The sequence below is a fragment of the Actinoplanes sp. CA-252034 genome, from assembly GCF_050956125.1.
Taxonomy (GTDB): domain Bacteria; phylum Actinomycetota; class Actinomycetes; order Mycobacteriales; family Micromonosporaceae; genus Actinoplanes.
In genome coordinates, this window is the sequence record NZ_CP191846.1 from 1,270,001 (window position 1) to 1,722,805 (window position 452,805).

Consider the following 452,805-nt stretch of genomic DNA (forward strand, 5'->3'; position numbering starts at 1 on the left):
AGCTCTTCGGGGCGAAGCGGAGAACTTAAGCGCCAGTAAACGGCGGTGGTAACTATAACCATCCTAAGGTAGCGAAATTCCTTGTCGGGTAAGTTCCGACCTGCACGAATGGCGTAACGACTTCCCCACTGTCTCAACCACAGGCCCGGCGAAATTGCAGTACGAGTAAAGATGCTCGTTACGCGCGGCAGGACGGAAAGACCCCGGGACCTTTACTATAGCTTGACATTGGTATCCGAATTTAATTGTGTAGGATAGGTGGGAGCCGGTGAAGCTCGGACGCCAGTTCGGGTGGAGGCATTGTTGAAATACCACTCTGTTGGGTTTGGGTATCTAACTTGCGGCCCTGATCGGGTCGAGGGACAGTGTCTGGTGGGTAGTTTAACTGGGGCGGTTGCCTCCTAAAGGGTAACGGAGGCGCCCAAAGGTTCCCTCAGCCTGGTTGGCAATCAGGTGTTGAGTGTAAGTGCACAAGGGAGCTTGACTGTGAGACTGACGGGTCGAGCAGGGACGAAAGTCGGGACTAGTGATCCGGCACTTGCGTGTGGAAGCGGTGTCGCTCAACGGATAAAAGGTACCCCGGGGATAACAGGCTGATCTTCCCCAAGAGTCCATATCGACGGGATGGTTTGGCACCTCGATGTCGGCTCGTCGCATCCTGGGGCTGTAGCAGGTCCCAAGGGTTGGGCTGTTCGCCCATTAAAGCGGTACGCGAGCTGGGTTTAGAACGTCGTGAGACAGTTCGGTCCCTATCCGCCGTGCGCGTTGGATACTTGAGAAGGGCTGTCCCTAGTACGAGAGGACCGGGACGGACGAACCTCTGGTGTGCCAGTTGTTCCGCCAGGAGCATGGCTGGTTGGCTACGTTCGGAAGGGATAACCGCTGAAAGCATCTAAGCGGGAAGCCTGCTTCGAGATGAGGTATCCCACCACCTTGAGTGGGTAAGGCTCCCAGCTAGACTACTGGGTTGATAGGCCGGAGATGTAAGCACGGTAACGTGTTGAGTTGACCGGTACTAATAGGCCGAGGGCTTAACCACCCTATACATTGCGCTTGCGTCCACTGTGTGATTCACAGCAAACGAACAACCACCCTGAGGGAGAGATCCCGACGGTTGCTGGTTGGTTCTGCTGATGGCTGTTTCGGTGGTCATAGCGGAGGGGAAACGCCCGGTTACATTCCGAACCCGGTAGCTAAGCCCTTCAGCGCCGATGGTACTGCACTCGGGAGGGTGTGGGAGAGTAGGACGCCGCCGGACTCAACGTATGGAAAGGCCCACCCGGGTAACGGGTGGGCCTTTCTGCTTTCCCGGGGCATTTCGGTGCCGTGCCAGGCCGAATGCCGGCGGACGGGTTACCGCGCTGGACGCGGAGCGGGCTGGGTGCCGGCGGGCGGGGTTTACTTTGCTGGACGCGGGCCGGGCTGGGTGCCGGCGGTCGCGGCGCAGCCGGAAGCTCGGTGGTGCGGTTGTGGGAGTTGTGGCACGTACCCCGAATCAGCGGGTTTGAATTGCGCTTCTCAATTCGCGCATGAGGGGGCCGCTTCGGATTCGGTTCGGCTGGGGAACAGGGCCAGTGCGATGCTTCCGTGGTCGGCCCAGCCGCAGACCGTCATGTCGCCGTCGGTCGAGCGGGAGACTCCGCATTTCATCACGCCGCCGAAGTCTCCGGCGTCGACCTCGTTCAAGCCGGTCATCGTGCCCTTGTCGTCGGCCACGAGGTCGAAGGACGAATCCAGGTCGCTCTCGGGGGACCACAGCAGGGTGGTGCCGCCGAAGAAGAGGACCGAGCGCTCGTCGCTGCTGTTGTAGACGGCGCCCACCGCCTTGTCCAGGGCGATCTCGGCGGAGAGCGCGGACTGCAGATAGTCCGCGGTGGAGGTGGCCTGCTCGCTGTCGTCCAGCGTCAGGGCGCCGATCGTCGAGGGAGTGGACAGCGTCGTCTTGCGCTGCGTGTTCACCTGCCAGCCGAACCATGCCAGCGTCGACGCTCCGGCCAGGGACACGAGCAGCAGGCTCGCCAGCACGACGGTGCGTGCGGTGCGGGGCCGTGCCGGGGTGTCCTCCTGCTCGTCGGCGCCAGTGAGGCTGAACGCGGCGTCACCGTCGTCGGTGGCACTGAGCTCGAGAGGGACGTCGTCGCTGGAAACGGCGGGTGACGCGGGCGTGGGAGCCGGGTCCTCGGCGTGGTCGGAGACGTCCTCCGCGGAGGCTGCGGAGGGTGATGGGTTCTGGCCGCGGTCCGACATCAGGCGAGCCTATCTCGCCGCCGCGAACCCGACCGGGCGTCCGAACGGCGATTCGCGGGCGCGCCGCGACAGGTGTCGGCCCTCGGAGGAGGTGCGGGTTCGTTGCGGGCGGCGGGGCTCCGTAGACTTGTCGGGTGACCGATGCGACCGAAACCCGTACCCCCGACAGCCGGCCCACCGGTGGACTCTCCGCTCAGTACCAGCCGGGCGAGGTAGAGCAGCGGCGGTACGAGCGTTGGGTATCGGAGGGCTACTTCACCGCGGACCCGAAGAGTGACAAGCCGCCCTTCACCATCGTGATCCCGCCACCGAACGTGACCGGATCGCTGCACGTGGGTCACGCCCTCGACCACACGATCCAGGACACCCTGGTCCGGCTCAAGCGGATGCAGGGCTTCGAGGTGCTGTGGCTGCCCGGCATGGACCACGCAGGCATCGCCACACAGAACGTCGTCGAGCGGCAGCTCGCCGCCCAGCAGCTGTCCCGTCACGACCTGGGCCGTGAGGCGTTCGTGGAGCGGGTCTGGGAGTGGAAGGCCGAGTCCGGTGGCGCGATCCTGGGCCAGATGAAGCGGCTCGGCGACTCCGTCGACTGGTCCCGCGAGCGGTTCACCATGGACGAGGGCCTCTCCCGGGCCGTGCAGACGATCTTCAAGCGGATGTACGACGACGGTCTGATCTACCGGGCCAACCGGATCATCAACTGGTGCCCCCGGTGCCTCACGGCGCTCAGTGACATCGAGGTGGAGCACACCGACGACGAGGGTGAACTCGTCTCGATCCGCTACGGCGAGGGGGCGAACTCGATCGTCGTCGCGACGACGCGGGCCGAGACGATGCTCGGTGACACCGCGGTGGCCGTGCACCCCGACGACGAGCGCTACAAGCACCTGGTCGGCACCGAGGTGGAGCTGCCGCTGACCGGGCGGCGCATCCCGATCGTGGCCGACGAGCACGTCGACCCCTCCTTCGGGACCGGTGCCGTCAAGGTGACGCCGGCCCACGACCCGAACGACTTCGAGATCGGCCAGCGGCACAACCTGCCCAGCCCGGCGATCATGGACGAGCGGGCGATCATCACCGTGCCCGGGCCGTTCGAGGGGCTCGACCGTTACGAGGCCCGCCCGGCCATCGTCGCCGCGCTGCGGGAGCAGGGCCGGATCGTCGCGGAGAAGCGGCCCTACCTGCACTCGGTGGGGCACTGCTCGCGGTGCAAGACGACCGTCGAGCCGCGGCTGTCGCTGCAGTGGTTCGTCAGCACCGGGCCGCTCGCCAAGGCGGCCGGTGACGCGGTGCGCGACGGCCGGGTGAAGATCGAGCCGGCCGAGCTCTCCAAGCGCTACTTCGCCTGGGTCGACAACATGCATGACTGGTGCATCTCGCGTCAGCTGTGGTGGGGCCACCGCATCCCGGTGTGGTATGGACCGGACGGCCAGATCGTCTGCGTCGGACCGGACGAGCAGCCGCCGTCGGGTGACGGCTGGAGCCAGGACGAGGACGTCCTCGACACCTGGTTCTCGTCGGGCCTGTGGCCGTTCTCCACGCTGGGCTGGCCGGAGCAGACCGCCGACCTGGAGAAGTTCTACCCGACCAGTGTGCTGGTCACCGGCTACGACATCCTGTTCTTCTGGGTCGCCCGGATGATGATGTTCGGGCTGTACGCGATGGACGGCAAGCAGCCGTTCGACGTCGTCAACCTGCACGGCATGGTCCGTGACCAGTTCGGCAAGAAGATGTCGAAGTCGTTCGGCAACGTCGTCGACCCCCTCGACTGGATCGAGCGGTACGGCGCCGACGCCACCCGTTTCACGCTGGCCCGCGGCGCCAACCCCGGCTCCGACGTGCCGATCAGCGAGGAGTGGTGCCAGGGCTCCCGCAACTTCTGCAACAAGCTGTGGAACGCGACCCGCTTCGCCCTGATGAACGGCGCGACCGTCGACGGTGATCTGCCGGCGCCGTCGGAGCTGTCGGCCATCGACAAGTGGGTCCTCTCCCGCCTGCAGCACGTGACGGCGGAGGTCGACGGCTACTTCGCCGCCTACGAGTACGCGAAGGTCTGCGACGCCCTCTACCACTTCGCGTGGGACGACGTCTGCGACTGGTACCTGGAGCTGAGCAAGCCGGTGCTGGCATCCGACACGCCGGAGGCGGCGCGCAGCCGGCGGGTCCTCGGGCACGTGCTCGACCAGCTGCTGCGCCTGCTGCACCCGGTCATCCCGTTCGTCACCGAAGAGCTGTGGATCGCGCTCACCGGCGGCGAGACGGTGATGACGGCGGCCTGGCCGGCCGTCGACCGGGCGCTGATCGACGACGCCGCCGAGGAGGAGCTGGCCGCCCTGCAGAAGGTGGTCACCGAGGTTCGGCGGTTCCGCAGCGACCAGGGGCTCAAGCCGAGCCAGCGGGTCACCGCCGCGCTGACCGGCCTGGGCAACGTCGGCATCCACACGCACGAGCCGCTGATCCGCTCGCTGGCCCGACTCGACGCGCCCGGCGCCGATTTCGCGACCACCGCGACCCTCACCGTGACCGGCGGCATCACCGTCGACCTGGACACCCGCGGCGCCATCGATGTGGCCGCCGAGCGGGCCCGCCTGGAGAAGGACCGCGCCGCCGCCGAGAAGGAGGCCACCCAGTGCCGGGCCAAGCTCGGCAACGAGGCGTTCGTCGGGAAGGCACCGGAGCAGGTGGTCGTGAAGATCAAGGACCGGCTGGCCGCCGCCGAAGCGGACCTGGTCCGGATCGCGGCCGCCCTCGAAGCACTGCCGAGCGCATGAGCACCGAATACGAAGAGGTCGAGGCCGCGCTGAACAAGCGCGGCTTCACCCGCATGGTCTTCGACATGCAGAAGATCCGGGACCTGGTGGACGTGCTGGGCACCCCGCAGCGGGCCTACCCGGCCATCCACCTGACCGGCACCAACGGCAAGACCAGCACGGCCCGGATGATCGACGCGCTGCTGCAGGCGCACGGGCTGCACACCGGCCGCTACACCAGCCCGCACCTGGAGACGGTCCGCGAGCGGATCAGCCTGGACGGCGAGCCGGTCTCCGAGGAGCGCTTCGTCGCCACGTACAACGACGTGGCGCCGCTGGCCGAGCTGATCGACGCGCGCAACCCGGAACCGCTGACCTACTTCGACATGACGACCGCCATGGCGTATGCGGCGTTCGCCGACGCGCCGGTCGACATCGCGGTCGTCGAGGTCGGTCTCGGCGGCGAGGAGGACGCCACCAACGTCATCGAGGCCGGTGTGTGCGTGCTCACCCCGATCGGGCTCGACCACACCGAGTGGCTCGGCGACACGATCGAGGACATCGCCTGGCACAAGGTCGGCATCATCCACCAGGGCGCCACCGTGGTCACCGCGCTGCAGACCGAGGAGGCCATGCGGCCCATCCTCGAACGCTGCGCCGACATGGGCGCCACCCTCGCCCGGGAGGGCAGCGAGTTCGGCGTCGTCGAGCGCCACCAGGCGGTCGGCGGGCAGCTGCTCTCGCTCCAGGGGCTCGGCGGCGTCTACCACGAGATCTTCCTGCCGCTCTTCGGCGCCCACCAGGCACAGAACGCCGCGATCGCGCTCGCCGCGGTCGAGGCGTTCCTCGGCGCCGGCCCCGGCAGGCAGCTCGAAGCCGACCTGGTCCGTGAGGGGTTCGCCCGCGTCGACTCACCCGGCCGGCTGGAACGCGTCCGCAGCGCGCCGACCATCCTGCTCGACGGCGCACACAACCCGCACGGCATGGCCGCCACGGTCGCCGCGCTGGAGGAGGAGTTCACCTTTCGGCACCTGGTCGCGGTGCTGTCGGTGCTCGGCGACAAGGACGTGACCGGGCTCCTCGAACTGCTCGAACCGGTCGTCGCGCGGCTCGTGGTCACCCAGAACAGCTCGCCTCGCGCCCTTCCCGCCGTCGAGTTGGGCCGCCTCGCGATCGACGTGTTCGGCGAGGACCGGGTCACCGTCGCCTCGAACATGCCCGACGCCATCGAGGAAGCCGTCGTCCAGGCCGAGGACGACGCGTCCGGCGAGCTCAGCGGCGTCGGCGTGCTGATCACCGGCTCGGTGGTGACCGTCGCCGACGCGCGGAAACTGCTCAAGCGATGACCGCTCCGGAAGACGACGCGACCCCGTCGGAGAGCGGTCCGGCTGCCGCGCCGCGGCGTTCCGGACTCAAGAATCCAGAGGCGGCGGTACGCGGACTCGGCGCCGGAACCTTGGTGCTGGAAGTGGTCGTGCTGCTCCTGACGATCGCACCGCTGGCCGTGATCGCGGGGGATCGTAAGGGCCCGGCGATCACGGCGGCGCTCGTCGCCACGGTGCTCGCGATCGTGCTGGCCGGGATGATGAAACGCAACTGGGCGTGGACGGCGGGGGCCGTTCTCCAGGGGCTGCTGCTGGTCGGAGGCCTGCTGCACTGGACGCTCGCGGCCGTCGGGGTGATCTTCGGGCTCACGTGGGCGTACGCGATGCATGTCCGTCGCAGCATCCTCGGGTGACCACTCCCGCGTGACGTGACAGAAAGGGCGGCCGGTTCTCCGGCCGCCCTTTCTCATCGGGTCGTTCAGCGGATCGCCCGCCATTGGGTTATCGCGATGTTGTGGTTGTCCGGGTCGCGGAACGTGGCCGACCACAGCTCCAGCTTGTCGCCACGGTTCACCGGACGCGGCGAGTGGACGAACTTGACGCCCTTCTCCCGCAGCTCGGCGTGGACCGCTTCGATGTCGCCCACCTCCAGGTTCAGGTAGATCAGACGGCCCGCCTCGGCGGTCAGATTGTGCACGGTCCGCAGCACCAGGCGGGTGTCGCCGGACGCCAGCACCGCGCTGCCGTCACCGTTGTCGATCTCATGGAAGCCGAGGACGTCCCGGTAGAACTCCGTCGACCGCTCCAGATCGGTGACCAGCACCGTGATGCCGACGCCGTGGATCGCACCGGCGCTGGCCGGCCGGGCACTCGGGTAACCGGTGATCACGTCGCCGGCGCGCTCGTCCGGGCGGCCGCTGAAGTCACCCCACGGGCCGGCACGCCGCTGCTCACCGGAATCCTGACCCGGGCCGGGCGGCGGGACGTCGTCGCCCTGGCTCCGGCCGGGCGCTCGGACGTCGTCACCCTGGCTCCGGCCGGGCGCCGGGGCGTCGTCGGGGTGCGGAGCCGGGAAGGCGTCCGGGGAGACCGCGGCCCGGCCCACCGCCACCCCGAGGATGCCGTCACGCAGCGCTGACGGGCGCGGGGTGTCCTCGGCGGGCGGTGCCACGATGCCGTCCGCCCGGGCAGCCGCCGCCTGCGGCTCCTCCTCGGGCGCGGGTTCCGGGTTCGTGTTGATCGGCAGGTTGTGGCCACGCAACGGGAAGTTGTCGAGCGGGATGTCGATCTGGTCGATACCCGGGCGCGGCGCGGTGGTGCGGGCGGTGGCCGGAGGCGGGGCGCTCGGGAACGGGCGATCCGGCTGCGGAGCGGTCGGCGGAGGCGCCACCGGCGACGGGGCGGAGGGAGCCGACGCCGGAATGGGCTCCGGGCGCGGCTGTGCCCCCCTCGGCTGCTGTGCTCGTGTCGGCTGCTGCGTCTCGGTCGGCTGCTGTGCGCCTTCCGTCTCGAACGACTCCGTCTCGTCGCCCGGCTGGGCGAAGAAACGGGTGCGGCTGCCGAGCGGACGCGCCTCGACGTTCGGCGGGATCTTCGCGGCCGCCTCCTGGTCGGACTGGGCCCAGCGCTCCTGGTCCGGCGTGGGGCGGGCGGCGGGCTGAGCCCACGCCGAGTGGGAAGGCGCGGCGCCGGGCCGCTGCGGGGAGGCCTCAGGCGCCTGCTGGGCGATCCCGGACGACTCGGAACGAGTGTCCCGGCGACCCGCCTCCGCGGCTGCCGGGTCCGGGCGGCTCGGGTCGGCGGTTGCCGGGTCCCGGCGACCCGTGTGGGCGGTTGCCGGGTCCGGGCGACCCGTGTCGGCGGTTGCCGGGTCCCGGCGACCCGTGTCGGCGGCTGCCTGGTCCCAGCGGCTCGGGTCGGCGGTTGCCGGGTCCCGGCGACCCGTGTCGGCGGTTGCCGGGTCCGGGCGACTCGGGTCGGCCGCTGCCGGAATCCGGCGGCTCGGATCGGCTGCCGCGGGGTCCCGGCGGTCTGCGTCGGCCGCCGGCGGGTCGGGGCGGAGCGACGGGGCCGGCCTCGGGGCCGGCGAGACCGGGCGTGCCGGGGCTGCCCAGCGGTCGTCGGCGGAGGGCGACCGGGGCGCCGGCGCGGGCTGGGCGGCCGGTGCCGGAGAGGTGGGCTCGGCTGGGCGGGCCCAGGCGTTGGGGTCGCGGGTGGTGTCGCTCGCGCGGGTGGGCCGGGCCGGGGGCGGAGGCGGGGCGGCCGCGTGGCTCGGGCGCGCTACCGGTGGCGGAGGTGGGCTCGGCGCGTCCCGTCGGCGGGCCGTGGGCGGCGGAGGCGGGGTGAGCCCGGAGCTGCGGGCTGCAGCGCCGCGCGACCGGCCCGCCGGAGAGACCGGATCGATCGGATCAGTGCGACGTCCTGCGGGAGAGACCGGCTCAGCAGAGCGGCCCGCGTGGGAGACCTGTTCGGCGGAGCGGCTCGCGTGGGAGCCGGATTCGGTAGTGCGGCCCGCGGAGGAGACCTGTTCGGCGGAGCGGCTCGCGTGGGAGCCGGATTCGGTAGTGCGGCCCGCGGGGGAGACCGGATCGGCGGAGCGGCCTGCCGGCGAGATCGGGTCGACCGGATCCGGCGAGCGATCGGTGGTGGAGCGGCCTACGGGTGTACCGAGGTCGGCCCGGGGCCCAGCGTGGGCATCCGGCCTGGCGCCGGTTTCCGGGTCGGCGGTGGAGGCTGCCCGGGAGGTGGAGACCGGATCCGTGCCGCGAGTACGCCGTGCCTGCTCCGGGTCGGCGGTGGGGGCGCTGGTGGTGGCCTCGGCTCGGTGTGGTGGGTCCGCTGCGGGGGTGCCGCTGACGGGCCCGGTCCGGCCGGTGTGCTCCGGGGTGTCCCGGGTCGGGGAACCGGTACGGCCGTGGGTGCCCTGGCTGGGGATGCCGGTGGTCGGCGCCACCAGGGGGACGGCGGTCACCGGGCTGGTGGGTGGGCCGTCCAGGTCCAGGTCGATGTCGGCGGCCGGGTCGGGGCGTGACTCGGCCGACGTGCGCTGGGCCGGGGGCACCGTGCCGGGCACGTGTGTCGTGGTGGTCGTGGTTGCGGTCGTGGGCGTTTCGGCCGTACCGGATGAGGGGTCTCTCTCGACCGTCGCGGTGGCTGAGGTGGCTCGCGGGCGTGGGCTCGGGCGGGAACCCGCCGGACGGCTGGAGGCCGGGCCGGAAGAAGACGGTGAGGCGGCCGCCGGGCCGGGCGAGGGGTCGGCCCGGGGTGAGGCGACGAAGGCCGACGCCGAGGAGGGCCCGCTGCGGGCCGCGGTGTCCGGCTCAGCACCGCTGGAGGAAGCCGCCTCGAACGATCCCGTCCCGGAGGAAGCCGTCCCGGAGGGATCGGAGGGACCGGAGGGAGCTGCCTCGAATGTCCCCGGGCCCGAGGAAGTCGTCGAAGTCGCGCCGAACGACCCCGGACGGGAGGAATTCGCCTCGAATGCCTCCGGGCCGGAGGAGGACGTCTCGAACGTCGCCGGGCCGGTGGCGGACGCGTGCGCGGGGAGGAAGCCGGGCGGGAGGGAGCGTCGGTGCTGGTCTCGTGCTGAACGGAAGGCGTGGGGGCGGCCCGCCCGGAGGAGACCGGATCCGCGCCGGGAGATCGCCACGGCGGTTCCGGGTCGCCCCAGTCGGGTTCGTCGTCCGGGTCGACCTTCAGGTCGATGTCCGGGTCGGAGGCGGCCGGGGCGGTGCGCGCCGGTGGCTCGTCGGCCGGCTCGGCGACCGTGGCCGCCTCCGGCTGCACCGGACGGGCCCGGCGCGGAAGCGGGGAGGGCTCCTCGTCGCTGTCGACGACGTGCCCCTCGACGATGGTGCCGGCGGCGGTCTCGCGCACCACGACGGGCGCGCCGGTACGGCGGGCGTAGGCGGTCGCGGTGCCGCGTGACCCCGACGACGGCCCGGGACCGTCGGAGTCGACCTCCCAATCGTCCTCACGCCCCTGCCAGGGCTCGTCGACGCTGCCGAACACCTCGTCGTCGAGGTCGTCCGGATCGGTGCGCCCGGCGGGGGCCTGGGGCGGTGGAGGGTCGTCGCCTTCGGGGCGGGCGGGCGCGTCACGCCAGCTGACCCGCACCCGGCGGGTGTCGTCGACGTCGACGGTGATGGGCACGGTCGCGCCGGGCAGCGGCCATTTCTCGACCGGGATCCGCGGCTCGCGGACCGTCGTCTCGAAGGCGCCGAGCCCGGGCGCGACGACGATCAGCTGCATGGTGGCGCGGCCGTAGGCGCCGGCCACCGGTGGCGGTGTGATCGACCGGACCTCGGCGGTGCCGGCCACCGTGGCGCGCCCACCCCGGCGCGGCGCGGGCATGAAGGCCACCGCCACGGCTATGGCCAGGACCGCCACCCCGAAGAACGCGACCGGTGAACTGGACATGCCGAGACCGAGCGCGATCACGAAGACCGCAATCGTGCCGATGATCCAGGCCACCAGCTTGCGCGCCGGGGCGATGGGTCGGCCGGTCTGGTTCGCCACTGTGGACCTCCCGGTAGTTCCCGTCAGGTTATGACCCGGTGGCGCATCCGCGAAAGTGCGGCAGTCCGGACATCGCCGCTCGCCTGGTTCCCGGTACCGATAGGCTGAACCTCCGCGTGTCTGCCCTTGTAACGGAGGAACTGCGTGTCCAGCACCACCGAGCGTTCGCTCGTCCTGATCAAGCCGGACGCGGTGCGCCGCGGCCTGCTCGGCGAGATTCTGTCCCGTTTCGAGCGTAAGGGCCTGGTCGTCGAGGCGCTGGAGTTGCGCACGATGGACGCTTCGCTGGCCGATGCGCACTACGCGGAACACGTGGACAAGGCGTTCTACCCGCCTCTGAAGGACTTCATGACGAGTGGCCCGCTGGCCGCCCTGGTCCTCTCCGGTGACTCGGTGATCGAGGTGGTGCGCGCGATGATCGGCGCGACCGACGGCCGCAAGGCGGCCGCCGGCACGATCCGTGGTGACCTGGCACTCTCCAACCGGGAGAACCTGGTGCACGCCTCCGACTCGCCGGAGAGCGCCGAGCGTGAGCTGGCGCTCTGGTTCCCCAAGATCTAGAGCGTGTCGAGGCTGGCCCGGCGACGGGACTCGGCCTCGAAGAACTTGAGCAGGACCGCGGCCACGACCGCGTAGACCGCTCCCACCAGCAGTTCCCGACCGATCATGGGCGCGGCCGCATCGAGGCCGCGCCCGGCGGCCAGTATTCGGGCCGCCTCCGCGGCATGGGTGATCGGCAGTCCCTGCCCGACGGTCACCATCCACTGCGGCAGGTTGCCGGGCGGCACGTTCACCCCGGTGAGCAGCAGGAGCACGGCCACCGCCACGTTCGAGATCACGAACACGTCGCGGAAGCGCAACCCCAGCGCGCCGAGTGTCAGCCCGAAGAAGCCGCAGGCCAGGGAGCCGGCCGCCATGGCCAGCGCGAGACCGGGCAGCGCGGTGGCCGAGATCCGCAGGCCGAGCATCAGTGACGCCACGGTCAGGGTGAAGACCGAGATCAAGAGCCCGTTTCCGGCGTACGGCAGGACGCGCCCCCAGAAGATCGCGGTGCGGCTGCGCGGTGACAGCAGCACGTGCCCGAGGGTGCCGAAGCGCCGTTCGTTGGCGACCGCCATCGTCCCGCCGAACACGCAGGCCAGCGAGGCGGTCAGCACCGCGTTGCCGACGAGGAAGAACTGGTCGTCGCCGACGCGCAGCTGCCGTCCCAGGTAGGCGAAGAAGAGCAGCTGGAACAGCGGCCCGATGAAGAGGGTGCCGACGAAGAGCGCCGGGCGGGTCCAGTTGAACAGGGCTCGGTAGGCGATCATGCCGCCCACCGTCACCAACCGCAGCCCGCTCATGCCGCCACCTCCGCTTCGCTCCGGCGTCGCCATGAGTGACAAACGTTGCCTGATGATTCGCTCGCCAGCTCGCTCATGCCGCCACCTCCGCTTCGCTCCGGCGTCGCCATGAGTGACAAACGTTGCCTGATGATTCGCTCGCGAGCTCGCTCATGCGAGAGCCAGGGTGGCGGTGACGCGGGCACGCCGCTCGACCACGGTCAGGGCGGCCGCGCCGAGGCCCAGGCAGAGGCCGCTGATCGCCAGGCACATCCCGACGGACGGCCAGACCGGGCCGCCGGTGGTCGCCTCGTGCAGGGCTCGCGCTCCCCAGGTGGTGGGCAGCACCGCGGCGATCGGCCCGGTCCAGACGGGCAGCACGGTCAATGGCACGAGCATGCCGGAGACCAGCCACACCGGGTATTCCAGGACGTTGGCGAGCGCGTTGGCGTTGCGCATCAGCACGAACGTGGACGCCAGCAGCAGCCCGAACATGCCGAGCGCGACGATGCAGACCACCGCGGCGACGCCGAAGGCGTACGGGTGCGCGAAGTCGAGCCGGATGCCGAACAGCAGCCGCCCCCAGATCAGGGTGGCCAGCAGCGAGTAGGTGCCGGTGATCCCGGTGGCGATGGTCAGCGGGAGGATCACCACGACCGGCCGCCGCGGCGCCATCATGATCATTTCCAGGGTGCCCTGCCAGCGCTGGTTCTGGATGGCGCCGCCGGAGCCGAAGAGCACCGACGACCACACGCCCATCAGGCCGGCGCCGACCGCGGCCTGCAGCAGCCGGTCCTGCTCGCCGCCGGAGCGGAACAGGTAGACCGCCAGCACGGCCTGCACCACCGGCACGACCAGCGAGATCGCGATCTCGAACGGGGACCGGCTGAGGTGCTTGGCGTGCATCAGCGTGCCGACCAGGAGCATTCTGATCGTTCTCATGCGGCGCCCACGATCGTCACGTACGCGTCCTCCAGGGTCGGCTCCCGGCTGTCCACCCGGCCCAGCCGGATCCCGGCCAGCTCGCGCAGCACGTCACCCTGCACGTCCACGTGCGCGTCCGACTGCACGGTCAGCACCTGCAGCGAGCCGCGGGTCTCCACCGCCGTCTCGCGTACGCCCGGCAGGTCCCGCAGCGCCGCCAGGGCGGTGTCCGGCACCCCGTACGCCTCCACCTCGACGACCCGGCGCCCGTCCGCCCGGCTGCGCAGCTCGGCCGGAGTGCCCAGGGCCTGGATCCGCCCGTCGGCGATGACCGCGATCCGGTCGCAGAGCTCGTCCGCCTCGGCCATGTAGTGGGTGGTCAGCAGGACCGTGGTGCCGGTGGCGGCCAGGTTCGCCACGGTCTGGCGCAGCTCGCGGGCGGCGACCGGGTCGACCCCGATCGACGGCTCGTCGAGGAACAGCACCTCCGGCGAGTGCAGGAGCCCCCGGGCGATGTGCAGGCGCTGCCGCATGCCCCGCGAGTAGCCCTCGACCCGGTCGTGCTCCCGCCCGGCGAGCCGGACCAGTTCGAGGAGCTCGGCGATGCGCCTCCTCTGGTCGCGGGCGGGCACCCCGTAGAGCTCGGCGAAGTAGCGCAGGTTGTCCAGCGCGGAGAGACGGTCGTAGAGGCCGCGGTCGCCGCCGAACACGTACCCGATCCGCCGTCGTACCTCCCGAGTCTGCTTCTCGACGTCGAAGCCGCAGATCCGGGCAGTTCCGCCGGTCGGGATGAGCAGGGTGTTGAGCATCTTGATGGTGGTGGTCTTGCCGGCGCCGTTCGGCCCGAGCAGGCCGAAGAGCTCACCGCGGCGGACCGTGAAGTCCACGCCGCGGACCGCCTCGACCGTGGTGAGGCGTGGCCGCAGCCAGCCGGTACGGGACCGGTAGGCGCGGCGCAGACCCTCCGCCTCGATGGCGTAGTCGCTTTCCATGCCCCGAAACTAGGGAACGCAGCCGTTCTCAGGAAACGAATTCGGTGCGGGCCGAATCCTCGCCGAGCAGGTTCACCAGAGCCAGACCGGCCGGCTCCAGGCCGTAGAGGACCCGCCGCCCGGCCCGCCGCCGATGCACCACCCCGGCCGCCTGCAGCCCGGCCAGGTGCTCGGAGACGGTGCTCATCGCCAGGCCCAGGGTGGCCGCCAGGCCGGTGGTCGTCGACGGCGTGGTCAGGGCACGCAGCACGGCCGCCCGGCCACGGCCGATGAGCAGGGCCAGCCGGTCGTCAGGCGCCGGGGCCGGGCTGTCGGCCAGCACCACCGAGCCGCGGGCCTGGTAGGTCACCATCTGTGTCTCGCGGTCGTCGGTGGAACAGAGCAGACCGCCGCGAGAGAAGATCAGCGGCACCAGCAGGATTCGGCTGTCGGTCACCGTGAAACCCTGGTCCAGGCGCTTGATCAGGGTGAGGACGGGCCGCTCCCAGATGATCCGCTCGTGCAGGTGGGAGAGCAGCGCGTCCGGGCCGCCGGCGGCGAGCGCCCGGGCCCGGAGCAGCACCTCCTCGTCCAGGGCGGCCCGCATGGCCGGCCAGTGCGGCGCCAACGCGGCGTCCCACCAGGTGGCTAGGCCATCGGCGAGGCGGTCCAGCGCGCTTTCCGGATCGTCCCGGAACGGGCGCAGGGGTGCCGGGAGCGAGCCGTCCGGGTAGTGGATCCCGAGCTGGGTGTCGATCACCTCGGCCGGAGTGCGGCGCAGCAGTTCCACCTGCTCCTCCATCGTCGGCGCCGGGGTGAGCGGCATCGGCGCGAGGAAGTCGGGCATCCGTTTGGGCAGCTGGAGATGGAGCCGGGCCGGCTCGGGAACCGGGATGTCCCGGACCCGCCGGACCCAGTCGGTGAACGGCCACGACAGCCCGGCCGGGGCACGGCCCACCAGCCAGAGGCTGCTCACCGTCTCCAGCAGCGGACTGATCGCGATCCGGGTACGCGACAGTGTCTGCTCGTCGAGCTCGATCCGGATCACACCAGGGAGTTTAGGGAACGGCCACCCGAACGCCACCTTCGATCGATAAGCATCACGGTATGACCTCGATCTCCCGGCGTGATCTGCTGCGGGCCGGCATGGCGGGCGGCGTCGCCGGCCTGACCGTCGGAGCCCCCGCCTTCTCCGCGGGCGGCACCCGCCCGATACTCACCCACGGCGTGCAGAGCGGCGACGCCACCGCGGACTCCGCCGTCGTCTGGAGCCGGGCCGACCGCCCCGGCAGGCTCTGGGTGCAGACCAGCCGTCGGCCCGACTTCCGCGGCTCGCGCGTGCTCCGCGGCCCCGTCGTCACCCCGGCCACCGACTTCGCCGGCAAGGTCCGGCTGCGTGGCCTGCCCGCCGGGGAGCGGATCTTCTACCGGGTCCGGGTGGAGAGCCTGGAACGGCCCGGGTTGTTCGGCGCGCCGGTGAGCGGTGAGCTGACCACCGCGCCGGACCGCCGCCGCGACATCCGGTTCCTGTGGACCGGCGACGTCGCCGGGCAGGGTTGGGGCATCGACCCCGCCTTCGGCGGGATGCGGATCTTCGAGTCGATGCGGCTGCGGCAGCCCGACTTCCTGCTGCACAGCGGGGACACGGTGTACGCCGACGGCCCGCTCACCGAGACCGTGGCCCTCCCGGACGGCCGCGTGTGGCGCAACGTGCTCACCGACGCCAAGCTGAAGGTCGCCGAGACCCTCGACGAGTTCCGCGGGCAGTACGCCTACAACCTGCTGGACGAGCACTACCGCCGGTTCGCCGCCGAGGTGCCGCAGATCAACCAGTGGGACGACCATGAGGTCACCAACAACTGGTATCCCGGGGAGATCCTGGCCGACGCCCGTTACACCGAGAAGCGGGTGGACGTCCTCGCGGCCCGGGCACGGCAGGCCTACCTCGAATGGCTCCCGCTCGGCGACACGGCGGCGCCCATCCACCGGCGGATCCCGTACGGCCCGCTGCTCGACGTCTTCGTACTGGACATGCGAACCCTCAAGGACCCCAACGACGGCAACACGTACGCCGACCCGTCCCGTGGCCTGCTCGGCCGCCGGCAGCGCGAGTGGCTGATCGACGGCCTGCGCCGCAGTCGCGCCACCTGGAAGGTGATCGCCGCCGACCTGCCGCTCGGCCTGGTCGTCCCGGACGGCACGACCGCGCAGGAGGGTGTGGCCCAGGGCGACCCGGGCGCGCCGAAGGGCCGTGAGCTGGAGTTCGCCGAGGTGCTGCGAGCCGCGCACCGGCACCGGGTGAGCAACATCGTCTTCCTCACCGCCGACGTGCACTACACCGCCGCGCACCATTACGACCCGGCGCGGGCGGCCGTGCAGGACTTCACCCCGTTCTGGGAGTTCGTCTCCGGGCCCGCGCACGCCGGCGCTTTCGGGCCGAACGCTCTGGACGGCACGTTCGGGCCCGAGGCCGTCTTCGTCAACGCGCCGCCGGTCGCGAACACGTCACCGGCCCTGGGCTTCCAGCATTTCGGCGAGGTGGAGATCGACGGCGGGTCCGGTGAGCTCACCGTTCACCTGCGCGATCGGGACGGTGTGGCGCTCTGGTCGAGGACACTGCGACCCGAGCGGTAATGCGGATGAGGGAATCCGAGGGTGGCCGGTATCGTTGTCTGCACGCAGGCTTTGAACCGGCCATCACCGGGGAGCCTCCGGAAGAACGGGCGCAAGCCTCAGTAGAACCGGGCGGACACCGGACCGCGCAGGTCATCCGGCGAATGAGCGGGCGGGGTCATCCCGTCAAGCGAGGTGGTACCGCGGGCCCCTGAGAAGGCTCGTCCTCGCAGTCACGTCATGTGAACTGCTTGAGGGGAACACCAGAATGGCCTACCCGAAACACACCGACGCCACCGGCGTTCCGGCGAGCCCGGACCTGCCGGCGGTCGAGCGGGCCGTCCTCGATCACTGGGCGGCCGACAAGACCTTCGAGGCGTCCGTCGAACAGAGGCCGGCCGGCGACAACGGGTCCAACGAGTACGTCTTCTACGACGGCCCGCCGTTCGCCAACGGCCTCCCGCACTACGGGCACCTCTTCACCGGCTATGTGAAGGACCTGGTCCCGCGCTACCAGACGATGCGTGGCAAGCGCGTCGAGCGCCGGTTCGGCTGGGACACCCACGGCCTGCCCGCCGAGGTGGAGGCCGAGAAGCAACTCGGCATCACCTCCAAGGCGCAGATCGTCGACCTGGGCATCGACAAGTTCAACGAGGCCTGCCGCACCTCCGTGCTGGCCTACACCAAGGACTGGGAGCGTTACGTGACGCGCCAGGCCCGGTGGGTGGACTTCCAGGACGACTACAAGACCCTCGACCCGGAGTACATGGAGTCGGTCATGTGGGCGTTCAAGACGCTGCATGACAAGGGCCTCGTGTACGAGGGTTTCCGGGTGCTCGCCTACTGCTTCCGGTGTGAGACGCCGCTGTCCAACACCGAGACCCGGATGGACGACGTCTACCGGGACCGGACCGACCCGGCCCTCACGGTGAAGTTCCGTCTGGAGACGGGCGAGGACATCGCGGTGTGGACGACCACGCCGTGGACGCTGCCGTCGAACCTGGCGCTGGCCGTCGGCCCGGACATCGAGTATGCGGTCCTGGAGAAGGACGGGCAGAAGCTTCTCGTGGGTGCGGGCCGCGTCGGCGCGTACGCCAAGGAGCTGGAAGGGTTCGAGCAGGTCGGCACCGTGCAGGGCCGGGACCTGGTCGGCCGCCGGTACACGCCGCTGTTCGACTTCCTCGTCGAGCCGGGCGGGGAGAACGCCTTCCAGGTGCTCGGCGCCGACTTCGTCACCACCGAGGACGGCACCGGTGTCGTGCACATGGCGCCGGCCTTCGGTGAGGACGACCAGAACGCCTGCAACGCGGCCGGCATCCCGACCGTGGTGACCGTCGACGAGCACACCCGGTTCACCTCGCTGGTCCCGGACTATCAGGGCCTGCAGGTCTTCGACGCCAACAAGCCGGTGATCGCCACGCTGAAGGAGCGGGGCGTGGTGCTGCGCCACGACGGGTACACGCACTCGTACCCGCACTGCTGGCGCTGCGACACGCCGCTCGTCTACAAGGCGGTGTCGTCGTGGTTCGTCGCGGTGTCGACGTTCCGGGACCGGATGGTCGAGCTGAACCAGCAGATCAACTGGACGCCCGCCCACATCAAGGACGGCTCGTTCGGCAAGTGGCTGGCCAACGCCCGCGACTGGTCGATCTCCCGCAACCGGTTCTGGGGCTCGCCGATCCCGGTGTGGAAGTCGGACGACCCGCAGTACCCGCGCGTCGACGTCTACGGCTCGTACGAGGAGCTGGAGCGCGACTTCGGGGTGCGTGTCACGGATCTGCACCGGCCGTACGTGGACGAGCTGACCCGGCCCAACCCGGACGACCCGACCGGGAAGTCGACGATGCGCCGCGTCCCCGAGGTGCTGGACTGCTGGTTCGAGTCCGGGTCGATGCCGTTCGCCCAGGTGCACTACCCGTTCGAGAACGCCGACTGGTTCGAGCAGCACTACCCGGGCGACTTCATCGTCGAGTACATCGGGCAGACCCGCGGCTGGTTCTACACCATGCACGTGCTGGCCACGGCGCTGTTCGACCGGCCCGCGTTCCGTAACTGCCTGAGCCACGGCATCCTGCTGGGCGAGGACGGGCGGAAGATGTCCAAGTCGCTGCGCAACTATCCGGACGTGTACCGGGTGTTCGACACGTACGGCTCGGACGCCATGCGCTGGATGCTCATGTCGTCCCCGGTGCTCCGGGGCGGTGACATGCCGGTCACCGAGCCGGCGATCCGCGACTCGGTGCGCCAGGTGCTGCTGCCGCTCTGGAACGTCTGGTACTTCTTCAGCCTCTATGCGAACGCCTCCGGCTACGAGGCGAAGCTCCGGACGGACTCCACCCACCTGCTCGACCGGTACGTGCTGGCGAAGACGCGGGAGCTGGTGGAGGACGTCCAGAGGCAGATGGACGACTACGACATCTCGGGTGCGGCCGCTTCGACACGGTCCTACCTCGACGCGCTGACCAACTGGTATGTGCGCCGTTCACGGGACCGCTTCTGGGAGGGGGACGAGGACGCCTTCGACACCCTCGCCACCGTGCTGGAGACGGTCACCCGGGTGGTGGCGCCGCTCGCGCCGCTGACCGCCGAGGAGATCTGGCGCGGCCTCACCGGCGGCCGTTCGGTGCACCTGACCGACTGGCCCTCGGCGGACACCTTCCCGGCCGACCACGAGCTGGTCGCGTCGATGGACGCCATCCGGGACGTCGCCTCGGCGGCCCTGTCGCTGCGCAAGGCCAAGGGCCTCCGGGTCCGGCTGCCGCTGGCGTCGGCGACCGTGGCCACGCCGCAGGGCGCCGCCCTCGCCGGGCTCGGTGACCTGCTCAAGGACGAGGTCAACGTCAAGGACGTGGTCTTCACCGACGACGTCGCGGCGTACTGCCAGCAGGTGCTGACCGTCGTCCCGCGGGCGCTCGGCCCCCGGGTCGGCAAGCAGGTCCAGCAGGTGATCAAGGCGGTCAAGGCCGGCGAGTGGCAGCTGGTCGACGGCGCTCCGGTCGCGGCCGGTGTCACCCTGGCCGAGGGGGAGTACGAGCTGAAGCTGGTCGCCGCCGACGTGGAGAACTCCGCGCCGCTGCCGGCCGGTGGCGGTGTCGTGGTCCTCGACACGGTCGTCACCGACGAGCTGGCCACCGAGGGCCTGGCCCGCGACGTGATCCGCGTCGTGCAGCAGGCCCGTCGCGACGCCGACCTGGACGTCAGCGACCGCATCACCCTCGTGCTGTCGGCCTCGCCGGCGGTCCGGGCGGCGGTCGAGACGTTCCGGGACTTCGTCGCCGGTGAGACGCTGGCCACCACGGTCGAGCTCACCGAGCCGGCCGGCGGGGCAGGCGACGGCTCTACCGGCGGGGCCGGTGACGGCTTCACCGGCGAGGTCGGCGACGGCGAGCAGGTGACGGTGACGGTCACCCGCGTGTGATTCAACCGATCGGCCCGGATGTTCGCCTTCACGAGGGCGGGCGTCCGGGCCGGCGCAAGATCACTAGGTACTTCTCGGCCACTGTCAGCTAACCTCACAGCACCACATACCCCCCACGCGTCCCGGAGGACGAGTTGCCCCTGCTCTACTCGATCGCCAAAGCCACGGTGGGCACGGCCCTGAGCCTCGGCTGGCGCCCGCACGTCGAAGGCATCGAGCACATCCCGCACACCGGCGGCGCGATCTTCGCGGGCAACCACCTCTCCGTCGCCGACGAGCTCCTCCTCGGCACCGTGGTCCCTCGTCACCTGGCGTTCTGGGCCAAGTCCGACTACTTCACCGGCACCGGCGTCAAGGGCTTCCTCAACCGCAAGCTGATGGAGGGCCTCGGCGCCATCCGTGTCGAGCGTGCCGGCGGCCGTGCCGCGCTCACCGCCTTCGACGCGGCCATCCCGGCCCTCAAGGGCGGCGACCTGATCGCCGTCTACCCCGAGGGAACGCGCTCTCCCGACGGTCGCCTCTACCGTGGACGCACCGGAGTCGCCCGCCTGGCCGTCGCCGCCGGAGTCCCGATCATCCCGGTCGGGGTCCTCGGCACCGACAAGGTCCAGCCGATCGGTCGCGTGGTGCCGAAGCTCGAGCGCGGTGTGATCTCGGTCAAGTTCGGCAAGCCCATCGAGACGATCGGCCGCTCCGACGACCGCACCGCACTGCGCGAGCTCACCGACTACGTGATGACCGAGATCCAGAAGCTCACCGGCCAGGAGTACATCCCCCGCTACGCCCCCAAGCGCGACGAATCCGAGTGATCCGTCCCGCTGCGGCGGTCCAGGTGATCAATCCCGGTCAAACCCAGGCTCTGGTACGGCTACGCGTCCCGCCTCGTGCTGAGGCGCGAGGCGGGTGCCACGCGCGGCCGCCAAGGCGCCTCACGGGCTGAGCCCCCGGTCACCGCTCCACGCCTCCCGCCGCAGGCGCCACCGCCGTGTGGCCTCCCGCCGCCGTCTCGAGGCCCGGGAGGTCGCATCAGCCCGGCGGTCGCGCTGTCGGCCGGGAGTGGCGCCTGCGTCGCGGATCAGCACGAGGCGGGACGGGTAGCCGTACAGGATGAAGTGAATCGAGCCGGACCGGATCGCGGACGGTGAGGTCAGGCCGGTCTCAGGACCGATTCGCGGAGGCCGGCCACCAGCTTGGCGCTCTCGCTCAGCGAGCGGCGGGTCAGCAGGACCGTGGCCAGGCTGCCGTGATCGGCCCAGGTGCAGGCCACGACCGACGTGTCGTCCAGGCGGCCGGTGCCGCACCGCTGGTAGGCGCCGAACTCGCCCAGGTCGAAGGACTCGATCTTCTTCAGGTCGAGTACGTCGGTCAGGCGGCCGAGCTGGGCTTCCACATCGGTGTCCGGGGTCAGGCGCAGGCCGGTGACGCCGAAGACGGTGACCCGTTTGCCGCGTGGATCGGTGTAGACGCCGGCGAACGTGTCGCCGTCGCCGCCCTGCAACTGGTCGGCGAGGCGCTTCGCGGCCCGGCGGCTCGCCTCGGTGTCGCGCAGACTGAGGTCGGAGAACGAGTCCGGCAGCGCGGCCGTCACCGGATACTGGCGCAGGCCGGGCACATACCAGTAGGCGCCCGCCAGGGCCAGCACCACCACCAGGACCAGGCCCAGCCGACGGAACCGCCGACGACGCCGCGGTCTCGGCGGCGTCCACGGCGCGGCGACCGGCGTGCGCGGCTGGACCGGGATCCGCGGCGGCCCGGACTGCGCGGGACGGCGGCCCAGCAGGCGCAACCGGCCGGGCGCGCCCGCGGCGGCCTGCCGGCCGTCGGCGGCGACCTGCTGGCTCTTGGCCGCGACCTGCTGACTCTTGGCGGCGACCTGCTGGCCCTTCTCCGTGGCCTGCCGGCCGAGCACGCGGAGCCGGTCGGGAGCGTCGGCGGCGACCTGCTGGCCCTTGGCCGTGGCCTGCCGGCCGAGCGATCGCAAGCGGTCGGGGGCGTCGGCCGCGACCCGCCGGCCCCACGCGCGGACCTTCGGCGGGATCAGGGGCGGAAGGCCGGTGCCGCCGGCCGGTGGCGGATAGGTCCCCGGCGCCGGAAAGGGCGATGCCGGTGCGGCCGGCGTCTCCCGCGGCGCCGGATTCTCGATGCGGGTCGGCGGCGCCGGGTTCTCGATGCGGGGTGACGGCGCCGGGTTCACGATGTGGGTCGGCGGTGCCGGAGTCTCGATCCGCGGTGACGGCGCCGGGCTCTCGATGCGCGTCGGGGGCATCGGCGCCGGTGGGGTCGTGTACGCGTCCGGCCAGACCGGAGTGTCCTGATCGGCCCATGGGTCGACGGCCGGGATCGTGGTGCGGTCGTCGTCCGGGTCGGCCGGCTCCACACCGTTGATCCGGTCCACCATGCGGGACCACAGCGACCGGCGCGGCACGGCCTCGGGAACCGGGGCGGCCCCGCTCCACCAGCCGGGCACGTCCGCCGTCGGCGGCTCGCCGGGGCCGGCGAACCGGGTGCGGTCGGGCACTCCGGCGGCCGGGGTGGTGTCACCCGGCTGCTGGTCGGCCATGGATTCGATCTCCTCCCGCGCGCCTGAAGGCAGCACTCCCGTCCCAGGTTAGGTCGGGTGTGCCAGTCGGACGGCAGGTCGGGATCGGGACGCCGGACATGAATGCCGGACAACGAGGGCGATGTGCGAAACGCTCCGGAGTCGTATGGTTACCCGGACTCGGCTTCGTGCCGGCTCATCGGGCCGGAAGGTGCCCTGAGTCACTCGGGCAGGCGACACTCATTCGCTGCGGGAGGGAGGGGCGTGCCGGTCGTCAGCGGCGCGCCGCAATCGCATGGGCACGACGGAGAGAAACGCGGTCACGATCTCGGGCACCGGGTCCGGCCGGTCGATGATGTTCGCTCACGGGTACGGCTGCGACCAGAACATGTGGCGGTTCGTCACCCCGGCGTTCCAGGACACCCATCGGATCGTCCTGTTCGACCACGTCGGCAGCGGACGGTCCGATCTCTCGGCCTACCGAGACGACCGGCACGGCTCCCTGGAGGGGTATGCCGAGGACGTTCTGGAGATTCTCCGCGAGCACGATCTGCGCGAGGTGGTCTTCGTCGGCCATTCGGTCAGCTCGATGATCGGGGTGCTGGCCGCGATCCGGGAGCCGGAGCGGTTCGCCGGGATCGTGATGGTCGGCCCGTCCCCGCGGTATATCGACGACGAGGCGACGGGGTATGTCGGCGGCTTCACCCGGAGCGACATCGACGGCCTGCTGGAGTCGCTGGACAGCAACTACCTGGGCTGGTCCAGCGCGATGGCCCCGGTCATCATGGGCAACCCGGAGCGTCCCGAGCTGGGTGAGGAGCTGACCAACAGCTTCTGCGCCACGGATCCGGAGATCGCGAAGAAGTTCGCGCGGGTCACGTTCCTCTCCGACAACCGCGCCGACCTGCCGAGCCTGCGGGTCCCGTCGCTGATCCTGCAGTGCTCCGACGACGTCATCGCCCCGGCCGTGGTCGGTGAGTACGTCCACAAGAACACCCCGGACAGCACTCTCGTGGCCCTGAACGCGACCGGTCACTGCCCGAACCTGAGCGCGCCGGAGGAAACGGTTGACGCCATCAAGTCCTGGTTGTAAGACAGCGGGCATGATCGGCGGAGCATTGGTGTGAGCGAATCTGGTGGGCCGGACGTGACACAGGAGTTGCGACTGCCCTGGGACGACGATCCCGAGGATCTGTACGAACATGCGCCGTGCGGCTACCTGACGACGCTTCCGGACGGCACCATCGTCCGGGTCAACGAGACGTTCCTGACGTGGACCGGATACACCCGGGCCGACCTGATCGGTCACCGACGGTTCCGTGACCTGCTGACTCCGGGTGACCAGATCTTCCACGAGACCCATTACGCTCCGTTGCTGGCGATGCAGGGCGAGGTGCACGAGATCGCGCTCGAGGTGGTCGGCACGGACGGGCGCCGGCTGCCCACCCTGGTCAACTCGGTGCTGGAGCGCGGCCCGTCCGGTGCGCCCCGGATCATCCGCACGATGGTCTTCAACGCCACCGAGCGGCGCGGCTACGAGCGGGAGCTGCTGGCCGCCCGGCGGGCCGCCGAGTCGTCCGAGCAGCGGGTCCAGGTGCTGCAGCAGATAGTGGCCGACCTGGCGGCGGCCCCTACCGAGGCCGAGGTGGCGGAGGCGGTGGTCCGCGCACCGGAGCCCGCCTTCCAGGCCGCCAGCACCAGCATCTACCTCTTCGACGCCGACGGGGACCAACTCGTGGCGGTGGCCTCCACCGACCCCACCACGGGCAACTGGGACGACATGCCCCGGTCGTCGACCCGGGCGGTGGCCGAGGTCGCCCGGCGCGGCGACCTGCACGTGATCGGCACGGTGGCCGAGGCCGAGGCGCACTTCCCGGACCTGGCCGAGTCGATGCGCCGGTCCCAACGCGGCACCGTGGTCCTGCTGCCGTTGACCACCGGTCCCTCCGACGACCAGCGCGGCCCGGTGGTGCTGGGCGTCCTCGCGTTCAGCTTCCGTGAGGAGCGTGTCCTCACCGGCGGTGAGCTGCGGGTCATCCGGCTGCTCGGGCAGCAGGCCGGGCAGGCCCTGGACCGGGCCCGCCTCTACGACGACGCCCGCCGGCGTGAGGAGCGGTCCACGTTCCTGGCCCGGACCACCCGCGCGCTCGACGAGGAGCACCGGCTGCTCCAACGGGCCCGCCGGCTGGTCGAGCGGATGGTGCCGGAGATCGCCGACTGGGCGCTGGTGCGGCTGCAGGTGGGCCCGGCCGGCCTGGTCGAGCACCACGGCGGCCCGGCGCCGGACCCGGCCCGGATCGAGGCCCGGACCGCCGAGGCGATCGAGTCGGCCGCGCCGGTCTTCGCCGTCGACGGCGACGGGCTGGGCTGTACGGTGCTGCCCCTCATCGTCCGTGGCCGGGTGCTCGGCACCCTCGCCCTGCGGATGGCGCCGGACCGCCGGGGCGCCGAGACGGAGCGGCTGTTCCTGATCGACCTGGCCGACCGGGCGGCCCTGGCCTGCGAGAACGCCCGGCTCTACGAGCAGGAGCGGGCCATCGCCAGGACCCTGCAGCGCAGCCTGCTCGCGGCGGACGTGCCCGGCACCGATCCGCGGTTCGTGGTGGAGACCCACTACCAGGCCGCGTCACAGGACATGGAGGTCGGCGGCGACTGGTACGACGCCTTCCTGATCACCGCGAACAAACTGGCCGTGGTGGTCGGCGACGTGGTGGGGCGGGGCATCGAGGCGGCGACCACGATGGGCCAGCTGCGCAGCGCGATCCGGGCGCTGGCGTCGGCCGAGAACGGGCCGGCCCGGCTGCTGGAGGGCCTGGACCGGTTCTGTGACCGGGTCGACTCGGCCCGGATGGCCACCCTGGTCTACGTCGAGGTCGACCTGCTCAGCAACGAGATGGCGTTCGCCTGCGCCGGTCACCTGCCGCCGCTGCTGCACGAGCCGGCCGGCTCCCCGCAATACCTCATGCAGGGCCGGTCGGCGCCGCTCGGCTCGCGGGCCGGTGACGTCCGCCGGGTCGAGCAGCGGCTGCGCCTGGCCCCCGGCAGCCGCCTGCTGCTCTACACCGACGGCCTGATCGAGCGCCGCGGCCGGGGCATCGACCGTGGCTTCGAGATCCTCGCCCGGGAGTACGCACGCCGGCGCGACGCCCCGCTCAAGGGCCTGGCCGCCGGGCTCGCCGACACCCTGGTCGGCCGGGACCACTCCGACGACGTGTGCCTGCTCTGCCTCACGCTCGGCACCGAGGAGCGGCTGGAGCGCTCGATCGGCGCCGACCCGCTGCAGATAGCGCTGCTCCGCGCCGACATGCGCGGCTGGCTGGCCGGGCACGGCGTCGACCAGGACTGTCTGAACGCGGTGCTGCTGGCCTGCTCCGAGGCGGTGGCCAACTCGATCGAGCACGGCTACCAGGACGACCCGTTCGGTGTGGTCGACGTGGCCGCCACGATCAGCCCGGACACCGTGGAGATCCGGGTCGCCGACCGGGGCCGCTGGCGCGGGCCGGGCAACGACGTGGCCCGGGGCCGCGGACTCCAACTGATCTACGAGTCGATGGACGAGGTGGCCTTCGACCGGGCCGGGGAGGGGACGACTGTGATCATGCGCCGCCATCGGGGCGAGTCATGACCGACCAGTGGGTGAGCTTCTCCCGTCGCGGGTCGGCCGACCTGGTCCATCTGAAGGGTGAGATCGACCTCGCCAACGCCAACGACATCGGCCGGGCCATCGTGGCACGGACCACGTCGGCCAGCGCCGTGCTGATCGACCTGACCGCGGTCTCGTTCCTGGACAGCGCCGGAGTGCGGCTCCTCGACTGCATCGTCGGGGACCTGGACGACCGGGGGAAGCCGATCCGCCTGGTCGTCGGCGAGCGCGGGGCCGCACGGATGACGTTGCAGCTCTGCGCGTTCCGGGCCGACCTGCTCGCCACCGACCTGGACCGGGCCGCGACGGAACTGGGCGGGTAGTCCGCGTACCCTGGACACCCATGAGCGTGAGTTCCGTCTTCCCGCAGCTGGAGCAGCTGCTGCCCCGGGTCAGCAAACCGATCCAGTATGTGGGCGGCGAGCTCGGTGCCGTCGTCAAGGACTGGGACACCACCACCGTCAGGTGGGCTCTGATGTACCCGGACGCCTACGAGGTCGGCCTGCCCAACCAGGGCGTGCAGATCCTCTACGAGGTGCTCAACGAGCAGGAGGACGTGCTCGCCGAGCGCACCTACTCGGTGTGGCCCGACCTCGAGGCGCTCATGAAGGAGAACGGCGTCCCGCAGTTCACCGTCGACGCGCACCGGCCGGTGACGGCGTTCGACGTGTTCGGGATCTCCTTCGCCACCGAGCTGGGTTACACCAACATGCTCAGCGCGCTCGACCTGGCCGGCATCCCGCTGGACAGTGCCGACCGTGACGAGTCCCACCCGATCGTCCTGGCCGGCGGGCACGCCAGCTTCAACCCGGAGCCGATCGCCGACTTCATCGACGCCGCGGTGCTCGGTGACGGCGAGGAGGCGGTCCTGGAGATCACCGGGATCATCCGGGAGTGGAAGGCCGAGGGCCGTCCCGGCGGGCGCGACGAGCTGCTGCTGCGCCTGGCCCGGACCGAGAGCATCTACGTGCCCCGGTTCTACGACGTGGACTACCTGCCCGACGGCCGGATCCAGCGGGTCGTGCCGAACCGGCCGGACGTGCCGTTCCGGGTGTCGAAGCGCACCACGATGGATCTGGACGCCTGGCCGTACCCGAAGAAGCCGCTGGTCCCGCTGGCCGAGACGGTCCACGAGCGCTACGCCGTGGAGATCTTCCGCGGCTGCACCCGTGGCTGCCGGTTCTGCCAGGCCGGCATGATCACCCGCCCGGTGCGGGAGCGGTCGATCACCACGGTCGGCCAGATGGTCAAGGAGGGCCTGGAGTTCTCCGGCTACAGCGAGGTCGGTCTGCTCTCGCTCTCCAGCGCCGACCACTCCGAGATCGGTGACATGTGCTCCGGGCTGGCCGAGCAGTATGCGGACACCAACGTCTCGCTGTCGCTGCCGTCCACCCGGGTCGACGCGTTCAACATCGATCTGGCGCAGGAGTTGTCCCGCAACGGACGGCGCACCGGTCTCACGTTCGCGCCCGAGGGCGGCTCGGAGCGGATCCGCAAGGTCATCAACAAGATGGTGACCAAGGAGGATCTGATCCGGACGGTCGTCACGGCGTATTCCAACGGCTGGCGCCAGGTCAAGCTGTACTTCATGTGCGGCCTGCCCAGTGAGACCGACGAGGACGTCCTGGAGATCGCCGAGATGGCGCACGAGGTGATCCGGGCTGGTCGCGAGGCCGCCGGCACCAAGGACATCCGCTGCACGGTGTCGATCGGCGGGTTCGTTCCGAAGCCGCACACCCCGTTCCAGTGGGCGCCGATGGACACACCGGAGACCATCGACGGCCGGCTCAAGATGCTCAAGAACGCGATCAACAGCGACCGTTCGCTCGGCCGGGCGATCGGTTTCCGCTACCACGACGGCGAGCCCTCACTGATCGAGGGCCTGCTGTCGCGCGGCGACCGCCGGGTCGGCAAGGTCATCCTCCGGGCCTGGGAGAACGGCGGCCGGTTCGACGGCTGGTCCGAGCACTTCTCGTACGCCCGGTGGGTCGCCGCGGCCGCCGAGGTGCTGCCGGAGTTCGGCGTCGACCTGGACTGGTACACCACCCGTGAGCGCGAGGAGCTGGAGGTCCTGCCCTGGGACCACCTGGACTCGGGCCTCGACAAGGACTGGCTCTGGCAGGACTGGCAGGACTCCAAGAGCGAGTATGAGCAGGACGACTGCCGCTGGACCCCGTGCTTCGACTGCGGCGTCTGCCCGTCGATGGACACCGAGATCCAGATCGGCCCGACCGGCAAGAAGCTGCTGCCCCTGACACCTGTAACCCGTTTGACCGCCCCGCCCGCCACCCTGAAGTCGAATGAAAGCCCTTCGCAAAGGGTTCCCGCTTAGGAGATAGACGATTCCTCCGAAGAACCAGCCCGTCGGCGGCCAGGCCCCGGTCGTCCAGCGGATCCGCCTCCGGTATGCGAAGCGCGGCCCGCTGCGCTTCACGTCGCACCGTGACTTCGCCCGCGCGTTCGAGCGGGCGCTGCGACGTGCGAACGCGCCGATCGCCTTCTCGCAGGGCTTCACCCCACACCCCAAGATCTCGTACGCCAGCGCCGCCCCGACCGGGGTCGGCAGTGAGGCGGAGTACCTGGAGATCGGCCTGCAGGCCCCGGTCGACCCGGAGGAGTTGCGTGCCGCGCTGGATGCCGCGCTCTCCCCGGGCCTGGACGTGCTGGAGGCGGTGATCGCCGGTCCGGGCAGCCTCGCTGACCGGATCGACGCCTCTCACTGGCGTCTGGAGCTGCCCGGTGTCGGGCCGGAGGTGGCGGAGAAGGCCGTGGCGGCGTTCCTGGACTCCCCGGAAGTCCTGGTGGAGCGCATGACCAAGCAGGGCCGCCGGAGTTTCGACGCGCGGGCAGCGGTCACCCGGTGTGAGGTGGCCGGTGCGCCGGACCTACCTTCCGAGGCCGTTGCGGTACCGTGTGCGATAATCGACCTTGTCGTACGGCAGGTTACTCCCGCCGTTCGGCCCGATGACGTCCTCTCCGGCCTACGCGTGGTGGCTGGCCTGGAGCCGCCGGTGCCCCCACGGGTGACCCGGCTGGCCCAGGGCACACTCACCGCGCAGGGGGAGATCGCTGATCCGTTGGACACGGATCGCGTGGACGTCGGCATCGGAGAGCGCTAGCCGGGAGGCCGGCCGGCGTTCTTGAGCGTTTTTCAACATGGCGAGGCGGGTAACACCCGGAACCGGACAACGGACCGGTGGTCTTCGGCTGATGCCAGGTTGAGAAAGGTTCACTGGCAGACTTCGGCAAGCCCGACTGTGTAGGCCGGGCCCGAAAAACTTTGCAGCGACCCTGCGTGGCAGCGCTCACCCGCGCCCGGGGTCGCCGAGAAACTGGAGAGCGCCCCATGCTCGATAACGAGCCCCCAGTCAACCTGGGAGATCAGGGCGGTGAGCGGGACGGAGCCACCACTCCTCCCGGCGACACCGCCGCAAGCACCACCCCGGTCCGCCGGACGCGCGCCCCGCGCCGTAAAGCCACCGCTCCGCCCGCGGAGCCGGCCGAGACGTCACAGGCGGCCGGCACCGTGGAACCGGCTGGCGCCGCGGAGTCCAGCGCCGCGGAGTCCAGCGCCGCTGGGCCTGTCGCTGCTGTGCCTGGTACCGCTACGCCCGGCTCCGCTGAGTCCGGTACAGCTGGGCCTGGCACCACTGAGCCCGGTGCCGTCGAGCCCGGCACCGCTGAGCCCGGCGCCGCGATAGAGGTGGCGGCCGCACCGGTGAAGAAGGCCACCCGGGCCCGCCGCAAGAAGGTCGAGCCGGCCGCCGCGAGTGAGGCCCCTGCAACTGAGGTGCCCGTCACTGAGACGTCGGCCACTGAGACGTCGGCCACTGACGCCCAGGGTCCCGCCGCGGAAACCGCCGAGGTCGCGCCCGCGCCGGTGAAGAAGGCCACCCGGGCCCGTCGCAAGAAGGTCGAGCCGGCCGCCGAGCAGCCGACGCTCGTCGAGGTCCCCACCGAGGACCCGACTCCCGCCGACGTCCCGGTCGAGGTGGCGGTCATCCCGCCCGCGCCCGTCGCCGAGGAGGAGCTCTCCGAGGAGGACGAGGCCGCCCTCATCGAGGAGGCCGCCGTGCAGGCCGCCTCCGCGGCCCGTGCCGCCGGTCTCCCGGTGGTCGGCATCCTCCCGCTCGACGACGACTTCGTGGAGGAGCCGGCCGAGCCCACCCGCGGACGCCGTGCCCCCCTGCCTCCCCCCGTGCTGTTCATGCCCCCGGAGGCCACCCAGGCCGAACCGGTCGCGCCGACGACCCGCCGCCGCCGTCCGGCCGCCGTGCCGGTCGCGGTGCCGGAGATCACCGCCGAGCCGGTCACCCCCGAGGTGACGGCCGAGGCCGAGACCGGCGCGGAGGAGCCCGTCGAGGGCGCCCGCCGCAGCCGCCGTCGTCGTCGTGGTGCGGCCGAGGAGCCCGCCGAGGTCGCGGTCACCGAAGTCGAGCCGGCGGTCGACGAGGTCGACGAGAGCGCCGACGACGTCGAGGACGGCGAGGAGGGCGACGACGACGAGGACGGTGCTCTGGGCCGTCGCCGCCGCCGCCGGGGCCGTCGTGGCCGGGGCCGGGGCAAGGGCCCGACCGACGACGCCGAGGACGGCGACGTGGACGCCGAGTCCGACGCGGAGGAGGGCGCCGAGGCGTCCGCCGACGAGGCCGAGGACGAGGAGGAGCCGGAGGACGGCGAGAGCGAGGGCGACGGGGTCACCCGCCGCCGTCGCCGCCGTCGCCGCAAGGGCTCCGGTGACACCGAGACCGGTGGCATCGAGGACGGCGTGCACACCGTCGTCCGGGTTCGCGAGCCCCGCCGTACCTCCGACGAGGTGCAGGGTGTCTCCGGCTCGACCCGGCTCGAGGCCAAGCGCCAGCGCCGCCGGGACGGCCGTGAGCAGCGCCGCACCCGCCCGCCGATCCTGAGCGAGTCGGAGTTCCTGGCCCGTCGTGAGGCGGTCGACCGGGTGATGGTCGTGCGGCAGAAGACCGACCGTCTCCAGATCGCCGTGCTCGAGGACGGTGTCCTGGTCGAGCACTACGTCGCACGGGCCACCTCCGGCACCATGGTCGGCAACGTGTACCTGGGCAAGGTCCAGAACGTGCTGCCGAGCATGGAGGCCGCGTTCGTCGACGTGGGTCGTGGCCGTAACGCCGTGCTCTACGCCGGTGAGGTCAACTGGGACGCCACCGGCCTGGAGGGGCGCGCCCGCTCGATCGAGCAGGCGCTGCGTTCCGGCGACTCGGTGCTGGTGCAGGTCACCAAGGACCCGATCGGTCACAAGGGCGCCCGGCTGACCAGCCACATCGCGCTCTCCGGCCGGCACCTGGTCTATGTGCCGAACGGCAACGCCTCGGGCATCAGCCGCAAGCTGCCGGACAACGAGCGCAAGCGGCTCCGCGACATCCTGAAGAAGATGGTGCCCGACGGCGCCGGCGTGATCGTCCGGACCGCCGCCGAGGGCGCGAGCGAGGACGAGCTGGCCCGCGACGTCAAGCGGCTGCAGGCGCAGTGGGAGGACATCCAGGCCCGGGCCGCCGAGGGCAACGCGCCGCGCGCGCTCTCCGAGGAGCCCGACCTGGTCATCCGGGTGGTCCGGGACCTCTTCAACGAGGACTTCCGCGAGCTGGTGGTCCAGGGCGAGCAGGCGTACGCCGAGGTGGAGAACTACCTCGACTCGGTCTCCCCGGATCTGGTCGAGCGGCTGCGGCGGCACACCGGCGTGGCCGATGTCTTCGCCGAGTGGCGCATCGACGAGCAGATCCTCAAGGGCCTGGACCGCAAGGTGTTCCTGCCGTCCGGTGGTCACCTGGTGATCGACCGGACCGAGGCGATGACCGTCGTCGACGTCAACACCGGTAAGTACACCGGTGCCGGCGGCAACCTGGAGGAGACGGTCACCCGCAACAACCTGGAGGCGGCCGAGGAGATCGTGCGCCAGCTGCGGCTGCGCGACCTCGGTGGCATCGTGGTGATCGACTTCATCGACATGGTGCTGGAGAGCAACCGCGACCTGGTGCTGCGGCGGCTCACCGAGTGCCTGGGCCGCGACCGGACCAAGCACCAGGTCACCGAGATCACCTCGCTCGGTCTGGTGCAGATGACCCGTAAGCGGATCGGCGCGGGCCTGCTGGAGGCGTTCAGCGAGACCTGTGACCACTGCAAGGGCCGGGGCGTGGTGATCCACCCGGAGCCGGTCCCGGAGAAGCGGTCCAACGGCGGCGGTGGTGGCAACAGCGGCGGCGGCAGCGGCGGTGGTGGCAACAGCGGCGGCAGCGGCGGCGCGAGCACCCAGGTGAAGGCGGTGGCAGCGGCGGCGCCGCGCACCGAGGCACCGGTGCAGCAGCAGCCGCCGGCTCGCCAGCGGCGGCGCCGGGGTGGCGACAGCACTCCGGTGGAGCAGCCGGTCGAGACGGTCACCGAATCGGTCGTCGAGTCGGCCCCCGAGCCGATCACCGAGGCGGCGCCCGCGGCCGTGGATCCGGTGGCGGCCGTGGAGCCGGTGCAGCCGGTGGCCGCGCAGCCGGTGGCCGTGCAACCGGCGGTGGAGCCGGGCCCGGCCGCGGAGGTGGCCGAGGTGCCGCCGGCCGCTCCGGTCGCCGGGTCGGGCATCGTCCGGCGGGCGCCGAAGCCTGCGCTGACCACTTCGAGCGATGACGACGAGTACGACATCAGCGGGTACGACCTGTCGCGTTACGAGACGTCGACCGAGGCGAACGGCACGCACGCGACCGACGACGAGCCGCTGAGGCTGGCCGGCGCGGACGACCCGGACGCGGCCGACGACGAGGACGAGGACGAGGACGACGACGTGGTGGGCGCCGGCTCGGGCACCCGCCGGCGCTCTAGGCGCAGTGGCGCGCGGCGGCGTACGCGTCCCTGACCTGTGAGGATCCGGCCCGGTAGTTACTTGTAAAGAAAGTTAACTACCGGGCCGGGTTTTCCGTTACCCTCGGCGGATCGATCCCTGTCCCCCGAGGAGACCGAGTCACATGCGTATCCCTGCCCTCGCCGCGGTGGCGATCTCCGCGGTCCTGTTGACCGGCTGCTCCGGCGGTGACGAGCCGGCGTCTCCGGCCGCCCAGGGGCCCGCCCCGCCGCGGCGGACGGCAGCGCGGCCCCGGCCGAGGCTCAGCAGACCGAGAAGCCGACCGACGCCGCCCTCTCCGCGGACACCGAGGCCATCTGCGCCCAGGCCAGCCGGACCAGCAACGACTTCGGCAAGACGTTCGCCGAGGACTATCAGCTGCTGACCAAGGCGGCGGCGGAGGGCAAGGAGGCGAAGGCCAAGGCGCAGGAGAAGGTCACCCGTGACCTGCAGAGCTTCTCCTTCGCCCTGCTCGACATGTCGAAGCTGGCCGCCGACCCCACGGTCAAGAAGGCGTTGAGCGCGATGGGGGCGCAGGTCACGGCGCTCAAGGGCGACGTCACCAAGCTCAACGAGAAGAAGTTGGCCGACCTGCACGCCGTGCTGGACAAGGCCTGCGGCCGAGGGTGACAGCCCGGTTTGGGCCTCGGCCCCGCGATGAAGTAGTCTTTCCGACGGCGCCTTTTCGGCGCTAGCTCCGTGCGCGCTCCGGTAACACTTGAGCGCCCGCCGGAATCTCAGCACCATCCGCCAGCAGCCATTTGGCTGCGTAAGTCTCAGGGAGTCCGCGTCCCATGTACGCGATCGTCAAGACCGGCGGCAAGCAGTACAAGGTTGCCGAGGGCGACGTGATCGAGGTAGAGAAGCTCGCGGGTCAGCCCGGCGATGCCCTGACCCTCGCCGCGGTCCTCCTCGTCGACGGTGACAACCTGGTGACCGAAGCGGCCAAGCTTGCCAACGTTACGGTGTCCGGCGAGATCGCCGAGCACACCAAGGGTCCGAAGATCCGGATCCACAAGTTCAAGAACAAGACCGGCTACCACAAGCGCCAGGGGCACCGCCAGCCGCTGACCCGCGTCAAGGTGACCGGCATCAAGACCGGGAAGTAGGCGCGCCATGGCTCATAAAAAGGGTGCATCAAGCTCGCGTAACGGCCGTGATTCCGCCGCCCAGCGACTTGGTGTCAAGCGGTTCGGTGGCCAGCTGGTCAACGCCGGCGAGATCCTGATCCGCCAGCGGGGCACGAAGTTCCACCCCGGTGACCTGGTCGGCCGTGGTGGCGACGACACGCTGTTCGCGCTCGCCACCGGCAACGTCCAGTTCGGCACGGCCCGCGGTCGCAAGACCGTCAGCATCGTGCCGGTCGCGGAGTAGTTTTTCTCTACAGCGGGCCGTGGACCCTCGGGTCCGCGGCCCGCTGTTGTTTTCTGCGGCGCTTCCACACGCCGTGCATCGATCTGAAAAACGGAGTCGCAAGTGACCACGTTCGTCGACCGGGTAGTGCTGCACCTGCAGGCGGGTGACGGCGGCCACGGCTGTGCCTCCGTTCACCGGGAGAAGTTCAAGCCGCTCGGCGGGCCGGACGGTGGCAACGGCGGCCACGGCGGCAGCATCACGCTGGTGGTGGACCCGCAGCAGCACACCCTGCTGGACTTCCACTTCCACCCGCACATCAAGGCCAACAACGGCGGTGGTGGCGCCGGATCCAACCGGGACGGCGCGACCGGCCGTGACTTGATCCTCAAGGTGCCGGACGGCACGGTCGTGCAGACCGAGGACGGCGAGGTGCTGGCCGACATGGTCGGGGCCGGCACCGAGTTCACCGTGGCCCGTGGCGGTCGTGGCGGCCGGGGCAACGCGTCGCTGGCCAACGCCCGGCGCAAGGTTCCCGGCTTCGCGGAGCTGGGCGAGCCCGGTGACCGACTGGACGTGGTGCTGGAGCTGAAGAGCGTCGCCGACGTGGGCCTGGTCGGCTTCCCGTCGGCCGGCAAGTCGTCGCTGATCTCGGTGATGTCCGCGGCCAAGCCGAAGATCGCCGACTACCCGTTCACGACCCTCGTGCCGAACCTGGGCGTGGTGCAGGCCGGCGAGCAGACCTACACCATCGCCGACGTGCCCGGCCTGATCCCTGGCGCGGCCACCGGCAAGGGCCTGGGCATGCAGTTCCTGCGGCACATCGAGCGCACCTCGGTGCTGGTGCACGTGCTGGACGCGGCGGCGCCGGAGATCGAGCGTGACCCGCTGGCCGACCTGGACGCGATCGAGGCCGAGCTGGCCGCGTACGGGGGCCTGGAGAACCGTCCCCGCATCGTGGTGCTCAACAAGATCGACATTCCGGACGGGCGCGACCTGGCCGAGATGGTCCGCCCCGATCTGGAGGCTCGCGGCTACCAGGTGTTCGAGGTCAGCGCGATGACCCGGGAGGGCCTGCGTGAGTTCGGGTTCGCCCTGGCCAAGCTGGTCGCCGACTACCGCGCGGCCAAGCCGGTCGAGGAGGCCACCCGGATCGTGATCCGCCCGCGTGCGGTCGACGACAGCGGCTTCACGATCGAGAAGGACGAGGACGGCGTCTTCGTGATCCGCGGCGCCCGGGTGGAGCGCTGGATCAAGCAGACCAACTTCGACAACGACGAGGCCATCGGTTACCTCGGTGACCGGCTGGAGCGGCTCGGTGTCGAGGCTGAGCTCGGCAAGAAGGGTGCCCAGGCCGGCGACGCGGTGCGCATCGGCACACGGGAGTTCGACTGGCACCCCAACGCCGGCGAGTACATTTCCGGCCCCCGTGGCACCGACTCCCGCCTCGAGGAGCTCGACACCCGGCCCTCGGCGGCGCAGCGGCTTGCGGCTCGCAAGGCCCGTCGCGTCCGCAACGAGGACGAGATGGTGCACATGGCCGCCGACGGGACGGTCAGCACGATCTCCAACTCGAAGCTTCCGGTGCTGGTGAGTGACGAGGATGACATCGAGGGCGACACCGACGGATAGGCATCCGGCCAGATCAGCGCAACCCGCCGGAAACGGTCGTCACCTAGAGTCACGCGGGTGCTGATCGAAATCCGCCCCTCCCTGGACCCGGAACTCGCCGCCTTGATCACCGCCCAGCAGCGGGAATCGATCGGCTCCGGCATCCCGGCGGGTGATCGGACGTTCGCGCCGGACGATGACGTCGAGTATCTGCTCGGAGTCGTGAACGGCCGGGCGGTGGCGTGCGGGGCCTGGCAGGCGCTCGGCCCGGACGCGGCCGAGCTGCGGCGGATGTATGTCCGCCCGGCCTTCCGCGGCCGCGGCCTGGCCCGCCAGATGATCGTGGCAATCGAGGAGGAGGCGCTCGCCGCGGGACGGCCCCTGCTCCGGCTGGAGCTCGAGGTGGGGCAGTCCGCGGCGATCGCCCTCTACCAGTCGTCGGGGTACCGGCAGGTCACGCCGATCACGCGGGACCGGGTGCGCTTCGAGAAACGGCTGGCGGCGTTAGTCCAGTAGGCCCAGGGCGGTACGCGTACGGCGTACCGTCTCCGCGGCTCGTGGCCGGACCCGCGCGGCGCCCTCCGCCAAGATCTTCCGGACGTGCGCGGGGTCTTCGGTGAGTTCGGCGTGCCGTGCCCGGATGGGCGCGAGCAGAGCCTCCACCGCGTCGGTGACCTCGCGTTTCAGCGCTCCGTAGGAGTGCCGGTCGGACGGTGGCCGCCCCGAGCAGGCGGCCAGGACGTCGATCAGGTTGGTGACGCCCGGCTGGTTCTCCGGGTCGCGGCGGACCACGCCGATCTCGTCGGTGACCGCCCGCGCGATCGTCCGGCGCACCACGTCCGGAGGGTCGAGAAGCCCGATCCGCCCGGACCCGGTGCTCTTGCCCATCTTGGCGGTCGGGTCGGCGAGATCCATCACCCGGGCCGCGGCCTCCGGGCGCACCCCCTCGGGCACCGTGAACGTCGGCCCGTAGCGGCTGTTGAACCTGGTCGCGAGAGTGCGGGCCAGCTCGAGATGCTGGTTCTGGTCCTCGCCGACCGGCACCTGGAGCGTGTCGTGCAGCAGGATGTCGGCGGCCATCAGCACCGGATAGGTGAGCAGGCTGAGGCGGACGTGACCGCCGCCGGCCGACTTCTCCTTGAACTGGATCATGCGGGCCGCCTCGCCGAACCCGGTCACACACTCCAGCAGGTAGTGCAACTCGGTGTGCTCGGGGACGTGCGACTGCACGACGATCGGGGTGCGCTCCGGGTCCACGCCGGCGGCCAGCATGACCGTCGCCTGTTCGAGCGTGAGGGCGCGTACCCGCTCGGGGTCGTGCTCCATGGTCATCGCATGCAGGTCCGCGATGAGCGCGATGGAATCGGTGTGTCCCTGCACGGCGAGCAGCGGGCGCAGAGCGCCCAGCAGATTGCCGAGATGCAGGTGGCCGGTGGGCTTGAAGCCGGTCAGGCGGCGGGTCGTCGTCATGTCGATCTCCTTGGAGGGGTACGGGTGACCGCCCGCCGGGAGACCAGGATCACGAGAAACGGCCGCCCGGTGAGGGCGGCCGCGGAAGGATGAACGCGCGTGTGTGGGTGTGCCGCCCCGTCAGGGCAGCCACCACTCGCTACGAGAGACGCGCATGATCACCAGGGTAGCCCGCCCGTCGCGCGGGCCGCCTCCCCTACCGGCATGATTGTCGTCATGCCGACCTTGACCCGTGCCGAGGCTGTCGAACGAGCATCACTCGTCGACGTCGAGGAATACCTTGTCGACCTGGACCTGACCGGTGCCGGTGACACCTTCCGGTCCCGTGTGACGGTGCGTTTCCGCGCCCGGGCCGGCGCCGCGACGTTCCTCGAGTTCGAGCCGGCCGAGGTCACCTCGATGACGTTGAACGGCACGCCCGTCGATCCGGCCGCGTCCACCGGCGCCCGGCTCGAGCTGACCGGCCTGGCCGAGGAGAACACGCTGGTCGTCGACGCGCTGATGCGGTATTCGAACGACGGCGAGGGTCTGCACCGCTACACCGACCCCGGTGACGGCAACACCTACCTCTACCAGCACCTGTTCATCAACAACGCCGGGCGGGTGCTGCCCAGCTTCGACCAGCCCGACCTGAAGGCGGTCTTCCGGGTCGCGGTCACCGCGCCGCAGGAGTGGCTGGTCGCCACCAACGGCGAGCTGGTCTCCCGCGACGGCGGCCGGTGGGAGTTCGCGCCCACGAAACGGATCTCCACCTACCTCGCCTCGCTGGTCGCCGGGCCGTACCACGTGGTCACCAGCGAGCACGACGGCATCCCGCTGGCGCTGTACGCCCGGGCCGCCCTCGCCGAGCACCTGGACGCCCAGGCGCCGGAGATCTTCGAGCTGACCCGGCAGTCGCTGGACCGGTTCCACGAGATGTTCCGGATCCGCTATCCGTTCGGGCACTACCAGCAGGCCTTCGCGCCCGAGTTCAACTTCGGCGCCATGGAGTACCCGGGAATCGTCGTCTTCCGTGACGAGATGATCCCGCGCTCGGCGGTCACCGACGCCGACCGGGAACGGCGGGCCAACATCATCGCCCACGAGATGGCACACATGTGGTTCGGCGACCTGGTCACCATGACCTGGTGGGACGACCTGTGGCTGAACGAGTCGTTCGCCGAGTACCTGGGGTCGCGGGTCACCGCCGAGGCCACCCGCTTCACCGACGCGTGGACCACCTTCGCGATGCAGCGCAAGGCATGGGGCCTGCGCGCCGACCAGCGGCCCTCCACCCATCCGGTCGCCCCCTCCGAGGTGAACGACACCGAGCAGGCGCTGCTCAACTTCGACGGCATCTCGTACGCCAAGGGCGCCGCCGTCCTCAAGCAGCTGGTCGCGTGGCTCGGCGACGAGGCCTTCCTGAACGGGCTGAACGCCCACTTCGAGGCCCACGCGTACGGCAACGCCACCCTGGCCGACCTGCTCGGCGCCCTGTCGAAGTCGAGTGGCCGTGACCTGTCCGGCTGGGCCGACGTGTGGCTGCGCCGTGCCCAGGTCAACACGCTGCGCGCCGAGATCACCCGGGACGGGGCTGACTACGCCGAGGTGGCGGTGGTGCAGACCGCTCCGGCCGGATACCCGACCCTGCGGCCGCACCGGATCGGCGTGGGCCTCTACGACCGGGCTGCCGACGGTCGCGTGGTGCTGCGGGAACGCCTCGACGTGGAGGTGGAGGCGTCCGGGCGTACCGTGCTGGCCGCTCTGGCCGGGGTGCCCGCCGCCGACCTCCTGCTGCTCAACGACGGCGATCTGACGTACGCCAAGGTCCGTCTCGACGACGAATCGGCCGCCGCCGCGCCGATGCTGCTGCCCCGCCTCGACGACTCGCTGGCCCGCGCGGTCGTCTGGGCCGCCACGCTGGACGCCGTGGTCGACGGCGAGCGCCCGGTCGGCGAGCTGGTCACCCTGGTCCTGGCCGCGCTCCCGGTGGAGACCGAGGTGGTGGTCGTCGAGGACGTGCTGCGCGCCACCCGCGGACTGGTCGACCGCTACGCCGGCCCGGAAGCCCGCCCGGCCGCCCTGGAGCTGCTCGCCCAGGCCGCCGACCGGCTGCTCGCGGTCACCGGCCCCGGCGACTCCCGGCAGCTCGCCGCCGCCCGCGGCCTGATCGGCGCCACCGTCGACACCGGCCGGCTGCGTGGCTGGCTCGACGGCCGGGACGTCCCCGAAGGCCTGGCCGTCGACGCCGACCTGCGCTGGCTGATCCTCTACCGGTTGTCCGTGCTGGGCGCGGCCGGTGCCGCCGAGATCGACGCCGAGCTGGCGGCCGACCGCAGCGCCTCCGGCGAGCAGTGGGCGGCCGCCTGCCGGGCCGCCCGTCCCGACGCCGAGGCCAAGGAGGCCGCCTGGGCCGCGATCGTCGGCGACGCCGCGCTCTCCAACCGGCTGGCCGAGCGGACGGCGGCCGGCTTCTGGCAGCCCGAGCAGGTGGATCTGCTGGAGCCGTACGTGAAGCGCTACTTCGCCGACATGCCGGAGATGATGCGGATCCGGGGCGGCATGAGCGCCGAGCACATCGCCGCGATGGCATACCCGTCGGTGGCAGTCTCGGAGCGCACCCGCCGGCTCGCGGCGGACCTGCTGGCCGCCCCCGGCCTCAACCAGATCCTGGTCCGCGTGGTCCAGGACGCCGACGACGACATGGGCCGGGCGCTGGCCGCGCGCGGCTGACGCCGATTCGCTCGTCTCCACCCCCGTTCCCACACGCTCCTCGTAGCCTGTGGGCTACGGGGGTGGATGCGTGGAGTGGTCCGAGGAGCTGTCCAGCGGTCTGCTGCAGGCCGCGCCGGACGCGATCCTGGTCCTGGACAGTGGCCGGATCGTGCTGGCCAACGACCGTGCCGGGCAGATGTACGGCTGGCCCACCGCCGAGCTCGTGGGCCAGTCCGTCGACGTGCTGCTCACCGACGACTCCCGTGCCCTCCTCCCGGAACGGCAGCGCCTGATCGCCGAGGCCGAGTCCGGCTCGGTCGGCTGGATCGTCACCACCGCGCGGCGGCGTGACGGCACCGAGTTCCCGTGTGAGTCGTCCACCGCCCTCGTCGACACCGCGAAGGGCCGGGTGGCCGTCGCCGTGGTCCGGGACATCACCGAGCGGGTGCACGCGGAGCGGGAGCAGGAGCGACTGCGCGCGGAGGCGCAGGCGCACCGCAACCAGCGCCTGGAGAGCCTCGGGCAACTGGCCGGCGGCATCGCCCACGACTTCAACAACATGCTCGGTGTGATCCTCAACTACGCGAACTTCGTCATCGAGGAGGCGGAGGCGGACGAGCCGGACATCGCGATGATCGCCTCCGACGCCAAACAGGTGATCCGGGCCGGCAACCGGGGCACCGACCTCACCCACCAACTGCTCGCCTTCGCCCGCCGCGAGGTGGTCCGTCCCCAGCCGGTGGACCTGAACGCGCTGATCGGCCGGTCGCTGGAGCTGCTGCGCCGTACCCTCGGCGAGCACGTCAACCTGATCTTCCAGCCCGGCCCGGACCTGCCGACCGTCACCTGCGATCCCGGCCAGATCGAGCAGATGCTGGTCAACCTGGCACTGAACGCCCATGACGCGATGCCGTCCGGCGGTCAGCTGGTGATCGACACCGGGCTGCTCGACGCCCGGATCCGGCTGCGGGTCTGCGACTCCGGCCGCGGCATGCCCGCCGACGTGGCCGAGCGGGCCTTCGAGCCGTTCTACACCACCAAGGGCAGCGGCGAGGGCACCGGCCTGGGCCTGGCCACCGTCTACGGCATCGTCACCCAGGCGGGCGGCGAGGTCGCCCTGACCAGCGAGGTGGGCCTCGGCACCACGATCACCGTGCTGCTGCCGGCCGGCGGTGCGGCGGCCGAGCCGGACACCGGCGGCGAGCCGGCCGGGACCATCGGCGGCGGCGAGACGCTGCTGGTGGCCGAGGACGAGGACGCGCTGCGTGACGTGGCCGGGCGGATCCTCTCCGGCGCCGGCTACCGGGTGCTGCTGGCCGACGGCGGCGTACAGGCCCTGGAGCTGGCGGCCCGTCACGAGGGCGAGATCGATCTGCTGCTCAGCGACGTGGTGATGCCCGGGATGCTGGGCAAGGAGCTGGCCGAGCGGCTGGTCGTGGCCCGGCCGGGCACCCGTGTCCTCTACATGTCCGGTTACGCCCAGCCGGTCCTCGCCTCGCAGGGCACCCTCGATCCGGGCGTGGCGCTGCTGGAGAAGCCCTTCACCGCGGGCGACCTGCTGATCGCGGTTCGTCGCCGCTTGGACGGTTGATCTCCGCGGCGATTATCCTTCTGCGATGTCCATACGGCGTGTCGGGATCATGGGTGGGACGTTCGACCCCATCCATCACGGTCACCTGGTCGCGGCGAGCGAGGTCCAGGCCCGTTTCGACTTGGACGAGGTGATGTTCGTCCCGACCGGCCAGCCGTACGAGAAGGGCCGCGTCTCACCCGCCGAGGACCGCTACCTGATGACCGTGGTGGCCACCGCCTCGAACCCGAGGTTCCACGTGAGCCGCGCCGACATCGACCGGGACGGCCCCACCTACACCGTCGACACGCTGCGTGACATGCGAGCCGTCTACGGGCAGTCGGCGGAGCTCTACTTCATCACCGGTGCGGACGCGCTGGCCCGGATCATGTCGTGGAAGGACGCCATGACCATGCTCGGGCTGGCCCACTTCATCGGCGTGACCCGGCCGGGCTTCGAGCTCTCCAACGAGCACCTGCCGGCCGACAGCGTGACACTCGTCGAGGTCCCGGCCATGGCCATATCCTCGAGCGACTGCCGAAACCGGGTCGCGGCCGGTCTCCCGGTGTGGTACCTGGTACCCGACGGTGTCGTGCAGTACATCAACAAGCGGGGCCTGTATCGGGACTCGGGTATTGCCGGGCCGGTGTGAGACGCTTGATGTCCTGTAACCCGACCGAGGGGACCCTCTTTTGCCCGTCACCGAACGCGCTCTCGAACTAGCCCTGACGGCCGCGCAGGCCGCCGCGGACAAGAAGGCGCACGACATCTCCGTCATCGACGTCGGCGAGCAGCTCTACATCACCGACGCCTTCGTGATCGCCTCGGCATCCAACGAGCGTCAGGTCATGGCCGTCGTCGACGCCATCGAGGAGGCGCTGCTCAAGCTCCCGGAGAAGGCCAAGCCGGAGCACCGTGAGGGGCACCAGCAGGGCCGCTGGGTGCTCCTCGACTTCGTCGACATCGTGGTCCACGTCCAGCACGACGAGGAGCGCGAGTTCTACGGTCTCGACCGGCTCCTGAAGGACTGCCCGGTCATCCCGTTCGTCGACCGCGACCTGGCCGAAGCCGGCGCCGAGGCCCCGTGACGCGCCTCATCGTCTGGCGGCACGGCAACACCGACTGGAACGCGGGCTCACGCGTGCAGGGACAGACCGACGTGCCACTCAACGACCTCGGCCGCCGGCAGGCCGTCGAGGCCGCGGAGCTGCTCGTCCGTCTCCGCCCGGCCGCGATCGTCGCCAGCGATCTGAGCCGGGCCGCCGACACCGCGGCTGCGCTCGCCACCCTGACCGGCCTCACCGTCAGCACCGACGAGCGCCTCCGCGAGCGGCACTTCGGCGAGTGGCAGGGCCACACCATGGCCGAGGTCGCCGCCGAGCGCCCCGAGGAGCACGCCCGCTGGACCGCCGGGGAGGACGTCATCGGCGGCGGTGTGGAGACCCTGGAGGATCTGGGCAAGCGGGTCTGCGACGCCCTGCAGGACGCGGCCCGCCTGGCCCCGGCCGGTGGCACGGTCGTCGTCGCCACCCACGGCGCCGCGGCCCGCCAGGGTGTCGGCCACCTGCTCGGCTGGCGGCGCGAGCAGCTGCGCACGCTGCGGGCCCTGCAGAACTGTCACTGGGTGGAGCTGACCCACGACGAGTCCCGGGGCTGGCAGATGGGGGCGTACAACGTGGGGGTCCTGGCCGAGCGCCCGGTCCCGCCGCCGGTGTAGGGAACCCGGATATGTCCGGTAACGTCGGAACATCATGCTGATCCGTAGAACCGTCGTCCCCGCCGCGCTGCTACTGGCGCTCTCCGCCGGCTGCGCGAACAACAACACCCCCATCGACGCGGGCGGCGTCCCCGAGCCCGCCCCGGCGTCCTCGGCCCCCGCCGCCGCCCCCTCGACGGCGGCCTCCTCGTCGGCGGCCTCCGCGGCAGCCGGCGAGACCACCCTCACCGGCACCGTGACCGCCGGCGTCGAGCCCAACTGCCTGCTCCTCAAGGACGGCACCGGCGACCATCTGCTGATCACCGAGGACGCGGGACTCAAGTCCGCGCTCCAGCCCGGAGCCGAGGTCACCGTGGTCGGCAAGTCGGAGCCGGAGCTGATGACGACGTGCATGCAGGGCAAACCGTTCGTGGTCTCCTCGGTGGCCGGCGGCTGACGTACATCTGAATCGAGTACCTTGCCTGCATGACCATCGCGGTCGTCACCGACTCCACCGCGTACCTGCCGGCTGAGCTGAACGGCATGTATGAGCTGACCATCGTGCCGCTCACCGTCGTGATCAACGGCTGGGCCGGGCTGGAGGGCCTCGAGGTCGCTCCAGCCGAGGTGGCCCGGGCGCTCACCGCGCGCCGGGCCGCCGTCAGCACCTCCCGGCCGGCGCCCTCCCAGTTCGCCGGGGAGTATCGGCGCCTGCTCGACGCGGGCGCCGACGGTGTCGTCTCGGTGCATCTGTCGGCCAGGCTGTCCGGCACCTACGAGGCCGCCCAGCTCGCCGCGGCCGAGATCGGCCCCCGGGTCCGGGTGGTCGACAGCGGGACCGCCGCGATGGGTCTCGGCTTCCCGGCGCTCGCCGCCGCGGCGGCCGCCCGCCGCGGCCACGACCTGGCGACGGTCGCCGCCACCGCGAGCGACCACGCGGCCCGGGTGACCACCCTCTTCTACGTCGACACGCTCGAGTTCCTGCGACGCGGCGGCCGTATCGGCGCGGCCGAGGCGCTGCTCGGCACGGCCCTGTCGGTCAAGCCGATCCTGCATGTGGAGAACGGCGCGGTCGTCATCCGCGACAAGGTCCGCACGGCGGGGCGGGCCCTCACCCGTCTCGTCGATCTCGCGGTCGAGGCGGCCGGGGACGGCGACGCCGACGTCGCGGTCCATCACCTGGGCACCCCGGAGCGGGCATCGGCGCTGGTCGACGACCTGAGCGCCCGGCTCGGCAACCGCTTGCGCGATTGCTATCTCACCGAGGTGGGCGCGGTGGTCGCGGCACACACCGGTCCGGGTCTGGCGGGGGTCGTCGTCCACAGACGCTGATGGGGTACGCAGTGAGCGCCCGCCGGCAACCGCACGGCCGGCCCGCCCCGAACGCGGGCGGTGTGGCCGTCCCCGGTGTCCCGGAGCGTGTGACACACCGGTGCGCGCACCCGGTGACCGTCGCATATGCCCCGGCGGTCGCGCTGTCGGCCGGGAGCGGGCAGCCCCGTCGCGGTGTAGCCCGGGTTCTGTTCGTGGCTCGTACCACATGAGGGGTCAGCGGAGAGCGGACCGCGGTGGCCGCGGCAGACGCACGGGGTCAGGGCGGCCAGGACCTCGCCAGCCAGCGGGGTGGCGTGTGCGTGGTGGGGGTGAGGTGCGGGGCGAGCTCCGACCAGGGGATCGTGCGGTCGCCGGCCTGGACCTCGTCGGCCTCGGGCAGGAGCGTCGGGGTGTCCTCCGGCCACAGGGCGCGGGTGTGCCAGCCCTCGGACGCGTCGCCCAGCAGGTGGAGCGTGGCGTGCGGGAGGGCCGGGTCCGGGGGCTGCTGATGGTATTCGTGCATGGCCAGCAGGCGCTCGGCCCGGCGGACCGTCTGGTGCAGCGGGTGACCGGGCGGGGCCGTGTAGGGGACCGTGCAGCCGTTGTCGTCGCTGCGGTACGCCATCGGGCTCAGCGGGTGCGGCGAGGTCACGAAGACCGTCTCCGACTCGGCGAACAGCGCCGCCAACAGGGGCTGTCGTCGGCCGTGACCAGGAGGGTCCCGCGTTCCGGGGCGAACGCCACGGGTGTCCCGCCGACCTGGCCGGACAGCCGGGGCAGCCAACCCGGCAACAGCAGATGTGACGTCCAGTACGCGTTGCCGTCGTCGACGAACCGCACCACCACCGGGCCGGAGGCCGTGCCGTGCAGGACGGCCCCGGTCAGGTTGGCACGGGCGGTCGCGAAGATCTCGTCGGCGCTCGTCTTCCAGCCGGTGGTCTGCGCCGCGGTCACGTAGGTCATCGTGTCCGGCTGGTCGACCACCACGAACTCCGACAGGAACGGCAGAACCGGGCGGCGCAACGGCGCTCCCGGCGCCGCCCCGCGGAGCACCGGCCGGAGCCGCGGCGCCGCCTCGGACCACACCGGCGGCACCCGCAACAGGCCGGACACCAGGTCGTTCAGGGCCTTCCGGCGGCCCAGCAGAGGCGTCAGCGGCAGGATGATGGGCTCGTCGTCGCCCGGTGCGGTGAACCTGACCTCGAACGGCCCGGCGTGGTAGCGGGCGTCCCGGACACCGGCGCGGCGAAGACGGCGGAGCACGCGCCCGGCCAGCCGGGCGCGGGCGATCCTGCGCAGCAGGCCCACGGGGTCCTCGGGGATTCTCTTCGGCGTTATCGGGGTCGGCGCGCCAGGATCGCGCGAGCGTCGAGATCATCGTCGGTGGTGACCGTGGCCGTCAATCCGTTCCCATCGGCGATCGTCGACGCGATCCGGGTCTGCGCCTCGGTGATCTCGGAGATCAGCAGACCACCCGGGGCCAGCCAGTCCCGGGCTCCGGCGGCCACGGCGCGGAACACGGCCAGCCCGTCGTCACCGCCGTCCAGCGCGGTGCGGGGCTCGTGGTCACGGGCCTCGGCCGGCAGGAACGGGAGGTGAGCCGTCGCCACGTAGGGGACGTTGGCCAGGAGCAGGTCGATCCGGCCGCGCAGAGCCTCCGGGAGGGCCTGGAAGAGGTCGCCCTGATGGACGTCGCCGCCCAGGTTCTCGGTCGCGCAGGCCACCGCCGTGGGGTCGACGTCGGCAGCGTGCAGGACGATGCCCGCGACCCGGTGCCGGACCGCCAGGCCCAGCGCGCCCGAGCCGCAGCACAGGTCCACCACCACGGCGCCCGGGCCGACCGCGGCGGCGCCCAGACGGACCAGCAGCTCGCTGCGCACTCGCGGGACGAAGACGCCCGGGCGCAGCCTGACCCGGACCCCGGCGAAGTCGGCGTGACCGACGACCTGCTCCAGCGGCTCGCCCGCGACCCGGCGCTCGACCATCCCGGCCAGTGGCGTGCCGGCGGCCGCGGCCTCGATCAGCACGTCCGCCTCGTCCTCGGCGAACACGCAGCCCGCCGCCCGTAACCGGGAAATCGCCTGCTCTCGTGTCACGCGCCGTCCTTCTCCGGTTGTCCACAACGCTGGCTCGTCCACAGGGCCGCGAGCGGGGGAGCGGTGGGGTTCCTACGGTCGGGCCGTGCGAGAGGCGAAGGATAGCGGTGACGTCGTGGGAGCGCGGCTCCGGGCGGTGCTCGACGGCGGGGCGGTCAGCCGTCCGGCGCCTGCGGAGGGGCCGCTGGACTGGGCGGACGTCGTTCCGGCGTGGTCGGTGGAGGAGGACGATGTCTCCCCTTTAGGGGCCGGCTCCGGCTCGGCTCGGCCCGGGGACGGTTCGCGGGAGTCTTCGGCGTATCCCCTGGAGCCGGCGGCCGGGGCGTTCGGGAGTGGGCGCCGCGAGTGGCTGCACGCCTTCGACCCGGGGCGGCCGGGGGTGCGGGCGCTGGCCGCCGTGGCGGTCGTGGTCGTGCTGGTGGCGGGGTTCCTGGCCTGGAGGTCGCGGCCACAGGTCGAGGACGTCGTGGCCCCGGCCGGCCCGGGCTCGCCCTCCGTCGCGGTCCCCGGCCCGGCTCCGGCCTCCGCGGCGGGTGACCTCGTCGTCGCGGTCGGGGGCAGGGTGCGCAAGCCCGGGCTGGTGCGGCTCGCCTCGGGAGCTCGCGTGGCCGATGCGCTGACCGCGGCCGGGGGAGCGGAGCCGGGCGTGGACGTGGCGATGCTCAACCTCGCCCGCAAGGTCGTCGACGGCGAGCTGATCATGGTGGGGGTCACGCCGCCGCCCGGCTCGACCGTGGGCGCCGGCACCCCGGGGGCCGTCTCCGGTGGGCTGATCAACCTCAACACCGCGACTCTCGGGCAGCTGGACACGCTGCCGGGGGTGGGGCCGGTGCTCGCGCAGCGGATCCTCGACGCGCGTGACGCGCAGGGCGGCTTCCGGGCCGTCACCGATCTGCGCAAGGTCGACGGGATCGGGGAGTCCCGGTATGAGCAGCTCAAAGACCTGGTGACGGTCTGATGGCCGGGGTGTCGGCGGACGTGCCGGAGTCGCGGCGGGTCCCCGATCTGCGGTTGGCGGGGTTCACGGTGGGGCTCTGGCTCGCCGCCCTCGCCGCCCTCCACCTGTCGGCGGGCCGGGGCCTGGTGGCCGGTCTCGCCGGGCTGGCGGTCGCCGGTGGACTCGTCGCGGCCGGGCCGGGCGGGCGCCGGACCGGTGCGAGCCGGTCGGATGAACGCCGGCTGGTCGGGCGTCGGCCGGGTGGGCGCCGGCTGGTCGGGCGTCGGCCGGATGAACGCCGGTCGGATGAACGCCGGCTGGCCGGGCGCTGGTGGGGTGGGGCGGCTCGGTGGATCGGGGTGGCGGTGGCGCTCGGTGTCGGGTGCGGGGCCGTCGCCACGGCGGCACGGATCTCCGTGCGGGAGGCCCCGGCGCTGGCCGGGCTGGTCGGGGCGGGCACGACCGTACAGGTGGAGGTGGTGGTCCGGGACGATCCCCGGCCGCTGGCGAAGTCGTCGGGGCCGCCGACGTTCCTGGTCGCGGTCGACCTGGAGTCGGTGACGCCGGAGGACGCCGCTGCGGTGCGGCTGTCGGCCCGGGCCCTGGTGCTCGGGGCCGACCCGGGCTGGCGTGGCCTGCTGCCCGGCCAGCGGGTGGCGACGACCGGGCGACTCCTGCCGCCGCGGCCCGGTGACCTGCGGGCCGCCGTCGTGTCGGCGCGGACGGCGCCCCGGCTGCTCGGGCGGCCGTCCTGGGCACAGCGGGCCGCGGGTGTGCTGCGCGACGGCCTCCAGCGGGCCTGCGAGCCCCTGCCGGACGACTCCGGAGGGCTGCTCCCGGGCCTGGTGGTGGGCGATACGAGCCGCCTGGACCCGGCGCTGGAGGAGGACTTCCGGACCACCGGGCTCACTCACCTGACCGCCGTCTCGGGGACCAATGTCGCGATCGTCCTCGGTGTGGTGCTCTTCGTGGTGCGTCGTGCCCGGGCCGGGCCGGTGCTCTGTGCGGTGCTGTGCGCGATCGCGCTGGCCGGGTTCGTCATCCTGGCCCGGCCGTCGCCGAGCGTGATCCGGGCCGGGGCGATGGGCGCCATCGGGCTGCTCGGGCTGGCCACCGGTCGCAGCCGGGCGGCGGTTCCGGCGCTGGCGGCCGGTGCGGCCGTGCTCCTGATCGCCGATCCGGAGCTCGCCGCCGACGCGGGCTTCGCGCTGTCGGTGATGGCCACGGCCGGGCTGCTGCTGATCGCCCCGGTCTGGCGGGACGGGCTGCGGCGCCGAGGCTGCCCGGCCGGGGTGGCCGAGGCGCTCGCCGTGCCGGCGGCCGCCCAGATCGCCTGCGGGCCGGTGGTCGCGGCCATCTCCGGCACGGTCAGCCTGGTCGCGGTGCCGGCCAACCTGGTCGCGGTCCCGGCGATCGCCCCGGCCACGCTGTGCGGCGTCGCGGCGGCCGTGCTGTCGCCGTTCTGGCCGGCGGGCGCCGAGTTCGTGGCGTGGGCCGGGCACTGGCCCACCGAGTGGCTGGTGCTGGTCGCGCGCACCGGCGCACGGGTGCCGGCCGGAGCGCTGCCCTGGCCGGGCGGCGCCTTCGGCGGGGTGCTGCTCGCAGGGCTGACCGTCGCCTTCCTGGTCGCCGCGCGGAGGGTGGTGGTGCGCCGTCTGGCCACCGTGGTCGCCCTCGGTGCGATCCTCGGCGCCCTGCCGGTGCGGTTGCTGGCCTCCGGTTGGCCGCCGCCGGGCTGGCTCGTGGTGGCGTGTGCTGTCGGCCAGGGCGACGCCGTGGTGCTGGCCACCGGGCCGGGGCGGGCCGTGGTCGTCGACGCCGGGCCCGAGCCGAACGCTGTCGACCGCTGCCTGCGGCGTCTCGGCGTCGAGCAGGTCGCCGTGTTCGTGGTCAGCCACTTCCACGCAGACCACATCGGTGGCGTCGCCGGGGTGTTCCGCGGGCGGGAGGTGGGCGCCGTCATCGGCCCGGAGTGGCCCGAACCGGCCGGCGGACGGGCGGCGGTGGAGGAGGTCGCGGCCGGCGCCGGGCTCGCCGTGCTGCCGGTCGGGCCGGGGTGGTCCCATCCGGTCGGTGGGCTGACCCTCGAAGTGCTCGGCCCGATCACCCCGATGCGCGGCACCAACTCCGATCCCAACAACAACTCGCTGATCCTGCGGGCCGTCGGTGGTGGCCGCTCGGTACTGCTGCTCGGCGATGCGGAGACCGAGGAACAGGAGGATCTGGTGAGCGTGCTCGGGGCCGCGGCGCTGCGGGCGGACGTGCTCAAGGTGGCGCATCACGGGAGTGCTTTGCAGGCCACGTCACTGCTGGACGCGGTGCGGCCCTCGGTGGCAATGGTGTCGGTCGGGCGGGACAACGACTACGGGCACCCGAACGCGATGCTGCTCCGGCGGATCGCTGAGGGTGGGGCGCGGGTGTTGCGGACCGACGACTCGGGAGACGTGGCCGCGGTCGTGGTCGACGGCGGCCTCGCGGTCGCCGCGCGCGGCGCGGACGATGACACACCCGGGTGAGGAGCCGCTGGTCGACGGTGGGTGGCCGGTGCCGATGTTGACACGCCCGGGTGAGGAATGGGGGGCCGGGAATTTTAGGCCTATCACCCTCAATTATTTGCGAAATGCACAAATCGGGCTGGTGGCATGTTCGGCCTGGGTTCAGCGACTGTACGGCGGTCAGGCCATGTCTGGCTGCCGATATGTCTGGTTTCGCGTTCGGTGATCAGCGGCCTGCGCTAACGAGTGAGGCTCGCGGAACTGTCGGTCCCCCGTGCGACGATGTTGCACGTGAATGCCGCGCCACCCCCCTCGTTGCTGCTCGTCCAAGGCGACGAGGAGCTTCTCGCCGCCCGTGCCGTCGCCGAGGCGGTCGAGGCCGCGCGGGCGACCGACCCGGGCGCCGACGTCCGGGAGTATGAGGGCGGCGCGCTCGCCGCCGGTGAGGTCGCCGAGATGCTGAGCCCGTCGCTCTTCGGCGGACGGCGCGTCCTCGTGATCAGAAGCGGTCAGGATGCGCGTAAGGATCTCACCGCCGCGCTCCTGGCCTACGCGAAGAGCCCCGATCCCGAGGTCACACTCATCGTCACTCACGTCGGCGGGGCCAAGGGCAAGGCGTTCGCGGACGGTCTGCGAGCCGCCGGAGCCACCGTCGTCCCGGTGATGAAGCTCAGAAAGGACTCGGAGCGGATCGCGTTCGTGCGCAACGAGTTCCGGCGCCACGGCGCCCGGTGCGACGACTCCGCCGCGGGCGCGCTGCTCCAGGCGGTCGGCACCGACCTGCGCGAGATCGCCGCCGCCTGCTCCCAGTTGCTCGCCGACACCGACGGCAGGATCACCGAAGCGGTGGTCGCGCGGTATTACAAGGGTCGCGCCGAAGTCACCGGCTTCGCGGTCGCCGACGCCGCCATGGTCGGTGACCTGCCCGGCGCACTCGAGGCGCTGCGGTGGGCGCTGCACGTCGGCGTCGACCCGGTGCCGATCGCCGACGCCCTGGCCGACGGGGTGCGGACCGTGGCGCGGGTCGCCTCGGCGGGGCGCGGCAACCCGTACCAACTGGCCGGCAGCCTCGGCATGCCCGCCTGGAAGATCGAGAAGGCCCAGGCCCGCAGCCGGGGCTGGACCCCGGAGGGGCTGGTCGACGCGATGCGCGCGGCCGCCGACTGCAACGCCGCGGTCAAAGGCGGCGCCGAGGACCGTGGCTATGCGCTGGAGCAGACCGTCTTCGCGATCGCGGCCGTCCGTCGGGACGGAGGCGTGCGATGAACCCGTCGGGACGGAGGAGCGCGATGCATCAGACCGTGCGTCCGGGGTACGGAGGCGTGCTATGAGCCAGGACGTGCGTGCGGGGTTCGGAGGCGCGCGATGACCCGCACCATCCGTGGGCGCCGTCCCGAGTCGGCGCACCCACCGCTCTACGCCCGCATGCTGCGGCTGCGCCACCTGGCGCCGAGCGGCCTGCTCTGCTTCGTCTTCCTCGAGGGCGCCGTGGTCCTCGGGATCCTGCTCGCCCTGGCCGAGTTGGTCAGCTGGTGGGGCGTGGTCGTCCTGCCGGTGACCGTTGCGCTGATGGTCAAGTTCAACGACCTGGTCGCCGGCGCCATCACTCCCCGACCGGTCGCCACCGAGACGACACCGGCCCGGACCGCCGTGTTGCGCCCGGCCGCGATGTTCACGGCCGGGGCGGAGGCCGCGGCCGGCGATCAGGTCGGCGCCGTCCGGCCCTCGTCTGCCGAGAGCGAGCGGAGTAGTGCGTTCGGGCCGGTGGGGGCGGCGTTCACCCGTGTGCCCGCTGGGCCGGCGCGGTCCGGCGACTGGTCCGGGGTCTACGGCTCTGCCTCTGCCGACCGGCCCGGTGTCTATGGCTCGGGTCCCACGGAGAGGCCCGGGGTCTACGGTTCGGTGTTCGCTGACCGATCTGTCGGTTATCGTCCGGTCTCCGGGGCGAGGGCGGGTGCCTACGGCTCGTCCGCCGGGGAGCGTGCGGATGCCTACGGCTCGTCTCCCGAGGAGCGGGCGGGCGTCCCTGGTTCTTTCGCTGGGGAGCATGCGGGTGCCCATGGCTCGTCCGCCGGGGTGCGGGCGGGCTCCTATGGCTCGTCCGCCGGGGTGCGGGCGGGCTCCTATGGCTCGTCCGCCGGGGTGCGTGCGGGCGCCTATGGCTCCTTCACCGGGGAGCGTGCGGATGCCTATGGCTCGTCTTCCGAGGAGCGGGCGGGCGTTCCTGGCTCTTTCGCTGGGGAGCGGGCGGATGCCCGTGGCTCTCTTGCCGGGGAGGAGGCGGGGGTCTACGGCTCGTCGCCGGAGGAGCGGTCCGGTGCTCGTGAGCAGGGCGCCGACGAGCGGTTCGGTGCTTTCGGGCCCGACTCGGACGTGCGTTCCGGTGGACGGCCGGGCGGTTATGAGCCGGGTGACGGGGCCGGTGGGTACACACCGAGCGCCGCGCCGCTGACCGGTGGGTTCACGCCTGCCGCCATGCCGCTCGGCAGCGGTTATGCCCCGATCGTCTCGCCGGAGCCGTCCACGCTCGGATACGAGCCGGAGATGTCGGCTGACGGCATGTCGGAGGTCCCGGCTGTCGGGTATCCGGGGTCGTATTCGCGCGGGGTCTCCGGAAGCGGCTCCTCGGCCGGTGCCGCGGGACACGGCGACGAGAGCCAGCGGCGGGTGCGCTCGACCGTGGAGCCGGCGGTGGAGGAGCCCAGGGGCAACCACGCGCCGATCCGGCGAGCGTGGGCCGACGAGCTCGACGTGCGGCAGCAGATGGCTCGCCAGGCGGCATCCCGTCGGTACGAGTGAGCTCAACATCGGCTGAGTTCAACATCGGCTGAGTTCAACATCGGCTGAGTTCAACATCGGCTGAGCTCAACATCGGCTGAGCTCAACACCGGCTGAGCTCAACACCGGCTGAGCTCAACACCGGCTCGGCGGCCGTCCGTCCTCGATGCAGCGCGGTGGCCGCCTCAGTCGCCTGACTGGATTTCCGCGTGCGTGGGGGCGGCAGCCGCGGGGGAGACGTCACTGAGTCGGATCAGGCCGCCCACCTGATGCCTGCCGTTCGGCGGGCCGCTTCGGTGCACGCGTGGCGATCCGCTATCTGATGGGAGACCTTTGACACGTCACTCACGGCTGTCAGCTCGCGAGCGGGACGACGTTGTGCGGCATCTTCGGGGCGCGTAGGGCGTACCAGAGGAGGGTCGGGCTTGAAGGAAAACGAAACCGGGCACCGTCACGAACCGTGAGGTCCGGCGGTGCCCGGGTTTGTCCGAGCCGGCCCGCCTCGAAGGCGGGCGTGGGCCATCAGCCGCGTCCGTGCGGCTGTGACCTGATCCAGAACGAGCGGATCAGGCGGACAGCGCGGCGATCTTCTTGGCGATGGCCGACTTGCGGTTGGCCGCCTGGTTCTTGTGAATGACGCCCTTGCTGACGGCCTTGTCCAGCTTGCGCGAAGCGTCACGCAGCAGCGCGGTGGCCGACTCGACGTTGCCCGAGTCACTCGCCTCGTGCAGCTTGCGGATCACGGTCTTCAGCGAAGACTTGACCGACTTGTTGCGCAGACGGGCCTTCTCGTTCTGCCGGTTGCGCTTGATCTGGGACTTGATGTTCGCCACGCGACAGCCTTGTCCTGACTAGTTCGGAAGAAATGGTCTCAACGAGTGGTCACTGCGCGGCCGTCTCGAAGCCGGCGGCGAGGCCGGTGCGGGAGACAACTGCGTGTCACCACACGCGAGGAACCAGGTTACCAGCATGCCAACGAGCCGCCAAAACGGCTCCGGCTTCAGCGGCGGAACCAGCGTCGCCGGACGGGAGCGCCGTCCCATCCGCGGCGCTCGGCGAGCCAGGCCAGCGCCTGCTCGCCGCTGAACCGCTGATGCTGACGGCTGTGTGGCGACGCGCTGCCCGGGCCGTCCCCGGCACGGGTCAGCCAGTACCCGGCCAGCGCGGCCAGCGCCCCGTCCACCCCCTCGTCAGGGGCGCCCCAAGCACGCAGCACGGCGTCGGTGTCCAGGCCGCTGGCGTACGCGCTGACCAGCAGCGTCACCGTGTCGAACCAGGGTGCGCCGAGACACGGCCACGTCCAGTCGCACAGCCAGGCCCGGCCGTCCCGGTCGACGAGCACGTTGTCGACCCGCAGATCGCCGTGGCACAGGCCCTCCCCGGCGGTCAGCGGAGGCAGCGCGCGTTCGAGTCTCGCCAGGTCGGCGAGCCGGTGCGGGGCGATCGTGGACAGGGCCGGCTCGGGCATCGGCGCACGGCGGGCGGCGATCAGCGACCACCAGGACATCTCGTCGCGCAGGATGTCCGGAAGCGCCGGCACGCCGATCTCGAGCAACGGCGGCGACGGATACGCCAGTGCGGTCGCCGCCGCCGACCAGGTCCGCAGGGTCGCGTCCAGGTCCTCCTGTGACCATGGCAACGCCGGGATCCGCCCGTCGATCGCGGGCAGGCAGAGCACGAACCAATCGGAATCGGTCATGGTCCAGAGGGGGCGGGCGGCGGTCACCTCCGGGGGCAGGGCCGTGGTGAGGGTGGCCTCACGGGCGTACCACTGGGACACCGGGTCGTTCAGCGGCGCCGCCTTCGCGAACACGCTGGTCCCCGCCTCGGTCTCGAGCACGGCGGCGAAGGACCGGGTGAAGCCGCCGCCTGCGCTGCGCGCGGCCGAGACCGGCGATCCGAGACGCAGGCCGATCGCTTTGCGCAGCCCGTCCGGCAGGTCGGACCAATCGGGGCGTACGGCCGTCGCGTCGTACGGAACATCGGGCAGAGTGATCGGCCGCATGACTCCATCCTGCCGCCCGCGAAAACGTCGTACCCCACTGGCAGGATCGCAGCATGCGAACCGACGATTTCTGGGCGGTCATCGACCGCGCGACCGCCGACCGGCCGGCCTCGCCCGCCGAGGTGGCCGAGCGTGCCGTCGCCGATCTGGCCTCGCGCGATCCGGAGGAGATCGTCGCGTGGGGCCGTCACCTCGACAAGGTGATGGTCGCCTCCGGCACGGAGGACCTCTGGGCGGCGGCCTATCTGATCAACAGCGGAGCTGACGAGGCCGGGTTCGACGCCTTCCGCGGCTGGCTCATCGCGCACGGCCGCAAGGCCGTCGCCGCCGCCGTGCAGAAGCCGGACGTGCTGGCCAACGTGGTGGTGATCAAGGAGGCGGCGGACACCGGCGCGGTCTTCGAGGCCGAGGAGGTGCTCGGCATCGCCGCCCGGGCCCATGAGGAGGCGACCGGTCAGCCGCTGCCCGTGGAGGAGCGGCCGTCCCACCGTCCCCTGGTGGCCGATCTGTGGGATTTCGACAACGAGGACGAGATGCGGCGTCGTCTGCCACGCCTGGCCGCCCTGTTCCTGGAGCCACCGGACTGAGCTTCCCGCGTCCCGGCCGGCGTGCCGTCTGCTGGGAAGTGGGTCGAGCCCGCGGTCGCGGAGCGGCGAGACTCGCGGCATGAGTGATGAGTCGGGGACGATCGCCGCGGTCAGCCGAAACGGTGCCTACACCTTCACCAAGCCCAACCGGGACGAGATCGTGCTGGTGGCGGGCCTCGGTGTGGAGGGTGACGTGCACGCGGGGGTGCACGTGCGGCACCGCCATCGGGTGAAGGTGGATCCCACCCAGCCGAACCTCCGGCAGGTGCATCTCATTCAGGCCGAGCTGTTCGACGAGGTCGCGGATAAGGGCTTCGAGGTGCCCGCCGGCGGGCTCGGGGAGAACGTGACGACCCGCGGCCTCGACCTGCTCGGCATGTCGCCGGGCACGATCCTCCGCTTCGGCCCGCCGGGCGGCGTGGGGAACGGCGGGCCCGGTTCGAGCAGCGTCGGGACCGGGGCTGCCGGCTCGAAAGGGGTGGCCGACGGTGCTGCCGGACCGCCTGGGGTCGCCGACGGCGACGCCGGGTCGGGTGGTGGGAGCGACGGGCGGGTGGCCCTGGCCGGAGTGCTCGCGGCCGCGGAGGCGGCCACCCTGGACGAGGCGACGGCGCGGGCCGCGGCGGCCGTGGCGGCGGCGGCCGGGCGTGATGCCGGTGACGATCCGCGCCCGGCGGTCGTGCTGGCCGGGCTGCGGAATCCGTGTGTGCAGATCAACGGGTACCAGACCGGGCTGTTGAAGGAGGTTCTGGCGCAGGACGCCGACGGCAACGTGGTTCGCAAGGCCGGGGTGATGGCCGTCGTGCTGCGGGGTGGGGTGATTCGCCCCGGGGATCCGGTTGTGGTCGAGCCTCCGCCGGGTTCGCCCGTGCCGCTGGAACGGGTGTGATCGGACCTGCCCTTCCGGGCGTGGGACGATAGGGGGCGTCGGCCGTTGAGTCGGCGCCCGCAGCCAAGCCCGAGAAGAACGGAAGACCGTGCCTGGACCGCTCGACCCCGGCGTGAACGTGATCGGATCGACCGATCCCAGCCGCATCCGCAACTTCTGCATCATCGCCCACATCGACCACGGCAAGTCGACGCTGGCCGACCGGATGCTGCAGATCACCGGGGTGGTCGACCCGCGCCAGATGCGCGCGCAGTACCTCGACCGGATGGACATCGAACGCGAGCGCGGCATCACCATCAAGTCGCAGGCCGTGCGCATGCCCTGGACCGTCCGGGAGGGCGACAAGCAGGGCGACACCGCCGTTCTGAACATGATCGACACCCCGGGGCACGTCGACTTCACCTACGAGGTGTCCCGCAGCCTGGCCGCCTGTGAGGGCGCCGTCCTGCTCGTCGACGCCGCGCAGGGGATCGAGGCGCAGACCCTCGCCAACCTGTACCTGGCGATGGAGAACGACCTCCGCGTCATCCCGGTGCTCAACAAGATCGACCTGCCGGCGGCGCAACCCGAGAAGTACGCCGAGGAGCTGGCGAAGCTGATCGGCTGTGAGCCGTCGGACGTGCTCCGGGTGTCCGGTAAGACCGGTGTCGGCGTGGATCACCTGCTGGACGAGATCGTGCGGCAGTTCGTGGCTCCGGTCGGTGACGCGGCGGCTCCGGCCCGCGCGATGATCTTCGACTCGGTGTATGACGTGTATCGCGGCGTCGTCACGTACGTCCGCGTGATCGACGGCCGGATCGAGGCCCGCGACAAGATCAAGATGATGTCGACCGGCGCCGTGCACGAGCTGCTGGAGATCGGTGTCGTCTCGCCCGAGATGGAGAAGGCGACCGCGCTCGGGGTCGGTGAGGTCGGCTATCTGATCACCGGCGTGAAGGACGTGCGCCAGTCGAAGGTCGGCGACACGATCACCGGCAACATCCGGCCTGCGAAGGAAGCGCTCGGCGGCTACAAGGAACCGCAGCCGATGGTCTATTCGGGTCTCTACCCGATCGACGGCTCGGACTATCCGGCGCTCCGTGACGCTCTGGACAAGCTGAAGCTGAACGACGCGGCGCTCACCTACGAGCCGGAGACGTCGGCGGCCCTCGGGTTCGGGTTCCGTGTCGGCTACCTGGGCCTGCTGCACCTGGAGATCATCGGCGAGCGGCTGGAGCGCGAGTTCGGGCTGGACCTGATCTCGACCGCGCCGAACGTGGTCTACCAGGTGTTCACCGAGGACGGGAAGGACTCGATCGTCACCAACCCGAGCGAGTTCCCGACCGGCAAGATCGCCGAGATCCACGAGCCTGTGGTGAGAGCCACAGTTCTGGTGCCGAACGAGTATGTGGGCGCGGTCATGGAGCTGTGTCAGAGCCGCCGAGGCAGCCTGCTCGGCATGGAGTACCTGTCCTCCGAACGGGTGGAACTGCGCTACACACTCCCGCTGGCCGAGATCATCTTCGACTTCTTCGACCAGCTGAAGAGCAAGACCAAGGGGTACGCGTCACTCGACTACGAGCCCTCCGGCGAGCAGGTGGCCGACCTGGTCAAGGTCGACATCCTGCTGCACGGTGAGCCGGTCGACGCCTTCAGTGCGATCGTGCACAAGGACAAGGCGTACACCTATGGCACCACCATCGCCGCCAAGCTGCAGAAACTCATCCCGCGGCAGCAGTTCGAGGTGCCGATCCAGGCGGCCATCGGCAGCCGGGTCATCGCCCGCGAGACGATCCGGGCGATCCGCAAGGACGTGCTCGCGAAGTGCTACGGCGGTGACATCAGCCGGAAGCGCAAGCTGCTGGAGAAGCAGAAGGAAGGCAAGAAGCGGATGAAGATGGTCGGCCGTGTGGAGGTTCCACAGGAGGCCTTCATCGCCGCGCTGTCGACGTCGGACACCGGTGACACCAAGGGGACAACCAAAAAATAGGGCGGTTTGATTTCTCGGGGCGTCGGGAACTCTGGGGCTCGACGGACGCAACCAACAAGCTCCACCCCCGAGGAGGATCCCGATGGAACTCACCCTTACCGGCATCATCGTCGCCCTGATCGTCGGCCTCATCATCGGTGCTCTCGGCCGCCTGGTCGTGCCGGGCAAGCAGAACATCCCGCTGTGGCTGACCCTGGTCGTCGGTGTTGTCGCCGCGCTGCTGGGCACCGTGCTGGCGCGGGCGCTCGGCGTGGCCGACACCAAGGGCTTCGACTGGATCGAGCTCTTCTTCCAGGTCGTCCTGGCCGCGATCGGTGTCGCCCTGGTCGCCGGCACCCGTGGCCGTCGCCACCTGACCCGCTGACGCGCGGTCTGACCAAACGCGAGAAGCCGGCCCCAGCGATGGGGCCGGCTTCTCGCGTTCTTCGTCTTCCGGGTCGCCGATAGAGGACCGGCCGGGGCGAAGGGTGTACGGCCCCAGCGGACGGCCGACCTCACGAAGGGGTACGGGCCGGCAGAACCCGGCCCGGTAGAAACCCGGCCCGGTGAAGAAGTACGGCTTGGCAGGAGAGCCCGCTGGGCGAAAGCGAGCGGCCCGGCAGCGGGGTCGGTCGGGCGGAGCCGGAGGGTGTGGCGGTCGCGGGAATCAGTAGCGGAACTTGTCGCGGGCGCTGCGCCGGTTCACCCAGGCGGGTAGTTCGCCCTGGTGCTCGTGGTGCGGTGCGGGATCGGTCACGGCGCCGCTGTTGCCGACCGGCCTCAGCGTGACGACCAGGCCTTGGACGAGGCGGTCGTGCCGCAGATCCCGGTACGCCATCGCGACGAACACGTGGGTGCCGTCCGGCCGGGACAGGGCGCAGTAGACCGTGCCGTCGCCCTCGGTGCGCAGGGCCCGCCGTACCGCCGCCCGGTCGTCTGAATGAACCAGATCGTCCAGGGCGGTGAGCGGCGGCAGGTCGCCGCCGCCGGTCAGACGTCGCAGGCCCGGGCTGGCATAGCGGATCCGGTGGTCGGAGTCGACGACCGCCATGATCTCCGCGGTGTTGCCGGTGACGGCCCGCAGGTAGAGATCGCTGTCCCGCCGGCCGACCGCCTCGACCAGGGTGATCCGGTCCAGGGCCAGGGCGGTCTCCCCGGCCAGCACCTCGAGCGCGTCGCGGCCGGCCGTCAGGGCCTCCCGCCGCCCGGTGATGACGAGGGCGCCGCCGCTGGGCCGGGCCACCGCGAGCGGTTCCAGCCGGAGCGGGCAGATCAGGGTGCGCTCGTCCGCGGCGGCCGTGCCCGTCCACCAGCTGCGGGTCCCGGCGTCGGCGGGCGCCGCCGGCAGGCCCTCCGAGGACAGCCGCCCGTCGTCGGTGGCGAGGATCACACGGCGGACGCTGCCGGTCGGGAGGAGCCGGCTGACCGCGGCGCGGACCGCTCTCTCGACGGCCGGCGCGTCGGCGGCCGCCACCAGCGCGGTGTTGGCGGCTCGTAGTCCACGTTCCCGGGTGAGGGCCTGACTGTGCTGCTGGACGGCGTCGGCCAGCCGGGTGATGGTGAGCAGCAGGGTGATCGCGCCGGTGACCGCGATCACCACGCCGTTGCGCACCGGCCCGGAGAGGGCCTCGATGATCAGCACGCACGGCGGGGTGGCGGCGGAGAGGGCGAGCAGGATGGTGTCGCGGAACCGCCACGGCGACAGCCGGGCCGGCCGTGGCTCGGTCAGCCCGGTCATCGACGGGTGCAGCGCGGACAGCCCCCACGCGAGGTAGAGCAGCACGTAGGCGGACTCGGCGGCCGGGCTCTCGCCGCTGAGCGGATAGAACACGTCGCCGGCCAGCATGCCGGCCGAGCCGGTGACGAGCAGGATCGCGGCGACGTTGCGGTGGTCGGCGGCCACCAGGCGCACGGCGACGCCGAGCAGGAGCAGATCGCCGATCACATCGGCCGGGGAGACGGTCTGGAAGCGGGTGTCCACGCTGATCACGAAGACCCAGACGACGAGCATGCCCGCGCAGGCGAACGCCACCAGGTCGATCAGGCGGGCCCGGTCGACCAGGAGCGCGCCACCCCGGGTGAACTGCAGCAGGCTCAGCGCGACGAGGGCGAACATCACCAGGTAGGCGGTGTCGGCGAAGGGCATCCGGTCGTACGCGTAGAAGACGTCGCCGATCGCCAGGGTGGCCACCGCGCCGGCCAGGAGCAGCCAGGGCGCACGCCGGGCCGGGCGGTGCCGGTGAACGCCCCACAGGATCGCGCCGGCGCTGCCCGACCCCAGCAGGATCCACTCGATCGCCCTCAGCACGACCTACTTAGTACCAGGGTGGTTGCGCAGTGTCCATGTGGATGTATACGTAGCGCTACCACTCTCGGGCATGCGAGACATTACGGCTAGTCACCGATACTTCCAGAGTTGTCTCAATGGAACACCTCCGCGACGACCTTCGCTGTACCGGCTCCGCTGCCGTCCGTGACCGGCTGCCACTTTCCCTCGGGTGCGTGCCATTCGAGATCACCGAAACGTACCCGTTCGAGACCGGTCGCCGAGGCGTGCGAGACCAGCCAGTGCGCGAACCGCCACCCGACGCTCGCGTCGGCGACCTCGACCGTGAGGCCGGCCGCCTCGGCGCTGCGGGCCTGGCCGGTGAGTTTCTTGCCCCAGTCCAGCTGGAGGCTGCTGAACAGCGCGGCGGCCGCCTCGGCGCCGCGCACCGCCGGAACGTCCGGCACGACGCACTCCACGGCGCCGGTGGCACGGCCGGTCAGCGCGGCGGCCAGCACCTTGGACTCGTCGGCCCACTTCTCGTAGGCCTCCGGGTAGGCGGACCGCTGCACCCGCTGGGCGGCGTCGGTGACGCGCATCTCCTCCCAGCCCTTGACCTTCTTGAGAGCGGCGTAGAACCTGCCGGCCGAATAGCGCGGGTCCTTGATCTGCTCGACAGTGCCCCACCCCTGGCTGGGCCGCTGCTGGAAGAGGCCGACCGAGTCGCGGTCGCCACTGTCCAGATTCTCCAGTTTCGACTCCTGGAAGGCGGTGGCCAGCGCGACGACGATCGCCTGCTCCGGCATGTTGCGCCGGACACCGATCGCGGCGATGGTCGCCGCGTTGGCCATCTGCGCGGTGTCCAGGGTGACCTGACCGTCGGCGCGGACCGTGCACTCGGGACCGAGCACGGGCAGCGTGATCGAGCCGGCCAGATTGTTGATCAGGACGACCACGCCGGCCACCACGGCCACGGACAGCAGGGCGATCAGGCCCACGATCGGCTTCGCGCGCACCCACCCCTCCTCTGCCGCCGGACGCCAAGCCTAGACAACGAGCGCCCGTGGCCCGGCGTCACTGTGGCCGGGGGCACCCGACCGGGGCGGTCAGTGGATCCAGCTCGGATCGCGCTTCTCCCGAGCCGCGGCCACGCCCTCCCGGCCCTCGGCGGACTTGAAGTATCCGGCCGAGCGGTGCGCGAGATCGGCCAGGTCGGCCCGGATCGAGTCGGCCCTCGTACGCCGCAGAAGTTGCTTGGTGCCGGCGAGCGCGAGCGGGCCGCCCCGGACGAGCGAGGCGCAGTAACGCTGCACCGCGCCGTCCAGATCGTCGTCCGCGACGGCCGCGGTGACCAGGCCGATCTCGGCAGCCCGGGCGCCGTCGAAGACGTCACCGGTCAGATAGAGGTCGGCGGCGGCCCGGGGCGACAGCCGCGGCAGCACGGTGGAGCTGATCACCGCGGGGATCACGCCGAGCCGGACCTCGGTGAAGGCGAAGGTGGCCGACCGCACGCAGACCGCGATGTCGGCGGCGCCGATCAGGCCGAGGCCGCCGGCCCGGGCCGGCCCGGCGATCCGGGCGATCACCGGCTTGCCGAACTCCCAGAGCACGGCCAGCACGTCGGCGAGCATCTCGGCGGGCAGCCGGTCACCGGGACCGGCCGCGGCGGTCTCCTTCAGATCGACGCCGGAGGAGAAGACCGGGCCCTCGTGGGTGAGAACCACCACACGGCTCTCCGGGTCGGCGGCCGACGCGGCGAGCGCGTCCAGCAGCTGCCCGAGCAGCGCGGTGGAGAGCGCGTTGCGGTTGGCGGGGTTGTCGATTGTCATCGTGGTCACGCCGGCGGCGGTGACGGTACGGACCAGATCCATGCCGGAACTGTAAGACGTGCACACTTGACGGATGGCCGGCGCACTCCCCGATGGCGAACCCGTACCCACCGACGGGTCCCTCCCCGACGAAGCCACCCGCGAGGTGGGCAAGAACGGGTTCGCCGTCTACGTGCACGTCCCGTTCTGCGCCAGCCGCTGCGGGTACTGCGACTTCAACACCTACACGGCCAGCGAGCTGGGCGGCGGGGCGAGCCGCGACGAGTACGCGGAGACCGTCCTGGCCGAGCTGGCCCTCGCGGCCCGGGTGATCGAGCCCGGCCCGGTCGACACCGTCTTCGTCGGCGGCGGCACACCCACCCTGCTCGACGCCGGTGATCTGGGCCGGATCCTGGAGGGCATCGACCACACCTGGGGGCTCGCCCCGGGCGCCGAGGTGACCACCGAGGCCAACCCGGAGTCGGTCGATCCCGCCTACCTACGGCAGCTGCGGAGCGCCGGGTTCACCCGGATCTCGCTGGGCATGCAGTCGGCGGCCGACAACGTGCTGCGGGTGCTCGATCGCAGGCACACCGCCGGCCGTGCCCCGCAGGCCGCGATCGAGGCGCGGGAGGCCGGCTTCGAGCACGTCAACCTGGATCTGATCTACGGGACGCCGGGGGAGAGCCCGGACGACTTCGCGCGCTCGCTGCGGAGCGTCGTCGACGCCGGCGTGGATCATGTGAGCGCCTACGCCCTGATCGTCGAGGACGGCACGAGGATGGCCGGGCGGATGCGGCGGGGCGAGCTGCCCTACCCGTCCGACGACGTGGCCGCCGACCGTTACCTGGCCGCCGAGGCGGCGCTCAGCGAGGCCGGCTTCGGGTGGTACGAGGTGTCCAACTGGGCGCGGCCGGGCGGGGAGTGCCGGCACAACCTGCTCTACTGGACCGGCGCCGACTGGTGGGGACTCGGGCCGGGCGCGCACAGCCACGTGGGCGGCGTGCGCTGGTGGAACGTCAAACACCCGTCGGCGTACGCGAAACGCCTGGCCGAAGGGATGTCGCCGGGGCAGGCGCGGGAGCTGCTGACCGACGCCGACCGGCACATGGAGGACGTGATGCTCCGGGTGCGGCTGCGGGACGGCATCCCGCTGGACCGGGTCGACGCCACGGGCGCCGCGCAGGCCCTGGCCGACGGGCTGTTGGAGCCGGGGGCGTACGAACAGGGGACGCTCGCACTCACCCTGCGGGGCCGGCTGCTGGCCGACGCGGTCGTCCGCGACGTGCTGTAAAGGCCGGTCTGACCCGTCCGGCCCCGAAATCCGAGGCCGGTACGTACTTTCGATCATCGCGCTGCGACCGCCCGCGACGTAGACTGGCACTCTATTAGCGGGAGTGCCAGCAGGGGGAGGGGTCATATGAGTCTGGATGACCGCAAGCTCGAGGTGCTCCGGGCGATCGTCGAGGACTACGTCGAGACCCAGGAGCCGGTGGGCAGTAAGGCTCTGGTCGACCGGCACAAGCTCGGCGTCTCCCCGGCCACTGTCCGCAACGACATGGCGGTGCTGGAGGAGGAGGGCTACATCCGGCAGCCGCACACCAGCGCCGGCCGGGTGCCCACCGACGCCGGCTACCGGCTCTTCGTCGACCGGCTCACCAAGATCAAGCCGTTGAGCCCGGCCGAGCGCCGTGCCATCGAGCGGTTCATGGTCGGCGCCGTCGACCTCGACGACGTGGTGCACCGCACCGTTCGCCTGCTGGCCCAGCTCACCCGCCAGGTCGCCGTCGTTCAGTACCCGAGTCTGTCCCGCTCCACGGTCCGCCACCTGGAGCTGGTGCCGATCTCCACCACCCGTCTGATGCTCGTGATGATCACCGACACCGGGCGGGTCGAGCAGCGGCTCGTGGAGATGCCCGGCCCGGTCGCCGACGGCGAGGTGTGGGAGCTGCGACTGCGGGTCAACGAGAAACTGGCCGGGCAGCGGCTCGCCGACACCCCCCTCCTCGTGCAGAAACTGGTCGAGGAGTCGGCCCCCGAGCGCCGCGCGTCGATGACCTGCCTGGCGTCGGTTCTGCTGGAGACTCTGGTGGAGCGGAGTGAGGAGCGCCTCGCCCTGGCGGGTACTGCCAACTTGACACGCGGGGGTGTGCTGGACTTCCAGGGCACGCTGCGGCCCGTTCTCGAGGCTCTCGAGGAGGAGGTCATCCTTCTGAAGCTCATCGGCGATCTGGAGCCCCGGACCACCCGGGTCCTGATCGGTGACGAGAACCAGATCGACAACCTGCGGTCGGCGTCCGTGGTGAGCAGCGGTTACGGACCGGGTACCACGATCGTCGGGGGGCTCGGCGTGCTGGGCCCCACCCGGATGGACTACGCCGGCACTATCGCTACCGTTCGTGCAGTGGCACGCTACGTTGGCGACCTGTTGGCACAGAATTGACGGATTCGCGCAGACATTGAGGACTCCAAACCCCGTGGCCAAGGACTATTACGGAATTCTCGGTGTGAGCCGGGAGGCAACCGACGACGAGATCAAGCGCGCCTACCGCAAACTCGCTCGGCAGTACCACCCGGACGTCAACCCGGATCCGGAAGCGCACGAGAAGTTCAAAGAGATCAACGCGGCGTACGAGGTGCTCTCCGACGACCAGAAGCGGCAGATCGTCGACCTCGGCGGCGACCCGCTCGCGCCGGGCGGCGGCATGCCCGGTGGAGCCGGTGGCGCCGGCCCGTTCGTCGGCTTCCAGGACATCATGGACGCGTTCTTCGGCACGGCCGCGGGCGGTGGCTCCCGTGGCCCGCGCCCGCGCACGCGTCCCGGCGCCGACGCGATCCTCCGGCTCGAGCTCGACCTGGTGGAGACCGCCTTCGGGGTGGAGGCGCCGATCACCGTCGACACTGCGGTCCTCTGCACCCAGTGCTCCGGCGCCGGCACCGCGCCCGGCACCCACCTGTCGACCTGTGAGGTCTGCTCCGGCCGCGGTGAGGTCCAGTCGGTGCAGCGCACCTTCCTCGGCCAGGTCGTGTCGTCCCGTCCCTGCCAGAACTGCCAGGGCCACGGCACGGTCATCCCCAGCCCGTGCCCGACCTGCGCCGGTGACGGCCGGATAAGGACACGCCGCTCGCTCACCGTCAAGATCCCGGCGGGCGTCGAGGACGGCATGCGGATCCGCCTGGCCCAGCAGGGCGAGGTCGGCCCCGGCGGGGGTACGGCCGGCGACCTGTATGTGGAGATCCACGAGCGGCCGCACGACGTCTACTCCCGCAAGGGCGACGACCTGCACTGCCGCGTCACCCTGCCGATGACGGCGGCGGCTCTCGGCACCCGGATGACCATCAAGACTCTCGACGGCGAAGAGAACATCGAGGTCAAGCCGGGCACCCAGCCCGCCAGCACGCTGCGCATCCGGGGCAAGGGCGTCCCGCACCTGCGTGGTCAGGGTCGCGGCGAGCTCTTCGTGCACCTCGACGTCAAGACGCCGACCAAGCTCACCGCCGACCAGGAGCGGATGCTCCGTGACTTCGCCAAGACCCGTGGGGAGGACGTCGCCGAGCTGAGCAAGCAGGGCGGGTTCTTCAGCCGCATGCGGGACGCGTTCAACGGTCACTGATCACCTGCGCTGATCACCTGCGCTGATCACCTGCGCTGGTCATCTGGGCGCTGATCAACTGTGCGCTGGACGCCGGGTGTGCCACCTCGCACACCCGGCTTCCTCCTGCTCCGATCATTCCGCGGGGAGAGGTCGGGCGGGAGCCGCCGGCTGGGTTGCGTTCGGTAGCGTTCCGGGAATGTCCGCGCCGCTGTTCCTGGTCGAGAGCCTGCCCACCGGATCGTCGTTCACCCTCGACGGGCCGGAAGGGCATCATGCCGCCACCGTGCAGCGGCTGCGTGCCGGTGAGACGTTGATCCTCGCCGACGGCCGCGGCGGCACCGCGCGGGCCGAGGTGACCACGGTCGGGCGCGGCAGCGTCGACCTGGCGATCCTCAGCGTCGCCGGGGAGCCGCCCGCCGACCCGCGCCTGGTCGTCGTGCAGGGCATCGCCAAGGGCGACCGTGGTGAGCTGGCCGTGCAGGCGATGACCGAGGTCGGCGTGGACGAGATCGTGCCGTGGGCGGCGTCGCGGTCGGTGGCCCAGTGGCGTGGCGACCGGGGAGCCAAGGCCCGCGACAAGTGGGCGGCGACCGCTCGGGAGGCCGCCAAGCAGGCCCGGCGGTCGTGGCTGCCGGTCGTCGGCGGGGACCCGGACTGCTCGACCAGGCAGGTCGCGGCCCGGTTGTCGGCGGCCTCGGGGGCGTTCGTGCTGCACGAGGAGGCCACCGAGCGACTGACCACGGCCGAGCTGCCCGACTCCGGAGACGTCGTGCTGGTCGTCGGCCCGGAGGGCGGTGTCAGCGACGCCGAGCTGGAGGCCTTCCGCGAGGCCGGGGCGATGCCGGTGCGCCTCGGGGCCGAGGTCCTGCGTACCTCGACCGCCGGCGTCGCCGCTCTCGCGGTGCTCGCCACCCGCCTCGGCCGCTGGTGACGGTCGATGGGATCTCCCGGCTGTCCGCTACGGGCGGCGGGCCAGGGCCGCATAGGTGTGGACGGCGAAGTCGATCGTCGGGCCGTGGGCCTCGATGACGGCGATGGTGTCGTCGATCGCGGTGTCGCGCCGGGGCTCGTCGAGCATGCGGTACAGGGAGATCGAGTGCAGGTGGGCGCGGTACTCGGCGAGGGTGTAGGAGCGGGTGGCCCGGTAGCGCAGGGTCCGCAGGTCGGTGAAGAGCTTCTCGATGCCGGCCAGCTCCGGCCACTGCTCGGCGAACGGGCGCGGGGCGTCCGGCACGTCGTCGACGTGCAGTGAGTGGGGGGACTGCCGGCCGGTCAGGCCGTGCCGGGCGTCGACGGCGGCCAGAGCGGTGTAGAGATCGCGGTCGGGCAGGAGGAAGACGTTCCAGAACGGGGCGAGCAGGCCACCCGGGGCGAGCGCGGCGTGGGCCAGCGTGTTGCGGCGGTCCGCGTCGACCCAGTGCCAGGCCTGGGCGCTGATCACCAGGCCGTAGCCGCGGTCGGGGGTCCACGCCTCGAAGGTGGACTCGATCACCGGGACTCCGGGGACGGTACGGCGCAGCACGGCCGCCATCCGGGAGTCCGGCTCCAGGCAGGTCAGGTCGATGTCGCGGGCGGCGAACAGCGCCGTCGCCTTGCCGGTGCCGGCTCCCACCTCCAGGACCGGGCCCGGACCGGCCTGCTCCAGCACGTCGGTCACCAGGTCGGCCGGGTAGCCGGGGCGGATCCGGTCGTACTCCTCGGCCAGCTCGCCGAAGACCTGTCCACGTTCGCGCGTCGTCATGACCGCCAACCTAGCCGGGGCGGGACCGGTCGGCCCCGCCCCGGAAGCACGGTCAGACGGTGATCTCGACGGAGCGGCGCGGGTCGTCGAGGGCGTGGGCGGCGATCACCGTGTAGGCGCCGGGGACCGTCTGCCAGCCGTCGTTCCACACCTGGAAGGCCCGCTCGGGGATCGGGATGGTGACGGTGACGGACTCGCCCGGCTCGGCGTCCACGGTGCCGAAGCCGGCCAGCCAGCGCTCCGGCCGCTCGACCGGCGAGCCGTCCGGCGCCGGGGAGGTGGCCGGGGTGTCGGCGCCGGGCGACAGGTAGACCTGCACGACCTCACGGCCGGTGCGCCAGCCGGTGTTCGTGACGGTCACCCGCACCTCCGACCCCGAGTACGCCAGGTGGTCGTACGACCAATCGGTGTAGCCCTGACCGTGACCGAAGGCGAACAGCGGGTCGGCCGCCTGCCGCAACCATCCCCGGTAGCCGATGAAGATGCCCTCGTCGTAACCGAGCGTGCCGTCCGCAGGCTTGACGTCGAGCACCGGGCAGTCCTTCTCGCTGCGTGGCCAGGTGGTCGGCAGCCGCCCGCCCGGCTCCGCGACCCCGAGCAGCACGTCGGCGAGCGCGGCGCCCGCCTCCTGGCCGGGGAACCAGGTGAGCAGCACCGCCGCCACCTCCTCCGACCACGGCAGCAGCACCGGCGAACCGGCGTTGACCACGACGATCGTCCGCGGGTTGGCGGCCGCCACCCGGGACACCAGCTCGTCCTGACGACCGGGCAGGGCCAGCGACGTACGGTCGAAGCCTTCCGACTCGACCTGCTCGGTGGTGCCGACCACGACCACCGCGACATCCGACCGGGCGGCCAGCTCGACCGCCTCGGTGATCAGCCCCTCCTCGTCGGGACCCGGCGCCCGGTGACCGAGCGTGGTCGAAACCGAGTGGGCCGCGCCCGCCTCGAAGGTCTGCCGCAGCAGCACCGGGACCGGGACCCCGGCCTCCAGCGTGACCGCGAATCGCTGCTCCCGCGGGTGCAGCAGCAGGTCGGCCCGGCCGGTGCCGGGCGGGTGCAGCGAGCCCTCGTAGAGCTTCTCCGCGCCGACGATCAGCTCGAACGCGCCGAACCCGGAGACCGCCAGGAGGTGCTCGCCGGCCACCTCGGGGGTGAGCTCGGTCCGCAACTCGAGGGTGGTGATCCCGGCCACGTCGAGACCGCCGGGCGGGTCGCCGAGCCAGCGGATGGTGGCCGTCTCGACCGGAACGTCGTGATCGTGGATGACGAACCGGAACGGCGCCCAGTCCGGGCCCTGCGCGGCCGGCAGGAACGGCCGCGGGTCGGCGCCGATCGCGTACGCCACGTCGACCCCGGGCAGATCGTGGCGCAGACCGTCGAGCGGTGAGATCACGTGACGGGGCGTGACCTGGGCGCTGCCGCCGCCGAGGACCCGCGCGTCGGTGGCCAGGGCGCCGATCACCGCGACCCGGGTCAGCTCGGCCGGCTCCAGCGGGAGGGCGGAGTCGACGTTGCGGGCCAGCACGAAGGAGCCCACGGCCACGTCGTGCGCCACGTCGTCGCCGTCCTCGTCGAGCGGGAGGTCAGGCGTCTCCGAGCGAACCTCCAAGGCTCCGGTACGCGCGGCGAGGAGCAGCACACGGCGTACCTTGTCGTCGATCACGTCCTCGCCGACGGCGCCCGACCGGACCGCCTCGACCAGCGCCGTGCCCCACGGGTTGTCCATCGCCGGCATGGCGATGTCGAGGCCGCCGAGCGCGGACGCCACCGTGTCACGGGCCGCACGCCAGTCGGAGACGACCACCCCGTCGAAGCCCCACTCGCGTTTGAGGATCTCGTCCTGGATGCGCCCGTTCGTGGCCATCGGCGCCCCGTTGACCCCGTTGTACGCGCTCATCACGCCCCACCCGCCGGCCGCCGCGACCCGCTCGAACGGCGCCAGGTACAGCTCGCGCAGCGCCCGCTCCGGGATCCGCACGTCCACGGTCATCCGGTCGGTCTCGAAGTCGTTGCCGACCAGGTGCTTCACCGTGGTGCCGACGTGGTGCTGCTGGACGCCCTCGACGAAGCCGACGGCGATCTCGCCGGTCAGCAGCGGATCCTCGGAGTAGCACTCGAAGTGCCGGCCGCCGAGCGGGGTGCGGTGCAGGTTGACGGTCGGGCCGAGCAGCAGGTGCACGCCCTTGCGCCGGGACTCCTGGCCGAGCAGCCGGCCGGCCCGGCGGGCCAGCGCCACGTCCCAGGTGGCGGCGAGCGCGGTGGGGCTGGGCAGGGCGACGGACGGGTCGTCGGGGGTGTATCCGGTGCCGCGGACGCCGACCGGGCCGTCCGACATGACCAGCGAGCGCAGCCCGATCCGGGGGATCGCCGGTAGCGACCAGAAGTCCCGGCCGGTCAGCAGCGAGACCTTCTCCTCCAGGCTGAGCTGCTGGAGTAACGGGTCGAGGTCGATCATGAGAGCGCTCCCAGGGGTGTGTCGGAGGGTCCGTCGACCATCTAAGCCCACGTCCGGCCCATAAGATCCATCAGGTGGAAAACTCCTGCCTGTTCTGCCGGATCGTGGCCGGCGAGATCCCCGCGACCATCGTGCACCGCACCGGGACGACGGTGGCCTTCCGGGACATCGACCCCAAGGCGCCCACCCACGTGCTGGTGATCCCGGTCGCCCACCACGCGGACGTGACCGCGCTCGCCGCCGACCCGGCCGCGGCAGCCGACGTGCTGGCCGCCGCCGCGAAGGTCGCCGAGATCGAAGGCCTGGACCAGGGCTTCCGGGTCATCTTCAACACCGACGCGCACGGCGGCCAGGAGGTCTTCCACGTGCACGCGCACGTCGTCGGCGGCGCGCCGCTCGGCCCGATGCTGGCCCGCCCGTGAGCACGCCCGCCCCGCGCTACGAGCGGGCCGCCCGCCGGGCCCAGGCCGACGGCCGGATTCCCGCGCTCTCCGTGGCACTGCACCGTGCCGACCGGGAGCCGTGGGTCTTCACCGTCGGCGACTCCGGCAACCCGGAGCACCCGCTCGGGCCGGACACCCGGTTCCGGATCGGATCGGTCACCAAGACCTTCACCGCGGTCCTGGTCATGCAGGCCCGTGACGATCGTCTGCTCGACCTCGACCAGCCCGTCTCGGCCTACCTCGACGTGCCGGCGCACGGCGACGCCACGATCCGGCGGTTGCTCTCGCACACCGCCGGGTTCCAGCGGGAGCCGTACGGCGACGTCTGGGACAGCCTGCTCGCCCCGGACGCCGGCCGGATGCTCGCCGAACTGGACCGGGCCGAGCGGGTGCTGCCGAACGCCCGGCGCTTCCACTACTCCAACCTGGGCCTCGCCGTCCTCGGCCAGCTCGTCGCCGAGGTGCGCGGCGGCACCTGGGCGGAGATCGTCGAGGAGCGGATCCTCGGGCCGCTCGGGCTGACCGCCACCACGGTCGCCCGGCCATCCCGCGCCGCGACCGGATACCTGGTCGACGCGTACTCCGACGCCGCCCGCCCGGAGCCGCCGGTGGACGTGGCCGGTCTCGCGCCCGCCGCCCAGATCTGGAGCACCGCCGGTGACATGGCGCGGTGGGCGGCCTTCCTGGCGAGCCCGGAGATCGTCGACCCGGACGGCCGGGTGCTCGCCGCCGCCACCGTCGACGAGATGCGCTGGCCGTCGACCACCACCGACGAGAGCCTGTGGGCGCTCGGCTTCGGCCTCGGCCTGATCCTGGTTCCGGAGGGCAAGCGGGTGATGCACGTCGGCCACGACGGGGCGATGCCGGGCTTCCTGGCCGGCGTCTACGGACGGCGCGGCGGCGACGGCAACCCGGGCGCGCTCGGCTGTGCGGTGCTCGGCTCCTCCGGGACCGCCGGGCAGACCAACGAGCTGGTGCACGAGCTACTGCGGATCGCCGTCGACGCGGACCCGGCGGAGATCCGGCCGTGGCGCCCGGCCCCGCCCGCTCCCGCCGCCTACCGTCCGGTGCTGGGCCGCTGGTGGAGCGAGGGGATGGAGTTCGTCTTCGCCTGGCACGACGGTCGGTTGCAGGCACGTGCCGTGGACGCGCCGGCGAGCCGCCCGCCGGCGGTCTTCGAGCCGCTGCCGGACGAGGTCGACGTGCTGCGGACGATCTCCGGGCGCGAAGCCGGCGAGCTGCTCCGGCTGACCCGCGACGACCGTGGCGGGGTGGCGCGGATGCACTGGGCGACCTATCGCTTCACCAGGGCGCAGGAGGGTTTCGACGGAGGACGTGCGTCGGACGGCCCCGAATAGCGGACCGGCGATAATGGCATCGGCGTGCGGGCGGGTGAGCGGATAGGATGGCACGATCCTTGAGCGAGCCGCCCGACCCGGACGGCGATGAAGAAGAGAGCAGGTGGCGGAGGCCCTTCGGGCCACCCTATGACCGGTACGCCGAACGAATCCAGCACTGGCTCGACCAGCCCGGTGCGGGCGCAGACCAAGATCTCGGTGAGTGATCCGAAGATCATGGTGAACCTGCTCGGCGCCAAGGACGAGATCCTCCGGCTCATCGAGCGCACACTCGACAGTGACGTGCACGTGCGTGGCAACGAGATCACCATCACCGGTGACCCGGCTGAGAATGCGACCGCGGAGCGTCTCTTCTCCGAGCTGATCGAGCTGATCGACAAGGGCGAGACGCTCAGCGTCGACGCCGTCCGCCGCACCTTCCGGATGCTCCAGGAGAACACCTCGGAGCGGCCGGCCGAGGTGCTCACCCTCAACATCCTGTCCCGCCGCGGGCGCACCATCCGGCCCAAGACACTGGGGCAGAAACACTACGTCGACGCCATCGACAAGAACACGATCGTCTTCGGCATCGGCCCCGCCGGCACCGGTAAGACGTATCTGGCGATGGCCAAGGCCGTGCAGGCGCTGCAGGCCAAGCAGATCAGCCGGATCATCCTGACCCGGCCGGCCGTCGAGGCGGGGGAGCGGCTCGGCTTCCTGCCGGGCACGCTGACCGAGAAGATCGACCCGTATCTGCGGCCGCTCTACGACGCGCTGCACGACATGCTCGACCCCGAGACCATCCCGCGCCTCATGGCGGCCGGGACGATCGAGGTCGCGCCGCTGGCGTACATGCGTGGCCGTACTCTCAACGACGCCTTCATCATCCTGGACGAGGCACAGAACACCACGCCCGAGCAGATGAAGATGTTCCTGACCCGTCTCGGGTTCGGGGCGAAGATCGTGGTCACCGGCGACGTCACCCAGGTCGACCTGCCCGGCGGCACCAGCAGCGGCCTCAAGGTCGTGCGGGAGATCCTGCGCGACGTCGAGGACGTGCACTTCGCGGAGCTGTCCAGCTCCGACGTGGTGCGGCACCGCCTGGTCGCCGAGATCGTCGACGCCTACGCCCGTTTCGACGAGGCGCAGGAGCAGCAGGCAGCACAATCCGTCCACGCCGTGCCGGGCCGGGCCGCCGGCGGTAGCCGGACCCCGGGCCGCCGGCGCTGATACGCAAGGGGTAATCGCACCACTATGTCCATCGAGATCGCCAACGAGTCGGGAGTCGAGGTCGACACCGACGCGATTCTCGCGGTCGCCCGGCACGCCCTGGACGAGATGGGGGTCAACCCCCTCGCCGAGCTGTCGATACTGCTCGTCGACATCGACTACATGGCCGAGCTCAATCATCGGTGGATGGGCAGCGACGGCCCGACCGACGTGCTCGCCTTCCCGATGGACGAGGGCAGCGTCGACCACGGCCCGGGCGAGTCCGGGGCCGGTGAGCCGGCGCTGCTCGGCGACATCGTGCTCTCCCCGGAGGTGGCCGCCAAGCAGGCGACCGTCGCCGGGCACGCCGCCGCCGACGAGCTGCACCTGCTCACCGTCCACGGCGCGCTGCACCTGCTCGGCTACGACCATGCCGAGCCGGACGAGGAGCGGGAGATGTTCGCCCTGCAGAACAAGCTTCTGCAGAGCTGGCGTGCCGGCCGTAAAGCCGGCTGATCATGGACCCCGCCTCGGCCGGCCTTCCGGATCTGCAGCTGATCACCCTCGCGGTCCTGCTGGTGCTGCTCGCCGGCCTGGCCTCGATGACGGATGCCGCGCTCGCGACCGTCTCCCACGCCCGGGCCACCGAGCTGGCCCGGGAGGGCAAACGGGGCGCCGGCGCCCTGGCCGCGGTCGCCTCCGACGTGGTGCGCTACGTCAACCTGCTGCTCCTGCTGCGACTGCTCTGCGAGCTGAGCGCGACCACGCTGGTGACGCTGGTGGCGGTCGACACGTGGGAGGTCGGCTGGCGGGCCGCGCTGGTGTCGGCGGGCGCGATGACGCTGGTCAGCTTCGTCGTGGTGGGGGTGGCCCCGCGGACCCTGGGGCGCCAGCACGCGTACGCGGTGGGCCGCGCGACCGCCCCGCTGGTGCGCTGGCTGGGCAAGGTCCTCAACCCGCTCGCCAAGCTGCTGATCCTGATCGGTAACGCGGTGACCCCGGGCAAGGGGTTCCCGGAGGGGCCGTTCGGCAGCCAGGTGGAGCTGCGCGAGCTGGTCGACCTGGCCGAGCAGCGCGGCGTGGTCGAGCACGGCGAGCGCGAGATGATCCACTCGGTGTTCACGCTGGGTGACACCATCGCCCGCGAGGTGATGGTCCCGCGCACCGAGATGGTGTGGATCGAGGCGCCGAAGACGCTGCAGCAGGCGCTCTACCTCTTCCTGCGGTCCGGGTTCTCCCGGATCCCGGTGATCGGCGAGAGCGTCGACGACGTGCTGGGCGTGCTCTATCTGAAAGACGTGATCCGGCGCACGCAGAACGGCGATCCGGCGGCCACCTCGCAGGAGGTCGCCGACGCCATGCGCCCGGCGAACTTCGTGCCCGAGTCCAAGCCGGTGGACGACCTGCTCTCCGAGATGCAGGCCGCCCGCAACCACCTGGTCATCGTGGTCGACGAGTACGGCGGCACCGCCGGCCTGGTCACCATCGAGGACATCCTGGAGGAGATCGTCGGCGAGATCACCGACGAGTACGACGTCGAGCGACCACCGATCGAGCACCTCGACGACGGTGCGGTCCGGGTGACCGCGCGCCTGCCGATCGAGGACCTCGGTGACGTCTTCGGCGTCGAGTTGCCCGCCGACGAGGTCGAGACCGTCGGTGGCCTGCTCGCGCAGACACTGGGCCGGGTGCCGATCCCCGGCGCGAAGGCTGAGGTCAGGGGCCTGCACCTGACCGCTGAGGGGACCACCGGCCGGCGGAACCGGATCGATTCGGTGCTGGTGCGCCGGATCCGTCCGGAGCCCGGGGCCGAGCAGACCGATGAGAACGTTGCCGAGAATGAGGAAAGACAACCCGCCGATGCCTGATCAGACCGTTGCCGACAATGTGTTGAGCGCCGAGGACGCCAAGCTGGTGACCCTCGCGCGTCACTCCCGGACCCGGGTGGGTGCGGCCGAGGGCGCGGCGGTCCGCGACCAGGACGGCCGCACCTACGCGGCCGCTTCAGTCGATCTCACCAGCCTGAAACTGACCGCGCTGCAACTCGCCGTGGCGCAGGCCGTGTCCTCCGGGGCCACGAGACTGGAGGCGGCCGCGGTCGTCACCGAGGGCGGCGAGGTGGAGAGCGCGGGCCTTGCGGCGGTGCGTGACCTCGCGGCCGACGCGCCGGTCCACCTGGCGGGCCCGAGCGGTTCGCTGTCCGGCACGGTCCTGTGATGGCCGACGAGAACCAGCAGCGGCGTCCCGTTGCGGGATCGCAGCGTCCCGCGGCCGGTCAGCAGCAGCCCGCGCCGGGCGAGCGGCGTCTCACCGCCGGCGAGCGCAACGAGCAGCGGCGGCAGGAGCGCAGGGCGGCCCGCCGGGCCGAGGAGCAGGGCGGGGAGCAACGAGGGCGCAAACCCGCCGGGCCCGCCGGGGGCGGGGCTTCAAGCGTCCCCGGTACACGTAAGGCCGGCGCTGCCGACGGGCCGGGCGCGAAGTCTTCCCGGGCAGGCGGTGCTCCGGCCGGACAGGGCACGAAGCCGCCCCGTGGAAACGGCACTCCGACCGGGCCTACGGGTAAGGCCGGGGTCACCGGCGACTCCCGGGGACGGGCTGGTGCTCCTGAGGCCGGCGACGTGCGTACCGGAAAAGGGTTTTCGAGGAAGAAGCACCGGCACAAGGCCGCGAGTGCCGTCGTGGCGCAGGACGACGTCTACCGTGCGGGTTTCGCCTGTTTCGTCGGTCGGCCGAACGCCGGTAAGTCGACCCTGACCAACGCCATCGTCGGGCAGAAGATCGCGATCACCTCGAACAAGCCGCAGACCACCCGGCACGTGATCCGCGGGATCCTGCACCGGCCGGACTCGCAGCTCGTGCTCGTCGACACGCCGGGTCTGCACCGACCCCGGACGCTGCTCGGTGAGCGGCTGAACGACCTGGTCCGCGAGGTGTGGAGCGAGGTCGACGTGATCGGGGTGTGCTTCCCGGCGGACGAGCCGATCGGGCGTGGCGACCGGTTCATCTCCTCGGAGATCAGCAAGCTCAAGGCCAAGGTCCTCGCCGTGGTGACCAAGGTGGACCTGGTCGACCCGCAGACCCTGGCGCAGCGGCTGCTCGACGTCGCCGAGCTGTACCAGTTCGCCGACATCGTCCCGGTCAGTGCGGTCTCGGGGCACCAGGTCGAGATCCTGACCGACGTCATGGTCCGGCACATGCCGGAGTCGCCGCAGCTCTACCCGGACGACGTGCTCACCGATGAGCCGGAGCAGGTGCTGATCGGCGAGCTGATCCGGGAGGCGGCGCTGGAGGGCGTCCGTGACGAGCTGCCGCACTCGATCGCCGTGCTCGTCGAGGAGATGCTGGTGGAGGGCAACCTCACGCGGATCTTCGCGGACATCTATGTGGAGCGTGACAGCCAGAAGTCGATCGTGATCGGCACCCGGGGTGCGCGGCTCAAGGAGGTCGGCACGCGGGCCCGCGCGGAGATCGAACAGCTGCTCGGCCGGCGGATCTATCTTGATCTGCACGTTCGGGTGGCCAAGGAATGGCAGCGAGACCCCAAACAGCTGCGTAAGCTCGGTTTTTAATCGAAACTTGGACATTCTCCGACTATGGTGAAGTTCACCATAGTTTGCACAGGTTGACTCGGCGCGGGTAACACCTTGGTCCATGCGTAATCGGTACCTGGACCTGCTGCGTGCCGTGGCGACCGTCCGGGTCGTGATCTACCACATCACGGGGTGGGCCGCGTTCACCGTGGTTCTCCCCGCGATGTCGGTGATGTTCGCATTGGCGGGGTCGCTCATGGCGGCCTCGCTGGACCGGTTCGGGGTGTGGGCGGTCGAGCGGCGGATCCGGCGCCTGCTGCCGTCGCTGTGGGTGCTCGCCGCGCTCGCGGTCGGCGTCATGCTGGCCACCGGCACCTCGACGTGGAGCACGATGCTGCTGCTCTGGGGCTTCCCGATCGACACTCCCGAGGCGACCGGCTGGTGGATCCAGGGCCTCAGCCACACCTGGTATCTGCGCGACTTCCTGTGGATGGTGCTGCTGTCGCCGCTGGTGCTGCCCGTCTATCGCCGGTTTCCGCTGGCCACGATCCTCACGCCGTACGTCGCTCTGATCGTGATCACGCTGGCCGGGCTGGCCGTCCCGCCGGTGGCGCAGGGGCTCGCCCTCTACGGCGGGGCGTGGCTGCTCGGCTTCGCCCACCACGACGGCCACCTGGAACGCCTAGGCCGGCGGAGACTGCTAGTCGTCGCCGCGGCCGTCGCCGTCCCGGCCGTCGCCTGGATCGTCACCCACCCCAGCCCACGTGGCTGGGACCTCAACGACATCCCGCTCGGCAACGCCCTCTGGTCGGCCGCGTTCATCCTGGTCGTGCTCGGCTGCGTGCGCCCGGTCATCCACGGGAACCGGGTCCTGACCGTGCTCAACGCCCGCGCCCTCACGATCTATCTGTGGCACGTGCCGGTGGTCGTGGCGGTCACCCGGCTCGGCGAGCAGCACGGCCTGCCGATCGTCGGCTGGGTCGGCGTCACGTGGCGGCTCGTCGTCGTCACCGCCCTGCTGGCCGCCCTGGTCGCCGCCGTCGGCTGGATCGAGGACGTGGCCGCCGGCCGGCCCCCGGTGCTGCTGCCCGGCCGGCGGATCCCCGTCCCCGTCCCCGTGTCTCCGGCGCCGGCCGTCAGGCGCGAGCCGGAACCCGCCGTCAGCCTCCGTTGACCCGCAGGTCGCCGCTGCCGGTCCGCAACTCCAGAACCTTGTCGGAGGTCGGATCGTCGGTGACCCCGAAGACCTCCCGATCGCCGGAGCCGCTGACGGCGCGCACCCGGTAGTCTCCGGCCGGCACCATCAGGTCGATGTCACCGCTGACCACCGAGGCGGTGACGGACGCCGCCACGGTCAGCTTGAGGTTGATGTTGCCCGAGTTGGCCTTGGCCGTCACCGGGCCGGTCACATCCAGAACGGAGAGATCGCCGGAATGCGACTCGAGACTCACCTCCGAGCCGCCGATCACATTGAGGTCGCCCGAGGTCGCCCGCACCTTCACCGGGCCCGCCCCGTTCTCCACCATCACGTCGCCGGACGTCAGTTTGAGGTCCACCGGGCCCGTCCCGCGTAGCAGCACGTCACCGGAGCGCAACTCGCCCCGCACCGCCGCACCGGGTGGCGCGGTGATCTCGAAGTCGACGTGGCACTCCCGGCCGCAGTCGCCGTCCAGCGTGAGCACCCCACCGGCCAGCTGGTAGGAGCCGCCCGGGGCGGTGCCGCCGTAGATCACCCGCCGGATGCGGGTCTCGGTCGCCGACGCATCGGTGTCCACCGTGACGTTGCTGACACCACCGGTCAGCACGATCTCGGTGACCTTGGTCTTCTCGGTGTCGTCGAACGTCATCCGCGCGCCCACCACACCGTCACAGCCGGCCAGGGCGCCGACCGAGACGGCGGCGAGGATCAGGGCAACTCTGCGGGTCATGCCCTGACGCTATTCGGGCACGGGGGTCCGGTCATCGGGTCCCGTCCCCGAGACGACCCTGAGATCCGGGTCAGGGTCTGTCGTAGGCAGGGGGCAGAATGGCGTGGTGCCCGCCGGATACCGCCGCCAGCTCTACCGCGACGACGCGGTGGTCCTGCGTGTGCAGAAACTCGGTGAGAGCGACCGGATCGTCACCCTGCTGACCCGCCGTCACGGCAGGCTCCGCGCGGTCGCCCGCGGGGTCCGGCGGACCTCGTCGCGCTTCGGCGCCCGGCTCGAGCCGTTCGGCCACATCGATCTGCAGCTCGCCGGCTCTCCCGAGGGCCTGGGCAGCGCGCTGCACTCGGTCAGCCAGGTCGAGGCGGTCACGCTCTACGGCAAGAGCTTCCTCACCGACTATCCGCGGTACACCGCGGCCAGCGCGATCTGCGAGACCGCCGAGCGGCTCACCCCGGTCGAGCGTGAGCCGGCGTTACGCCTGTTCCAGCTCACTCTCGGAGCGTTCCGGGCGCTCTCCGCCGGTGAGCACACGGGCAGTCTGGTGCTCGACGCCTACCTGCTGCGCGCGATGGCCTTCGCCGGCTGGGCCCCGGCGATCACCGAGTGCGCGGTCTGCGGCACCGTCGGGCAGCACGCGGCGTTCTCGGTGCCGGCCGGTGGCGCGGTCTGCCCCGACTGCCGGCCGCCCGGCTCCGCCCACCCCAGCCCCGACACCCTCGGCCTGATGTCCGCCCTCACCTCCGGCGACTGGGCGGTGGCGGACGCGTCCGCGCCGTCGGTGCGCCGCGAGTGCAGCGGGCTCGTCGCCGCCCACCTGCAATGGCACATGGAGCGGGCGCTGCGCTCGCTCCCGCTTGTCGATCGACGGGAGTTGAAACCGTGAGCCCGCGTCCGCCCACCCCGCACATCTCCGGCGCACGGCCGCCCAAGCTGCCCTCGGCGGCGCTGCCCAAACACGTGGCGATCGTCATGGACGGCAACGGCCGCTGGGCCAAGGACCGCGGGCTGTCCCGGACCAAGGGACACGAGCAGGGGGAGCACTCGCTCTTCGACACCATCGAGGGCGCCATCGAGATCGGTATTCCGTACCTGTCGGCGTACGCGTTCTCCACCGAGAACTGGAAGCGCTCGCCCGAGGAGGTGCGCTTCCTCATGGGCTTCAACCGCGACGTCATCCGCCGTCGTCGTGACCAGCTCGTCGACCTCGGTGTGCGGGTCGTCTGGTCCGGGCGGGCCGGCCGGCTGTGGAAGAGCGTCATCTCCGAGCTGCAGACCGCCGAGGAGATGAGCCGGCACAACACGAAGCTGACGCTGCAGTTCTGCGTCAACTACGGCGGCCAGGCCGAGATCGCCGACGCGGCCGCGGCCATCGCCCGGGACGTGGCGGCCGGCAAGCTCAAAGCCGACAAGATCAACGAGAAGACCATCGCGAGATACCTCTACCACCCGGAGATCCCCGAGGTGGACATGTTCCTGCGGCCGTCCGGCGAGCAACGTACGTCGAACTTCCTGCTCTGGCAGTCGGCGTATGCGGAGATGGTCTACCTGGACACTCTCTGGCCCGACTTCGACCGCCGCCACCTGTGGTATGCGTGTGAGCTCTTCGCCCAGAGGGACCGGCGCTTCGGTGGCGCGCTGCCCAACCCGGTCAGCCCCACGTGAGTGGTGTCCGGCATCTCTGGATCGCCCGCCACGCCGAGGCCACCGGCGACGAGACCGGGCTCAGTGCGGCCGGCGAGCAGCAGGCCGCGCTCCTCGGCGAGAGGCTGAGCGGCGTCCCGCTCGCGGCGATCAGCCACAGCCCGCTACCCCGGGCGGTGCGGACCGCCGCGATCGTGTCGGCGCACCTGCCGGGCGTGCCGGTGCGGGTCGCCGACGAGCTGGACGACCGCTTCCCGACCGAGGAGCCGGCCGCATCCGCCGCGATGATCGAGCGGTTCACCGGCCCCTCCGAGGACGAGCGGCACGAGCTGGTGATCACGCACGCCTTTCAGGTGGCGTGGTTCGTCCGGGACGCGCTGGAGACACCGGAGTCACGGTGGCGGGATGTGATTCCGGCCAACACCGGGCTCACCGTGATCCGGTATCTCCCCGGCGGGCGGACCCGGGTGATCGTCTTCAACGACCTCTCGCACCTGCCCGAGCCTCTCCGGTGGACCGGGTCGCCGCCCGAGCTCAGGTTGTGAGGGCTGTGATCGCGGCGTCCAGGTCGCTCAGATCCGGCAGGACGACGTGTGCGCCCGCGGCGGTCAGGTCGGCGGCTGTGGGCGCGCCCGTCGCGACCGCCACCGCCAGCGCGCCGTTGGCCAGCGCCGCCGCCACGTCGTGCTCCGTGTCGCCGATCACCACCGGGGCGAAGTCCTCGCCGTACTTTGCGCGGGCCCGCTCCATGCAGCGGCGCACCAGCGTGGCCCGCACGCTGTCGTCCGTGCCGTAACCGCCGATCTCCGCGTCGAAGGAACCCTCCAGACCGAACGCCGCCACCTTGATCGCGGCCACCTCGGGGTGGTTGCCCGTCACCAGCGTCTGCACCACCCCTGGGTCGGCATCGAGGCGGGCCAGCACCTCCCGGACCCCCGGCATCAGATGGCCGTGCACCGCGAACTCGTGCTTGACCTCGTGGATCGCCTCCACATAGCGGGCGAAGAACCGCTCGTGCGTGCAGTCGGTCACCCCGTGCACGGCGAACACCTCGTTACAGATGTCCGTGTCGGTGCGGCCCCCGAAGCTCGGCGTGTCCCGCCACGCGACGCCGGTGACGTCGGTGAACGCCGCCTTCCAGGCCTTGGTGGTCACGCCGCCGCCGCGCAGCAGCGTGTAGTCGATGTCCCACATCACCAGCCGCCTCACTCGGCCAGCACCCGCTCGATGTGCTCGACCTTGGCGGTCAGCGCGCCGGTGACGCCCGGCCGGACATCCGCCTTGAGCGACAGACTGACCCGCGGCGAGACCCGCGCGACGGCGTCGACGGCCTGCTTGACCACGGCCATCACCTCGTCCCACTCGCCCTCGATCGTGGTGAACATGGCGTCGGTCCGGTTCGGCAGGCCCGAGGCCCGAACCACCCGAACCGCCTCGGCGACGGCGTCCCCCACGGACTCACCCGCACCGATCGGTGTCACGGAAAAGGCAACCAGCATGCCCCCATCCTCCCAGCCCGGCCCACTTGAGTCGATCAATGCAGACGACTAGGGTGGTCGTATACCAAGTTTGTTTGGGACTAGTCCCTTATTCTTTGAGGAGCGTGAGCTTATGGGAGTCATCATGGCTGAAGATTCGATGAGCATTGATGCCCAAGCATTGATGGAGGCTGCCCGGATCTTGGGCACGACGACGGCTGACGACACGGTCAACGCGGCGTTACGCGAGGTCATCGCCGTTCGCCGGAGGTTGGAGGCTCTCGAGGAGCTCGGCAAGATGGGCGCGGCCGGTGATTTCGACGAGTTTCTGGACAAGCGGACGTATCGGCGATGACTGTCGAGTACCTCGTCGATACGAGCGCCTACATGAGGCTCGCTCGAGTCCCCGAGCTCCGTGACGCGTGGCGTCCATGGTTCGCGGCTGGGACCCTCGCGGTGTGCCCGCTCACCGAACTCGAGATCTACTTCACCGCCAAGTCCGTCGAGCACCGGGATCAGCTTCAGGCGGCCATCCGCAAGCGATACAGGTGGGCGCTGATGCCGAATGCGATCGTCGATCGCGCCCGCGAAGTCCAAGAACTTCTAACGGAGCGCGGCGCGCACCGCTCGGCGAGTCCCGTTGATCTGCTGGTGGCGGCCACGGCCGAAGCCAACAGAATGACCGTCCTGCACTACGACCGCGATTTCGTCACCGTTGCCCGGGTGACAGGTCAGCCGGTGCGGTGGATCACGGAGCCGGGGACGATTGACTGACTCTCATCCCCGTGTCTGAAAACTATCAGTGTCCGGCGTTTGTCGGTATCGGGTGTGTGGGCGAGTGCGTTCCGGGAGGTGGCTGCGTAGGTTCGCCGGGTGGCAGTGGAGCGAATCGATGCGTCAGTGGCGGGGCAGTGGCGGCTCGGGGATCGGGTCGTCAATCGGATGGGGTTCGGGTCGATGCGGCTCACCGTTCGCAACGATCGCGAACGTGCCGTTGCGGTGTTGCGGCGGGCCGTTGAGCTTGGGGTCGATCACATCGACACGGCGGCTTTTTACTTCTCGCCGGGCGGAATTCTCGGCGGGGAAGCGGGGGAGGTTCGGTATGCGGCCGAACTGATTCGGGACGGGCTCCGGCCGTACCCGGAAGGGCTTTTCATCGCGACGAAAGTCGGACCGGATCGCCTGCCGAATGGTAGTTGGGGTGAGGCGGTCACTGCGGAGCAGTTGCGCCGTCAAGTGGAGGAGAACCTGCGCCGGCTCGGTGTGGAGGCGCTCGACCTCGTCAATCTGCGGATTGTCAGGCCGGTCGGACCGGATGAGGTCGCCGAGCGATTCGGGGCGCTTGAGGACATGCGGACCGACGGGCTGATTCGCCACCTCGGACTCTCCAATGTGCGGTGGGAGCACGTCGAGGCGGCCCGGCGGGTGGCGCCGGTCGTGTGCGTGCAGAACGCGTTCGCCCCGGACCTTCGGCGCCATTTCGATCTGCTGCGGAAATGCGGTGAGGAGGGGATCGCATTCGTGCCGTTCTTCACCATCGCGGGAGCCACCCGCGAGGACGGGCCGGCACCGAGAGCGGCGCGCGAAGCGCAGACGGCGCGGGACGCCGGGACAGACCGCGAAGCGCAGACGGCGCGGGATGCCGGGACAGACCGCGAGGTGGAGGCCGCCCGGGACGCCGGGAGGGCTCGGGGCATCGAGACGGCGCCGGACGCGGGGACGGTGGGAGCGGAGTGGCGGATCGCTGCATCACACCAGGTCACCGGGCATCAGGTGCGGCTGGCCTGGACGCTGCAACAGGGCGCGCATGTGCTGGCGATTCCGGGGACCGGCGACGTCGCTCACCTGGAGGAGAACATCGCCGCCGGCGCCCTGCGGCTGACCGCTGACGAGTTGGCCGAAATGGATCAGCGGCGGTAGCGAAGCATCCGGGACACCTTGGCGGCGAGGTCGGTGCTGGCCTCGATCTCGGCCTTGCGGATCGACACGCTCTCGACGTTGAAACCGTAGGGCAGGCCCAGGTGCTCGCAGAAGTCGATCAGGTCGCGGGCGATCGCCACGCACTGCCGGTACGACTCGGCCAGCGGGTCGTCCGCGTGCCGGATCGAGTTCTCCAGCCAGCGCGGAACGTCCACACCCAGCCAGCGGACGAACTCCAGCGTCTTGAGCGACCCGCACAACGACAGCGTGAAGATCACGGTCCGGGGGTCGGCGCCGCGGGCCCGGCACTCGTAGAAGTAGTCGCTGAGCAGGTTTTTCGTCTCGTTGACGTGGTAGACGACCTGGCTCACGAAGAACGACGCGCCCCGCTCCTGCTTGGCCAGCATGCGCCGGTGCTCGTCGGGGCGCTCACCGATCACGACGGCGCCGAGAAGCAGGTCCGGTCGCACCTCGGCGCGTAGCTCCTGGGCGCGGCGCAGCCCCGTGCGGACCTCCTTGCCGCCCGACGACGCGCCGACGAAAACGGTCAGAACCCGCGAGTCGGCGCGGGACATCCAGTCGCGGAGCTCATCCTCGGAATACTTACCGACGCACCGGTAGATGATCACCGGCTGCCGCCAGCCGGTCAGGTGATCGGCGTAGTAACGCCCGGGATCCAGCGTCGGCAGATAGGGGAACGGCCGATCGTCCGGATTACGGTCGGATTCGTCGTCGATGTCATACAAGATCAGGCCGTCGAGGTCGAGCGCGGTGAGCCGGTCCAGAGTGACCTCGGCGATCTCCTTGATCCGCTCCTCGGTGGCGCTGCGCCGCGGCGGCGTGATGCTGAACACCAGCACGCCACTGCGCGACTCCGCCAGAAGCTGCGGCAGGGGGTGACGAGACATGCGACAACCCTATGGGCCCGGCGATGCGGCCCGGTCACCGCACACACCCCATCCCGAAGAGCGAGCTTCAGCCGTACGCCCGACGAGCCCCGCCAAGCGCAAGAGGCATCGACCCGGCTCCCAGTGCTGTCGACCAGTCCCCGGTCCGGCAGCCGAAGACGACCGCGCGGGCTCGCCGGCCGGTGGCGGGCCGAAGCCGGCCGGGGGGGCTGGTGTCGGGCCGAAGGGGTGCCGTGTGGGCTCATCGGCCGGTGGCGGGTTGAAGGCGGCCGTGCGGGGTTGTCGGCCGGTGGGCTGAAGGGGGATGCCGTGTGGGTCGCCGGCCGGTGGTGGGCCGTGTGGGCGAGACGAGGCGGGCCGGTAGACGGGTCGTCGCGTGTGGCGGGCGACGAACCCGGCTACCGGGCGGCGCGGGGAGTGCGGGTCAGTGGTCGGCGCAGCAGGGGGTGGGGGTGCGGGTCTCGAAGGGGACCAGCGTTCCGCCCGCGGCAGGGGTCGTGACCAGGATCAGTTCGCCGTCGCGGAACTGGGGGCGGACGAAATCGCCGGTCTCGACGACGGTGTCCGGGGGCGCCTGGCCGCTACCGAGGACCTCGACCCGGGCGATCGAGCTGCGCTGCAGGATCTCGCTGACGGTGAGGGAACCGGTCAGGCGTTCGACGCCGGGGAAGCGGACCGCCCGCCCGGAGCTTCCCGCCTCGGCCAGGGCGGCGGCCACCGCGAGCCCGGGAGCCGTCTCGACGGCCCGTGCGGTGAGCAGACTGATCGCGACGTGCGGAAACGGCTCGCTGACCAGGTGTGTGCAGGCCAGTACGGGCGCCGGCACGAGCGACTGGATCCAGTGGTCGGCCTCGGCGAGCGTGGCGTGCCCCAGGCTGACCCCGACGATCCGCGCGACCCCATCGGGCGAGGACCCGGGCCGGGTGGCGTCGGCGGAGGACGACCCGGGCGCGGCGGTGTCCGGGGAGAGCCGACCGGGCACGTCGGAACCCGCGGTGTCCGGGAAGGACGGACGCGACGGGACGGGCCGGGTGGCGCCGGCCGCGTCAGCGGCCGGCGCTCCGGTTGCCGGGTGTGGCGTCATCGGGGCAGGACCCAGATGGGGTTGGTGTAGAACCACAGGTCGGCCCACGGGTCGGCGGCGCCGATCACGTCGAGCTGCGGGCCGTACGGGTCGACCGGGGCGCCGAGCAGGCCGGGCTGGGTGCGGTTCCCGTCGGTGCCACGGACCCGCAGGTAGAACGGCTTGTCCAGGCGGCCCAGGTCGTAGGTGAACGACACCCGCCCGCTGGTCCGGGACACCTCGAACGACTTGACCACCCGGGTGTTCGGGGTGGTGAACGTGTCCTTGTCGGTGACCGGGCCGGTGACCGTGCCGACGATCACGTCGACGCGCTTGAGGGCCGCCACGAAGCCGGCCCAGTTCGGCAGGTCCTGCAGGTCGATGTCGAGGACCAGCTCGGTACGGGTACCGCGCTTGACCTGGAGGACACCGCCGAGCGGGGTGCCGGTGTGGTCGCGGCGGTCGCCGGTGACGCGGACGCGCGCGTCGAGGTTCTTGATGAGGCGACCGTGGTCGACCCAGACCCGGCCGGCGCGCAGGCCGTCCATGACCGCCTTGTACGAGAACGACGACGCGCCCACGTTGGTCCGGCCGTAGTAGCCGGGCCAGAAGTCGCCGGCCTGCGTGTTGACCGTGCCGGTGTAGACGGGGTCGTTGTACTTGCCGTTGGCGTTGAAGTCGCTGCCCGGGCCCCGGTCGGTCTGGTCCAGGTAGTTGACGTGGCTGTCCGAGTTGACGGTGATCCACCACGCCTTGCCCTCGGCGAGGAGGCTGTCCCAGAGGCCGCCGACGGTGGCGGTCATCCAGTCGAAGCCGCCCCAGGTGCGGTAGGTCTCCAGCGGGTAGCCGGCGAACGACGCGGCCGACGGGTTGTTGTCGTAGTAGCCACGGGCGCCGCCGCGGCCGTTGGGGGCGGGGATGCCGGCGGCCTGGTGGCCGGGCGCGCCCTCGAAACCGACGGCGACGGTGGGGTCGGCGTCGCGCCAGTTGCGGATCTCGTGCGGGGAGTCGATGCCGCGCCGGGCCGGGTGGTTGGCGAAGAACAGCGCGCCGTCGATCTTGCGCTTGCGGACCTGCTCGCCGAGGAACTGGATGCCGGCGACGGCCATGGCCTCGTTCTGGGCGGCGGTGTTGGTCGAGGGCAGGAGCGAGCCGTCGTACGCGTTCTCGAACTGCTTGAGGACCTCGACCTCGTTCCTGCCCGGGTGCACGAACACGGTGGCGTGCTCGGCGGCCGGGATGTTCCACTCCAGACCCTGGAAGGTGAGCAGGCCCTTGAGCGCGGAGCGCGTCTTGACGATGTCCGGATTGACCTTGTCCACACCGATCTTGGCGTGGGTGGCGCTGCCGTGGTCGGTGATGACGAGCCAGTCTAGGCCGTAGGCGTGGCCCTTCTGTGCCTGGTCGAGCACCCGGTACTGGGCGTCCGAGCTGTACTGGGTGTGGATGTGGTGGTCGCCGGCGAGCCAGCGGAAGCCGCCCTTGGCGGTGCCGCCGCCCACCGGGTCGTGCGTGTGCGGGAGTCCGGCGGCCTCGGCTGCGCCCGGCTGGGCGAGCACGGAGGCGGCGGCGCCGGCGCCGAGCAGGCCCGCGCCGAGCAGGAAGCGGCGGCGGGACGCGTCGGACGGGGAGAGCTCCGCGGCGGGAACCGAGAGATCGAGAGCCTCGGGGAGGTCGCCTCCGGCTGCTGCGGAGTGCGAGTGGTCGTGAAGATGATCGTGGCCGTGACCCATGGCGGACACCCTCGTCCGAACAGGACAACACCCGCTGTCAATACAGTTACCTGAAAGCGAAGAGTATTCAGACGACGGGGCGGAAGAAGCCCAGGGCCGCCGACGCGGCGAGGATCAGCAGCGCGACGACGAGCGGCAGGACGAGCAGCGCGGTGTCCGCGGGGGTGAAGTGCTGCCGTCGGGCGTACGTCCGGGGGGTCTCGGCGTCGAAGCCGCGCGCGTCCATCGCCACCGCCAGACGCACCCCGCGCCGTAGTGCCCCGACCAGCAACGCGAACGCCGTCGACGCGAAGAGCCGCAGCTTGGCGACCGGGTTGCGGCCGGCGTCGATCCCGCGGGCGCGGCGGGCCAGGCTGAGTGACCGCCATTCGTCGCCGAGCAGCGGCACCAGCCGGAACGCGGCGAGCGCCCCGATCGCGAACCGGGCCGGCGCCTTCGCGTTCTGCACCAGCGCGTCGGCCAGGTCGGTCGGGTCGGTGGTGGCGAACACCACGATGCCGGGCAGCGCCACCGCGAAGATGCGCAGGATCAGCGCGCCGGCGGTGGACAGCACCCCGGTGGTGACGTCGACCGGCCCGAGCGAGAAGAGCAGCTCCCCGCCACGGTCGGCGGCGAACAGCACCATGGTGATCAGCACGCCGACGGCGGCGAGCAGCAGTGGCGCGGCACGCCGGGCGAGGACACCGAGCCGGACCCCGAAGAACGGCAGCGTCATCAGCTCGACGGCAAGCGCGACGGCCGGGGTGAAGGGGTCGATCGTGGCGATCAACGGCAGGGAGAAGAACAGCGCGGCGCCGACCTTGGCGACCGGGTTGCGGCGGGCGAGTGGCGCCGACGGGTCGGCGACCGGCGCGAACGAGAGGGTCACGGCCGCGACCTCCGCGGCAGCGGGCCCGGTTCCGGCACGCCGAGGGGCACGACCCGGTCCGCGAGGGTACGCACGAACGCGTCGTCATGTGTGACGGCGATGATCCCGTGCCCGTCGTCTCGTAGGCCGGCGAGCAGGTCGACGAGCTCCCGCCAGGTGCGCCGGTCCTGGCCGAAGGTCGGCTCGTCGAGCACGAGCAGCCGCGGCGCGGTCGCCAGCGCCGTGGCCACGCTGAGGCGCCGCGCCTCCCCACCGGAGAGGGTGTACGGGTTGGCGTCGGCGAGACGGTCCAGGCGAAGGCGTTCGAGCAGCTCGGTGACGATCCGGCCGACCTCGGCGGGGGAGCGGCCCAGCCGTCGCGGGCCGAGGGCGAGCTCGTCGGTGACCCGGGACGTGACGAACTGGTGCTCCGGGTTCTGGAAGACCGACCCGATCCGGCCGGCCAGGGTCGCGGCCCGCCAGCGGTGCGGTGGCAGCCTGTCACCGAACGCCTCGACCCGGCCGGCCGTGGGTGCGAGCAGCCCGCCCAGCAGCAGTGCCAGAGTCGACTTGCCGGCGCCGTTCGGCCCGGTCACGGCGAGGACCTCGCCACCGCCGGCTTCGATGGTGACGGGGCCGAGACGTCTGCTCACTTCGGCACGCGTAGCCCGTACCAGCGGAGCGGTCGATGGGGTTGTCGCCTTGAGCGGTGCGGCTTGGAAACCCGGCACCCAGACGCCCTCCGCAGCGAGTCTGTCGCCGTAGGCGGCGAAGATCACGTCGGGCGCGCCGTCGGCGCGGACGCCGCCGCCCGGCTCCAGGACCACCACCCGGTCGACGAGCGGAAGGGCCTCCGCGACCCGGTGCTCCACGATGATCAGCGTGGTCTCCGGGCCGGTGGCACGGGCCACCGCGTCGCGGATGAGAGCGGCGCCCGGCGGGTCCAGGTTGGCGGTCGGCTCGTCGAGCAGCAGTAGTCCGGGCCGCAGGGCGAGGACCCCGGCGAGGGCGAGGCGTTGCGCCTCACCGCCGGAGAGGGCCGAGGTCGGGCGATTGATGGGGTACGGGAAGCCGACGCGATCGAGCACGTCGGACACCCGTGGCCAGATCTCACCGGCCGGCACGCCCCTGTTCTCCGGTCCGAACGCCACGTCGTCGCCGCTGCGGGCCATCACGATCTGGGTCTGCGGGTCCTGGAAGAGGATGCCGACGCGCTCACGGGCCTTGCGCGGGTCGAGCCCGTCGATGCGGATCGTGCCCTCGGAGTCGCCGGAGTCCTCCGGCAGCAGTCCGGCGAGCGCGGCGAGCAGGGTGCTCTTACCGGCCCCCGAGGGACCGAGCAGGAGCACCCGCTCGCCGTGCCGGACCTCCAGATCCAGCCCGCGGACCGCCCAGGCGCGGCGACCGGCGTGCCGCCACCCGAACCCACGGAGCTGAACGTCACTCATGTCGTCAGACGGATGCCCGTTCCCGGCCCGCTGCGAACCGATCCAGCACGCCCGTCGGCGCGAGCGCCCGGACCAGTGCCCACGAGCCGATCCCGGCCACGATCGCGCCGCTGACCACGGTGATCAACGCGTACGGGATGCGGTACGACCAGAGGTCCGTGCCGGCGGTGTACCGGACGAAGTCGTAGATCGCCGCGCCGACGCCGGTCAGGGCGCCGGCCAGGATCGCGACCGGGAGCTTGAAGTTGCGGTAGAGCACCGCCGCGAAGACCAGCTCCGCGCCGAGCCCCTGGATCAGGCCCTGCAGGATGATCGGGGCGCCCCACTGGCTGCCGAGCAGCGCCGACACGGTCGCGGCCACCGCCTCGGTGTAGAGCGCGGCGCCCGGCTTGCGGATGATCAGGCCGCCGAGCACGGCCGGGATCAGCCACACGCCGTAGATCACGGTCTGCGCCGGGGGGAAGAAGGCGAACGCGCCCTCGGTGACCGACCAGACCGTGTTCCAGGCCCAGAAGATCACGCCGAACGCGACGGCGATGACGGAGGCGATGACGATGTCTATCGTCCGCCAGCGGTTGGTGGTGGATTTCATGAACTGCCTCCCAGTGGGTACCGGGAGGAGACGCACGCCGTGTATCCCCGGGCAACGGCGCCCAGGGCACGACGCGGCTGGAGAAGACCGAACTTCCTGCGCTGGCATTACCCAGATCAGGTACGAGGGTCTGCGGTCGCCCGCACTCTCAGCGCTGTGCGCTCCCCTGTCGGATCGAAGCCTGCCCGCTCGCGCGGCCAAGCTTCGGTGGATGTGCTTCGATGACCGTAACACCTGGTAGCGGCGTGGCACAGGGAGGGGAAGACGTGATCGAGGTCAAAGCCCGGGGACTGACGTTCGACGTTCACGAGGGGGGTCCGGAGGACGGGCAACCGGTCCTGCTGTTGCACGGCTTTCCGCAGGACTCCCGGGAGTTCGACCTGGTCCTGCCCCGACTGCACGCGGCCGGACTCCGGACGTACGCGATGGACCAGCGTGGATGCTCGCCGGGCGCCCGGCCGTCGGACGTCGCCGCCTACACCATGGGCTCGGTGACGGCCGACGCGATCGCCGTCCTCGACTCGCTCGGTATCGACAGCGCGCACGTCGTCGGTCACGACTGGGGCGCGCAGGTCGGCTGGCAGCTCGCCGCCCGCCACCCGGACCGGGTGCGGACCCTCACCGCGATCTCCGTGCCCCATCCGCGCGCCCTGATGCTCGCCCTCCGGGTCCGGCCCAGCCAGAAGGCACGGCTCGCCTACTTCGAGGTGTTCCGCCGTCCGTTCGCCGAGAAGCTGCTGCTCGCCCAGCACGCGCTCGCGCTGCGGCTGATGCTGCGGCCGATCGGCATGCGCGCGGAGCAGTACGTGGCGGCGATGCGGGAGCCGGGCCGGCTCACCGGCGGCCTCAACTGGTACCGGGCCTTCGACACCTCACAGGTGGCGGGCCTCGGCCCGATCACGGTGCCGACCACCTACGTGTGGAGCGACCGGGACGGGGTGGTCGGGCTGACCGCGGCGCTGCGCACCCGGGACTGGGTCCGTGCCGACTACCAGCTGGTGGCGATGCGCGGGGTCAGCCATTGGGTCCCGGAACAGGCGCCGCGTGAGCTGGCCGACGCGGTCCTGGCACGGATCGGCGTTTGATCAGGGGGCTCTTCGGGGAATTCGGCCCGGCATGGCGGTCGATACACACTCCCCCGAGAAACTGAGAAGCAGCGATGGGACCGTAACTTCGCGGACCTGCTCCAGGAGCTGCGCGTCGCACAGACCGGCGTGCAGATCCTCTTCGCGTTCCTGCTGACCCTGCCGTTCAGCAGCGGCTTCCCGAACGTCACCGACTTCCAGAAGGACACCTACGTCATCGCGCTGATCAGCGCGGCGTTCGCCACCGCGATGATCATCTCGCCGGTCGCGTTCCACCGGGCGCTGTTCCGGCAGGGCCGCAAACCCGAGCTGGTCCGGTACGCCCACAAGATGGCCACCGGCGGCCTGGCCTTCATGCTGATCGCGATGACGGCGAGCGTCCTGCTGATCACCGACTACCTGCTCGACTGGAAGTGGGCGATCCCGCTGACCATCCTCACCGGTGGCTGGTTCCTCACCTTCTGGGCGGTCCTCCCGTTCGCCCACCGTGAGTGGGGCGAGGACGACGAGGAGTCGGCCGCCGACTGACGTTCGTCGGGTATGCCGCGCACCGCTGTCCCGGCGTTGACGAGCCAGCGGTGCGAGCGCCACAGAGGACTAGCGCCGTTTCAGGCCGAGCCGGCGCAGCTCCAGGCCGGCCAGGGCGGCGACCGCGTCCGAGTCGCCGGCCCGCCAGCTCTGCGCGATGTCCGGACCCAGCTTCGCCAGCTCGGTCAGCGGCTGGGAGGCCAGTGCCCGCAGCGCCAGCAGGTCCTGACCGGCCGGGTCGTCGCGGACGGCCGCGGCGACACCGGCCCGGCGGACCCAGCGCAGCCGCAGCGGCAGCCAGAGGAAGAGCACCAGGGCCAGCGGCGCCGACAGGGCCAGCGCGGGCAGGATGAGCGCCAGTTGCGCCACGAACTCCTGCTGCTGCTGACCGGCCTCGGCGATCGACCGGGCGGCGTCGGCGGCCCCGGTGAACGGCGCGGTGAGCTCGTCGCCCACCAGCGGGACCCGGCCCACCTTGCCGCCCGCGTCAGCCAGGTTGTCGGCGATGCCGCTGCCGGCGCTCTCCAGTTTCCGGCCGGGCACGGCGAGCTTCTCCACCACGTCGTGAATCCACAGGGCGACCCTGATCGACAGGTAGACCCAGATGACGACGAGGATGTCGGTCACGAGTTGGCGAAGGGCGACGGGGACGCGGTCCGCATAGAGCTTCACCCCCGAAGGGTCGCACTCAGCTTTTCGCGGCGCACTCCGGGCAGGTCCCGAAGATCTCCAAGGTGTGCGCGACGTCGACGAAGCCGTGCTCGCCGGCCACCCGGTCGGCCCACGACTCGACGGCCGGGCCGAGCACCTCGACGGTCCGCCCGCACGACCGGCACACCAGATGGTGGTGGTGGCCCTGGCTGCACCGGCGGTAGAGGTGCTCCCCGCCCGGCGGCCGCATGACGTCGATCTCGCCGGCGTCGGCCAGCCCCTGCAGAGTCCGGTAGACGGTGGTCAGCCCGACCCGCTCGCCCCGGTCACGCAGCATCGCATGCAGGTCCTGTGCGCTGTGGAAGCCCTCGGTCTCGGCGAGGACGGCGCTGACCGCGCTGCGCTGCTTGGTGTTGCGGATCGGGCTCTCGGGGTTCACTGTCGGCTCTCCCTGGCGTGGCTCACGGCGTCGGCGACGATGTGGGCGACGTGTTCGTCCACCAGGGAGTATGCGATCTCCCGGCCCCGGCGCACCCCACGGACCACGCCGGCGCCGCGCAGCACGCGCAGGTGCTGCGACACCAGAGGCTGCGGGGCGCCCAGCTTCTCGACGAGATCGTGCACACAGCGCTCGCCCACGCCCAGCTCGACCACGATGGCGACACGGATCGGCGCGGAGAGGGCACGCAGCAGCGCCCCCGCCGACTCGTACGCTTCGTAACCGGTGGTCGTCGTCATCGTCGCGCCAACGGTACAGGCAGGCCGGTGTCAGCCATGCAACACGACATCCGGGGGCTCGGACGCCACCGGATGCGGCGCGGGCCGGCGCAGCCGGTGACGGACCGCCGCGAACACCGCGGTGGCCACGAAGACGGCCAGGGCCAGCAGCACCGTGGTCGCGCCCGGGGCGGTGTCGGCCTCGGCCGAGACGACGACGCCCCCGCCGGCGGCGCCCACGCCGATCACCACGGCCAGCGTCATCGTGGTGACGAAACCGCGGGTCACCTGCTGGGCGGCGGCGACCGGGACGACCATCATCGCGGAGACGAGCAGCAATCCGACGGTACGCATGGCGATCGTCACCGTCACCGCGGTCGTCACCGCGAGCAGGATGTTGAGGGTCCGCACCGGCAGGCCGCTGACCCTCGCATACTCCTCGTCGTTGCAGAGCGCGAACAGGGCCGGGCGGAAGAACAGCATGGCGGTCAGGACTGCCGCGCCCAGCCCGCCGATCACGACCAGGTCGGTCGGCGAGGTGGTCAGCGGGGAGCCGAAAAGGTACTGCATGAGGCTGCTGTTGCCGCTGCCGTCGGAGAGGCCGACCAGCAGCACGCCACCGGCGATCCCGCCGTAGAAGAGCATGGCCAGGGCCAGATCGCCCGAGGTGCGGCCGCGCTCGCGGATCAACTCGACACCGACCGCGCCGAGAGCCGACACGACGACCGCGGTGTAGACCGGGTCGTTGCCGGTGAGCAGGCCCAGCCCGACGCCGGTGAGCGCCACGTGCCCGATCCCGTCGCCGATCAGCGACAGACGGCGCTGCACCAGGTAGATGCCGAGCGCCGGGGCGGCCAGTCCGATGATCATCGCGGCGACCAGGGCCCGCTGCATGAACGGCTGCGTGAGCAGTTCCATCAGTACGCCTTCGTTCCCTCGGTCGGTGCCCACTCGCAGATGCCGGCCCTGACCTCGTCGGCGTGCGGGTGCAGGTGCTCGTGGTCCGGCTCGGCGTGATGCCCGGCCGGCTCGGGGGGTGTCCCCTCGTACGCGATCCGCCCGTCATGCACCACCACGGCCCGCCCGATCAGCGACCGCAGCGGGCCGAGCTCGTGCAGGACCAGCAGGATCGTCCCGCCGTCACCGGCGAACCGGGTCAGCGCCGAGGCGAACGCCTCCTGGCTGGCCGCGTCCACCCCGGCGTTCGGCTCGTCCAGCACCAGCAGGTCCGGTCGCCCGGCCAGCGCGCGGGCGATCAGGGTGCGCTGCTGCTGACCGCCGGAGAGGGTCGCCACCGGGTCACCGATCCGGTCCAGCAGGCCGACGTCGGTCAGCGCGTCCCGTACCGCCGCCTTGTCGGTCCGGCCCGGGAAACGGAAAACGCCGCGCCGGGCCAGCAGCCCGGACGCGACGACCTCGCCGACCGTGGCCGGCACACCGCTGCCGGCGCCCAGCCGCTGCGGCACATACCCGATCCGCTCCCAGTGCCGGAACCGCTGCTGCGGCCTCCCGAACAGCCGGATCTCGCCCCGGCGCGACGGGACCAGCCCGAGGATCGTCCGGATCAGCGTGGACTTGCCCGAGCCGTTGGCACCGAGGATCGCGACGACGTCACCGGCCGGCACGCTCAACGACACGTCCCGAAGGACTTCGCGGCCGTCGTACCCGGCCGCGAGATGGTCGACCTCGACAACGCTCATTGACACTCCAGGCCCAGTTTCAATGCGGTCAGGTTGGCGCGCATCACCGAGAAGTAGTCTGCCGATTCGTCGGTGAGGCCCTCGATCGGGTCCAGGACCGCGGTCTTCGCACCGACCTCCTTGGCGATCGTCTCCGCCACCTTGGGGCTGACCAGCGTCTCGAAGAAGATCGTGGTGGTGCCGTGCTCCTTGGCCTCGGCGGCCACGGCGGCGAGGCGCTGCGGCGACGGCTCGGCCTCCGGGTCGATTCCGGTGATGCCGATCTGGGCCAGGTCGTAGCGGTTCGCCAGGTAGCCGAACGCGGTGTGGCTGGTCACCAGCTCGCGGCGGGCGCAGTTGGCCAGACCGGCCTTGAACTCGCCGTCCAGGGCGGTCAGCTCGGCACGCAGGGTCGCGGCGCGCGCGGTGAAGTCGGCGGCGCGGGCCGGCTCGGCCCGGCCGAGGCGCTCGGCCACCTTGTCGGCGATGGCCGCGAGACGGGTCGGGTCGAGCCAGACGTGCGGGTCGGTGCCGCCGTGCTCCTCCTCGGCGTGCGCGTCGCCCTCCCCGGCGTGGTCGTCCGCCTCCTGCGCGCTGATCGTCTCGACCGCGGTGGTGGCGTCGAACGCGCGGTCGCCGCCGTTCTGCTTGACCGCGTCGTCCACGGCGGGCTGGAAACCGCCCAGGTAGACGATCACCTTGGCGTCGGCGACCTCACCGACCTGGCGGGCGGTCAGCTCGACGTCGTGCGGCTCGGCGCCCGGCTTGGTCAGGGTGGAGACGCTGACCGCCTCCCCGCCGACCCGCTCGCTGACGAACTGCAGGGGATAGAAGGCGGTGACGACGGCGAGCTTGCCGTCGGCGCCGGCGGAGTCCCCTCCGCAGCCGGTGAGGGCGGGCAGCAGGAGCAGAGCGGGGAGCAGGCGGCGCATCATGCCCGCAACTGTCGTCGATAATGACAATGATTGTCAAAGCCGCATGCATTCACAGGATCTTCGACACCGCGGCGACCACGAGGAGAGTGAGCAGCACCACCCGTACCACCCGCGTCACCGGGGACTGCACCGGCCAGGTCGTCGCCGTCAGCGAGGCCAGGCCGGCGGTCAGCAGGCCGAGCAGCAGGGCGCCCACGATGCCTGGCAGGAACAGGCCGGCCAGCAGCAGAGCCAGTGCCCCGGCGAACGCCGCGGTCGGATTCACCCGGGCCAGCCGGTGCAGGATCGTGCGCGTCACCTGTCGCTCCTGTCGCGTGTGCGTACCCTCGTCACATGCTGGTGCTCAACCGCTTCACGGTGCCCACGGAAACGCAGGACGGCTTCCGGGATCAGGCACACGCCGCGCTCGCCGCTCTGGCCCGCACCCCCGGATACCGTTCCGGCCGGCTCACCCGGGCCATCGAGGACCCGACCGGCTGGATCCTGGTCACCGAGTGGGACTCGGTCGGAGCCTACCGGCGCGCGCTCGGCGCCTTCGACGTCAAGGTGCACGCCACCCCGGTGCTCGCGCTCTCCCTCGACGAGCCGTCGGCGTTCGAGACGCTGGCCGCCGCCGAGCCGGGCGCCGACGTGGTGGTGACGGCGAGCGACCGGGCCGCCGATCCCTGGCGTTGAACACTAGGCTGAAAGACATGAGTCTTCCTCCGCCCCCGCCGCCGCCTGGCCCGGGTGTGCACCCGCCGTTCCCGGCTCCCCCGGTAGAGGGACGCGGCAAGCGGATCGGGACGAGCGTGGGCATCGTCGCCGGGATCGTCGCGCTGGTCTGCGGTGTCGGCGCGATCGCCGGCGTGGGGCTGGCCACGTCCGTCACCAGCGCGCTCGACGAGCAGGCCGAGGTGGTGGTGAGCCACTACCTCGACGATCTGCGCGAGCGTGACTTCGACGGCGCCTACGGGCAGCTCTGCCAGCAGGCACAGGACGCCGAGTCGCTCGCCGACTTCACCGCCCGGATGACCGACACGGAGCCGTTCGAGTCGTACCGCGTGGGTGACCTGTCGATGGGGGTGCGGTTGACGGTCCCGGTGGATCTCCTCTATTCCGACGGCGGCACGACGCGGTTGCGGGCCGACCTGGCACAGAACAGGTCGACGGGCAAATTCGAGGTCTGCGACCTCGGGGAGTAACCTCGCTTTTCGTCCTGTAACTCTTGATTTCCCCGCCGACACCCAGCCGGCGTAGGAGGAGACCCGCACATGCCTGCCGACCGTATCGACAGCGTCGTCAGCCTGGCCAAGCGCCGGGGCTTCGTCTTCCCCTCCAGTGAGATCTACGGAGGAACCCGTTCGGCCTGGGACTACGGTCCGCTCGGCGTGGAGCTGAAGGAGAACGTCCGCCGGCAGTGGTGGCGGACCATGGTCCAGCAGCGTGACGACATCGTCGGCCTGGACTCGGCGGTCATCCTGTCCCGTGACGTGTGGGCCGCCTCCGGTCACCTCGACGCGTTCGTCGACCCGCTGACCGAGTGCCAGTCCTGCCACAAGCGCTTCCGGGCCGACCACCTGGAGGAGGCGTTCGAGGCCAGGCACGGCAAGCTGCCGGAGTCGCTGCAGGAGCTGAACTGCCCGAACTGCGGCAACAAGGGCACCTTCACCGAGCCGAAGATGTTCAACGGCCTGATGAAGACCTACCTCGGCCCGACCGAGAGCGCCGACGGCCTGCACTACCTGCGCCCGGAGACCGCCCAGGGCATCTTCGTCAACTACAACAACGTGGCCACGGCGGCCCGTAAGAAGCCGCCGTTCGGCATCGCGCAGGTCGGCAAGAGCTTCCGCAACGAGATCACCCCGGGCAACTTCATCTTCCGTACGCGTGAGTTCGAGCAGATGGAGATGGAGTTCTTCGTCCCGCCGGGCGCCGACGAGGAATGGCACGAGTACTGGCTGCAGGAGCGCTGGAACTGGTACCGCGATCTGGGCCTGTCGGAGAGCAACCTGCGGTTCTACGAGCACCCGCAGGAGAAGCTCTCGCACTACTCGAAGCGGACCGTCGACATCGAGTACCGCTTCCAGTTCGGCGGGACCGAGTTCGCCGAGCTCGAGGGCGTCGCCAACCGCACCGACTTCGACCTGACCACGCACTCGAAGCACTCCGGTGTGGACCTGTCCTTCTTCGACCAGGAGAAGGGCGAGCGCTGGGTGCCCTACGTCATCGAGCCGGCGGCCGGTCTCACCCGCGCGGTGCTGGCGTTCCTGCTCGAGGCGTACGACGAGGACGAGGCCCCCAACACCAAGGGTGGCGTCGACAAGCGCACGGTCATGCGGTTCGACCCCCGCCTCGCGCCGGTCAAGGTCGCCGTCCTGCCGCTCTCGCGCAACCCGGAGCTGTCGCCGAAGGCCAAGGAGCTGTCGGCGAACCTGCGCAAGCGCTGGATCGTCGAGTTCGACGACTCGCAGGCGATCGGTCGCCGTTACCGCCGCCAGGACGAGATCGGCACGCCCTTCTGCGTCACTGTGGACTTCGACACCCTCACCGACAACGCGGTGACCGTCCGCGACCGTGACACCATGAAGCAGGAGCGGGTCTCCCTCGACCAGATCGAGGATTACCTGATCAAGCGGCTGCCCGGCTGCTGACCGACGTGACACGAGCCGCCGGGTGGCCCGCGCGGGCGCCCGGCGGTTTACACGAGGGCCTATGCTCCCCGATCATGGCACGACGGGGAGCTATCGCACTGACGGTGGTGAGCGTGGCAGCCCTCACCGGGGCCTGCGCCGCCGAGGAGAAACCGCGGATTCCGCTGGGTGAGGCCCGGCCCCTGACACCGGTCACGCTGGCCGCGCCGGACCGGTCCGGGCTGCTGCCGCTCTCCTCCTGGCCGGCCGCCTGCGACCTGCTCCCCGAGTCGAGCGTCCGCGAGGTGCTGCCCACCGCCACCACCATGGTGATCGACCGGCTCGCGCCCACCGGCGCCATCGCCGAGAAGGAGCAGGTGCTCCCCGGTGACGCGGAGTGCCAGATCGGCGTCGACTTCGCCGAGGCGAAACCGGTCGGTTCGGGCAGGCTTCCCGGGCGGATCCAGCTCACCGTTTGGGTGGCCGGAACGCCGGAGCTGGCCCGCAAGACCTATGACGAGAACGTCGCCCTGGTCGCCGGCGACAAGCGGACGGCCTGCCCGGCGGAGCTCGTCGCGGCGGCGGGGCTGGACGCCTGCACCGACGAGGGTAACTCGTGGACGTTCCTGAAGAACGGAGTCGCGGGCGAGTTGCGCGGCCGGGCGCCGACACTTCGGGACGGCTTCTACTTCGAGGGCCGCCGCAAGGGCTTCTCCAACGCCAAGGTCTGGCACCTCGTCGTGCGGGAGAGGCTCCTGCAGGCGGTCACCGCCCGGCTGCCCTGACGCCGGGTCAGAACACGAAACCGCCGGGGCGGTGGTTGCGGTCGGCGATGAGCCCGGCCAGCACCGCCACGGCGATCTCCGGTGGGGTACGGCTACCGATGTTCAATCCCACCGGACGACGCACCCGCCCGATCTCGTCCTCCGGAACGCCCAGCTCACGCAGCGCCGCCACGTGCGGCCCCTCGGCGCGCGGGTTGCCGAGGATGCCGATCCATCGTGACCGCCCGCCGAGCGCCTCCTTGAGCAGGGCGCCGATCTCCGGCCGGTGATGGTCGGTCAGCAGGATGTCGGTGTGCTCGTCCGGGGCGGCCGCGATCAGATCGGCCACGAAGGTGTCGCCGCGGGGCCGTGGCGTCCCGGCCAGACGGGTCGGATCGGGCTCGACCAGGGCGGTCCGGAAGCCGAGCTCCACCCCGAACCGGAACAGCATCTCCGACACCGGGGACTCGAAGACGGCGATCAGCCGCCGCGGGCTCTGCTCGTCACTCACCCCACCGACTCTGTCAGAAAACCGTGGGATCTGCACCCGTTCAGGTGTCGCGTCCCTACTAGGTTGAGGACTATAGTTATGGGGCTAGATCAAAGCGCCGCGCCGGTGACCCTGACCGGCTATCCTTCACCCCTGGAGGCCCCTGTTGCCCACCCTGGAAGAGCGTGTCACCCGTTTGGAGGTCCGCATGGAAGAGCAGGAGGGGCTCCGCGCCAGTCAAGACAGCGATCAATCCGACTTCGGCGAAAAGCTCCGTGTCCAACAGGCGCTCATCCAGGCCGTCGCGAAGACGCAGTCCGAGCACACCGCGATCCTCAACACGCACACCGCGATCCTCAACCGGCACACCGCGATGCACAAGGACACTGCGGGAGTCCTCGCGCGGCTCACCCTCGACGTTCATGGCTTGAAGAACGGTATGGAGCAGATCATCGGGATGCTCGACACGTTGATCGAGCAGGACCGCGGGCGGTAGGGAACGGGCGATTCGGGGTCGCCGGGCTGGGCGTGTCACGCTAGTGCGCGTGACTGCACCGCTCATGTTCGGCGACCATGCCGTTAATCCGCCCGTCGTGCTCGCGCCGATGGCCGGGATCACCAATGTGGCGTTCCGGCGGCTCTGCCGGGAGCAGGGCGGCGGCGTCTACGTCTGCGAGATGATCACGACGCGCGCGCTGGTGGAGCGGATCCCCAAGACGCTCAAGATGATCACGTTCGCGGAGGACGAGGGTTTCCGCAGCCTGCAGCTCTATGGGGTGGACCCGGACGTGACGGCCGCCGCGGTGCGGATGATCGGCGAGGACGACCTGGCCGATCACATCGACCTCAACTTCGGCTGCCCGGTCCCCAAGGTGACCCGTCGTGGCGGTGGTTCGGCACTGCCGTGGCGGCGCCGCCTGTTCGGGCGGATCGTGAGCCAGGCGGTGGCGGCGGCGAAGCCCTTCGGCATCCCGTTGACTATCAAGATGCGCAAGGGCATCGACGACGACCATCTGACGTACGTGGAGGCCGGTCTCGCCGCGCAGGAGGCCGGGGTGACCGCGGTCGCCCTGCATGCGCGCACCGCCGAGCAGCGCTACTCGGGGCAGGCCGACTGGGACGCGATCGCCACCCTGAAGCAGGCGCTGGACGTGCCGGTGCTCGGCAACGGCGACATCTGGGAGGGGTCGGACGCGCTGCGCATGGTCGAGCACACCGGCTGCGACGGGGTCGTGGTGGGCCGTGGCTGCCTGGGCCGGCCGTGGCTCTTCGCCGACCTGGAGGCGGCCTTCACGCAGGGCGCCGATTACCGGCCGGTGCTGCCGACCCTGGGCGAGGTTTCCAAGATCATCGCTAGGCATGCGCAGCTGCTGGTCGAGGCTCTGGAGGACGAGCGGCACGGCTGCGCCGACTTCCGCAAGCACGTGGCGTGGTACCTGAAGGGCTTCCCGGTCGGCAGTGAGCTGCGCCGCAGCCTGGCGATGATCTCGTCGCTGGCCGAGCTGGACGACCTGCTCGCCAGGCTCGACCCGGCCCTGCCGTTCCCGGTCGAGGCGCTGGGCCAGCCCCGGGGCCGGGTCAACGCCCCGGGCAAGGTGTCGCTGCCGCACGGCTGGCTCGACAGCCGCGACGACGAGACGGTCCCGGAGGGCGCCGAGACCGACGAGTCCGGCGGCTGACCCCGGCCGCCTCACACGACCGGGGCGGATGCATTCCTCAGTACACCGTCGGCCAGCCGGACGAGCTCCAGCTCAGCAGGTTGATGCCGAGCCGCGCGTCACCGGCGGCCGTGTAGTAGTGGTAGACCAGCACGTCCTGGGTGCCGTCCTGGAAGACGGCCGGGTGCCCCGGGCCGTACACGGTGTCGTGCGAGGCGAGGATCTCGGTGCCGCCGCCCGCGGTCATCAGCGTGCCGGCCCGATCCTTGTACGGCCCGGTGATGCTGGTCGACCGGCCGACCATCGTGCGGTACGTGCTGGACGCGCCCTTGCAGCAGAGGTCGAACGCCACGAACAGGTAGTAGTAGCCGTTGCGGTAGTAGATGTGCGGCGCCTCGACCGACTTGCTGTTCACGAACCGCTCGGCGATGTGGTGGATCGTGCCGTCGGCCCGCTTGCCGGTCGACGGGTTCAGCTTGATCATCTTGATCCCGCTCCAGAACGAGCCGAAGCTGAGCCACCACTCGCCGTTCGGGGTGACCGTCAGGTTCGGGTCGATCGCGTTGAACCCGCTCGTCGTCGTGCTCTCCACGACCTTGCCCTGGTCGGTCCAGGTGCCGGCCGCGCCGGTGGTGCTGGAGGCCAGGAAGATCGCCGACCTGCTGGAGCCGAACGACGAGGCCGAGTAGTACATCAGGTACTTGCCGCCACGGTACGAGATGTCCGGCGCCCACAGGTTGGTGTCGCCGTTGGTGTAGGCGTCGGCCCACGGCGTGCCGTTGGGGAACGCCTTGCCGGCGTCGGTGAACCTCGTCCGGTCGGCCGAGGTCTTGAGCCCGATACCCGGCGCCGTGTAGGCGAGGAGATAGCCGCCGGCCGGCTTCTTCACGATCGTCGGGTCGTGCGCGAACGTGGAGCCGGTGACCACGCCCGGATTCGGGTAGGTCGCGGCGTCGGCCCGCATCAGGCCGTACACGCTGGCCGTGACGGCCAGCAGGCCGGTCACCCCGGCCAGCAGGAGCTTGCGGAGACGGGATCGCATGGGGATGCGCCTTTCGATGGGGGAAACGCAGGTATGTGTCTCCGCGGCCCGGAAAGGTTGCGCGTTTCAGCGCTGCAATGCCCGTCAGCGCAATTCGGCCTCGTCGGCGGCGGCCCGCCCGGACTCCCATCCCTCCAGGCTGTCCACCCGGCTGCCGCGGACCCGGACCGTGCGCGGGAACGCCCGGTCCATCGCCTCGTGCACCTTGACCTCGCGGTTGCGCAGCACCGGCAGCAGGTCGTCGTGGCCGGTCAGCTCCCGCTCGACGGTCTGCCGTATCCGCTCGCCGATCCGCACCCCGTAGGAGACCAGGAACGACCGGCGGAACGCCTTCAACCGGGCCTTCCGGACGTTCTTCTCGTCGCGGACCATCGCCCGGTTCGCCTGCACCAGCAACGAGGTGTAGAGCAGCTCGACCGCGTCGATGTCGCTGTCGAACCCGAAGACCGTGCTGAACCCCAGCTCCTGCGACCAGACCGTCCGGCACGTGTTGGCCCTGGCCACCGCGTCGAGCAGGCCCGCCTTCTCGCTCTCGTAGGGGTGGTCGACGCCGATCCGCCGGGCGAACGGCACCACGTCGACGGCCGCGACGGTGACCTCCTCGATCCGGTACCGGGTGATCAACTCCTGGGCCTTCGCGCTGTAGGTCTCCGCCTCGGCCGGGAACTCGGTCGACTCCGCCTTCGCCAGCAGGGCGCGCACCCGGTCGAGGATCCGCTGGTCACCGTGATGCGGCACGGTGGTGAGCGGAGTGCCCGGCGGCGGGATCAGGATCTCGATGCGCGGCATCCGCCGCAGCTCGGCGAGCAGATCGAGCGAGGCGTCCAGCACGGCGATCCGGTCCGGCTTACGGCTTTCGGGGGTACGCAACGCGTCCGCCTGGTCACGCCAGCGCTCATCGACCGGATCCCGGCCGCGCAGATAGTCACGGGCGGCGTCGGCGACCAGCCGCCCCTGGATCGGATTGCCCCGCCGGGCCACCGCCCGGTGCAACTCGGCCGGCTGCCAGCCGTCGCCGAAGAGCCGCTCGAACTCCCCGCTCAGCGCGGCGCTCAGGGCGGCGTCGGTCTCGGCGGCGGGTGCGCCGGTCAGGGCGTCCAGCGCATCCTCGTAGTTCAGAGCGCCGGAGCGCACCCCGTCAATTATCTCCCGGGCGCTCATGGACTGGAATGGTAGTTGCCGGAGGGCGGGGAGGGCGGTGCGGGCCCTCCCCGCCAGGGGTGGCGGTCACACCTCGCCGGTCAGACGTCGAGGTCGTTCTCGATGCGGCGCAGCTGGTGCCGGGACATCGCGAGGTTCGACCGGTCGCGCCGCAGCGCCACGTAGAGGAACAGGCCCTTCCCGGATCTGCTCGTCAGCGGCCGGATCATGTGGTATTGGGTGTCCAGCGTGATCAGGATGTCCTCGATCTTCTCGGAGAGGTTGAGCATCTCCATCGCCCGCAGCTTGGCCCGGACCACGTCGGTGTTGCCGGCCGCGGCGACCGTCAGATCGAGCTCCTTGCCACCGCCGAGGGTGCCCAGGGCCATGCCACTGGTGTGGTCCACGAGCGCGACGCCGATGCAGCCGTCGATCTCCATGATCTCCTTGAGTGCGGTGTCCATGTCGGGCATGGGAATCATTCCTCCGTTGTGGTGGGTGGTGTCAGCCGGTCGCCTGGCGGCGACGGGCCATGGTGGGCAGGGTTGCCATCGGGGTCCGCCGGGCGAGCGGGGTCGGCGGCCCGGCCTGTGCGGGGATCTCCGGGCGCAGCTGAGGCGCGGACTCCAGCGCGAGGATCCGGATCAGCCGGCGTACGCACCGGCGTGCTTCCAGGTGGACCATGGCGAGGTTCGCGTCACCCGAGGTCACCACGGTGAGCAGGGCGTTCGGCCCCGCGGTGTAGGACGTGATGTAGCCGCCGTCGCACTCCACCACGGACTCCCGCAGGTCGCCGTGGCTGACCGCGTGCGCGAACCGCCGCGCCAGGGCCAGATGGGCCGCGGCCAGCGCGGCCAGGGTGTCCGGCTCGAGACCGTGCGAGTCGTGTGCCACGACCAGCCCGTCGGCGGTGGCGAGGACGCTGCCGGACAGCTCCGGCAACCTGCTGCGCAGGCGCCCGAGTTCCTCGAGAACCGCCGGATCCACCGTCATTCCGTTTCCTCACTCCTTCGGCTGGTCGGGGGTGCGCGCGTCACCGCAGCGCCCTGAGTGCGGTTCGGATGCGCTTGAGCAGGACCTCGTCGGCACCCGGGTGAGCCGGGGGGCTCTCGCCCGCCATCTCCTTGGGCAGCTTCGCCCCGGGTTTTCGGCGGGCCAGCCGCGGTGGCCGGATCGGGGCGACGTTCGTCTCGCCCGCCGCCTTCTGCTCCTCGGACCTCTGCTCCCCGGGCTTCCTGTCCCAGGGCCTCTGGCGCTCGTCGGGCGGCGGGTGCCGTGCCACGGGCTCCGGCCCCGTGATCACCGGTACGGAAGCCGGCGCCCGGGACAGCGGGACCGAAGCCCCGCGCGGCTGGGAGAGCCGGATGAGCTCCCGCGTGTCCGTCGTCCGGACCTCGGGTGGCTCGATCAGTCCCGCGGCGGCCATCCGGCGTAGCTCCTGGATGACCGCGTAGCCCGCCCGCCCGAGTAGCTGTGCCAGGTCGGCGGGGGTGCGCTGACCGTCCGCCTGCACCAGCAGCTCCCACTGCCGCGCGGTGACCGTGACCCGTTCCCGGGGCGGCCGGGCCACCGGGATCACCGGCGCCACGTCGATCAGCGGGTTCGGAAAGATCCCGTCGAGCAGCTGGATGCGGCGGATCACCTCCCGGTCCACCGCGGCCGCGTCGATGTGCACGACCGGGCCCAGCCAGTGCGTGACACCGGGCCGGAACTCGGCCGGCGCCGCCCGGTCGGCGAGCACGAAGTACGCCGCGTCGTAGGTGGCGCCGAGCACGCACAGCTCCAGCTCACCCTGGGTGAGATGGCCCTGCTCGACCAGCAGGCGGCCCACCCGGGCGGCCGGTGCGCCCAGGTCGAACGCGCTCTGCCAGGTCCGGCCGGCCAGCCGCCCGGACGAGGTGAGCAGCTCGCCTACCCCCGGAGCGGACGACGACTCGGCGTAGATCACCCGGCCCTCGAAGACGTAGACCGCACCGCCCGGATGACCGCCGACCGTCAGCGCTCCGGTCTGCCGTGCGCCGGCGACCTGCGTGAGCAGGTCACCGGGCGCTGCGGTCCTGGTGCGGGCCACCGGACGCTCCTTCCAGGTCAGTGTGCTCATCGCCGGGCGACCAGTTCGTCGGCCAGGCGCTGCATCTTGCGGCGGGCCACGGCGAGGTTGCCGCGGACCCGGTCCAGCCACACGTAGAGCACCAGCCGGCTGTCGAACTCGGTATGGACCAGTCGCAGGAGGTGATAGCCCCCGGCGGTGGTGATGATCAGGTCTTCGAGCAGGTCGTGCGGTACGGCCGAGACGAACAGCGAACGGCTGCTCGCGGCCTGGACCACCTCGGCGGTGCCGGCCGCCGCCGCCTCGTGGTCCTCATTGGGCGCTGCACCGGTCGTGGCGACCGGGAAGCCCGTCGTGTAGTCGACGATGCTGGCCCCGACAGCGCCGGGGATCGTCATGGCCTCCTGTAGACAGTGGTCGACGCCGGGCACTTCACTCCTCAGCGCTGCGGTTCCCGGTCGGGCGCCTCCCGCCCGCCACCGTGGGCCATCCTCCGGTGACCCTGCGGCCACAAGTCGCACGTTCTGTGCGTCATCGCGCCGTCACCTCGGGACCGGTGCCGCGTTGCCACGGGCAGCCCTCGTCAGGTCCCGTAACATGATCGTCACATGTCGATCAGGGAGGTTCCGTGCCGAGTCGGTGGGAACAGGTCGTGGTGGATGCCGAGGACCCGGCGCGGCTCGCCCGATGGTGGGCCGAGGCGCTCGGCTACGTGATCGTGAACGAGGCGCCCGACGAGGTGGAGATCCGCCGCACCCCGTCGGAGATGCCGGGCCTGCTGTTCACCCCGGTCGCGGACGCCAAGCAGGTCAAGAACCGGCTGCACATCGACCTGCGGCCGGACGACCAGGAGGCCGAGGTGGAACGGCTGGTCGGGATGGGCGCCCGGTCCGTCGACATCGGCCAGGGCGACGTGCCGTGGGTCGTCCTGGCCGACCCCGAGGGCAACGAGTTCTGCGTGCTGAGCGCCCGCCGCGCTAGTACCTGAACTGGCCGATCAGGCCCCGGATCTCGTCGGCGGCCGTGCTGACCAGGCCGGCCGAGCTCCGGGTGGTGTTGGCGCCCTCCGCGGTGGACGCGCTCGACGACGTGATGTGCGAGACCGTGCCGCTGATGTCCGACGCCGCCGCCTGCACCGCGCCGACGTTGCGGGCCAGCAGGTCGGTGGTGGCTGACTGCTGCTCGACGGCGGCGGCGATCGTGCGCTGCCCGTCGTCGATGCGGCCGATGACCGCGGTGATCGCCTCGATGGCGTTCGCCGTGCTCGTCGTCATCTCCTGGATCGCGCCGATCTTCGCGGTGATCTCGCCGGTCGCCCGTGCGGTCTCCCCGGCCAGGTCCTTGACCTCGGTCGCCACCACCGCGAAACCCTTGCCGGCCTGTCCGGCGCGGGCCGCCTCGATGCTCGCGTTCAGCGCCAGCAGGTTCGTCTGCTCGGCGATGTTCGTGATCATCCGCACGATGTCGCCGACCTCCTGGCTCGCGTCGCTCAGCCGCCCGACCGCCTCGGCCGTCCGCATCGCGCTGGTGGTCGCCTCGTGCGTGGTCGACGCGGCCGTCGCGGTCTGCCGGGCGATCTCCCGGATCGACGCGGACAGCTCGTCGGTGGCCGCCATCATGTCGCCCACCGAACCCGACACGTGCACCGCCGACGTGTCCGCGTTCCGGGCCTCCATCGACGTCCGCTCCGCCGAGCCGTCCAGCTCCCCGGCCAGCTTCTGCAACTCGACGCTGGCCGCGCTCAGGCTGGTCACCCGCTCGGCGGTCGCCGCCACGGTGCCCTGGATCTCCGTCATCGCCTCGTTGAGGGCCTGCGCCATCTCGCCGAGCTCGTCCCGGTTGACGATCGGCGCCCGTACCGTCAGATCCCGCCGCGCCAGCGTCCGCAACGTCTCCAGCATTCCCTGTAACGGCCGCCGCACCGCCCGTACCGTCAGCGCACAGACAGCCAGCGTGAGCAGGATCGCGATGCCCGCCGCCCACTGGATGAACGTGGTGCTGGTCTCCCCGGTCTGCTGCCCGTGCGCGCTCGCGTCGTTGACCGCTTCCAGCACGTCGTCGTCCAGCGCGCCCATGCTCTCCTCCAGAGCCGAGAACTGGGCCAGGAAGTCGGCCAGCGACTGCTGAGCCGCGGCCCGGTCGGTCGCCGCGGTCTCCACCGCCGTCTTCGCCAGGTCGCCGTACTTGATGATCTCCGCGCGGGTCTCCTCGTACTGTGGCCGCAACGACTCCGGAACCAGCTTCGCCGCCTCGTCGAACTTGTCCAGCATCGTCTGCGCGTGCTCGGACACGGCCTCGACCTCGTACTCCTCACGCTGCGCCGGCGTGGTGGCGAACATCGCCGACATCACGTCGGCCCGCAGCGCGTCGTGCATCATGTCCGCGTTCCACTGGCTGCTCATCGCCGAGCTGACCCGGGCGATCTCGTCGTTGGCGGCGCTCTGGTCCTCCGAGTTGTGCACGGCGAACCCGGTCACCAGCGCCACGGCGACGAGACCGGTGGCACCCTGCGCCACGAGGCGGCCGACGATGGAGATCCCCACGGTTGAACCATCGGCAACCTGGACATCCGGCTTAGTCTGGGGATCATGACGGCCGCCGACGCCCAGAGATGGGCAGCCGAGCCCGCCAAGGACAGCGGGTACGGACGCACCCCGTACCAGCGGGACCGGGCCAGGGTGCTGCATTCCGCCGGATTCCGCCGCCTGGCCGCCAAGACCCAGGTGCACACCGCCGGGTCCGACGACTTCCTGCGGACGCGGCTCACCCATTCGCTCGAGGTCGCCCAGATCTCCCGTGAGATGGGCGCGCGCCTCGGCTGCGACCCGGACATCGTCGACGTCGCCGGCCTCGCCCACGACCTCGGCCACCCGCCGTTCGGCCACAACGGCGAGTCGGCCCTCGACGTGGCCGCCCAGCCGTGCGGCGGCTTCGAGGGCAACGCGCAGACCCTGCGGGTGATCACGCGGCTGGAGGCGAAGGTCCCCGGCGCCGGCCTCAACCTGACCCGTGCCACCCTCGACGCCTGCTCCAAGTACCCGTGGTTCCGCAAGCCCGGCTACCGCAAGTTCGGCGTCTACGACGACGACCGGCCGGTCTTCGAGTGGCTCCGCGACGGCCGCGACGACGAACGCCGCTGCCTGGAGGCGCAGGTGATGGACTGGGCCGACGACGTCGCGTACTCGGTGCACGACGTCGAGGACGGGGTGCACGGCGGCTACATCGCGTTGCGGGAGCTGCTCGACGACCCGGCCGAACGGGCCGCCCTCTGCGCCGACGTCGCCGCCACCTACTCCGACGAGAGCCTCGGCGACCTGGGCGCCGCCCTCGACCTGCTGCTGGCCGACCCGGCCGTCACCGGGGTCGCCGGATACGACGGCGGGTACGACTCGCTGATCGCCCTCAAACGCATGACCAGCGTGCTCACCGGCCGATTCGTGGCCTCCGCGGTCGGCGCCACCCAGAGCCGTTTCGGCACCGAGCCGCTGCGCCGCTACGCCGCCGACCTGATCGTCCCGCGTACCGTCCGCAACCAGTGCGCGCTGCTCAAGGGGATGGCGCTGCGCTACGTGATGCGCTCCCGGGCGGCCGAGCAGTGGTATTCCCATCAGCGCACCATCCTGACCGAGCTGGTGGAGGCGCTGTGCCGTGCCCCGGAACGGCTGGATCCGCTCTTCCGGCCCCTGCACGCGGCCGCTCCGGACGACGCGGCCGCGCTGCGGGTGGTGATCGACCAGGTCGCGTCCCTGACCGACCACGCCGCGGTGGCCTGGCATTCGGTGATCCTCGGGACACGGCGGGACCCTGCTGGCGGCTGACCGTTCCGGCGAGGCAGGATGTATGCCGTGGCGGGACGGGTCAAGGACGAGGACATCGCACTGGTCCGCGACCGGACCTCGATCGTCGACGTGATCAGCGAGACGGTGACGCTGCGGTCGGCGGGCGGCGGCAACCTGAAGGGGCTGTGCCCCTTCCATGACGAGAAGACACCGTCGTTCAACGTCTCACCAGCCCGGAACGTGTATTTCTGTCATGGCTGTGGCCAGGGCGGCGACGCGATCAAGTTCCTGATGGACGCGGAGCACCTGTCGTTCATCGAGTCGCTCGAGCGGCTGGCCGGCAAGGCCGGGCTACAGCTGCGCTACGACACCGAGACCGGCGCCGCGCCCGCGCCGCGCCCGCAGACCGGTCAGAGGCAGAGGCTCATCGCGGCGCACGCGGCCGCCGTCGACTTCTACCGTGACCAGCTCAGCTCGCCCGGGGCGCGCAAGGCCCGGGAGTTCCTCGCCGAGCGCGGGTTCGGGCGCGACGCCGCGGAGAAGTACGGGTGCGGCTTCGCCCCCGACAGCTGGGACGCGCTGAGCAAGCACCTGCGGCTCAAGGGGTTCACCGCCGAGGAGCTGACCGCGGCCGGCCTGTCCAAACCGGCCCGCTCGGGGTCGCTGATCGACCGGTTCCGGCGGCGGCTGCTCTGGCCGATCCGGGACCTGAGCGGTGACGCGATCGGGTTCGGCGCGCGCAAGCTGTTCGACGACGACGACGGCCCGAAATACCTGAACACGCCGGAGTCGCCGATCTACAAGAAGTCGCATGTGCTCTACGGCATCGACCACGCGAAACGGGAGATCGCCAAGCGCGGGCGGGCGGTGATCGTCGAGGGCTACACCGACGTGATGGCCTGTCACGAGGCGGGCGAGCCGACCGCGGTGGCGACGTGCGGCACGGCGTTCGGCGTCGACCACATCCAGGTGCTGCGGCGGCTGTTGATGGACAGTGACAGTTTCACCGGCGAGATCATCTACACCTTCGACGGGGACGCGGCCGGGCAGAAGGCGGCGCTGCGGGCCTTCGAGGAGGATCAGCGCTTCGTGGGGCGTACCTTCATCGCCGTCTCGCCGGGCAACATGGATCCCTGTGAGCTGCGGCTGGCCCGCGGTGACCTGGCGGTCCGCGACATGATCGCGGGCCGTGAGCCGCTCGTCGACTTCGCCCTGCGGCAGACCATCGCGCGCTTCGATCTGGACACGGTGGAGGGCCGGGTCGAGGCGATGCGGCGGGCCGCGCCCCTGGTCGCCAAGATCAAGGACAGGGAGAAGCGCCCGGAGTACGCGCGGAAGCTGGCCGGCGACCTCGGCATGGACCTCGACCCCGTGCAGCGGGCGGTGAACAACGCGCTGCGCGGTGAGGCCGCCGAGCAGCAGCGCGCGCCCCGGGCACAGGCCGCCGCCGACTCGCCGCAGCGGCTGGTCGAGCGGGAGGCGCTGAAACTGGCGCTGCAGGAGCCGGTGCTGGCCGGCCCGATGTTCGACGCGGTCGGCCCGGAGAACTACGGCGACCAGGTGCTCCAGTCGGTGCGCGAGGCGGTCGCCCAGGCGGGCGGGGTGTCCTCCGCGACCGGCGGCGTGGTCTGGATCGAGAAGGTCCGTGACGCGTGCGCCGACATGGGCGGCCAGATGCTGGTCGGCGAGCTGTCGGTGGAGCCGCTCTACGTCGACGGGGCGGTCGATCCGCGTTACGTGCAGGTCACCCTGGCCCGGCTGCAGGGCGGCGCGCTGGCCACCCGCATCCGTGACCTGAAATCCAGGGTCCAGCGGCTGAACCCGGTGGCCAACCGCGACCAGTACATGATTCTGGCGGGCGAACTCATCTCACTCGAACAGCAGGCGCGTGCCCTGCGCGAGCAGGCGGCAGGTGAACTGTGAAGCTATTCCGACGGCGCCCCTCACTCCCGAGGGCGTCCCGGCCCCCGCTCGCGGCCGAGGAGCGGGTGGTGGCCTGGTGCCAGGTCGCCGAGTCTCCGGAGGACGTGGTGGTCGCCACCAACCACGGGATCTGGCTGCCGTCGGCCGTCGAGCGGCTGGGCTGGCACGAGATCCACAAGGCTGCCTGGTCCGGGCGCGAGCTGCGGATCACCCCGGCCGAGGTGGCCGTCGAGCGGGACGGGTACGCGGTGCTGGTGGACGGCCCGGCGGCGTCGTTCCTGCTGCTGGAGCCGGGCGAGCTGCCCGACCAGGTGCGGGCGAGGGTGACCCGGTCGGTGGCGTACACGGCGCATCACGCGCTGCCCGAGGGTGCGGTGCGGGTGGTGGGCCGCCGGGTCAGCGGCCGCAACGGGCTGAGCTGGGCGGTCCGCTACGACTCGGGCACGCCGGTGGAGTCCGGCGAGGTGGTCGAGGCGACCGACGAGCTGGTCGGGGCGGCGCGATCGGCGACCGAGACCGTGGACTGAGAGTTGTCGTACCCCTTCCGTAGGGTCGGGGCGTGAACTCCCTCATCCACGCGCGCGGGCTGATCAAGCGGTTCGGTGACTTCACCGCGGTCGACGGCATCGACGTCGATGTGCGGGCCGGGGAGGCGTTCGGCTTCCTCGGGCCCAACGGCGCGGGCAAGAGCTCCACCATGCGCATGATCGGCTGTGTCTCCCCACCGTCCGGCGGCGTGCTGCGCATCCTCGGGATGGACCCGCGGCGTGACGGCCCGGCGATCCGGGCCCGGCTCGGGGTCTGCCCCCAGCTCGACAATCTCGATCCCGAGCTGACCGTCCTGGAGAATCTGGTCACGTACGCCCGGTTCTTCGGCATCCCACGCCGGGTGGCCCGGGCCCGGGCCACCGAGCTGCTGGATTTCGTCCAGCTGGGGGAGCGGGCCGGCAGCCGGGTGGAGCCGCTCTCCGGTGGGATGAAGCGGCGGCTCACCATCGCCCGGGCCATGATCAACGAGCCCGATCTGGTGCTGCTCGACGAGCCGACCACCGGGCTCGACCCGCAGGCCCGCCATCTGGTGTGGGAGCGGTTGTTCCGGCTCAAGCAACAGGGCGTGACGCTGGTGCTGACCACCCACTACATGGATGAGGCGGAGCAGCTCTGCGACCGTCTCGTCGTGATGGACGGCGGCCGCATCGTGGCCGAGGGCTCACCGCGCGAGCTGATCGAGGCGCACTCCACCCGTGAGGTGGTCGAGCTGCGGTTCGCGACCGACGATCAGGGGACCTATGCGGGCAAGCTGGAGGGCGTCGGCGAGCGGGTCGAGGTGCTGCCCGACCGGGTGCTGCTCTACGTGGCCGACGGCGACGGCGCGCTGGCCGAGGTGCACCGGCGGTCGCTGAGCCCGTCCAGCTCCCTGGTGCGCCGCAGCAGCCTGGAGGACGTGTTCCTCCGCCTCACCGGCCGGACCCTGGTGGACTGATGACCCCGTCGGTTTACGTGCTGGAGTACCACCTGGTCAACTACCGGCGGACCTGGCGGGCGAGCGTGTTCTCGTCACTGGTGCTGCCGATGCTCACGATGCTGGGGTTCGGCCTCGGCGTCGGCGGGTTCGTGACCGGCGGCGTCGAGGGCGTCTCCTACCTGGAGTGGATGGTGCCGGGCCTGATCGCCAGCACCGCGGCGCAGGTGGCGGTCGGCGAGGCCACATGGCCGGTGATGAGCTGCTTCACCTGGGTGAAGACGTATTTCGCACAGGCCGCGGCGCCTCTGCGGACCACCGACATCCTCGGCGGCCACGTGGCGTTCATGCTGTTCCGCGTGCTGGTCAGCACGGCTGCCTTCCTGCTGGTGGCGCTCTGTTTCGGTGCGCTGAGGTCCGGCTGGGCGGTGGCGGTGCTGCCGATCTCGCTGCTGCTCGGCGTGGCGCTCGCGCCGCTGGTGGCCGCCTACACGGCGTCGGTGACCAGCGACATGTATCTGGCGGTCCTGTTGCGGTTCGCGGTGCTGCCGATGTCGCTGTTCTCCGGGGTGTTCTTCCCGATCGAGTCGCTGCCCACGGTGCTGCGCTGGGTGGCGTGGGCGCTGCCGCTCTCGCACGGCGTCGACCTGAGCCGTGCTGCCGTCCTGGGGCTGGACCCCGGTTCCGGTGCGGTCTGGCAGGTGCTCTATCTGCTGGCCTGGGGCGTGTGCGGCTGGTTCCTGGCATCCTGGCGCTATCGGCGACGGCTGGTGATCTGACGTGTTGTCTCTGATGCTGCCGCGGCGGCTGACGGCTCTCGACGCGATGGCCCGGCGCTCGGCCGCCGTGGCCGGGCGCAACGTGGCCACGCTCCGGCCCGCGTACTGGTTGGTGATGCTCGGCGGCCTGCTCGAGCCGGTGTTCTACCTCTTCTCGATCGGTGTCGGGGTGGGCGCCCTGGTCGGCGAGATCCCGCTGCCCGGCGGCCGGGTGATCGACTACGCCGAGTTCGTGGCGCCGGCGATGCTCGCGTCGTCGGCGATGAGCGGGGCACTGTCCGAGACGACCTTCAACTTCTTCGGCAAGATGAAATTCATGCGGCTGTACGAGGGGATGCTCGCCACCCCGGTCCGGCCGATCGAGATCGCCCTCGGTGAGCTGTCGTGGGCGATGCTGCGGGGCGGTGTCTACTCGGCGGCGTTCCTGGTCATCATGACCGCGATGGACCTGACGACGCCGTTGCGGGCGCTGGTGGCGCTCCCGGCGAGCGTGCTGATCGGGTTCGCCTTCGGGGCGCTCGGTATGACGATCTCCACTCTGATCCGCGGCTGGCAGGATTTCGACATGATCGGCGCGGGCATGTTCGTGCTGTTCCTGTTCTCCGGCACGTTCATCCCGGCCACCGCCTACCCCGCGGTGCTGCGCTGGATCGTCGAGGTCACCCCGCTGTACCGGTCGGTTCACCTGATCCGCGGCATCAGCCTGGGCGAGACCGGTCTCGTGCAGCTGCTCGACGTCCTCTACCTGCTGGCGATGCTGGTGGTGGGCCTGTTCGTGGCCGGCCGCCGGATGGAGCGGTTGCTGTGCCGGTGAGCGCAGATGACCCGGACGGGTCATCGAGAGCGAAACGGGTTAGAGGAGCCGTTCCGGCGGGCAACAAAACCGCAGGTCGTCAGCGCGCATCACGGCGGCCGGCATGTCCCGGCCACGGGTGGCCGGGGCGCCGGGCCATCGCGGTGTGACGTGGTGGTCGGCCGTCGCGGTTCGCCGGTCCGGCCTGCCGCTGCGGCCGGCCGAAGCGGTTCGCCGCTGCGGCCTGCCGTCGCGGCTCGCTGCTTCGGCCTGTCGCTTCTGCCCGGAGGGAACCCCGCCATGAGACTTGGACACAAGGCTGACGAGCAGCCATCAGGGGCCGTCGGTGACGACCACGCCACCGACGAGGCCCGCCGCAAAGGAGAGTCGGACTACGACGTGGCCGCGGCGGCCACCGCGCGCACCGGTGAGGACCGCGACGTCGACCTCAACGCCCCGAGCCCCGACGCCGGGCCGGACAGCCCCGCCCAGTTGAAGGGCAAGGGCCTGTTCGCCGCCGTCAAGCGCACCTTCAAACAGTTCTCCGAGGACAACATCTCCGACTGGGCGGCGGCGCTCACCTACTACGGCGTGCTGTCGATCTTCCCGGCCGCCGTGGTGCTGGTGTCGCTGCTGGGCCTGCTCGGCAACGACGGGCAGAAGACGGTGGCCGAGGCGGTCAACGACCTCACCCCGAACGCTCAGCTGCGCAGTCTCGTCGACACCGTGCTCACCCAGGTGGGTGACTCCGGGGCGGCCGGGTTCGCCGCGATCATCGGTCTGGTCGTCGCGTTCTGGTCGGCGTCCGGCTACGTGGCCGCGTTCATGCGCGCCTCCAACGCGGTCTACGACGTGCCGGAGGGCCGGCCGATCTGGAAGACCCTGCCGATCCGGGTCGGTGTCACCGCCGTCATCGGCATCATGCTGATCGCGTCGGCCGCCATCGTGATCTTCACCGGCGAGCTGTCCCGCGTCGTCGGGGAGCGGCTGGGCTTCGGCGGCGTCGCCGTCACCACGTGGAACATCGCGAAGTGGCCGGTCCTGGTCGTGCTGGTCAGCCTGATGTTCGCCCTGCTCTACTGGGCGTCGCCGAACGCCAAGACCGGCGGCTTCCGGTGGATCACCCCGGGCGGGATCTTCGCGGTCGTGCTGTGGGTGGCCGCGTCCGGCGCGTTCGCCTTCTACCTGGCCAACTTCGCCAGCTACGACAAGACGTACGGCACGCTGGCCGGTGTCATCGCCTTCCTGGTCTGGCTGTGGATCTCCAACATGGCGATCCTGCTCGGAGCCGAGCTCGACGCCGAGCTCGAGCGGGGCCGGGCCATCGCGGCCGGGCACCCCGCCGATGACGAGCCGTTCCTGGAGCTGCGTGACACCCGCAAGCTCAAGAAGGGCAGCGAGCACGGCCTGAGCCAGAACTGACGGATCCACTTCACGGAGGCCCGGCGAACCGCCGGGCCTCCGTGCTCGTGGTGGCGGGGAGGCCGCCGGGCCTCCGTGCTCCTGGTGGCGGGGGAGCGCGGTAGTGGGGAGGCCGCCGGGCCGGGTGCGAATGCGCGGGGCGTGTTCACGTGCATTCGCACGGTGGGGCGGCGGCACGGGACGAACGCACGCGCAGCCGAACATTGCATGTCCGTTTGTGCTTGATTTGAAAAACCAGACTGTCCGACTATGCCTCTTCGTGACCGTCCGTGGAGGGCTACCCGCTGGTCACCCCCGGCAGGCGCATTGGCGTGCTTCAATAAATGCGGCCGCTTTCGATCATGTTCACGCTGGTTACCGGGTCGCACGGGCGGTGCGCCGGTGATCCGGTATGCGGCTCACGCTCGTACCCGAGGGCAGGCAATCCACGGATGGAGGCGTCGATGACAACCCGGCAGGGCGAGATCGGCCGATCAGGAACGGACTCCGACATGGTCCATACTGGAGCCGTAAGCGCGTGCGAATGCACGTGCACCTGCACGGGTGAACTCGTCCGGGGAGGATTCTGATGCGGCTTCGACATCCCTCCGGCCGGATCGTGCACCTCAGCTGTGGCATCAGCCTAGTCCACGCGGAGGACGTCACCGCCGCGATCGATCGGCTCGACGCCGCCAACGCGGCACTGCGCGGGCACTTCGGCACCGGCGCCCTCACCGTGGCGCTGCGGTTGCCGTTCCGGCTGGCTGCCGCCCTCGCCGACGACGGGCGCGCCCGCACCCGGCTGCGTGCCGAGCTCGACGCCCGCGGGCTCGAGGTCGTCTCGTTGAGCGGGCCGTCCGGTCACGAGGGCGGCGCCGCCGACCCGGCGGACTGGAGCAGTCCCGCCCGCGTCCGGCACACCCTGGAGCTGGCCCGCATCCTCGTCGACCTGCTTCCGTTCGAGGAGGTCCGCGGCGCGATAGCCACCTGCGGGCTGGGGCTCTCCGACGAGTGGGACGACGTGCGCCGTAAAGCCGGCGCCCGGCACCTGTCCCGACTGTCCGGTGGGCTCGCCGACCTCGCCTGGAGGGTCGGCCGTGCGGTCCGCGCCGGCTTCCAGCCCGGCCCCGGCAAGGTCCTCGACAGCCCGGAGCAGACGGTCGCCGCGCTCAGCCGCATCGACAAGGACCGGCTCGGGATATGTCTCGACCTGGCCACCGTGCTCCGCGACTGGCCCGGTCCGGAGGCCGGCATCGACCGGATCACCGACGCCGGCCTCTCCGTCATCACCGCCCGGATCAGTGACCCGGCCACCGCCTGGCAGCCCGTCCTGAGGCACCTGCTCGCGGCCGACACCGCCCGTACCGAGTACGTCGACGTCGACGTCACCGGCACCGACGAGCAGCGGGGCGTCGCTCTCGCGTACGTCCTGGATGAATTGACCACTCTCGGCCTAGTGCCCGAGCAGCAACCCTGCACCGCGCCCTGATCGAGGCGGCGCCCGTCTCCGGAAACACCTCGGCGCCGCTCCCGTCGTCGGGAGCGGCGCCGCGGTGAAACCGGCGTCAGTAGGTGGTGCCGGTGCTGCTGCCCTTCGGGGCGGCGGTGAGGGAGTCACTCGGAGCGAGCAGCTCGTCCGTGGTGTCCGTGCTCCGCCCGGTGGCGCCGGTGGTCCCGGTGGTGTTCAGCTTCTCGCCGAGCTTCGACGACTGCAGCTTGTCCTTGCCCTCGGTGTAGAGCTTGTTGGCCTGCGCCTGGGCGACGCCCGCGGCCTCCTGCACCGTGGGGTGCTCCCAGAGCTTCTGCGCGCTGGACCGGATCTCTTCGTACTTCTCCCGGCCGGCACGGCTTCCCATGACGAAGCCCGCCGCGAGACCGGTGAGGAACATCAGCTTTCCGCGCATGGTGGCGGCTCCTTCCGTAGTTCGACGCGCGTGCGTCTGAGGGGGTGCATACCCATCCTGCCGGGGCGATACTCCCCGCATCCGGGTTTCCACCGGCCTGTCGGCCGGCCGTGCGACCGAGGGGTATCCCGTTCGCGAGGCGCCCGGGTGGTCATGTAGTCTGTTCTCCGTCACCAGGGAAACCGGGTGACAAGCAGTGAACTATCCCCGATAGCTCAATTGGCAGAGCAGCCGGCTGTTAACCGGCAGGTTATAGGTTCGAGTCCTATTCGGGGAGCCATCAACCAGGCCGACGTGGCCTGGTTTTTGTGTTTCCGGGCCGTGCCGATCGCGCGGCCCTTCTTCGTCTCAGCTCACCGCATCGTGGACCGGCCCGCCTCACCCTCCGGGGGTGAGACGGGAGCCGGGACCGGCATTCCGCACCGCCTTCTACAGCCAGCCCCGCTGGGCGGCCTTCAAGCCGGCCTCGAAACGGCTGCGGGCGTCGAGGCGCTCCATCAAGTCGGCCATGATCCGGCGGGCCGTCCGGTGCGAGACGCCGAGCCGGGTGGCGGCGGCCTCGTCGGTGAGGCCCTGGGCCAGCAGCTTCAGCAGCGCGCGCTCCTGCGCGGTGAGACCCTGACGATCCGGATCGGTCGCCGCGCCCAGCGGGGTCGCGATCTCCCAGACCTGCTCGAACAGGGCGATCATCGGCGCGAGGATGGCGGCGCCGGAGACGAGCAGGGCACCGCGGCGGGTATCGCGAGCGTCGATCGGGATCAGCGCGGCCCGGCGGTCGACGACGACCATGCGAGGAGGCAGGATCGCGGAGGTACGGAACTCGGCGCCACTGTCGGTGAGGAAGCGGGCGTGGGTCATCGTGTCCGGCGAATTGCGAATGCTGTCCAGCCCGATGGTCCGCATCCGCACGTTGCGGGCGAGGATGTGCTCGTCGTTGCGGCGGGCGTGCTCCAGAGCCGCGGGGACTGGGCGCCACCGGGCATCAGGGTCATCACCTCGTCACGAGCCTCCTGGGCGAGCAGTTGCAACTGGTCACGGACCGCGTCCATACCGAGCAACTCGCTGGCCACCGGGCCGGACGCCCGTTCGCTCCGGCTCAGATCGTCGACCAGGCGGGCGATCACGGCCTGGCTCTGCGCCACCTCCTGCTGCCGGCGGGCCAGGTCGGCCTGCTGCCGGGCCAGCGCCGATCGCAGGCCGATCTCGGGCGCGACGATGTGGATGCCCTGCGGCGCGTCCGTCGACTCGCGCAGCAGCGCCAGGTCGAAGAGCGCGTCCAGCGCCGCCCTGACCTGCTCCTCGGTGATCCCGAGAAGGCCGGCCATGTCGGCGACTCCCCGCCCGGGTTCGTCCAACAGGGATCGATAGACCGATTCGGTCGTCGTGGGTAAACCCAAGGCAGACAGCACTCTGAACCTGCTCCCCCCGCAGAAAACAGTGATCTTGGACCGCGATGGTTGCACAGGAGGCGACAAGTATCAATGAAATATCGCACCCGGTGTCGCCGGGTCGTCGCGCTCGGTGGCGGTGGCCGCAACGGTCCAGGGCCACTTCCGGCCAGGCTCCATCTCTTCCGTACGTGGTCCGGCATTGGCGAAGATATTTCCAGAACGCAGGCCGCACCCGGGAAACGGCAAGCGATTCGGATCGAGCTTTGAAATCCACTGTTCTTTCGGAAACGGGGTCGTCTCATGTCCGCACGCGTTGCTCACGCCGGTGTCGCTCTTTCTTTTCTCGTCGGTGTCCTGGCGTTCGCCGGGCTGCTCGACGGTAGCGGAGGCGCCGGCGCCCCGGGGGTGGCGGGAACGGCCGCCGTGCAGCTCGCCGACGGCCCGTCCGGAAGCCTGATCTGGGACTGATGTGTGATGCGGCTGGCCATGGTCTCCATCGTTCCCGCCGGTGACCTCGTGCTCCCTGTCAGCGAGGCTGTCGTGCTGGACACGATCTGGGCGGCCGTCCTGCCCGAAGACGGTGTCGAACACCTGTCGGTGCGGGTCCTGCAGTGCGAGATCGTCGTCGGGGTCTTCGCCGTGACGGTCGATGCGGAGCGGCTGCGGACCGTCGCGATCGACCTCGTGAGCCGGGCCGCTGAGATGTCGCCGCTGTTGCGCGGCGGAATAGTCGGCCGGTACCGGGACGTCGCGAACCTCATTCTTTAGCAACACCCTCTTCTTCGACTTCTTTCTGACTTCGACCGCCGGATACGGCTGTCCGAAAAACGGAGCATTCTCATGCGGGCACGATTCTCCTCCAATACATCGAAAACTATCAATAAAAGCAAGGGCGGGGTGCGCCATGGGGGCGGCCGGCTGCTCGCCGGAGCTCTCGGCCTCGTGATGGCCACCGGCCTCGGTGCGGTGGTCGGCGCCACCGCCAGCGCGGTGGCCACACCGATCGCGGCGTCCGCCGACTCCTCGGTGAGCGGCCAGATCAGCCGCCAGGAGGTGATCGACCGTGCGGACTTCTGGGCGGACCTGGGGCAGCCCTACAGCCAGACCACCTGGTCCGACGACCCACAGGGCAGGTCCTATCGCAACGACTGCTCGGGCCTGGTGTCGATGGCCTGGCACGTGGACCACAGCTTCACCACCGCCACCTTCCCGGGCAGTGGCCTGGCCAGCAGGCTCGGCAGCATCCACGACCTGAAGCGCGGCGACGCCATCCACCGGACCGGGCACATGGAGCTCTTCGCGTACTGGAAGAACGAGCGCGACCACACCCAGGGCGCCTACGTGTACTCCTTCAACAAGGAGGGGCAGCCCGTCCGGTCACCGAACGACGAGGGCCGTAAGGGCGAGATCGGCTTCAACAACTGGTCCGACATGCTGACGTACGACGGGTGGCGCTACAAGAACATCGTCGACAACGACCGCCCGTTCGACAGCTTCACCGGCGATGCCACGACTGATCTGGTGATCCACAACGGGACTGACGTCGGCGTACGCAAGGGCACCGGCTCCGGCTTCTCGGACCTGGGTGTGGTGACGTCGGGCTGGGGCCGGTTCCACGGCATGCAGGTGGCCGCCGGCATGGGCCGCCTGTACTACGGCGACTTCAACGGTGACCACTACACCGACATGATCGTGCACTCCGGCACCGACGTCTCGGTCCGGCTGAACACCAAGAAGAACACGTTCGGCAGCGGCACCGTGGTCAGCTCCGGCTGGGGCCGGTTCCACGGTATGGACGTGACCGACGGTCTGGGCCGGCTGTACTTCGCCGACTACAACGCCGACGGTTACACGGACATGATCGTCCACCAGGGCACCGACGTGTCGGTGCGCCTGAACAACCGGGACGGCGCGTTCGGCGGCGGCAAGGTGATCAGTTCCGGCTGGGGCCGCTTCCACGGCATGAACGTCCCGAACGGCATGGGCCGCCTCTACTTCGCCGACTACAACGCCGACGGTTTCGACGACATGATCGTCCACTCTGGCACCGACGTCTCGGTACGGCTCAACAACAACGGCAAGGGCTTCACGCCGGCCGGGACGGTCAGCTCGGGCTGGGGCCGCTTCCACGGTATGGACGTGACCGACGGTCTGGGCCGCCTCTACTTCGCCGACTACGACGGTGACGGCTACGACGACATGGTCGTCCACCAGGGCACCGACGTCTTCGTCCGGCTGAACAACACGGCCGGCGGGTTCGACGGTGGCCGGCTCGTCACCACGGGCTGGGGCCGCTTCCACGGCATGCAGGTGACCAACGGCATGGGTCGCCTCTACTTCGCCTGATCCGCCCGCTCGCCTCTCCCCACCGCAGTCGTCCGGGTCTGCTGGGCCACCCCCTCGCCCAGCAGACCCGGCCACCCCCCTTGGAGACGTCATGACCTTCGGCACCTCGATCAAGCGCGGCATCACCTCGGCCCTGGCCGGCGGGCTTCTGGTGACCGGGATGTCCACGGCGGCACGGGCCGCCGAGGAGCCCGTCCAGCCCGCCGACTACGGAATCCTCGCCATCTCGAACGCCCGCTGCGACGCCGGCGGCGCCACCGGAAACGACGCGAGCCTCGCTGAAGTGCTCAACGGCGTGCTCACCGACAAGCTCGACGGCTACATGAACGCCTACCGGGTGTCCTGCGCACGGGAGATCATCGAAGCGGTACGGGAGCGCGGCCTGGCTCGCCGGGCGGCCGTGATCGCGGTCGACACGTCGATCGTCGAGACCGGACTGCAGAACCACGACGTCGAGGTCGACCACGACAGCCTCGGCCTCTTCCAGCAGCGCGCCTCCTGGGGCAGCGTCGCCAACCGGCTCGACCCGGAGTGGGCGACCAACGCCTTCCTGAGCAAGATGATCGACAAGTTCCCGGGCAACGGGTGGCAGACCGCCCCGATCGGTGAGGTCGCCCAGACCGTCCAGGTGTCCGCCTACCCGGACCGCTATGCCGTCGAGGCCGCCGACGCCGCCCGGATCGTGGACGCGGTCTGGGACCACGCCGTCGACCGCCCGTTCGACAGCTTCACCGGCGACGCCAAGGCCGACATGGTGGTGCACACCGGCACCGACGTCGGCATGCGCAAGGGCACCGGCTCGGGCTTCTCCGACCTGGGCGTGGTGACCTCGGGCTGGGGCCGCTTCCACGGCATGCAGGTGGCCAACGGGATGGGCCGGCTGTTCTACGCCGACTTCGACGGTGACCACCTCACCGACATGATCGTGCAGTCCGGCACCGACGTGTCGGTCCGGCTCAACACCGGCAACGGCGGGTTCGACGGCGGCCGGGTCGTCAGCTCGGGCTGGGGCCGGTTCCACGGTATGGACGTGACCGACGGTCTGGGCCGGCTCTTCTTCGCCGACTTCAACGCCGACGGCTACACCGACATGATCGTGCACCAGGGCAGTGACGTGTCGGTGCGGCTCAACAACCGCAGCGGCGGCTTCGACGGCGGCCGGGTCGTGACCACCGGGTGGGGACGCTTCCACGGGCTGAACGTGACCAACGGGCTCGGCCGGCTGTACTTCGCCGACTACGACGGTGACGGGTTCGACGACATGGTCGTGCACTCCGGCACCGAGGTGTCGGTGCGGCTCAACACCGGCAACGGGTTCGACGGTGGCCGGGTGGTGACCACCGGTTGGGGCCGGTTCCACGGCATGAACGTGACCGACGGGCTCGGCCGGCTGTACTTCGCCGACTACGACGGTGACGGGTTCGACGACATGGTCGTGCACTCCGGCACCGAGGTGTCGGTGCGGCTCAACACCCACAACGGCGGCTTCGACGGCGGGCGGGTCGTGACGACGGGCTGGGGGCGTTACCACGGGCTGAACGTGACGAACGGTCTCGGGCGCCTCTACCTCGCCTGATCCTGCTCCGGGTGCCCCCGCCGGCTGTCGCCGGCGGGGGCTTCGGCATGAGGGTCGCCGAGCGCCGGACGGAGATCCTTCTGGATCGGGTTCGGGTGGGCGTACCTCCGTAGGCCTTTGATCCTCCGGCCTCCGGCCGCCTGTCGCTTTCGCCTCCTGCGCGGCAGTTGCCCGGGTACGCTAAGTATCGCGTTGATTGCAGTCAGTGAGGTGAACATGTCGCAGCCGGTAGAGGTGGACGTCGTCATCATCGGCGGCGGGCTCGCCGGGCTGGCCGCTGCTCGCCGTCTGGATCGTGCCGGCGTCGAATGGCTCCTGGTGGAGGGCTCCGACCGGCTCGGCGGGCGGGTCGCCACCGACGTGATCGACGGCTGGCGGATGGACCGCGGATTCCAGACGCTCAACACCGCCTACCCGCGGCTGCCCGCGCTCGTCGACGTCGACGCGCTCGACATGCGCTACTTCACCTCCGGTGTGCTCGTGCGCCGCGGCGGTGAGCTGCACCGGCTGGAGAACCCGCTGCGTGAGCCGCTGACGACCCCGCAGACCCTGATCTCCGGCATCGGCACCCTCGCCGATCGGCTCAAGTTCGCCGCCCTCGCCACCCGCTGCGCGACCATGCCGGTCAACCGCCTCCTCGACATGCCGGAGACCACCACCCAGGAGATGCTGCGCGCCGCCGGGCTCTCCCACCGGATCATCGAAGAGGCGCTGCGGCCGTTCTTCTCCGGCGTCTTCGCCGAGCGGGCCCTCGACACGTCCAGCCACGTCGCCGCGATGGTTTTGCGCTCGTTCACCCGCGGCCGGATCGGGGTGCCGGCGGCCGGCATGGCCGCGCTGCCCGCCGCGATCGCCGGGCCGCTGCCGTTCCCGCAGCTCCTGATCGGCGCCCGGGCCCTCGCGATCGGGCCCGGCATGGTCGTCACCGAGGGCGGCGAGGTCCACTGCCGGGCTGTGATCGTCGCCACCGACCCGATCAGCGCCGCCGCCCTGCTGCCCGACCGGCTGTCCCGGCCCGACGTGCACAGCCTCACCACGTTCTACTTCGGCGCCGACCACGCCCCCATCGACGAGCCGATCCTGCTCCTCGACGGCGACCGGCGGGAGATCATCGCCAACACTGTGGTGATGAGCAACGCCGCACCCGAATACGCTCCCGGCGGCAAAAGCCTCATCGCGGCGACCGTCGTCGGCATCTCGGCGCCCTCCGGCGCCTCGGAGACCGTCATTCGAGTCGAATTGTCCAGGATGTACGGGGTGCCCGCCGACGATTGGCAACTGCTCAGTGTGGTCACCGTGCCGCAGGCCCTGCCCGCGGCCCACCCGCCCCAGACCCGGCTCCGCAAACCGGTCAACCTGGGCGACGGCCTCTTCGTCGCCGGCGACCACCGCGACAGCCCGTCGATTCAGGGCGCGATGGCCGGCGGCTGGCGTACCGCGGGAGCAGTCCTGGCGTCACTCGGCGCCCGAGTCGGAGTTTAATGCCCGTTTCAGGGGGATTCAATGAGTGACATCAACCCGGAGAACTACGCTGAATTCACCACCCAGGACGGTCCCGAATGTCCCAGTTGCTGTGACGAGGAGACGCCCCGGGTGGAGGATCTCCAGCCACCGGACATGGTCGTAGATCCTCGGCGACAGATCGTTCTCCAGCCGAAATCCCTGGTGCCGTGATAGATCGCTAGGCTCGGGGGCGGGGCACGGGATAGGATCGCCGCCGGTACGGGGCGGTAGCTCAGTGGGTTAGAGCAGTCGACTCATAATCGATCGGTCACGGGTTCGAGTCCCGTCCGCCCCACCACGATCTAGCAGCGACAACGGCGTTCCGGGGCGATCTCGGAGGGCCGTTGCTCTGCGTGTGGGGACAGTTTGGGGACACGGCCCCAAGTTTTGGCCGTCCGGGCCACCTTGATGCAACCGAGTGGACGACCGCTATTCGGCTGCCATGCCACCGCGTCGGACTTCAGCCGCGGCCTCGAGAAGCCGGCGCACGTCTGCCGGATCAGCGTGTCGCTGCTTCCCGCCCGGATTGAGCCTCCAGGCGATCTCGCCGCTCTCAAACAGTCTGTGCACCGTTGTGCGACCGCGGCCCAGCACGACTGCCACCTCGCCAGCGCGTAGCCACTCATCCGCCTGCACGGCAGCAAGTAGCTCATCCCGGCTCCTCGGCATCAGCACTCCTGTCGTAAGTGCCCCGATCGTATCGAGCCGGGAGCGTGGATAGCCCGGGGGCCGACCTGGAGCTCTAAGGCGTTCCAACTGTTCCAATCGTTCCGACTGTGCCATCATGCTGCGCATGACGCTCATCGACCCCGCCGAGCGGCACCCGAGCCACGCCAACGCCGGCGCCTGGGCGGAAATCCGAAACCGCAGCACCGACCTCGCTCACCGCACCGCCCAGCGCGCGCTCGAGCTGGCCGCCGCGCCACCCACGGAGCCGACCGAGGTGTCGCCGATACGTCCGGCCGGTGGCCGGCTCCGCTACGTGCCGCCCGTCGCAGCTCTGGGTGTTGCCGCCGTCCTCCAAGTCGTCGCCATGACCGACCTCGCCGGCGGCCCCGTAGCCAAGGGCCTCGCCAGCAACCCGCAGCTCGCCGAATTCGCCTGGATCGGCTACCTGGCTGGCCTACTCCTCGGCCTCGCCGTCGCGTCATGCGTTGAGGGCGGCGCGGCCTACCTCATGGACCTCTACGACAAGCACCTCATGGCCCGGGACTCCACCTGGCTGCTCCGCATCGGCATGGCCGTCTACGTCGGCGCGTCGGCCGGTCTGCTCCACTGGTACCTGGACTACCGGCACATGCCGACTCTCGTCTCCTGGGTTCTTGCTGGCATGTCCGGCCTCAGCCTGTTCCTGTGGTCGCGCGGCTCCCGCTGGGCCAACCGCACGCAGATGCGTGCCTCTGGCCACCTCGATCCAGCCACGCCCAAACTCCCGGCGGCAGCGAAGATGTGGCACCCGTGGCGCTGGCTGGTGACCCAGTACCTGATCTCCTGGGAGCCGGCTCAGACTCCCGAGGAGGCGCGGCAGCGATACGCGGACTGGCGAACCACCCGGCGCGCCGCTCCCACCCCGGACAACACGACGCAGCCCAACGTCGCCAACCGCGACGGCGACACCGTTAATGCGCCGGACGAGGACGAACAGCAGCCTCCCAATGGCGCGCCCTCGGATGGAGAAACCCCTGCACAGAAGCCGCGCCAAGACATCCGCTCGGCGCAGGACATCGAAACCGTCGTCCGCGCTCTCGCTGCGGCCGACCCGAAGCTGTCCCGACGCCGAATCGCTCGTTTAGCGCACACCTCACCGACGAACGTGCGGCGCATCCTCGGCCCGGACCAGTCGGCTGGGCAGGCGCAGACAGAGGAACTGGAATCCGCACCTCCCACCTCGCCTGCGGAAGTCGCAGCGTGACGACGAGGCCGCCTGGCCCTGTCGGCAGTTGGCTGCCCGCCCGCTGTTGCCGAGGGCAGTCCCGAGCAATATGCGGCATGAGAGTGAAACCCAGCGGGCAGTTACGCCTTTCGTGCTCGTGCGAATCCAGGCAGGTCCGGAAACATCAGTTCAATCGTGTATCCGAGACGGCCGGCAAGGAAGTTACGCAACTCCGATTTCACGGCCGAAGGAATCTTGAATATTATCACTGGACTCTTGGCGTATTTGCCCTTCCCGGGCGTGTCGACGAAAAGGCGGCTGGCTTTGTGTTTAGTAATTTCGAGCGCAAGTGAAGTCTTGGAGCGATCGGCAGCCGAACCAGGACCCGGTACAGCACTGAAAATAAATGAGCCTTGTTGAACACGGATCCTGTCATCGACGGGAGGGGGCCGCCAAAGCCAGATCCAGTCGCCTGCCAGAACTTCGCTGATCGAGAGGTCATGCCGATTATCAGGTAGGACGCTGTCGGTCATATCTATTCCGTACAGCGCACCATCCTCCGCGTCTTGAGTCAGATCCTCCACCGCAAACCATGTCGCGGTTAGAGCGTTTGAAGAGACATCTAGGAGACGCGTGGCTGCGCCATGATGCTGTAACCGGGCAAGTAGCTCCAGGTCGGTGAGCTTTCGACTACCGTCGCCCGAATCCAACCGAAGGCGCCGTGCATCTTGGATCAACTCAGCCTCGGCCGATGCCATCATCGCCTCGGTGAGCTTGCCCCTATCCCCGTCGCACTGAGTCTTAATAAGCTTGCGCGCAAGGCTGCAGTCGATTGGCCAATCAATGTTAGCTACGCCGCGCCATGTCATTGTCGGATACCGGTCAAGTTTTCCCCTGACGAGAAGCGTGACAAGTTCTGCAGCATCGGAAACATTTACAACCGCGCCAGATGGCCAAAGGCTCATCGAGACTCCTAGCGTCATTGACAGTTCGACGGAATGCGCCATGCGGCATGCCTGCACGCTAAGCGTACGTTCGCCAAGTCCATCCCCGAGTCGGATATCAAGAAATGCTTCGGTGGCGTCTAGGTCGTATACGATCCGTCATCGTGCCCATATATTCACGCTGGTCCAGAAGATCGTAGTAAGCATTCGCGCGTGCGCCAAATTCGGCGAAGCCGTCGGTCCTCGGCAGTAAAATCCGTCGCCGCACTGCTGGTGAACGACGACAAGCATTAGCCCCGCGAGCGATGCCATCAGCGCCGCGCCTGCCTCTCGCTACAGGGCGTAATCCGCGAGTGTCGACGGAGCACCCTGGGTGACACTACTGCGAGTTGCCGTAAGCCGGGGCAGGGTATGTCAAGATCCCTTAATGCCACAGCCCTGGATCACCCTAATCGCTGCAGTCGTGAGCGCAGTCATCGCCGGGATTAGCGCTGCGGTCGTCGCCTCGTATCAGGCTCGCATGAGTATTGCGAATGCTGCTCGCCTCGCGATTGAAGCTTTCGATCGAGAGCAGCGCGCCGAGCGTGAAAAATCTAAGGATGAGGCAGTGATGGCTGTGGGCGCATTGGTTCACGATGCCCATGCTCCTCTCAACATAATTGCGTCATTCGTAGATCTCGCAACAGAGGAGGATGTTGATGCCCACGAGAGATCAAGTTTGCTTGACCGCATGGAAGCCGCATCTAACAGGCTCGCAGATCATCTATCGGCATGCCACAGGGTTGTTTGGACGCATCAATACTTCATCGGCCCCCAGGCCAACCAGGCCTTCTATCAAATGCTTAGCTATTACGGGCACCTAAGGGCGGAGCTTCAAATTCTGCGAACGCAGGCTGAGGCCACCCGACAGGGCGACGAACTGGTCAGCACGGCCGCGACAGTTACATCACTAGTAAGTCAAATGCTGGATTGCACGTATCGGATGCTAAATCGCTTCGATAGTGATCCTGTTAATCCCATGACAGGCGACGATCGGGAAGTAAGTAACAATTTCATCCGCATAACCGCTGCCGATCGCAAAGAAGGCTAAGAAGCGATCAGTTGCCACAGAAGCCGCGACCGGCAAGCGCTCATTAGCGACCACAAATCGATAGATAAAGTAGGCGCCAAGGCCTCTCCTTGAGAGGGTGCGCGAGGTAATACTCACGCACACTCTCATCGGCATGAGCGTGCATGGCTCGTCAGTGCAGGCCCAGTTTGGCGATAGTGGACTAGCAGTGAAGCGGCGGTTCCCAAGCTCGGCAGTTAGTTGGCTAGGCGTTCCGAAGCTGTTCGAGTTCATCCAGGATCAAGCTGCGTGCACGAGTTCCGTAGGCGGCTTGTCCGGCGAGGGTGCTGAAGGCGCGTGCGTACAGCGCGATCTCCCGCGGCTGTGTGATCGTGAGTTCCGCTGAGACCGCCTCGACATGCACGAGGCGGTCGTCGAACATGATGAACTGGTTGGACGGCACGACATAGGGTGCTCGGTCCGGAAGAATGCCAAGACGGACACGAGCCATAGACATGATCGACAAAAGTCGGTCTAGTTGGCCGGCCATAACGTCGTGGCTTCCGACCATGGTTCGGAGAGCCTGCTGGGCCATGACGAAGTGGAAGCTGTGACCGCGCTTGTACAGGACCTGCTGTCGCTCCATCCGTGCTGAGACGCCAGCATCGGTGTCATCCGGGATTTCGTAGAAGGCAGCAACGCGCTCGAGCACCGCGGTGGCGTACTCGGCGGTGTGAAGGAGACCCGGTACGAGCACAGGTTCAAACCACCGCATCAGCTGAGTCTCGGCCTCGAGGGTCTGCGACTTCTCTTGGCGAGCCCGGGTTCCTGTGCGCAGCCTCCGGCGCCATTCGACGTACATGGCTTCGATATCGCGTGCCGTGATGACCAGATCGTCAGCCTGATCGGCTGCCCCGCATGCGCGACACCACACGTGGATGTCATCGGCGGATGGCGCCTGCTTGCCGTACTCAATCTTGGAGATCTTCGAGCTGTCCCAACCGGCAAGGGCCGCCAGGCCCTTGCCGGTGAGTCCAGCTTCCTTCCGAAGGTCGCGAAGGCGGGAGCCAAGGGCCTCGCGAGCCTGAAGGGCCGTGCTTGTTGCCAAGGAACACCGCTCAGTGCACGTAGTCAGCGTGTGGGATGGCAAGCTTCCAGAGCTGGTCGCGTACCTGCACGCATCGGTTGACGATTAGAGGATCGGTTGTTTCGGCGCCGCCTGAGAAGGTGCCATCCGGTGTGAAGACGGTGAACACCACCCGTTGGTCGTCGATGAGCCAGAAGTCATCGGTGGTTACATCGGCGTCGTTCAGCAGGTGACGCGGGAGCCAGCGGATGTCCTCACCAGCGGCGATGTTCAGCGGTGCCACGGTTAGCCCCCACCGGGTGTAGTCCACGTGTGGCACCGTCACGATCCGGATGCGCTCGATCCGCCGGCCTGTAGCGGTGTTCTCTTGGACAAGGTCGAGCCATGGCTGATGCCAGTGGAAATCATCCACTTCCCCATCGAGGAACTTCTGGAATGGCTCCGATTCGCTCGGCGTGTGATACGAGTCTTCAACTTCTAGATGGAAGGCTGAATGGCGGTTCGTCCGGAAGATGTCGAAGAATGCGTCCTCTTGGAGCAGTCGCATTCTTAACCTTCCTTTCGCTTTCGGACCTCGATGCAAGCTTCGTGATCCGGCACGGTCAACTGCCCGAGCACACTGTGGTCCAGGCTCGCCCCTGAGATCAGGAACGTGTCGCACTCGCCCGTGTCGCCCCTCCACCGGCGCCCGGTGGCTACGAGGCCGGCATCCAGGGCCGCGTCGGGGCGGATGTGCCGCAGGAGCGACGCGGGGATCTCCACGGTCGTTGACGGCTGCCCCTTCACCTTCCAGCCCTGGACGACGTAAGAGGTGCGGTCGGTCTCGTACAGAGTCGGCGACCCACCGCCCTGTGTCTCCTTGCCTAGGAACGTTAGCTGCATCTCCGAGCCCTCCGATCAGAAGTTGCTTGGTTTTGCTCGACTTCTCGCGATCGTTCGCGGATTGGTGCCCGGCTGTCAAGCCTTAGAGGGACAAGCAAACTTGAGCAAACTCCTTGGAAGCTGGGCCAGCTGTTCATAGCGTCTTGAACGACCACCAGACCGGAAGGACAGCCTGAGCGGCGGGAAGGCGATGATGGGCGCGATCTACACCATCCGGCACTACCCCCTGATTCGCCTGCGGTGGTTCTGGCGAGGTGTCGGCTGCCGCTGCGGCTCGGAGGCTTTCCCGTGCCCTCCGGTCCGACTCCGCGTGGTGGCCGTGCCGTCCGAGCAGCGAACGCGGTGGGCCTGGTGACCGGTGCTGATCACAGTGTGGCTTGGCCGCTTAGGTCATGCCGGACCTGTGCGACGGAATGGCCGTGTCAGGTGGCCGCAGATGCCTTGTTGGCAACGCACGGTGACGGTTTGCCGCTCACAGCTTGGCTCTGGGGCCTCTACGAGAAGGCCGCCGAGACCTGCCCCGGCACGTCACATGCCGATCTGTATGACCGATGTATTCGACGGCCGCTTGCCGCCGTCGACAAGCGACGGCGATCTACGAACCTCGTCCTTCCGGACGCTGTCGCGCCAGACGAGGAACCGACACCGTTGCGGGTCCCGGACGGGGGTTACGCGCCGGGATCATGGGGGCCGCTATGAGTTCGGACGTCGACGTCGTCGGTGACGCAATTCCGGTCCACTCGGCCACGGGCGAAGCGCTCGGCCGGTACGAGCTGGTGGAGCGTAACGGGGAGCTGCGGTACCGGGCATGGAGCCCGAACCGGCCGCGGTTCGGATCTCCCGCCAACGAATACCCCACGTACCACCAGACAGCCGATGACGCCCGCCGGTATCTGGCTGGCGAAAGCCCAACCAGCTAGCCAAGAGGACGACATGGACGAGCGAACCACGGTTTGGGCAGGCCAAACCGTCATCGGCTACGTGGCTCCGCACTACATCGCCGAGCACAACATCACGCGCTGGCTGTCGTGGCGTCCGCAAGATCCTCTCGAACGTGCAATCGGTTCCCACCAGGACCAGGCCCAGGCCGAGGGGTTCCTTGCGCAACTTGCCGGCGTGAAGGTTCCCCAGTGAACGTGTCCGTGATCGACGTGGCTACGGATGCGGATCTGGCTTTGAGCTGTCCGACCTGTGAAGCGCCCGCCGGGATGCGTTGCCTCAACATTTTCAACGGTCGCGCGCTCCGCCCTGGTCGACGGACACACCTAACCCGGCAGATTCTGATCGTCGAGCAGAAGGAGGGACAACGGTGGAGGTGACTCTTGGGGGCGACGAACGGGTTGCGATCGCTGCTTTGCAAAGCCGGTTCGGCGGATGGCGTATCAACCAGCACCTCGACGACCGAGCTACGCGAGACGGGATTCCCATCCCAGCCGGTCACTACGCCGCATCTCACATCGTCTCGGAAGTTCCGTGCGTGGTCGCGGCCACCATCGATGAACTCACCGAGATCCTGACAGAGGCCAACCATGCCCGCTTGCGCGCGGCTGTCGAGGAGGTAAGCGGGCGCTTTCGGGGATGGAAGGTCGGCTACCTAGGTCTCGGCCGACGTCCTCGGACGGTTGTCGGCCAGCGTGGGCAGTTCTACGCACGCCGGGCGCGGTTCCTCCGGACATCAACCTTGGTAGTGGCCTGGACAGCGGACGAGCTTTGCAAGGAGATCGACAGCATCCGCCGTCACGCCGATTGCTAATCCCGATGCCGTCAAGCATCCGCCAGGATGCCGCCCATCGGCCATGGATTCACCGGTAAGCGCGGGCTCAAATCCGCCGACGGCACGCATTCACCCCTCGACAGGAGAATCTTCGTGCCCAGACTGTCCACATTGGATCAGCGAATACCCGGAACTCACCTCCCCGATGACGCCAAGCCTTGCATCGGCAGAGCCAGGGTTCCCGAAAAGGAGGTAGATCTACACGTTCTGGAATTGGTGCTAAAAGGGCTCCGCGCTTCTTTATCTGATGCCGAAGAGAGCCATCACATAATAAGCGACAAAGGGGAGGAAAACCCGTGCTAGCCAACGGTTTCGGCGCATGGCAATTCGATCTCAAGGATGTGTGTGACGAGGTCCGCGTACGCGGATACGTCAACCTTCGCACCGACGCCAGTGATGCGGCTATCGCGGAGCTGGCAACGCTGGTGGGGCACGCGACGGGCGCTCGTTCGTTCGGGATGGTGACGGTCCGGGGCAACGGCGCCGGGTCGTGGCTCCCGATGCACACCGAGAGCATCAGTCTCGGCGAGTCGGACATGAATGAATTGTTCGCGCTCGGATGTCTCGAATCGGCTCCGGTCGGCGGGGCGACCTGTCTCTACGATGGCCGGCGGGCGGCTCACGCCCTAGCGGCCAGCGTTCCGGAGGTGCTGGGGGTTCAGATCCGCTACCGATCTCACGCCTACCCCGGCGAGGAAGCGACCCATCCCCTGATCTGCGACGACCCGGAGTATGGGCTCGTCCTTCGCTACCGCTCCCAGTTGGATACAAACACGGTCGTCAACGTCCCGTCGGCCATGGGCGAGGACGAGCTGTACCGGACCGTGGATGAGGCGGTGAGGAACGCCCTGACGCTGACGCACCGATGGCGGGAGGGAGATTTCCTGCTCGTCAACAACCGAACCATGATCCACGCCAGGGAGCCCTACGATGGTTCGCGGGCTCTGGTGCGTTGCCGATACGATGATCCGCGCCATAGGACAATCGAAATCGGTAGGTAGCCCTTTGAGAGTTCCACGTTTCGCCGTCCGCCTCGTCAGTAAGGCTCTGCAAACTTACTGGCGGATCTTCAAGCCGGAGTCCCACGGGGTCAAGGCGCTGATCTTGCACCCATCCGATCCAACATTATGCTTGATGATCCGGCATTCTTACACCGATCAACAACGCTGGGGGTTACCTGGCGGCGGTTACCGTCCCCGGAGAGAGTCAGCCGAAAAGGCTGTACGACGGGAGTGCATGGAAGAACTGGGCGTCACCTTCGGCCCGGTTGTTGATGTGCTAGATGAGCTGGTGACGGAGCTTGAAGGGAAACGGGACCACCTGATCATTTTCAGGGGAACAGCACTGTCGGCCGATATCCGGCCGAATCGCGAGGTTGCGGAAGCCCGTTGGACGGCATTCGACTATTCCGGACTTCCTGATGGAAGGTTGGTGTCTCGGTGGGCAAATATTGCCATTTCAGCTCACCGAAAAGCCCAGGTTTAACGCCCCGCTACCCAGCTTGGCCGGGGTGAGAGCTCGTGGCTGGCGTTGCCGGCGAAGCCGACTGCGGTACACCGATGAGAAAGCGGAGGCGGTGCCGGTATTGGGGTGGCCGGCCCGCCTCCTTGATCGAAACGGTACACCCCCATACTGCTGATGGGGTACCCCATCAGCAGTACCCCACCCATCTTCCTAGCCTGCCAAGGTGGACCAGGACTCTGAGCAGCGCGCACCCATGGGTGCTTTCGAGGTCCAACAGCGCCTCGGCCTCTCGAAGAAACGCGCCGACATCCTCATGAGCCGGCCGGACTTCCCGACACCCCTCGCAAGTCTCAGCCGCGGCCGAGTGTGGGCGGCTGCCGACATCGAGGAATGGATCCGCGTCCACCGGCCCCACCTCGCCACGGAGGCCGCCATCACTGCCGAACGCAAAGAAGCGCCGCCCCTCGACCACGAGGGTCGAGAGGCGGCGCTTGCTGAAGCAATCCAGGTGCGGCTGGCGCCGGCGATGCAGAACGGAAACCTTACGGTCGAGGAGATCTCCCAGCTTGCCGCCCGCGTTGCAGTCGAGGTGCTCGTCGACGAGGTCTAAGCCTTGTCTAGCGCTAATGGTTGACGCCTGCATATAGTCATGCGCATGGCCATACCAATACGACTCATGGGCGCCCACGAGATCCGCATTCGCCTCGGTGGCGTTAGCCGCCAGCGGTCTTACCAGATCACCAGCCGCGCCGACTTCCCGAAGCCCGTCGCTGACCTGGGGCAGGGCAAAGTGTGGCTGGTCGATGATGTCGAAGCCTGGATGAAGGTTCACCGGCCGCACCAGGTCGACCTGGTCCAGGCCGACGACTAAACCGCTTACCGGTCTCGGCCCAAGCTCACCGCAACGGTACCGAGCGATGTGGTGGAACTGGCCGGCGCGATCCACACCCCGGCGGCGCCCGCCGCGGTGATGAGCATCAGCAGCACTTCGTCAGTGCCGACACCGCCGAGAATGGCGGTGGTGAGGACCTGGAGAACGGCCAGGGCGACCGCAACGCCGGTCTTCACACCCGGACCGTTCGGGATGAGCGGAACCCACCAGACGCCGAAGGCGGTCACCGCGGCGATTGCCACGCTGACCCACTCGGTCGCGTCGATGTGCTGGTCGCCGCCGAGCGCTTGGTAGGCGGCGACGACGCCGGCCACGAAAACCGCCACGATCGCCTTGCCGTATTTCTGCACGTCAAACACTCCTGATGCGTACGTATGTTCGATAATGAGTGTGTGGGAGAACGCGAAGGACACCTGAGGGAAGAAACCCGTCAATGGGTGCAGGACGAGGCGGACCGGTTACACAACGGTGTGTGGGGCGCCGCCGCGGCGGCGATCCTCGAGGCCGCCCATGAGGCAGCCAAGGCCCCGGACGATCCCTGGGCCTATCAGCAGGCGCGGATCATCCGCAGGTCTCCGCGGGGCTAGCCGGCACGGGGTTGCGGCGGCGCTGCTCGTCGGCGACCGCTCGGGCTGTGTTGTAGCGACGCACCTCGCCGAGCGCCGAGTCCGGTTGGTCGGCGACGACCTGCAGCAGCTCGTCGATCGCTCGGCGGTCTGCCTCAGCTGCTTCGGCCCGGGCCCGGGTCGACGCGTTGGACGCCTCGTTGTACCGGGCCTGGCATGCCGTCATGTCGTACTGCTGCACCGCCACGAAGACGGACAGGATCAGAGCCACGCCGGCCATGACCTTGCCGGTGATGTCGGCCTGTGATGACGCCAGCCATCCGGCTACGGCGCGGGCTGCGGTCATCGGTCTTCTCCCTGGCGGTCATGGCGGGTGAGTAGGTAGCGGAAGGCGAGGCCGAGGCCGCCCCAGGTCAATACCGAAAGGGCGGCCTCGAGGCTGTAGAGGGTCACGTCGGCGCCCCATCGCGCGGTTCTGCAGGCGACGTCGTGGGCTGGTTTTGGTCGTTGCCGCGGCCGATGCTTGGCGGGGCCAGGGCCAGGACCAGCCCGGCGGGCACGCCGAGCAGGAGCGCGTCGGGCAGCTGCCCGCGGACGAGGCTGACGATGACGACGGCGAGCCATGCCCCCAGGCCGACCAGCATGACGAGATTCCGGAGCCATGCCGGCATTGCGCGCCCCCGTTGGCCGCAGGTGGATAAATGGGTGGAGCGCTACTTCTTTGCGGTGAGCGCCTTGAGCTCGTCGCGGATGGTGGTAAGAGCGCTGAGAATCTGCCCGAACACGCCGGCCGAGGGGATCGGGTCGCCGCCGCGGGTCTTGCCCTTCATGATCAGCGCCCAGGGGTCACCGACCAGGTCACCGAGGTTGCGCTGGTAGCCGCCCTTGCTGTCCTCCGACCAGGCGAAGCGCCGGCCTTCCAGGACATCGGCAGCGACCTGGTCAACGCGGGCATCGACCAGCTTTGCGATCTCCGCGGAAAGCCATTTCCTGTCGTCTGCGTTCAACTCGTTCTCCTCCATCAGTGCGGCCACGCGGGGCCGCTCCTTGGTCATGTCGACCCCGTACGGATCGGATTTGGTGGAGCCCTCGCCGGGCGGGCGGCCGACGTAGGGCTGGTGTTCGTAATGGGCGGCGAGACGGCGCAGCGGGTCGGCGCCGAGACGACGCATGATCGCCGCGGTGGCGCGGCGTGCGGCATCCAGTTGGGCGGTGGGCCAGGGCTCGCCCTTGTTGTCGTTGGCCATCTCGATGCCGAGGAGCTGGGTGTTGCCGAGACCCTTGTTAGGGCCGGCCCAACCAATCTTGTTGTGGTTACAGCGGCCGGCGGCGCACACGTACACCACGCCGTCGCGGTAGATCATCAGTTGGGCGATCGGTGCCGGGGCGGTGTTCGAGCCGGTGAGGATCACATGGACCTCACCCTGAGCAGTCGACTTTCGGGAACCCGCCGTGGCGTGCCAGGTCATTCCGACCGGCTGGAATTCCGCGTTGCCGCGGGTCTTCCAGCCGTCGACCTCGACTACACGAAGGCCAGCCCGGCGCAGCTCATCAGCGAGCCAGGTCAGTCTGGGCATGGGGAATCCTTCCCTCGGTACTGAATGGTGGTGGGACCTGGGGTGAGAGGTCGGCCGCAGCCTGGCGGCGCGGGTCTATAGGTCGACGCCGGTGTCCGGCACGAGCGGACCGAGGTCCTCGACGATGAGAGCCATGTTGTTCGAGTCCGCCAGGACGCTGCCCGCGCTCGATCCGGCGTACTGCCGGCCGGAGATGAGCACGCTCACGGTCTCGTCCGCTGTGGGCATCCGCACGTGCTCCATCGATCCGGTCTGCTGGTCGCCGGTCTCGCAGTGCGCCACGGAGGCGGACGTGGTTGTCGCTACGCCGCTTGTGGAGACGCGTAGCTGGAATGCTGCCTTGTCGGTGCTGGTGGCGAAGTCGATGCGAATCTGTGGCGCGCGGATCGAGTAGGCGCGGCCGCCCTTGAGTGCGAGTCCGTCGACTCGGAGGATGGGAGTTTCTGCGCTCGTGATCGTTTTGCCGGTACCTCGGTTGCCGTAGACGCGGAGACCGCGCCGGCCTACCTCAGTCTCGAGTGCGGATATCCGCGCGTTGATGGCGGTCACCCGGTCATCGATCGTGGCGACTCTCGCCTCGATCGCCTCGGCGAGGGCCTGACCCAGGTCGGCGCCGTTCGGTGGGTCGGTGGCTTCTTGGAAGGGGAAGCCGTAGCGGGTAGTGGTGTCAGCCATCGGCGGCCTCCTTTAGATGGCCTGAACAGTGATGTTGCGGTTGGAGAAGGTCGCGGACGGAGTGTTGCCGTAGGTCGCGTATTTCGCGGTGAAGGTGGTCAGTCCGGGAGTCAGCCCGGTGAGCAGGACCACGCGGGAAGCGTCCATACGTCCCGCCAGGGCGAAGTCGGATACGTTCGCCACGCTGTATTCGATACGGGAGCGGACGACGCGGGCGACGCTGACGGAAACCGTGTTGGCTCCCGATCCGGCGAAGCCCATCATGGCGCCGGCACTGTTCAGGCCGAAGCCTTCCAGGGCCTGATACTCCATCAGGCAGCTCAGCGTCACGAGCACGCGACCGCTGGGCCCGACGCTCAGCTCGACGGAGGGCCCCATGGTGGGCAGGTCGATGAACGATGACGAACTCGTCGTCTCGGCCGCTGCGACCGTGGCGCTTGCCGTTCGTAGTGCCGACAGCGCGCTCACGGCCTCGGGCGTGCCGGGGATGGTGAACCGGCCGAGGATGCCCCACGTCGCGCCGGCGGTGAGGATGCCGACGACGTCACCGGCCTGCAGAATCGCTGCCTCGGACGTGTTGAGGATCGGTAGGTTGGTCATCAAGGACCGGCCGACCAGCACGGTGTTCGCCGCGGTGGCCTGGTTCCAGGTGACGATCGTGCCCTGCCGGAATCCGGCGCTGGGGCCGCTGTCGGGGGCGGTGAGGAGCGGCACCAGGTCGTCGCTACGCATCGCCTTCTCCGATCATGACGAGCGTCTGCTCCCGGGTCTGTGCGGTCATCGCCACGTCTGCCGACAGAGGCACGGTGAGCCGGTCCAGCACATGTGTCTCCGAGCGGGTGCGGAGTTGGACCGTGACCGGATCCCATGGCTCCAGCGCCGGATTGACGATGGCCTGGAAGTCGACGTTGTACGGCACTCCGAGCGTGGTCCGTAGCAGCGCGTTCGCGGTGATCTGCGCCTGTTCTGCGGTGGTGATGAACGGTGAGGCGTAGAACCGAGGGACCTTCCCGAACGGCCCGTCCCACCAGGTCGGCGAGTCGGGGTTGGCGTCAACGGCGACGGCTGTCGGCGGCGCCGTCGTGTCGACGGCCTCCCCGGACGCGACGACAGCGTTGTAGACGCCCTCATCGGAAATCTCCCGGCCAATCTCGATCAGCACGCCGTTTGCGCCGCTGTCGACGGTCCAGACCGGTGCACTGGAGTCGGGGACGTCCTTGATGACCAGGTGACCACGGTGGTCCCAGAACCAGATCTTGCCGCGGCCGGTCACCAGGTCGGCCAGGAACCGGAACCGGTCCTGCTCGCAGATCAGGGCCCTACCGAGCGGGTCGGTGGCCGTGGTGTCGTCCCACTCGATGATTGCCGTCGGGTACACCTCGCCGACCAGCTGGGCGACGACGGCGCCGTAGGTGTCGGTGGCCGCGTACTGGCGAGGGGCGATCAGACGAGCCTTTACGAGCCCGCCCATCCGATCCTGTCCGGCAATCCGGATCGCGCCGTCCGGTGCTTCGGCCTGCTCCGCCGACCGAATCCGGAAGTAGCCGAGGCTCACCCATTCGGTAGCGCCGCCCTCGAAGGCGATTCCACGGCGGAGGAAGACCTCGTTGCCGTAGGGGGCGAGCAAGTCGCCGGCGGCGGCCGGGAACGGGCCGTCAACAGTCAGGCTCACCGTGGCTCGCACGTCGGCGGCCGCGTCCATCTGGACATCGCCGCTCAGCACGGCGACCTCGGTACCGGCCGGGTTGGTGCCCGACTGGCCCGGGGCGACGACAACGGCCTGGACGACGGCGCGGTGTGAGCCGCGCAGTGCGCTGAGAAAGCGGGCGGACACGGGCCTCACGGCACGATCACCACCTCCGGATCGGAGACGTACTCCAGCACCTCGGCCCATGATCCGAAGGCCGCGCCGATCGCTGCCCAGGAGCCGAAGGACGCGAGCAGGGTTTCCCAGGTGACGGTGGCGCCGACGACGTCCGGGCCGGGTGCCGCAACCGCGGTCATCGGCAGCGTCCACACGTACCGCCGGTCCTGCGGCAACGGCGAGAGGCGGCGCCAGACCACGTCGCCCACGTGCACGTACCCGCCAGGGACGTCGTCGTAGGCGGGCGGTACCTGCAGATACAGCACGTCCCCCGAGGCCAGCAGCAGCTCGACCAGCCGGGACTCCGCTGCCGAGGAGGTTCGGAGCTGCAGCGTCCACTGGCTGGGGCCGCGGAGCTCCGACACGACGATCGGCAGGCTGCGCCCGAGCACGGGGAACACGCCGGCCCGGGACTTGCGGCCGATCTCCGGGCGGTTGACGACCGTCACCGGCCTGTTCAGGAACGGTCGGGTGACGTTCTTGAACCAGACCCGGTCGATCGCCGCGGTGATCGCCGCGGTGTCGGTCGCCAACAGCACTCCGCCGCTGTTGTAGGCGCGTACCCGGTAGGTAGTGGCCTGCCCCGGCGGGAACTCGTAGTCGTCGACGGTCACCGTCGCACCGGCCGGCGTGAGGCGGCCGGCGCCCCGGACAACGGTCCACTGAACGCCGTTGGTGGTCCGGTCCACGGTTGCGTAGGCCGCCGCGGCGGGGACGGGGGCGGAGAGCCGTACCCGGGCCAGGGCGCCGTCGTAGGTGAGGGCGGCGCTCATCGTGCGGCCGCCGTTGCCCAGGCGCCGGCCCGCCGCTTGACCTGCCGGTCGCGGTGCTGGATCCGCACGTCCACGATCTCGGTCAGTTCCCGGTCGCCGACATACACGTGGACCTCCGGAATCGATGACTCGCCGGCGGAGGCCTCGCCGCGGACGGCTTCGCGGATCATGGCGGCGAGCTTGGACAGGGGCGCGACGGCTTCGGCTTCCCCGCCCTCGGCCACGCCGACGAGCCGGCCACCGCGGGTGGCCGGGACGATGCCGCCCTTGGCCAGCATCGGGATCGTGGGCAGCGAGAAGCTGTTGCCGCCGATCCCGGGGACCCATCCGGGGACGCTGAAGTTGATGTTGCCGACGGAGTTGTTCCAGAACGACGCGATGGCGTTGAACGCGCTGCGGAACGGCGCCGAGATGTAGCCGGCAACCTTGCTCAGGGCCGACTTCAGCCGCCCGGGAAGAAGGTTGAACCAGTCGAGCGTCTTGGCGCCGGCCGAGGTGATGCCGGTCCACGCGGGCTGGATCCACTTCGCCCAGAGGATGTCCTTGAACCAGGAGCCCACCGCGCTGGCAGCCGACTTGATGCCTCCCCAGGACGCGTTCCAGATCGTCTGGAAGAACTTCGTCTTGGTGGCGAGGAGGAGGATGCCGGCGACGATCAGCCCGATGCCGATGATCAGCAGTCCGACGGGCGTCATCGTCATGACGACACCGAAGGCGGTGTGCACCGCGGTCCAGATCTTCGTGGCCACCACGACGGTGCCGATGGCGGTGGCGAGGATGCCGAGGCCGATGGCGAGAGGGGTGACCCAGCCGCTGTTGTCCTTGAGCCAGCCGAAGGTGGCCATGATGTGCGGTACGGCCTGGCCGAGCTTCTCGACCAGGGCGCCCTGCACCTGGCGTTTGAGGGCCTCGAGCTTGTGGGAGGCCGACTCTTCGACGGTCTTGCCGAGCTGGTCGGCGGCGCCGGCAACGTCGCCCAGTGCGGCTGTCGCCTTGGACGGGTCGAGGGCGAAGAGGGCCTGGCCCAGGTCTTCGGCCTGGGTGCCGAACAGTGCCACCGCGGCCTGGGACTGCAGGACGGGATCCTTGATGCCGCGGAGGCGATCCAGGACCGTGTCGAGGCCGGCCTTGGCGCTGTCGCCGCCCCTGCCGATCTGCTCGGCCATGGCGCCCGCGTCGAGGCCCAGCATCTTGAAGCCCTCGGAGGTCGTCTTGCTGCCGTCCACCGCCCTGATCGAGAACTCCTTGAACGCGTCGGCCACGATGTCGAGATCGCGGGCGCCGGCCTTGAGCCCTTGGGAGAGCAGGCCGGTTGCGGTGGCGCCGTCGAGGCCGAGCTTGCGGAACTGGGTGCCGTACTCGGAGTAGGTCTCCAGCAGGTCACCGGCCATGTCACCGGTCTGCTGGAAGCCGCGAGTGATGATGTCGAAGGCCTCGGCGGCGTTAGCGGCCAGACCGGTACGGACCAGCTGGCCGGCCGCCCGGATGGTCTGGGTCACGTCCTGACCGAACACGTCGGCGAGGGCCTGCGCTTTGACGGTGATGGCCTCGATGTCCGCGTCGATCGCATCCTCAGCGATCAAGCCGGATCCCAGGACACCACGCAGGGTCTCATTGACCGCCTCCAGGGATTGGCCGAAGCCAGCGCCGTAGACGTTGCCGGCGATTCGTCCCATGTCGGCCGCGTACTGGGCGTCGCCGCCGAGCTGGGCCGCCAGCTTGGTTTTCGCAGCGTCGACGTTGAGCGCCTCCACCAGGCCGGCGCCGATCCCCGCGGCGAGGGCACCGCCCACCATCGGCGCGTACTGGCGGGCCTGTTCGCCGGCCTGGCGCAGCTTCTCGTGGGCGGTCTTGAGCCCTCGGTCGAGGGCGGTGTCGTCTGCCTTGAGGTAGGCGACCAGCTCACCGAGTTTCAGGGCCATGGTCGCCTCCTGCTATTCGGTTGGGTTCAGCGCCCGGACGAGCCGGGTTTTGGCGGTGAGCAGGCCTTCGATGCGGGTCATGAGCCACGGCCAGGACCGGGCCCGCATGAGGGCGCGGTCGTCGACGTCGATGCCGTATTCGGAGTGCAGGTCAGCGGCGATCAGGTCCCAGTGGGCGAGGACCTGCGCCCACGTCCACCCTTCGCCCTGCCGCTCCTGGACGACCTGGTCCGGGATCTCGTACCACTCGTAGAGGCCGGTGTGTTCGTCGCGTTCGCCGCGGCCGTATTCGTCCGCCCAGCTGCCCGACGTTCCGCTCGGTTCGCCGGGCGTGCGGCTTCCCCCGATTGGCCGCCGGAGGTCCAGAACCGCGCGGCGGCCTCTTCGCCGCCGACGATCCACGCGTACGCGGTGTGCCCGCAGTATTGGATGTGGGCGTGGGTGACGCCGTCGGTCATCATCTGGTCGTAGGCGGTGCCGAGGACGCGTTGTGCCAGCGTCTGGTGGCCGTCGAGTTTCGGCAGGTCGTGTTCGATGCGGTCGACGACGTCCTGGATCTCGTGCGGCGTGCTGGCAGCGTGGATGCGGCCGGCTACTTCCGCCAGTTGCTGGCACCAGAGGCCGAGCTCGGCGGAGGCCAGCGGCACCACGTACTCGCGTTCTGCGCCGTCCCGGCCGGGAACACCGCCCAGCTCCAGGCCGGGGTTGAAGTACCGGCTGAGGCCCGAGAGTTTGGCCATGTCAGGACACCACGAAGTCGTTCGGCGTGCCGGTGGTGTCGGAGGTGCCGGCCGGCGTCGTCACGGTCACGTCCTTGGATCCAACGGTGAGCGCCGGCTTCGTGGCGACGATGTGCGCGTCGTTGACGACCGTGAAGTTCGTGGCCGCGGTGCCGCCGAAGCTCACGGCGGTGGCGCCGGTGAAGTGGGTGCCGTAGATCGACACGAGACCACCTGCGACGGTCCCGCTGAGCGCCGGGTTGAGGCCGGTAACCACGGGGGTCATGTCGGCGTTCGGGTTGACGATCGAGGCCAGCTTGCCCTGTCCCTGCAGAGTCAGGGAGACGATGTCCTGTTCGCCGGGGCCGCCGCCGTCCGGGGTGAACTTCACCAGGGCGCGGCCCTCTTTGGAGTTGCCGTCGTCCAGGCCGTCTTTGTCGTACCAGCGGACTCCGCACTCGCCTGCGGCGGTCGAGGTCTTGGCCGCCTCGAACTTCTCGCGCAGGAACCGGTGGACCGGGTCGACGGCGGTTCCGGCAGCGTTCTTCGAGAAGAAGATCTTGATCTCGAGACGCCAGTTGTAGCCGGTCACGTCTTCGCGGGCGGCGCCCTCGTCTTCGTATGTCTCGCCGTCCTCGGTGCGCAGCTCTTCGATGAGCTTGACCTCCTGCTTGCCCATCAGCTGCTGATAGAGGCTCGCGGGGTAGGCGCCGGTGTCGATGTCGATGCGCTCGCGCCGGGCGAGGGCGGTGACGCGGGTGGTGGGGGTGGTGGCCATGCGGCGCTCCTCAGTCCGTGCGATGTGCCGTCGGGCGCATGGCCTCGACGTAGTAGTTGTGCGAGATCTCCCATCGGCCGGCCGTGTCGGTGCCCAGGGAGGCGTATGACTGGCGATAGACCTGCACGACGGCGATGCCGCCCCAGCGCAGGCCTTCAGCGCTGTCGAGCAGGTCGAAGATCGCGTCGCCGATGTCGCTGGCCACTCGTGGATCGGTGGTGCCGCGGATGCGGATCTGCAGACCTTCGGTCACGCCGGCCAGACCCGGGGGAGAGGCCACCGGGTAGGTGGCGAGGGTGATCAACCGGTCCGGGCTGGTCGGGATGCCGCGGACCACGATCGCGGTCTCCGCCGCGGTGTATCCGCCGGAGGTCCGCCAGACACCGATGGCGGCCGCCTGCAGGTGCTCGGCACAGCCGGCCAGCAGCCGCGACGTCCACCCGTCACCGGTGCTCATCCGAGCAGTCCCTGCGACCGGGAAGCGATCAGCCGCAGCATGGTGTCGTGCTCCGAGCTCATCGGCTCTTCCAGGTACTTCGCCTGCTTGCCGTCGTCGTGTCGCAGCGTCAGGTCTTCGTGCTGACGTACCGCGTAGGGCCGGTCGAAGGAGACCGCGAAGGTCTGGCCGTCCGCGTCGCTGCTGACCTCGCCGGAGCGCGCCAGGTCGCCCTCTTCATGCGGGGCGAGCTGGGTAGAGACCTGGAGCAGGTGTTCCGCCGCGAACTCGAGACCGTCGGCGCTGGCGCCGCGCAGTGCCGCCATGACCGCATCTGCGTTCCAGGAAAGTGTGAAGGCGTCATCGGCCACGGGTCACTCCAGAGACAGTTCGACGTGTTCGGGTAGCGGAAGACCGTGAGCGTCGAGGTGAGCGACGGCGAGGACCCGGGTGATGCGGCCGGACGGCAGGGTGACGCGGGAGCCCGCCGGGGCCGTGGTTCCCGGCGGCGCGAAGACCGTGCTCGAAGAGACGTCCTCACGACCGGCCGCGTCTTGGGTTTGCACCGCGATGCGGCGAGTGGATTCGTCGATGACGCATGGGCCAACGGCGGCGGGGGAGGCGTACACGTCGCCGTACGCGCCGGCGCCCTGCCACGCCTCCACGGTGATCGTCCACGGAGCCGGCACGTAGGCGGCGATGAACTCGGCCCAATTCACGGTCACCTCGTCTGCGGCCCGTGGCCGGTCAGCCCAGCCAGTTGCAGGATCGTCCAGGCCTGTTGCCACAACGGGCCGACCCGGGCAGGACGGTCACGGTCGGGGCCCGCCTGGACGCTGATCTTGCCGATGGTGAAACCGCCACGCGATCGGGCGTCCGCCAGCTCGCCAAGGACCTGCGCCACCGTGGCCTGCCGCAACACTTCCAGCGTGTCTGGCGCGGTCGGGTCATAGAACGCGCTCAGCAGGGCAGCATCGACGTCACGAGAGGCCCGGACAAGCCGGTCGACAGCATCGGCCGGCACCGGGGCGGGAAGATCGTCAACCGAGGCATGGGCGCCAGCAGGTTGGGCCGAACGGACCTCTACCGTCTCCGTCGCCACCGCGGGAACGCCGTCGATCAAGGCGGTCCAGGTCGCCAGATAGGTCGCGCCGACCCGGCCCGGTGGGATCCACCGGTAGAAGGTGATCCCCGCGCTGGGCTCCTGCACAATGGTGGGCGGGAGCACCTCGGCGCCGGTGCCGGCACGAGTGATCCGAATCGTGGTGTGGGCCGGGTCAACGGCGGGCCCGCCTGGGTACGCGTACCAGGAGGTGGTCAAGTCGATCGGGCTACCTGCGATGCCGGTCACGGTCATGCTGCTGCTCCGTAGTTCGTCAGCGCCCACCGCAGCGGGTAGAAGACGCCGGCGAAAACTCGCCCGACGCCGTTCGGGTTCTTGACGGCGAAGCCGATCCGGATCCCGCCGTCGTCGAGATCGCCGGCCTGCGCGGTGAAGGTGAAGCCGAGACCAGGCACGGCCCGGAAGCCGCTGTCGGGATACAGGCCGGGGTCGCCTTCCGCGGCCGGCACCGCCTCGCCCGAGGACGCGTACCGAACCGGCAGGCCGTTCACCACGACGGCGACGTCGTAGAACAGGCCGGAGCCGTTCTGCAGAAGGCCCGACCACCGGAACTCGATCTCATCGCCCACGGTGGCCGCGATGGTGAAGGTGGGCCCGCCGACGAGCGGCGCCCATGAGGCGGTCGCCTGCGGGACCACGTCACCGCTGCGGACGTATCCGTGGGCACGAATGAGTGGGTTGCCGCCTCCAGCCGGGGCTTCCTCGAGCGCGGTGAGCCGATCGTCGAGAGCAGCGTCCGACGCCGCCCGGGCGCCAGCCTCGGTCCCGAGGGCCGCAGTGGTCGCGTATTGCGGATGAGGGTCACCGGCGGAGGCGTGCGCGGCCGCCGCGACGGCCGCGGTGCCTGCCGGATCGGCGCCCGCCTGGCCGGGCGTGTGAGTGTGCGGCCCGCCACCACCGCCGGGTGGAATCGGGCTGACGTAGCCGATGGCCACCGTTCCTCCAGCAGTGTTTCGTCTGGGCCGGCCGCCACCGGCCGCGACAGGGCGCTCAGCCGCTGTACTGGTCGCGCAGCTCGTCGCGCTTCATCGCCCGGATCGTGTCCGGGTTCTGGTCCGGGTGGGTGGCAAGCACCCAGTCCGCCCAGGCCTCCTGGGAGGCGTTGCCCGCGGGTTGCTCGGACTGCTCGGTGTCGGCCAGCTGGTCGACGAGCGTGAGCTTGGCGGCGGCGATCTCGCGGTCCTGCTGCGCTGCCGGATCAGCGGGCACGAGGCCGGGCACGAGCGGCGTGGGGCCAGGGCTGGCGTGGATCTCCGGAGACACCACGGTGGGGCCGTGCGGATCCGCCTTACCCGCGCCAATCGGCGGCAGGAAGTCGCCGAGGCGGGGGCTGACCGCGGCATCACGCAGCGGGGTGCCGAGCGGCTGGTGAGTGCGACTGCTGTCGACGTCGATCCGCGGCCGGGCGGCCGGGTTGTCCACCCGGCCGTTGACCTCGTACCCGGCGCCGCGGCAGTACCCAATCACCGCGGTGTTGTCGGTCTCGGCGCGGCCGTTCTTGAAGACGACATCGCCGATCTGGCCGTTGTATTCCCTGTTCGGGGCGACGATGACGGCCATCAGGCGGCGACCTTCAGGTTCCGCATCACGCCGGCGGCCTTGGAACGCTTGAGCACGACCGCGACCGGGCCCATCTCGACCTCACCGGTCTTGACCGCGCCGCTGGTGCTGAAGTCCGGCATCCACTGCTGGACCAGTGGGCGGCCCGCCATGGAGACGCCGTGGAAGCCGTCGAGAGCGAAGCGGGCGGCGTAGATGTCGCTGAGCCCGGCGATGTTGCCGCCGCCACCCGCGCCGTCGGCATCGCGGGTGACGGTGCCGATGACGTCCGTGTTCGAGCCGGCCTTGGTGCCCAGGTCGACGAGCTCGATACCGCGGTACTTCTCGATCGGTCGGCCGAGGGCGTCGGTGCTCTTGTCGATCATGTCGGCCCATGCCGCGACGAACAGGAAATACGCCTTGGTCAGGGAGTTCATGAACAGCGCGTCCGGAGCTCCGTCGAGCTTTCCGAGCCAGGCGTTGACGTGCAGCATGAACTGCAGCGCCTTCTGCTTGCTATCGACGGTGGTGAGGTCGAGGTAGCCGGCGGCAACGCCGTTGGCGAGCGGCAGGTATTCAGTCGTGGTGCCGGTCAGCATCTTGGACAGCCCGTCGAAACCGTTGGCATCGACTGCCGAATCCGCGTTGATGACCTGATCGGCGAAGAAGGCACGGGCGGCCTTGATCTTCTGCGACATCTGCAGCGCCGTCTCGGCGGCCGCGGCGACGCCGTTGAGGACACGGTCGATCTGGAAGCTGCCACCGAGCGGCTTGAGGTCGACGCTCGCGCGGACCTTGGCCACCTCGGAAGGCACGTACTCAGCGTTGATCGCGCGGTACGCGGCGGTCGCCTGGCTGGTGAGCCGGGTGTAGCCGTAGGTCAAGGTAGCGCCGTTGCCGGCCTGGTTGACCACGTCGTCGAAGGTCAGCTTGTCCAGAAGGTAACTGGACTTCTGGAACTCGTCGATGACCTGAACGTCGATGTCGTCGGTGGCGTTGAGCTTGGCCTGAGCCAGGGTCACGGGCATGGGTGCCTACTTCGGGTGTCAGCCGCCGAGTCGGGCGGCTATGGCTTCGGTGAGGTTCTTCGGCTTGCTCTTCTGACCGCCCTGGCCGCTGTGGTCGGCTCCCTGCTTGCCCGCACCCTTGGGCGGAGAGGAGTCGGCTGCCAGCCGCGGGTTGGCCTTGAGCGCCTTCTTCATGGCGGCGACGACCAGGTCGTCGTAGTCGGCCGCGTCCACGTCGAGTTCGGCGACTGCCTGACGGAAGCTGGTCGAGTCGATGACCGCAGCGGGATCGACGCCGGCCTTGTCGGCGTTTTCCCGCACGGATAGACGCAGGCTTTTGTCGCGCAGCTTCTCGGCGGCCTTGTCGCGGTCGGCGGCGGCCGCCTTGAGCTGTTCTGCTGGATCTTCCTTGCCGTCCGGGGTGAGCCCGGCGGCCTGGAGAACCGCGGCGAGCCGGTCGTCGGAGGCCTTCTTCGCGTCCTTGGCCTTGCGCTCGGTTTCGCGTGCGGCGGCTAGGGCCCGCTCGTAGCGTTCCTTGTCGAACTCGCCCTCGATCTTCGGTGTCTTCCCGGTGGAGTCGTTGTCGCCGGCCTTGCCGGTGTCGCCTCCGCCGTTGTCGTGCCCGGGGCCGCGGCCCTCGCCGTTGTCGGTGGGGTCGTCGCGATGCCAGCCGCCACGCGGGACGCGCGGAACGGTGATGCCCGACAGGGCGGTACGGCGCGCGGTGCGGTACATACGTGTTGCTCCTGGATGTCATGCGGCCCTTGGCCGCGGACGGGAAGTCGGTCCCGGCCTTGCCGGGACGCCGTACCGTGCTCGCGGGATCACTCCACAAGGGAGCTAGGGGCAGCGATGCGAGCAGGTCGGGTCTGGGTGGTGGGTGCGGTAGTGGCGATCGGCGCGCTGGCGGGTTGCGCCAACAGCGCGCCGGAGACGCGGGCGACGGCGGCACCGACGCCCGCGGGGGCGAAGGGGTCAGCTTTCCTGGAGCCTGGCCTGCGGTTCCCTGAGGAGGCAGTGAAGGCGTATCGAGGGGCGCTTGCCAAGATCGACGAGAAGATCGCCGCGGATGACGATGCACTCAAATACGGCTGGAACATCTGCCTAGACATCGAGCAAGGTAAGGCGGATGCGCAGGTCGTGAAGAACGCCGCGGCACGCTTCGAGGTCGACGATGCGACTGCGAAGGCGATCGTCAAGGCGACAAAGAACAGTCTCTGCAAGCAGTGACCCGGCCGGCTACTCGCCCATGATCTCGCGGGCGCGGCGGTAGAACTCCTCCTGTGCCTCAGCCGGGGCGTCCAGGTCGACGTGGTGCAGGTTGTAGTCGCTGTCCGGCTTACGCCCCTCGGGACGAAAGCCGGCGCGGTCGGCCCACTTCGCGACCCATTCGTCGTGCCACTGGGCCAACTCCCGCAGCCGGCGCACTCGGTCGGCGGATGGCCGTTTGGGTGGCTGCCGATCCAGATCGGGCTGGTAGAGGTGCCGCTCCGGACCGGTCACAGCCACTTCACCCCATGCCAGTCGCTACCGAGCATCGCGGCCTTGCCGATCCAGGGCCGATCTTTCACTGCGATGTCGTGGGAGCGGCCGCACTGGCTGATCTCCCACGACGTCGGGTAGTCGTCGTCGCCGAACCGGGCCTGGTCGGCACGTTCAAGGATATCTTCGGCCTCGGCCATCTGAGCCTCGAATTTGTTCGCCTGCTCGCGTAGCGTGCGGGCCCGGTCGGCGACTGCGGTTCGGGCCTCGTCCCGCATGGCCTGGACCCGGTCGGTGAACACGCTGATCACGAATCGCAGCCGGTCGAGGATGTCCAGCGCGGAGACCTCGTCCTCGAACTGGAAGCCCTGGGTCGCCCAGGTGTAGCCGCCGACGTCGATGTTGGCGTGGACCTCGATGCGGACGATGCCTTGCTGCCGGTACCACTTCTCGAGGTGGCCGTTGAAGGCGCCGGCGAAGCCCTTGCCTCGGTAGGCATTGTCCAGGTGGAGCAGGGCGTGGATGGCGACCAGGTCACCGTCGCGGTCGCGGTAGAAACCGCGGGCGAAGACGCCGGCCTCCGCCGCGTTCGGATCATCGCTAGCGAAGATTTTGCCGGTGATGTGCAGGCCGCGGCGTGTGATGCCGCCCTGCGTGGAGACGCTCTGGACCTTCACCACCAGGCTGGCGTACTCGCCGCCGATGATGTCGGCGAAGACGTCGCGGGCCATGTCCCGGTTGAGCTGGGCGTCGAGGTCCAGGTTGAGCAAGCCGGGAAGGTCCTCGATCCGATCGGGCGTCTGCCGGACCGGGCGCCGCTGAGGCAGAGCCGGTGGGGCAGGGGCCGGAGCCGGAGGCGGGGGTGGGACGGTCGGCGGGGCAGGCGGCGGTGGGGCCGCGGGCCGAGGCACGCGAGGAAGGCTCCCGGCGCCGATCTGCTCGCGGTACGGCAGGCGTTTGAGCGTCGGATGCGCTGTCAGGTGGGCGCGCATCTGGCCCTGCCACAACGCCACCTTCACGTGTGCCTGCGCAGCATCCTGCGGGGTGAGCGCGGCGAGCTCGCGCTCCTTCCAGCGTCGGATCGCGCGTTCGATCGCGCGCTGCCGCTGCCGGGCCTCGTCGCCAGCCGGGTCGGCGGTGGGCTTCTCCGGCAGCCGGGTCACGCCGGGCAGGTAAGCCCGCACCGAGTGGCGGCAGTTCGGATGCTGGAAGCCGGCGGCCCGGGCCTGCTCGAGGGTGGCCTTCACCTCGATCTGGACCGGCTGGCCGGAGATCTGGTGCGGAACCTCGATCGAGCCGGTCGCTCCAGCATCAACGCGAAGGATCCGGCCCTCATACGGGCGGCACCGTTCGCATTCCTGCGATTCGTTGCTCACCATCACATACGGCAGCCCGAGCCGGGCCTGCCGGTCGGTCTGACCTTGAACGGCGGCCCGCTGGGTGACGGTGCGCAGGGCCATCTCGACGTAGGTCGACATACGCCAGCGGCGGCCGCGGCGATCCGTGAACGACGAGACGCCCTGCTCGACCAGGCGCGCGTAGGCGAGCTGCGCGGCCTGCCGACGGGTCAGGCCGCCGCCCACGCTGCTCGCGGTGGCCGCGGCCACCACCTGCTGGTAGGCATCGACCACGTGCCGCAGCACGTTGGAGTGGCGTGCCCCGATGTCCTGCACGAGCGCCTGGGCGAGGGCTTCCATGGCCGCGGACCGGGGCACCGCGGCAGTGGCGCGGGCGCCGGCCTTGATCGCAACCTCGCGCGGGAGGTCGCCGAGCAAGGAGGTGTCGCCGGCGGCGTAGGCATCGGCGACCGCTTGAAGCACGGTGCCAGCGAGCTCGTCGCTGATCCGGTCGAGGACGGCCTCGGCGGCACTCCGGAGCTGGCGCAGGGCGGCAAGCCGCTCAAGTGCCCATGCCGGGGTGTCGATGCCCTGCGCGAGATAACGGGTGACCAGGCGCAGCAGGCCGTCCTCGCCCTCGCGGTAGAGGTCGACGGTGGCGCGCACGATCTCGGCGAGACGTTCCGGATCGACCGCCACCGGCTACTCCTCTGGCTGCTCCTCGGCCTCCTGATCGATGTCTCCCGGGTCGGCCTGGTTGCCGGGCGGCTGGTTGCCGGCTACCCCGCCGAGCACGACCTCAGGGTCCGTGCCGCCGCCGAGCTCGGCCTTGATCTTTTCGACCTCCACGCGCACCTGGTCGTCGTCCCAATCGGGGTTGACCCTGCGGACTCGGGTGTCGATGGACACGGCCTGAGCGGCGAAGAGCAACTGGGTAGTGCGGGCCAGCGTCTCCGGGGACTCGGAGACGCTATCGCCGAACTCGACGTGCGGGCGCTCCGGGGCCGGACCGCGGAAGTTCACGGCTTCGACTTCGAGCAGCAGCTCGATCGCGTCAGCAACACCGGGCTCCCAGGAGCCGGTGATCCGCGCGCCGCGGGTCGTGAAGCTGAGTCGCTCCCGGGCCTGGGCTTCGGTGGCGGTCATCGCGACGTCGCCGCCTTCCTCGCCCAGGGTCTGCGAGGAGAGTCCCGCGTGGCGCATGGCGACCTGCTGCACGGCCTCGGCGGAGGCTTTGTGCGCTTCCCAGCGGATGTCGAACTGCGACACGGTGATGCTGGTGCCTTGCTGGCCGGGCATCATTTCCAGCTGGGTGAAGACTTCCTGCTCGGCGTCGAAGGTGGCGCCCTTGCCGGGCCCGTTGGACTGGAGCATGTACGCCGGGACGACGATCCGGCCGCGGGCGAGGCGGATATCGCGCAGCCAGCTGGTCCACACGTCGTCGAGGGCGTCGAACCACTGCTCGTTGCCGTCGTAGTCGCTGCGGCCCAGGTACTTGAGGGGGCCGAGGGTGCGCCAGGTGCGCTGTGGGCCGGCGTTCGGGATCCGCACGACGTCGAGACGGGACAGGCCGGTCGGCTGGGCGGATGCCTCGTCGATCAGGTCGGCGAGGTGCGAGGCCGCTGCGTAGTCGGTCAGCGGGACCGGGCGGCCGAGGGTGGTGCTGGTGCCCTCGTACACGGCGTACACGATCCGGCCGGCGCCGCCGATGACCTCATGGTGTTCGAGGAGCCGGACGTGAGTATCGCCGTCAACGAGCAGAGTCGACCAGAACGTCACCTCGACGAGGCGGCCCCAGCGGATCACCGGAAGAGCGCCGTCGGCGTGCACCGCAGCAAGGAACGCGCGTCCAGGCAGGACGTCCTCATCGATGACGGGCCGCAGGTAGATGTCACCGAGCACACTGTTCGCCTCGGCGGCATGCAGGAGCATCGTGTTGAGGCCGTCGTCGACCAGCTCGTCGAGGCGCTGCTGCACCTGAGCGTTGCCGGCGGTCAGCTTCGGCGGTTCGGAGAAGATGAGGTTCGCGGCGGTGGCCGCCAGGTCGGCCGGCAGCGGAACGTGAATACGGCCGTCCCGTGCACTCGCGGGCGGCGGCGCGCCCCATAACCAGCGGGAGACCAGGCCCGTGATGCCTCCGGCATACTGACCAGCCCGAACACGCTGCTGCGGCGACGTGCCTTTGCCGGACGGACCGCGGCCGGAGTAGACGGCACGGAGGCCGTCCGGATCGCCGGTGTACCAGGCGTCCCAGTCTCGGTATGCCGTGTAGGCGGTGGCGAGCTGTGGAGGCGGCCAGGCGCCGCCGGTGGGAATCGGCACAGCACACCTTCCTCAAGGGAACCTACAAGTCTGGGTTGTGAGCCGTCTCTACAGTCAAAGCGTGGTAGCAGTAGAGATCCTTATGGCGGCTGACGGCGCAACAGATGCCGATTGGATTGAGGCCTGGGCGACAGTGGTCGCCGCGCTTGGAACTGTCGGTGCCTTGGTATGGCAGGCTTGGGCGTTATCACGCGAGCGCCGGACCAGGCGTGAAGAAATTGCGCGCCTTGAGGAAGATCGCCGTGAGAGTGAATCGCGTCAGGCTCGAACGATCCTGCTTCACGATGCCAGAGTGGAGAGTCATAACGGGATGGTGAGTGGCTTTAGTGCGATGATCGGCAATTATGGCGACTCGCCTGTGAGTCACGTCTTTGTGAACCTAGAATTCGACGCTTCAGGGAATGAGCCGACGGCTAAGCGCGTCGCGGAAATCGGCACGAAATCTGTTTTCTGCCAGAAGTTCTCCGTGATGCCAAGCGGTTTCGTGGAAAGCATCTTCGTCGACCTCTCACGTCATGAGATCCCATGGCCTACAGAGGAGGGAAACGTTATGGCTGCCCAATCGGTTTTCAAACCCACCATCAGCTTCGTTGACATGAGCGGAGTGCAGTGGAAAATCGAAGACGGCGTCCCTACACGTCATGCTCGCCTTCATAGCGCCCACCTGGGATACCTCATCTTTAGGCAAGAGCTTTAGGCAAGGTGAGTGGAACTACCACCCACAAGCGGTCGCCAGAGCACCTCGGGGGTTTTGATGGCGTACCGGCCAGCGTCCAGGCTGTGGTCGCCAACCTTGACCGGCTTGTCCTCGCCCAGGAGCGCGGCTTTCTCGTCCCAGACGTAGCCGGTGATCTCCTCGATCCACCCGACACAGGACTCGTGCACGAAGAGCAGGCCCTCGGAGAGCAGCGAGGCGATGAGCCGGATGCCATCGAGGACGGCGTTGTCGGCGGGTGCTGGGGTGATGCCGTCGCGGAACAGCTGCGTCGAGAAGCTGGCGGCGGAGGGGTCGACGCAGAACCAGTCGGGGCGTACACCGAGCTGGTCGAGCCAGCCGCGGAGTCGCGAGCTGTACTCGGCGTCGGTGAGGCTGCGCTGCTGCTTCTTCGAGTCCCAGCGCCACTCCCTGGCCAGGTACATCTTCCCGTCGACGCCGATGCCCAGCAGCAGGCCGGCAAACGGGTTGGTGGTGCCGTAGTCCACGCCAAGCGAGATCCACCGGATGATGCCGGGCAGGGTCTTGACCACGTGCCTGGCCGGGTCCCACATGTCGTAGACCGTGCCCTCGGCCACGCACCACTCGCCGAGGATGTTCCGGCGGTAGTAGAGGCCGGTGTACTGGCGCCGGTAGCGCTCCTTCACGCGTTCGGAGAGGCCTGGGTTGTCGTCGAGAACGAACTTCCAGACCTTCCAGTCGCCGGCGAGCCGGCCGCCGGGCTTCGCCTGGTCGATGCCCTCGGTCTTCAGCCAGTGCCGCGGGTTGTCCGGGTTCGTGTTGCCGAAGATCTGCGACCCGTCGACGCTGTGCCGGCCGAGCAGCTGCTCGTGGAAGGTGCGCGGCATGAGAGACCACTCGTCGACGTACGCGCCGCGAGAGGTCATGCCTCGCAGCCGGGCCTCGGAGCGTTCGTCGTTGAACGTGATGACCTCGACCTGTTGGCCGAGGATCATCGCGGTCGGCGCGCCCCGGGTGTACGAGGTGGCCTTGGCCAGCCGCCCGAAGACCGAGGTGTCCTGCAGCGGGTTGAAGATGTTCCGCTTCGCGGTGTCGTAGGTCTTCGCGCAGACCACCAGGTCGCCGGTCTTCGGGGCGTCCTTGGCGATGTACTTGGCCCAGCGAAGCAGGCCGGAGATCGTCTTGCCGGACCGGACGGCGCCCTCGGCGAGGTTCACGAAGGCGTCGGAGTCCAAGACGTAGTCGATCTGCTTCTCGGACATCGCGGTGGGCAGCCGCCTCACCGGTGGTCCTCGCGATCCGCGTCGCGTGCCTGGCGGAGCTGGTCGAACAGGTCACCGAGCATGGACTTCTCGTCTTCGTTGCCGGTGGCCTTGTCGTACTCGGCGAGTTTGAGTGCAGTGTTCGCGAGCGCCTGGATGGCGGAGGCGATGTCGCGTTTGTCGCGGAACGGCGGCTCGTCGTGGGTGACCTCGTTGTAGTCGTTCTCCTTGCCGCCGAAGTTGAAGACCTTCGACGGGGCGAACATCTGGCCCATAAGCCTGCCTGCGGCGTCGAGGGCGTCGAGCTGGAACTGGGCGCGGCGGGCGGCGCCGTCGACCTTCTTCGCCGCAGTGGCGGCCGCCGTCCGGGTGCGCTCGAACGTCAAGGGCGGGTCGTGTTCGGAGCAGATCTTCGAGATCGTGCGTCCGGACCGGCCCAGCTCGGTGGCAATCGCGTTGCGGGACCGGCCTTCGGCGTGGAGCTTGGCGACGCGTTGCCGTTCCTCGGCGGTGATGGGTGGGTGGCCGTGCTGCGTCATGGTCACCTCGCCGGGAGTTTGCACCCTTCGTCCGTCTTGGAGATCGAAAAAGACATAACTGGGTGTTATCCAACTGGACGGACTTCTGGGCAAGGCTGCATCAAGAGCGTCCGTCCGGACACGACATGTTCAGCGCCATACAGGATGCCCGTGCCGCATTGTGACCGATGTCGGAATGCTGAGTGGTGGACGGAAGGCTATGCGGGATGACGACTACGGTTCTCCACACGGTCACCAGGGGCCCCTACGGGAAGGTCCCCTGGTCATTGCCGCGGCCTTCCCACCTTCGTGTGACCCGATGCGTCAGACGTAGTCCTGTTTTGTTCCGAATAGTGAGGAGCGCGTCTTCTGTCCACATCGAATCCATCGGCCTGACGGCCTACTGGCCGATGTACCAGTCAGTCATGCCTCCCGTACCGGCCGGAAAGCAGGAGGCGCAACTGGATTCATGCTGGTTAACGTTCCCTGTCAACACGATTTCGGGGAGGTCGGTATGGCCAGGGTTCGTGGACAGCCCGAGGCACCTAGGCGCCTTAGGGCGCCGATTGCGAAGCAGTCGGTCGTCCCGGGGATCCATCAAGCAGTGACGGCCCGCTGGCAGGCGGGCCGTCGAGCTGCTCACTACCAGAAACAACCATGCGACGGGTTCATCACCAGTAGAGGAGCAATGTGACCACCGTAGCCACTCGTACACGTCAGGGCGAGGAAAATAATGACCACCGGCCGGGCGTGATCAAGACAGCGCTCAAGACAGCCGTGACGTCTGCTGGCGGTATCGCTTCCATCCTCGCGGCCTCAGCGTTCGGTGCCATTCCCACCGCTCTGGCGATCACAGCCGTGGCGGTCTTCGGGCTGATCATGATCGGCGCGCTCACGGTTTGCGCCATCTACGTCGGGCGGCGCTGAGGCGTGGGGCGGGCCGGCTTCCCGGTCGGCCCACCCCAGCCCTCATCACCTCGGATGGACCATGACGCCGTGCAGGCGTTCGCGCGCCACGCTGGCGTAGTGCTCGCTGGCCTCGATGCCGACGAAGCGCCGGCCGGACTGGAGTGCGGCGACGCCGGTGGAGCCCGAGCCGGTGAACGGGTCGAGTACGACCCCGCCGGGCACACACACTCGCTGGAGTTCGGCCAGCAGGTCGACGGGCTTCTGGGTGATGTGCACCCGGGTGTTGCCGCGCGGCTGACTGGCCGAGTAGAGGCCCGGCAGGTACACCGGGTTGCGGGTGGCATCGATCGGGCCCTTGCTGCCCCAGAGCACGTACTCGCACTCAGCCTTGAAACCGCCTATGCGGGGCCGGCTGATCGGCTTGTGCCAGGGAATGATGCCGCGCCAGAGCCATCCGCCGGCCTGCAGGGCGTCGGAGGTGGCCGGCGTCTGGCGCCAGTCGGTGAAGACAAGCAGGCTCGCGCCGGGCTGGGCCGCGGCGAGGCAATGTGCCAGGACCAGCGACAGCCAGGCGGTGTAGGCGCGCTGGTCGCGGTTGTCGCCGACGAAGTTCTGCAGCTGGTGCTGGGCGTCGCCGGAGACGTACTTGCCGCGGGCCGTGTCCTTGGTGCGATCGGACTGGGTGCGACCGCCGGAGTTGTACGGCGGGTCGGTCAGGACCAGGTCGACGGACGCCGGGTCGAGTGTGGGTAGAACGGCGAGCGCGTCGCCATGGTGAATGTGCCAGGTGGTCATGAGCTTGCCTTCGTGGCTCACCTGGGGGTTATGGGCGTGTTGGGGGTGCGTCCGGGCGCCGGCTCCCCCAATACAGCCGACACCCGGGCGGGCCGGCTTGTGCATGCACAACAGCCCGGGACCTGTGGCCTCCGGGCTGTAGGCAGAATCCTGCCGCAGTCAGTGTGAACAATGATCGATCCGGCGTCAAGCGAGGTTGGCAGAGAGTCAGGGCTTCATGCCGGCCGCCATCGGCGCTAGCGTGGGCGTATGGGTGTCCCTGAGTGTGCCGCTTGGGGGTTAATCGGCGGCTTGATTATCGAGATCCTTGATCTTGCCGCTTCGGCTAGGACGCATAAGAAGTTTCCCTGGAACGTGCCCGGCGAGATGCCATTTTGGGTCTATTTCTATTGTGCAATCACTCGCCCTATAGTCGGATCGGTAGTCGCGGTTGCGCTAGGGACGAGTGGTGAAGTATTAGGGCCTTGGGGTTTGCTTATTATCGGCGCGGGTTCGCCAATGATCATCAAAAAGGCGTCTGAACAGGTTGTCGCCCAACCGGGCTCAACCGTTCAAGAGCCCACCTTGGCGGCCGAGGCAACGCCGCCGGTGCTCTCAGAGGCGGCAACGCAAGATGATGAGTCTCGTCAGGCCGCCTCCTCGGGAGACTCGGGCCCTACTGGGCGTCGGGAGGGTCAGCAATCGTGAGCCAGGTTAATCACAGAGGGCCGCAAATTTATTACAGTGGACCGTCGGTGACCGTGACAAATAGCCTATTCCGCGTGTCCGGGCCGCCCCAGCGTACCTACCACCTAGCCGGCCTAAGAGGCGTCCAAATCGGCATGCGATCAGTGCAGGTGCGGTGGCGGGGTGTCGCGGGTTACGGCATTGCGACATTGGTTATTGCCGTAATGATGTGGATTTCGCTGCCAGACCCGGCCCTGTACACACTTGGACTCCTTGTGTTTGCGGGGGGCATGGGCATCACATGGGTAATCCTGCCGGTGGCTACAAAGCCGCGAACGTATGATTTAGTGGCCTACCAGAACGGAAACCGTGTATTGCTGTTTTCCAGCTCGGACCAGAAGGAGTTCCATAGGATTAAACGGGCGCTGATTAGAGCTTTAGAAAATCAGCGAGATTCGAGCGATTCACATCCCACATTCGGTATGGGCTGACTCAGCTTTCTCGTGGGCGGCCTCGCCCACTCGATCGCTTCGCATGATCTATTCGCGCTGCTTCGGTAAGTGGATACCGAACTTGTAGATGTCCGTCCGTATCAATCACGCGAACCGACGTTAGACTCTCTCGCTCTGCCCACCGTCGTACGGCCGCTGCTGTCGTGCCGCAACCGAGTTGCTCGGCAATCTCCCTCGCGGTGCCCCACCACTCGCCAGCCACCTCAATCACGATGGCGCCCCTCGCAACACCGCAGCCCGGGGCCAGGCCATGCCACAAGTCACACACTCCACGATCCGGTCAGCCAGCGGCGGTGCAGTGCGGATCGCCAGCGCGACAACGTCGCAGGCGGGGCAGGGCACGCGGGGAACGAACTGGTGGTCGTGACCAATTTGGAGCTGTCGGCGGATGCGGCCATCAACGCGGTCGGCGAGGAGCCGGGTGGCGTCGGCCATACGGTCGCTCATGTGCGGCACAGCGTTTTGGATCCGGACGAACGGGCTGTCCAGGCCGGGCAGGTACTCGGCGACGTCGCGCAGTTGGCGGTGGACCTCGCGTTCCAGCTTTTCGTACCGGTTAGGTCGGGGGGTGCCGAGGGTGCCAACGGCGTCGCCGGTGGGGTCGCCGTGGCCGCCGAGGGCGTGCCGGCGGCCGAACGTCGGCGACTTGAGCGGCTCGGCGCGGGCGGCCTGTTCGGCGCGGATGGCCCGGTCTTCGTCGACAACACGGTCTGCTAGGGCGTCGAGCGCCGCCTCCAGGGTGTGGAGTGCGGCGCTGGCGCGGAGCTGGGCGGGGCGGCGCAGGTGGGTCACGCTTCCTCCCCAGGCAGGATCGCGAAGGAGCTGCCGTACACGGCGAGGATGCGCAGAAGGATGGGAACCGTGGGGATCTTGCGGCCGAGTTCGTATTGGCCGTACTGGGGTTCTCCCATGTCGGCAGCCGCGGCGACCTGGCGTTTGGTGAGTTTGTGGAGGGTGCGGAGGTCGGTGAGCGCCGGGCCGATGTTTTCGGGGTTGGCGAGGGCCAGCTGGATCATGTGGTTCTCCTGGACGGTGGGGTGATGCGGGAGGGGCCTGGCCGAGCCAACCGGCAACCGGCTCGACCAGGCTCCGAAGTCAGGAAATGGGCTCGCGGGCGAGCTGCTCGATGGTGGCGGCCGCCGCGCCCGCCGCGAACGCGCGCCGGATCATCCCGATCAGGGCTTGCGCCGTGACGGGCTCTCCGCGGGCCAGCCACTCCAGGACCCGGTCGTCGAACGCGCCGCGCCGAATCCGAACGGCCTCGCAGGTGGCGACCAGGTGAGCCAGGACCACGTTGCTGGCAACACCTTCGGGATCACCGGGGCGGACCAGAGCGGCGTCGTAGAGCTCGTACACCGCAACCGGGAGCGGCTCGAGTTGGGCCTCGTCCTCGACTTCGTACGGCCCCCACTGGCCATCGGCCGGAAGTCCCGCGACGTCGTCCGGGGCGACCTGGCGGAGAGGGCCGAGCACGGCGCGGGCGGTACGAGCGTCCGCGATGGTCTGGGGCGCCTCCCCGCGCGCGACGGGAGGAACCGAGGACGCGGCGGCGAAGCGGATTCGGTTGTTGTGGTCCTGTTCGGGGGTGAGGCAGAGGCTGTTGCGGGGGTGTTTGGGGGTGCCGACTCCGAGCCAGGTGCATCGGCAGTGGTCCGGCGTATGCAGGTAGCTGTCGATGTCGCGGGTGAGGGTGTGGCGGACTTCGTCGAGGGCCTGTTCGTGGGCGGCGAGGGTGCCTTTGCCGGTGTACCAGGCGTCGAGGGTGGCGAGGTAGTTGCCGACGACGATGGCGAGGTGGTCGTAGCCGAGGCGGTAGGCGCCTGCGCGGGCTTCGGAGGCTTCGAGGGCGAGGAGGTTGGTGGCGGCGGCGAGGTGTGGGCGGCGGGTGGCTGGGGTGGTGGGCTGAGGGGTCAGCACGTGGTCTCCTCGATGTGCAGGCGGATCTGTCGGGCGCGGGCTGGGGTGACGTACGGGTGGAGCTCGCCGAGGCGGGTGTCTTTGTCGTGTGGTGTGGGTGGCTGGGTGTGGGCCCAGGCGCGGGCGATGGCGGCCTCTGCGGCGGCGTCAGCCCGTTTTTCGGCGGGGGTGCGGTGGCGGATCATGCGGCTTCCCGGCGGGCCCGGGAGCGGGACGCGGCTCGTCGGCGTAGTTCGTGGCGGCGTTGTTCGATTTCCAGCCGGGGTACGGCGTGGGCTGCTGGTGTTGTGGGTGCTGGCGGGGCGAGGCCGAGCATGGCGTTGAGGGTTGCGGAGTGCTGCGGTGCGGGAAGGTCGGGCATCCGGGACTCCTAGGCGGTCCGGCGGGAGTGGGCGCGGGGATGGCAACTCGGGCAGCGGGTGACTTGGCCGGTCGGGAGTTCGATCAGGCGGTTGGGGCCGCAAGCGCCGCACTGGGGTGTCAGGGAGGCCGGCGCCGGGGTGTTGGCGTCGCGGTGTTCGGCAAGGAGTTCGCGGAGGTCGTCGGCGGGGATGCCCCGGACGTAGGCGCCGATGCTGCGCGGACGGTGCCGTTTGGTCAGGGTCTTGATGAGTTGTCGGGCTTCCTCATCAGTCGCTCCGGTGACCCCGGTGATGTAGGTGAGGGTCGGGCGCTGGGGTTGATCGAGGACGGCAACGTCATGGGACGGATAAGGGGGACTCTCGTGTCCGGCAGGGGGACTTGGGCGTCCGGCAGGGGGACGTGCAGGTCCGGCAGGAGGACGTGTGTGTCCTCCTTGCTCCCTAGGGGGACGTGAGGGTCCGCCTTCCTGAGCTGGGGCTTTGCCGGTAGGAGGACGTGAGGGTCCGCCTTGAGCGGCTGGCTCCGTGGGCTTCTGCGAGGGGGCCGTGCACGTCTCGCACCGGCATCCCGGCGGTGCCGGCAGTGCTGGGAGGCACCACCGAGGGACGCGCCCAGGAGTGGCGTACAGCGGCTTCCCCAGCCGATCTGTGCCGATCGGCACCCGCACCGTGATGCCGTTCTTAGCCAGTCGGGTGATCACGTGCCGCAGACCGCGGGCGTCGACCCGGGCACGACGGCAGAGCGTGTCCGTGCTGATCTCCCGCACCTCACCAAGCGCCCGGGTGTTTTCCGCGATGGCCACCAGAACCAGCACCTCGGCCGCAGTGAGGCCGGCCGGTGCGTGGTCCAGGACCCCCGCGACGAGCTGGTACATGCATAACCCCGTGTTCCTGGGTGGTGCTGTCCGGCCCCGGGGAGGAAGGGGCCGGACAGCGGGTCATCAGTCGACTTCGCCGAGGCGGCGCCGCTCTTCGGCCGCCGCGGTGGACAGGGCCTCGTCGGCCTTGGCCACCTCTGCTGGGTTGTGCAGGCGGTGCCCCTTGATCAGGTGGCATCGGGCGCACGTACCGGGCACCGCTGGGTTGGCCGCATAGGCGTGCGCTGTGGCGCTGCGCGTCGACCTCGGGCCGATCTCCACCCGCGGGATACGCGAGGCCGTGGCGGTCACTTCGGCCACCACCGACGTGAGATCACGTCCTGGCGGCGGCCGCGTTCCCACTCCTGCCGGTCCCAGGCACGCTGGTGGCCGGACATGATTGACCGCGGCGACCAGGCCGGCGGCGTGTGACGCGGATTCCAGACGGTCTTGACGGCATAGCGGTGCCAGCGGACTGTTCGGCGGCGGAGCCGGTTCATGCTGCTCATGCGGCCGCTCCGACCAGTAAAGACACCCGAGTGCAGCCGCACACCGAACACTTCGGCGGCCGACCCGATCCACGGTGATGCGCCATGGTCGTGTGCCGACAGTCCGGGCAGGACCGGCGCGGGGCTGGTGGCGGCACTGCGGCTGGTGCCCACGTCGGTGTCACCGCGGCGACGGCGGCGATCCCCTCGGCCGGATCGATCCGGTAGTCGGCGCCGACACCGTCCAGGCCATACGGGTCGGATTGGTCGTCGAGGACCGCCTCGGGGTGCTCGCGTACCGCGGCAGCCAGCCACGAAGACGGCGCCAGCGCCGGCGCGCTGGGCAGCCAGTTGTCCACCCAGGCCAGACCGGACCGATCCAGCACCCGCTGCGCCCGGGTCACCGCGACGTAAGCCAGCATCGCGTCCTCACGCGGCACGACCGGCTGCGGGCTGTCCTCGTTGGGACGTGGCTCCCGGAAGTCATCCGCGATGACCACCGTGCCCCACTCACGGCCCTTGGACTTGTGAGCTGTCGACACCACGACCTCCGCCGACTTCTCGTCGACCAGGCCGCCCAGGATCTCCAGTACGCCCTCGGGACCGTAGCTGTTGATCAGCGACACGGCGACCTTCAGGTCCGACCCGGCGGCGTCCTGAGCGACGTAGCCCTCGACTTCGGCCCAGGACTGGAACGCACACAGCTCCGGGTGTCCGGTGCCCTGCCCGGCCTGGAGGTCGACGGCGGCCTCGGCCAGCGAGCGGATGTCGTCGCCCCCGCCCACGATCGCGGTACGCCGGCCGCCAGCAGCCTCGAATGCCGCCTGGCTGACGGCCTCCGCGTTGCTGCGGCACAGGATGGCGTCGGCCCGGCCCAGGCGCTCGATCCGCGACGGAATGTCGTCGAAGCCACGCAGCCGGAGCTCGGCCCGCAGCACGGCCAGCCACTTGTTGGCCTCGTCCGCGATGGCCGGCCCGAACCGGAACGACTGGCTCAGGTACAGCCGACGGCCGGGAGCGTCCCGCATGGCGTCCACCGCGCCGTTCCACCCGTTGATGGCCTGGCACCGGTCACCGACGTACACCACCTGCATATGGGTCTGCTCGGCCATCAGCGCCACGACACACGGGTTCAGATCCTGAGCCTCGTCGACCAGGACGAAATCACCGCGCAGCCGCGGGTGCCGCAGCTGGTACATCTTCAGGTAGTGGTTGTGAATCAGCCGAAGTCGGCCGCCCGTGGAGCACAGGTCCGCCCACGCCCGCTGAGCGTGCGGCAGGACGGCGCGACGCAGGTCCGCCCGTACCGGCCTGTCCTCCATGCCCGGCTGGGTCGGCACGTGCCACGGTTCCAGCTCCTCGGAACCGCTCATGCAGAACCGGGCGACGGTCTGGATGGCGAGGCGCGCCAGCTGGGCGGGCGCGAGCGGTGCCCGGTCGTCCGTGATGCGGGTGGGCTCGTTGATCCGCAGGATCTCCGCGACCTGGCGGCCGGTCTGCCGCGGTCCGTTGATCGGCCGCCCGGCGCGCTCGAACTGCACGGCCACGGGCAGGTACGCCAGCCCGTGTGTGGTGGACGCGCGGACGGTGGAAGGGAACGAGGCTTTCGCCTCATCCCGCAGCGCCCGGTTGTATGCCACGTAGAGGCCGCGCCGCCGCGGCGTCGCCGCCGCGCACAACTTGAGGGTGGAGGTCTTCCCGGCCCCGGCACCCGCCTCCACCACCAGGGCGTCCCCGGTGGTGAAGGCGGCGACGACGGCGGCCTGCTCGTCGGTGGGCTTTAGGCTCATCGGGCGCCCGCCCCGGCGAGCTCGGCGTCAGCCGGCGGGGTGCTCTGCCGGATCCAGCGTTCCAACCGGCCGATGACTTTCTGAACCTCATCGTCGGTGAGCTGATTCGTTGTTGCAATGTCACGGCCGGTCACGTCAGCCACGAACTGCAACCGGGCGCCCCGGTCCGTCATCTCCTCGACCTGTCCGAAGAGAGCCATCATCCGGCGACGGTGCGCGTCGTTGCCCGGGTTCTTCGGCATGACCTCGCCCTTGCGCCGCTTCCAGGCCTCCTGGAGAGCGTCTCGCTGCTCTACGGTGATCGCCCCGGCATTCATGGCGGCGACAATCGCCTTCCACGCTGCGCCGAGCTGGTCCTTGTCGGTCGCGGCGGCGATCAGCCCGGTCAGCCGATTCTCGGCGGACTCGGCCTCTGGCTCCGGCTCGGCGGAGATGTCGCGCTGCGGTTCGGGCTCACCCTGAACCGGAGCCTCGTCGTGGGGCAGGTCTGCCACGCCAGCGGTGCCTGGCCCGCCGACCAACGTCCGGTTGACGACCGCGTTGGTCTTGCCACCGTTGTAGAGCGACAGACCGAACTGGTCGCCCAGGTTGACTGCGCAGCGCTTGAGCGCCTGAGACAGGGCCGTCTTCATAGCCATGTCATGCGCGTCGCCCAGGCTGGGCTGGTTACTGCTGTCGCCCGTCGCGCCGTCCTCGTACCGGGCGAAAACAGTGCCGTCGGCGGCCTTGATGATCAGGCGTACCTGGGCGCGGTACACGACGGTCCAGCGGGTATCCGCGTTCGGCACGCTGGTCTTGTTGCCGCCGACCCACTTGGTGATCTGGATGGTGCCGGGAGCATGCTCGAGCTGAGCGACCTGCTCGCAGCTGATCGTCTCGACATCGAACCCGCCGAACCCGAAGATCCGGATCAGGGTGCGGCGGACGTCCCAGGCTTCCAGGTGGGACTGGCCGCGGAGGTTCTGGACTCGGAACTGAGGCAGCTGGTCCAGAAGCTTCTCGTACTGCTCGGCGGTCAGCTGTGGCTTCATCGGGGCTGTCCTTTCGAGTCGAATCGGGTTGTGGCTGCGGCGCGCATGGCGGCCAACAGCGGGTGTACGGCGTCGGTCCTGGCCCGCTGGGCATCGGCGGCCGGGCCGGTGCGCATGACAATCACGGGACGCTCACGTAGCAGCGCGGCCATCTCAACGGCGGCCGCTTCAGGGGTCAGGCAATCGCACTGGTCGCTCAGGAGCGCGCCGCGGCAGGACTTGATCGGAATCCGCAGGTCAGTCACGGTCGCCTCCGGCTGCGTGCCGCCCCCGGTAGGGCTTGCTGTCGGGCGTCGGCGTCGGCTTGGTCAGCACCTGGGTGTCGGCGTCGACGGGGCTCTTCGGCTGCGCCGGGCGAGGCAGCGGATCCGCGGACCGTAGCTGCACCACGCCGACGATCCCGCCGACCACGATGACCACCAGAACGGCCACCAGTGCGCTGGCGATGAGGGCCTGAGAAACACTGGTCAGGGTCATCACGCGTCGTCCGTCCGCTGGTGAGCAGGAAGCTCCAACTGCGACTGCAGCGCGGGGACCTCCCAGATACGGGCGGGATCCTTCAGTCGCAGCAGGCTCTCGGTAGCCGTGACCCGCGCGGTGAGGTGGGTGTTGCGAGCCTCAGACCGACGCAGGCGGGTCCGGTAATGGATTGCGAGTGCGCCTGTGATGCCGAGGATGGCGGCGAGCACGAGGTAGGCGATGAGCTGATCGGCCGGTATGGACCGGGTCATGGGATGATTCCTTCCGTCTGGCGGTCCCGCTGTGCGTGGCGTGCGGTCGGGGCCGCTGGGCGTTTACAGAGGTCAGGCAGCCGGTCGGCGAGCTGCGCGAGAGTTCCGGCGCTCACGGCGTTCAGCCATCGCCGCCTTGGCGTCGTCCTCCGCGGTCGACACGGTGCGAGCCGCGAGGAAGGCCTCGAGCTGCGGCGCGGTGAAATAGCGATTCAGGCCGATTCGCACGTGGGCGAACTTCCTGGCACGCGCTCCGTCGCGCAGGCTCCGAAGCGAAAGGTCCCACTGCTCGGCGACCTTCTCGAAGGCGATGAGCTGCGGCAGGGCGGTCAACATCTCTCCGTCCTCCTGTCCAGGGGTGACGACCTGACTGGTCAGCCAGGCCCGGTACGCGAGAGGTGAGATCCGAGAACTGCGGCCGGGCCCCGGGGTGGAGGGGATTTCGCCGGCGCCGACGAGCCGAGAAACCGTCCAACGGGATACGTCCAGGTGAACGGCGATGTCGGTGATCGTCAGGTGGTCGAGGGAAGTCACACGGCACCTCTTGCTGTAGCGATCCGTCGTGATCTGTAGCAAGTCGTACGCTACAACACGCTACAACACGATGCAAGTAAAGCGGTGAGTGTGCCAATGTGCTCGGTCAGTGACGCCGGGAGCTATGGAGTGAAGCGTTTCGCGTGCTACAAACCGCTACATGGGTGATCGACCGCGTGGGGTGGCGTGGGCGTTCTGGCGGCACGTCAAAGACGCGCAGGCAGACGTGCCGCTTACAGATACTGAGCTGCAAAGACTGTCCGGAATCGCACGGACAACCATCGATCGACTTGAGACCGGAAAGCGGCCACCTCAAGCCAGAGTTGTCCATGCGTTAGCTGACGCTCTGCACATAGATCGCGATCAGGCGCTCCGCGAGGCTGGCCTCAAGCCCGGTGCCGACGGCGAGAACGCCGAACCGGCGAGTGATCTGGACAGTATCTACAAACTTGTGGAGAACGAGCCTAGCTATACGGAAGACCAGCGAAACGCGCTCTTGCTTCTAATGCGGACATTTGATGCCGTAAACCGGGGTCACACCGACCAGTAACAGCACGCCTGACCGTTTGGTCCCCGCCGAAAACGCGCCATCCCAATCGAACACGTGTTCGATACGACAGCCTCGGGCATCGAAGTTTCCTTGATTCGGGGAAGACTTGTCCCTACGGTGGGAGACTCCTCGCTCACTGAGGGGACACGATCCTCGGGGGAAGGTCGTTCACCTGTGCCCAAGTCCAAACTCCTGACGATCCTCGCCACTGGCGCCTGGATCGCATCCACCGTCACCTTCGGCCTTCACCTGGCCGGCTCAGTGCCCAGCGCCGTATTCCAGCTCGCGCTTGCCGGCGCTGTCTGCCTCACGATCCTGGCCGGCCTCGAGAGAAACGGCACTGAGCAGGTGAAGACGGCGTTCACGCACGGCATGCGCTACGGGCAGGCCCACGAGCGCAAGGAGTCCCTCGAGCAGACAGCAAGGATCGTGACCGTGCCGCTCCAAGCGAGTGGTCGCGCCAGGGTGCCGGATCGTGACTCTGCCAACGTCACGCTGCGCGGGCAGCGACCCGTCGCGTGAGGGTCGCTGCCCGCTCTCGTCAGGCCGCTTTGTGCTGCTGAGGTGACGGGGTGGCCGCCGCGTCAGGCGTAGAGGACGCCTCGTCGAGGAGCATGACCTTCGCATCAGCGTCCCGCCCGCGAGCGCGTGCTGCAGCATCTGCGAGAGTGGCCTCGCTGCTTGGCATCAAACCGCCGTACACGGTGTCAGTGACCGCCATCGTTGCGTGGCCGACATACCGAGACACCGAGATCACCGAAACGGCAGGGTCGGCGAATAGCCACGCAACGCAGGTGTGGCGAAGATCGTGCGGTGTCGGCTGCACATGCAACACGTCAGCGCACTCACAGTTCGATACTGCGTCGCTTGCTGGACCCGAGTGCCAACTGCATCGGTCGAACCCGGGCCTTACGTCGTTTTGGCAGGGCGCTCCGCCGCGTTTCAGTCTGCCGCCGTACATGCCACAGGATCCTGATGCCTCGCTCAGGGGCCTCTCCTGTGGTTGCGGTGGATGAAGCTGGCATCGTCGGGCCTGTACGACGGCGCGGTTCCAGACGCGGTTGACGAAGTTCGAGTGGTTCAGGCGCCCGCCCCCCTTCGCCGTGAAGATCAGCTGGTCAGGGGCCTTGCCGTCGGCGTTCCGGGCGAGGAGCTCGAAAAGGCTCTCGTCAACGGTGATGAGCCGTTTCTGCCGGCCCTTTGTGGTGCCGATGTACCAGGTGCCCCCTACTCGTTTCCACGCGCGCCTAATCCACAGTCTGGGCCGTGGGTGCCGTTTGCTCGGAGGAACTAGATCGCGGGGTTGTAAGGCGGTTATCTCGCCGAACCGTGCACCGGTTCCAACTTTCGCCTCTAGGAAATCCTGGAATTCCTCGGCGGTGTGGCTATGCAGAAGCCAGAATTCTTCTTTGCTCAGATAGACGTGGTCTTCTGTGCCGTCATCGTCGTCGGCGACCTGATCGCGCTCAAAGTCGGAGTCATCGCATGGATTTGCGTTGATGTGCCCTTGTCGGACGGCTGCGTGGAAAACGGAGTAGACGACCGAGTAGTACCGCGTGACGGTGCCGTTGGTGATGTCACGGGTTTGCTTTAGCACATTCATGATCGCGCCGATGTCGAGACCGGAGAACCGGTCAAGAGTGCGGTCACCGACCGCGCCAGCAGGGGTTTCTGCCAGAAGGCCCTCCACCAGGAGGAGTTGGCGCTCGTACTGGAGGCGCGTTCCCGGACCGATGCGCGTCTTGGTCGGAAGCCATTCTCTCCACCAGTCCGAGAACTTCGGTTTCGCGGGCTGGGCAGCGTCTGGGTCGATGCCAATGACGATGGCTTCAGCCTCGTCTGAGGTGATCCTGCCGCGGCGGGCATCGACAAGCTCCTTAGCTTCCGCCGCGGCTTCGGGAGTGCCGCATTCCAGGTGTTGCTTCTTCTGGTGAAGAGGGTGCCCCGGCCGGTTCAAGCGCCAGACAACGCGTGGTCCACTGGCGCGGGTTTCGATGCTCGCCATGGTTCGGAACTGTAGCCGTCCCCATGGGGACGGCGGGGGCGTAAATCACCGTAAGCTCGCGTCACAGAACGTACGGCTTGCTACATGGGATCAGGGCGAATCGGCATATATGCAGGCCCCAATTGGGGGGATGAGAATTCTCATAATCGATCGGTCACGGGTTCGAGTCCCGTCCGCCCCACTTTGATCTTGCATGCGAACCGCGGCCTGGATGGCGGGCCGCGGTTCCCTACTGCTGGTCGTTGACGACTTGAGCCTGGCGCGACTCCGTGCTGGGCATCGGTCGCAAGCCAAGGCCGTCTCTACGGAAGCGCAGGTGGTGGACTGGGCTCACCGCATCGGGCGCCTCTGATGGCAAGCGTGATCCATCGGAGTACAGTTTTCTGTACGTCCATGGAGGTGGAGATGCGAACGGTGAACTTCACTCAGCTGAGGCAGAATCTTGCCGCTGAGCTCGACAGTGTGGTCGACGATGCCGAGGAGTTGGTAGTGACCCGCTCGGGGCACGAGCCTGTCGTCATCGTGCCGCTGGCTGAGTACGAGTCTATGAAAGAGACCGAGTACCTGCTCCGTAGCCCAAGCAATGCCGAGGCCCTGCGTCGATCGATGGCCGAATTGGATCGAGGCGAGGGGCACGAGCGGGCACCAATCGATCCGGCTGTGGTGCAGGACGTGGCGTGAGGCTGATCTTCTCTACGACGGCTTGGTCGCAGTACCTCAGCCACACGGACCGCAAGTTGATCAAACGAATCAACGACCTGATTGCGGACGTCATGCGTAACGGCTATGAAGGCATCGGTAAACCCGAACCGCTTCGCGGAGAGTTGTCCGGTCTCTGGTCCCGGCGTATCGACCGAGAGCACCGGCTCGTCTACCGGATCAAGGACGGTGACGTCGAGATCGTCGCCTGCAAGTATCACTACGGCAGCAGATGAATTCGGCCAGCGCTCGGGTCCAGGCTGTGTTCGAACCGCTCGCCTGGTCAACACTGTCGTGAAGTGGTCAAACGGCCCGACATCGGGTTCCCGGGGATGGCGGTGGGGTGGTTCGCATGGTGCAACGCCCGCCCCACTTTGATCGTGCATGCGAACCACTGGCCTCTGATGAGGGGCGACGGCTCGCATGCCGTTCACCCTCCTTCGCGGGCGGGGAAGCTTCGCGGGCGGGGGAAGGCTGAACGCCGCGACCGCCGATCCGTGTAGGCGGGATGCGGGGCGAGCCGCTTCTACTTGTCGAGGTAGTGGCCGTGGCAGGCGGCGATTTCCAGGTCGCCGCCACGGATGCGGTAGATGAGCCGGTGTTCGTCGTTGATGCGGCGGGATGACCATCCAGAGAGCGGGCCTTTCAGCAGTTCGGGCTTGCCGAGACCGGTTCCGTGCGGATCCCGTTGAACGTCGAGGATCAGTTTGCTGATGCGGCGGGCAATCTTCACGTCCCGGCGTAACCATCCGTCGTAGTCCTCCCAGGCGTTGGGGGTGAAGACGATGCGCAAGCTCATGCGGCTTCCTTGCCGGGTTTCGGAGAGACGGACTTCGAGTCGAGCGGGTGCTCCTCGAGTAGGCTGGCGTCGGCCTGGGCGATGCTCTCCAGCAGTCGGCGGGCGTTCGAGGCGGAACCGAGAACATGCAGCGTCTCGTTCATGGCGTTCCACTCGTCGAGCGAAACCATGACGACGGCCTTGCCGCCGCCGCGGGGGATGATGCACTCCTCGGCATCATCGATCACCGCATCGACCACGGCGGCGAGGTTCTTGCGAACGTCGCTGATCGTCAGCACCTTCATCGTGACCCCAAGAATGTGGCGTACGTCAGAACGTACAGCGAATGGTACGTCAGGCTGCGGGGTGTTGCCTCTATTTGGGCGGACGTGGGTCAAGGACGGCAACAATCCTGGGGATGCTGATCCAGTAACCGCCGACGTGGCGCCACTCGCGCCAGTGGGAATGTGCATCTATCCGGCCGACTGTTTCCTTGAACCGGTCAATCGTCCGGCGGTGGGCCGGCGGTGACGCTCCGGCGTTGTCGGCGGCTCTCTCAGGCTCCCTGGTGGGGCTCGGGCGGCCCGGTTCGGTGTGCCGACGAGTCAAGCTGGACACGGCCGCCACGCGGTGTGGCTCTCCCGCCGGCCAGGAGAGCCAGCAGCGCCAGGTTGTCGTGCGCGCTGCTGCCCGGGTCGGTGTGGTAGAGGAACAGCACCTGGTCCGCGTCGCCGGGCAGTGGCAGCGCCTCGTACCGCAGCGTCATCGGGCCCACGGCGGGGTGGGCCACCCGTTTGACGCCATGGGTGCGCTCGTGCACCTGGTGACCGTTCCACCACGCGGAGAACTCGGCGCTCTTGATGGTCAGCTCACCGACGAGCTCGTTCAGCCGTACGTCGTCGGGATGGCGCCCGGCGTAGAGGCGCAACGTGCCGACCACCTCGGCCGCCACCGTGCGCCAGTCGAGGAACAGCTCGGCCGCCGCCGGATCCAGGAACATCCACCGCGCGTAGTTGCGTTCCCGCGGCGGCATCCTGGCCCAGTCGGTGAACAGCTCCCGGGCCAGCGTGTTCGCGGCGAGCACGTCGGTGCGCCGGCCGAGGATCAGGGCCGGATGATCGCTCATCGAGGCGATCAGCTGCTGCATGGCCGGTCGCACACGCTGCGCGGGTGGTGGTGCCGTCTTACGGCGGACCGGACGGGCGAGGTCGGACAGGTGTGCGCGGGCCGCCGGTTCGAGCCGGAAGACGCGAGCCAGCGCTTCGAGCACCGCCTCCGACGGGCTCGCGTGCCGGCCCTGTTCCAGCCGGGTGTAGTAGTCGACGCTGACCCCGGCGAGCTGAGCGACCTCCTCGCGCCGCAGTCCGCGCACTCGCCGTTTCACCGGGCCACCGTCGTCGAGCCCCACGGTCTCCGGCGTCAGGCCGGCCCGGCACCTGCGCAGGAAGTCGCCCAGATCCGTACGCGAAGCTGCCATGACCCGATGGTCGCACCATCCCCGCCCGGTTCACACGGTCTGGGTGGGCACGCCGTTCCCAGGTAGCGCTGGGCCTGCTCAGCCGTGTCCGTTCCGGTCCGGGCCGTCGAGCATGGAGTCATGTCCAACACATGGTTCGTCACTGGCACCTCCCGGGGCATCGGCCTCGAGCTCGTCCGGCAGCTGCTGTCGCAGGGGCACGATGTCGCGGCCACGTCCCGCTCCGCCGAACGCCTCATCGCCGCTCTCGACGACGTCGACCGCACGCGGCTGCTGCCGATCGAGCTCGACCTCACCGACGAGGAGGCCGTCACCGCCGCGATCGCCGCGACCGCCGACCGTTTCGGCGGGATCGACGTCGTGGTCAACAACGCCGGCTACGGGTTCCTCGGCGCGGTCGAGGAGACCAGCAGCGCCGAGGTCCAGCGCATGTTCGAGGTGCAGATCTTCGGCGTCTGGAACGTGTTGCGTGCCGTGCTGCCCGGCATGCGGTCCGCCCGGCGCGGACATGTCGTCAACGTGTCGTCGATCCTCGGCCTGACCGCGTTCCCCGGGTGGGGGCTGTACTGCGCCGGCAAGTTCGCCCTGGAGGGGCTCTCCGAGTCGCTCGCGGCCGAGGTCGCCGAGTTCGGCATCAGGGTCTCGCTGGTCGAGCCCGGCTACACGCGGACCGACTTCCTGCGTCCGGTCTCGCTCGGGTTGCCCGCGTCGACCGTGGACGGCTACCGCGCGATCCGGGAGATGACCACGGCACACCTCGCGATGCCGGGCACCCAGCTCGGCGACCCGGCCAAGGTGGCGGCGGCCGTCATCGCGATCGTCTCGACCAGCGCGTCGCCACTGCACCAGGTGCTCGGCTCCGATTCGTACGGGCTGGCGAAGGCTCGTGTGGAGTCGCTGCTCAGCGATGTGGAGGCGGGGCGTGACCTGGCGCTGACGACGGACGTCAGCCTGGGATGAGGCTCGACGACCGGTCACCGGCGGTGCTCGGCAACGGGTTCGCCGAGCCCGCGCTGCTCGGCCGCCGGAGGCCTGTCATCGGTGAGCTGCCGTGCCAGCCGCCCACCTTCGACGTCGACGTCCGGCAGGATCCTGTCGAGCCACCTCGGCAGCCACCATGCTGACCGGCCGAGCAGCGACAGCGCCGCCGGGACGATGGTCATCCGGACCAGGAGGGCGTCGACCGCCACTCCGAACGCGAGGGCGAACCCGAGCGACTTGATGATGATGTCGTCGGCGAGGACGAAGCCGGCGAAGACGCTCGTCATGATCAGCGCCGCGGCGGTGACGACCCGGGCGCCGTGTCTCATGCCGGAGACGATGGCCTCGTTCGCGGTGGCCCCGTGCACGAACTCCTCCCGGGCCCGGATGATCAGGAAGACCTCGTAGTCCATGGCGAGGCCGAACAGGATGCCGATCAGGAAGATCGGGATGAAGCTGACGATCGGGCCGGCCGAGTCGATGCCGACCAGCCCGGTGAGGTGGCCCTGCTGGAAGATGAAGACCAGGGCGCCGAACGAGGCGGCCACCGACAGCAGGAAGCCCAGCGTCGCCTTGATCGGCACCAGGATGCTGCGGAACACCACCAGCAGCAGCAGAAACGCCAGGCTGACCACGACGGCGAGGTACGGCAGCAGCGCGCCGTTGATCTTCTCCGACACGTCGATGTCGACCGCGGTCCGGCCGGTGACGGCCAGGGTCGCGCCGCCGGTGGCCGCGGTGAAGCTCGTCTGCCGGTCGCGGATGTCGTGCACGAGCCTCCTGGTCTCCTCGCTGAGGGGACCGCTCTGCGGAATGACGGTGAGAGTGGCGGTGTCTCCCTCCGGGTTCGGCTTCGCCGCGGTGACGAGCACCACGCCCCCGAGATCGGAGAGGAGCTCGCGCGCCTGTTCGGCCGCGGCCGGCGCCTCACCGGCGGCGGCCGCGACCACGACGAGCAGGGGGCCGTTGATGCCGGCCCCGAAACCTTCGGACAGTTGGTCGTACGCCTTGCGCTGGGTGGACCCGGCCGACGCGGTGCTGTCGTCCGGCAGCGCCAGGTTCAGGTCGAGTCCGGGGATCGCGACGACGCCGGCCGCTACCACCGACAGGATCAGTGCGGGCACACGATGCCTGACCACAGTGCGGGCCCAGCGCTCGCCCGCCGGAGTCCCGGCGGGCCGGCCGGTGCCGCGGCGCTGGGCCCGGGGCAGGACCTTGCGGCCGGCGAAGCCGAGCAGGGCGGGCAGCAGGGACAGGCTGATCACCACAGCCGCCGCGACGGTGCCGGCCGCGGCGACGCCCATGGCGGCCAGGAACGGGATCCCGACCACGGCGAGCGCGGTGAGGGCGATGATGACGGTCAGGCCGGCGAAGACGACGGCGGAACCGGCGGCGCCCACGGCCCGGCCGGCCGCTTCCTCACCACTGTGGCCGATCGTGAGCTCGTGCCGGTAGCGCGACAGGACGAACAGCGCGTAGTCGATGCCGACGGCCAGGCCGAGCATGACGGCCAGGTCGGCGGTGTTCGAGGTCAGATCGAGGAAGCCGGTGGCGATCTGGATGCCGAGCAGGCCGACGGCGACACCGATGAGGGCGGTCAGCACCGGCAGACCCGCGGCGACGAGCGAACCGAAGGTGATCAGCAGGACGACGGCGGCCACAGCGAGGCCGATGGCCTCGGTGGAATCGCCGGCCTCGGCCCGCTCGGTGACCTCCCCGGAGTACTCGACGCCGAGACCGGCCCGTCGTGCGGTGTCACCGGCGGCGAGCAACACCGCACGGGAGTCGGCGCTCACCTCGGTCGCCGTCACCCCATAGGAGACGTCGGCGTAGGCCGTTCTCCCGTCCGGTGCGATCGTCCCGCTCTCGTAGGGGTCGGCGACCGTCGTGACCTGGGGCGCATTGCGGAGGGCGACGATCGTGGCCTGCACGGCGGCCCGCTGGTCCGGGCCGGCCGGCGTGGCGTCGCCGGAGGCGGTGAACACCACCTTCGCCGAGGCGGTGTCCGCGCCCTCGCGGAACTCGTCCGCCACCACCTCCAGCGCCCGCAACGACTCGGTGCCGGGAATGGCCAGCTCGTCACTGGTCGGGCCGGACAGCTGGGCGGCCCCCAGGCCGAGCAGGCCCAGGATCATCACCCACACGACGACCGTCAGCCGCCGCCGTCGGAACGAGAACCGTCCCAGTCGATACAAAAGGGTTGCCACGAAGATCCTCCTCGATCGGGCGGCCCCGGTTCCGGGGCGGTTCCACGATCGCGGTCGGCATCGGGGTGCGTCGTCCTGCCGGCGCGGGCGTCCGGGTACCGCGGACGCGGTACCTTCCCGACGTCGGGTACGGCGGAAGCAGGTCGATGGAAACGGCCTGCCGCACTACCGTCGTGATCATGTTTGCGGCATTCAGCCGGTGGAGGCTCCCGCACCTCGGCCGTCACCGTGACCCACTGGGCGACGTGGTGCTGGCGGCAGCCGGGGCCGCGCTGCTGCTCTACCTGGGCCCGGCGCCGGCGCACGGTGGTACGGCGTCGCTGGCGGTGGCGTGCGCTGTGCTGATCCTGATGCGCCGCCGGTACCCGGTGCCGGTTCTGCTGGCCGGCACCGCCGTCTTCGTGCTCACCACCGTACTGAGCCGGCCCCCGGACGGGATGTTCCTCCTCGCCGGTGTGCTGACCTACTCCGCCGCGCTGTACAGCCCACGTCGCCGGCCCTGGTTCCATGCCATGGTCATGTGGGGTGCACTCATGGTCACCGGCTCGGTGGTGTACGGCATCGACTGGTGGAACACCGACCAGCTCACGACGTTCGCGATCGCCTTCGGAGGCGCCGCGGCGGGCGACTCGGTACGGATGCGGCGGGCGTACATCGCCGAGGTGACCGAACGGGCCAGGCAGGCGGAGTCGAGCCGCGAGGAGGAGGCGGGCCGTCGGGTGATGGACGAGCGGCTGCGCATCGCCCGGGAACTGCACGATGTCGTCGCCCACCACATCACGGTGATCAGCGTGCACGCCGGTGCCGCCGATCATGTGCTGCGCAACGAGCCGGACCGGGTGTGGCCGGTGCTCGGGCACATCCGTACCGCCGCGGACACCGTCCTGGAGGAGATCAAGTCGGTGATCAGTGTGCTGCGCGACCCGGACGAGATTCGCAGCACCGAACCGGCACCCGGCGTGGAACGCCTGCCAGACCTGCTGGCCGGGCTCCGCGCCATGGGCTTCGCCGTACAGCACGGGCAGCACGGCCTGCCCCGGTCACTGCCCGCCGTGGTGAGCCTGGCCGCCTACCGCATCGCGCAGGAAGCGCTGACCAACGCTCACCGCTACGGTGACGGAGAAGCCACCCTCGACCTCGAATACACCGCCGACAGCGTGTGCATCGAGGTCACCAACCGCATCGCCGCGGCCGGCGGCCACCAGCCCGGCTCCGGCTTCGGGCTGCTCGGCATGCGGGAACGAGCCGCGGCCGCCCATGGCACGATCAGGTCCGGTCCGGTCGCCGGCGATGTGTTCCGTGTCCACGCCGAGCTACCCACCGACGAGTCCGCGATCAACCGCCTCAACGCCCCGACCCCGAGGGAAACGTGACGTGAGCATCCGCGTTCTGCTCGCCGACGACCAGGCACTCATCCGCGCGGGGTTCCGAATGATCATCGACGCGGAGCCGGGTCTGGAGGTCGTCGGTGAGGCAGCCGACGGCCGTGAGGCCGTCGACCTGTGCCACAGCGGCCGGGTCGACGTCGTCCTGATGGACATCCGGATGCCACACATGGACGGCATCGAGGCGACCCGGCGCATCGGCGCGGACGAGCGCCTCGCCGGTGTGCGGGTGCTGATCCTCACCACGTTCGACAACGACGACAACTTCATCTACGCCTTGCAGGCCGGAGCGAGCGGCTTCCTGGGCAAGAACGTGGCGCCCGGCGATCTGGTCAACGCCATCCGGGTGGTCGCCGCCGGCGAGGCGCTGCTGTCACCGCGGGCCACCAGCGGTCTGATCAGCCGGCTGATCCACCACGTTCCGACGCCCGCCACGGATGTGCCGGAGTTGGTGCTGGTCACCGCCCGGGAGAAGGAGATCCTGCTGCTGGTGGCACACGGCCTGTCCAACGACGACATCGCCGAGCGGCTCTACCTGTCTCCCTTGACGGTCAAGACCCACATCAACCGTACGATGATCAAGTTGAACGCCCGTGATCGAGCCCAACTGGTGGTCTTCGCCTACCAGCACCGCCTGGTCAGGCCCGGAGACGACCTGCCCGCACTCTGAGGCTTCGTCGCCCTGCGAGGTCGTCCCGGTCTTCCGTGCCCGTCCGCTTCTCACCGGGGTGTGAGGTCGATAGCGTGGGGCGATGCCAGTGAACGATGTCGATGCGGCCGAGAAGTGGCTCGACTCCTGGGTGTCGCAGGTGGACGCCCGGGCACAGCGCACCGTCGAGTTGTCCCGGCGGGTCGCGGCGCTGACCGGGTCGGCGGAAGCACGCGACGGAGCGATCCGGGTGCGGGTCGGCTCGGCCGGGCAGGTGGAGTCGCTCGAACTGGACGACCGCGTGCACGAGATCTCCGGCCCGCAGCTCGCCCGCGAGATCATGGCGGCGATCCGGCGGGCGCAGTCCGCGCTGTCGGCGAAGGTCGCCGATCAGGTGCGGGACACGATCGGTGCGGACAGCGAGGCCGGGCGGGCCGTCATCGACTCGTTCGAGACCAGGTTCCCGGCGCCGGACCGGCGGTGAGTGCCGGCATGCAATTCCCGGCCGAGGCGGTACGGCAGCACGCGACCACCGTCGGCGAGACAGCCGAGCAGGTGGCCCTGGCCAGGTCGGCGGTGCGCGAGGTGAGCATGGACCGGCAGGCGTACGGGGAGATCTGCCAGTTCCTGCCCGGCCTCCTGGATCCGCTGTTCGAGGGCGCCATGGACGTCCTGAGCATGGCGGTCGACGCACTGTCGGAGACCGCCTACGAGTTGCGTGCCACGGCCGAGACGATCGAGGCGACCGACGCCGACAGCGCGGGCCGGATCATCGGGGTCCAGCGGTCATGACCAACCCGCTGGTCGCCCAGGCCGACGGCTCGACCACCTGGTCGACCGGTCTGGGCCTGGTCGAGGACGCCCACCAGATCAGCGACGGGATCCGCAACGGCAGCTGGGTCGACGTCACCCTCGGCGGGGTGACCGGAAGCCTGGACACCCTGGCGGTGGCGGTGGATCCGCTCGGCTCGCTGTTCGCCTGGGGCGTCGGCTGGCTGCTGGAACACGTCCAGCCGCTCAGGGACGCCCTGGACCGCCTGGCCGGCAGCCCGGACGAGATCGCCGCGCACGCGGCCACCTGGCGCAACGTCTCGGCCGCCGCCGCAGAGACCCGTCAGCGGTACGCGGCCGCGGTCGGCACCCAGACCGCCGACTGGCTCGGCGCCTCCGGTGACGCCTATCGCGCCCACGCCGCCCAGCAGCTCGCGGCACTCGACGGGATGGCGGAGGCCACCAGCGCCATCTCGTACGCGGTGGAGGGCGCCGGGCTACTCGTCGGGCTGGTCCGGGAGATCGTCCGCGACCTGATCGCCCAGTTCGTAGCGACGCTGGCCGTGCGTCTGCCGCAGTGGCTGGCCGCCGAGGGGATCACGCTGGGCCTGGCCACGCCGGTGGTCGCCGGTCAGGTCGCCACCCTGGTCTCCCAGTGGGCCGACCGGATCCAGCACTTCATCCGGGCCCTCCTGAACAGTCTCCGAACCTTGACCGGCAGACTGGCCGACCTAACCGGCATCCTGACCCGCCTCAAACAACTCCTCGGACGGCCCGCGGCCCCGGAGTTCTTCAGCAAGAGCCCGGTCCGCACCAACCGGGAAGTTCTCGAGAGCGGCCCGGGAACCCCGATGACGGTCGACAACGTCCACGCCACCGCCGAGCGTGTGGACGTGGATTTGAATGATGTGGACGTCGTCATAGTCGACGATCCGGAGGAGATCCGGTATCTGGATCACATGGAAGCGGGCGCCTGCACGCCGCCGGAGCTCAACGGCAGGCAGATTCGTCTGGGGCCGGCGAGTTTCGCGGACAATGAGACGCTGGCAGCCACCATCGCGCACGAGTACACCCATGTCCGGCAGCAACGCGCGGGCGAGCATTATCACCGGGTGCTTCGTGAGTTGGAGGACGAGGCCTACGACAGTGAGATTCCAGCGATGGAGCGCTACCGGGAGAGTGCGCCGTGACAGTCATGCAATTTCTTGTCACTGAGGTGTTCGACATCGCCGCACGGGGTGGACTCGTCGCGGTCGGGATGGCTCAACCCGGTGATTTCGTCGGCATCCCGCGCTTGTATGACGAAGCGACCGGACACCGGATCCGGGTTCTCGGGGTGGATCATCCGACGCCCCGAACGCGTCGAACCGGTGAGACGATCCTCGTGATCGATCGCGCTGACGCCGACTACGTCGCGGCCGGACGCCGGTGGACCGCGGCCGCTCCGCCAGGCGTCTCTTGACGTCATGCCGGGAAGGTCACCGGTAGGACGTCGGGGCCGTGGGTGCCGAGGGCCGGCCGCCACCGGACCTCGCCGGTGATCGCCGGGGGGCCCAGGCGGTGGGTCAGGATGGGCAGGGCCTCCTCCAACTGGGCGTGGGCCAGCGCCGACCCCAGGCAGTAGTGCGGTCCCGCGCCGAATTGGAGCAGCGGTGCCTCGTGGGCTGCCGTGATGTCGAAGGAACGGCCGCCGGGGTAGGCGCGCGGGTCTCGTTGCGCGGTCTGCACGGCCACCGTCACGAAGGATCCCGTGGTGATCGGCAGGTCCCGGAACGTGAAGTCCTCGACCGCGCGGCGGAACACGCTCGCGGCTGACGGCCGCCAGCGCATCGCCTCGTCGACGGCGCGGCCGGTCAGGTCGGGGCGGTCGCGCAGCAGTGTCCACTGGGCCGGGTGCTCGGCGAACGACACCAGCGTGTTCGCGATCTGGGCGCGGGTGTTGTCGTGCGCGCCGAAGACCAGCGTGACCAGCAGGTTGCGCAGTTCCTCGCGGGTGACCGTCCGATCGTCACGCCAGGCGGCGACCATCCGGGAGACCAGGTCGTCGGCCGGGCGCCGGGCCTTCTCGTCGATGAGCGTGTCGATGTAGCCGTCCAGCCCTTCGACGGCCCGTTCGACGCGTGCGGCCGTGGAGCCGTCGGCGGCCAGGGAGAAGATCAGGCCGATGTCGCTGGACCAGGCGCTGAAGACGTCGTGGTCGGCGGCGGGGAGCCCGAGCAGCTCACTCATCACCGCGAGCGGCAGCCGGTCGGCGAAGGCCGCCACGAACTCGGTCTCGCCGGTGCCGCTGATCCCGTCGGTCAGCGCCTCGGTCGTCGCCCGCATGAACGGGCGTAGCAGGTCGACCGTGCGGGGCGTGAAGGCACGCGCGACCAGGCCACGGAGCCGGCGGTGGTCGGCACCGTCCCGGTTGACGATCATCGGGACCCACCAGTCGTACACCGGGCCCGCGGTGATGCCGTTGCGTTGCAGGTAGCCGTCGCCGCCGTGGTCGAGGCGACGGTCGCGGAGCAGCTCCTGCGCCTCCGCGTGGCGTAGCACGAGCAGACCGACCGGGGTGTCGGCGCACCATCCGGCGTCCTGAGCGGCGAGGACCTCCGGGGCGGTGAAGTCGAAATCGGCTGCGATGACGTCGAGGAACGGCATTCACCGAGTGTGCCGTGCCGGTCGTCAAGAGCGGAATGCCGGAAGAGTCGGTACGTATCGGCGAACGTCGAACGTTCGGAGGAGATCCGCCCCACATCGGGACCGCTAGTGTCTGGCCCGTGACGCGGAACGGGCTGGGGCTGACGACCTATGTAGGGGCCACCGCCGCGGTCGCCACGCTCGGAGCCGTCTGGTGCGTGGCCTTCCTGACCGTCGGTGCGGGTATCGAAGCGGTTGCCTACGTCTTCGTGCCGATAGGCGGCGCGACGGCGGCCGCGGCCGTCCGGCACTGGATGAGGGACACCAGCAATTCCGGAAAGGACACCCGCCGGCCGGTACCGGACACTCGTCCCCAGGCCGAGGGCCATCGCCATCGGGTCGGGGTGACCCGGCACCAGGCCGAGCAGGTCCCGACCCCGGCGACCGGGGTGGACCCGATCGCCCGGCGGTTCTGGCGGTCCGTCCTGGTGGCCGTCGTCCTGATCACCGTCGGTTATGCCTGGCTGGCCGTGGACATGCTCACCCACGCCGACCAGGCCCGGACCCGCAGCATGCCGGCGCCGGCCGCGGCCTGCACGGCCCTCGGGTTCCTGATCGCCTTCGTGGCGCTGGCGCGGGTGCCGGTCGTGGTCTCCGGCGCCGACCGGTGGCGGATCGCCCTGGATCGCACGATCGCCTTCCTCGGCTGCGCGACCGTGCTCTGGTATGCCGGGCTGGCGCCGATGCTGTCCGCCCGTGAGCCGTGGAGCCGGCAGGCGATGCTGCTGGTCGGGCTCGGTCTGCTGGTCGCGGTCGGGGCGGCGACGAAGGTGTCCTACGTCGACGGCGGGCCGGTCGACCGGGTGGCGATGCGGCTGGTCGCGGCCGCCGGTGGCGTTCCGGCGGCACTGGTCTCGGTGCTCGCGGCGCAGTTCGGCTACATCGCGGCCATCCCGGCGCAGGCCGTCGTGATGCCGCTGGCCCCGGTGCTGATCACGCTCGGTGTCGTGGCGCAGAGCCGCGCCGATCGGCGACCGCCCCGGGATCCGGCGCGCCACGGTGCGCTCCTGCCGTACCTCGTCATGATCTTGATTGATGTGCCCTTGGTCGCGGTGGCCTTCGGCGCGCCGCTGCGCTGGCCGATCCGGGTGGTGCTGATCGCCGCGGTCGTGGTGACCGCCCTGGTCATGGTCCGGCAGTATCTCGCCTCCCTGGAGAACGCCCGGCTGCTGCGCAACGCGCGGCTCCAGGAGGAGCGCCTCCAGCACGACGCCGGCCACGACGGCCTGACCGGGCTGGCCAACCGGGCGCTGTTCCGGGAGCGGCTCACCGCCGCGCTCGCCGCGAACGGCCCGACAACGGTCCTGCTGATCGACCTGGATGACTTCAAGACCGTCAACGACCTACTGGGACACGGCGTCGGCGACAGGCTTCTGGTCTCGGTGGCGAGGCTGCTGCGGGCCGAGGCGGGAGACGATCATCTGGTGGTACGGGTGGGAGGCGACGAATTCGCGGTGCTCCTGACCGGGGCGGCCGCCGTACCCGAGGAACTGGCCCGGCGGCTGACGGACGCGTTCGCACAGCCGATCAGCGAGCACCGGCTGCTGGTGCAGGCCAGCATCGGTATCGCCGCCGCCTCGCCCGGCGCCACCGTCGACTCGGTGCTGAGAGACGCCGACGTCGCCGTGTTCATGGCCAAGCAGCGGGGCAAGGCCGGTTTCGTACGCTATGTGGACGGTATGGCGGAGCCCGTCCTGGCGCACATGCAACTCGGCGGCGAGCTGCGGCAGGCCCTGGACAACGACGAGTTCCGGGTGGTCTACCAGCCGATCGTGCGGCTCGACTGCAACCGGGTGATCGGCGTGGAGGCCCTGGTCAGGTGGCATCATCCGACTCGTGGCCTGGTCAGCCCGGCAGATTTCATCCCGGCCGCCGAACGAACCGGCCTGATCGTGCCGCTGGGCCGTTTCGTGTTGCGCGAGACGTGCCGTCAGGCGGTCGCGTGGCTGGCCGAGTTCGGGCCGGACGGGCTGCAGGAGGCCGGGCTCAACGTGTCGGCCCGGCAGCTGCACGACCCCGACTTCGTGTCCGATGTGGCCGCCGCGCTCGCCGACACCGGACTGCCCTGCGAACGGCTGGTCCTCGAGGTCACCGAGTCGGCGGTGCTGCGTGGCCCGCAGGTGTCCCGGGCACTGTACGAGCTCGACCGGATGGGCATCCGCCTCGCCCTCGACGACTTCGGCACCGGTGAGTCGTCGTTGAGCCTGCTGCGTGCCTTCCCCGCGGCGATCCTCAAGCTGGACAAGTCGTTCGTCGACGGCATCGAGATCGACGACGGGCAGCCGGCCGCCGCGGACGCCCGCAAGGCGGTGGCCCGCGCGGTGATCCAGCTCGCGCACGCGCTCGGCCTCGACACGGTGGCCGAGGGCATCGAGAGCTCCGAGCAGGTGGCCGCGCTGCTCGACCTCGGCTACACCGTCGGCCAGGGCTTCCACCTGGGCCAGCCGATGACCGCCGACGGCGTGGCCCGGCTGCTGGCCCTCCAGCGGGGCAGCTCACCGCCGGCCGAGGGCGCCCGTGGGATCAGCCGTGCCCGGGACGCCTCCGCGGGCCGGGCCGGCATCTGACGATCGCCCGGCGCCGAAGACCACCGCACGGCTCGCCGTACGCCTGCGGCCGCAGTCACCGGCCGTCGGGGGGCAGCCGGGGCCGGGCGGCTGAGACGACCGGTCAGGCGGCCCGCCAACGGGTGAGGACGTCGTCGATGCCGGCGCGGATGCGGGCCCGGGCCTCGTCCCGAGGGACACCGGACATCAGCAGGTCGTCGTAGGGGGTGTCCTCGTGCCGGATCGAGGCGATCACGGCGCGGGTCACCGCATCCGGGTCGAGAGCCCGGCCGGCGGCGCTGCGGCCGACCCGGCCGCTGCCCCGGATGCTGGTGTGGCGGCTGATCTCGTCGGCGCGTGACGGCGGGCAGCCGGGGAACATCGCGGTGATCTGCTCGGCCAACAGCTGCTGGAACGTCTCGTCGGCGGCCTCGCGGCGAACCCGGTCACGGTCGCGACGGCGGGCCCGGGCCTCCTCGTCGGACAGGCACTGCTCCTCGGCCCGGTCGACGGCGGCCCGCTCGACGAGCAGGCCCTGGCGCTCGTGCCGGCGGCGGGATCGGTTGAACCGGACGACGACGGCGGACAGCCGGCTGGCCGCCTTGGCGCGGCGGGTGAGGGCCGCGTCGCCGGACGGCAGGAACACCAGGTGGTCGAGGTCGGCGCAGGCGAGACAGACCGGGCCGGCGTCCTCCATGATCAGCAGGTCGCCGTCGGTCGCGGCGCAGAGGGCGCAGGTGAAGGCCTCGGCCGGCAGCACGACGACGAGGTCCGGCGCTCTGTTCTGCCGGGTGGTGATGCGTTCCCGCTGGCTGTCGGTCAGGTCGGCGGACATCCAGTGGGTCCGGTACGCCGCCTCGCGCTCCGGGTCGCCGTCGGCGGTGAACCGCAGCGGCCGCCGGTCACGCGCCGCCGCGACGTAGTCGATCTCGCTGGGCCGCAGACCCCGCCCGTCGACCCAGCGGCGGAACACCTCGAGCGCGTCGGTGAGGCGGCCGGGGGACACCGCGGCGATGGACTCGAGGTCGGGCGCGCGGCCCTGCCGCCAGTCGGTGACCCGGCCGGGCGGCAGCCAGCCCATCGCGGTCAGCACGTCGACCGGGCTCACCTGACGCTGCCGGGCCAGAGCCTGCTCCGCGGCGGCGATCACCCGTCGCTCCAGCTTCGTGGCGCCCTGCATGGCCGAATGCTACCGGCCGAGGTTGCGCACGGCGGTCATCAGCAGGCGCCAGAAGGCGTCCACGTCCAGCCCCACCGCGACGTCCACGTCGGACGGACGGCCGGTGCGGCCGTGCAGGTCCACGACGGTCGCGCCGCGGGTGTACGTCCCGGCCAGCTCGACCGCGACCGGAGCGGCCACGGTGGCCACGATCGACGGGTCGAGGACCCGGGCCACCGCGATCGGGTCGTGCACCGGCGGATGACCGAACCCGAACACCCGGTGATAGGTGGCGGCGAAGAACGTCATCAGCTCCGCGCAGACGTCACCGAGCCGGGTGCCCAGCGCGCGGAAGCCGTCGATGATCTCGGTGGTGGCCAGCGCCTGATGGGTGACGTTCAGGCCGATCATCGTGGCCGGCACCCCGGACCGGAGCACGATGTCGGCCGCCTCCGGATCGGTGACGATGTTGAACTCGCCGTACGGCGTCGTGTTGCCCCGCTCGGTCGAGCCGCCCATGAAGACGATCCGCTCGATGCCCGGCACGACCTCGGGGTGGCGGCGCAGCAGCAGCGCCACATTGGTCAGCGGCCCGGTGGCGACCACGGTGACCGGCTCGGCGGCGCCGGTGATCAGGCGCCGCATCAGCTCGACCGCGTGCACGCCCACCGGCTCGGCGACCGGCCCGTCCAGGTCCGGCCCGTCGAGCCCGGAGTCGCCGTGGATGTCCCCGGCCACGGTGAGGTCGCCGACGAGCGGCCGGTCGCAGCCGGCCGCCACCGGGATGCCGGGCGCGCCGGCCAGGGCGAGGATCCGAAGGGCGTTGCGGGTGGTCTTGTCGAGGGTCTGGTTGCCGGCGACGGTGGTGACACCCAGCAGCCGGGCCCGCGGGTCGCCGACCGCCAGCAGCAGCGCCAGCGCGTCGTCGTGGCCCGGATCGCAGTCGATGATCATCGGACCGGGCGGTGCTCGATCAGCCCGACCAGGTTGCCCTCACTGTCGCGGATGAAGGCGTGCACCTCCTCGGTCCCGGCTGGCCCGAGCCGGTCGTCGGCATGGGTGAAGATGACGTGCGGCTCGCTCTCGACGGCCGTTCCGGCGGCACGCAGGCGCTCGACGGTGGCGGCGACGTCGTCGACCAGCAGGTAGTGCAGAGCCGACGGCGCACCCCGGTCCAGCAGCAGCCGCAACCCGTCGAGGTCGAAGAAGACCAGGCCCGGCGGGTCGAACGACGCGACCGGCGGCGCGCCCAGGAGATCGGTGTAGAAGGCGGTGGCGCGCGGCAGGTCCGCGACGTGCTGGGCGATCTGTACGGCTCGCACTGTCGGACGACTCCTTGGAGAGGACGGCGGTGGCTGGGATGGCGGGGTGACGTCGTGGAGCGCACCACCAGCCTCGCACGCGCCGCGGCTGTGCGGCCCGGCCGACACCGGACTGAGCAGCACCCGCAGCAGACGGCCCGGCGCGAGCAGGTGACCGGGCCCCGCCAGCATGTTGGACACCCGCAGGAACGCGGCGCCCAACTCCGGATCGTGGGCGGCCGCCGCCCGGTAACGCCGCAGATAGGCGTTCAGCGGCCGGTCCACGGCCCGGCGCGGGCCGGTCACCTGCGGGAACCGGAGATCGGTGGCGGTCGCCATCGACCACGGCACGTTCACCAGCCGGGCGGCGGCGGCGAACCAGCGGCCCCCGCCGGCCGCCCGGGTCAGCGCGAGCGCCTGCAGCGCGGCGACCGTGATCCCCTGACCGTAGATGGGGTTGAAGCTGCACACCGCGTCCCCGACGGCGACCAGTCCCTCCGGCAGGCGCGGCATCCGCTCGTAGTGGCGGCGCACACTGGCCGGGAAACGCATCCGGACCGGGTCGTCGAGTGGCTCGGCGGTCCGCAGGAAGTCGCTGATCTCCGGCCCGGGCAGGGACTCGGCGAACGCCCGGACACCGGCGTCGTCGGCCGGCGGCTCCTCGCCGAGGATCCCGCCGAGGAACACCACCACCCGATCACCCTCCTGCCGGATCGTTACGCCGGTGCGCGGCATCCCCGGGTACGGCGCGTTGATCACGGCGAATCCGATGCGGTCCGGCTCGTACCGGTAGTGGCGGGTCGTGTAGACCACGTCGGTGCGCACGGCGGTGACCGGCACCTCGCCGTACCCCAGCTCCCGCAGCCAGACCGGCAGTCGCGTCGCCCGGCCCCCGGCGTCGACCACCAGGTCCGCCTCGATCGGGCCGTTCCCGGTCCGGACCCCGCGCACCCGCCCGTCGTGCAGCAGCCCGGTCACCTCGGCCGTGCCGGTGACCGTCACGTTCGGCAGCGCCCGCACCCGCTGCCGCACCAGATGCTCCAGCAGCGGCCGGGTCACCCCGTGGACCCGCATCGACGACGGCGCCCGGCGCATCGGGTGCCCGTCGAGATACCAGTGGCAGTCGGCGTGCAGGTCCCCGGCCGGCACTCCGGCCGCGAGCATCTCCGCCCCGAATCCGGGGAACAGCTCGTCGAGCAGCATGCCGCCGCGGGCCAGCAGCGCATGCGCCTGCCTGCTCTGCGGCACCCCGCGCCGGGCCACCGCCCTGTCCGGCAGATGGTCCCGCTCCAGCACGGTGACCTGCTCGAACGTTGCGCTGAGCGCCCGCGCCGCCAGCAGCCCGCCGACACTGCCCCCGATGATCACCGCATGCGTCACACTCCGGATGATCCCGGCCGGCGTCCCGCGGGGCGGCGTTTCCGCGCGGCCGTCAGACTCCCGGCGGACACCGTCGACGGCGGTGGCGTACAGCAACCCCTTCTCTTGAGGGACCTCGATAGCATCTCTGGTTCTACAGCTTCACGAATAGGGGGGACCGTGGCGCGTCTCCAGCAGGGATTACGCAAGGCGGCCAATGCGATCGCGGAGGGGGCGGATCCCCGGGCGGTGGCGGTCGAGGAGGCACGCCGGCTCGGGAAGGCGGCGGCGTCGGGGCAGCTGGATCTGGGGGTCGACCCGGTCGACTTCCCGGCCGCCCGCGATCTCGGGGGCAGCATCGACACCGTCATGGAGCAGCGGATGGTCCCGCTGGACGAGGCGGGAGAGGTGCTCAACCGCAGCGAGCTGCGCCGGCAGGACGGCGAGCAGGTGCACGTCATCTGCCCGATGGTGATCCCGCGGGGCCGTTCGCTGGTGACCATGCTCCCGGTGCTGCTGCTTCCGGTGATCGGGGTGGCGGCGGCCGCGGCGATCGGGGTGGCCGGCGGTGACGTGCTGACGAACCCGTATTTCGGCGTGCACTACTGGGTGCTGTCGCTGCTGGCGGTGGGCTTCGTCTGGTGGCGGCAGGGGATGGTGATGGTGCCGGACGGCTGTGCCGCGCTGATCACCCGGTTCGGCAAGCTGGAGCAGGTGGTCGGCCCGGGGCGGATCATCCTGCTCAACCCGTGGAAGCGGGTGTCGTACATCCTGAACACCACCCGCGAGTACCCGTTCAACGCCCCGGTCCGGGAGGCGCCGACCAAAGGCGGGGTGAAGGCGTCGATCGACCTGTTCATCCAGTTCCGGATCAGTGACCCGGTGGAGTTCGTCTACACGCTCGGCGCGGTCCGCGGTTTCGAGGAGAAACTGGGCAACGCGGTCAGCGAGACGATCCGCAGCCTGATCTACGAGCAGTCGGCGGCGGACATCTACAACATGGTCGGTGAGGAGACGGGCCGCCTGCTGGACCAGCTGAACCAGCAGTTCCGCCCGGCGGTGGAGCTGACGAACGCGAACATCACGCACGCCGAGCCGTCCGACCGCAAGTACCGGATGGACCTGGCCGCGCCGGAGATGGTGCGGGTGGCCAAGGACGCCTACACCCACGAGTACGCGTTGCAGCTGCGCAAGGAGCAGGACGAGGGCGACCTGATCAAGGAGCTGGCCAGTCTGACGGAGACGCTGTCGGCGATCCAGGCGGACATCGCGCAGTACCAGGCGCAGATGGACACGGCCTTGGAACGGGAGACGAACCGGGCCGAGGCGACGGCCCGGCAGCGCTACATCCTGGCCGAGTCGGAGGCGAAGGCGAACGCCGCGCTGCTGGAGGCCCAGGCCCTGGACATCCGTGCGGTGACCGTCGCCGAGGCCCCGGAGATCCTGGAGTACCGCTACCAGCGGGAGGTCCTCGACCGGCTGGAGGAGGTGGCCGGGCACCTGCCGCGCCTGGTCCGGATCGGCGGCTCGGCCGACCCGAACGGCCCGGTCGGCATCGACCTGCTGCAGCTGGCCCGGGAGATGGTCGGCGAGCGGGGCAACGAGCTGTTCACCGCCGCCGACATGGCGACCATGCGGACCCGGCTCACCGAGGTCGCGCAGCGCATCGCCGACCGCCAGCAGGAGATCAACGCGTTGCGCGACGCCGACGCTCCGGCCGTGCCGGCCGTCGCCGTTGCTGAAGAGCAGGAGGACCAGGCATGAGTACGGCTACCAAGGGCCGTAGTTCCACGATCAGCGAGGTGGTCGCCCCGTGGAGCGACGTGGCCCGGCTGCTGCGCGGCGGCGAGGCCGGCACCCTGGTCCCGGTCGTCATCCCAAAGCATCGCCGCCGGCTCGGCTGGCTCGCCCCGCTCTGGCTCGGCATGCTGGCGCTGCTCTCCGGGGTGATGTTCTCGATCCGTGGTGACGGCGGTGCACTCGCTGTCCTGGCCTATCTGGCGGGCGTGTTCTTCCTGCTGGTCGGCGCGCTGTGGTGGTGGCGGTCCTCGATCGTGGAGATCGAGCAGGGCACCAACGGCGTGCTCACCCGGTACGGCGCGGTCAGCCGCACCCTGGACCCGGGCCGGCACTATCTGTGGCATCCGTGGTCGCGGGTCGCGTTCGTGGTCGACGTGGCCACCGAGATCCCGTACTCGGCACCGGTGATGGCCTGCCCGACCCGGGAGAACGTGCCGCTGCGCTCGATCGAGTTCTTCCTGAAGCTCCGGATCACCGACGCCGTCCTGTTCGTCCGGACGATCGGCGCGGGCAACTTCGACCTGGTGCTGTCCAGTGCCGTGCAGGACGCGATCCGGCAGCGGGCCCGCATGGTCCAGACCGAGCGGGCGTACGACCTGCGCGGCTCCGACGTGGCCGACATGCAGGATCTGCTGAACCGGCAGCTGGACCGGTACGGCGTACGGATCACCGGCTGCAACATCCCGGACGTGCAGCTGCCCGCCCAGTACCAGCAGCACCTGGCCACCCGGGAGCGGGTGGCGAAGGAGAGCACCGCCTACGAGCAGGAGTGGGGCCTGACCCGCAAGCGCCGGATCGACCAGTTGCAGATGGACATCGAGCGGGCCAAGAAGGTGCGCGACGCCCGGATCGTCGAGGTGAAGGCGTCGCTCAACAAGGCCCGTGAGCAGGTCGCCCAGCTGCTGGAGGAGCAGGAGACGAACGCCCAGCGGGTCCGCTTCGAGATCGAGACGCGGGGCCGTAGCGGCCTGATCGCGGCGGAGAACGAGGCGAAGGCGCAGCAGCGGCTGGCCCAGGCCTACCGCGACAACCGGGCGGTCCTGCAGTACGAGCTGGCACTGCGCCGGCTCGAGGTGGGCGCCGAGCTGGCCGGCAAGGCGCCGCAGCCGCTGGTGGTGCGCACCGACGGTGACGGCGGCGCGGACACGTCGGCGCTGGCCACGTTGCTGGCCGCGCAGATGCTGCCGCGCGCGGTCGCCCTGCCGTCGGCGGAACGCCCGTCGGACGGGGTTGGCAACGACGCGGCTTGATGCCATCGTCGACCGATGATCGACGATGCGTATCTCTGGCTGGAAGCCCTCGACGAGCCCGAGGCGACCCGGTGGGTCGCGGAGCGCAACGCCGAGACCATGACGGCTCTGGCCGACGACGATTTCACGCGGACGAGGGACGCGATCCGGGAGGTGCTGGACAGCAGCGACCGGATCCCGTTCCCGAGCTGGTGCGGTGACGGCTTCTACTACTCGTTCTGGCAGGACGCCGAGCATCCACGGGGCCTGTGGCGGCGGACCACCGCCGAGCAGTACCGCCGCGACGAGCCCGAGTGGGACGTGCTGCTCGACGTCGGCGCACTGAACGAGGCCGAGGGCGAGAACTGGACGTGGAGCGACGTGACCGTGCTGCGGCCCGGTCACGATCGCTGCCTGATCAGCCTGTCCCGCGGTGGCGCGGACGCGGCGGTGGTCCGCGAGTTCGACCTGGCCCGCCGGGAGTTCGTGCCGGACGGGTTCGTCCTGCCGGAGGCGAAGAGCGACGTCGACTGGATCGACGCCGATCACCTCTTCGTCGGGACCGACTTCGGGCCGGGGTCGCTGACGGCCTCGGGCTACCCACGGGTGATCAAGCGGTGGCGGCGCGGCACCCCGCTGGCCGAGGCGGAGACCGTCTTCGAGGGGCACGCCGACGACATCATCGTCCGGGCTCACCACGACTCGACGCCGGGCCACGAGCGTGACGTCTTCGTCCGGCATCCGACGTTCTTCACCCAGGAGCACTGGGTGCGGGCGCCGGGTGGGGTGCCGGAGCACATCGACGTGCCGGAGGACGCCGACTGCGACGTGTACCGGGAGTGGCTGCTAGTCCGGATCCGGTCATCGTGGACGGTCGGCGGCGTCACCCATCCTGCCGGGTCGCTGCTGGCCACCCGGTTCGGCCGGCGCGAGTTCACGGTGCTGTTCCGGCCGGACGAGCGCACGTCACTCAACGGCTGGTCGTGGACCCGTAACCACCTGCTGCTGGTCACCATGACCGATGTGCGGACCGAGGCGCACGTCCTCACCCCGGGCGAGCCGGAGTGGAGCCGGGAGACGCTGCCGGCCACCGGGGAGTACGCCCAGACGTGGATCGTCGAGACCGATCGGGATCGCGACGACTCGTACCTGATCGCGTCCGAGGGCTTCCTGCTGCCGACGACGCTGAGCCTCGGGACGGTCGGCGAGCCGGTCGAGGTCCTCAAGCGGCAGCCGGCTTTCTTCGACCCGGCCGGGCTGGAGGTGCGCCAGTTCTTCGCCACCTCCGCCGACGGGACGCGGGTGCCCTACTTCGTGGTCGGCGGGGAGAAACCGGGTCCCGCGCTGCTCAGCGGGTACGGCGGATTCGAGATCGCGCTGACCCCCGGCTACGACGCGGTGATCGGCCGGGGCTGGCTGGCCCGGGGCGGCGCGTACGCGGTCGCCAACATCCGGGGCGGCGGCGAGTACGGCCCGGACTGGCACCGGGCCGCGCTGCGGGAGAACCGGCTGCGGGCGTACGAGGACTTCGCCGCCGTCGCCGCCGACATGGTCGCCCGCGGGATCACCACGCCGGAGCAGCTCGGCATCAAGGGCGGCAGCAACGGCGGCCTGCTGATGGGCGTGATGCTGACCCGCTACCCGGAGCTGTTCGGCGCGGTGGTCGCCTCGGTGCCGCTGCTCGACATGCGCCGCTACACCCGGTTGCTGGCCGGGGTCTCCTGGGTCGCGGAGTACGGCGATCCCGACGTGCCCTCGGACTGGGAGTTCCTGCGGGAGTACTCGCCGTATCAGAACGTCCGGGCCGATGGGGCGTACCCTCCGGCGCTCTTCATGACCTCGACCCGGGACGACCGGGTGCATCCCGGCCACGCCCGCAAGATGGCGGCTCTGATGCGGGAGCAGGGCCACGACGTCGCCTACCACGAGAATGTGGAGGGTGGGCACGCCGGCGCGGCCGACAATGATCAGGCCGCCACGATCCGGGCGCTGGCGCTGGAGTTCCTCAGGCGCAGGCTGGCCCGCTGATCGTGCGGCTGCTGACCTTCAACACCCTGTTCCGGGGGACGTGCGGGCGCGGCTGCGGGTGCTCGGCCCACGGCTGGAGCGGGGCGGCTACGACGTCGTCTGCCTGCAGGAGGTGATGTACCGGCGCAACGCGCGCCTGATCCGGGCGCTGGCCCCGGGTCTGCGGCACCACGCGTACTCCGGGTCGGTCCTGCTCGACGGCGGTCTCGTGGTGCTGTCCCGGTGGCCGATCGTGGCCGACGAGTTCACGCGCTACCCCAGGACCGGGCCGGCGCGCCCGGAGCTCCTGATGCGCAAGGGCGCCCGGATCGTGACGATCGCCACCGGCGAGGGCGAGCTCGTGGTGGTCAACACGCATCTGTCAGCGCGACTGGACGACCGTTACACCGCCGTCCTGAGGTCCGAATTCGATCATCTGGCCGGGCGGCTGGCGGCGTTCGGCCCGGCGACGCCGCTGGTGGTCGCCGGCGACCTGAACGTGTCGCGGACGTCGTCGCTGCTCAACGGCTTCCTCGCGGCTGCCGGGCTGCGGGACGTGCTGGCCGGCGACACGCGGCCGACCTACCGGCCGGCGCCGGACTGGCCGTCGCCGACGGCGCTCGACCACGTGCTGGTCCGGGCGGTGCCGCGCGCCGGGGCCCGGCTGGCCTTCCAGGAGGAGGTACGCCTGGACGACGGCCGCCCCGCGTACCTCTCCGACCATTACGCCGTGGAGGCGGAGCTCACGTGGTGAGCAGCACCGCCGGGAGGAGCACCGCCACGGCGGAGCTCACGTGGTGAACAGCACCGCCCGCGCGTCCACGTTGACGATGTGACCGCTGCCGAGCGGCGCCACCGGGCGACTCCAGTGGACGTGCCCGCACAGGGTGATCGCCGGCGAACGGCGCTCCAGCAGGGTGCGCAGGGCGGGCCGGCCCGGCTGGTCGGGACCGGTGCCGCGTGGTCCCTCGTGCAGGAGCAGCACGTCCGGTGGGGGAGAGGTGGCCGCCTCCACCGCGGCCAGGAACGCTTCCTCCGTACGCCGGAAGGGCTTGTGGGGGTCTCCGATGACGCCGCTGACGCCGCCCACGATGAGCCCGCCGTGCTCGCGCCGGGCGCCGTCGAGCAGGGTGACGCCGGGGCCGAGCCCGCTCACCGCGTCGGTGACCAGGTCGTGGTTGCCGGCTATGCCGAGAACCGCCGGGCAGCCGGCGGCGAAGGCCGCCCACACGTCGTGCACGTCGCCGGACGCGCCGCGGAGGTCGGCGTTCGGTGCCGAGTAGAGGTCGCCGGTGAGCAGCACCGTGATGTCGCCGGGCGCCGGCAGCAGGCCGCTGCCGCCCCACAACCGCAGGTATCCGGCGAGGGCGACGCCGAGGAGGACCGGCTTCCCGTCGTCCGGTGAGACGGCGATGCCCTGGAGGTCGCCGGTGGCGAGCAGGGCTGTGCAGCCGGTCGGGAGCGCGTCGACCCGGAGGCTCTCGACGGCCAGTTGCAGGGTCCGGGTGACGCCGCCGGGACCCGCGGCCCGGTAGGGGATCGTCGCGAGCCGCTTCGGCAGGTCGTCCAGCAGGCGCATGTCGTTCTCCCCGTCGGCGCATCAGGTCGACAGCCATCGAATCGTGGTTTTTGGATCACTGCAACCGATCTGTCCGTGCAGCGCCTCAGCGGGGTGAATTCCAGGGTCGTCGCGGGTGGACCGGCGGCGGTCCGGTCGATGCTGGACTCGGGCCCCGACCGGTTGCGCGGCAACTGGCGCACCCCTCCTGCAACCACTTTGCCATCAGCCGGAAGCTGGGAGATCCGACGCCGGAGCCGAATGAGAGGTCACCCCCGAATAGCAACCTTGCGAGAGGCACCGACCCCCTATGAGCAGCTTCCGCGTTCGCGCCGGCATCCTGGCCTCCACCGTTCTGATGACCCTCGGTCTCTCCGACGTGCCCGCGCTGGCGGAGGGGGAGACTCCCACCATGACGGACCGGATGGCGGCCGTGCAGACGGCGAAGTCGCTCAACTACTACCCGTCGGACGCCGGCTGGTCGGCGATGTGGACCGGGTTCGACCCCGTCAAGATCGACGCCGACCTGGCGAAGGCCGCCGCGCTCGGCGCCGACAACGTCCGGGTGATCGTCTTCCCGCAGGCGTTCGGCTGGCCCACCCCCAAGCCGGAGTACGCCGAGAAGCTGCGCAAGTTCATCAGCATCGCCGACGCGCACGGCCTCACCGTCAAGGTCACCCTCTTCGACTGGTGGAACGGCTACAACGAGGTCGGCAACAGCGTCAACTGGGCCAAGTCGGTCCTCGGGCCGTATGTGAACGACAGCCGCGTGCTCGCCGTCGAGCTGAAGAACGAGTTCCAGCCCGGCGACACCGCGGCGGTGACCTGGATCAAGCAGGTCATCCCGGCGGTCCGGGCCTGGGCCCCGAACATGCCGCTCACCCTCTCGGTCGACGGCGGCACCGGCGCGGCCGGCATGGCGCAGATCAAGTCGTCGCTGACCGCCACGCCGCTCGACTACTACGACTTCCACTTCTACGGCTCCTCGGAGCGGGCGCTCGCCGAGATCCGCAAGGCGCAGGCCGCCGTCTCCCCGACACCGGTCGTGATCGGCGAGACCGGTGTGAGCAGCGCCGTGGTCAGCGAGGGCGAGCAGGGCGCCTACCTGGCCCGGGTGTTCCGGGCCGCCGCCGAGACCGGGGTCCGCTCGGTGTCGCCGTGGACGCTCAACGACTTCGCGAGCGGCGCCATCCCGGCCAACTCGCAGGTCTCGCAGATGCCGGCCCAGTACAAGTTCGGCCTCTACCGCGCCGACGGCTCCGCGAAGTTCGCCGCGACCGTGGTGAGCAGCTGGTGGAACACCGGCGCCGTCCCGAACAGCCTGCTGAACCTCGGTTTCGAGGCGGCTCCCGGCGACTCGCCGTGGCGGATCGCCAACGCCGACGCCGGTGCCCCGGTGATCGTCGCCGACGTCGCCCGCAGCGGCGCCAAGTCGGTCCGCTTCTCCGGCACCACCCGGACTGCGGCCGGCCTGCCGTCGCTGGTCACCTCCCCGATCACCCCCGTGCAGGCCGGCTACCGCTGGCGCGCCGAGGCGTTCGCCCGGGGCGTCAACGCCACCGGCATCACCGAGATCGCGCTGAGCTGGTTCGACGTCAACGGCAAGTGGATCAGCCAGAACACCTCGAACCGTCTGCCCGCCGGCAACTCCTCCTGGACCAAGCTGGTCGTCGAAGGCGCCGCCCCGGCCGGGGCCACCAGCGTCCAGCTGCACCTCAAGTCGGGCGACAACACCGGCTCGGTCTGGTTCGACGACGTGGCCGTCTCCTGACCCCAATCGAGTGAACCGGGCGGGCGCCGTGACTACGGCGCCCGCCCGGCGCGTTTCACCGGCAGGTCCAGAGCAGCGGCTCGGTGCCGACCTGCCCGCCGTCGGAGTCGGTGGTGTAGCCGCCGAGCCGCCGCCCGTCGGCGCTGAAGGTGGTGATCTCGTACTCCTTCGCCGTCCGGTACCGCGGCAGCTCGACCACCTCGGCGCCGGCCGTGATGAGCGGCGGCCTGTCGCGCGCGGCCGGCCCCCCGGCGATCAGGCCGTTCGCGGCGATCAGGTTCGGGAACACGTTCTCCGGCAGGGTCTCGTAGACGCCGTCGGCGATGCGGTAGCGCAGGGCGGTGAAATACCGGCTGCCGTCGGCCCGGTCGTCGACCGCGCGGCCGGCCACCCACCCGTCGCTGATCGACTCGGGCCAGAAGTAGTCGGCCGGGCCACCCTCGATCTCGGGCATCTCCATGACCCGGCCGGTGCCGTCCGGCAACCACAGGTAGCCGCTCTCGATCTCGCGGCTGGCGGCGGCGATCCGGCCGACCACCGTGCCGTCCTCGTCGACCCCGTCGGCGCGGCCGGACGTCATGCCGGCCGGCATCGGCAGCCTCGTCGCCTTCGCGGTGGGTGAATCCCACCGGACCGGGGACTCCTTCAGTACCTCGCCGATGGCGCCGACGACGACCCCGGCGTCGTTGATCGCGAGTGGCGTGGTGTGCTGCCCGTCCAGCTCGGTCACCCGGCCGTCGCGGTAGACGTACCCCTGTTGCCGCTCGCCGATGAACGCCGACCCGACCGCGACGCCCGAGCTGTTGATGTCGCTGATGCCCGGGTCCTCGCCGATCAGGCGCGGGCGGGCCAGGATCTTCCCGTCCTTCCAGATGATCGGGCTTTTCGCCGGCCCGTAGGTGCGCCCGGCGTGGTAGCGCCCGGTCGGATCACCGGCCGTGAGCACACCCTTCCGTGCGTCGTCGGTGGGCAGCCGGACGACCGTGCAGCCGGTCGGCACGGCCGGCGCGGCGGCCCGGCTCGGCGTGGCGGCCGCCGTGGCCGTGACAACGGGTCGCGGGGCCGGGGGCTCCTCGTGCAGCGCGGTGGCCGCCAGCGTCCCGCCGCCCGCGGCCACCGAGGTCAGCGCGATCAGCGCCGCGCCCGAGGACCATCGGCGCAGCGCCCGGCGCCGGTGACCCTCCACCATGGTCCGCCGCACGTCGATCCGCGACGGGCCCTCCGGCTCCTCCCGCAGAGGGAGCAGCAGCCGGACGGCGCGCTCGTCGGTCATCTCGTCCTCATCTCTCATCGTCGATCACCGTGGCTCGGGGAGACGGCGTGTTCGAGGGCGGGGACACCGAGGAGGGCACGCAGCCGGGTGAGGCCGTGGGCGGTCTGGCTCTTCACCGTGCCCTCGGAGCACCGCAGCAGCTCGGCCACCTCACGGACCGGCTTGTCGCACAGATAGCGCAGCACCAGCACCGCCTGCTGCCGTGGTGGCAGCTTCGCCAGAGCGGCCCGCACCACCGGCCGGTCCTCCGGGCTCTGCTCGGCCGGCGGCGGCTCCGGCGGGCCGGTCAGCAGGCGGACCCTCCACCAGCCCCGGCGCCGGTCGTCGAGGAAGACCCGGACCAGCATGGTGTGCACGTACGCGTCCACGTTGTCCACCCGCCCGATCCGCGGCCACCGGGCGTACAGCTTCGTGAGGGTCTCCTGGACGAAGTCGTCGGCCTGGTGGGTGTCGCCACAGAGCAGAAAGGCGGTGCGCCGCAACCCGGCGACGCGCGCGTGCACGTACGCCAGATAGTCACGGTCGGATGGTTCCGGCATGGGTCCCGCTCCCTGTCGCTGTCTCTCCCTTTCCGACGGCGGCTCGCGAGGATCGGTTGTAGACGATTCTGCAGGAGAACGGAACCGCCCCCGGTGACGATCACCGGTGGCGGTCTAGAGAGCTTTCGGAATCAGGGTCTGCGCCGGCGCCGGCTGGCCATAGCTCAGCCAGGTCATGACGTGGCCGGAAGCCCGTTCACGCCGCGGTTCACGGACTGGTCGCCGAGACGTCCGCTGCCCTTGCCCGGGGGACTCGTCACCAGGACGTTCCCTGCCTTCGCCGAGACCTTCGCCGAGGACGAGCACGAGGACAGGCGCACACGTACGCCGATCGTGCGACCCCAGCCACGCCCCCACGACCACCAGCGCACACGCAACCCCGATCGTGGGCTTTCACCAACGCCAGGGCGACGACCAGCGCACACGCAACCGTTACGTGTGCGCCCATCACCGCCGGCGACCACGGAGAAGATCGACTACACGGACTACCGACACGCGTGGGCCGGGTCGCCGATGCTGGTACGGACTGCTGGCACGCGTGGGCCGGGTCGTCGACGCTGGTACGGACTACTGACACGCGTGGGCCGGCTCGCCGACGCTGGTGTCGCGCCGCAGTCGTACCCGAGCAGCGGTTCGGGTTGGCACAAGGCCCATCGCCGGAGCCGTCCGGTGCACCCGGTAGGGGAACCCGGGCTCGGTCACCGACCGTAGACGGCGGCGAGAACACCCGAACCCGGCAGGTAGGCCGGCCGGGGCGGCGGTGACCTGGCACAGACCCTGACCTCGGAAGCTCCCTAGAGGTCTGCGGCGTTACACGGACTCCAGGGCCGGGCGGCCGAGCCAGGCCATCAGGTCCGACGCGCGGACCGGGCGGCTGACGTAGTAGCCCTGCGCGTACGTGCATCCCATGTTGCCCAGCAGGATCAGCGTCTCCTCGTCCTCGACGCCCTCGGCCACCACCTCGAGGTCGAGGGCGCGGGCCAGCTCCAGCACGGCACGGACGATGGCGGTGCCGCCGTGCGAGTCGGACAGCGTCCGGATGAAGCTGCGGTCGATCTTCAGCTCGTTGAGCGGCATGCTCTGCAGGTACGACATCGACGAGTAGCCGGTGCCGAAGTCGTCCACCGACAGCCGGACGCCCATCGCGCGCAGCTCGGTCAGGATCTTCGAGGCGCGTACCGGGTCGTTGATGATGGAGGTCTCGGTGATCTCCAGGGTGAGGGCGCCGGGCGCGACGCCGGAGGCGGCGAGAGCCTTGGCGACCCGGTCCGGGAACGTCTCGTCGAGCAGGCAGACCGTCGGCACGTTGACCGCCACCGGGAGTGGCGTGTCCTGGGCGCGCCAGATCCGGTGCTGGTTGAGGGCCATGGTCAGCACCCGGTCGGTGAGCGGCACGATGATCTCGTTCTCCTCGGCCTGCGGGATGAACTCGCCCGGCTGGAGCAGCCCGCGGACCGGGTGCTCCCAGCGGATCAGCGCCTCCACACCGACGACCCGCCAGGTGCTCGTCGACACCTTCGGCTGGTAGTGCAGTACCAGCTCGTCCTCGTCGATGGCCCGGCGCAGCTCGCCGATCAGGCTCAGCTGCTGGGAGCTGTGGTTGTCGGCCGACGGGTCGTAGACGGCGACGCCGAGCCGGTTGCGCTTGGCCGTGTACATCGCGATGTCGGCGTGCTGCAGCAGCTCCGTGCCGGACGAGCTGTGCAACGGGTAGACGGCCGCTCCGATGCTGCCGCTGATGTCGACGGTCACGCCCTCCAGCTCGGCCGGTCCCTCCAGGGACTCCAGCAGCCGGCGGGCAATCTCCGAGCAGTGCTCGGGGGAGTGGATCTCCGGCATCAGCACGGCGAACTCGTCGCCACCGAGACGGGCGACGGTGTCGGAGGTCCGCACCGCGGCGGTGAGCCGGTCGGCCACCTCCTTGAGCAGGAGGTCACCGGCGTGGTGACCGAGGGTGTCGTTGACCTCCTTGAACTTGTTGAGGTCGAGCAGCAGCAGGCCCACCGACTCGTGTTCCTGCTCGGCCTCCCACAGCGCGGCGTCGATCTCGTCGGCCAGCAGCGCCCGGTTGGCCAGGCCGGTCAGCTCGTCGTGCAGCGCACGGTAGCGGCTCTCCACGGCCTGGCCCTCGATCCGGCGCTGGTGGGTCAGCAGGATCGACGCGCAGAGCACGAGTAGGAGGAAGTCGGTGCTGCAGACGACGGTCGCGGCGAGGCTGAGCTTCTGGTTGAACTGGTCGGCCTCGGCCAGGTAGGCGTCCATCGCGAGCCGGTGCCGGGTGACGTTGGCGTTGGCCGTCTTACGCAGCATCGAGGAGCCGAGGGCGGCCTGGTCGGCCAGCACCTGCGAGTACTCCGGATCGCTGGTGGCACGGCGTACGTCGATCAGGGTCTGGGTGAACGCGCCGTAGGCGTCCGTGGCCAGCGCCGCGTTCTGCACGTCCAGCTCGTCGCCGTTGCGTGCCTGCCATGCCAGGCCCTGACTCGCTGAGTGCAGCGCGCTGTCCAGCAGATCCCGGCCGAACTTCTTGTTCACGACGTAGCTGTTGAGCGCCTCGGTCTCCACGCTGATGTTCACATCGAGCTCGGCCCAGTGGTCGCTGATCTGCGAGACGTGCCGGACGTGGCTCGTGGTTCTGGCGTTGGTGGTGATGCTGATCGCGGCAAGAGCGGCCAGCGCGAAGACACCGACCGCGAGGCCGATCACGGCGGCACGCGCCACGGCCTTGCTACGGACAACCTTCCCGAGCACCCCGATACCTCCACAGAACATCCCGATGCGGCTCACTGGGAGGAGCCGCTCGCGGTGCTATCGATCGGCTGAACCGACGCCCGGTTAAAGGAGATCCCTCATACTGACTTGAGGAAGGCGCGAACATGGAAGAGCTATGAAATATCGGATCTTTCGCTCTGCGCTGGTCCTGCTGCTTCTCGGCTCGGTGTCGTGCACGAAGCAGGACGACAACGGGGGCCGTACGCCGACGGTCGGGTTCGTGGTGGCCAACAAGCAGCTCAACTACTCCCAGGAGATGTCGCTGGGCTTCATCGCGGGAGTGAACCAGGTCAAGGGCGTCAGCCTGCAGGTGGACGGACCGAACATCATCGACGGCCCCCGGCAGCTGGCCCTCTTCCAGGAGATGCGCAAGACCGCCCCGGACGGCATCTCGGTCTTCACCCTCAACCCGGACCTGTTCGCCGAGCCGATCGCCACCGCGATCAGCGAAGGCGTGCCGGTGGTCGCGGTGGACAGCCCGGCTCTGCCGTCGGCCGGCGTCGAGTTGTTCATCGGCAACGACAGCTACGAGCTCGGCCGGCTGCTCGCCCGGAAGGTGATCACCCAGCTCCCGTCGAACGCCACCGGCAAGGTCGTCCTCGGCACCTCCTCACCCGGCGTCTCGGTGCTCGACCGCCGGGCCATGGGCATCCGCGACGAGTTCAAGGAGCGACTCCCCACCGTCACCGTGTTCGGGCCGTTCGACACGAAACAGGAGGTGGAGGCGAACATGGAGGCGTGGGAGACCCTGGTCAAGGTCAACCCGAGCGCGCTCGCCTTCATCGGCACCAGTGACGCCGACGGCTGGAACCTCGCCGAGATCCGCCGCCGGGACATCGCCTCCTGGGTGGCCGGCGCCTTCGACATTGACCCCAAATCGCTGGCCGCGGTCAAGGCGGGTGACCTGATCCTGGTGTCACCCGAGCATTACGTGAAGGGCGCCGTCGCCGGCCGGCTCCAGGCCGAGCACGCCAAGGCCGGCAAGGCGCTGCCCAAGGGCTGGCTGTACGTGCCCGGCATCGCCGTCGACCGGTTGAACGTCGACGAGATCCTGGCCCGGCAGGCGACCGTCGCGACCCGGGCCAAGGCCCTCGCCGCCGAGGTCGACAAGGTCCTGACCGATCCCGCCTATCTGCGCCCGCTCTCCGAGGTGAGCTGACCCGCCGGCCGCCGCACCCGGTGAGGCATGGTTGAGGGGTGATGCGTCGATGGCACGTCCCCGCTCTGGCTCTGCTCGCCGTCTTCGCGCTGGCCTGTGAGGGCACGGGCCGGGCCACCCCGGGCTCCTCCGGCAAGCCGGAGCCCACCAGGCCCGCGACCGGCTATCCGGCCTCGATGGTGGCACTCGGCGACTCGATCACCGCGGGCCTCGGTGCCTGTCTCGCCTATGTCGCCTGCACCCGCAACTCCTGGTCGACCGGCGACAACGAGGCCATCCAGAGCCACTATCAGCGCATCCTCGACAAGAACGACGCGATCAAGCGCAATGCCGACAATCTGGCCACTCCGGGCGCTGAAGCGGACGCGCTGGACGAGCAGGCGCGGCGAGCCGTCCAGCTGAAACCGCAGTATGTGACGGTTCTGATCGGAGCCAACGACGCGTGCGCCGGCCGCGTGCAGGACATGACACCGGCCGACACCTTCCGCAAGGAGGTCGACGAGGGTCTGGCGCGGCTGCGTAAGGGCCTGCCGAAGGCGCGCGTGCTGGTGGTGAGCATCCCCGACCTCTACCGCCTCTGGCAGGTGGGCCGGGAGAACGACAAGGCCGTCGAGATCTGGAGCCGGGGGCGGATCTGCCCGTCGATGCTCGCCGACCCGGCCTCCACGGCCGACGCCGATCAGAGACGGCGGGAGAGCGTCCGGGACCGGATCGACGACTACAACACCCAACTGCGACAGGCCTGCCGGGAGTACGGGGACCGCTGTCGATGGGACGGCGGGGCGGCGCACCGGGTCCGCTTCGAGATCGGCCAGCTGAACCAGTTCGACTACTTCCACCCGAACGCGGAGGGGCAGAAGGAGTTGGCCGAAGTGGTCTATCCCGGTCGTTTCACGTGGTGACCGTCGTCACAAACCGGCAATTTGGCATTGGCTTTCGCGTCTTCGGGTGATTTCTGCCCGTACCTCCCGGAGATATACAGGCGACAGAACCGCCCTGCGGACGCTGAGAGGAGCCCGATGGCCACCTGGGTTCTCGTGCCGTGCCTGGGCCGGTTGCGCACCGAGCTGAATCGGATCGCGCCCAACCGGGACAGGTCCAGCGACGGCACCATCGGCGACACGGCCCACCAGAACCGCGTCTCCGACCACAACGACGACGAGGTCGGCCGGGTCCCGATCCGGGACGCCGACTCCAAACACGAGGTCCACGCCATCGACCTCGACACCGACCTGCGCGAATCCGACCTGACCATGGAGAAGGTGGTGCAGCACGTGGTCGCCCGCTGCCGCAGTGGCGCCGAGCGACGGCTGCGCTACGTGATCTACAACCGGCGTATCTGGGAGGCGTCGAACGGGTGGAGGCAGCGCTCGTACAGCGGGGACAGCCCGCACACCGAGCACGCCCACTTCTCCGCCTCATACGAGACGAAGCTCGAAGCCTCGACCGCTTCCTGGCATCTGGAGGACATCCCCGTGGCACTCACCGAAGCCGACAAGAAGTGGCTGGCCGCCCAGATCGACAGGGCCGCGACCAGCGCCGCCGAGCGGGTCTGGAAGACGAAGTGGAACATCAACTTCGAGCCGGGCACCGTGCCGTACGTGGCCGAGGCCGGCTCGATCCTGGCCCACGTGCCGGGTGAGCACGCCCGCGCCGAGCAGGCGCTCGCCGAGATCGACGCCAAGATGGAGAAGCTGCTCTCGAGCGAACCGTCCAACCAGGTGTGACGGAGGGGCCGGTGACCGGCCCCAACCCTTGCCGAACAGGAGCTAGGCGGGGGTGACGCGGTCGCGGAGGCCGTCGAGTACGGCCTCCGCCGCCCACGCGGCGGCGTCGGCGATGTCACGCCGGTCCATACCGAACTCCCGGCGGAACGTCACCCAGGTCCCGACGGAGTCGAGGTGTGACAGCGCCGCGATGACCGCCCTGCGCTGCGCCGCGTCGAGGGTGGGCACCTCGGCGTCCAACAGCCGCTCGAGCTGCGCCCGGCCCGGCGACGGCGCCGCGCCGTTCACGCCGCGCATGGCGGTCTCGGCGACGACGTGTGCGAGCTCCGGCCGCGCGTCGTACCGCTGCATCGCCTCCCGGATCGCGAGGGGGATGTCGAAGATGGAGTGTGACTCCTCGCGGGCGAACAGCGTCGCCTCGATCCAGGCCGCGGTCGCCAGCAGCAGGTCGACGCGCGTGGGGTAATTGCGGAACACCGTGCGCTCGGCGATGCCGGCCCGGCGCGCGATGACCCGGTACGACACGTCGTCGCTGCCGAGCTCCTCGATCAGCTCGGTGTAGGCGGCGAGGATCGCCACTTGCGTGCCACTCAGCGCCGGGACCGGGACCGGCCCGGTCACGGCTCCGCCCTTGCCGGGTCGGGCAGTCTCGCGAGCTGCTCCGCCCTTGCCGGGTCCGGCAGTCTCGCGAGCGGCTCCGCCCGCGTCGAGTCGGGCAGTCTCGCGAGCGGCTCCGCCCACGTCGCGTCGGGCAGTCTCGCGAGCACGGTGTCCACGGCGTGGTCGAACGCGTCGCAGATCTCGCCGGCGTCCAGGTCGAAGCCCGTACGCAGTCGAGCCCAGAACATCGCCGACGAGAAGTAGCGCAGGGATGCCGCGACCCGCCGCCGGTCCCGTCGGTTGAGCGTCGGCGCCGCCACGTCGAGCATCGCCTCGATCGCACGCGTGATGTAGGCCGGCTCGGTGTCGAGTGTCGGCGAGATCGCGGACGCGCGCGCGCCGACGTACGCGTACGCGGGCGACGCGTCGAAGGCGCGGAAGCGCTCGTGCACGGCGGCGCGGAAATCGGACACGGTCACGAACGGCGGCAGCGGGAAGCGGGTCTGCTCGATCCAGTTCGAGAGTGCGGCGAGCAGGTGCGCCCGCGTGGGGTACTGGCGGTAGATCGTGCGCTCCGAGATGCCGACCTCATCGGCGAGGACACGGTAGGAGATGTCGTCGAACGTGCGCTCGCGCAGCAGCACCGCGGCACTCGCGAGAATCGCGGTCGCGGTGTCGACCGGCTCCTCCATCACGTCCCCCTCTTTCGGGCGGCCGCCCGGCGCGGTGGCCCGGTGACTTCCGGCGGGAGCACGTAGTGATCGGAATCGTCGAGCGTGAGCGCCAGCGACGAGACGTACTGCACTTCGCCGTGCGGTCCTCTCTCGGCCGAGGCCAGCATATCCGGCCGCTCGAACGTGTACCCGGTGACATGGCAGCGGAGCCGTTCACCCGAGGGGTTGCCGTGCTCGTCGAACCGTGGGGAGTCGATGCCGTCGGAGCGGCGCCGCAGGTAGTAGCGCCCACGCGTGGCGAGGGCCATGACCGGCGTGGCCACGACCGCGACGCCGATCGCGATGAGCACCGAGAACGGCTTGACGGCGGCGCCGAACACCCCGGCGAACGCGAGCAGTGACAGCACCGAGGCGAGCGCCACCGACACGAGCCCGACCGGGTTCCAGTCGTGCAGCATGCCGCGGCGGAACTCGGGGAAGCGCGGCGAGATGCGCAGCACCCACTTGTTGATCGCGATATCGGTGGCGATCGTCACGAGCCAGGCCATGACGACGTTCGCGTAGAGGCTCAACACGAAGGAGATGAGGGTGAAGACGTCCATCATCATGAGCACGTAGGCGATCACGAGGTTGAACAGCACGAAGATCGTGCGACCCGGGTAGTGCTTCGCCACCCGGGTGAAGACGTTCGACCACGCGAGCGAGCCCGAGTACGCGTTCGTCACGTTGATCTTCACCTGCGCGACCACGATGAGCACCAGGGCGAGCACGATCGCTAGCCAGTCGGGGAGGAGGGTCTGGTACATCACGACGAACTGCTTGACCGGTTCGGCCGCCTGGTGCCCGAGATCGGGTCCGACCCGTACCAGGAGATAGACGGCGAGAAACACCCCGATCACCTGCTTGGTGCCGCTGAAGACGACCCACCCCGGGCCGGCGAACGCGAACGACGTCCACCACGAGCGGGCGTTCGACGGCGTACGCGGCGGCATGGCCCGGATGTAGTCGATCTGCTCCGCCAGCTGCGGGGTGAGGGCGAAGCACACCGCCGCACTCGAGACGACGGCGCCGAAGGTGATCGAGCCGTCGGAGTCGCCGGTGAACGACGTGAAGGCGCTCACCGCCTCGGGGTCGGAGACGACGATCCACAGCAGCGGCAGCAGGGCGAGGGCGAGCCACAGGGGCGTGGTCCAGAACTGCAGGCGCTCCAGCGCACGCATGCCGTAGATGACGATCGGGATCACCACGACGGTCGAGATGAGATAGCCGAGCCACAGCGGCATCCCCGTCGCCACCTGCAGCCCCTGCGCCATGATGGCGCCCTCCAGAGCGAAGAAGATACAGGTGAAGCCGGCGAAGATGATGGTGGTGATGATCGAGCCGTAGTAGCCGAATCCCGACCCGCGGGCGATGAGGTCGAGGTCGAGGTTGTAGCGGGCGGCGTAGTAGGCGACGGGCACGCCCACGATGACGATGATGACCGACGCGAACACGATGCCGAGCACAGCGTTGGCGGTGCCGTGGTCGATGCCGATGCTCGCACCGATCGAGAAGTCGGCGAGGAACGCGATGGACCCGAGGGCGGTCGCGCCGACGGAGGCCGCGCTCCAGCGCCGGAAGGTGCGCGGCACATAGCGGAAGGCGTAGTCCTCCAGGCTGTCCTCTGCGGCCGCGCGCGCGTTGTCCGTCGACACAGTGGCATCCCCTAAGGCACCTTGCGTGGGGGCATCGTCGCTGTCCGGTGTTACGACGGCATTGCGGGCGTGGGTCATGCCGGCTCAGATCGCCATGGCGGCTCGCACGGTGGAGGTGGCTGCCTTGCCACCCTCGCCGGTCCGTGTGACGTGGCCCGACGCGAGCACCACGTAGCGCTCGGCGGCCTCCAGGGCGAAACCGATGTGCTGTTCGACGAGCAGCACGTTGATGCCCTCCCCGGCCAGCTGCATGATGGTCTGCTCGATCTCGGCGACGATCGTGGGCTGGATGCCCTCGGTCGGCTCGTCGAGGATGAGCAGCTTCGGCTCGGTGATGAGGGCGCGGGCGATCGCGAGCTGCTGGCGCTGCCCGCCGGAGAGCAGGCCCGCCTTCCGGGCGGCGAACTGCTCCAGCGCGGGGAAGCGGGCCATCTGCGCCTCGATGAGGGCCTTGCCGTCGCGGCGCCCGTCAGCGACCAGCTGCAGGTTCTCCAGCGTCGTGAGCTGGCCGAACGACTGCTGGCCCTGCGGCACGTACGCCATACCGCGAGCCACGCGCTGGTTGGGGGCGAGCGACGTGATGTCCTCGCCGTCGAACACCACGCGGCCCTTCGACGGCTTGATGAGGCCGATCGCGAGACGCAGCAGGGTCGTCTTGCCGGCGCCGTTGTGGCCCAGCACGGCCACCACCCGGCCGGACGGCACCGTCACGCCGTGCAGGACTCGCGTGCGCCCGTACCCGGCCTCGATGTCGGTGAGTTCCAGCATGTCAGCCCTCCGTCATGGCGTCTGCTGTGCCGAGGTAGACCTCTTGCACCCGGGGATCGGCCTGGACCTCGGCCACCGTGCCCTGCGAGAGCACCCTGCCCTGGTGCAGCACCGTCACGCGGGTGGCGTAGCGGCGCATGAAGTCCATGTCGTGCTCGACCACGAGCACGATCCGCTTTGCCGCGATGCGCTGGAGGAGCTCGCCGGTCGCGGTGCGCTCGTCATGGCTCATGCCGGCGACGGGCTCGTCGAGCAGCAGCACCTTCGCGTCCTGCACGAGCAGCATCGCGATCTCCAGCCACTGTTTCTGGCCGTGCGACAGGATGCCGGCAGGCGTGGAGAGCTCGCCGGTCAGCCCGGTCTCCTCCAGCGCGTGCTCGATCGACGGGTCGATGCCCCGCCGGGCCCGCAGCAGCGAGGTCCAGGGGCGGTGGCGCCCGGCCGCGATGTCGAGGTTCTGCAGCACGGTGAGCTCGTCGAAGACGCTCGCGGTCTGGAAGGTACGGCCGACCCCGAGGCGGACGATCCGGTGCACCTGCCGGCCGAGCAGCTCCTTGTCGCCGAGCATGGCCGACCCGGTGCCCCGGGTCAGCCCCGTGATGGCGTCGATGCAGGTCGTCTTGCCGGCGCCGTTCGGGCCGATGAGGAAACGGACCTCGCCGGGGTGCGCGTCGAAGGAGACGCCGCCGACCGCGACGAAACCCGAGAACTCGACCTGAAGGTCCGTGACGACGAGTGAAGCACCGGTCATGACCGCACCTCTTCGAGTTCGGCGGCGGCGATCACCGGGGTGGGCTGTGGCTCCGGTCTCCGGCGCGCCGCGATGAATCTGGCCGGCAGCGACGACAGGCCGTTCGGCAGGAAGAGGATCACGACGACGAACAGCAGGCCGAGGATGTAGGTCCAGCCCTCGGGCCAGGTCGAGCCGAGGCTGGACTGTCCCCACCCGACCGCCATCGCGCCGAGCGCGGGGCCGAAGAGCGATGCGCGGCCGCCGAAGGCGACACCGGCGATCATCAGGATCGAGGCGGCGGCGCCGATCTCGGCCGGAGTGATGATGCCGACGATGGGCACGAACATCGCTCCGGCGATGCTCGCCATCAGCGCGGAGACGACGAAGGCGACGAGCTTGACGTTGGCCGGGTCGTAACCGAGGAAGCGTACGCGCTCCTCGGCGTCCCGGGTGGCGACGAGGAGCTCCCCGAAACGGCTGCGGTAGAGCTGCCACACCGCGAGCAGGCACAGGATGAGGAGCCCGGCCGCGATGAGGAACACCATGACCTTGTTCGCCGGGTCGTTCAGCACGAAGCCGAAGAAGTACTTGAAGTCGCTGAGCCCGGTGTCGCCCCCGGTCTCGCGGATCGTCGAGCTGATCAGGGTGGCCAGCGCGACGGCGAGCGCCTGCGTCAGGATCGCGAAGTACGCGCCCTTCACGCGGCGCTTGAACAGGGCGAAACCGAGGAGACCGGCCATGACCACCGGGAGCACCACGATCGCCAGCAGGGTGAACCCCGCGCTGCGGAACGGCTCCCAGAACGCCGGGAGTGGCGCGAGCGGGTCGTAGAGCACCATGAACCCGGGGATCCGGTCACCGGCGGTCTCCAGCGTGAGGTGCATGGCCATCGAGTAGGCACCGAGGGCGAAGAACACACCCTGCCCCATCACGAGCATCCCGCCCCGGCCCCACGCCAGGCCGATGCCGACGGCGGCGATGGCCCAGCAGCAGTACTTGCCGAGGTTGTTGAGCCAGTGGTCGGTGAGGACGAGGGGGCGACCGCGAGCAGCAGGACGGCGAACACCCCGATGCCGCTGAGGGAGATCCATGACTTCATCTTGGTCATGCCAGACTCCTGGTTCGCACCGTGAACAGACCCTGCGGGCGGACCTGCAGGAAGACGATCACGAGGATGAAGGCGAGCACCTGCGCCAGGCTGCCGGTCGTCCAGTAGGCGAAGTACGAGAGGGCGATGCCCACCGCCCACGCGGCGATGATGGTGCCCTTGAGCTGGCCGATGCCACCGGCGGCGACGACGAGGAAGGCCGGGATGATGTACTGCGCGCCCATCTGGGAGTTCGTGCCGCCGATGAGCGACGCGGCCACACCGGCGACCCCGGCCAGACCCGACCCGGTGAAGAAGGTGAGACGGTCGATGGTGCGTGTGGAGATCCCGGAGGTCTCGGCGAGGTCCCGGTTGTGCACGGTCGCCCGGATGCGGCGGCCGAACGGGGTGTACTTGAGCCAGGCCGCCAGCGCGGCGACGCAGGCGGCCGCGAGCAGGATGGTGAACAGCTGCCGGAGCGGCCATTCGTAACCGAGGATGTTCAGCTGCCCGTCGAGCCAGCCGGGCTTCTCCACCGGGACGCCCTGGGACGGGAAGATCTGCAGTGCCGCCTGCTGCAGGATCAGGCTGACCCCGACCGTGACGAGCAGGGTGTCCAGGGGCCGGCGGTACATCCACTGGATGATCGTGACCTCCAGCAGGAGGCCGAACAGGCCCGCGACGACGAACGCGACCGGCAGCGCGACCGGGATCGACAGGTTGCTTGCGGTGATGACCTGCTGGACGAGGTAGGCGGCGAAGGCGCCGAGCATGAGGAACTCACCGTGGGCCATGTTGATCACGCCCATCTGGCCGAAGGTGAGCGAGAGGCCCAGCGCGGCGAGCAGGAGCAGCGCCCCCTGTGCGCTGCCGTTCAGCAGCGGTGCGATCAGTGCGTCCACGTGCACTCTCTTCCTAGCGTCTCGATGGAGGGGGAGGGGTCGCATGCCGTGGGCGACATGCGACCCCGCGGGTGATCAGCCCGCCGCGTCCACGAGCTGCTTGCGGATGTCGGCCGGGAACCAGTCGTAGGCCTCGAGGTACGGGTCGGGCTCGATGAACTTGTCGGAGGCCCAGACGATGTCGAACTGGTTGCTGGAGTTGATCTTGCCGATGTGACCCGGCTTGGAGATGTGGTGGTTGTCGCCGTCGAGCGTGACCTTGCCCTCCGGTGCGTCGAACGTGATGGTGTTCTTCTTCGCCGCGGCGTTCACCGCGTCGACGTCGAACGAGCCGGCCGCCTCGACGAGTGCCTTGTACAGGTACAGCGAGATGTAGGCGGCCTCCATCGGGTCGGAGGTGACACCGCTGCTGTTGGGGTAGGCCTTCCAGCTCTCGATGAACTTCGGGTTGGTGTCGGTCTTGAGCGACTGGAAGTAGTTCCAGGACGCGAACTGGCCGGTGACCTCGTGGCCCATCGCCGGCGCCTCCTCCTCGGCGATCGACACCGAGATGATCGGCGTCGTCTCGGCCTTGAGTCCGGCGTCGTAGTACGCCTTGACGAATCCGACGTTCGACGAGCCGTTGATGGTGTTGAAGATGAAGTCGGGCTTGGCCGCCACGATCTTCGCCACCTGGCTGGTCCAGTCGTCCTTGTCCAGCGGGACGTACTCCTCACCGACGATCTCGATGCCGAGCTTGGCCGCGTACAGCTTGATGATCGCGTTCGCGGTGCGCGGGAAGACGTAGTCGCTGCCGGCCAGGAACAGCTTCTTCACACCCTTGGCGGCGAGGAAGTCCATCGCCGGGATGATCTGCTGGTTGGTGGTCGCGCCGGTGTAGTAGATGTTCGGCGACGACTCGAGGCCCTCGTACTGCACCGGGTAGAAGAAGAGGCCGTTGTTCTTCTCGACGACCGGCTTGACCGCCTTGCGGGAGGACGAGGTCCAGCCGCCGAAGATCGCGGCGACGCAGTCCTGGGTGAGCAGCTTCTCGGTCTTCTCCGCGAAGGTGGGCCAGTCGGTGGCGCCGTCCTCCTGGACGTACTCGATCTTCTTGCCGAGGATGCCGCCGCCGGCGTTGATCTCGTCGGCGGCCATGTGCAGCACATTGGAGACGGTCTTCTCAGAGATCGCCATGCCGCCGGTGAGGGAGTTGAGGAAGCCGAGTTTGACGGTGCTGCCGGAGGTGTCGACACAGCTGGGTGCCGCGGACGTCGCGCTGCCGGCCGCTTCGTCGCCGGCTCGGGCGCCGCAGCCGGCGAGCACGAGGGCCACGGTCGTCCCGATGGCGCCCATGGCCGTGAGCGTGCGCAGCCGTTTGCTGGTGGTGGACATATATGGGAACTCCGTTCCTGGTTAAGGGAGCGTGCCGCCGGGGTCGCGGCACGGCGGATGTGGATGTCCAGGGCGGGTCGCCGGCGTTCGGAGCTCGTCGCTCCGGGCCGCCGGCAAGGTGCAGCCGGCTGCTGCAGGTGAGAGAAGATTGACTCTGCGTCATTGCTCTGACATTTCTTGAATGTTCCAACTCTGTAGCCGCCGCTCCGGTCGGACCACGAATTCCCTGGAAGGGCGCGGATCTTCAGAGAATCGCGCTGTCAAAGTTCTGCCACCATCCGCGAAGGCGCGCAGAGGATGGCACACTCCTGACATCCAGGATCATGAAAGCCGTCCGCCGGGCCCGGCTGCGGCTACGTTCCTGCGGGCGGCGGTCTCACGAGGATCGGCCACACATGCGCGATCGACTCAAGGCAGCTGGGTGAGGACGTCGAACTCGACACCCCGGGCCTGGGCCAGGTAGATGCGCTGATTCACGTGCCGCTGCCGCAACCGCAGCAGTCCGCGAGGGCCCTCGTAGGACACCGACCCGGCGTTCGCCCCGATCGCCTGGAGGTCCGGCGACCCGGCCCGCTCGACCAGCGCCGCGAGCAGCAGCACGCCCTCGTGACACGACTCGCCGAGACTGCCCAGCGGTGGCGCCTCGGGGCCGAACCGGGCCGCGTACCGCCCGTGGAAGTCCAGGTTCTCCGGGGTGATCATCGAGGCGAAGAAGCCGGCCGTGCTGAACAGGTCGTGAGTGGCCGCGGCACCGCTCGCCAGCAGCATGTTCTCGTCCATCAGGGTGCTCAGGCGCAGACAGCGGGCGGCCAGACCGGACCGGCCGAACGCCCGGTTGAACCGCACCGCGTCGGTGCCGACCAGCAGCATCAGCACCGCGTCCGCGCCGGACCGCTCGATGCCCCCCAGCACTGTGGCGAAGTCGTGCGTGCCCAACGGCACGTAGTCCTCACCGGCCACCGTCATCCCGGCCGCCGTCGCGTACCGGCGCGCGGCCCCGGCGGTCCGGCGTGGCCACACGTAGTCGTTGCCCACGATGTACCAGCTGCGCGCCGACCGCTCACCGGCGAGCAGGCTCATCGCCGGGAAGAGCTGCACGTCCGGGGTCTCGCTGGTGAGATAGACACCCTCGGTGCGCTCCCCGCCCTCGTAGAGCGCGGTGTAGACGTACGGCACCCGGCCGGCCACCCGTGGGGCGAGCGCCTGCCGAACCGTGGAGATGTGCCAGCCCGTCACGCCCTGCACCGCGCCGGCGTCCACCAGCGCGGCCACCTCGGCCGCCACCGTCTGCGGGGGAGCGCCACCGTCGACCGGGACCAGTCGCAGCTCCCGCCCGAGGACGCCGCCGACCCGGTTGACCTGCTCGGCCGCGAGCTCGGCGCACAGCTCGGCACTCGGCCCGAAGATCCCGGCCGGCCCCTGCAACGGCACGACGAACGCCACGTCGAACGACGACATGGCCTCATGCTCCAGCACCGCCGGCTCGATGTGGAGGAGGGCCGGTCCCCGTTCGGTAACATCCCGACGATGCGGGGATCCACGGACCTCATGTACCTGCTCACTCGTGCCGAGCGGCTGATGTCACGCCGCCTGGCCGTCATCCTCGACGCCGAGCGCTGCTCCCCGGACGCGTGGCGGGTGGTCCGCGTGCTGGCCGACGGCCGGGGCCATTTCATGACCGAGCTGTCCGAGCTGAGTCTCCTGCCGCCGGGCAGCCTCACCCGGCTGATCGACCGCCTGGCCGAGGAGGGCCTCGTCTACCGCCGGGGCGACGATGTGGACCGGCGGCGCATCCGGGTGCATCTGTCCGCCCGCGGCCGCCGACTGCACGACCGGGTCGAGGAGGAGAGCCGGCGGGTTCTCGCCGACCTGCCGGTCGCACCCGAGCTGCTCGAACGACTCGAGGTGCTGATCACCGCTCTCGATGGGAGCGTGGCCACCGTCTCAATCTTGCAGCGCGGCAAAGCTCTCACCTGAGTCAACGGCCCCGGGCGGCGCCCGGGGATTCAAAGTTCCGCAAACGTCGATACACAGTCGTCCCCTACCTTCCGCGGCATGAAAGCGATCACCGCAGCCGCGGCCGGCCTCACGCTGGCTCTCGGCCTCCTGGCGACACCGGCGTACGCCGGCTCCGATCCGAGGCGCATCGTCGAGTCACTGGACCGCGGCCTGGTCGCGGTGCCGGCCCGGGACGGCGGCACCTACCTCAGCTGGCGCCTGCTCGGCACCGAGTACGGCGGCAACGTCGCGTTCAACGTCTACAAGGGCGCGAGGAAGCTCAACCGGAAGCCGATCGACGAGTCGACGAACTTCACCGACACCACCCACGGCGCAGGCGTCTACACCGTCCGGGCCGTCGTCAGGAACCGGGAGCAGGCACCGAGCGGCCCGGCCTTCACGCCCGGTGACATCCCGCTGCTGGCCGCCCCGAACTACTACGTGCACCACGCGTGGCCCGGTGACCTGGACGGCGACGGCCGCTACGAGATCGTGGTGTCCCGGCTCTCGTACGCCCTCGACAAGCCCAACTACCTGGAGGCGTACACCCTCGACGGCCGCAACCTGTGGCGTGTCGACCTGGGCGTCAACTCGTACGCCCGGGCCGCCGGCAACGCCGCCAACGACCCGCCGCCCGCCGCGATCAGCGGCTACGGCGAGGTGGCCGGCTACCGCAACGACGACAACGTCACGGTGTACGACCTGGACAGTGACGGCCGCTCCGAGGTCGTCGTGAAGACCGCGAACGGTGTCACGTTCAGTGATGGCGCGGTGATCGAGTCGGCCGGTGCCCTCGACCAGTTCGTGTCGGTGATCGACGGCCTGACGGGTGTCGAGCGCGAGCGGGTCCCGGTGGCGGGCGACTTCGCCGTCGACGGCCCGTCCGGGGGCCAGTACGGCGTCGCCTACCTGGACGGTGTGCACCCCAGCCTGATCACCAAGCAGGTCGTCCGGGTCGGCGCCAAGCGCGGTGACTTCCGGGTCCTCTTCGCGGCCTGGGACTTCGACGGCCGTGACCTGACCCGGCGGTGGAAGTTCGTCCGGGGTGCCGGCCAGGGCACCTCCTTCCATCAGTTGCGGGTCGTCGACGTCGACCAGGACGGCCGGGACGACATCGCGGACGGTAACTACGTCGTCAACAGCGACGGCACGTTCCGTTACGTGGTGGCCGGATCGACCCACGGCGACCGGTTCCACATCGGAGATCTCGACCCGTCGCGGCCGGGCCTGGAGGGCTACGCGATCCAGCAGACCGAGGGCGGCGTCTTCACGAGCTTCCCCTGGTACTACTACGACGCGGCGACCGGCGAGCGCCTGATCACCGGCTCGCACCCGGACGTCCCGCAGGACGCCACCCTCTGGGACGTCCCGCGCGGCACCACCGCCGACATCGACCCGTCCCACGAGGGCTACGAGTTCTGGGCCGCCACCGCGAACGCAGGCCTGCCCGGCGCCGGCGTGTGGAGCGTCGACGGCACGCGGATCTCCACGGCCACCCCGAGTGTCAACTTCCGCATCTGGTGGGACGGCGACAAGGGCTCCGAGTTGCTCGACAACACCTACGTGGAGAAGTGGAACCCGAAGAAGCAGACCAGCGCCAAGATCTTCGAGCCGTCCGGTGTCGTCTCGTCGTGGCGCAACGCGGTCCCGTTCTACGGCGACATCCTCGGCGACTGGCGTGAGGAGTACTTCGCCGAGACCGCCGACCACACCACGCTGAAGCTGTTCACCACGAACATCCCGACAAACGTCAAGCTCTACACCCTGGCGCACAACCCGGCGTACCGGCTGGGCTGGACCGTTCGTGGCTACCTGCAGTCGACGCTGACCGACTTCTTCCTCGGTTTCGGCAGCCGGCCACCGGCCAGACCGCGGATCACCACCACCGCCTCCGTGGGCAATGCCTGGCAGGTCATCGCCCACGACGACTTCACCGGTGATTCGGGCAAGTGGTCAGCCGAGCTGCAGAGCGGCGGCACCGTGGCGGCTTCCGGCGGGGTCCTCGACATCGATGTGCCCAACGGCGCGACGGTCTGGCTGAAGCAGGAGATCGAGGGGCCGTACGAGATCGAGTTCACCGCCACCCCGGTCTCGGCGGGCGGGCCCAACGACAAGGTCACCGACCTGAACACGTTCTGGAACGCCCGTGACGTGCGCTCACCCGAGGACATCTTCGCGACCACCCGCAACGGCGCCTTCGCCCAGTACGACCACCTGAAGACCTACTACGTCGGCCAGGGCGCGAACCTCAACACCACGACGAGGTTCCGCAAGTACGTGGGTGAGCCGGGCAACCGCCCGCTGATCTACGACTACACGTCGCCGCTGATCGAGGCGAACGTCCCCGTCCGGATCCGGATCCTGGTGAACGGCGGGCAGATCCGCTACTACAGCGACGACCGGCTGGTCTTCGACCATGCGGACGCCGACCCGTACACCGGCGGCTGGTTCGCCTTCCGCACGGTGGCCAGCCACTTCCACATCGAGGACTTCACGGTCTGGCGCCCGCCGGCGCGGTGACCCGGGCCCGTCGCGCGCTTCAGCCGCGGAAGCGCGCGACGAACCGTCTCTGCCAAGGCGTCTCCACCGCATGCCGGTGATAGTGGCGGCGCACGAACGCCACCGCCTCGCCCGGCGGCACGCCGTCGAGCACGGCGAGACACGCCAGGGCGGTCCCGGTCCGGCCGACACCCCCGGTGCAGGCGATCTCCACCCGCTCACCGGCCGCACGGTGCAGGGCCTCCGTCAAGACCTCGAGGGTGTACGGCCGATCGCGCGGCAGCCAGAAGTCGGGCCATCGCACCCACCGGCTGTCCCACCCGAACTCCGGCGGTGTCGCCCCCTGCAGATAGATCCCGAGCTGGGGCGGATGCCCGGTCGGCATCGCCCGCCGCAGCCCCCGCCCACGGACCATCCGCCCGGAGGGCAGCCGCAGCACCCCGTCGCCGTCCTCGTCCCAGCCGGTCATGGCCCCGATAGTGCCAGGAGGGCTATAGTCGCCGCATGTCCAGCTTCAGCGCGCAGCTCGTCATCGAGCGACGCCGGCGTCCTCACGGCCGCCGCTGAAGCCATGCTTTCCCTCCGGCGGGTCGACACCCGCCGGAGCCGGAGAAGGCACCGGTCCGACCCGTCCCGATCATCTCGACGGAGTCGACCATGAATCTCGAATCGCTTCTGCACGACCGGCTCGCGCCCGCCTTCGAGGCGGTCGCCGGCCATCCCGTCGATCCGGCCGTCCGGGCCTCGCCGCACGCCGACTTCCAGTCCGCGGCGGCGCTCGGGCTGGCCCGGGAGCTGGGCCGGCCGCCCCGGGAGATCGCCGCCGCGGTGGCCGCCGCCGCCGACCTGGCCGGTGTCGCCGAGGTCGAGGTCTCCGGCCCGGGCTTCCTCAACCTCACCCTCACCGGCGCCCTGATCGACCGGGCGCTGCGGGCCGCGGCCGCCGACGAGAGGCTGGGTGTCGCCCCGGTCGCGGACCCGGAGCGGATCGTCGTCGACTACTCCGGCCCCAACGTGGCCAAGGAGATGCACGTCGGCCACCTGCGGTCGACGATCATCGGGGACGCGCTGGCCCGGACGTACGAGTGGCTGGGTCATGACGTGATCCGGGTCAACCACCTGGGCGACTGGGGCACCCCGTTCGGCATGCTGGTCGAGCACCTCATCGACTCCGGCGGCGCGGGCGACCACTCGATCGGCGACCTCACCACCTTCTACCAGGCGGCCCGGGTCAAGTTCGACGCCGACGACGACTTCCGGACCAGGGCGCGGCTGCGGGTGGTGGCGCTGCAGTCGGGCGACCCGCTCTCCCGGGAGCTGTGGCGGGAGCTGGTCGCCCGGTCCGAGCGGTATTTCCTGGACGTCTACGCCCGGCTCGGCGTCACCCTCGGCCCGGACGACTTCGCGGGGGAGAGCCGGTACTCCGACGATCTCGACGCCGTGGTGGCCGGCCTGGAGGAGAAGGGCCTGCTCATCGAGAGCGACGGCGCCCTGTGCGCGTTCCCGGCCGGGTTCACCGGGCGGGACGGCGCCCCTCTGCCGCTGATCGTGCGGAAGGCGGACGGCGGTTTCGGGTACGCGGCCACCGACCTGGCCGCCGTCCGGCACCGGGTCGGCAAACTGGGCGCGGACCGGATGCTCTACGTGGTCGGCAGCCCTCAGCGGATCCACTTCCAGATGGTCTTCGCGGTCGCCCGGGAGGCCGGCTGGCTGCCCGCGGCGGTGACCGCCGAGCACATCGGGTTCGGGTCGATCCTGGGCGCCGACGGCAAGATGCTGAAGTCCCGGGCCGGCGACACGATCAAACTGGCCGAGCTGCTCGACGAGGCGACCGCGCGGGCCACCGCCCCGGCGATCGGCATCGGCGCGATCAAGTACGCCGACCTCTCCGGCGACCGGATCGGCGACTACGTCTTCGACTGGGAGCGGATGCTCGCCAGCACCGGGAACACCGGCCCCTACCTGCAGTACGCGTACGCCCGGATCCGGTCGTTGTTCCGGAAGGCCGGCAGCGGCCCGGGCGAGGTGACCGTGACCGAGCCGGCCGAACGGGACCTCGCACTGGCGCTGCTCGGGTTCGAGCCGGCCGTACGGGCCGCCGCGGCCTCGGCCGAGCCCCACCGGCTCGCCGTCCACCTGCACGGACTTGCCGTGGCGTTCTCGGTCTTCTGGGAGCGGTGCCCGGTGCTGCGGGCCGAGGGTGACGTCCGGGCGAGCCGGCTCGGGCTGGCCGACCTCACCGCACGGACCCTCCACGCCGGAATGTTTCTCCTGGGTATCGAGGCCCTCGACCAGATTTGATCTCCATGCAACCGTCGTTCCATCGACCGATTCCTTATCGGCCGTTAGGGTTCAGTCTTCAGCGCCCACGAGGCGCCACCTGATCTGATGCTGAGAGGTCCGCAATGACCCATCCCACCGGCGTATCGCGGCGCAGCGTCCTCGCCGCCTCCGCGGCCGGAGTCGCCGCGCCGTTGATGGTCTCCGAGGCGGCGCAGGCCGGCCCCAAGGGTGGCGGCACGACCACCTACCGCCTGACCGTCCTGGGCACCTCCGACACTCACGGCAACGTCTACAACTGGGACTACTACCGCGACGCCGAGTACGACGACAGCGCGCACAACGACGTCGGCGTGGCCAAGCTGGCGGCGCTGGTGAACAGGCTGCGTGCCGAGGCGACCGGCCCGGTCCTGGTGCTGGACGCCGGTGACACGATCCAGGGCACCCCGCTGGCCACCTACTACGCCAAGCAGGAGCCGATCACCTCGACCGGTGAGAAGCACCCGATGGCCCGCGCCATGAACGTGCTGCACTACGACGCCGTGACGCTCGGCAACCACGAGTTCAACTACGGTCTGCCGCTGCTGAACCTGTGGATCCGGCAGCTCGGGTTCCCGGCGCTCGCAGCGAACGCGATCAGCGTCAGGACCGGGCGGCCGGCGTTCACCCCGTACGTCATCAAGAAGGTCTCGCTCGGCCGCCACGCGCCGACGCTGCGCGTCGGCATCCTCGGTCTCACCAACCCGGGGTCGGCGATCTGGGACCGCGCCAACGTCGAGGGGAAGATCGAGTTCACCGACATGATCGCCGCGGCGGCCAAGTGGGTGCCGATCATGCGGGCCCGCGGCGCCGACGTCGTGCTCATCTCGGCGCACGGCGGCGACAGCGGCGTCTCCAGCTACGGCTCCGAGCTGCCCAACGAGAACCCGACCGCGCTGATCGCCGAGCAGGTCCCCGGCATCGACGCGATCCTCTTCGGGCACGCGCACCGCGAGGTCGCGCAGCGGTTCGTCACCAACCCGACCACCGGCGAGCAGGTGCTGCTCTCCGAGCCGTCGAAATGGGGCCAGCGGCTCACCAAGATGGACTTCGACATCACCCGCGTCAAGGGCCGGTGGAAGATCACGTCGAAGGCCGCCGCGTCGCTGAACACCAACACCGTCGAGGCCGACCCCAAGGTCCTCGCCGCGGTGAAGAAGCAGCACGACAAGACCGTGGCGTACGTCAACCAGGTCGTCGCCGCCTCCACGGTCGAGCTCTCCGCCGCGACCAGCCGGTACGAGGACACCCCGATCCTCGACTACATCAACAGGGTGCAGACCGACACCGTCACGGCGGCGCTGACCGGCACCGAGCACGCGTCGCTGCCGGTGCTGTCGATCGCCGCGCCGTTCAGTCGTACCGCGGTGTTCCCGCAGGGCGACGTCAAGATCAAGGACGTCGCGGGGCTCTACATCTACGACAACACCCTGGAAGCGGTCGTGCTGACCGGCGCCGAGGTGAAGGCGTACCTGGAGTACTCGGCGAAGTACTTCCTCACGCACGCGGTCGGCGCCCCGGTGGACCCGGAGACGATCAACGACCCGTCGGTGCCGGACTACAACTACGACGTGCTCTCCGGGATCGACTACGACATCGACATCAGCAAGCCAGTCGGCAGCCGGATCACCCGCCTGCAGATCGCCGGCGTGGACGTGGCAGCCGACGCACGTTTCGTGGTCGCGGTGAACAACTACCGGCGCTCCGGCGGCGGCAGCTTCCCCGGCATCGTGAAGACGCAGGTCTACAACGCGCAGCAGGAGATCCGCCAGCTCCTGATCGACTGGGCGCAGGCCAAGGGGCGCATCGACCCGGCCGATTTCTACGTCGAGAACTGGCGGCTCGTCCGCGAGGGCGTGCCGGTCTTCTGACCCGAGGGCCGGCCCGTCCTACCGGGCCGGCCTCTCACTCCTTCTCACGCCAGTTGCCCTCGGTGTCGGCGTTGACGTACATGCCGTTGGTCTTGCCGGTCGACAACTGGAACGTGCACAGGTAGGTGCGCACGCCCTCGGCGTCCCGGTCGCTCTCCGTGGTGCACTCGACCGCGGAGACGGCGCCGAACTTCTTGGTGACCCGGCTGTCCGAGACCAGCGCCGTCTGCAACTGCTCGGTCAGCCCGGACTCCTGGTGGTAGTGGTAGAGCGGCGTCGCCACCTTGATCACCACCGCCGTCCAGAAGACGGCGCCGGCCAGCAGCGTCACCACGAAGGCGATCCAGTAGGGACGGCGCGGGCGGCCGTACCGCCGGGCCTGCGACGACCTGCGCAGCACCGAGATGATGCCGAGCGCGCTGAGCACGAACGTCCAGGCCACCACCGGCCGCCAGGACGGCGCCCCGGGCCGGTTCAGGTCGTGCACCTCACCGGGGAACCGGACCAGCAGCTGGCCGTGCTTGTTCTCGGGGGAGCCGTAGGGCGCCACCGTCCCGCCGTACAGCGGGGCGGTGTGCGGCGCCGGCGGCGGCTCGGGCTCCGCCTGCCCGGCCCACGGCGGCGAGCTCGGGTAATGCCCCGGATCCGGTTCGGGCTGCCCGGACCAGGACGGTTGGGCGGCGTGGTAGCCGGGCTGCGGCTCCGGCCCGGGTTGGCCGTGCCACGGCGGGGCGCTCGGGTGGTACCCCGGCTCCGGCTGGCCGGACCAGGGTGGGGCGCTCGGGTAGTGCCCCGGCTCCGGCTGGCCGGACCAGGGTGGGGCGCTCGGGTAGTGCCCCGGCTCCGGCGGAGTCTGCACTGTCATCGTGGTGCGACCTCTTCCCGTAACGGCCTGGCAGGTTCTCCGTGCCGCCGGGACCATCGGCCGCGGGCCGCCCGAGTTGAGGCTTAGTTGCTTTTCAGGTGCCGATTCCCACGGTGTTCAGTTGCCGAGCACGGCGCCGAGCACCGGCGGGATGATCGGCGTCGAGGGATCCGGGTCCGGAGACGGGCTCTCGCTGCTCTTGTCCGGTGTCGGGGAGGCCGAGGACGGGCTCGGGGACGCCGAGGAGGCGCTCGGCGAGGGCGAAGAGCTGACCGAGGCGCTGGCCGACGGCTTCCTGGTCCGGCTCGTCGACGGCTTGACGACGGGCTCCTCCGCCTCCGACGGCGAGGGGTCGCTGCTGGGCTCGTCGGACAGGCCCGGCACGGGATTGTCCTGCGGGCCCTGATTGCTGCCGGGATTGTTGCCCTTGGACGCCGGCGGCGTGCCGTCATCCAGCGCGATGGCCACACCGATGCCACCGGCGATCACGAAGAAGCCGAGGATCACGAACATCAGGACGCGCTGTGCCGGCGTCTGGCCCGGTTTCGACACCGGGAACGACGCGGGGGCCACGACACTGCGCTGAGCCGGGAGCGGCCGGGGCGCGGCCGGGCTGATCGGCGCGGTCGGCGCCTGGCTGCCGGGGTAGGCGGTGGCCGGGTAGGCGCCACTCGGGTAGCGGGCCGCCGGATAGGCCCCGCTGCCGACCCGCGCCGGGCTGACCGGGGCGGTCATCGACGTGCCGGTCAGCCGTTTCCAGTCGAGTGGCCCGGCCACCGCGAACGCGGCCTCGGCGAACTCGGCCGCGCTCTGGAAGCGGTCGGCCGGCTGCTTGGCCATCGCCCGGCTGATCAGCTCACGCACCTCGTAGGGCACGTGGTCGGGCAGCGGGTCGGGATCGTCCTCCAGATGACGCAACGCCACCTGCAGCGCGTTGTCACCGTCGAAGGGTGGCCGGCCGGCGATGCAGTGGTAGGCCACCGCACCCAGCGCGTAGATGTCGGTGGCCGGCGTCAGGTTGCCCTTGGCGACCTGCTCCGGCGCCATGTAGAGAGCCGTGCCGACGATCGCGTTGAGACCGGTGACACTGGTCATGGCGGTGGACCGGGCCACCCCGAAGTCCACCAGGATCACCGCGCCGGTCGGCTTCACGATCAGGTTGCCCGGCTTGACGTCGCGGTGGACGATCCCGTTCTCGTGGGCGGCGTGCAGCGCGTCGGCCGCCTGCGCCACGATCGCCATCGTCTCGGCGACGCCGATCGGGCCCTCCTTGACGCGGCTGGAGAGCGGATCGCCCTCCACGAACGCCATCACCAGATAAGCGACCTTCTCCGGGCCCTCGTAGTCGCCGTCACTCGCGTAGTCGTAGACCTCGACCACACCCGGGTGCCGGAACGCGGCCATCATCCGGGCCTCGCCGTAGAAGCGGGCGGCGAACTCCGGGTCCTCGAGCATCGCCGTCCGCAGCACCTTCACGGCGACGGTCCGGCCGAGCACGACATCGGTGCCCCGCCAGACGTCACCCATCCCGCCGGTGGCGACGCGGTCGTCCAACCGGTAGCGGTTGTCCAGGAGACTTCCTGCACTGAGCACCAGCGGGACCTTATCTGTAGGAGTTCAAGCCGAATGCCGCTCAACTGTACAGAGCCGTGGCTCATCATGGGAGAGCAGCAGGGGGCAGCCGGAACGCCCCCGAAAAGCCGGAACGCCCCCGAAAGGTCAGTGGTCGTCGTACGTCGGGGTGACCACGACCGCCGTCTCGGCCAGCTCGATCTCCTCGTTCTCGGCCTGCCGCTCGAGAGCCGCGCGGGCCGTGCTCGCCGCCGCCCAGCCGACCAGTGCGCCGAGCATGCCGACGCCGGCGATCAGCGCCCACGGGCGGGACGGCCGTCGCCCGGCCAGCGCATCGGCGGCCGCGGCGGCACGGGCGACCGCCTCGTCGGTGACAGACGTCACCCGGTCACCGGCTCGCGACGCCAGCCGCCGGCCTTGCCGCCCGGCCCGCTCCGCGCTGTCCCCGGCCGTGGTCCAGGCGCTGGAGAGGTGCTCCCAGGCCTCCTCGGCGGTCCGTTCGGCCCGGTTCTTGCTCGCGAACATCGTCCGTCACCTCCTGCGAAGGGTCGTTCAACGGTCTTTCCCATCTATGACGTCGGCAAACGTCCGTTGTGGATGCCATCACGTTTCCAAAACGATTTGACGCCCCGCAGTACTGTTGACGAGGTTCACACGGGCCACTCAGGTGGCTGACAGGTTCGGGGCCTAATCTTTCGGGCAGTTTCACCGAACCTTTCGAGGGCAACCCTCGCCGCCCTGCCCGGGGCCGGTGCTGTGGCCGCCCGCGTATAGAAGGAACAGCACCCGGATCTGCCGGGTGGGTGGAGGGAAGACGTGACGCTGTCGATAACGACGTCGACGCTGGCCGACGGCGCGGTGGAGGTGTCGCCGCGAGGCGAGATCGACGTCGAGAATGCGTACGAGATCCGTGAGGCCGTGGCGACGCACCTGTCCAGCGGCTCGCCCGCCCGGATCGAGCTCAACATGCGGCACGTGACCTTCATCGACTCGGTGGGCATCAGTGCCCTGGTCGCGGCGTTCCAGCTGGCCGGCGTCAGTGGCGTCAAGCTGGTCGTGACGCGCCCCAGCCGATTCGCGCACCGCCAGCTCTGGGTCACCGGGCTGCTCGGCCTCTTCGGCAATCCACAGCCGTTCGACGAGGAGACGGTCACCGCCTGACCCGGCTCGCATCCCGGCTCAGTAGGCCGGGCTCTGCACCAGCACACCCTCGACGTTGATCCGGATGTTCTGGTCCTCGTGGGGTGCCCGGATCGGCGTGACGACGGCGAAGTTCTCGGCCAGCGCGGCCAGGTCGGTGCCGGGGTCCAGGCTCTCCTCGGCGGCCTGCACCGCCGTCCGGACGTAACCATCGCCGGCTTCGGCGATGCTCATCTGCACCTGGCCGAAACGGGCCAGCGACGCCTGCCGCAGCCCTCGGATGCCGTCGACGTGCAGGTCGGGGACGTTGAGGTTGAAGACGGTCCCCGGTGGCGTGTGCATCAGCGACGGCAGCAGCTTGATGGCCATCTCGGCGCCGCTGATCCAGTGGTGCTGCTCGTCGTCGATCCGGTCGAGGGCCGCGATGGCGGCGCCGCCGCTGGACGCGCTGGCCGCGGCCGGGGTGAGCACGTCCAGGGAGACGGCGAGCCCGTGCAGGCCGGCGTGCGCCGCGGTGAGGCAGGCGCCGACGGTTCCGGAGTGCACCACCGCGGCTCCGGCGTTGGCGCCCCGGTTGATGCCGGAGAGGATCACGTCCGGGGCGGGCCCGAAGGCGTCGCGCAGCGCCAGCAGCACGATGTAGGCGGGGGAGGCGGCCACCCCGTACGCCGGGATGTTCTTGCAGCCGGCCAGTTCCCGGGCCTCCGAGACGATCTTGCCGTCCTGGACGACCGCGGTCATCGAGGCGCTGGCGCCGCTCGACTCGCTCAGCGGTGCCGCCACCACGACCTCGTATCCCGCGTGTGCGGCGGTACGGGCCAGCGTGCGGATGCCCGGGGACTCGATGCCGTCGTCGTTGGTGATCAGGATTCGCATTCGCTGGTGATTGCCCGCTGTGGGGGTCATGATGCCTTCTCTATGGGGGTCAGCCGAACCCTCTCGGTGAGGACCCGGACCGCGTCGACGTGCCCGGTGCCGAGACCGTGGCGGGTGACGTTGAGGGCGCCCGCGGCCGCACCGGTGCGGATCGCCTCGTCCATCGGGCCGCCGTTGGCCAGGGTGGCGGCGACTCCGGCGGTCATCGAGTCGCCGGCGCCGCGATGCTCGGCGGGGGTGAGCCGGGGCAGCGCGACGGTGTAGATCTTCTCGTTGAAGAGCGCGAGCGCGCCCATGTCGGCCCGGGAGACCAGCACCGTCTCGGCGCCCGCCTCGTGCAGCTGGACCAGCGCCTTGGTCAGGGCCCCGGTGCTGCCGTCCGCGGCCATCCCGTCGGCGATCAGCTCCTCGTGGCTGATCTTGAGCACCGAGATCCCGGCCTCCAGCACGGCGGCCAGGTGGCGGCTGCACAGGTCGGCGATGACATGACAGCCGTTGGCCCGCAGATCGGCGGCGAGGCGGCCGTACACCTCGGGTTTGATGACCGAGGGGTGTGCGGGACCGCTCAGGATCGCGATGCCGGCCCGCAGGCCCTCGGCCAGGGTCAGGTTGTAGAGCTCGTCGAGCTCGTGCCGGGAGAGCGGACTGCCGGGCCGCTCGGCGATCTCCTGCCGGCTGCCGCCGCGGCGATCGTGCACATACCAGCCGCTGCCGTGCTCCCGTCGCACCAGCCGCAACGTCACGCCCGGCAGCTCGCCGAGCAGTGGCGCCAGGACCCGCCCCACCTCGCCGCCGGCGGCGGTGCAGAGCGTCACCTGCGCCCCCAGCACGGTGATCATGCGGGTCTGCCAGATGCCCTGACCGCCGGGGTGCACGTGCAACTCCGGCTCGTCGTGGTGTTGCTCGATGGTCACCGTCAGCTGTGGGGCCGGCGCGAAGACCATGACACGCCCGTCACTCATGTCTCGCATTGTTATCTTTTTGCGCATCGGGCGTGGCGGTTCGCAAAAAGTACAGATGCCGTGTGTATGGCATGACCCGATCGTCCCCCGAAACCCGGGATGATCGCTACCTACGTCACCAGCTGATGGGGGTGCAGTGACGGCCCGCGCCGGCCGGTTCCACCTGGAGAGTGGCGTGGTCGATGTGGAAGTCCTCGTGCAGCGCCTCGCGGGCCACGCTGAGCACCGCGCCCAGCTCGGCCGCCGGGTCCAGGCTCAGGTGGGCCGAGGCCACGTCCATGCCCTCGGTCAGCGTCCACACATGCAGGTCGTGGACGTCACAGACGCCCGGAACGGCGGCCAGCCGGTCACGGACCGCGGCGACGTCCAGATGCTCCGGGGCGGCCTGGACCAGGATGCGGACCGCGGAGCGGCCGAGCGCGAAGGTGCGCGGCAGGATCATCAGAGCGACCAGCACGGCGACGATCGGGTCCGCATAGGTCCAGCCGGTCCCCCAGATGATCAGGGCCGCCAGGATGACCCCGGCCGAGCCGAGCAGGTCGCCGAGGACCTCGAGATACGCCCCGCGGACCCCGATGTTCTCCTTGGCCCCGGAGCGCAGCAGCGCGAACGCCACCAGGTTCGCCACCAGGCCGCCGACCGCGACCAGCAGCATCCACCCGGCCGGCACGTCCGGCGGGTCGGTGAACCGCCGGGCCGCCTGCACCAGTACGAATCCGGCGACGAGGGTGAGCAGGACCGCGTTGGCGAGCGCGGCCAGCACCTCGAGCCGGTAGAGCCCGAAGGTGCGGCCGGAGTCGGTGCCGGCGCGGTGGGCCGCGGTGATGGCGGCCAGGGTCATGGCGATCGCCAGCACGTCGGTGAACATGTGACCGGCGTCGGAGAGCAGCGCGAGCGAGCCGGTGATCCAGGCCGCCACCGCCTCGATCACCATGAAGACGGTCAGCAGCCCGGCTGCCCACCAGAGCCGGCGTCGATGATCGGCGCCGCTGGTGATCAGATCTCGGGTCCCGTGGTCGTGGCCGGCTCCCATGGAGTCCACCTTCCGTCGTCCGGCAGGCCGTCGCCAATGTATGCGGACATTGCTATGTATGCAATCAGTTGTGTGTGCCTTCACGTGCGCCGAGAATCTTGATGTCCCGTTCTGCATCGGAAAGGAAGTTTCGTGCTTCGGCGTACCCTTGCGAACGCTCTCTGCCTCACCGCAATTGCGGTGACCGTATCCGCCGCACCCGCCGCGGCGGCCCCGACGAGCCCACTACCCGCCACAATCACCCTGCCGAGCGGCTTCCAGCCCGAGGGCATCGCCATCGGCGACAGGCCGTACGCGTACTTCGGCTCCCGCGTCGACGGCGACATCTACCGCGTCGACCTGCGCACCGGCGCGGGCGCCACGTTCAGCGAGGGCCCGGGCACCCCCTCGCTCGGTCTCAAGATCGACGACGGCCGGCTCTTCGTGGCCGGTGGCGCGGGCGGCGACGCGCGGGTGATCGACCTGCGCACCGGCGCCGTGCTGAAGTCGTACCAGCTGCGGCCCGCCGCCGACGGCCCGTTCATCAACGACGTGATCGTCACCGGTGACGCCGCCTGGTTCACCGACTCGCGCAGCCTCACCCTGTTCAAGGTGCCGTTCGGCCGGCACGGGCGACTGCCCTCGGCGGCCGTCGCGGTCCCGCTCACCGGCGACATCGTCCTGCAGACCGGCAACAACGCCAACGGCATCAGCACCACGCCGGACGGCCGCGGCCTGATCATCGTCCAGTCGAACACCGGATTCCTGTTCCGTGTCTCCCACGACGGTGTCACCTCACGGATCGACCTCGGCACCGAGACGCTGCCCAACGGCGACGGCCTGTGGCGGCGCGGCAGGGACCTCTACGTCGTGCAGAACCGGCTCAACGTGATCGCCAAGGTCGCGCTGGACCGGCGCGGCACCTCCGGCGAGGTCCTCTCCCGCACCGGCTCCGCGTCCTTCGACGTGCCGACCACCATCGCCGAGTACCGCAAGCGCTTCTACCTGCCGAACGCCCGCTTCACCACGCCGCCGACGCCGGAGACCGCGTACAACGCGGTCTCCGTGCCGATTCCGTAGACGCTACCCGTTCGGTAGCCAGCCGGGGTTCGTGCCCACCGTGGTCAGCCGCTGCGTCGCGCGGGACAGGGCCACGTACAGGGTGCGGACCCCGGCCGGGTCGGTCGCGATCTGCGACGGCTCGACCAGGACCACCGAGTCGTACTCCATGCCCTTGGCCTCCAGGGCGGTCACGACCTGCACCCGCTCCGGCAGCCCCGCCACCCAGCCGGCCACCTCGTCGCGCCGCGGCACCGGCATGATCACGCCGATCGTGCCGTCCACCTCGGCCAGCTGCTTCTCGGCCAGCTCACGGACGGCTTCGGGCAGGCCGGGGAGGGTGGAGACGACGTCGGCCGGCGCGACGCCGGTGCTGCGCACCGCTGAGGGCAACGGCAGATCGGGCATGATCGTACGGATGACGCGCGCCGCCACCTCGAAGATCTCCGACGAGTTCCGGTAGTTCGTGGTCAGCGCGTAGCTGTTGCGCTTGCGGCTGCCCAGCGCCCGGTCCCGTGCCCGGTCCAGCTCGGCCGGGTCACCCGACCACGCGGTCTGCGCCGGGTCGCCGACGATAGTCCACGACGCGTAGGAGCCACGCCGCCCGATCATCCGCCACTGCATCGGCGACACGTCCTGTGCCTCGTCGACGACGACGTGCGCGTAATCGCGGTAGTCGTCCTCCCGCTGCACCTGCTGGGCGCGGGCGGCGGCCTGCCGGTCGGCGAACGTGCTGACCTCCTGGATCCCGTCGCGCACGTGGAACGGGTTCTTCGACTTCCGCTGCGCCTGCCGGGGCCGGCCCATCAGCTCGTCCAGCTCGTCCAGCAGCGCCACGTCGGCGATCGTCGGCCCGTGCTCGGCCAGAGCGTCGAACGAGCCCTGCAGCGCGGCGATCTCGTCCCGGGAGAGCACGCCGTTCGCGTACGCCCGGAGCCGTTTCGGGTCGGCCAGCCAGCGCAGCACCCGCATCGGCGTGAACCGCGGCCACCACGCCTTCAGGAACTCCCGGAAGTCGGTGCGGTCGGCCAGCTCCGACTCGAACTCGCGCTTCTCCGGTAGCCGGACCTTCGCGTCGCGTGCCTGCGCCCACAGCGCGTCGAAGAGCCGGTCGAAGCCGCGCCCGCGGACCTCGTTGCGGCGGGCGCCGTTCGGCAGCGCCGAGCGCCGGATCCGGTCCAGGTCGTTGGCGTTGAGCCGCAGCAGCGTGCCGCGGTAGAGCAGCTTCAGCTCGGTCGGCCCACCCGGCACGGCGTCGTGCGAGGCGCGCTCCAGCACCCGGCGCATCCGCAGCGAGCCCTTGATCGAGGCCACGTCGCCCGGGTCGACCCGGGTCACGTCCCAGCCGGGGACCAGCGAGCCGAGCGACCGCAGCGTGGCGGTCTCCTCGCCGAGCGACGGCAGGACGGTCGCGATGTAGTCCACGAAGACGCCGGACGGTCCGACCACCAGGATCCCGCCGCCGACGAACCGGCTGCGGTCGGAGTAGAGCAGGTACGCCGCCCGGTGCAGGGCCACCGCGGTCTTGCCGGTGCCCGGGCCGCCGGTGACGATCGTCACGCCCAGGGCGGGGGAGCGGATCGCGTCGTCCTGCTCGCGCTGGATGGTCGCGACGATGTCGCGCATCCCGCGGCCGGTCGCCTTGGCCAGGCTGGCCAGCAGGGCGCCGTCACCGACCACCCGCATGCCCTCGGGCGCGGCGTCCGGGTCGAGCAGGTCGTCCTCGATGCCGGTCACCCGCTCCCGGGACGACTGGATCATCCGCCGCCGGATCACGCCGAGCGGATCGGCCGGGGTGGCCCGGTAGAACGCCGCCGCGGCCGGCGCCCGCCAGTCGACGACCAGGGGCTTCGAGTTGTCGTCGCGGATGCCCATCCGGCCCACGTAGTGCGTTGCCCCGGTCAGCAGGTCGAGCCGGCCGAAGACCAGGCCCTCGTGCTCGGCATCCAGGGCGTGCCGGCGGCGGGCCCGATGGAAGACCATCGCGTCCCGCTCCACCAGGGCTCCGAATGTGCCGACGCCGGCGAGTTGATAGCCCTCCTTCTCGGCGCGGGAAGCGTCCCGCCGCAGCTCCGTGAGACGGGCGTAGACCCGGTCCACGTGTTCCTGCTCGACCGCTATCTCCTGCTCCAGGATGGTGGTGTCGCTCAAGTCCGCTGTTCTCCCTCTCGTGGCGCACCACCACACGCGCGGACGCGCTCGCGCGAAGGGGGCAATCGAACTTACTCCCGTCCGCGTCCCCGCGTCGAACGAGCCCGGCGGTCACGCGGAAGTCGGAACTTCTCAGGATCGTCGCCCCATCACCGCAAGGTGTGCATTTCCCCGGAAAACGAGTCATGCGGCCTTGCGGCAGCGGGAGCGGGCCATGGTCGGGCGGCGATCCCGCTTCGCCTGGCGGGCCGCGCGGCGCACCAGCGTGACGAGAGCCGCCGACACCTCGGCCGGCCGTTCCAGCGGAAGCATGTGCCCGGCGCCCGGCACCACCGTCAGCTCCGCACCGGGCAGCGCCGCGGCGATCGACTCGGCACAGGCCGGCGGGGTCAGCCGGTCCCGTGAGCCGACCAGCACGGCGGCCGGCATGTCGGCCAGCCCGGCCAGCGTGTCCAGGCGCCGCTGGGCCCCGATCGACTCGCGGAAGCCGCCGATCGAGCGCAGCGGGGCCCGGCCCAGCCCGCGCATGGTCAACATCATCGCCTCCTCGGCGCACTCGTCGCCGAAGAGCAGCCAGCGCAGCGCCGGGCGCAGAGCGGGCAGCATCACCCGGTGCGGGCGCCACGCCCCGGAGCGGGCGAGCAGGCCGGCCCCCAGGGTCTCCCCGGCCCGCAGCAGCGTCGCCAGCTGGTCGGGCAGGCCGTACCGGGTGTGGGTGTGGCCCTCGGCCGTGGTCGAGACCAGCAGCAGGCCCTTCACCCGGTCGGCGAACTCGGCCGGGTGGCGGTGCGCGTACTCCATGGCCGCCATGCCACCCATCGAGTGCCCGGCGAGGACCACCGGCCCGGACGGGGCGAACCGGCGGACCACCTCGGCCATGTCGTCGCCGAGCTGGGCCAGGGTGGCCGACCGCAGGTGGGTGGCACTGGAACGGCCGTGGCCCCGGGTGTCGTAGGCGATCACCCGCGGCGCCTTGTGGCCCATCTCGTCCAGCGCGGCGATCTGCTGCCGCCAGGTACGCCGGTCCTGGCACCAGCCGTGCGAGAGCACCACGGTGACCGGAGCGTCCTTGGGTCCGGTCACGGAGACGTGCAGCTGAACACCGTCGGCGAGAGTGAGCATGGGTACCTCCGTGATGGTCACGGTCCCCGCAGTACCCGCGGGTAATAAGCATCACTCGTGATCCCGAGTATTACCAGCATGTTTCGTGAGGAGTTTTGCCTCTACCTGTCGCGCAGTGACGGGACAGTGAGTTACCTCGCAAACACTTCACCATGGAGCCTGGCCGACGAAAATCCTCTTCATGACGGCCACTCGTGACGCTCAGGTCAGCACGCCCTCCGCAGCCATGAGCGAACTCATCGCAGGTAACAAGCGTTTCGTCTACGGCCGCCCCCGGTACGGCCACGACGTCGCCCGTGCCGCCGCCACCGCGAACGGGCAGAAGCCGCACTCGCTGGTGTTCGGCTGCATCGACTCGCGTGTCCCGCTCGAGGCGATCTTCGACCAGACGTTCGGGTCGATCTGCGTGGCCCGCTCGGGCGCGCACGTGCTCGACCGTTCACTGATCGGGTCGATCAACTTCGCGGTCGCCGAGCTGGGCGTCTCGCTCGTCCTCGTGGTCGGCCACAAGCGCTGTGGGGCGGTGCACGCCACGGTCGAGGCGCTGCGGGCCGGCGCCGAGCCCGGCGCTGACGTCGGCTACGTCGGTTACCTGGTCGACGAGCTGGCCCCGGCGGTGCGGGCGGTCGGCCTGGACGACGAGGACACCGACGAGAAGGCCGTCCGCGAGCACGTGGGCCGGACGGTCGACCGTCTGCGGGACGTGCCCGAGCTGGCCCAGGAGATCGCGGCCGGACGGATCAAGGTGGCCGGTGCCGTCTACGACCTGGACAGCGGCTGGGTCGAGTTCCTGCCTTGATCCACTGATCATGCGAAAAAGCGCCTCCCGGTCGAAACCGGGAGGCGCTTTCGCGTTACGCGCGAGCTCAGCCCTCGAACACACCGGCGTCGACGAGACGCTTCTCGGTGTCGGCCCAGCCGTCCTCCGGGTGCTTCTCGTGCAGGGTGACCAGCTCGGCGCGGATCTTGGCACCGTGACCGGCACCGGCCAGCACGCGAACCTCCTCGACGAAGGCGTCCGAGTCGGTCCTGAGATGCGCGGTCTTGCCGTTGGTCAGATTCCGCACGTACGCGAAGCGGCCGTTGGCGAGCGGGATGAGGTATTTGTACTCACCGAGCACGCTGAGGGCGCCACCGGTGCTCTGGCCGGCGCGAACTGATGCGCGGGCGGTCTTTGAAGTGTTGCTCGCCACGGCGGTACTCCTTGAAGGAAAGCTTGGGTGCAGAAAGAAAAAAGGCCGTGGCAACTCTACACGACGGCCCCTCGACCATACCGTCAGAGCAGGTAAGGCCGTTGGGCAGGGTATGCCACTACGACGGCTCCCATAGTCGATGTTGCGGATTCTCTGGCGCACCATCCGTACCACCCGGCATCATGGGACACGATCAACCGCGGTCGAGGTCGTAGGGGAAGACGCACCTCGGTCTCCGGGAGGTCACCGTGCCAACGTGTGGCGTCGTATACGTCCACTCGACCCCACTCGCCGTGTGCCAGCATGTCGAGTGGGCGATCGCGCGCGTCCTGACAGCGCCGGTCAACCTGCAATGGACCGTGCAACCAGTCGATCCCAGCATGCGCCGAGCCGAGTGCAGCTGGACCGGCCGGGCCGGTACTGGCGCCGAGCTGGCTGCTGCCCTGCGACAGTGGCCCATGATCCGATTCGAGGTAACCGAGGAGCCCAGCCCGGGTGTCGACGGGGAACGGTTCATGCACGTTCCCGGTCGTGGGCTGTTCCACGGGGTCATGGGCGCTTCGGGCGACATCCAGATCGGTGAGGACCGGCTGCGCGCCATCATGTCCTCGGTCCGTGCGCCCGAGGCGCTGTCGCATGCGCTGGAGAAGGCGCTCGGCACCGCCTGGGACGTGGAGCTGGAGCCGTACCGGTACGCCGGCGACGGCGCCCCCGTGACGCTGCTCACCCGGGTCGGCTGAGGTCACGCGGGCGGCTGAGGTCACCCGGGTCGGCTGAGGTCACCCGCAAGCCCACCCCGGGGCCGGCGAGGCCACCCCGGGGCGGCGGGCAAATCCCCCTGAAGCATGCCCAGAGCACGGAGGCGGTGCGAAGTGGCGACCTTTGCCGTGAACTGGTTCGATGGCGATCGTGAGAAACCTGGCGCGTGCTCTGGTCGTACCCCTGCTCCTGGGTCTGGGGGCGTGTGGCGACGATCCCGAGCCCGCGGCAGCCCCGCCGGCCACCGCCTCGCCGCGTCCCGCCTCACCGGCGCCGGAGAGCGCCCCGGCCACCCCGGCCGGTGACCCCGCCGCGCGTGCCGCCGAGATCGTGGCCCGCCTCAGCGACGAGGACCTGGCCGGCCAGGTGCTGATGCCGTATGCCTACGGCAGCTCCGCCACCGAGGTCGACCAGGACAACGCCCGCGCCAACCAGGGCCTGGCCGGCGTGAACACCCCGGCCGAGATGATCGCCAAGTTCCGTCTGGGCGGCATGATCCTGGTCGGTTTCACCGTCGACGACCCGACCAGCAAGACCAACCCGACCACCAACGTGGAGAATCCGAAACAGGTCCGCGAGCTCACCGCCGGCCTGCGCGACGCCGCCCTGAAGCTGCCGGCCTCCGCGCCCCTGATGATCGGCATGGACCAGGAGTACGGCACGGTGACCCGGGTCACCGACGGTGTGACGGTGCTCCCGTCCGCGATGGCGTTCGGCGCCGCCCGCCGCCCCGATCTCACCGAGGCGGCGTGGCACGCGGCCGGCCAGGAGATCGCCGCGATGGGCGTCACCGTCGACTTCGCGCCGGTCGCCGACACGCTCAACCCCACCGGTGGCGGGGTGATCGGCTCCCGGGCGTTCGGCAGCGACCCGAAGGCGAACGCCGACCAGGTCGCCGCCGCCGTCCGCGGCCTCCAGTCGGCCGGTGTCGCCGCCGCCCTCAAGCACTTCCCCGGCCACGGCCACACCACCGCCGACAGCCACGACGAGCTGCCGCTGATCGGCCAGGACCGGAAGAAGTGGGAACAGCAGGACCTCCCGCCGTTCCGCTCCGGCGTCGACGCGGGCGCCGGCGTGGTGATGTCCGGCCACCTCAACCTGCAGTCCGTCGACAAGGGCGTGGCCGCCACCTTCTCCCACAAGATCATGACCGACGAGCTCCGCGGCCGGCTCAAGTTCAACGGCGTCGCCGTCACCGACGCCATGAACATGGCCCCCGCCAAGAAGTGGCCCGCCGGAGAGGCCGCCGTCCGCGCCCTCAACGCCGGCAACGACATGCTGCTCATGCCCCCGGACATCACCGCCGCCCGGGACGGCATCCTCGCCGGCCTCAAGAACGGCAGTCTCAAACGGGAACGCCTCACCGAAGCCGTCACCCGCATCCTCACCCTCAAGTTCCGCACCGCGCAGACCCCACAGCCGGAGCTCTCCGCGATCGGCTCGCCCGCCAACCAGCAGGCCGTCTCCGCCCTCGACGCGGCCGCCGTCACCGTCCTGCGCGGCCGCTGCTCCGGCCCCCTCGCCGACGGCCCGGTCTCGGTCTCCGCCCCGGCCAACCGCGAGGTCGCCCGCGTCAACCTGGTCAAAGCCCTCCAGGAGGCCGGCGTCCAGGTCCAGAGCTCCGGCGGCGCCGTCATCCGCCTGGTCGGCTACGGCGACCAGCGCATCGACCTCGACGACAGCGCGGCGATCACCGTCATGATGGACTCGCCGGGCCTCCTCGCCCAGGCGTCCACCCCGACCCTCGTCGCCACCTACTCGTCCAGCAGGCTGTCGCTGACCGCGCTCGCCGCCGTCATCGCCGGGAAGGCCGGGGCTCCCGGGCGGTCGCCCATCGCGGTCGGCAAGCTGCCCCGGAGCGCTTGCGCGAAATAGCGGCAGGGGTACGGTCCGGGGCGGCCCCGACCGCACCAACGCCGTTCCGGCCCTACACCGCGACGCCGGCGGTCCGTCCGGCCGCCAGCGCGTCCGCCGGGCTCATGCGTCCGTCCCGCCCCGCCTGCCCCCGGTCCTGAGCTGCCGCCCCGCCCTCGTCCCCTCCGGTCCTCTCCTGGCCCGGCTGCCCCGGTCGAGCCCGGTCTGGGCCCGGTCCGGTCTCGGCCCGGTTCGGTCTGGGCCCGGCTCGGTCTCGGCCCGGCCCGGTCTCGGCCCTGGTCCCGGCCCGCTTGGCCTGCTCCGGCCCGCTTGGCCTGCTCCGGCCGACCGCACGGCCGCTGGTGCTGGGCGTTCCCTCCCGGCTGCGGGCGGTGCAGGTTGACGGTCCGGCGGCCGGCGCCGAGCGTCCGTCCCGGTTTCTCCTGGCGCTGGCGGTCCGTCCCGGTTCCTCGGATCACCTGATGCCCCGTTCGCCGGGTGTGTGTGTCCCAGGCTGATCTTGCAGCCTTTCTCGCACCCCGGGTTGATGCCCGGCCGTGACGGCACCGGACCGGTGATCCAGCTTCGATGACCGCCCGTGATGCAAGCGCCCCAGGCTCCCGCCGATCGGTGACCCGGTGCGGCGCCCGAGCCCAACGACCCGGACACGTCGCGGAGGGCGGTGTCGACGGCCGTCACGATGTGCCGGGACCCGGCTGCGCCGAGAGCAACGCCGGGACCCGGCTGCGCTGAGAGCAACACCGGGAGCGGGGCAGGCGATGGCCGGGGTGGGCTGCGCTGGGAGCGTCGCCAGGAGCGGGCAGGGGATGGCCGGGGTGGGCTGCGTCGGGAGCGTCGCCGCGAGCAGGGCGGGCGGTGACCCAGGGCGGGCGGTGACTCAGGGCGGGCGGTGACTCAGGGCGGGCGACGCGGGAGCACCGCCGGGAGCGGAGCGGGCGATGACCGAGGTGGGCCCGCGCCAGGGAGCGTCGCCAGCAGGGCCGGCGATGACCAGGGTGGGCCGCGCCAGGGAGCGTCGCTAGCAGGGCCGGCGATGACCAGGGTGGGTCGCGCCGAGAGCAAAACGGGGAGCGGCGCAGGTCGATGGCCGGGGCGGCCCGCAGGACGGACTAACGCCGGAGTAGCCGCGGTCGTTGGGCGGGCGTGCCGTACCGCGATGGAAGAGGTCCTCGAGCCGCTCCCCGGGGTCGTGGCCGACACCCGGGGAGGGGCAAGGGGTTCAGGGGCGGGTGAAGACGAGGGCCACGTTGTGGCCGCCGAAGCCGAACGAGTTGTTCATCGCCGCCTGGATGTCGGCGGACCGCGCCTTGTGGGCCGCCACCTCCAGGTCGAGGCGCTCGTCGGGGTCGTCGAGGTTGATGGTCGGAGGGATGATGCCGTCCCGGAGGGCCAGGATCGCCGCGATCGACTCCAGTGCGCCGGCCGCGCCGAGCAGGTGGCCGGTCATCGACTTGGTCGAGGTGAGGATCGGGTGGCTGCCGATGGCGGCCCGGATGCCCTTGATCTCGCCCATGTCGCCGACCGGGGTCGACGTGGCGTGGGCGTTCACGTGGTGGATGTCGGCGCCGGTCAGGCCGGCGTCCTGGATCGCCATCCGCATGGCGCGGATGCCACCGCGGCACTCCGGGTCGGGCTGGACGATGTCGTACCCGTCGGAGGTGATGCCGGCTCCGGCGAGGCGCGCGTAGACCTTGGCGCCACGGGCGGCGGCATGGTCGGCCCGTTCCAGGATGAGCGCGCCGGCGCCCTCACCGAGGACGAAACCGTCCCGGTTCTTGTCCCAGGGGCGGGAGGCGCGTTCCGGATCGTCGTTGCGGGTCGACATGGCCCGCATCGAGGCGAAGCCGGCGATCGGCAACTGGTGGATGACGGCCTCGGTGCTGCCGGCCACCACCACGTCGGCGCGGCCGAGCCGGATCAGGTCGAGACCGAGCGCGACCGCCTCGGCGCCGGTGGCGCAGGCGCTGGCCATGGCGCGGACCCCGGCCTTGGCCTGGAGCTCGAGCCCGATGTGCGCGGCCGGCCCGTTCGGCATGAGCATCGGCACGGTGTGCGGGCTGACCCGCCGCGGGCCGTGCTGCTCGAGGATGTCGTCCTGGTCGAGAAGGGTGATCGCGCCCCCGATGCCGCTGCCGAAGCTGACGGCGAGACGCTCCTGGTCGAGGCCCGCGTCGGCGAGGCCGGAGTCGGCCCACGCCTCCTTGGCCGCGATCACGGCCATGGCCTCGGACCGGTCCATCCGGCGCAGCCGGACCCGCTCGATGACCTCGGAGGGGTCGACCGCGAGTTGCGCGGCGATCCGCACGGGGAGGGAACCGGCCCACTCCTGGGTGAGGTGACCCACCCCGGAGCGGCCGGCGAGCATGGCGTCCCAGGTGGACGCGACGTCCCCGCCAAGCGGGGTCGTCGCGCCGAGCCCGGTGACGACGACGTCTACGTTGCTCATGTCAGTGGTTCGCCTCGATGTAGTTGACGGCGTCGCCGACGGTCTTGAGGTTCTGCACCTCGTTGTCCGGGATCTTGACGCCGAACTTCTCCTCGGCGGCCACCACGACCTCGACCATGGAGAGCGAGTCGACGTCCAGGTCGTCGGTGAAGGACTTCTCCTCGGCGACGTCGTCCGGGTTCACCCCGGCGACCTCCTCGAGGATTTCTCCGAGGCCGGAGGTGATCTCTGCGCGAGTAGCCATTGTGGGAATCTTTCCTCTCGATGGTGCGATTCGATGGTGCTGTTTGGCGACGGTCAGGTGTCCTGTCCCTTACGGGCAGCGGACGACCTGGCCGGCGTAGGTGAGGCCACCGCCGAAGCCGAAGAGCAGGACGGGCGCCCCGGAGGGCAGCTCCCCTCGCTCGATCAGCTTGGACAGGGCCAGTGGAACACTCGCGGCGGACGTGTTGCCCGACTCGACGAGGTCCTTGGCGACGATCGCGTCGGGGCTCAGGCCGAGCCGCTTGACGATGCCGTCGATGATCCGGGTGTTGGCCTGGTGCGGGACGAAGGCGGCCAGCTCGGACGGGGCGATCCCGGCTTTCTCGCACACTTCGATCGCGAACGGCGCGAGAGCGGTGGTGGCCCAGCGGAAGACCGCCTGGCCCTCCTGCTTGATGTAGGGCTGCCACCCGGCGATCTTGAGAGCGTCGCCCTTCTCCGGCGTGGAGCCCCAGACCACCGGACCGATTCCGGCAGGCTCCCCGTCCGGCACGGCGGTCAGGACCGCCGCTCCCGCGCCGTCGCCGAAGAGCACCGCGGTCGTACGGTCGGACCAGTCGACGATGTCGGACAGCTTCTCCGCGCCGATGACCAGGGCGTTGCGGGAGGCGCCGGCGCGGATCGCGTGGTCGCCGGTGGCGAGGGCGTAGGAGAACCCGGAGCAGGCGGTGTTGACGTCGAACGCGCCGGGGGCGTTGATGCCGAGCCGGTCGGCGACACGGGTGGCCACGTTGGGGCAGCGGTCGATCGCCGAGCAGGTGGCGACGATGACGAGGTCGATGTCGGAGGCGGTGAGCCCGGAGGCGGCCAGCGCCTTCTCGGCCGCGAAGGTGGCCATGTCGGCGACCGACTCGCCGTCCGCGACCCGCCGCTCCGCGATGCCGACCCGATCCCGGATCCACGCGTCGTTGGTGTCCAGGTTGCTGGCCAGGTCGTCGTTGGTGATCACCCGCGACGGCTGGTAGTGGCCCATCGCGAGGATGCGGGAACCCGCGGTCATCGTGCGTCTCCTTCGGTGCGGGCGATCAGATCGAGGGCGGCCGGCAGGTCGTCCGGGGTGTTGAGCGTGACGATCTCGGGGGCGCCGTCGCCCTTGAGCTCTCGCTTGACCAGGCCGGCGAGGGTGCCGGCGGGCGGCAGCTCGATGACGCCGGTGACACCGAGGTCCTTCAGTGCCCGCATGCACACGTCCCATCGGACCGGGGCGGTCACCTGGCGCACCAGGCGCTGCAGCATCTCGGCGCCGGCGGTGACGGCCGCGCCGTCCAGGTTCGACAGCAGCGTACGGGCCGGGTCGTGCACGGTGACGCCGGCCGCGGCGGCGGCCAGCGCCGTTTCGGCGGGTGCCATGAACGGCGTGTGGAAGGCGCCGGCCACCGCGAGCGCGATCACCCGGGCCTTGGCCGGTGGCGCGGCCGCGAACTCGGCGAGCGCGGGCAGCGCGCCGGCGGCGACGATCTGGCCGGCGCCGTTGCGGTTGGCCGCGAACAGGCCGTGCTTCTCGATGGTGGCGACCACCTCGTCCGGGTCGCCGCCGAGGACGGCGCTCATGCCGGTCGGCTCCAGGGAGCAGGCGGCGGCCATCTCGCGGCCGCGGATCCCGGCGAGGGTGATCGCGTCGGCGGGGGTCAGCACGCCGGCCAGGGCGGTGGCGCCGAGCTCGCCGACGCTGTGCCCGGCGATCACGCCGGCCCGCTCCAGGGGCAGCTGCTCACCGGCCAGCAGGGCGGCGGCGACCAGCAGCGGCTGGGTGCGTGCGGTGTCCTTGATCTCCTCGGCGTCGGCGCGGGTGCCGAGGTGCAGCAGGTCGACGCCGGCGAGGGCGGACCACTCGGTCAGACGGGCCTCGGCGCCGGGCAGATCGAGCCAGGGGGTGAGGAAGCCGGGCTTCTGGGAACCCTGGCCGGGCGAGAGTACGGCGAGCACGTCCCCGACTCTTCCGGATCGCGCGGCTTTCCGGGGTAGCCGGGCGCGACCAAACCCTACGACCAGCGTTGTAGGGTTCCTACAAAACAGAGGTGTTCTTGGGTCACTTCAGCCACATTTATACCTCCTCTGATCGTGTCGAATGGTGAGAGATCCCGGTCACGTTGCGGGGTCCAGGCGGCCGATAGTGAGCGCCAGCCGCAGTGTGAAGGCGTCCCGGCCGTCCAGCGCGGAGAGCCCGGCGACCTCCGCGACCCGCCGCAGGCGGTAACGGACCGTGTTGGGATGCACGTAGAGCTCCCGGGCCGCGCTCTCCAGCACGCTGCCCGAGGCGAAGAACGCGTCCAGTGTCTCCAGCAGTCCGCTGCCGGCCCGGGCGAGCGCGCCGAAGACGTCGTGCCGGAGTTTGCGCCGGGCGTCCATGTCACCGGAGAGCACCCGCTCGGGCAGCAGGTCGTCGGCGGCCACCGGGCACGGCGCTCCGGGCCAGGCGGGCGCCGCCCGGAACCCGGCCAGCGCGGCCCGCGCCGACTCGGTGGCCTGGTCGAGTGACGGCACCGCGGGGCCGACCACCACCGGGCCCACTCCGAAGCCACTGCTGAGCGCGGACGCCGCGGCGACCGGATCGGTGGCCCCGCCGACCACCACGACCAGGCGGTCACCGTGCACCCCGGCGATCACCTCGAGACGGGCCCGCCGGGCGGCGCGGTAGACGGCGTGCAGCACCGGAGTGATGTCGCCGCCCGGGGACCGGCCGACCACCACCGCGACCGGCGAGGCGTCCGCCCAGCCCAGCGCGGCCGCCCGGCTGGCCAGCACGTCGGAGGAGTCGCCGCGGAGCAGGGCGTCGACGAGCAGGGCCTGCAGGCGGGCGTCCCAGGCGCCACGGGACTCGGCGGCCCGGGCGTAGACCCGCGCGGCCGAGAAGGCGATCTCCCGGGAGAACCGCAGGATGGCCTGGATCAGCGCCTCCTGCTCGCCCGGCTCGGCGAAGCCCGGCACCTCGGCCTCGGCCACGTCGACGGTCACTTTGATCATCTCTACCGTGTGGGTGAGTGTGATCACCCGGGCCAGCGCACGGGGCGCCGCGGCGAACACCTCGTCGGAGATCTCGGTGCTGGCCGCGACCGTCCCGCCGGACCGCAACCACTCGACCAGAGATCGAACACCGGCCTGTGCGACGAGCATCACCCAGGAGCGCTGATCGGCGGGGAGCGCCCGGAACCAGGGGAGGGTCTCGTCCATCCGCGCGACCGCCGCGCTGGCCAGGGTGCCGGCCTGCCGCTCGATGCGGCGCAGAGTGCCCGGGGCCAGGGGTTTCGCCGGGTTCTCCGGCCTGCCCTCGGCCGGTGTGCCCGTGTCGGTGTCTGCCACGGGCACAGGGTTGCACGCCCGGGCCCGGGGCACCCGGTTGCCTCCCATCGGGTGACATATGCCGGATATGCGACCGATGAGGTTTTTGTGGGCCTTTTATGACATTTGACCGGCGTAGCGGTGCGCCTCTCCCGCGATTTCGGTCGGTGACCTGGCATCGTGTCGGACGGCGGTCCGACCGGGGATTAACACCGGACGCCATGGTGCCGATGAAATGTCGGTGCCGGCAAGCCGGCGCCCAGCGCACGGATCGAGGAGGCGAGATGATGGAACGGGACGACGCGTCCGCGTACTCCGACAGGGATCCCGCTCTCGACGATTCGCCGGCAGTGACGCCGGCCGACGAGGAGCTGATCGTGGACCCGGGGACCGGGCGGGTCGGATGCCGCACCGAGCTGCGCGGCTGGGCGGGAGCGCACCTGCACGGCGCGGTCCGGCCCCGGCGGCGTGCAGCCGGCCGCGGCCGCCCACCCGGCCGCTGGTGCTGAGAGCGGGCGTGCCCCGTACGGGTGAGTGACGGGCGCGCTTCCGCGATCGGACGGGGCCGGACTGGTCAGGTTGGCGTGGTGGACGACAAAAGACGGCAGATTCTGGATCAGGCGCTCGCCCTCGTGGACGAGCGTGGGCTGGCGGCCATGTCGATGCGGGCCGTGGCGGAACGCGTCGGGCTCACCTCGATGGCGCTCTACCCGTACGTCGGGGGAAGGACGCCCTCCTCGACGGCCTGGTCGACCTGCTGCACATGGAGCTCGGCACCACCGTCGGCCAGAACCCGGCGGACCTGGACTGGCGGCACCGCCTGCGCGCGATGGGCCGGGCCGTGCGCTCGCTGGCCCGCGCCCATCCGAGCGCCTTCCCGCTGCTGCTCAACAGGTCGGCCGCCGGGCCTTCGGCGTCGTGGCTGGCCGCCGCGCTCCAGGGCATCCTGGCCGACGCCGGGGTGCCGGTCTCCGAGGTGCCCCGCCAGGCCCGGCTGATCTGCGCTTTCCTGCTCGGCTACACGACCGGCGAGGTCACCGGCGGGCTGCCCGGATCGTCCCCGGAAATGCTGGAAGGCGCCGCCGAGTTCGACGCCGACCTGGATGACCTGGTCGGTATGGTCGAGCTCTCAGCGGCGCCCTCGAGCGCTGCGAAGACGTCTGCGGAGGAGCTCAGACGCGCCGGCGGATGAGGAACGCCATCCCGGCCAGCCCGGTCAGGATCACCAGCAGCACCGCCCCGTTGAGCAGGAACAACCGGCGGAACTCCGCCAGCGCCTCGCTCATCTCCTCGAGCGGGTTCACCGCGTCCACCGCCAGATCGGTGCCGACACCGCCACCGATGCCGCCGTGCACCACGTCCGGCTTGACCTCCAGCGGCGCGCCGCCGAGTCGCAGCGACTCCGGCATGGAGAGCCGGCCGTAGAACCAGGCCTCGGCCTTCTTGCCGGCCGGCTGCTTCGCCGGACGGTGCGCCCGCGGGCCGCCCTGGGCCAGCGGGTACAGGTGATAGAGCTGACTCGGCGCGTTCTTGACCAGCAGAGTCAGCGTGTATTTCGGACCCAGTTGCGCCGCTTTCGGCGCCGAACTCGACGACGAGGCCGACGCCAGCCAGTCCACCTCGCTGGTCAGCATCTGGAACAGCCGCGGCCGTTCGTCCTGTCGGACCAGGACGGTCTCCTCGATGCCGTTGCCGGCCAGTTGCACCGCATCCGGTTGTGGCGGCGCCTTGGGCGCGGCCTGCGCCGCCCCCGGCATCGCTCCCCATGTCAGAACCAGCGCCGCAACTGCTACCGCAGCCGCCGACGCCAGCCTTGTGATCGCCCCCCGCACCATCCGACCTCCCCGCCCGTGGATGGACATGGCCCACTCGACCTGCTGCTCGTGCCCGGCGGTGGAACCGGGACACGGCCACAGGCCTCCAGCCTCCCTGGGCGCCGCCCCGCTCGCATCTCGAGAGCGGGTGATTTGGAGCCATGTGGGATTGACCGTGGAGACGGGAACGGCCGTTGATCAGCCGCCGAATAGTACCCACTCCCCGCAATCGGCGGGGGTGGTGGTCACCCTGGTGACGGAGAGCATCACCGTATTCGACGACCGGCTATGGCGCGCCGGCCGTCGAATGCGGTAGATAGGTCAGAGACGCGCTCTAGCAGCGGAAATGCGTGCCAGCGTGCGCTCGCGGCCGAGCAGTTCGATCGACTCGAAAAGCGGCAGCCCGATGGTGCGGCCGGTCACCGCCACCCGTACCGGCGCCTGGGTCTTTCCCAATTTGAGACCTCGCGCCTCGCCGATCCGCTCGAGAGTCGCCTTCAGGGTTTCGGCGGACCAGTCGGTCAGGGCGCCGAAGGCCGCCGCGGTGTCGTCGAGGATCTCCGCGGCGCCGTCTTTCATGGCCTTCGCCCAGGAAGCCTCGTCCTCGACCGGCTCGTCCAGGAAGAGGAAGTCGACATTTTCCACGATCTCGGACAGCACCGAGATCCGGGTCTGCGCGAGCGGCGCGATAGTGGTGAACGTCTCCGCGTCGAACTTCGCCGGATCCCACGGTGGGGCGGCGATCGTGTCGGTGCCGGTCAGCCACGGGGCGCACACCTGGGTGAACTCGCTCGGGGTGAGCGCCCGGATGTACTCGCCGTTGAACGCCCGCAGCTTCTTGACGTCGAAGAACGCCGGCGCGTGGTTCACGTCCTCGATCCGGTACTCCTCCTCGATCACCGACCACGGGACGATCTCCCGGTCGCCGGTCGGGGACCAGCCGAGCAGCATCAGGTAGTTGCGCATGGCGGCGGCCAGGTAGCCCTCGTCCCGATACGACTCCAGGGCCACCTTGTCGCGGCGCTTCGACAGCTTCTGCCGCTTCTCGTTCACCAGAACGGGCACGTGACCCCAGACCGGCGGCGTCGCGCCCAGCGCCTCCCACAGCAACTGCTGCTTCGGCGTGTTGGGCAGGTGCTCCTCGGCGCGGAACACGTGGTTGATCCCCATGCTCAGGTCGTCGACCACGTTGGCCAGGAGGAACACCGCCGAGCCGTCGCTGCGGGCGATGACGAAGTCCTCGATCAGCCGGTTCTCGAAGGTCGGCTTGCCGCGGACCAGGTCCACCACCACGGTCTCACCCTCGTCCGGCGTACGGAAGCGCAGCGCGCGCCCCTCGCCCGGACCCAGTGCCCGCTCGCGGCAGAAGCCGTCGTAGCCGGTGTGCTTGTTGCTCGAGCGGGCCACCACGTCGTCGCGGGTGCAGTCGCAGTAATACGCCTTGCCCTCGCCGTAGAGCCGGGTCGCGGCGGCGGTGTGGTCGGCCGCGTAGGAGGACTGGAAGTGCGGGCCCTCATACGCCCCCCGCTCGATGCCGATCCAGTCGAGCGCCGAGATGATGCCCTCGGTCCACTCGGGGCGGTTGCGGGCCGCGTCGGTGTCCTCGATCCGGAGGACGAAGACACCGCCGTGCTGCTGGGCGTAGATCCAGTTCTGCAGGGCGGTGCGGGCGCCGCCGACGTGGAACATGCCGGTCGGTGAGGGTGCGAAACGTACTCGAACAGTCACCGCTCCAGACTACCGACCAACCGCCTCAGACGGTGAAGCGCCCGACCAGGCCGGTGAGACGCTGGGCGGTGGCGGTCAGCTCGTCGGCCGCCCGGTGCGACACCGCCACCGAGTCCCGGGTGCTGCGCATCGCCCCGTTCACCGTGCCGATGCCGTCGGCGATGTCCCGGCTGCCACCGGCCGCCTCGGAGATGTTGCGGGCCATCTCGGCGGTCGTCGCGGCCTGCTCCTCGACCGCCGCCGCGATCGCCGTCTGGTAGTCGTTGACCTGGGCGATCCGGGCCGAGATGGCGTCGATCGCGGTGACCGCCCGAGCCGTGTCGGCCTCGATCGCGGCGACCCGCCCGGTGACGTCCTCGGTCGCCCGGGCGGTCTCCTGGGCCAGCTCCTTGACCTCGCCCGCGACGACCGCGAAGCCCTTGCCGGTCTCGCCCGCGCGGGCCGCCTCGATGGTGGCGTTCAGCGCCAGCAGGTTCGTCTGCTCGGCGATCGTGGCGATCAACTGCACCACGTCGGTGATCTTCGCGGTCGAGACCCGCAGCTCGGCGACGACGTCCGCGGCGGCCGCGGTCAGCCCCACCCCGTCCCGCCCGGCCTGCGCCGCCTCCTGGGCGTTGTGCGAGATCTCGCTGATCGACGCGCCCATCTGCTCGGCGCCGGCCGCCACCGTCGCCACCACGTGCGACACGCTCTCGGCCGAGGCGCTCACCGTGTCGGCCCGGTTGGCGGCGGTGTCCGCGGCGGCCGACATCTCGCCGCCGGTGGCCGACACCCGCCGGGCGGTGCCCGCCACCTCCTCGGAGGCGCCGGTCACGTCCTGCATCACCGTGCGCAACTCGGTCACCGCGGTGTCGAGCGCGGCGGCGGCCTCGCCGATCTCGTCACGCCCCCGGTCGGCGATCCGCACGGTGAGGTCGCGGTCGGCGAGCCGGGTCAGCGCCCCGGTCAGCGCGGCCATGCGGCGCGAGATGCGGGACGCCTGCAGGTACGCCGCGGCCGCCCCGGCCAGCGCCAGCAGCACCGCCGCGATGACGAATGACGTCAGCATGGTGCTGCGCCCGTCCCGGACCGCGGTGATCGCGGCGGCGGCGTCGGCGTCGTATCCGCCCACGGTCACCGCCCACTGGTACGGCGCGTAGTAGGCGACCGTGGTGGTGGTGTCCCCGGCGGGAGCCCCGGCCGCCCCGGGCAACCGGTACTCGGCCTGCCAGGTGTCGCCGTCCTTGAGCTCCGGGGCCTTGGTGACGATCTCCTCGACGTACTTCGCGCCGTCGGCGTCGGTGGCGTCCAGCGCGACCTGGTCGGCGGTGCCCGCGACGTTGGAGGCGACGATCCGGCCCCGGTCGGCGGCCGCCGTGCTGAAGACGGAGACCCAGCCGTTCTCCTGGATCTTCATGGCGCTGATCGTCCCGGTCAGGTTGACCAGCGCCTCGGCCTGCGGCACACCGACGTAGAGGGCGCCGATCACGTCACCGGCGGAGTTCTTGATCGGGTCGTAGACGGAGACGAACGGCGTGCCGACCACCAGTGCGACGCCGCGGTACTGCTTGCCGTCCTTGATCGCCGCCGCCACCGCGTTGGGTTTGCCGTCCGCGGTGGCCGGGATGTACGTCCCGATGGCCCGCGTGCCCTTCGCCGACTTCACGGTCGTGCCGACCCGCAACAGGTCACCGGCCGGGTTCATCCGCTGGAAGACGGTGATCGTCGCGCCGGACAGCGTCCTCGTGTCGTCGACGAACGGCGTGGTCCGCTGGAGATCCGTGTTCTGCCCGAGCCACGCGCCGCCGACCTCCACACGAGGCAGGTTGACCGTCGTCGTCTTCTGATCGACCTGATTGGTCGCCGTCCAGGTGACCCGCCGGCTCCCGAACCGCATACCGCCGTTCTGGGCGAGGAACGCCGAGGCGCTGCTCATGCTCCGGTCCATGCCCTGCTGGATCTCGTCGCCGACGGTCCGGACCAGCGCGCTGACGTCGTCGGCGCTCTGGGCGAGGGCGGCCGCGTTCTGCCGCAGCGCCTCCCTCTCGGTGCTGTCGGCGAACCTGCCGCTCTGCCAGGCGCCGACGGCGACCAGCACCAGGGCGGTCACCACGACGCTGCCAAGTCCGAGCAGGAGCAGTTTGTGCCTCATCCGGAATCCCACCCCTGGATCATTGCGCCGCGACCACCCGCCTGCCCGCTCGTTGCCGTTTTCAATGGGCGGCTCGAGCAACGAGGTGGGAACGATGGGCAAGATCGTGGCGGTGGAGTACGTGACCCTCGACGGTGTCTTCGAGGAGCCGATCTGGAGTGGGCCGTACTTCAACGACGAGCTGGGGCGCTGGCAGGTCGACAACCTCCGGGAGGCCGACGCGCTGCTGCTCGGCCGTACGACCTACGAGGGGCTCAAGGAGGTCTGGCCGCGGATGGCCGCCGAGACCGGCGAGTTCGGCGCCAAGATGAACGGGATGCCCAAGCACGTGGCGACCACGACGCTCACCGAGCCGGAGTGGAACGCCACCTTCATCGAGGGCGACGTGGCCGAGGCGGTGGCGAAGCTCAGGACCGGCTCCGAAACGCTGATGGTCAACGGCAGCGGAAGCCTCTTCAACTACCTGACCAGGCACAAGCTCATCGACGAATACCGGCTGATGATCTACCCGGTGGTGGTCGGCGGGGGCCGTCCGCTCTGGGAGCCCGGGATCGAGATCGCCCTGGCCCACAACGGCAGCTGGCGGTCGGCCACCGGCGTGGAGGTCATCAGCTACGTGCCCGCCTGACCGCGGGGCCGAGGGGGCCGGACGGCCCCCTCGGCATCGGTCCTACGAGTCGCCGCCGGTCTCGCCCACCGGCGCGGCGTTGACGTCGTCGATCGCGTACTTCTTGGCCGCCTCGGCCGGCACGTGCGCCGGAACCTGGCCACGCAGCGCCAGCTCACGCAGCGTCGCCACGGTCACCGACTCGCCGTCCACGTGGAAGTGGCGGCGCAACGCGTGCCGGGTGTCGCTCATCCCGAAGCCGTCGGTGCCCAGCGAGGTGTAGCCGTTCGGCACCCACCGGCTGATCAGGTCGGGCACCGCCCGCATCCAGTCGCTGACCGCTACCGACGGGCCCTCGGTGGCCTCCAGCTTCTGCTGGATGTACGGCTTGCGCGGCGCGTCGCTCGGGTGGAGCAGGTTGTGCTCCTCCGCCTGGATCGCGTCGCGGCGCAGCTCGGTCCACGAGGTGACCGACCACACGTCGGCGCTGACCCCCCAGTCCTGGGCGAGCAGCTCCTGTGCCTTGAGCGCCCACCGCATGCCCGTGCCCGAGGCCAGCAGCTGCGCCTTCGGCCCGGACTTCTGTGAGCTCTCACTGAACCGGTAGATGCCCTTGAGCAGGCCCTCGGTGTCCAGGTCGGCCGGCTCCGCGGGCTGGATCGCCGGCTCGTTGTAGATGGTGAGGTAGTAGAAGATGTTCTCCTGCTTCTCGCCGTACATCCGGTGCAGGCCGTGCTCCATGATGTGCGCGATCTCGAACCCGAACGCGGGGTCGTAGGAGACCACGGCCGGGTTCGTCGCCGCGATCAGCAGCGAGTGCCCGTCCTCGTGCTGCAGGCCCTCACCGTTGAGCGTGGTCCGCCCGGCGGTGGCGCCGAGCAGGAAGCCCCGGGTCATCTGGTCGGCGGCCGCCCACAGCTCGTCGGCGGTGCGCTGGAACCCGAACATCGAGTAGAAGATGTACAGCGGGATCATCGGCTCGTCGTGCGTGGCGTAGGAGGTGCCGGCCGCGATGAAGCTCGCCGTCGAACCCGCCTCGTTGATGCCCTCGTGCAGGATCTGGCCGTCCGTCGCCTCCTTGTAGGACAGGAACAGCTCCCGGTCCACGGAGGTGTAGGTCTGGCCGTGCGGCGAGTAGATCTTCTTCGTCGGGAAGAGCGAGTCCATGCCGAAGGTGCGGGCCTCGTCGGGGATGATCGGCACCCAGCGGGCCCCGAACTCCTTGTCCCGCATGAGGTCCTTGAGCAGGCGGACGAACGCCATCGTGGTGGCGATCTTCTGCTTGCCGCTGCCGCCCTTGAGGCCGCCGAAGACCTTCGACTCCGGGATCGCCAGCGACTTGTGCTTCGTCCGCCGGGTCGGGATCGACCCGCCCAGCTCACGGCGGCGCTCGATCATGTACTCGTACTCGTCGGACTTCTCACCGGGGTGGAAGTACGGCGGAAGGTACGGGTTCTCCTCGAGCTGCTTGTCGCTGATGTCGAGGTAGAGCCGGTCCCGGAAGCCCTTGAGGTCGTCCAGGGTCAGCTTCTTCATCTGGTGCGTGGCGTTACGGGCCTCGAAGTGCGAGCCCAGCGTCCAGCCCTTGACGGTCTTGGCCAGGATCACGGTCGGCTGGCCGGTGTGCTCGGTGGCCGCCTTGTACGCCGCGTACAGCTTGCGGTAGTCGTGCCCGCCGCGCTTGAGGTTCCAGATCTCGTCGTCGCTCATGCCGTCGACGAGCTTGCGGGTGCGCGGGTCACGGCCGAAGAAGTGCTCCCGCACGTACAGCCCGGACTCGCCCTTGTAGGTCTGGTAGTCGCCGTCGGGCGTCACGTTCATCAGGTTGACCAGCGCGCCGTCGGTGTCGGCGGCGAGCAGCGGGTCCCACTCGCGGCCCCAGACGACCTTGATCACGTTCCACCCGGCGCCACGGAAGAAGGACTCCAGCTCCTGGATGACCTTGCCGTTGCCGCGGACCGGGCCGTCGAGGCGCTGCAGGTTGCAGTTGACCACGAAGGTCAGATTGTCCAGCTCCTCGCGGGCGGCCAGGCCGATCGCGCCGAGCGACTCGACCTCGTCCATCTCGCCGTCGCCGAGGAACGCCCAGACGTTCTGCTGGCTGGTGTCCTTGATCCCGCGATTGTGCAGGTACCGGTTGTATCGCGCCTGGTAGATCGCGTTCAGCGGGCCGAGGCCCATGCTGACCGTCGGGAACTCCCAGAAGTCCGGCATGAGGCGGGGATGGGGGTACGACGGGAGGCCGCCACCCGGGTGCGACAGCTCCTGCCGGAAACCGTCGAGCTGGTGGGTGGTGAGGCGGCCCTCCAGGTAGGCCCGGGCATACATACCGGGGAGGCGTGGCCCTGGTAGAAGATGTGGTCGCCGCCGCCCGGGTGGTCCTTGCCCCGGAAGAAGTGGTTCATGCCCACCTCGTAGAGGCTGGCGCTCGACGCGTAGGTCGAGATGTGCCCGCCGACGCCGATCTCCGGGCGCTGCGCGCGGTGCACCAGCATCGCGGCGTTCCACCGGATGTAGGCCCGGATCCGCCGCTCGACGAACTCGTCACCGGGGAACCACGGCTCGCGCTCCGGCGGGATGGTGTTGATGTAGTCCGTGGACGTCAGTGGCGGCACGCCGACCTGTCGCTCCCGGGCCCGCTCCAGCAGGCGCAACATCACATAACGGGCTCTTTTCGCGCCGCGTTCGTCGATGACTCCGTTGAGCGACTCGACCCATTCGTTGGTCTCTTCAGGGTCGATGTCGGGAAGCTGGCTCGGCAGGCCATCGCTGATCACCGGGCGCTTGCGCTCCGTGGCCACAGGCAATCCTCTTGGTGTGAGTGTCGGACCTCCGTGCGACCAGCCGTCTCATTGGTCTTGGTGGCGAATCGCGCGGAATAGGTCTCCATCCTGCCCCCTTACGGTGTGCGTCGTCACGTCTACGGGGTGTCTCAGCGACGCTCGACACACGTACTGACCAGTAACTTTGTGGACTACCCGGCCAGGAAGGAGAGACGTACCTGCCGGATGGGGTTGTCTCCGTTGGTGTCCACCAGGCAGATCGACTGCCACGTGCCGAGCGCGATCTGGCCGTTGATCACCGGCAACGTGGCGTACGGGGCGATCCACGCCGGAAGGACGTGATCGCGGCCGTGGCCCCGCGAGCCGTGCCGGTGCTGCCACTTGTCCACGGTCGGCAGCAGATCGTCGATCGCGGTCAGCAGGTCGTCGTCGGAGCCCGCCCCGGTCTCGATGATCGCCACCCCCGCTGTGGCGTGCGGCACGAACACGTGCAGCAGGCCGTCCCCCTCGGACTGCACGAAGGCCGCCGCCTCACGGGTGATGTCCACTACGGCCGGGGAGCCGCCGGTCCGCACGGTGATCGTCTCGCTGCGCATCGGACGAGCCTATGTGTACAGATCGAGCAGCAGGAACACGGAGGTGACGCCGGCCAGCCAGCACACGCACTGCGCCAGGCGCGCGACGGCGAACCACAAGATCATGTCGTTGAGTACACCACCGGGTGACGTCCCGTGTGCGCCAGATCGATCGTTCTCGCAGTGGCATCACCGGCCGCGGTCGGGAATGCTGAATCGCGTGACCACTCCGCAAAGCCTCGACGAGCGGTTCCGCGATGCGGTTTCGGCCCTGCGACCACCGGAGTCCGGGCGTGCCGCCGGCGACCCGGTCCGCGACGGCGCCGGCCTCACCGGCGCGCGAGCCCGGGAGCTCTTCGACGCCCAGCTGACCAGCCGCCACCTCGACCTCGCCGCCCGCTGGCTGCGCAGCTTCAACGAGGGCTTCCACACCGGCGGATCGTCCGGGCACGAGGGCAACGCCGCGGTCGCCGCGGCGTTGCGGGGCGACGACCCGGCCCTCCTGCACCACCGTTCGGCGGCCTTCTATTGCGTACGGGCGGCCGCCCACCCCGGCACACCCGGGCAGGACTCCGCCCGGCGCCTGGACGAGGCCGCCCGCGACGTGCTGCGCGGAGTCGTCGCCTCGGTCCGCGACCCGATCACCGGCGGTCGCGACAAGATCTTCGGCAACCCCGCCCTGCACCTCATCCCGGCCCTCTCCTCGCCCGGCGGCCACCTGCCCCGTGCCGTCGGCCTGGCACACGCCCTCGGCCGGGCCGTCCCCCCACCCGGCGCAGCCTCACCCGGCGCAGCCTCACCCGGCTCCGACCCGTCTCCGGCGGCCGGCACGCCCTGGCCGGACGACGCCATCGTGGCCGCCTCCTTCGGTGACGGCGGGGCCGGCAGCGCCGGAGCCACCGCGGCCCTGCACGCGGCCGGCCGGCTCGAGCTCGCCGGCCAGCGGGTGCCGCTCCTGCTCGTCTGCGAGGACAACACCCCCGGCGCGCCCGGCCCCGACGGGTGGACCGGAGCAGCCCTGCGCGGCCGGCCCGGCGTGCGGTATTCGTACGCCGACGGTTGTGATCTCGCCGCGGTGTACGACGCGGCCGTCGAGGCCGTGGCGTTCGTCCGCACCGAGCGCCGCCCCGCCGTCCTGCACCTGTCCACCGTGCTCCTGCTCGGCCGCCCCGGCGACCCCGAGCCCGGCGACGGCCTGGAGCGCGACCCCCTGATCCTCGCCGCCCGGCTGCTCGTCGAGGCCGGCCTGTACGGCCCGGACGAGGTGATCACCCGCTACGACGAGATCGGCTGGCAGGTCCGCAAGGCCGCCGAGGAGGTGCTCGGCGAGCCCAAGCTCGCCTCGGCCGCGGAGGTCGTCGCCCCACTGGCCGCCCGCCGGCCGCTGCGCGTCGCCCACGCCGTCACCGAGACCGCCGGCCGGGCCCTCGGTGCGGGCGCGCCCACCCGCCTGCGTGCCTTCGACGGCCGGCTCCCCGAGGACGCCGGCCCGATGACCCTCGCCCAGACCCTCACGGCCACCCTCACCGACGCTCTCGCCGCCCATCCCGGTCTGCTGGTCTTCGGCCCCGCCACCACCCGCGGCGGCCGTCACGGCGTCACCACGGGCCTCGCCGGGCACGACCCCGAGCGGGTCTTCGACAGCCCGCCCGACCCCACCACGATCCTCGGGCTGGCCGCCGGTGCCGGACTGGCCGGCCTGATCCCGGTCCCCGAGCTGGACTGCCTCGCGGCCCTGCACGGCGCGGCCGAGCAGTTGCGCGCCGAGGCGGCCGGCATGGCATACCTGTCGGCCGGCGCCTACCGCAACCCGCTCGTGCTGCGGGTGCCCGGGCTCGCCCAGCCGTACGGGATCGGGGCCACCTCGCCAACGACAACACCGTGGCCGCCCTCCGCGACGTCCCCGGCCTCGTCGTCGCGGTCCCCTCCCGGGCCGCCGACGCCGCGCCGATGCTGCGTTCCTGTCTCGCCGCCGCCGAGGCCGACGGGACCGTCAGCGTCTTCCTGGAGCCGGTCGCCGTCTACCAGACGAGGGACCTCTATCAGCAAGGCGACAACGAGTGGCTCGCGCCCTACTCGCCCCCCGGATCGTGGGCCGACGAGCACATCCCGGTCGGCCGGGCCCGCACCTACGCGCTCGGCACCGCCCAGGACGTCACCATCGTGACGTACGGCAACGGCGTCCGGATGGCGCTGCGTGTCGCCGCCCAGCTTGCCGCCGACGGATACGGTGCCCGGGTGGTCGATCTGCGCTGGCTCAATCCGCTACCCGTCGCTGACCTGGTGAGGGAGGCCACCGTCACAGGCCGCGTCCTGATCGTCGACGAGACCCGGCGCTCCGGCGGCGTCGGCGAGGGCGTTCTCGCCGCCCTCGTCGACGGCTCTTTCGTGGGATCCGTCCGCCGCGTAGCCGCCGCTGACGTGCCCGTTCCCCTCGGTCCGGCCGCCCAGCACGTCCTCGTGGGAGAGGATGCCATCACACAGGGTGCCCACGCTCTGCTGGCACGGTAAATTGCCACACACTCGGTGCGCCACTTGCGCACCGGCTCCGGAATGTGTGGACTACCCCCAGGTTCCGGTGCAATTTGACGGTGTTTTTTGACGGCTAGGAGGATTTGGACAGTGAGCGCGACCGCGGGTCAGGCCGACGGCGTACGTAGCCTGGCGGACCGGTTCGGCCTGGAGCCGAGCATGGTGGTCATGGAGATGGGATACGACGACGATGTCGACGAGGATCTCCGTGACGCCCTGACCGAACGCGTCGGTGACATGGTCGACGAAGACACCGACGAGGTCGTCGATGCGGTGCTGCTGTGGTACCGCGACGGCGACGGTGACCTTTTCGAGATCCTCACCGATGCCCTCGGCCCCCTCGCCGACAACGGCGTGGTGTGGCTGCTGACCCCGAAAGCCGGCCGCGACGGCCACGTCGAGCCGAGCGAGATCAGCGAGTCCGCCCCCACCGCGGGCCTCCAGCAGACCTCGACGGTCAACGCCGGCAAGGACTGGACCGGCGCCCGCCTGGTCTCCCCCCGGGGCGCCAAGAAGAAGTAACTCACTGCCCTCCCACTCCAGGTCGGCGCCCATCGGGGCGCCGACCCTAAGGTGTTTGCCCTTCGTGATTGGCTTTAGGCTGGGAGGATGCCGATCGAGGTGGGCGAGGCGGCCCCTGACTTCCTGCTCAAGGACCAGAACAACCAGGAGGTACGGCTGAGCGACTTCCGTGGTCGCAAGGCTGTCCTGCTGGTGTTCTACCCGCTGGCGTTCAGCCGGCACTGCCAAGGCGAGCTGACCGAGATCCAGGACAACCTGGCCGACTACACCGGCGACCACCTACAGGTCCTCACGGTGAGCGTCGACTCCGTCTACAGCCACAAGGTCTGGTCCGTCCAGGAGGGCTTCGACTTCCCGTTGCTGTCCGACTTCTGGCCCCACGGCGAGGTGGCCACGGCGTACGGCGTCTTCGACCCCGACCGCGGCTACGCCAACCGGGGCACCTTCCTGATAGACGCCGACGGCATGGTCCGCTGGTCCGAATCGAACCCCCGGGCGAGCCCCGAGACCAGAGGACGTGGCGCACAGCCCTGGCCACCCTGCCCCGTTGAAGCCCCCACCTCGCCGGTCCAAGCCCACGATCAGCGACAGGGTACGATGACGGCTCCGGCCACATGCCGTGCCGGGCGCGTAGCTCAGTGGGAGAGCACTCGCCTTACAAGCGAGGGGTCGTAGGTTCGAAACCTACCGCGCCCACCACCCCGACCAGCCACGGAGCAGGCCACCGCAAACCTGGCGACCCGCTCCGGTCTCAATTTCCGTCTCAGTCCGTCGTCCAGAGCAGTCCCCTGACCTGTTCGGCGATACCTCCCGCGTTCCGGGGCGAGGTGTTGGTATCGGGCCGTAGTGGCCATCTGAGGCCAGCCCATGACTTCCATGATGGCCGTGTCGGTACGCAGGATCAGAAGGATCGTCGCTGCGGTATGGCGGACATCATGCAGGCGAGCGTCTCTGCCGAGCGAGACCTACGGTTCAACCCTTGTCGACCAGCGGCGTCAACTGCTCCAAGAAACCCCTCGCCGGCGTTCATCATGGCTACGGCTTTTGGTAGATTCCGTGACGGCCGATACGTCGCCATCTGACTGCGGTCTCGCCGTCGATCTCAAAGAACTCGAACGTCGCACGGCCGTCCGGTCCTGAGAATGACCAGGTCATCTCCCAGATGCCGTTCGTATTGATCATTGGCTTGACGCGCAGGCTCGCGGGCCATTGCCGTCCGGAATCGCTAATGTATGCCTCGCATGCCGCATTGAAGGTGGGCATGAGGGAGCGGAAGATACGCCGATGGTCGATCGGCATGGATTTCCAGTCGGCAGCGAACTCGTCGGTCTTGTCGAACTTCACTCGTCGATGTCCAGGCTGTCCATGAAGTCGTCGACGTTGTCGTAGGTGGTGGTGCGGCCGGCGGCGATGTCGGCGTCCGCGCGCCGTTCGCCCTCTTGCCAGCTGTCGGCCCAGAACCATGCCTGGCTTGCGGGTACGGCGATGGCAGGACGGAGTTCCAGGACGCCGTCGCTGCGCTCCGTGATCTCGACCTGGGCGCCTGGTTTGTCAAGGCCGTAACGCTTGCGTAGTACCGGAGGCAGGGCGACGGTGCCACGTGACTGGACGGAGACGAAGCCGTGGAATGAGGACCTCTTCACCGGCTGGGGTGCCGACGAGGCGTCGGAAAGGTTCTTCACCGTCCGGCGAACGGCCCTGTTGCCGGCCTGGCCGTGGGTGGAGGACCTCGCGGACTTCTTACTCGATGCGGCTCGTGACGGTCGGCTAGCTCCGGCGCTGCCAGGTGTCTCTTCCATACGACGAGTATGCAGAAATCACAAACTACCGCCAAGCGGCATTGCTGCAATGCAGCTCTGCGGCCATAGCGGCTGCCGTATTGGACCTTGATGGCAAATCGGGCGCCAGCGTATTGAGATACTTCAAAGGGTCGCGGGCGACTGTGATCGTGGTGGCGCACCAACCGTTGGGTTGACTGCCGGAGCGCACCCAGCGCGTTGGTGTTCGCTCGCGCATGCACCCGCGAGGACATCGAATCCGCGCCGATGTCGGATCCCCCTGAGCGCACCCGGCCGAGGCGGCAGATGATCCCGCGCGGCTCGGGGAGGCGGACGGCAAGTGGCACCGCCTCAGGACCGCGCCGGCAAGGCTGTGATCTAGAGCGGCGACTGCCGGAGCGCTGACGACGCCCTGGTTCCGGTCGTTCTGGGTGAGGTGCCGGGAGTTGGAGCGGCGGTGGGGGAGAGGCAACCGGGGTGCAACGCTGCCGGGCTCATGTGGGGGAGCGGGGGGCCGATTCGGAAGGGCGTCCGCGGGTGACCGCGGTGGGCGGGTCCCGGCCGGTTTCCCCTCGGCGGTCTGGGCCCGCCCGGATGATGGGCGACGCCGACGGAGGCCGACGTGAGTACGGAACTGCACGCCGGGATCGACTTCGAGAAAGTGGTCGTCTCCCCGTACCCGCTGAAGATGCGCAGTGGGATCGCCTCGCGGGAGCGGACCGGGACGCTTGTCGAAAGTGTCTGCCGGGCGCCCAGCGGGCGTAGCCGGGAGGTGCGGATCGCCTTCGCCGCCCGCCTCGCGTTGCCGCTGCTTTTGGTCTCGGCTGTGCTCGCCGCGACCGGTTTCAGCTGGTGGCTCGCCTTCGGTGGGAGTGCCGCGCTGGTCGGGACGGTGTGGCGGCGGCAGGCGCGGGCCGCGCAGGAGGCTGCGTTCGCGGTTCCGCGGGACGACGTGTCGCGGGTGCTGTGGTCGGCGCCGGAGCGGGCCGCGTTCGCGCGGGCCGTGGAGGCTTCGCGGCGGGTTCGGCGGACCTGGCCGGCTCTCGGCGACATGATCGATCCGGTCCTGGCGGACCGGTCGCTGACCCGGGCCCTCGGCGAGCTGGCCGAGGTGCTGGGGCGGCGGCAGGAGCTGCGGCGGGTCCGGGAGGAGCTTGCGGGGGTACGCGACGCCGACATCCCCGTGGACAGCCCGGCTCGGATTGCCGCCGACCGGCAGCGGGAACGTGCCGACGACGCCTGGCGGGAAGCGGGTGGCGCCGCCAACCGGATCCTCGGCGGCATCGACGCGGCGGCCCGTGCGGGGGAGAGCTTCATCCGCGAGCGGCAGGTCGCCGCCACCGCGCGGCACGCCGAGCGGACGCTCTCCCGGGTGGCGGGCGTGCCGGCCGCCGTGGAGAGCGGACCCGACCTGGCCGGTCGCACCGAAGCCGTGATCGACGCCTACCGCGACCTGGCCCGGGCATAGCCGGCCGCGGTCAGAGAACCGGCCGCGCCTGAGAACCGCGGGCTGAAGATTCACTCACGCATTTCCCCCGGAGGGGTGATGTGATCGAGGGCGCCGTTGCGGCAACCTTGTCCCATGCCAGGTGTTCGTGCGTTCAGGCCGCTCGGCGGGAGAGCTGCCGGGGGACCAGGATCGGGCCGGCCCGACCGGTCGATCCCAGTGCGGCGGCCAGGCGCTCCTGGACCTCGTCCGACGGGGGGAGCCGCCACTGGGTGCGGCCCGGGTGGATCTCCCAGCGGACCGGGCCCTCGGGCATCCGGCTCGGTGGCGCCGGGATCCACGAGCCGGCGCCGTGCCGGACCACGTCCAGGCGGTGTTCGAGTTCGGGGCGCAGCGGGCTGCCGGGCTGTACCGGGAACATCCAGCGGCCGGCGGCGGTCACCGCGACGGGTCCGGAGGCGGGGCCGTGTGTGCCGAGCGACGCGGGCACCTCCAGGACGTCGAAGGTGTCTCCGGTGGTGAGCAGGACGGTGTACGGGCGCCGTCGCCACCATGCGGCGATGCGGGCCGGGTCGTCGCCGGCGGTCGCGGCCCACGAGTCGAGGGCCGGATGGCAGCCGGTGATGTCGCAGCCGGGGCGGCCGCAGTCGAAGCGGTCGCCGGTCAGGTGCGCGCCGGGCGTCACCGCCCAGCCGTGTGCGGCATACCGCAGCGCGGCCCGGCGCAGGAGGGCCCTGTCGAGGATTGACGGTGGGACGAACGGCTGACGGCTGGTCCACTGCATGGCTCGATACCCCCGGATTCGAGTGGTCGGGCCGTATCCCACGGCGATGGACGTCGTTGGGTCCGGCAGATCCACCCTTTGCAACTTGCATGAAAAACTACGAGCATCGGTGAGCAGGCGATCACACACGCTGTGCGATCTGCGCGCACGTGAGAGGTCCACACTGCGAGTGACACCGGATGGCTCACCGGCGGAGGGACCGTCGGTTGAGTGGGGAGGCACCGTGGACGAGCTGCCGATCGGCCGCCGCGTCGCCTATTGGCGGGGCCGACGCAAAATGTCCCAGCAGGTGTTCGCGGACCGGCTGGGCAAATCGAAGAGCTGGGTCGACAAGGTGGAGCGCGGGGTCCGCCGACTCGATAAATTCTCCGTCGTCTATGACATTGCCGACGTGCTCCAGGTCGATGTCCAGCTGCTGCTGGGCAAAGAGGTGGAGCGTAAGCCGGAGACGCAGAACTGCATCGACCAGGTGGAGGTCGAGGAGATCCGGGCGGCTCTGGAGCGTTATGACCAGATGAGCGCCTTCTTCCAGGCGGTGCCACATTCGCCACCGCTCACCGAGATGCGCAAAGCCGTCAGTCACGCCTGGCTGACCTATCAGCACGCCAAGTACGGCGCATTGGCACGCGCCCTGCCCAAGCTGCTCCGTGACGCCCAGGCGGCGGACAGCGCCCACGCCAACAGCGACGAGGCGTCCACCGCGGCGCACCTGCTCGGGCAGGTGTACCAGATCGCCTCGTCGGCGCTGCGCAAGGTCGGCGAGCACGAGCTCTCCTGGCTGGCCGCGGACCGCTCGATCGCGGTGTCGCAGCGGGCCGGTGACCAACTGCTGGCCGGGCTGGCCAGTTACCGGGTGGGCAGCGCGCTGCTCGCGCTCGGCCGGGTCCGCCCGTCGCTCGAGGTGAACGTCAACATCGCCAACCGGCTGGCGCCCGGTCCGGACCGGGCCCGGCCCGATCAGCTCTCCGTCTACGGGATGCTGCTGCTCAACGGGGCCATGGCGGCGGCACGGATCGGCGACAGTGCCACCGTCCGGGATCTGCTGTGCGGCGCCGACCAGGCGTCGCTGGAGCTCGGCGGCGACTTCAACCACTACTGGACCAGCTTCGGGCCGACGAACGTGCAGCTGCACCGCTGCGCGACGGCGGTCGAGCTCGGCGACGGGAAGCTGGCCGTGGAGACGCACGAGGGCATGGACAAGGCCGGCTTCCAGGCGATGCTGCCGGAGCGCCGGGCGCACCACTACCTCGACATCGCGCGTGGCTACACGCAGATCGGCGACGTCGAGAGGGCGGGCGAGATGCTGCTGGAGGGCGATCGTCTCGCCCCTTCCGAGATCCGGTGCCGGCCGCTCGCCCACGAGGTCCTTTCCGACGTGCTCCGGCGTACCCGGGGCACGCCGCCGGCTCCGATCGCGGAGCTGGCCGAACAGATGGGAGTCGGTGTATGAGGGGAGCCTTCAGTCCGCTTATGGGCGGCGGGTGGGGGGTCCGCGAGTGATGACGGGTCACCCCTCACCCGGTGTGCTGTACGTGCTGGTGTGCGGCTCACCGATGGCCCGGGACGTCGGGATCCTGGTCAGCCTCGCCCAGAGTGATGGCTGGGACGTCTGCGTGGTCACCACCCCGGACGGCCGCAAGTTCGTCGACGTGGCGGCCTTGCAGGCACAGACCGGGCATCCGGTCCGTTCCGACTACAAGAGTCCCGGCGACCCGGACGTCCTGCCGGCGGCCGACGCGATGATCGTCGCGCCGGCCACCGTCAACACGGTCAACAAGTGGGCCGCCGGCATCACCGACACGCTGGTGCTCGGTCTCCTCGTGGAGGGGTACGGCTACGGCGTCCCCACCGCAGTGGTGCCGTACACCAACAAGGTCATGGCCCTGCACCCGGCGCTGCACGAGAGTCTCGCGAAGCTGCGGGACTGGGGTGTGCACGTGCTCTACGGCGAGGACGTGTGCCGTCTCGGCGGCCCGGGGCAGACCGATCGTTTCCGCGGCCAGTTCCCCTGGCGGCGGGCCCTCCAGGCGGTCAGCAACCCGATCGCCGCGGGCAGCCGAGTCGAGCCGGGGGCGCTTTCCTAGCGGTATAGGGTTGGCCCTCGTGACCGACTTGACCGTTCGTGCTGTGGTGGACGCCCTCGACGCGCGTTTTCCGCGGAGATGGGCGGAGTCGTGGGACCGGGTCGGACTGGTGCTCGGCGAGTTCGAGCACCCGGTCACCCGTGTCCTCTGCGTGGTCGACGCCGTCCCGGAGACCGTCGACCAGGCCATCGAGCTGGGCGCCGACCTGATCGTGGCGCACCATCCGCTGTTCTTGAAGCCGGTGTCGTCGATCGCGCCGGACACCTTCAAGGGCGCCCTCGTGCACCGGCTGATCCGTGCCGGGGTGGCGCTCTACACCGCGCACACCAACGCCGACGTGGCCAATCCCGGTGTGTCCGACGCGCTGGCCGCCAGGCTCGGCCTGACCGGGTTGCGCCCGCTGGCGCCGGCCGAGGGCGAGGCCGCCGGTGAGGGCCGGGGGCTTGGCCGGGTCGGGGAGCTGCCGGAGCCGCTGACGCTCGCGGCGCTCACCCGTCTCGCGGCCCGTCGGCTGCCGCCCACCGCGGCCGGGGTGCGTGCCGCCGGCGACCCGGACGCGCTGATCCGCACGGTCGCCGTCTGCGGTGGCGCCGGTGACTCCTTCCTGGCCGTCGCCGCCCGGTCGGGCGCTGATGCGTACCTCTGCGCTGATCTGCGGCATCATCCGGTGAGCGAGCATCTCGCCTCGGGTGGTCCGGCCCTGCTCGACGTCGCGCACTGGGCGAGCGAGCGTCCCTGGCTCGACGACGTGGCGGCTTGGCTGCGCGAGGTGTTCCCCGTCGAGGTCGTGGTGTCCGATCTGGACACCGACCCCTGGACCGTCCATGCGATTCGCGATGATTTGGAGATCCGCCCGTGAAGGCCGCCCCGGAAGCCCAGCGCCGTCTGCTCGACCTGCAGGCCGTCGACACCACCCTCGCGCAGTTGGCGCACCGGCGTAAGTCGCTGCCGGAGCTGGCCGAGATCGACGCGGCCGCGCGGGAGATCTCCGCACTCGAGGACGAGCGGGTCCGCGCCCAGGTGGTCGTCGACGACCTGGACCGGGACATCGCCCGTCTGGAGAAGGACATCGACCAGGTTCGGCAGCGTAAGGACAAGGACCAGAAGCGCCTGGACGCGGGCGGCTCGTTGCGCGAGGTCGAGGGGCTGCAGCACGAGCTGGGCTCGCTGAACCGCCGGCAGACCGAGCTGGAGGACGCGGAGCTTGCGCTGATGGAGCAGAACGAGACCGCCGCGGCGACACTGACCGAGGTGCAGGGCCGGCTGGCGGCCGCGGTCGGGCGGCGTACGGACGCCGAGCGCCGCCGTGACGAGGCTCTCGCCGAGATCGCCAAGGAGCTGGAGTTCAAGACCCAGTCCCGGGTCCCGCTCGCCGACGACCTGCCGTCCGACCTGGTCACGCTCTACGAGAAGATCCGCTCGGAGACGGGCATGGGCGCGGCGCTGTTCCGTGCGGGCCGCTGTGGCGCCTGCCGGATCGAGCTGTACGGCGCCGACCTGAACCGGGTGAAGACGGCTCCGAAGGACGACGTCGTCCGCTGCGAGGAGTGTCGTCGGATCATGGTCCGTACCGCGGAGTCGGGCCTGTGAGCCTGAGGGTCGTCATCGAGGCGGACGGCGGGTCGCGGGGCAACCCGGGTCCGGCCGGCTACGGCGCCGTGGTCCGGGACGCGGACTCCGGTGAGGTCCTGGCCGAGCGGTTCGACTCGCTCGGGGTGGCCACCAACAACGTGGCGGAGTATTCGGGTCTGATCGCGGGCCTGCGGGCGGCGGCCGAGCTGGGTGCCGAGCGCGTCGCCGTGAAGATGGACTCGAAGCTGGTCGTCGAGCAGATGTCCGGCCGCTGGCAGATCAAGAACGCGGGTCTGCGGCCGCTCGCCGCCGAGGCGGCCGCCCTGGTCGGCAAGTTCGCCGGGGTGACGTTCGAGTGGATCCCGCGGGAGCGCAACAAGGCCGCCGACGCGCTGGCGAACCGGGCGATGGACGGGGTCACGGAGGCGCCCGTCGAGACGCCCGCGGAGAAGCCGAAGTCGTGGGCGCCGCCCGCCTCGCTGACCGACGCCACCCGGATCATCCTGGTCCGGCACGGCGAGACGCCGCTGACCTCGCAGGGGCGTTACTCCGGGCGCGGTGACGTGCCGCTGACCGACGAGGGCGAGGCGCAGGCCATGGCCGCGGCGGGGCGGGTGGCCGGCATCTCCCGCGACATCGCGGCGGTCCTCTCCTCACCCCTCTCCCGGTGTACGCGGACCGCGCAGCTGATCGCCGACGAGGCGGGTGGGCTGCCCGTGACCATCATGGACGACCTGATCGAGTGCGACTTCGGCCAGTGGGAGGCCAAGACCTTCGCCGAGGTGCAGGAGCGGTGGCCGGAGGAGATGTCGGCGTGGCTGGCGTCGACGAGTGTCGCCCCGCCGGGTGGGGAGTCGTTCCAGGCGGTGGCGAAACGAGTGCGGGGTGCGCTGGCGACCGTGCTCAGCGCGTACCCCGGCAAGGTCGTGGTCCTGGTCTCCCATGTGTCGCCGATCAAGTTGATCCTGCGTGACGCGCTGGCGGCCGGTGACGCCTTCCTGCACCGGCTCTTCCTGGACGCGGCCGGGGTGTCCACGATGGACGTGTGGCCGGACGGCAACATCGCGGTCCGTTCGGTGAACGAGACCGCGCATCTTCGGTAGCCCGGTGTATTGACCCTCGCAGGGCGGGACGTTTAGCTTCCTCGATTAGGAAACTTTCTTCAACGTTTCGCCCTGGAGGGCTCATGCGCGGTTCCACCCGCCGCCTCGTCGCCGCGGCGGCCGCTGCCACCTGTCTCGTGGCGGCCGCACCGGCTCCCGCACAGGCACATGGGAACGACAGATACACCAAGGTCGCCTACTTCACCCAGTGGGGCATCTACGGCCGCGACTTCCAGCTCGCCGACGTGCAGAGCTCCGGCGCCGCGGCCAAGCTGACCCACCTCAACTACGCCTTCGGCCCGGTCACCGCCGACGGCGTGTGCGCCTCGGCCGACCCGTGGGCCGACTGGCAGACGCCGTTCTCGGCGGAGAACAGTGTGGACGGTGTCGCCGACGTCGCCGGCCAGCCGATCTCCGGCAACCTCAACCAGATCGCCGAGCTCAAGAAGAAGAACCCCAAGCTCAAGGCGCTGATCTCGCTCGGTGGCTGGACCGGCTCGGCGTACTTCTCGGACGCCGTCCTCACCGACGCGTCCCGTAAGAAGCTGGTCGGCTCCTGCATCGACCTGTGGATCAAGGGCAACCTGACCGGCCTGCCCGAGGGCGTCGCCGCCGGCATCATCGACGGCATCGACCTCGACTGGGAGTGGCCCGGCTCGTCCGGCAACGACGGCAACGTCATCCGCCCCGAGGACAAGCAGAACTTCACGCTGCTGCTCGCCGAGTTCCGCACCCAGCTCGACCAGCTCGGTAAGAAGAACAAGAAGAAGTACCTGCTCACCGCGTTCCTGCCGGCCGCGCCCGCGAAGATCGAGGCCGGCTTCGAGGTCAAGAAGATCTTCAAGTACCTCGACTTCGGCACCGTGCAGGGCTACGACTTCCACGGCAGCTGGGAACAGCGCGCCAACCAGCAGTCGGCGCTGCGCGTGCCCGCCGGGGCGCCCGACAACCCGGACTTCTCCGTCGACAGCACCATCAACGCCTGGATCGCGGGCGGGGCGCCGCGCAAGGAGCTGGTCCTCGGCGTGCCCTACTACGGGCAGGGCTGGACCGGCGTCACCGGCGGCCGCAGCGGCCTCTTCGGCCCGGCCACCGGCCCGGCGCCCGGCGTCTTCGCCGCCGGCTCCGAGGACTTCAAGACCCTCAAGAAGCTGACGGCACAGGGCTTCAAGGTTCACCGGGACATCCGCAACGGTCACGCGTGGCTCTACGACGGCAACACCTTCTGGACGTACGACGACCCGGCCGTCGTCTTCCAGAAATCGCTCTACATCCGGGCCAAGGGACTCGGCGGCGCGATGATGTGGTCGCTCGACGGTGACGACGAGAACGCGTCGCTCACCAAGGCCATCTCCGCGGGTCTGCGGTAATCGTTCTCATCGATGCGGCGGTGTGCCCACTCGGCGCACCGCCGCACCCGTTCGGCGCACAGGGGATCGCTCGATCGTCCGGAGTCTCGTTAGCGTGACGTGAACCACACGCAATGTGGACGGAGGAGGACTCATGGCTGAGCCCGAACGTCGGAGAACCGATAGAAGTCCCTGGAACTGGCTGCTCGTGGTGCCGATCGTGGTGCCGCTGCTGACCTTCCTCTACAACTACGACGAGCCGCGCCTCGCCGGCTTCCCGCTCTTCTACTGGCTGCAGTTCGCCTTCATCCTGCTCGGCGTCGCCACCACCACCGTCGTCTACCAGATGACCAGGAGGCGGCGGCCGTGAGAGAGCATTTGACCGAGATCATCGTCTTCACGGCCCTGTTCCTGCTGGTCAGTGGGATGGGCTTCGTGGCGTCCCGGTGGCGGGCGCCCAAGGACATGGCCCACCTCGACGAGTGGGGGCTGGGCGGGCGCAGCTTCGGCGGCTGGATCACCTGGTTCCTGGTGGGTGGTGACCTCTACACGGCGTACACCTTCGTCGCCGTGCCCGCCCTGGTCTTCGGCGCCGGCGCGGCCGGGTTCTTCGCGGTGCCCTACACCGTGGTCATCTACCCGCTGTTCTTCCTGATCCTGATCCGGCTCTGGTCGGTGTCGCACCGGCACGGCTTCGTCACCCCGGCCGACTTCGTGCGGACCCGGTTCGACTCGCCGACCCTCGCACTCGTCATCGCGATCACCGGGATCGTGGCGACCATGCCGTACATCGCGCTGCAGTTGATCGGCATCGAAGCCGTCCTCAAGACGATGGGCGTCACCGGGGAGAGCGCGATCGCCCGGCACCTGCCGATCATCATCGCGTTCGCGATCCTGGCCGCCTACACCTACCAGTCCGGGCTGCGGGCGCCCGCCCTGATCGCCTTCGTCAAGGACACCCTGATCTACATCGTGATCCTGGTGGCGATCATCTATCTGCCCTACAAGCTCGGCGGCTGGAACGCCATCTTCGACGCCGCCGACGCCAAGTTCCAGGCGTCCCCGGCGCCCAACGACGGCATCATCCTCAACGCCAACAACCAGGTCCAGTACTTCACCCTGGCCCTCGGCTCGGCGCTCGCCCTGTTCCTCTACCCGCACAGCATCACCGGGGTGCTGGCCGGTAGGAACCGGGACGTCATCAAGCGCAACATGTCGGCGCTCCCCGCGTACAGCCTGCTGCTCGGCCTCATCGCGCTGCTCGGTTACATGGCCATCGCCTCCGGGGTCAAACCGCTGCCCGGGGCGAAACCCGGCACCGTCGACAGCAACACCGTCGTACCGGTCCTCTTCGACCAGCAGTTCCCGGCCTGGTTCACCGGCGTCGCCTTCGCCGCCATCGGAATCGGCGCCCTGGTCCCGGCCGCGATCATGTCGATCGCCGCGGCCAACCTGTTCACCCGCAACATCTACAAGGAGTACCTGCGCAAGGACGCCACCCACGCGCAGGAGGCCAACGTCGCCAAGATCACTTCGCTGGTGGTGAAGATCGGCGCGGTCGCCTGCATCGTCTTCCTCGACCCGCAGTTCTCCATCGACCTGCAGCTCATCGGCGGCGTGATCATCCTGCAGACGGCGCCGGCCGTGGTGGTCGGCCTCTACACCCGGTGGCTGCACCGGGGGGCGCTCATCGCCGGCTGGGCGGCCGGCATGGCCATCGGATTCTGGATGCTCTGGCAGATCCCCAACGCGGCCACCGGACGCAAGCACTTCGGCGGATCGGCGTTCCCGCTGTCCGAATTCGGTCTCGACAGCACGAAGACGATCTACGTGGGGTTCGTGGCGGTTCTGGTCAACGCGCTGGTCGCGGTGATCGTGACGCTGGTCCTGCGGGCCGCCAAGACGCCGGAAGGCGTGGACGGCACCGAGGCCGACGACTACTTCGCCGACGAGGGCGACGCCCGGATCGAACGCCAGCACACCACCCCCGTCGACAACGTCTCCTCGACCTGACGGTTCCTTCACTGCGAAGGGCGCCGGCCACCACCGTTCGTCGCGGCGGCCGGCGCCCGCCGTTGCTTTGTCGCTGCGGCGGGCTCAGGCCCGGCGCAGCGGGAGATGCGGCACCGGCAGAGCCGATCGATAGACCAGGTCGGCCGGGTCTCCGGCCCTCTCCCGCAGCACGGCGACGAGGTTTCCGGCGATCGTGCGGTACGCCTGACCGGCCGCCGGCCACTGAATCGTCTCCGTCCCGTCGCCGACGCGCACCGTCAGACAGTCCTCGGCCTGCCGCAGCTCGACGAGTGTCCCGGTCGCGTCGCCCGGTGCCTGCTCCGCGGTGCTCTCCAGCCGCACCGTCGTGCCCGCCACCAGGGACGCGACGGCTGCAGCGAAGCCCTCCTCCAGCCCCGCCCAGTCCACCCGCCCGTCCGTCGCGCGATCTGTCTCCGGCGCGGCCCGGTCCACAGGTCTGTCCGCCGCGTGATCTGTCCTCGGTGCGGCCCGGTTCACCCGCCTGTCCGCGGCCGGGATCGTCGGGGGCGGGACGCGGCGCGGGGCCGGCCGTAGCCAGAGATCGAGCACCGCGGCCCGGTCGACGATCTCCAGCACGCCGGCCGCGACCCACCAGCCCACACTCGGGTCGGGGCCAGGGCACCGCATCGGCGGCGGCCCCAGCTGTGCGCTGATCTCGGAGACAGCGGCCACGAAGAGATCCCGCCGGGCCGGCACGCCCAGGCCGTCCGACTCGTGGAGATTGAGATACACGGCGGTCACCTCGGCGCCGAACAGGAACGCGCCCGCCCGTCCCGGAGCCGCGTCGAACGTACAGCTGACGGTCCCTTCAAAGGGTTGTCGATAGATCCACCCCGCGGCGGTGACCAGCTCTTCCAGCTGATCGGCCGCCCAGGCCCACTCGATTCCGGCGACCGCGGCCACGGTCCGAGCCACCACGTGCACCGGACAATTCTTGCCCATCGGGGTCATCCGGCGTCACGATGCCTGAGGGATACGGGCATACGCGAGGCGAATTTAGGTATTAGTCCGACTCGCCACAGATGGGGCTGATGGTCCGGTAGCGTCTGGTCTGGCGCCGCCCCACCCCTTGATCGGCCCCGTGCCAGGCCCCGGTGAACCGCCTCGTGATCCACTCCGCGCTCACCGGTGTTCCTGCTTCGTGCCCAGTCCCGTTCCCGCTTCGTGATCCGCTTCGTGATCCGCCTCGTGACCCCGCGGAGGAGCTCAGCGTTGGCCAGCCAGACGACTCTGACGCAGCAGTTCGCCACCGAGTACGCCAAAGGCGCGGTACCCGGCATGCTCAGGGCCATCCGAACCATCAAACGCGCCAACAGCCTGATCCTCGTCGGCGCGCTAGCCGCCAGCTACCTGCATCAGGCGCACTACCTGGCCACACTCGGCGCCGGCATGTTCGCCTGGATCGTGCCGGCCGTCTTCGACCTGGCCATGCTCTCCATGCTGACCATCGCCCACACCGCGGGCATGGCCGCCGACGCCAAGCGCGCCGCCATGAAGATCCTCGCCGTGGTGGTGGTCATCTCCGCCGCGGTGAACTTCGCCGCTCCCGGCCCACTCGGCCTGCGCATCATCTTCGCCCTGGTGGTAGGCCTGGTAGCCGGAGTCGAATGGGTGGCCGCCAAGATCCGTCCCGACTTCGCCGCCATCGAGGCCCGCGAGGTCGCCGTGATCACCGAGGTCAACCCGAACCGCAAACTCGACCCCGAGGTCGCCAAAGCCCGTGCCGCGAAGGCAGCCGCCACCCGCCGCGCCAAACAGGAGGCAGCCGAGGCCACGGCGAAGGCAGCCGAGGAGGCGGCCCGAGCCCGAGCCGCCCGAGCCGCCGAACGAGCCAAGGCCAAAGCCGACCGCGAAGCCCTGGATCAGGTCGAGTTGGACCGCTTCCTCCGCGAGGGCCGCGCGACCTTCGAGGAGCCGGTCGGCGCCCACCGCGCCTCCTGACAGCCTGGGACGTGCCGCCGGCGGGTAGGCCCTCGCCGAGGGCAGCGCACCGCCGCCCGCGCGGGAATGCGGGCGGCGGCAGACCAGAGGGCCTGCCCACAATGTGTGCCCACTGCCCGATCCCTTCCTCACCGTCTGGTGTCAAAGCTGACTTGACGGAAAGTCGAGAACGAACACCGCCTGTCCTGTCACCGTGGACCTATGAGTTACACGCCGCCGGGTCCCGCTCTCTGCATAACGGCCGAGAAGCTAGTCGAGCATCTTCAGGCATCAGACGTCGATCTCGAGAAGATCGCAGACGTACTGAACCGCATCCAGGAGGAGAGCCACCGGGAGGTGGAACGTGTACTCGACAGCCTGAGAGCTCAAAGCTCCGGGTAGGGCCGTGAGGGCTATCTCCAGGTCAGAGCCTGCTGAGGGACTCTGACCTGGAGGGCGGCGGACGAGTCGGCGTGTACGCCGGATTCTGTGGCCGGCGACCGAGGTCACCGGTGGCGGCCATCCATCTAGGCCTGCCGTTGCCGGCAGGCTCGAGCAGCCTACCCGCAGGCTCGGGCGAGCAGCCCTCGAACGCCTGCGCCGGCCTCCGCCTTGCGGCTCGGGCCTTGCTTGGCCTTGCTCCGGGTGGGGTTTACCGAGCCACCCCGGTCACCCGGGGTGCTGGTGAGCTCTTACCTCACCGTTTCACCCTTACCGATGGCGTACGTCGTACGTCATCGGCGGTCTGTTTTCTGTGGCACTTTCCCGCGAGTCGCCCCGGGTTGCCGTTAACAACCACCCTGCTCTGCGGAGTCCGGACGTTCCTCGGCGGCACCCCTGCGGATGCCGACGCGGCCGCCCAGCCGACTCGTCCGTCGCACCGCAATCTTACGTGCCGCCCGATCTGCTCTCCCGCCACCCGCCCCCGGTGCCCCACCCGGCCGCCCGGTCCCGCCGGCGCATCGGTTGGTAGGACGCTCGGCGTTCGGGAATGCGGGGGCTGCCGGCACGGGGAAGATCACCCGACCGGGGGCGCCGGGATGGACGTAGGGTCGGCTGCAATATGGATGTCACGGAGATCTTGCTGCTGGTGGTGGCCGGTGTCGCGGCCGGGGCGATCAACGCGATCGCCGGGGGCGGGTCGCTGATCACCTTCCCGAGTCTGATCGCTATCGGACTGCCGTCGGTTGATGCGAATGTCACCAACTCGGTCTCGGTGTTCCCGGGATACGTGTCGAGTGTCGCCGGGAGCCGGGCCGATCTCGCCGGGCAGGGTCGGCGGGTGCGGGCGACTGCTCCCGCCGCGGTGACGGGCTCGGCGGTGGGGTGCGCTCTGCTGCTGCTCACTCCGGCTCGGGCGTTCGAGCTGGTGGTGCCGTTCCTGGTGCTGGGAGCGGCGGCGACGCTGGCGTTTCAGGAGCGGCTGCGGGCGTTCGTCGGGCATCCGCGGAGCATGTCGCCGCGGCGGGCCGCGGTGACGCTGCAGTGCGTCGTGTTCGTGGGGGCGATCTACGGCGGCTATTTCGGGGCCGCGCTCGGCGTCATGTATGTCGCGGCCCTGGCGTTGATCATCGACGAGCCGTTGAAGCGGATCAACGCCCTCAAGAACGTCCTGTCGGCCACGGTCGGCCTGGTGACGCTGCTGGTCTTCGCGGTGTTCGCGCGGGTCGACTGGGCTGCCGTGGCGGCCCTGGCCCCGGCCACGATCATCGGGGGTTACGCCGGAGCGCGTCTCGCCCGGCGCATGTCCCAGCGGGTCCTCAAATACCTCATCGTCACCTTCGGCGCCGGCATCGGCCTCCTTCTGTTCTACCGCGCCTCCTTCGTCTGATGGGGCGTGGGAACCGTGGTGGGGTGACAGTGCCGGCGGTGGGTGACGCCGGTGGTGGGTGGGGGCGGTGCGGAACAGGGTGGGGTGTGCCGCCGGGTGCGGGGCGGGAGTGCCGGCACCGCACCCGGCGGCTGGGCCGGTCGCCAACCGGTCCGGAGGGAACGTCCTGTTCGGAAAGCGGGTGCTTACGGCGTACCGCTGCGGGGGTCTGCTTTGACGGCGAATCGCTTACCACCGGGAACCGGTGGGCAAACCTCTCGTCCGGAGTTTTTCTCGGCGGAGGCCGCCGGCGAGGGAGAGGACCAGTTCCAGCGCGTCCTCCTCGTCGAGGCCGTGGAGGCTGCGGCAGGGGATGGCGCGGAGGGCGCGCGGCGCCTCGCAGCCGTCGAGGCGCAGGGCGATGAGACGGCCGACGAGTGTGGACGCTCCGGCGAGGAGGGACCAGTCGGCGGGGGCGCCGCGATGCTCCGCCGACAGCAGCAGGAGAACCGGGCCGGTGCTGCTGAAACGTCCCTCGGCGAGGCGCTCGGCGAAGGCCGGCCCGGCGGGGTCGAGACGCACCTCGTGACCGGCGGCGCGGAGGGATGCGGAGATCCATTGTGCCCACGGCTCGTCGGCGGCGGAGTGGGAGACGAGCACCGGCACTCTTCCAGCATGACGGATGCCGTTCCACAGTGCTCGATGGGGTTTGCGTAGTCCTCCGATGGCGGGGTGTGAGAATGTCGTGCGTTGACGTGCAACTTGCACAACTCTTAGTGTCGGTGTCGTGACTGCGGGTGGACCCTTACGGGAACGAGGGTGGCCAAGTCGCGGGGGAAACGCTGCCAAAGCATCACAAATCGAGGAGCGCTCGATGACTGTCACGATCGGGATCAATGGACTCGGGCGGATCGGCCGAAGTTTGACCCGGATCGTGGCCTCCGTGCCGAACCCGGGTGTGGAGATCGCCGCGGTCAATGACATCGCGTCGACGGAGAAGCTGGCATACGGCCTCCGGCGCGACAGCATCCGGGGCTCGTTCCCCGGCACGGTCACCGCCAGGGGGGACTACCTGGTGGTGAACGACCATGCCATCCGGGCGTTCCATCATGAGCGACCGGAACGGATCCCGTGGGCCGACCACGGGGTGGACGTGGTCATCGAGGCCACCGGCCGATTCCGCGCCGGGACCACGGCCCGCCAGCACATCAGCCACGGCGGCGCCCGCAAGGTGGTGATCAGCGCCTCCGCCGACGACCCGGACGCTTTCCTGATCTTCGGGGCCAACCACCAGAGCTACGACCCGGTCGGCCACGACGTCGTCTCCCCGGCCTCGTGCGGGGTGAACGCGCTGACGGTGATGGCGAAGGTGCTGCTCGACCGGTTCGGGCTGGGCTCGGTGAACACTTCGGTGATCCTGGCCGGCCAGGGCTGGCAGCGGGTCCAGGACTCGGCCGTCGGCAACTCCCGCGACGATCCGCGTCTGGGCCGGGCCGGCGGGGAGAGCATCATTCCCCACAACTACGTGGTCGGTGATCTCGTCCGGGTGGCGCTGCCCGAGATCGGGGAGATGCGCTACAGCTACTACTGCGTGCCCACCCCGATCGGCTCGCTGGCCGAGCTCTCCGGCCAGACCGGCCGCCCGGTGACCGCCGATGAGGTGAACCGGGCGATGGCCGAGGCCGCCGCCGGCCCGCTGCGCGGCATCCTCGCCTACGACCCCGACCCGACCGTCTCCGTCGACGTCAAGAACAACTCGGCGTCCTGCCTGTTCGACCCGTCCGGCACGCAGACCACCGCGGACGGCGGGGTGAAGGTGCGCGGCTGGTTCGACAACGAGTGGGGCTTCTCCAACCGATTACTGGACCTCGCGCGCCTGGTCGGTGGGCGTTTACCGGTCGGCTCGAGCCGGGTCTCGTGGAGCGTCGCCTAGGCTGGCCTCGTGATCGACCTGGCGGACGTACGAGCGGCGGCGAAGCGCATCGACGGGCGGATCCGGCGGACCCCGGTGCTCGCCGCCGGCCCGGACCTGTGGTTCAAACTCGAGCTCACGCAGCACGCGGGCTCGTTCAAGACGCGCGGCATGATGAACCGGATCCTCGCCGGCCCGGTGACCGCGGCCGGTCTGGTCGCCGCCTCCGGTGGCAACGCCGGGCTGGCCGCCGCCTTCGCCGCCCGGGAGCTGGGTCATCCGGTGGAGGTGTTCGTGCCGGTCACCGCGCCGGCGGTCAAGGTCGCGAAACTCGGCAAGCTGGGCGCGCGGGTCGTCCAGGAGGGCCGGGAGTATGCGGAGGCGTACGCGGCCGCGGTGGTCCGGGCGGAGCAGACCGGAGCGCTGTTCTGCCACGCCTACGACGACCCGGCGATGGTGGCCGGGAACGGCACCCTCGGCCTGGAGCTCGTCGAGCAGCTGCCGGACGGCTTCGACACGGTCCTCGTCGCGGTCGGGGGCGGTGGCCTGATCGGTGGGATCATCGCCGGACTGCCCGGGAGTGTCCGGGTCGTCGGGGTGGAGCCGGTCGGCTCCTGTGCGCTGCGCGCCGCGATGGACGCCGGCCGGCCGGTGGACGTGCCGGTCTCCGGTGTCGCCGCCGACTCGCTGGGCGCCCGGCGAATCGGGACCATCGGTTTCGAGCTGGCGCGGAAAGCGGAGATCGACTCCATCCTCGTCGAGGACGGCGCGATCGTCGAAGCGCGCCGGAGACTGTGGGACGAGCACCGCATCGTGGTCGAGCACGGCACCGCCGCCGCCCACGCCGCCGTGCTCTCCGGTGCCTACCGCCCCGAGCCGGGCGAGCGTGTGGTCGTCCTGCTCTGCGGCGCCAACACCGATCCGGCCGATCTGACCACGTAGAGCGGCCGGTTCGGCGAGGCTCGTCTGGTGACGGACGAAAAGCCCGAAACGGACGCCGAACGCGTGGTCGGTGAGCCCGCGGACCACGAGCCCGCGGTCGCCCAGCCTGCGGCCGGTGAGGCCTCGGTCACGAGCTTTCGCCGGTTCGCGACGGTCGTCTGCGTCGTCGGCGTGCTGGTGCAGCTGCTGCTGACCGCCTACTACCTGGGCATGGGGCACAAGGCCGCCCCGCACGACCTGCCGGTCGGCCTGGTCGCCGGCGGCGAGCAGCGCGAGTCGATCACCGCACTGCTGGAGCAGGACGGGGTGTTCGAGGTCGTCGACTACGCCTCGGCCGACGTCCTGACCACGGCGATCACAGAGCGCGAGGTGTACGGCGGGGTCGACGTGACGGGGAGCGAGCCGGTGCTCTACGTGGCCGGGGCGGCGGGCACGTCGGCCGCGTCGCTGCTGCGCTCCACCTATACCGGCGTGATGCAGCAGCAGAAGGCGAAACAGCTGGCCCAGGCCGGTGACACGATCGGTGTGGCGGCGGCCCAGTCGTTGATCGCGACCCCCAAGGTGGTCGACGTGGTGCCGCTGCCGGCGGACGACGTCAACGGGGTGTCGCTGGGCTTCCTCACCCAGGCGCTGTCGCTGGGCGGGACGATCGCGTCGATGGGCCTGGGGCGCCTCATTCCCCGTACCCGCAGATCGTGGCGCCGTGGTGTCGCGCACCTCGCGACGCTGATCCTCTACGCGGTGGGGTCGGCCGCCGCGGTCCTCTGGTCGATGACCTGGTTCGGTGTCGGCGAGGGTGCCGACCGGGTGGAGATGCTCTGCATCTTCTCGCTGATCTCGCTGGCAGTGACCGGTTCGACGGCCGGCGCGGTGGCCCTGGTCGGCCCGGCCGGCGCGCTGGTCGGCGCGTTCTACTTCACGATCGGCACGGTGATCTCGGGTGCGAGCATCCTGCCGGAGTTCCTCCCGGTGTTCGGTCGTGAGCTGGGGGAGCACCTGCCGACCGGTGCCGGCGTGCAGGCGGTTCGTGACAATCTCTACTTTCCGGACGCCCCGATCGGCAGTCATCTGACCGTGCTGGTGCTCTACGCGGCGATCGGCTGCCTGATCGTGCTCATCACCAACATTCTCCCGAACCGAACAGACAGGACATCCGAGGTCGATCTGGGCCTGTGACCGGCGACCCATCGGCAACCGTGGCCACCTCATGAACCGCCGCGTACGGTCGATCCGTACTTGAAGTATCAAGTGCAGGGAGAGGGCATGCCGGTTCGTACGCGCGTCACCGTTCCGCTCGAGTTCCCCGACGGGTATCGCACCGTCGCGGAGGTCGTCACCTTCACCGGTCTGTCCGACGGGAAGGAGCACCTCGCGCTCGCCCTCGGGGATGTGGCGAAGGCCGAGTCACCACTGGTCCGGCTGCACTCCGAGTGCATGACCGGCGACGTCTTCGGCTCGCAGCGCTGCGACTGCGGCCCCCAGTTGCGGGAGGCCGTCGAGCGCATCACCGAGACCGGTGGTTACCTGCTCTACCTGCGGCAGGAGGGCCGTGGCATCGGGCTGTACGCGAAGCTCGACGCCTACGCCCTGCAGGACCTCGGCATGGACACGTACGAGGCGAACCGTGCCCTCGGCCACGCCGACGACGAGCGTGACTACACCGCCGCCGCGCAGATGCTGGCCGCCCTCGGCGCCGAGTCGGTCGAGCTGCTCACCAACAACCCGGACAAGTCGCAGCAGCTGCGTGACCTGGGCGTGGACGTGCGGGCGGTCCGGCCGACCGGGGTGCACGCCTCGCCGGCCAACGTCCGCTACCTGCAGGCCAAGGTGGCGCACACCAAGCACACGATCGACCTGGCACCCGCGTCCTGAGTTTCTCGTCGGTTGCGCCTCAGATTCCGTGGGGCGCGCCGAACGGGAAAGCGTGGGCATCGAGGGAGTGAATTCACGCATCGCGGATATTCAGAGCCGGATTCTCGCGATGCAGGGACAGCAGGCCATGACTACGACGGCGCGTGCCCGGACGGAGACGCCCGCGCAGGCGAGTTTCGCCAGTCATCTCCAGAGCGCGGTGGCATCCACCGGGGCTTCGGACAAAACCCACAAACTCAATAGCAAAGGTATCCCGGAGGATCTTGCCGCGTACGGCAACGGCAAGATCCCCGCTGAGGCGCTCGGCCGGGTGGGCAACACCGGCCACAAGCTGTGGGCCCCGGCCGCCGAGAACCTGAACCGGATGATCGAGGACGCCCGGAGCCAAGGCGTCAAGATCGGCATCACCGACTCGTACCGGCCGTACGCCGAGCAGGTCGACCTGGCCCGTCGCAAGGGCCTCTACTCACAGGGCGGTCTGGCGGCCAAGCCCGGCACCAGCGAGCACGGCTGGGGCATGGCCACCGACCTGGACCTCAACTCCGAGGCGCTCTCCTGGATGCGCAAGAACGCCAAGAACTACGGATTCGTGGAGAACGTGCCGCGGGAGTCGTGGCACTGGGCGTTCCGCCCACCCTCCTAGGCCCGGCTTCAGAGCCGCTTCCGGGTGCGGCTTCAGACCGCTTTCGGGTCCGGCTTCAGAGCCGCTTCCGCGTCCGGCTTTCAGACGCAGCTTCCGGGTGCGGCTTCAGACCCGGCAGAGGATCTCGCCGTGCGGGATGATCAGCCAGCCGTCGGGGTCGTCGGCCCACCGGCGCCAGCCGGCCGAGATCCGTCGCAGATCAGCTTCGGTCGCCGCTCCGGTGTGCACCGCCTTCGCTGACATGTCCGACTTGAGCACCCGCTCCTCCCACATGCCGCCCCACCACTCCCGGTCCTCGGGGTCGGCGAAGCACCACACGCTCGCCGTGGCGGTGACGTCGGTGAACCCGGCCGCCCGCGCCCACGACAGCAGCCGTCGCCCGGCGTCCGGCTCGCCGCCGTTACTCCGGGCCACCCGCTGATAGAGGTCCAGCCACTCGTCGAGCTCGGGCACCGCCGGGAACCAGGTGAACGCCGCGTAGTCGCTGTCACGCGCCGCGACCAGCCCGCCCGGGCTCGTCACCCGGCGCATCTCGCGCAGTGCCGCCACCGGATCGGCCACGTGCTGCAGCACCTGGTGGGCGTGCACCACGTCGAACGTGCCGTCCGGGAAGTCGAGCGCGTGCACGTCACCGACCGCGAAGTCGACGCCGGTCAGCCCACGGCGCGCGATCTCGGCGCGGGCCAGGTCGAGGGCCGCGGGCGTCTGCTCCAGTGCCGTCACCCGTCCGGGTGCGACCAGCTCAGCCAGCTCGGCCGTGATCGTCCCCGGCCCGCATCCGACGTCCAAGAGGGAGAATCCGGAGGAAAGATGTGGCAGCAGGTACGCCGCCGAATTCTCTGCGGTGCGCCACCGGTGTGAGCGCAAGACCGACTCGTGGTGTCCATGGGTGTAGGTCGCCATGGGTCCGAGGCTAGGCCCGCAGTCTTCAAATGTGGGACACTCTTCTCATGATGTGGGCAAGTCGATTTTAAGATCACCAGTTCAGGCCGTACTTTGGTGCCCATGAGGATCGGTATCGTCGGTGCGACGGGACAGGTGGGCGGCGTCATGCGCCGCATCCTTGCCGAGCGCCAGTTCCCTGTGACCCAGCTCAGGCTCTTCGCCTCCGCGCGCAGCGCGGGCCGCACGATCTCGTGGGGCGACGGCGACGTGACCGTCGAGGACACCGCCACGGCCGACTACTCCGGCCTCGACATCGTGCTCTTCTCCGCCGGCAAGGGCGGCTCGAAGGAGTATGCGCCGCGCTTCGCCGAGGCCGGCGCGGTCATCGTCGACAACTCGTCGGCGTACCGGATGGACCCCGACGTGCCGCTCGTCGTCGCCGAGGTCAATCCCGACGCGGCCCGCGTCCGCCCGAAGGGGATCATCGCGAACCCCAACTGCACCACCATGGCCGCGATGCCCGTGCTGCGCCCGCTGCACGACGAGGCCGGGCTGGTGTCGTTCATCGCCACCACGTACCAGGCCGTCGGCGGCGCCGGCCTCGCCGGTGTGGCCGAGCTCGACGAGCAGGTCAAGAAGGTCGCCGACCGCGCAACCGAGCTGACCCATGACGGCTCCGCGGTCGAGTTCCCCGAGTCCAAGGTCTTCCCGAAGCCGATCGCGTTCAACGTGATCCCGCAGGCCGGCTCGTTCGTCGACGACGGCAGCTACGAGACCGACGAGGAGCAGAAACTCCGCAACGAGAGTCGCAAGATCCTCGAGCTCCCCGAGCTGCTGGTCTCCGGCACCTGCGTCCGGGTGCCGGTCTTCACCGGCCACTCCCTGCAGGTCAACGCCCGCTTCAGCCGCCCGGTCAGCCCCGAGCGGGCCCGGGAGATCCTGGCGTCCGCACCCGGCGTCGAGCTCTCCGACGTGCCCACCCCGCTCCAGGCGGCCGGCCGTGACCCGGCCTACGTGGGCCGCTTCCGCGTCGACCCCACCGCCGAGAACGGCCTGTCGTTCTTCATCTCCAACGACAACCTCCGCAAGGGCGCGGCCCTCAACGCGGTCCAGATCGCCGAACTGGTCGCCGCCGAACTGCGCTGACGCACCGCGAGATGCCGCCCGGCCGTCATGGTCCGGGCGGCATTCAACCCCTTCTGCGGTACGGGCCGGCCCGCCCCGACCGCAGCGTTCCTGCCCCGTGGCTCCCGGCGCGACGCGGTCCCGGCCTCCCGGCTCCGGCGCGCCTCACGGGCGTATGCGTCCCTCGCCGTTACCGCGTGCGGGTCCTCGCCACTAACTACGCGCGCACGCATTCTGCACCGGCTCGCGTGTATACGTCCCGCGCGGCCGCACCCGTTCTGTACCGGCATGTGCATGTCCGTGCGAGCCGGTGCCGCACGTTTCTGTGCCGGCTCGGGTGTTTGCTCTGTGCCGGCTCGGGTCCTTGCTTCCGTGCGGGTTCGCGGGTGCGTTCGACGCCGCGGAAAGTCATCGCCGCCTTTGTCGTCCGCTGCGGTTTCGGCTGCCGGACAGGGGGATATCCACCCCGACAAGGCGTTGCCGTAGCGGCCTCTTAGCGCCGGTCCGTGCCCCGTTGGCGGGTTTGCAGAGCCTTTGTTCAGCTTAACAATAGGAATTTGGGACTTTTTGCCCGAATCGGTAGCGCTTGGCCGATTTTAGCGGCACAGTGATGGAATGAACGACAGTGGGCTGGGCGCAGCGGGCTACTTCTGGTGCCTCCGCGACCACCGCGTGGAGAGCGGCGACGACGTATGCCCAGCTCAATACCGGCTCGGTCCCTACGCCACGGCTGACGAAGCGACGCGGGCACTCGAGACCGTCGAGAAGCGCAATGCCGAGTGGGATGCCGAGGACGCCCGCTGGACCGGGGAAGCCAGCTGACGTAATCCGCCGCTCCGGCCGTCCTGAGCCGGAGCCGTGAGTCTCCCGGCGCGGACGTGCCCATTCGCAAGGAGGAACACCTCGATGCCCGCTGCCAAAAAGGCCTCGACCAGGCCCGCTGCCTCCGGCACGGGCCCCCGACCCAAAACCACCTCATCCGGTACGGGCACCCGCGCGACCGCCTCCAAACCCTCCGGCACGTCCGCCCCCAAACCTCGCCCGGCATCAGGGTCCACACGCTCCGGCGCCGCGGCCCCCACCGCGAAGGCGACCGTGGCCAAGACCGCCCCTGCCGGCGCGCGGTCGGCCGTCTCCACCGGCAAGGCGGCTGTGTCAGGCGCCAAGGGGGCGGTGTCGGCTGGTAAGGCGGCTGTGTCAGGCGCCAAGGGAGCTGTCTCCGCCGGCAAGGTCGCTGCGTCCGGCGTACGCGCGGGCGCGGTGCCCGCACCGAAGAAGCCGGCCGGCAAGGGCGTCGCGGTAGCCCTTCGGTCGGGCCCAGCAACGAAGCCCGCACCTGCGAAGAGCGTGGCGGTCCGGAAGGTGACCGCGCCGGCTGCCAAGGGTGGCGTGGCGGCTCGGGTGGTGACCGCGCCGACGGGCAAGGGTGGCGTGGCGGCTCGGGCGGTGACCGCCTCGGCGGCCAAGGGTGGCGCGGCAGCGCGGAAGACCGTCGATCCGGTGGTGAAGGGTGGCATGGCGGGGCGAGCGGTGACCGCCTCGGCGGCCAGGAGCGGTGCGGGAACGCGGCAGGCCGTCGACTCGGTGGCCAAGCGGACCACGACCGAGCGGGGCGCCAAGGGTGCCGCCCTCGGTGCCGCTGTCGGTAAGCAGCCTTCCGCCGAACGTGCCGCCGCAACGCTTGCCGTGGCTGAGCCGGCCGCGAAGTCGGCTGCGGGTAAGCAGGTTGCGGGGCGGCAGAAGCCGGCGCAGGTGGTCGGCAAGCAGGGCGGGAAAGCCGGTGTCACCGTGCCGGCCGCTGGTCGGGGATCGACGGCGGCCGCGACCCGAGGGAAGCAGACCGGTGTGGCAGCGGCTGAGCGCACGGTGTCGACAGCGGGCGCTGTCACCGTCAAGCCGCGCGCCGCTGCCAAGATTTCGGCCTCCTCGCATGCCGGAGCAGCGAAGGTAGCTGCGCCGCGCGCCGGAGGAAAGACCGCCGCCGAGCTGACGACCGCCAAGAAGCCGGCCGGGCGGGCTGTTGCGGCGGCTAAGGCTGTTCGGGTCGTATCGGCTCGTGCGGCCACGGCGAGCCCTGCCGGTGGTGTGTCGCCCAAGAGCCGCGCCGCCGGAGGCGCAGCCGGTAAGAACGGTGCGGCCGGGTTGTCCACGACCGGGAAGCGCGGAGCCGCAGCAGCGCCCGCTCCGGCTGAGCCGACGACTCGAACCGGCCCCAAGCCGGGCGGCACCGTTCGGGGCGGACTGGCCACGGGAGACACGACCGGCAAGGCGACGGGTGGTCGCTCGGCAACGGCGAAGAAGAACATCACCGCGGCTGTGAGCGATGTCCGCGGTGCGGTGGGCTCCAAGAGGGCCACGCCGCCGGCGAATGCCGGAAAGACCACCACCGGCAAAGCAGCGAAGGCAGCCGAGACGACAACCAAGCGGTCATCAGCGACGGCGATCCCGGCAGCCAGGTCCGCGACCTCGACATCCGCGACTGCCAAGGCTGCGGCGGCCAGGTCCGTGACGGTGAAGTCGGCGCCGGCCAAAGCTGCGACGGCGAAGGCTGTGACGACCAAATCCGCTGCAGCGATCAAGGCTGCGAGGGTCAAGGCTGCGAGGGTCAAGGCCGCGACTGCCCAGGCTGCGACGGTCAAGGCTGCGACGGCGAAGGCTGCGACGGTCAAGGCCGCGGCGGCGAAGGCTGCGGCGGGTAAAGCTACGGCCGGCAAGTCTGTGACGGCTCGGGTTCAGGCGCCGCGGTCTGCGGCGGTTCGGTCCGAGGTGGGTGGGACCACTGTGGCCGACAAGGCGGCGGGTGGGGCCACGAGTGCGAGACGTACTGCTCCGGGGAAGGCGGCGACGGGTAGGAGCACCGTCGTACCCGTCGTTGGGGGGAAGACCGTCTCGGGTCGGAGCGCTGCCGGTGCCGCAAAGGCTTCGGGCGGCGTTGTCAGGACCGGGACCAAGGGCGTCACCGGCAACCACGTGAGTAGGACCGGCGCCGGGAACGTGGTCGCCATCGACCGTGCGGCGAGCCGGAAGGCCGCCGGGGGGCGCAGCGTTGCCGTGAGCTCGGGCGGGCGTGGCGTGACCGGGAAGGCGCCCGGCAGGACTTCCGGCAGCGGCGTGCCCGTGCCGATCGGATCGAAAGCGGTCAAGGCCGCTCCTGGTCGCCGGTCCGGCGGGTCGCGGCGGGTCGCCGCGGCCACCAGCAACCTGCCGAAGAGCCAGGTGACCGTTTCCACCGGCGACGACTGGGAAGACGACGCCGACGGGCGCGCGCCCGGGCACCCCGCCGAAGGGATGCGGCCGGACCAGGGTGCATCCGAATCGAATGGCCCCTCAGACGAGGTCGACGCCAGAGCTTTGCGGGACGTGCCGTTCGTGGGTGGATGGTTCCCGTCGAACCACGGACCGGTACGACCGGACGAGGACTCCGACCAGTGGGGAGCGGACCGTCCCGACCTGGAAGCCATCGAGAGCGGAGCCGAAGAACCCGCCGACGACGATGACGCTTCGGACTACACCGGTCCAGCGGATGCGGTGGAGTCGGGCTGGGTGTCCACGCTCGCCCGGGTGTCCAGCTCGGACGGGCGCGATCTCGACGCGAGCACGGGTGACGAGCCAGAAGACGAAGAGGTCCCGGCCACCGCGGGTGGTGACCAGGACCGCGGTGGTGCTCGCCTCCAGCCGTTCGAGGACGAACCGGTGAGAGACGACCTGGACGACGAGTTCGAGGACGACGACGAGGACGACGAGGACGAGGATCTTGCGGATGAAGGCGGCTTCGCGGGTGTCGTGACCGTCACCGTGCCCGTCCCTGCCGGGGCGGGGTCCTCCACGTCCGGGCCGGGTCGGCGCAGGATCGGGGCGGTGCCGACGGTCCCGGCGTTTTCGGCGGTCCCGGCGGTCGAGCCGGCGACGGCGGACCAGCCGGACGACGACCGGTTCGCTGAGGACGACCAGGCGGCCGAACTCGATGAGATCACGGCACCGCGGACGAGCACCTCCAGGTCCTCGGGCTCCCGGTCGGGCAAGGCGACAGGGGCCACGATCGCCAAGAGCGCGGCCCCCAAGACTGCGGCGGGTAAGGATGCCGCGAGTAAGGCGGCGGGTGCCGCAAGGACGGCTGCCAAGGCGGCGCGAGCCGCAGCGACAGCGGTCGAGACGGCCGGGATCGATGGCACTTCTGCAGCGGTTGCTGGAGCCGACGTGCCGAAGCGGCGTGGTTTGGCGAAGACTGCTACCACCCGAGGCGCGGCGGCCAGGAGCACCGCGGCCCCCAGCGTCGGCAAGAGCACCGCCTCCCCGAGTGCCGGCGAGAGCACCGCAGCTCCGAGTGCCGGCAAGAGCACCGCAGCTCCGAATGCCCGCAAGAGCACGGGGGCCCGAGGAGCGGCCAAGAGCCCGGCCGCCGGAAGCGCCGGGGCCAAGGCTGCCGGCACGTCGGCGACCGGAACTGCCGCTCCGAAGGCGGCTCCGGTGAAGACGATCGGGGGCGTTGCCGGCCGGGCTGCTGGTGGCACGACGGCGGGGGCCAAGACGGCGGGGACCAGGACGGCGGGGACCAGGACGGTTGGAACCACAGCGGCCGGGGCCAAGGCTGTCGGGACCAAAATGACCGCGTCGAAGTCGGCTGCCGCGAAACAGAAGGTCGCCGGATCCAAGGCGACGGAAGCCGGTTCTCGGACGGCCGGCTCCGTTACAACCCGGTCCGCCGAAAGGGCGGCCGAGGTGGGGACGAGGGGTGCCAAGGCGACCGGTTCCGCCGCGTCGAAATCCGCAGCGAAGTCGGCCGGTTCTGCGGGGGCGAGGACTGCGGCGAAGTCGGCCGGTTCTGCGGGGGCGAGGACTGCGGCGAAGTCGGCCGGTTCTGCGGGGGCGAGGACTGCAGCGAAGTCGGCCGGTTCTGCGGGGGCGAGGACTGCAGCGAAGTCGGCCGGTTCTGCCGGGGCGAGGACCGCGGTGAAGTCGACTGGTTCCGCTGCGACGAGGACTGCAGCGAAGTCGGCCGGTTCCGCCGCTAACAAAGCCGCGGCAAAGGCGACGGCGACGAAGGTGACCGCGGTCAAGGGTGTTGGTGGTCGGGCTTCCGGAACTACGAAGGCCAGAGCTGGGAAAACGACCGCTCCTGAGACTGCGATGTCTCGGCCGGGAACGTCGGCGGCCAAGACCGCAGCCCCGAAGAAGACGGTGGCGAGGACGGGGTCGGCCACCATGACCGCGGTGGCCGGGACGAAGGCGACCGCGGCGAAGGCGACGACCGCGAAAGCGGCTGGGACCAGAGCGGCCGCCAAGGCGGCCGGAACGAAGGCGACGGGGACCAGAGCGGCCGCTGCTAAGGCGACCGCCGCCAAGGTGACCGGAGCAAAGGCGGCTGCGGCCAAGGCGACCGGGTCGAGCGCGGCGGGGACTAGGGCGACCGGGTCGAAGGTGACCGGGTCGAAGGTGACCGCGTCGAAGGTGACCGCGTCGAAGGTGACCGCGTCGAAGGTGACCGGGTCGAAGGCGACTGCGGCGAAGGCGACCGCAGCGAAGGCGACCGCAGCCAAGGTGACCGGGTCGAAGGTGACCGGGTCGAAGGTGGCTGGGTTGAAGGCGACTGGGGCAAAGGCGACTGCTGCCAAGGCGACCGGCGTCAGGGCGGCTGGGAACACGGCGACGGCAGGGAAGAAGGTCGCGGCCAAGGCGGCTGCGGGTAGGACGACTGCCGGCAAGGTCAGGGCTGAGGCTGCCGGGGGTCCTGCGCAGAAGTCTGTGGCCAAGACGACCGCGGCGAAGGTAGGGGCGGCGAAGGCGGCTCCGGCCAAGGCCACGGGACGGGCGGCGGCCCCGGGCAAGGTGGCCAAGGCTGCATCGGCCGGGGCGCCGAAAGCGACGGCTGGTAAGGCTGCGCCTGCCAAGACAGCAGTCAAAGCGGTCGGTGCCAAGGCCACGGGGGCCAAGGCCACGGCGGTCAAGGCCACGGGGGCCAAGGCGGCGGGTGCCAAGGTCACCGGGACGAAGGCGACACCGGCGAAGACAGCCAGAGCCGAGGTGACCACGGCGAAGGCGCCCGGCAAGGCCACGGCGGCGAAGGCGGCTCCGGCCAAGGTCACGGGGGCCAAGGCGGCGACCGCCAAGGCGAGTGCGACAGGCGCGGCGACCGGCAGGGCTGCAGGGAGCAAGGCGAGTGCGACCGGCGCGGCGACCGGCAGGGTTGCTGGGACCAAGGCGACCGGGGCGAAGGCGGCGAACCCGGTGGCGGCAGGCAGGGCGGCTGCTGCGAAGGCGACCGCGGCCAAGTCCGCAGCGGCCAAGGCGACCGGTGTGAGGTCGGCTGGTACCAGGGTGAGTGCTGCCGGCGCTGCGGTGCCCGGGACAACCGGCACGAAAGCGGCCTCAGCCAGGGCGAAGACCGCTAAAGCGGCGACCACACGATCGAGCGAGGCCAAGAGGACTGCTGACAAGGCCGCGGCCAGGACCACCGCGACCAAGGTGACGGCGGCGAAGGGAGCCGCTGCCAAGGCGACCATGGGCAAGGCGTCGGCCACCAGGGCTACCGCGGCTGAGGCGTCCGGGTCCACGGCGGCCAGGGCCGCGGCCGGCAGGACTGCGGGGAGCAGGGCCGAGGCGGCGAGTAGCACCGCCGGCAGGGCGGCCAACGCCAAGACGGTTCCGGCCAAGACGGCGGCGGGGCGCGCGGCGGCCACCGGCACCGGGAACGCGGCCAAGGCGACCCGGACGTCCCGGAGCTCGGGGGCGAATGCGGCGGCTTCCGTGCGTACGCCGGGAACTGCTCGAACCGCTCGGAACACGCCGAAGAGCGAGCCGGTGCAGGCGTCGCGCGCGCCGTCGCGCCGTCGCTGATCCGGCCCGGACGTGAGGTCGGCCGGAAGCGCGTTGCCGTTGGTGGAGACACCCGGCAGCGCGCTTCCGGCTCTGTGTGGTGGAACGGCCCGACACGGGAACATGGCACCGGTGGGGTGGGTGGTGTCGCGTTCGCGGTGGACCCGGCTGGTAGGAATGGACCGTGCCGATCAAACGGGTGGTGGCGCCTCAGATTGACTTCTCGGGGCTGCGGCGGGAGCTGGGATTGCCGGACGAGTTTCCGGAGGCGGTGCTTGCCGAGGCCGGGGAGGCCGCGCGGGCTACGGCGATGCCGGGGACGGACCGGACCGGGATCGAGTTCGTGACCATCGATCCGGCGTCGTCGCGGGATCTCGATCAGGCGATGCACCTGAGCCGGCGCGCCGGCGGCGGGTATCGGGTGCACTACGCGATCGCCGACGTCGCGTCCTATGTGCGGCCCGGTGGAGTGCTGGAGGCGGAGAGCTGGCGCCGGGGGCAGACGGTGTATCTGCCGGACGGGCGGGTTCCGCTGCATCCGCCGGTGCTCAGTGAGGATGCCGTGAGTCTGCTGCCGGGCGGGGACCGGGCCGCCGTCGTGTGGACGATCGAGCTCGACGGGGACGGGGAGACCGTGGCCGTCGGTGTGGAGCGGGCCCGGGTGCGCAGCCGGGCGAAACTGGACTACGCGGGGGTGCAGCAGCAGATCGACTCGGGGACGGCGCCGGAGATGCTGACGCTGCTGCCGGAGATCGGCGGGCTGCTCGCGAGGCGGGCCTCGGACCGTGGCGCGGTCAACCTTCCGCTGCCGTCGCAGGAGGTCGAACGGGACAGCAGCGGCTGGCGGCTGGTGCTGCGGGCGCCACTGCCGATCGAGGAGCACAACGCGCAGATCTCGCTGCTCACCGGCATGGCGGCGGCGCGGATCATGCTGGACGGCGGGATCGGGTTGCTGCGGACCATGCCGCGGCCGAAGCCGGAGGCGGTCGAGAAGCTGCGGGCGGCTGCCGGGCCGCTGGGCATCCGGTGGCCGGACGGCGCACCGGTCGGGGCGGTCGTCGCGGCCGTCGACCCGGCGAACCCGCGCGGGGCGGCATTCCTCGACCAGGCCGCCGAACTGCTGCGCGGCGCGGCCTACACCGCGTTCGGCGTGCCCGCGCCCCCGAGAGCGACCGCGGCGGCGCGACCCGGGAGGCGGCGGCCGGGCCGGGGAGTGGGGGCGGCGTTCTCGAGGTGCCGGCGGATGCGGGGCACGGTGGGGTCGGGGCGCCGTATGCGCACGTCACGGCGCCGCTGAGAAGGCTCGCGGATCGGTACGCGACGGAGGTCTGCCTGTCGATGCACGAGGGACGGGCCGTTCCCGGGTGGGTGCTGGACGCGCTGCCCCGGCTGCCGAAGGCGATGTCGTCGACGGACCGGTTGGCGGGTGCGGCCGACCGTGGCGCCGTCGACCTGGCGGAGGCGGTGCTGCTGCAGGGGCGGGTCGGGGAGGTGTTCGAGGCGGCGGTGCTGGACCGTGAGGACGCGAACGGCAAGCGCCCGGCCGGGGGACGATCGCCCTGGACGAGCCGGCTGTGCGGGCCAAGTGTGCCGGGGATCTGCCGCTGGGGGAGCGGGTCCCGGTGCGTTTGACGGCGGCGGATCCGGCGAGCCGGACGGTCCGGTTCGAGCGGGCGTGAGATCGCCGGTGACGGCGTCGGCCGACCTGTCGTGGGTGCTGTGGCGAGGGTCGTGGCCGCGCGCGACGGTGGGGGCAGGGCGGGACGGGGTCCGCTGCGGTTGAGGGCAACGGACCCCGTACCGGAAAAGGGGTCAGAAGGTGTGTTCCGCGGCGGGGAACTCGCCGCTGCGGACCTCTTCCGCGAATTGTCGCGTCGCCTCGGTGAGCGCGCCGGAGAGGTCGGCGTAACGCTTCACGAAGCGCGGCGCCTTGCCGGTGCGCAGCCCGGCCATGTCCTGCCAGACCAGCACCTGCGCGTCGGTGTCGGGGCCCGCGCCGATGCCGACCGTCGGGATCGGCAGCTCCTTGGTGATCTGCTTGGAGACCTCGCCGGGGACCATCTCGAGGACCACGGCGAAGGCGCCCGCGTCGGCGACCGCCCGGGCGTCCGAGATGACCTCGGCGCCCTCGTTCTCCCGGCCCTGGACGCGGTAGCCGCCGATGGCGTGCTCGCGCTGCGGGGTGAAGCCGATGTGTGCCATCACCGGGATGCCGGCGCCGGTGATCGCCTCGATCTGCGGGGCCATCCGGCGGCCGCCCTCGAGTTTGACCGCGTGGCAGCCGCCCTCCTTCATGAACCGGACGGCGGTGCGCAGCGCCTGGGTGGGGCCCTCCTCGTAGCTGCCGAACGGCAGGTCACCGACGATCAGCGCCGTCTTGGTGGCCCGGACGACCGCGCGGACCAGCGGCAACAGCTCGTCGACGGTGACCGGGACGGTCGTCTCGTAGCCGTAGACGTTGTTGGCGGCCGAGTCGCCGACCAGCAGCACCGGCACGCCGGACTGGTCGAAGATCTGCGCGGTGTACATGTCGTAGGACGTGAGCATCGGCCAGCGGTCGCCGCGGACCTTGGCGTTGAGCAGGTCACGGGTGCGGACCCGGCGGGTCGGCGGGCCACCGTACAGGGTGGGGATCTCGGACATGGTGCTTCTCCTCCCTCGAGGCCGCGCGAGTGCGGTCCCCGGGTCCGCACATCGTTACACCTCTACACGCCTTCGCGAAACAGGTTGGTAATGGGGAGGCGACGATCACGGCCGAAAGCCTTGCCGGAGATCTTGGTGCCGGGGGCCGACTGACGCCTCTTGTACTCGGCCAGGTCGATCATGCGCAGCGTCCGGTCCACCAGGGCCGGGTCGTTGCCGGCCGCCACCAGCTCGTCGCGGCCCAGGTCCTGGTCGACGTAGCCCTTGATGATCGGGTCGAGGATCTCGTAGTCGGGCAGCGAGTCGGAGTCCTTCTGGTCGGGCCGCAGCTCGGCGCTGGGCGCCTTGGTGATCGAGCTCTCCGGGATCGGGGGCGTGCCGGGCTGTGTGTTGCGCCACCGCGCGAGCTGCCACACCATCGTCTTCGGCACGTCCTTGAGCGGATTGAACCCGCCGACCGAGTCGCCGTAGAGGGTCGAGTAGCCGACCGCCAGCTCGCTCTTGTTGCCGGTGGTCAGGACCAGGTGCCCCTCCTGGTTGGAGAGCGCCATCAGGATCACCCCGCGGACCCGGGCCTGCAGATTCTCCACGGCGAGGCCGGACAGCGACATGTTGGCCAGGAACGCGTCGACCATCGCCTGGATCGGCTCGGTGCGGTAGTCGAGGCCGGTGCGCTTGGCCAGGTCGGCGGCGTCGTCCTTGGAGTGGCCGGAGGAGAAGCCGCTGGGCAGCGAGACGCCGACGACGCGCTCCGGGCCGAGGGCGTCGACGGCGATCGCGGCGACCACGGCCGAGTCGATGCCACCGGACAGGCCGAAGATCACCGAGCGGAAACGGTTCTTGTTGACATAGTCGCGCAGGCCCAGGACCAGGGCGGACCAGATCTCCGCCTCGTCCGCGATCCGGTCGGCGATGCCGCCGTCGGCCCGCCCGGTCAAGGCTGCGAGATCAATATCGACGGGGGTACGGGAGATCCGCATGCCGTCACCGTTCTCGGCGGCCGGCGGCTGCTCCGTCGCCGGCGGCAGATCGAGATCGTGTACGAGCAGCGCCTCACCGAACTGGCCGGTGCGGGCCAGCAGCTCGCCGGACGCCGAGACGATCATCGAGTCGCCGTCGAAGACCAGCTCGTCCTGCCCGCCGACCATGTTCACGAACGCCACCGCGGCACCCGCCTCCACGGCCCGCCGCTGGACCAGGGCGAGCCGCACGTCGTCCTTGTTCAGCTCGTACGGCGAGGCGTTGATGTTGACGACCAGGCCCACCCCGGCCCGCCGCGCCGCGGTGAACGGCCCGCCGGCCTGCCAGATGTCCTCGCAGACGGTCAGCGCCACGTCCACGCCGCCGAGCCGGACCACGGAGAGCGTGTCGCCGGCCTCGAAGTAGCGGTCCTCGTCGAAGACGCCGTAGTTGGGCAGGTGGTGCTTGTAGTAGGTGGCCACCACCTCGCCGCGGTGCAGCAGCGCGGACGCGTCGCGCCGGCCGCTGCCCGGGACCGCGTCGGAGCTGATCGCCGGAGGCCCGTCGGCGTCGACGTAGCCCACCACGACGGCCAGCTCGCCCAGACCGTCGGCGGCCAGGCCGGCCGCCAGGTCCCGCAGCGCCTGCCGCGAGGCCTCGACGAACGAGTTGCGGAAGACCAGATCCTCGATCGGATAGCCGGTCAGCATCATCTCGGGGAACGCGACCAGGTGCGCGCCGGCGTCCGCCGCCTCCCGGGACCAGTGCCGGACCGACGCCGCGTTGCCGCGGATGTCACCGACTGTCGAGTTCACCTGAGCGAGAGCGATGCGCAACGTGGGCATGCTCTTATTCTTCCCTCAAGCCGGGCCTTTGGATCCCGACCCGGGCCGACGTCACAGACGATGGCCAGCGTAGTCTCGGCTCGATAGGTAGACCTTTCGAACGAGGGGTGGCAGTGGACCGACAGCAGGAGTTCGTGCTTCGCACGCTCGAGGAGCGCGACATCCGTTTTGTCCGGCTCTGGTTCACCGACGTGCTCGGCACGCTCAAGAGCGTGTCCGTCGCCCCGGCCGAGCTGGAGTCCGCCTTCGAGGAGGGCATCGGCATCGACGGCTCCGCGATCGAGGGCTTCGCCCGGGTCTACGAGTCCGACATGGTCGCCATGCCCGACCCCACCACGTTCCAGGTCTTCCCGTTCGAGGGCGGCGTCTCCGGTGAGAGCGCCCGGATGTTCTGCGACATCCTGCTCCCCGACGGCAGCGCCGCCTGGGCCGACCCGCGCCACGTGCTGCGCCGCGCCCTGGCCAAGGCCGCCGAGAAGGGCTTCACCTTCTACACCCATCCCGAGGTCGAGTTCTTCCTGATCCAGGACGGGGCCAACGACGGGTCCGTGCCGGTCCCGGTCGACACCGGCGGCTACTTCGACCACACCACCCACGCGGTGGCCCGTGACTTCCGCCGCCAGGCCGTGCTCGCGCTGGAGCGGATCGGCATCTCCGTCGAGTTCAGCCACCACGAGGTCGCGCCCGGCCAGCAGGAGATCGACCTGCGCTACGCCGACGCCCTCACCACGGCCGACAACATCATGACGTTCCGGCACGTGGTCAAGGAGGTGGCGCTCTCCCAGGGCGTCAAGGCCACCTTCATGCCCAAGCCGTACACGGATCAGCCCGGCTCGGGCATGCACACCCACCTGTCGCTCTTCGAGGGCGAGCGCAACGTCTTCTACGACAGCGAGGACCCGCAGAAGCTGTCGAAGACGGCACGGTCGTTCATCGCCGGTCTGCTGGTGCACGCCCGGGAGTACACGGCGGTCACCAACCAGTGGGTCAACTCGTACAAGAGGCTCTTCCCGCTGCAGCTTCCGGACCGGATCACCGAGTCCCCGGCGTTCGTCAGCTGGGGCCACCTCAACCGGTCGGCGCTGGTCCGCGTCCCGGCGTTCGGCAAGCCCAACTCGGCTCGCGTCGAGGTGCGCTCGATCGACTCGGCAGCCAACCCGTACCTCGCCTTCGCGGTGATGCTCGGCGCCGGCCTCAAGGGCATCGAAGAGGGGTATGAGTTGCCGCCCGGCGCCGAGGACGACGTGTGGTCGCTGTCCCCGGCCGAGCGCAAGGCCGCCGGCTACGAGGCGCTCCCGGAGAACCTGTCCGAGGCGATCGACGTGATGGCCGGCTCCGAGCTGATCGCCGAGATCCTGGGCGAGCACGTCTTCGACTTCTTCCTGCGCAACAAGCGCCAGGAGTGGGAGCAGTTCCGCCGCGAGGTCACGCCCTACGAGCGCCAGCGCTACCTCGGGGCTCTCTGACAGCCGTATGGAAAAGGGCCTCTCCCGTGGGAGAGGCCCTTTTCCGTTGAGGCGCCAGGCGGCGACGGTGTCCGAGCCGTCACCGCCTGGCTGGTGCGATTGCCGGCGTCGAGTGGGGGCGACCCGGTGCCGGCAACCGACCGCTAAAGGCACCCGGCGGACCGCCCGTTCCCCAGATCCGGTCCGCCGGGTGCCGGCTTCATCTGCGCGGCCTCGAGCTGCTGCTCGGGCTCGCGCTCGCGCTCGGCCGTGGTTTCGGCAACCACTGGCCGCCGTCGCCGTCCGACCACTGGTCGCCGTCGCCGTCCGGGCGCTGGCCGCCGCCGTCGTCCGACCACTGGCCTTCGTCGCCCTCGTCGCCGTAGCCGCCCGGTTGATCCGGGTAGTCCGGCCGGTCGGGGTAGCCGGGGCGAGGGCTGTACGTGCTGCCGCCCGGGCTGTTGCGGGGCCTGGCGCCGCAGAACTGCTCGACCCGCTCGCGGTCCTTGTCGCCGGCCCGTCGCACCAGCTCGCCGAAGCGGCCGTCGTTGAGGGCACGGGTGCGGGTGTCCCGGTCGTGGAGGGTGAACTCCTGGCAGAGCTCGGCCACCCGGTCCCGGTGGATCGTGGGGGTCGCGGCGGGCTGCGGCACCGTGGACACGGCCTGTCCCGGCGTCTCCGGCGCCGTCCGGCTCGCCGCGGTGGAGACGACGGGCGGGTCGTCGCCGGGCGGTCCCGGCAGGGCGCCCGGGTTGGCGGCCAGGGCCACGCCCCCGATCGTCGCCGAGGTGCCGAGGGCGACCACCGCGACCTTGAGGGTGAGCAGCCGGGCCACCGCCGACCGGAGCAGCGAGGATCGCCGGCGCGGCGCCGGGGAGAGCCCGGCGGCACGGAACGCCGCCATCACGTCGGCCTCGCCGGCCAGCTCCCGTGCCGTCGCGGGCGCCGTCGCGGCGGCCAGCACCCGGTCGAGCGGGTGCCCGGCCCGGTCGCCGCGCAGCAGGCGGTCCGCGGTCTCCCGGTCCATCTCGCTCCACTCCTCGGGGCTGGTCATCTCATCTCCTTCAGCGCCGCGGCCGCCGAAGTCGTCACCGGGTTGTTCCAGGCGGCCGTCCGCCGCTGTTCCGGAGGCTGCTGGGGCGCCTGTGGGGGGAACCGGGCGGCGAGCTGTTTGAGCCCCCGGTAGGCGGCGGTGCGGACCGCCCCCGCCCGGCGGCCGAGGATCTTGCCAGTGGTCGTGGCGTCCAGCCCGACCACCACCCGCAGCATCACCGCCTCGGCCTGCTCCTGCGGCAGCGAGGCGATCAGCGCCAGCGCCGCGTCGGTGGTGACCAGCTCCATGGCCCGGTCGGCGGTGTCGTCCCCGGCGCTCAGCTCGGTCAGGAACTCGACCGGACCGCTCGTCTGCGGGCGGCGCCGCTGAGCACGCAGCAGGTCCATGGCCCGGTGCCGGGCGATCGTGGCGGTCCAGCCCCGGAACCCGTCCCAGTCGCCGGAGAAGGTCCGCAGGTCACGGGCGATCTGCAGCCAGGCCTCGGAGGCGACGTCCTCGGCGTCGTCGGCGACCAGCACCCGCAGGTAGCGCAGCAGAGCCGGCTGCTGGGTGCGGTAGAGCAGACGGAACGCCGCCTCATCGCCCTGCTGGGCCGCCTGCACGACGGCGTCGAGGCCCTCCGGTGCCACCATCCAACGACCTCCGCGCCTCACGACGGCCCCGCACACCGCATGCGGGCTCCCCTGGTACAGCGCCGGGTGATGAAAAAACGTCACCGTGGCGTCGGCCGTCCGATCGACTCGGTAGATCCGCTCCGATACGGTCTTGTGCGTAACACATCTGACTAGGGAGAAGTCGTGCTGGATGATCTGCTTGAGGGCGCCGGGCGCAGCATAGTGTTCGGCGGCGTCGGCATCATGTTGATGGCTGTCGGGTTCGTGCTGATCGACGTGCTCACCCCGGGCAAGCTGCGCGATCTGATCTGGGTGGAGCGCAACCCCAATGCGGCGTTGCTGCTGGCGTCGAACCAGCTGGGCATCGCCGCCATCGTGTTCACCTCCATCTTCACCACCTACGAGTCGTTCGGTCAGGGGCTGGCGTCCACCGCGCTCTTCGGCCTGATCGGCATCGGCATCATGGGCCTGGCCTTCCTGGTGCTCGACTGGCTGACCCCGGGCAAGCTCGGCGAGGTCATCTGCACCCAGGACCGGCATCCCGGCGCACTGGTCAGCGCCGCCTCACATTTCGGCGCGGCCCTGATCGTCTGCGCCTGCATCTCCTGACCACTTCTGATCACCCTTCACCGGCCGCAGCCGAGGTCGCCGAACGCGGTGGCCGTGCCGGGACGGCGGATACGGGGCGGATCCCCCGGCGGTCGCCCCGCCCGCCGGCACCGGCGGAACGGGCACGGCGGGGTCCGGACAGCGCGGGCTCTGTCGTACCCCCGATCTATGGTCGTGGGGTGAATCGAGTCGTGGGGTGAATCGAACCGATCGGCTGTATGCGCTCGTCGAGGAGCTGCGAGCGGTCGCCCCGCGGCCGCGCAGCGCCCGCTGGCTGGCCGAGCGGTTCGAGGTCAGCGTGCGCACGGTCGAGCGCGACATCGCGGCGCTGCAGCAGTCGGGCACCCCGATCTGGGCCGAGACCGGTCGCTCCGGCGGCTACTGCCTGGACCGCGCGCACACCCTGCCACCGGTCAACCTGACGCCGGAGGAGGCGGTCGCCATGGCGCTCGCCCTGCGCAGCATGGCCGGCACCCCGTTCCGGCAGCCCGCGGCGAGCGCGCTGCGCAAGGTGCTCGCGGCGATGCGCCCGGAGGACGTGGCCGCCGCCCACGACCTGGCCGGGCGGATCCAGCTGGCCGGTGACGCCACGCCGATGACCCTGCCGCGCCTGGCCGGCGGCCCGCTGCCGGTGGGCTGCGTGTTGCGGATCGGCTATGCCGACCGGTTCGGCGCGGTGACCCTGCGCGACATCGAGCCGCTCGGTTATGTCGGGGTCAACGAGCGGTGGTATCTGATCGCCTGGTGCCGGCTGCGCGACGGGGTGCGGATCTTCCGGTCCGACCGGATCAGCTCGGTGACGCCGACCCGGGAGACGGCGCCACCCCGTTCACTCAGCGAGGCCGGTGTGGAGATCCCGCACCGGCTGCGCCCGCTGAGCCTGACCTGATCCCGTCCTACCCGGCCGGGGGCTGGAAGACCTGGAACTGGTTGCCCGCCGGGTCGAGCAGGTGGGCGATCTCGATCCCGGCCGCCGAGGTGCGCCTGACCAGCACCTTCCCGCCGGCTGCCTCGGCTGCCCGGCAGGTGGCGTCGGTGTCGGCGACCTGCACCGAGAAGACGGCGTGGTTCGGGCCCTGGCCGCCGGTGTCGGCGAGGCCGCCCTGGATGCCGCCGTCGGCCGGGGTGGTGATGATCCGGTATCCGGGCACGGCGCGGTCGAACGTCCACCCGAACAGGCCGCCGTAGAACTGCTCGGCCTCCTCCGGCTGGTCGGTGCCGATCTGGAACCAGGCGATGCCGTTCACTGCGGACATGATCTCTCTCCTTCGTTCGTGACTCCTTCACTCTGCGGGCCCGGCCCGACACCGTCCTGTCGGTGTTTCCGGGTCTTTGGCAGGATCACCCGAATGGAAGACGTCAGCCTCGAACCGGTCACCGCGGGCAACTGGCGGGACTGCGCCGCGCTCACCGTCCACCCGGAGCAGGGGCGTTTCGTCGCGGATGTCACGTACTACCTGTGCATGTGCCACTACGGCGACACCTGGAGCCCGCTCGCGGTGGTGCGCGGCGGCACGGTCGCCGGGTTCGTGATCTGGGCGGTCGACGACGACGGCAGCCGGTGGATCGGGGGTCTCGTGGTGGACGCCAGGCACCAGCGGCAGGGCGTCGGCCGCGAGGTGGTCCGGCAGTTGCGGGAGCGGCTGATCGCCGAGCCGGGCACCCCGAACGTGGCGCTCAGCTATCAGCCGGCCAACACCGCGGCACGTGAGCTCTACCTGTCGATGGGTTTCGTGGAGACCGGCGAGATCGAGGACGACGAGGTCGTCGCGAGATGGAGCCCGTCCGTCTAGGTCAGGCGGTGCACGTCGATCACGAGCTTGCCCGAGGTGACCCGGCTCTCCAGGTCGGCGTGTGCCCGGCCGACCGCGGAGAGCGGGTAGCGCCCGCCGATCCGGGCGGTCAGCAGCCCCCGGCCGGCCAGGTGGAACAGCCGGGCCGCACTGGACCGGTAGAGCTCCTCGTCGTCCAGGACCTGCTGCAGCCGGAAGCCGAGCACCCCGGTCGACGTGGTCATCAGGTCGTCCACGGCGACGGTGTTGGGCACGTCGGCAGCCCCGCCGTACGCCACGATCCGCCCGAACGGGGCGAGCGCCCTGTGCAGCTGCTCGAACGTGCGCCCGCCCACCCCGTCCAGCACCAGCGTCGGCGCCTCACCGAGGGCCGCGCCCAGGTTCGGATGGTTCGAGTCGACGGTGACGTGGGCGCCCAGCTCGGTGAGGAACGCGCGTTTCGCCGGTGACGAGGCCAGCGCGACGACCCGCGCCCCGGCCGCCCGGGCCAGCTGCACGGCCAGGTGACCGACCCCGCCGGCGGCCGCGGTGACCACCACGACGTCGTCGGCGCCGACCCGGCCCAGGGTGTGCAGGCTGTGCCAGGCGGTCAGCCCCTGCTCCAGCACGGCGAGCGCCTGCTCGTCGCTCACCCCGTCCGGCACGCCGACCACGTGCCCGGCCGGGGCCACCTGCGCGTACCCGCCGCCGGCCGGCAGCAGGGCGGCCACCCGGCGGCCGTCGGACCGCAGACGGCCCACCACGTCGGCGCCGAGCACCGCGGGCAGGGGTGGTTTCTCGTCGGCGCCGCGCCGCCGGTGCACGTCACCGTGGTTGACGCCGGCCAGCGTCACGTCGACGACGTCCCCCGCGGGATCGGGCATCTCGGTCAGCGCGAAGACGTCGGGGCCGCCGAAGGCGGTGATCACAGCGGCGAGCATGCCCCATTCAAACAGCAGGCGTTAGCCTCGTCCTGTGGGCACCGCACTAGTCATCGAGAACGACCCCAGCGACGATCTCCGGCGGCTCGGGGACTGGCTGACCGAGGGTGGGCTGGAGCTCACCGTGCTCCGGCCGCACGCCGGCGACGAGCTACCGGACAGTCTGGACGGCCATCTGGCGCTGATCGTGATGGGCGGCGACCAGAACGCGTTCCCGGACGCCGCGGGCGTGCCCGGCGCGCCCTGGTTCCCGGCACTGGAGGGGCTGCTGCGCAAGGCGGTCCGGTTCCGGGTGCCGACCCTCGGCGTCTGCCTGGGCGGGCAGCTGCTGGCCCGGGCGCACGGCGGTGCGGTGGAGCGCAGCACCGCCGGCCCGGAGATCGGCCCCGGCCTGGTCGCCAAGCGTGACGCCGCCGACGACGACCCGCTGTTCAAGTGGGTGCCGTTGCTGCCCGACGTGCAGCAGTGGCACCGCGACGAGATCACCGAGCTGCCGGCCGGGGCGGTGCTGCTGGCCGCCTCCAGCCGCTACCCGCATCAGGCGTTCCGGATCGGCGACCGCGCGTGGGGCCTGCAGTTCCACATCGAGTGCGACGCCGACATGATCGCCGACTGGGCGCGGTCGGACAGCGCCGGCCTGGCCGAGCTGGGCTACGACGCCGACGCCGTGGTGGCCGCCACCAGTGCGGCGCTCGCCGATGTGGAGGAGGTGTGGCAGCCGTTCGCCGTCCGGTTCGCCGCGCTGGCTCTGGGCACGCTGGCCGACGCCGACATACCGAACCCCGGGACCGGCCGGACCCTGCCACTGCTGGGGCAGTGATGACCAGGCCCACCCGCCTCGCCCGGTACGGTTTCGCCGACAACGGCGCCCGGGCGACCGACCTGCTCGGGCCGGGCGGTCTGCGGCTCTGGGACACCGAGGCGCAGGCCCCGGTCGACGAGCGGGCGGCCGGGCTCCTGGAGGCGCTGTCCAGGGCCGCCGACCCCAACCTGGCGCTCCGGCAGCTGCACCGGATCGTCGAGTCCGCGGACCGCGGTGGGGCGAAGGCCGGGGAGGAGCTGATCGGGGGGCTCGCCGCCGACCACGGGCTCCGGCGGCGGCTGATCGCGGTGCTCGGGGCGTCGTCGGCGCTCGGCGATCACCTGGTCGCCAACCCCGAGCAGTGGCGGACACTGGCGACCGGCAAGAGCGGTCTACCCCCGGAAGCCGACGGAGGGCTGGCCGATTTTGATCAGCTGACCGTGCCGGCGCTGCGGACGGCGTACCGCATCTCGCTCCTGCGCATCGCCGCCGCCGACCTGACGGCGGGCCGCGGTCTGGAGCCCACCATGGAGGCCCTGTCCCGGCTTGCCGACGAGACCCTGGCCGCCGCCTACGCGATCGCCGTCGCCGGCCTGCCGGCATCGGCGCCGGAGCCGCGCCTCGCGGTCGTCGCGATGGGCAAGTGCGGCGGCAACGAGCTCAACTACGTCTCCGACGTCGACGTGATCTTCGTGGCCGCCGGTGACGAGGACCTGCAGGCCGGCACCACGATCGCGGCCCGGCTGATCGAGATCTGCGGTCAGGTGGCCTGGCCGGTGGACGCCGCGCTGCGGCCCGAGGGCAGCCGTGGCCCGCTGGTTCGCACGCTCGCCAGCCACCAGGCCTACTACCGTCGCTGGGCCCGCACCTGGGAGTTCCAGGCGCTGCTCAAGGCCCGGCCGGCGGCCGGCGACCTGGCCCTGGCGCAGGAGTGGATCGCCGATCTGGCCCCGCTGGTCTGGCACGCCGCCGAGCGACCCGAGGCGGTCGCCGACGTCCGCGACATGCGCCGCAAGATCATCGACAACGTGCCGAAGAGGGAGCTGGACCGCGAGATCAAGCGGGGTCCGGGCGGCCTGCGCGACATCGAGTTCGCGGTGCAGCTGCTCCAGCTCGTGCACGGCCGGGTGGACGAGTCGCTGCGCGGCGGTGGGACGCTCCCGGCGCTGCGCGCCCTGGTCGCCGGCGGCTACGTGGGCCGCGAGGACGGCGAGACGCTGCTGAGGGGTTACCGTTTCCTGCGCGGCGTCGAGCACCGGCTGCAACTGCAACAGCTCAAACGTACGCACACCGTGCCCGACGATCCGGCCGGGCTGCGCTGGCTCGCGGCGGCCCTCGGCTACACCGCCCTGCCCGGCCGCGACGCCGTCGAGTCGTTCCGCTCGGACTGGGTGGGCCACGCCGCCAACGTCCGCCGCCTGCACGTGAAGCTGCTCTACCGGCCGCTGCTGGAGGCGGTCGCCCGGGTTCCGGCCGAGGAGCTGCGGATGACCACGGAGTCGGCCCGCCGGCGCCTGGAGATCCTCGGTTTCGCCGACCCGGCGGGCGCGCTGCGTCATCTGGAGTCGCTGACCGGTGGTGTGACCCGGACCGCGGCGATCCAGCGGACCCTGCTGCCGATGCTGCTGCAGGACTTCGCCGACGCCCCGGAGCCGGACCGTGGCCTGCTCAACTATCGCCAGGTGTCGGACAAGCTGGGCAGCACGCCGTGGTATCTGCGGCTGCTGCGCGACGCCGGCCCGGTGGCCCGCCGGCTGGCCCGGGTGCTGAGCCTCTCCCGGTACGCGACCGACCTGCTCACCCGCGACCCGGAGGCGCTGCGGCTGCTGGCCGACGACGCCGAGCTGCAGCCCCGGCCCCGGGAGTCGCTGCGGGACGGGTTCGCGGCGGCCGGCGACCGGCACACCGACCCGGTGAAGGCGATCGCCGCGGTCCGGGCGCTGCGCCGTCGCGAGCTGTTCCGGGTGGCCTGCGCCGACATCCTCAGCCAGGGCGGCGACCTGGCCCCGGAGCGCCCGCTCGGTGTGGACGCGGTCGGCACGGCTCTCTCCGCGGTGACCGACGCGACGCTGAACGCGGCTCTGCGGATCGCCCGGCGTGTCAAGCCCGCCCCGGAGGGTCTGCGGTTCGCCGTCATCGGCATGGGCCGGCTCGGCGGCTACGAGATGAGCTACCCGTCCGACGCCGACGTGCTCTTCGTCTACGAGCCGCCGGCCGGGGTCCCGGAGGGGGAGGCCAGCGCGGCGGCGCATGCGATCGCCGAGGAGATGCGCCGCCTGCTCAACGCGCCCGCGCCGGATCCGGCTCTCGGGGTCGACGCCGATCTGCGCCCCGAGGGCCGGCAGGGCTCGCTGGTGCGCAGCCTGCAGGCGTACCGGCAGTACTACGAGCGCTGGTCGAAGGTGTGGGAGGCGCAGGCGCTGCTGCGGGCCCGGTTCGTCTGCGGCGACGCCGACCTGGGGCGCCGGTTCGAGGAGCTGGCCGACGGCGTCCGCTATCCGGCCGGTGGCCTCGCCCGCGAGCAGGTGGTCGAGATCCGGCGGATCAAGGCGCGGGTGGAGACCGAGCGGCTGCCCCGCGGGGCCGACCCGAACACGCACACCAAGCTGGGCCGCGGCGGGCTGGCCGACGTCGAGTGGGCGGTGCAGGTCACCCAGTTGCGGCACGCGCACGCGGTCCGCGAGCTGTGCCGGACCCGGACCCTGGAGGCGCTCGCGGCGGCGGCCGAGGCCGGACTGATCATCGAGTCGGACGCGGCCGAGATGGCCGCCGGCTGGACGCTCGCGGCGCAGGTGCGTAACGCCCTCACCCTGGTCCGGGGCCGGCCGACCGATCAGCTGCCCCGGCACGGGGTCGAGCTGGCGGGCGTGGTGCTCCTGCTGGACGGCGGCGACCCGGGTGAGTTCGTGGACCGGTACCTGCGGCTGACCCGGCGGTCCCGGGCGGCGATGGAGCGGGTGCTGGAGAGCTGATCAGCACGGCTGGTTGACGCCGTCGCCCCGCAGCATCCGGTAACCGTCGCCGTGGACGGTGAGCAGGTAGGCGACCTCCCACAGCGTGCACGTCTCGCGGAGGCGTTCCGGCGGTCCGTGCCCGGCTCTCTGCTCGCTGCGGAAGCTGACCTCGGCCCGGAGCCGCCCGCGCGCCGCATCGGCCAGCCCGGTCAGCACGATGTCGGAGTCCCGGCTGGTCGAGGTGCCCTCGGCGAACGCCGCGAGCTGGCCGGGCACGCCGGGGTCCAGATCGCCGGCCGGGTCGAGGACCGTCGCGACGGCGTCGTAGTCGCGCTGGTTGATGCCGCGGAAGTAGGTGTCGAGCATGACCACCACGGCGGCCGCGCGCGGGTCGGTGACCCGAGGGTGCACGGTGACCAGGCTCGCGGGGACGTTCTCCAGGATCGGCGCGGCGTTCCGGCGGGTCGTCTGCTCGCCGCGGGGCCGGTCGGCGCCGATCAGCCGCGGACCGCCGACCACCGCCGCCAGCGCGAGGGCGCCGACGAGGACGACGATCGGCAGGGCCGGCAGTATCCGGCTGTGGGGTGGGCACACCGGGCAGCCGGCCGGCACACCGCTGTAGCGCTCACCGCAGTTGACGCAGGTCCACATCCGGCTCGTCCTCCCGTCGTGCTCAACGACGGTGACGGATGGATGCGGCGGTGAGTCACCCGGTCGCGGCGGCTATCACCCGGGTGAGCGCCTCGTGCACACGGCGAAGCTCCTCGATCGGCATGCCGAGCCGCTCGACCACGGCCGGCGGGATCCGCTCGGCGTCGGCCCGCAGCGCCCGGCCCCGCTCGGTGAGGGTGATCGCCAGGCTGCGCTCGTCGGACGGGTCACGCTCGCGTCGCAGGTAGCCGATCGCCTCCAGGCGCTTGAGCAGCGGCGAGAGGGTGCCCGGGTCGAGTTGCAGCAGCTCGCTGAGGCGGCGCACGGAGAGCGGGGCGTGCTGCCAGAGGGCGAGCATCACCAGATATTGCGGGTGGGTCAGGCCCATCGGCTCGAGCAGGGGGCGGTAGATCGCCACGACGCCGCGGGCGGCCACCGACAGGGCGAAGCAGACCTGCTGCTCCAGCGCCAGGGGGTCGTCGACCGGATCACTCATCGGTGGTCAGCCTATCAACAGTTGGTGTACAAATGATTAGTCCACCAACGGTTTTCGGGGAGGCGTCGTGTCGAGGTTCAAAGCCTGGTTCCACCGGACGTTCGACGACTGGTTCTTCCGTTCGATGATCGGGCCGGCCCAGACCAGGGGCGCCGTCCACGGAGCCGACCACTTCGCCCGCGAGCAGTGGAAGCGTGACCTGGAGAATCGCAAGCGCTACACCCGCGAGCAGCGGGAGCGTAAGCGCGCCGAGCGGGCCGCCCGGCAGTGACCGTGGGGCGGGGTGATCCGCCACGATAGGGTCGGCGGCGTGGAAAGTGCCGCATGAAGCGAAAAGCGATGGTCATCGGCCTGGCGTCGATCGCGGTGGGCCTCGTCGTTCTCGCGGTGTACCGGAACTCGTACTTCGACTCCCGGGTCTACCACGGGGCGATCGTGTACTGGTTCCGCGACGGCGGCATGGTCTACGACTTCCTCCGTCCCGGTACGCCGTACGGCTTCACCTATCCGCCCTTCGCCGGCATGGTGATGTGGCCGATGGCGGTGTTGCCGCTGCTGATGGTGATGATCCTGGCCACCGTCGGGACGGTGATCACCACCGGCCTGCTCGTGTGGTGGCTGGCCGGTCCGCTGATCCAGCGCCGCGGCTGGCCGACGGGCTTCGCCTTCGCGGTCGCCTTCTGCCTGGCCCTGGCCTTCGAGCCGGTCCGGGAGACGATCAGTTTCGGGCAGGTCAACACTCTGCTGCTGGCCCTGGTCGCCGGCGACATGGTGCTCGGCCTGGGCAAGGGCCGCAAGTGGGCGGGCGTCGGCATCGGCCTGGCCACCGCGATCAAGCTGACCCCCGGTGTCTTCATCCTCTACCTGCTGGTGACCCGGCGCTGGCGGGCCCTGGGCACCGCGGTCGGCACGGCCACCGGCGTCACCCTGCTGGCCGGGGCTGTCTTCCCGGACGAGTCCCGGGAGTTCTGGACGTCGGCGCTGTGGGACACCAACCGGGTGGGCGTGCTGCACATCGTGTCCAACCAGTCCCTGCGCGGTTTCGTGGCGCGGCTGCACATCGAGACCGTCGAGTCGAAGGTGTGGCTGGCGTGCGTGCTGGTGACCCTGGCGCTGTGGGTGTGGCGGGTGGCGCGGGCGCCGGAGGACGTGGTCGGCGGGCTCGCGCTGACCGGCATCCTGGGCTGCCTGCTCAGCCCGGTCACCTGGATCCACCACTGGGTGTGGGTGATCCCGGCACTGGTGCGGTGCCTGTTCCTGTTCGACTCCGACCGGGCCCGGTTCGCCCTCGGCGCGGCGGCGTATCTGCTGATGACCTCGCACATCACGTGGCTGTGGGAGAAGCCGCCCATCCCGCCGATGGAGCTGCTCGGTGCCAACATCTATGTCTGGTTCGGACTGGCTCTGCTGCTCTGGACACCCGTCGGCACCCGTCGTTCGTCTGACGTCCACGAGCCGGTCAAGATCAACGCGTAGGCAGAGCGCATGTCTCTACGCCGTACCACCTCGGCGGTCGTCTCCGTCGTAGCCCTGGCCGCGGTGGGCGCAGTGCCCACCGCGGCGGCCGCGCACGGCCGTTCCGAAGAATTCCGCCGGCTCTCCACCTTTCCGGCCTACTTGAACTCGTCGATCGACGACACCGCGGCAGCCGAGATCTCCACCGTCACCGAGGACGGCCGCACGGTCGTCTACACCGACAGTCCGGGCAGGCGCCTCGGCTTCGTCGACATCAGCAACCCGTCGGCGCCGAAGCCGGCCGGCACCCTGGCCGTCGGCGGCGAACCCACCTCGGTCGCCCACCTGGGCCGCCTGCTGCTCGCCGGCGTGAACACCCGCACCAGCTTCACCGAGCCGTCCGGCAAGCTCGTCGTGATCGACTCCGCGTCCCGCGCGGTGAAGAGGGAGATCGATCTCGGCGGCCAGCCGGACTCGGTCGCCGTCGCGCCGAGCGGCCGCTACATCGCCGTCGCCATCGAGAACGAGCGCGACGAGGACGTCGACGACGGCGCGATCCCGCAGGCCCCGGCCGGCTGGCTCAGCGTGATCGACACTCGCACGTGGAAAGCGACAAAGATCAACCTGTCCGGATTGTCGACAGTGGCGCCGACCGACCCGGAGCCCGAGTACGTCAGCATCAACTCCCGTGACGAGGCCGTCGTCTCGCTCCAGGAGAACAACCATCTCGTCGTGGTCGACCTGAAGACCGGGAAGGTCATCAGAAGCATCGACGCCGGCTCCGTGCAGGTCGATGCCATTGACACGCTCGATGACGACAAGATCGAGTTGACCGGGACGATCACCGCCAAGCGCGAGCCGGACGGCGTCGCCTGGATCGACGACGACCTGTTCGCCACCGCCAACGAGGGTGACTACGAGGGCGGCTCCCGCGGCTGGTCGATCTTCAGCAAGAAGACCGGCAAGGTCGTCTGGGACGCCGGCAACAGCCTCGAGCACATCGCCGTCGCCCACGGCCAATACCCGGACAAGCGCTCCGATGCCAAGGGCATCGAGGCCGAGAACGTCGCGTTCGCCGTCCTCGACCGGACGCCCTACGTCTTCGTCAACTCCGAGCGCGGCAACTTCACCGCCGTCTACGACGTGTCGAACCCGGCCAAGCCGAAGTTCAAGCAGCTCCTGGCGACCACCAACGCCCCCGAGGGCGTCGTCGCCGTCCCGTCGCGCAACCTGCTCGTCGTCTCCTCCGAGGAGGAGGACGCCTCGATCGGCATCCGCGGCAGCATCCAGGTCTACGGCTTCGGCGAGTCGCGCAACGAGCAGATCGTGTCGAAGAACGACATCCCGTGGGGCGCCCTCTCCGCGCTCTCGGCGGTTCCCGGGCGCAGAGACCGGCTCGCGAGCGTCACCGACGCCGTCTACTCGCCGACCCGCATCCTCGGTCTCGTCACCGGCGGTGTCATCGACAGCGAGCTGACCGTCACCAAGGACGGAGAGCCGGTGGGCTACGACGTCGAGGGACTCGTCGTGCGCAAGGCAGGCGGTTACTGGCTGGCCGTCGAGGGCACCGGCGCGGGCAAAGAGCCCAATCTTCTGGTACGCCTGAACGCGCGCGCCCAGGTACAGGAGGAGATCCCGCTCTCCGCCGACGTGGCGGCCGCGATCACCGCCAACGGCCTGGAGGGCATCGCCGAGGTCGCCGGATCGGTGTGGGTGGCCGTCCAGCGCCCGATCAAGGGCGACCCGGCGAACACCGCACGGATCGGCCGCTACGACACGGTCGGCAAGACCTGGTCGTGGCTGCTCTACCCGCTCGAGACCGCGCCCACCGGCTGGGTCGGCCTGTCCGAGCTGGTCGCCGTCGACAGGGACACGTTCGCCGTGATCGAGCGCGACAACCAGCGCGGCACCCTCGCCGCTATCAAGCGGATCTACACGTTCGACGTGCCGGCCACCTGGACCGGCACCCCGACCGTGACGAAGAAGCTGGTCAAGGACCTGCTGCCGCTGCTGAGGGCGGACGGCGGCTGGGTGCAGGACAAGGTCGAGGGCCTCGCCGTCGCCGGGAACGGCCGCACCTACGCCGTCACCGACAACGACGGCCTCGACGACAGCACCGGCGAGACGGTCTTCCTGGACCTGGGCCGTCTGCTCTGACGTGACCTGACATGGCGCTGATCGTCGTATCAGCGCCATGTCAGGACCCGGGAGCACGGTGTCCGGCATGGACACCACCTATGCGATCCACGCCGAGGGGCTGGTGAAACGCTTCGGCGACACCACCGCCCTGGACGGCGTCGACCTGGCCGTGCGCCCGGGCACGGTCCTCGGTCTGCTGGGGCCGAACGGGGCCGGGAAGACCACCGCCGTCCGGGTCCTGGCCACCCTGATCCGCCTGGACGCCGGGCACGCCGCGGTCGGCGGCTTCGACGTGGTCCGGCAGCCGCACGAGGTCCGCGGGCTGATCGGGCTGACCGGCCAGTACGCCTCGGTCGACGAGACCCTGAACGGCACCGAGAACCTCCTCATGATCGGCCGGCTGCTCGGCCTGTCCCGCCGGGACGCCCGCGCCCGGGCCCGCGAACTGCTGGAACGCTTCGACCTCACGGAGGCCGCGAAACGGGCCGCCGGGAAGTACTCCGGTGGCATGCGCCGCCGCCTCGACCTGGCCGCCAGCCTGGTCGGCGCCCCGCGGGTGCTCTACCTGGACGAGCCCACCACCGGCCTCGACCCGCGCAGCCGCAACGAGGTGTGGGACATCGTCCGCGGCCTGGTCGCCGACGGCACCACGGTCCTGCTGACCACCCAGTATCTGGACGAGGCCGACCAGCTGGCCGCCGAGATCGTCGTGATCGACCACGGCCGGGTCATCGCCACCGGCACCCCGGCCCAGCTCAAGGCCCGTACCGGCGCGCAGACCGTCACCGTCCGGCCCTCCTTCGCCGACGAGCTCGACCGGATCCGCGAGGCGGTCGGCCGGGTCGCCACCGGGCCGGTCGATGTGGCCGGCGAGGTCGTCACCGCCCCGGTCAGCGACCCCGGCGCGCTCGCCGAACTGGTCCGTGACCTCGACGAGCACGGCCTGACCGTGGCCGAGCTGGCCCTGCGCAGCCCCAGCCTCGACGAGGTCTTCCTCAGCCTGACGGGAGGTCACGCATGACCACGATGGCGCTCCGCAACACCGCCACGCTGGCCTGGCGGACGCTGGTGCAGATCAAGCACAACCCGTTCGAGCTGTTCGACTTCAGCGTGCAGCCGATCATGTTCCTGCTGCTCTTCACCTACGTGTTCGGCGGTGCGATCGCCGACACGCCGGGGGAGTACCTGACCTACGCGCTACCCGGCATCATCGTGCAGAACCTGCTCTTCGCCACCCTGAACACCGGTGTCGGCCTGAACACCGACATCAGCAAGGGCGTCTTCGACCGGCTGCGGTCCCTGCCGATCGCCCGGTTCTCGCCGCTGGCCGGCCGGATCGTCGCCGACGTGATCAAGCAGGCGTGGGCGGTCGCGCTGCTGCTCGTACTCGGCATGGTCCTCGGCTTCCGGATCGAGACCGGCCCGGTGCAGGTGCTCGCCGCGTTCGCCCTGCTGCTCGGGTTCGCCTTCGCCGCGTCGTGGATGTCGGTGCTGGTGGCGATGCTGGTGAGCGCGCCGGAGAAGGTGCAGATCTTCGGGTTCGTGCTGCTCTTCCCGATCACCTTCGCGAGCGGCGTGTTCGTCGACCCGGACACCATGCCGGGCTGGCTGCGCTCCTTCGCCGAGGTCAACCCGACGAGCATCCTGGCCGACGCGGCCCGTGGGCTGCTCAGCGGCGGCCCGGTCGCCGGCCCGGTCACGCAGTCACTGCTCTGGGCCGCCGGCTTCCTGGTGGTCTTCGCCCCGCTCTCGGTCCGGGCCTTCCGGCGCCGGATCTGACTCCAGCCCGGCCGCCTCGAGAGCGGTCGCCAGGGTCACCCCGGCACCGCGTCGGTACGCCGCATCGAAGCCCGCGTCGCCCAGTGCGGCGCGGGTCTCGCGGAAGGTCCTTTCCGCCTGCTCGACCGTCCGGTCCCGGGAGCCGCGCACCGCGTCCGCCGCACCCAGCAGAAGAGCGGCCCGGCCCGGATCGCCCTCCCGCAGTGCCAGATCCGCGATCCCGGCCACCACCTGGGCGACCACCGGCGAGTCGTTCGAGTCCACCGCGATCCGGATCGCCGTCCGGTGGCACGCCCGCGCCTGCACCAGATCCCCGGCGGCGCCCTCGATCAGGGCGCCCGTGCTGTACGCCATCGCCCGGAACTGTGGCGCGAACGTCGAGTTGTCGATCAGCCGGACCGCCGTCGCGTTGTGCTCGCGCGCCGCGTCCAGGTCGCCCTCGGCCAGGGCGATCACCGCGTGACAGTGGTGCACCGACGCCATCACCTCCGGGATGCCGACCTCGCGGGCGAACTCCCGGGCCCGTTTCAACAGCCGGCGTGCCTCCTCCGGCTCGCCGCTCAGCCACACCTGATGGGCCGTCTTCACGGCGAGCTGCGGCAGATCCTCCCGCATGCCCACCTCCTCCAGCAGGGCCATCGCCTCCCGCTGCCAGGCCAGTGCCTGCGGGAAGTCACCCCGCGCCGCGGTCAGGTCGGCCAGCGAGCTCAGCGTGAAACCGACACCCCACCGGTCCCCGACCGCGCGGAACCCGGCGAGCGCGTCCCGCAGATCCGCCTCGGCCGCCTCCGCCGGCTCGCCCAGGTTGAGACGGACCTGGCCGATCAGCATCCGCGAGATGGCCCGCAGCCACGGATCCGGATCGTCGGCGAGCTGCTCGGCGCCGCCGTACTGCGCCGCCTCCGGGCTCTGCGAATAGATCGCCGCCAGTGGGCTGAGCAGCCGCAGCGCCGGATGCCTGTGCTGCACTCCGCCGGCCAGTCGCTCCGCCGCCCGGAAGAGGACCTTCACCTCGTCGAACTCCATCGGACCCTCGACGCCGTTGAGCGCGGCGAACACGTGCACCAGCGCCAGATCGGCCTGATCCGCCGGGCCGGGCAGGGCGATCACCTCGGAGCAGAGCCGGGCGCCCTCGGTCCGGTGCCCGTTCAGCCACCAGTACCAGCCCAGGTTCGCCGCCAGGGTCACCGCGTTGGCCCGGTCACCCGACTCGATCGCGTCCCGGACCGCGGCGTGCAGATTGTCGTGCTCGGCGCTGAGTCGATGCAGCCAGACCAGCTGGTCGGCGCGGCGCAGATGCGGCTCGGCCTCCCGGGCCAGATCGATCAGATACGCGATGAGGGTACGCCGTACCGCTTCCGCCTCACCCGCCTCGGCCAGCCGCTCCAGCCCGTACTCCCGGATCGTCTCCAGCATCCGGTAACGCCCGTCCTGGCCCAGGACCAGCAGCGACTTGTCGACCAGGGCGGCCGGTGGATCCAGGTCGGGGCCGCAGATCCGCTCGACCGCCGTCACGTCGGCGCCGCCGGGCAGTGTCGCCAGCCGCCGCCACACCCGCCGCTCGTCGGTGGACAGCAGATCCCAGCTCCAGTCGACGACCGCCCGTAGCGTCCGGTGCCGGGGGAGCGCGGTGCGGCTGCCGCCGGTCAGCAGCCGGAACCGGTCGGCCAGCCGGTCGGCGAGCACCGCCGCCGGCAGGGTGCGCAGCCGGGCCGCCGCGAGCTCGATGGCCAGCGGCATGCCGTCCAGGGCGCGGCAGATCCGGATAACCGGCCCGGTGTTGTCGCCGGTCAGCGTGAGACCGGAGGTCCGGTCGAGGAGCAGCTGGACGGCCGGGGACGCGGCGGCCGCCGCCGGATCCGCGTCGGCCGGGGGCAGGGCCAACGGCTCCACCGGGAACAGCCGCTCGCCGGTGATGCCCAGCGGCTCCCGGCTCGTCGTCAGCAGCCGCAGCCTCGGCGCGGCCCGCAGCAGCACGTCGGCCACCTCGGCGGCGGCCTCGATCAGGTGCTCGCAGTTGTCCAGCACGAGCAGCATGTCGCGGCCGGCCAGAGCGTCGCGCAGCCGGGCCAGCGGAGTGGCCGGCTCCACCCGGCGCAACGCGGGGCCACCCAGGCGCAGCGCGGACAGGATCGTCTGCGGTAGTTCGGCCGGGTCCCGTACCGGAGCGAGCTCCACCCGCCACACCGCACCCGGAACCGCACCGCCCACCTCGACCGACAGCCTCGTCTTGCCGCTGCCGCCCGGACCGGTCAGAGTGACCAGCCGGTGCTCGCCGAGCAGGTCGCGCACCGCGCGGATGTCGGCCGCCCGGCCGACGAAGCTGCTCAGCTCGGCCGGCAGGTTGCCCTCCGGCCCGTCCGTCTCCCGCAGGATCTCCAGGTGCAGCCCGGCCAGCTCGGCCGACGGATCCACCCCCAGCTGCTCACCGATCCGCCGCCGGGCCTGCTCGAAGGCCTCCAGCGCCCGCCCCCGGTTCCCGGCGGCCCGCAGCGCCCGGACCAGCAGCGCGGCCAGCGGCTCGTCCAGCGGATGCGCCGCCACCAGCGCCTCCAGCTCCGGAACCACGTCCCGCCGGGTCATCTCGGCGGCCAGCCGGGCCCGCCGGGCGGCCAGCCGCAGACCCTCCAGCCGCACCGCCTCCGGCCGCGCCACGTCCGGGAACTCCAGGTCACCGCGCCACAGATCGAGAGCCCGCGCCGGATCGTCCGCGACCAGCCGCGCGAACCGGTGCGCGTCGACCGTCTCCGCATCGGTGACCAGCCGGTATCCGGCGGGGGTGGCGGCCACGGCCAGACCCGGCACGGCCCGGCGCAACCGCGAGACCAGCGCCTGCAACGCGTTCGCCGCGGCCGCGGGCGGCGCGTCACCCCAGACGCCGTCGATCAACCGGTCCGCGCTCACCTCCCGGTTGGCGTCCAGGGCGAGCAGGACCATGAGGGTACGCAGCCGCGCCCCCGCCACCGGCAGGAGCGCCCCACCACTGTCCCGGACCTCGACCGGCCCGAGCACCGCGATCTCCACCCGGTCGATTCTGCCGTCCGCACGCACCCCGCAGACAGCCCGGCTGCGGTGTCCGCGGCTGCGGTCCCGGCCTCGCGCCTCGTGGTAGGGGCGCCCTTCACGGCATCACTGGCAAACTGGATCTTGTGGACTTCGAGGTGCTGCCCGGAACGCCCGGCCTGACACTCGATCGGGTCGCGCACATCCTGGTGCCCGGCCACGGCCGCAACCACGACGGTTCCGCCCTCACGCCCGGTGGCGCCGATCGCTGCCGGACCGCCCTCGCCCTGCACACGACGCTGCAACGCGGGGTCATCGTCTGCTCGGGCTACAAGTCGCCGGCCGACCGCAAGGGCCCCGCCGTCGCCCTGGCCGGGGAGACCTTCCAGGGGCTTCCGGAGGCCGACCTGATGCACGCCTGGCTGCTGTCCGCCGGCGCCGACCCGTCAGCCCTCCGCGTCGAACGGCACTCCATCGACACCGTCACCAACCTGCTCCGCAGCGAACACGAGGGCCACTTCGGCGACGACCGCCCCGTCGCGGTCGTCACCCATCGTGGCCACCTGCGCCGCATCCTCGCGATCATCGCCCCGCACACGCTCCGCCGCCCCTACCTGGGCGTCGTCGTCCCCGGCGGCGCGCCCCGCGAGAACCCCTTGGCCACCCCGATCAGCCGCCTGATCGCCGCCGCCCTGCCCGCCGACCCGGCCGCCGCCGTGGCGACGGCCACCCGCCGATCCGAACGCCTCTGGCAGCTGGCCGGACTCCTCGGCAAACGCTCCTACCACTGACCCGCGGCCGCGCCGGTGGACGACCGACAGCCGTCGCATCCACCCTGTGGCACACGGCTGACGTCGACTCTCAGCGAACGGTGACCGCGTTCCGGATCGTCTTGCGGTCCTGGCCCCGAAACACGGTCCCCCTGTACAGCAGGCGGATCACCTCCTTGTCGATCGCCGAGCATCTGACGGTCGCCCGTCCGTAGTCGGCCTGGAAGATGCTGTCCCGGTACTTGCGGGAGTCCTGCAGCATGCCCATGCTCTGGGTCAGCTCCTCCCGGATCAGGTGACAGCGCATGCTCTCGCTGATCCCCGTCGACCGGATCAGCACCGTCCCGTCGGTGACGACCCCGGTCCCGGAGAAGGAGATCGAGGGGGCGGTGAGCAGCTCGCGGTCAGGGGCGGCGCGCGGGAGTGGGGGCCGGGTGCGGGCTGTCCAGGAGCATAACCGGCGGGCCCGGCTCGAGGGGCTCGGGTGGGGTGTGGAGCCGCGGGGAGAGGCCGGGGCGCCATGTCCGGCGGCGGCTCCGACGGACCGCGGCGGCGACCAGCAGCAGGGCCACGACCAGGGCGACCGCGGCCACGGCGACGCTCACGGCGATGGCTCGGCGGCGTGACTCGGCGGTGTCGTCGGGGGCGGCGGCCGGCTCGAGGGCGGGCAGGTCGCGGGCGTCCGTGTCGACCACCCGGGCGGTCAGGGCGGCGTAGGGATTGACGACGCCGGCGCCGAAGGCCGGGCCGGTGGGCGCGGGGCTGGCGGTCGCGATCAGGCGGCGGGTCACCTCGGCCGGCGGCAGATCCGGGGTCCGGGACCGGAGCAGGGCGGCCGCCGCTCCCACGAACCCGGCGGCGATCGCGGTGCCGCCGGCCTCGACCACGCCCCGGCCGGTCTGGAGGGTGGGCACCGCGACTCCGGGGGCGACCAGGTCGACGTACGCCCCGAACTGGGATCCCGGCCCGATCCGGCCGTTCTCGTCGATGGCGCCGACACCGATGACGCCGGGATAGGAGGCGGGGTACGGGGCGGGGTTGCCGTCGTCCCGGGAGCCGCGGTCCCCGGCTGCGGCGACGATGACGACGTCCTGGGCCAGGGCGGTCTCGACGGCCGACTCCAGGGTCGGGTCGTCCTGGTAGACCGGGGCGGCCACGACCACCACGTCGGCGTCGTTCTGCACGGCGGTCAGGATGCCGCGGGCCAGGGTGCCGGCCGTGGGCTCGGAGCCGGCCGGGTCGTCGGGCATCACCCGTACCGGGAGGATCGTGGCGCCCGGCGAGAGCCCGGCGGCGTCGCCGTCCCCGCCGTCCGGGCGGCCACCGACCACACCGGCCACCTGTGTCCCGGTCCCGGTGCAGTCCTGGTCGGCGCCGCCCGCGTTGTCGACGGTGTCGGCGCCGGTGAGGACACGGTCGTCGAGTTGCGGCTGCCCGCGGTCGACTCCGGTGGACAGCACCGCGACCCGGGTCGAACCGCCGTCCTCCAGCGCCCGGACCGCGTCGGCCTGAAGCATGACGCGAGCCCACGACCCGTCGACCCGATCCTGCCCCGGCTGAGCACAATCCTGCCCCGGCGCCGCGAAGCCCGGGGCGGCGAAGCCCGGGTTAGCGAAGGCCGGGGCGGCGAAGGCCGGGGCGGCGAGCAGGGCGACGACGGCCGAAAACGTGGCGATGATCGGAAACAGAGGACTCGCCGCGGTTCTCATGTCACGAATCCTCCGTCATCGGAGCGGATATTCACGCGCCCGCCGGAACGGTTCTTGTGCGCCTTCTGAAAATCGCGCGCATTTGCCATTGATGATCGACAGGGATCGGCCGCCGGTGGAATTCCGGCGGCCGATCGGGGCGGAGAGGAATGGTCACATGTTGGCGGCGATCTGCGCGTCCACCTGCTGCATCCGCTCGGCCGAGGCGCCGAGCTTCACGCCGACACTGGCCAGGGCCTGCTTGATCTCGGTGGCACCCTGGTTCCACTTCTGCCGGGCCTCGTCGCAGGCGGTGCCGGCGGCGCCGGTCCAGTCCTGGGCGAAGAGCTGGGTGAAAGCGGTGTACAGGTCGTTGAGCTGCTGGTCCATCTGGCCCTGGAAGCTGTTGATGGAGGCCGACGTGTCGGCGATCTGTCCGAAGTTGTAGGTGATGTTCATGATTCTGGCTCCGATCCGGGTCAGCCGCGAAGGGCACTGAGAACGGCGCTGTCGCCACCACCGGTAGCGGCGCCACGGATGGCCTGCGCGGCCTCGTCGTCGTTGACGCCGTACGTCTGCGAAGCTGCCGACATCTTGCCGCCGAGCTCGTCCAGCGCCTGCATGATCTTGCTCAGACCGTCGTTGAGCTGCGCCGAGACATCCTGAAGGGCGTTGTTCGCGGTTCCGGCGAAGGCGCCGCCGCTGAGTCCCTGGATCTGGCCGAGCAGCTGGGTCATGCCCCGCGAGATGTTCTGACCGGTGTCGGAGCACCGGGTCGCCATGGAGTTGAGCTGTTCCTGTGTGGCATGGACCTGACCCATGCCCGGCGTTCCTGCCACGATCTCTCCCCGATTCTCGTGTCCGGCGTTCCGGTTCGGTCCGCCAGTGGGTTATGCCTCTCCGTACGCCACCCGTCCCGGGCCGGTTCGAGCTTTTTCAAAAGAATCTCGTCGAACCTGATCCGGGGTCCGCGCGTACTCTCCAGCGTCACCACAATCAATTGATCGATTGCGGTGGCATATCGACGGGGAGGGCGTGATGGCGGCAGACAATCCCTACGCGGAGCAGACCGCGAAGAACACGAGCACGCCGTGGCCGACCGGCGGCCCGGCGGTCGACGTCGACCTGGACGGGCTCCGGGCGTACGCGACCTCTCTGGCCGGCCGGCAGGCCGACATCGTGTCCCGCGCGGCGTATCTGCGGCCGCTCGGCGAGATCCCCGGGCAGGCGTTCACCGGTGAGGTGCTGGGCGAGGCGGACGCGGTCCGGGCCCGCCTGGTCGCGAACGCCGGTGAGCTGACCGTCTACCTGCAGAAGCTGGCCGAGTCGGTCGGGAACATCGGCAGCGCGGCACGCACGGTCGCCGACAGCTACGGCTCCGGCGACGCGGTCAGCGCCGCCTCCCTCAACGACGTCCTCTTCGCGTACGGCGACCCGAACGCCCCACGTCCCGAAGGGCTGCCCCCGGGAGCCGGCGTCACGTATCGCGACCAGCAGGCGGGGCTGGCCGCGCTGCCCCCGGCCGCGGACAGTCGCGACTGGACGGTGACCGCGAACACGCCGCTCTCCGCCTACCAGACGATGGAGACGGCGACCGGGCCGAACGGGGAGCGCCGTGAGGTCATGACGTTCACGCCGCCGGGCGGAGCGACGACGGTCACGACCACGATCTTCGGCAGCAACGGCGAGACGGCGTCGTCGGTGACCACCCGCACGTCGACGCGGGTCGACGGGAGCGCCGAGATCACCGTGCGGGAGAGCTTCGGCGCGGACGGCAAGCCGACCGGTACGACCGAGACCCGTACCGAGCTCGACGGCGAACAGGTCGTCGGCCGCAGCACCGAGGTCCGCGACGGCGCGGGCGAGACCGTGCACCGGACGGTCGAGAGCACCGACCCGGCGACCCGCGAGCAGGTCGAGATCGTGTCCGAACGCAACGAGAAGGGCGAGCTCGTGGAGAAGAACCGGATCGTGACCGGCGCCGCCACCAGCGGCGGCCGCCACCAGGCGATCGGCTGAGACGATGGCCGGCCACTACGGTTTCACCGCCGACCCGAACTACGGGTACAGCCCGTACAGCGGGCAGACGCACTACGGCAGCTACCCGCCGTCGACACTGCCGTTCACGGCGCCACCCGGCCCGGGCAACCCGGACACCGTCGAGCAGATCTCGGTACGGATCCGGAACATGCACCCGGAGGAGATGGCGGCGCTCGCCGACCAGTGGCAGAACACGTGGGCGTTCCTGGCCGACGTGCGCGGCTTCCTGGTGAAGCAGAGCGACGTGCTCCGCGACGAGTCGTGGCAGTCACCGGCCGCCCGGGACGCGTTCCTGAAGATGGGGCCGGGCGAGACGCTCGCCTACCTCGACGTGTGGATGGACGCCGCCCAGCAGAACGTCACCGCGCTGCGGCATCTGGTCAACGTCACCACCGAGGCCCGGTACGCGATGGCCCGGCTGGAGACCGACTACCAGCGGGAGATGCAGGGCGCGACCGACGTCAGCTTCCTGGAGAACCTCGAGGCCTGGGTGACCGAGGGCCAGGGCTGGGACGCCGCGGCGCAGGAGTTCGTCTCCGAGGAGCAGGCGAAGGTCCGCGACCGGTACCGGATCGAGGCGCAGCGGCTGGCCCAGCACTACGGCGACCAGTTCTTCGACTACATCGCGGTGCTGTCCAACGGGTCCGGGCCGCCGGTGCAGCCGATGAACGCGGTGCTCACCCGGCCGGCGGGAGCACCCGGGTTCGGGGGCCGGGCGGGCTCGGCGGTCCGGGGCGGTTTGCTCCGTCGCTGCCCGTGCCGCCGGCCGGGAGCACACCGCCGGGGTCGAGTTGCCCGGCCAGAACCCGCCCCAGGGGCTGCTGCCTCCGGGTGTGCCGGTTCCGCCCGCCGGGGTCGTACCCCCGGATCTCTGCCGCCCGGTGTCACGCCGCCCGGAAGCCTGCCGCCCGGCGTCGCGTTGCCGCAGCCCGGTGGTGCCCTGCCGCCGGGTGCCGTCCCTCCGCCGCTGACGTTGCCGCCGGGGGCGCAGCCGCTTCCGGTGCCGGGCACGCTTCCGCCCGCGACGCTTCCGCCCGCGACGCTTCCGCCGGCGACTCTGCCGCCGGGCACCGGTGGGCCGTCGGTGATCGTGCCCGGTGGCGTGCGGCCCGGTCTCCCGTCGCAGATCGGGCGGCCCGGCGGCGGGCCCAACGTGGTGGTTCCGCCCGGCGGGCTGCCGCCCGGGCGCACGATCCGGCGGCCGTCGGGTCCGGCCGCGCCCGTGATCCCTCCCGGTGGCGGCCGGGAGATCCGGCGCACCGGCCCGGCGGTCGTCCCCGCGCCGACCGGACGGCCCGGCGGGCAGCGACCCACCCGGACAACTCCGGGTGCCACGCCGCCCCCGGCGACCGGGCGGCCGGGACGCGCCGCGCCCGGTGTGACCCCGCCGCCGGTCACCGGACGGCCGGGGCGGGCCGCGCCTGGTGTGACCCCGCCGCCCGTCACCGGACGGCCCGGCGACCGGAGTGCCAGGCCCGGCGCGCCGACTCCGCCGCCGGCGCGGAACACACCCGGCGTCACCGCGCCGCCGCCCTCCACCGGACGGCCCGCCGAGCGGGGGCGTCCCGGGGGACCCGGCCGCCCACCGGGGACGACCACGTTCGGCCCGCCGCCCACTCCGGCCGCTCCGCCCGTACTCAAGAATCCGGTCGAAGATCGTGGGACGCGGCCCGGAAGTGCCGCGGAGATCCGGACCCCCGCCACCGCGCGGCCCGGCGGCACCGCGCCGCCGGTCCTGAACCGGCCCACCTCGCCGGCCGCGCCTCCGCCCTGGCGCCCGCAGCGCGCCCCTCGCGGGACGACGGCCTGGTCGGACATGTTCGGCGCCGAGGAGGCCCGCAAGCGAGCCGGCGACGGTGTCGTCGACGCTCCGGAACGCGCCCGCCCGGACGGTGGCCCGTGGGGTCTGCGCAGCCGCGCGGCCACCCGGACCGACGACGCCGCGGAGCCGAACCGGCCGGGCACGGTCGCGCCGGAGCTGGGAAAACGGCGCGGCGGCGGCGATCCGGTCGGCGGCGATCAACCATTCGGGGTACGGACGCCCGGCGGCGGTGTGATAGCCGGACGCGGCGACGACTACCCGGAGGAGGACATCGGCCGTGCGTTACGCGGCCGGTGACCGGGGTACCGAGACCACCATCGACCCGGCCGCGCGGTCGTGCAGGCCCCGGCCCTGGCTGTTCAGGATGATCGCCGGGACGAACAGGCCGAGCAGCGCGGCCCGCAACAGTCCGCGGCCGAGGCCGATGGCACCGCCGTCCGGATAGGAGACACAGCGGACCCGGAGCAGCCGCATGCCGGGCGTCTGGCCGAACAACCCGAGGAAGAAGGTGTTGGCGAGAACCAGGACGAGCACCGCGGGCCACGCCTTCTCGGCCGGAGTCGCATAGAGACTCGCGATCAGCAGACAGAGCACCCAGTCGATCACGAGCGCGCCGAGCCGCGGGCCGAGCCCGGCGGCCTCGTTCAAAGCAACCACGGGTGCCGAGGCTACGCGATATGGTCCGATGGACCGCTCGCGCTGTCGCCGTGCCTGCTCCTCGCACTACGTAACACGGCGGAAACAATAGGGATACGCCGGGGCAACTCCGGACCCATAACGTCGCGACCAGCCCTGCCAGGTGGCGGCTGCTGCCGCCCGGCATCGGAAAACTGTGCCAGGAGGACGTGTGTTCGCCAATCCCGAGGAACTCCTGCGATACCTCAAAGACGAGGACGTCAAGTTCGTCGACGTACGTTTCTGTGACCTCCCGGGTGTGATGCAGCACTTCAACATCCCGGTCGAGTCGTTCGACGACAGTGTCGCCACCGACGGCCTCGCCTTCGACGGATCGTCGATCCGCGGATTCCAGGCCATCCACGAGTCCGACATGATGCTTCTGCCGGACGTCGCCACCGCCTTCATCGACCCGTTCCGGATCCAGAAGACGCTGGCCCTCAACTTCTTCATCCACGACCCGTTCACGCGCGAGGCGTACTCGCGTGACCCGCGGAACGTGGCCAAGAAGGCCGAGGCGTACCTGGCGGCCAGCGGCATCGCCGACACCGCCTACTTCGGTGCCGAGGCCGAGTTCTACATCTTCGACTCGATCCGCCACGAGACGTCCGCGCACCAGTCGTTCTACTACATCGACTCGATCGAGGGCGCCTGGAACTCCGGCCGCGAGGAGGAGGGCGGCAACAAGGGCTTCAAGACCGCCTTCAAGGGCGGCTACTTCCCGGTCTCCCCGGTCGACCACTACAGCGACCTGCGGGACGCCATGGTCCGCCGGCTCATCGACACCGGCTTCACCGTCGAGCGCTCGCACCACGAGGTCGGCACCGCGGGCCAGGCCGAGATCAACTACAAGTTCTCGACGCTGCTGCACGCCGGCGACCAGATGCAGCTGTTCAAGTACATCATCAAGAACACCGCGTGGGAGCACCGCAAGACCGCGACGTTCATGCCGAAGCCGCTCTTCGGTGACAACGGCTCCGGCATGCACACCCACCAGAGCCTGTGGCTGAACGGCGAGCCGCTGTTCTACGACGAGACCGGTTACGCCGGCCTGTCCGACATGGCCCGCTGGTACATCGGCGGCCTGCTGCACCACGCGCCGTCGCTGCTCGCGTTCACCAACCCGACCGTCAACTCGTACCGGCGCCTCGTGCCCGGCTACGAGGCCCCGGTCAACCTGGTCTACTCGCAGCGCAACCGGTCCGCCTGCACCCGCATCCCGGTGACCGGCAGCAACCCGAAGGCCAAGCGCATCGAGTTCCGCGTCCCGGACCCGTCGTCGAACCCGTACCTGGCGTTCTCGGCCCAGATGATGGCCGGCCTCGACGGCATCAAGAACAAGATCGAGCCCCCGGCCCCGATCGACAAGGACCTGTACGACCTGCCCCCGGAGGAGTGGGGCGACGTCAAGCAGGTGCCGGGCTCGCTCGACGCGGTGCTCAACTCGCTCGAGGGCGACCACGAGTTCCTGACCGCCGGCGGAGTCTTCACCGACGACCTGATCAGCACGTGGATCGACTACAAGCGCACCAACGAGATCGACCCGGTCCGGCTTCGCCCGACCCCGCACGAGTTCGAGATGTACTACAACGTCTGACGTGCGGGTTCGCGCTTCGGGCGGCATCCTTCGCGCTTCGGGCGGCATCTAGGGAACGGCGGTCACGCTCGGCTTTCAGCCGGGGTGGCCGCCGTTTCGCGTCCGCCGAGCCGAGTGTCGATCGCTGGAGGGGCGGTCGGTCCTGGTACCGGCCGTCCGCCGGGCCGCTCGGCCGGCGGGGGAGGCGCACCCGATCGGTGGTCAGGGTGGGTGTGGCGCCCTTCGGTGGGGCGGCCGACCGGTACACCCAGGGAGCCGGAGCCCGTTCAGGGAACCTGCGCCCGTCCGGGGAACCTGCGCCCGTTCAGGGAAGGCCGTCTTTTCGAGAACGGCCGTCTCCTGGAGAACCGCGCCGCCGGCCGGGCGTCGGGTGCTTCAGCGAGTTGATAGCGCACCCGCAGCAGCGACCAGGCCACCCTGATGCCAGGCACGGGACTCGGTGCGGTGAGGGCGGGATCGCAGCCCGGCGGGCGCGCTGTCGGTCGGGACGGGTGGCCTGCGTCGCGGGGCGCGGGCGGGACCGGACGGGTGCGGTTGGGGAGGTGTGTGGCGTACCGGATGAGGGGGTCAGTCGGGGTTTGCGGCCGGGAGGATCGCGGCAGCCGGGTCCAGGGTCACGCCTGCGGGGATGGAGTTGATCAGAGCGGTGGGGATCTCGGCGGCCAGGGCGGGGGTGTAGCCGAGGCGGGCCAGGGCGTCCTCGTTCGGGACGGGGTGGCGTAGGCCCACGTCGGTGACCAGGGTGAAGCTTCCGGAGCCCGGCACGCGGACCAGGGCGAACCGGCCGCCGTCGACCTGGATGCGGTCGGCCAGGGGGCGGCCGGGGTCGGCGGTTCCGGTGGTGGGGATGGCGGCGTTGTAGGCCGTGGCCGGGCCGCCGACGGTCAGCTCCGGCGGTTTTGCGGCGTCGCGTGTGATGGCGCAGGCGGATTCGTCGCCGGCGACGGCGGCCAGGCGGGGGACCTGGTCGGGGCCGCGGACGGCCGCGTCGCCGTCGTTGCGGGTGCGGCTCTCCGGGATGTCGGCCAGCTGGTCGACGGCGACCTTGCGGGGTTCGCCGAAGTCGGCGGAGGCGCTGAGGACCACCTGCTGCACGGCGGTGATCGGGGCCCGGCCGTCGTCGAGGACCAGGTTGAACTGGCGGCCGCTGCCGGTGTCGGTGACCAGGATGTCGCCGATGTCGAAACCGGGGGCCGCATCGGACGGGTCGCCCAGGTTGCGGACGGTCAGCGGGGCGATGTCGGCGCCGGACGGTAGCGCGTTGAGCCAGGCGGTGCCGATGCGCAGCGGGGACTGGTTGCCGAACAGGGCGACCACGGTGGTGCGGTCCGGTATGAGATGTTTGCGGCCCTGCCAGATCAGGTGGGTGGCGGTGCCGTCGGTGACCAGCAGGGCGCGGTCGCCGAGCGCGGTGGCGGCCGGGCCGGTGGCGCCGACCAGCAGGATCGACGTCGGGCGGTCGCCGGGGACGGCGCACATCGCCCACGGTAGGCCGGCCTGGCGGGCGGCGTCGGGCAGCGAGGCGGGGGCGCCGGCGATGCCGATGGTCACCCCGCGCGGGGTGCCGGCCAGGGATTTCGCGGCGATCCGGAAGACCGGCGGGTTGGGGCGGCCGGACGCGAGTCTCGCCGACGTGAAGTTGAGTGCCGGGTTGAGGCGGTTGCGCAGATAGACGAAGCTGGCGCCGGTCTCGCGCTCGACCACCACCGAGCCGTCCTGCTGCCACTGGTCGGCGCCGGTGCGGGTGAGCAGGCCGTAGATGCCGAAACCGGCGGCCACCAGGACCGCCACCATCAGGCCGCCGAACAGCGCGCCGATGCCCCGGCGCAGCGGCGACTGGGCCGGGTCGGTCTCCCGCATCACGAACGCCGAGATCACCCGCTGGTTCATGAACTGGTACGACTGCAGCTGGTCGCGGCGGGAGATCATCGCGGGCTCATCCGCCGATCGAGGCGAACAGGCCGCGGATACCGTCGAAGACGCCGGCCACCGCGCAGGCCAGCGGGATCAACGCCATGATCGCGATGATGTCCAGGATGTCGCCGGCCCGCCCCAGATAGGGCGAGGGTGCCTTGCGGCTGTAGATCAGCGCCGACGGCAGGGCCACCGCGGTGACCAGCGCGGCCAGGGCGACCAGGACCACCCCGGAGACGGCGCCGGTGACGACCGGGCCGACGCCCAGGCCGGCCAGGCCGAGCAGGCCCGCGGTGAGCAGCGGGACCCGCTGCTGCGGGGTGGGGAGCAGACGGGCACGCAGCAGGAGGGCGGCGATCGCCGCGATCATGAGGAGTACGGCCGACGTGCCCGCCCCGGACAGCGCCAGCCAGGTCATCGCCACGATGCTGCACACCGCCGCGGACAGGATGAACCCGGTGAGCACCTCGGACGCCCGGACCACGGCCGCGAACACGTCCGCCCGGCGGGGCGTCTGCTGGTCCTTGACGATGTCCTCGGCCCTGCTGGGCAGGTCGGGGAAGGGCAGCCGGCCGATCCAGCCGGCCAGCACCGGATAGGCCGGGAGCAGGCCGATCGCCGCGGTCAGCGCCACCGCGGCGGCGCCGGCGCCGCTCACGCCCGCGAAGGACAGGGTGGCCGCGAGCAGGCCGGTGAGGGCGGCCGCGATGCCGGCCACGAAGAACCGCGTCAGCCCGGCCACCCCGGCGTGCCCGAGGACACTGATCACCAGCAGCGCGGACGAGCCGAGGACCAGGCCGGGAGCGCCCACGTTCAGGAAGCCGCCGCCGGGCTCGGTGAGGATCCAGGCGCCGCCGAGGAATGCGTACGGCAGGCCGCTCGCCGCGACCACCCCGCCCGCGCTCGCGTCCTTGAACGCCCGTGACAGCAGGATGCCGAGGACCGTCAGAGCCAGTGCGACGACCAGCGCGATCACGCCGGGCAGCACCCAGCCGGGGCCGGTGCCGGCCAGCCCGGCCAGGCCGAGCAGCAGCGCGCCCGCGGTGACGGCCAAGCCGCAGCGCCGGGTGGCGGCGGGACTCCAGGTGCGGCCGGCCCGCCGGGAGCCGCTGGCGATCACCTCGACCACGTCGTCGTACGCCAGCTCGGGCCAGTCCTCCCGGGCCGGGTCGAGGTGCAGCAACTCGCCGTCGCGCACACCCTGCGAGGCCAGATTGCGGCCGGGTTCCAGGGTGGTGCCGGTGGCCCGGCGCAGCACCCAGCCGCCGTAACGCTCGGACGGCTCGCCCAGGGCGCCCTCGGCGTGCCGCAGCAGGTGGGGCAGCAACTCGGCGACGAGCATGTTGTCGGGCAGGGCGAGGTCGAGACGGCGGGTCGGCGCCGCGATGGTCACCCGGGCCAGCGAGGGCCCGCTCGCTGCGGGTGCGCTCACAGTGGACAACGTAGCAGGATCCGGGGCCGATCACGGATAGGATGACGTCGCTACGTCACCCACGGGGAGCCCAGAGTGACAGTAACGATCATCAAGCGTCCGCCGCGCCGGCCCGCGCCCGTGATGCCGTCCGGCGAGGTCCCGCTCGACCCGCCGCCGGAGATCCCGCCGCCGCAGGGCAAGGGCTGGAGCCGGATGCTGATGATCCTGCCGATGGGCGCGGGCGCCGCGGCCATGGGCCTGATGATGGGCGCGCAGCGGGGCGGTCCGATCACCTATGTGGCCGGTGCGATGTATGGGGTGTCCATCCTCGGCATGTTCGCGATGATGCTGACCAACACCACCGGCCCCGGCAAACGCGAGATGATCGAGGCCCGCCGGCAGTACCTGCGTCATCTCTCCCAGCTGCGGGCCCAGGTGCGCAACACGATCCGGCAGCAGCGCGAGGCTCTCTATTACCGCAACCCCGATCCGGAGACCCTCTGGACGTTCACCGACAGTGGCCGCCTGTGGGAGCGCCGCCGCGGTGACGCCGACTTCACCGTGGTCCGGATCGCGGTCGGCCCGCAGGAGGTGGCGACCCGTCTGGTGCCGCCGCAGACCCGCCCGGTCGACGAGCTGGAGCCACTGTGCACGATGGCGCTGCGCCGGTTCCTCAACACCTACTCGGTGGTTCCGGACCTGCCGGTGTCGGTGGCGCTGCGCGACTTCTCGCACATCTACGTGCGCGGGGCCGACCTGCCCACCCACGACTTCGTTCGCGCGCTGCTGGCCCAGATGGTCACCTTCCACGCCCCCGACGATCTGCGCATCGGCGTCTGCGTGCCGGATCACGAGCGCGCCCGCTGGGAGTGGGTCAAATGGCTTCCGCACACCCAGCATCCGGGCAAGACCGACGCGATCGGGCCGGTGCGCCTGGTCGCTCCGAGCGTCCCGGCGCTGGAGGCGATGCTCGACGACGTGCTGGTCAACCGGCCCCGCTTCGACCCGTCCGGCGCGCCCGGCGGCGGCCCGCACGTCATGGTGATCATCGACGGCGGCTCGACGGCCGGCTCCGACCATCTGATGACCGAGGGCGGAGTCGCCGGGGTCACCATCGTCGACCTGTCGGTTCCGCCGCCGCGGCTGCTCGACGACAGCTCGGTGGTGTTGGAGATCGCCGCCGACGGCACGGTCACGGGCACCACGATGGACGGTCCGACCGAGGTCGGCCGGGCCGACGTGCTGAGCCCGGCCGAGGCCGAGGTGCTGGCCCGGGAGCTGGCGCCGCTGCGGCTCTCCGCCGTCTCGCAGGCCGACGCGCCGGCCATCTCGCAGGACACCGGGTTGGCCGAGCTGCTGGAGCAGGACGATCCGTACGGGATCGACCTGAACGAGCTGTGGGCGAGCCGGCCCAACCGGGACCGGCTGCGGGTGCCGATCGGGGTCGGCGCCGACGGCCGCCCGGTCGAGCTGGACCTGAAGGAGTCGGCGCAGGACGGCATGGGCCCGCACGGCCTGCTCGTCGGCGCGACCGGCTCCGGCAAGTCGGAGCTGCTGCGCACGCTGGTGCTGGCGCTGGCCATGACGCACAGCCCGGAGATCCTCAACCTGCTGCTGGTCGACTTCAAGGGCGGCGCCACGTTCGCCTCGCTGGACAGGCTGCCGCACACCGCCGCGATGATCACCAACCTGGAGGACGAGCTGCCCCTGGTGGACCGGATGCTCGGGGCCATCCAGGGTGAGCTGACCCGGCGGCAGGAGCTGCTGCGCAAGGCCGGCAACTACGCGTCGGCGCGCGACTACGAGCGGGCCCGGTCGGCCGGGGTGCCGCTGTCCCCGCTGCCCAGCCTGCTCTTCATCGTCGACGAGTTCTCCGAGCTGCTCAGCGCCCGGCCCGACTTCATCGACATGTTCGTCCAGATCGGACGGGTCGGCCGGTCGCTCGGCATCCACCTGCTGCTGGCCTCGCAGAAACTCGAGGAGGGGCGGCTGCGCGGGCTGGAGTCGCACCTGTCGTACCGGATCGGGCTCCGGACGTTCTCGTCGATGGAGAGCCGTGCCGTCCTGGGGGTGCCGGACGCCTACGAGCTGCCCCGGTCGCCGGGGCACGGCTATCTGCGGACCGGCACCGAGGGGCTGATCCGGCTGAAGGCGGCGTACGTCTCCGGCGCCGTCCGGCAGAACGGCGACCTGCCCGGCGTCGGCGCCCGAGGGGGAAACCCGATCCGGGACTTCACCACCTTCTATGTGGCGCCGCTCCACACCGAGTCGACGGCCGAGGACGCCGCCCCCGTGGAGGAGACCACCGTCGGGGACACCCTGATCGAGGTGCTGGTCCGCCAGATGGAGGGCAAGGGCGCGCCCGCCCACGAGGTGTGGCTGCCGCCGCTGGACAAGGCGTCCACGCTCGGGCAGATGCTGCCGCCGCTGATCACCGTGCCGGAGCGGGGGCTGACCGCCGACGCCGCCGACCGGCACGGATCGCTGCACGCGCTCGGCGGGATCATCGACAAGCCGTACGACCAGCGCCGCGACCCGATGTGGCTGGACCTCTCCGGCGCGGCCGGCAACGTGATGATCGTCGGGGCGGCCCAGTCCGGCAAGTCGAACCTGCTGCGCACGCTCGTGATCAGCCTGGCGCTCACCCACACGCCGCGGGAGGCGCAGTTCTACGGGCTCGACTTCGGAGGCGGGCCGCTCAGCGCGCTGGCCGGCCTGCCCCACGTCGGCGGGGTGGCGACCCGGCGTGACGTGGACAAGGTGCGGCGTACGATCGCCGAGCTGCACGGCCTGATGCGGGCACGGGAGGAGGTGTTCGCCGCGGAGAACGTGGAGGGCGCGGCGGCGTACCGGCGGGCCCGCGCGCAGGGCCGTTTCGCCGAGGACGCGTTCGGTGACGTGTTCCTGGTCGTCGACGGCTGGTCGACGCTGCGCACCGAGTTCGAGGACCTCGAGACCACCGTGCACGAGCTGGCCAACCGTGGTCTCGGCTTCGGCATCCACGTGCTGGCCGCCACCAACCGGTGGATGGACGTGCGCCCGCAGATCCGCGACGTCTTCGGCGCCCGGATCGAGCTGCGCCTCGGTGAGGCCGCCGACTCGGTGATCAACCGGCGTGAGGCGGTCAACGTGCCGGAGGACGCGCCCGGCCGCGGTCTCACCCCGGACGGCTTCCACTTCCTCGCGGCACTGCCCCGGATCGACCGTGAGCAGCGCGTCGACGACCTCGCCGAGGCGGTCGCCGCGCTGGTCCGCGACGTCGCGGCACAGTGGACGACGGCCCCCGCTCCGGCGGTCCGGCTGCTGCCGGCCGAGCTGCCGTTCGAGGCGCTGCCCCGGCCCGCGGCGCGCTGGTGCCGATCGGGATCGCCGAGGCCGATCTGCAGCCGGTCGCGCTCGACTTCGACGCCGAGCCGCACGCGCTGCTCTTCGGCGACGTGGAGAGCGGAAAGAGCTCGTTCCTGCGCAGCCTGGCCCGGTCGATCGCGGCCGCGCACAGCCCGTCCGAGGCCCGGCTGCTCCTCATCGACCTGCGGCGCAGCCTGCTCGGGTGCGTCCCGCCGGAGAAGACCATCGGGTACGGCACCTCGCACCAGGTCACCGCGGATCTGATCAACCAGGTGGCGGTGGCGATGCGGGAACGGCTGCCCGGCCCCGACGTCACCCCGGAGATGCTCAGCAACCGCAGCTGGTGGAAGGGCCCCGAGCTGTACGTGCTGGTCGACGACTTCGACCTGATCGCGTCGGCCAACCCGAACCCGCTGCTGCCGCTGCTGGAGTTCCTGCCGCAGGCTCGCGACATCGGCCTGCACGTGGTGATCACCCGGCGGATCGGCGGGGCCGGGCGCGCCCTGTTCGACCCGGTGATCGGCCGGATCCGGGAGCTGGCGTCGCCGGGGATCATGATGTCCGGGCAGCGGGAGGAGGGCCCGCTCTTCGGCAACCTCAAACCGCAGCCGCTGCCACCGGGCCGGGCCTGGATGGTCACCCGCAAGCACGGCGCCCGCCTGGTTCAGCTGGCCTGGTCGCCGCCCGTACGGTGATCGGGCAGTCTACCGGCGGGGTGGTCCCACGTACTGCTGCTCGATGCCGGTCTGATGCAGGAAGACGTAACGGTCGTCGCCGTCGCCGACGAGCGCCATCATGTCGTCGTTCATCGACTGGAGCAGCTGCCCGCTCTGTGGCCGCAGTCGCAGCGCTGCCGAGGCCAGGGTGGCCTCGTCGCCGCCCAGCCGCTGCAGCACCACGAGACCGGCCTCCTGCACCGCGGCCGCACCCGGCCGGTCCAGTTGGCGCAGGATCGTCAGCTGCGTGTGCCAGGGGCCCAGCGGCGGGCTCGTCGTCGGCCCGGACACCCCCAGGTCGAAGACGGTCAGCAACGGGGTCTGCGCGGTCCCGCCGTACGGCCCGCCGGCCTCCCCGGCGATCACCAGCCGCTGCTGCTGACCGGTGGCCCGCTCGCCGAAGCCCGCCCACGCCCGTGGCTCGGTCGTCACCACGACCACCCGCACGCCCACCGAGAAGGCCCGGAAGATCAGCAGCTGCGCCGCCCACACCCCGCCGACCAGCGTCACCCGGACCGGATCCGGCGCGAACAACCGCAACGGCACCGGGACCTGCTGCTGATCACGCCCGAGCAGCAGCCCGGCCGGCGCCGGTGGCGTGACCGTCATCCGGCGCAGCCCCGCCCGCGGCACCGTGTGCCAGCCGATCCGCAGCCGGCTGGTCTGCCCGGACGGTCCCGTCCGGTCCCGGGGCCGGTCCCCGTCCGGGCCGGGGGGCGGGCCGTCCGGCTGATCCGGCGGACGGGTCAGCGGGGTCGGCGCCGCCAGGGGAGCGGAGGTGACCGCGGGCGCGACCGGCGCCCGCGCGATCGGCACGGCGGCCCGGGCCACGGCGGGCTGCGCCGGAGCGGGTTGCGGCTGCGGCGCGGGTGGCGGCTGCTGCTGGACGGCACGGTCCTCCGGGTACGGCAGCGGGTGGCTCATCCGGCGCCACCCCCGGTCGGCGCGGTAGCGTACGCCGCCGGCCCCTGCTCCCCGTCGAGTGCCTGCAACTCGCCGCCGACTCTCCGGACCCCCTCGACCAGCACCCGGTCCAGGGCGCGCAGGTCCACATCGGGCCGGGTCGCCAGCCGGATGAACGCCCGCACCGGCACGTCGTCGGCGCCCGCGGGCAGAGGAGCCCCGAGGACCAGCGCCACACTCGTCTGCGCGGCCGGGGCGGTCGACGCCCAGGCGAATAGCGACCCGATCTCGGTCGCCGACGCGGGCCACGTGCGCAGCCAGTACGTCCGGTGGACCAGCCGCGCCGACCGCCAGTGGGTCCACGCCTCGTCCACTCCGGGCCCGTCGGCGAGCGCCCACGGCTCCACGTCGCACGAGCGGGCCAGCAGCGCCAGCAGCCGGTCCGCGTCGAGCGGCCGGCCGGTCACGCCGAGCCGCCGCAGGCCGGTCACCACCTTGCGGGCCAGGCCGGCGACCAGCGAGGCGGCCGCCTCCGGGTCGGCGGTGTGATCGAGCAGCGCCTCGGCGAGCGCCTGCGCGTCGACCCGGATGCTCACCGACGACTCGCGGTAGGAGGGGACCGGGCCGGCGCCCGTCGTCTCGGTCAGCTGCCGGTAGGAGGCGCCCGACGGCGAGGCGGCCGGCACGTCCGGGCTGGGTGCCGGCACCGTGTGGGTGACCAGCTCCAGCACCAGGCCGGGCTGCCCGGCACCGGCCAGGAGACCGAACAGCGCGTCCAGCGGCAGCGGCGCGGCGGCCGGGTCGAGCGTGACCACGCTGAACCAGCCGGCCTCGTCCCGGGCCACGCCGACCGTGCCGTCCGCGGCGGTCACGTCCCGCACGGTGAGTCCCGGCGCCACCGTCCGCAGCGCGGCCAGCGCGGGCCCCGGCCGCGGGTCGATCCGGGCGTCGCGGCGTCGCCGGTGATCGCGCGCCACCTGCCGGTGCTCCAGCCACCAGCGGTGCTGCCGGCGGGAGAAGAAGACGAAGAGCAGCGCCGCGGAGATCACGCCGACGAGCAGCAGCACCACCGGGCCGGCGGCCAGCGACGCGGCGAGCGCGAGCAGCACGGCCTCGGCGACCAGGATCTGCGCGAGGCTCAGCGACCCGAGATGTCCCCGCCGGGGCACCGCCCGGACCGCGACCGGGGGCGCCGGTGGCGCAGCCCGATAGGTCGTTCCTTCACCACGGTGCACGTCTCACCCCCTGTCCCTTCAGCGTGTGGCCATCCGCAGATCGGCGAGCATCAGTGTCCGAAGGTCGTCACGGCTGGGCATCCGCCCCATCGCCCGCAGCCGCCCGGACTGTGCCTTGCGCATGCCCTCCAGCAGCTTGCGGGCCTCCCGCGCGTTGCCGAAGTTGCGGTCCCGTTCCAACTGTCCGAAGTGCTCCCACAGCGCCTCCGGCAGGCCGTCGGCGAACACGTAGTCGTCGTTGCGGGCGATCCGGCCGGCGATCATCACCAGCTCGTCCGGGCCGTAGTCCTCGAACTCGAGGGTCTTGGCGAAGCGGGAGGCCAGACCCGAGTTGGCGTCCAGAAAACCGGACATCTCGCGGGTGTAGCCGGCGACGATCACCGCGACCTCCTCCCGGTGGTCCTCCATCAGCTTCACCAGCGTGTCGATCGCCTCCTGGCCGAAGTCGGCGGCCGCACCACCGGCCCGGGCCAGCGTGTACGCCTCGTCGATGAACAGCACGCCGCCCATCGCCTCCTCGAACACCGACGTCGTCTTCTCCGCGGTGTGCCCGATGTACTGCCCGACCAGATCGCGCCGCGACACCTCACGGAACTGCCCGTCCGGCAGCACACCCAGCGCCTTCAGCAGCCGGCCGTAGATGCGGGCCACCGTCGTCTTCCCCGTCCCCGGGGCACCCGTGAAGATCAGGTGATGGCTGACCGCGCCGACCGACAGGCCCGCGCCGCGCCGCCACTCGTTCACCTGGATCTCGTCGATCAGGGACCGGACCTCGGCCTTCACCCCGGCCAGCCCGATCATCGAATCGAGCTCGGTGAGCAGCCGCTCCACCTCGCCGGCGCCCTGCGCGGCCGGCCCCAGCAGCTCCGTCATCGTCACGGTGGCCCGGGCATCGACGTGCACCGGCGGATCCGCGGTCTCCTCCACCCGGCACTGCTCGATCCCGGCCGTGCACCCGGCGCCGATCACGATCCCCGACCCGTGCGTCTGGTGCACCCACGTCTCGACGATCCGCAGAGAGCTCCCGTTGGCCGCCACGATGCCCGCGTCACCGGCGCCGGAGACCTCACAGCGCTCGATCAGCGGCCGCCCCGACTGGTAGACGTAGACACCCCGGTAGCCGCAGTCGCTGATCCGGGTGTCGCGGATCACCGGGTCCGCGCCGAGTCGCACGATCACCCCGTCGTCCGAGACGCCGCTGACCGCACACGAGTCCACCGTGCCGCCGGCGTCGGAGAAGACGAAACCGTGCTGCCCGGCGACCACACGGACCTCCGCGGCGTCCACCGTCGCGCCACCCTCGGCCTGGAGACCGGCGCCGTAACCCGCGGACAGCTCACAGCGCCGCAACCGGACCCGGCCCCCGCCGATCGCCACCGCCGGATAGTCGTCCGACACCAGGGCCAGCCCGTCCACCTCGACCTCGCCGGAGGCCACCGCCAGGGCCGGACCGTCCAGACCCGACGCGTCCACCACCGCCGAACCGGGGTCACCCGACGCGCGTATGGTCAGCCGCCGGCCGGACAGATCCATCCGCTCCCGGTAAGTGCCCGGGGCCAGCAGGACGACGGCCCCGTCGGGAGCCACCTCGAGAGCGTCGCGCAGGGTCGGATAGGTGCCCGGAACCGCCAGGGTGCTGACCACGAGCGGAGCTCCTTCGTGCCCAGGGTGCAGGTCGGCGCCACTGTCCGGCGTGGACCGCCGGAAAGGGACGTAGACCCGAGGCTATCGCCCCGGACCGATCATGGAGGCCCTTGTCGATGAATGCGGCCCACTCACCCTCTTCCGGGGTCCCTCATTTCCCAGGGGTACGGCCACACCTGCACGCGGAGACAGGACAACGGCAGGCCGAACCCGGAGCTCGGGACGGACTGCCGTTGTGAGGGGCTGCTCACCCCGGTCCCCCGAAGGGGTGTTGATCAGCGGGGGCGCTGCTGCCGGAACGCGCCCTTGCTCGGCCGCATGTTCTTGGGGATCGCGCCCTTGGGCATCTGTGGCCGCGACATCAGCGCGCCGAGCCGCTTGTCCAGCGAGTTGACGTCCTTGCCGGTCAGGTTCTTCGGCAGGCGCAGCATCGTCGAGCGCAGCTTGCGGATCGACAGCTGACCCTCGTCGGGGCCGATCACGTAGTCGTAGATCGGGGCGTTGCCGATCACCTTGACCAGTCGCTTCTTCTCCTGGCTGAGCAGGCTCCGCACCCGCTGCGGGTCACCCTCGGCGAGCAGGATCACACCGGGCTTGCCGATCACCACGTGCACCATGTCGAACTGCGTCGTGGAGCTCGCGGCCGGGCGCACCCGCCAGTCGCCACGCATGTTCTCCATCAGCGAGGCGGCGGCGCCGGGCTGGCCCTCCGCCACGTTCATCATCGCGGTGTTGGAGCGCAGGTTGAGCACGATCAGCACGGCCAGCAGCGTGAACAGGATGCCGACCGGGATCCACAGCCAGCCACCCGTCAGGAGCACGATCGTCACGGTGATCGCCACCGGGATCGCGACCGCGCCGATGACCAGCGGGACGAACCACTTGTCCTGCTTGGCCGTGAACGCGAACACCTGGCCGATCTGCTTGAAACGCTCGCGGACCGACACCTTCTCCTGGGGTTTTGCCATGCCCGGAAGTGTAGTGGGGCTCAGGTACCTTACGGCGTCCCGGGGACCTCGATGCCGATGTGTAAGGAGGGGCGGCCGGGAGAGATGAGGCGCCGTCCCCATGCCCGGGGCCCGCCTTCGGGCGAAGAGTCCCTCTCATGATCCCCTTCAGCGACCCCGGCACCCACCTCCAGCTCGCCCGCTACCGCATCGACCACATGCTCCAGGACGCCTCGAACCACCGTCTCGTCCCCCGGACGACGCCCGAACGGCCACGTCTCTACCGGCGGCTGCTGATCCGGCGACGGCCTCTCACATCATGATCGGCGCGGAGGGTCTGTCGTACACGCGTGGCATGCTCGACCTCATGACGGTGAGCGTGCACAGCACGGTCCTGGTCGGCCGCGATCCCGACCTGGCCGTGCTGCGCGAGGCCTTCAAACGGGCCCACGGCGACGAGCCCGCCACCGTGCTGGTCGGCGGCGAGGCCGGGGTCGGCAAGACCCGGCTCGTCGAGGAGCTCTGCCGTTCGCTCGACGCCCGTGTCCTCCTCGGCCAGTGCCTGGAGCTGGGTGAGGAGGGCCTGCCCTTCGCTCCGTTCGCGGCCGCGCTGCGCGAGCTGTGCCGCCGCGAGGGCCGGGCCGTCCTCGGCGGGCGCGAGGCCGAGTTCGCCCGGCTACTGCCCGAGCTGGGCCCGGCCCCGGAGCCCGGCGAGACCCGCCGCGGTCACCTTTTCGAGCTGGTCGGCTCCCTCTTCGCCAGGCTCGGCGAGGAGCGCCCGGTCGTCCTGGTGGTGGAGGACCTGCACTGGGCCGACCGGTCCACCCGTGACCTGATCGCCTTCCTGGTGCGCTCGGCCCGCGTGCCCCGGCTGCTGCTGATCGCCACCTACCGCACCGACGAGCTGCACCGCGGCCACCCGCTGCGCCCGTTCCTGGCCGAGCTGGAGCGGGTCCGCGGCGTCCAGCGGCACGACCTCGACCGGCTCGACCGCGACGACACCGCCGAGCTGCTCGGCCACCTGCTCGGCGCCGAGCCCGACCCGCCCACGGTCGACGCGATCAGCCGCCGTGCCCAGGGCATCCCGTTCTTCATCGAGCAGTTCGCCGCCTCCGCCGACCCGCGCTGCGGCGACATCCCCGACACCCTGCGCGACCTGCTTCTCTCCCGAGCCGACCAACTGCCCGACCCGGCCCAGCGGGTGCTGCGGGTCGCCGCGGTCGGCGGCATCCGGTTCGGCCACGAGCTGCTCACCCGGGTCGCCGGCGTCGACTTCGCCGGTGGCGACGTGACGGCTCTGGAGTCCGCGCTGCGCGCTGCCGTCGCCGCCCAGCTGATCGTCACCGACCCCCACGGGGGCTACGAGTTCCGGCACGCCCTGATCCGCGAGGCCGTCCACGACGACCTGCTGCCCGGCGAGCGGGCCCGGCTGCACGCCCGCTACGCCCAGGCCATCGAGTCCGAGCCCCATCTCGTCGAGGCCGATCGCGCTCCGGCCGAGATCGCCCACCACTGGTTCTCCGCCCGCGACCACGCCCGCGCCCTGGTCGCCGCCCACCGCGCCGCCGACGCCGCAGGCAGCCGCTACGCGTTCGCCGAGCGGGCCCGCCTCCTCGACCGCATGCTCGAGCTGTGGGACCAGGTGCCCGACCCGGCCGCCCTCGTCGGCGTCGAGCACCTCGACCTGCTGGAGGAGGCCGCGCTCGCCGCCATCGACTCCGGCGAGCACATGCGTGCCCTCACGCTGACCCGGGTCACCCTCGGCGACCTCGACTTCGAGGCCCAGCCGATCCGCGCCGCCCGCCTCCTGATCCGCCGGGCGAAACTGCTGCGCAACGCCGGCAAGAGCGACGGAGCCGCCGAGGCCCGTGAGGCATATCGCCTGCTCGACGCCGCTCCCCGCGACCACACCTGGCTCAAACTGTTCAGCGACGTCGTCTACGTGCTGTCCGCCGTCGACGGTGCGGAAGCCGACCGGATCGCCCAGACGGTGCTGACCGCCGCCGCCGAGCTCGGTGACGAGGCCGCCCAGGTCGCCGCCGAGATCACGTACAGCAAGGTGTGCAGCGGCCGTCTCTCGGCAGCGGAGAGCGTGCCGGCGATGCGCCGTTCCGTCGACCGCAGCCGGGCCTCCGGCGATGTGCCCAACCTGGCCGCCGCCCTGGTCAACCTCTCCGACGCCCTGTTCGAGCTCGGCGACTACGCATCCTCCGCGGCGGCCGCCGCCGAAGGCGTCCCGCTCGCCGACCGGGTCGGCGTCAGCCGCACCACAGGCGTCTACCTGCTGGCCAACCACGCCGAGGCCCTGCTGGCCCTGGGCCGCTGGGACGAGGCCGACACCCTGCTGGCCCAGATCGCCCGCCACGACCCGCCCGGCACCCTGGCCCTCCCCGGCCTGCGCCTCCGAGCCCGCCTGCGCCTCGCTCGCGGCCACGACGGCGCTGCCCCGGTCGTCGCGCAGGCGGTGACGTTCCTGGCCAAGCCGTTCCTCACCCACGAGGCCCGCATCAGCCTCCTGGAGTTACGCATCGTCGCCGCCCTGACGGCCGGAGACATCGCCGCGGCCCACACGGCAGCCGCGGCCGCCTTGCAGGACGAGGCCCTGACCGAGCGTCCCCGATACACCTGGCCGGTCCTGGTCGCCGCCGCCCGGGCCCTCCCACCGGCGCGTGCCACGGCCCCGGCCGTCCCGTCGCGGGGAGTCACGGCCCCGGCCCTCCCATCCCTGGGCGTCACCGTCCCGGCCCTCCCGTCCCTGGGCGTCACCGTCCCGGCCCTCCCATCCCTGGGCGTCACCGCCCCGGTGGTTCCATTGCGGGACGGCGACGCTTTGGCCGGCCCGTCGCAGGGCGCTACCGTCCCGGTCTCTCCACCGGAGGGTGCTGACCTGGGGAGCGCGATCCGGGTGATCGCCGATCGGCTCCCTCAGCGGTACCCGGCAGAGCGCGCTCACGCCGCCCAGGTGGCCGCCCTCCTCGACGGTGGTGCCGGGCGATGGCGCGGCGCGGTCGAGGCCTGGCGTGCTGACGGACAGCCCTACCAGTTGGCCGGTGCCCTGCTCGACCTCGCCGAAGCCTCCAGCGCCGACCGTCCGGCAGCGACGGCCGCCCTCACCGAGGCCGCCGCGATCGCGTCCGCACTGGGCGCCCGGATGCTCTGCGACGCGGCCGACATCCTGTCCCGCCGGCTGGGTATCCGAAACCCGGCGCTGTCCACTGCGAGCACCGACCTGCTGACCGCCCGCGAACGCGAGGTCCTCCGCCTCGTCGCCGAAGGCCACAGCAACGGCCGCATCGCCGAACGCCTGTTCATCTCCCCGAAGACGGCGAGCGTCCACGTGTCCCGGATCATCGCCAAGCTGGAGGTCACCAATCGGGTCGAGGCCGCCGCCGTAGCCCATCGCCTCGGCTATCTCGACACCTGATCCCGGACGCCCGTCCGGGATCAACCGGGAGAGTTGCCGTGCGGGCTGGTTCGCGACAGCTTCGCCGACGGCACGCCACCGCAGGCGGCGGGACTGTGAGGTCGGTGGATTGCGCGGGTCCGAATTCTCCGCTCGGACTGTGGCGTGAGGCGGCTGGCTGGAGGTTCGGGGTTGTTCGGCCGGCCCGGGATTGCCGGCGTGAAGCGGCGGCCAGGGTTTCGGGTCGTCGGCCTGGGCTGAGATGCGCGGCGTGAGGCGGCGGCCAGGGCTGCGGGCCGTCGGGCCGGGTTGAGGTGGGCGGCGTGGAGCGGCCGGCGGGAGGTTCGGGTTGTTCGGCCGGGCTGGGTGCGTGGCGTGATGCGACGGCGGGGTTCGTGTTGTTGGCCTGAGCGGGGGTTGAAGGCTGTCGGCGGCTGAGTGTTCGTCCGGCTGGGGGCTGCGGAGCCTGAAAGGCTAATGGCGGTCGGTGGGAGTCCGATATTGGGGGCCGCAGCGCAGGAAGGCGTCCTGCCTGACCTGAGCAGACCATTCCCCGGAGGCAGATGATGGATACCGCAGTCGAGGTGAGTTACGACGTCGTCGGCATGCTGATGGGGCCGAACTCCCTGGTGCCGTGGTGGGCCTGGCTGGCGCCCCTGGCAATGGTCTTTCTGAAGCTGCTGTCGCCCGTGCTGGTCCCGGAGGTCGCTGAGACCCGGTGGGGGTCGGAGAAGGGCAGCAAGAAGGGCAAGAAGAACAAGAAGTCGGCGAAGAAGAAGTAGCCACCACCCAGGACAATGCCCGAGTGCCCCATGCCGACCCGGCGTGGGGCACTCGTCGTCATGGCCCGCGCGACCGGCTCAACGCACGGCCCGGCGGAATGAGGCACGGCCCGACCCCGGCGGAATAAGGCACGGCCCGGCCCGGCGGAATCGGGCGGGGCAGGCCGCGGGGAATGTGGTCCAGCCGGCGGGATCGGCGGATCGGGGCGGCGAGGGGCATAGCCCCAGGCGGCCGGACGCACGTGGCCCGAGACGGCGGGGCCGGCGCCGGCTATCCGGGTGGCGAACAAAAGCCGCCGCCGGGGTGGCCGGATCGGGGCGCGGCTTGAAGGCCTGCGCCCCGACGTGGGTCAGCCTCGGGCTTCGAGGGCCTGCTTGTAGAGGCGGCCGGCGCGGTAGGAGGAACGGACCAGCGGCCCGCTCATGACGCCGGCGAAGCCGATCTGCTCGGCCTCCTCGCTGAGCTCGACGAACTCCTCCGGCTTCACCCAGCGCTCGACCGGGTGGTGGCGCGGGGTGGGGCGGAGATATTGCGTGATGGTGATCAGCTCGCAGCCGGCGCCGTGCAGGTCGCGGAGGGCCGCCGACACCTCGTCGCGGGTCTCGCCCATGCCCAGGATCAGGTTGCTCTTGGTGACCAGCCCGGCGGCCCGGGCCTGGGTGATCACGTCGAGGGAGCGCTCGTAGCGGAAACCGGGACGGATGCGCTTGAAGATGCGCGGCACGGTCTCCAGGTTGTGGGCGAGCACCTCGGGCGCCGCGCCGAAGACCTCGGCCAGCTGGGCCGGGTCGGCGTTGAAGTCGGGGATCAGCAGCTCGACGCCGCAGCCGGGCATCAGCTTGTGGATCTGGCGGACCGTCTCCGCGTAGAGCCAGGCGCCGCCGTCGGGCAGGTCGTCGCGGGCGACACCGGTGACGGTGGCGTAGCGCAGGCCCATCGTGGCGACGGACTCGCCGACGCGGCGGGGCTCGTCGGCGTCGAACTCGGCCGGCTTGCCGGTGTCGATCTGGCAGAAGTCGCAGCGGCGGGTGCACTGGTCACCGCCGATGAGGAAGGTGGCCTCGCGGTCTTCCCAGCACTCGTAGATGTTGGGGCAGCCGGCCTCCTGGCAGACCGTGTGCAGGCCCTCTTTCTGGACGCGGCCGCGCATCTCGGTGTACTCAGGGCCCATCTTGGCCTTGACCTTGATCCACGGGGGTTTCCGCTCGATGGGCGTCTCGGCGTTGCGCGCTTCGATGCGCAGCATGCGGCGGCCCTCGGGAGCAATAGTCACCCTCCGAAGATACGCCCGCACAGGGCGGCCACAGCGCAGGGGCGACGAGGCTCACGTGACCATTCGTGTGAGGGCGGTCACCCGTAATTCAGGAGAACGCCGCATAGGTGACTGTTAACGTTCCCGGCACGGCGATGATGGGACCGAGTAGCGCTTCGATCCGCCGGCCGAGAGAGCCACCCGCCAGCTGGGAAGGGTGGCCCGCGCGCCGGAGCGTGAAGACACCCCGGAGCCGCAGCACGACAAAGAGGCGCTGAAAGGCGCGAAGGTGCGGTGGTACCGCGAGGATCCCGCTCGCCCGCACCTCCCTGGGGCCGCGTTGCAGTCATCAGAGGAGGTAACCGCCGTGCAACGCATCCTCTCCACCGAACTGGCCACGCAAGAAGTCGGCCGTGAAGTCACCATCGCCGGGTGGGTCCATCGCCGCCGGCTGCTCAAGTCGGTCGCGTTCCTGATCGTCCGGGACGCCGCCGGGTTCAGCCAGGTGGTCGTCACCGACCCGGCGACCCGCGAGCAGTTGGAGCATCTCACCGAGGAGAGCGTCGTCGAGGTGACCGCCGTGGTCACCGCCGTCGAGCAGGCGCCGGACGGGGTGGAGCTGAGGTCTCCGACCATCCGCGAACTGAGCCGGGTGGCCGTACCCCTGCCGTTCGAGATGCACCGGCCCACGCTGAACGCCGGGCTTCCCACCCAGCTGGACCACGCCGCTCTGGCCCTGCGGCATCCGAGCCGGTCGGCGAGCCTGCGGGTCGCGGCCGCCGCGACCAAGGGCTTCCGGGAGGCGCTGGAGGCGCAGCGATTCGTCGAGATCCACACTCCGAAGATCGTGGAGTCGGCGACCGAGTCCGGCGCGAACGTCTTCCAGCTCGACTATTTCGGGCGGCCGGGCTATCTGGCGCAGTCGCCGCAGTTCTACAAGCAGCTGATGGTCGGGGTGTTCGAGCGGGTCTACGAGGTGGGGCCGGTGTTCCGGGCCGAGCCGAGCGACACCGCGCGGCACCTGGCGCAGTACACGTCGCTCGACGCCGAGATGGGATTCGTCTCCGACCACCGGGACGTGATGGCCGCGCTGACCAGGACCCTGGCCGGGATGCTCGGCGAGATCGGCGGTGGGACCGAGGTGAGGGACGAGATTCCGGCGATCCACTTCAGTGAGGCGCTGCGCATCGCCGGTGCGCCTGACGACGAGCCGGACCTCGCCCCGGCGCACGAGCGGGCCCTGGGGGAGTGGGCGCTGCGCGAGCACGGTTCGGAGTTCCTCTTCGTGACCGGCTACCCGATGCGCAAACGGCCGTTCTACACCCATCCGGACCCGGCCGACCCGACCTGGTCGAACGGTTTCGACCTGCTGTTCCGCGGTCTGGAGATCGTGACCGGCGGTCAGCGCCTGCACCGCTACGAGGACTACGTCGCGGCTCTGACGAAGCAGGGTGAGCCGCTCGGGCCGTACGCGGGCTATCTCGACGCCTTCCGCTACGGGATGCCGCCGCACGGTGGCTGGGCGATCGGCCTCGAACGGTTCGTGGCCAGGTTGACCGGGATCGCGAACGTCCGCGAGACGACCGCTTTCCCCCGTGACCTGAACCGGATCGCGCCCTGACCGCTGGGCGGGGTTGAATGCCGGGTGTGATGATCGATCTCGACCGGGTCGCCCCGCCGTCCCGGCCGGCGCCGCCGTCGGCACGTGTGCTGCCGGCGGCGCTGGTCGTGGTGCTGATGTCGGTGTTCCTGATCGGGCCGTCGGCACCGATGCCCGAGATCCGGGATCTGCCCGAGGTGGCCGCGACGGCGGTCCCGTCCGGGACGTGGCTGCTCACCGGCACGACGCTGTACTCCACACACGCCGGGACGACCGGGCAGCTGGGCGTCACCGCCTGGTCGCTGGAGTCCGGCGCGGCGCTCTGGCAGCGGGAGCTCGACTGGTTCGCCGGGCTCCCGGCGCTCGCACAGGCCGGCCCGGCGCTGGTCGTGTCCGGAAACGACGACGCCCGGATCCTCGACGCCCGCACCGGCGAGGACCGGGTCGACCCGGGGACCTATTCGGTGGCCCGGCCGGCCGGCGACCGGGTGGCCCTGTGGGACGGGGCGGCGGGCATGCTCACGCTCTTCGACCCGGCGGCGGGACGGGCCGTCTGGAGGCGGGAGCTCGTGGACCGGCCGCACGCCGTCGCGGCCACCGACGATCATCTACTGGTCGTGACCGACATCGGGGCGACCGTGCTCACCCTGGCCGGCGGTGAGCTGGTGGACGTCACGTCGAAGGCCGTCGCCGCCGGTGGCGCGCCGGTCGTCAAGGTGATCGACGGCCGGGTGTATCTGCTCGGCGACAACTCGCTGACCATGATCCCGCCGGCCGATGTGCGGACGATGTGGACGACGCCGCTGCTCCTGCCGCGGACGGCGGTGCCGTGCGGCGCGCACGTCTGTGTCTCCGGTGGGCCCGGTCTGGCCGCTTTCGATCCGGACACCGGCCGTCTGGCCTGGGCCGACGTCAACTGGATCGGCGGCGAGAACGGCGTCGTCCGGACCGCTGACGGCCGCGCCCTGCAGATCGACCCGGACAGGGGCGCGGTCCGGCGTGATCTCGGCCGTGGGCTGCCCGCCGGCGACCTGCTGATCCGCGCCGACGGCGACGGCCTGAGCGTGGTCGAATGGGCGACCGGCCTGGTCCGTGGGCGAGTCCCGGGCGCCACTCCGAGCGGCTGTCGCCGCACCGGCGAGCACCTCGCGTGCCAACAGGTCGGCGGTCAGGTCCGGGTTTGGGAGCTTTTGTGATCGTACGGCCACTAAAAGTACCGTGAGCCACCCCGCGAGAGACTGCCCGCTCCCGGCCTCCACCGCGACCGCCGGGCGTATGCGGTGGCCAACGGTGCAACCCAGCGGTCGCGTCGCGGCCCGGACCACGGACCGCGTCGCGATGTAGGCCCGGAACCCGGCGTGGACCGTACCGAAGAAGTGGCTAGAGGAAGACCGCGATGGTGACCACCGTGACGATCACGAAGGGGATCACCGTCATGCACATGAGGATGGCCCACGCGATCGGGTGACCGAAGTTGAGCACCACGCTGCCGTTCGGCCGGGGGACGAAGACCCGCTTGTCGCGCGGATTGCGGTAGAGGGCCATCAGAGCAGGGTGGCCAGGTGGCGCTCGACGACGGGCAGGACCTCGGCGACCGGGACCGGGCGGCCGACCTCGGCGCTGAGGGAGGTGACGCCGGCGTCGCGGATGCCACAGGGGATGAAGCGGTTGAAGTTGGACAGGTCGCAGTCGCAGTTGAGGGCGAAGCCGTGCAGCGTGACACCGCGCGACACCCGGATCCCGATCTGCGCGATCTTGCGGTCCAGCCCGCCGTCGGTGGCCCGGACCCAGGCGCCGCTGCGGCCCTCGACCCGCTCGGCGACCACACCGAAGTCGGCGCAGACGTCGATCAGCAACTGCTCGGTCCGCCGCACGTAGGCGACCACGTCGACCGGCTCCGGCAGCTTGACGATCGGGTAGCCGACGAGCTGGCCCGGACCGTGCCAGGTGATCCGGCCACCCCGGTCGACGTCGACCACAGGGGTGCCGTCGAACGGGCGGTCGGCCGGCTCGGTCCGCTTGCCGGCCGTGAAGACGCTCGGATGCTCCAGCAACAGCACCGTGTCCGGTTGCGTGCCGGCGACCACGCCCTGGTGCAGGCGCTTCTGCTCCTCCCAGGCCTCCAGATAGTCGACCAGGCCGGGACGGAGGACGGTCAATACGGAAGACGTCACGACCGCAAGCCTAATCCTGTTCCCACTGGTCGACCGGATCCACTCCGGGTCGGACACGCCACACCAGCACGTCGTCGACCTGCTCCGGCTCGCCGAACAGCTGAGTGGTGATCTGCAGCAGAGCGTCCCGGTTGAGGTTGCCGCGCGGACCGGTCACCTCGGTGGGCAGGAAGACCGCCTCGACCTTCCAGTACGCGAAGTCGACGCGTGCCTGCGCCCGGTCCAGGTTGGTCAGCTTCGGCATGTTGCCCCAGCGAGCGGCCCGGTAGAGCAGCTTGGCGGTCGGCCGCTCCGGCGGGCCGAGCCGGCCGGTGTCGTTGCGCCCGGCCTCCGTGTAGTCACGCGGGCCGAGCCAGTAACCGGCCGGCATGCGGAACAGCTTGTCGCCGCCCCGGGCCATCGTGTACGCCTGCCAGCGCATCATGTCGATCGCGACCTCGCTGGAGAGCGGCAACGAGGTGATCACACCGCGGTCGGAGACGTAGTCCTGCCAGCGCCCGCTGGAGATGAAGACCGGCTCGGCCGACCGCTCCATGGTGCGCAGCGGCAGCGGGGCGATCGGCGCGAGCGCGGCCACGATCGCCACGCCGAATGCGATCTTCCCGGCCCGGCTGCGGATCAGGCTCTCCCGGCGCACCACCTCGTCCGTGAGCATCGCGAGGACCAGCGCGAAGACGATCACGACGACGAGTGCGTAGCGCACCGGCAGCGCCGAGTCGAACAGCGGCACCTCGACGAGCAGCGCGTACAGCAGGGGGATGTCGGAGTGCTCCTCGCCGAGGAACTTCAGCCGCGGGCCGAGCGAGAGCAGGAAGAAGAGCAGCGCGACGATGCCCAGAGCCCGCAGGGTGACCCGGCGCTCCGGGGCCGAGCGGCGCCACAGCAGCGCCAGCGCCACGAAGAAGAGCACGATCAGCGGCACGCCCAGGAACGAGGTCGCCTCGGTCGCGTTCGGCGCGAGGTCGGCGCCCCACCCGAACATCCCGGCCACCGACCGCAACGGGAACGCCGCGTACGCCACCAGGTCCTCGGAGAACTGTCGCATCCCGAAACCGGTGCCGGAGAACTTCAGCGGGCCGGCGAAGTGCATGTAGAGCGGCCAGGCCAGCAGGGTGCCGGCCACCACCGCGGTGACCGCGAGCGAGAGCAGCACCGGCCGGATCGCGTCCTTCGCCTGCCGCAGGCCCGGCCGCGACAGCATCCAGATGAACAGGAAGAGGCCGCTGGCCTGGGCGGCGAAGAACAGCGCCTCGGCGGCGACCGAGAAGCCCATGGTGCAGAGCAGGCCCAGGACGATGCCGTTGCGCAGCCAGCGGTCGCGTTCCGGCAGCTTCAGCACCCACCACGCGACGATCCCGACCATCCAGCCGGAGGTCCAGTTCAGGTGGCCGTTGGCGTGCGACACCAGGCCCGGGCTGAATCCGAAGAGCAAGCCGCCCACCGCCGCGGCCAGCCCGCTGCGGACCAGCCAGCGGCGCAGGAAGAGATACCAGACGAACGCCGAGCCGGACAGGTTCAGCGTCATGATCGTCGCGAACGAGATCTGTGGACCCAGGAAGTGCGTGACCGGCGCGAACACCACGGCGTAGAACGTGCTCGACGTGTTCATCGCCAGGTTCACGCCGCGTGGCGCGTTCAGCAGATCGGTGAAGAACGGGTTGCTGAGGTGCTGGAGCAGGTAGACGCCGTACGACAGCATCCACTCGAACTGGCCCTGGTCACTGACGTTGTCGGCGACCACGTTGCGGTACGGCGCGCTCCACAGGCCCTGGCACACGTAGATCCCGGCAGCCAGGGAGACCAGCGCCATCACGATGTGGGCCGGCCAGGTGCGCTTCTTGCGGGCGCCGGTCTCCTCCGGCGCGATCTCGTCGACGGGTGTTGCGGTCGTCAGGTCCGTTTCCGGGGCGGGCGCGGCGATCGTCACGCCGCGGAGATTATCCAGCCCGGAATTCATCGGTCGATCGGGTCCACGCCGGGACGGATGCGCCACACCAGGACGTCGTCGACCTGCTCCGGTTCGCCGAGGAGATCGGTGGCCGTCACCAGCACGGCGTTACGGAAGAGCGTCATGTGGTCGGAACCGGTGATCTCCTGGGGCAGGAAGAGCGCCTCCACCTTCCAGTAGGCGAAATCGGCGCGGGCCTGAGCACGGTCGGCGTCGCTGAGCTCGGTGACGTAGCCGTACAGCGCGGCACGGGTGAACAGCCAGTCGGTCGGCAGGTTCGGCGCGCCGATGCGGCCGATCTGCTTGCGGCCCTCCTCACCGTTCGTCATCGGGCCGAGGAAGTAGCCGCCGGGGATCCGGAACTGCGGGCCGCCGCGGGCCATCGTGTACGCCTGCCAGCGCTGCCCGTCGGCCGTCACGTTCAGCGCGAACGGCAGGGTGGAGATCACGCCGTTGTCCGACACGTACCGCTGCCAGGTGCCCTTGGCGATGAACTCGGGCTCCGGCGCACGCTGCTGGTGGCGCACCGGCAGCGGAAGGATCGGCAGCAGCGCCACCACGATCGCCGCGCTCATCGCGGTCTGCAGCGACGGCGAGAGCCGGCGGTCCAGCAGCTCCTGGGTGATCAGCGCCAGCACCACGCCGAAGACCGCGGCCACCACGAGCCCCAGGCGCAACGGCAGCGCCGCGTCGAAGAGGGGCAGGTGGGAGAGCAACGCGTACGGCAGGGGGACCGGCTGCTCGGCGTCCATCCAGTTGAGCCGCGGGCCGAGCGACAGCACCAGGAAGGTGAGGCCGATCAGCGTGATCGCGCGCAGGGTGGCCCGGCGCCCGGGCGTGGCCCGCCGCCACACCAGCACCATCGAGACCAGGATCAGCACCACCAGCGGCACGCCGAAGAACGTCGTCTCCTCGGTCCGGTTCGGGGCGAGGTCGGAGCCCAGCCCGAAGAGGGCGGCCAGCGAGCGGCTCGGGAACGACAGGTAGGCCGCCGCGTCCTCGGCGAAGTAGCGCTGGTTGAACCCGGTGCCGGAGAACGTCTGGGGGCCGGCGAAGTGCATGTACAGCGGATAGGCCAGCAGCGCGCCGGCCACCACGGCGGTCACCCCGAGCGCCCGCAGCACCGTGGTGAAGGCGGCTTTCGCCTCGGTCCGGACCGCGCCGGCCAGCGCCCACGTGATGATGAAGATGCCGCTGGCCAGGGCGGTGTAGAAGAGGCCCTCGGCCGCGATCGTGAAGAACGCGGCGAGCATCAGGCCCAGCACCAGGCCGTTGCGCAGCCAGCGACCCGGCTGGCGCAGGCGCAGCACCTGCCAGATCACGACCGGCGCGACCCAGCCCGCGGTCCAGTTGAGGTGGCCGTTGGCGTGCGAGATGAAACCGGGGGCGAAGCCGCAGAACATGCCGCCGAGCCCGGCCGCGAGGGGACTGCGCACCAACCAGCGGTTGAGGAACAGATACCAGGCGAAAGCGGACCCGGCGAGATTCAGAGTGAGAATCGTCACATAGCTGATCTGAGGCCCGGCCAGATAGGTCAGCGGGGCGAACAGGATGGTGTAGACCGAGATGGACGTGTTGGCCGCCAGGTTCACCCCGAACGGCACGTTCAGCATCTCGGAGAAGAACGGATCCGAGGCGTGGCCGAGCGTGTAGACGCCGTAGCCCAGCAACCACTCGAAGAACGCCTGGTCACCGATGTTGTCGGAGAGGCCGTTACCGTACGGGTCACGCCACAGCCCGTTCGTCACGTAGACGGCGGTGCCGAGGGCGAGGAGAGCGACGGTCAGATGGGCGCGCCAGGGCCGGGGGCGCGAGGGCGCCGGAGGCTCGACGGGCGGATCTGCGGACGCGGCGGGGGCAGGGGCGGCGACGGACATCAGCCGCAGGTTAGCAAGAAACCCTGAGGCCCCTAGCCGGTCATGGCCGGTTCTGGACGCAGCGCCGCCGCCAATGCGTTGCCCATATCGGGGTAGGCCCACGCGAACCCGGCATTCGACAACACCGCCGGCAGCACCCGCTGGGACCGCTGCGCCTCCCCGGCCAACTCGCCGATCATCAGATCCAGCACCGGGCCCGGCACCGCGAGCAGAGCCGGCCGACGCAGCACCCGGGCCAGGTCGCGGGTGAACTCGGCGTTCGTCACCGGCTTGGGCGACACCATGTTGACCGGCCCGGCCACATCGTCCCGGGTCAGCAGGAACTCGGCCGCGGCCAGCCAGTCGGTCAGCGCGATCCAGGCCATCCACTGGCGGCCGCCGCCGATCCGGGCGCCCGCACCGAGCTTGAACGGCAGCAACAACGGCTTGATCAGCGAGCCCCCGGCGTCAATCGTCGGAGCCGTGCGCAGCAGCACCACCCGGACGCCGGCGTCCTCGGCGGGCCTGGCCGCGGCCTCCCACACCCGGCACAGATCGGCCAGGAAGGTGTTGCCGGCCGGGGCCTCCTCGGTCACCGCCTGATCGCCGGTGTCGCCATACCACCCCACGCCGGAGCTCTGCAGCAGCGTCCGCGGCCGATCGCCCTCGGGCAGCTTGCTGATCGCCTGGGCCAGGGTGTCGGTGGTGTCGATCCGGCTGGACCGCAGCACCCGCTTGTAGGCCGCCGTCCACCGCCGGTCACCGACGTTCGCCCCGGACAGGTTGATCACCGCGTCGGCGCCGGCCAGCACCGCGGTGTCCAGCCGGCCCTGTGCCGGATCCCAGGTGGCCTCGTCCGGCCGCTCGGAGGGCCGCCGGACCAGCCGGACGATGTCGTGGCCGCTGAGCCGCAGCCGTTCGGCGAGCCGCGTGCCCAGGAATCCGGACGCTCCGGCCATGACGATGCGCATGAGGTGACTCTTTCCCGAAGATCGCACGATCCCAAACAAGACCGGGGGGTACGCCGTGACGGCGCACCCCCCGATGTCATGACCTCTACAGGCCCAGGTCGGCCTCGAAGTGTCCAGCCTCCAGGCGCTCCTTGAGAGTGCCCAGGAAGCGGGCGGCGTCGGCGCCGTCCACGATCCGGTGGTCGTAGGAGAGCGCCAGGTAGACCATCGACCGCGGCACGATGATCTCGCCCAGCTCCGGGTCGTTCACGATCACCGGGCGCTTGACGACCGCGCCCAGACCGAGGATGCCGACCTGCGGCTGGTTGATGATCGGCGTGTCGAACAGCGCGCCCCGGCTGCCGGTGTTGGTCAGCGTGAAGGTGCCGCCACCGATCTCGTCCGGCCCGATCTTGTTGTTGCGGGTCCGGTCCGCGAGGTCCGCGATCCGCTTGGACAGGCCGGCCAGGTTGAGGTCACCGGCGTCCTTGATGACCGGGACGACCAGGCCCTTCGGCGCGTCCACCGCGATGCCCAGGTGCTCGGCGCCGTGGTAGGTGACGGTGCCCGCCTCCATGTCCAGCGACGAGTTGACCACCGGGTGCTGCTGCAGCGCCTCGACCGTGGCCAGGGCGAAGAACGGCAGGAAGGTCAGTTTCACGCCGTGCTTGGCCTGGAAGTCGGCCTTCGCCTTGTTCCGCAGGTTGGCGATCTTGGTCACGTCGACCTCGACCACCGTGGTGAGCTGCGCGGAGATCTGCAGCGACTCCACCATCCGGCGGGCGATCGTCTGACGGATCCGGGGCAGCTTCTCGGTGCGTCCGCGCAGCGGGCTCGGCTCCGCCTTGGGCGCCGCCTTCTCCGCGACCGGGGCAGCCTTCTCGGCCGAGGCTGCCGGGGCCGGGGTGGAGGCCTGTGCCTTGGCGGCAGCGGCCTTCTCGGCGGCGTCGATGACGTCCTGCTTGCGGATGCGGCCACCCACGCCGGTGCCGGTCAGGCTGGACAGGTCCACGCCCTTCTCGGCGGCCAGCTTGCGGACCAGCGGCGTCACGTAACCGGCGTCGCCGGCCCCGTTCGACTGCGTGGTCTGGGCCGACGGCGCGGCCGGGGCGGGCTGGGCCTCGGCGGGCTGAGCGGCCGGCTGCTTGGTCTCCGCGGCGGGCGAGGGGGTGGCGTAGGACTCGCCGGCGATGTTCGGCGCGGGCGCCGACTCCACCTTCGGTGCCGGGGCCTGCTGCGGTGCGGGGGCCGCGGCCGGCTTCTCCGGCTCGGGCTCGGGGGCGGGCGCGGCGGCGGGGGCGCTGCCCGGGGTGCCGACGATCGCCAGGACGGCGCCGACCTCGGCGGTCTCGTCCTCGCCGACCTTGATCTCCAGCAGGGTGCCGGCGACCGGAGACGGCAGCTCCGTGTCGACCTTGTCGGTGGAGACCTCGACCAGCGGCTCGTCCGCCTCGACGGTGTCGCCGACGGCCTTGAGCCAGCGGGTGATGGTGCCCTCGGTGACGCTCTCGCCGAGCGCCGGCAGCTTCACCTCGGTGCCCTCGCCACCGCTTGCCGGGGCGGCGGCCTGCGGGGCCGGGGCCTCCTCCTCGACGGGCTTCTCGGTCGACGGGGTGGCCGGAGCGGCGGGCTCCGGCTCGGCCTCGGCCTGCTGCTCCTGGGCCGGGGCGGGCGCGGCCTCACCGGCGTCCTCGCCGTCACCGGCGATGACGGCCAGCTCGCTGCCGACCTCCGCGGTCTCGTCCTCGCCGACCACGATCCGCGAGAGGATGCCCGCGGCGGGCGACGGGATCTCCGTGTCGACCTTGTCGGTGGAGACCTCGAGCAGCGGCTCGTCCGCCTCGACGCGCTCGCCCTCCTGCTTGAGCCAGCGCGTCACGGTTCCCTCGGTGACGCTCTCACCAAGCCGCGGCATGGTTACCGATGTCGGCATCTTTTCCCAAACTCCCTAAAGCGAAAGAACGATCGGATCAGCTGTGCGCGTGCAGCGGCTTGCCCGCGAGCGCGAGGAAGGCCTCGCCCAGCGCCTCGTTCTGCGTCGGGTGGGCGTGTACGAGCTGGGCGACCTCCTCGGGGAAGGCCTCCCAGTTGGTGATCAGCTGGGCTTCGCCGACGAGCTCGCCGACCCGGGCGCCGACCATGTGGACGCCGACGACGGGGCCGTCGTTGACCCGGACCAGCTTGATGAAGCCCGCGGTCTTGAGGATCTGGCTCTTGCCGTTGCCACCGAGGTTGTAGTTGTACGTGGAGACCTTGTCCGCCCCGTACTGCTCCTTGGCCTTGGCCTCGGTGATGCCGACCGACGCGACCTCGGGGTCGGAGTAGGTGACCCGCGGGATGCCCGCCTCGTCGATGACCGCCGGGTTCTTGCCGGCGATCTCCTCGGCCACGAAGATGCCCTGCTGGAAGCCGCGGTGCGCGAGCTGCAGGCCGGGGACGATGTCGCCGACGGCGTAGATGTTGCCGACACCGGTGCGCAGGCGCTCGTCGACGATCACGAAGCCCCGGTCGAGGGTGATGCCCTGCTGCTCATACCCCAGGTTGGCGGTCGTCGGGCCACGGCCGACCGCGACCAGCAGGACCTCCGCCTCCAGGGTCTCGCCGCCGGCGATGGTGACCTTCACGCCGTTCTCGGTGTGCTCCACCTTCTCGAACGGCTTGCCGACCTTGAAGTTGATCTTCCGCTTGCGGAAGGCCCGCTCGACCTGCTTCGAGATCTCCTCGTCCTCCGCGGCGACCAGGCGGGGGAGGGCCTCGATGATGGTCACGTCGGCGCCGAACGACTTCCACACGCTGGCGAACTCGACGCCGATCACGCCGCCGCCCAGGACGATCGCCGACTGCGGCACCCGGTCCAGCTTGAGCGCGTGCTCGCTGGTCAGCACCCGCTTGCCGTCGACCTCGAGGCCGGGCAGCGAGCGCGAGTAGGAGCCGGTGGCGAGGATGACGTTGCGGCCGGTGTAACGCTGGCCGGCGACCTCGACGGTGTCCTTGCCGACGAGCTTGCCCTCGCCCTGGACGATCGTGATGTTCTTGTTGTGCCCCAGCAGGCCGGTCAGGCCCTTGTAAAGGCGGCCGACCACCCCGTCCTTGTACGCGTTGACGCCCGCCATGTCGATCCCGACGAGATCGGCCTTGACGCCGAACTGCTCGCTCTCGCGCGTCTGGTCGGCGATCTCCGCGGCGTGCAGGAGGGCCTTCGTGGGGATGCACCCGCGGTGCAGGCAGGTGCCGCCGAGCTCGGCCTTGTCGATCAGCGCGACCTTGAGGTCGAACTGAGCGGCACGCAGGGCGGCCGCATAGCCACCACTGCCGGCGCCGAGAATGACGATGTCGAAGGTTCCGCCGTTGGGCTGGCTCACGTTGACTCCAGTGGTCGCATCGTCTCCGGTGTGGGTCACACAATGGAAACGGTCACAGTCCCGTCACCGACATCTTGTCACTTCTCGACCCGGTCAATGCAGTCAGGTGCCCCACGACACGTCGGTCCGACGTACCCTTGCGGGATCGAACGCGAGGAGGAGCAGTGGCTTGGTTTCGGCGGCGTCCCCGGTCCGGTGGGCCCGGAGGCCGGCAGGTCAACCAGGCCGATCTGGAGCATCTTACGCAATTCTTCCGGTCGAGACAGGGAGTCGAGGCATTCATCGAGCCACAGACGACAGTGACCGAGACCACCCTGTTGCTTGTGGCACACGACGGTGAATGGACCCGCCGGCGAATCGGCTCGCCCGACGTCGCCTGGAAATTCGCACACCAGCTCAGCATGCCGATCTACGACGTGAAGCTCCTCGGCTATCCACAGCGGATGCGCGATTACAACGAGCGCCAGCGGCGCCGCCCGGTCTGAGCCGGACGGCGCACGCCATCGTCAGGACAGGTCGTCGATCAGCTTGAGGAAGGTGCGGACCGGCACGCCCGTGCCGCCCTTCGTCCAGTAACCGTTCGCCTCGCCGGTGTGGTAACTGGGGCCGGCGATGTCGATGTGCGCCCACTCCACGCCCTCGGCCACGAACTCGCGCAGGAAGACACCGCCCTGCAGCATGTGCCCGGCCCGGTCCAGGTTGGCGTTGGTCTGGCAGATGTCGGCGATCTCCGACTCCATGCCCTTGCGCACGTCGTCCGGCAGCGGCATCCGCCAGGCCGGCTCGCCGACCGCCTTGCCGGCCGCCTCGACCAGCGCGGACGCCTCGTCCGAGCCCATCAGGCCGGCGATCCGCTTGCCCAGCGCGATCACCTGACCGCCGGTGAGCGTCGACGTCTCGAACAGGTAGTCGGTACCGTCCTCGCAGGCCCGCACGATCGCGTCGGCCAGCACCATCCGGCCCTCGGCGTCGGTGTTGAACACCTCGACCCGCTTGCCGCCGTACATGGTGATCACGTCACCCGGCCGGTACGCCGACCCGGACGGCATGTTCTCCGCGATCGCCAGGTAACCGGACACGGCCACACCCGGCTCGAGCGCGGCCACCGCGATCATCGTGGCGGCCACCGCGGCGGCGCCCGCCATGTCGGACTTCATCTCCCACATGCCGGCGGCCGGCTTGATGCTCACGCCACCGGTGTCGAACGTGATGCCCTTGCCGACCAGCGCGACCCGCTTCGGGTTCTCCACCCCGGCCGGGGTGTAGGTGAGCTTCACCAGCCGCGGCGGGGCCTCCGAGCCCTGGCCGACCGCCACGATCCCGCCGTACCCTCCGGCCTTGAGCTGCTCGAAGTCGAGCACCTCGACACCGAGCCCGGCCTCGGTCGCGGCCGCCGCCACCTGGTCGGCCAGATCCGCCGGGCGCAGCGCGTTCGGCGGGGTGTTGACCCAGTCCCGGGTCAGGCGCACCGACTTCGCCACCACCGCGGCGCGGCGCAGCTCGGCCAGCGCCGCCTCGTCGGCCGCGTCCGGCACGTGCAGGCGCAGCTCGGTCACCGGGTCACGACGGCCCTTCTGCGGCTTGGTCTTGTAACCGGCGAAGCGGTAGCCACCGAGCAGGGCGCCCTCCAGCACGGCACGCAGCGCCGGCGGGGCGTCCGCGTCGTCGGGCACCGGCAGGGCCAGCACCACGGTGGCGCTGCCGGCCAGCGCGCGGACCGCGGCGCCGGCACCGCGACGCAGGATCTCCGGGTCGGGGGCGGGGCCGTTCGGCTCGGCGCCGAGGCCGACCGCCACCAGCAGCGGCGCGGCGATCGTGCCGAGCGTGGCCAGCTTGGTCACCTCGCCGGGGGCTCCGGTCGCGCCGAGCAGAGCCAGCGTCGAGATGAGCTTGCCGTCGAAGGCCGCGGCGATGCTCTCGGCGCCCGAGGCCGGCAACAGGCTGCCGTCCTCGTCTGGCTGGCTGTGCAGGCCGATGACGATGGCATCGACCGCCGATTCGGCCGGGTCGGTGTCGACCAGGCTGAGGCTGGGCTGGGTCACTCGGATACTCCGGACGTCTGGGCCGGAACGGCGCCGGTGGGCGCGCTCCCGGCTATTGGGAAAACGGTGTTGTCCCCGCGACTCTAAACAACCCCAAGGTCAACGGTAAGTTGAGTGTCATGTCTTCCGCGCCGCTTCGGTCCCCCCTGCATGATCGCCACGTCGCGCTGGGCGCGAAGTTCGCAGCGTTCGGCGGGTGGGACATGCCTCTGGAGTACGCCGGGGGAGGTGTCCTGAAGGAGCACGCGGCGGTTCGTGAGGCGGCCGGTGTCTTCGACGTGTCGCACCTGGGCAAGGCCCGGGTCCGGGGCGCCGGGGCGGCCGCTTTCGTGAACGCGTGCCTCACCAACGACCTGGGCCGGATCGCCCCCGGCAAGGCGCAGTACACGCTGTGCTGCGACGAGTCCGGCGGCGTCGTCGACGACCTGATCGCCTACCTGCACGACGACGGCCACGTCTTCCTGATCCCCAACGCCGCGAACACCGCCGAGGTGGTCCGCCGGCTCGCCGGGGCCGCCCCGGCCGGGGTGACCGTCACCGACGAGCACCGCGACTTCGCGATCCTCGCCGTCCAGGGCCCGCGGTCGGCCGAGGTGCTCGGCAAGCTCGGCCTGCCCGCCGAGCACGGCTACATGTCGTTCGCCACCGCGACGCTCGGCGGTTCCGAGCTGACCGTCTGCCGTACCGGGTACACCGGTGAGCACGGCTACGAGCTGGTCGTCGGGTGGGACGACGCGCCCGCGGTGTGGGACGCCGTGATCGACGCCGGGGTGCGCCCCTGCGGCCTCGGCGCCCGTGACACGCTGCGCACCGAGATGGGCTACCCGCTGCACGGCCAGGAGCTGAGCCTCGACATCAGCCCGGTCCAGGCCCGCTCCGGCTGGGCGGTCGGCTGGGACAAGCCCGCCTTCTGGGGGCGGTCGGCCCTTCAGGCCGAGAAGACCGCGGGCCCGCGCCGGGTCCTGCGCGGCCTGGAGCTCACCGGCCGCGGCGTCCCACGAGGGCACATGCGGGTGTACGCGGGGGAGCGTCCCGTGGGCGAGACGACCAGCGGCACCTTCTCGCCGACACGCAAGGTCGGCATCGCACTGGCCCTCATCGACACCGACGCCGCCCTGGCCGACGGTGATCTGGTCGCCGTCGACATCCGCGGCCGCCGCACCGAGGCCCGCCTCGTCAAGCCGCCGTTCGTCACCCCGTCCGTCCGCTGACGACCACCCCGGAGCTGTCGTAGCCCCTCGGGGACAGCGCTGGTGTCCGGCCGGCCGGGATCTCCGCGGCCGGCTCGGAACACCGTCCCCGGCACGCTGAGGCAGCGCTCAGAGCCGGCCGGGAGCCAGGGTCACGAGGACGAGGGTGAGCGTGACCGCCAGCTCGACGGCCGCTCCCAGCACGTCGCCGGTGATGCCGCCGAACCGTCGTACCGCATGCCGCAGAAGCAGCACCACCGCGAACAGTGCGGCGGCGACGGCGGCCGGCCCCTGCCACGGACGGCCCGGAACCGCGGCAAGCGCGAGCGCACCGACGAACGCCGCGCCCGCCGCCACGGCGGTGAGCGGCACCGTGGACGCCACCATCGCGCCCAGGCCCTCCGGCCGGGCCGGTGGCACCCCGCGACGGCAGGCGAGGCTCACCGCGAGCCGCCCGGCCGCCCACGCCGTCACGATCGCCCACGGCCCGGCCACGGTGAGCGCGGCGGCCTGAACGAGCACCACCGAGCAGAGCGCGACCACGCCGAACGGCCCGATGTCCGGCTTTCTCATGATCTCCAGGGCGGCCGGGCCCGAGCGGTACGACCCCAGCGCGTCCACCGTGTCCGCGAGCCCGTCCAGATGCAGCCCACGGGTCAGCAGCGCACCCGCCGCGACCGTCAGGCCGGCCGCGACCAGCTCCGCCGACCCGGCGGCCCGCAGACCGGCGTGCAGCCCGGCCAGCGCCAGCCCCAGCAGCGCCCCCACGACCGGCGCCACCGACATCGCCACCGCCGCGGTGGACCGGTCCACCCGGCCCGCCCGCAGCGGCAGCACGGTCAGCGTGGTGACCGCCAGCCGGACCCCGTCAAGCACCCCACTCCGTGCGGGGGCTCAGCGTGTTGAAGGCGGCGGTGTTGAACGGGAGGTCCGGCTCGTCGTCGGTCTCGTCATCGTCGTCATCGTCGTCGGCGGGCGAGTCGTCGAGGCCGTCGTCGCCGACCTCGCCGAGCAGCGCCGGGTGCACCGGCTGTGCCGCCGCCAGCGCGACCGCGGTCCGCACCAACGGCAGCACGGCCAGCGCGTTCGCGCCCTCACCCAGGTCCAGCCCGACCTGCAGCACGGGGGTCAGCCCGAGCACGTCGGCGCCCTGCTTGACCAGCGCGAGCGTGCCCGCCTCCGGCAGCAGGCACCAGTGCCGGGTCTGGCTGGCCAGGTCACGGGCCACCAGGCCGGCGGCGATCCCGAGCGGGCCGTCGACCAGCACCGGGATCCGGCGGGCCGCGGCACCGAGCAGCAGGCCGGTCGCGACGGCGACGTCCAGGCCGCCGATCTGCCGCAGGATGTCGACGGCCCCGCGCGGCTCCTGCCGGATCCGGTGCAACGCGTCCCGGACGGCCGCGCACTGGGCCATCCACGCCGCGTCGTCGAACCGGGCGCCCGGCACCTGCACCCGGGGCAGGGTGGCGACCGGCTCGGCCCCGGTCGTGGCGGCCAGCACCGCGGTCGCGGCGGCCTCGATGCCGGCCGAGATGCCGGCCAGCACGATCACGTCCCGGCCCGCATCGGCGGCGGCGTCGGCGAGGCGCCAGCCGTCGCGCAGCGCCGCCTCCACCTCCCGCTCACCGGTGACCGGGCCGTCCTCCATCGCGCCCGTGGCCGGGGTGCGCAGCACCGAGACGTCGGCGCCCGCCTGCGCGGCGAGCCGGCCGATCAGCCCGGAGCCGAGCTCGGCCTCGGCGATGCGGCGCTCCACGTCGGCGGTGTCGGCACCGGCCACCGCCCCGCCGGCACGCCGCCCGCCGATCACCACCACCCGGACACCCGTCCAGGCGCGCGGGGTGACCGAGCTCTGTGTGGCCGCGGCGAACTCGACGGCCTCGCCGAGCGCGCCCAGCCCGCCGCCCGGCAGGTCCAGCGCGGCGAGGCGCTCGCGCGCGTCCGGCCCGGCGTCGGCGCTGGGCAGCGGCAGGTCCATGCCCGGTTTGATCTCGGTGAGCCCGGACGAGACCAGCGGCAGCGTCATCGTGGCCCCGCTCAGCGCGCCGACGAGCGCGGGCCCCGGCTCCGGCTCCGGCTCCGGCTCGGCGACGGGGGTGACCACAGTGGCCGGCGGCGGCGGGGGAGCGGGCGTCATGGGGGTGGGCACCGCGATCGGCCGGGAGACCACCGGCGGGGCCTCGACCGGCTCCGCCCGCCCCTTCAGCCAGGTCGTCTGCCCGGCCACCACCAGCGCGACCGCGTCACAGACCTCGGCGAGCGCCTGGTTGGTGACGCCGAGCGCGTCCGCGAAGGCCCGCCCGACCGGCGTGACCGGCACCAGCGACAGCCCCACCTCCGGGCTGACCAGCACCACCCGCGCCGCCGTCTCGCGGACCGCCTCGGCCAGCGCCGCCACGTCGGCCTCGTCGTCGTTGGGCTGCCGGGCCGGGTTGAGGACGGCGGCCACCCAGCCACCCAGGTCGTCGACGAGCACCGTCTCGTCCGGCCCGGCCTGGCGCAGCAGCTCGGTGAGCGTGGCCGGCTCGGCGCCGGTCTCCTCGGTCGTCCAGGACTGGGGTCGCCGCCGCTGATGCTCCTCGATCCGGGCCTGCCACTCGGGATCGTCCTCGCCGCCGACAGCGGTCGCCACATATCGCACCGAGGGGGCGCCGGAGATGAGCGACTCGGCGAACCCGGACTTGCCGGACCGGATACCACCGAGCACCAGAACCGTGTTCCACCGATCTTCGGACATGCCCCGTACCTTAGAGCCGGGTCGCACACGCGGACGCCGTAGGGTGGAAGCCCACCGAGGTACTGACGTGAGGGGGCGGCTGTATGCCGTGGAGTTGGCGGTATGAGGACGTCGACGGCAAGACGGTCGACGGCCCGGAGGAGTCGTTCAGCAGCCAGGCCGACGCCGAGTCCTGGATCGGGCAGGAGTGGCGGCAGTTGCAGTCCACCGGGGTCAGCACGGTCATCCTCGTCGAGGACGACCGGGTCGACTACCAGATGAGCCTGCTCCCGGCCGAGTGAGCGAGCTGCCGTGACGTACGAACCGGTTTACACCCGTACACCGCGCAACGCCTTCGTGCCGAGCCCGGTCTTCGTCGGCATCGTCGCCGTCTTCGTCGTGACCGGCGTGATGACCTGGACGAAGTTCGGCAACATCGGGTTCGACGTGTTCCTGTTCGTGATCTCGGGCTGGATCATCTCGCTCTGTCTGCACGAGTATGCGCACGCCGTCACCGGCTACTTCTCCGGCGACCTGACCGTCGCCGAGCGGGGCTACCTGCGTCTCAACCCGTTGAAGTACACACACCCGCTGCTCTCCATCGTGCTGCCGGTGATCGTGGTGATCCTCGGCGGCATCGGCCTGCCCGGCGGCGCCGTCTGGATCGACCACCGGTATATCCAGAGCAAGGTGAAGGACTCGCTGATCAGCGCGTCCGGCCCGCTCACCAACGTGGTCCTCGCCGTGATCGTGGCGATGCCGTTCCTGCTCGGCCTGGCGCCGGAGGTGGTGGTGACCGGCCTGGGCCAGGCCGCCCTCACCGACGACAGTCACGTCGCGTTCTGGGCGGCGCTGGCCCTGCTCGCGTTCCTGCAGGTGACCGCGAGCGTGCTCAACTTCCTGCCGGTCCCCGGGCTGGACGGGGGCAGCATCATCTCCCCGTGGTTCAGCCCCGCCTACCAGCGCGCGTGGAACGTGATGGCGCCGTGGGGCTTCCTGGTGCTCTTCCTGCTGCTGTGGCAGACCCAGGTGGGCGACTGGTTCTTCACCTTCGTCGACTGGCTGGCCGGCCTGCTCGGCGTCGACTCACGCCTCTACGGGACCGGGTTCAGCCTGATGCGCTTCTGGGAGTGAGTCAGGGACGCTTGGCCGGGCTGGAGGTGAGCGACGGATCGCGGGTCACGACCGGCTCCACGATCTCGTCGATCGCCTTCAGCAGGCCGGGCTCCAATCTCACCCCCGAGGCCTTCACGTTGTCCCGGACCTGCTCCGGCCGCGACGCGCCGATGATCGCCGCGGAGACGTTCGGGTTCTGCAACACCCACGCCACCGCCAGCTGAGCAAGCGTGAGCCCGGCCTCGTCGGCCAGCGGCTGCAGGCGGGCCACCGCGGTCAGCACGTCGTCCTCCAGCCACCGGGCGATGAACCCGGCGCCCGACTTCTCGTCGGTGGCCCGCGACCCGGCCGGCGGCTGCTCCCCGGCCTTGTACTTCCCGGTCAGCACCCCCTGCGCCAGCGGCGACCAGACGATCTGCCCCAGGCCCAGCTCCTCTGACGCCGGCACCACCTCGGCCTCGATCACCCGCCACAGGATCGAGTACTGCGGCTGGTTCGACACCAGGCGTACCCGCAGCTCGTCGGCGATCGGCTTGGCTGCCCGGATCTGCTCGGCCGTCCACTCGGACACGCCGATGTAGAGCGCCTTGCCCTGCCGGACCACGTCGGCGAACGCCTCGACGGTCTCCTCGAGCGGCGTGTGATGGTCGAACCGGTGTGCCTGGTAAAGGTCCACGTAGTCGGTGCCGAGCCGGCGCAGCGACCCGTCGATCGACTCCAGGATGTGCTTGCGGGACAGGCCGCTGTCGTTGGCGCCCGGACCGGTCCGCCAGAACACCTTCGTGAAGATCTCCAGGCCCGCGCGGCGCTCACCCTTCAGCGCCCGGCCCAGCACCTCCTCGGCACGGGTCCCCGCGTAGACGTCGGCGGTGTCGAAGGTGGTGATGCCGGAGTCGAGGGCCGCGCGCACACACGCGAGCGCGGCCTCCTCCTCCACCTGGGAGCCGTGGGTGATCCAGTTTCCGTAGGCGATCTCACTGACCAGCAGGCCGGAACGGCCGAGATGACGAAACTCCATCACCTCAGCCTATCCCTACAGGACGGGTCGGTTTTCCTCCGGCAGTGCCTCGACGACCGCCTCCCGGTCCCGATGACCGATGTCGACCAGCGGCGCGCCGGAACGATCCAGCGCACCCCACAGCCCGGCCGCGTCACGCACCAGGAACGCCACCGGGTGGATCACCACGGCGGCGTGCACCGGCTCGACCACGGTCCGCCCGGCCCGGTCGACGACCCCGAACCGGTCCCCGGCGTCGACCACCGCCAGCCCGTCGTCGGTGAACCCGTCGATCTCCCCGCCGACGTGCAGCGCCGTCACGAACCGCTGGTACGACGGCGTCACCGCGAACCGCCCATGCCGGTCCACGGCACCCCAGGCGCCGCCCTGCCGCACCACGGCCAGCCCGCGCCGGAACGGCCGCGCGTCCTCGAACCCACCGGCCGGCACGACCAGCCGGTTCTCCCGGTCGATCGCGAACCAGCCACCCTGGTCCTGCCGGGTCACCCAGGCCAGCCCCTCGGCGAACGGTGTCACCCCGACGTAGCCGTGCGCCGACACGATGATCAGCTCCCCGCTCGCGTCGATCAGCTCCCACGCCGCCGACTCCGGCCGCCGCACCCAGGCCGCACCCTCGGCGAACGGCTGCGCCTCCACGAACCGGGGCTCCACCGCGGCGGCGTACCCCCACAGGCCGGCCCCGTCGTCGAGCAGCGGCACCGGCGCGTCCGGCAGCCCCAGCACCTCGTCCCGGGTCCGCGGGTAGGGGCCCCACCCGGCCGCCCCGGAACGCCGGCTGATCGCGTCCAGCGCCAGCTCGATCCGCTCCACCATCTCCGGATCCTCACCACGGCGTACGTCCAGCGCCCGCTCGAAGAGGTTCACCGCCTCCAGGTAGCGGCCCTGCTCGTACGCCGACCGCCCGGCCAGCTCACAGATCTCCGCCCGGGTCCGCGGCGGCAGCTCCGGCGAGTCGGCGTCCGCGTACAGCCGGTCCGCCTCCTCGAACTCGCCGCGCCACTGCAGCACGTGCGCGAGCCGGGCCTGCGCGATCGCCGTGATCCGCAGCTCACCGGACGCCTCCGCGTGCCGCAGACCCTCCCGCCCGTCGGCGAGCGCGTCGTCCAGCTCCCCGACGATCCGGTGCACCACGGCCCGCAGGCTCAGCAGCCCCGCTCGGACATTGTCCCGCTCGGCGAACTCCAGCCGGTCGGTCAGCCGGTCCGCGACGTCCCACAGCCGGTCCGGCTCGTCCACCTGCTCCCGCAGCGTCTGCGGGTCATAGGTCCACGAATAGGCGGCCAGGGCCTGCTCCGGGTCGGCTCGCCGCCGGTCCGCCGAAGCCCGCTGGTCCCGGCGCTGCCGCACCGGCTCGGCCCGCACGACCTCCGCCTCCGGCGTCACGATCCGCGACCCAGACGTCTCCGCCGCGCTCCCGCCGGCTGTCTCAGACGTCACACCCTGCAGCGGTACGCCCGAAGCGCCCTCCGCATCGTCTCCGGCGACGTCGTCGCTCCCGGCCGGGTCCACCGCCGCCGGTTCCGTCGCCGTCGTCCCGCCCGCCCTGCCGTCCGTCGTGCCGGCCTGGTCGCCACTCCGATCCGGCACGTCCGCGACGGCCGAGCCCGCGTCGCCGTCGCGGGCCTCGGACACCTCTGCCTCATCCGCTTCCGCGACCGTCGTGGTCCCGGCCGTCCCCGTGACCGGCTTCGCCTCGGCCGCTTCCGCGGTGGTCTCCGCCTCAGTCGTTCCCGCGACCGACTCCGGCGCCGCCGTCTCTGACGTCGTCGTCGCCTCCGCCGCGATGCCTGTGGTCGCCACCTGCGCGCTGAGCACGGTGGTCACCGACTCGATTCCAGGCGCGGCGGTTTCGGGCTCCGGGTGGAGCGCGGCGGTCTCGGGCTCGGGATGGAGCGTGACGGTTTCCGGCTCGGGGTGGAGCGCGGCGGTCTCGGGCTCCGGGCGGAGCGTGGTGACTTCGGCCTCAGGGCGAAGTGCGACGGTCTCTGGTTCGGCGTTGAACAGGATGGTCTCCGGCTCCGCGCCCAGGACGATCGTCTGCGGATCCCCGGTGAGGAGAACGGTGTTCGGCTCGACCGACAGGGCGACGGTCTCGGGTTCCACGCTCAGCGCTGCGGTCTCGGGTTCCACGCTCAGCGCGGCGGTGTCGGGTTCCACGCTCAGCGCTGCGGTGTCGGGTTCCACGCTCAGCGCGGCGGTCTCAGGCTCCGCCGAGATGGTCGCGGTGTCGGGTTCCGCAGAGGCATCTGCCTCCGGCGAGCGATGCCCATCACCCGCTGCGAAGACCGAGATCGCGGTGGGCTCTTCGTCTGTGGGCTCGGTGACGGCATCGTCCTGATCGGCCGCCGAGCCGCCCTTGTGTGCCGGCTCGGTCGCCGCCGCCTTGATACGGACGATCTGCATGGTCCGCGTGAGATCGAGTTCGTCCTCGGACACGCTCGCGTGCTCGCCGGCCCCTACCGAACTCTCGGCAGAGTCTCCGGCGCCTGAACGCGGAGCCGCACCCTCGTCCGAGACCCCTGGTTCCACGATCCGGAGTCGGCGCAGCACCACGGTCGTTTCCTCAACCTCATCAGAGGCAGCGTCATGACCAGCGGAATCGCCGAAACTGGCGGTCTCATCATGATTCGAGCTGCCGTGACCGGGCGACTCCACTGCGCCGGATGGCTGGGCAGCCATCTCGCCCGTACCGGACGAGGGCTCCCATTCGCCGAAGCTGACCGAAGCCGTCTCGTCCTCACGATCGGACAACACCCCGGCGTCCTCAGCCGGCCCCTCCGCCGCACCCGACCATCCAGGCGCGGACACGACGGTCACTTCGGCCTCGGCCACCGCGGCTTCATCGGGAAGAGCCCCGCCCACCCTTTCCCCGTCCGAGATGAGCCAGGTCGTCACCGTTTCGTCCGGGACGGTCGGGGCGGAGACCATCTGCGTCTCGTCGTCCGAGGCGAGTTCGTCTGGGGCGAGTTCGTCCGCGCCGAGTTCGTCCGGGGCCGTGTCGCTCTCGACGGCGATGGTGATCGGTTCGTCGCTCGGGTCGGACCCGGGGGCTGCCGTTTCGCGGACGAATGCGCTGGATGCGAGCGCTTTAGTGTCCTCATTCGAAGGGAGCCAGGTCGTCACCGGCTCCTCCGAGGAAGCCCGGGCTGATGACATGTCAGCTTCGTCATCCGAGACGAAATCGGTCGCCGAAGCACCGCTCTCGACGGGGGCGATGGTGGGTGTCGTCGGTTCGTCGCTCGGAGCGGGCCTGTGCGCTGCCGCTTCGTGCACGAATGCGCTGGCAGCAGTCGTGTCCGAGTTCTCGTTGGAGGCGAGCCCGGCCGGCGGTTCGTCCGTGAGGGCAGGAGCGGGGGACGTCTCTGTCTCGTCCGGAACGAGCTCGGCCGCCGACGTTTCATAGCCGAAGGCAGGGATGGTCGGCGCGGCCGTTGGGCTACTCGGGGCTCGGTCGGCAGAGAAGCTCTCCGTCGTGACGGTTCCGTTCCCGAACGCGTTAGAGCTCGATGCGTCCGTACCGCGGTCGGTGCCGACGCCAGCCGCCTCCGATTCGTCGGTGTCGTCGTCGGCCGCCTGCGATTCGTCCCCGAAGGCACCGGTAAAGGAGATGTCCGAGACCGTTCCGGTAGCTCCCGGCACAGTCTCCCGGGTGTCGATGTCGGAAGCGCCCGTCTCATCCGCCAAGACGGATCGATCGACCGTAGTCGTCTCCGCGCCGGACATCCGGTTGCCCGAGATGACGGCGATGCTCTCGTCAGCGTCCCCGGCCGGGGCCTCTTCCGCCGCGAACCCGGCGGCAGCAGAGTCACCGGCAGCCATGGCCGACGCTGTCGTGAAGTCATCGGAACCGGAATCCGCTGCGGGGCCTTTCCCGGTCGAAAGCGCTTCGACCGGCTCGGCGACGCTCGCAGCAGGTGTGAACCCAGGCGGCGTCGGAACAACCTGGGCCGGCGCGGCCGTGCCCGCGACGGCCCGAGTGGGCGTCGCCGAAACAGCCTCGACCGGCGTAGCCGTAACGGCTTGGGCCGGCGTGACGGTAACGGCTTGGGCCGGCGTGGCCGAAACTGCCTCGGCCGGCGTGGCCGGAAGTGTCTGGGCTGGCGTGGCCGGGACGGTCTGGGTCGGCGTGGCCGGGACGGCAGCGGTAGGCGTGGTAGAGGCCGGAACTGCCTGGGCGGGCGTACCCCCGACGTTCGATTCGGGCGCCGATTCCGCCTGAGGGGAGCCGTCGGCCGTGGGAGCCGGTTCTGCTTCGTCGCCGTTCTCGGTCTCAACCGGCGCAAACCAGCCCAACGGCCGGATCTCCGGTTCGACGCTCTCGACGGGCGCCTCCGGTTCGGCCTCGGGGACTGGAGTGGTAGCTCCGAGCCCGCTCATCGACAGGAGCCACCCGAGGCCGTGGGTCTCCGATTCGCCCGCGGCGGTCTCGCCCGCTGCCGTCCCACCCGAGGCGGTCCCGCCCACGGCCGTTCCACCCGGGGAGGACGCGCCCGCACCGGACCCGCCGGTGGCGGGGTCACCAGCGGCCGTACCCGGACCGCCCTGACGCCCGGATGCCGAGCCGTCGGTCGTGGTCCGCTCATCAGGTTGAACGGGTGCGGCCGCGGCGGCAGCCTGCCACGGTGCGGTTCCGTCGCCGTGCCGACCGGTTCCGGTGGTGTGCCCGGCGTCTGGTTGCTGCGCGGGCGTAGTGGGAGTGGCGGGACCCGCCGCAGCCGATCTGCGCGGGTCGATCGGCCGGGTGACGTCCTCGACCGCTCGGAGGCCTTCGCCCCCGGACCTCCGGCGAAGCCCGAACGGCCGCGTCGGGTCGTCGGGATCCGAGACACCGTCGTAGCGGCCACTCGGGGGCGCGCCGTGCCCGAGCCGTCGCGGGTCGAGTGGCCGCGTGGGGTCCTGCTCGTCGCGTCCGCTGTCCCCGAAGCGGCTTCCACCGTGCTGTTCCGGACCGCGCGGAGTCGACACCCCGGCTCCCGGCCCATGGCCGCCCGCCGCAGGAGCCCCGGAACGGGACGCAGCCTGCGTGTCCCGTCCGGATCCCGGTGCAACCGTTCCCGGCGCGATCATCGACTGTGTGGTCTCGGGCGGCTGCAGATCACGCCCGAACCGCCCATCGGAAACGGCCTGCCCGGCACCGGGCACACCTCCGGCCCCGACCTGCGGTCCTGCACCCACCGGCCCAGAGGCGGGCGCGACCCCGGCCCGCGGGTCATGGCCCGTGGGCGCGGAGACGGGTGCGGCGCTGGCCCGAGGGCTGAAGCTCGTGGGCGCGACCCCGGCCCGTGGGTCGTGGCCTGCGGGTGCGGAGACGGGCGCGGCGCCGGCTCGCGCGTCATGGCCCGTGGGCGCGGAGACGGGCGCGGCGCCGGCTCGCGGGTCGTGGCCTGCGGGTGCGGAGACGGGTGCGGCACTGGTGCGGGGGTCGAAGCTTGTGGGTGGGGTGGTGGCGCGTGGGTCGAAACCCGTGGGCGTTGCGCCGGCGCGTCGGTCCTGGTTAGCGGGGGCGGACACCGGGGCGACGCCGGACCGGGAGTCGAAACCGGCCGGCCCGGAGACCGGGTTGATTCCCGTGTGTGGACGGACCGCGGGTGCGGAGACGGGTGCGGAGTGCGGGGGCGTCGCGCCGGGAGCACGAAGTGGCTGCGTGGCCTCGGGCTGCGCCGGTGGGTGACCGGTGCCGTGCCGGGGCATACCGGGGCCGTAGGGAGTGGCGGGCGCGGAGACGGGCGCGACGCCCCCGGCGGTGCCCGAGACGGGCGCGACGCCACCGGCGGTTCCGCGGTTGGTGGTGGGCATGCCACCTGGGACGGACGGATACACGGCAGCTGGCGCGACCGGCTGCGACGGTGTGACGCGGGTCGGCTGTGCCGCCGGGCGGGCCGGGGTCGGGGAGTTCCGGTCCTGGGGCGCCGGACGCAGGTCGAACGGGGCGTCCGGCGTGCGGCCCTCGCGGTGGGTGCGGCGGTCCTCGGGGTATGCGGGGAAGGCGTCAGCGGGCGCCGGACGTGCGGCGCCGTAGGCCGGACCCGCCGGAGACATCTGGCCGGGGGCTGGCCGGCCTTCGCCGCCCTGCCGGGGAATCGGCTGCTCCGGGACCTGCCGCCGACCCTGGTAGCCGGGATCCTGGTCGGGTCGGGGCCATCCGGTCGAGGCCGCCGGTGCCGCCGGCGCACCGAAGCGACCGGGCTCGTGCCTGCCGGGGTGCCCCTCATGGCGACCGGGAGCACCTTCGTGCCGCCCCTGCCCACCACGGCCCGCAGGTCCGGGAGCCCCCGGCCCGGTCGAGGAGGAGGAGCCGGCCACGCCATGACCGGACTGACCGGGACCGCCGAACCCGGGGTCTCTGGAGGGTCCGCTACCTGGACCGCCGAATCCCGGCTGCCCGGAGGGGCCGACGCCGGGGCCGCCGAATCCCGGCTGCGAGGAGGCACCGCCGCCAGGACCGCCGAACCCGGGCTCCCCGGACGGCCTGGAACCGGACTGCCCGGAACCCGACTGCCCGGGCCCGCCGAAGGAGGACTGACCGGCCGACCCGTGACCTGACGACCCGTGACCGGGCTGCCCGGAGGACGTAGGACCGAACTGCTCACCACGGGGATCGCCGTGCGGCGCACGCCCCGAGCCGGGCTGAACCGGTGGACCGCCGTACCCACCCGCCGGCGCCCCACGGTTCCAGCCGGCCGCATCGGCCGCCGCGGGCTGCTGCGGAACCCGTCCGGTGGACGGCCCTCCACGCCCGGGCGAGACGGGTGCCGACGCCGGCTGTCCCGGGGGCGGGCCGTAGACGGGCACACCTCCACGGCGCTGTTCGGGCATGGGATGCGGCCGGTTCCAGGACGGCTCGTCGCGAGGCGGTTGCGGCGCGGCACCGGGCCTGCGGGATTCGGGGCGCGTCTCCTCGTACCGTGACTGATTCTGATCGCCGGCCCAAGACTCGCCGGCCCGAGGCTCGCCGGCCCGAGGCTCGGCCGCCCGTGACGCGCCCGGAACCGATGCGCGGCCCGCCGGGCTGACCGGTGTGGAGCTGGCCGGCGCGGATCCGCCGCGCGACGCCTCGTAGACCGGCGTGTGCACGGCCTTGCGGCGCCCGGGATCGCCGGGATAACGCTGCCCGGGCAGCGGCTCCCACTCCCAGGTGATCTCGTAGACCCAGGCCGGCTCGTCCTCCCAGCTGTCGCCCGGCCGGGAGCCCCATCCGTTCATCGAGCGCCCTGGCCCGTCGAATGGCAACGCTCCGTCACGGCGAACTCCACCTGTCAGAAATCGAGCCGCGCCCGGCCGGGGACCCGCGTAGAGTCGCCCGGCTCCGTCGCGGGGGTTTGGAAAGGAGATTAACTGCGTGAGCCAGCGAGACGCCAGCGTGCCGACGAACTCTCGAATCAGTCCGTTCCGCGCCTCAACCGCTACTTTCGGTGCGCTGATCCGGTCAGGTTTCCGGCGCTACGCCACCTACCGGCAGGCCACCATAGCCGGAACGTTCACCAACGTCGTGTTCGGCTTCCTTCGTTGTTACGTGCTGCTCGCGGTGGCCGAGGGTGCTGTCGGGCAGCGGCCCGCCGGTTACGACGCCGGGCAGCTCGCGCTCTATGTCTGGGTGGGTCAGGGTCTACTGAGTGTCATCGGTATCTGGGGATGGACCGAGCTGGCCGACCGGATCCGCTCCGGCGACATCGCGGCCGACCTGTTACGTCCTATCGCCCCGGTCACCGGCTTTCTCGCCGCCGACCTGGGCCGGGCCCTGCACGGCATGATGACCCGGTTCGGCCCGCCGTTGCTGGCCGGTGCCCTGTTCTTCCCGCTGCACACCCCGGCCCGGTGGCAGACGGTTCCGTTGTTCGCGGTCTCGGTGACTCTGGCCGTGGTCATCTGCTTCGGCTGCCGCTATGTCGTGAACGCGACCGCCTATTGGCTGCAGGACGCCCGCGGCCCGATCACACTGTGGACGCTGGGCTCCGGCGTGCTCGGTGGCCTGTACTTCCCGTTGCGCCTGCTCCCGGAGGAGGTGGCGGTGACGCTGTGGGTGGCGACGCCCTTGCCGAGCCTGTTGCAGACGCCACTGGACGTGATCGCCGAGCGGGACGGCCCGGCGCTGCAGGCGGGGCTGGTCGGCCTGCAGGTGGTGTGGGCGGTCGTGATGCTGGCGCTGGCCGGGCTGGTGCAGCGGCGGGCCGAGCGGCGTCTGGTGGTGCAGGGTGGGTGACCTGAAGGCGTATACGGCTCTCGGGGCGGCGCAGCTGCGGTCGGCCACGTCGTACCGGACGTCGTTCCTGGTGGAGCTGTTCGGGAACGTGGGCGCGACGGTGTTCGACGTGATCACGGTGCTGGTGCTGTTCCGGGCGACCCCGGCGGTCGGCGGGTTCAGCCTGCGTGAGGCGATGCTGATCGTGGGGTTGAGCTCGGCCGGGTTCGCGCTGGCCGATCTCACGGTCGGCAATGTGGACCGGCTGAAGTCCTACGTGCGGGCCGGGACCCTCGACGCGGTGCTGGTCCGGCCGCTGCCCGCGCTCCCGCAACTGCTGCTCATGGACCTGCCGGTTCGCAAGGCGCTGCGGGTGGTGTTCGGGTTCGTCGTGCTGGGCGTGGCGGTCGCGGCGAACGACATCCACTGGACGCCGGGCCGGGTGCTGCTGATGATGATCACCCCGCTCGCGGCGGCGGCCTTCTTCGGGTCGATCTTCGTGATCAGCGCCAGTCTGGCGTTCTGGTGGGTCGACTCCGGGGAGATCGGGGCGGCCTTCACCTACGGCGGGCGCGACTTCACGTCGTACCCCATCTCGGTTTACGGCAGTTGGTTCCGCAATGTTTTCGCGTATGCGCTCGGTTTCGGGTTCGTCGCCTATCAGCCTGCGCTCGCGCTGCTCGGCCGGGCCGATCCGCTCCGCCTGCCGGCCTGGGCCGGCTTCCTCTCGCCGCTGGTGGCGCTCGGCGCGGCGGCCCTCGCCGCCGCCGTCTGGCGCACCGGCATCCGTCACTACCGGAGCACCGGATCATGATCAAAATGCAGGACCTTCAAAAGCATTTCACGGTACGGGTGAAAGCCGGCCGTCTTCGACGCAAGAAGCGGACGGTAGCGGCCGTGGACGGCGTCAGCCTCACGATCGAACGGGGCGAGATGGTCGGTTACATCGGCCCGAACGGCGCCGGGAAGTCGACCACCCTGAAGATGCTCACCGGCGTGCTGACCCCGAGCTCCGGAGAGGTGTCGGTGTGCGGCCTCGCGCCGGTGCCGCAGCGGACGAGGCTGGCGCTGCGGATCGGCGTGGTCTTCGGCCAGCGCTCGCAGCTGTGGTGGGATCTGCCGCTGCACGAGTCGTTCGAGCTGCTCCGGCACATCTACCGGGTGCCGGCCGCCGAGCACGCGGCCCGTCTGAGGCGCTGCCGTGACCTGCTCGACCTGGACGACTTCCTGGACACCCCGGTCCGGCAGCTGTCCCTGGGGCAGCGGATGCGCGGCGAGCTGACCGCGTCCCTGCTGCACGGCCCCGAGGTGCTGTTCCTGGACGAGCCGACGATCGGCCTGGACGTGGTCAGCAAGCAGGCGGTCCGCTCGTTCCTGGCCGAGCTCGGCGCAACCGGTGACGTGACCCTGGTGCTGACCACCCACGATCTCGCCGACATCGAGCGTCTCTGCGAACGTCTCGTGGTGATCGATCACGGCCGGGTGGTGCACGACGGCAGCATCGAGGCCCTGCACGCCCGGTACGGCTCCCGCCGCAGCCTGGTCGCCGATCTGGAGCAGCCCCTGCCGCCGGACTTCGCCCTGCCGGGCACCGTGCTGACGAGCGTGACCGCTAATGGTCACCGGGTCACCTTCTCGCTGGAATCCACGACGGCGGCCGCCGCGGTGGCGGCCCTGGTGTCCGCGGCCCAGGTCCGCGATCTGTCCCTGCTGGAGCCGGACATCGAGGACGTGGTGGCCCGCCTCTACACCGGCCCCTGACCGGCGGCTATCAGGAGGTGGGCGACCTGTCCGGGCGACGGCCGGCCGTCCTACCGGTGTTCCATGATCAGGACTGCCCACGAGCCCGGTTCGAGGGCCTCGTAGCTGTGCGGCACATCTCCCGGGAACGTCACGTAGTCGCCCGGGCCCACCTCGACCAGTTCGTCGATCGGACCGGTCCGGATCAGGCCCGCCGACACCACCATGTGCTCGACGCTGCCCGGAATGTGGGGGTCGGCGTCGCGGCGCGCGCCGGGTTCCAGCTCGAGCACGTAGACGTCCCGCCGGGTGCCGGGCACCCCGGCCGCCAGCAGGGTGCCGTAGAAGTCGGCCCCCTCGGCCCGCACTCGGGGGCTGCTACCGGACCGGACCACGCGCACCGGTGCCGGCGGCGGCTCGACCAGCCGGCTGAACGGGACGCCGAGCGCCACCCCGAGCGCCCACAGCGTCTCGATGCTCGGGTTGCCGGCGCCGGACTCCAGCTGGGACAGCGTCGACTTGGCCAGCCCCGCGCGGCGGGCCAGCTCGGCGAGGGAGATCCCGGCCCGGTCCCGTTCCCTGCGCAGGGCGGCGGCGATGGCGGCCAGCGGGGGTGCCGGTTGTTGCATTGTTCGCTCCATCGGTCCAAGCGTTCGGTTTGACGAACGCATCGCGGATCGTTCAGCATGTCGAACTATGGGGACGTTATATCGAACGCGCGCCCAGCTCCGCGACATCGGCGCACTGGCCGCCGCGTCGATGGCGGTCGGCGCCTCCTTCGGCGCCATCGCGATCGCCTCCGGCCTGCCCGCCTGGGTCCCGGTCGTCATGTCGGTGGTGATCTTCGCCGGTGGCGCCCAGTTCCTGGCGGTCGGCCTGCTGGCGGCCGGCAACCCGATCGCCGCCGTCCTCGCCGGCCTGCTGCTCAACGCCCGCCACCTGCCGTTCGGCCTGGCCGTCGCGGACACCATCGGCTCCCGCTGGCGAGACCGCCTGGTCGGCAGCCACCTGATGACCGACGAGACGGTCGCCTTCGCGCTGGCCGAGTCCGAGCCGGCCGCCCGGCGCCGCGTCTACTGGCTGGTCGGCACCAGCCTGTTCGTGTGCTGGAACACCGGCGTCCTCCTGGGCGTGCTGCTCGGCGGCGCGACCGGCGACCCGGACGCCCTCGGCCTCGACGCCGCTTTCCCGGCCGGCCTGATAGCCCTGATCCTGCCGTCCCTACGGGACCGCGACACCCGCCTGGTCGCCCTGACCGGCGCCACCCTGGCAGTCCTGTCGACCCCGATCCTGCCGGCCGGTCTGCCGGTGATGTGCGCCCTGCTCGGCCTACTGGTCCTCGTCCGGCCCGGAGCCCTCAGGCGCCGCCCCGCCCCACCAGACCCACCCGGTTCCGCGCCCACCGGCCCGTCCGGTTCCGCGTCCACCGACCGGTCCGGTTCCGCGTCCACCGGGCAGGCCGGTTCCGCGCCCGCCGGCTCGTCCGGTTCCGCGCCCGATTCCATCGCCGGTCCCGTGCGTGCGGGCTCCACCGCCGGTGACGTCTCCGAGGGGGAGCAGTGCTGATCGCCGCGATCCTGGTGCTTGCCGTCGGCACCTATGCCTTCCGCCTCAGCGGCGTCCTGCTCCGGGACCGCCTGGAGCTCTCCGCCTCCCTGCAGCGGATGCTCCCGATGTCAGCGGCGGCCCTTCTGGCGGCGCTGGCCGCGACAGCCGCCCTGATGGCCGGAAGCGAGTTCGCCGGCTTCGCCCGCCCCGCCGGAGTGCTGACCGGCGCCCTGCTGGCCTGGCGCAGGGCGCCGTTCGTGCTGGTGGTGATCGCCGCCGCCGCGGTGACGGCCCTGCTCCGCCTGGCCGGCGTCGAATGACCCCGTGAGCGTTGCGGAACCGGCCGGGAACACGGCCCTGCTCCGCCTGGCCGGCGTCGAATGACCCCGTGAGCGTTGCGGAACCGGCCGGGAACACGAAGAACGCGGAAGCCGAGGGCCTCCGCGTTCTCCGGTCAGGTCAGGTCAGACAGACGCGCCGAGATCCACCTTCGGCTTCGGCACCCGCATCCGGCGGAACGTCAGACCGCGCATGATGCCGTAGAAATACAGCGACCCGAGCCGCTGCGTGGTCTCCGGGAAGCGGGCGCGGACCAGCTTCTTGATACGCCGGCTGATGAAGATGCTGTCGATGAGGACGGCCAGCGCCAGACCGGCCCACAGCAGGTTGCTGGCGAGCTGCACGGCCGGGATCCGGATCGACGAGCCGATCAGCACGATCACGGCGCCGGCGATGAAGTACGACCCGGCGGTGCGCCGCGAGTCGACGATGTCGCGGACCAGGGAGCGCTCCGGCCCCCGGTCACGGGCGAGCAGATAGCGCTCGTCACCGTTGCGCATCCCCTCGGACGCCTCGAGCCGCTCGGCCCGCTGCCGCTCACGGAGCTGCTTGTAGGCCTCTTTGCGGTTGGCGGGCGCCGGATCCTGCACGCGGCGGCCCTGGACGGTCCGTTTCGGGGTGACCACGCCCAGCTCTTTCTTGCTGGGGGTGTAGCCCTTGCGTTGGGCTGCGACGGACTCGTCCTCGGTCACCGAGGCGGTGGCGTCGGCGACGAGGTCGGTGGACTTGCGGCGAAACAGCGGGGACACCCCAGAAGCGTAGCCAAACGGCGCGGTGTGTTACACACCGCGCCGTCGATCGTGACGAAATCGCTGATCAGGGCCGCTCGACGTGAGCGCCGAGGGCGGCCAGCTTGGCCTCGAAGTCCTCGTAGCCGCGCTTGATCAGGTCGACGCCGTAGACCCGCGAGGTGCCCTCGGCGGCCAGCGCCGCGATCAGGTGCGCGAACCCGGCCCGCAGGTCGGGGATGCGCAGGTCGGCCGCGTGCAGCTTGGACGGGCCGGCGATGACCGCGGAGTGCATGAAGTTGCGGCGGCCGAACCGGCACGGGGTGCCACCGAGGCAGTCCCGGTAGACCTGGATGGTCGCGCCCATCTGGTTCAGCGCCTCGGTGTAGCCCAGCCGCTGCTCGTACACCGTCTCGTGCATGATCGAGATGCCGCGGGCCTGGGTCAGCGCGACCACGAGCGGCTGCTGCCAGTCGGTCATGAAACCGGGGTGCACGTCGGTCTCCAGCGCGACGGCCTTGAGCTCGCCGCCGGGGTGCCAGAACTTGATGCCGCCCTCGGCGCCGGAGACACCCTCGCGGGCCACCCGGTCATCGGTGATCTTCAGCTCGCCGCCGATGGACCGGAAGACGTTCAGGAACGTCATCATGTCGGCCTGGCGGGCGCCGACCACCTCGATCTCACCACGGGTGGCGAGCGCGGCGGCGGCCCAGCTGGCGGCCTCGATCCGGTCCGGGATCGGCTTGTGCTCGTAGCCGTACAGCCGGGGCACGCCCTGGATCTCGATGACCCGGTCGGTGTGCACGGTGATGATGGCGCCCATCTTCTGCAGGATGCAGATGAGGTCCATGATCTCCGGCTCGATGGCCGCGTTGCGCAGCTCGGTGACGCCCTCCGCGCGGACCGCGGTGAGCAGCACCTGCTCGGTCGCGCCGACGCTCGGGTACGGCAGCTCCAGCTTGGCGCCGTGCAGACCGTTCGGGGCGCTCAGGTGCATGCCCTCGGGGTCTTGTCGACGACCGCGCCGAACTCGCGCAGCGCCCTGATGTGGAAGTCGATCGGGCGGGGGCCGATGTGGCAGCCGCCCAGGTCCGGGATGAACGCGTGACCCAGGCGGTGCAGCAACGGGCCGCAGAGCAGGATCGGGATGCGGCTCGAGCCCGCGTGCACGTTGATCTCGTCGGTGCTGGCGGACTCCACGTTGGTGGGGTCCATCACCAGCTCGCCCTCTTCGACGCCGGCGGCGACCTTCACACCGTGCAGCTCGAGGAGGCCACTGACCACCTCCACGTCACGAATCCGCGGGACGTCGTAGAGGCGGCTCGGTGACTCGCCCAGCAGCGCGGCGACCATGGCCTTGGATACGAGATTCTTGGCGCCACGGACCCGGATCTGTCCCTGCAGCGGCGTACCGCCGTGCACGATGAGGACATCGTCGGTCAACGTAACCTCCAGCCGGTGGGCGCGAGAGCGCCCGAAGTCGAAAAGCAGAGCGCGGGCGGGGGTACCCGATTCTGCAACCGGGGAAGCATAGCGCTGAGTGACAACCACGGCAGCCGTGGCGAGCGTTGAAACGCCGTTTAAATGCTGTTGACTAAGGCGCGCTTAAAGAATCAGCCATGTGGGTGGATTCGTTTGACTACCCAGGGTTACGGCAGGGCCAGCATCCGGTCGAGCGCGACCCGAGCCTCGCGCGCGGTCTTCTCATCCACCGTGATGACGTTCGGCACACGGCCGGCCACCAGCTCCTCCAGCGTCCAGACCAGATGGGGGAGGTCGATCCGATTCATGGTGGAGCAGTAGCAGACCGCACGGTCGAGGAACATGATCTGCTTGTCCGGGTGGGCGAGCGCGAGCCGGCGTACCAGATTGAGCTCGGTGCCCACCGCCCACGCCGAACCGGACGGCGCCGCGTCGAGGGCCTTGATGATGTACTCGGTCGAGCCGACGTAGTCGGCGGCCCGGACCACGTCGTGCCGGCACTCCGGGTGGACCAGCACGTTGACGCCGGGCACGCGCTCGCGGACCTCACGGACGCTGTCGATGGTGAACCGGCCGTGCACCGAGCAGTGCCCGCGCCACAGGATCATCCGCGCGTTGATCAGCTGCTCGTCGGTGAGCCCGCCCTGCGGCTTGTGCGGGTCGTAGAGGACGCAGTCGTCCAGCTCGAAGCCCATCTCCAGCACGGCGGTGTTGCGGCCCAGGTGCTGGTCGGGCAGGAAGAACACCTTGGAACCCTGCTCGAACGACCAGTCGAGGGCGCGCTTGGCGTTGGACGAGGTGCAGACCACACCATCGTTGCGGCCGACGAAGCCCTTGATGTCAGCCGACGAGTTCATGTACGTCACGGGGACGATCTGGTCGGTGATGCCGAGGTCCTGGAAGTGCTCCCAGGCCGTCTCGACCTGCCCGAGCACCGCCATGTCGGCCATCGAGCAGCCGGCCGCGAGGTCGGGCAGGATGACGCGCTGGGACGGCGTGGTGAGGATGTCCGCGCTCTCGGCCATGAAGTGCACGCCGCAGAACACGATGAACTCGGCGTCCGGCCGGGCCGCCGCCTGCTGGGCGAGCTTGAACGAGTCGCCGGTGACGTCGGCGAACTGGATGACCTCGTCACGCTGGTAGTGGTGGCCGAGCACGAACACACGGTCGCCGAGCGCCGCCTTCGCCGCCGTGGCCCGGGCCACCAGGTCCGGGTCGGAGGGGGCGGGCAGATCGCCGGGGCAGTCCACCCCGCGCTCGCTGGCCGGGTCGGTGGCCTTACCGAGCAGGAGCAGAGCCAGCGGGGTGTTCGAGGGTTCGGTCCAGGTCGACGTCACGTCAGTCATCGTTGCACAGCGGGTGAGACGGTAGCTGCGCCCCGGAGGGTGTGCTGCCACACTCACGGGGTGCGCGTACTGATCTGTCCGGACAAGTTCGCCGGCACCCTTTCCGCCCCCGAGGTCGCCCGGGCCGTCGCCGACGGATGGTCCGCCCCCGGCGACGTCCTCGTCCAGCGTCCGCTCGCCGACGGCGGCCCCGGCTTCGTCGAGGTGCTCGCCACCGCCCTGGACGGCCGGCGCATCACCGTCGACACGGTCGACCCGCTGGGCCGCCCGGCTCGCGGCGAGATCCTGCTGGCCGGTGACGTCGCCTACGTCGAGAGCGCTCAGGCGTGCGGCCTGCACCTGCTCACCACCGAGGAGCGTGACCCGCGACGGGCCACCTCGTACGGCCTGGGCCTGCTGCTCGCCGCCGCAGTGGAGTCCGGCGCCGCCGAGATCGTCGTCGGCCTCGGCGGGTCCGCGGTCAACGACGGGGGCGCCGGCATGCTGGCCGCCCTCGGCGCGGCTCCGCTCGACGAGACCGGCTACGCCCTGCCGTACGGCGGCGCCGTCCTGATCAACGCGGCCTCGCTGGGCGGTGTGCCCCAGTTGCGGCAGGTCCGCCTGGTCGCCGCGACGGACGTCGACAACCCGCTGATCGGCCTGCACGGCGCCAGCAACGTGTTCGGCCCGCAGAAGGGCGCCTCCCGCGAGGACGTGCTGCTGCTGGACGCGGCGCTGGAGCACTTCGCCGGGGTCCTGGAGCGCGCCTTCGACGTCAAGGAGCTGGCACTGCAGCCGGGCGGGGGAGCGGCCGGCGGGATCGGCGCCGCCCTGATCGCGCTCGGTGGCCGGGTGACCTCGGGTATCAACCTGGTCACGAATCTGATCGGGCTGGACGCCGAGCTGGACGCGGCCGACCTGGTGATCACCGGCGAGGGCTCGTTCGACCACCAGTCGCTGCGCGGCAAGGTGGTGGCCGGGATCGCGGCCGGCGCGCGTGACCGTGGCCTGCCCTGCCTCGTGCTGGCCGGGCGCAACGAGACCGGCCAGCGGGAGGCGGCGGCCGCCGGGGTCACCGAGACGCACACCCTGGTGGAGCATTTCGGCAGCGTCGAGACCGCTCTCGCCGAACCCGCCCGTGGCCTGCGAGAACTCGCGACGCGCCTGGCCGGGCAGTGGAGCCGGTGATCTGTGTTCCCCCGGATTGGGAATCCCGGGGAATGGGGTTAGCGTTGCCTGGTACGGCACATGACCGCACCTGGCAGGGAGATACCTAGTGACCACTGAAGCGCACACCGAGTCGACCGAGGCGACTGCCCCGTCCGGCATCAACCTCACCGACGTCGCCGCGGTGAAGGTCAAGGCCCTGATCGAGCAGGAGGGGCGCGACGACCTGCGCCTGCGTATCGCCGTACAGCCCGGTGGCTGCTCCGGCCTGCGCTACCAGCTCTTCTTCGACGAGCGCTCGCTCGACGGCGACGTCGTCAGCGACTTCGACGGCGTTGAGGTCGTGGTGGACCGGATGAGCGCTCCGTATCTTGCGGGCGCGACGATCGACTTCGCCGACCGTATCGACGCTCAGGGCTTCACGATCGACAACCCGAACGCGCAGAACTCCTGCGCCTGTGGTGACTCTTTCCACTGAGCAGCAACTGACGAACAGGCCGTCCCGTTCACGGGGCGGCCTGTTCGCTGTAACCGACCGGTAGTCTCAACCCGTAACGCCCCTGTTTCCCGACCCCCGAGGGCCGAAATGAAGATCGCCGTCACCGGCTCGATCGCCACCGACCACCTGATGCACTTCCCCGGCAGGTTCGCCGAGCAGCTCATCGCCGACCAGTTGCACAAGGTCTCGCTGTCCTTCCTCGTCGACGACCTGGTGGTCCGGCGCGGCGGCGTCGCTCCCAACATCGCCTTCGGGATGGCCAAGCTGGGCCTGCGGCCGATCCTGGTCGGCGCGGTCGGCGCCGACTTCGCCGACTACCGGTCGTGGCTGGAGCGGCACGGTGTCGACTGTGACTCGGTGCACGTCAGCGACGTGGCGCACACCGCCCGGTTCGTCTGCACCACCGACGACGACCTCAACCAGATCGCCTCGTTCTACGCCGGCGCGATGTCCGAGGCCCGCAACATCGAGCTGGCTCCGGTCTACGAGCGGGCCGGCGGCCTCGATCTGGTGCTGGTCGGCGCGAACGACCCGGCCGCGATGATCCGCCACTCGGAGGAGTGCCGGTCCCGGGGCTACCGGTTCATCGCCGACCCGTCGCAGCAGCTCGCCCGGATGAGCGGGTCCGACGTGCTGAGCCTGATCAGCGGCGCCGAGTACCTGATGACGAACGACTACGAGCGGTCCCTGCTGGAGACCAAGGCCGAGCTGACCGCCGATCAGGTCCTGGAGCACGTCAAGATCCGGGTCACCACGCTCGGCAAGGACGGCGTGGAGATCACCGGCCGCGAGATCGAGCGCATCCACGTGCCGGTCGTCCCGGACGTGATCGGCGAGGACCCGACCGGTGTCGGCGACGGCTTCCGGGCCGGCTTCTTCTCGGCCGTGTCCTGGGGCCTGGGCCTGGAGCGGGCCGCGCAGGTCGGCTCGCTGGTGGCCGCGCTGGTGCTGGAGACGGTCGGCACCCAGGAGTACGACATCAGGGCCGCCGACTTCGGCAAGCGGTTCGCCGGCGCGTACGGCGACGAGGCGGCTGCCGAGATCACGCCCTTCCTGCCGGTCTGAGGGCGTAGACCTCAAGACATGGTTCTAGCGGTTTTCGCCGGCCTCCCCGGAGTCGGCAAGAGCACCCTGGCCGCCGCGGTCGCAGCCGAGCTGCCCGCGGCGGTCCTCGCGGTCGACATCGTCGACTTCACCCTGCAGCGGTACGGCGTGCATGAGTCCCGCCCCGGTCATGCCGCCTACGGCGTCGTGGCCGCGCTCGCCGAGGAACAGATCAGAATCGGCCACCACGTGATCATCGACGCGGTCAATCCGGTCAAGTCGGCGCGGGAGCTCTGGACCGACCTGGCCGAGCGGACGGCGGTGCCGTTGCGGGTCGTCGAGGTGGTCTGCGGCGACGACGCCGAGCACCGTCGCCGGGTCGAGGAGCGCTTCAAGGCGCGCGACCACGACGGCATCCCCGACTGGGTGCGGGTCCTGGAGCGCCAGGCCGAGTACGAGCCGTACCTCGGCCCGCGCCTGGTCGTCGACACGCACCTGGCCAAGGACCCGGTCCCACAGGTGATCGACTACCTCAGGTAACGCGTCTCACATCGAACCGGTGGCCGTCGGCCGCGACCAGCTCCTGAGCCTTCATCCGGCACCAGGCAGGGATGTCGTTGGCCGCGGCCGGGTCGTCGGCGAGCACCCGCACGATCTCACCGACCGCCACCCCCGGGATCGCCTTGGCCAGCCGGATCACCGGGATCGGGCAGCGCAGCCCGCGGCAGTCGAGGGTGATCAGAGCCCGGCCTCCTTCCGGATGCCCGCGACCAGCTCCGGCAGCACCGCCAGGAACCGCTCGACGTCCGCCTCGGTGGTCTCCCGGTGCAGCGACACCCGCACGTTGCCGTGGCTGAGCACGCCCATCGCCTCCAGCACGTGACTGGGCCGCAGCGTCGACGACGTGCACGACGACCCCGACGAGACCGCGAACCCGTGCCGGTCCAGCGCGTGCAGCAGCGCCTCCCCGTCCACGTAGAGGCAGCTGAACGTCACCAGATGCGGCAGCCGCCGCACCGGGTCGCCGACGATCTCCACGTCCGGCACGGTGGCCGCGACCCGCTCCCGGATCCGGTCGACGAGCGCGCCCAGCCGGACCGCCTCGGCCGCCGCCTCACCCACCACGGCGCGCAGGCTCGCGGCCGCCGCCACCACTTGCGGCAGGCCGAGCGCGCCCGGGTTGCCGGGGCGATGAAGATCATCCTGGGGGTACGGGGAGAGCCAGCGCACACCTTTGCGGACGACCAGGACACCCACTCCGGGCGGGCCGCCCCACTTGTGCGCGCTGGCGCTCAGCAGCGACCAGCCGGTGGGCATCTCAGCCCGCCCGACGACCTGCGCCGCGTCCACGAACAGCGGCACGCCCGCCTCGGCGCAGAGCTGCGCGGCGGCGGCCACCGGCTGAATCGTTCCCACTTCGTGACTCGCGCCGATCAGGCTCGCCAGGGCCACCCCGTCGCCGCGCACGGCGGCCGCCCAGGCGTCCAGGTCGAGCCGGCCCACCCGGTCCACCCCCACCTCGACGGCCTCGGTGGTGCGGGCCGCATGCAGGACAGCCGAGTGCTCGATCGCCGAGTGGACCAGGGTGCGGCCGGCCCGCTTCCGGCCGCCGAGTCCGCCGAGAACCGCTGCCTGGGCGGCCGCCGTCCCCGATGGCCAGAAAGTGAGCTCGTCCGCGCGTACCCCCAGAAGCTCGGCGACCACCGCGGTGGAGGCGTCGCGCAGCTGCTGGGCCCGCCGCCCCGCCGCGTAGAGCCGTGAGGGGTCGGCCCACCCGTCGGCGAGGGAGGCGAGCAGGGCCTCGCGTGCCACCGGATGCAGAGGCGCCGCGCTAGCGGCGTCCAGGTAAGCGTGCGCCCCGGCCGGATCGCCTGTGTAATCCACAGAGGGAACGGTATCGTCCGGTTGTCCGGGTGTTTTCCACGACGGTCCCCCCGGTGGGAAGCGGGCCGTTCCTGGTCGAGTAGTGTGCGACCGTCGGTGAGCCTTGCCGCCAGGTGTCCGGTTTCGGCAGGCGGCGCTGCTAAGGAGGCAGAAGCAGGTGGGCGCAAGGAGTTCGGCCACGAGGCCGCGGGCAGTAGGCCGGGCGGCCGGGCTGGGTCTCGGCGGCGCGACGCTGCTGATGCTGCTATCGGGCTGTTCGATCGCGGACTGGGGAGATGCTTTCGGCCACTTCGGCTGGCCGAGCCGTGGCATCACCCTGCAGGCCCACGAGATGTATGACCTGTGGATCGCATCGACGATCGCGGCCCTCACGGTCGGCGTCGGCGTGTGGGGCCTGATCTTCTGGTGCGTGATCCGGTATCGGAAGCGCGGCGACGAGCTGCCCGTGCAGACCCGGTTCAACATGCCGATGGAGATCCTCTACACGGTCACCCCGATCCTGATCGTGGCGGTGCTGTTCTTCTACACCGCGGTCGTGCAGACCAACGTCGACAAGCTCTCGAAGGACCCGGACCAGGTCGTCGAGGTCGTCGCGTTCAAGTGGAACTGGCAGTTCAACTACCGCGACGGGATGGGTGAGAAGGCCAACACGGTCGCCTCCACCGTCGGTTCGTCCGATGTGATCCCGATCCTGGTCCTGCCGGTCGGTCAGACCATCCGGTTCGAGGAGACCAGCCGCGACGTCATCCACTCGTTCTGGGTGCCGGAGATGCTGTTCAAGCGGGACGTCTTCCCCGGCAACGTGCGCAACGTCTTCGAGGTCACCCTCGACAAGGAGGGCCGCTACGTCGGCCGGTGCGCCGAGCTGTGCGGCACGTACCACGCTTTCATGAACTTCGAGCTGGTCACGGTCTCCGGACCGGAGTTCGACCAGTACCTTGCGGCGCGCAAGGCGGGCAAGTCGACCCAGGACGCGCTGACCGCGATCGGTCAGGACCCGTACGCGACGAGGACCTCGCCGTTCAACACGCGGCGTCAGTCGCACACCTGGAACTCTCCCGAGACCGTGGCTGCAGGGAAGTAGGGCTGACGTGAGGACCGAATACAAGATTTTCGCCGCTGTCGCTGCCTTCCTCTTCGCCGCGGCTGCCGTCTACGGCGTCTACACGCACGGCACCGGCAACATCTCCGGCACCGACCCCGACGCGGCCGGATTCCGGGGTGGCGTCGAGTGGGTGGGCGTCGTGGCGCTGATCCTTTCCGGACTGCTCTGCTCGATGTGCGCCGGCTTCTTCTGGTTCGTGGCCCGCCGGATCGACCTGCGGCCGGAGGACCGGGAAGACGGCGAGATCGCCGAGGGCGCCGGCGAGGTCGGCTTCTTCAGCCCGGGCAGCTACTGGCCGTTCGGTATCGCCCTGGCCGCCGCGGTGGCCGCTATGGGCCTGGTGTTCTGGATGTGGTGGCTGCTTGCCCTCGGCCTCGTCGCGGTGATCTTCGCCTCGTGTGGCCTGCTCTTCGAGTACTACTCGGGCACCCGCCACCCGGAAGCACACCTGTAGGTCTGATCACGCTGAAGCCCGCACCCGCCGATCCGGGGGTGCGGGCTTTCCCGTTGTGGAGGGACGGTCGAGCCGTGGACGTGCAGGATCTCGATGACGCGGCAGCCGTCTTCACCGAGGCCCGGCCACGGCTGTTCGGCATCGCCTACCGCATGCTCAGCAGCGCCTCCGAGGCGGAGGACGTGGTGCAGGACGTCTGGGTGCGCTGGCAGACCACCGACCGCAGCGTGGTCCACAACCCGGGCGGCTTCCTGACCACGACGGCGACCCGGCTGGCGATCAACGCCCTGCAGTCGGCCCGGGTGCGCCGCGAGACCTACATCGGGCCGTGGCTGCCCGAGCCGGTCGACACCAGCGCCGACCCCTACCTGGGCGCCGAGCGTGGTGAGGCGCTGGAGCTCGCGGCGCTGCTGCTGATGGAGAAGCTGACCCCGAACGAACGCGCCGCCTATGTGCTGCGGGAGGCGTTCGACTATCCGTACGGGCAGATCGCCGACATCCTCGACTCGACCGAACCGGCCGTCCGGCAGTTGGTCAGCCGCGCCCGTAAGCGGGTGACCGGCGAGCGGCGTGCTCCGGTGAGCACCGAGGCCCAGCGGGAGCTGCTGGCCGCCTTCGTCGCGGCGGCCCGATCCGGCGACATGGCGGAGCTGGAGCGGCTGTTCGCCGCCGACGTGCGCAGCGTCTCCGACGGCAACGGCGCCTACCAGGTGTCGCGGCACGCGGTGGTCGGCCCGCTGCGGGTGACCAACTTCCTCACGGCGATCGCGCCCTGGTTCTGGGACGACGTCGAGGTGGAGTGGGCGCGGCTCAACGGCCACGACTCGGTGGTGCTGCGCCGCGGCGGGACGGTGTACGGCGTGCTCGCCGTCACCGCCACCGCCGACGGCATCGATCAGCTGCTGTGGATGGTCAACCCGGAGAAACTGACCGCGATCTGAGCCTTGCGCCGGTCGCCCGCCGCTAGTCGCGCCGGTCGCTGCTAGTCCCGTCGGTCGCCGGTCGCCGGTCGTCGGTCGTCGGTCGCCGGTCGCGGGTCGCGGGTCGCCGCTAGTCGGTCTTGGCCTGGCCGCGCGAGCGACTCCCGTCAGCGGGAGAGCCACTCCAGGAAGGTCGTGCGGGCCAGGACGGCGTCGGCCCGGCCGATCAGGACGTCACCGGGGACCGCGGCGAACATGCCCGCGGCCGGGTCGGTGACGACGGCCCGCCGGTCTCCCCGCGCGGACAGGGCGACCCGGCCCAGCTCGTCGAGCCCGTACACCTGCGGGCCCGCCACGTTGCGGATCCCGTTGAGCGGGGCGCCGGCGGCGACGTCGGCCACCGCCCGGGCCACGTCGGCCGCCGCCATCGGCTGGACCGGGGTGGCCGGCAGCCGGACCGTGTTCTCGTCGGACGTCCACGACAGGACAGCGTCGACGAACTCGTAGAACTGGGTGGCCCGGACGATCGAGTACGGCACCGGGCCGGTCTGCAGCAGCTCCTCCTGCAGCACCTTGGCGCGGTAGTAGTCGAGGTCCGGTACCTCGTCGACCCCGACGATCGACAGGATCACCGCATGGCCGACGCCGGCGGACGCGGCGGCCGACAGCATGTTCTGCATGGTCGTCCGGAAGAACGCGGGAGACGCCTCGTCGAAGGTCGGCGAGTTGGTGAGGTTGACGACGACGTCGGCGCCGGCCAGCGCCTCCGGCAGGCCCGCCCCGGTGAGCAGGTCCACGCCGGTCGACGGGGAGAGCGGCAGCACGTCGTGCCCGTCGGTGGTCAGCATCCGGACCACCTGGGACCCGATGAGCCCGGTGCCGCCGATGACTGCGATCTTCATTTCTCGGCCTTACTGTTCGTCGGAACTGCTCGGACGACAGTGATGACCGGGTGGTGCCGCGATCTGTGACAGCGATCAGGCGGCGGATCTCTGGTGAGGCGCGACACGTCTGGTCTTCTCGCCGGGTCTCCACAGGTGGACGACGATCGGGGCGACCACCTCGGCGGCCCCGCAGCGGGTGCAGACCAGCTCGGGGCAGTCGTCGTGGCCGTCCTCGCAGGGCGGCACCTCGAAGAGCATGTCGCCGTCGCAGATGACGCAGCGGAGTTCGCGTTCCTGCACGGGTCTCTCCTTCGCGGGAAGGTCAAATTACCCGAATGTCATTCAGACGGTTTCACGTAAAAAGGACGATCTCGTGTATTACCGACGGCGTGTTGAAGAAATTTCCCGATCACTCGGCGGCCTTGGCGGCCTGCGCCGCAGCCACCCAGCGCTCCAGCTGAGCGGTCGTGGCGCCCGAGTCGATCGCTTCGGCGGCGCGCCGCATGCCGGCCCGCAGCGTCTCGCGGAAGTCGCCCGGGAAGCCGCTCTGTGCCGCGAACGCCGCCGACGCGTTGAGCAGCACGGCGTCACGCACCGGGCCCTTCTCGCCCGCGAACAGCCGCCGGGCCACGTCGGCGTTGAACGCCACCTCACCGCCCCGCAGATCGGCCGGCCGACTCCGGGCCAGGCCCAGCTCCACCGCGTCGACCACCAGCTCCTCCACCTTGCCGTCCCGGGCCATCCAGATCCGGGTCGGCGCCGAGGTGGTGAACTCGTCCAGGCCGTCCTCGCCCCGCACCACGAGCGCCGAGTCGCCGCGCCGGGCGAACACCTCGGCCATCACCGGTGCCATCCGCGGGTCGAAGCAGCCCACCATCGCCGAGGTCGGGCGGGCCGGGTTGGTCAGCGGGCCCAGCATGTTGAAGAACGTGGGCACACCCAGCTCGCGCCGCGTCACCGAGGCGTGCCGCATGCCGGGGTGGTAGCGGGCCGCGAAGCAGAAGCCGATGCCCGCCTCGGCGACCGACCGGGCGACCCCGGCCGGGCCCAGATCGAGGGGCAGGCCGAAATGCTCCAGCAGGTCGGCCGAGCCGGTCGTCGACGAGGCCGACCGGTTGCCGTGCTTCACCACCGGGACCCCGGCCGAGGCCGTCACGATCGCGGCCAGGGTGGAGATGTTCACCGTGTTGGCCCGGTCACCACCGGTGCCGACCACGTCGACCGCGCTGGTCCGGGTCTCCTCCGGCAGCTCGACCATCGTGGCGGCGGCGAACATCGCCTCCACCAGGCCGGCGATCTCGGACGGCGTCTCACCCTTGGCGCGCAGCGCCACCGCGAACCCGGCTATCTGCACCGGAGTCGCGTTGCCGGCCATGATCTCGCCCATGGCCCACGCGGTGTCCGTCGTGGCGAGCTCCTCGCCACGCAGCAGTGCGCTCGTCAGATTGGGCCAGGTGCGTGCGCCCATGGCGCTGCCTCCATCGGGTCTGTCTGTGGAAGGTACGTCAGCGGGGGATGGTGCCCAGGGTGCCCAGCGGGACGGCGCCGTCACGGCGCGCACGGAGCAGCCCGGCCACCGTCTGCCCGGTGGTGACCGGGTCCAGCGGGGCCACGATGGTGGCGTCGGCCTGCGCGTAGGCGGCCAGCCAGCGGTCCGCGGCACGGGCGATCACGACGCACGTGGGCGGGGGGTTCAGATACTCGTCCTTGGTCTGGCGCGCGATGCCGATGCCGCCGGCCGGGGTCGCCTCGCCGTCGAGCATCATCAGATCGATCTCGTACTCGTCGAGCAGACGGCGACAGTCCTCCCAGGTGGAGGCGTCGGCGAACTCGACCTGGAGATCAGCGGCGGGCCGGGGGCCGATGGCGAGCCGGATCCGGTCCCGCACGGCGGCGTCGTCGCTGTAGAGCAGAACGGTGTACTGGCTCATCTTGTGCCCCACCTCACGTCTTTGGTCCCAGGGATCGTACCGAACTTGTTATCCGGCGTCGGGCGCCGGGCGTACCGCATCGTCCTCTGCCTCGGCCCGGTCCAGGGCTCGGTCGATCCGCCGGGCTTCACGCTCCGACTGGCGGACCCACTGGACCACCAGGATCCCCAGCATCGTGACGCTGACGATCTCGCCGCCGGCCCACAGGATGCCGCCCGCCGTGACCTGGTCAGCCTTCGGATCCAACCAGCTCAGGCCCAGTTTCGGGTACCAGTCGCCGCCGAGCAGCTCGTTGCTCTGCATGATCGTCAGCCCGAGCACCGTGTGGAACGGGACACTCAAGACCATGAGCAGAGCCCGGCCCGGGTACGGCCACCGGTTCGGCAACGGGTCCAGCCCGAGCAGCGGCCAGAAGAACAGGCAGCCGGTCACGATGAAGTGCAGGTGGACGAGCTCGTGCACCCACACGTGCTCGAGGGTCTGCCGGTACGCGCCGGTGAAGTACAGGACGAACGGGTTGGCGATGAACAGCCCGAACGCCACCAGCGGGAAGGTCAGCACCCGCACGTAGCGGCTGTGCAGGACGGCGAGCAGGGTCTTGCGTGGCTTCCCGTGCAGGACCCGCAGGGCCAGGGTGGTCGGCGCGCCGAGGGCCAGGAAGATCGGCCCCACCATGGACAACACCATGTGCTGCACCATGTGGACGGAGATCAGCGTGGTGTCGTACGCCTCGATGCCGGTCACCGTGACCAGGGCGATCGACCCGAGGCCGCCGGCGATGAAGGCCACCGTGCGCCCGGGCGGCCAGTGGTCGCCGCGCTGCCGCAGACGCCACACGCCGTACAGGTAGAGCGCCGCCGACACCAGGAGGCCGACCGCGATCGGGCTGATCAGGTTGATCTCGGTGAAGAACGCCGCCGGTGTGAACGGCGGGAGTCCAGTATCCCCGGCATCGGCCGCGAGTGAGGGCAAAACGTGAAGCTGCACCACTTGAGGTTAGGTCTACCCGCTGGTCACAGATTCCTCCGGGCGGCCCGGAAGGCCGGATTGGGGACCCCGGGGGACCTTGAGCCTGTCTCGGATGAATAATGAGGCCGTGACAGCGGCAGCCATCGACAAGAGCCGGATCCACTCGCTGACCCGACCCAACATGGTCAGCGTCGGGACCATCGTGTGGCTCTCCAGCGAGCTCATGTTCTTCGCGGCCTTGTTCGCGATGTACTTCTCCATCCGTGCTGCGGACTACAGCATGTGGGAGCACCACACCGAGTCCCTCAACATCCCGTACGCGACGACGTTCACGGTGATCTTGGTGCTCTCGTCGGTGACCTGCCAGCTGGGCGTCTTCGCGGCGGAGAAGGGTGACGTGTTCGCGCTGCGGCGCTGGTTCACGATCACCTTCGTGATGGGCCTGATCTTCGTGCTCGGGCAGGTGAACGAGTACGTGACCCTGGTCGGCCACGGCGTCAAGATCAACGCCGACGGGTACGGCTCCATGTTCTACCTGACGACCGGGTTCCACGGTCTGCACGTGACCGGCGGCCTGATCGCCTTCATCGTCTACATGATCCGGACCACGATGGGCAGGTTCACGCCGGCCCAGGCCACGTCCGCGATCGTCGTGTCGTACTACTGGCACTTCGTGGACGTCGTCTGGATCGCCCTGTTCGCCATGATCTATTGGCTTCAGTGACGCGCCGTAATCCGCTGAGCTCCAGGATCGAACCCCAAGGGACATAGCCCATGACTTCTGACACCCCCGCCCGCAGGCGCGCCCGGGTGTTCTCCCGGCGGCGCGGCGTGCCCAGCCGGGCACGCCGGCGGCTCGGCGCGGCGGCGCGCATGCTCGCCGCGCTGGTGCTGGCCGGCGGCGTCTACACCGCATTCACACCGGGCGCGTTCGCCGAGGACAACGTTCAGCTCTCCGCTGTCGCACGAGAGGGCAAGGCGCTCTACGACACCAGCTGCATCAGCTGCCACGGCCGTGACGGCCAGGGTGTCACCGAGCGTGGGCCGAGCCTGATCGGCGTCGGCTCGGCCTCGGTGGAGTTCCAGGTGGGGACCGGCCGTATGCCGATGACCCGCCAGGAGGCTCAGGCCGAGGAGAAGCCGCGCCAGTTCGACGACGCGCAGACCGAGCAGCTCGGGCAGTACATCCAGGAGCTCGGCGGTGGCCCGGAGGTCCCCGACGGCCCCCTGACGGCGAACATCGAGTCCGACCCGGACGCGCTGGCCCGCGGTGGTGAGCTGTTCCGCGTCAACTGCACCTCCTGCCACGGCTTCGGCGGCGGCGGCGGCGCGCTCTCCTCGGGCAAGTTCGCCCCGAGCCTGGGCGAGGCCTCGGCCGAGCACCTCTACGCGGCCATGCTCACCGGCCCGCAGAACATGCCGGTCTTCGGCGACAACCAGCTCACGCCGGAGCAGAAGAAGCAGATCATCACCTACATCTCGGTCCAGCTGCAGGAGGACAAGGACCCGGGCGGCCTGTTCAACCTCGGCCGGTACGGTCCGTCGACCGAGGGCATGGCGATCTTCCTGGTCGGCATCACGCTCCTGGTCTTCACGTCGCTCTGGATTGCGGGGAAGTCATGACGGCGGTTCATCACGGCGAGACCGGCACGCCGGTCGACGTCAACGATCCGCACCTGACGCGGTTCGACATCGTCAAGGAAGGCCTCCGGCGCGACGACATCGAGATCGTCACGTACGAGTCGCACTTCCACGGGCAGAACTCGAAGGCGGAGCGGCGGGTCGTCCGCAACATCGCCTTCCTGCTCCTGCTCTCCGGCCTGTTCACCGCGGCGTTCCTGGTCTTCTACATCGTGTGGCCGTGGGAGTTCAAGCTCGGCCACACGATGAGCGACTACTACACCCCGATCCTGGGCATCACGCTCGGCCTGGGTCTGCTGGCGCTCGGGTTCGCGATCCTCGCCTGGGCCAAGAAGCTGCTGCCGCACGAGCTGTCCATCCAGCAGCGGCACGGCGACCCGTCCTCCGACGAGGAGCGCCTGATCACCGGGCAGACCATGATGTATGTGGCGGACGAGCTGGGTGTCGCGCGCCGGCCGCTGCTGAAGGGCGCGATCGCCATCGGCGCCGCGCCGCTCGGCCTGGCCGCCGCCGCTCCGCTGGTCGGTGGCCTGATCCAGGACCCGCACAAGGGCCCGCACCCGATGATGTACACCACCGGGTTCCACCCCTCGAACAACGGTGACAAGCTGGTCCGCCTCACCCGTGAGGACGGCACCCCGATCCGCCCCGAGGACGTGAGTGCCGGCGGCCAGATGACCGTCTACCCGGGCATCCCGCACGGCGCCACCAACCACTACGCCGACTCGCCGACGCTGCTCATCCACCTGCGGGCGGACGACGCGGCGGAGACCCGCAAGAACGCCGAGGCCGACAAGAACGGCCGCAACGTGGGTTCGATGTGGGGCAACTACGTCGCGTACTCCAAGATCTGCACGCACGCGGGCTGCCCCGCCAGCCTCTACGAGCAGCAGACCAACCGTCTCCTCTGCCCTTGCCACCAGTCGCAGTTCCTCATCACGAACAATGCGCAGCCGGTTTTCGGTCCCGCGACTCGTCGCCTGCCGATGCTCCCGCTTACAGTGGACGAGGAAGGTTTCTTCGTGGCGGCGGAAGACTACAAGGACGTCGTCGGACCTGACTTCTGGGAGCGGCCGTGAAGCGCCGAAAGATCGACCTCGCAGAGGCCCCTAAGACTTTCGCCAAGGGGGTGGACGACCGGTTCCAGGCTGCCACTCCGCTGCGCGGCCTACTGAACAAGGTCTTCCCCGACCACTGGTCGTTCCTGCTCGGCGAGATCGCCCTCTTCTCATTCATCGTGCTGCTGCTCAGCGGCGTGTTCCTCACCCTCTTCTTCGACCCGTCGATGAAGGAGGTCCCGTACGACGGCTCGTACCTCGCGCTCAAGGGCACGATGATGTCCGCGGCGTACGAGTCCTCGCTGAACCTGTCGTTCGAGGTCCGCGGTGGCCTCTTCATGCGGCAGATGCACCACTGGGCGGCCCTGCTGTTCATGGCGTCGATCATCGTGCACATGGCGCGCGTCTTCTTCACCGGCGCGTTCCGTAAGCCGCGCGAGATCAACTGGGTGATCGGCGTCCTGCTGTTCCTGCTCGGGTTCTTCGCCGGCTTCACCGGCTACTCGCTCCCCGACGACGGCCTCTCCGGCACCGGTCTCCGCATCGCCTCGGCGATCATGCTGACTCTCCCGGTCATCGGCACCTGGCTCTCCGCCGCCATCTTCGGCGGCGAGTTCCCCGGCGAGCTGATCATCGGCCGCTTCTACATCGCGCACGTGCTGCTCATCCCGGGCATCCTGCTCGGCCTGATCGCCGCCCACCTGGGCATCGTGTTCAAGCAGAAGCACACGCAGTGGCCCGGCCCGCTGCGGACCAACGAGAACGTCGTGGGCGAGCGGATGTTCCCGCGCTACGCGATGAAGCAGGGCGGCTTCTTCATGGCCGTCTTCGGCGTCATCGCCCTGATGGCCGGCCTGTTCCAGATCAACCCGATCTGGCTCTTCGGGCCGTACCGCGCGGCCGAGGTCTCCTCCGCCTCCCAGCCCGACTTCTACGTCATGTTCATGGACGGCCTGGTCCGTCTCATGCCGAACTGGCAGATCTACATCGGCAACTACAGCCTCCCGCCGATGTTCTGGCCCGCCGTGGTCGGCCTCGGGGCACTGTTCACGCTCCCCATGGCCTACCCGTGGCTGGAGGCGCGCAAGCTCAAGGACAAGCGCAGCCACCACCTGCTGGAGCGGCCGCGTGACAACCCGGAGCGCGTCGGCATCGGCATGATGGCGCTGACGTTCTTCATCGTCGCCACCATCTCCGGCGGCAACGACGTCATCGCCGACAAGTTCCACATCAGCCTCAACGCGATGACGTGGGCCGGCCGTATCGGTCTCGTCCTGCTGCCGCCGCTGGCCTACTACATCGCCGTCCGCATCTGCCTCGGTCTGCAGCAGCACGACCGTCAGGTGCTGGCGCACGGCGTGGAGACCGGCATCATCAAGCGTCTGCCGAACGGCAAGTTCATCGAGGTCCACCAGCCTCTCGGCCCGGTCGACGACCACGGCCACCCGATCCCGCTGGAGTACGCCGGCTGGGTCGTGCCGAAGAAGATGAACCGTCTCGGTGCGCTCGCTCCGGCCATCAAGGGGTTCTTCTACCCGGTGGAGAAGCCCGCCGAGATCCCGGTTTCGCCGGCTGTCGGTGGTAGTGCCAAGCGTGAGGAGATCAAGTCCGGGCGTTGATCCGGTCTTGTACTTCGGGGCCCGTCGGATTCGATCCGGCGGGCCCTTCTGGTTCTCAGGCCAGGGTCACGGTCACGGTCACGTCAGGCGGTTCGGCATCGGGCGGTTCGGTATCGGGGGCGCAGATGCCGCTGCTGTTCGACGCGGCCGGTGAGCTCGATGCGGTCGCCGTCGGAGGTCAGCAGGGTCACGTCGTACCGGGCCGTTGACGATCGGTCGCAGCCCGTCATGATGAGGCGCTCCAGGGGTGGCCCGGCAGGTCCACGAAGAGGTTGTGGATCTCGGCGCACCCGCCCAGAAGGCGGGAGTCGTCGGAGCGGTGTTTCGGGAGGCGGGGCTCGGTCCTCGTGTCAGTCGGCGTCCGGCAGGCCGATGGCGAACGCGTCCTCCAGGTCGTGCTTGGAGTAGGCGCGGAACGCCACGAACGTCTCACTGTTGACCACACCGGGAGTCTTCGAGATGCGCCCGGCGATCACCTCGGCGATGTCGTCGAAGCGCGGGACCCGGACGATCGCGATCAGGTCCACCCCACCGGCGACCGAGTAGACCTCGCTGACGCCGTCCAGCGCGGCCAGGGCCTCGGCCACCTCGGGGATGGAGTCGGTCGCGCAGTCGATGTGGACGATCGCGGTGTTCACCGGCGGGCTCCTCGCCTATGAGGACGAATGTGGGTCGCGCCCATGCTATGCCGTCCCGTGCCGCTCCCGCATGCGCCCGTCCCGATCTTCCCGCCGGTGGTGGCGTACCCCTCAGGTGGTTTCGACCGTCAGGCCGGAAGCGGTGCGGATCGCGTCGGTGAGCGACTCGTCCGCGGTGACGTGGGCACCCGCCCAGACGACACAGCGCGTCACGGCGCCCTCGACGACGGTGCCGGCGCCCAGCACCGACTCGACCGCCTTCCCGGAGACCCGGGCGGACGGGTCGGCGAGAACGCCACCCGCCGAGGCGTGCAGATTGGCGGCCAGGTAGTCGGCGGGCGTGCCGGTGTCGAGGTAGTGACCCTCGTAGGCGATGAGCTCCAGCTCGCCGGCGGCTTCGGCGGGACGCCAGACGGTACGGACGAGGTTGCTGTCCACCTCCGCGAGGTCGCGCACGTAACGCCACGGCATCAGCGAGAACCCGGCGAACCGTCGGCCGCTGAACCCGCCGGTGTCGCCGGGGAAGCACGGTTTCGTCAGCATCCGCACCGTCTCGCCGGACCAGCCGTCCAGCAGGGCGGCGATGTCCGCGCCCGGGTCGCGGAACGGGTCGTGCAGGTAGGCGTCGGCGTTGCCGGCCAGCACGCCGCGGCCGTCGATCCACGGGCGCAGCCGGGCGACACCCCCGGACGTGCCGATCGGGCCGTCCGGCTCCACCGACAGATGCGCGCGGTCGCCGACGTGGGCGACCACCTGCTCGGCCAGATACGCCGCGTTCACGGCGACGGCGGCCGGGCCGGACAGGCCCAGTCCGGCGAGGCGGCGCAGCGCGTGGTCGAGCAACGGGAGATTGCCGACCGGGCACAGAGCCTTCGGCACGGTCGCGGTGAGCGGGCGCAGGCGCTGTCCCTCACCGGCGGCCAGCACCACCCCGGCGACTGCGCTCACTGGCCGTCACCCGCCGTCGGAAGATCCGAGGCTGGGAAGGGGACGTGGTAGCGGCCGGCCGGGATCGACGGCGGCAACTCGCCCGCGCGGGGGCCGAGACCGTAGATGCCGAGCAGTCGCGCCGTCGGCCATGTCAGGTCCGGCAGGGCGTCGATCGGGAACCAGCGGGCCTCCAGGACCTCACCGCCGTCCACCGCCAGTGTCGTGCTCGACGCCGGGACGGCCCCGAACCAGACGGTGTCGACCACGCCGCCGTTCGGGTGGACGATCGCGTTCGGATTGCCGGGAGTCAGGTCGCCGGGCTCCACCCGTACCCCCGATTCCTCGAAGAGCTCCCGCGCCGCGCCCACCGCGGGCAGCTCGGCGCGCTTGAGGATGCCGGCCGGAAGGCCCCAGCCGCGGCCCGGCGGCTGGCGCAGCAGAAGGATGCGCCCGGGCTCCGCCGCCTCCGTGTCCCGGATGATCGCCACCGCTCCGACCAGGTATTTCGGGGAGACCAGACGGGCGATGTGGCGGCGCATCGGTAGGGGCAGACCGTAGAAGGCCTGATAGGCGAGCCCGCGGATCTGCCGGTGAATGTTCACGCGGTAAGGCTAACGGGGGACGGCGTGTGGCTCAGTCGGGGTGGTCGACCAGGGCGATGAGCTGCTCGACCACCGCGTCCGGCTCGAGGCTGCGCTCGCAGACGGCGACCAGCAGAGTCTCGAGGTCGGGGTAGCCCAGCTCCTCGGCGAGCCGGCGCAGCGGCACCTCGCTGGCCAGGCCGCGGTCGTGCTTGCGCAGCGTCAGCCCGATCGTGGCGCGGCCCAGGCGCACCTTGTCGGCGATGCTGATGCCCGGCTCGTTCTTCTCGTCGAAATACCGGTTGATCTGCATCTGCGCCTGGCTCGACTTGACGAAGCCCAGCCACTCCTTGCGGGGGCCGCGTGGCGCGTTCGGCTCGACGTCGGTCTGGCCGTCGGTCTCTGAAAAAATCTCCACGACGTCACCGTCGCGGAGAGGGGAGGAGAGCGGAGCGAGGCGCCCGTTGATCGTCGCGGCTAGACACTGGTCACCGTGGCGTGGGCCCAACTCGTACGCCAGGTCGACCGGCGTGGACTGACTGGGCAGCTCGTAGGCGTTGCCGTGGGCGAAGACGGTGATCTGCCCCTCGGCGAGGTCACAGCGCAGCGAGTCGAGGAACTGTGCCGCGTCGGTCGTGTCGCCCTGCCAGTCGAGCACCCGTTTCAGCCAGGTCAGCTGGTCCGCGCCGGGTGGTTCGTCGGACACCTTCGGATATCGGTAGCTCGTGGCGACGCCGTACTCCGAGTAGCGGTGCATCGTCTCTGTCCGGATCAGCACCTCGACCAGCTTGCCCTCCGGGCCCACCACGGTGGTGTGCAGGGAGCGGTAGAGATTGTTCTTCGGGGAGGCGATGAAGTCCTTGAAACGGCCGGCCACCGGGCGCCATCGGCCGTGGATCGCGCCGAGAGCCGCGTAGCAGTCGGTGTCCGGCCCGTCCACCACGACCGCGATCCGGGGCAGGTCGAGCGGCACCGGGTGATTGCCGGCGACCGTGTCCTTCCAGATCGAGTAGTAGTGCCGGGGCCGGGGGTGCACCTCGGCCGTCACCTTCTGCCGGCGCAGCGCGGTCCGGGCCTTGTGCGACACGTCGGCGAGATACTCGTCCCAGCCGGGCCGGTTCTTCACGTGCTCGTCGATGCGGGCGAACGAGTCGGGCTCCAGGTGGTAGAGCACCACGTCGTCGAGGTTGCGCTTGAGGGCCTGGATGCCGAGCCGGTCGCAGAGCGGGACCAGCACGTCGAGGGTGGCCGTCGCGATCCGGGCGCGGCTGGCGTTGGACCGGGCGCCCAGGGTGCGCATGTTGTGCAGCCGGTCGGCCAGCTTGATGATCAGGACCCGGACGTCCTTGCCGGCGGCGACGATCATCTTGCGGATCGTCTCGCCCTCGGCGGCCTTGCCGTAATACGCCTTGTCGAACTTGGTCACCCCGTCGACCAGGTGGGCCACCTCGTTGCCGAAGTCGCCCTGCAGTGCCTCGAGGGTGTAGCTGGTGTCCTCGACCGTGTCGTGCAGCAGGGCGGCGACCAGGGTGGTGGTGTCCATCCCGAGCTCGGCGCAGATCTGCGCGACCGCGAGCGGGTGGGTGATGTAGGGGTCGCCGCTCTTGCGCATCTGACCGCGGTGCATGCTCTCGGCGATCTGATAGCTGCGGCGCAGGATCGCGACGTCGGCCGAGGCGTGGATGCTGCGGTGCGTGCGAGCCAGCTCGGCGACGGGATCGTCGTCGTTGTTCTGGAAGGTCAGCAGCGAGCGTAGGCGCCGGGCGAAGGACGTCTCGGAAGAGCTGGTCGGCAGAGCACGACCGAATGCGGCGCCGTGGCCGGCGTCGACGTCCACCCGGACACCCCCTCACCGATCGTCCACGCCCGATCGGTACGTGGAGTCGCCTCGCGCTTCTCTTCGCAAGCGAATCATCGGAAGGGGCCGGTCGCCAAGCTTCAGGCCCGCAAATGTGACGAATCATTGCGACAGTTGCGCGTGCCTTACAGCCTAAGCGAGCGAGCGTCATCCAAACGGTCAGTTACCGATAGGCGAACGGACGAGTCTTGACCGGATGCCGCCCCTTCCGCCCTGGTGAGGAGGGCGGAGAATCGCGCCGCGCCACGAACCGGTGACACCCAGTCGCCCGCGGTTTCCACCAGGCGGGTGTCGGGCCTCTCCAGCCACGCGAGGATCCGCTCCGTCTCCTCCGCCGTCGCGGCCGGAACCGGGCCCGCGCCCGGCAGCACCGTCTCGGCCGTCAGCCTCGCCGCGTCCAGCGTCGGACGGGGATGCGCCCGCGGTGGCGACGTCGCCGCGGCGGCCAGCCGGCCGTGCCGGACCACCACGATCTCCCAGCCACCCTTGTCGTCCCGGCGGGCGGCCACCAGCTCCGGCAGCCGGGTCACCGCGTCCAGCCGCTGCATCCGGATCAGAGCACGCAGCAGGGCGATCAGACGGGACCGGACGACCGCGGCCTCCTCGTAGCGCTGCTTGTCGGCGAGGGCGTCGATGCGGGCCAGGATCGCGGCGATCACCGGGCCGGGGTCGCCGGTCGTGGCCGTCCGGAAGGGCAGGGCGGCGCGTACGTCGTACTCCTCCGGGGTGATCTCGTGCTCGCACGGCGCCGGGCACCGCCCCAGCTCGGCCAGCGCGCACGCCGGCGTCTTCGAGCGCAGCGAGAGCTTGTGGCTGCACTGTCGCAACGGCACGGCGTCGTAGACGCCGGCGGCGGCCAGCTCGGCCGTCCGCCGCGACGAGAACGGACCCAGATAGGTCGCGCCGTCCTCGGCGAGACGCCGGACGACGGACAGGCGCGGGAAGGCCTCGGCGGTCAGCTTCAGCCAGACGACCCTCTCGGGAAACTTCGAGCGCCGATTGTACGGCGGAGCGTGCGCCGCGATCAGCCGGAGCTCACGCACCTCCGCCTCCAGCGAGTGCGCGCACTCCACCGCCTCCACCCGCACCGCCGCGGTGAGCATCTCGGAGATCCGGGCCCGTTTCTCCCCGGCAGTGAAGTAGCTGCGCACCCGGGTCGCCACGTCCTTCGACGTGCCCACGTAGAGCGGCCGCTCGTCGGCGGCCCGGAAGATGTAGACCCCCGGCACGTGTGGCAGCCCGTCGGCCAGGTGCCGCTGCCGCCGCTGCGCCGGGGTGACCGCCTTCGCGAACTCGATCGCGTCGCCCAGCGTGTGCACCTTGAAGCTGCCCAGCCGCTCGATCAGCCCGTGCAGCACGTCGACGGTCGCCTTCGCGTCGTCGAGCGCCCGGTGGTTGGGCTGCACCGGCGACCGGAAGAAGTGCGCCAGCGTGCCCAGCTTGCGGTTGGGCACCTCGTCGCGGGTCAGCGCCCGCCGGGCCAGCGCCGCCGTGTCGAGCACCCGTGGATGGGGCCACGGGTAGCCGTGCCGGGCGCACGCCGCCTTCAGGAAACCGACGTCGTAGGGCGCGTTGTGCGCCACCAGGACCGCGCCGCGCAGGAACTCCAGCAGGGCCGGCAGCACCGTCTCGATCGGTGGGGCCGGCCGCAGCATCGCCTCGGTGATGCCGGTCAGGACGGTGATGAACGGCGGCAGCGGCTCACCCGGGTTGACCAGCGTCGCGAACTCGCCCAGCCGCTCGCCGGACCGCACCTTGACCGCCCCGATCTCGGTGATCCCACCGCCGTCCGGAGCGCCGCCGGTGGTCTCCAGGTCGAGCACCACGAACGTGGTGTCAGCCAGGGACAGCGCCGCCGGGTCCACCGAGCCGTCGGCGGACAGCAGCGAGTCCAGAGTGCCCTGCACATAGGCCCGATGCGTCACGGGCGGCAACGATAGAGAGGGGGTATGACATCAACCGGGGCCGGGGCGGGAAAAGATCACTTGCTCCGCTGGGCGAATCGGTCGTCGCCGGTGTGAGAATGGGGAGATGTCCGCGCTGTTGAACCCTGATGACCGCCCCGAGGAGGAGGCGGTGCCGGAGGGTGCGGACTTCTCGCCTTCACTGGATCTCGACGGCCTGTCGTCACCGGGCTTCGACCTCAGCCCCGAGCCGGTGCTGCCGGAGGCGGTCCGCCAGCGGATCACCGTGCTCGCCGCCGCGGCCCTGCCCGGGCTCCCGGCCGACGAGATGCCGGTGCCGCTGCGCCGGGTCGCCCGTTTCGCCCCCAACCGCCGGGCCCGTCTCGGCGGTCGTGACATCGCCGCCCAACTCGTCGCCGACCCGCTGTTCCGGCAGCGCATCGGCACCCGGATCATGGCCGACGCGGGTGACCTCGGCGCCGCCGTGACCAGCGGAGTCGCCCCCGCCGCCGCCGATCCGGTCGAGGTGGCCGCGCTGGCCTACCTGGCCCGGCCGGACGGCTGGCGCGAGCTGATCGACGCCGCCGGTGACGCGGTCCGCGCCGAGGCCGACAGCGCCGCCGTGACCGCCCAGGTCCGGGCGGCCGAGCAGCGGGCCGCCCGCGCCGAGCACGACCGGGCCGTCGCCCGGGTCGAGGCCGAGAAGCTCCGCGACGAGCTGGCCCGCGTCCGTGAGGAGCTCGGCCAGCTGCGCGAGGAGGCGCGGACCACGGCGAAGGCCCTGCGTGAGGCGCAGGCCGCGCAGAAACGCGCCACCGACCTGCTGGCGACCGAGAAGGGCCGTGCCGCGCGGGCCACCCTCGACCACGAGGCGGAGGTCCGCCGTCTGCGCTCGCGCCTCTCCGACGCCGAGGCGGCCGCCGCCACCGGGAAACAGGCGGCCAAGGACGCCCGTGCCGTCGACGACGCCCGGCTGTGGCTGCTCCTCGAGACGATCGGCCAGGCCGCGTCCGGGCTGCGCCGGGAGCTCGCCATCGGCCCGGCCGACAAGCTGCCCGCCGATTTCGTCGCCGACACCGCCGCCGACCGTCCCGGCGCGCCCGAGCGGTCCCGGGCCCGCGCCCAGGACACCGACGACCCCGGCCGCCTCGACCAGCTGCTCGCCCTGCCCCGGGCGCACCTGGTCGTCGACGGTTACAACGTCACCAAGCGCGGCTTCGCCGACATGTCCCTCGAGCAGCAGCGCAAACGCCTGATCACCGGCCTCGGCGGGATCGCCGCGCAGACCGGCGACGAGGTCACCGTGGTCTTCGACGGGGCCGAGCGGGTGCACGGGCTGCCGCCGGCGCCGCGCGGGGTCCGGGTGCTCTTCTCCAAGAAGGGCACCACCGCCGACGAGCTGATCCGGCAGCTGGTCCGGGCCGAGCCGCCGGGCCGCCCGGTGGTCGTGGTCTCCTCCGATCGGGAGGTGGCGGACGGTGTCCGCCGGCACGGCGCCTACCCGATGGGCGCGGATTCTCTGCTGCGCCGGCTGTCGCGCTCGTAAAACTGTCATACCCCTCGCTTAGCGTGACTGTCACCGATGGTGGCCGGTCCGTCGCTTGTCCGGGACGGGGCCGACCTCCCGATGAGGAGGGGTAATGATCATCGATTGTGGGCGCTGCGCCGAGCGGAGCGTCGATTGCAACGGGTGCCTGGTCAGCGTTCTGATGGACACCCCCGACGGGATCGCCGACCTGACACCGGGCGAGCTGCGGGCGATCGAGATGTTCGAGCTGGCCGGCTTCGAGGTGGAGCTGCTGGAGACCCCACGTCCGCCGGCCGTCGCGCCGATCTTCAGGCCGGGCCGTGACGTGGCGTGATCATCTTCCGTGCCGGTGGCCGTCTCCGGCAGGTGATGACCGGGATCTCTAGGATGGGCGGTCACGGCCGGCCCGCCCGGCGGCTGTTCCGGGTTCACCCGATGGCCGAGGGGTGCCGGTGAGCACGTTCCGTCGTACCTCTCGGAGGGTCTTGATGTTGGTGGGGGCCCCGCGGTGAGCCCGCGACTGTGGGCGGCCGGCGCGTTCGTCGTGCTCCTGGTGGCCCTGATCGGGTTCGCGGCCGCCACCGTGCCCTGGCATCGCGCCCCCGCGCCCCGCGCCGACCAGCTGGCCGCTCTGGGGCAGCTGCCCGCCGACCAGGTGGCCCGTTCCCGCGCCTTCCACGCCGAGCTGCGTCCCGCCTCCTACGGCGGCATGGTCCTGGGCCTGCTGGTGGCCCTGGCGCTCGGGCTGACCCCGCTCGGCGCGCGCCTGATCGAGCTGGCCGGCCGCCCGTTCGGCGACCACTGGCTGGCCCGGGCGGTCCTCGGCGGTCTCGCCGTCGCCCTGGTCGCCGAGGTGATCAGTCTGCCGCTGGCCGCCTGGCGGCACACCGTCGTGGCGCGGTTCGGCATCTCCACACAGACCTGGGGCGGCTGGTCGGTCGACCTGCTCAAGTCGTTCGGTGTCGGCGCGGTGCTCGGGGCGATCGTGCTGGCCGGCTTCTTCACCGTCACCCACTTCGCGCCCCGCTGGTGGTGGGCGATCGGCGCGGCCGGGGCCGCCGGGCTGGTGGTGCTGCTGTCGTTCGTGCTGCCGGTCGTCGTCGAGCCGGTCTTCAACCGGTTCACCCCGATGGCCGACGGCCCGCTGCGCGCCGAGCTGCTGGCCCTCGCCGAGCGTGACGGCGTGCCGGTCAAGGACGTGCTGGTCGCCGACGCGTCCCGGCGCACCCGGGCGGTCAACGCGTATGTCTCCGGCCTCGGCCCGACCCGCCGCATCGTCGTCTACGACACCATGCTGACCGAGGCCACCCCCGGTGAGATCGTCTCGGTGGCCGCCCACGAGCTGGGCCACGCCAAGGACCAGGACGTGCTGACCGGCACCGTCCTGGGTGCCCTCGGCGCCGCGATCGCGGTGGTCGCCCTCTACCTGCTCGGCTCCTGGCAGTGGCTGCTGCGCCTGGCCGGCGTCGACTCGATCGCCGAGCCCCGTGCCATCGGGCTGCTGCTGGCTGTCACCACGGTGGCCGGCCTGATCTCCGGTCCGGCCCAGTCGTTCGTGTCCCGGCGTGTCGAGGCCCGCGCCGACACCCATGCCCTCACCCTGACCGGCGACGCCGTGACGTTCGAGGCGATGCAGCGCCGCCTCGGCACCGTCAACCTGTCCGACCCCGACCCACCCTCCTGGGAGCACGCCATGTTCGCCTCGCACCCGTCCACCGTGCAGCGCATGGCCGCCGCCCGAGCCTGGGCCAGGGGAGACCGCTGATGCCCTGCCGACCTCTGTCGCCGTCGTTCATCGCGTTCATCGCCTCCCGTGACCTCCGGGGAGACCGCTGATGGGGCGCACGCTGCTCGTCACGAACGACTTTCCGCCGCGGCCCGGTGGGATCCAGCAGTTCGTGCACAATCTGGCGGTCCGGCAGCCGGCCGGGTCCCTCGTGGTCTACTCGTCGACCTGGCGGGGCGCCGCCGAGTTCGACGCCGAGCAGCCCTTCGAGGTGGTGCGGGAGTCCACCGGCCTCCTGCTGCCCACGCCCGCGGTCGCCCGGCGCGCCGCCGAGTTGGCCCGCAGTCACGGCTGTGACAGCGTCCTCTTCGGCGCGGCCGCTCCGCTCGGCCTTCTCGCTCACGGGCTGCGCCGCAACGCCGGGATCGAGCGTGCCGTCGGCATCACCCACGGCCACGAGATCGGCTGGGCCGCGCTGCCCGGCGCCCGGGGCCTGCTCCGGCGGATCGCCCGCGGCACCGACGTCATCACCTACCTCGGCGAGTATCAGCGCACCCGCCTCGACAGGGCCCTGCACGGCCTCACCGACCTGCGGCGGCTGGCCCCGGGCGTCGACGTCGACAAGTTCCATCCCGGCGTGGACGGTTCGGCCGTCCGTGAGCGGCACCGGCTGACCGGCCGCCCGGTGGTCGTCTGTGTCTCCCGCCTGGTCCCGCGCAAGGGCCAGGACATGCTGATCCGTGCCCTCCCGGAGATCCGCCGCCGCGTCCCCGGCGCCGCGTTGCTGCTGGTCAGCGGTGGCCCCTACCGCAAGACCCTGGAGCGGCTGGCCCGCGAGAACAACGTGGAGTGCGACGTGGTCTTCACCGGTTCGGTCCCGTGGGCGGAGCTGCCCGAGCACTACGCGGCCGGCGACGTCTACGCCATGCCCTGCCGCACCCGTGCCGCCGGCCTCGACGTCGAGGGCCTCGGCATCGTCTACCTGGAGGCCTCCGCGACCGGTCTGCCGGTGGTCGGCGGCGATTCGGGCGGCGCTCCCGACGCGGTCCGCGAGGGGGAGACCGGCTACGTGGTCGGTGGGTCCGACGTCCACGCCATCGCCGACCGGGTGTCCGGCCTGCTCGCCGATCCGGCGAAGGCCAAGGCGATGGGCGCGGCCGGCCGGGCCTGGGTCGAGGCCGAGTGGCGGTGGGAGGCCCAGGCCGCCCGCCTCACCGATCTGCTGACCGCCCGCTGAGGCGCGGCGGTCGCCCGGCGCCGCCCCGAGCAGGCCCGGCCGCCCCGAGCAGGCCCGGCAGGCCCGGCGGTCGTTCGGCAGGCCCGGCGGTCGTTCGGCGCTGCTCCAGCGGGCCCCGCGGTGGCTCGGTGGCCGCCTCAGCAGGCTCGGCGCCATCACCCGCCGTGTCTGTCCCCTCTGGCCCCGGCCCGGTCCGCCGGGCTGATCGGCGACCGCGGTGAATCGTGAGAGGGTTTCCGAAGCCACCCGCCCGCACGACGATCAAGACCGTCGGCGCCGGCGGCGTCAACCCGGTCGACGAACGGAAACAGAAACTGAACAGGCGGGTCACCATCAGGGTCCGCTACTGATCGACGGAACCGCCACACGGGCAGGCTTCGACCGGCACACGGTCGGAGCCTGCCCGCGTGAATGCGTGAATGAGCGGGCGAGCGGCTGGACGGCCCGGCCCCTGCGGCGTAGGAACGGAGGCGGGGCTTCCGGCACGTCCGGCGTGTCGCCCATGCGCGCGTGCCGTGCCACGCCCGCGGAGCTCCGGTGCGCCGACCCGAGAGGTGGCCGTCGATGCCGGATCCCGCCCCCGAGACCACCGAGACCCCCGAGGACGGCGTCGCGGTCGCGGCGGAGGGGATGCTGGCCGCGCAGGACGACGGGGAGCTCGAGCTGCCCTACTGGCTGACCAGCACCGAGGAGGCGGCCAACACCACGTTCCGGCAGATGGTCCGGCGGCTGCCCGCGCTGCTGCGGGAGGCCTGGCTGCTCGGGTGGCGGGCCAGTCGGCGGACCACCCTGGCGGTGCTGCTCCTGCAGGTGGCCGCGGGCGTGGCCGCCGCGGTCGGCCTGATCAGCGTGGTGGGTGTCCTGGACGGGCTGCTGCTGGCCGGGCCCACACCGGAACGGGTGCGGGCGGCCGTACCCTCGCTGCTGCTCCTGGTCCTGGCCCTCGCCGTGCGGGGTCTGCTCGCGTCGGCGGCCACGGCGGCGCACGGGCGGCTGTCGCCGATGGTCTACGAGGCCGCCGAGATGCGGCTCCTGGACCTGACGACACGCGTGGACCTGGCAACCTTCGACGATCCGGGCTGGCGCGACGCCATGGAGCGGGCCCGGGACCGGGGCATCTCGGCCGCACAGCAGGTGGTCGATCATGGGATCGAGGTGCTGACACACCTGGTGGGGCTGGCCGCGGCGGCGAGTGTGCTGGCGGTGCTGCATCCGGCGCTGCTGCCGATGCTGGTCCTCGCGGTGGTGCCGACGGCGTGGGCGGCGGTGCGCTCGGCGAAGCTGGGTTACCGCAGCAAGCTGCGCTTGATCGCCGTCTGGCGACGGCAGCGGATGCTCGCCTACCTGCTGGCGGCGCGTGAGCCGGCCGCCGAGCTGCGGGCTTTCACGGTACGGCGATTCCTGCTCACCGAGGTCGGGAGGCTGTTGCGGATCTCCACGTTGGAGGAGATCCGTGTGATCGGGCGGGTGGTCCGGACCAATCTGGCGGGACAGGCGCTGAGTGGGCTGGCGACCGGTCTGGCGTACCTCGTGCTGCTCTGGCTGTTGTGGACCGGCCGGATGGAGCTGGCCGCGGCGGGTGCCGCCGCTTACGCGATCAACCTGGGGATCGGCAAGTTGTCCGAGTTGGCGTTCACCGCGAACCGGGTCTACGAGCAGGGTCTCTACTTCTCGGACTTCCAGGGCTTCTGCGAGATGTCGCGGGCGCGGGCCGAGCCCGAGCCGGAGCAGCACACGCCCGCCGGGTTCCGGGAGATCCGGCTGGACGGGGTGACCTTCAGCTACCCGGACGCCGAGCGGCCGGCCGTCAACGGGGTGGCCATGACGCTGCGGCGGGGGCAGATCGTCGCGCTGGTCGGCGAGAACGGCTCCGGCAAGTCGACGCTGGCGGGCGTGCTGGCCGGGCTCTACCGGCCGCAGAAGGGCACGGTGACCTGGGACGGAGTCGACGTGACCCGGTTCGGCCCGGAGTCGATGCGGGAGCGCGTGGCGGTGGTGATGCAGGAGCCGACCCGGTGGCCGCTGTCGGCGCGGCTGAACATCGCGATCGGGCGGCACGACCGGCCGGCGACCCTGGCCGCCGTGCAGGAGTCGGCGCGGGCCGGCGACGCGCACGAGTTCGTGGTCGAGCTGCCCCGGCAGTACGAGACGCTGCTGTCCCGGCACTTCACCGACGGCGCCGACCTGTCCGGTGGGCAGTGGCAGCGGCTCGCCGTGAGCCGGGCGTTCCACCGGGACGCGCCGCTGCTGATCTGCGACGAGCCGACCGCGAACCTGGACGCACGCGCCGAGCACGAGGTCTACCGGCGGCTGCGCGAACTGGCCGCGGGACGGACCGTGGTGCTGATCACCCACCGGATGGCGAGTGTCCGCGAGGCCGACCGGATCTACGTCCTGGACCACGGCTCGGTCGTCGAGGAGGGCGACCACGAGGAGCTGATGGCGGTCGACGGCCTGTATGCGCAGTTGTTCACGCTGCAGGCCGAGGCCTACCGCTCGGCCTGACCGCATGTCAGAGTTCACCCATGGATCCGGTGGGATTGGCGGCCGTGGTGGTGGTGCTGGTCGCGGGCATGACGTTCGGGTGGTGGCGGCGTCGCCGCGACGGGCGAGTGGCTGATTCGGCGGTCAAGAGCAAAGATCAGGACATGACCGATGCGGTACGCCTGGAGCCGGCCCTGCTGGAACGGCTCGGTGTGGAGCCGGCCGCGGTGACCCTGCTCCAGTTCTCCACCGCGTTCTGCGCCCCGTGCCGGGCGGTGCGCCGGGTCAGCAGCGAGGTCGCCACCCTCCTGCCGGCCGTCCGGCACGTCGAGGTGGACGCCGAGAGCCACCTCGACGAGGTGCGGGAGCTGGGCATCTGGCGTACCCCGACATTGCTGATCATCGACGCCGAGGGCCGCGAGGTCCGCCGCGCGACGGGGGTGCCGACGAAGCCGCACCTGATCGCCGCCCTGGCAGAGCTCCTCCCGACCCCCTGAAACCCGCCACCCCCGCCGTGCCATCGCGACACCCCGCCGGGGCTACGGCCGACTCCACCGGAACAGCGCCCGACACCCGCGCCCAAGGCGTGCGCCGAACTTGACCCGCACAGATCTCTAGTCGCGGTGCGGGTCTGCGACGAGGGTCGCGGCCGGTGTCGGGTCGGCGGACGGGAAATCCGGGGTGAAGCCGGGTGAGCCCGGTGCGATGGCGGGAGAGTTCGAGGCGTCGGCGGGGATGTCCGAGGCGGTGGCGGTGGTGGGGGAGTTCGGGGCCTCGGCGGGGGTGTTCGGGTCTTCGGCCGGTCTGTCGGTGCGGGTCAGGTGGCGGGAACCGGGGACGGCCAGCATGGCGACGGAGGCGGCGAGCAGGATGCAGGCGCACACGGTCAGCACCCGGTCGATGCCGAACCGGTCGACGAGCGGCCCGGCCATCGTGTTGCCCACCGGCATGGCCAGGAACGACGCCAGATAGTCCCAGGAGGCGACGCGGCCGAGGAATCGGTGCGGCACGTTCTCCTGCAGGGACGTGTCCCAGGCCACGTCGTAGAAGAGCAGGCCGGCGTACCCGATCACGGCACCGATCATGATGGCGGCGAGGGTGCCGGGCCAGACGTAGGAGAACGCCCACACCGACATCAGTGGCAGGGCCAGCAGGCCGGCGAGCAGCAGCCGCCGTGGCCGGAACCGCATGCCGATCGCCGAGCCGATCACGCCGCCCAGGCCCTCTGCGGCGGCGATCCAGCCGATCGCGTGCGGGCCGCCGAGCCGCTCCATCGCCACCACCAGCACGAGGACCATGATCACGCCGTTGGCGATGTGGTAGGTGGTGGCGCCGAGCAGGTTGGCGAGCAGCCAGTCCCGGCTGCGGATCTCCCGTAGGCCGGCGGCGAGCTCTCCGAGCATGGGGGTACGCGGGCCGCGCGGAGCCCGTACCCGGATCATCGCGGCGGCGACCAGGGAGGCGAGGAAGCTGACCGCGTTGATGGTGAATCCGGTCGGCGCGCCGAAGGCGGCGACGGTGATGCCCGCGGTGGCCGGACCGGCGACGCCGCACGCCGACTGCAGAAGGCTGAGCGTGGCGTTGGCCTTCTGCCGTTCCTCGGCCGGGACGAGCAGGGGCTTGAGCGAGCTCATGGCGGGGCTGAAGAAGCTGCCGGCGCCGGCCGAGACGACGGTGAGCGCGCAGAGCAGGCCCAACTGGTAGCCACCGGTGGCGAACATGGCGGCGATGCCGGCGGTGGCGGCGAAGCGGATCAGGTCGGAGGCGACCATGACCCGCTGGGGTTGGAGCCGGTCGGCCCAGACGCCGCCGAAGAGGGTGCCGGCCAGCAGGGTGAGGATGTTCGTCGCCATGACCAGGCCGAGGTCGCGTGCGCCGCCTCCGGTGGCGATGACGGCGACGGCGAGGGCGACGGTCTGGAACGCGTTGCCGAGCCAGGAGAGGCCCTGGCCGATGGCGAGCAGCCGGAAGTCACGGGTCATGGTGGCCGACACTAGTTCAACGTCTAACTATTCGCAATCTAATAGTTAGAGGCGTGGCAGACTGGGTGGTCATGGAAGACAGCGTGGACCAGCATGTGGCCCGGTGGTCGAGTTTCTGGAAGAACGAGCCGACCTTCGCGCCCGAGGTCGAGGGCGCCCTGGTGCGGATGAAGCACATCCAGCGGTGGATCGACCGCGCGGATCTGGCGATCTTCAACGAGGGGTTCACCGTCCAGGACTACAAGACGCTGCACGTCCTGATGGTTCAGCCGTGGCCGACCGAGGCGACGCCGGCGCAGCTGGCCGAGGCGGCGAACGTGACGCGGGCGGCGATGACCAGCCGGCTCGATCGCCTGGACGAGGCGGGGCTGATCACGCGGCAGATGGACGGCGTCGACCGGCGGCGGGTGATCGTCCGGCCCACGCAGGAGGGCCGGGAGATGTGGAGCAAGCACATCTTCAAGGGCATGGCGGTCGACCAGCGGGCCCTCGGTGCGCTGAGTCAGGACGAGTTGGAGCAGCTCAACGGGCTCCTGCGGAAAGTCCTACTTTCCCTGGAGGAATAATAGGCTTCATGGAATTGGATCCCCGCGGCCAGCGCTTCGCCGCCGTGCTCACCACCGTCGTCATCGCGCTCGTGCTGATCACCGGCTCGGGCCTGCTCGCGCTCGCCCAGGCTGTCGTCTTCGCGATCACCGCGTGGAGCCCACGACGCGGTCCCTACCCGAGGATCTTCCGCGCTCTGGTGCTGCCGCGCCTCGGTCCGCCCGTCGAGCGTGAGCCGGCCGCCCCCGTGCGGTTCGCCCAACTCGTGGGTTTCACCTTCCTGGCCGTCTCCGCCGCGGGTTACCTGACCGGTCTGACCGCAGTCGGCATCACGGCGGCAGCTTTCGGGCTGCTCGCCGCATTTCTCAACGCAGCTTTCGGGTTCTGCCTGGGCTGCGAGGCTTATATCCTGATTCGGCGTTTGAAATACAGAAACGCCGAATCTGTCTAGATAAGTCTAGAACTTGGGGGCGTCCGGCGCTTCCAGCAGACCCAGCCGGAGCGCGGTCATGAGTGCCTGCGCCCGGTTGGCCGCACCCAGCTTCTCGTAGAGCTTCGAGATGTGGGTCTTGGCCGTCGACTCCGACACGAAGAGCTGCTTGGCGATGCCGGCGACACTCATGCCGTCGGCGAGCAGCCGCAGCACCTGACCCTCGCGAGGCGAGAGCTGCGGGCCGGACGGAGCGAGCCGGCGCTTCATGGCCTCGGCCAGATCGGCCGCCGTGAACGCGCTGGGCGCCGACGCGGCGTGCCGTGCGGCTGCCACGACCTCGTCCGCGGGAGCCGTTTTCGGGACGAACGCGCTGGCCCCGGCCTCGAGAGCGCCGAAGAGCTGGTCGTCGCCTGCATACATGGTCAGGACCACGATCCCCATGTTCGCGTTGTTCTTCCGCAGGGCGCGGGTGGCCTCCAGGCCGCTGCCGTCGGGCAGGCGCAGGTCCATGATCACGACATCCGGCTGCAGGGCGCCGGCCTGGCGCACCGCCTCCGCCGCCGTGGCGGCCTCGCCGACGACCTCGAACTGACGGTCGCGCTCGAATGCGTGTCGCAGCCCCTTACGAATCAGGTCGTGATCGTCGACAAGGAGGACCTTGGTGCGCGTCGTCGGCGCAGGACTGGTCGACATGCTCGGGTTACTCCCCTTCTGGAGCTGAAACGCTATCCCGCACGCTATCGCGCCGAGGCGGGGTTCCGAGCACTACGGCGACGGTTGTCCCGCTGGGGTGTCGCGGCGTGATCCTGAGACGGCCTCGGATGCGTTCGGCACGTTCCGCCATGATGGTAAGGCCGTAGCGGCCGTCAGGTCGCGTGTCCGCGAACCCCTTGCCGTCGTCGGACACCTCGATCTCCGCATACGGGGGGTCGACGGTGCAGGTCACCCACAGGTTGGACGCGCCGGCGTGCTTGCGCGCGTTGGTGATCGCCTCCTGGGCGATCCGGAGCAGCTCCGCCTCGGTCGCGGCCGGCAGGCGGGCCGTCGACTCGTCGAAGGTGAAGTGCACCCGCAGCCCGGCACTGGTGCCCAGGGTCCGCGCATACTCCGCGATGGCCGCGGCCAGACCACCGTTGCGGTCGACCTCGGAGCGCAGCTCGAACAGGCTCAGCCGCAGCTCGGTGATCACCCGGGTCACCTCGGCCCGCAGCGTGCGCAGCTCCTCGGCCGTCTCCTCGGCGCCCTCCGGCAGCGTCGCCTGCGCGTTGTCGATGCCGTAGCCGACCATCACCAGCTCCTGCGCCACGCCGTCGTGGATCTCCCGGGCCAGGCGCTGGCGCTCCTCGTTGGTGGCCAGCGAGCGCACGTCGTCGAAGAGCAGGGCGGCCTCCAGCCGCAGCGAGGCCGGGCCGGTCACCTCGGTCACGGCCTGGACCACCGAGGAGGGGTACGCCCCCGCGGCATCCGTCTCCAGGATGACGAGACCGATCGTGCGCACCCCGGCGACCAGCGGCACCACCAGCGAGGACACGTCGCCCCCGTGATGGCTGCGCGCCTGTGACCGGCTCGCCGTCTGCGGCTGCTGGGTGGCCCAGGCGTCGGCGATGCCCGAGTCGGCGTCGAGCGTGGTCTCCCAGTCGACCCGCTCGGCGCCGGTCTGCGCGAGCACCACCAGCCGCCCGCCGCCGCTGGCCGACAGCACCGCCGCCCGGTGGCCCGGCGCGACCACGCGCAGCTCCTCCAGCAGGTGCTCGGAGATGCCGCCCGGGTCGAGGGTGGCGCCCGGTAGCGAGCGGGCCACGCTGCGCAGCTGGGTCAGCAGCCGGGTGGCCTCGGCATAGGGCTGGGGTGTCGGGTCGGGCGGCTGCAGCAGCTGCCGCATCGTCTCGGTGGCGAACGTGATGATCGCCCCCTGCACCAGCCACTGCGCGCAGACGGCGTAGTAGCCCCCGGCCAGCGTGCCGAAGGCCACACCGCTGACCGCCATGGTCACCGCCGCCGTCGCGAGCAGGGCGACACCCTCGGTCTGGCGGCGCCGCAGGGCCGCGGTGAGCAGCGGCACGGCCAGATAGGGCAGCACCGCCTCGGCGCCGAACCCTCCGGTGATCCGCCCGATCGACTCGGCGGCGACCGAGCCGGCGGCCAGGCAGGTCACCACCACCTCGCCGAACCGCCCGAGCGGGGCGAGGACGGCGTGGCCGCGGGCGAGGAAGGAGGGCGCCGCCGCGACCGCCAGGAGGGCGACCCAGCCGAGCTGGGCGACGCTGCCGGTGAAGGCATAGGTCAGGGCGGCGACCAGCACGAGCATGACGGCACGGGCCGCGGCTTCGGCCGGTCGGATGCGCACGGGACCACTGGCGAGGGCTGGCACGTGACGGATGGTAGCGGGAGGGACCGACATCGGCTCGTCCGTGTGCTGCCCGGCCGGGTGTCACGTCCGCGGCGGACCCCCGGGTGGGCGCCGCCCCGGTCGCGCGATCCGTCGTACCCGGCGGGTAGCCTCGCGTGCATGGCGGACACCTCGACACAGTCGATTCAGGTCCATGCGCCCCTGGCCCGGGTCGCGGCGGTGATCTGCGACTTCGCGCGCTACCCGGAGTGGGCGGAGTCGATCAAGCGGGTGGAGGTCCTCGAGGAGTATGAGGACGGCTACGCCGCGCAGGTCCGGTTCCAGATCGACGCCACGGTGCTGGTCGACGAGTACACGTTGGAGTACGCGTACGCCGACGATCTCTCCCGGATCGAGTGGAGCCTGGTCGAGCCGTCGAAGACGCAGCGTTCGCAGGAGGGCTCCTACGATCTGGTGGAGACCGCGGACGGCGGCACCACCGTGACGTACACCCTTGCGGTGGACCTCGCGATCGGAATGCTGGGCATGTTCCGCCGCAAAGCTGAGAAAATGATCATGGATACGGCGCTGAAGGAGCTCAAGCGCCGCGTCGAGAGCCTGCCCGCGGCCTGAGCCGCCGGCCGAGGGGAGCGGAGATGCCCGGATCAGCTCGGGAGGAGGCCGAGCGTCTCATCGCGGCGATCCTCGCCCGGACCTCGGCGGGTGGTCACACGTCCGGGGACGCATTCGGTCTCCTGGGTGAGTCGGTCGCCGGCCTGATGGGTGTGCTCGGCCGCGATGACCTGTCCACCGGCAGCGCCGAGTGCTGTGTCTGCCCGGTCTGCAAGGCGATCGCGGCGGTGCGCGACCCCAGCCCCGAGACCGCCGAGCGGCTCGCCTCCAGCGCCGGCGAGATCGCGAGCGGGGTGGCCGGGCTGATGCGCGCCTTCTCCTCGATGACCGCCGAGCGTCCCCGTCCGCCGGCACCACGCAGCCGTCCCGCGTCCCCCTCGCCGGATCAGGCCTGGTCCGCGGCCACCCACGTCGACGAGGAGCCGCCCGCCCCCGACTCCGGCGACGACCCGTGGGGAGCGGCCAGCGCGGCCGACGCCCGTGCGGCCGCCGCGGCGGCCCGGGCACGCGCGGCCGCCGCCGAGGAGGCGGTGGCCCGGGCGGTCGAGCAGGCCCGTGCCGCCCGGACTTCCGCCCAGGGGAAAACTCCGCCGCACGCTGGCGGATCCGGGGCGGGCGCCGGTGGAGGGTCTCGGGCGAGCGGCGACGTGTGGGCCATGGCCACGGCAGAACCCCCGGCCCAGGCTTCCGGCTCGGCCACATCGCAGGCTTCCGGCCCGGCCGCACCGCAGGCTTCCGGCCCGGCCGCACCGCAGGCTTCCGCCCCGGCCGCACCCCAGGCTTCCGCCCCGGGTTCGGCTTCGGTCTCGGCTTCGGGTCCGGGCTCCGGTTCGGCTTCGGTCTCGGGTCCGGGCTCGGCTTCGGGTCCGGGATCTGGCCCGGCTTCGGCGGAGGTGGCCGCAGACGACGCCGCCGAACCCCGTAGCGTGGATCATGAGCTGGGCGCTTCGGCGTCCGAGGACCGCGAGCCGGGCCAGGGCGACGACGCCCGCCCCGGCGCCGCGGTGTAACTGTTTGCAGAGGGGACGGGCAGCGTGACGCTGACCATCGGAATCGACGTCGGCGGCACCAAGGTCGCCGGTGGTGTCGTCGACGAGCTGGGCAACGTGCTCGCGTCGAACCGGCGGCCGACGCCGGCGGACGACCCGGCCGGCACCCGCGACACGATCGTCGAGGTGGCCGCCGAGCTGGTCGGGCAGTACCCGCAGGCGACCGCGATCGGGATCGGCGCCGCCGCGTGGATCGACGCCACCGGCTCGACCGTGCTGTTCGCGCCGAACCTGGCCTGGCGTGACGAGCCGCTGCGCGACTACGTGAGCAAGGCGATCGGACTGCCCGTCGTGCTGGACAACGACGCCAACGTGGCCGCCTGGGCGGAGTTCCGGTTCGGGGTGGGCAAGCAGGCCGAGTCGATGGTGATGATCACCGTGGGCACCGGCATCGGCGGCGCGATCGTGGTCAACGGCAACCTGTGGCGAGGCGCCCACGGCATCGCCGCCGAGCTGGGCCACATCCAGTCCGTGCCGGACGGGCATCCGTGCGGCTGCGGCCGTCTGGGCTGCCTGGAGCAGTATGCGAGCGGCAACGCCCTGGTCCGGTTCGGGCGGGCCGGCGCGCGGCAGGAGCCGGAGCGGGCCGCCCGGCTTCTCGAGCTGGCCGGCGGTGACGCCCTCGCGATCACCGGCCGGCAGATCACCGAGGCGGCCCGGGCCGGCGACGGGGTCGCGATGGACGCCTTTGCCCAGGTCGGCTACTGGCTCGGGGTGGCGCTCGCCGACCTCGCGCAGAGCCTGGATCCGCAGATCATGGTGATCGGCGGTGGCGTGATCGACGCGGGGCCGCTGCTCATGGGGCCGCTCGAGAGGACGTACCGGGAGCAGCTCGCCAACCGGGACCGTTTCCCGGTGGCCGCGATCCACGCCGCCCGGATGGGCAACGCCGCCGGTGTGGTCGGCGCGGCCGACCTCGCCCGGCGCGGCTGAGGCGGCCGGGGATGTCCGGGGTTCCGCTGCGGGTGGTCAGTTACAACATCCACGGGTTGCGGGACGACCGGGCCGCGCTGTCCGGCCTGGTCCGCGATCTGGCCCCGGACGTCCTCGTCGTGCAGGAGGCGCCGCGCCGCTTCCGGTGGCGGCAGAAATGCGCCGCGCTGGCCTCCGAGACCGGCCTGGTGGTGGCGGCCGGCGGGCTGCCGTCGCTGGGCAACCTGCTGCTGGTCAGCCTGCGGGTGGCGATCCGCCGGAACTGGTGCATGCGCTACCCGCTCACCCCGGGCCGGCACCTGCGGGGCGCCGTCTTCGCCGAGTGCGCGGTGCGGGGTGCCACCTTCACCGTCTCCGGCTCCCATCTGGCCACGGACGCGGCCGAGCGGCCGTCCCAGGCCCAGCACTGGAAGGCGGAGCTGGACCGCCTCGACGGCCCGGTGATCGTCGCCGCCGACCTCAACGAGGGGCCCGGTGGCGGCGCTTGGCGGACGATCGAGGACGGGCTGGCCGGCTCGTCCGAGGAAGTGCCCACGTTCCCGGCCGGGGCGCCCAGCCGGCGTATCGACGCGCTCTTCGTCAGCCCCGACGTGACCATCGAACGGTACGAGATCATCTCGACCGATCAGGCACGTCTCGCGAGTGATCATCTACCGATCGTCGCGGACCTTTTGCTCCCTTCCTCCTAGGCTCGCCGTCTGCGAGGATCGCCGGGTGCAAGACTCCCCGGACCTCGGAGACCGTGGCGGCGCCGTCTGCGTCGTCGGCGCCGGCGCCAGCGGCCTGACCACCATCAAGAACCTGCGTGAGCTGGGCTTCGCGGTCGACTGCTATGAGCGCGAGACCTCGGTCGGCGGCGCCTGGAACTGGCGGCACGACCGCAGCCCGGTCTATGCCGGGGCCCATCTGATCTCGTCGCGGCCGCTCACCGAGTTCCCCGACTTCCCGATGCCGGACACCTGGCCCGACTATCCGCACCACAGTCAGGTTCTCGAATATCTGGAGCGCTACGCGAAGCACTTCGGGCTGGGCGAGCACATCTGGTACGGCATGGAGGTCACGTCGATCGTCCCCGCGGGCGAGGGCCGCTGGGACGTGACCATCAAGTCGACCGGCGGCGGCACGTCGCGGGTGCAGCGCTACGCCGCCGTGGTGATCGCCAACGGGCACAACTGGGCGCCGGTGACGCCGGAGATCCCGGGTGACTTCACCGGCCAGGTGATCCACGCTAGCGCGTACAAGGAGCCGTCCCGCCTGCGCAACCGCAAGGTGCTGGTGATCGGCGGCGGCAACACCGGGTGCGACATCGCGGTCGAGGCGGCCCAGCACGCGAGCCGGGTGTGGCACTCGACCCGGCGCGGCTACTGGCACTTCCCGAAATATCTCGGCAACCGTCCGGCCGATCAGGTCTACCACCGCCGGATGTCCGCGTGGCTGCGGGACCGGCGGCTCCGCCGTACCGCCGCCGACCTGACCCGCTGGGGTGTCCCCGCGCCGGATCACGCCCCGCTGGAGAGCCACCCGATCGTCAACGGCCTGCTGCCGCACTACCTGGGGCACGGCCGGATCGAGGCGGTGCCGGACGTGACCCGCTACGACGGCGCGTCGGTGGAGCTGTCCGACGGCCGGCGGATCGAGCCGGAGCTGGTGATCACGGCGACCGGCTACCGCCCGCGGTTCGACTTCCTCGCCCCCGAGGTGCTCGACATCGGCGAGGACGGCCGTCCCGACCTGCACCTGCACGCCTTCGCCCGCAAGCACCCGACGCTCGCCGTGGTCGGGCTGGTGCAGGCGTCCGCCGGGCTGTTCCCGCTGGCGCACTGGCAGAGCGTCGCGGTGTCCCGCTGGCTGCGGCTGCGGACCACCGACCCGGAGAAGGCCGGCGTGGTGCAGAAGGAGGAGTCGCAGCGGCCCCTCGCGTCGTGGTCCCGCCGCAAGGTGGTGCCGACGCCGCGCCACTGGTTCGAGGTCGACCACGTCGACTACCTGAAGGCCGTGGAGAGCCTGTTGACCCGTATGGAGTCGGCGAAGTGAGTGAGCTTCTGCGTTTCCAGGACTGGAGCGACCCGGTCCCGGCGGCCGAGCGGGAGGTCGTCTCCCAGCTGCCCGACGACGGTCGGGGCCGCCCGCCGCTGCTGTTCGTGCCCGGCCTCGGCCACGGCGCCTGGGCGTTCGCCGAGCACTGGATCGGGCACGCCGCCGGCCGAGGGTTCCCGGCCCACGCGGTCAACCCGCGTCCCGGCGGCGACCTGCGGGCGCAGGCGCACGACGTGGTGCAGGTGGCGGCCTCGCTGCCGAGCCAGACCGTGCTGATCGGCCACGGCACCGGCAGCCGCGTGGTGGCGCGGGCGCTGGGCCGCTACCCGGCCCGCGCGGCGGTCCTGATCGCCCCGGTGCTGGACGGCTGGGCCGCCCTGGGCGCCGCCCTGCGCAGCAACCCGGCGGGGACCGTGCCGGCCCTGTTCGGCGGGCGGCTCAGGTTCTCCGGCCGGCAGCTGTTCGGGCCCGATCTCCCGGCCGAGGAGGCGGCGGCGCACCTGGAGCGGATCGGCGCCCGCCCACGGGCCGAGCTGTTCTCCCGGGATGCGCTGCCCGAGCCGGTCGGCGGGCCGCCCACGCTCGTGGTGGGCAGCCCCGACGACCGGGTGGTGCCGCGGACCGCCCTGGACCGGGCAGCCGCCCGTTACGGCGGCGCGCCCCTGCTCTTCCCCGGCATGGGGCACTACCTGATGCTGGAGACGAACTGGGCCGAGCCGATCGACGCGATCCTGGACTGGCTGGACAAGGAGTTACCGTCGGCGGGCTAGCGGGGGCAGCCGCTCGGCGAGCCGGCCGGTGTGGTCGAGTGCGGTCAGGTAGGCCCGCGCCCACGCCATGATGTCGTGCCGGGCCAGGTGCCGCCGCATGGCCGTCATCCGGGCGGTCAGGTCGGCGCTGTCCGCCTCCATGGCCTGCAGCAGGGTCTTCTTGAGCCCGTCCACGTCGTGCGGGTTCACCAGGAACGCCTGCTCCAGCTCGGCGGCGGCCCCGGCGAACTCGCTGAGCACCAGCGCGCCGGCGCCGTCCTCCCGGGCCGCCACGAACTCCTTGGCGACCAGGTTCATCCCGTCCCGCAGCGGGGTGACCACCATGACGTCCGCGGTCTGGTAGAGGGCGGCCAGCTCGGAACGGCCGAACCGCTGGTTCAGGTAGTGGATGGCGGGCTCGCCGACCCGGCCGTACTCGCCGTTGATCCGGCCGACCTCGCCCTCGATCCGGTCCCGCAGGCCGCGATAGCTCTCCACCCGCTCCCGGCTGGGCACCGCCACCTGCACCATCACCGTGTCGCGCACCTTCACGAAGCCGTCCCGCAGCAGCTCGCTGTACGCCGTGAGCCGGTGCTCGATGCCCTTGGTCCAGTCGAGCCGGTCGACGCTGAGCAGCACCCGTTTCGGCTGCCCCAGATCGTGCCGCAGCTGCCTCGCCTGGCTGACCACGTCCGGCCGGGTGGCCAGCGCCCGCATCTCGGAGACGTCGATGGAGACCGGGAACGCCCCGGCGCGCACGGTCCGCCCGTCGATCGTGATGGCGTGGTCGGTGGCCTCCACCCGGAGCAGCTTCTTGGCCAGTTGGGCCACGTTGTGGGCGGCCTGCTCACGCTGGAATCCGACCAGGTCGGCGCCGAGCATCCCGCGCAGCAGCTCCACCCGGCGGGGAAGCTGCATATACAGCTCGGGCGGCGGGAACGGCACGTGCAGGAAGAACCCGATCAGCAGGTCGGGCCGCAGCTCCCGGAGCATCTGCGGCACGAGCTGGAGGTGGTAGTCCTGCACCCAGACGGCGGCGCCCGGCTCGGCCACCTCGGCGGCGGCCTCGGCGAACCGCTGGTTGACCGTCCGGTACGTCTCCCACCAGCCCCGGTCGAACGTCGGCTGCTGCACCGCGTCGTGGTAGAGCGGCCACAGGGTCGAGTTGGCGAACCCCTCGTAGTAGCCGCGCAGCTCCTCCTCGGTCAGTGACACGGGCCGTAACCGGAGGCTGCCGAGGTCGGGCAGGGACGGCGTGCGCCCCACACCGCCGGCCCAGCCGACCCAGGTGGCCGGGGTCTGCTCGAGAATCGCGTGCAGAGCGCTGGCCAGGCCGCCTGGGCTGCGGCGCCACTCACAGGCGCCGTCCGGGGCGGCACTGTCATCCAGGGGCAGACGGTTGGCGACGACGACGAGCGAACTCTGACGCATCACCGTAGGTTACTGCTCAGACACCAATCTTTGTCTATACGACGGCGCCGTCGTCGAATTCGTCGTCGTCATCGCCGGACCGCAGTCGCCAGACCAGCGTGGCCGCACCGGCGATGATCGCGGCGAACCCGAGGAACGTGACCAGGCCGGCGTCGATCGGGATCAGCCGGGGGAAGAGGAACAGCACGAAACCGGCCGCGATGCCCAGTAGGGCCGTCACCGTGTACTTCGAGATGCGCGGCAGGGGTGGGGGAGGGGGCGGAACATACCGCTCCTCCTCCTCGTCGTCCTCGGGCAGATCGGCGCCGAACGTGTCGAGTCCGTAGAGGATCGACGGCTCGTCCTTCGGGTCGGTGCGCCGCCGGTTGTGGGGCGCGCCCTCCTCGGTGGTCGAGCGGATCGGCGGGGGCGGCGGGCCGGGGTCGTCCTCGGCGGCCGGCCACGGCGTCGTCTCCGTGTCGACGGTGGTGTGGAACCCCGCGACGATCTTGGCCCACTCCTCGTCCACCTCGGCCTGCGGCTTCGGTGTGGGCGCCGGCGGCGCCGGTGGGGTGGGCGGTGCTCCGCCGGTCACCTTCTGCAGGTGCTCCTTGGCGGTCTCCAGATGGGTACGGTCCACGAACAGCCGATCCACCGGCCGCGCAGGCAGGGTCGTCGCCCGCAGGACCGGGTTGAGATCGGCCGTCGGCTGAAGGTACGCCGCTATGCCGCCGGCCGCGAGCACGTCGAGCAGATGCTCGCCGATACGTGGATCGACATCTCCTGCCGCCGCGAAGTCGGCGGCGTCGAGCCCGTTGTCGCGCCGCCCGCGACGGGCGCCACCCGCTGTCACCGATGCACACCCCCTTGCCGACCGTGCCTTGAATGGTGACACGGCAGGCGCCCGTTGCGGGAGTGCGTTGTGGCGCGCCGCTCCCGCTTCGTACGCTTCTCGTCGCCCCAAACGCACGGTGGCATCCGTCGAAAGGACGTCAGTGTTCTACTGGCTGCTGAAGTTGGTGGTCCTCGGACCGGTGCTGAAGCTCGTCTTCCGCCCCAAGGTGGAGGGCCTGCACCACGTGCCCCGCTCCGGTCCCGTCATTCTCGCCTGCAATCACCTCTCGTTCTCTGACTCGATCTTCACCCCGCTGATCATGCGACGGAAAGTGACCTTCGTCGCCAAGGCCGAATACTTCACCGGCAAGGGGATCAAGGGCTGGTTCTCGCGGATGTTCTTCACCGGCGCCGGGACGATCCCGGTGGACCGTTCGGGCGGCGAGGCGGCCCAGGCGGCTCTGGACACGCTGCTGCGCGTGCTGACGGAGGGCAACATCGCGGGCATCTACCCGGAGGGCACCCGCTCACCGGACGGGCGCCTCTACCGCGGCAAGACCGGCGTGGCCCGGCTGGCCCTGGAGAGCGGTGCCCCGGTCGTCCCGGTGGCGCTGCTGAACACCGACGAGATCCAACCGACCGGCACGCTGATCCCGACGGTCAAGCGGGTGCAGATCAGAATCGGTCAGCCGCTCGACTTCTCCCGCTACGCCGACCAGCGCGGCGACCGGTTCGTCGAGCGCGCGATCACCGACGAGATCATGTATGAGCTGATGGCCCTCTCGGGCCGTGAGTACGTCGACGTCTACGCCTCGACGCTGAAGGCCGCCGCCTAGCCGGTCATTCCGGCGCGGCGGCGCAGGGCCTGCACATCGGTGACGACGATGCGCCGGCCCTCGGTGCGCAGCCAGCCGCGGCTCGCGAAGGAGCCGATCGCCTGGTTGACGCTCTGCCGGGAGCCGCCGGCCATCTCGGCGAGCTGGCTCTGGTTGAGCTCGATGGTGATCATCGGAGCCTGGCTCTCGCCGGAGAGCCGGACGAGGGTCTTGGCCACCCGGCCGGGCAGGTCGAGGAAGACGTGATCGGCGTTCTGCTCGGTGAGCCGCCGGATCAGGCCGCCGACCGAGCGCATCACCGCGTCCAGGATGCGCGGGTTGGAGTGCACCAGCTCCATGAAGGCGACCCGGGACAGCGACAGCGCCTGCGAGTCCTCGATGGCCTCGGCGGAGGCGCTGCGGGTGGAGGCGTCCAGCAGGGACACCTCGCCGAGCACGTCGGGTGGTCGGACCACGGTGAGGACGGCGCGCTCGCCGGTGGGGGCGGTCCGGAAGACGGCGACGGCGCCCCGCTTCATGATGATCAGCGAGTCGCCGGGGTCGTGCTCGACGAAGAGGATCTGCCCCTTGCGGTAGTGGCGTGGGACGGCGGCGGCGATGACGCGCTGGCGCACCTCCGGCTCGAGACCGGCGAACATGTCGACTCCGGTGAGCGCGTCGCCGGGATCCGGCATGCGATGGTCCACGGCGCTATCCCCTCCCCCGGTGAGGACACGCCGACGGCCGACGGCGCCGGCCCCACGACGCGAACGATCACTCTTAGCACGAAGCGTGCTCCGAACGCCATTTTAAAAACGGACATTGAAGCCTGCCTCGTACGATCATGTCCCTTCGGTTGCATTCTGTAAACCGTCAATCTCTCTCAGTCACTATCGCCCTGTCTGTCCGTCGCATTGGTGCCAAGTGTCGAGATAATCCCGCGGTGCCGGATGATGACTTTCTTCGATCGACCCTGCGCGACCAGTGGCACCTCCTGCCGTCCGCGTTGACCGAGCTCCCGCTGACCCTGATGTCACGCGGCTGGGAGTTCGTCGCGGGCGCCGCGACCTACGTGGCGCGCCTGGTCGAGATCGGCGCACGGCACCGGATGGAGGCCGGCCTGGCCGTGTCGATGCACCTGCGCGGCTGCCGGATCGACGCGGGGGAGCCGGTCCGCACCCTCGGCGGGGCGCTCACCGTGGCCACCCCGTACGGCGCCCTCGCCGTCCTGCGCCGTATCCCGGGCCGCCGTCTCGACGGACGGGACCCGGTCGACCAGCAGTGGTGGGGTGAGCGCCTGGGTGTCGTACACCGGGCTCTGCAGGGTTTTCGTCATCCCGGCCTGCGGCCCTGGCAGCCCCTGGACCCGGACGCCTCGCACCTCGACGCGGAGCCCTGGCTCCGCGAGACGGTGACCGCCGCGCTGACCGCGGCCACCCGGCTGACGGTGGCCGACCACCTGACGTCCGGGGTGCTGCACGGCGACCCGGCGCCGGAGATGTTCCTGCTCGACCCGGCGACCGGCCGGTCCGGCCTGCTGTACTGCGGGGCCGGCGGGACCGGGCCGCTGGTGCACGACGTGGCCGCCGCGGTGGCCTACGCCGGCGGCGCCGAGCACGCCGGGGAGTTCCTCGACGCCTACCTCTCGGCCGGGCCGGTCGGCGCCGACGAGATGGAGGCGGCGCTGCCGGTGCTCCTACGGCTGCGCTGGGCCGTGCAGGCCGACCTGGCGGCCCGCTACGACTGCCCGCACAGGCTGGGGGCGGCCAGGGAGGCTCTGGAGTCCATGCCCGGGTGACATGTCCGCACGGCTATGGGCGAGGATGGTCGGGATGTCATACCGCTATTTCTACGACTGTGAGTTCATCGAGGACGGCCGGATCGTCGACCTCGTCTCGATCGGTGTCGTCGACGAGTTCGGCCGCGAGTTCTACGCGGTCAGCACCGAGTTCGACGACTCCCGTGCCGTGCCCTGGGTGCGCCGCAACGTCCTCGACAAGCTCCCCTCGCCGTCGGACAAGGCGTGGCGCAGCCGCGAGCGCATCCGTGAGGACCTCTACGAGTTCCTGATCGAGCCGATCCGCGGCCGGGGTGAGCAGATGGAGCTCTGGGCGTGGTATGCGGCGTACGACCACGTGGCGCTCGCCCAGCTGTGGGGCGCCATGCCGGCCCTGCCGCGGGAGATCCCCCGGTTCACCAAGGACCTGCGCCAGCGCTGGGACGATCTGGGCCGCCCGCACCTGCCGGAGATGGCCGGCCGGCACGACGCCCTGGTGGACGCCCGGCACAACCTGGCCCGGTGGAACACTATGACCGCGAAGACCTCATCGGGGGGACACACCCCCGCATGACGGCCCGGACGTCGGTCTCGGTCGGCGCGGCGCCGAGCGCGCCGTTGTCCGGCCGGGCGCGCAGGCCGTCGATCACCATCTCCAGATAGCGCTCGTAAAGGCCCGGCCGGCACCCCTCGCTGTGCTGGGCCATTTCGGTCACCATGGCCATGATGATCGGGAAGTCGTGGAACCCCGCGTCCGGCCGGAGCGTGCCCTCGGCGTGCGCCCGCTCCATCAGCTGCTCCAGGAGCGGCACGATCTGCTCGCCGGCCTGCTTGAAATGCTGCTCGCCCATGCTCAGTGCGGCGTCGCGCAGCCCGCGGTCGGCCGCGTGCCACCGCGCCGACGTGCGCAGGAACCCGGTCAGCCCCTCCCACGCGGACTCGGCGGCGAGAGCCTCCTCGGCCAGCGTGACGAGGTCCTCCAGGCGGTCGGTGAAGACCGCGTCGATCAGCTCCTCCTTGGTGGGGAACCGCCGGTAGACCGTGCCCACGCCGACCCCGGCGTGATGGGCCACGTCGTCGAGGGTGGCGGCGAATCCCCTGGTCGCGAAGACCTCACCGGCGGCCTCGACGATCCGCTCCCGATTGCGCTGCGCGTCGCGCCGAAGTGGCATGTGGCCAAGCCTACAACTAAGTGGAGGTAACTCCTCAACTTCTCCTGCTAGCCTGCCGAAGTGGAGGACAGACCTCAACTTAGCTTCGGAAGGCTCCGCGCATGAGCAGCACCGTTATTGATCGGCCACAGCCTGCACAACGTGAGACAGGGCGCTGGTGGGCTCTGGTGGTGCTGGCCCTGGCCCAGTTGATGGTGGTCCTGGACGCCACGATCGTGAACATCGCGCTGCCGACGGCCCAGGCCGACCTCGGCTTCGACGACTTCGGCCGGCAGTGGGTGGTCACCGGCTACGCGCTCGCGTTCGGCAGCCTGCTGCTGCTCGGCGGCCGGCTCTCCGACTTCTTCGGCCGCAAGCGGATGTTCGTCATCGGCCTGATCGGGTTCGCCCTGGCCTCCGCGCTCGGCGGCGCCGCTCAGAACCTCGAGCTGCTGATCTTCGCCCGTGCGCTCCAGGGCGCCTTCGGCGCGGCGCTCGCCCCGGCCGCGCTCTCGCTGCTCTCCACCACGTTCACCGAGCCCGCCGAGCGCGGCAAGGCGTTCGGCATCTTCGGCGCCATCTCCGGCGCCGGCGGCGGCATGGGCCTGCTGCTCGGCGGAGTCCTCACCGAGTACGTCTCCTGGCGCTGGTGCCTCTACGTCAACCTGGTGATCGCCGCGATCGCCGTGGCCGGCGCGTTCCTGAAGCTGCGCGACGAGCCCACCCCGGCACACGGCCGGATCGACATCCCCGGCACCGTCACCGCCGTCTCCGGCCTGGTCGCCCTGGTCTACGGCCTCGCCAACGCGGAGACCGACGGCTGGACCGACGTCCTCACCCTCGGCCCGATCGTCGCCGGTGTGGCCCTGCTCATCGCCTTCGTCGCCATCGAGCGCAAGGTCGAGCACCCGCTCCTGCCGCTGCGCGTCGTCCTCGACCGCAACCGCGGCGGCTCCTACGCCTCGATCGCGATCGCCGGCGCCGGCATGTTCGGCATCTTCCTCTTCCTCACCTACTTCCTCGCCGGCATCCTCGGCTTCACCCCCATCAAGACCGGGCTCGCCTTCCTGCCGATGCTCGGTGCCGTGATGCTCACCGCCACCACCGCCGGCTCGATGCTCGCCCCGAAGATCGGCCCGCGCCCGCTGGTCCCGGCCGGCGCCCTGATCGCCGCGGCCGGCATGCTCCTGCTCACCCGCCTGGAGCTGGACTCCACCTACGCCGCCGACATCCTCCCCGGACTGATCATCATCGGTCTCGGTCTGGGCCTGGTCTTCGCGCCGACCCAGAACGCCGCCACCTCCGGCGTCGAACACCGCGACGCCGGCGTGGCCTCCGCGATGATCAACACGGTCCAGCAGATCGGCGGCTCCATCGGAACCGCCCTGCTCAGCTCCTTCGCGGCCAGCGCCGCCGAGGACTACATGACCGGCAAGGAGCCGTCCCAGCTGCTCCAGGCACAGGCCGCGATCGAGAGCTACCACACCGTCTTCTGGTGGTCGGCCGGCTTCTTCGTCCTCGCCGCCGTGGTCGCCGCGGTCCTCTTCCGCACCGGCCCCCTGGACGTCGACCCCGACGCTCCGCGCGCGATGGCCCACTGACAACCACGACGATGCGCTCCGCTGCGGGTTGGCGGGGCGCATCGTCCTTTTCCGGTACGCCGTGCCCGGCCCCCGACCGCACCACCCCTCCCCATCTACCGCGCGAGGCAGGCGGTGGCCAAGACCGCCCGGCGACCGCCGGGCCGGATGCGGCCCCCACCGTCACACCCCACCATCCGCCCCGCGAACCCTCCGCCCGCCGGACCCGAGCACTGTGGTGACCCGGCCGCGACGGCTCCGGCGGTCGGCCGGTTATCGACAGCGGAGCCGGCCGGCTGGTTTCCGGCAGTGGAGCCGGCCGGCCCGGCGTTGGTGAACCAGCATGCGGAGCCGGCCGGGACACGTGGAGACGCCGGCCACCCCCATGGGGGTGGCCGGCGTTCGCGTGGCGGCGAGGTCCGGGCGGCCGCAGCCGGATCAGGGCAGCTGGAGGCCGGGTCAGGGCAGCCGGCCGCCGGGTTGGGGCAGCCGGCAGCCGGCAGCCGGCCGCCGGGTGGGGGCAGCCGGCAGCCGGGTCGCGGCAGCGGGGGCGGGGTTGGGGCGGCCGGCCGCCGGGGCACGGCAGCGGAGGCCGGGTGGGGGCGGCCGGCCGCCGGGTCCGGGCATCTGGAGGCCGGAGCCGGGCGACGGGCCGCCGGATCAGGGCAGCTGGAGGCCGGGTCAGGGCAGCCGGCCGCCGGGTCCGGGCAGTTGGAGGCCGTGACCGTAGGGGAACAGTGGGTCGGCCGTGTCGTTGGGGACGTCCTCACGGGACGCCTCCACCTCGGCCATCGAGGACGGGAGCTCGAAGGGCAGCGTCCCGCCCGTGGGGGAGCGGCCGAACAGCACGTCGAGCAGCGCCTCGTCGGACGACCCGAAGCTGCCGGTCAGGGCGGCCGCGGTCGCGGCCAGCGGGGTGAGGACGGCGGGCCGGTCCAGCCACACGTCGACGACGGTCGGCAGGGTCGCGGCCAGCTCCAGGACGGGGGCGAGCTCGTCCGGGGTCCACTCCAGGCGCCCGGCGTGGAAGAACGCCTCGAACCCGCCGCCCCGTGGCTCGAAGGGCGCCGCCCGCCGGACGATCGCGACGTCGGCGGCGGCCGGGTCGTCGACGACCTTGGCGTATCCGGCGGCCACCACCGGGTCGACCCCGTCCAGGTGGACGGCGATCCCCTCGGTCAGCGGCAGCACCGGCCCCGCCGGGAGCGACCAGCCGGCGGCCGGGGCGTCGTGGTTGGTGAGGACGACTATCGAGCGGCGCTGGGCCGACAGGCCGGCGGCGCGGAAGGACGACTGCCCGGCGACGCGGGCGGCGGCGGCCGGGTCCACGTAGCGGCGGTCGTCGAAGAGCCCGAGCCGGAACTTGTCGCGGAGGATCCGGCGGGCCGAGACGTCGATCCGGGACTCCGGCAGACGGCCGTCGCGGACCAGGTCCACGATCAGTTCCGGACAGTGCTCGCCACCGAGCTGGTCGGCGCCGGCCTCCAGGATGCGCAGGACCCGGGTGTGCCGGTCGAGGTGCTCGACACCCCAGGCACGGGCCGGCATGTCGGTGCCCATGACGACCGCGTCGGTGACCAGTCCCCAGTCGGTGCAGACCACCCCGTCGAAGCCGTACCGCTGCCGGAGCAGGCCCTCGATGATCCCCCGGCTGAAGCTGAACCCGACCTCCTCGTACGGCGTCCCGACCGGGATCCCGTAGTAGGGCATGACCTGTGCCACCCCGGCCTCGAACGCGGCCTCGAACGGCTTCAGGTGGTAGTCCCACATGCCGCCCGGGTAGACCTGCTCCCGCCCGTAGTGGAAGTGCGCGTCCTCGCCGTCCTTCTGCGGGCCGGCGCCGGGGAAGTGCTTGACCATCGCGGCCACCGAGGACGGGCCGAGCGTGTCGCCCTGTAGGCCGAGCACATAGGCTCTGATCAGCGAGGACACCATGTCGGCGTCGGAGCCGAGGGTCCCGTTGGTGCGGGCCCAGCGCGGCTCGGTGGCGAGGTCGGCCATCGGGTGCAGGGCGACGCGGATGCCGGTGGCCAGGTATTCCTGCCGCACCGTGTCGGCGAACTCCCGTACCAGCGAGGGGTCCTTGATCGCGCCGAGCCCGATGGGCTCGGGCCACGCGGAGAGACCGCCGGCCGCCGCGGACGCCGCGGGGTTGTCGACGACGCCGTGCCGGGGGTCGGTGGAGACGGTGACGGGGATGCCGTGGCCGATGCCCGCCGCGATCTCCTGGATCCGGTTGTGCCACTGCGCCAGACGTTCCGGCGCGACCGGCGCGAAGGTCAGGATGTTGACGTGGTTGATCAGCCTGTCCCGGAGCAGGGCCGACGCGGACGGGATCATCTCGTCGCCGTCGGCGATCAGGCCGTCCGGGCCGACCGCGATCATGGTGTGGAACATCAGGCCGGCCTTCTCCGCCAGCGTGAGGCGGGCGAGCAGGTCGGTGACCCGGTCCTCGACGGGCAGGGCGGCGTTCTGGTAGGCGTGCATCGTGTTCTCCAGGGTTCTAGCGGGCGCCGCGGACCATGCGGACCAGCAGTGATCCGGCGATGGCGACGGCCGCGCCACACAGGAAGAGCAGGCTGTAGTTGGTGTTGCCGGCGCTGCCGACGGCGAGGATCGGTGCGGCCAGGATCGGCACGAGCGACTGTGGCAGCGCGTTGGCGATGTTGAGCACGCCCATGTCCTTGGCGGCGTCGTCGGGGTCGGGGAGCACGTCGGTGGCGAGTGCCAGGTCGACGGCGAGGTAGGCACCCTGGCCGAGCCCGAAGAGCAGGGACGCGGCGAGGAAGACCGCGAAGCTGCCGGCGAACGCGATGACCACGAGAGCGAGGGCGACCACGATGCCGGCGCCGAGCACGAACGGCTTGCGGCGGCCGAGTCTGTCGGAGAGCGTGCCGCCGGCCGCCGAGCCGACGACCAGGCCGCCGGTGCTGACCAGTGTGGAGAGCAGGATGCCGGTGGCCACGGTGTCGGTGGTGTACCCGAACCGGTCGATCAGCAGGTACGCCTGGTAGGTGGTGACCGACGCCAGGCCCATCCAGATCAGGAAGCGGCTGACGATGTTCCAGACGAAGTCGGGGTGCCGTCGCGGGCTGACGTAGAAGGTGCGCGCGAGCTCCTTGAGCCGGTAGGGCGCGAAGTGCCCCTTCTCGGCCGGGCGGTCCTTGAGGACGACGACGAGCAGGGCCACGGTGGCGACGCCGATCGCGGACGGGACCGCGAACATCAGCACGGCGTTGCCCGCCAGGGCGGCGGCGAGGGCGCTGCCGGCCAGGATCGCGACCGACGTCATCAGGCCGAGGATGCCGCTGACCCGGCCGCGCTGCCGGGCCGGGATCTGGTCGGGCAGCAGCGCGGTCAGGGTGGCGAGGGTGGCGTTGACGCCGAGTTGGGCGAGGGCCCACCCGGCGGTCAGGGCTCCGATGCTGCCACCGAGCGCGACGACCAGCAGGCCGGCGAAACCGACGATCATGCCGCCGAGCAGCCACGGGCGGCGCCGGCCGAAGCGGGAGGTGGTGCGGTCGGACAGGGCGCCGAAGAACGGGTTGCCGATCAGCGCGAGAACGGCGCCGACGGACAGGACGGTGCCGAGGGCGGCTGCCTTGTCGTCGGGGGCGATCTGCGCGACCCGGATCGACATCGTGACGATGACCGGGGTCAGGATCGTCAGATACGCGCCGAGCTGTGCGAGCGCCATCGCGACGACGAGTCTGGTCGGCGCGTCGGGAACGGTTGGGGTGGTGGCCGGCGGGCGGGGCTGGACAGTCGTCATCGCACACCTCGGGACAGGAAAGGGCCTCGGGACGAAAAGGGGAGGAATGACACCGGGCCGGCTCCGGTGCTTGTTAACGCCTTGTTCGCTGAACGTATCGAGTTGATTAGCGCCGAACCAGAGCCGAAAAGGCCTGCTCAACGCTGTGATTTGCCGGTGTCTCGCGTTACTGGCGCCCGGTTTGCCCGCTCCTGCGTGTGACCGGCGTCGCAATCGGCCGGTAATTAGGTCCAGTCCCGGCAAAACTGGGGTCATGTCGGGTCGCCGGGTGCATCAGGTGCGCCGCGACCTGCTGCTGGCCGCGGTCCGCGAGGCCGGCCGTGGCACCCGCGCCGATCTGGCCCGTCGCACCGGCATGGCCCGGATGACCGTCGACAACCTGGTCGCCGAGCTGCTCACGGCGGGTCTGCTGGCCGAGGAGGCGGCCGTCGCCGACGGCACCCGCGCCGGGCGTCCCGCCCGGTCCATCATCCTCGGTCCGGCCGCGGGCGGGGTGGTGGGCGCGATCGTCACCACCCGGGGGGTACGAGCGGCGAGCGCCGACCTCACCGGACGCATCCTCGCCGAGCACCGGCTGTCCGGCGACGACCTGGACACCCTCGCCCTGCTGGTCGCCGAGTGCGAGACCGCGGTCGAGGGCCCGGCCTGGTCCGTCGTGCTCGGCCTCGGCGCCGGCCGCGATCCCGCGCTCGCCACCGGTCTGCAACAGCGCCTCGGCCGCCGGGTGATCGTCCGCACCGCCGCCGAGCTGAGCCTGCTCGGCGAGGTCGGCTACGGGACCGCGGCCGGCCACACCGACGTCTGCTACCTGCGGGTCGGCTCCGGCATCACCTGCGGCCTGCTCCTCGGCGGGGTGCTGCACCACGGGGCGCACGGTGCCGCCGGCCGGATCGGGCATGTCCAGATGGACGAGATCGGGCCGCTCTGCCGCTGCGGCAACCGCGGCTGCCTGGACACGATCGCCTCGGCCCCGGCCATCCTCGCCGCTCTCGCCACACCCCTGGGCGAGACGGTCACCGCGGCCCGGGCGGTCGAGCTGTCCCGCACCGACAAGGCCACCGAGCGGATCCTCGCCGACGCCGGCCGGATGATCGGGCGGGTGGTCGCCGGCCTGGCCAACACCGTCAACCCGGCCCTGGTCGTCCTGGACGGGCCGCTGATCGAGGCGGGCGGGCCGATCGTCACCGCGGTCGGCGAGTCCCTCCAGCGGTATGCGCAGCCCGAGGTGGCGGCCGGCACCCTGATCCGGGCCGGGACGCTCGGCGACCGGGCGGCGCTGCTCGGGGCACTGTTCGCGGGGTTGCGGGCCACTCCGGCGGCGCGCGGTGGCCGTACCCTCGCCGGGGTCTCACCCACCGTGACCACCACGGATCTCGCGTCCCCGGGAAGGCATGCCGCGGGTCTCGTGCCGGGGGAGAAGCCCGCCGCCGTCGTCCCGCCCGGGGAGCGGGAGCGGGCCGTGCGGCGCGAGATCCTCGTCGAGACGCTCCGGGCCGCCGGTCAGGCCACTCGCAGTGACCTGGTGAAACGCACCAGGTTGCCGCGAGCGGCGGTGGCCGCGCTGCTGGACGGGCTGGTGCGCGACGGTGTCGTCGAGCAGTGCGCCGCGACCGGGCCGCGGGCCGGTCGGCCGTCGCCGTCCTTCCGCCCGGTCGCTGCGGGTGAGCTGCTGGTCGGCGTGGCGATCGAGGGCGACGGGGTCCGGGTGATCGCCGCCGACGGCACGGGCGGGGTCCGCTGGTCCGCGTTCCGGGTCCTGCCGCCGTCGATGGACGGCCGGGCGGTGATGCGCGCCGCCGCCGCGATCGCCCTCGAGCAGCTGGACGGCCACGGGGAGCGGCGGGGACCGGGGACCCGGTTCGGGGTGAGCGTGCCGGCGCCGGTGCACCCGGTGACCGGGCGCCTGAGCTCACGCAGCGTGCTGACGATGTTCGCCGGGTTCTCGCCGGCCGAGGAGATCGCCGCGGTCCTCGGCCGCCCGGTACGGGTCACCAACAACGCCCAGCTCGCCGCGCTGGCGGAGAGCCGGCGGGGCGCCGCCCGGGGCGTGCGGGACGTGCTCTACCTGAGCTGCGACCAGTACACCGGGGCCGGCCTGGTGACCGGCGGGCGGGCACATGCCGGGGCGATCGGATACGCGGGCGAGGTGGGCCACCTCAACGTCCGCGAGGTCGGCCCGCTCTGCCTGTGCGGCAAGCGCGGCTGTCTCAGCGCGTTCCTGTCGCCCGGCTACTTCGCCGCGGTCTCCGACGGCGGGCCGCCCGACGAGGACCGGCTGCTGGCCCGGGCCGCCTCCGGGGACCGTCCGGCGCGGCGGGCGCTGCTCGACGCGGGACGGCTGATCGGGCGTACGGTCACCCCGCTCGTGTCCGTTCTCGATCCGTCCATGGTGATCGTCGGGGGTCGATTCACCGAGCCGGGTGAATTCGTCGTCGACGGCGTCCGTGAGGCGCTGCAGCGGCACTGCGACCCGGCCGCGGCCGCCGTGCTCACCGTGGTTCCCGCAGCCCTCGGCCGGGACGCCGAGGCGCTGGGTGCGATCGAGTCGCTGTTGTGAGGTTGCCGTTCCGCCGCGGAGCCGTGACCGCATCGAAACTCCCCGGCTTTACTGGGCCGCCGTCGGGTGGCTCAGGTACGGCGACTACAGTTCGGGTGCGGCCCGCCCCGGGCCGGCAACGCTGCCGACGAAATCGTCCCTGGGGCCTCGACGGGCTATCTTGCTACCCGATCCAGGGGGAAGAAAAATGCGTATCGGCGTGCTCACCGGTGGCGGCGACTGCCCCGGTCTCAACGCGGTCATCCGCGCCGTCGTCCGTAAGGGCGTCACCGCTTACGGCCACGAGTTCGTCGGGTTCCGCGACGGCTGGAAGGGCCCGCTGGAGGGTCTGACGAAGCCGCTGGGCATCGCGGAGGTCCGTGGCATCCTGCCGCGCGGCGGCACCATCCTGGGCTCCTCCCGCACCAACCCGTTCAAGATCGAGAACGGTGTCGAGCGGATCAAGGCGAACCTCACCGAGCAGGGTGTCGACGCGCTCGTGGCGATCGGCGGCGAGGACACCCTCGGCGTCGCCACCAAGCTGTCCGAGCTGGGCGTCAACGTCGTCGGCGTGCCGAAGACGATCGACAACGACCTCAACGGCACCGACTACACCTTCGGCTTCGACACCGCGGTCAACATCGCGATGGAGGCCATCGACCGGCTGCACACCACCGCCGAGTCGCACCACCGCACCCTCGTCGTCGAGGTCATGGGCCGCCACGCCGGCTGGATCGCGCTGCACGCCGGCCTCGCCGGTGGCGCCAACGTCATCCTGCTGCCGGAGCGCCAGTTCGACGTCGAGCAGGTCGCCACCTACGTGACCAAGCGCTTCCAGGTGGAGTACGCACCGATCGTCGTCGTCGCCGAGGGCGCCCAGCCGCTCGACGGCCAGATGGTCCTGCACAACCAGGAGCTCGACAGCTTCGGCCACGTCCGCCTCGGCGGCATCGGCCAGTGGCTGGCCCAGCAGCTGGAGGAGAAGACCGGCAAGGAGGCCCGCACGGTCGTCCTCGGTCACATCCAGCGCGGTGGCACCCCGACCGCGTTCGACCGGGTGCTGTCGACCCGGTTCGGCCTGCAGGCGATCGACGCCGTCCACGAGGGCGACTTCGGCAAGATGGTCGCCCTCCAGGGCACCGACGTCGTGCGTATCCCGCTGATCGAGGGCACCGGCGAGCTGAAGACCGTTCCGCTCGAGCGCTACGAAGAGGCCGAGGTCTTCTTCGGCAGCTGATCCATCCGTCGCGATGCCGGGGGCTTCTCGCCCCGGCATTTCGCATTCCGTCGCCTCGTGGGGAGCCCGCCTTGTCCGACCCTGCCTTGTCCGAGCCCGCCTTGTCCGAGCCGGCCTCGTCCAAGCCCACCGTCGCGGTCCTCGGGACCGGCAAGATCGGCGAGCTCGTCGTCGCCGGCCTACTGCGCTCCGGCTGGCCCCGGGAGAACGTGCTGGCCACGACCCGTCGCCCGGCCCGCGCCGCCGAGCTGGCCGAGCGGCACGGCGTGGAGGTCCTCGACAACGCCACCGCCGCCCTGCGGGCCGACGTCCTGGCGATCGCGGTCAAGCCTCAGGACGCCGGGTCGCTCCTCGACGCGATCGGCAGCCGGATCGACGCCGGCAAACTGGTCGTGTCGCTCTGCGCCGGGCTCCCGACCGGCTTCTTCGCATCCCGGCTGGCCGAGGGCACACCGGTGATCCGGGTCATGACGAACACCCCGGCCATCGTCGACCAGGCGATGACCGCGATCTCCGCCGGTCCGCACGCCACCGGAGAGCACCTGGACATCGCCGAGCAGATGTTCAAGCCGCTCGGCGTCACCGTCCGCGTCCCGGAGTCCCAGCAGGACGCGGTGACCGCCGTCTCCGGTTCCGGCCCGGCGTACTTCTACCTGTTCGTCGAGGCGATGATCGAGGCGGGAGTCCTGCTCGGACTGCCGCGGACGGTCGCTCACGAGCTGGCCGTGCAGACGGCGGCCGGGTCGGCGACGATGCTCCGCGACTCCGGCGAGCACCCGGTCAAGCTCCGCGAGGCGGTCACCTCGCCGGCCGGGACGACCGCCGCCGCCCTGCGCGAGCTGGAGAGGCACGGCGTCCGCGCGGCCGTGCTGGGCGCCCTCGAAGCGGCCCGCGACCGGGCCGGCGAGATCGCCGCCCAGGCGAAGTGAGCCCGGCTGGTCGTCAGCGCGGTCCTACGGAGAGCACCGTCGGATAGGCCCGGCGGTCGCGTTTCGGCCGGGAGGACCGCCCGCGCCGCGGGGTAGGGGACGGGGCGGCCGCTCCTGCGGTTGCCGGCCGATGGCCGTACGAAATCAGTAATAGATGGCGATTCTGCTGCCGTTCTCCTCCTCGGGAGGGCTGGGGTGGCTCAGGGCCGCCCCGGTGGCGACGCGATGGGCGGTCCAGGCGACGGCGGCCGCGTCGAGGATGTCGTCGGGTGGCGCCTGGCCGGCCGGGCCGAGCTTGTCCGGCAGCACGATGCCGTTGCGGGCCAGCAGCTCGCGGCGGCGGGCCTGGCCGCTCCACGTCTTCTTGGCGTGCGGCAGCGGCTCGCCGGCCATGGTCCGGAAGGAGACCTCCGGGTGGGCCTCGAAGAGCAGCCCGGGGTGCCGCTCCCAGATCGCGTTCGCCTCGAGCAGCTTGGGCCGCAGCGCCCAGGACTGCCGGCTGAGCCCGGCGCCGGTCAGCTCCCGGCAGAGCCGGTTGGCGGAGGCGAAGTCGGGCTCCTGCCAGACCGCCCGTGGCGGCACCCGGAAGACGCTGCCGCGGCGCGGGCCGAGCTGGTCGGCGGCGAGGGTGTCGGCCGCCCGCCACCGGTCGGGGAGCATGCCGAGCGGGATGTCCACGCCGATCACCGCGGCGCCGGAGCTGCCGGCGACGATCTCGTAGAGGGTGGCGGCCAGAACGGCCCGCCCGAAGGCCCCGTCGCGCAGTTCGACGCCGACCCAGCCGAGCGCGTACGCGTCGACGCCGATCACGTGGATGCTCATCAGTGCGGCAGCAGCTTCTCGATCGCCGCGACGAGATCCGGGTCGTCCGGCTGGGTGCCCGGCTCGAAGCGGGCCGCCACGGTCCCGTCCGGAGCGACCACGAACTTCTCGAAATTCCACGCGATGTCAGCGCCGCCGCCGACGAGCTCGGTGTAGAGAGGGTGCCGGCCCGGTCCGTTGACCTCGACCTTCTCGGTCACCGGGAAGGTCACGCCGTAGTTGACCCGGCAGAACTCGTCGATCTGCTCGGCGGTGCCGGGCTCCTGGCCGCCGAACTGGTCGCAGGGCACGCCCACCAATACGAGGCCCCGGTCGCGGTAGGTCTCCCAGAGGCTCTGGAGCTTCGCATACTGCGGTGTCAGGCCGCATCGCGAGGCCACGTTGACCACCAGCACGACCTTGCCGCGGTAACGGTCCAATTCGGTCGCGCCACCGGTGAGGGCGCCAATGTTGACGTCGAAGATGGTCATGACGGAAGACTACCGGCCGTGTCCGCTCGATTGCACGCCGTCGTGACGTGACCGGTGATGTTAAAGAAGCCTTAAAGCTGTTCACCTGGCTTGACTGTTGTTAATCGATGTGACTACCGTCTCTTCAACTCTCTCTTTGGAAAGTTTCCTAACTGTTTGAGGAGACATCCGTTGCGTACAACCCCCCGTCGGGCGCTCATCACCGGCGCGATCGTGCTGGCGTCCAGCGTCGCCGTGCCGATGAGCCAGGCGTCCGCCGCTGCCGCCTGCGCCACCCCCTGGTCCGCCACCGCCGTCTACGTGAAGGACAACGTCGCTTCGCAGAACGGCCACAACTACACCGCCAAGTGGTGGACCCAGAACGAGTCCCCGGCCACCAACAGCACCCAGTGGGCGGTCTGGATCGACAACGGCGTCTGCGGTGGCACCACGCCCCCCACGACTCCGCCGACCACCCCTCCGACGACCCCGCCGACCACGCCTCCCACGACTCCGCCGACCACTCCGCCCACCACGCCGCCGACCACCGGCAGCAAGTGGGTCGTCGGCTACTTCGCCGAGTGGGGCGTCTACGGTCGCGGCTACCACGTCAAGAACATCGACACGTCCGGCTCGGCGTCCAAGCTGACCCACATCCTGTACGCGTTCGCCAACACCACCGGCGGCAAGTGCTCGATCGGTGACTCGTACGCCGACTACGAGAAGGCATACACCGCCGCGGAGAGCGTCGACGGCGTCGCGGACACCTGGGACCAACCGCTGCGTGGCTCGTTCAACCAGCTCCGCAAGCTGAAGAAGAAGTACCCCGGCCTCAAGGTGATCTACTCGGTCGGCGGCTGGACCTGGTCCGGCGGCTTCACCCAGGCGGCCGCCAACCCGGCCGCGTTCGCCGAGAGCTGCTACAACCTGGTCGAGGACCCGCGCTGGGCGGACGTCTTCGACGGCATCGACGTCGACTGGGAGTACCCGAACGCCTGCGGCCTCTCCTGCGACGCCAGCGGCCCGGCCTCCTACGCCAACGTGATCAGCGCGCTGCGCACCAGGTTCGGCAGCAACAACCTGATCACCTCGGCGATCTCCGCCGACGGCAGCAACGGCGGCAAGCTCGACGTGGCCGACTACGCGGCCGGCATCGCGAAGCTCGACAAGGTCTTCCCGATGACGTACGACTACTTCGGCGCCTTCAACGCGCAGGGCCCGACCGCCCCGCACTCGCCGCTGACCTCGTACGCCGGCATCCCGCAGGCCGGGTTCAACTCCGACGCGGCGATCCAGAAGCTCAAGAGCAAGGGCGTCCCGGCGGCGAAGATCCTGCTCGGCATCGGCTTCTACGGCCGAGGCTGGACCGGCGTCACCCAGGCCGCCCCGGGTGGCAGCGCGACCGGCGCCGCGCCCGGCACCTACGAGGCGGGCATCGAGGACTACAAGGTCCTCAAGACCAAGTGCCCGGCGACCGGCACGGTCGGTGGCACGGCGTACGCCTTCTGCGGCGGCAACTGGTGGGGCTACGACACCCCGTCGACCATCGCCGGCAAGCTGACCTACGCCAAGAACCAGGGCCTCGGCGGAGCGTTCTTCTGGGAGCTCTCCGGTGACACCACCAACGGCGAGCTGATCACCGCGATCAAGAGCAACCTGTAACGGCTTTTTCCAGGGGGGCACCGGGGGAACCCGGTGCCCCCCTTCCGTACGCTTCTGCGTATGCGTCGTGAGTGGCACCAGCTCAGTCACCCCGGGGTGGGCAACCCGGCTCTGCAGACGTCCCGGCCGTCCACCGACTCGGCCGAGGACGAGGCTCTGGGCCTCGACCGATGGCGCGGTCTGCCGCGCGTGCAAATGCCGCCCTGGCCGGACATGGCCGAGGTCGCCGAGGTCTGCAAGGTCCTCGACAGCGTGCCGTCGATCGTCGCCCCCTACGAGGTCGACCAGCTCCGGCACCGGCTCGCCGAGGTCTGCGAGGGCCGCGCGTTCCTGCTGCAGGGCGGCGACTGCGCCGAGACGTTCGCCGACAACACCGAGAGCCACCTGCTGGCCAACGCGCGCACCCTGCTGCAGATGGCGGTCGTGCTCACCTACGGCGCGTCGATGCCGGTGGTCAAGGTGGCCCGCGTCGCCGGGCAGTACACCAAGCCCCGCTCCGCAGCGACCGACTCGCTCGGCCTGCCCGCCTACCGCGGCGACATGATCAACTCGCTGGAGCCGGACGAGGCGGCGCGGATCGCCGACCCGCAGCGCATGATCCGGGCGTATGCCAACTCGGCCGCCGCCATGAACATGCTGCGGGCGTATCTTTCGGGTGGTCTCGCCGACCTGCACGGGCTGCACGACTGGAACAAGGACTTCGTCCGCGCCTCCCCGGCCGGCGAGCGTTACGAGGCGATCGCCCGCGAGATCGACCGTGCCCTCGACTTCATCCGCGCCTGCGGCATGACCGACAGCGAGGCGCTGCGGACCGTCAGCCTCTACTGCTCGCACGAGGCCCTCGCGCTGGAGTACGACAGGGCGCTCACCCGGGTCTCCGACGGCCGCGCCTACGGGCTGTCCGGCCACTTCCTGTGGATCGGCGAGCGCACCCGGCAGCTGGACCACGCGCACATCGACTTCATCAGCCGGATCGCCAACCCGATCGGCGTCAAGATCGGCCCCGGCACGTCGCCGGAGACCGCGATCGAGCTGTGCGAGAAGCTGAATCCGCACAACGAGCCGGGCCGCCTGACGCTGATCAGCCGGATGGGCAACGGCAAGGTCCGCGACGCTCTCTCCCCGATCGTGGAGAAGGTGCACGCCTCCGGCGCCAAGGTCGTCTGGCAGTGCGACCCGATGCACGGCAACACCCACGAGTCGTCCAACGGCTACAAGACCCGCCACTTCGACCGGGTCGTCGACGAGGTGCTCGGCTATTTCGAGGTGCATCGCGGCCTCGGCACCCACCCCGGCGGCATCCACGTCGAGCTGACCGGTGAGGACGTCACCGAGTGCCTCGGCGGCGCCCAGGGCATCGAGGACCTCGACCTGCCGGACCGTTACGAGACGGCCTGCGACCCGCGCCTCAACACGCAGCAGAGCCTGGAGCTGGCGTTCCTCGTCGCCGAGATGCTCCGTGGCTGACCTGCGCTCGGACACGGTCACCCGCCCCACCAAGGGGATGCGGACGGCGATGGCCCGCGCGGCCGTCGGCGACGACGTCTTCGGCGACGACCCGACCGTCAACGCGCTCGAGGCTCACGTCGCGGAGCTCTTCGGCCACGAGGCGGCGCTCTTCGCCCCGTCGGGCACGATGGCCAACCAGATCGCCCTGCAGCTCGTCGTCCCGCCGGGCGGTGAGCTGCTCGCCGGGGCCGACGCACACGTCGTCACCTACGAGCTGGGGGCGGCCGCGATGCTGGGCGGCATCTCCACCCGCACCTGGCCGTCCGACGGCGCCGCCCTGGACGCCGAGCGGATCGCCGCGATGATCCGCCCGGCCGGCTTCCCGTCGGTGCCCACCGCGGCGATTGCCGTCGAGCAGACCCACAACCTCGGTGGTGGCGGCGTCGTCCCGCTCGGCACGCTGCAGGATCTGCGGGTCGCCGCCGACAAGCACGGCATCGCCCTGCACTGTGACGGCGCCCGGATCTGGCACGCGCACATCGCCGACGGGGTGACCCTCGCGGAGTACGGCGCTCTTTTCGACACCCTTTCCGTCTGCCTCTCCAAGGGCCTCGGCGCGCCGGTCGGCTCCCTGATCGTCGGCAGCCGGGAGCGGATCGCGAAGGCCCGGGTGATCCGTAAGCGGATGGGCGGTGGGATGCGGCAGGCCGGCATCCTCGCCGCCGCCGGGCGTTACGCGCTCGACCACCACCTGCAGCGGCTCACCGAAGACCACGAGCGGGCCCGCCAGATCGCCGAGGCGCTGGCTCCCTTCGGCGTCGTCGATCCGGAGAAGGTGCGGACCAACCTCGTGCCCCTGGATCTGTCGAAACACGACCTGAGCGCCCCCGCTCTGGCGTCGGCCGCCGCCGAGCGTGGTGTGCTGATCGCCGCGATGCTGCCGCAGGTCGCGCGGCTCGTCACTCACCTCGATCTGGACGAGGAGGGCGTGGATCAGGCCATCGACGTCCTCAGTGACCTGCTGGCCTGAGCGGCCCCCGCGGCCGCGACGAATCCTCGGATGATCGGGTGCGGGTCTGTCCCGTCCCCGGCCAACTCCGGCTGGAAGAGCGTGATCAGGTAGAACGGATGGTCCGTGAGCTCGGCGGCACGGACCGCACCGCTCTCGTCGCGGCCGGTGAAACGCATCCCGTGCTCGGCCAGCAGGTCGAGGTGGGCGTCGGCGAGCCCGTAGGAGCAGTGGTAGCGCTCGACCGTGCGGGACGCGCCGAGCAGCCGCTCGACCAGTGAGCCGGGGGTCACCTCGACGGCCGCCTCGTGGCCGGCCAGGGAGCAGGCCAGCTCGACGATCAGCGAATCGGCGCCCTCCTCCTCGCCCTCCTCATACTCCGAGTGGCTTGCGGCGAGGAAGCCGCACTCGTGCCGCGCGAACTCGAGCAGGGCGTGCTGGAACCCGCCGCACGTGCCCAGGAACGGGATGCCGCCGAGCCGGGCCACCTGGGCCGCGGTGATGCCGCCCTCGGGGCTGCGGTAGGGGCTGCCGGGCACCAGCCAGATCCCGTCGAAGCCGCGCAGAGCCGTCGGATCCTCGGCATCGGGCGTGGGGATCCAGTAGACGTCGAGATCCTCGTCGTCGCGAAGGACGTCGAGCAGATCGGGGATCCGGGTGTGCGCGCGAACGGCCGGTGACCGATCGCCGACCAGGGCGATTCTCTTCATGGCTCCACTCTCGTCCGCGAGCGAGATCAGATCCAACGATGATTTCTGTAGTCGGCATTAGCATCGCTGATGTGGACCCGCACCTGCTGCGTACGTTCGTGGCCGTCGCCGAGACCGGCTCGTTCTCCGCCGCCGCCCAGCGCCTCAGCTTCACCCAGTCGGCCGTCTCGCAGCAGATCGCGCTCCTCGAAGCCGACCTCGGCACCGCGCTGCTGACCCGCCGCCCGGTCGCCCTCACCCCCGCCGGCGAGCGCCTGCAACGGCACGCCACGCTCCTGCTGAACCGGCACGCCGCGGCCCGTGCCGACGTGACCCGGGCGGTGGCGCCGCCCGGGCGCCTGATCGTCGGGCTGACCCCGCTCGCCTGGTCCCGGAGCGTCTCCCGGGCGCTGGCCACGATCCGCGCCGAGTCGGCCCGCCTCGACAGCCGGGTGCTGGTCGCCGGGCGGGAACGGATCGTCGACGCGGCCGCCACCGGCGAGATCGACATCGCCCTGGTCGACGGGTTCACCGCACCGAGCGACCCGCTGCCGCTCCCGGTGGCCGGGGCGATCGGGGTGGCCGAGGACGGCGCCGTGGTGGCGGTTCCGCACGATCATCCGCTGACGGCGCGCCGGACCGTGGACCTCGCCGATCTCGCCGAGGCGTACTGGATCGAGGCTCCCGTGGTGTCGCCGTTGGCGAGCCTGCCGGTGGACGGGCTACGGGCCGGGCTGCGTTACGAGGGCGCCGACGTGGCGGTCCTGCTCGGCCTGGTCGAGGCCGGCCACGGGCTCGCGGTGCTGCCCGCGGGGTGGCCGGCGGCGTCCCGCTGCCGCGGCTGGTGCACCGGGTGGAGCTGCTGACCACGCCGGGCGCCGGGGCTCCGGCGGCCCGGCTCAGCGAGCTTCTCACGAACGCAGGTCCTTGAGCAGCGCGATGTCGGCCGCGTGCCCCTCGTGCTCGACCGTCGGCGTCTCCACGATGACCGGGATGCCGGCGGTCGCCGGGTGCGCCAGCAGCTCGGCGAACGGCGCCGTGCCGATCCGCCCCTTGCCGATCGTCTCGTGCCGGTCCCGCGTCGACCCGCACTCGTCCTTCGAGTCGTTGGCGTGGATCAGCTGGAGCCGCCCCGGCCCGGCCGCCTCCACCAGCGCGTCCAGCGTCGACGCCATGCCGCCCGGAGTGGCCAGGTCGTGCCCGGCCGCCCAGGCGTGGCAGGTGTCGAAGCAGACGCCCAGCCACGGATGCTGCTCCACGGCCGCCAGATAGGCCGACAGGTCCTGCACCTTCGACGCCAGGCTCCGGCCGCCGCCCGCGCTCGGCTCGACCAGCAGTCGTGGCAGCTCCTCGGCGGCCGCCCGGTCGAGCAGCGGCAGCAACTGCTCGTGGAGCTGGTGCATGGCCTTCTCCGCGTGCGCCTCGTCGACCGAGCTGCCGGCGTGGTAGACGACAGCGGTCGCGCCGATCGCCTTACCCCGCAGCAGCGCGTGCTCCAGGGTGGCGATCGAGCGCTCCACCGTCAGCTCGGTCGGTGAACCGAGGTTGACCAGCAGCGACGCGTGGATGTAAGCGGGCAGCCCGCGCTCGCCGATCCCGTCGCGGAACAGCACGTCCTGCTTGGGGTCGCCGGGCGGGAGGGCCCAGCCACGGGAGTTGGAGACGTACACCTGGAGGGTCTCCGAACCCGCGGCGTCGGCGTAGGGGAGGGCCGCCTTGGCCAGCCCTCCCGACGTCTTGGTGTGTGATCCGATCCGGCGCAGCGTCACAGGAAGCACACCAGCTGCACGACACTCTGCGGCGGGACCGGCGTGCCCGGGCCCGGGTTCATCTGCCGTGCCGTCGCGTTCGGGTCGCCGGTCATCTGGACCTGGACTCCCTGCTGCTGGAGCGCCGCGGCCGCCTGCTGGCACGGCTGGTTCGTCACGTCCTGCAGGACGATCTGCGCCGGGCCCTTGCTGATCGTGAGGGTGACCTGCGCGTTCTTCTCCACGCCGGTGCCCGCCTTGGGTGACTGGCTGAGCACCTCGTCGGCCGGCTTGTCACTCTCCACCGAGTTCTCGACGGCCTGCAGGCCACGCTCGCCCAGCTGCTGCCGTGCCTCGTTGATGTTCTTGCCGACCAGGTCGGGGATGGTGATCGGCGCCTTGCCCTTGCTGAGCACCAGGGTGACGGTCTCGCCCGGCTTGAGCTCGGTGCCCGCCTTCGGGTCGGTGGACAGCACCACACCCTCCGGGGCGGTGTCGCTGTACTGCCCCTTGCCCTGTTTCACCTTCAGCTTGAGCGTCTCCAGCTGGGCCTTGGCGAAGGCCAGCTCCTGGCCCTCCAGGTCGGGGACCGGATGCACCTCGGGGCCGAGCGACAGGAGGACGGTGATGTTGCCACCCTTGACGATCTTGTCCTGCGGCCCGGGGCTCTGCTCGAGGACCGAGCCCTTGGCCACGGTCTCGCTGTACTTGCCGTCGCCCAGGACGAGCTGGAAGCCCTCCTGCTTGGCGTACGCCGCGGCCTGGTCCTGGCTCATCGTCAGCAGCCGCGGCGTCTCGGTGTAGCGCCCGAGCGTCACCCACCAGGTGCTGCCCAGGACGACCAGGGCCATCACCGCGATCAGCGCGGTCAGCACGACCCGGCGCCTGTCCTCGAGGAAGCCGGAAAGCCCGCCGGCCGGCGCCACGGCCCGCCGGTGTGGTGCGGTGGGGCGGGCGCCGCCCTGCTCCGGCAGCCGGGCCCAGGACGGGCGGTGCGACGCCTGGTACGCCGTACCGGCCGGAACCGGAGGCACCAGCGCGGTGGCGTCGGCCGAGGGGATGGCCGGGACGATCCGGGTCGCGTCGGACGAGCCGGGAGCTCCCGGGACCTGGCGCATCAGCGCGGTGTCGACGTGCTGGACGCCGAGACCGTCGCGCGTGGCCTGCACCTCGGTCAGGAACGCGCCGGCGTCGGTCGGGCGTGAGCCCGCGTCTCGCCGGGTGGCCCTGGCGACGAGCCGGTCCAGCTCCACGGGCAGGCCCCGGACGATCGACGAGGGCGCCGGGACGTCGTTGTCGACGTGCTGCCAGGCGACCTCGATCGGCTCCTTCCCGTCGTACGGCACACGGCCGGTCAGCATCTCGAAGAGCACGATGCCGGCCGAGTACACGTCGGTCCGGGCGTCGGCGTGACCGTTCTGCACCAGCTCGGGAGCGACATACGCCACGGTGGCCATGAGCTGGCCGGAGTCGTCGACGGTGCTCGCCTCTATGGCCCGGGCCAGACCGAAGTCGGCCACCTTGACCACGGCGTCCACCAGGTCCGACACGCCGCCGCTGGGTGCCTCGGCGACCAGCACGTTCTCCGGCTTGACGTCACGGTGCACCAGGCCGGCGCGGTGCGCGGCGGCGATCGCGGCGAGCATCTGCTCCAGGATCGCGAGCGCCTCGACCGGGCTGAGCCGGGTGCGCTGGCTCAGCAGGTCACGCAGGGTGCGGCCCTGCACGAACTCCATCACCAGATAGGGCAGGCCCTGGTGTCGCCCCTGGTCGTAGACCGCCACGACATTCGGGTGCGTCAGGCGGGCGATCGTCTTGGCCTCGTCGGTGAAACGGTCGACGAAGTGGACGTTGGTGGCCTGCGACGGGTGGATTATCTTCAGCGCGACGGTGCGCTCAAGCCGCTCGTCGGTGGCCCGGTAGACGGTCGCCATGCCACCACGGGCGACGCGACCGGTGATCCGGTAGCGCCCGTCAATCGTTGTGCCGATCAACGTATCGGCGACTGTGGTGTCCATCGGCGTGAAGTGTATGTGTCTTTCCCGTGGGGGTGGCCCAGGATGTCACAGCTGAGTCCAAACGGGTACCCGAACGGCTGTGAGCTGGACTGATTGATGTGGAAGCCATTCACATAAGCGAAATAAGGTACTTATCACCATGAGTTACGTTGGTGATGGCCGTCACTGTTCGGGATCCCGATGATGCCGCCGAAGACCGGAGGAGCCGAAGCGCTCGGGTCCGTCGAGGCGCTCGGTGACGCGGACGCGGACGCGGTGGCGGAGGGCGCCGTCGGGGTGGGCACCGGCGGGGTGTCGCAGTCGCACTCGGGCGGGCCCGTGACGGGCGCCGTCGGTCGCGTGTTCTCCCTGGTCGGCGCGGGTGTGATGACGACCTGCGTGGTGGTCGTCGTGACCGGCGCCACCGGGGTCGGCGAGGCGGCCCGGGCCTTGCGGGGGGTGCCGCCCATTCGGGCGTCGTCACGGTGCGTGGTCTCCGGCGCGGCCTCGAAGGTGGGCGGGCGGGGCGGCACGACGACCTCCGGCGCGGCTGCCGGCGGGTCGGTCATCCGCCCGGCGAACGCCGTCGTCGCGGCGAGGTAGGACCCGGCCGCGCCGCACGCCGCCAGCGCGCAGAAGGCAGCAACCGCGACAAATCGCCGAGGAGGTGGTGTGTCGTCGGCCACCGGCACGGCCGGCATGCCGATCAGCGAGCCCGGAAACGTGCTCATCCCCGTCGACGTGACGTCCGGGACGGCCCCGCGGCGGGCCCGCGGGCGCCGCCCGAGGTCGTAACAGAGGGACCGCCAGGCCCCGGCCGTCTCCGCACGGACGTTGCGCCACAGGCTCATCAACAGTTCTCCGATCTGGTCTGGCACCCTGTACAGGTGACCGAACCCGTAACCACCGGCCCCTCCGGCTGGATCCCGCTGCCGGATGTGTCCGAAAAGCTCGGTTTGACGATCAGCAAGGTGCACCAGCTGATCCGCGAGGGATCGCTGCTCGCGGTCCGCCGGGACGGCATCCGCGTGGTGCCGGCCGAGCTGGTGGCGAACGCCACCGTGCTCAAGCACCTGCCCGGCGTGCTGACCCTGCTCCATGACGCCGGGTACAACGACGAAGAGGCTCTCGGGTGGCTCTACGCACCCGACGAGACCCTCGGCGGCAACGCGGCGACCGCGCTCGGCGGCGATCTGGCCCGCGAGGCGAAACGGCGGGCGCAGGCGATCGGCTTCTGAGATCCAGCCCACGATGGGGTACGGCTACCCGCCCCCGATCCGGAAGGTGTGAGGGCGGGCCCGTACCGGGGAGTGTCAGACCGAGCGGCGGGTCGCCGCGTCGGCGAGCGCCAGCAGCACCTCACGCGCCTCGTCGTCGATCGGCGCCGCACCCAGCGCCTCCAGTGCCTCCCCGCTCAGCGCGTCGATCCGTGCCTCGGTGGCGTCCAGCGCCCCCGACCCGCGGATGATCGCCCGCAGCCGCTCCACGCCCGCGTCGTCCAGCGCCGGATCGCCCAGCGCCCCGTCCAGCTCGGCCCGGCCGGCCGCATCGAGGGCCGCGAGCGCCGACGCCACCAGATAGGTGCGCTTGCCCTCGCGCAGGTCGTCACCGGCGGGCTTGCCGGTCTGCGCCGGATCCCCGAAGACGCCGAGCACGTCGTCGCGCATCTGGAACGCCTCACCCAGCGGCAGGCCGAACGCCGTGTACGACGCGAAGACCTCCGGCCCGGCCCCGGCGAGCGCCGCGCCCAGCAGCAGTGGGCGCTCCACCGTGTACTTCGCCGACTTGAACCGGGCCACCTTGCCGGCCCGCTCCAGCGACGTGTCGGCGGTCGCCTGCGTGAGCACGTCCAGGTACTGCCCGACGGTCACCTCGGTCCGCATCCGGTCGAAGACCGGCCGGGCCCGGGCCAGCTCGGCCAGGCCCATCCCGGACATGTGCAGCAGATCGTCCGACCAGACCAGGGCCAGGTCGCCGAGGAGGACCGCCGCCGAGTCGCCGAACCCGGCCGCGTCGCTGCGCCACCCCTCGCGCCGGTGCAGCTGCTCGAACCGCCGGTGCACCGACGGCTCCCCGCGCCGGGTGTCCGACCGGTCCATCAGGTCGTCGTGGATCAGCGCGCTCGCCTGCACCAGCTCCAGTGCCGAGACGGCGGCCACCACCTCGTCCGAGTCGATGCCGCCGGCGCCCCGGAACCCCCAGTACGCGAACGCCGGCCGCAGCCGCTTGCCGCCGCCCAGCACGAACGCCGACACCGCGTCGGCCACCTCGGCCAGCGCCGGGTCGATCTCCAGCAGGTGCGCCCGCTGGGTCGCGAGGAAGCCGGCGAGTGCCTTGTCGACACGGGGCCGCAGTCCGGCCCGCTCGAGCGGAGAGGTCGTCACCCTTCCAGACGCTAGCCGGTGCCCTGCGCCCCTGCTCAGCCGGGGAAAACCCCGGTGCGTCCCGGACCGCCGTCGCCGGCGGGCTCAGGCAGGTGGCGCGGCGGCGGCCGGTAGAGTTCGGGTATGGCTCTCGGTCTTCCCTCCCGGCTGCCCGGTACGCCGTCCGTCGGTGACCTGGTCCGCGGTCCGGCGCCGACGTTCTCGTTCGAGTTCTTCCCACCGAAGACGCCGGCCGGGGAGCAGCTGCTCTGGCAGGCGATCCGCGAGCTCGAGTCGTTGCGGCCCGACTTCGTGTCGATCACGTACGGGTCCGGCGGCACCACCCGGGACACCACGGTCGCCGTCACCGAGCGGGTCGCCACCGAGACCACCCTGCTGCCGATGGCGCACCTCACCGCGGTCGACCACTCGATCGCCGAGCTGCGCAACGTGATCGGCCGGCTGGCCGGCGCCGGGATCAGCGACATCCTCGCCGTCCGCGGTGACCCGCCCGGCGACCCGACCGGCGAGTGGGTCAAGCACCCCGAGGGCGTCCTCTACGCCGAGGACCTGGTGCGCCTGATCCGCGAGTCGGGTGACTTCAGCGTCGGGGTGGCCGCTTTCCCGTACAAACATCCCCGCTCCGCCGACGTGGAGAGCGACACCCGCGCCTTCGTCCGCAAGTGCCGGGCCGGCGCCGACTTCGCGATCACCCAGATGTTCTTCGACACCGACGACTACCTGCGTCTGCGTGACCGGGTCGCCGCGGCCGGCTGCGACACCCCGATCCTGCCCGGCCTCATGCCGGTGACCCGGATGGCCACCATCGAGCGGGCCACGGTGCTCTCCGGCGCCCCGTTCCCGCCGGCGCTGCTGCCCCGCTTCGAGCGTCTCGCCGACGATCCCGAGGCGGTTCGCGCCCTGGGCATCGAGCTGTGCGCCGAGATGTGCGCCCGCCTGCTGGCCGAGGGCGTCCCCGGCATCCACTTCATCACCCTCAACCGCTCCACCGCGACCCGCGAGGTCTGGCAGCTGCTGACCGCTGCCGAGGCCATCCCCGCCGCAGCCTGACCGTGCCACCACCCACGCCGCCCCCGTCCGAGCCGTCGGCCGGGGCGGTGATGGGCTGGGACGACTATGTGACGGCCTGGTCGGGGCTGCACGGCGGCTTCGACCCGCGGACCGCTACTCCGGTGGTCCGGGGGTGGGTGCTTCTGGCGTACCGGATCGGCTCTCTTCTCGGCCGTAACCGGATCCGGCCGCTCACCGTGACCCTCACCGGTCTGCTGATCTGCCTCGCCGTGCCGGTGGTGATCGGCCTCGCCGGTCCGGCGGGCCTGGCGGCCGGCGCGCTGCTGGTGCTGCTGGCAGCCGTCGCCGACGGGCTCGACGGGGCGGTCGCGGTCGTGACCGGGCGGGTGACCAGGGCCGGGCACGTCTACGACTCGGTCGCCGACCGTCTCGGTGAGGCCGCCTGGCTGACCGCGTTCTGGCTGGCCGGCGCCCCGGCCTGGCTCGCCGTGGCCGCCGGTGCGAGCAGCTGGCTGCACGAGTACCTGCGGGCCCGGGCGGCCACCGCCGGGATGAAGGAGATCGGCGCGGTCACCGTCGGCGAGCGCCCGACCCGCGTATCGGTGGGCGTCACCGGACTGGTCCTGGCCCCCCTCGCCGCCCTGGCCGAGCCCGCATGGACGGCCCCGGTGCTGACCGTGACCGTGGCGATCTGGCTGCTCCTGCAGGTCCTCGGCCTGTTCCAGTTGACCGTCGCGGTCCATCGCGCTCTGCGCTGACTCCTGTCGATCCGATCCGTGGCCGATCGTGTGGCGCGGCCCCGGAAGGTCCGGCCCCGAGCGGGTCCCGGTCCATCGCGTTCCGCGTTGTCCCCGATCCGCTTCCGGGTGTTTATTCGGTTGTCGGTGGTCGATGTCGGGCCTATTTTCTCTTCAGCGGATCCGTACGGGGTGGAGCGCCCCTGAGCTGTGATTTCGCTGTTGGGCGAATGATTTTCCGGAGGTGACGAAATGAGTGCGGTTCTGGTTCTGAACGCCGACTGTGGACCGCTGCACCGGGTCAGCCTCCGGCACGCGATCCGGATGCTGTTCCGTCAGGTCGCCGTGGTGCACGAGGCCCAGCCGGATACACGGATGGGTGTCTACCCGGTGCCGACCGTGGTCCGGTTGGTGTCCTATGTGGTGACGCGGTGGCGCCGCGGTCGTGGTCCGGGCTGGTCGCGGGCCGGTGTGCTGGCGCGGGACGGGCGGCGGTGCGCCTACTGCGGTGACGCCGCCTCGACCATCGACCACGTGCTGCCGCGTTCGCGGGGTGGCCGTAACGAATGGCTGAACACCGTTGCCGCGTGTGGGCGCTGCAACAACCGCAAGGGCGACCGTACCCCGGCCGAGGCCCGGATGCCGCTGCGCATCACGCCGTTCGCGCCGGTGTGGGCCGCTCAGCTCTGATCCTCTCGAGAACATCGACTTTCCTCATTCGGCGGCCGGCGAGTTGACACGGGGACTCGCCGGCCGCCTCTCCCAGCGGCCGTTCCGAAGGCTTCCTTCGGAACGGCCGCTGTCTTTCGTGGACGAGAATGCGGCGGAGACGTGAACCGCTGAAGCGGAATGCGGGACGGCGGATATGCCGGGAGAGGCGGCGACGGTGACGGAGCTGGACGGGCTGCGGGAGATCCGGGCGCGACGGGCCCGGCTCGAGGCCGAGGAGCTGGAGCTGATCGACCGCGCCCGGCGATCCGGCGTCACCTGGCCGGCGATCGCCGCCGCGCTCGGTCTCGGCAGCCGCCAGGCCGCGGAGCAGCGCCGCCGCAACCTGGCGAGGGCCGCCGAGCGCGACTCCCTGCCGCGGCGGTCCGAGCTCGATCAGGGGTACGGCGACGACGTCACGCGGCTGCGGAGACAGGCCGTAGACCTGTACCGGCGGATCGGCGCGGACCGTCGGTGGGATGCCCGTTTCACTCGTGCCGCCCTGGTGCGCGAGACCCTGTCCGCCGCTCCGGACGCCCCGGCCGGTGCTCTCTACGACCTGGTGAGCGCAGCCCTCGACGATCTGCGGGGCCGCCTGCTGCCGACGCCCCTGAGAGCCTCGGTGGACCGTCTCCGGGCCGAGGCGCGACACCCGTCTCAGAGCCCCAGCCGGTCCAGGTAGCCGAGCACGTCATGTACGTCGTGGGTGGCGCAGCCGACGTAGCCGTCCGGCCGGATCAGCAGCAGCGTGGGCCCGGTCGTGCCGTAGACCCCCGCGGCCTCGGCGACGTGGTGGACCGGCACGGGCAGGATGGGCAGCGGCGAGGTCCAGTCGAAGGCGAGCACTGTGGCGTGCGGCCCGCGCAGCCGGTCGAAGATCCGGCCGTCGGCGAGCGGCGAGTCGGGCGCCCGGTCTCCGGCCCGTACCGACCCCGGTTGCGGCCGGCGTTCCACGGCCAGCGTGGTGCCCCGGTAGTTCAGCGACAGCTGCCGCAGCACCGGGTCGTCGCGTCGCAGGGCGTCGTCGGCGCCCTCGGCGTGGCGCCGGTGCAGGCGGGTGCTGATGCCGAGGACGCCCGCCGCCACCGGCAGCCGCTCCTCCTCATACGTGTCCAGGATCGCCGAGCTGCCGGTGGCGAGCTTCCAACCCAGGTTGTACGCGTCCTGGATCCCGGTGTTGAGCCCCTGCCCGCCGGCCGGTGAGTGCACGTGGGCCGCGTCGCCGGCGAGGAACACGTTCCCGGCCCGGAAGCGTGACGCCATCCGCATGTTCGCCCGGTACTCCGACGTCCAGCCCACCTCGGTGACGGTGATCGACGGGTCGACGGCGGCCACCAGCTCGGCGGGCGTCAGCGCGGACGGTGGCGCGGTCAGCTGGAACCAGTCTCCGCCGGGCAGCGGGCACAACCCGAGCCGGAACGCCCGCCCCTCGCCCGGCCACACGTGCCAGTGGTCGCGGTCGAGGCCGGTGACGCGCACGTCGGCGATGAGCATCCGCTCCTCCTCGTGGGTCTCGCCCTCGAAGCCGATGCCGGCCAGTTTGCGGACCGTGCTGCGCCCGCCGTCCGCGCCGACCACGTAGCGGGCGTCGACGGTCTCGCCGGTGTCGAGTATGACCCGGACCCCGCCGTCGAGCGGGCTGAGCCCGGTGAGGCCGGTGCCGAGCTCCACCGGGACGCCGTCGGCGAGCAGCTCGGCGGTGCGCCACTGGGGGAGCATCAGCATGTTCGGCCACGGCACGGCAGGGGTCGGCGCGTGCAGCTCGTCGAGCCGGAAGGCGTGTGTCCCGCCGTCGGGCAGGTGGGCCAGCAGCCCGGGGTAGGGGCTGCCGGCGGCCAGGAAGCCGTCGATCAGGCCGAGGTCGTCGAGGACCTCCAGGGTGCGCGGTTGCAGGCCCTTGCCGCGGGAGCCGTCGAACGGCTTCGCCGACTTCTCCACGATCCGGTACGGCACACCGTGCCGGTCGAGCTGGCGGGCCAGGGTGAGGCCGGTGGGCCCGGCGCCCACGATTATGGTGAATCTGGATTCAGTGAACATGAATTCACCGTACGGCCGCTGGTAACCTCCGTCAAGTGGTGATGGGCACGCGCGCACAGCAGGCGGCGCAGACCGAGGCGGAATTGAAGGCGGCCGCGATCCGGGTGTTCGAGCGGGTGGGCTACCTCAACACCAAGATCACGGACATCACGGTCGAGGCGGGGCGGGCGACCGGCTCCTTCTACAAGCACTTCCCGAGCAAGGAGAAGCTGCTCGAGGCGCTGCTCGCCGACCTGCTGGCCGAGGGGGACGCGAGCGCCGGGCTGGCCGGGCACCTCGACGACTTCCGCGACCGCGAGGCGGTCCGCTGGCACGTCGCCGTCTACTGGGCCTTCTACCGCGAGCATCGCGCGATCATGTCGGCGCTGCAGCAGGCCGCGATCGTCGACGAGGCGTTCGCCCGCCGCAGCCGCGAGATGCTCGAGCCGGACCTGCGGCACATCGCCGGCCATCTCGCCGGCCTGGACCCGCCCGGGGGCCCGCTGGTCGCGGCGTCGCTCTTCACCACGACGCTGTCGTCGGCGGTCACCGACTGGTTCGCCGACCCGGCGCCCGTCGCCGGCGAGACCGAGATGATCGAGATCCTGGCGACGTTCCTGCACACCGGCTTCGGCGGCTGAGACCCCTCGGCGGGGGCGGCCGACGGCGTACCGCCGGAAAGACGAATGCCCGGCACACCGTTGTGCCGGGCATCCGAAGAAGCCGGGTACCGGACACGCCGTTGTGCCCGGTACCTGGAGTCAGCGCGGTCAGCGCTTGCTGATCGCCTTGCGGTAGTCGCTGTTGAGGCGGCCGATGAGGCTCAGCGGGATGCCCTTGGGGCAGACCGTGGTGCACTCGCCGGCGTTGGTGCAGCCGCCGAATCCGGCGTCGTCCTGCGCCTGCAGCATGTCGATGACGCGGCTGTCACGCTCCGGCTGACCCTGGGGCATCAGGCCGAGGTGGGCGATCTTCGCGGCGGTGAACAGCATCGACGAGCCGTTCGGGCAGGCGGCCACGCAGGCGCCGCAGCCGATGCAGGTGGCCGCCTCGAACGCGGCGTCGGCGTCCTTCTTGGGCACCGGGGTGGCGTGGGCGTCCGGCGCGGTGCCGGTCGGCGCGGTGATGTAGCCACCGGCCTGGATGATCTGGTCGAAGGCGGTCCGGTCGACGACCAGGTCCTTGATCACCGGGAAGGCGGCGGCACGCCACGGCTCGACGTCGATCACGTCGCCGTCGGAGAACTTGCGCATGTGCAGCTGGCAGGTGGTGGTGGCCTTCTCCGGGCCGTGCGCCACACCGTTGATGACCATGCTGCACGCGCCGCAGATGCCCTCGCGACAGTCGTGGTCGAACGCGATCGGGTCGTCGCCGGAGAGGATCAGCGTCTCGTTGAGGACGTCGATCATCTCGAGGAACGACGCGTCGGGGGAGATCCCCTTCACGTCGTAGGTGACCATCTTGCCGGCCGCCGACGGACCGGCCTGACGCCACACCCTGACCTTGATGTCCATTACTTGTAGCTCCGCGTGCTCGGGTGGACGTACTCGAAGTTGAGGTCCTCCTTGTGCAGGACCGGCTTGCCGTCGGCGCCGAAGTACTCCCACGCCGCGGCGTAGCTGAACTCGTCGTCGTGGCGCAGCGCCTCACCGTCCGGGGTCTGCGACTCGCCCCGGAAGTGGCCGCCGCACGACTCCCGCCGGTGCAGCGCGTCGATGCACATCAGCTCGCCCAGCTCGATGAAGTCGGCGACCCGGCCGGCCTTCTCCAGGTTCTGGTTGAGCTCCTCGCCCTTGCCCGGCACCTTCACCCGGGTCCAGAACTCCTCCTTGAGCGCCCGGATCAGGCCGATGGCCTTGGTCAGGCCCTCCTCGGTCCGCTCCATGCCGCAGTACTCCCACATGATCTGGCCGAGCTCGCGGTGGAACGAGTCCACGGTGCGGTCGCCGTCGATCGACAGGAACCTGGCGATCCGGTCCTCGACCTGTTTGCGGGCCTCCACCACCGGCGCGTCCGACTCGGTGACCTTCGGGAACGGCCCGGCCGCCAGGTAGTTGCTGATCGTGTTGGGGAGCACGAAGTAGCCGTCGGCCAGGCCCTGCATCAGCGCGGAAGCGCCGAGCCGGTTGGCGCCGTGGTCGGAGAAGTTGGCCTCGCCCACCACGAACAGGCCGGGGACCGTCGACTGCAGGTCGTAGTCGACCCACAGGCCACCCATCGTGTAGTGCACGGCGGGGTAGATGCGCATCGGCGTCTCGTACGGGTCCTCACCCGTGATCCGCTCGTACATCTCGAAGAGGTTGCCGTACTTCGCCTCGACCGCCTTGCGGCCCAGCCGCTTGATCGCGTCGGCGAAGTCCAGGTACACGCCGAGGCCACCGGGGCCGACACCGCGGCCCTCGTCGCAGACGTTCTTGGCGGCCCGGGACGCGATGTCACGGGGCACCAGGTTGCCGAACGACGGGTAGATCCGCTCCAGGTAGTAGTCGCGGTCCTCCTCGGCGATCTCCCCGGCCGGCTTCTGGCAGTCCGCGGCGTTCTTCGGCACCCAGACCCGGCCGTCGTTGCGCAGCGACTCCGACATCAGGGTCAACTTCGACTGGTGCGAGCCGGACTCCGGGATGCAGGTCGGGTGGATCTGCGTGTAGCAGGGGTTCGCGAACAGCGCGCCCTTGCGGTGGGCCCGCCACGACGCGGTGACGTTGCAGCCCTTGGCGTTCGTCGACAGGAAGAAGACGTTGCCGTAACCACCGGAGGCGAGCACGACCGCGTCGGCGAACTCGCATGTGATCTCGCCGGTGACCATGTCGCGCACCACGATGCCGCGGGCCTTGCCGTCCACGATGATCAGCTCGAGCATCTCGTGCCGGGCGTTCATCTCGACGTTGCCGAGGCCGATCTGGCGCTCCAGGGCCTGGTACGCACCGAGCAGCAGCTGCTGGCCCGTCTGGCCACGGGCGTAGAACGTCCGGGACACCTGGGTGCCGCCGAACGAGCGGTTGTCGAGCAGGCCGCCGTACTCACGGGCGAACGGGACGCCCTGGGCGACGCACTGGTCGATGATGTTCACCGACACCTGGGCGAGCCGGTACACGTTGGACTCGCGGGCGCGGAAGTCGCCGCCCTTGACCGTGTCGTAGAAGAGCCGGTAGACGGAGTCGCCGTCGTTGCGGTAGTTCTTCGCGGCGTTGATGCCACCCTGCGCGGCGATCGAGTGTGCGCGGCGGGGGCTGTCCTGGTAGCAGTACGACTTGACCCGGTACCCGGCCTCGGCCAGGGTCGCCGCGGCCGAGCCGCCGGCCAGGCCGGTGCCGACCACGATGACCGTCAGCTTCCGCCGGTTCGCCGGGTTGACCAGCTTGGCGGAGAACTTGCGGCGCTCCCAGCGGGTCTCGACCGGCCCGTCCGGGGCGGCCTTGTCGAAGACGGGCTCACCCTCGGCCCAGAAGTCGTTGGCACTCATGATCAACCCACCAATCCGAGCGTGACCGCGAACGGCACCGAGAGGTACATCGCGACCAGGATCACCGAGAGCGTGAGGGCGACGGCCTTGGCCCGGCGCTCGCCCTTGATCGTCTGCTGGCCCATCGTGCGGACCGCGCTCCAGATGCCGTGCCGCAGGTGGAACCCGACGGCCACGACCGCGAGGACGTAGAAGAGGGTCACGTACCACCGCTCGGGGGCGAAGCCCTCGACCACCCGGTCGGACGGCACCGTGTCGCCACCGGCGGGGTTCACCGTGCCCAGCGTCAGGTCGAGGATGTGCCAGATCACGAACAGCACGATGATCACGCCACCCCAGCGCATGGTGCGCGCGGCGTAGCTGCCCTGGATCTTGGGCCGGTGGGCGTACTTGACCGGCCTGGCCTTCTTGGCCCGGATGGTCAGCACGGCGGCCGCCCAGATGTGCAGGCCGATCGCCGCCAGCAGGCCGAAACGCTGGATCCAGAGGAACCAGGCGTGCGGCAGCAGGGGCGTGCCGAGCTCCCGCAGCCACTCCGCGTAGTGGTCGAAGTCCGTCTCACCGACGAAGATCTTGAGGTTTCCGGCCGCGTGCGCGAAAAGGAAGAGGACCAGCAGCGTGCCGCTGGCCGCCATGATCAATTTGAGTACGACCGACGAGGGCCGGACGGACTTCGGCGGCGTGGGGCGTGCCATCGCACCCGCAGCCTTGGTCGTCTTGGGAACAGGAGTGTCTACCGCCACAACTTGGACGGTAGAAAGTCCCAGTCGATTCGTCTAATGCATGCAGGTGCTGTCCTCCATAGCTATAAGCTATTAAGGTGCAGCTGCAACAACTCAGGTACTTCGTAGCGGTGGCAGAGACACGACATTTCACCCAAGCGGCGGACGAACTGGGCGTCTCGCAACCAACGTTGAGTAAGCAGATTCACACCCTCGAAATGTCACTCGGCGCGCCGCTGTTCGAGCGCATCCGCGGGGGCGTGACCCTCACGGTAGCTGGAGAAACCCTGCTCCCGCTGGCGCAGCGCATGATCGCGGACGCGGACGCGGCCCGGGACGCGGTGGCCGACATCGTCGGGCTCCGGCGCGGCGAGATCCGCCTCGGCGCCACCCCCAGCCTCTGCTCCTCGCTGGTCCCGGCGGTGCTCCGGGCGTACCGGGCCAACCACCCCGGCATCCGGCTGCACGTGACCGAGGGCAGCTCGCAGGACATGATCGCCGATCTTCTCGCGCACACCCTCGACCTGGCCCTGATCGTGCAGCCCGAGCACGGCGTCGACCCGGCGCTGGAGACCGCCGAGCTGCTCCGGGAGAGTCTCGTGGTGGCCTCGGTCGCCACCGGGCCGCCGCCGACCGTGGCCCGCCAGCTGGACCTGATCGAGCTGAGGCACACGCCGATGGTGATGTTCCGCGACGGCTACGACATCCGCGACGTCACCCTGCAGGCCTGCGAGCGGGCCGGGTTCACCCCCAGGTTCGCCGTCGAGGGCGGTGAGATGGACGCCGTGCTCGCCTTCGTCGAAGCCGGCCTCGGCGTCGCGCTGGTGCCCAGCATGGTGCTGGCCAACCGTCCTCTGCTGCGGGCCACCCCGCTCGCGCCGCCCGGCATGCGCCGCACCATAGCCCTCGCCCAGCGCCGCGGAGCGATCATGTCGCACGCCGCCGCGGCCCTGCGTGAGGTGGTCATCGAGCACTGCGCGGCAACCGTCCACATCGGGTAGTCAAGAGGCTGCTCCGCGTCTAGGCTCCGGATGTGTGGCATGGCGAGTACCGCGATCCCCGGCTGGTCGAGGTCCACGACGCCGAGCATCCCTGGGGCTGGGAGGACGACTTCTTCATGCGGGTCCTCGCCGACCGCATGACGCCCCGGGTCCTCGACCTCGGCTGCGGCACCGGCCGCCTGGCGATCGCCATGGCCGCGGCCGGTCACGAGGTGACCGCCGTCGACCCGGCCCGCGCGAGCCTCGACGCCGCCCGCCGCAAGCCCGGTGCCGCCCGGGTCCGCTGGATCGAGGGCTCCTACGAGACGCTGGCGCCCCGTTCCTTCGACGTCGCCTTCCTGACCGGTCACGTCACCGAGCTGCTGGTGTCCGATGAGGAGTGGTCGCGCGCCCTGCACGCCCTGCGCGACGCGCTGACCGTCGACGGGCGGCTGATCATGGACGGCCGCGACCCGGTGTCGCGCCCGTGGCAGGGGTGGGACCGGGCCGGCACCGAGCGGGCCATCGTGCTCGCCGACGGCTCGGCCGTGGTGGCGTGGACCGAGGGCGTCCCGTCCCCTGACGAGAGCACCGTGTCCGTCGTCCATCACTATCTGTTCCCGGACGGTCTCGAGCTGACCAGCACGGCCGTCCATCGATTCCGCGACGAAGCTACGTTGCGTGACTCCCTGCGCGCTGCCGGTTTCCGGGTCGACCAGCTCTACGGCGGATGGAGCCGGGAGCCCGCAGGCCTCAGTGACGACGGCGAACTGATAGTGATCGCCATCGCTGAGCCTCGGATATAGCCCTGATGTGCCGCGTTACTTACTGAACCATTGCAGGACATGAATACCGGACTACTATCCGGCAGGCATCGGTACCGACCTCAACGACGGGGCTAGGTGGCATGTCCGACAACGAGTGGCCAAGGCAGTTGCCCGCGCCGGACCACGGCGACTGGAACGAGGCGCCGCAGAGCCGTGGTCGTGTCCTGCTCGCCGCGGTCCTCGTGATCACGGTCCTGCTGGTCGCCGGCGGCGTCGCCTGGCGGCTGATGAGCAACGGGACGTCCACCCCGGCCGCGCAGACCAGCGCCGCGCCGGTGCCGTCGTCCACCCCGACCGTCACCCCCTGTCCCGACCCCGAGCTCATCGTGGCCGCGGCCCCCGAGATCGCCCCGTTGATCAGCGAGGCCGCGGCCGGTCTCAAGCCGGCCGGCCAGCGCTGCTCGTCGATCGTGGTCCGTGCCGAGGAGCCCGGCGTCACCGTGGCCGCCAAGGACCAGCCGGACGTCTGGGTGCCGTCGTCGAGTGTCTGGCTGCCGATCGCCGCCGACCGCAAGCACGTCTTCCAGACCTCCGGGGCCACCCTCGCCTGGTCGCCGATCGTGCTGGCCGCGCCGCCCGCACTCGCCGCCCAGTACGCCCAGGACGGCAAGACCGCCTGGACCACGCTGACCAAGGCCGTCACCGAGGAGCGGGTGCCGGTCGTGACCATGCCCGATCCACTGATCACCACGACCGGCCTGCTCAGCGTCCACGGGGTGCACGCCGCCGCGGCGCTGACCACGAAGGATCCGGGCATCGCCCAGCTGCGCGCCCTGACCCTGCGCAGTCGGCTCACCAAGGCGAACGCCGACCCCACCTCCCTGATCATCCAGATGGCCCGGCTCACCGATCCCGGCTCGGCCGCCTTCGACGTCGGTGTCTTCCCACTCGTCGAGCAGCAGGTCACCGCCTACCAGAAAGCCGGGCACAAGGTTCCGCTGACCGCCGCGGTGCCCGTCGACGGGCAGGTCGAGGCCGACTACCCGTACGCGGTCCGCAAGGGCGTCAAGACCCGCCTGGTCGAGCAGTTGCGTGCCGCGATCAGCAAGCCGGATCTGGCCGCCGCCGGGTTCCGCACCGAGCCCACCGCCGGCGGCGCCCGACTGCCCGAGTCGGCCAAGGCGATGCTCACGCCGGCTCAGCAGTGGGCCGGATTCCAGACCGTGGCCTTCCAGGTGCTGCTGCTGATCGACGAGTCCGGCTCGATGAACGAGAAGATCGGTGCCGGGCCGGAGACCAAGGCGTCCCTGCTGCGCGAGTCCGGGGCCAGCGCGTCCGAGCTGTTCAACGAGGAGACCACGATCGGTATGTGGTATTTCGGGGCGGCCGCGGCCACCGATCCCGCACACACCGAGGTGGTCCCGTTCGGCCCGATCACCGCGGCGGCCGGCGGCAAACCCCGGCGGCAGGCGCTGGCCGAGCAGATCACCACGTACCGCCCGCGGGCGAACGCCGGGACGCCGCTCTACCAGAGCGTCCTCGACGGCGTCGACACCATGCGCGAGCAGGCCCAGGCCGGCCGCCCGTCGGTGGTCGTGGTGCTCACCGACGGCGCCGACGGCGGCACCCGGTTCGCGATGAACAACCAGGAGTTCCTCAAGCGGCTCAACGACGGGCGCGACCCGGCCCGGCCGGTCTCGGTCATCGCGGTCGGCTACGGCCCGGACGCCAACATGAAGGCGCTGCAGGACATGGCCAAGGCCACCGGCGGTCAGGCGATCGCCGCCCGCAACCCGGCCGACCTGGCCTCCGCGATGGCCAAGGCCTTCCTGGCCGCCCGAACCACGTCATAGGCCGGGCCCGCCCGACCCGCCCGGCCCAGCCCCGTCAGACAGTCCGGCCACTATCAGGCAGCCCGGCCCCTGTCAGACAGTCAGGCCGGCCCGATCGCGTCGGCCACGATCCGCGCGGACAGGGTCACCATCGGCAACCCGCCGCCCGGATGCACCGAGCCTCCGACCAGGAACAATCCGTCCACCGGGCCGCGGTTGCCGGGCCGCAGCAGGCCACCCGCGGTGCCGTAGATCGCCCCGCCCGGCGCGCCCGCCGACTCGGCCAGGTCGGCCGGTGTCCGGGTCTCCAGGAACTCCAGCCGGTCCCGCACGTCCACCCCACGCTGGGCCAGCACGTCCAGCACGTGACGGGCGTACGTGTCGGCCAGCCCCGGCCGCCGCCAGTCCACAGCGGACTGCTCGGTCCCGTGGCGTGGCGCGTTCACCAGCACGAACCACGCCTCCCGGCCCTCCGGGTGCACCGCCGGATCCTCGGCCCGGGTGACGAACACCGCCGGATCGTCCACCGGCCGGGCCCGCCGCCCCGGCCCCGGGAAGATCGCGTCGAACTCACCGTCGTAGCGGCGCGGGAAGAAGACCGTGTGATGGGCCAGCTCCGGGGTGTCCCCGCGCACCCCGAGCAGCAGCACGAACCCGCCCAGGCTCCGGTCGGCGAGCCCGGCCAGCCGGTCCGGGCTGGGCAGCAGGTCCCGGTAGAGGGTGACGGCGTCCACGTCGGACACCACGATGTCGGCACGGACGAAACCGCCCGACGCCAGGCTCACCCCGCGTACCGCGGCATCGGCCTCGATCGCGGCGACCTCGGAGCCCAGCTCCAGGCGTACCCCCAGATCGTCACATCGCGCGCGCAGCGCCGCGGCCAGCGTGCCCAGGCCACCCGGTAGGTACCAGCCGCCGTAAGCCAGCTCGGCGTAGGGGATCGCGGCCAGCGCCGCCGGCGCGCGCCGCGGATCGGTCCCGGTGTATGTCGCATAGCGGTCCAGCAGCATCCGCAGCCGAGGATCGCGCAGGTAGCGCCGGCCCAGGCCGCGCAGCGACCGGCCCGGCGCGATCGCCGCGAGATCACCGACCCGCCAGGTGAGCCGGGCCAGCGACGCCGCCGACACCGGCCGCTGCAGCACCGACTCCCAGGAGGCCCGCCAGATCCGCTCGGCCCGCCGCCAGAACCGGTCCCAGTCGTGCGCCGCGTCGGCGCCGAGCGCGGCCGTGATCCGCTCCAGGAACACCGCGTGAACCGGCGACGAGTCGAGCACCACACCGTCGGGGAAGACGTGCCGCACCACCGGGTCCAGCGGCTCCGGGCGCAACCCCAGCTCCAGGTCGTCGAAGACCTGCGGCAGCGTGAGCAGGCTCGGGCCGGTGTCGAAGCGGTAGCCGTCCCGCTCATACACCGCCAGCTTGCCGCCGGGCTCCACGGCCCGCTCGTGCACCGTCACCCGATGCCCGGCGGCGGCGAGCCGCACCGCGGCGGCAAGACCACCGACTCCGGCGCCCACCACGACGACGTCACTCACGACTTACCCCTTTTCTTATGGTACGGGCGGCGCCCTCCCGCCGAATGATGCCCGTCCCCCGGCTCCCGCGCGGGTGATGCGGTCCCTTGCCGCCCGGCCGCGACCGCCGGGGCTACACGCGGCGTCCCCGCCAGGTCAGGCGACCGGTGCGCCGCATGTGGAACGAGCGTGCGACCAGTCCCGCGAACAGGGCCACCGAGAGCGGGTGGGCGAACGCGTCGAGCAGGCGACCGCCGGTGGCGGCAGCGCTGATCAGGCGGCCGGTGACGCCGAGCAGGTAGGCCACGGCGGCGACGGCCGGACCGGCAACGGGTAGCAACAGAGGCGGTAGCGCGTACAACCAGAGAAGAAGGACCACGACGGCGGCCGCGCCGGACGCCGACCCGAAGGACGCCCACAGCGATTTGCCGTAGCCGTTCGCCAGCTCCTGCCAGGTGGTGTACATGCGGCAGGTGGCCAGGCGGGAGCCGTCGGCGAGGGCGATCCGCCCGCCGGAGCGTTTCACCGCGCGGGCCAGGCCGATGTCCTCGAGGATGTCGTCGCGGACCGCGGCGTGCCCGCCGGCCCGCTGGTATCCGGCCCGGTCCACCACCAGCCATTGGCCGCCGGCGGCGGCGAGCGACGGGCGCGGCGAGCGTTCCATGCGGCGCAACGGCAGGAAGGTGAGCCAGGACCATTGCAACAGCGGCTGGACCAGCCGTCCGGCACCGATGATCCTGGGGTACGGCGAGAGCAGCGTCACCCCGGTCGTCCGGAGGAGCTCGACCGCCCCGGCGATCGCGTCCGGTGCCAGGACCACGTCGGCGTCGACGAAGACCAGCACGTCCGCATCGCCGGCGTCGTCGGCCAGTTGCCGGCACGCGTTCGGTTTGCCCAGCCAGCCGTCCGGTAGCGGGCCGCCCGTGAGCAGTCGCACCCGAGAGCCGGCCACCGCCCGGACCACGTCGGCGGTCCCGTCGGTGGACCCGTCGTCGAGGACGTGGACGGTCATGTCAGGCACGCCACGCTGGGCGAGCAGCGACTCCAGGCAGGGCGTGACCCGCTCGGCCTCGTCGCGCAGCGGCAGCAGGACGGCGACCCGCCCGGTGACCGTGGCGTCGCGGCGCGGGCGGCGCAACAGCAGCGCGTTGACCGCGGTGTGCGCGGTGAGCAGCAGCAACGGCGTGAGCAGCAGCCAGGCGGTCACGTGCGGTTCCGGTCCGCGACGGTCCCGCCCGGTGCCGGCGCGGTGGCCGTGCCGGGCGGGGCGCCCCGCGACAGCAGCAGTGGCAGCACGGCCAGTCCCATCAGGACACCGCCCCACGCGGCCGAGGCGGGCAGGTCCAGGAAGACGGCGTGGGCGAGGACCGAGGAGAAGTACGTCCACAGCCACAACGCCAGCATCGGCCTGTCCGCCGGAACCGGGGACGACACCGTGCGCGCGGCGGCCGACAGCACGGTCATCAGCAGGATCGCGAATCCCAGCCAGCCCAGGTAGTTGCCGATCGGGATCCCCGGCACCCCGGGCAGCGCCGGAACCGGGTCGTGCCAGCGCCAATACCCCTCGGCGACCATCTGCGGGTCGAGGAACAGGTCCCAGGTGGCCAGCCCGCCGGCCGCCACCGCGATCCGGGCCGCCCGCCCCCGGGCCGCCCGCAGCGCCGCGAGCCACGCCGGCCACGCCATCCACGTCCAGGCCAGCGGAATGATCAGCGGCACGCCCAGCAGTTTCGGCCCGAGCTGCCCCGAGTAGTCGTAGGTCCCGAACGGGAACCCGGTGGCCACACCGATCGCCTCGACCGCGAAGCCGCCGAGCATCGCCGTCCCCACCAGCGCGGCCGCCGCCCGGGCCCCCGGAACAGCCACGCGTGCGACACCGACAGCACCACGCCGATCAGCACGGTCGCCACGGTCAGGCCCGCACGCGTCCCGCCCTCGGTCAGCGGATAGCAGATCTGGGCCAGGATCAGGCCGCCCAGTAGCGCCCAGGGAACGACACGCAACGCGGTCAGCCGCCGACCATTCCCTCGGCCGGGCGCTCCGCCAGCGGCAGCTCCCGCCCCAGGATCGCGAACGCCCGCTCGTCGCCGGGGAACAGGAAGTCGCGCAGCACGTCGGCGAATCCGAATCGCCGGTACAGCCGCCACGCCCGGGACGCCTGCTCGTCGGCCTCCGGAGTGGACAGCAGCACCCGCCGGCCCTCGGCCATCGCCAGCAGCGCCCGCAACTGCCGCGACCCCACCCCGTGACCCTGCGCCACCGGGCGCACGTGCAGCTCGACGACCTCGAAACACTCCGACAGCCAGTACCGGCGGGACGGCTCGTCGAGAGCGGCCCGCACCTGGTCGTGCCACCACTGGCCGGGGGCGGACGTGTAGCCGTACCCGAAACCGGCCAGCCTGCCCTCCGCGGTCAGCGTCGCCACCGCCCGGAAGCCCGGCCGGCGAACGTGCGAGCCGATGTAGCCACGGCGGGTCTGCAGCAGCTCCTTGCGGTAGCCCATCGCCTCGCCGTAGACGGTCACCACGTCGTCGAGCCGGCGCAGCAGGTCGTCCGGCTGCCAAGCTACGAGCCTCATCGCTCTGTCAGCTCCTCGTCGATCCAGCCCAGCACCGTGCGGTCGCCGGTGAGGTCACGCACCGCGAAACGGGCGAAAAGCTCCTCCGCATACCAACCGTCGGTGGGCGTACGGGCGATCACCGCGCGGTGCTCCGGCTGACGGTACGCGAACGTGGTCAGATCTGCCGCGCTGCGCCACACGCTGACCGTGCCCTGCCAGCCGATCGGCGCCTCACCGACCCCGAACCGGGCGAGCAGCCCCGGCGCGCCCGCCACCTCTCTCGCGACCGCCGGGACGGCCCGCCAGAAACCCAGCGCACGCGTCGGGCGCAGCCGGGCCCGGGTCAGCGCCACCACCATGCCGTCCGGTTTGCGGCCCGTCGGGCGGAACGGGGTGCGGCCCGACCACGAGCCCCGGCTCACCAGCGGTTCCAGGTCGACGCGGGCATGCCTCTCGGCTATCGCGTCCCAGCGTGGGAAACGAACCGGGGCGTCACTCACGGTTATCGCCGCCCAGCGGGTCAGGTCCGTGTCGCCGGGTCCGAAAGTGGCGCCGGTGCCCGTACCCAGGAATTTGCCGAACTCGACCCCGGAGAGATCTCGCCGGGTGAAGGCCATGCGCAGCATGGCGGCGCCGATCGCGCGGCGCGGGACCCGCCAGACGTGCAGGCTGACGCTCTGCTCGGTCACGCGACCTCGGCCGGGGTCCCGGTGGTGACGCGGACCAGCTCCGCATAGGTGGTGGCGAACAGGGACCGAGGTACGCCGCCCGCCGCCCAGACCACCGGGAACCGCTCCAGCTCGACGTCCACCAGGGTCCGCACCGGCTTCGGATGGCCCAGCGGGGCGACCCCGCCGATCGCCTGGCCGGTGTGCTGCCGGACGAACTCCGGCGTCGCCCGGCGCAGCCTGCCGATGCCCAGCCCGGCGGACACCTTCGCGGTGTCCACCCGGTGCGCGCCCGACGTCAGGACCAGCAGCGGCTCACCGTCGGCATCGAAGATCAGCGAGTTGGCGATCTGGCCGACCTCGATGTTCAGAGCGGCGGCCGCGGCGGCGGCGGTGTGCACCGCCTCGTCCAGGATGACGATCTCGGCGGTGTCCGCCCCGGCCGCCTTCAGGGCGTCGCGGACCGCGATCACGTTCGGATGGTTCTGCATCCCTACTTGTCTACCGCCTCGGCACTGGCCTCCCACAACCGCCCGGCCAGCTCGGGGTCACGGGCGTGCGGCGCGGGGCGGGTCAGCTTGTGCCCCACGTAGTAGCCGCCGTTCACCAGCTCCGCCTCCGGCGCCGTGGCCAGCCACACCAGCAGCTCACCGGCCTTCTCGGGGGTGACCAGGAACGGCGCATACCGGTAGAACAGCCGAACGGTCCGGCCGGCGCCGAAGTTCGTCCGCACCACACCCGGGTGGAACGAGACACTGAACACATCCGGCCAGCGGCGGGCCGCCTCCGCGGTGAACAGGATGTTCGCCGACTTGCCCGCCCCGTACGCCTGCCAGGGGTTGTACTTCCCCGGATCGCCGGCCGGACGATCCGGGTCGGGGCGGCCGCGGACGTGCGCACGGGACGCCGTGTTCACCACCCGGGCGCCCCGCAGCCGCTCCCGCAACAGGTTGGTCAGCAGGAACGGCCCCAGATGATTGCCCTGGAACGTCGCCTCGAACCCGTCCACGGTCCGCCGGAAGTCGTCGACCATGCCGCCCGCGTTGTTGGCCAGCACGTCGATCCTCGGGAAGCCGGCCAGAAGGTCCGCGGAGAGGG

At 70.8% G+C, this 452,805-nt stretch carries 422 protein-coding genes, 3 tRNA genes, 2 rRNA genes, 1 other RNA gene, 8 pseudogenes and 1 riboswitch (2 of these 437 only partly in view); of the genes and pseudogenes, 226 read left to right on the forward strand and 210 right to left on the reverse strand.

Features of this window, described 5'->3' with window-relative positions; genetic code table 11:
• Both ACQPZW_RS05880 and rrf read left to right on the forward strand, forming a co-directional pair.
• A 23S ribosomal RNA gene (locus ACQPZW_RS05880) occupies positions 1-1,039 on the forward strand (it extends 2,071 nt beyond the left edge of the window).
• A gap of 102 nt (positions 1,040-1,141) precedes the next feature.
• Positions 1,142-1,258: ribosomal RNA gene (gene rrf, locus ACQPZW_RS05885) — 5S ribosomal RNA — on the forward strand.
• A gap of 260 nt (positions 1,259-1,518) precedes the next feature.
• Here rrf and ACQPZW_RS05890 read toward each other — a convergent pair.
• The gene (locus tag ACQPZW_RS05890) at positions 1,519-2,247 is read right to left on the reverse strand and encodes a hypothetical protein (protein ID WP_433793809.1); all 729 of its coding nucleotides are present in this window, start codon (positions 2,245-2,247) and stop codon (positions 1,519-1,521) included.
• Between the two features lie 134 nt (positions 2,248-2,381).
• Here ACQPZW_RS05890 and ACQPZW_RS05895 point away from each other — a divergent pair, with 134 nt between their 5' ends.
• The 3 genes from ACQPZW_RS05895 to ACQPZW_RS05905 are packed head-to-tail and all read left to right on the forward strand — an operon-like array spanning position 2,382 to position 6,738.
• Positions 2,382-5,021: a valine--tRNA ligase gene (locus tag ACQPZW_RS05895; RefSeq protein ID WP_433793810.1), complete on the forward strand. Its 2,640-nt coding sequence runs from the start codon at positions 2,382-2,384 to the stop codon at positions 5,019-5,021.
• A complete protein-coding gene (locus ACQPZW_RS05900; RefSeq protein WP_433793811.1) occupies positions 5,018-6,346 on the forward strand; it encodes a bifunctional folylpolyglutamate synthase/dihydrofolate synthase in 1,329 nt (442 codons plus the stop codon). Before ACQPZW_RS05895 ends, ACQPZW_RS05900 begins: the two co-directional genes overlap by 4 nt.
• Positions 6,343-6,738: a DUF4233 domain-containing protein gene (locus ACQPZW_RS05905; RefSeq protein ID WP_433793812.1), complete on the forward strand. Its 396-nt coding sequence runs from the start codon at positions 6,343-6,345 to the stop codon at positions 6,736-6,738. The genes ACQPZW_RS05900 and ACQPZW_RS05905 overlap by 4 nt, the downstream gene beginning before the upstream one ends.
• A 65-nt stretch (positions 6,739-6,803) precedes the next feature.
• Here the strand turns inward: ACQPZW_RS05905 and ACQPZW_RS05910 are convergent, their stop codons facing one another.
• A complete protein-coding gene (locus ACQPZW_RS05910; RefSeq protein WP_433793813.1) occupies positions 6,804-9,398 on the reverse strand; it encodes a VOC family protein in 2,595 nt (864 codons plus the stop codon).
• 630 nt (positions 9,399-10,028) lie between these two features.
• Between ACQPZW_RS05910 and ACQPZW_RS05915 the strand changes: the two genes are divergently transcribed.
• The 4 genes from ACQPZW_RS05915 (at position 10,029) to ndk (ending at position 11,404) form a co-directional block, all read left to right on the forward strand.
• A complete protein-coding gene (locus tag ACQPZW_RS05915; RefSeq protein WP_433793814.1) occupies positions 10,029-10,232 on the forward strand; it encodes a hypothetical protein in 204 nt (67 codons plus the stop codon).
• A gap of 129 nt (positions 10,233-10,361) precedes the next feature.
• On the forward strand, positions 10,362-10,592 hold the full coding sequence (locus ACQPZW_RS05920) for a hypothetical protein (RefSeq protein ID WP_433793815.1): 231 nt from the start codon (positions 10,362-10,364) through the stop codon (positions 10,590-10,592).
• Positions 10,593-10,613: 21 nt separating this feature from the next.
• Positions 10,614-10,877 carry a hypothetical protein gene (locus tag ACQPZW_RS05925; protein WP_433793816.1) on the forward strand — a complete coding sequence of 88 codons (264 nt, stop codon included), beginning with the start codon at positions 10,614-10,616 and terminating at the stop codon, positions 10,875-10,877.
• Between the two features lie 110 nt (positions 10,878-10,987).
• The gene (gene ndk / locus ACQPZW_RS05930; RefSeq protein WP_282757866.1) at positions 10,988-11,404 is read left to right on the forward strand and encodes a nucleoside-diphosphate kinase; all 417 of its coding nucleotides are present in this window, start codon (positions 10,988-10,990) and stop codon (positions 11,402-11,404) included.
• Here the strand turns inward: ndk and ACQPZW_RS05935 are convergent.
• From ACQPZW_RS05935 to ACQPZW_RS05950, 4 genes are all read right to left on the reverse strand, one after another.
• Positions 11,401-12,186 carry an ABC transporter permease gene (locus tag ACQPZW_RS05935; protein ID WP_433793817.1) on the reverse strand — a complete coding sequence of 262 codons (786 nt, stop codon included), beginning with the start codon at positions 12,184-12,186 and terminating at the stop codon, positions 11,401-11,403. The genes ndk and ACQPZW_RS05935 overlap by 4 nt on opposite strands.
• A 150-nt stretch (positions 12,187-12,336) precedes the next feature.
• Positions 12,337-13,107: an ABC transporter permease gene (locus ACQPZW_RS05940; RefSeq protein ID WP_433793818.1), complete on the reverse strand. Its 771-nt coding sequence runs from the start codon at positions 13,105-13,107 to the stop codon at positions 12,337-12,339.
• Entirely contained in the window at positions 13,104-14,081 is a 978-nt protein-coding gene (locus ACQPZW_RS05945; protein WP_433793819.1) for an ATP-binding cassette domain-containing protein, read from the reverse strand. The genes ACQPZW_RS05940 and ACQPZW_RS05945 overlap by 4 nt, the downstream gene beginning before the upstream one ends.
• A gap of 28 nt (positions 14,082-14,109) precedes the next feature.
• Positions 14,110-15,108, reverse strand: coding sequence for an ArsR/SmtB family transcription factor (locus ACQPZW_RS05950; protein WP_433793820.1), 999 nt, complete (start codon positions 15,106-15,108; stop codon positions 14,110-14,112).
• 59 nt (positions 15,109-15,167) lie between these two features.
• Between ACQPZW_RS05950 and ACQPZW_RS05955 the strand changes: the two genes are divergently transcribed.
• The 3 genes from ACQPZW_RS05955 (at position 15,168) to ACQPZW_RS05965 (ending at position 20,900) form a co-directional block, all read left to right on the forward strand.
• Positions 15,168-16,694 carry an alkaline phosphatase D family protein gene (locus ACQPZW_RS05955; RefSeq protein WP_433793821.1) on the forward strand — a complete coding sequence of 509 codons (1,527 nt, stop codon included), beginning with the start codon at positions 15,168-15,170 and terminating at the stop codon, positions 16,692-16,694.
• A gap of 247 nt (positions 16,695-16,941) precedes the next feature.
• Positions 16,942-20,091 carry an isoleucine--tRNA ligase gene (ileS, locus tag ACQPZW_RS05960; RefSeq protein WP_433793822.1) on the forward strand — a complete coding sequence of 1,050 codons (3,150 nt, stop codon included), beginning with the start codon at positions 16,942-16,944 and terminating at the stop codon, positions 20,089-20,091.
• Between the two features lie 134 nt (positions 20,092-20,225).
• Positions 20,226-20,900, forward strand: a complete 675-nt coding sequence (locus ACQPZW_RS05965; protein ID WP_433793823.1) for a lysophospholipid acyltransferase family protein — start codon at positions 20,226-20,228, stop codon at positions 20,898-20,900.
• Positions 20,901-21,238: 338 nt separating this feature from the next.
• Here the strand turns inward: ACQPZW_RS05965 and ACQPZW_RS05970 are convergent, their stop codons facing one another.
• Positions 21,239-22,651 carry a hypothetical protein gene (locus ACQPZW_RS05970; protein ID WP_433793824.1) on the reverse strand — a complete coding sequence of 471 codons (1,413 nt, stop codon included), beginning with the start codon at positions 22,649-22,651 and terminating at the stop codon, positions 21,239-21,241.
• Between the two features lie 274 nt (positions 22,652-22,925).
• Here ACQPZW_RS05970 and ACQPZW_RS05975 point away from each other — a divergent pair, with 274 nt between their 5' ends.
• From ACQPZW_RS05975 to ACQPZW_RS06025, 11 genes are all read left to right on the forward strand, one after another.
• Entirely contained in the window at positions 22,926-23,723 is a 798-nt protein-coding gene (locus tag ACQPZW_RS05975; RefSeq protein WP_433793825.1) for an alpha/beta fold hydrolase, read from the forward strand.
• A gap of 30 nt (positions 23,724-23,753) precedes the next feature.
• Positions 23,754-26,255: a SpoIIE family protein phosphatase gene (locus tag ACQPZW_RS05980; RefSeq protein ID WP_433793826.1), complete on the forward strand. Its 2,502-nt coding sequence runs from the start codon at positions 23,754-23,756 to the stop codon at positions 26,253-26,255.
• Positions 26,252-26,596 (forward strand): STAS domain-containing protein, encoded by a 345-nt coding sequence (locus ACQPZW_RS05985; protein WP_433793828.1) that lies wholly within the window; start codon positions 26,252-26,254, stop codon positions 26,594-26,596. Before ACQPZW_RS05980 ends, ACQPZW_RS05985 begins: the two co-directional genes overlap by 4 nt.
• 20 nt (positions 26,597-26,616) lie before the next feature.
• Entirely contained in the window at positions 26,617-28,605 is a 1,989-nt protein-coding gene (locus ACQPZW_RS05990; protein ID WP_433793829.1) for a TIGR03960 family B12-binding radical SAM protein, read from the forward strand.
• A gap of 91 nt (positions 28,606-28,696) precedes the next feature.
• A complete protein-coding gene (locus tag ACQPZW_RS05995) occupies positions 28,697-29,392 on the forward strand; it encodes a TIGR03936 family radical SAM-associated protein (protein WP_433797442.1) in 696 nt (231 codons plus the stop codon).
• Positions 29,393-29,991: 599 nt separating this feature from the next.
• The gene (locus tag ACQPZW_RS06000; RefSeq protein WP_433793830.1) at positions 29,992-33,141 is read left to right on the forward strand and encodes an Rne/Rng family ribonuclease; all 3,150 of its coding nucleotides are present in this window, start codon (positions 29,992-29,994) and stop codon (positions 33,139-33,141) included.
• A 462-nt stretch (positions 33,142-33,603) separates the two neighbouring features.
• The gene (locus tag ACQPZW_RS06005) at positions 33,604-33,756 is read left to right on the forward strand and encodes a hypothetical protein (RefSeq protein ID WP_433793831.1); all 153 of its coding nucleotides are present in this window, start codon (positions 33,604-33,606) and stop codon (positions 33,754-33,756) included.
• Positions 33,757-33,920: 164 nt separating this feature from the next.
• Positions 33,921-34,235, forward strand: a complete 315-nt coding sequence (gene rplU / locus ACQPZW_RS06010) for a 50S ribosomal protein L21 (RefSeq protein ID WP_093621557.1) — start codon at positions 33,921-33,923, stop codon at positions 34,233-34,235.
• A gap of 7 nt (positions 34,236-34,242) precedes the next feature.
• Positions 34,243-34,500 (forward strand): 50S ribosomal protein L27, encoded by a 258-nt coding sequence (gene rpmA / locus ACQPZW_RS06015; protein WP_433793832.1) that lies wholly within the window; start codon positions 34,243-34,245, stop codon positions 34,498-34,500.
• Between the two features lie 102 nt (positions 34,501-34,602).
• Entirely contained in the window at positions 34,603-36,111 is a 1,509-nt protein-coding gene (gene obgE, locus ACQPZW_RS06020) for a GTPase ObgE (RefSeq protein WP_433793833.1), read from the forward strand.
• A gap of 57 nt (positions 36,112-36,168) precedes the next feature.
• The gene (locus tag ACQPZW_RS06025; RefSeq protein ID WP_433793834.1) at positions 36,169-36,606 is read left to right on the forward strand and encodes a GNAT family N-acetyltransferase; all 438 of its coding nucleotides are present in this window, start codon (positions 36,169-36,171) and stop codon (positions 36,604-36,606) included.
• On the opposite strand, the gene trpS is transcribed toward ACQPZW_RS06025, so the two are convergent.
• Positions 36,595-37,560: a tryptophan--tRNA ligase gene (trpS, locus tag ACQPZW_RS06030; RefSeq protein ID WP_433793835.1), complete on the reverse strand. Its 966-nt coding sequence runs from the start codon at positions 37,558-37,560 to the stop codon at positions 36,595-36,597. The two genes, ACQPZW_RS06025 and trpS, sit on opposite strands and share 12 nt — an antisense overlap.
• Positions 37,561-37,776: 216 nt before the next feature.
• Here trpS and pepN point away from each other — a divergent pair, with 216 nt between their 5' ends.
• The 7 genes from pepN to ACQPZW_RS06065 all read left to right on the forward strand — a co-directional run bounded on the left by pepN (position 37,777) and on the right by ACQPZW_RS06065 (position 44,852).
• Positions 37,777-40,272 carry an aminopeptidase N gene (gene pepN / locus ACQPZW_RS06035; protein WP_433793836.1) on the forward strand — a complete coding sequence of 832 codons (2,496 nt, stop codon included), beginning with the start codon at positions 37,777-37,779 and terminating at the stop codon, positions 40,270-40,272.
• Between the two features lie 70 nt (positions 40,273-40,342).
• Entirely contained in the window at positions 40,343-41,845 is a 1,503-nt protein-coding gene (locus tag ACQPZW_RS06040; protein ID WP_433793837.1) for a hybrid sensor histidine kinase/response regulator, read from the forward strand.
• A gap of 25 nt (positions 41,846-41,870) precedes the next feature.
• Positions 41,871-42,476: a nicotinate-nucleotide adenylyltransferase gene (gene nadD / locus ACQPZW_RS06045; protein ID WP_433793838.1), complete on the forward strand. Its 606-nt coding sequence runs from the start codon at positions 41,871-41,873 to the stop codon at positions 42,474-42,476.
• 40 nt (positions 42,477-42,516) lie between these two features.
• Complete coding sequence (gene rsfS / locus ACQPZW_RS06050; protein ID WP_433793839.1) at positions 42,517-42,912, forward strand: ribosome silencing factor; 396 nt, start codon at positions 42,517-42,519, stop codon at positions 42,910-42,912.
• On the forward strand, positions 42,909-43,541 hold the full coding sequence (locus ACQPZW_RS06055; RefSeq protein ID WP_433793840.1) for a histidine phosphatase family protein: 633 nt from the start codon (positions 42,909-42,911) through the stop codon (positions 43,539-43,541). Before rsfS ends, ACQPZW_RS06055 begins: the two co-directional genes overlap by 4 nt.
• A 34-nt stretch (positions 43,542-43,575) precedes the next feature.
• Positions 43,576-43,977 (forward strand): hypothetical protein, encoded by a 402-nt coding sequence (locus ACQPZW_RS06060; RefSeq protein WP_433793841.1) that lies wholly within the window; start codon positions 43,576-43,578, stop codon positions 43,975-43,977.
• Between the two features lie 29 nt (positions 43,978-44,006).
• Positions 44,007-44,852, forward strand: coding sequence for a DegV family protein (locus ACQPZW_RS06065; RefSeq protein ID WP_433793842.1), 846 nt, complete (start codon positions 44,007-44,009; stop codon positions 44,850-44,852).
• Between the two features lie 259 nt (positions 44,853-45,111).
• Here the strand turns inward: ACQPZW_RS06065 and ACQPZW_RS06070 are convergent, their stop codons facing one another.
• The 3 genes from ACQPZW_RS06070 to ACQPZW_RS06080 are packed head-to-tail and all read right to left on the reverse strand — an operon-like array spanning position 45,112 to position 46,930.
• On the reverse strand, positions 45,112-45,522 hold the full coding sequence (locus ACQPZW_RS06070; protein ID WP_433793843.1) for a hypothetical protein: 411 nt from the start codon (positions 45,520-45,522) through the stop codon (positions 45,112-45,114).
• Positions 45,483-46,142, reverse strand: coding sequence for a hypothetical protein (locus ACQPZW_RS06075; RefSeq protein ID WP_433793844.1), 660 nt, complete (start codon positions 46,140-46,142; stop codon positions 45,483-45,485). Before ACQPZW_RS06075 ends, ACQPZW_RS06070 begins: the two co-directional genes overlap by 40 nt.
• Positions 46,143-46,168: 26 nt before the next feature.
• Positions 46,169-46,930, reverse strand: coding sequence for a putative protein N(5)-glutamine methyltransferase (locus ACQPZW_RS06080; protein WP_433793845.1), 762 nt, complete (start codon positions 46,928-46,930; stop codon positions 46,169-46,171).
• Between the two features lie 217 nt (positions 46,931-47,147).
• Here ACQPZW_RS06080 and ACQPZW_RS06085 point away from each other — a divergent pair, with 217 nt between their 5' ends.
• From ACQPZW_RS06085 to ACQPZW_RS06100, 4 genes and pseudogenes are all read left to right on the forward strand, one after another.
• Positions 47,148-47,888: a helix-hairpin-helix domain-containing protein gene (locus ACQPZW_RS06085; protein ID WP_433797444.1), complete on the forward strand. Its 741-nt coding sequence runs from the start codon at positions 47,148-47,150 to the stop codon at positions 47,886-47,888.
• Entirely contained in the window at positions 47,888-50,383 is a 2,496-nt protein-coding gene (locus ACQPZW_RS06090) for a ComEC/Rec2 family competence protein (protein ID WP_433793846.1), read from the forward strand. Before ACQPZW_RS06085 ends, ACQPZW_RS06090 begins: the two co-directional genes overlap by 1 nt.
• A 261-nt stretch (positions 50,384-50,644) precedes the next feature.
• Positions 50,645-51,628: a DNA polymerase III subunit delta gene (gene holA, locus ACQPZW_RS06095; protein ID WP_433793847.1), complete on the forward strand. Its 984-nt coding sequence runs from the start codon at positions 50,645-50,647 to the stop codon at positions 51,626-51,628.
• Between the two features lie 99 nt (positions 51,629-51,727).
• A pseudogene (locus ACQPZW_RS06100) lies at positions 51,728-51,967 on the forward strand (hypothetical protein); the annotation flags it as partial.
• 1,739 nt (positions 51,968-53,706) lie between these two features.
• Here the strand turns inward: ACQPZW_RS06100 and rpsT are convergent.
• Entirely contained in the window at positions 53,707-53,973 is a 267-nt protein-coding gene (rpsT, locus tag ACQPZW_RS06105; protein ID WP_433793848.1) for a 30S ribosomal protein S20, read from the reverse strand.
• A gap of 167 nt (positions 53,974-54,140) precedes the next feature.
• Complete coding sequence (locus ACQPZW_RS06110) at positions 54,141-55,145, reverse strand: phosphotransferase (RefSeq protein WP_433793849.1); 1,005 nt, start codon at positions 55,143-55,145, stop codon at positions 54,141-54,143.
• 53 nt (positions 55,146-55,198) lie between these two features.
• Here ACQPZW_RS06110 and ACQPZW_RS06115 point away from each other — a divergent pair, with 53 nt between their 5' ends.
• The 4 genes from ACQPZW_RS06115 (at position 55,199) to ACQPZW_RS06130 (ending at position 58,954) form a co-directional block, all read left to right on the forward strand.
• Positions 55,199-55,732 (forward strand): DUF4240 domain-containing protein, encoded by a 534-nt coding sequence (locus ACQPZW_RS06115; protein WP_433793850.1) that lies wholly within the window; start codon positions 55,199-55,201, stop codon positions 55,730-55,732.
• A 79-nt stretch (positions 55,733-55,811) separates the two neighbouring features.
• Positions 55,812-56,621, forward strand: a complete 810-nt coding sequence (locus ACQPZW_RS06120; protein WP_433793851.1) for an MOSC domain-containing protein — start codon at positions 55,812-55,814, stop codon at positions 56,619-56,621.
• Between the two features lie 88 nt (positions 56,622-56,709).
• Positions 56,710-58,590: a translation elongation factor 4 gene (gene lepA / locus ACQPZW_RS06125; protein WP_433793852.1), complete on the forward strand. Its 1,881-nt coding sequence runs from the start codon at positions 56,710-56,712 to the stop codon at positions 58,588-58,590.
• An 82-nt stretch (positions 58,591-58,672) separates the two neighbouring features.
• Positions 58,673-58,954, forward strand: a complete 282-nt coding sequence (locus tag ACQPZW_RS06130) for a GlsB/YeaQ/YmgE family stress response membrane protein (RefSeq protein ID WP_433793853.1) — start codon at positions 58,673-58,675, stop codon at positions 58,952-58,954.
• 282 nt (positions 58,955-59,236) lie between these two features.
• Here ACQPZW_RS06130 and ACQPZW_RS06135 read toward each other — a convergent pair whose 3' ends face one another.
• The 3 genes from ACQPZW_RS06135 to ACQPZW_RS06145 form a co-directional block, all read right to left on the reverse strand.
• The gene (locus tag ACQPZW_RS06135; RefSeq protein ID WP_433793854.1) at positions 59,237-60,877 is read right to left on the reverse strand and encodes a diguanylate cyclase; all 1,641 of its coding nucleotides are present in this window, start codon (positions 60,875-60,877) and stop codon (positions 59,237-59,239) included.
• A gap of 113 nt (positions 60,878-60,990) precedes the next feature.
• Positions 60,991-61,851: a hypothetical protein gene (locus ACQPZW_RS06140; protein ID WP_433793855.1), complete on the reverse strand. Its 861-nt coding sequence runs from the start codon at positions 61,849-61,851 to the stop codon at positions 60,991-60,993.
• Between the two features lie 90 nt (positions 61,852-61,941).
• The gene (locus tag ACQPZW_RS06145; protein ID WP_433793856.1) at positions 61,942-62,706 is read right to left on the reverse strand and encodes an enoyl-CoA hydratase-related protein; all 765 of its coding nucleotides are present in this window, start codon (positions 62,704-62,706) and stop codon (positions 61,942-61,944) included.
• A 31-nt stretch (positions 62,707-62,737) separates the two neighbouring features.
• Here ACQPZW_RS06145 and hemW point away from each other — a divergent pair, with 31 nt between their 5' ends.
• From hemW to ACQPZW_RS06165, 4 genes are all read left to right on the forward strand, one after another.
• Positions 62,738-63,937, forward strand: coding sequence for a radical SAM family heme chaperone HemW (gene hemW / locus ACQPZW_RS06150; RefSeq protein WP_433793857.1), 1,200 nt, complete (start codon positions 62,738-62,740; stop codon positions 63,935-63,937).
• A 126-nt stretch (positions 63,938-64,063) separates the two neighbouring features.
• Positions 64,064-65,086, forward strand: coding sequence for a heat-inducible transcriptional repressor HrcA (gene hrcA, locus ACQPZW_RS06155; protein WP_433793858.1), 1,023 nt, complete (start codon positions 64,064-64,066; stop codon positions 65,084-65,086).
• A 34-nt stretch (positions 65,087-65,120) separates the two neighbouring features.
• Positions 65,121-66,257 carry a molecular chaperone DnaJ gene (gene dnaJ / locus ACQPZW_RS06160; RefSeq protein WP_317788074.1) on the forward strand — a complete coding sequence of 379 codons (1,137 nt, stop codon included), beginning with the start codon at positions 65,121-65,123 and terminating at the stop codon, positions 66,255-66,257.
• Between the two features lie 178 nt (positions 66,258-66,435).
• Positions 66,436-67,170: a 16S rRNA (uracil(1498)-N(3))-methyltransferase gene (locus tag ACQPZW_RS06165; protein ID WP_433793859.1), complete on the forward strand. Its 735-nt coding sequence runs from the start codon at positions 66,436-66,438 to the stop codon at positions 67,168-67,170.
• A gap of 27 nt (positions 67,171-67,197) precedes the next feature.
• Here ACQPZW_RS06165 and ACQPZW_RS06170 read toward each other — a convergent pair whose 3' ends face one another.
• Both ACQPZW_RS06170 and ACQPZW_RS06175 read right to left on the reverse strand, forming a co-directional pair.
• Positions 67,198-67,980 carry a class I SAM-dependent methyltransferase gene (locus tag ACQPZW_RS06170; RefSeq protein ID WP_433793860.1) on the reverse strand — a complete coding sequence of 261 codons (783 nt, stop codon included), beginning with the start codon at positions 67,978-67,980 and terminating at the stop codon, positions 67,198-67,200.
• A gap of 52 nt (positions 67,981-68,032) precedes the next feature.
• Entirely contained in the window at positions 68,033-70,438 is a 2,406-nt protein-coding gene (locus ACQPZW_RS06175) for a beta-glucosidase family protein (protein ID WP_433793861.1), read from the reverse strand.
• A gap of 74 nt (positions 70,439-70,512) precedes the next feature.
• Between ACQPZW_RS06175 and ACQPZW_RS06180 the strand changes: the two genes are divergently transcribed.
• The 8 genes from ACQPZW_RS06180 (at position 70,513) to ACQPZW_RS06215 (ending at position 78,131) form a co-directional block, all read left to right on the forward strand.
• Positions 70,513-70,860 carry an HIT domain-containing protein gene (locus tag ACQPZW_RS06180; RefSeq protein WP_433793862.1) on the forward strand — a complete coding sequence of 116 codons (348 nt, stop codon included), beginning with the start codon at positions 70,513-70,515 and terminating at the stop codon, positions 70,858-70,860.
• A complete protein-coding gene (locus ACQPZW_RS06185; RefSeq protein ID WP_433793863.1) occupies positions 70,857-72,239 on the forward strand; it encodes a serine hydrolase domain-containing protein in 1,383 nt (460 codons plus the stop codon). The genes ACQPZW_RS06180 and ACQPZW_RS06185 overlap by 4 nt, the downstream gene beginning before the upstream one ends.
• Positions 72,240-72,368: 129 nt before the next feature.
• Complete coding sequence (locus tag ACQPZW_RS06190) at positions 72,369-73,448, forward strand: PhoH family protein (protein ID WP_433793864.1); 1,080 nt, start codon at positions 72,369-72,371, stop codon at positions 73,446-73,448.
• A 24-nt stretch (positions 73,449-73,472) separates the two neighbouring features.
• On the forward strand, positions 73,473-73,943 hold the full coding sequence (ybeY, locus tag ACQPZW_RS06195; protein ID WP_360335330.1) for an rRNA maturation RNase YbeY: 471 nt from the start codon (positions 73,473-73,475) through the stop codon (positions 73,941-73,943).
• 2 nt (positions 73,944-73,945) lie between these two features.
• Positions 73,946-75,295: a hemolysin family protein gene (locus ACQPZW_RS06200; RefSeq protein WP_433793865.1), complete on the forward strand. Its 1,350-nt coding sequence runs from the start codon at positions 73,946-73,948 to the stop codon at positions 75,293-75,295.
• Entirely contained in the window at positions 75,288-75,644 is a 357-nt protein-coding gene (locus ACQPZW_RS06205; protein ID WP_433793866.1) for a cytidine deaminase, read from the forward strand. The genes ACQPZW_RS06200 and ACQPZW_RS06205 overlap by 8 nt, the downstream gene beginning before the upstream one ends.
• Positions 75,645-76,105: 461 nt before the next feature.
• On the forward strand, positions 76,106-76,996 hold the full coding sequence (era, locus tag ACQPZW_RS06210) for a GTPase Era (RefSeq protein WP_433797446.1): 891 nt from the start codon (positions 76,106-76,108) through the stop codon (positions 76,994-76,996).
• Positions 76,997-77,078: 82 nt separating this feature from the next.
• A complete protein-coding gene (locus tag ACQPZW_RS06215) occupies positions 77,079-78,131 on the forward strand; it encodes an acyltransferase family protein (RefSeq protein ID WP_433793867.1) in 1,053 nt (350 codons plus the stop codon).
• Here the strand turns inward: ACQPZW_RS06215 and ACQPZW_RS06220 are convergent.
• Entirely contained in the window at positions 78,118-78,885 is a 768-nt protein-coding gene (locus ACQPZW_RS06220) for a DUF4097 family beta strand repeat-containing protein (RefSeq protein WP_433793868.1), read from the reverse strand. The genes ACQPZW_RS06215 and ACQPZW_RS06220 overlap by 14 nt on opposite strands.
• A gap of 106 nt (positions 78,886-78,991) precedes the next feature.
• Between ACQPZW_RS06220 and recO the strand changes: the two genes are divergently transcribed.
• Genes recO through ACQPZW_RS06235 form a run of 3 tightly spaced genes read left to right on the forward strand, consistent with a single transcriptional unit; the run spans position 78,992 to position 81,071 of the window.
• The gene (gene recO, locus ACQPZW_RS06225) at positions 78,992-79,768 is read left to right on the forward strand and encodes a DNA repair protein RecO (protein WP_433793869.1); all 777 of its coding nucleotides are present in this window, start codon (positions 78,992-78,994) and stop codon (positions 79,766-79,768) included.
• On the forward strand, positions 79,765-80,547 hold the full coding sequence (locus ACQPZW_RS06230; protein WP_433793870.1) for an isoprenyl transferase: 783 nt from the start codon (positions 79,765-79,767) through the stop codon (positions 80,545-80,547). The genes recO and ACQPZW_RS06230 overlap by 4 nt, the downstream gene beginning before the upstream one ends.
• Positions 80,544-81,071: a histidine phosphatase family protein gene (locus ACQPZW_RS06235; RefSeq protein ID WP_433793871.1), complete on the forward strand. Its 528-nt coding sequence runs from the start codon at positions 80,544-80,546 to the stop codon at positions 81,069-81,071. The genes ACQPZW_RS06230 and ACQPZW_RS06235 overlap by 4 nt, the downstream gene beginning before the upstream one ends.
• Here the strand turns inward: ACQPZW_RS06235 and ACQPZW_RS06240 are convergent.
• Together ACQPZW_RS06240 and ACQPZW_RS06245 are read right to left on the reverse strand one after the other, a co-directional pair.
• Positions 81,061-81,735 carry an HAD family hydrolase gene (locus ACQPZW_RS06240; RefSeq protein ID WP_433793872.1) on the reverse strand — a complete coding sequence of 225 codons (675 nt, stop codon included), beginning with the start codon at positions 81,733-81,735 and terminating at the stop codon, positions 81,061-81,063. The genes ACQPZW_RS06235 and ACQPZW_RS06240 overlap by 11 nt on opposite strands.
• Positions 81,732-82,025, reverse strand: a complete 294-nt coding sequence (locus tag ACQPZW_RS06245) for an MTH1187 family thiamine-binding protein (RefSeq protein WP_093621579.1) — start codon at positions 82,023-82,025, stop codon at positions 81,732-81,734. The genes ACQPZW_RS06240 and ACQPZW_RS06245 overlap by 4 nt, the downstream gene beginning before the upstream one ends.
• 124 nt (positions 82,026-82,149) lie before the next feature.
• Here ACQPZW_RS06245 and ACQPZW_RS06250 point away from each other — a divergent pair, with 124 nt between their 5' ends.
• From ACQPZW_RS06250 to ACQPZW_RS06260, 3 genes are all read left to right on the forward strand, one after another.
• Positions 82,150-82,359 (forward strand): type II toxin-antitoxin system VapB family antitoxin, encoded by a 210-nt coding sequence (locus tag ACQPZW_RS06250; RefSeq protein WP_433793873.1) that lies wholly within the window; start codon positions 82,150-82,152, stop codon positions 82,357-82,359.
• Entirely contained in the window at positions 82,356-82,778 is a 423-nt protein-coding gene (locus tag ACQPZW_RS06255) for a PIN domain nuclease (protein WP_433793875.1), read from the forward strand. The genes ACQPZW_RS06250 and ACQPZW_RS06255 overlap by 4 nt, the downstream gene beginning before the upstream one ends.
• 99 nt (positions 82,779-82,877) lie before the next feature.
• The gene (locus ACQPZW_RS06260; protein WP_433793876.1) at positions 82,878-83,924 is read left to right on the forward strand and encodes an aldo/keto reductase; all 1,047 of its coding nucleotides are present in this window, start codon (positions 82,878-82,880) and stop codon (positions 83,922-83,924) included.
• On the opposite strand, the gene ACQPZW_RS06265 is transcribed toward ACQPZW_RS06260, so the two are convergent.
• From ACQPZW_RS06265 to ACQPZW_RS06290, 6 genes are all read right to left on the reverse strand, one after another.
• Positions 83,912-84,832 carry a methylenetetrahydrofolate reductase gene (locus tag ACQPZW_RS06265; RefSeq protein ID WP_433793877.1) on the reverse strand — a complete coding sequence of 307 codons (921 nt, stop codon included), beginning with the start codon at positions 84,830-84,832 and terminating at the stop codon, positions 83,912-83,914. The two genes, ACQPZW_RS06260 and ACQPZW_RS06265, sit on opposite strands and share 13 nt — an antisense overlap.
• 424 nt (positions 84,833-85,256) lie before the next feature.
• A complete protein-coding gene (locus ACQPZW_RS06270; protein WP_433793878.1) occupies positions 85,257-85,916 on the reverse strand; it encodes a hypothetical protein in 660 nt (219 codons plus the stop codon).
• Positions 85,913-87,628, reverse strand: a complete 1,716-nt coding sequence (locus tag ACQPZW_RS06275; RefSeq protein WP_433793879.1) for a PHP domain-containing protein — start codon at positions 87,626-87,628, stop codon at positions 85,913-85,915. The genes ACQPZW_RS06270 and ACQPZW_RS06275 overlap by 4 nt, the downstream gene beginning before the upstream one ends.
• Positions 87,629-87,695: 67 nt before the next feature.
• Positions 87,696-88,496 carry an energy-coupling factor transporter transmembrane component T family protein gene (locus tag ACQPZW_RS06280; protein ID WP_433793880.1) on the reverse strand — a complete coding sequence of 267 codons (801 nt, stop codon included), beginning with the start codon at positions 88,494-88,496 and terminating at the stop codon, positions 87,696-87,698.
• Complete coding sequence (locus ACQPZW_RS06285; protein ID WP_433793881.1) at positions 88,493-89,923, reverse strand: ABC transporter ATP-binding protein; 1,431 nt, start codon at positions 89,921-89,923, stop codon at positions 88,493-88,495. Before ACQPZW_RS06285 ends, ACQPZW_RS06280 begins: the two co-directional genes overlap by 4 nt.
• Before the next feature lie 4 nt (positions 89,924-89,927).
• Complete coding sequence (locus ACQPZW_RS06290) at positions 89,928-90,515, reverse strand: ECF transporter S component (protein ID WP_433793882.1); 588 nt, start codon at positions 90,513-90,515, stop codon at positions 89,928-89,930.
• A gap of 75 nt (positions 90,516-90,590) precedes the next feature.
• Positions 90,591-90,693, reverse strand: a riboswitch (TPP riboswitch).
• A gap of 91 nt (positions 90,694-90,784) precedes the next feature.
• Here ACQPZW_RS06290 and ACQPZW_RS06295 point away from each other — a divergent pair.
• Positions 90,785-91,600, forward strand: a complete 816-nt coding sequence (locus ACQPZW_RS06295) for an alpha/beta fold hydrolase (protein ID WP_433797447.1) — start codon at positions 90,785-90,787, stop codon at positions 91,598-91,600.
• Positions 91,601-91,696: 96 nt separating this feature from the next.
• Complete coding sequence (locus ACQPZW_RS06300; RefSeq protein ID WP_433797448.1) at positions 91,697-92,128, forward strand: DUF6328 family protein; 432 nt, start codon at positions 91,697-91,699, stop codon at positions 92,126-92,128.
• A gap of 69 nt (positions 92,129-92,197) precedes the next feature.
• Here the strand turns inward: ACQPZW_RS06300 and ACQPZW_RS06305 are convergent, their stop codons facing one another.
• From ACQPZW_RS06305 to ACQPZW_RS06335, 7 genes are read right to left on the reverse strand one after another with little or no spacing between them, the layout of a single operon-like run.
• The gene (locus ACQPZW_RS06305; protein WP_433793883.1) at positions 92,198-92,800 is read right to left on the reverse strand and encodes a hypothetical protein; all 603 of its coding nucleotides are present in this window, start codon (positions 92,798-92,800) and stop codon (positions 92,198-92,200) included.
• A gap of 16 nt (positions 92,801-92,816) precedes the next feature.
• Positions 92,817-93,218, reverse strand: coding sequence for a Fur family transcriptional regulator (locus ACQPZW_RS06310; RefSeq protein ID WP_433793884.1), 402 nt, complete (start codon positions 93,216-93,218; stop codon positions 92,817-92,819).
• Positions 93,215-93,517, reverse strand: coding sequence for an ArsR/SmtB family transcription factor (locus ACQPZW_RS06315; RefSeq protein WP_093621506.1), 303 nt, complete (start codon positions 93,515-93,517; stop codon positions 93,215-93,217). The genes ACQPZW_RS06310 and ACQPZW_RS06315 overlap by 4 nt, the downstream gene beginning before the upstream one ends.
• Positions 93,518-93,547: 30 nt before the next feature.
• A complete protein-coding gene (locus ACQPZW_RS06320; protein ID WP_433793885.1) occupies positions 93,548-94,414 on the reverse strand; it encodes a metal ABC transporter permease in 867 nt (288 codons plus the stop codon).
• Entirely contained in the window at positions 94,414-95,196 is a 783-nt protein-coding gene (locus ACQPZW_RS06325; RefSeq protein ID WP_433793886.1) for a metal ABC transporter ATP-binding protein, read from the reverse strand. Before ACQPZW_RS06325 ends, ACQPZW_RS06320 begins: the two co-directional genes overlap by 1 nt.
• A complete protein-coding gene (locus ACQPZW_RS06330; protein ID WP_433793887.1) occupies positions 95,193-96,110 on the reverse strand; it encodes a metal ABC transporter substrate-binding protein in 918 nt (305 codons plus the stop codon). The genes ACQPZW_RS06325 and ACQPZW_RS06330 overlap by 4 nt, the downstream gene beginning before the upstream one ends.
• A gap of 49 nt (positions 96,111-96,159) precedes the next feature.
• The gene (locus tag ACQPZW_RS06335) at positions 96,160-96,408 is read right to left on the reverse strand and encodes a DUF6703 family protein (protein ID WP_433793888.1); all 249 of its coding nucleotides are present in this window, start codon (positions 96,406-96,408) and stop codon (positions 96,160-96,162) included.
• Between the two features lie 35 nt (positions 96,409-96,443).
• Between ACQPZW_RS06335 and ACQPZW_RS06340 the strand changes: the two genes are divergently transcribed.
• The 4 genes from ACQPZW_RS06340 (at position 96,444) to ACQPZW_RS06355 (ending at position 99,507) form a co-directional block, all read left to right on the forward strand.
• Complete coding sequence (locus tag ACQPZW_RS06340; RefSeq protein ID WP_433793889.1) at positions 96,444-96,785, forward strand: antibiotic biosynthesis monooxygenase family protein; 342 nt, start codon at positions 96,444-96,446, stop codon at positions 96,783-96,785.
• 17 nt (positions 96,786-96,802) lie between these two features.
• Complete coding sequence (locus ACQPZW_RS06345) at positions 96,803-97,294, forward strand: hypothetical protein (protein ID WP_433793890.1); 492 nt, start codon at positions 96,803-96,805, stop codon at positions 97,292-97,294.
• Positions 97,295-97,363: 69 nt separating this feature from the next.
• Positions 97,364-98,743 (forward strand): glycine--tRNA ligase, encoded by a 1,380-nt coding sequence (locus tag ACQPZW_RS06350; protein WP_433793891.1) that lies wholly within the window; start codon positions 97,364-97,366, stop codon positions 98,741-98,743.
• Between the two features lie 113 nt (positions 98,744-98,856).
• On the forward strand, positions 98,857-99,507 hold the full coding sequence (locus tag ACQPZW_RS06355) for a hypothetical protein (protein WP_433793892.1): 651 nt from the start codon (positions 98,857-98,859) through the stop codon (positions 99,505-99,507).
• Positions 99,508-99,514: 7 nt separating this feature from the next.
• On the opposite strand, the gene ACQPZW_RS06360 is transcribed toward ACQPZW_RS06355, so the two are convergent.
• Complete coding sequence (locus tag ACQPZW_RS06360) at positions 99,515-99,997, reverse strand: XdhC family protein (RefSeq protein WP_433793893.1); 483 nt, start codon at positions 99,995-99,997, stop codon at positions 99,515-99,517.
• A 187-nt stretch (positions 99,998-100,184) separates the two neighbouring features.
• Between ACQPZW_RS06360 and ACQPZW_RS06365 the strand changes: the two genes are divergently transcribed.
• Together ACQPZW_RS06365 and dusB are read left to right on the forward strand one after the other, a co-directional pair.
• Positions 100,185-100,472 (forward strand): hypothetical protein, encoded by a 288-nt coding sequence (locus ACQPZW_RS06365; protein ID WP_433793894.1) that lies wholly within the window; start codon positions 100,185-100,187, stop codon positions 100,470-100,472.
• A 64-nt stretch (positions 100,473-100,536) separates the two neighbouring features.
• Positions 100,537-101,655, forward strand: a complete 1,119-nt coding sequence (gene dusB, locus ACQPZW_RS06370; RefSeq protein WP_433797449.1) for a tRNA dihydrouridine synthase DusB — start codon at positions 100,537-100,539, stop codon at positions 101,653-101,655.
• A gap of 37 nt (positions 101,656-101,692) precedes the next feature.
• Here the strand turns inward: dusB and ACQPZW_RS06375 are convergent, their stop codons facing one another.
• The 6 genes from ACQPZW_RS06375 to ACQPZW_RS06400 form a co-directional block, all read right to left on the reverse strand.
• Positions 101,693-102,676 (reverse strand): arabinan endo-1,5-alpha-L-arabinosidase, encoded by a 984-nt coding sequence (locus tag ACQPZW_RS06375; RefSeq protein ID WP_433793895.1) that lies wholly within the window; start codon positions 102,674-102,676, stop codon positions 101,693-101,695.
• An 84-nt stretch (positions 102,677-102,760) separates the two neighbouring features.
• Positions 102,761-103,837: a DUF2786 domain-containing protein gene (locus ACQPZW_RS06380; RefSeq protein ID WP_433793896.1), complete on the reverse strand. Its 1,077-nt coding sequence runs from the start codon at positions 103,835-103,837 to the stop codon at positions 102,761-102,763.
• Between the two features lie 80 nt (positions 103,838-103,917).
• Positions 103,918-104,289, reverse strand: coding sequence for a hypothetical protein (locus tag ACQPZW_RS06385; RefSeq protein ID WP_360934368.1), 372 nt, complete (start codon positions 104,287-104,289; stop codon positions 103,918-103,920).
• A gap of 31 nt (positions 104,290-104,320) precedes the next feature.
• Positions 104,321-104,809 (reverse strand): roadblock/LC7 domain-containing protein, encoded by a 489-nt coding sequence (locus tag ACQPZW_RS06390; protein ID WP_433793897.1) that lies wholly within the window; start codon positions 104,807-104,809, stop codon positions 104,321-104,323.
• Between the two features lie 40 nt (positions 104,810-104,849).
• Positions 104,850-105,917: a DUF4388 domain-containing protein gene (locus ACQPZW_RS06395; protein ID WP_433793898.1), complete on the reverse strand. Its 1,068-nt coding sequence runs from the start codon at positions 105,915-105,917 to the stop codon at positions 104,850-104,852.
• Complete coding sequence (locus ACQPZW_RS06400; RefSeq protein ID WP_093622494.1) at positions 105,914-106,297, reverse strand: hypothetical protein; 384 nt, start codon at positions 106,295-106,297, stop codon at positions 105,914-105,916. The genes ACQPZW_RS06395 and ACQPZW_RS06400 overlap by 4 nt, the downstream gene beginning before the upstream one ends.
• 197 nt (positions 106,298-106,494) lie before the next feature.
• Between ACQPZW_RS06400 and ACQPZW_RS06405 the strand changes: the two genes are divergently transcribed.
• Positions 106,495-106,854, forward strand: coding sequence for a VOC family protein (locus tag ACQPZW_RS06405; RefSeq protein WP_433793899.1), 360 nt, complete (start codon positions 106,495-106,497; stop codon positions 106,852-106,854).
• Here the strand turns inward: ACQPZW_RS06405 and ACQPZW_RS06410 are convergent.
• On the reverse strand, positions 106,844-108,409 hold the full coding sequence (locus ACQPZW_RS06410; protein WP_433793900.1) for a methyl-accepting chemotaxis protein: 1,566 nt from the start codon (positions 108,407-108,409) through the stop codon (positions 106,844-106,846). The genes ACQPZW_RS06405 and ACQPZW_RS06410 overlap by 11 nt on opposite strands.
• A 45-nt stretch (positions 108,410-108,454) precedes the next feature.
• Here ACQPZW_RS06410 and ACQPZW_RS06415 point away from each other — a divergent pair, with 45 nt between their 5' ends.
• The 8 genes from ACQPZW_RS06415 to ACQPZW_RS06450 all read left to right on the forward strand — a co-directional run bounded on the left by ACQPZW_RS06415 (position 108,455) and on the right by ACQPZW_RS06450 (position 117,492).
• The gene (locus ACQPZW_RS06415; protein ID WP_433793901.1) at positions 108,455-109,684 is read left to right on the forward strand and encodes a deoxyguanosinetriphosphate triphosphohydrolase; all 1,230 of its coding nucleotides are present in this window, start codon (positions 108,455-108,457) and stop codon (positions 109,682-109,684) included.
• An 18-nt stretch (positions 109,685-109,702) separates the two neighbouring features.
• Positions 109,703-111,568 (forward strand): DNA primase, encoded by a 1,866-nt coding sequence (gene dnaG / locus ACQPZW_RS06420; RefSeq protein WP_433793902.1) that lies wholly within the window; start codon positions 109,703-109,705, stop codon positions 111,566-111,568.
• Positions 111,565-112,095, forward strand: a complete 531-nt coding sequence (locus tag ACQPZW_RS06425) for a hypothetical protein (protein WP_433793903.1) — start codon at positions 111,565-111,567, stop codon at positions 112,093-112,095. Before dnaG ends, ACQPZW_RS06425 begins: the two co-directional genes overlap by 4 nt.
• A gap of 32 nt (positions 112,096-112,127) precedes the next feature.
• Complete coding sequence (locus tag ACQPZW_RS06430) at positions 112,128-113,051, forward strand: ABC transporter ATP-binding protein (protein ID WP_433793904.1); 924 nt, start codon at positions 112,128-112,130, stop codon at positions 113,049-113,051.
• A complete protein-coding gene (locus ACQPZW_RS06435) occupies positions 113,051-113,809 on the forward strand; it encodes an ABC transporter permease (RefSeq protein WP_433793905.1) in 759 nt (252 codons plus the stop codon). Before ACQPZW_RS06430 ends, ACQPZW_RS06435 begins: the two co-directional genes overlap by 1 nt.
• A 1-nt stretch (position 113,810) precedes the next feature.
• A complete protein-coding gene (locus ACQPZW_RS06440) occupies positions 113,811-114,623 on the forward strand; it encodes an ABC transporter permease (RefSeq protein ID WP_433793906.1) in 813 nt (270 codons plus the stop codon).
• Between the two features lie 279 nt (positions 114,624-114,902).
• Positions 114,903-116,024 carry a YihY/virulence factor BrkB family protein gene (locus ACQPZW_RS06445; RefSeq protein ID WP_433793907.1) on the forward strand — a complete coding sequence of 374 codons (1,122 nt, stop codon included), beginning with the start codon at positions 114,903-114,905 and terminating at the stop codon, positions 116,022-116,024.
• A 568-nt stretch (positions 116,025-116,592) separates the two neighbouring features.
• Positions 116,593-117,492 carry a TIM barrel protein gene (locus tag ACQPZW_RS06450; RefSeq protein WP_433793908.1) on the forward strand — a complete coding sequence of 300 codons (900 nt, stop codon included), beginning with the start codon at positions 116,593-116,595 and terminating at the stop codon, positions 117,490-117,492.
• Positions 117,493-117,568: 76 nt separating this feature from the next.
• Here ACQPZW_RS06450 and ACQPZW_RS06455 read toward each other — a convergent pair whose 3' ends face one another.
• The gene (locus tag ACQPZW_RS06455) at positions 117,569-117,907 is read right to left on the reverse strand and encodes a hypothetical protein (RefSeq protein ID WP_433793909.1); all 339 of its coding nucleotides are present in this window, start codon (positions 117,905-117,907) and stop codon (positions 117,569-117,571) included.
• Between the two features lie 204 nt (positions 117,908-118,111).
• On the opposite strand from ACQPZW_RS06455, the gene ACQPZW_RS06460 reads away from it, so the two are divergent.
• A tRNA-Asn gene (locus ACQPZW_RS06460) sits at positions 118,112-118,187 on the forward strand.
• Positions 118,188-118,336: 149 nt separating this feature from the next.
• Here ACQPZW_RS06460 and ACQPZW_RS06465 read toward each other — a convergent pair.
• Together ACQPZW_RS06465 and ACQPZW_RS06470 are read right to left on the reverse strand one after the other, a co-directional pair.
• Entirely contained in the window at positions 118,337-118,765 is a 429-nt protein-coding gene (locus ACQPZW_RS06465; RefSeq protein WP_433793910.1) for a LuxR C-terminal-related transcriptional regulator, read from the reverse strand.
• Positions 118,762-119,232, reverse strand: a complete 471-nt coding sequence (locus ACQPZW_RS06470) for a hypothetical protein (RefSeq protein ID WP_433793911.1) — start codon at positions 119,230-119,232, stop codon at positions 118,762-118,764. Before ACQPZW_RS06470 ends, ACQPZW_RS06465 begins: the two co-directional genes overlap by 4 nt.
• 366 nt (positions 119,233-119,598) lie before the next feature.
• Here ACQPZW_RS06470 and ACQPZW_RS06475 point away from each other — a divergent pair, with 366 nt between their 5' ends.
• From ACQPZW_RS06475 to ACQPZW_RS06505, 7 genes are all read left to right on the forward strand, one after another.
• Positions 119,599-119,766 carry a hypothetical protein gene (locus tag ACQPZW_RS06475; RefSeq protein WP_433793912.1) on the forward strand — a complete coding sequence of 56 codons (168 nt, stop codon included), beginning with the start codon at positions 119,599-119,601 and terminating at the stop codon, positions 119,764-119,766.
• A 6-nt stretch (positions 119,767-119,772) separates the two neighbouring features.
• Entirely contained in the window at positions 119,773-120,066 is a 294-nt protein-coding gene (locus ACQPZW_RS06480) for a hypothetical protein (RefSeq protein WP_433793913.1), read from the forward strand.
• 129 nt (positions 120,067-120,195) lie between these two features.
• Positions 120,196-121,644, forward strand: a complete 1,449-nt coding sequence (locus ACQPZW_RS06485; protein ID WP_433793914.1) for an FG-GAP repeat domain-containing protein — start codon at positions 120,196-120,198, stop codon at positions 121,642-121,644.
• A gap of 91 nt (positions 121,645-121,735) precedes the next feature.
• A complete protein-coding gene (locus ACQPZW_RS06490) occupies positions 121,736-123,220 on the forward strand; it encodes an FG-GAP repeat domain-containing protein (RefSeq protein ID WP_433793915.1) in 1,485 nt (494 codons plus the stop codon).
• Positions 123,221-123,436: 216 nt separating this feature from the next.
• Entirely contained in the window at positions 123,437-124,702 is a 1,266-nt protein-coding gene (locus ACQPZW_RS06495) for an FAD-dependent oxidoreductase (protein WP_433793916.1), read from the forward strand.
• 242 nt (positions 124,703-124,944) lie between these two features.
• Positions 124,945-125,021 (forward strand) — tRNA-Ile (locus ACQPZW_RS06500).
• 495 nt (positions 125,022-125,516) lie between these two features.
• Positions 125,517-126,635 carry a hypothetical protein gene (locus ACQPZW_RS06505; protein WP_433793917.1) on the forward strand — a complete coding sequence of 373 codons (1,119 nt, stop codon included), beginning with the start codon at positions 125,517-125,519 and terminating at the stop codon, positions 126,633-126,635.
• A 101-nt stretch (positions 126,636-126,736) separates the two neighbouring features.
• On the opposite strand, the gene ACQPZW_RS06510 is transcribed toward ACQPZW_RS06505, so the two are convergent.
• Positions 126,737-127,603: an FRG domain-containing protein gene (locus tag ACQPZW_RS06510; RefSeq protein ID WP_433793918.1), complete on the reverse strand. Its 867-nt coding sequence runs from the start codon at positions 127,601-127,603 to the stop codon at positions 126,737-126,739.
• Between the two features lie 400 nt (positions 127,604-128,003).
• Between ACQPZW_RS06510 and ACQPZW_RS06515 the strand changes: the two genes are divergently transcribed.
• A complete protein-coding gene (locus ACQPZW_RS06515; RefSeq protein WP_433793919.1) occupies positions 128,004-128,630 on the forward strand; it encodes a hypothetical protein in 627 nt (208 codons plus the stop codon).
• A gap of 223 nt (positions 128,631-128,853) precedes the next feature.
• On the opposite strand, the gene ACQPZW_RS06520 is transcribed toward ACQPZW_RS06515, so the two are convergent.
• Genes ACQPZW_RS06520 through ACQPZW_RS06530 form a run of 3 tightly spaced genes read right to left on the reverse strand, consistent with a single transcriptional unit; the run spans position 128,854 to position 130,557 of the window.
• Entirely contained in the window at positions 128,854-129,696 is an 843-nt protein-coding gene (locus ACQPZW_RS06520) for a helix-turn-helix domain-containing protein (RefSeq protein WP_433793920.1), read from the reverse strand.
• A 10-nt stretch (positions 129,697-129,706) separates the two neighbouring features.
• Positions 129,707-130,222, reverse strand: a complete 516-nt coding sequence (locus ACQPZW_RS06525) for a DUF6879 family protein (protein WP_433793921.1) — start codon at positions 130,220-130,222, stop codon at positions 129,707-129,709.
• 2 nt (positions 130,223-130,224) lie between these two features.
• Positions 130,225-130,557 (reverse strand): hypothetical protein, encoded by a 333-nt coding sequence (locus ACQPZW_RS06530; protein ID WP_433793922.1) that lies wholly within the window; start codon positions 130,555-130,557, stop codon positions 130,225-130,227.
• A gap of 933 nt (positions 130,558-131,490) precedes the next feature.
• Between ACQPZW_RS06530 and ACQPZW_RS06535 the strand changes: the two genes are divergently transcribed.
• The 7 genes from ACQPZW_RS06535 to ACQPZW_RS06565 all read left to right on the forward strand — a co-directional run bounded on the left by ACQPZW_RS06535 (position 131,491) and on the right by ACQPZW_RS06565 (position 134,666).
• Complete coding sequence (locus ACQPZW_RS06535; protein ID WP_433793923.1) at positions 131,491-131,691, forward strand: hypothetical protein; 201 nt, start codon at positions 131,491-131,493, stop codon at positions 131,689-131,691.
• Between the two features lie 74 nt (positions 131,692-131,765).
• On the forward strand, positions 131,766-131,876 hold the full coding sequence (locus tag ACQPZW_RS06540) for a hypothetical protein (RefSeq protein WP_433797450.1): 111 nt from the start codon (positions 131,766-131,768) through the stop codon (positions 131,874-131,876).
• Positions 131,867-132,310, forward strand: a complete 444-nt coding sequence (locus tag ACQPZW_RS06545) for a hypothetical protein (RefSeq protein WP_433793924.1) — start codon at positions 131,867-131,869, stop codon at positions 132,308-132,310. The genes ACQPZW_RS06540 and ACQPZW_RS06545 overlap by 10 nt, the downstream gene beginning before the upstream one ends.
• Before the next feature lie 317 nt (positions 132,311-132,627).
• A complete protein-coding gene (locus ACQPZW_RS06550) occupies positions 132,628-133,332 on the forward strand; it encodes a TauD/TfdA family dioxygenase (RefSeq protein ID WP_433793925.1) in 705 nt (234 codons plus the stop codon).
• 133 nt (positions 133,333-133,465) lie between these two features.
• Complete coding sequence (locus ACQPZW_RS06555; protein ID WP_433797451.1) at positions 133,466-133,816, forward strand: NUDIX domain-containing protein; 351 nt, start codon at positions 133,466-133,468, stop codon at positions 133,814-133,816.
• A gap of 202 nt (positions 133,817-134,018) precedes the next feature.
• The gene (locus ACQPZW_RS06560; protein WP_433793926.1) at positions 134,019-134,405 is read left to right on the forward strand and encodes a helix-turn-helix transcriptional regulator; all 387 of its coding nucleotides are present in this window, start codon (positions 134,019-134,021) and stop codon (positions 134,403-134,405) included.
• Between the two features lie 66 nt (positions 134,406-134,471).
• On the forward strand, positions 134,472-134,666 hold the full coding sequence (locus ACQPZW_RS06565) for a helix-turn-helix transcriptional regulator (protein ID WP_433793927.1): 195 nt from the start codon (positions 134,472-134,474) through the stop codon (positions 134,664-134,666).
• Positions 134,667-134,671: 5 nt separating this feature from the next.
• On the opposite strand, the gene ACQPZW_RS06570 is transcribed toward ACQPZW_RS06565, so the two are convergent.
• The 19 genes from ACQPZW_RS06570 to ACQPZW_RS06660 all read right to left on the reverse strand — a co-directional run bounded on the left by ACQPZW_RS06570 (position 134,672) and on the right by ACQPZW_RS06660 (position 148,401).
• On the reverse strand, positions 134,672-135,046 hold the full coding sequence (locus tag ACQPZW_RS06570; RefSeq protein ID WP_433793928.1) for a hypothetical protein: 375 nt from the start codon (positions 135,044-135,046) through the stop codon (positions 134,672-134,674).
• A gap of 202 nt (positions 135,047-135,248) precedes the next feature.
• Positions 135,249-135,599, reverse strand: coding sequence for a hypothetical protein (locus ACQPZW_RS06575; RefSeq protein WP_433793929.1), 351 nt, complete (start codon positions 135,597-135,599; stop codon positions 135,249-135,251).
• 103 nt (positions 135,600-135,702) lie between these two features.
• Positions 135,703-135,897, reverse strand: coding sequence for a hypothetical protein (locus ACQPZW_RS06580; RefSeq protein ID WP_433793930.1), 195 nt, complete (start codon positions 135,895-135,897; stop codon positions 135,703-135,705).
• A 69-nt stretch (positions 135,898-135,966) separates the two neighbouring features.
• A complete protein-coding gene (locus ACQPZW_RS06585; RefSeq protein ID WP_433793931.1) occupies positions 135,967-136,830 on the reverse strand; it encodes a peptidoglycan recognition protein family protein in 864 nt (287 codons plus the stop codon).
• 75 nt (positions 136,831-136,905) lie between these two features.
• Positions 136,906-137,505: a hypothetical protein gene (locus tag ACQPZW_RS06590; protein WP_433793932.1), complete on the reverse strand. Its 600-nt coding sequence runs from the start codon at positions 137,503-137,505 to the stop codon at positions 136,906-136,908.
• A gap of 12 nt (positions 137,506-137,517) precedes the next feature.
• Positions 137,518-138,237: a hypothetical protein gene (locus tag ACQPZW_RS06595; protein ID WP_433793933.1), complete on the reverse strand. Its 720-nt coding sequence runs from the start codon at positions 138,235-138,237 to the stop codon at positions 137,518-137,520.
• Entirely contained in the window at positions 138,230-139,339 is a 1,110-nt protein-coding gene (locus ACQPZW_RS06600) for a DUF5047 domain-containing protein (protein ID WP_433793934.1), read from the reverse strand. The genes ACQPZW_RS06595 and ACQPZW_RS06600 overlap by 8 nt, the downstream gene beginning before the upstream one ends.
• Positions 139,340-139,344: 5 nt before the next feature.
• Complete coding sequence (locus ACQPZW_RS06605) at positions 139,345-140,142, reverse strand: hypothetical protein (RefSeq protein WP_433793935.1); 798 nt, start codon at positions 140,140-140,142, stop codon at positions 139,345-139,347.
• On the reverse strand, positions 140,139-142,064 hold the full coding sequence (locus ACQPZW_RS06610; protein WP_433793936.1) for a phage tail tape measure protein: 1,926 nt from the start codon (positions 142,062-142,064) through the stop codon (positions 140,139-140,141). Before ACQPZW_RS06610 ends, ACQPZW_RS06605 begins: the two co-directional genes overlap by 4 nt.
• A gap of 161 nt (positions 142,065-142,225) precedes the next feature.
• Positions 142,226-142,804, reverse strand: a complete 579-nt coding sequence (locus ACQPZW_RS06615; protein WP_433793937.1) for a DUF7426 family protein — start codon at positions 142,802-142,804, stop codon at positions 142,226-142,228.
• A gap of 1 nt (position 142,805) precedes the next feature.
• Entirely contained in the window at positions 142,806-143,561 is a 756-nt protein-coding gene (locus tag ACQPZW_RS06620; RefSeq protein WP_433793938.1) for a phage tail tube protein, read from the reverse strand.
• Positions 143,562-143,571: 10 nt separating this feature from the next.
• Complete coding sequence (locus ACQPZW_RS06625) at positions 143,572-144,018, reverse strand: minor capsid protein (protein ID WP_433793939.1); 447 nt, start codon at positions 144,016-144,018, stop codon at positions 143,572-143,574.
• A complete protein-coding gene (locus ACQPZW_RS06630; RefSeq protein WP_433793940.1) occupies positions 144,015-144,368 on the reverse strand; it encodes a hypothetical protein in 354 nt (117 codons plus the stop codon). The genes ACQPZW_RS06625 and ACQPZW_RS06630 overlap by 4 nt, the downstream gene beginning before the upstream one ends.
• Positions 144,369-144,371: 3 nt before the next feature.
• Positions 144,372-144,716, reverse strand: coding sequence for a hypothetical protein (locus tag ACQPZW_RS06635; protein ID WP_433797452.1), 345 nt, complete (start codon positions 144,714-144,716; stop codon positions 144,372-144,374).
• A gap of 2 nt (positions 144,717-144,718) precedes the next feature.
• Positions 144,719-145,354, reverse strand: a complete 636-nt coding sequence (locus ACQPZW_RS06640; RefSeq protein WP_433793941.1) for a hypothetical protein — start codon at positions 145,352-145,354, stop codon at positions 144,719-144,721.
• The gene (locus ACQPZW_RS06645) at positions 145,351-146,055 is read right to left on the reverse strand and encodes a hypothetical protein (protein ID WP_433793942.1); all 705 of its coding nucleotides are present in this window, start codon (positions 146,053-146,055) and stop codon (positions 145,351-145,353) included. The genes ACQPZW_RS06640 and ACQPZW_RS06645 overlap by 4 nt, the downstream gene beginning before the upstream one ends.
• Before the next feature lie 55 nt (positions 146,056-146,110).
• On the reverse strand, positions 146,111-146,680 hold the full coding sequence (locus tag ACQPZW_RS06650) for a hypothetical protein (protein WP_433793943.1): 570 nt from the start codon (positions 146,678-146,680) through the stop codon (positions 146,111-146,113).
• Positions 146,680-147,687 carry a major capsid protein gene (locus tag ACQPZW_RS06655; RefSeq protein WP_433793944.1) on the reverse strand — a complete coding sequence of 336 codons (1,008 nt, stop codon included), beginning with the start codon at positions 147,685-147,687 and terminating at the stop codon, positions 146,680-146,682. Before ACQPZW_RS06655 ends, ACQPZW_RS06650 begins: the two co-directional genes overlap by 1 nt.
• A gap of 18 nt (positions 147,688-147,705) precedes the next feature.
• A complete protein-coding gene (locus ACQPZW_RS06660) occupies positions 147,706-148,401 on the reverse strand; it encodes a hypothetical protein (protein WP_433793945.1) in 696 nt (231 codons plus the stop codon).
• 153 nt (positions 148,402-148,554) lie between these two features.
• Between ACQPZW_RS06660 and ACQPZW_RS06665 the strand changes: the two genes are divergently transcribed.
• Positions 148,555-148,896 carry a hypothetical protein gene (locus ACQPZW_RS06665; RefSeq protein WP_433793946.1) on the forward strand — a complete coding sequence of 114 codons (342 nt, stop codon included), beginning with the start codon at positions 148,555-148,557 and terminating at the stop codon, positions 148,894-148,896.
• Positions 148,897-148,905: 9 nt separating this feature from the next.
• On the opposite strand, the gene ACQPZW_RS06670 is transcribed toward ACQPZW_RS06665, so the two are convergent.
• The 3 genes from ACQPZW_RS06670 to ACQPZW_RS06680 are packed head-to-tail and all read right to left on the reverse strand — an operon-like array spanning position 148,906 to position 152,807.
• Entirely contained in the window at positions 148,906-149,169 is a 264-nt protein-coding gene (locus tag ACQPZW_RS06670; protein ID WP_433793947.1) for a hypothetical protein, read from the reverse strand.
• Entirely contained in the window at positions 149,166-151,184 is a 2,019-nt protein-coding gene (locus ACQPZW_RS06675; protein WP_433793948.1) for a phage minor capsid protein, read from the reverse strand. The genes ACQPZW_RS06670 and ACQPZW_RS06675 overlap by 4 nt, the downstream gene beginning before the upstream one ends.
• 3 nt (positions 151,185-151,187) lie before the next feature.
• Positions 151,188-152,807 carry a phage capsid protein gene (locus tag ACQPZW_RS06680; RefSeq protein ID WP_433793949.1) on the reverse strand — a complete coding sequence of 540 codons (1,620 nt, stop codon included), beginning with the start codon at positions 152,805-152,807 and terminating at the stop codon, positions 151,188-151,190.
• 61 nt (positions 152,808-152,868) lie between these two features.
• On the opposite strand from ACQPZW_RS06680, the gene ACQPZW_RS06685 reads away from it, so the two are divergent.
• Entirely contained in the window at positions 152,869-153,504 is a 636-nt protein-coding gene (locus ACQPZW_RS06685) for a hypothetical protein (RefSeq protein WP_433793950.1), read from the forward strand.
• Here the strand turns inward: ACQPZW_RS06685 and ACQPZW_RS06690 are convergent.
• On the reverse strand, positions 153,501-154,745 hold the full coding sequence (locus ACQPZW_RS06690) for a PBSX family phage terminase large subunit (protein ID WP_433797454.1): 1,245 nt from the start codon (positions 154,743-154,745) through the stop codon (positions 153,501-153,503). The genes ACQPZW_RS06685 and ACQPZW_RS06690 overlap by 4 nt on opposite strands.
• 17 nt (positions 154,746-154,762) lie before the next feature.
• Positions 154,763-155,284: a helix-turn-helix domain-containing protein gene (locus ACQPZW_RS06695; protein ID WP_433793951.1), complete on the reverse strand. Its 522-nt coding sequence runs from the start codon at positions 155,282-155,284 to the stop codon at positions 154,763-154,765.
• Positions 155,285-155,953: 669 nt separating this feature from the next.
• On the opposite strand from ACQPZW_RS06695, the gene ACQPZW_RS06700 reads away from it, so the two are divergent.
• Positions 155,954-156,190, forward strand: a complete 237-nt coding sequence (locus ACQPZW_RS06700; RefSeq protein ID WP_433793952.1) for a hypothetical protein — start codon at positions 155,954-155,956, stop codon at positions 156,188-156,190.
• 45 nt (positions 156,191-156,235) lie between these two features.
• Here ACQPZW_RS06700 and ACQPZW_RS06705 read toward each other — a convergent pair whose 3' ends face one another.
• On the reverse strand, positions 156,236-156,967 hold the full coding sequence (locus ACQPZW_RS06705; RefSeq protein WP_433797455.1) for a DNA-methyltransferase: 732 nt from the start codon (positions 156,965-156,967) through the stop codon (positions 156,236-156,238).
• 761 nt (positions 156,968-157,728) lie between these two features.
• Here ACQPZW_RS06705 and ACQPZW_RS06710 point away from each other — a divergent pair.
• On the forward strand, positions 157,729-158,124 hold the full coding sequence (locus tag ACQPZW_RS06710; protein ID WP_433793953.1) for a DUF6232 family protein: 396 nt from the start codon (positions 157,729-157,731) through the stop codon (positions 158,122-158,124).
• A gap of 228 nt (positions 158,125-158,352) precedes the next feature.
• Here the strand turns inward: ACQPZW_RS06710 and ACQPZW_RS06715 are convergent, their stop codons facing one another.
• The 11 genes from ACQPZW_RS06715 to ACQPZW_RS06765 all read right to left on the reverse strand — a co-directional run bounded on the left by ACQPZW_RS06715 (position 158,353) and on the right by ACQPZW_RS06765 (position 165,855).
• Positions 158,353-158,937, reverse strand: coding sequence for a hypothetical protein (locus ACQPZW_RS06715; protein WP_433793954.1), 585 nt, complete (start codon positions 158,935-158,937; stop codon positions 158,353-158,355).
• A complete protein-coding gene (locus tag ACQPZW_RS06720) occupies positions 158,934-159,161 on the reverse strand; it encodes a helix-turn-helix domain-containing protein (protein ID WP_433793955.1) in 228 nt (75 codons plus the stop codon). Before ACQPZW_RS06720 ends, ACQPZW_RS06715 begins: the two co-directional genes overlap by 4 nt.
• 79 nt (positions 159,162-159,240) lie before the next feature.
• Positions 159,241-160,062 (reverse strand): hypothetical protein, encoded by an 822-nt coding sequence (locus ACQPZW_RS06725; protein WP_433793956.1) that lies wholly within the window; start codon positions 160,060-160,062, stop codon positions 159,241-159,243.
• Positions 160,056-160,247: a hypothetical protein gene (locus ACQPZW_RS06730; RefSeq protein WP_433793957.1), complete on the reverse strand. Its 192-nt coding sequence runs from the start codon at positions 160,245-160,247 to the stop codon at positions 160,056-160,058. Before ACQPZW_RS06730 ends, ACQPZW_RS06725 begins: the two co-directional genes overlap by 7 nt.
• A gap of 1,118 nt (positions 160,248-161,365) precedes the next feature.
• The gene (locus ACQPZW_RS06735; protein ID WP_433793958.1) at positions 161,366-161,593 is read right to left on the reverse strand and encodes a hypothetical protein; all 228 of its coding nucleotides are present in this window, start codon (positions 161,591-161,593) and stop codon (positions 161,366-161,368) included.
• A gap of 193 nt (positions 161,594-161,786) precedes the next feature.
• Complete coding sequence (locus tag ACQPZW_RS06740) at positions 161,787-163,559, reverse strand: UvrD-helicase domain-containing protein (RefSeq protein WP_433793959.1); 1,773 nt, start codon at positions 163,557-163,559, stop codon at positions 161,787-161,789.
• Positions 163,556-164,590 (reverse strand): Rad52/Rad22 family DNA repair protein, encoded by a 1,035-nt coding sequence (locus tag ACQPZW_RS06745; protein WP_433793960.1) that lies wholly within the window; start codon positions 164,588-164,590, stop codon positions 163,556-163,558. Before ACQPZW_RS06745 ends, ACQPZW_RS06740 begins: the two co-directional genes overlap by 4 nt.
• On the reverse strand, positions 164,587-164,835 hold the full coding sequence (locus ACQPZW_RS06750; protein ID WP_433793961.1) for a hypothetical protein: 249 nt from the start codon (positions 164,833-164,835) through the stop codon (positions 164,587-164,589). The genes ACQPZW_RS06745 and ACQPZW_RS06750 overlap by 4 nt, the downstream gene beginning before the upstream one ends.
• A complete protein-coding gene (locus tag ACQPZW_RS06755; protein ID WP_433793962.1) occupies positions 164,828-165,067 on the reverse strand; it encodes a hypothetical protein in 240 nt (79 codons plus the stop codon). The genes ACQPZW_RS06750 and ACQPZW_RS06755 overlap by 8 nt, the downstream gene beginning before the upstream one ends.
• Positions 165,067-165,321 carry a hypothetical protein gene (locus ACQPZW_RS06760; RefSeq protein WP_433793963.1) on the reverse strand — a complete coding sequence of 85 codons (255 nt, stop codon included), beginning with the start codon at positions 165,319-165,321 and terminating at the stop codon, positions 165,067-165,069. The genes ACQPZW_RS06755 and ACQPZW_RS06760 overlap by 1 nt, the downstream gene beginning before the upstream one ends.
• 72 nt (positions 165,322-165,393) lie before the next feature.
• Positions 165,394-165,855 (reverse strand): helix-turn-helix domain-containing protein, encoded by a 462-nt coding sequence (locus ACQPZW_RS06765; RefSeq protein ID WP_433793964.1) that lies wholly within the window; start codon positions 165,853-165,855, stop codon positions 165,394-165,396.
• Positions 165,856-166,015: 160 nt separating this feature from the next.
• Here ACQPZW_RS06765 and ACQPZW_RS06770 point away from each other — a divergent pair, with 160 nt between their 5' ends.
• The gene (locus ACQPZW_RS06770; RefSeq protein ID WP_433793965.1) at positions 166,016-166,405 is read left to right on the forward strand and encodes a helix-turn-helix domain-containing protein; all 390 of its coding nucleotides are present in this window, start codon (positions 166,016-166,018) and stop codon (positions 166,403-166,405) included.
• Between the two features lie 174 nt (positions 166,406-166,579).
• Positions 166,580-166,927 carry a hypothetical protein gene (locus tag ACQPZW_RS06775; protein WP_433793966.1) on the forward strand — a complete coding sequence of 116 codons (348 nt, stop codon included), beginning with the start codon at positions 166,580-166,582 and terminating at the stop codon, positions 166,925-166,927.
• A gap of 19 nt (positions 166,928-166,946) precedes the next feature.
• Here the strand turns inward: ACQPZW_RS06775 and ACQPZW_RS06780 are convergent, their stop codons facing one another.
• On the reverse strand, positions 166,947-168,410 hold the full coding sequence (locus tag ACQPZW_RS06780; protein WP_433793967.1) for a tyrosine-type recombinase/integrase: 1,464 nt from the start codon (positions 168,408-168,410) through the stop codon (positions 166,947-166,949).
• A gap of 393 nt (positions 168,411-168,803) precedes the next feature.
• On the opposite strand from ACQPZW_RS06780, the gene ACQPZW_RS06785 reads away from it, so the two are divergent.
• Together ACQPZW_RS06785 and ACQPZW_RS06790 are read left to right on the forward strand one after the other, a co-directional pair.
• The gene (locus tag ACQPZW_RS06785; RefSeq protein WP_433793968.1) at positions 168,804-169,091 is read left to right on the forward strand and encodes a type II toxin-antitoxin system Phd/YefM family antitoxin; all 288 of its coding nucleotides are present in this window, start codon (positions 168,804-168,806) and stop codon (positions 169,089-169,091) included.
• A complete protein-coding gene (locus ACQPZW_RS06790; RefSeq protein WP_433793969.1) occupies positions 169,088-169,345 on the forward strand; it encodes a Txe/YoeB family addiction module toxin in 258 nt (85 codons plus the stop codon). Before ACQPZW_RS06785 ends, ACQPZW_RS06790 begins: the two co-directional genes overlap by 4 nt.
• A 290-nt stretch (positions 169,346-169,635) precedes the next feature.
• Here ACQPZW_RS06790 and ACQPZW_RS06795 read toward each other — a convergent pair whose 3' ends face one another.
• The 3 genes from ACQPZW_RS06795 to ACQPZW_RS06805 all read right to left on the reverse strand — a co-directional run bounded on the left by ACQPZW_RS06795 (position 169,636) and on the right by ACQPZW_RS06805 (position 171,364).
• Complete coding sequence (locus tag ACQPZW_RS06795; RefSeq protein ID WP_433793970.1) at positions 169,636-169,908, reverse strand: Txe/YoeB family addiction module toxin; 273 nt, start codon at positions 169,906-169,908, stop codon at positions 169,636-169,638.
• On the reverse strand, positions 169,905-170,192 hold the full coding sequence (locus tag ACQPZW_RS06800; RefSeq protein ID WP_433793971.1) for a type II toxin-antitoxin system Phd/YefM family antitoxin: 288 nt from the start codon (positions 170,190-170,192) through the stop codon (positions 169,905-169,907). The genes ACQPZW_RS06795 and ACQPZW_RS06800 overlap by 4 nt, the downstream gene beginning before the upstream one ends.
• Positions 170,193-170,443: 251 nt before the next feature.
• Complete coding sequence (locus ACQPZW_RS06805) at positions 170,444-171,364, reverse strand: helix-turn-helix transcriptional regulator (RefSeq protein ID WP_433793972.1); 921 nt, start codon at positions 171,362-171,364, stop codon at positions 170,444-170,446.
• Between the two features lie 120 nt (positions 171,365-171,484).
• Between ACQPZW_RS06805 and ACQPZW_RS06810 the strand changes: the two genes are divergently transcribed.
• Complete coding sequence (locus ACQPZW_RS06810) at positions 171,485-172,324, forward strand: SDR family NAD(P)-dependent oxidoreductase (protein WP_433793973.1); 840 nt, start codon at positions 171,485-171,487, stop codon at positions 172,322-172,324.
• A gap of 14 nt (positions 172,325-172,338) precedes the next feature.
• On the opposite strand, the gene ACQPZW_RS06815 is transcribed toward ACQPZW_RS06810, so the two are convergent.
• Complete coding sequence (locus tag ACQPZW_RS06815) at positions 172,339-174,552, reverse strand: MMPL family transporter (protein WP_433793974.1); 2,214 nt, start codon at positions 174,550-174,552, stop codon at positions 172,339-172,341.
• Between the two features lie 179 nt (positions 174,553-174,731).
• On the opposite strand from ACQPZW_RS06815, the gene ACQPZW_RS06820 reads away from it, so the two are divergent.
• The 6 genes from ACQPZW_RS06820 to ACQPZW_RS06845 all read left to right on the forward strand — a co-directional run bounded on the left by ACQPZW_RS06820 (position 174,732) and on the right by ACQPZW_RS06845 (position 178,819).
• Positions 174,732-175,925 (forward strand): sensor histidine kinase, encoded by a 1,194-nt coding sequence (locus ACQPZW_RS06820; RefSeq protein WP_433793975.1) that lies wholly within the window; start codon positions 174,732-174,734, stop codon positions 175,923-175,925.
• Between the two features lies 1 nt (position 175,926).
• Entirely contained in the window at positions 175,927-176,607 is a 681-nt protein-coding gene (locus tag ACQPZW_RS06825) for a response regulator (protein WP_433793976.1), read from the forward strand.
• Between the two features lie 82 nt (positions 176,608-176,689).
• Entirely contained in the window at positions 176,690-177,070 is a 381-nt protein-coding gene (locus ACQPZW_RS06830; protein WP_433793977.1) for a YbaB/EbfC family nucleoid-associated protein, read from the forward strand.
• Between the two features lie 8 nt (positions 177,071-177,078).
• The gene (locus tag ACQPZW_RS06835) at positions 177,079-177,378 is read left to right on the forward strand and encodes a type VII secretion target (protein WP_433793978.1); all 300 of its coding nucleotides are present in this window, start codon (positions 177,079-177,081) and stop codon (positions 177,376-177,378) included.
• Complete coding sequence (locus tag ACQPZW_RS06840) at positions 177,375-178,547, forward strand: eCIS core domain-containing protein (RefSeq protein ID WP_433793979.1); 1,173 nt, start codon at positions 177,375-177,377, stop codon at positions 178,545-178,547. The genes ACQPZW_RS06835 and ACQPZW_RS06840 overlap by 4 nt, the downstream gene beginning before the upstream one ends.
• A gap of 5 nt (positions 178,548-178,552) precedes the next feature.
• Complete coding sequence (locus tag ACQPZW_RS06845) at positions 178,553-178,819, forward strand: hypothetical protein (RefSeq protein WP_433797456.1); 267 nt, start codon at positions 178,553-178,555, stop codon at positions 178,817-178,819.
• 2 nt (positions 178,820-178,821) lie between these two features.
• Here the strand turns inward: ACQPZW_RS06845 and ACQPZW_RS06850 are convergent, their stop codons facing one another.
• The gene (locus ACQPZW_RS06850; protein ID WP_433793980.1) at positions 178,822-180,003 is read right to left on the reverse strand and encodes a cytochrome P450; all 1,182 of its coding nucleotides are present in this window, start codon (positions 180,001-180,003) and stop codon (positions 178,822-178,824) included.
• Between the two features lie 119 nt (positions 180,004-180,122).
• Here ACQPZW_RS06850 and ACQPZW_RS06855 point away from each other — a divergent pair, with 119 nt between their 5' ends.
• Positions 180,123-182,609, forward strand: a complete 2,487-nt coding sequence (locus ACQPZW_RS06855; RefSeq protein ID WP_433793981.1) for a putative bifunctional diguanylate cyclase/phosphodiesterase — start codon at positions 180,123-180,125, stop codon at positions 182,607-182,609.
• 103 nt (positions 182,610-182,712) lie between these two features.
• Here ACQPZW_RS06855 and ACQPZW_RS06860 read toward each other — a convergent pair whose 3' ends face one another.
• Genes ACQPZW_RS06860 through ACQPZW_RS06870 form a run of 3 tightly spaced genes read right to left on the reverse strand, consistent with a single transcriptional unit; the run spans position 182,713 to position 186,428 of the window.
• Positions 182,713-183,768 (reverse strand): DUF2293 domain-containing protein, encoded by a 1,056-nt coding sequence (locus ACQPZW_RS06860; RefSeq protein ID WP_433793982.1) that lies wholly within the window; start codon positions 183,766-183,768, stop codon positions 182,713-182,715.
• Positions 183,769-183,777: 9 nt separating this feature from the next.
• On the reverse strand, positions 183,778-184,701 hold the full coding sequence (locus ACQPZW_RS06865) for a nucleoside hydrolase (RefSeq protein ID WP_433793983.1): 924 nt from the start codon (positions 184,699-184,701) through the stop codon (positions 183,778-183,780).
• Positions 184,698-186,428 (reverse strand): VOC family protein, encoded by a 1,731-nt coding sequence (locus tag ACQPZW_RS06870; protein ID WP_433793984.1) that lies wholly within the window; start codon positions 186,426-186,428, stop codon positions 184,698-184,700. Before ACQPZW_RS06870 ends, ACQPZW_RS06865 begins: the two co-directional genes overlap by 4 nt.
• A 159-nt stretch (positions 186,429-186,587) precedes the next feature.
• On the opposite strand from ACQPZW_RS06870, the gene ACQPZW_RS06875 reads away from it, so the two are divergent.
• The 4 genes from ACQPZW_RS06875 to ACQPZW_RS06890 are packed head-to-tail and all read left to right on the forward strand — an operon-like array spanning position 186,588 to position 192,197.
• On the forward strand, positions 186,588-188,171 hold the full coding sequence (locus ACQPZW_RS06875; RefSeq protein ID WP_433793985.1) for an SPFH domain-containing protein: 1,584 nt from the start codon (positions 186,588-186,590) through the stop codon (positions 188,169-188,171).
• A complete protein-coding gene (locus tag ACQPZW_RS06880) occupies positions 188,168-189,457 on the forward strand; it encodes an SPFH domain-containing protein (protein ID WP_433793986.1) in 1,290 nt (429 codons plus the stop codon). Before ACQPZW_RS06875 ends, ACQPZW_RS06880 begins: the two co-directional genes overlap by 4 nt.
• Before the next feature lie 15 nt (positions 189,458-189,472).
• Positions 189,473-191,464, forward strand: a complete 1,992-nt coding sequence (locus tag ACQPZW_RS06885; protein WP_433793987.1) for a prolyl oligopeptidase family serine peptidase — start codon at positions 189,473-189,475, stop codon at positions 191,462-191,464.
• A gap of 40 nt (positions 191,465-191,504) precedes the next feature.
• Positions 191,505-192,197 carry an endonuclease/exonuclease/phosphatase family protein gene (locus ACQPZW_RS06890; protein ID WP_433793988.1) on the forward strand — a complete coding sequence of 231 codons (693 nt, stop codon included), beginning with the start codon at positions 191,505-191,507 and terminating at the stop codon, positions 192,195-192,197.
• A gap of 36 nt (positions 192,198-192,233) precedes the next feature.
• Here ACQPZW_RS06890 and ACQPZW_RS06895 read toward each other — a convergent pair whose 3' ends face one another.
• The gene (locus ACQPZW_RS06895) at positions 192,234-193,022 is read right to left on the reverse strand and encodes a metallophosphoesterase family protein (protein ID WP_433793989.1); all 789 of its coding nucleotides are present in this window, start codon (positions 193,020-193,022) and stop codon (positions 192,234-192,236) included.
• 289 nt (positions 193,023-193,311) lie between these two features.
• On the opposite strand from ACQPZW_RS06895, the gene ACQPZW_RS06900 reads away from it, so the two are divergent.
• Positions 193,312-194,772 carry a cellulase family glycosylhydrolase gene (locus ACQPZW_RS06900; RefSeq protein ID WP_433793990.1) on the forward strand — a complete coding sequence of 487 codons (1,461 nt, stop codon included), beginning with the start codon at positions 193,312-193,314 and terminating at the stop codon, positions 194,770-194,772.
• 55 nt (positions 194,773-194,827) lie between these two features.
• On the opposite strand, the gene ACQPZW_RS06905 is transcribed toward ACQPZW_RS06900, so the two are convergent.
• The 3 genes from ACQPZW_RS06905 to ACQPZW_RS06915 form a co-directional block, all read right to left on the reverse strand.
• A complete protein-coding gene (locus tag ACQPZW_RS06905) occupies positions 194,828-196,063 on the reverse strand; it encodes a hypothetical protein (protein WP_433793991.1) in 1,236 nt (411 codons plus the stop codon).
• A complete protein-coding gene (locus ACQPZW_RS06910; protein WP_433793992.1) occupies positions 196,060-196,584 on the reverse strand; it encodes a SigE family RNA polymerase sigma factor in 525 nt (174 codons plus the stop codon). The genes ACQPZW_RS06905 and ACQPZW_RS06910 overlap by 4 nt, the downstream gene beginning before the upstream one ends.
• A gap of 810 nt (positions 196,585-197,394) precedes the next feature.
• Positions 197,395-199,335, reverse strand: coding sequence for a putative bifunctional diguanylate cyclase/phosphodiesterase (locus ACQPZW_RS06915; RefSeq protein ID WP_433793993.1), 1,941 nt, complete (start codon positions 199,333-199,335; stop codon positions 197,395-197,397).
• Positions 199,336-199,471: 136 nt separating this feature from the next.
• Between ACQPZW_RS06915 and ACQPZW_RS06920 the strand changes: the two genes are divergently transcribed.
• The 3 genes from ACQPZW_RS06920 (at position 199,472) to ACQPZW_RS06930 (ending at position 202,242) form a co-directional block, all read left to right on the forward strand.
• Positions 199,472-200,515 (forward strand): sugar ABC transporter substrate-binding protein, encoded by a 1,044-nt coding sequence (locus ACQPZW_RS06920; RefSeq protein WP_433793994.1) that lies wholly within the window; start codon positions 199,472-199,474, stop codon positions 200,513-200,515.
• A 38-nt stretch (positions 200,516-200,553) separates the two neighbouring features.
• Complete coding sequence (locus tag ACQPZW_RS06925; protein WP_433793995.1) at positions 200,554-201,417, forward strand: SGNH/GDSL hydrolase family protein; 864 nt, start codon at positions 200,554-200,556, stop codon at positions 201,415-201,417.
• Positions 201,418-201,534: 117 nt separating this feature from the next.
• Positions 201,535-202,242, forward strand: coding sequence for a hypothetical protein (locus ACQPZW_RS06930; RefSeq protein WP_433793996.1), 708 nt, complete (start codon positions 201,535-201,537; stop codon positions 202,240-202,242).
• Positions 202,243-202,284: 42 nt separating this feature from the next.
• On the opposite strand, the gene ACQPZW_RS06935 is transcribed toward ACQPZW_RS06930, so the two are convergent.
• The 9 genes from ACQPZW_RS06935 to ACQPZW_RS06975 form a co-directional block, all read right to left on the reverse strand.
• A complete protein-coding gene (locus tag ACQPZW_RS06935) occupies positions 202,285-202,863 on the reverse strand; it encodes a TetR/AcrR family transcriptional regulator (RefSeq protein ID WP_433793997.1) in 579 nt (192 codons plus the stop codon).
• Positions 202,860-203,534 carry a TetR/AcrR family transcriptional regulator gene (locus ACQPZW_RS06940; protein ID WP_433797457.1) on the reverse strand — a complete coding sequence of 225 codons (675 nt, stop codon included), beginning with the start codon at positions 203,532-203,534 and terminating at the stop codon, positions 202,860-202,862. The genes ACQPZW_RS06935 and ACQPZW_RS06940 overlap by 4 nt, the downstream gene beginning before the upstream one ends.
• Positions 203,534-205,210 (reverse strand): purine-cytosine permease family protein, encoded by a 1,677-nt coding sequence (locus tag ACQPZW_RS06945; protein WP_433793998.1) that lies wholly within the window; start codon positions 205,208-205,210, stop codon positions 203,534-203,536. Before ACQPZW_RS06945 ends, ACQPZW_RS06940 begins: the two co-directional genes overlap by 1 nt.
• Positions 205,211-205,294: 84 nt before the next feature.
• Positions 205,295-205,978 (reverse strand): ATP-binding cassette domain-containing protein, encoded by a 684-nt coding sequence (locus ACQPZW_RS06950; RefSeq protein WP_433793999.1) that lies wholly within the window; start codon positions 205,976-205,978, stop codon positions 205,295-205,297.
• Between the two features lies 1 nt (position 205,979).
• On the reverse strand, positions 205,980-206,729 hold the full coding sequence (gene urtD, locus ACQPZW_RS06955) for an urea ABC transporter ATP-binding protein UrtD (RefSeq protein WP_433794000.1): 750 nt from the start codon (positions 206,727-206,729) through the stop codon (positions 205,980-205,982).
• Positions 206,726-207,802, reverse strand: coding sequence for an urea ABC transporter permease subunit UrtC (gene urtC / locus ACQPZW_RS06960; RefSeq protein ID WP_433794001.1), 1,077 nt, complete (start codon positions 207,800-207,802; stop codon positions 206,726-206,728). The genes urtD and urtC overlap by 4 nt, the downstream gene beginning before the upstream one ends.
• Before the next feature lie 13 nt (positions 207,803-207,815).
• Positions 207,816-208,700 carry an urea ABC transporter permease subunit UrtB gene (gene urtB, locus ACQPZW_RS06965; protein ID WP_433794002.1) on the reverse strand — a complete coding sequence of 295 codons (885 nt, stop codon included), beginning with the start codon at positions 208,698-208,700 and terminating at the stop codon, positions 207,816-207,818.
• 75 nt (positions 208,701-208,775) lie between these two features.
• Positions 208,776-210,074, reverse strand: a complete 1,299-nt coding sequence (gene urtA, locus ACQPZW_RS06970) for an urea ABC transporter substrate-binding protein (RefSeq protein WP_433794003.1) — start codon at positions 210,072-210,074, stop codon at positions 208,776-208,778.
• A gap of 408 nt (positions 210,075-210,482) precedes the next feature.
• Positions 210,483-211,550, reverse strand: coding sequence for a substrate-binding domain-containing protein (locus ACQPZW_RS06975; RefSeq protein ID WP_433794004.1), 1,068 nt, complete (start codon positions 211,548-211,550; stop codon positions 210,483-210,485).
• A gap of 51 nt (positions 211,551-211,601) precedes the next feature.
• Here ACQPZW_RS06975 and ACQPZW_RS06980 point away from each other — a divergent pair, with 51 nt between their 5' ends.
• The gene (locus tag ACQPZW_RS06980) at positions 211,602-212,051 is read left to right on the forward strand and encodes a MarR family winged helix-turn-helix transcriptional regulator (RefSeq protein WP_433794005.1); all 450 of its coding nucleotides are present in this window, start codon (positions 211,602-211,604) and stop codon (positions 212,049-212,051) included.
• A gap of 78 nt (positions 212,052-212,129) precedes the next feature.
• Positions 212,130-214,592, forward strand: coding sequence for a DUF6250 domain-containing protein (locus ACQPZW_RS06985; RefSeq protein WP_433794006.1), 2,463 nt, complete (start codon positions 212,130-212,132; stop codon positions 214,590-214,592).
• A 19-nt stretch (positions 214,593-214,611) separates the two neighbouring features.
• Here ACQPZW_RS06985 and ACQPZW_RS06990 read toward each other — a convergent pair whose 3' ends face one another.
• The gene (locus ACQPZW_RS06990) at positions 214,612-215,040 is read right to left on the reverse strand and encodes a protein-tyrosine phosphatase family protein (protein WP_433794007.1); all 429 of its coding nucleotides are present in this window, start codon (positions 215,038-215,040) and stop codon (positions 214,612-214,614) included.
• Positions 215,041-215,228: 188 nt separating this feature from the next.
• Between ACQPZW_RS06990 and argS the strand changes: the two genes are divergently transcribed.
• Together argS and ACQPZW_RS07000 are read left to right on the forward strand one after the other, a co-directional pair.
• Positions 215,229-216,872, forward strand: a complete 1,644-nt coding sequence (argS, locus tag ACQPZW_RS06995; protein WP_433794008.1) for an arginine--tRNA ligase — start codon at positions 215,229-215,231, stop codon at positions 216,870-216,872.
• Positions 216,873-216,976: 104 nt separating this feature from the next.
• The gene (locus ACQPZW_RS07000; protein WP_433794009.1) at positions 216,977-218,761 is read left to right on the forward strand and encodes a bifunctional metallophosphatase/5'-nucleotidase; all 1,785 of its coding nucleotides are present in this window, start codon (positions 216,977-216,979) and stop codon (positions 218,759-218,761) included.
• 34 nt (positions 218,762-218,795) lie between these two features.
• Here the strand turns inward: ACQPZW_RS07000 and ACQPZW_RS07005 are convergent, their stop codons facing one another.
• The 3 genes from ACQPZW_RS07005 to ACQPZW_RS07015 form a co-directional block, all read right to left on the reverse strand.
• Complete coding sequence (locus ACQPZW_RS07005) at positions 218,796-219,626, reverse strand: hypothetical protein (protein ID WP_433794010.1); 831 nt, start codon at positions 219,624-219,626, stop codon at positions 218,796-218,798.
• Between the two features lie 117 nt (positions 219,627-219,743).
• Positions 219,744-221,219, reverse strand: coding sequence for a serine/threonine-protein kinase (locus tag ACQPZW_RS07010; protein ID WP_433794011.1), 1,476 nt, complete (start codon positions 221,217-221,219; stop codon positions 219,744-219,746).
• Between the two features lie 126 nt (positions 221,220-221,345).
• Positions 221,346-221,723: a hypothetical protein gene (locus tag ACQPZW_RS07015; RefSeq protein ID WP_433794012.1), complete on the reverse strand. Its 378-nt coding sequence runs from the start codon at positions 221,721-221,723 to the stop codon at positions 221,346-221,348.
• A 291-nt stretch (positions 221,724-222,014) separates the two neighbouring features.
• Between ACQPZW_RS07015 and ACQPZW_RS07020 the strand changes: the two genes are divergently transcribed.
• The gene (locus ACQPZW_RS07020) at positions 222,015-222,359 is read left to right on the forward strand and encodes an STAS domain-containing protein (protein WP_433794013.1); all 345 of its coding nucleotides are present in this window, start codon (positions 222,015-222,017) and stop codon (positions 222,357-222,359) included.
• Positions 222,360-222,377: 18 nt separating this feature from the next.
• On the opposite strand, the gene surE is transcribed toward ACQPZW_RS07020, so the two are convergent.
• The 3 genes from surE to ACQPZW_RS07035 form a co-directional block, all read right to left on the reverse strand.
• Positions 222,378-223,244, reverse strand: coding sequence for a 5'/3'-nucleotidase SurE (surE, locus tag ACQPZW_RS07025; protein ID WP_433794014.1), 867 nt, complete (start codon positions 223,242-223,244; stop codon positions 222,378-222,380).
• Entirely contained in the window at positions 223,241-224,185 is a 945-nt protein-coding gene (locus tag ACQPZW_RS07030; protein ID WP_433794015.1) for a PfkB family carbohydrate kinase, read from the reverse strand. The genes surE and ACQPZW_RS07030 overlap by 4 nt, the downstream gene beginning before the upstream one ends.
• Before the next feature lie 106 nt (positions 224,186-224,291).
• Positions 224,292-225,209 carry a cation diffusion facilitator family transporter gene (locus ACQPZW_RS07035; RefSeq protein ID WP_433794016.1) on the reverse strand — a complete coding sequence of 306 codons (918 nt, stop codon included), beginning with the start codon at positions 225,207-225,209 and terminating at the stop codon, positions 224,292-224,294.
• A gap of 180 nt (positions 225,210-225,389) precedes the next feature.
• Here ACQPZW_RS07035 and ACQPZW_RS07040 point away from each other — a divergent pair, with 180 nt between their 5' ends.
• The gene (locus tag ACQPZW_RS07040; RefSeq protein ID WP_433794017.1) at positions 225,390-226,268 is read left to right on the forward strand and encodes an SMP-30/gluconolactonase/LRE family protein; all 879 of its coding nucleotides are present in this window, start codon (positions 225,390-225,392) and stop codon (positions 226,266-226,268) included.
• Positions 226,269-226,271: 3 nt separating this feature from the next.
• On the opposite strand, the gene ACQPZW_RS07045 is transcribed toward ACQPZW_RS07040, so the two are convergent.
• Positions 226,272-228,398, reverse strand: a complete 2,127-nt coding sequence (locus tag ACQPZW_RS07045; protein ID WP_433794018.1) for a HelD family protein — start codon at positions 228,396-228,398, stop codon at positions 226,272-226,274.
• 183 nt (positions 228,399-228,581) lie between these two features.
• On the reverse strand, positions 228,582-229,520 hold the full coding sequence (locus ACQPZW_RS07050; RefSeq protein ID WP_433794019.1) for an alpha/beta fold hydrolase: 939 nt from the start codon (positions 229,518-229,520) through the stop codon (positions 228,582-228,584).
• A 181-nt stretch (positions 229,521-229,701) separates the two neighbouring features.
• Here ACQPZW_RS07050 and ACQPZW_RS07055 point away from each other — a divergent pair, with 181 nt between their 5' ends.
• On the forward strand, positions 229,702-230,319 hold the full coding sequence (locus tag ACQPZW_RS07055) for a carbonic anhydrase (RefSeq protein ID WP_433794020.1): 618 nt from the start codon (positions 229,702-229,704) through the stop codon (positions 230,317-230,319).
• 67 nt (positions 230,320-230,386) lie between these two features.
• Here ACQPZW_RS07055 and ACQPZW_RS07060 read toward each other — a convergent pair whose 3' ends face one another.
• Positions 230,387-230,713 (reverse strand): hypothetical protein, encoded by a 327-nt coding sequence (locus ACQPZW_RS07060; protein ID WP_433794021.1) that lies wholly within the window; start codon positions 230,711-230,713, stop codon positions 230,387-230,389.
• A 248-nt stretch (positions 230,714-230,961) separates the two neighbouring features.
• Here ACQPZW_RS07060 and ACQPZW_RS07065 point away from each other — a divergent pair, with 248 nt between their 5' ends.
• Positions 230,962-231,453, forward strand: a complete 492-nt coding sequence (locus tag ACQPZW_RS07065; RefSeq protein ID WP_093611019.1) for a DUF3145 domain-containing protein — start codon at positions 230,962-230,964, stop codon at positions 231,451-231,453.
• Positions 231,454-231,613: 160 nt separating this feature from the next.
• Positions 231,614-233,347, forward strand: a complete 1,734-nt coding sequence (locus ACQPZW_RS07070; RefSeq protein WP_433794022.1) for a glycoside hydrolase family 3 protein — start codon at positions 231,614-231,616, stop codon at positions 233,345-233,347.
• A 1,219-nt stretch (positions 233,348-234,566) separates the two neighbouring features.
• Here the strand turns inward: ACQPZW_RS07070 and fabF are convergent.
• The 5 genes from fabF to ACQPZW_RS07095 all read right to left on the reverse strand — a co-directional run bounded on the left by fabF (position 234,567) and on the right by ACQPZW_RS07095 (position 239,405).
• Positions 234,567-235,793 (reverse strand): beta-ketoacyl-ACP synthase II, encoded by a 1,227-nt coding sequence (gene fabF, locus ACQPZW_RS07075; protein ID WP_433794023.1) that lies wholly within the window; start codon positions 235,791-235,793, stop codon positions 234,567-234,569.
• Position 235,794: 1 nt separating this feature from the next.
• Entirely contained in the window at positions 235,795-236,037 is a 243-nt protein-coding gene (locus tag ACQPZW_RS07080) for an acyl carrier protein (protein ID WP_092547088.1), read from the reverse strand.
• A 69-nt stretch (positions 236,038-236,106) separates the two neighbouring features.
• Complete coding sequence (locus tag ACQPZW_RS07085; protein ID WP_433794024.1) at positions 236,107-237,057, reverse strand: beta-ketoacyl-ACP synthase III; 951 nt, start codon at positions 237,055-237,057, stop codon at positions 236,107-236,109.
• Positions 237,054-237,983: an ACP S-malonyltransferase gene (locus ACQPZW_RS07090; RefSeq protein WP_433794025.1), complete on the reverse strand. Its 930-nt coding sequence runs from the start codon at positions 237,981-237,983 to the stop codon at positions 237,054-237,056. The genes ACQPZW_RS07085 and ACQPZW_RS07090 overlap by 4 nt, the downstream gene beginning before the upstream one ends.
• Before the next feature lie 159 nt (positions 237,984-238,142).
• On the reverse strand, positions 238,143-239,405 hold the full coding sequence (locus tag ACQPZW_RS07095; protein ID WP_433794026.1) for a helix-turn-helix domain-containing protein: 1,263 nt from the start codon (positions 239,403-239,405) through the stop codon (positions 238,143-238,145).
• A 215-nt stretch (positions 239,406-239,620) separates the two neighbouring features.
• Here ACQPZW_RS07095 and ACQPZW_RS07100 point away from each other — a divergent pair, with 215 nt between their 5' ends.
• Together ACQPZW_RS07100 and ACQPZW_RS07105 are read left to right on the forward strand one after the other, a co-directional pair.
• Positions 239,621-239,845, forward strand: coding sequence for a hypothetical protein (locus tag ACQPZW_RS07100; protein ID WP_433794027.1), 225 nt, complete (start codon positions 239,621-239,623; stop codon positions 239,843-239,845).
• A 254-nt stretch (positions 239,846-240,099) separates the two neighbouring features.
• The gene (locus ACQPZW_RS07105; RefSeq protein WP_433794028.1) at positions 240,100-240,528 is read left to right on the forward strand and encodes a WHG domain-containing protein; all 429 of its coding nucleotides are present in this window, start codon (positions 240,100-240,102) and stop codon (positions 240,526-240,528) included.
• Here ACQPZW_RS07105 and ACQPZW_RS07110 read toward each other — a convergent pair.
• The 3 genes from ACQPZW_RS07110 to ACQPZW_RS07120 all read right to left on the reverse strand — a co-directional run bounded on the left by ACQPZW_RS07110 (position 240,509) and on the right by ACQPZW_RS07120 (position 245,009).
• Complete coding sequence (locus ACQPZW_RS07110; RefSeq protein ID WP_433794029.1) at positions 240,509-241,093, reverse strand: hypothetical protein; 585 nt, start codon at positions 241,091-241,093, stop codon at positions 240,509-240,511. The two genes, ACQPZW_RS07105 and ACQPZW_RS07110, sit on opposite strands and share 20 nt — an antisense overlap.
• Before the next feature lie 378 nt (positions 241,094-241,471).
• The gene (gene gltX / locus ACQPZW_RS07115; protein WP_433794030.1) at positions 241,472-242,878 is read right to left on the reverse strand and encodes a glutamate--tRNA ligase; all 1,407 of its coding nucleotides are present in this window, start codon (positions 242,876-242,878) and stop codon (positions 241,472-241,474) included.
• A 25-nt stretch (positions 242,879-242,903) separates the two neighbouring features.
• Positions 242,904-245,009 carry a methyl-accepting chemotaxis protein gene (locus tag ACQPZW_RS07120; protein WP_433794031.1) on the reverse strand — a complete coding sequence of 702 codons (2,106 nt, stop codon included), beginning with the start codon at positions 245,007-245,009 and terminating at the stop codon, positions 242,904-242,906.
• Positions 245,010-245,103: 94 nt separating this feature from the next.
• On the opposite strand from ACQPZW_RS07120, the gene ACQPZW_RS07125 reads away from it, so the two are divergent.
• A complete protein-coding gene (locus ACQPZW_RS07125; protein WP_433794032.1) occupies positions 245,104-245,637 on the forward strand; it encodes a dihydrofolate reductase family protein in 534 nt (177 codons plus the stop codon).
• Between the two features lie 42 nt (positions 245,638-245,679).
• Here the strand turns inward: ACQPZW_RS07125 and aceE are convergent.
• Positions 245,680-248,417, reverse strand: a pseudogene (gene aceE, locus ACQPZW_RS07130) (pyruvate dehydrogenase (acetyl-transferring), homodimeric type).
• Between the two features lie 173 nt (positions 248,418-248,590).
• Positions 248,591-248,995 carry a YjbQ family protein gene (locus ACQPZW_RS07135; protein WP_433794033.1) on the reverse strand — a complete coding sequence of 135 codons (405 nt, stop codon included), beginning with the start codon at positions 248,993-248,995 and terminating at the stop codon, positions 248,591-248,593.
• Between the two features lie 187 nt (positions 248,996-249,182).
• Between ACQPZW_RS07135 and ACQPZW_RS07140 the strand changes: the two are divergent.
• From ACQPZW_RS07140 to ACQPZW_RS07155, 4 genes and pseudogenes are all read left to right on the forward strand, one after another.
• A pseudogene (locus ACQPZW_RS07140) lies at positions 249,183-251,485 on the forward strand (transketolase C-terminal domain-containing protein).
• Between the two features lie 111 nt (positions 251,486-251,596).
• Complete coding sequence (locus ACQPZW_RS07145; protein ID WP_433794034.1) at positions 251,597-252,028, forward strand: DUF3052 domain-containing protein; 432 nt, start codon at positions 251,597-251,599, stop codon at positions 252,026-252,028.
• An 87-nt stretch (positions 252,029-252,115) separates the two neighbouring features.
• Positions 252,116-252,579: pseudogene (locus ACQPZW_RS07150) on the forward strand (peroxiredoxin).
• A 73-nt stretch (positions 252,580-252,652) separates the two neighbouring features.
• A tRNA-Val gene (locus ACQPZW_RS07155) sits at positions 252,653-252,727 on the forward strand.
• Positions 252,728-253,063: 336 nt separating this feature from the next.
• Here ACQPZW_RS07155 and ACQPZW_RS07160 read toward each other — a convergent pair.
• Both ACQPZW_RS07160 and ACQPZW_RS07165 read right to left on the reverse strand, forming a co-directional pair.
• Entirely contained in the window at positions 253,064-253,372 is a 309-nt protein-coding gene (locus ACQPZW_RS07160; RefSeq protein ID WP_433794035.1) for a hypothetical protein, read from the reverse strand.
• Positions 253,369-253,827 carry an AbrB/MazE/SpoVT family DNA-binding domain-containing protein gene (locus ACQPZW_RS07165; protein ID WP_433794036.1) on the reverse strand — a complete coding sequence of 153 codons (459 nt, stop codon included), beginning with the start codon at positions 253,825-253,827 and terminating at the stop codon, positions 253,369-253,371. The genes ACQPZW_RS07160 and ACQPZW_RS07165 overlap by 4 nt, the downstream gene beginning before the upstream one ends.
• Before the next feature lie 601 nt (positions 253,828-254,428).
• Here ACQPZW_RS07165 and ACQPZW_RS07170 point away from each other — a divergent pair.
• The gene (locus tag ACQPZW_RS07170; RefSeq protein WP_433794037.1) at positions 254,429-255,274 is read left to right on the forward strand and encodes a hypothetical protein; all 846 of its coding nucleotides are present in this window, start codon (positions 254,429-254,431) and stop codon (positions 255,272-255,274) included.
• 133 nt (positions 255,275-255,407) lie between these two features.
• Here the strand turns inward: ACQPZW_RS07170 and ACQPZW_RS07175 are convergent, their stop codons facing one another.
• A complete protein-coding gene (locus ACQPZW_RS07175; RefSeq protein ID WP_433794038.1) occupies positions 255,408-256,037 on the reverse strand; it encodes a bifunctional DNA primase/polymerase in 630 nt (209 codons plus the stop codon).
• Positions 256,038-256,260: 223 nt separating this feature from the next.
• On the opposite strand from ACQPZW_RS07175, the gene ACQPZW_RS07180 reads away from it, so the two are divergent.
• The 8 genes from ACQPZW_RS07180 to mctP all read left to right on the forward strand — a co-directional run bounded on the left by ACQPZW_RS07180 (position 256,261) and on the right by mctP (position 264,158).
• Positions 256,261-257,487 (forward strand): helix-turn-helix domain-containing protein, encoded by a 1,227-nt coding sequence (locus ACQPZW_RS07180; RefSeq protein WP_433794039.1) that lies wholly within the window; start codon positions 256,261-256,263, stop codon positions 257,485-257,487.
• A 49-nt stretch (positions 257,488-257,536) separates the two neighbouring features.
• Positions 257,537-258,121 (forward strand): flavoprotein, encoded by a 585-nt coding sequence (locus ACQPZW_RS07185; protein WP_433794040.1) that lies wholly within the window; start codon positions 257,537-257,539, stop codon positions 258,119-258,121.
• A gap of 19 nt (positions 258,122-258,140) precedes the next feature.
• Positions 258,141-258,980: a Nif3-like dinuclear metal center hexameric protein gene (locus ACQPZW_RS07190; protein ID WP_433794041.1), complete on the forward strand. Its 840-nt coding sequence runs from the start codon at positions 258,141-258,143 to the stop codon at positions 258,978-258,980.
• Positions 258,977-259,711 (forward strand): zinc ribbon domain-containing protein, encoded by a 735-nt coding sequence (locus ACQPZW_RS07195; RefSeq protein ID WP_433794042.1) that lies wholly within the window; start codon positions 258,977-258,979, stop codon positions 259,709-259,711. Before ACQPZW_RS07190 ends, ACQPZW_RS07195 begins: the two co-directional genes overlap by 4 nt.
• Positions 259,708-260,796, forward strand: a complete 1,089-nt coding sequence (locus ACQPZW_RS07200; RefSeq protein ID WP_433794043.1) for a bifunctional RNase H/acid phosphatase — start codon at positions 259,708-259,710, stop codon at positions 260,794-260,796. Before ACQPZW_RS07195 ends, ACQPZW_RS07200 begins: the two co-directional genes overlap by 4 nt.
• Positions 260,797-260,879: 83 nt before the next feature.
• The gene (locus ACQPZW_RS07205) at positions 260,880-262,166 is read left to right on the forward strand and encodes a glycoside hydrolase family 18 protein (RefSeq protein ID WP_433794044.1); all 1,287 of its coding nucleotides are present in this window, start codon (positions 260,880-260,882) and stop codon (positions 262,164-262,166) included.
• A gap of 133 nt (positions 262,167-262,299) precedes the next feature.
• A complete protein-coding gene (locus tag ACQPZW_RS07210) occupies positions 262,300-262,515 on the forward strand; it encodes a DUF3311 domain-containing protein (RefSeq protein WP_433794045.1) in 216 nt (71 codons plus the stop codon).
• Positions 262,516-262,571: 56 nt separating this feature from the next.
• Complete coding sequence (gene mctP, locus ACQPZW_RS07215) at positions 262,572-264,158, forward strand: monocarboxylate uptake permease MctP (RefSeq protein ID WP_433797458.1); 1,587 nt, start codon at positions 262,572-262,574, stop codon at positions 264,156-264,158.
• An 84-nt stretch (positions 264,159-264,242) separates the two neighbouring features.
• Here mctP and ACQPZW_RS07220 read toward each other — a convergent pair whose 3' ends face one another.
• A complete protein-coding gene (locus ACQPZW_RS07220; protein WP_433794047.1) occupies positions 264,243-265,103 on the reverse strand; it encodes a DUF6301 family protein in 861 nt (286 codons plus the stop codon).
• Between the two features lie 288 nt (positions 265,104-265,391).
• Between ACQPZW_RS07220 and ACQPZW_RS07225 the strand changes: the two genes are divergently transcribed.
• Entirely contained in the window at positions 265,392-266,120 is a 729-nt protein-coding gene (locus ACQPZW_RS07225; RefSeq protein WP_433794048.1) for a DUF2637 domain-containing protein, read from the forward strand.
• A gap of 439 nt (positions 266,121-266,559) precedes the next feature.
• On the opposite strand, the gene rnpB is transcribed toward ACQPZW_RS07225, so the two are convergent.
• An RNA gene (gene rnpB / locus ACQPZW_RS07230) (RNase P RNA component class A) lies at positions 266,560-266,970 on the reverse strand.
• A gap of 192 nt (positions 266,971-267,162) precedes the next feature.
• Between rnpB and ACQPZW_RS07235 the strand changes: the two genes are divergently transcribed.
• Complete coding sequence (locus tag ACQPZW_RS07235; RefSeq protein ID WP_433794049.1) at positions 267,163-267,930, forward strand: sulfite exporter TauE/SafE family protein; 768 nt, start codon at positions 267,163-267,165, stop codon at positions 267,928-267,930.
• A gap of 228 nt (positions 267,931-268,158) precedes the next feature.
• Here the strand turns inward: ACQPZW_RS07235 and ACQPZW_RS07240 are convergent, their stop codons facing one another.
• On the reverse strand, positions 268,159-268,575 hold the full coding sequence (locus tag ACQPZW_RS07240) for a toll/interleukin-1 receptor domain-containing protein (protein WP_433794050.1): 417 nt from the start codon (positions 268,573-268,575) through the stop codon (positions 268,159-268,161).
• Between the two features lie 208 nt (positions 268,576-268,783).
• Here ACQPZW_RS07240 and ACQPZW_RS07245 point away from each other — a divergent pair, with 208 nt between their 5' ends.
• The 5 genes from ACQPZW_RS07245 (at position 268,784) to ACQPZW_RS07265 (ending at position 273,278) form a co-directional block, all read left to right on the forward strand.
• Complete coding sequence (locus ACQPZW_RS07245) at positions 268,784-269,842, forward strand: type I glyceraldehyde-3-phosphate dehydrogenase (RefSeq protein WP_433794051.1); 1,059 nt, start codon at positions 268,784-268,786, stop codon at positions 269,840-269,842.
• 9 nt (positions 269,843-269,851) lie between these two features.
• Complete coding sequence (locus tag ACQPZW_RS07250; protein ID WP_433794052.1) at positions 269,852-270,763, forward strand: threonine/serine dehydratase; 912 nt, start codon at positions 269,852-269,854, stop codon at positions 270,761-270,763.
• 27 nt (positions 270,764-270,790) lie between these two features.
• Positions 270,791-271,939, forward strand: a complete 1,149-nt coding sequence (locus ACQPZW_RS07255; RefSeq protein ID WP_433794053.1) for a hypothetical protein — start codon at positions 270,791-270,793, stop codon at positions 271,937-271,939.
• 87 nt (positions 271,940-272,026) lie between these two features.
• On the forward strand, positions 272,027-272,635 hold the full coding sequence (locus ACQPZW_RS07260) for a GTP cyclohydrolase II (protein WP_433794054.1): 609 nt from the start codon (positions 272,027-272,029) through the stop codon (positions 272,633-272,635).
• A gap of 127 nt (positions 272,636-272,762) precedes the next feature.
• Entirely contained in the window at positions 272,763-273,278 is a 516-nt protein-coding gene (locus tag ACQPZW_RS07265; protein WP_433794055.1) for a M15 family metallopeptidase, read from the forward strand.
• 105 nt (positions 273,279-273,383) lie between these two features.
• Here the strand turns inward: ACQPZW_RS07265 and ACQPZW_RS07270 are convergent, their stop codons facing one another.
• Positions 273,384-274,181 (reverse strand): class I SAM-dependent methyltransferase, encoded by a 798-nt coding sequence (locus ACQPZW_RS07270; RefSeq protein WP_433794056.1) that lies wholly within the window; start codon positions 274,179-274,181, stop codon positions 273,384-273,386.
• A gap of 102 nt (positions 274,182-274,283) precedes the next feature.
• On the opposite strand from ACQPZW_RS07270, the gene ACQPZW_RS07275 reads away from it, so the two are divergent.
• The 4 genes and pseudogenes from ACQPZW_RS07275 to ACQPZW_RS07290 all read left to right on the forward strand — a co-directional run bounded on the left by ACQPZW_RS07275 (position 274,284) and on the right by ACQPZW_RS07290 (position 283,780).
• Positions 274,284-275,309, forward strand: coding sequence for an aspartate-semialdehyde dehydrogenase (locus tag ACQPZW_RS07275; protein ID WP_433794057.1), 1,026 nt, complete (start codon positions 274,284-274,286; stop codon positions 275,307-275,309).
• 594 nt (positions 275,310-275,903) lie between these two features.
• Complete coding sequence (locus ACQPZW_RS07280; RefSeq protein ID WP_433794058.1) at positions 275,904-276,110, forward strand: hypothetical protein; 207 nt, start codon at positions 275,904-275,906, stop codon at positions 276,108-276,110.
• Between the two features lie 273 nt (positions 276,111-276,383).
• Positions 276,384-282,122, forward strand: a complete 5,739-nt coding sequence (locus tag ACQPZW_RS07285; RefSeq protein ID WP_433794059.1) for a hypothetical protein — start codon at positions 276,384-276,386, stop codon at positions 282,120-282,122.
• Between the two features lie 163 nt (positions 282,123-282,285).
• A pseudogene (locus ACQPZW_RS07290) lies at positions 282,286-283,780 on the forward strand (RNB domain-containing ribonuclease).
• 133 nt (positions 283,781-283,913) lie between these two features.
• Here ACQPZW_RS07290 and panB read toward each other — a convergent pair.
• Positions 283,914-284,744, reverse strand: a complete 831-nt coding sequence (panB, locus tag ACQPZW_RS07295; RefSeq protein WP_433794060.1) for a 3-methyl-2-oxobutanoate hydroxymethyltransferase — start codon at positions 284,742-284,744, stop codon at positions 283,914-283,916.
• Between the two features lie 62 nt (positions 284,745-284,806).
• Positions 284,807-286,549, reverse strand: a complete 1,743-nt coding sequence (locus tag ACQPZW_RS07300; RefSeq protein ID WP_433794061.1) for an NAD+ synthase — start codon at positions 286,547-286,549, stop codon at positions 284,807-284,809.
• A 113-nt stretch (positions 286,550-286,662) separates the two neighbouring features.
• On the opposite strand from ACQPZW_RS07300, the gene glnA (ACQPZW_RS07305) reads away from it, so the two are divergent.
• The gene (gene glnA / locus ACQPZW_RS07305) at positions 286,663-288,015 is read left to right on the forward strand and encodes a type I glutamate--ammonia ligase (protein ID WP_433794062.1); all 1,353 of its coding nucleotides are present in this window, start codon (positions 286,663-286,665) and stop codon (positions 288,013-288,015) included.
• Between the two features lie 199 nt (positions 288,016-288,214).
• Here glnA (ACQPZW_RS07305) and ACQPZW_RS07310 read toward each other — a convergent pair whose 3' ends face one another.
• On the reverse strand, positions 288,215-289,048 hold the full coding sequence (locus ACQPZW_RS07310; RefSeq protein WP_433794063.1) for a hypothetical protein: 834 nt from the start codon (positions 289,046-289,048) through the stop codon (positions 288,215-288,217).
• Positions 289,045-289,680 (reverse strand): RNA polymerase sigma factor, encoded by a 636-nt coding sequence (locus ACQPZW_RS07315; RefSeq protein ID WP_433794064.1) that lies wholly within the window; start codon positions 289,678-289,680, stop codon positions 289,045-289,047. The genes ACQPZW_RS07310 and ACQPZW_RS07315 overlap by 4 nt, the downstream gene beginning before the upstream one ends.
• A 165-nt stretch (positions 289,681-289,845) precedes the next feature.
• Between ACQPZW_RS07315 and ACQPZW_RS07320 the strand changes: the two genes are divergently transcribed.
• Positions 289,846-290,271, forward strand: coding sequence for a DUF350 domain-containing protein (locus ACQPZW_RS07320; protein WP_433794065.1), 426 nt, complete (start codon positions 289,846-289,848; stop codon positions 290,269-290,271).
• A gap of 196 nt (positions 290,272-290,467) precedes the next feature.
• The gene (locus ACQPZW_RS07325; RefSeq protein ID WP_433794066.1) at positions 290,468-291,160 is read left to right on the forward strand and encodes a helix-turn-helix transcriptional regulator; all 693 of its coding nucleotides are present in this window, start codon (positions 290,468-290,470) and stop codon (positions 291,158-291,160) included.
• A 7-nt stretch (positions 291,161-291,167) separates the two neighbouring features.
• Here ACQPZW_RS07325 and ACQPZW_RS07330 read toward each other — a convergent pair whose 3' ends face one another.
• A complete protein-coding gene (locus ACQPZW_RS07330; RefSeq protein WP_433794067.1) occupies positions 291,168-291,527 on the reverse strand; it encodes a VOC family protein in 360 nt (119 codons plus the stop codon).
• Between the two features lie 93 nt (positions 291,528-291,620).
• Here ACQPZW_RS07330 and ACQPZW_RS07335 point away from each other — a divergent pair, with 93 nt between their 5' ends.
• Positions 291,621-292,064 carry a GNAT family N-acetyltransferase gene (locus ACQPZW_RS07335; protein WP_433794068.1) on the forward strand — a complete coding sequence of 148 codons (444 nt, stop codon included), beginning with the start codon at positions 291,621-291,623 and terminating at the stop codon, positions 292,062-292,064.
• Here ACQPZW_RS07335 and ACQPZW_RS07340 read toward each other — a convergent pair.
• Complete coding sequence (locus ACQPZW_RS07340) at positions 292,061-292,984, reverse strand: quinone oxidoreductase family protein (protein ID WP_433794069.1); 924 nt, start codon at positions 292,982-292,984, stop codon at positions 292,061-292,063. The two genes, ACQPZW_RS07335 and ACQPZW_RS07340, sit on opposite strands and share 4 nt — an antisense overlap.
• A 34-nt stretch (positions 292,985-293,018) precedes the next feature.
• On the opposite strand from ACQPZW_RS07340, the gene ACQPZW_RS07345 reads away from it, so the two are divergent.
• A complete protein-coding gene (locus tag ACQPZW_RS07345; RefSeq protein ID WP_433794070.1) occupies positions 293,019-293,804 on the forward strand; it encodes a type 1 glutamine amidotransferase in 786 nt (261 codons plus the stop codon).
• Complete coding sequence (locus tag ACQPZW_RS07350) at positions 293,804-296,758, forward strand: bifunctional [glutamine synthetase] adenylyltransferase/[glutamine synthetase]-adenylyl-L-tyrosine phosphorylase (RefSeq protein WP_433794071.1); 2,955 nt, start codon at positions 293,804-293,806, stop codon at positions 296,756-296,758. Before ACQPZW_RS07345 ends, ACQPZW_RS07350 begins: the two co-directional genes overlap by 1 nt.
• On the opposite strand, the gene ACQPZW_RS07355 is transcribed toward ACQPZW_RS07350, so the two are convergent.
• Positions 296,759-297,391, reverse strand: a complete 633-nt coding sequence (locus ACQPZW_RS07355; RefSeq protein WP_433794072.1) for a hypothetical protein — start codon at positions 297,389-297,391, stop codon at positions 296,759-296,761.
• A 55-nt stretch (positions 297,392-297,446) separates the two neighbouring features.
• Positions 297,447-297,887, reverse strand: coding sequence for a MarR family winged helix-turn-helix transcriptional regulator (locus ACQPZW_RS07360; protein ID WP_433794073.1), 441 nt, complete (start codon positions 297,885-297,887; stop codon positions 297,447-297,449).
• Between the two features lie 67 nt (positions 297,888-297,954).
• On the opposite strand from ACQPZW_RS07360, the gene ACQPZW_RS07365 reads away from it, so the two are divergent.
• The 5 genes from ACQPZW_RS07365 to ACQPZW_RS07385 all read left to right on the forward strand — a co-directional run bounded on the left by ACQPZW_RS07365 (position 297,955) and on the right by ACQPZW_RS07385 (position 303,260).
• On the forward strand, positions 297,955-298,158 hold the full coding sequence (locus ACQPZW_RS07365; protein ID WP_433794074.1) for a hypothetical protein: 204 nt from the start codon (positions 297,955-297,957) through the stop codon (positions 298,156-298,158).
• Between the two features lie 53 nt (positions 298,159-298,211).
• On the forward strand, positions 298,212-299,363 hold the full coding sequence (locus tag ACQPZW_RS07370; protein ID WP_433794075.1) for a glycosyltransferase 87 family protein: 1,152 nt from the start codon (positions 298,212-298,214) through the stop codon (positions 299,361-299,363).
• A gap of 9 nt (positions 299,364-299,372) precedes the next feature.
• Positions 299,373-301,499 (forward strand): esterase-like activity of phytase family protein, encoded by a 2,127-nt coding sequence (locus ACQPZW_RS07375; RefSeq protein ID WP_433794076.1) that lies wholly within the window; start codon positions 299,373-299,375, stop codon positions 301,497-301,499.
• 67 nt (positions 301,500-301,566) lie between these two features.
• The gene (locus ACQPZW_RS07380; RefSeq protein WP_433794077.1) at positions 301,567-302,502 is read left to right on the forward strand and encodes an ATP-binding cassette domain-containing protein; all 936 of its coding nucleotides are present in this window, start codon (positions 301,567-301,569) and stop codon (positions 302,500-302,502) included.
• Positions 302,499-303,260, forward strand: a complete 762-nt coding sequence (locus ACQPZW_RS07385; RefSeq protein WP_433794078.1) for an ABC transporter permease — start codon at positions 302,499-302,501, stop codon at positions 303,258-303,260. The genes ACQPZW_RS07380 and ACQPZW_RS07385 overlap by 4 nt, the downstream gene beginning before the upstream one ends.
• Here the strand turns inward: ACQPZW_RS07385 and ACQPZW_RS07390 are convergent.
• On the reverse strand, positions 303,186-306,284 hold the full coding sequence (locus ACQPZW_RS07390) for an ATP-binding protein (protein ID WP_433794079.1): 3,099 nt from the start codon (positions 306,282-306,284) through the stop codon (positions 303,186-303,188). The two genes, ACQPZW_RS07385 and ACQPZW_RS07390, sit on opposite strands and share 75 nt — an antisense overlap.
• A gap of 125 nt (positions 306,285-306,409) precedes the next feature.
• Here ACQPZW_RS07390 and ACQPZW_RS07395 point away from each other — a divergent pair, with 125 nt between their 5' ends.
• A complete protein-coding gene (locus ACQPZW_RS07395) occupies positions 306,410-307,054 on the forward strand; it encodes a YdcF family protein (protein ID WP_433794080.1) in 645 nt (214 codons plus the stop codon).
• Between the two features lie 70 nt (positions 307,055-307,124).
• Here ACQPZW_RS07395 and ACQPZW_RS07400 read toward each other — a convergent pair whose 3' ends face one another.
• From ACQPZW_RS07400 to ACQPZW_RS07415, 4 genes are all read right to left on the reverse strand, one after another.
• Positions 307,125-307,373 carry a DUF2927 domain-containing protein gene (locus tag ACQPZW_RS07400; RefSeq protein ID WP_433794081.1) on the reverse strand — a complete coding sequence of 83 codons (249 nt, stop codon included), beginning with the start codon at positions 307,371-307,373 and terminating at the stop codon, positions 307,125-307,127.
• A gap of 64 nt (positions 307,374-307,437) precedes the next feature.
• Entirely contained in the window at positions 307,438-308,742 is a 1,305-nt protein-coding gene (locus tag ACQPZW_RS07405) for a S8 family serine peptidase (protein WP_433794082.1), read from the reverse strand.
• A 153-nt stretch (positions 308,743-308,895) separates the two neighbouring features.
• The gene (locus ACQPZW_RS07410) at positions 308,896-309,180 is read right to left on the reverse strand and encodes a WXG100 family type VII secretion target (protein WP_093610899.1); all 285 of its coding nucleotides are present in this window, start codon (positions 309,178-309,180) and stop codon (positions 308,896-308,898) included.
• 20 nt (positions 309,181-309,200) lie between these two features.
• Complete coding sequence (locus tag ACQPZW_RS07415) at positions 309,201-309,560, reverse strand: WXG100 family type VII secretion target (protein WP_433794083.1); 360 nt, start codon at positions 309,558-309,560, stop codon at positions 309,201-309,203.
• 199 nt (positions 309,561-309,759) lie between these two features.
• Between ACQPZW_RS07415 and ACQPZW_RS07420 the strand changes: the two genes are divergently transcribed.
• On the forward strand, positions 309,760-310,740 hold the full coding sequence (locus ACQPZW_RS07420) for a hypothetical protein (protein ID WP_433794084.1): 981 nt from the start codon (positions 309,760-309,762) through the stop codon (positions 310,738-310,740).
• A 4-nt stretch (positions 310,741-310,744) separates the two neighbouring features.
• The gene (locus ACQPZW_RS07425) at positions 310,745-312,880 is read left to right on the forward strand and encodes a hypothetical protein (RefSeq protein ID WP_433794085.1); all 2,136 of its coding nucleotides are present in this window, start codon (positions 310,745-310,747) and stop codon (positions 312,878-312,880) included.
• Here the strand turns inward: ACQPZW_RS07425 and ACQPZW_RS07430 are convergent.
• Positions 312,866-313,240 carry an RDD family protein gene (locus ACQPZW_RS07430; protein WP_433794086.1) on the reverse strand — a complete coding sequence of 125 codons (375 nt, stop codon included), beginning with the start codon at positions 313,238-313,240 and terminating at the stop codon, positions 312,866-312,868. The genes ACQPZW_RS07425 and ACQPZW_RS07430 overlap by 15 nt on opposite strands.
• Positions 313,241-313,430: 190 nt before the next feature.
• Here ACQPZW_RS07430 and glnA (ACQPZW_RS07435) point away from each other — a divergent pair, with 190 nt between their 5' ends.
• The gene (glnA, locus tag ACQPZW_RS07435) at positions 313,431-314,855 is read left to right on the forward strand and encodes a type I glutamate--ammonia ligase (protein ID WP_433794087.1); all 1,425 of its coding nucleotides are present in this window, start codon (positions 313,431-313,433) and stop codon (positions 314,853-314,855) included.
• Between the two features lie 567 nt (positions 314,856-315,422).
• Here glnA (ACQPZW_RS07435) and eccB read toward each other — a convergent pair.
• Together eccB and eccD are read right to left on the reverse strand one after the other, a co-directional pair.
• Positions 315,423-316,784, reverse strand: a complete 1,362-nt coding sequence (gene eccB / locus ACQPZW_RS07440) for a type VII secretion protein EccB (RefSeq protein WP_433794088.1) — start codon at positions 316,782-316,784, stop codon at positions 315,423-315,425.
• Positions 316,785-316,791: 7 nt separating this feature from the next.
• Complete coding sequence (gene eccD / locus ACQPZW_RS07445) at positions 316,792-318,201, reverse strand: type VII secretion integral membrane protein EccD (protein WP_433794089.1); 1,410 nt, start codon at positions 318,199-318,201, stop codon at positions 316,792-316,794.
• 75 nt (positions 318,202-318,276) lie between these two features.
• On the opposite strand from eccD, the pseudogene eccCa reads away from it, so the two are divergent.
• Positions 318,277-322,226 (forward strand): annotated as a pseudogene (eccCa, locus tag ACQPZW_RS07450) (type VII secretion protein EccCa).
• 9 nt (positions 322,227-322,235) lie between these two features.
• Here the strand turns inward: eccCa and ACQPZW_RS07455 are convergent.
• The 4 genes from ACQPZW_RS07455 to ACQPZW_RS07470 all read right to left on the reverse strand — a co-directional run bounded on the left by ACQPZW_RS07455 (position 322,236) and on the right by ACQPZW_RS07470 (position 326,997).
• Entirely contained in the window at positions 322,236-323,171 is a 936-nt protein-coding gene (locus ACQPZW_RS07455; RefSeq protein ID WP_433794090.1) for a hypothetical protein, read from the reverse strand.
• Complete coding sequence (locus ACQPZW_RS07460; RefSeq protein WP_433794091.1) at positions 323,168-324,319, reverse strand: type VII secretion protein EccE; 1,152 nt, start codon at positions 324,317-324,319, stop codon at positions 323,168-323,170. The genes ACQPZW_RS07455 and ACQPZW_RS07460 overlap by 4 nt, the downstream gene beginning before the upstream one ends.
• Positions 324,320-324,403: 84 nt before the next feature.
• Positions 324,404-326,029, reverse strand: coding sequence for a right-handed parallel beta-helix repeat-containing protein (locus tag ACQPZW_RS07465; protein ID WP_433794092.1), 1,626 nt, complete (start codon positions 326,027-326,029; stop codon positions 324,404-324,406).
• Between the two features lie 275 nt (positions 326,030-326,304).
• Positions 326,305-326,997, reverse strand: a complete 693-nt coding sequence (locus ACQPZW_RS07470) for a DUF4191 domain-containing protein (RefSeq protein WP_433794093.1) — start codon at positions 326,995-326,997, stop codon at positions 326,305-326,307.
• A gap of 137 nt (positions 326,998-327,134) precedes the next feature.
• Between ACQPZW_RS07470 and ACQPZW_RS07475 the strand changes: the two genes are divergently transcribed.
• The 3 genes from ACQPZW_RS07475 to ACQPZW_RS07485 all read left to right on the forward strand — a co-directional run bounded on the left by ACQPZW_RS07475 (position 327,135) and on the right by ACQPZW_RS07485 (position 331,161).
• Positions 327,135-327,299 (forward strand): hypothetical protein, encoded by a 165-nt coding sequence (locus tag ACQPZW_RS07475; protein WP_433794094.1) that lies wholly within the window; start codon positions 327,135-327,137, stop codon positions 327,297-327,299.
• A 32-nt stretch (positions 327,300-327,331) separates the two neighbouring features.
• Complete coding sequence (locus tag ACQPZW_RS07480) at positions 327,332-330,400, forward strand: helix-turn-helix transcriptional regulator (protein WP_433794095.1); 3,069 nt, start codon at positions 327,332-327,334, stop codon at positions 330,398-330,400.
• 563 nt (positions 330,401-330,963) lie between these two features.
• Complete coding sequence (locus ACQPZW_RS07485; RefSeq protein ID WP_433794096.1) at positions 330,964-331,161, forward strand: hypothetical protein; 198 nt, start codon at positions 330,964-330,966, stop codon at positions 331,159-331,161.
• Positions 331,162-331,511: 350 nt separating this feature from the next.
• Here the strand turns inward: ACQPZW_RS07485 and lipA are convergent, their stop codons facing one another.
• Positions 331,512-332,474, reverse strand: coding sequence for a lipoyl synthase (lipA, locus tag ACQPZW_RS07490; RefSeq protein ID WP_433797459.1), 963 nt, complete (start codon positions 332,472-332,474; stop codon positions 331,512-331,514).
• 307 nt (positions 332,475-332,781) lie between these two features.
• Between lipA and aspS the strand changes: the two genes are divergently transcribed.
• Together aspS and ACQPZW_RS07500 are read left to right on the forward strand one after the other, a co-directional pair.
• Complete coding sequence (aspS, locus tag ACQPZW_RS07495; RefSeq protein WP_433794097.1) at positions 332,782-334,035, forward strand: aspartate--tRNA(Asn) ligase; 1,254 nt, start codon at positions 332,782-332,784, stop codon at positions 334,033-334,035.
• A gap of 29 nt (positions 334,036-334,064) precedes the next feature.
• The gene (locus ACQPZW_RS07500; protein WP_433797460.1) at positions 334,065-335,210 is read left to right on the forward strand and encodes a PQQ-binding-like beta-propeller repeat protein; all 1,146 of its coding nucleotides are present in this window, start codon (positions 334,065-334,067) and stop codon (positions 335,208-335,210) included.
• Positions 335,211-335,394: 184 nt separating this feature from the next.
• Here the strand turns inward: ACQPZW_RS07500 and ACQPZW_RS07505 are convergent, their stop codons facing one another.
• The 7 genes from ACQPZW_RS07505 to lpdA form a co-directional block, all read right to left on the reverse strand.
• On the reverse strand, positions 335,395-335,559 hold the full coding sequence (locus ACQPZW_RS07505) for a peptide ABC transporter substrate-binding protein (protein WP_433794098.1): 165 nt from the start codon (positions 335,557-335,559) through the stop codon (positions 335,395-335,397).
• A complete protein-coding gene (gene lipB / locus ACQPZW_RS07510; RefSeq protein WP_433794099.1) occupies positions 335,559-336,188 on the reverse strand; it encodes a lipoyl(octanoyl) transferase LipB in 630 nt (209 codons plus the stop codon). Before lipB ends, ACQPZW_RS07505 begins: the two co-directional genes overlap by 1 nt.
• Before the next feature lie 10 nt (positions 336,189-336,198).
• Positions 336,199-338,115, reverse strand: coding sequence for a DUF2079 domain-containing protein (locus ACQPZW_RS07515; protein WP_433794100.1), 1,917 nt, complete (start codon positions 338,113-338,115; stop codon positions 336,199-336,201).
• Positions 338,116-338,141: 26 nt separating this feature from the next.
• Positions 338,142-340,013, reverse strand: coding sequence for a DUF2079 domain-containing protein (locus tag ACQPZW_RS07520; protein WP_433794102.1), 1,872 nt, complete (start codon positions 340,011-340,013; stop codon positions 338,142-338,144).
• 32 nt (positions 340,014-340,045) lie between these two features.
• Positions 340,046-340,963, reverse strand: coding sequence for a TIGR01777 family oxidoreductase (locus ACQPZW_RS07525; protein WP_433794103.1), 918 nt, complete (start codon positions 340,961-340,963; stop codon positions 340,046-340,048).
• Positions 340,964-341,048: 85 nt separating this feature from the next.
• Positions 341,049-342,875 (reverse strand): 2-oxoglutarate dehydrogenase, E2 component, dihydrolipoamide succinyltransferase, encoded by a 1,827-nt coding sequence (sucB, locus tag ACQPZW_RS07530; protein ID WP_433794104.1) that lies wholly within the window; start codon positions 342,873-342,875, stop codon positions 341,049-341,051.
• A 37-nt stretch (positions 342,876-342,912) separates the two neighbouring features.
• Positions 342,913-344,304: a dihydrolipoyl dehydrogenase gene (gene lpdA, locus ACQPZW_RS07535; RefSeq protein ID WP_433794105.1), complete on the reverse strand. Its 1,392-nt coding sequence runs from the start codon at positions 344,302-344,304 to the stop codon at positions 342,913-342,915.
• 164 nt (positions 344,305-344,468) lie between these two features.
• Here lpdA and ACQPZW_RS07540 point away from each other — a divergent pair, with 164 nt between their 5' ends.
• A complete protein-coding gene (locus ACQPZW_RS07540) occupies positions 344,469-344,789 on the forward strand; it encodes a hypothetical protein (RefSeq protein ID WP_433794107.1) in 321 nt (106 codons plus the stop codon).
• A gap of 21 nt (positions 344,790-344,810) precedes the next feature.
• Here the strand turns inward: ACQPZW_RS07540 and ACQPZW_RS07545 are convergent, their stop codons facing one another.
• Positions 344,811-346,346 (reverse strand): leucyl aminopeptidase, encoded by a 1,536-nt coding sequence (locus ACQPZW_RS07545; RefSeq protein ID WP_433794108.1) that lies wholly within the window; start codon positions 346,344-346,346, stop codon positions 344,811-344,813.
• 119 nt (positions 346,347-346,465) lie between these two features.
• Here ACQPZW_RS07545 and gcvT point away from each other — a divergent pair, with 119 nt between their 5' ends.
• Entirely contained in the window at positions 346,466-347,557 is a 1,092-nt protein-coding gene (gene gcvT, locus ACQPZW_RS07550; RefSeq protein ID WP_433794109.1) for a glycine cleavage system aminomethyltransferase GcvT, read from the forward strand.
• 108 nt (positions 347,558-347,665) lie between these two features.
• Here the strand turns inward: gcvT and ACQPZW_RS07555 are convergent, their stop codons facing one another.
• Both ACQPZW_RS07555 and ACQPZW_RS07560 read right to left on the reverse strand, forming a co-directional pair.
• Positions 347,666-348,412 carry an adenosylcobinamide-GDP ribazoletransferase gene (locus tag ACQPZW_RS07555; protein ID WP_433794110.1) on the reverse strand — a complete coding sequence of 249 codons (747 nt, stop codon included), beginning with the start codon at positions 348,410-348,412 and terminating at the stop codon, positions 347,666-347,668.
• Complete coding sequence (locus tag ACQPZW_RS07560; protein ID WP_433794111.1) at positions 348,405-350,273, reverse strand: bifunctional adenosylcobinamide kinase/adenosylcobinamide-phosphate guanylyltransferase; 1,869 nt, start codon at positions 350,271-350,273, stop codon at positions 348,405-348,407. Before ACQPZW_RS07560 ends, ACQPZW_RS07555 begins: the two co-directional genes overlap by 8 nt.
• Positions 350,274-350,356: 83 nt before the next feature.
• Between ACQPZW_RS07560 and ACQPZW_RS07565 the strand changes: the two genes are divergently transcribed.
• Both ACQPZW_RS07565 and ACQPZW_RS07570 read left to right on the forward strand, forming a co-directional pair.
• Positions 350,357-350,554, forward strand: coding sequence for a hypothetical protein (locus ACQPZW_RS07565; RefSeq protein WP_433794112.1), 198 nt, complete (start codon positions 350,357-350,359; stop codon positions 350,552-350,554).
• A 10-nt stretch (positions 350,555-350,564) separates the two neighbouring features.
• Positions 350,565-351,386 carry a site-2 protease family protein gene (locus tag ACQPZW_RS07570; protein ID WP_433794113.1) on the forward strand — a complete coding sequence of 274 codons (822 nt, stop codon included), beginning with the start codon at positions 350,565-350,567 and terminating at the stop codon, positions 351,384-351,386.
• 1 nt (position 351,387) lies between these two features.
• Here ACQPZW_RS07570 and ACQPZW_RS07575 read toward each other — a convergent pair whose 3' ends face one another.
• Entirely contained in the window at positions 351,388-352,386 is a 999-nt protein-coding gene (locus tag ACQPZW_RS07575; RefSeq protein WP_433794114.1) for an aldo/keto reductase family protein, read from the reverse strand.
• Positions 352,387-352,401: 15 nt separating this feature from the next.
• Positions 352,402-354,822, reverse strand: coding sequence for a WG repeat-containing protein (locus ACQPZW_RS07580; protein WP_433794115.1), 2,421 nt, complete (start codon positions 354,820-354,822; stop codon positions 352,402-352,404).
• Positions 354,823-355,858: 1,036 nt separating this feature from the next.
• Here ACQPZW_RS07580 and ACQPZW_RS07585 point away from each other — a divergent pair.
• The 4 genes from ACQPZW_RS07585 (at position 355,859) to ACQPZW_RS07600 (ending at position 362,326) form a co-directional block, all read left to right on the forward strand.
• A complete protein-coding gene (locus ACQPZW_RS07585; protein WP_433794116.1) occupies positions 355,859-356,605 on the forward strand; it encodes a hypothetical protein in 747 nt (248 codons plus the stop codon).
• Between the two features lie 3,120 nt (positions 356,606-359,725).
• The gene (locus ACQPZW_RS07590; protein ID WP_433794117.1) at positions 359,726-360,586 is read left to right on the forward strand and encodes an ABC transporter permease; all 861 of its coding nucleotides are present in this window, start codon (positions 359,726-359,728) and stop codon (positions 360,584-360,586) included.
• Positions 360,579-361,379: an ABC transporter permease gene (locus tag ACQPZW_RS07595; RefSeq protein WP_433794118.1), complete on the forward strand. Its 801-nt coding sequence runs from the start codon at positions 360,579-360,581 to the stop codon at positions 361,377-361,379. The genes ACQPZW_RS07590 and ACQPZW_RS07595 overlap by 8 nt, the downstream gene beginning before the upstream one ends.
• Positions 361,376-362,326: an ABC transporter ATP-binding protein gene (locus tag ACQPZW_RS07600; RefSeq protein ID WP_433794119.1), complete on the forward strand. Its 951-nt coding sequence runs from the start codon at positions 361,376-361,378 to the stop codon at positions 362,324-362,326. Before ACQPZW_RS07595 ends, ACQPZW_RS07600 begins: the two co-directional genes overlap by 4 nt.
• Before the next feature lie 50 nt (positions 362,327-362,376).
• Here ACQPZW_RS07600 and ACQPZW_RS07605 read toward each other — a convergent pair whose 3' ends face one another.
• Positions 362,377-362,934 carry a helix-turn-helix domain-containing protein gene (locus ACQPZW_RS07605; protein ID WP_433794120.1) on the reverse strand — a complete coding sequence of 186 codons (558 nt, stop codon included), beginning with the start codon at positions 362,932-362,934 and terminating at the stop codon, positions 362,377-362,379.
• A 67-nt stretch (positions 362,935-363,001) separates the two neighbouring features.
• On the opposite strand from ACQPZW_RS07605, the gene ACQPZW_RS07610 reads away from it, so the two are divergent.
• Complete coding sequence (locus tag ACQPZW_RS07610) at positions 363,002-363,871, forward strand: AzlC family ABC transporter permease (protein ID WP_433794121.1); 870 nt, start codon at positions 363,002-363,004, stop codon at positions 363,869-363,871.
• A complete protein-coding gene (locus ACQPZW_RS07615; RefSeq protein WP_433794122.1) occupies positions 363,865-364,173 on the forward strand; it encodes an AzlD domain-containing protein in 309 nt (102 codons plus the stop codon). Before ACQPZW_RS07610 ends, ACQPZW_RS07615 begins: the two co-directional genes overlap by 7 nt.
• Before the next feature lie 144 nt (positions 364,174-364,317).
• On the opposite strand, the gene ACQPZW_RS07620 is transcribed toward ACQPZW_RS07615, so the two are convergent.
• The 3 genes and pseudogenes from ACQPZW_RS07620 to nadA all read right to left on the reverse strand — a co-directional run bounded on the left by ACQPZW_RS07620 (position 364,318) and on the right by nadA (position 367,748).
• Positions 364,318-364,941, reverse strand: a complete 624-nt coding sequence (locus tag ACQPZW_RS07620; RefSeq protein WP_433794123.1) for a DUF3043 domain-containing protein — start codon at positions 364,939-364,941, stop codon at positions 364,318-364,320.
• A 67-nt stretch (positions 364,942-365,008) separates the two neighbouring features.
• Positions 365,009-366,411 (reverse strand): annotated as a pseudogene (gene murA / locus ACQPZW_RS07625) (UDP-N-acetylglucosamine 1-carboxyvinyltransferase).
• Between the two features lie 158 nt (positions 366,412-366,569).
• Positions 366,570-367,748 (reverse strand): quinolinate synthase NadA, encoded by a 1,179-nt coding sequence (gene nadA / locus ACQPZW_RS07630; RefSeq protein ID WP_433794124.1) that lies wholly within the window; start codon positions 367,746-367,748, stop codon positions 366,570-366,572.
• A gap of 60 nt (positions 367,749-367,808) precedes the next feature.
• Here nadA and ACQPZW_RS07635 point away from each other — a divergent pair, with 60 nt between their 5' ends.
• The 4 genes from ACQPZW_RS07635 (at position 367,809) to ACQPZW_RS07650 (ending at position 370,977) form a co-directional block, all read left to right on the forward strand.
• On the forward strand, positions 367,809-368,915 hold the full coding sequence (locus tag ACQPZW_RS07635) for a glycerate kinase family protein (protein WP_433794125.1): 1,107 nt from the start codon (positions 367,809-367,811) through the stop codon (positions 368,913-368,915).
• Positions 368,916-369,003: 88 nt separating this feature from the next.
• Positions 369,004-369,372 (forward strand): iron-sulfur cluster insertion protein ErpA, encoded by a 369-nt coding sequence (gene erpA, locus ACQPZW_RS07640; protein WP_109592071.1) that lies wholly within the window; start codon positions 369,004-369,006, stop codon positions 369,370-369,372.
• 108 nt (positions 369,373-369,480) lie between these two features.
• Positions 369,481-370,458, forward strand: a complete 978-nt coding sequence (locus ACQPZW_RS07645) for a carbohydrate kinase family protein (protein ID WP_433794126.1) — start codon at positions 369,481-369,483, stop codon at positions 370,456-370,458.
• Positions 370,459-370,476: 18 nt separating this feature from the next.
• A complete protein-coding gene (locus ACQPZW_RS07650) occupies positions 370,477-370,977 on the forward strand; it encodes an AAA family ATPase (RefSeq protein WP_433794127.1) in 501 nt (166 codons plus the stop codon).
• On the opposite strand, the gene ACQPZW_RS07655 is transcribed toward ACQPZW_RS07650, so the two are convergent.
• Together ACQPZW_RS07655 and ACQPZW_RS07660 are read right to left on the reverse strand one after the other, a co-directional pair.
• Positions 370,970-371,179, reverse strand: a complete 210-nt coding sequence (locus ACQPZW_RS07655; protein WP_433797461.1) for a sulfurtransferase TusA family protein — start codon at positions 371,177-371,179, stop codon at positions 370,970-370,972. The two genes, ACQPZW_RS07650 and ACQPZW_RS07655, sit on opposite strands and share 8 nt — an antisense overlap.
• On the reverse strand, positions 371,176-372,321 hold the full coding sequence (locus ACQPZW_RS07660) for a cysteine desulfurase family protein (RefSeq protein WP_433794128.1): 1,146 nt from the start codon (positions 372,319-372,321) through the stop codon (positions 371,176-371,178). Before ACQPZW_RS07660 ends, ACQPZW_RS07655 begins: the two co-directional genes overlap by 4 nt.
• Before the next feature lie 157 nt (positions 372,322-372,478).
• Between ACQPZW_RS07660 and ctaC the strand changes: the two genes are divergently transcribed.
• The 3 genes from ctaC to sigJ all read left to right on the forward strand — a co-directional run bounded on the left by ctaC (position 372,479) and on the right by sigJ (position 374,821).
• Entirely contained in the window at positions 372,479-373,405 is a 927-nt protein-coding gene (gene ctaC / locus ACQPZW_RS07665) for an aa3-type cytochrome oxidase subunit II (RefSeq protein WP_433794129.1), read from the forward strand.
• Positions 373,406-373,412: 7 nt separating this feature from the next.
• The gene (locus ACQPZW_RS07670) at positions 373,413-373,880 is read left to right on the forward strand and encodes a cytochrome c oxidase subunit 4 (protein ID WP_433794130.1); all 468 of its coding nucleotides are present in this window, start codon (positions 373,413-373,415) and stop codon (positions 373,878-373,880) included.
• Between the two features lie 74 nt (positions 373,881-373,954).
• The gene (sigJ, locus tag ACQPZW_RS07675; RefSeq protein ID WP_433794131.1) at positions 373,955-374,821 is read left to right on the forward strand and encodes an RNA polymerase sigma factor SigJ; all 867 of its coding nucleotides are present in this window, start codon (positions 373,955-373,957) and stop codon (positions 374,819-374,821) included.
• Positions 374,822-374,967: 146 nt separating this feature from the next.
• Here the strand turns inward: sigJ and ACQPZW_RS07680 are convergent, their stop codons facing one another.
• From ACQPZW_RS07680 to ACQPZW_RS07700, 5 genes are all read right to left on the reverse strand, one after another.
• A complete protein-coding gene (locus tag ACQPZW_RS07680; RefSeq protein WP_433794132.1) occupies positions 374,968-375,702 on the reverse strand; it encodes an SDR family oxidoreductase in 735 nt (244 codons plus the stop codon).
• A gap of 75 nt (positions 375,703-375,777) precedes the next feature.
• Positions 375,778-375,984, reverse strand: coding sequence for a hypothetical protein (locus tag ACQPZW_RS07685; RefSeq protein ID WP_433794133.1), 207 nt, complete (start codon positions 375,982-375,984; stop codon positions 375,778-375,780).
• Positions 375,985-376,093: 109 nt separating this feature from the next.
• Positions 376,094-377,152, reverse strand: coding sequence for an anthranilate phosphoribosyltransferase (trpD, locus tag ACQPZW_RS07690; RefSeq protein WP_433794134.1), 1,059 nt, complete (start codon positions 377,150-377,152; stop codon positions 376,094-376,096).
• Between the two features lie 37 nt (positions 377,153-377,189).
• Entirely contained in the window at positions 377,190-377,615 is a 426-nt protein-coding gene (locus ACQPZW_RS07695; protein ID WP_433794135.1) for a hypothetical protein, read from the reverse strand.
• Positions 377,616-377,663: 48 nt separating this feature from the next.
• The gene (locus tag ACQPZW_RS07700) at positions 377,664-378,602 is read right to left on the reverse strand and encodes a cytochrome c oxidase assembly protein (RefSeq protein ID WP_433794136.1); all 939 of its coding nucleotides are present in this window, start codon (positions 378,600-378,602) and stop codon (positions 377,664-377,666) included.
• 109 nt (positions 378,603-378,711) lie between these two features.
• Here ACQPZW_RS07700 and ctaE point away from each other — a divergent pair, with 109 nt between their 5' ends.
• From ctaE to qcrB, 4 genes are read left to right on the forward strand one after another with little or no spacing between them, the layout of a single operon-like run.
• Positions 378,712-379,308, forward strand: a complete 597-nt coding sequence (ctaE, locus tag ACQPZW_RS07705; protein ID WP_433794137.1) for an aa3-type cytochrome oxidase subunit III — start codon at positions 378,712-378,714, stop codon at positions 379,306-379,308.
• 50 nt (positions 379,309-379,358) lie between these two features.
• Positions 379,359-380,207 (forward strand): cytochrome bc1 complex diheme cytochrome c subunit, encoded by an 849-nt coding sequence (gene qcrC, locus ACQPZW_RS07710; protein ID WP_433794138.1) that lies wholly within the window; start codon positions 379,359-379,361, stop codon positions 380,205-380,207.
• Positions 380,204-381,304 (forward strand): cytochrome bc1 complex Rieske iron-sulfur subunit, encoded by a 1,101-nt coding sequence (qcrA, locus tag ACQPZW_RS07715; protein WP_433794139.1) that lies wholly within the window; start codon positions 380,204-380,206, stop codon positions 381,302-381,304. The genes qcrC and qcrA overlap by 4 nt, the downstream gene beginning before the upstream one ends.
• Complete coding sequence (gene qcrB / locus ACQPZW_RS07720; RefSeq protein WP_433794140.1) at positions 381,301-382,902, forward strand: cytochrome bc1 complex cytochrome b subunit; 1,602 nt, start codon at positions 381,301-381,303, stop codon at positions 382,900-382,902. The genes qcrA and qcrB overlap by 4 nt, the downstream gene beginning before the upstream one ends.
• 350 nt (positions 382,903-383,252) lie before the next feature.
• Here qcrB and ACQPZW_RS07725 read toward each other — a convergent pair whose 3' ends face one another.
• The 5 genes from ACQPZW_RS07725 to ACQPZW_RS07745 all read right to left on the reverse strand — a co-directional run bounded on the left by ACQPZW_RS07725 (position 383,253) and on the right by ACQPZW_RS07745 (position 388,834).
• Positions 383,253-383,540, reverse strand: coding sequence for an Lrp/AsnC family transcriptional regulator (locus tag ACQPZW_RS07725; protein WP_433794141.1), 288 nt, complete (start codon positions 383,538-383,540; stop codon positions 383,253-383,255).
• Between the two features lie 111 nt (positions 383,541-383,651).
• Complete coding sequence (locus tag ACQPZW_RS07730; RefSeq protein ID WP_433794142.1) at positions 383,652-384,488, reverse strand: sugar phosphate nucleotidyltransferase; 837 nt, start codon at positions 384,486-384,488, stop codon at positions 383,652-383,654.
• Positions 384,485-385,072 (reverse strand): NUDIX domain-containing protein, encoded by a 588-nt coding sequence (locus tag ACQPZW_RS07735; RefSeq protein ID WP_433794143.1) that lies wholly within the window; start codon positions 385,070-385,072, stop codon positions 384,485-384,487. The genes ACQPZW_RS07730 and ACQPZW_RS07735 overlap by 4 nt, the downstream gene beginning before the upstream one ends.
• 31 nt (positions 385,073-385,103) lie before the next feature.
• Positions 385,104-386,888: a RelA/SpoT family protein gene (locus tag ACQPZW_RS07740; RefSeq protein ID WP_433794144.1), complete on the reverse strand. Its 1,785-nt coding sequence runs from the start codon at positions 386,886-386,888 to the stop codon at positions 385,104-385,106.
• 146 nt (positions 386,889-387,034) lie between these two features.
• Complete coding sequence (locus tag ACQPZW_RS07745) at positions 387,035-388,834, reverse strand: DEDD exonuclease domain-containing protein (RefSeq protein WP_433794145.1); 1,800 nt, start codon at positions 388,832-388,834, stop codon at positions 387,035-387,037.
• 106 nt (positions 388,835-388,940) lie between these two features.
• Between ACQPZW_RS07745 and ACQPZW_RS07750 the strand changes: the two genes are divergently transcribed.
• The 7 genes from ACQPZW_RS07750 to ACQPZW_RS07780 all read left to right on the forward strand — a co-directional run bounded on the left by ACQPZW_RS07750 (position 388,941) and on the right by ACQPZW_RS07780 (position 396,285).
• Positions 388,941-390,359, forward strand: coding sequence for an NYN domain-containing protein (locus ACQPZW_RS07750; RefSeq protein ID WP_433794146.1), 1,419 nt, complete (start codon positions 388,941-388,943; stop codon positions 390,357-390,359).
• 94 nt (positions 390,360-390,453) lie between these two features.
• Positions 390,454-390,675 (forward strand): hypothetical protein, encoded by a 222-nt coding sequence (locus tag ACQPZW_RS07755; RefSeq protein ID WP_433794147.1) that lies wholly within the window; start codon positions 390,454-390,456, stop codon positions 390,673-390,675.
• Between the two features lie 174 nt (positions 390,676-390,849).
• A complete protein-coding gene (locus ACQPZW_RS07760; RefSeq protein ID WP_433794148.1) occupies positions 390,850-392,106 on the forward strand; it encodes a M48 family metallopeptidase in 1,257 nt (418 codons plus the stop codon).
• Positions 392,107-392,176: 70 nt separating this feature from the next.
• Positions 392,177-393,304 carry a glycosyltransferase family 4 protein gene (locus tag ACQPZW_RS07765; protein WP_433794149.1) on the forward strand — a complete coding sequence of 376 codons (1,128 nt, stop codon included), beginning with the start codon at positions 392,177-392,179 and terminating at the stop codon, positions 393,302-393,304.
• Between the two features lie 224 nt (positions 393,305-393,528).
• Positions 393,529-393,654: a hypothetical protein gene (locus ACQPZW_RS07770; RefSeq protein WP_433794150.1), complete on the forward strand. Its 126-nt coding sequence runs from the start codon at positions 393,529-393,531 to the stop codon at positions 393,652-393,654.
• A 214-nt stretch (positions 393,655-393,868) separates the two neighbouring features.
• Positions 393,869-395,809, forward strand: a complete 1,941-nt coding sequence (locus ACQPZW_RS07775; protein WP_433794151.1) for an ABC transporter ATP-binding protein — start codon at positions 393,869-393,871, stop codon at positions 395,807-395,809.
• A 20-nt stretch (positions 395,810-395,829) separates the two neighbouring features.
• On the forward strand, positions 395,830-396,285 hold the full coding sequence (locus tag ACQPZW_RS07780) for a TlpA family protein disulfide reductase (protein ID WP_433794152.1): 456 nt from the start codon (positions 395,830-395,832) through the stop codon (positions 396,283-396,285).
• A 117-nt stretch (positions 396,286-396,402) separates the two neighbouring features.
• Here the strand turns inward: ACQPZW_RS07780 and ACQPZW_RS07785 are convergent, their stop codons facing one another.
• Positions 396,403-397,770, reverse strand: a complete 1,368-nt coding sequence (locus tag ACQPZW_RS07785; RefSeq protein ID WP_433794153.1) for an MFS transporter — start codon at positions 397,768-397,770, stop codon at positions 396,403-396,405.
• 53 nt (positions 397,771-397,823) lie between these two features.
• On the opposite strand from ACQPZW_RS07785, the gene ACQPZW_RS07790 reads away from it, so the two are divergent.
• Positions 397,824-398,336, forward strand: a complete 513-nt coding sequence (locus ACQPZW_RS07790; RefSeq protein WP_433794154.1) for a MarR family winged helix-turn-helix transcriptional regulator — start codon at positions 397,824-397,826, stop codon at positions 398,334-398,336.
• A gap of 8 nt (positions 398,337-398,344) precedes the next feature.
• On the forward strand, positions 398,345-398,767 hold the full coding sequence (locus ACQPZW_RS07795; RefSeq protein WP_433794155.1) for a DUF4395 domain-containing protein: 423 nt from the start codon (positions 398,345-398,347) through the stop codon (positions 398,765-398,767).
• A 6-nt stretch (positions 398,768-398,773) separates the two neighbouring features.
• Here the strand turns inward: ACQPZW_RS07795 and ACQPZW_RS07800 are convergent, their stop codons facing one another.
• Both ACQPZW_RS07800 and ACQPZW_RS07805 read right to left on the reverse strand, forming a co-directional pair.
• Positions 398,774-399,442, reverse strand: a complete 669-nt coding sequence (locus tag ACQPZW_RS07800; protein WP_014688640.1) for a response regulator transcription factor — start codon at positions 399,440-399,442, stop codon at positions 398,774-398,776.
• Between the two features lie 7 nt (positions 399,443-399,449).
• Positions 399,450-401,150, reverse strand: a complete 1,701-nt coding sequence (locus tag ACQPZW_RS07805) for a GAF domain-containing sensor histidine kinase (protein WP_433794156.1) — start codon at positions 401,148-401,150, stop codon at positions 399,450-399,452.
• Between the two features lie 108 nt (positions 401,151-401,258).
• On the opposite strand from ACQPZW_RS07805, the gene ACQPZW_RS07810 reads away from it, so the two are divergent.
• From ACQPZW_RS07810 to ACQPZW_RS07835, 6 genes are read left to right on the forward strand one after another with little or no spacing between them, the layout of a single operon-like run.
• The gene (locus tag ACQPZW_RS07810; RefSeq protein WP_433794157.1) at positions 401,259-401,711 is read left to right on the forward strand and encodes an SRPBCC family protein; all 453 of its coding nucleotides are present in this window, start codon (positions 401,259-401,261) and stop codon (positions 401,709-401,711) included.
• 23 nt (positions 401,712-401,734) lie between these two features.
• Positions 401,735-402,721, forward strand: a complete 987-nt coding sequence (locus tag ACQPZW_RS07815; protein WP_433794158.1) for a hypothetical protein — start codon at positions 401,735-401,737, stop codon at positions 402,719-402,721.
• Between the two features lie 24 nt (positions 402,722-402,745).
• Entirely contained in the window at positions 402,746-403,693 is a 948-nt protein-coding gene (locus ACQPZW_RS07820; RefSeq protein WP_433794159.1) for an ROK family glucokinase, read from the forward strand.
• 11 nt (positions 403,694-403,704) lie between these two features.
• Positions 403,705-404,382 (forward strand): endonuclease/exonuclease/phosphatase family protein, encoded by a 678-nt coding sequence (locus ACQPZW_RS07825; protein WP_433794160.1) that lies wholly within the window; start codon positions 403,705-403,707, stop codon positions 404,380-404,382.
• Positions 404,383-404,407: 25 nt separating this feature from the next.
• A complete protein-coding gene (locus tag ACQPZW_RS07830; protein ID WP_433794161.1) occupies positions 404,408-405,727 on the forward strand; it encodes a flavin-containing monooxygenase in 1,320 nt (439 codons plus the stop codon).
• Positions 405,724-406,500, forward strand: coding sequence for an alpha/beta hydrolase (locus tag ACQPZW_RS07835; RefSeq protein WP_433794162.1), 777 nt, complete (start codon positions 405,724-405,726; stop codon positions 406,498-406,500). Before ACQPZW_RS07830 ends, ACQPZW_RS07835 begins: the two co-directional genes overlap by 4 nt.
• On the opposite strand, the gene ACQPZW_RS07840 is transcribed toward ACQPZW_RS07835, so the two are convergent.
• Together ACQPZW_RS07840 and ACQPZW_RS07845 are read right to left on the reverse strand one after the other, a co-directional pair.
• Positions 406,483-407,910, reverse strand: coding sequence for an alpha,alpha-trehalose-phosphate synthase (UDP-forming) (locus ACQPZW_RS07840; protein ID WP_433794163.1), 1,428 nt, complete (start codon positions 407,908-407,910; stop codon positions 406,483-406,485). The two genes, ACQPZW_RS07835 and ACQPZW_RS07840, sit on opposite strands and share 18 nt — an antisense overlap.
• A gap of 34 nt (positions 407,911-407,944) precedes the next feature.
• Positions 407,945-408,742, reverse strand: coding sequence for a DUF308 domain-containing protein (locus ACQPZW_RS07845; RefSeq protein WP_433794164.1), 798 nt, complete (start codon positions 408,740-408,742; stop codon positions 407,945-407,947).
• A gap of 142 nt (positions 408,743-408,884) precedes the next feature.
• Between ACQPZW_RS07845 and ACQPZW_RS07850 the strand changes: the two genes are divergently transcribed.
• Positions 408,885-409,559, forward strand: a complete 675-nt coding sequence (locus ACQPZW_RS07850; protein WP_433794165.1) for a lysophospholipid acyltransferase family protein — start codon at positions 408,885-408,887, stop codon at positions 409,557-409,559.
• Here ACQPZW_RS07850 and ACQPZW_RS07855 read toward each other — a convergent pair.
• Positions 409,556-410,233, reverse strand: a complete 678-nt coding sequence (locus tag ACQPZW_RS07855) for a Crp/Fnr family transcriptional regulator (RefSeq protein WP_373871036.1) — start codon at positions 410,231-410,233, stop codon at positions 409,556-409,558. The two genes, ACQPZW_RS07850 and ACQPZW_RS07855, sit on opposite strands and share 4 nt — an antisense overlap.
• Before the next feature lie 248 nt (positions 410,234-410,481).
• Between ACQPZW_RS07855 and ACQPZW_RS07860 the strand changes: the two genes are divergently transcribed.
• Both ACQPZW_RS07860 and ACQPZW_RS07865 read left to right on the forward strand, forming a co-directional pair.
• The gene (locus ACQPZW_RS07860; protein WP_433794166.1) at positions 410,482-411,336 is read left to right on the forward strand and encodes a phosphotransferase enzyme family protein; all 855 of its coding nucleotides are present in this window, start codon (positions 410,482-410,484) and stop codon (positions 411,334-411,336) included.
• 34 nt (positions 411,337-411,370) lie between these two features.
• Positions 411,371-411,889: a polyadenylate-specific 3'-exoribonuclease AS gene (locus tag ACQPZW_RS07865; protein WP_433794167.1), complete on the forward strand. Its 519-nt coding sequence runs from the start codon at positions 411,371-411,373 to the stop codon at positions 411,887-411,889.
• Here ACQPZW_RS07865 and ACQPZW_RS07870 read toward each other — a convergent pair.
• Positions 411,846-412,487, reverse strand: coding sequence for a TetR/AcrR family transcriptional regulator (locus tag ACQPZW_RS07870; RefSeq protein WP_433794168.1), 642 nt, complete (start codon positions 412,485-412,487; stop codon positions 411,846-411,848). The two genes, ACQPZW_RS07865 and ACQPZW_RS07870, sit on opposite strands and share 44 nt — an antisense overlap.
• Before the next feature lie 101 nt (positions 412,488-412,588).
• Between ACQPZW_RS07870 and ACQPZW_RS07875 the strand changes: the two genes are divergently transcribed.
• Positions 412,589-414,067 (forward strand): DHA2 family efflux MFS transporter permease subunit, encoded by a 1,479-nt coding sequence (locus tag ACQPZW_RS07875; protein WP_433794169.1) that lies wholly within the window; start codon positions 412,589-412,591, stop codon positions 414,065-414,067.
• A 660-nt stretch (positions 414,068-414,727) separates the two neighbouring features.
• Here ACQPZW_RS07875 and ACQPZW_RS07880 read toward each other — a convergent pair.
• Both ACQPZW_RS07880 and ACQPZW_RS07885 read right to left on the reverse strand, forming a co-directional pair.
• A complete protein-coding gene (locus ACQPZW_RS07880; RefSeq protein ID WP_433794170.1) occupies positions 414,728-416,533 on the reverse strand; it encodes a glycoside hydrolase family 3 protein in 1,806 nt (601 codons plus the stop codon).
• A 16-nt stretch (positions 416,534-416,549) separates the two neighbouring features.
• Positions 416,550-417,818 carry an MFS transporter gene (locus tag ACQPZW_RS07885; protein WP_433794171.1) on the reverse strand — a complete coding sequence of 423 codons (1,269 nt, stop codon included), beginning with the start codon at positions 417,816-417,818 and terminating at the stop codon, positions 416,550-416,552.
• Between the two features lie 253 nt (positions 417,819-418,071).
• On the opposite strand from ACQPZW_RS07885, the gene ACQPZW_RS07890 reads away from it, so the two are divergent.
• The 3 genes from ACQPZW_RS07890 to proC all read left to right on the forward strand — a co-directional run bounded on the left by ACQPZW_RS07890 (position 418,072) and on the right by proC (position 422,520).
• Entirely contained in the window at positions 418,072-420,375 is a 2,304-nt protein-coding gene (locus ACQPZW_RS07890; RefSeq protein ID WP_433794172.1) for an ROK family protein, read from the forward strand.
• A gap of 187 nt (positions 420,376-420,562) precedes the next feature.
• A complete protein-coding gene (locus ACQPZW_RS07895; protein ID WP_433794173.1) occupies positions 420,563-421,591 on the forward strand; it encodes a 6-phosphofructokinase in 1,029 nt (342 codons plus the stop codon).
• A 71-nt stretch (positions 421,592-421,662) separates the two neighbouring features.
• Positions 421,663-422,520 (forward strand): pyrroline-5-carboxylate reductase, encoded by an 858-nt coding sequence (gene proC / locus ACQPZW_RS07900; protein ID WP_433794174.1) that lies wholly within the window; start codon positions 421,663-421,665, stop codon positions 422,518-422,520.
• A gap of 144 nt (positions 422,521-422,664) precedes the next feature.
• Here proC and ACQPZW_RS07905 read toward each other — a convergent pair whose 3' ends face one another.
• Both ACQPZW_RS07905 and ACQPZW_RS07910 read right to left on the reverse strand, forming a co-directional pair.
• Entirely contained in the window at positions 422,665-423,342 is a 678-nt protein-coding gene (locus ACQPZW_RS07905; RefSeq protein WP_317787688.1) for a DUF429 domain-containing protein, read from the reverse strand.
• The gene (locus ACQPZW_RS07910; RefSeq protein ID WP_433794175.1) at positions 423,342-423,812 is read right to left on the reverse strand and encodes a glutathione peroxidase; all 471 of its coding nucleotides are present in this window, start codon (positions 423,810-423,812) and stop codon (positions 423,342-423,344) included. Before ACQPZW_RS07910 ends, ACQPZW_RS07905 begins: the two co-directional genes overlap by 1 nt.
• Before the next feature lie 171 nt (positions 423,813-423,983).
• Here ACQPZW_RS07910 and ACQPZW_RS07915 point away from each other — a divergent pair, with 171 nt between their 5' ends.
• The 3 genes from ACQPZW_RS07915 to ACQPZW_RS07925 are packed head-to-tail and all read left to right on the forward strand — an operon-like array spanning position 423,984 to position 427,932.
• Positions 423,984-425,453 (forward strand): glycosyl hydrolase family 18 protein, encoded by a 1,470-nt coding sequence (locus ACQPZW_RS07915; RefSeq protein ID WP_433794176.1) that lies wholly within the window; start codon positions 423,984-423,986, stop codon positions 425,451-425,453.
• Between the two features lie 60 nt (positions 425,454-425,513).
• The gene (locus ACQPZW_RS07920; protein ID WP_433794177.1) at positions 425,514-426,920 is read left to right on the forward strand and encodes a class II 3-deoxy-7-phosphoheptulonate synthase; all 1,407 of its coding nucleotides are present in this window, start codon (positions 425,514-425,516) and stop codon (positions 426,918-426,920) included.
• Complete coding sequence (locus tag ACQPZW_RS07925) at positions 426,913-427,932, forward strand: threonine aldolase family protein (RefSeq protein ID WP_433794178.1); 1,020 nt, start codon at positions 426,913-426,915, stop codon at positions 427,930-427,932. Before ACQPZW_RS07920 ends, ACQPZW_RS07925 begins: the two co-directional genes overlap by 8 nt.
• Here the strand turns inward: ACQPZW_RS07925 and ACQPZW_RS07930 are convergent.
• Entirely contained in the window at positions 427,896-428,621 is a 726-nt protein-coding gene (locus tag ACQPZW_RS07930; RefSeq protein WP_433794179.1) for a CTP synthase C-terminal region-related (seleno)protein, read from the reverse strand. The genes ACQPZW_RS07925 and ACQPZW_RS07930 overlap by 37 nt on opposite strands.
• 71 nt (positions 428,622-428,692) lie before the next feature.
• Between ACQPZW_RS07930 and ACQPZW_RS07935 the strand changes: the two genes are divergently transcribed.
• The gene (locus tag ACQPZW_RS07935; protein WP_433794180.1) at positions 428,693-429,466 is read left to right on the forward strand and encodes a LysR family transcriptional regulator; all 774 of its coding nucleotides are present in this window, start codon (positions 428,693-428,695) and stop codon (positions 429,464-429,466) included.
• Between the two features lie 45 nt (positions 429,467-429,511).
• On the opposite strand, the gene ACQPZW_RS07940 is transcribed toward ACQPZW_RS07935, so the two are convergent.
• From ACQPZW_RS07940 to ACQPZW_RS07950, 3 genes are all read right to left on the reverse strand, one after another.
• Positions 429,512-430,378, reverse strand: coding sequence for a deoxyribonuclease IV (locus ACQPZW_RS07940; RefSeq protein ID WP_433794181.1), 867 nt, complete (start codon positions 430,376-430,378; stop codon positions 429,512-429,514).
• Positions 430,366-432,366, reverse strand: coding sequence for a Stk1 family PASTA domain-containing Ser/Thr kinase (gene pknB / locus ACQPZW_RS07945; RefSeq protein WP_433794182.1), 2,001 nt, complete (start codon positions 432,364-432,366; stop codon positions 430,366-430,368). The genes ACQPZW_RS07940 and pknB overlap by 13 nt, the downstream gene beginning before the upstream one ends.
• Positions 432,367-432,500: 134 nt before the next feature.
• A complete protein-coding gene (locus ACQPZW_RS07950; protein ID WP_433794183.1) occupies positions 432,501-433,223 on the reverse strand; it encodes a hypothetical protein in 723 nt (240 codons plus the stop codon).
• 9 nt (positions 433,224-433,232) lie between these two features.
• Here ACQPZW_RS07950 and ACQPZW_RS07955 point away from each other — a divergent pair, with 9 nt between their 5' ends.
• Positions 433,233-433,583 (forward strand): Rv2175c family DNA-binding protein, encoded by a 351-nt coding sequence (locus tag ACQPZW_RS07955; protein WP_433794184.1) that lies wholly within the window; start codon positions 433,233-433,235, stop codon positions 433,581-433,583.
• A 75-nt stretch (positions 433,584-433,658) separates the two neighbouring features.
• Here ACQPZW_RS07955 and ACQPZW_RS07960 read toward each other — a convergent pair whose 3' ends face one another.
• Positions 433,659-434,729, reverse strand: coding sequence for a polyprenyl synthetase family protein (locus ACQPZW_RS07960; RefSeq protein WP_433794185.1), 1,071 nt, complete (start codon positions 434,727-434,729; stop codon positions 433,659-433,661).
• A gap of 123 nt (positions 434,730-434,852) precedes the next feature.
• Between ACQPZW_RS07960 and metF the strand changes: the two genes are divergently transcribed.
• The 4 genes from metF (at position 434,853) to ACQPZW_RS07980 (ending at position 437,867) form a co-directional block, all read left to right on the forward strand.
• Positions 434,853-435,779, forward strand: coding sequence for a methylenetetrahydrofolate reductase [NAD(P)H] (gene metF / locus ACQPZW_RS07965; RefSeq protein WP_433794186.1), 927 nt, complete (start codon positions 434,853-434,855; stop codon positions 435,777-435,779).
• A 50-nt stretch (positions 435,780-435,829) separates the two neighbouring features.
• Positions 435,830-436,498, forward strand: a complete 669-nt coding sequence (locus ACQPZW_RS07970) for a CDP-alcohol phosphatidyltransferase family protein (protein WP_433797462.1) — start codon at positions 435,830-435,832, stop codon at positions 436,496-436,498.
• A 231-nt stretch (positions 436,499-436,729) separates the two neighbouring features.
• Positions 436,730-437,167 (forward strand): HNH endonuclease, encoded by a 438-nt coding sequence (locus ACQPZW_RS07975; protein WP_433794187.1) that lies wholly within the window; start codon positions 436,730-436,732, stop codon positions 437,165-437,167.
• A gap of 175 nt (positions 437,168-437,342) precedes the next feature.
• Positions 437,343-437,867, forward strand: coding sequence for a hypothetical protein (locus tag ACQPZW_RS07980; RefSeq protein WP_433794188.1), 525 nt, complete (start codon positions 437,343-437,345; stop codon positions 437,865-437,867).
• Here ACQPZW_RS07980 and ACQPZW_RS07985 read toward each other — a convergent pair.
• A complete protein-coding gene (locus tag ACQPZW_RS07985) occupies positions 437,843-439,192 on the reverse strand; it encodes an FAD-dependent monooxygenase (RefSeq protein ID WP_433794189.1) in 1,350 nt (449 codons plus the stop codon). The two genes, ACQPZW_RS07980 and ACQPZW_RS07985, sit on opposite strands and share 25 nt — an antisense overlap.
• 71 nt (positions 439,193-439,263) lie before the next feature.
• Here ACQPZW_RS07985 and ACQPZW_RS07990 point away from each other — a divergent pair, with 71 nt between their 5' ends.
• The gene (locus ACQPZW_RS07990) at positions 439,264-439,842 is read left to right on the forward strand and encodes a TetR/AcrR family transcriptional regulator (RefSeq protein WP_433797463.1); all 579 of its coding nucleotides are present in this window, start codon (positions 439,264-439,266) and stop codon (positions 439,840-439,842) included.
• Positions 439,843-439,971: 129 nt separating this feature from the next.
• On the opposite strand, the gene ACQPZW_RS07995 is transcribed toward ACQPZW_RS07990, so the two are convergent.
• Genes ACQPZW_RS07995 through ACQPZW_RS08005 form a run of 3 tightly spaced genes read right to left on the reverse strand, consistent with a single transcriptional unit; the run spans position 439,972 to position 443,299 of the window.
• Positions 439,972-440,715: a succinate dehydrogenase/fumarate reductase iron-sulfur subunit gene (locus ACQPZW_RS07995; protein ID WP_433794190.1), complete on the reverse strand. Its 744-nt coding sequence runs from the start codon at positions 440,713-440,715 to the stop codon at positions 439,972-439,974.
• Positions 440,715-442,664 (reverse strand): fumarate reductase/succinate dehydrogenase flavoprotein subunit, encoded by a 1,950-nt coding sequence (locus ACQPZW_RS08000; RefSeq protein WP_433794191.1) that lies wholly within the window; start codon positions 442,662-442,664, stop codon positions 440,715-440,717. The genes ACQPZW_RS07995 and ACQPZW_RS08000 overlap by 1 nt, the downstream gene beginning before the upstream one ends.
• A 2-nt stretch (positions 442,665-442,666) precedes the next feature.
• Positions 442,667-443,299, reverse strand: coding sequence for a succinate dehydrogenase cytochrome b subunit (locus tag ACQPZW_RS08005; protein ID WP_433797464.1), 633 nt, complete (start codon positions 443,297-443,299; stop codon positions 442,667-442,669).
• A 179-nt stretch (positions 443,300-443,478) separates the two neighbouring features.
• On the opposite strand from ACQPZW_RS08005, the gene ACQPZW_RS08010 reads away from it, so the two are divergent.
• From ACQPZW_RS08010 to ACQPZW_RS08020, 3 genes are all read left to right on the forward strand, one after another.
• Positions 443,479-444,387 carry a LysR family transcriptional regulator gene (locus ACQPZW_RS08010; protein ID WP_433797465.1) on the forward strand — a complete coding sequence of 303 codons (909 nt, stop codon included), beginning with the start codon at positions 443,479-443,481 and terminating at the stop codon, positions 444,385-444,387.
• A 32-nt stretch (positions 444,388-444,419) separates the two neighbouring features.
• Complete coding sequence (locus tag ACQPZW_RS08015) at positions 444,420-445,172, forward strand: class I SAM-dependent methyltransferase (protein WP_433794192.1); 753 nt, start codon at positions 444,420-444,422, stop codon at positions 445,170-445,172.
• 101 nt (positions 445,173-445,273) lie between these two features.
• The gene (locus tag ACQPZW_RS08020) at positions 445,274-446,986 is read left to right on the forward strand and encodes a substrate-binding domain-containing protein (RefSeq protein WP_433794193.1); all 1,713 of its coding nucleotides are present in this window, start codon (positions 445,274-445,276) and stop codon (positions 446,984-446,986) included.
• An 80-nt stretch (positions 446,987-447,066) separates the two neighbouring features.
• Here ACQPZW_RS08020 and ACQPZW_RS08025 read toward each other — a convergent pair whose 3' ends face one another.
• The 7 genes and pseudogenes from ACQPZW_RS08025 to ACQPZW_RS08055 form a co-directional block, all read right to left on the reverse strand.
• Entirely contained in the window at positions 447,067-448,500 is a 1,434-nt protein-coding gene (locus ACQPZW_RS08025; protein ID WP_433794194.1) for a phytoene desaturase family protein, read from the reverse strand.
• Between the two features lie 112 nt (positions 448,501-448,612).
• Entirely contained in the window at positions 448,613-449,686 is a 1,074-nt protein-coding gene (locus tag ACQPZW_RS08030; RefSeq protein ID WP_433794195.1) for a glycosyltransferase, read from the reverse strand.
• Between the two features lie 13 nt (positions 449,687-449,699).
• Positions 449,700-450,491: pseudogene (locus ACQPZW_RS08035) on the reverse strand (carotenoid biosynthesis protein); the annotation flags it as partial.
• On the reverse strand, positions 450,488-451,057 hold the full coding sequence (locus ACQPZW_RS08040; protein ID WP_433794197.1) for a GNAT family N-acetyltransferase: 570 nt from the start codon (positions 451,055-451,057) through the stop codon (positions 450,488-450,490). The gene ACQPZW_RS08040 and the pseudogene ACQPZW_RS08035, both read right to left, overlap by 4 nt.
• The gene (locus tag ACQPZW_RS08045; RefSeq protein ID WP_433797466.1) at positions 451,054-451,665 is read right to left on the reverse strand and encodes a monooxygenase; all 612 of its coding nucleotides are present in this window, start codon (positions 451,663-451,665) and stop codon (positions 451,054-451,056) included. The genes ACQPZW_RS08040 and ACQPZW_RS08045 overlap by 4 nt, the downstream gene beginning before the upstream one ends.
• Before the next feature lie 59 nt (positions 451,666-451,724).
• Entirely contained in the window at positions 451,725-452,198 is a 474-nt protein-coding gene (locus tag ACQPZW_RS08050) for a YbaK/EbsC family protein (RefSeq protein WP_433794198.1), read from the reverse strand.
• A 2-nt stretch (positions 452,199-452,200) separates the two neighbouring features.
• A protein-coding gene (locus tag ACQPZW_RS08055; protein WP_433794199.1) for an SDR family NAD(P)-dependent oxidoreductase crosses the window boundary here: on the reverse strand, positions 452,201-452,805 show its 3' portion. 187 nt of this gene lie beyond the right edge of the window; the window shows 605 of its 792 coding nt (coding positions 188-792); the start codon falls outside the window, past its right edge; its stop codon occupies positions 452,201-452,203.

Bases quoted from the DNA above. Each gene is read 5' to 3' on its own strand.
- ACQPZW_RS05890 (WP_433793809.1), bottom strand. From the start codon at position 2,247: ATGTCGGACCGCGGCCAGAACCCATCACCCTCCGCAGCCTCCGCGGAG.
- ACQPZW_RS05900 (WP_433793811.1), top strand. From the start codon at position 5,018: ATGAGCACCGAATACGAAGAGGTCGAGGCCGCGCTGAACAAGCGCGGC.
- ACQPZW_RS05905 (WP_433793812.1), top strand. From the start codon at position 6,343: ATGACCGCTCCGGAAGACGACGCGACCCCGTCGGAGAGCGGTCCGGCT.
- ACQPZW_RS05915 (WP_433793814.1), top strand. From the start codon at position 10,029: ATGTCCGGGTCGGAGGCGGCCGGGGCGGTGCGCGCCGGTGGCTCGTCG.
- ACQPZW_RS05935 (WP_433793817.1), bottom strand. From the start codon at position 12,186: ATGAGCGGGCTGCGGTTGGTGACGGTGGGCGGCATGATCGCCTACCGA.
- ACQPZW_RS05940 (WP_433793818.1), bottom strand. From the start codon at position 13,107: ATGAGAACGATCAGAATGCTCCTGGTCGGCACGCTGATGCACGCCAAG.
- ACQPZW_RS05945 (WP_433793819.1), bottom strand. From the start codon at position 14,081: ATGGAAAGCGACTACGCCATCGAGGCGGAGGGTCTGCGCCGCGCCTAC.
- ACQPZW_RS05955 (WP_433793821.1), top strand. From the start codon at position 15,168: ATGACCTCGATCTCCCGGCGTGATCTGCTGCGGGCCGGCATGGCGGGC.
- ileS (WP_433793822.1), top strand. From the start codon at position 16,942: ATGGCCTACCCGAAACACACCGACGCCACCGGCGTTCCGGCGAGCCCG.
- ACQPZW_RS05970 (WP_433793824.1), bottom strand. From the start codon at position 22,651: ATGGCCGACCAGCAGCCGGGTGACACCACCCCGGCCGCCGGAGTGCCC.
- ACQPZW_RS05975 (WP_433793825.1), top strand. From the start codon at position 22,926: ATGGGCACGACGGAGAGAAACGCGGTCACGATCTCGGGCACCGGGTCC.
- ACQPZW_RS05985 (WP_433793828.1), top strand. From the start codon at position 26,252: ATGACCGACCAGTGGGTGAGCTTCTCCCGTCGCGGGTCGGCCGACCTG.
- ACQPZW_RS05990 (WP_433793829.1), top strand. From the start codon at position 26,617: ATGAGCGTGAGTTCCGTCTTCCCGCAGCTGGAGCAGCTGCTGCCCCGG.
- ACQPZW_RS06005 (WP_433793831.1), top strand. From the start codon at position 33,604: ATGTCGAAGCTGGCCGCCGACCCCACGGTCAAGAAGGCGTTGAGCGCG.
- rplU (WP_093621557.1), top strand. From the start codon at position 33,921: ATGTACGCGATCGTCAAGACCGGCGGCAAGCAGTACAAGGTTGCCGAG.
- rpmA (WP_433793832.1), top strand. From the start codon at position 34,243: ATGGCTCATAAAAAGGGTGCATCAAGCTCGCGTAACGGCCGTGATTCC.
- trpS (WP_433793835.1), bottom strand. From the start codon at position 37,560: ATGACGACGACCCGCCGCCTGACCGGCTTCAAGCCCACCGGCCACCTG.
- pepN (WP_433793836.1), top strand. From the start codon at position 37,777: ATGCCGACCTTGACCCGTGCCGAGGCTGTCGAACGAGCATCACTCGTC.
- nadD (WP_433793838.1), top strand. From the start codon at position 41,871: ATGTCCATACGGCGTGTCGGGATCATGGGTGGGACGTTCGACCCCATC.
- ACQPZW_RS06060 (WP_433793841.1), top strand. From the start codon at position 43,576: ATGCTGATCCGTAGAACCGTCGTCCCCGCCGCGCTGCTACTGGCGCTC.
- ACQPZW_RS06065 (WP_433793842.1), top strand. From the start codon at position 44,007: ATGACCATCGCGGTCGTCACCGACTCCACCGCGTACCTGCCGGCTGAG.
- ACQPZW_RS06090 (WP_433793846.1), top strand. From the start codon at position 47,888: ATGGCCGGGGTGTCGGCGGACGTGCCGGAGTCGCGGCGGGTCCCCGAT.
- holA (WP_433793847.1), top strand. From the start codon at position 50,645: ATGTTGCACGTGAATGCCGCGCCACCCCCCTCGTTGCTGCTCGTCCAA.
- ACQPZW_RS06110 (WP_433793849.1), bottom strand. From the start codon at position 55,145: ATGCGGCCGATCACTCTGCCCGATGTTCCGTACGACGCGACGGCCGTA.
- ACQPZW_RS06115 (WP_433793850.1), top strand. From the start codon at position 55,199: ATGCGAACCGACGATTTCTGGGCGGTCATCGACCGCGCGACCGCCGAC.
- ACQPZW_RS06120 (WP_433793851.1), top strand. From the start codon at position 55,812: ATGAGTGATGAGTCGGGGACGATCGCCGCGGTCAGCCGAAACGGTGCC.
- ACQPZW_RS06130 (WP_433793853.1), top strand. From the start codon at position 58,673: ATGGAACTCACCCTTACCGGCATCATCGTCGCCCTGATCGTCGGCCTC.
- ACQPZW_RS06145 (WP_433793856.1), bottom strand. From the start codon at position 62,706: ATGGATCTGGTCCGTACCGTCACCGCCGCCGGCGTGACCACGATGACA.
- hemW (WP_433793857.1), top strand. From the start codon at position 62,738: ATGGCCGGCGCACTCCCCGATGGCGAACCCGTACCCACCGACGGGTCC.
- hrcA (WP_433793858.1), top strand. From the start codon at position 64,064: ATGAGTCTGGATGACCGCAAGCTCGAGGTGCTCCGGGCGATCGTCGAG.
- ACQPZW_RS06165 (WP_433793859.1), top strand. From the start codon at position 66,436: ATGTCCGCGCCGCTGTTCCTGGTCGAGAGCCTGCCCACCGGATCGTCG.
- ACQPZW_RS06170 (WP_433793860.1), bottom strand. From the start codon at position 67,980: ATGACGACGCGCGAACGTGGACAGGTCTTCGGCGAGCTGGCCGAGGAG.
- ACQPZW_RS06175 (WP_433793861.1), bottom strand. From the start codon at position 70,438: ATGATCGACCTCGACCCGTTACTCCAGCAGCTCAGCCTGGAGGAGAAG.
- ACQPZW_RS06190 (WP_433793864.1), top strand. From the start codon at position 72,369: ATGACCGGTACGCCGAACGAATCCAGCACTGGCTCGACCAGCCCGGTG.
- ybeY (WP_360335330.1), top strand. From the start codon at position 73,473: ATGTCCATCGAGATCGCCAACGAGTCGGGAGTCGAGGTCGACACCGAC.
- ACQPZW_RS06200 (WP_433793865.1), top strand. From the start codon at position 73,946: ATGGACCCCGCCTCGGCCGGCCTTCCGGATCTGCAGCTGATCACCCTC.
- ACQPZW_RS06205 (WP_433793866.1), top strand. From the start codon at position 75,288: ATGCCTGATCAGACCGTTGCCGACAATGTGTTGAGCGCCGAGGACGCC.
- ACQPZW_RS06215 (WP_433793867.1), top strand. From the start codon at position 77,079: ATGCGTAATCGGTACCTGGACCTGCTGCGTGCCGTGGCGACCGTCCGG.
- ACQPZW_RS06220 (WP_433793868.1), bottom strand. From the start codon at position 78,885: ATGACCCGCAGAGTTGCCCTGATCCTCGCCGCCGTCTCGGTCGGCGCC.
- ACQPZW_RS06245 (WP_093621579.1), bottom strand. From the start codon at position 82,025: ATGCTGGTTGCCTTTTCCGTGACACCGATCGGTGCGGGTGAGTCCGTG.
- ACQPZW_RS06250 (WP_433793873.1), top strand. From the start codon at position 82,150: ATGGCTGAAGATTCGATGAGCATTGATGCCCAAGCATTGATGGAGGCT.
- ACQPZW_RS06255 (WP_433793875.1), top strand. From the start codon at position 82,356: ATGACTGTCGAGTACCTCGTCGATACGAGCGCCTACATGAGGCTCGCT.
- ACQPZW_RS06265 (WP_433793877.1), bottom strand. From the start codon at position 84,832: ATGTCTCGTCACCCCCTGCCGCAGCTTCTGGCGGAGTCGCGCAGTGGC.
- ACQPZW_RS06270 (WP_433793878.1), bottom strand. From the start codon at position 85,916: ATGACGCCACACCCGGCAACCGGAGCGCCGGCCGCTGACGCGGCCGGC.
- ACQPZW_RS06275 (WP_433793879.1), bottom strand. From the start codon at position 87,628: ATGGGTCACGGCCACGATCATCTTCACGACCACTCGCACTCCGCAGCA.
- ACQPZW_RS06285 (WP_433793881.1), bottom strand. From the start codon at position 89,923: ATGAGTGACGTTCAGCTCCGTGGGTTCGGGTGGCGGCACGCCGGTCGC.
- ACQPZW_RS06290 (WP_433793882.1), bottom strand. From the start codon at position 90,515: ATGAAATCCACCACCAACCGCTGGCGGACGATAGACATCGTCATCGCC.
- ACQPZW_RS06315 (WP_093621506.1), bottom strand. From the start codon at position 93,517: ATGACGACGACCACCGGTTACGAAGCGTACGAGTCGGCGGGGGCGCTG.
- ACQPZW_RS06320 (WP_433793885.1), bottom strand. From the start codon at position 94,414: ATGGAACTGCTCACGCAGCCGTTCATGCAGCGGGCCCTGGTCGCCGCG.
- ACQPZW_RS06325 (WP_433793886.1), bottom strand. From the start codon at position 95,196: ATGAGCGTTGTCGAGGTCGACCATCTCGCGGCCGGGTACGACGGCCGC.
- ACQPZW_RS06330 (WP_433793887.1), bottom strand. From the start codon at position 96,110: ATGATGCGCCGCCTGCTCCCCGCTCTGCTCCTGCTGCCCGCCCTCACC.
- ACQPZW_RS06340 (WP_433793889.1), top strand. From the start codon at position 96,444: ATGCTGGTGCTCAACCGCTTCACGGTGCCCACGGAAACGCAGGACGGC.
- ACQPZW_RS06345 (WP_433793890.1), top strand. From the start codon at position 96,803: ATGAGTCTTCCTCCGCCCCCGCCGCCGCCTGGCCCGGGTGTGCACCCG.
- ACQPZW_RS06350 (WP_433793891.1), top strand. From the start codon at position 97,364: ATGCCTGCCGACCGTATCGACAGCGTCGTCAGCCTGGCCAAGCGCCGG.
- ACQPZW_RS06365 (WP_433793894.1), top strand. From the start codon at position 100,185: ATGGAAGAGCAGGAGGGGCTCCGCGCCAGTCAAGACAGCGATCAATCC.
- dusB (WP_433797449.1), top strand. From the start codon at position 100,537: ATGTTCGGCGACCATGCCGTTAATCCGCCCGTCGTGCTCGCGCCGATG.
- ACQPZW_RS06375 (WP_433793895.1), bottom strand. From the start codon at position 102,676: ATGCGATCCCGTCTCCGCAAGCTCCTGCTGGCCGGGGTGACCGGCCTG.
- ACQPZW_RS06380 (WP_433793896.1), bottom strand. From the start codon at position 103,837: ATGAGCGCCCGGGAGATAATTGACGGGGTGCGCTCCGGCGCTCTGAAC.
- ACQPZW_RS06385 (WP_360934368.1), bottom strand. From the start codon at position 104,289: ATGCCCGACATGGACACCGCACTCAAGGAGATCATGGAGATCGACGGC.
- ACQPZW_RS06390 (WP_433793897.1), bottom strand. From the start codon at position 104,809: ATGACGGTGGATCCGGCGGTTCTCGAGGAACTCGGGCGCCTGCGCAGC.
- ACQPZW_RS06395 (WP_433793898.1), bottom strand. From the start codon at position 105,917: ATGAGCACACTGACCTGGAAGGAGCGTCCGGTGGCCCGCACCAGGACC.
- ACQPZW_RS06415 (WP_433793901.1), top strand. From the start codon at position 108,455: ATGACGGCCGCCGACGCCCAGAGATGGGCAGCCGAGCCCGCCAAGGAC.
- dnaG (WP_433793902.1), top strand. From the start codon at position 109,703: ATGTATGCCGTGGCGGGACGGGTCAAGGACGAGGACATCGCACTGGTC.
- ACQPZW_RS06435 (WP_433793905.1), top strand. From the start codon at position 113,051: ATGACCCCGTCGGTTTACGTGCTGGAGTACCACCTGGTCAACTACCGG.
- ACQPZW_RS06445 (WP_433793907.1), top strand. From the start codon at position 114,903: ATGAGACTTGGACACAAGGCTGACGAGCAGCCATCAGGGGCCGTCGGT.
- ACQPZW_RS06450 (WP_433793908.1), top strand. From the start codon at position 116,593: ATGCGGCTTCGACATCCCTCCGGCCGGATCGTGCACCTCAGCTGTGGC.
- ACQPZW_RS06455 (WP_433793909.1), bottom strand. From the start codon at position 117,907: ATGCGCGGAAAGCTGATGTTCCTCACCGGTCTCGCGGCGGGCTTCGTC.
- ACQPZW_RS06465 (WP_433793910.1), bottom strand. From the start codon at position 118,765: ATGACCCACGCCCGCTTCCTCACCGACAGTGGCGCCGAGTTCCGTACC.
- ACQPZW_RS06470 (WP_433793911.1), bottom strand. From the start codon at position 119,232: ATGGCCGGCCTTCTCGGGATCACCGAGGAGCAGGTCAGGGCGGCGCTG.
- ACQPZW_RS06475 (WP_433793912.1), top strand. From the start codon at position 119,599: ATGTCCGCACGCGTTGCTCACGCCGGTGTCGCTCTTTCTTTTCTCGTC.
- ACQPZW_RS06480 (WP_433793913.1), top strand. From the start codon at position 119,773: ATGCGGCTGGCCATGGTCTCCATCGTTCCCGCCGGTGACCTCGTGCTC.
- ACQPZW_RS06490 (WP_433793915.1), top strand. From the start codon at position 121,736: ATGACCTTCGGCACCTCGATCAAGCGCGGCATCACCTCGGCCCTGGCC.
- ACQPZW_RS06495 (WP_433793916.1), top strand. From the start codon at position 123,437: ATGTCGCAGCCGGTAGAGGTGGACGTCGTCATCATCGGCGGCGGGCTC.
- ACQPZW_RS06505 (WP_433793917.1), top strand. From the start codon at position 125,517: ATGACGCTCATCGACCCCGCCGAGCGGCACCCGAGCCACGCCAACGCC.
- ACQPZW_RS06510 (WP_433793918.1), bottom strand. From the start codon at position 127,603: ATGGCGCATTCCGTCGAACTGTCAATGACGCTAGGAGTCTCGATGAGC.
- ACQPZW_RS06525 (WP_433793921.1), bottom strand. From the start codon at position 130,222: ATGCGACTGCTCCAAGAGGACGCATTCTTCGACATCTTCCGGACGAAC.
- ACQPZW_RS06530 (WP_433793922.1), bottom strand. From the start codon at position 130,557: ATGCAGCTAACGTTCCTAGGCAAGGAGACACAGGGCGGTGGGTCGCCG.
- ACQPZW_RS06535 (WP_433793923.1), top strand. From the start codon at position 131,491: ATGGACGAGCGAACCACGGTTTGGGCAGGCCAAACCGTCATCGGCTAC.
- ACQPZW_RS06540 (WP_433797450.1), top strand. From the start codon at position 131,766: ATGCGTTGCCTCAACATTTTCAACGGTCGCGCGCTCCGCCCTGGTCGA.
- ACQPZW_RS06555 (WP_433797451.1), top strand. From the start codon at position 133,466: ATGATCCGGCATTCTTACACCGATCAACAACGCTGGGGGTTACCTGGC.
- ACQPZW_RS06565 (WP_433793927.1), top strand. From the start codon at position 134,472: ATGGGCGCCCACGAGATCCGCATTCGCCTCGGTGGCGTTAGCCGCCAG.
- ACQPZW_RS06575 (WP_433793929.1), bottom strand. From the start codon at position 135,599: ATGACCGCAGCCCGCGCCGTAGCCGGATGGCTGGCGTCATCACAGGCC.
- ACQPZW_RS06580 (WP_433793930.1), bottom strand. From the start codon at position 135,897: ATGCTGGTCGGCCTGGGGGCATGGCTCGCCGTCGTCATCGTCAGCCTC.
- ACQPZW_RS06585 (WP_433793931.1), bottom strand. From the start codon at position 136,830: ATGCCCAGACTGACCTGGCTCGCTGATGAGCTGCGCCGGGCTGGCCTT.
- ACQPZW_RS06590 (WP_433793932.1), bottom strand. From the start codon at position 137,505: ATGGCTGACACCACTACCCGCTACGGCTTCCCCTTCCAAGAAGCCACC.
- ACQPZW_RS06595 (WP_433793933.1), bottom strand. From the start codon at position 138,237: ATGCGTAGCGACGACCTGGTGCCGCTCCTCACCGCCCCCGACAGCGGC.
- ACQPZW_RS06605 (WP_433793935.1), bottom strand. From the start codon at position 140,142: ATGAGCGCCGCCCTCACCTACGACGGCGCCCTGGCCCGGGTACGGCTC.
- ACQPZW_RS06610 (WP_433793936.1), bottom strand. From the start codon at position 142,064: ATGGCCCTGAAACTCGGTGAGCTGGTCGCCTACCTCAAGGCAGACGAC.
- ACQPZW_RS06615 (WP_433793937.1), bottom strand. From the start codon at position 142,804: ATGGCCAAACTCTCGGGCCTCAGCCGGTACTTCAACCCCGGCCTGGAG.
- ACQPZW_RS06620 (WP_433793938.1), bottom strand. From the start codon at position 143,561: ATGGCCACCACCCCCACCACCCGCGTCACCGCCCTCGCCCGGCGCGAG.
- ACQPZW_RS06625 (WP_433793939.1), bottom strand. From the start codon at position 144,018: ATGAGCACCGGTGACGGGTGGACGTCGCGGCTGCTGGCCGGCTGTGCC.
- ACQPZW_RS06640 (WP_433793941.1), bottom strand. From the start codon at position 145,354: ATGACCGTGACCGGCATCGCAGGTAGCCCGATCGACTTGACCACCTCC.
- ACQPZW_RS06650 (WP_433793943.1), bottom strand. From the start codon at position 146,680: ATGGCCGTCATCGTCGCCCCGAACAGGGAATACAACGGCCAGATCGGC.
- ACQPZW_RS06655 (WP_433793944.1), bottom strand. From the start codon at position 147,687: ATGCCCGTGACCCTGGCTCAGGCCAAGCTCAACGCCACCGACGACATC.
- ACQPZW_RS06660 (WP_433793945.1), bottom strand. From the start codon at position 148,401: ATGTACCGCACCGCGCGCCGTACCGCCCTGTCGGGCATCACCGTTCCG.
- ACQPZW_RS06690 (WP_433797454.1), bottom strand. From the start codon at position 154,745: ATGTCCGAGAAGCAGATCGACTACGTCTTGGACTCCGACGCCTTCGTG.
- ACQPZW_RS06695 (WP_433793951.1), bottom strand. From the start codon at position 155,284: ATGACGCAGCACGGCCACCCACCCATCACCGCCGAGGAACGGCAACGC.
- ACQPZW_RS06705 (WP_433797455.1), bottom strand. From the start codon at position 156,967: ATGACCACCTGGCACATTCACCATGGCGACGCGCTCGCCGTTCTACCC.
- ACQPZW_RS06720 (WP_433793955.1), bottom strand. From the start codon at position 159,161: ATGATCCAGCTGGCCCTCGCCAACCCCGAAAACATCGGCCCGGCGCTC.
- ACQPZW_RS06730 (WP_433793957.1), bottom strand. From the start codon at position 160,247: ATGATCCGCCACCGCACCCCCGCCGAAAAACGGGCTGACGCCGCCGCA.
- ACQPZW_RS06740 (WP_433793959.1), bottom strand. From the start codon at position 163,559: ATGAGCCTAAAGCCCACCGACGAGCAGGCCGCCGTCGTCGCCGCCTTC.
- ACQPZW_RS06745 (WP_433793960.1), bottom strand. From the start codon at position 164,590: ATGAAGCCACAGCTGACCGCCGAGCAGTACGAGAAGCTTCTGGACCAG.
- ACQPZW_RS06755 (WP_433793962.1), bottom strand. From the start codon at position 165,067: ATGACCCTGACCAGTGTTTCTCAGGCCCTCATCGCCAGCGCACTGGTG.
- ACQPZW_RS06760 (WP_433793963.1), bottom strand. From the start codon at position 165,321: ATGACCCGGTCCATACCGGCCGATCAGCTCATCGCCTACCTCGTGCTC.
- ACQPZW_RS06770 (WP_433793965.1), top strand. From the start codon at position 166,016: ATGGGTGATCGACCGCGTGGGGTGGCGTGGGCGTTCTGGCGGCACGTC.
- ACQPZW_RS06780 (WP_433793967.1), bottom strand. From the start codon at position 168,410: ATGGCGAGCATCGAAACCCGCGCCAGTGGACCACGCGTTGTCTGGCGC.
- ACQPZW_RS06785 (WP_433793968.1), top strand. From the start codon at position 168,804: ATGGAGGTGGAGATGCGAACGGTGAACTTCACTCAGCTGAGGCAGAAT.
- ACQPZW_RS06795 (WP_433793970.1), bottom strand. From the start codon at position 169,908: ATGAGCTTGCGCATCGTCTTCACCCCCAACGCCTGGGAGGACTACGAC.
- ACQPZW_RS06800 (WP_433793971.1), bottom strand. From the start codon at position 170,192: ATGAAGGTGCTGACGATCAGCGACGTTCGCAAGAACCTCGCCGCCGTG.
- ACQPZW_RS06805 (WP_433793972.1), bottom strand. From the start codon at position 171,364: ATGGCAGCTTCGCGTACGGATCTGGGCGACTTCCTGCGCAGGTGCCGG.
- ACQPZW_RS06810 (WP_433793973.1), top strand. From the start codon at position 171,485: ATGTCCAACACATGGTTCGTCACTGGCACCTCCCGGGGCATCGGCCTC.
- ACQPZW_RS06820 (WP_433793975.1), top strand. From the start codon at position 174,732: ATGTTTGCGGCATTCAGCCGGTGGAGGCTCCCGCACCTCGGCCGTCAC.
- ACQPZW_RS06830 (WP_433793977.1), top strand. From the start codon at position 176,690: ATGCCAGTGAACGATGTCGATGCGGCCGAGAAGTGGCTCGACTCCTGG.
- ACQPZW_RS06835 (WP_433793978.1), top strand. From the start codon at position 177,079: ATGCAATTCCCGGCCGAGGCGGTACGGCAGCACGCGACCACCGTCGGC.
- ACQPZW_RS06840 (WP_433793979.1), top strand. From the start codon at position 177,375: ATGACCAACCCGCTGGTCGCCCAGGCCGACGGCTCGACCACCTGGTCG.
- ACQPZW_RS06845 (WP_433797456.1), top strand. From the start codon at position 178,553: ATGCAATTTCTTGTCACTGAGGTGTTCGACATCGCCGCACGGGGTGGA.
- ACQPZW_RS06850 (WP_433793980.1), bottom strand. From the start codon at position 180,003: ATGCCGTTCCTCGACGTCATCGCAGCCGATTTCGACTTCACCGCCCCG.
- ACQPZW_RS06860 (WP_433793982.1), bottom strand. From the start codon at position 183,768: ATGCAGGGCGCCACGAAGCTGGAGCGACGGGTGATCGCCGCCGCGGAG.
- ACQPZW_RS06865 (WP_433793983.1), bottom strand. From the start codon at position 184,701: ATGATCATCGACTGCGATCCGGGCCACGACGACGCGCTGGCGCTGCTG.
- ACQPZW_RS06880 (WP_433793986.1), top strand. From the start codon at position 188,168: ATGAGTACGGCTACCAAGGGCCGTAGTTCCACGATCAGCGAGGTGGTC.
- ACQPZW_RS06885 (WP_433793987.1), top strand. From the start codon at position 189,473: ATGATCGACGATGCGTATCTCTGGCTGGAAGCCCTCGACGAGCCCGAG.
- ACQPZW_RS06895 (WP_433793989.1), bottom strand. From the start codon at position 193,022: ATGCGCCTGCTGGACGACCTGCCGAAGCGGCTCGCGACGATCCCCTAC.
- ACQPZW_RS06900 (WP_433793990.1), top strand. From the start codon at position 193,312: ATGAGCAGCTTCCGCGTTCGCGCCGGCATCCTGGCCTCCACCGTTCTG.
- ACQPZW_RS06905 (WP_433793991.1), bottom strand. From the start codon at position 196,063: ATGAGAGATGAGGACGAGATGACCGACGAGCGCGCCGTCCGGCTGCTG.
- ACQPZW_RS06910 (WP_433793992.1), bottom strand. From the start codon at position 196,584: ATGCCGGAACCATCCGACCGTGACTATCTGGCGTACGTGCACGCGCGC.
- ACQPZW_RS06920 (WP_433793994.1), top strand. From the start codon at position 199,472: ATGAAATATCGGATCTTTCGCTCTGCGCTGGTCCTGCTGCTTCTCGGC.
- ACQPZW_RS06930 (WP_433793996.1), top strand. From the start codon at position 201,535: ATGGCCACCTGGGTTCTCGTGCCGTGCCTGGGCCGGTTGCGCACCGAG.
- ACQPZW_RS06940 (WP_433797457.1), bottom strand. From the start codon at position 203,534: ATGGAGGAGCCGGTCGACACCGCGACCGCGATTCTCGCGAGTGCCGCG.
- ACQPZW_RS06950 (WP_433793999.1), bottom strand. From the start codon at position 205,978: ATGCTGGAACTCACCGACATCGAGGCCGGGTACGGGCGCACGCGAGTC.
- urtD (WP_433794000.1), bottom strand. From the start codon at position 206,729: ATGACCGGTGCTTCACTCGTCGTCACGGACCTTCAGGTCGAGTTCTCG.
- urtC (WP_433794001.1), bottom strand. From the start codon at position 207,802: ATGGATCTCCCTCAGCGGCATCGGGGTGTTCGCCGTCCTGCTGCTCGC.
- urtA (WP_433794003.1), bottom strand. From the start codon at position 210,074: ATGTCCACCACCAGCAAACGGCTGCGCACGCTCACGGCCATGGGCGCC.
- ACQPZW_RS06980 (WP_433794005.1), top strand. From the start codon at position 211,602: ATGCGGGGATCCACGGACCTCATGTACCTGCTCACTCGTGCCGAGCGG.
- ACQPZW_RS06985 (WP_433794006.1), top strand. From the start codon at position 212,130: ATGAAAGCGATCACCGCAGCCGCGGCCGGCCTCACGCTGGCTCTCGGC.
- ACQPZW_RS06990 (WP_433794007.1), bottom strand. From the start codon at position 215,040: ATGACCGGCTGGGACGAGGACGGCGACGGGGTGCTGCGGCTGCCCTCC.
- argS (WP_433794008.1), top strand. From the start codon at position 215,229: ATGAATCTCGAATCGCTTCTGCACGACCGGCTCGCGCCCGCCTTCGAG.
- ACQPZW_RS07000 (WP_433794009.1), top strand. From the start codon at position 216,977: ATGACCCATCCCACCGGCGTATCGCGGCGCAGCGTCCTCGCCGCCTCC.
- ACQPZW_RS07005 (WP_433794010.1), bottom strand. From the start codon at position 219,626: ATGACAGTGCAGACTCCGCCGGAGCCGGGGCACTACCCGAGCGCCCCA.
- ACQPZW_RS07015 (WP_433794012.1), bottom strand. From the start codon at position 221,723: ATGTTCGCGAGCAAGAACCGGGCCGAACGGACCGCCGAGGAGGCCTGG.
- surE (WP_433794014.1), bottom strand. From the start codon at position 223,244: ATGACCCCCACAGCGGGCAATCACCAGCGAATGCGAATCCTGATCACC.
- ACQPZW_RS07030 (WP_433794015.1), bottom strand. From the start codon at position 224,185: ATGCGAGACATGAGTGACGGGCGTGTCATGGTCTTCGCGCCGGCCCCA.
- ACQPZW_RS07035 (WP_433794016.1), bottom strand. From the start codon at position 225,209: ATGGGAGCCGGCCACGACCACGGGACCCGAGATCTGATCACCAGCGGC.
- ACQPZW_RS07050 (WP_433794019.1), bottom strand. From the start codon at position 229,520: ATGCTCACTCTCGCCGACGGTGTTCAGCTGCACGTCTCCGTGACCGGA.
- ACQPZW_RS07055 (WP_433794020.1), top strand. From the start codon at position 229,702: ATGACGGCCACTCGTGACGCTCAGGTCAGCACGCCCTCCGCAGCCATG.
- ACQPZW_RS07070 (WP_433794022.1), top strand. From the start codon at position 231,614: ATGGCGATCGTGAGAAACCTGGCGCGTGCTCTGGTCGTACCCCTGCTC.
- fabF (WP_433794023.1), bottom strand. From the start codon at position 235,793: ATGAGCAACGTAGACGTCGTCGTCACCGGGCTCGGCGCGACGACCCCG.
- ACQPZW_RS07080 (WP_092547088.1), bottom strand. From the start codon at position 236,037: ATGGCTACTCGCGCAGAGATCACCTCCGGCCTCGGAGAAATCCTCGAG.
- ACQPZW_RS07085 (WP_433794024.1), bottom strand. From the start codon at position 237,057: ATGACCGCGGGTTCCCGCATCCTCGCGATGGGCCACTACCAGCCGTCG.
- ACQPZW_RS07095 (WP_433794026.1), bottom strand. From the start codon at position 239,405: ATGGGAGGCAACCGGGTGCCCCGGGCCCGGGCGTGCAACCCTGTGCCC.
- ACQPZW_RS07100 (WP_433794027.1), top strand. From the start codon at position 239,621: ATGATGGAACGGGACGACGCGTCCGCGTACTCCGACAGGGATCCCGCT.
- ACQPZW_RS07105 (WP_433794028.1), top strand. From the start codon at position 240,100: ATGGAGCTCGGCACCACCGTCGGCCAGAACCCGGCGGACCTGGACTGG.
- ACQPZW_RS07110 (WP_433794029.1), bottom strand. From the start codon at position 241,093: ATGCCGGGGGCGGCGCAGGCCGCGCCCAAGGCGCCGCCACAACCGGAT.
- ACQPZW_RS07120 (WP_433794031.1), bottom strand. From the start codon at position 245,009: ATGAGGCACAAACTGCTCCTGCTCGGACTTGGCAGCGTCGTGGTGACC.
- ACQPZW_RS07125 (WP_433794032.1), top strand. From the start codon at position 245,104: ATGGGCAAGATCGTGGCGGTGGAGTACGTGACCCTCGACGGTGTCTTC.
- ACQPZW_RS07135 (WP_433794033.1), bottom strand. From the start codon at position 248,995: ATGCGCAGCGAGACGATCACCGTGCGGACCGGCGGCTCCCCGGCCGTA.
- ACQPZW_RS07165 (WP_433794036.1), bottom strand. From the start codon at position 253,827: ATGGAAGAGACACCTGGCAGCGCCGGAGCTAGCCGACCGTCACGAGCC.
- ACQPZW_RS07175 (WP_433794038.1), bottom strand. From the start codon at position 256,037: ATGCAGTGGACCAGCCGTCAGCCGTTCGTCCCACCGTCAATCCTCGAC.
- ACQPZW_RS07185 (WP_433794040.1), top strand. From the start codon at position 257,537: ATGACGGGTCACCCCTCACCCGGTGTGCTGTACGTGCTGGTGTGCGGC.
- ACQPZW_RS07205 (WP_433794044.1), top strand. From the start codon at position 260,880: ATGCGCGGTTCCACCCGCCGCCTCGTCGCCGCGGCGGCCGCTGCCACC.
- ACQPZW_RS07210 (WP_433794045.1), top strand. From the start codon at position 262,300: ATGGCTGAGCCCGAACGTCGGAGAACCGATAGAAGTCCCTGGAACTGG.
- mctP (WP_433797458.1), top strand. From the start codon at position 262,572: ATGGGCTTCGTGGCGTCCCGGTGGCGGGCGCCCAAGGACATGGCCCAC.
- ACQPZW_RS07235 (WP_433794049.1), top strand. From the start codon at position 267,163: ATGGATGTCACGGAGATCTTGCTGCTGGTGGTGGCCGGTGTCGCGGCC.
- ACQPZW_RS07245 (WP_433794051.1), top strand. From the start codon at position 268,784: ATGACTGTCACGATCGGGATCAATGGACTCGGGCGGATCGGCCGAAGT.
- ACQPZW_RS07260 (WP_433794054.1), top strand. From the start codon at position 272,027: ATGCCGGTTCGTACGCGCGTCACCGTTCCGCTCGAGTTCCCCGACGGG.
- ACQPZW_RS07265 (WP_433794055.1), top strand. From the start codon at position 272,763: ATGACTACGACGGCGCGTGCCCGGACGGAGACGCCCGCGCAGGCGAGT.
- ACQPZW_RS07270 (WP_433794056.1), bottom strand. From the start codon at position 274,181: ATGGCGACCTACACCCATGGACACCACGAGTCGGTCTTGCGCTCACAC.
- ACQPZW_RS07275 (WP_433794057.1), top strand. From the start codon at position 274,284: ATGAGGATCGGTATCGTCGGTGCGACGGGACAGGTGGGCGGCGTCATG.
- ACQPZW_RS07280 (WP_433794058.1), top strand. From the start codon at position 275,904: ATGAACGACAGTGGGCTGGGCGCAGCGGGCTACTTCTGGTGCCTCCGC.
- panB (WP_433794060.1), bottom strand. From the start codon at position 284,744: ATGTCCGAGATCCCCACCCTGTACGGTGGCCCGCCGACCCGCCGGGTC.
- ACQPZW_RS07300 (WP_433794061.1), bottom strand. From the start codon at position 286,549: ATGCCCACGTTGCGCATCGCTCTCGCTCAGGTGAACTCGACAGTCGGT.
- ACQPZW_RS07310 (WP_433794063.1), bottom strand. From the start codon at position 289,048: ATGACCAGCCCCGAGGAGTGGAGCGAGATGGACCGGGAGACCGCGGAC.
- ACQPZW_RS07315 (WP_433794064.1), bottom strand. From the start codon at position 289,680: ATGGTGGCACCGGAGGGCCTCGACGCCGTCGTGCAGGCGGCCCAGCAG.
- ACQPZW_RS07330 (WP_433794067.1), bottom strand. From the start codon at position 291,527: ATGTCCGCAGTGAACGGCATCGCCTGGTTCCAGATCGGCACCGACCAG.
- ACQPZW_RS07335 (WP_433794068.1), top strand. From the start codon at position 291,621: ATGGAAGACGTCAGCCTCGAACCGGTCACCGCGGGCAACTGGCGGGAC.
- ACQPZW_RS07340 (WP_433794069.1), bottom strand. From the start codon at position 292,984: ATGCTCGCCGCTGTGATCACCGCCTTCGGCGGCCCCGACGTCTTCGCG.
- ACQPZW_RS07350 (WP_433794071.1), top strand. From the start codon at position 293,804: ATGACCAGGCCCACCCGCCTCGCCCGGTACGGTTTCGCCGACAACGGC.
- ACQPZW_RS07355 (WP_433794072.1), bottom strand. From the start codon at position 297,391: ATGTGGACCTGCGTCAACTGCGGTGAGCGCTACAGCGGTGTGCCGGCC.
- ACQPZW_RS07360 (WP_433794073.1), bottom strand. From the start codon at position 297,887: ATGAGTGATCCGGTCGACGACCCCCTGGCGCTGGAGCAGCAGGTCTGC.
- ACQPZW_RS07370 (WP_433794075.1), top strand. From the start codon at position 298,212: ATGAAGCGAAAAGCGATGGTCATCGGCCTGGCGTCGATCGCGGTGGGC.
- ACQPZW_RS07375 (WP_433794076.1), top strand. From the start codon at position 299,373: ATGTCTCTACGCCGTACCACCTCGGCGGTCGTCTCCGTCGTAGCCCTG.
- ACQPZW_RS07380 (WP_433794077.1), top strand. From the start codon at position 301,567: ATGGACACCACCTATGCGATCCACGCCGAGGGGCTGGTGAAACGCTTC.
- ACQPZW_RS07385 (WP_433794078.1), top strand. From the start codon at position 302,499: ATGACCACGATGGCGCTCCGCAACACCGCCACGCTGGCCTGGCGGACG.
- ACQPZW_RS07405 (WP_433794082.1), bottom strand. From the start codon at position 308,742: ATGAGAACCGCGGCGAGTCCTCTGTTTCCGATCATCGCCACGTTTTCG.
- ACQPZW_RS07410 (WP_093610899.1), bottom strand. From the start codon at position 309,180: ATGAACATCACCTACAACTTCGGACAGATCGCCGACACGTCGGCCTCC.
- ACQPZW_RS07420 (WP_433794084.1), top strand. From the start codon at position 309,760: ATGGCGGCAGACAATCCCTACGCGGAGCAGACCGCGAAGAACACGAGC.
- ACQPZW_RS07425 (WP_433794085.1), top strand. From the start codon at position 310,745: ATGGCCGGCCACTACGGTTTCACCGCCGACCCGAACTACGGGTACAGC.
- eccB (WP_433794088.1), bottom strand. From the start codon at position 316,784: ATGATCTCCCGCCGCGACCAGCTGCAGTCGTACCAGTTCATGAACCAG.
- ACQPZW_RS07455 (WP_433794090.1), bottom strand. From the start codon at position 323,171: ATGAGCCACCCGCTGCCGTACCCGGAGGACCGTGCCGTCCAGCAGCAG.
- ACQPZW_RS07470 (WP_433794093.1), bottom strand. From the start codon at position 326,997: ATGGCAAAACCCCAGGAGAAGGTGTCGGTCCGCGAGCGTTTCAAGCAG.
- ACQPZW_RS07475 (WP_433794094.1), top strand. From the start codon at position 327,135: ATGATCCCCTTCAGCGACCCCGGCACCCACCTCCAGCTCGCCCGCTAC.
- ACQPZW_RS07480 (WP_433794095.1), top strand. From the start codon at position 327,332: ATGCTCGACCTCATGACGGTGAGCGTGCACAGCACGGTCCTGGTCGGC.
- ACQPZW_RS07500 (WP_433797460.1), top strand. From the start codon at position 334,065: ATGATCGATCTCGACCGGGTCGCCCCGCCGTCCCGGCCGGCGCCGCCG.
- ACQPZW_RS07505 (WP_433794098.1), bottom strand. From the start codon at position 335,559: ATGGCCCTCTACCGCAATCCGCGCGACAAGCGGGTCTTCGTCCCCCGG.
- ACQPZW_RS07520 (WP_433794102.1), bottom strand. From the start codon at position 340,013: ATGTCCGTCGCCGCCCCTGCCCCCGCCGCGTCCGCAGATCCGCCCGTC.
- ACQPZW_RS07525 (WP_433794103.1), bottom strand. From the start codon at position 340,963: ATGCGCATCGTCATGGCCGGAGCGTCCGGATTCCTGGGCACGCGGCTC.
- sucB (WP_433794104.1), bottom strand. From the start codon at position 342,875: ATGCCGACATCGGTAACCATGCCGCGGCTTGGTGAGAGCGTCACCGAG.
- gcvT (WP_433794109.1), top strand. From the start codon at position 346,466: ATGTCTTCCGCGCCGCTTCGGTCCCCCCTGCATGATCGCCACGTCGCG.
- ACQPZW_RS07560 (WP_433794111.1), bottom strand. From the start codon at position 350,273: ATGTCCGAAGATCGGTGGAACACGGTTCTGGTGCTCGGTGGTATCCGG.
- ACQPZW_RS07565 (WP_433794112.1), top strand. From the start codon at position 350,357: ATGCCGTGGAGTTGGCGGTATGAGGACGTCGACGGCAAGACGGTCGAC.
- ACQPZW_RS07575 (WP_433794114.1), bottom strand. From the start codon at position 352,386: ATGGAGTTTCGTCATCTCGGCCGTTCCGGCCTGCTGGTCAGTGAGATC.
- ACQPZW_RS07600 (WP_433794119.1), top strand. From the start codon at position 361,376: ATGATCAAAATGCAGGACCTTCAAAAGCATTTCACGGTACGGGTGAAA.
- ACQPZW_RS07605 (WP_433794120.1), bottom strand. From the start codon at position 362,934: ATGCAACAACCGGCACCCCCGCTGGCCGCCATCGCCGCCGCCCTGCGC.
- ACQPZW_RS07610 (WP_433794121.1), top strand. From the start codon at position 363,002: ATGGGGACGTTATATCGAACGCGCGCCCAGCTCCGCGACATCGGCGCA.
- nadA (WP_433794124.1), bottom strand. From the start codon at position 367,748: ATGACTGACGTGACGTCGACCTGGACCGAACCCTCGAACACCCCGCTG.
- ACQPZW_RS07645 (WP_433794126.1), top strand. From the start codon at position 369,481: ATGAAGATCGCCGTCACCGGCTCGATCGCCACCGACCACCTGATGCAC.
- ACQPZW_RS07650 (WP_433794127.1), top strand. From the start codon at position 370,477: ATGGTTCTAGCGGTTTTCGCCGGCCTCCCCGGAGTCGGCAAGAGCACC.
- ACQPZW_RS07680 (WP_433794132.1), bottom strand. From the start codon at position 375,702: ATGAAGATCGCAGTCATCGGCGGCACCGGGCTCATCGGGTCCCAGGTG.
- trpD (WP_433794134.1), bottom strand. From the start codon at position 377,152: ATGGGCGCACGCACCTGGCCCAATCTGACGAGCGCACTGCTGCGTGGC.
- ACQPZW_RS07695 (WP_433794135.1), bottom strand. From the start codon at position 377,615: ATGAGCCAGTACACCGTTCTGCTCTACAGCGACGACGCCGCCGTGCGG.
- qcrC (WP_433794138.1), top strand. From the start codon at position 379,359: ATGACTTCTGACACCCCCGCCCGCAGGCGCGCCCGGGTGTTCTCCCGG.
- qcrA (WP_433794139.1), top strand. From the start codon at position 380,204: ATGACGGCGGTTCATCACGGCGAGACCGGCACGCCGGTCGACGTCAAC.
- ACQPZW_RS07750 (WP_433794146.1), top strand. From the start codon at position 388,941: ATGTCCGCGCTGTTGAACCCTGATGACCGCCCCGAGGAGGAGGCGGTG.
- ACQPZW_RS07755 (WP_433794147.1), top strand. From the start codon at position 390,454: ATGATCATCGATTGTGGGCGCTGCGCCGAGCGGAGCGTCGATTGCAAC.
- ACQPZW_RS07765 (WP_433794149.1), top strand. From the start codon at position 392,177: ATGGGGCGCACGCTGCTCGTCACGAACGACTTTCCGCCGCGGCCCGGT.
- ACQPZW_RS07775 (WP_433794151.1), top strand. From the start codon at position 393,869: ATGCCGGATCCCGCCCCCGAGACCACCGAGACCCCCGAGGACGGCGTC.
- ACQPZW_RS07780 (WP_433794152.1), top strand. From the start codon at position 395,830: ATGGATCCGGTGGGATTGGCGGCCGTGGTGGTGGTGCTGGTCGCGGGC.
- ACQPZW_RS07785 (WP_433794153.1), bottom strand. From the start codon at position 397,770: ATGACCCGTGACTTCCGGCTGCTCGCCATCGGCCAGGGCCTCTCCTGG.
- ACQPZW_RS07795 (WP_433794155.1), top strand. From the start codon at position 398,345: ATGGAATTGGATCCCCGCGGCCAGCGCTTCGCCGCCGTGCTCACCACC.
- ACQPZW_RS07800 (WP_014688640.1), bottom strand. From the start codon at position 399,442: ATGTCGACCAGTCCTGCGCCGACGACGCGCACCAAGGTCCTCCTTGTC.
- ACQPZW_RS07805 (WP_433794156.1), bottom strand. From the start codon at position 401,150: ATGTCGGTCCCTCCCGCTACCATCCGTCACGTGCCAGCCCTCGCCAGT.
- ACQPZW_RS07810 (WP_433794157.1), top strand. From the start codon at position 401,259: ATGGCGGACACCTCGACACAGTCGATTCAGGTCCATGCGCCCCTGGCC.
- ACQPZW_RS07815 (WP_433794158.1), top strand. From the start codon at position 401,735: ATGCCCGGATCAGCTCGGGAGGAGGCCGAGCGTCTCATCGCGGCGATC.
- ACQPZW_RS07825 (WP_433794160.1), top strand. From the start codon at position 403,705: ATGTCCGGGGTTCCGCTGCGGGTGGTCAGTTACAACATCCACGGGTTG.
- ACQPZW_RS07840 (WP_433794163.1), bottom strand. From the start codon at position 407,910: ATGCGTCAGAGTTCGCTCGTCGTCGTCGCCAACCGTCTGCCCCTGGAT.
- ACQPZW_RS07855 (WP_373871036.1), bottom strand. From the start codon at position 410,233: ATGCCGGATCCCGGCGACGCGCTCACCGGAGTCGACATGTTCGCCGGT.
- ACQPZW_RS07865 (WP_433794167.1), top strand. From the start codon at position 411,371: ATGTCATACCGCTATTTCTACGACTGTGAGTTCATCGAGGACGGCCGG.
- ACQPZW_RS07870 (WP_433794168.1), bottom strand. From the start codon at position 412,487: ATGCCACTTCGGCGCGACGCGCAGCGCAATCGGGAGCGGATCGTCGAG.
- ACQPZW_RS07875 (WP_433794169.1), top strand. From the start codon at position 412,589: ATGAGCAGCACCGTTATTGATCGGCCACAGCCTGCACAACGTGAGACA.
- ACQPZW_RS07880 (WP_433794170.1), bottom strand. From the start codon at position 416,533: ATGCACGCCTACCAGAACGCCGCCCTGCCCGTCGAGGACCGGGTCACC.
- ACQPZW_RS07885 (WP_433794171.1), bottom strand. From the start codon at position 417,818: ATGACGACTGTCCAGCCCCGCCCGCCGGCCACCACCCCAACCGTTCCC.
- ACQPZW_RS07890 (WP_433794172.1), top strand. From the start codon at position 418,072: ATGTCGGGTCGCCGGGTGCATCAGGTGCGCCGCGACCTGCTGCTGGCC.
- ACQPZW_RS07895 (WP_433794173.1), top strand. From the start codon at position 420,563: ATGCGTATCGGCGTGCTCACCGGTGGCGGCGACTGCCCCGGTCTCAAC.
- ACQPZW_RS07905 (WP_317787688.1), bottom strand. From the start codon at position 423,342: ATGAGCATCCACGTGATCGGCGTCGACGCGTACGCGCTCGGCTGGGTC.
- ACQPZW_RS07910 (WP_433794175.1), bottom strand. From the start codon at position 423,812: ATGACCATCTTCGACGTCAACATTGGCGCCCTCACCGGTGGCGCGACC.
- ACQPZW_RS07920 (WP_433794177.1), top strand. From the start codon at position 425,514: ATGCGTCGTGAGTGGCACCAGCTCAGTCACCCCGGGGTGGGCAACCCG.
- ACQPZW_RS07930 (WP_433794179.1), bottom strand. From the start codon at position 428,621: ATGAAGAGAATCGCCCTGGTCGGCGATCGGTCACCGGCCGTTCGCGCG.
- pknB (WP_433794182.1), bottom strand. From the start codon at position 432,366: ATGGACACCACAGTCGCCGATACGTTGATCGGCACAACGATTGACGGG.
- metF (WP_433794186.1), top strand. From the start codon at position 434,853: ATGGCTCTCGGTCTTCCCTCCCGGCTGCCCGGTACGCCGTCCGTCGGT.
- ACQPZW_RS07970 (WP_433797462.1), top strand. From the start codon at position 435,830: ATGGGCTGGGACGACTATGTGACGGCCTGGTCGGGGCTGCACGGCGGC.
- ACQPZW_RS07975 (WP_433794187.1), top strand. From the start codon at position 436,730: ATGAGTGCGGTTCTGGTTCTGAACGCCGACTGTGGACCGCTGCACCGG.
- ACQPZW_RS07980 (WP_433794188.1), top strand. From the start codon at position 437,343: ATGCCGGGAGAGGCGGCGACGGTGACGGAGCTGGACGGGCTGCGGGAG.
- ACQPZW_RS07990 (WP_433797463.1), top strand. From the start codon at position 439,264: ATGGGCACGCGCGCACAGCAGGCGGCGCAGACCGAGGCGGAATTGAAG.
- ACQPZW_RS07995 (WP_433794190.1), bottom strand. From the start codon at position 440,715: ATGGACATCAAGGTCAGGGTGTGGCGTCAGGCCGGTCCGTCGGCGGCC.
- ACQPZW_RS08000 (WP_433794191.1), bottom strand. From the start codon at position 442,664: ATGAGTGCCAACGACTTCTGGGCCGAGGGTGAGCCCGTCTTCGACAAG.
- ACQPZW_RS08005 (WP_433797464.1), bottom strand. From the start codon at position 443,299: ATGGCGGCCAGCGGCACGCTGCTGGTCCTCTTCCTTTTCGCGCACGCG.
- ACQPZW_RS08020 (WP_433794193.1), top strand. From the start codon at position 445,274: ATGTCCGACAACGAGTGGCCAAGGCAGTTGCCCGCGCCGGACCACGGC.
- ACQPZW_RS08040 (WP_433794197.1), bottom strand. From the start codon at position 451,057: ATGAGGCTCGTAGCTTGGCAGCCGGACGACCTGCTGCGCCGGCTCGAC.
- ACQPZW_RS08045 (WP_433797466.1), bottom strand. From the start codon at position 451,665: ATGCTGCGCATGGCCTTCACCCGGCGAGATCTCTCCGGGGTCGAGTTC.
- ACQPZW_RS08050 (WP_433794198.1), bottom strand. From the start codon at position 452,198: ATGCAGAACCATCCGAACGTGATCGCGGTCCGCGACGCCCTGAAGGCG.